Source organism: Shewanella putrefaciens (genome assembly GCF_016406325.1).
Classification (GTDB): domain Bacteria; phylum Pseudomonadota; class Gammaproteobacteria; order Enterobacterales; family Shewanellaceae; genus Shewanella; species Shewanella putrefaciens.
In genome coordinates this window covers 1,672,470-2,133,842 of record NZ_CP066370.1, presented here as the reverse complement: position 1 = coordinate 2,133,842, position 461,373 = coordinate 1,672,470, and the positions used below count along the sequence as shown (strand labels likewise).

The 461,373-nt window shown below is 44.1% G+C and carries 399 protein-coding genes, 30 tRNA genes, 4 pseudogenes, 1 CRISPR repeat array and 2 riboswitches (2 of these 436 running past the window's edge); of the genes and pseudogenes, 182 read left to right on the top strand and 251 right to left on the bottom strand.

Going from position 1 to position 461,373, the window contains the following annotated elements; translation table 11 throughout:
- From ruvB to JEZ96_RS09555, 6 genes are all read right to left on the bottom strand, one after another.
- Positions 1-654 carry the 5' portion of a Holliday junction branch migration DNA helicase RuvB gene (ruvB, locus tag JEZ96_RS09580; protein WP_011919285.1) on the bottom strand. The gene continues 351 nt to the left of window position 1, outside the view, so only the first 654 of its 1,005 coding nucleotides appear in the window; the start codon lies at positions 652-654; its stop codon lies off the left edge, out of view.
- 13 nt (positions 655-667) lie between these two features.
- Entirely contained in the window at positions 668-1,285 is a 618-nt protein-coding gene (gene ruvA / locus JEZ96_RS09575) for a Holliday junction branch migration protein RuvA (RefSeq protein ID WP_011789369.1), read from the bottom strand.
- Positions 1,282-1,803 (bottom strand): crossover junction endodeoxyribonuclease RuvC, encoded by a 522-nt coding sequence (gene ruvC, locus JEZ96_RS09570; RefSeq protein WP_011789370.1) that lies wholly within the window; start codon positions 1,801-1,803, stop codon positions 1,282-1,284. Before ruvC ends, ruvA begins: the two co-directional genes overlap by 4 nt.
- A gap of 103 nt (positions 1,804-1,906) precedes the next feature.
- A complete protein-coding gene (locus tag JEZ96_RS09565; RefSeq protein WP_011919284.1) occupies positions 1,907-2,653 on the bottom strand; it encodes a YebC/PmpR family DNA-binding transcriptional regulator in 747 nt (248 codons plus the stop codon).
- Positions 2,654-2,892: 239 nt separating this feature from the next.
- Positions 2,893-4,671 carry an aspartate--tRNA ligase gene (aspS, locus tag JEZ96_RS09560; RefSeq protein WP_025007655.1) on the bottom strand — a complete coding sequence of 593 codons (1,779 nt, stop codon included), beginning with the start codon at positions 4,669-4,671 and terminating at the stop codon, positions 2,893-2,895.
- A 184-nt stretch (positions 4,672-4,855) separates the two neighbouring features.
- The gene (locus JEZ96_RS09555; RefSeq protein ID WP_025007654.1) at positions 4,856-7,669 is read right to left on the bottom strand and encodes a transporter substrate-binding domain-containing protein; all 2,814 of its coding nucleotides are present in this window, start codon (positions 7,667-7,669) and stop codon (positions 4,856-4,858) included.
- A gap of 149 nt (positions 7,670-7,818) precedes the next feature.
- Between JEZ96_RS09555 and cmoA the strand changes: the two genes are divergently transcribed.
- From cmoA to JEZ96_RS09535, 4 genes are all read left to right on the top strand, one after another.
- The gene (cmoA, locus tag JEZ96_RS09550) at positions 7,819-8,550 is read left to right on the top strand and encodes a carboxy-S-adenosyl-L-methionine synthase CmoA (RefSeq protein WP_014610598.1); all 732 of its coding nucleotides are present in this window, start codon (positions 7,819-7,821) and stop codon (positions 8,548-8,550) included.
- Positions 8,547-9,545 carry a tRNA 5-methoxyuridine(34)/uridine 5-oxyacetic acid(34) synthase CmoB gene (gene cmoB, locus JEZ96_RS09545; RefSeq protein ID WP_025007653.1) on the top strand — a complete coding sequence of 333 codons (999 nt, stop codon included), beginning with the start codon at positions 8,547-8,549 and terminating at the stop codon, positions 9,543-9,545. The genes cmoA and cmoB overlap by 4 nt, the downstream gene beginning before the upstream one ends.
- Positions 9,538-11,289, top strand: a complete 1,752-nt coding sequence (locus tag JEZ96_RS09540) for a M3 family metallopeptidase (protein WP_011789376.1) — start codon at positions 9,538-9,540, stop codon at positions 11,287-11,289. Before cmoB ends, JEZ96_RS09540 begins: the two co-directional genes overlap by 8 nt.
- A gap of 106 nt (positions 11,290-11,395) precedes the next feature.
- Positions 11,396-12,307, top strand: a complete 912-nt coding sequence (locus JEZ96_RS09535; protein WP_011789377.1) for a LysR family transcriptional regulator — start codon at positions 11,396-11,398, stop codon at positions 12,305-12,307.
- Between the two features lie 44 nt (positions 12,308-12,351).
- On the opposite strand, the gene JEZ96_RS09530 is transcribed toward JEZ96_RS09535, so the two are convergent.
- The 9 genes from JEZ96_RS09530 to JEZ96_RS09490 all read right to left on the bottom strand — a co-directional run bounded on the left by JEZ96_RS09530 (position 12,352) and on the right by JEZ96_RS09490 (position 23,079).
- Positions 12,352-14,154 carry a putative metalloprotease CJM1_0395 family protein gene (locus JEZ96_RS09530; RefSeq protein ID WP_025007651.1) on the bottom strand — a complete coding sequence of 601 codons (1,803 nt, stop codon included), beginning with the start codon at positions 14,152-14,154 and terminating at the stop codon, positions 12,352-12,354.
- Between the two features lie 5 nt (positions 14,155-14,159).
- Complete coding sequence (locus tag JEZ96_RS09525) at positions 14,160-14,423, bottom strand: hypothetical protein (protein ID WP_011789379.1); 264 nt, start codon at positions 14,421-14,423, stop codon at positions 14,160-14,162.
- A 101-nt stretch (positions 14,424-14,524) separates the two neighbouring features.
- Positions 14,525-15,640: a 2-iminoacetate synthase ThiH gene (gene thiH / locus JEZ96_RS09520; protein ID WP_011789380.1), complete on the bottom strand. Its 1,116-nt coding sequence runs from the start codon at positions 15,638-15,640 to the stop codon at positions 14,525-14,527.
- On the bottom strand, positions 15,637-16,401 hold the full coding sequence (locus tag JEZ96_RS09515; protein WP_011789381.1) for a thiazole synthase: 765 nt from the start codon (positions 16,399-16,401) through the stop codon (positions 15,637-15,639). The genes thiH and JEZ96_RS09515 overlap by 4 nt, the downstream gene beginning before the upstream one ends.
- A gap of 1 nt (position 16,402) precedes the next feature.
- Positions 16,403-16,606 carry a sulfur carrier protein ThiS gene (thiS, locus tag JEZ96_RS09510; RefSeq protein ID WP_025007650.1) on the bottom strand — a complete coding sequence of 68 codons (204 nt, stop codon included), beginning with the start codon at positions 16,604-16,606 and terminating at the stop codon, positions 16,403-16,405.
- 1 nt (position 16,607) lies between these two features.
- Positions 16,608-17,510, bottom strand: coding sequence for a HesA/MoeB/ThiF family protein (locus JEZ96_RS09505; RefSeq protein ID WP_025007649.1), 903 nt, complete (start codon positions 17,508-17,510; stop codon positions 16,608-16,610).
- Positions 17,503-19,407, bottom strand: coding sequence for a bifunctional hydroxymethylpyrimidine kinase/phosphomethylpyrimidine kinase (locus tag JEZ96_RS09500; protein ID WP_025007648.1), 1,905 nt, complete (start codon positions 19,405-19,407; stop codon positions 17,503-17,505). Before JEZ96_RS09500 ends, JEZ96_RS09505 begins: the two co-directional genes overlap by 8 nt.
- Before the next feature lie 2 nt (positions 19,408-19,409).
- Complete coding sequence (thiC, locus tag JEZ96_RS09495) at positions 19,410-21,551, bottom strand: phosphomethylpyrimidine synthase ThiC (RefSeq protein ID WP_061782852.1); 2,142 nt, start codon at positions 21,549-21,551, stop codon at positions 19,410-19,412.
- A gap of 200 nt (positions 21,552-21,751) precedes the next feature.
- A riboswitch (TPP riboswitch) is annotated at positions 21,752-21,850 on the bottom strand.
- A 167-nt stretch (positions 21,851-22,017) separates the two neighbouring features.
- Positions 22,018-23,079 (bottom strand): hypothetical protein, encoded by a 1,062-nt coding sequence (locus tag JEZ96_RS09490; protein ID WP_011789386.1) that lies wholly within the window; start codon positions 23,077-23,079, stop codon positions 22,018-22,020.
- 377 nt (positions 23,080-23,456) lie between these two features.
- Between JEZ96_RS09490 and trhA the strand changes: the two genes are divergently transcribed.
- Positions 23,457-24,140 (top strand): PAQR family membrane homeostasis protein TrhA, encoded by a 684-nt coding sequence (gene trhA / locus JEZ96_RS09485; RefSeq protein ID WP_011789387.1) that lies wholly within the window; start codon positions 23,457-23,459, stop codon positions 24,138-24,140.
- A 50-nt stretch (positions 24,141-24,190) separates the two neighbouring features.
- Here the strand turns inward: trhA and JEZ96_RS09480 are convergent, their stop codons facing one another.
- The 4 genes from JEZ96_RS09480 to JEZ96_RS09465 form a co-directional block, all read right to left on the bottom strand.
- Positions 24,191-24,679, bottom strand: coding sequence for a DTW domain-containing protein (locus JEZ96_RS09480; protein ID WP_014610610.1), 489 nt, complete (start codon positions 24,677-24,679; stop codon positions 24,191-24,193).
- A 61-nt stretch (positions 24,680-24,740) separates the two neighbouring features.
- Positions 24,741-25,274 (bottom strand): NUDIX hydrolase, encoded by a 534-nt coding sequence (locus tag JEZ96_RS09475; protein ID WP_061782851.1) that lies wholly within the window; start codon positions 25,272-25,274, stop codon positions 24,741-24,743.
- 120 nt (positions 25,275-25,394) lie between these two features.
- Positions 25,395-28,481, bottom strand: a complete 3,087-nt coding sequence (locus JEZ96_RS09470) for an EAL domain-containing protein (protein WP_061782850.1) — start codon at positions 28,479-28,481, stop codon at positions 25,395-25,397.
- Between the two features lie 254 nt (positions 28,482-28,735).
- Positions 28,736-29,473 (bottom strand): tRNA (adenine(22)-N(1))-methyltransferase, encoded by a 738-nt coding sequence (locus JEZ96_RS09465; RefSeq protein WP_061782849.1) that lies wholly within the window; start codon positions 29,471-29,473, stop codon positions 28,736-28,738.
- Positions 29,474-29,789: 316 nt separating this feature from the next.
- On the opposite strand from JEZ96_RS09465, the gene JEZ96_RS09460 reads away from it, so the two are divergent.
- The 3 genes from JEZ96_RS09460 to JEZ96_RS09450 all read left to right on the top strand — a co-directional run bounded on the left by JEZ96_RS09460 (position 29,790) and on the right by JEZ96_RS09450 (position 32,287).
- Positions 29,790-30,659 carry a universal stress protein gene (locus tag JEZ96_RS09460; protein ID WP_025007646.1) on the top strand — a complete coding sequence of 290 codons (870 nt, stop codon included), beginning with the start codon at positions 29,790-29,792 and terminating at the stop codon, positions 30,657-30,659.
- 244 nt (positions 30,660-30,903) lie between these two features.
- Positions 30,904-31,800, top strand: a complete 897-nt coding sequence (locus JEZ96_RS09455; RefSeq protein ID WP_025007645.1) for a helix-turn-helix domain-containing protein — start codon at positions 30,904-30,906, stop codon at positions 31,798-31,800.
- 37 nt (positions 31,801-31,837) lie between these two features.
- Entirely contained in the window at positions 31,838-32,287 is a 450-nt protein-coding gene (locus JEZ96_RS09450) for a carboxymuconolactone decarboxylase family protein (RefSeq protein ID WP_025007644.1), read from the top strand.
- A 68-nt stretch (positions 32,288-32,355) separates the two neighbouring features.
- Here JEZ96_RS09450 and JEZ96_RS09445 read toward each other — a convergent pair whose 3' ends face one another.
- The 3 genes from JEZ96_RS09445 to JEZ96_RS09435 all read right to left on the bottom strand — a co-directional run bounded on the left by JEZ96_RS09445 (position 32,356) and on the right by JEZ96_RS09435 (position 35,081).
- A complete protein-coding gene (locus JEZ96_RS09445) occupies positions 32,356-33,363 on the bottom strand; it encodes a class I SAM-dependent rRNA methyltransferase (RefSeq protein ID WP_025007643.1) in 1,008 nt (335 codons plus the stop codon).
- A 570-nt stretch (positions 33,364-33,933) separates the two neighbouring features.
- Positions 33,934-34,227 carry a YciI family protein gene (locus tag JEZ96_RS09440; protein WP_011789396.1) on the bottom strand — a complete coding sequence of 98 codons (294 nt, stop codon included), beginning with the start codon at positions 34,225-34,227 and terminating at the stop codon, positions 33,934-33,936.
- Positions 34,228-34,280: 53 nt separating this feature from the next.
- A complete protein-coding gene (locus tag JEZ96_RS09435; protein ID WP_011919265.1) occupies positions 34,281-35,081 on the bottom strand; it encodes an AraC family transcriptional regulator in 801 nt (266 codons plus the stop codon).
- An 80-nt stretch (positions 35,082-35,161) separates the two neighbouring features.
- Here JEZ96_RS09435 and JEZ96_RS09430 point away from each other — a divergent pair, with 80 nt between their 5' ends.
- Together JEZ96_RS09430 and JEZ96_RS09425 are read left to right on the top strand one after the other, a co-directional pair.
- Entirely contained in the window at positions 35,162-36,553 is a 1,392-nt protein-coding gene (locus JEZ96_RS09430) for an SLC13 family permease (RefSeq protein WP_128090087.1), read from the top strand.
- 497 nt (positions 36,554-37,050) lie between these two features.
- The gene (locus JEZ96_RS09425) at positions 37,051-39,717 is read left to right on the top strand and encodes a TonB-dependent receptor plug domain-containing protein (protein WP_025007641.1); all 2,667 of its coding nucleotides are present in this window, start codon (positions 37,051-37,053) and stop codon (positions 39,715-39,717) included.
- Between the two features lie 98 nt (positions 39,718-39,815).
- Here the strand turns inward: JEZ96_RS09425 and JEZ96_RS09420 are convergent, their stop codons facing one another.
- From JEZ96_RS09420 to JEZ96_RS09370, 11 genes are all read right to left on the bottom strand, one after another.
- On the bottom strand, positions 39,816-40,976 hold the full coding sequence (locus JEZ96_RS09420) for a cupin domain-containing protein (RefSeq protein ID WP_025007640.1): 1,161 nt from the start codon (positions 40,974-40,976) through the stop codon (positions 39,816-39,818).
- Positions 40,977-41,063: 87 nt separating this feature from the next.
- Positions 41,064-41,402 carry a hypothetical protein gene (locus tag JEZ96_RS09415; protein ID WP_229781414.1) on the bottom strand — a complete coding sequence of 113 codons (339 nt, stop codon included), beginning with the start codon at positions 41,400-41,402 and terminating at the stop codon, positions 41,064-41,066.
- An 8-nt stretch (positions 41,403-41,410) separates the two neighbouring features.
- Entirely contained in the window at positions 41,411-41,791 is a 381-nt protein-coding gene (locus JEZ96_RS09410) for a DUF1801 domain-containing protein (RefSeq protein WP_014610621.1), read from the bottom strand.
- Positions 41,792-41,935: 144 nt separating this feature from the next.
- Positions 41,936-42,523 carry a cytochrome c3 family protein gene (locus JEZ96_RS09405; RefSeq protein ID WP_011789402.1) on the bottom strand — a complete coding sequence of 196 codons (588 nt, stop codon included), beginning with the start codon at positions 42,521-42,523 and terminating at the stop codon, positions 41,936-41,938.
- Between the two features lie 8 nt (positions 42,524-42,531).
- Entirely contained in the window at positions 42,532-43,017 is a 486-nt protein-coding gene (locus tag JEZ96_RS09400; RefSeq protein WP_011789403.1) for a nitrate reductase cytochrome c-type subunit, read from the bottom strand.
- A 10-nt stretch (positions 43,018-43,027) separates the two neighbouring features.
- Positions 43,028-45,517, bottom strand: a complete 2,490-nt coding sequence (napA, locus tag JEZ96_RS09395; RefSeq protein ID WP_011919262.1) for a nitrate reductase catalytic subunit NapA — start codon at positions 45,515-45,517, stop codon at positions 43,028-43,030.
- Positions 45,518-45,519: 2 nt separating this feature from the next.
- The gene (locus JEZ96_RS09390; RefSeq protein ID WP_011789405.1) at positions 45,520-45,777 is read right to left on the bottom strand and encodes a chaperone NapD; all 258 of its coding nucleotides are present in this window, start codon (positions 45,775-45,777) and stop codon (positions 45,520-45,522) included.
- Between the two features lie 43 nt (positions 45,778-45,820).
- On the bottom strand, positions 45,821-45,979 hold the full coding sequence (locus JEZ96_RS09385) for a periplasmic nitrate reductase, NapE protein (RefSeq protein ID WP_011789406.1): 159 nt from the start codon (positions 45,977-45,979) through the stop codon (positions 45,821-45,823).
- A gap of 523 nt (positions 45,980-46,502) precedes the next feature.
- Positions 46,503-50,378, bottom strand: coding sequence for an ATP-dependent RNA helicase HrpA (hrpA, locus tag JEZ96_RS09380; RefSeq protein WP_370670782.1), 3,876 nt, complete (start codon positions 50,376-50,378; stop codon positions 46,503-46,505).
- A gap of 100 nt (positions 50,379-50,478) precedes the next feature.
- Positions 50,479-50,895 (bottom strand): CBS domain-containing protein, encoded by a 417-nt coding sequence (locus JEZ96_RS09375; RefSeq protein WP_011789408.1) that lies wholly within the window; start codon positions 50,893-50,895, stop codon positions 50,479-50,481.
- 122 nt (positions 50,896-51,017) lie between these two features.
- Positions 51,018-52,049: an isoaspartyl peptidase/L-asparaginase family protein gene (locus JEZ96_RS09370; protein ID WP_011789409.1), complete on the bottom strand. Its 1,032-nt coding sequence runs from the start codon at positions 52,047-52,049 to the stop codon at positions 51,018-51,020.
- Between the two features lie 120 nt (positions 52,050-52,169).
- Here JEZ96_RS09370 and JEZ96_RS09365 point away from each other — a divergent pair, with 120 nt between their 5' ends.
- On the top strand, positions 52,170-54,023 hold the full coding sequence (locus JEZ96_RS09365) for an autotransporter assembly complex protein TamA (protein WP_025007639.1): 1,854 nt from the start codon (positions 52,170-52,172) through the stop codon (positions 54,021-54,023).
- Positions 54,020-57,937 carry an autotransporter assembly complex protein TamB gene (gene tamB / locus JEZ96_RS09360; protein ID WP_198779877.1) on the top strand — a complete coding sequence of 1,306 codons (3,918 nt, stop codon included), beginning with the start codon at positions 54,020-54,022 and terminating at the stop codon, positions 57,935-57,937. The genes JEZ96_RS09365 and tamB overlap by 4 nt, the downstream gene beginning before the upstream one ends.
- 139 nt (positions 57,938-58,076) lie before the next feature.
- On the opposite strand, the gene rplY is transcribed toward tamB, so the two are convergent.
- On the bottom strand, positions 58,077-58,364 hold the full coding sequence (gene rplY / locus JEZ96_RS09355) for a 50S ribosomal protein L25 (RefSeq protein ID WP_011789412.1): 288 nt from the start codon (positions 58,362-58,364) through the stop codon (positions 58,077-58,079).
- A gap of 301 nt (positions 58,365-58,665) precedes the next feature.
- Between rplY and JEZ96_RS09350 the strand changes: the two genes are divergently transcribed.
- Positions 58,666-59,100: a hypothetical protein gene (locus tag JEZ96_RS09350; RefSeq protein ID WP_014610625.1), complete on the top strand. Its 435-nt coding sequence runs from the start codon at positions 58,666-58,668 to the stop codon at positions 59,098-59,100.
- On the opposite strand, the gene JEZ96_RS09345 is transcribed toward JEZ96_RS09350, so the two are convergent.
- The 6 genes from JEZ96_RS09345 to JEZ96_RS09320 form a co-directional block, all read right to left on the bottom strand.
- Positions 59,051-59,599, bottom strand: coding sequence for a DUF882 domain-containing protein (locus tag JEZ96_RS09345; RefSeq protein WP_011789414.1), 549 nt, complete (start codon positions 59,597-59,599; stop codon positions 59,051-59,053). The genes JEZ96_RS09350 and JEZ96_RS09345 overlap by 50 nt on opposite strands.
- 123 nt (positions 59,600-59,722) lie before the next feature.
- Complete coding sequence (locus JEZ96_RS09340) at positions 59,723-61,177, bottom strand: L,D-transpeptidase family protein (protein ID WP_011789415.1); 1,455 nt, start codon at positions 61,175-61,177, stop codon at positions 59,723-59,725.
- Between the two features lie 243 nt (positions 61,178-61,420).
- A tRNA-Leu gene (locus JEZ96_RS09335) sits at positions 61,421-61,507 on the bottom strand.
- 50 nt (positions 61,508-61,557) lie between these two features.
- Positions 61,558-61,631 (bottom strand) — tRNA-Cys (locus tag JEZ96_RS09330).
- Between the two features lie 53 nt (positions 61,632-61,684).
- Positions 61,685-61,760: transfer RNA gene (locus JEZ96_RS09325), tRNA-Gly, on the bottom strand.
- Positions 61,761-62,288: 528 nt separating this feature from the next.
- Positions 62,289-63,722, bottom strand: coding sequence for a glyceraldehyde-3-phosphate dehydrogenase (locus JEZ96_RS09320; protein WP_011789416.1), 1,434 nt, complete (start codon positions 63,720-63,722; stop codon positions 62,289-62,291).
- A gap of 203 nt (positions 63,723-63,925) precedes the next feature.
- Here JEZ96_RS09320 and JEZ96_RS09315 point away from each other — a divergent pair, with 203 nt between their 5' ends.
- Together JEZ96_RS09315 and gap are read left to right on the top strand one after the other, a co-directional pair.
- Positions 63,926-64,813 carry a DUF2989 domain-containing protein gene (locus JEZ96_RS09315; RefSeq protein ID WP_041408185.1) on the top strand — a complete coding sequence of 296 codons (888 nt, stop codon included), beginning with the start codon at positions 63,926-63,928 and terminating at the stop codon, positions 64,811-64,813.
- A gap of 206 nt (positions 64,814-65,019) precedes the next feature.
- Positions 65,020-66,030 (top strand): type I glyceraldehyde-3-phosphate dehydrogenase, encoded by a 1,011-nt coding sequence (gene gap, locus JEZ96_RS09310; protein ID WP_011789418.1) that lies wholly within the window; start codon positions 65,020-65,022, stop codon positions 66,028-66,030.
- 158 nt (positions 66,031-66,188) lie between these two features.
- Here the strand turns inward: gap and nadA are convergent, their stop codons facing one another.
- From nadA to astE, 5 genes are all read right to left on the bottom strand, one after another.
- Complete coding sequence (nadA, locus tag JEZ96_RS09305; protein WP_061782845.1) at positions 66,189-67,271, bottom strand: quinolinate synthase NadA; 1,083 nt, start codon at positions 67,269-67,271, stop codon at positions 66,189-66,191.
- Between the two features lie 132 nt (positions 67,272-67,403).
- The gene (locus tag JEZ96_RS09300) at positions 67,404-69,011 is read right to left on the bottom strand and encodes a dihydrolipoyllysine-residue acetyltransferase (protein ID WP_025008746.1); all 1,608 of its coding nucleotides are present in this window, start codon (positions 69,009-69,011) and stop codon (positions 67,404-67,406) included.
- Between the two features lie 9 nt (positions 69,012-69,020).
- Positions 69,021-69,998, bottom strand: coding sequence for an alpha-ketoacid dehydrogenase subunit beta (locus JEZ96_RS09295; RefSeq protein ID WP_011919255.1), 978 nt, complete (start codon positions 69,996-69,998; stop codon positions 69,021-69,023).
- 3 nt (positions 69,999-70,001) lie between these two features.
- On the bottom strand, positions 70,002-71,180 hold the full coding sequence (locus tag JEZ96_RS09290; RefSeq protein WP_006081586.1) for a thiamine pyrophosphate-dependent dehydrogenase E1 component subunit alpha: 1,179 nt from the start codon (positions 71,178-71,180) through the stop codon (positions 70,002-70,004).
- A gap of 162 nt (positions 71,181-71,342) precedes the next feature.
- Positions 71,343-72,377 (bottom strand): succinylglutamate desuccinylase, encoded by a 1,035-nt coding sequence (gene astE / locus JEZ96_RS09285; protein WP_061782844.1) that lies wholly within the window; start codon positions 72,375-72,377, stop codon positions 71,343-71,345.
- A 296-nt stretch (positions 72,378-72,673) separates the two neighbouring features.
- Between astE and msrA the strand changes: the two genes are divergently transcribed.
- Positions 72,674-73,153, top strand: a complete 480-nt coding sequence (msrA, locus tag JEZ96_RS09280; protein ID WP_014610634.1) for a peptide-methionine (S)-S-oxide reductase MsrA — start codon at positions 72,674-72,676, stop codon at positions 73,151-73,153.
- Positions 73,154-73,236: 83 nt separating this feature from the next.
- Here msrA and pgm read toward each other — a convergent pair whose 3' ends face one another.
- Positions 73,237-74,889: a phosphoglucomutase (alpha-D-glucose-1,6-bisphosphate-dependent) gene (gene pgm / locus JEZ96_RS09275; RefSeq protein WP_025008749.1), complete on the bottom strand. Its 1,653-nt coding sequence runs from the start codon at positions 74,887-74,889 to the stop codon at positions 73,237-73,239.
- Positions 74,890-74,935: 46 nt separating this feature from the next.
- A complete protein-coding gene (gene seqA / locus JEZ96_RS09270; RefSeq protein WP_011919251.1) occupies positions 74,936-75,493 on the bottom strand; it encodes a replication initiation negative regulator SeqA in 558 nt (185 codons plus the stop codon).
- Positions 75,494-75,775: 282 nt separating this feature from the next.
- Here seqA and JEZ96_RS09265 point away from each other — a divergent pair, with 282 nt between their 5' ends.
- From JEZ96_RS09265 to efp, 6 genes are all read left to right on the top strand, one after another.
- Entirely contained in the window at positions 75,776-76,552 is a 777-nt protein-coding gene (locus JEZ96_RS09265) for an alpha/beta fold hydrolase (protein ID WP_025008750.1), read from the top strand.
- 101 nt (positions 76,553-76,653) lie between these two features.
- Entirely contained in the window at positions 76,654-76,875 is a 222-nt protein-coding gene (locus tag JEZ96_RS09260; RefSeq protein WP_011789427.1) for a DUF2788 domain-containing protein, read from the top strand.
- A gap of 11 nt (positions 76,876-76,886) precedes the next feature.
- The gene (ybfE, locus tag JEZ96_RS09255; protein WP_011789428.1) at positions 76,887-77,159 is read left to right on the top strand and encodes a LexA regulated protein; all 273 of its coding nucleotides are present in this window, start codon (positions 76,887-76,889) and stop codon (positions 77,157-77,159) included.
- A 56-nt stretch (positions 77,160-77,215) separates the two neighbouring features.
- Entirely contained in the window at positions 77,216-77,743 is a 528-nt protein-coding gene (gene fldA, locus JEZ96_RS09250) for a flavodoxin FldA (RefSeq protein WP_011789429.1), read from the top strand.
- A 109-nt stretch (positions 77,744-77,852) separates the two neighbouring features.
- Entirely contained in the window at positions 77,853-79,031 is a 1,179-nt protein-coding gene (gene earP, locus JEZ96_RS09245; RefSeq protein WP_061782842.1) for an elongation factor P maturation arginine rhamnosyltransferase EarP, read from the top strand.
- A gap of 44 nt (positions 79,032-79,075) precedes the next feature.
- Positions 79,076-79,636, top strand: coding sequence for an elongation factor P (gene efp, locus JEZ96_RS09240; protein WP_011789431.1), 561 nt, complete (start codon positions 79,076-79,078; stop codon positions 79,634-79,636).
- A 170-nt stretch (positions 79,637-79,806) separates the two neighbouring features.
- Here the strand turns inward: efp and JEZ96_RS09235 are convergent, their stop codons facing one another.
- Entirely contained in the window at positions 79,807-80,628 is an 822-nt protein-coding gene (locus tag JEZ96_RS09235; RefSeq protein WP_011789432.1) for a hypothetical protein, read from the bottom strand.
- 215 nt (positions 80,629-80,843) lie between these two features.
- On the bottom strand, positions 80,844-82,226 hold the full coding sequence (locus JEZ96_RS09230) for a Na+/H+ antiporter NhaC family protein (protein WP_011789433.1): 1,383 nt from the start codon (positions 82,224-82,226) through the stop codon (positions 80,844-80,846).
- Between the two features lie 785 nt (positions 82,227-83,011).
- Between JEZ96_RS09230 and JEZ96_RS09225 the strand changes: the two genes are divergently transcribed.
- The 3 genes from JEZ96_RS09225 (at position 83,012) to JEZ96_RS09215 (ending at position 86,389) form a co-directional block, all read left to right on the top strand.
- Complete coding sequence (locus JEZ96_RS09225; RefSeq protein WP_025008751.1) at positions 83,012-84,226, top strand: pyridoxal phosphate-dependent aminotransferase; 1,215 nt, start codon at positions 83,012-83,014, stop codon at positions 84,224-84,226.
- Between the two features lie 200 nt (positions 84,227-84,426).
- Positions 84,427-85,014 carry a 5'-deoxynucleotidase gene (yfbR, locus tag JEZ96_RS09220; protein ID WP_011789435.1) on the top strand — a complete coding sequence of 196 codons (588 nt, stop codon included), beginning with the start codon at positions 84,427-84,429 and terminating at the stop codon, positions 85,012-85,014.
- 25 nt (positions 85,015-85,039) lie between these two features.
- Positions 85,040-86,389 (top strand): anti-phage deoxyguanosine triphosphatase, encoded by a 1,350-nt coding sequence (locus tag JEZ96_RS09215; RefSeq protein ID WP_128090088.1) that lies wholly within the window; start codon positions 85,040-85,042, stop codon positions 86,387-86,389.
- 168 nt (positions 86,390-86,557) lie between these two features.
- Here the strand turns inward: JEZ96_RS09215 and JEZ96_RS09210 are convergent, their stop codons facing one another.
- Genes JEZ96_RS09210 through zwf form a run of 4 tightly spaced genes read right to left on the bottom strand, consistent with a single transcriptional unit; the run spans position 86,558 to position 91,250 of the window.
- The gene (locus JEZ96_RS09210; protein WP_025008753.1) at positions 86,558-87,199 is read right to left on the bottom strand and encodes a bifunctional 4-hydroxy-2-oxoglutarate aldolase/2-dehydro-3-deoxy-phosphogluconate aldolase; all 642 of its coding nucleotides are present in this window, start codon (positions 87,197-87,199) and stop codon (positions 86,558-86,560) included.
- A gap of 19 nt (positions 87,200-87,218) precedes the next feature.
- Complete coding sequence (gene edd, locus JEZ96_RS09205; RefSeq protein ID WP_041420651.1) at positions 87,219-89,045, bottom strand: phosphogluconate dehydratase; 1,827 nt, start codon at positions 89,043-89,045, stop codon at positions 87,219-87,221.
- Between the two features lie 24 nt (positions 89,046-89,069).
- On the bottom strand, positions 89,070-89,768 hold the full coding sequence (gene pgl / locus JEZ96_RS09200; protein WP_025008754.1) for a 6-phosphogluconolactonase: 699 nt from the start codon (positions 89,766-89,768) through the stop codon (positions 89,070-89,072).
- 9 nt (positions 89,769-89,777) lie between these two features.
- A complete protein-coding gene (gene zwf / locus JEZ96_RS09195; protein WP_011789440.1) occupies positions 89,778-91,250 on the bottom strand; it encodes a glucose-6-phosphate dehydrogenase in 1,473 nt (490 codons plus the stop codon).
- 310 nt (positions 91,251-91,560) lie between these two features.
- Between zwf and JEZ96_RS09190 the strand changes: the two genes are divergently transcribed.
- Together JEZ96_RS09190 and pyk are read left to right on the top strand one after the other, a co-directional pair.
- On the top strand, positions 91,561-92,415 hold the full coding sequence (locus tag JEZ96_RS09190; RefSeq protein ID WP_011789441.1) for a MurR/RpiR family transcriptional regulator: 855 nt from the start codon (positions 91,561-91,563) through the stop codon (positions 92,413-92,415).
- 184 nt (positions 92,416-92,599) lie between these two features.
- Positions 92,600-94,039, top strand: a complete 1,440-nt coding sequence (pyk, locus tag JEZ96_RS09185; protein ID WP_011789442.1) for a pyruvate kinase — start codon at positions 92,600-92,602, stop codon at positions 94,037-94,039.
- A gap of 160 nt (positions 94,040-94,199) precedes the next feature.
- Here pyk and JEZ96_RS09180 read toward each other — a convergent pair whose 3' ends face one another.
- From JEZ96_RS09180 to smrA, 3 genes are all read right to left on the bottom strand, one after another.
- Positions 94,200-96,479 (bottom strand): acyl-CoA dehydrogenase, encoded by a 2,280-nt coding sequence (locus JEZ96_RS09180; protein ID WP_061782839.1) that lies wholly within the window; start codon positions 96,477-96,479, stop codon positions 94,200-94,202.
- Positions 96,480-96,491: 12 nt separating this feature from the next.
- A complete protein-coding gene (locus JEZ96_RS09175; protein ID WP_011789444.1) occupies positions 96,492-97,133 on the bottom strand; it encodes a TetR/AcrR family transcriptional regulator in 642 nt (213 codons plus the stop codon).
- Between the two features lie 276 nt (positions 97,134-97,409).
- Positions 97,410-98,000 (bottom strand): DNA endonuclease SmrA, encoded by a 591-nt coding sequence (gene smrA / locus JEZ96_RS09170; RefSeq protein ID WP_025008755.1) that lies wholly within the window; start codon positions 97,998-98,000, stop codon positions 97,410-97,412.
- Positions 98,001-98,134: 134 nt separating this feature from the next.
- On the opposite strand from smrA, the gene JEZ96_RS09165 reads away from it, so the two are divergent.
- Together JEZ96_RS09165 and JEZ96_RS09160 are read left to right on the top strand one after the other, a co-directional pair.
- Positions 98,135-98,719, top strand: coding sequence for a YybH family protein (locus JEZ96_RS09165; RefSeq protein WP_011919243.1), 585 nt, complete (start codon positions 98,135-98,137; stop codon positions 98,717-98,719).
- Positions 98,720-98,753: 34 nt separating this feature from the next.
- The gene (locus JEZ96_RS09160; RefSeq protein WP_174520868.1) at positions 98,754-99,239 is read left to right on the top strand and encodes a YchJ family protein; all 486 of its coding nucleotides are present in this window, start codon (positions 98,754-98,756) and stop codon (positions 99,237-99,239) included.
- 90 nt (positions 99,240-99,329) lie between these two features.
- Here the strand turns inward: JEZ96_RS09160 and JEZ96_RS09155 are convergent, their stop codons facing one another.
- The 3 genes from JEZ96_RS09155 to JEZ96_RS09145 form a co-directional block, all read right to left on the bottom strand.
- On the bottom strand, positions 99,330-101,513 hold the full coding sequence (locus JEZ96_RS09155; RefSeq protein WP_011789448.1) for a sensor domain-containing phosphodiesterase: 2,184 nt from the start codon (positions 101,511-101,513) through the stop codon (positions 99,330-99,332).
- A 190-nt stretch (positions 101,514-101,703) separates the two neighbouring features.
- Positions 101,704-101,991, bottom strand: a complete 288-nt coding sequence (locus tag JEZ96_RS09150) for a DUF406 family protein (RefSeq protein WP_014610648.1) — start codon at positions 101,989-101,991, stop codon at positions 101,704-101,706.
- A gap of 192 nt (positions 101,992-102,183) precedes the next feature.
- Positions 102,184-102,672, bottom strand: coding sequence for a VC2046/SO_2500 family protein (locus JEZ96_RS09145; protein ID WP_025008757.1), 489 nt, complete (start codon positions 102,670-102,672; stop codon positions 102,184-102,186).
- A gap of 125 nt (positions 102,673-102,797) precedes the next feature.
- Between JEZ96_RS09145 and JEZ96_RS09140 the strand changes: the two genes are divergently transcribed.
- From JEZ96_RS09140 to JEZ96_RS09130, 3 genes are all read left to right on the top strand, one after another.
- A tRNA-Tyr gene (locus JEZ96_RS09140) sits at positions 102,798-102,882 on the top strand.
- Between the two features lie 55 nt (positions 102,883-102,937).
- A tRNA-Tyr gene (locus JEZ96_RS09135) sits at positions 102,938-103,022 on the top strand.
- A gap of 102 nt (positions 103,023-103,124) precedes the next feature.
- Positions 103,125-103,209 (top strand) — tRNA-Tyr (locus tag JEZ96_RS09130).
- A gap of 199 nt (positions 103,210-103,408) precedes the next feature.
- Here JEZ96_RS09130 and queE read toward each other — a convergent pair.
- On the bottom strand, positions 103,409-104,077 hold the full coding sequence (gene queE / locus JEZ96_RS09125) for a 7-carboxy-7-deazaguanine synthase QueE (RefSeq protein ID WP_025008737.1): 669 nt from the start codon (positions 104,075-104,077) through the stop codon (positions 103,409-103,411).
- 171 nt (positions 104,078-104,248) lie between these two features.
- On the opposite strand from queE, the gene queC reads away from it, so the two are divergent.
- Together queC and rrtA are read left to right on the top strand one after the other, a co-directional pair.
- Positions 104,249-104,986 carry a 7-cyano-7-deazaguanine synthase QueC gene (gene queC, locus JEZ96_RS09120; protein ID WP_011789452.1) on the top strand — a complete coding sequence of 246 codons (738 nt, stop codon included), beginning with the start codon at positions 104,249-104,251 and terminating at the stop codon, positions 104,984-104,986.
- Entirely contained in the window at positions 104,983-105,579 is a 597-nt protein-coding gene (rrtA, locus tag JEZ96_RS09115; RefSeq protein ID WP_014610650.1) for a rhombosortase, read from the top strand. The genes queC and rrtA overlap by 4 nt, the downstream gene beginning before the upstream one ends.
- Positions 105,580-105,659: 80 nt before the next feature.
- Here the strand turns inward: rrtA and uvrB are convergent, their stop codons facing one another.
- Positions 105,660-107,666: an excinuclease ABC subunit UvrB gene (gene uvrB / locus JEZ96_RS09110; RefSeq protein WP_011789454.1), complete on the bottom strand. Its 2,007-nt coding sequence runs from the start codon at positions 107,664-107,666 to the stop codon at positions 105,660-105,662.
- A gap of 317 nt (positions 107,667-107,983) precedes the next feature.
- Positions 107,984-108,205, bottom strand: coding sequence for a hypothetical protein (locus JEZ96_RS09105; protein ID WP_025008738.1), 222 nt, complete (start codon positions 108,203-108,205; stop codon positions 107,984-107,986).
- Between the two features lie 334 nt (positions 108,206-108,539).
- Here JEZ96_RS09105 and JEZ96_RS09100 point away from each other — a divergent pair.
- The 13 genes from JEZ96_RS09100 (at position 108,540) to nth (ending at position 118,067) form a co-directional block, all read left to right on the top strand.
- A tRNA-Asn gene (locus tag JEZ96_RS09100) sits at positions 108,540-108,615 on the top strand.
- A gap of 61 nt (positions 108,616-108,676) precedes the next feature.
- Positions 108,677-108,752: transfer RNA gene (locus JEZ96_RS09095), tRNA-Asn, on the top strand.
- Between the two features lie 43 nt (positions 108,753-108,795).
- Positions 108,796-108,871 (top strand) — tRNA-Asn (locus JEZ96_RS09090).
- 43 nt (positions 108,872-108,914) lie between these two features.
- Positions 108,915-108,990 (top strand) — tRNA-Asn (locus tag JEZ96_RS09085).
- A 46-nt stretch (positions 108,991-109,036) separates the two neighbouring features.
- A tRNA-Asn gene (locus JEZ96_RS09080) sits at positions 109,037-109,112 on the top strand.
- 214 nt (positions 109,113-109,326) lie between these two features.
- Positions 109,327-111,231 (top strand): EAL domain-containing protein, encoded by a 1,905-nt coding sequence (locus JEZ96_RS09075; protein WP_025008739.1) that lies wholly within the window; start codon positions 109,327-109,329, stop codon positions 111,229-111,231.
- 125 nt (positions 111,232-111,356) lie between these two features.
- Positions 111,357-111,935, top strand: coding sequence for an electron transport complex subunit RsxA (gene rsxA, locus JEZ96_RS09070; protein ID WP_006081543.1), 579 nt, complete (start codon positions 111,357-111,359; stop codon positions 111,933-111,935).
- A gap of 1 nt (position 111,936) precedes the next feature.
- Positions 111,937-112,536, top strand: coding sequence for an electron transport complex subunit RsxB (gene rsxB / locus JEZ96_RS09065; protein ID WP_011789456.1), 600 nt, complete (start codon positions 111,937-111,939; stop codon positions 112,534-112,536).
- Positions 112,530-114,911 carry an electron transport complex subunit RsxC gene (rsxC, locus tag JEZ96_RS09060; RefSeq protein WP_128090089.1) on the top strand — a complete coding sequence of 794 codons (2,382 nt, stop codon included), beginning with the start codon at positions 112,530-112,532 and terminating at the stop codon, positions 114,909-114,911. The genes rsxB and rsxC overlap by 7 nt, the downstream gene beginning before the upstream one ends.
- A 65-nt stretch (positions 114,912-114,976) precedes the next feature.
- Entirely contained in the window at positions 114,977-116,026 is a 1,050-nt protein-coding gene (gene rsxD / locus JEZ96_RS09055) for an electron transport complex subunit RsxD (RefSeq protein ID WP_014610653.1), read from the top strand.
- Positions 116,027-116,080: 54 nt separating this feature from the next.
- On the top strand, positions 116,081-116,719 hold the full coding sequence (rsxG, locus tag JEZ96_RS09050) for an electron transport complex subunit RsxG (RefSeq protein ID WP_081429790.1): 639 nt from the start codon (positions 116,081-116,083) through the stop codon (positions 116,717-116,719).
- Positions 116,712-117,410, top strand: a complete 699-nt coding sequence (locus JEZ96_RS09045) for an electron transport complex subunit E (protein WP_011789460.1) — start codon at positions 116,712-116,714, stop codon at positions 117,408-117,410. Before rsxG ends, JEZ96_RS09045 begins: the two co-directional genes overlap by 8 nt.
- A 15-nt stretch (positions 117,411-117,425) precedes the next feature.
- Positions 117,426-118,067 (top strand): endonuclease III, encoded by a 642-nt coding sequence (gene nth / locus JEZ96_RS09040; protein WP_011789461.1) that lies wholly within the window; start codon positions 117,426-117,428, stop codon positions 118,065-118,067.
- A 50-nt stretch (positions 118,068-118,117) separates the two neighbouring features.
- Here the strand turns inward: nth and JEZ96_RS09035 are convergent, their stop codons facing one another.
- Together JEZ96_RS09035 and JEZ96_RS09030 are read right to left on the bottom strand one after the other, a co-directional pair.
- Entirely contained in the window at positions 118,118-118,585 is a 468-nt protein-coding gene (locus JEZ96_RS09035; protein ID WP_014610656.1) for a hypothetical protein, read from the bottom strand.
- Complete coding sequence (locus tag JEZ96_RS09030; RefSeq protein ID WP_011789463.1) at positions 118,585-119,754, bottom strand: PepSY-associated TM helix domain-containing protein; 1,170 nt, start codon at positions 119,752-119,754, stop codon at positions 118,585-118,587. The genes JEZ96_RS09035 and JEZ96_RS09030 overlap by 1 nt, the downstream gene beginning before the upstream one ends.
- A gap of 128 nt (positions 119,755-119,882) precedes the next feature.
- Here JEZ96_RS09030 and JEZ96_RS09025 point away from each other — a divergent pair, with 128 nt between their 5' ends.
- The gene (locus JEZ96_RS09025; protein ID WP_025008741.1) at positions 119,883-121,973 is read left to right on the top strand and encodes a TonB-dependent siderophore receptor; all 2,091 of its coding nucleotides are present in this window, start codon (positions 119,883-119,885) and stop codon (positions 121,971-121,973) included.
- Between the two features lie 192 nt (positions 121,974-122,165).
- On the opposite strand, the gene JEZ96_RS09020 is transcribed toward JEZ96_RS09025, so the two are convergent.
- Positions 122,166-122,942, bottom strand: coding sequence for a CLCA_X family protein (locus JEZ96_RS09020; protein ID WP_025008742.1), 777 nt, complete (start codon positions 122,940-122,942; stop codon positions 122,166-122,168).
- 223 nt (positions 122,943-123,165) lie between these two features.
- Here JEZ96_RS09020 and JEZ96_RS09015 point away from each other — a divergent pair, with 223 nt between their 5' ends.
- Positions 123,166-124,776, top strand: a complete 1,611-nt coding sequence (locus JEZ96_RS09015; protein ID WP_011789466.1) for an ABC-F family ATPase — start codon at positions 123,166-123,168, stop codon at positions 124,774-124,776.
- A 125-nt stretch (positions 124,777-124,901) separates the two neighbouring features.
- On the opposite strand, the gene JEZ96_RS09010 is transcribed toward JEZ96_RS09015, so the two are convergent.
- Positions 124,902-125,489, bottom strand: coding sequence for a hypothetical protein (locus JEZ96_RS09010; RefSeq protein ID WP_025008743.1), 588 nt, complete (start codon positions 125,487-125,489; stop codon positions 124,902-124,904).
- 202 nt (positions 125,490-125,691) lie between these two features.
- Here JEZ96_RS09010 and JEZ96_RS09005 point away from each other — a divergent pair, with 202 nt between their 5' ends.
- The 6 genes from JEZ96_RS09005 (at position 125,692) to hypA (ending at position 132,250) form a co-directional block, all read left to right on the top strand.
- On the top strand, positions 125,692-128,391 hold the full coding sequence (locus JEZ96_RS09005; protein WP_025008744.1) for an acetate--CoA ligase family protein: 2,700 nt from the start codon (positions 125,692-125,694) through the stop codon (positions 128,389-128,391).
- 274 nt (positions 128,392-128,665) lie between these two features.
- Positions 128,666-129,448, top strand: coding sequence for a hydrogenase nickel incorporation protein HypB (gene hypB, locus JEZ96_RS09000; protein WP_011789469.1), 783 nt, complete (start codon positions 128,666-128,668; stop codon positions 129,446-129,448).
- Positions 129,448-129,693 carry a HypC/HybG/HupF family hydrogenase formation chaperone gene (locus JEZ96_RS08995; protein ID WP_011789470.1) on the top strand — a complete coding sequence of 82 codons (246 nt, stop codon included), beginning with the start codon at positions 129,448-129,450 and terminating at the stop codon, positions 129,691-129,693. The genes hypB and JEZ96_RS08995 overlap by 1 nt, the downstream gene beginning before the upstream one ends.
- A gap of 61 nt (positions 129,694-129,754) precedes the next feature.
- Entirely contained in the window at positions 129,755-130,894 is a 1,140-nt protein-coding gene (gene hypD, locus JEZ96_RS08990) for a hydrogenase formation protein HypD (protein WP_011789471.1), read from the top strand.
- On the top strand, positions 130,887-131,903 hold the full coding sequence (gene hypE, locus JEZ96_RS08985) for a hydrogenase expression/formation protein HypE (RefSeq protein ID WP_011789472.1): 1,017 nt from the start codon (positions 130,887-130,889) through the stop codon (positions 131,901-131,903). The genes hypD and hypE overlap by 8 nt, the downstream gene beginning before the upstream one ends.
- Positions 131,903-132,250 carry a hydrogenase/urease nickel incorporation protein HypA gene (gene hypA, locus JEZ96_RS08980; RefSeq protein WP_011789473.1) on the top strand — a complete coding sequence of 116 codons (348 nt, stop codon included), beginning with the start codon at positions 131,903-131,905 and terminating at the stop codon, positions 132,248-132,250. Before hypE ends, hypA begins: the two co-directional genes overlap by 1 nt.
- 136 nt (positions 132,251-132,386) lie before the next feature.
- Here the strand turns inward: hypA and lpxM are convergent, their stop codons facing one another.
- The 4 genes from lpxM to pheS form a co-directional block, all read right to left on the bottom strand.
- Positions 132,387-133,328, bottom strand: a complete 942-nt coding sequence (lpxM, locus tag JEZ96_RS08975) for a lauroyl-Kdo(2)-lipid IV(A) myristoyltransferase (protein WP_011789474.1) — start codon at positions 133,326-133,328, stop codon at positions 132,387-132,389.
- A gap of 96 nt (positions 133,329-133,424) precedes the next feature.
- Complete coding sequence (gene ihfA, locus JEZ96_RS08970) at positions 133,425-133,721, bottom strand: integration host factor subunit alpha (protein WP_006081370.1); 297 nt, start codon at positions 133,719-133,721, stop codon at positions 133,425-133,427.
- A 3-nt stretch (positions 133,722-133,724) separates the two neighbouring features.
- Positions 133,725-136,112 carry a phenylalanine--tRNA ligase subunit beta gene (gene pheT / locus JEZ96_RS08965; protein WP_061783345.1) on the bottom strand — a complete coding sequence of 796 codons (2,388 nt, stop codon included), beginning with the start codon at positions 136,110-136,112 and terminating at the stop codon, positions 133,725-133,727.
- Between the two features lie 15 nt (positions 136,113-136,127).
- Positions 136,128-137,111 (bottom strand): phenylalanine--tRNA ligase subunit alpha, encoded by a 984-nt coding sequence (gene pheS / locus JEZ96_RS08960; protein ID WP_011789476.1) that lies wholly within the window; start codon positions 137,109-137,111, stop codon positions 136,128-136,130.
- Positions 137,112-137,634: 523 nt separating this feature from the next.
- On the opposite strand from pheS, the gene JEZ96_RS08955 reads away from it, so the two are divergent.
- The 3 genes from JEZ96_RS08955 to JEZ96_RS08945 all read left to right on the top strand — a co-directional run bounded on the left by JEZ96_RS08955 (position 137,635) and on the right by JEZ96_RS08945 (position 142,195).
- Positions 137,635-139,143, top strand: coding sequence for a methyl-accepting chemotaxis protein (locus JEZ96_RS08955; RefSeq protein WP_061783346.1), 1,509 nt, complete (start codon positions 137,635-137,637; stop codon positions 139,141-139,143).
- A 189-nt stretch (positions 139,144-139,332) separates the two neighbouring features.
- On the top strand, positions 139,333-141,318 hold the full coding sequence (locus JEZ96_RS08950) for a TonB-dependent receptor domain-containing protein (protein WP_061783347.1): 1,986 nt from the start codon (positions 139,333-139,335) through the stop codon (positions 141,316-141,318).
- A gap of 586 nt (positions 141,319-141,904) precedes the next feature.
- On the top strand, positions 141,905-142,195 hold the full coding sequence (locus JEZ96_RS08945) for a cytochrome c3 family protein (protein WP_011919229.1): 291 nt from the start codon (positions 141,905-141,907) through the stop codon (positions 142,193-142,195).
- Positions 142,196-142,368: 173 nt separating this feature from the next.
- Here JEZ96_RS08945 and JEZ96_RS08940 read toward each other — a convergent pair whose 3' ends face one another.
- From JEZ96_RS08940 to cas1f, 7 genes are all read right to left on the bottom strand, one after another.
- Positions 142,369-144,363 carry an ATP-dependent DNA helicase gene (locus JEZ96_RS08940; RefSeq protein ID WP_011789480.1) on the bottom strand — a complete coding sequence of 665 codons (1,995 nt, stop codon included), beginning with the start codon at positions 144,361-144,363 and terminating at the stop codon, positions 142,369-142,371.
- A 298-nt stretch (positions 144,364-144,661) separates the two neighbouring features.
- A CRISPR array of direct repeats spans positions 144,662-147,570; the repeat unit is 28 nt; unit sequence TTTCTAAGCCGCCTGTGTGGCGGTGAAC.
- Positions 147,571-147,717: 147 nt separating this feature from the next.
- On the bottom strand, positions 147,718-148,392 hold the full coding sequence (gene cas6f / locus JEZ96_RS08935) for a type I-F CRISPR-associated endoribonuclease Cas6/Csy4 (RefSeq protein WP_025008609.1): 675 nt from the start codon (positions 148,390-148,392) through the stop codon (positions 147,718-147,720).
- Positions 148,393-148,394: 2 nt separating this feature from the next.
- The gene (gene csy3, locus JEZ96_RS08930) at positions 148,395-149,423 is read right to left on the bottom strand and encodes a type I-F CRISPR-associated protein Csy3 (protein ID WP_025008608.1); all 1,029 of its coding nucleotides are present in this window, start codon (positions 149,421-149,423) and stop codon (positions 148,395-148,397) included.
- A 25-nt stretch (positions 149,424-149,448) separates the two neighbouring features.
- Complete coding sequence (csy2, locus tag JEZ96_RS08925; protein WP_011789483.1) at positions 149,449-150,399, bottom strand: type I-F CRISPR-associated protein Csy2; 951 nt, start codon at positions 150,397-150,399, stop codon at positions 149,449-149,451.
- Positions 150,396-151,694: a type I-F CRISPR-associated protein Csy1 gene (gene csy1, locus JEZ96_RS08920; protein ID WP_025008607.1), complete on the bottom strand. Its 1,299-nt coding sequence runs from the start codon at positions 151,692-151,694 to the stop codon at positions 150,396-150,398. Before csy1 ends, csy2 begins: the two co-directional genes overlap by 4 nt.
- Positions 151,695-151,949: 255 nt before the next feature.
- On the bottom strand, positions 151,950-155,363 hold the full coding sequence (gene cas3f, locus JEZ96_RS08915) for a type I-F CRISPR-associated helicase Cas3f (protein WP_128090090.1): 3,414 nt from the start codon (positions 155,361-155,363) through the stop codon (positions 151,950-151,952).
- A 12-nt stretch (positions 155,364-155,375) separates the two neighbouring features.
- Positions 155,376-156,353 carry a type I-F CRISPR-associated endonuclease Cas1f gene (gene cas1f / locus JEZ96_RS08910; protein ID WP_061783349.1) on the bottom strand — a complete coding sequence of 326 codons (978 nt, stop codon included), beginning with the start codon at positions 156,351-156,353 and terminating at the stop codon, positions 155,376-155,378.
- Between the two features lie 141 nt (positions 156,354-156,494).
- Between cas1f and JEZ96_RS08905 the strand changes: the two genes are divergently transcribed.
- The gene (locus JEZ96_RS08905) at positions 156,495-156,689 is read left to right on the top strand and encodes a hypothetical protein (RefSeq protein WP_041408187.1); all 195 of its coding nucleotides are present in this window, start codon (positions 156,495-156,497) and stop codon (positions 156,687-156,689) included.
- Positions 156,690-156,795: 106 nt separating this feature from the next.
- Here JEZ96_RS08905 and JEZ96_RS08900 read toward each other — a convergent pair whose 3' ends face one another.
- Complete coding sequence (locus tag JEZ96_RS08900; RefSeq protein WP_229781419.1) at positions 156,796-157,677, bottom strand: LysR family transcriptional regulator; 882 nt, start codon at positions 157,675-157,677, stop codon at positions 156,796-156,798.
- A gap of 148 nt (positions 157,678-157,825) precedes the next feature.
- On the opposite strand from JEZ96_RS08900, the gene JEZ96_RS08895 reads away from it, so the two are divergent.
- From JEZ96_RS08895 to JEZ96_RS08885, 3 genes are read left to right on the top strand one after another with little or no spacing between them, the layout of a single operon-like run.
- Positions 157,826-159,019, top strand: a complete 1,194-nt coding sequence (locus tag JEZ96_RS08895; protein WP_115014898.1) for a serine hydrolase domain-containing protein — start codon at positions 157,826-157,828, stop codon at positions 159,017-159,019.
- Positions 159,016-160,233, top strand: a complete 1,218-nt coding sequence (locus tag JEZ96_RS08890) for an MFS transporter (RefSeq protein WP_061783351.1) — start codon at positions 159,016-159,018, stop codon at positions 160,231-160,233. Before JEZ96_RS08895 ends, JEZ96_RS08890 begins: the two co-directional genes overlap by 4 nt.
- A 2-nt stretch (positions 160,234-160,235) precedes the next feature.
- Positions 160,236-161,384: an MFS transporter gene (locus JEZ96_RS08885; RefSeq protein ID WP_025008603.1), complete on the top strand. Its 1,149-nt coding sequence runs from the start codon at positions 160,236-160,238 to the stop codon at positions 161,382-161,384.
- A 531-nt stretch (positions 161,385-161,915) separates the two neighbouring features.
- On the opposite strand, the gene JEZ96_RS08880 is transcribed toward JEZ96_RS08885, so the two are convergent.
- From JEZ96_RS08880 to radC, 9 genes are all read right to left on the bottom strand, one after another.
- A complete protein-coding gene (locus JEZ96_RS08880; protein WP_025008601.1) occupies positions 161,916-163,037 on the bottom strand; it encodes a beta family protein in 1,122 nt (373 codons plus the stop codon).
- 10 nt (positions 163,038-163,047) lie between these two features.
- Positions 163,048-164,253, bottom strand: a complete 1,206-nt coding sequence (locus JEZ96_RS08875; protein WP_025008600.1) for an ImmA/IrrE family metallo-endopeptidase — start codon at positions 164,251-164,253, stop codon at positions 163,048-163,050.
- Positions 164,254-164,264: 11 nt separating this feature from the next.
- Complete coding sequence (locus JEZ96_RS08870) at positions 164,265-164,519, bottom strand: type II toxin-antitoxin system HigB family toxin (protein ID WP_025008599.1); 255 nt, start codon at positions 164,517-164,519, stop codon at positions 164,265-164,267.
- A gap of 112 nt (positions 164,520-164,631) precedes the next feature.
- Positions 164,632-165,075 carry a hypothetical protein gene (locus JEZ96_RS08865; protein WP_025008598.1) on the bottom strand — a complete coding sequence of 148 codons (444 nt, stop codon included), beginning with the start codon at positions 165,073-165,075 and terminating at the stop codon, positions 164,632-164,634.
- Positions 165,076-165,122: 47 nt separating this feature from the next.
- Positions 165,123-165,659 (bottom strand): hypothetical protein, encoded by a 537-nt coding sequence (locus JEZ96_RS08860; RefSeq protein WP_128090091.1) that lies wholly within the window; start codon positions 165,657-165,659, stop codon positions 165,123-165,125.
- Positions 165,656-166,216 carry a recombinase family protein gene (locus tag JEZ96_RS08855; RefSeq protein ID WP_012587780.1) on the bottom strand — a complete coding sequence of 187 codons (561 nt, stop codon included), beginning with the start codon at positions 166,214-166,216 and terminating at the stop codon, positions 165,656-165,658. Before JEZ96_RS08855 ends, JEZ96_RS08860 begins: the two co-directional genes overlap by 4 nt.
- A gap of 137 nt (positions 166,217-166,353) precedes the next feature.
- Positions 166,354-166,542: a hypothetical protein gene (locus JEZ96_RS08850; RefSeq protein WP_025008596.1), complete on the bottom strand. Its 189-nt coding sequence runs from the start codon at positions 166,540-166,542 to the stop codon at positions 166,354-166,356.
- A 57-nt stretch (positions 166,543-166,599) separates the two neighbouring features.
- The gene (locus tag JEZ96_RS08845; protein WP_025008595.1) at positions 166,600-167,037 is read right to left on the bottom strand and encodes a DUF2787 family protein; all 438 of its coding nucleotides are present in this window, start codon (positions 167,035-167,037) and stop codon (positions 166,600-166,602) included.
- On the bottom strand, positions 167,034-167,516 hold the full coding sequence (radC, locus tag JEZ96_RS08840; protein ID WP_025008594.1) for a RadC family protein: 483 nt from the start codon (positions 167,514-167,516) through the stop codon (positions 167,034-167,036). Before radC ends, JEZ96_RS08845 begins: the two co-directional genes overlap by 4 nt.
- A gap of 156 nt (positions 167,517-167,672) precedes the next feature.
- Between radC and JEZ96_RS08835 the strand changes: the two genes are divergently transcribed.
- Positions 167,673-168,083, top strand: coding sequence for a hypothetical protein (locus JEZ96_RS08835; protein WP_025008593.1), 411 nt, complete (start codon positions 167,673-167,675; stop codon positions 168,081-168,083).
- 66 nt (positions 168,084-168,149) lie between these two features.
- Here JEZ96_RS08835 and hepT read toward each other — a convergent pair whose 3' ends face one another.
- The gene (hepT, locus tag JEZ96_RS08830) at positions 168,150-168,578 is read right to left on the bottom strand and encodes a type VII toxin-antitoxin system HepT family RNase toxin (RefSeq protein WP_128637784.1); all 429 of its coding nucleotides are present in this window, start codon (positions 168,576-168,578) and stop codon (positions 168,150-168,152) included.
- A gap of 15 nt (positions 168,579-168,593) precedes the next feature.
- Positions 168,594-168,992 carry a type VII toxin-antitoxin system MntA family adenylyltransferase antitoxin gene (mntA, locus tag JEZ96_RS08825; protein ID WP_128637783.1) on the bottom strand — a complete coding sequence of 133 codons (399 nt, stop codon included), beginning with the start codon at positions 168,990-168,992 and terminating at the stop codon, positions 168,594-168,596.
- Positions 168,993-169,542: 550 nt separating this feature from the next.
- Between mntA and JEZ96_RS08820 the strand changes: the two genes are divergently transcribed.
- The 4 genes from JEZ96_RS08820 (at position 169,543) to JEZ96_RS08805 (ending at position 174,786) form a co-directional block, all read left to right on the top strand.
- Positions 169,543-169,866: a winged helix-turn-helix domain-containing protein gene (locus tag JEZ96_RS08820; RefSeq protein WP_082785956.1), complete on the top strand. Its 324-nt coding sequence runs from the start codon at positions 169,543-169,545 to the stop codon at positions 169,864-169,866.
- A gap of 142 nt (positions 169,867-170,008) precedes the next feature.
- Positions 170,009-172,735: a phage/plasmid primase, P4 family gene (locus JEZ96_RS08815; protein ID WP_025008592.1), complete on the top strand. Its 2,727-nt coding sequence runs from the start codon at positions 170,009-170,011 to the stop codon at positions 172,733-172,735.
- Between the two features lie 249 nt (positions 172,736-172,984).
- Positions 172,985-173,320: a hypothetical protein gene (locus tag JEZ96_RS08810; RefSeq protein WP_025008591.1), complete on the top strand. Its 336-nt coding sequence runs from the start codon at positions 172,985-172,987 to the stop codon at positions 173,318-173,320.
- Between the two features lie 2 nt (positions 173,321-173,322).
- Positions 173,323-174,786: a DUF4041 domain-containing protein gene (locus tag JEZ96_RS08805; protein ID WP_025008590.1), complete on the top strand. Its 1,464-nt coding sequence runs from the start codon at positions 173,323-173,325 to the stop codon at positions 174,784-174,786.
- Between the two features lie 41 nt (positions 174,787-174,827).
- Here the strand turns inward: JEZ96_RS08805 and JEZ96_RS08800 are convergent, their stop codons facing one another.
- The 4 genes from JEZ96_RS08800 to JEZ96_RS08785 form a co-directional block, all read right to left on the bottom strand.
- On the bottom strand, positions 174,828-176,642 hold the full coding sequence (locus JEZ96_RS08800; protein WP_229781411.1) for a site-specific integrase: 1,815 nt from the start codon (positions 176,640-176,642) through the stop codon (positions 174,828-174,830).
- 140 nt (positions 176,643-176,782) lie between these two features.
- A tRNA-Ser gene (locus JEZ96_RS08795) sits at positions 176,783-176,870 on the bottom strand.
- Positions 176,871-177,081: 211 nt separating this feature from the next.
- Positions 177,082-179,076 (bottom strand): methyl-accepting chemotaxis protein, encoded by a 1,995-nt coding sequence (locus JEZ96_RS08790; RefSeq protein WP_011919219.1) that lies wholly within the window; start codon positions 179,074-179,076, stop codon positions 177,082-177,084.
- A 256-nt stretch (positions 179,077-179,332) separates the two neighbouring features.
- Complete coding sequence (locus JEZ96_RS08785) at positions 179,333-179,965, bottom strand: YchE family NAAT transporter (protein WP_061783088.1); 633 nt, start codon at positions 179,963-179,965, stop codon at positions 179,333-179,335.
- A gap of 317 nt (positions 179,966-180,282) precedes the next feature.
- On the opposite strand from JEZ96_RS08785, the gene adhE reads away from it, so the two are divergent.
- Positions 180,283-182,886 (top strand): bifunctional acetaldehyde-CoA/alcohol dehydrogenase, encoded by a 2,604-nt coding sequence (gene adhE, locus JEZ96_RS08780; RefSeq protein ID WP_198779876.1) that lies wholly within the window; start codon positions 180,283-180,285, stop codon positions 182,884-182,886.
- 164 nt (positions 182,887-183,050) lie between these two features.
- On the opposite strand, the gene JEZ96_RS08775 is transcribed toward adhE, so the two are convergent.
- The 3 genes from JEZ96_RS08775 to JEZ96_RS08765 all read right to left on the bottom strand — a co-directional run bounded on the left by JEZ96_RS08775 (position 183,051) and on the right by JEZ96_RS08765 (position 186,762).
- A complete protein-coding gene (locus JEZ96_RS08775) occupies positions 183,051-183,986 on the bottom strand; it encodes a M14 family metallopeptidase (RefSeq protein ID WP_025008589.1) in 936 nt (311 codons plus the stop codon).
- Positions 183,987-184,056: 70 nt separating this feature from the next.
- Entirely contained in the window at positions 184,057-184,515 is a 459-nt protein-coding gene (locus JEZ96_RS08770) for a GNAT family N-acetyltransferase (protein ID WP_025008588.1), read from the bottom strand.
- A gap of 195 nt (positions 184,516-184,710) precedes the next feature.
- Entirely contained in the window at positions 184,711-186,762 is a 2,052-nt protein-coding gene (locus JEZ96_RS08765) for a dipeptidyl-peptidase 5 (protein ID WP_025008587.1), read from the bottom strand.
- 4 nt (positions 186,763-186,766) lie between these two features.
- Here JEZ96_RS08765 and JEZ96_RS19520 point away from each other — a divergent pair, with 4 nt between their 5' ends.
- On the top strand, positions 186,767-186,919 hold the full coding sequence (locus JEZ96_RS19520) for a hypothetical protein (RefSeq protein WP_156471683.1): 153 nt from the start codon (positions 186,767-186,769) through the stop codon (positions 186,917-186,919).
- A 107-nt stretch (positions 186,920-187,026) separates the two neighbouring features.
- On the opposite strand, the gene JEZ96_RS08760 is transcribed toward JEZ96_RS19520, so the two are convergent.
- Positions 187,027-188,571, bottom strand: coding sequence for a fumarate hydratase (locus tag JEZ96_RS08760; protein WP_061783090.1), 1,545 nt, complete (start codon positions 188,569-188,571; stop codon positions 187,027-187,029).
- 119 nt (positions 188,572-188,690) lie between these two features.
- Between JEZ96_RS08760 and pabB the strand changes: the two genes are divergently transcribed.
- Together pabB and JEZ96_RS08750 are read left to right on the top strand one after the other, a co-directional pair.
- The gene (pabB, locus tag JEZ96_RS08755; protein WP_128090092.1) at positions 188,691-190,091 is read left to right on the top strand and encodes an aminodeoxychorismate synthase component I; all 1,401 of its coding nucleotides are present in this window, start codon (positions 188,691-188,693) and stop codon (positions 190,089-190,091) included.
- 39 nt (positions 190,092-190,130) lie between these two features.
- Entirely contained in the window at positions 190,131-190,715 is a 585-nt protein-coding gene (locus JEZ96_RS08750; protein ID WP_011789511.1) for a CoA pyrophosphatase, read from the top strand.
- A gap of 20 nt (positions 190,716-190,735) precedes the next feature.
- On the opposite strand, the gene JEZ96_RS08745 is transcribed toward JEZ96_RS08750, so the two are convergent.
- A complete protein-coding gene (locus JEZ96_RS08745) occupies positions 190,736-191,071 on the bottom strand; it encodes a hypothetical protein (protein WP_011789512.1) in 336 nt (111 codons plus the stop codon).
- A 150-nt stretch (positions 191,072-191,221) separates the two neighbouring features.
- Between JEZ96_RS08745 and asnS the strand changes: the two genes are divergently transcribed.
- The gene (gene asnS, locus JEZ96_RS08740; RefSeq protein WP_011789513.1) at positions 191,222-192,622 is read left to right on the top strand and encodes an asparagine--tRNA ligase; all 1,401 of its coding nucleotides are present in this window, start codon (positions 191,222-191,224) and stop codon (positions 192,620-192,622) included.
- A 129-nt stretch (positions 192,623-192,751) separates the two neighbouring features.
- On the opposite strand, the gene JEZ96_RS08735 is transcribed toward asnS, so the two are convergent.
- Positions 192,752-193,537, bottom strand: a complete 786-nt coding sequence (locus JEZ96_RS08735; protein WP_025008586.1) for a substrate-binding periplasmic protein — start codon at positions 193,535-193,537, stop codon at positions 192,752-192,754.
- A gap of 346 nt (positions 193,538-193,883) precedes the next feature.
- On the opposite strand from JEZ96_RS08735, the gene JEZ96_RS08730 reads away from it, so the two are divergent.
- Positions 193,884-194,897: a D-alanine--D-alanine ligase gene (locus JEZ96_RS08730; RefSeq protein ID WP_025008585.1), complete on the top strand. Its 1,014-nt coding sequence runs from the start codon at positions 193,884-193,886 to the stop codon at positions 194,895-194,897.
- A 79-nt stretch (positions 194,898-194,976) separates the two neighbouring features.
- Here JEZ96_RS08730 and JEZ96_RS08725 read toward each other — a convergent pair whose 3' ends face one another.
- The 6 genes and pseudogenes from JEZ96_RS08725 to def all read right to left on the bottom strand — a co-directional run bounded on the left by JEZ96_RS08725 (position 194,977) and on the right by def (position 201,072).
- The gene (locus JEZ96_RS08725) at positions 194,977-197,226 is read right to left on the bottom strand and encodes a sensor domain-containing phosphodiesterase (RefSeq protein ID WP_011919209.1); all 2,250 of its coding nucleotides are present in this window, start codon (positions 197,224-197,226) and stop codon (positions 194,977-194,979) included.
- A gap of 137 nt (positions 197,227-197,363) precedes the next feature.
- Complete coding sequence (locus tag JEZ96_RS08720; protein WP_011789517.1) at positions 197,364-198,578, bottom strand: RsmB/NOP family class I SAM-dependent RNA methyltransferase; 1,215 nt, start codon at positions 198,576-198,578, stop codon at positions 197,364-197,366.
- Positions 198,579-198,736: 158 nt separating this feature from the next.
- Positions 198,737-198,910 (bottom strand): annotated as a pseudogene (locus tag JEZ96_RS19515) (transposase); the annotation flags it as partial.
- A 10-nt stretch (positions 198,911-198,920) separates the two neighbouring features.
- The gene (locus JEZ96_RS08715; protein WP_014610685.1) at positions 198,921-199,361 is read right to left on the bottom strand and encodes a DUF4274 domain-containing protein; all 441 of its coding nucleotides are present in this window, start codon (positions 199,359-199,361) and stop codon (positions 198,921-198,923) included.
- Between the two features lie 143 nt (positions 199,362-199,504).
- Positions 199,505-200,350 carry a rhombotarget lipoprotein gene (gene rhlP / locus JEZ96_RS08710; protein WP_011919206.1) on the bottom strand — a complete coding sequence of 282 codons (846 nt, stop codon included), beginning with the start codon at positions 200,348-200,350 and terminating at the stop codon, positions 199,505-199,507.
- Between the two features lie 230 nt (positions 200,351-200,580).
- Entirely contained in the window at positions 200,581-201,072 is a 492-nt protein-coding gene (def, locus tag JEZ96_RS08705) for a peptide deformylase (RefSeq protein WP_011789520.1), read from the bottom strand.
- 268 nt (positions 201,073-201,340) lie between these two features.
- Between def and JEZ96_RS08700 the strand changes: the two genes are divergently transcribed.
- Complete coding sequence (locus JEZ96_RS08700) at positions 201,341-201,766, top strand: MGMT family protein (RefSeq protein WP_011919205.1); 426 nt, start codon at positions 201,341-201,343, stop codon at positions 201,764-201,766.
- Positions 201,767-201,957: 191 nt separating this feature from the next.
- On the top strand, positions 201,958-202,764 hold the full coding sequence (locus JEZ96_RS08695) for a DUF3108 domain-containing protein (RefSeq protein WP_082785958.1): 807 nt from the start codon (positions 201,958-201,960) through the stop codon (positions 202,762-202,764).
- A gap of 164 nt (positions 202,765-202,928) precedes the next feature.
- Here JEZ96_RS08695 and JEZ96_RS08690 read toward each other — a convergent pair whose 3' ends face one another.
- Positions 202,929-203,708 carry a class II glutamine amidotransferase gene (locus tag JEZ96_RS08690; protein ID WP_011789523.1) on the bottom strand — a complete coding sequence of 260 codons (780 nt, stop codon included), beginning with the start codon at positions 203,706-203,708 and terminating at the stop codon, positions 202,929-202,931.
- Positions 203,709-203,951: 243 nt separating this feature from the next.
- Between JEZ96_RS08690 and fadE the strand changes: the two genes are divergently transcribed.
- Entirely contained in the window at positions 203,952-206,399 is a 2,448-nt protein-coding gene (gene fadE, locus JEZ96_RS08685; RefSeq protein WP_061783095.1) for an acyl-CoA dehydrogenase FadE, read from the top strand.
- A gap of 260 nt (positions 206,400-206,659) precedes the next feature.
- Here the strand turns inward: fadE and JEZ96_RS08680 are convergent, their stop codons facing one another.
- Positions 206,660-207,079 carry a PRC-barrel domain-containing protein gene (locus JEZ96_RS08680; protein ID WP_025008584.1) on the bottom strand — a complete coding sequence of 140 codons (420 nt, stop codon included), beginning with the start codon at positions 207,077-207,079 and terminating at the stop codon, positions 206,660-206,662.
- A gap of 289 nt (positions 207,080-207,368) precedes the next feature.
- Between JEZ96_RS08680 and JEZ96_RS08675 the strand changes: the two genes are divergently transcribed.
- The 8 genes from JEZ96_RS08675 (at position 207,369) to JEZ96_RS08640 (ending at position 212,682) form a co-directional block, all read left to right on the top strand.
- Positions 207,369-207,530, top strand: coding sequence for a DUF3309 family protein (locus tag JEZ96_RS08675; protein ID WP_011789526.1), 162 nt, complete (start codon positions 207,369-207,371; stop codon positions 207,528-207,530).
- 42 nt (positions 207,531-207,572) lie between these two features.
- Positions 207,573-207,884, top strand: coding sequence for a BON domain-containing protein (locus tag JEZ96_RS08670; RefSeq protein ID WP_011789527.1), 312 nt, complete (start codon positions 207,573-207,575; stop codon positions 207,882-207,884).
- A gap of 136 nt (positions 207,885-208,020) precedes the next feature.
- Positions 208,021-208,719: a Crp/Fnr family transcriptional regulator gene (locus tag JEZ96_RS08665; RefSeq protein WP_011789528.1), complete on the top strand. Its 699-nt coding sequence runs from the start codon at positions 208,021-208,023 to the stop codon at positions 208,717-208,719.
- A gap of 123 nt (positions 208,720-208,842) precedes the next feature.
- Positions 208,843-209,610 carry a Crp/Fnr family transcriptional regulator gene (locus tag JEZ96_RS08660; protein WP_188960001.1) on the top strand — a complete coding sequence of 256 codons (768 nt, stop codon included), beginning with the start codon at positions 208,843-208,845 and terminating at the stop codon, positions 209,608-209,610.
- Between the two features lie 380 nt (positions 209,611-209,990).
- Positions 209,991-210,359 carry a hypothetical protein gene (locus JEZ96_RS08655; RefSeq protein ID WP_014610690.1) on the top strand — a complete coding sequence of 123 codons (369 nt, stop codon included), beginning with the start codon at positions 209,991-209,993 and terminating at the stop codon, positions 210,357-210,359.
- A 91-nt stretch (positions 210,360-210,450) separates the two neighbouring features.
- Positions 210,451-211,278 (top strand): BON domain-containing protein, encoded by an 828-nt coding sequence (locus JEZ96_RS08650; RefSeq protein ID WP_011919201.1) that lies wholly within the window; start codon positions 210,451-210,453, stop codon positions 211,276-211,278.
- A 115-nt stretch (positions 211,279-211,393) separates the two neighbouring features.
- A complete protein-coding gene (locus tag JEZ96_RS08645; protein WP_011789532.1) occupies positions 211,394-211,819 on the top strand; it encodes a DUF4398 domain-containing protein in 426 nt (141 codons plus the stop codon).
- Entirely contained in the window at positions 211,816-212,682 is an 867-nt protein-coding gene (locus JEZ96_RS08640) for an OmpA family protein (protein ID WP_025008582.1), read from the top strand. The genes JEZ96_RS08645 and JEZ96_RS08640 overlap by 4 nt, the downstream gene beginning before the upstream one ends.
- Positions 212,683-212,783: 101 nt before the next feature.
- Here JEZ96_RS08640 and JEZ96_RS08635 read toward each other — a convergent pair.
- From JEZ96_RS08635 to dnaQ, 4 genes are all read right to left on the bottom strand, one after another.
- Positions 212,784-212,860: transfer RNA gene (locus JEZ96_RS08635), tRNA-Asp, on the bottom strand.
- A 150-nt stretch (positions 212,861-213,010) separates the two neighbouring features.
- A tRNA-Asp gene (locus JEZ96_RS08630) sits at positions 213,011-213,087 on the bottom strand.
- Between the two features lie 167 nt (positions 213,088-213,254).
- Positions 213,255-214,622 carry a TIGR03503 family protein gene (locus JEZ96_RS08625; protein WP_025008117.1) on the bottom strand — a complete coding sequence of 456 codons (1,368 nt, stop codon included), beginning with the start codon at positions 214,620-214,622 and terminating at the stop codon, positions 213,255-213,257.
- Between the two features lie 10 nt (positions 214,623-214,632).
- The gene (gene dnaQ, locus JEZ96_RS08620) at positions 214,633-215,361 is read right to left on the bottom strand and encodes a DNA polymerase III subunit epsilon (protein ID WP_025008116.1); all 729 of its coding nucleotides are present in this window, start codon (positions 215,359-215,361) and stop codon (positions 214,633-214,635) included.
- Positions 215,362-215,431: 70 nt separating this feature from the next.
- Here dnaQ and rnhA point away from each other — a divergent pair, with 70 nt between their 5' ends.
- A complete protein-coding gene (gene rnhA / locus JEZ96_RS08615; RefSeq protein ID WP_011789536.1) occupies positions 215,432-215,902 on the top strand; it encodes a ribonuclease HI in 471 nt (156 codons plus the stop codon).
- A 163-nt stretch (positions 215,903-216,065) separates the two neighbouring features.
- Here rnhA and JEZ96_RS08610 read toward each other — a convergent pair whose 3' ends face one another.
- Both JEZ96_RS08610 and JEZ96_RS08605 read right to left on the bottom strand, forming a co-directional pair.
- Positions 216,066-216,962, bottom strand: a complete 897-nt coding sequence (locus tag JEZ96_RS08610; RefSeq protein WP_011919200.1) for a LysR substrate-binding domain-containing protein — start codon at positions 216,960-216,962, stop codon at positions 216,066-216,068.
- A gap of 23 nt (positions 216,963-216,985) precedes the next feature.
- Positions 216,986-217,720 (bottom strand): class I SAM-dependent methyltransferase, encoded by a 735-nt coding sequence (locus JEZ96_RS08605; protein WP_011919199.1) that lies wholly within the window; start codon positions 217,718-217,720, stop codon positions 216,986-216,988.
- Between the two features lie 165 nt (positions 217,721-217,885).
- On the opposite strand from JEZ96_RS08605, the gene gloB reads away from it, so the two are divergent.
- On the top strand, positions 217,886-218,689 hold the full coding sequence (gene gloB, locus JEZ96_RS08600) for a hydroxyacylglutathione hydrolase (protein WP_011919198.1): 804 nt from the start codon (positions 217,886-217,888) through the stop codon (positions 218,687-218,689).
- Positions 218,690-218,931: 242 nt separating this feature from the next.
- Complete coding sequence (locus JEZ96_RS08595; protein ID WP_061783100.1) at positions 218,932-220,476, top strand: LysM peptidoglycan-binding domain-containing protein; 1,545 nt, start codon at positions 218,932-218,934, stop codon at positions 220,474-220,476.
- A 106-nt stretch (positions 220,477-220,582) separates the two neighbouring features.
- Here the strand turns inward: JEZ96_RS08595 and JEZ96_RS08590 are convergent, their stop codons facing one another.
- The 3 genes from JEZ96_RS08590 to JEZ96_RS08580 are packed head-to-tail and all read right to left on the bottom strand — an operon-like array spanning position 220,583 to position 223,551.
- Positions 220,583-221,188, bottom strand: a complete 606-nt coding sequence (locus tag JEZ96_RS08590; protein WP_025008114.1) for a BsuPI-related putative proteinase inhibitor — start codon at positions 221,186-221,188, stop codon at positions 220,583-220,585.
- Complete coding sequence (locus tag JEZ96_RS08585; protein WP_025008113.1) at positions 221,188-223,014, bottom strand: AsmA family protein; 1,827 nt, start codon at positions 223,012-223,014, stop codon at positions 221,188-221,190. Before JEZ96_RS08585 ends, JEZ96_RS08590 begins: the two co-directional genes overlap by 1 nt.
- Before the next feature lie 42 nt (positions 223,015-223,056).
- Positions 223,057-223,551: a putative 4-hydroxy-4-methyl-2-oxoglutarate aldolase gene (locus tag JEZ96_RS08580; RefSeq protein WP_011789543.1), complete on the bottom strand. Its 495-nt coding sequence runs from the start codon at positions 223,549-223,551 to the stop codon at positions 223,057-223,059.
- Between the two features lie 233 nt (positions 223,552-223,784).
- Here JEZ96_RS08580 and JEZ96_RS08575 point away from each other — a divergent pair, with 233 nt between their 5' ends.
- Complete coding sequence (locus JEZ96_RS08575) at positions 223,785-224,105, top strand: hypothetical protein (protein ID WP_011789544.1); 321 nt, start codon at positions 223,785-223,787, stop codon at positions 224,103-224,105.
- Positions 224,106-224,365: 260 nt separating this feature from the next.
- Here JEZ96_RS08575 and JEZ96_RS08570 read toward each other — a convergent pair whose 3' ends face one another.
- A complete protein-coding gene (locus JEZ96_RS08570) occupies positions 224,366-226,138 on the bottom strand; it encodes a DUF885 domain-containing protein (RefSeq protein WP_011789545.1) in 1,773 nt (590 codons plus the stop codon).
- A 379-nt stretch (positions 226,139-226,517) separates the two neighbouring features.
- Here JEZ96_RS08570 and JEZ96_RS08565 point away from each other — a divergent pair, with 379 nt between their 5' ends.
- Positions 226,518-227,921 carry a DEAD/DEAH box helicase gene (locus tag JEZ96_RS08565; protein WP_025008111.1) on the top strand — a complete coding sequence of 468 codons (1,404 nt, stop codon included), beginning with the start codon at positions 226,518-226,520 and terminating at the stop codon, positions 227,919-227,921.
- A gap of 24 nt (positions 227,922-227,945) precedes the next feature.
- Entirely contained in the window at positions 227,946-228,440 is a 495-nt protein-coding gene (locus JEZ96_RS08560) for a peptidylprolyl isomerase (protein WP_014610451.1), read from the top strand.
- 67 nt (positions 228,441-228,507) lie between these two features.
- Here JEZ96_RS08560 and JEZ96_RS08555 read toward each other — a convergent pair whose 3' ends face one another.
- Together JEZ96_RS08555 and JEZ96_RS08550 are read right to left on the bottom strand one after the other, a co-directional pair.
- Positions 228,508-228,948 (bottom strand): YcgN family cysteine cluster protein, encoded by a 441-nt coding sequence (locus JEZ96_RS08555; protein ID WP_025008110.1) that lies wholly within the window; start codon positions 228,946-228,948, stop codon positions 228,508-228,510.
- A 187-nt stretch (positions 228,949-229,135) separates the two neighbouring features.
- Positions 229,136-229,414 carry a YcgL domain-containing protein gene (locus JEZ96_RS08550; protein ID WP_011789549.1) on the bottom strand — a complete coding sequence of 93 codons (279 nt, stop codon included), beginning with the start codon at positions 229,412-229,414 and terminating at the stop codon, positions 229,136-229,138.
- A gap of 123 nt (positions 229,415-229,537) precedes the next feature.
- Here JEZ96_RS08550 and minC point away from each other — a divergent pair, with 123 nt between their 5' ends.
- The 3 genes from minC to minE are packed head-to-tail and all read left to right on the top strand — an operon-like array spanning position 229,538 to position 231,300.
- Complete coding sequence (gene minC / locus JEZ96_RS08545; RefSeq protein ID WP_011789550.1) at positions 229,538-230,203, top strand: septum site-determining protein MinC; 666 nt, start codon at positions 229,538-229,540, stop codon at positions 230,201-230,203.
- 27 nt (positions 230,204-230,230) lie between these two features.
- Positions 230,231-231,040, top strand: coding sequence for a septum site-determining protein MinD (gene minD / locus JEZ96_RS08540; protein WP_011789551.1), 810 nt, complete (start codon positions 230,231-230,233; stop codon positions 231,038-231,040).
- 2 nt (positions 231,041-231,042) lie between these two features.
- A complete protein-coding gene (gene minE, locus JEZ96_RS08535) occupies positions 231,043-231,300 on the top strand; it encodes a cell division topological specificity factor MinE (RefSeq protein WP_007648439.1) in 258 nt (85 codons plus the stop codon).
- 72 nt (positions 231,301-231,372) lie between these two features.
- Here minE and rnd read toward each other — a convergent pair whose 3' ends face one another.
- From rnd to tsaB, 7 genes are all read right to left on the bottom strand, one after another.
- Positions 231,373-232,482 carry a ribonuclease D gene (gene rnd / locus JEZ96_RS08530; RefSeq protein ID WP_025008109.1) on the bottom strand — a complete coding sequence of 370 codons (1,110 nt, stop codon included), beginning with the start codon at positions 232,480-232,482 and terminating at the stop codon, positions 231,373-231,375.
- A 71-nt stretch (positions 232,483-232,553) separates the two neighbouring features.
- Positions 232,554-234,227: a long-chain-fatty-acid--CoA ligase FadD gene (gene fadD, locus JEZ96_RS08525; protein WP_025008108.1), complete on the bottom strand. Its 1,674-nt coding sequence runs from the start codon at positions 234,225-234,227 to the stop codon at positions 232,554-232,556.
- Positions 234,228-234,425: 198 nt separating this feature from the next.
- Positions 234,426-235,292: an alpha/beta hydrolase gene (locus JEZ96_RS08520; protein ID WP_025008107.1), complete on the bottom strand. Its 867-nt coding sequence runs from the start codon at positions 235,290-235,292 to the stop codon at positions 234,426-234,428.
- A 21-nt stretch (positions 235,293-235,313) separates the two neighbouring features.
- Positions 235,314-236,126: a class I SAM-dependent methyltransferase gene (locus JEZ96_RS08515; protein ID WP_025008106.1), complete on the bottom strand. Its 813-nt coding sequence runs from the start codon at positions 236,124-236,126 to the stop codon at positions 235,314-235,316.
- Positions 236,127-236,328: 202 nt separating this feature from the next.
- Positions 236,329-237,045: a M50 family metallopeptidase gene (locus tag JEZ96_RS08510; protein ID WP_011789556.1), complete on the bottom strand. Its 717-nt coding sequence runs from the start codon at positions 237,043-237,045 to the stop codon at positions 236,329-236,331.
- Positions 237,038-237,343, bottom strand: a complete 306-nt coding sequence (locus JEZ96_RS08505; protein WP_025008105.1) for a hypothetical protein — start codon at positions 237,341-237,343, stop codon at positions 237,038-237,040. The genes JEZ96_RS08510 and JEZ96_RS08505 overlap by 8 nt, the downstream gene beginning before the upstream one ends.
- A 124-nt stretch (positions 237,344-237,467) precedes the next feature.
- On the bottom strand, positions 237,468-238,178 hold the full coding sequence (gene tsaB, locus JEZ96_RS08500) for a tRNA (adenosine(37)-N6)-threonylcarbamoyltransferase complex dimerization subunit type 1 TsaB (protein ID WP_011789558.1): 711 nt from the start codon (positions 238,176-238,178) through the stop codon (positions 237,468-237,470).
- A gap of 391 nt (positions 238,179-238,569) precedes the next feature.
- Between tsaB and hemB the strand changes: the two genes are divergently transcribed.
- Positions 238,570-239,556 (top strand): porphobilinogen synthase, encoded by a 987-nt coding sequence (gene hemB / locus JEZ96_RS08495; RefSeq protein ID WP_025008104.1) that lies wholly within the window; start codon positions 238,570-238,572, stop codon positions 239,554-239,556.
- 92 nt (positions 239,557-239,648) lie between these two features.
- On the opposite strand, the gene JEZ96_RS08490 is transcribed toward hemB, so the two are convergent.
- Complete coding sequence (locus JEZ96_RS08490) at positions 239,649-240,554, bottom strand: bifunctional methionine sulfoxide reductase B/A protein (RefSeq protein WP_011789560.1); 906 nt, start codon at positions 240,552-240,554, stop codon at positions 239,649-239,651.
- Between the two features lie 381 nt (positions 240,555-240,935).
- Here JEZ96_RS08490 and JEZ96_RS08485 point away from each other — a divergent pair, with 381 nt between their 5' ends.
- Both JEZ96_RS08485 and ylqF read left to right on the top strand, forming a co-directional pair.
- On the top strand, positions 240,936-241,775 hold the full coding sequence (locus tag JEZ96_RS08485) for an isopenicillin N synthase family dioxygenase (RefSeq protein WP_025008103.1): 840 nt from the start codon (positions 240,936-240,938) through the stop codon (positions 241,773-241,775).
- Between the two features lie 150 nt (positions 241,776-241,925).
- Entirely contained in the window at positions 241,926-242,867 is a 942-nt protein-coding gene (gene ylqF, locus JEZ96_RS08480; protein WP_011919190.1) for a ribosome biogenesis GTPase YlqF, read from the top strand.
- Between the two features lie 392 nt (positions 242,868-243,259).
- Here the strand turns inward: ylqF and JEZ96_RS08475 are convergent, their stop codons facing one another.
- The 4 genes from JEZ96_RS08475 to JEZ96_RS08460 form a co-directional block, all read right to left on the bottom strand.
- Positions 243,260-243,727, bottom strand: coding sequence for a GNAT family N-acetyltransferase (locus tag JEZ96_RS08475; RefSeq protein ID WP_011789563.1), 468 nt, complete (start codon positions 243,725-243,727; stop codon positions 243,260-243,262).
- 298 nt (positions 243,728-244,025) lie between these two features.
- Positions 244,026-244,322: a hypothetical protein gene (locus tag JEZ96_RS08470; protein WP_014610436.1), complete on the bottom strand. Its 297-nt coding sequence runs from the start codon at positions 244,320-244,322 to the stop codon at positions 244,026-244,028.
- Positions 244,323-244,391: 69 nt separating this feature from the next.
- On the bottom strand, positions 244,392-244,865 hold the full coding sequence (locus JEZ96_RS08465) for a low molecular weight protein-tyrosine-phosphatase (protein ID WP_041420649.1): 474 nt from the start codon (positions 244,863-244,865) through the stop codon (positions 244,392-244,394).
- Between the two features lie 62 nt (positions 244,866-244,927).
- The gene (locus JEZ96_RS08460) at positions 244,928-245,857 is read right to left on the bottom strand and encodes a DNA ligase (RefSeq protein WP_061783101.1); all 930 of its coding nucleotides are present in this window, start codon (positions 245,855-245,857) and stop codon (positions 244,928-244,930) included.
- Positions 245,858-246,115: 258 nt separating this feature from the next.
- Between JEZ96_RS08460 and JEZ96_RS08455 the strand changes: the two genes are divergently transcribed.
- Complete coding sequence (locus JEZ96_RS08455; protein ID WP_011789567.1) at positions 246,116-246,487, top strand: diacylglycerol kinase; 372 nt, start codon at positions 246,116-246,118, stop codon at positions 246,485-246,487.
- 79 nt (positions 246,488-246,566) lie between these two features.
- On the opposite strand, the gene hdfR is transcribed toward JEZ96_RS08455, so the two are convergent.
- Positions 246,567-247,415: an HTH-type transcriptional regulator HdfR gene (gene hdfR, locus JEZ96_RS08450; protein WP_011789568.1), complete on the bottom strand. Its 849-nt coding sequence runs from the start codon at positions 247,413-247,415 to the stop codon at positions 246,567-246,569.
- Positions 247,416-247,523: 108 nt separating this feature from the next.
- Here hdfR and JEZ96_RS08445 point away from each other — a divergent pair, with 108 nt between their 5' ends.
- The 3 genes from JEZ96_RS08445 to JEZ96_RS08435 all read left to right on the top strand — a co-directional run bounded on the left by JEZ96_RS08445 (position 247,524) and on the right by JEZ96_RS08435 (position 250,175).
- A complete protein-coding gene (locus JEZ96_RS08445) occupies positions 247,524-247,970 on the top strand; it encodes a DUF413 domain-containing protein (protein ID WP_011789569.1) in 447 nt (148 codons plus the stop codon).
- Between the two features lie 20 nt (positions 247,971-247,990).
- Positions 247,991-248,986: an ATP-grasp domain-containing protein gene (locus tag JEZ96_RS08440; protein ID WP_011789570.1), complete on the top strand. Its 996-nt coding sequence runs from the start codon at positions 247,991-247,993 to the stop codon at positions 248,984-248,986.
- 325 nt (positions 248,987-249,311) lie between these two features.
- Positions 249,312-250,175, top strand: a complete 864-nt coding sequence (locus tag JEZ96_RS08435) for a hypothetical protein (RefSeq protein ID WP_011789571.1) — start codon at positions 249,312-249,314, stop codon at positions 250,173-250,175.
- A 57-nt stretch (positions 250,176-250,232) separates the two neighbouring features.
- Here the strand turns inward: JEZ96_RS08435 and JEZ96_RS08430 are convergent, their stop codons facing one another.
- Positions 250,233-251,855 carry a M28 family metallopeptidase gene (locus JEZ96_RS08430; protein ID WP_061783103.1) on the bottom strand — a complete coding sequence of 541 codons (1,623 nt, stop codon included), beginning with the start codon at positions 251,853-251,855 and terminating at the stop codon, positions 250,233-250,235.
- A gap of 164 nt (positions 251,856-252,019) precedes the next feature.
- Here JEZ96_RS08430 and JEZ96_RS08425 point away from each other — a divergent pair, with 164 nt between their 5' ends.
- Positions 252,020-253,045, top strand: a complete 1,026-nt coding sequence (locus JEZ96_RS08425) for a GGDEF domain-containing protein (protein ID WP_011789573.1) — start codon at positions 252,020-252,022, stop codon at positions 253,043-253,045.
- Positions 253,046-253,112: 67 nt separating this feature from the next.
- On the opposite strand, the gene JEZ96_RS08420 is transcribed toward JEZ96_RS08425, so the two are convergent.
- Both JEZ96_RS08420 and JEZ96_RS08415 read right to left on the bottom strand, forming a co-directional pair.
- Complete coding sequence (locus JEZ96_RS08420; RefSeq protein WP_011919186.1) at positions 253,113-253,727, bottom strand: class GN sortase; 615 nt, start codon at positions 253,725-253,727, stop codon at positions 253,113-253,115.
- A 12-nt stretch (positions 253,728-253,739) separates the two neighbouring features.
- Positions 253,740-256,013 (bottom strand): annotated as a pseudogene (locus tag JEZ96_RS08415) (marine proteobacterial sortase target protein).
- 275 nt (positions 256,014-256,288) lie between these two features.
- On the opposite strand from JEZ96_RS08415, the gene pdsR reads away from it, so the two are divergent.
- From pdsR to JEZ96_RS08400, 3 genes are all read left to right on the top strand, one after another.
- Entirely contained in the window at positions 256,289-256,981 is a 693-nt protein-coding gene (pdsR, locus tag JEZ96_RS08410) for a proteobacterial dedicated sortase system response regulator (RefSeq protein WP_011789576.1), read from the top strand.
- 32 nt (positions 256,982-257,013) lie between these two features.
- Positions 257,014-259,173 carry a proteobacterial dedicated sortase system histidine kinase gene (pdsS, locus tag JEZ96_RS08405; protein ID WP_011789577.1) on the top strand — a complete coding sequence of 720 codons (2,160 nt, stop codon included), beginning with the start codon at positions 257,014-257,016 and terminating at the stop codon, positions 259,171-259,173.
- A 221-nt stretch (positions 259,174-259,394) separates the two neighbouring features.
- Positions 259,395-260,594 (top strand): cystathionine beta-lyase, encoded by a 1,200-nt coding sequence (locus JEZ96_RS08400; protein WP_128090093.1) that lies wholly within the window; start codon positions 259,395-259,397, stop codon positions 260,592-260,594.
- A 114-nt stretch (positions 260,595-260,708) separates the two neighbouring features.
- On the opposite strand, the gene JEZ96_RS08395 is transcribed toward JEZ96_RS08400, so the two are convergent.
- Both JEZ96_RS08395 and yegD read right to left on the bottom strand, forming a co-directional pair.
- A complete protein-coding gene (locus JEZ96_RS08395) occupies positions 260,709-261,197 on the bottom strand; it encodes a CreA family protein (protein ID WP_011789579.1) in 489 nt (162 codons plus the stop codon).
- Between the two features lie 31 nt (positions 261,198-261,228).
- Positions 261,229-262,695 carry a molecular chaperone gene (yegD, locus tag JEZ96_RS08390; protein ID WP_011789580.1) on the bottom strand — a complete coding sequence of 489 codons (1,467 nt, stop codon included), beginning with the start codon at positions 262,693-262,695 and terminating at the stop codon, positions 261,229-261,231.
- A 444-nt stretch (positions 262,696-263,139) separates the two neighbouring features.
- Between yegD and ppk1 the strand changes: the two genes are divergently transcribed.
- Positions 263,140-265,302 carry a polyphosphate kinase 1 gene (gene ppk1 / locus JEZ96_RS08385; protein ID WP_025008097.1) on the top strand — a complete coding sequence of 721 codons (2,163 nt, stop codon included), beginning with the start codon at positions 263,140-263,142 and terminating at the stop codon, positions 265,300-265,302.
- Between the two features lie 43 nt (positions 265,303-265,345).
- Entirely contained in the window at positions 265,346-266,899 is a 1,554-nt protein-coding gene (gene ppx, locus JEZ96_RS08380) for an exopolyphosphatase (RefSeq protein ID WP_011789582.1), read from the top strand.
- 134 nt (positions 266,900-267,033) lie between these two features.
- Here the strand turns inward: ppx and JEZ96_RS08375 are convergent, their stop codons facing one another.
- Positions 267,034-268,281 carry an MFS transporter gene (locus tag JEZ96_RS08375; protein WP_198779880.1) on the bottom strand — a complete coding sequence of 416 codons (1,248 nt, stop codon included), beginning with the start codon at positions 268,279-268,281 and terminating at the stop codon, positions 267,034-267,036.
- A gap of 140 nt (positions 268,282-268,421) precedes the next feature.
- On the opposite strand from JEZ96_RS08375, the gene JEZ96_RS08370 reads away from it, so the two are divergent.
- Positions 268,422-269,303: a LysR family transcriptional regulator gene (locus JEZ96_RS08370; RefSeq protein ID WP_011789584.1), complete on the top strand. Its 882-nt coding sequence runs from the start codon at positions 268,422-268,424 to the stop codon at positions 269,301-269,303.
- Between the two features lie 46 nt (positions 269,304-269,349).
- On the opposite strand, the gene JEZ96_RS08365 is transcribed toward JEZ96_RS08370, so the two are convergent.
- The 3 genes from JEZ96_RS08365 to JEZ96_RS08355 all read right to left on the bottom strand — a co-directional run bounded on the left by JEZ96_RS08365 (position 269,350) and on the right by JEZ96_RS08355 (position 271,681).
- Positions 269,350-269,754: a YbaY family lipoprotein gene (locus tag JEZ96_RS08365; RefSeq protein WP_011789585.1), complete on the bottom strand. Its 405-nt coding sequence runs from the start codon at positions 269,752-269,754 to the stop codon at positions 269,350-269,352.
- Between the two features lies 1 nt (position 269,755).
- Positions 269,756-270,622: an acyl-CoA thioesterase II gene (gene tesB, locus JEZ96_RS08360; protein ID WP_011789586.1), complete on the bottom strand. Its 867-nt coding sequence runs from the start codon at positions 270,620-270,622 to the stop codon at positions 269,756-269,758.
- A gap of 117 nt (positions 270,623-270,739) precedes the next feature.
- Positions 270,740-271,681 carry an SDR family NAD(P)-dependent oxidoreductase gene (locus JEZ96_RS08355; protein WP_128090094.1) on the bottom strand — a complete coding sequence of 314 codons (942 nt, stop codon included), beginning with the start codon at positions 271,679-271,681 and terminating at the stop codon, positions 270,740-270,742.
- Positions 271,682-272,077: 396 nt separating this feature from the next.
- Between JEZ96_RS08355 and JEZ96_RS08350 the strand changes: the two genes are divergently transcribed.
- Positions 272,078-272,953, top strand: coding sequence for a 1,4-dihydroxy-2-naphthoate polyprenyltransferase (locus tag JEZ96_RS08350; RefSeq protein ID WP_011789588.1), 876 nt, complete (start codon positions 272,078-272,080; stop codon positions 272,951-272,953).
- Positions 272,954-273,097: 144 nt separating this feature from the next.
- Here the strand turns inward: JEZ96_RS08350 and JEZ96_RS08345 are convergent, their stop codons facing one another.
- On the bottom strand, positions 273,098-273,913 hold the full coding sequence (locus JEZ96_RS08345; RefSeq protein ID WP_041408196.1) for a DODA-type extradiol aromatic ring-opening family dioxygenase: 816 nt from the start codon (positions 273,911-273,913) through the stop codon (positions 273,098-273,100).
- 342 nt (positions 273,914-274,255) lie between these two features.
- Here JEZ96_RS08345 and JEZ96_RS08340 point away from each other — a divergent pair, with 342 nt between their 5' ends.
- Positions 274,256-275,152 carry a LysR family transcriptional regulator gene (locus tag JEZ96_RS08340; protein ID WP_014610425.1) on the top strand — a complete coding sequence of 299 codons (897 nt, stop codon included), beginning with the start codon at positions 274,256-274,258 and terminating at the stop codon, positions 275,150-275,152.
- 158 nt (positions 275,153-275,310) lie between these two features.
- Here the strand turns inward: JEZ96_RS08340 and JEZ96_RS08335 are convergent, their stop codons facing one another.
- The 5 genes from JEZ96_RS08335 to JEZ96_RS08315 all read right to left on the bottom strand — a co-directional run bounded on the left by JEZ96_RS08335 (position 275,311) and on the right by JEZ96_RS08315 (position 282,737).
- Positions 275,311-275,769 carry a hypothetical protein gene (locus tag JEZ96_RS08335; RefSeq protein ID WP_014610424.1) on the bottom strand — a complete coding sequence of 153 codons (459 nt, stop codon included), beginning with the start codon at positions 275,767-275,769 and terminating at the stop codon, positions 275,311-275,313.
- 10 nt (positions 275,770-275,779) lie between these two features.
- Complete coding sequence (locus JEZ96_RS08330) at positions 275,780-277,903, bottom strand: S8 family serine peptidase (protein ID WP_061782886.1); 2,124 nt, start codon at positions 277,901-277,903, stop codon at positions 275,780-275,782.
- A gap of 573 nt (positions 277,904-278,476) precedes the next feature.
- The gene (gene gndA / locus JEZ96_RS08325; protein ID WP_014610422.1) at positions 278,477-280,003 is read right to left on the bottom strand and encodes an NADP-dependent phosphogluconate dehydrogenase; all 1,527 of its coding nucleotides are present in this window, start codon (positions 280,001-280,003) and stop codon (positions 278,477-278,479) included.
- A 150-nt stretch (positions 280,004-280,153) separates the two neighbouring features.
- Positions 280,154-280,468 (bottom strand): quaternary ammonium compound efflux SMR transporter SugE, encoded by a 315-nt coding sequence (sugE, locus tag JEZ96_RS08320; protein ID WP_014610421.1) that lies wholly within the window; start codon positions 280,466-280,468, stop codon positions 280,154-280,156.
- Positions 280,469-280,778: 310 nt separating this feature from the next.
- Complete coding sequence (locus JEZ96_RS08315) at positions 280,779-282,737, bottom strand: propionyl-CoA synthetase (RefSeq protein WP_061782887.1); 1,959 nt, start codon at positions 282,735-282,737, stop codon at positions 280,779-280,781.
- A gap of 279 nt (positions 282,738-283,016) precedes the next feature.
- Here JEZ96_RS08315 and JEZ96_RS08310 point away from each other — a divergent pair, with 279 nt between their 5' ends.
- From JEZ96_RS08310 to JEZ96_RS08275, 8 genes are all read left to right on the top strand, one after another.
- Positions 283,017-283,421, top strand: coding sequence for a MerR family transcriptional regulator (locus JEZ96_RS08310; protein WP_128090095.1), 405 nt, complete (start codon positions 283,017-283,019; stop codon positions 283,419-283,421).
- A gap of 152 nt (positions 283,422-283,573) precedes the next feature.
- Positions 283,574-284,743, top strand: a complete 1,170-nt coding sequence (locus tag JEZ96_RS08305; RefSeq protein WP_011789595.1) for an isovaleryl-CoA dehydrogenase — start codon at positions 283,574-283,576, stop codon at positions 284,741-284,743.
- 103 nt (positions 284,744-284,846) lie between these two features.
- A complete protein-coding gene (locus JEZ96_RS08300) occupies positions 284,847-286,454 on the top strand; it encodes a carboxyl transferase domain-containing protein (RefSeq protein ID WP_061782888.1) in 1,608 nt (535 codons plus the stop codon).
- Between the two features lie 61 nt (positions 286,455-286,515).
- Positions 286,516-287,382: an enoyl-CoA hydratase-related protein gene (locus JEZ96_RS08295; RefSeq protein ID WP_061782889.1), complete on the top strand. Its 867-nt coding sequence runs from the start codon at positions 286,516-286,518 to the stop codon at positions 287,380-287,382.
- A gap of 14 nt (positions 287,383-287,396) precedes the next feature.
- Positions 287,397-289,451, top strand: a complete 2,055-nt coding sequence (locus JEZ96_RS08290) for an acetyl/propionyl/methylcrotonyl-CoA carboxylase subunit alpha (RefSeq protein WP_025008091.1) — start codon at positions 287,397-287,399, stop codon at positions 289,449-289,451.
- Complete coding sequence (locus tag JEZ96_RS08285) at positions 289,452-290,399, top strand: hydroxymethylglutaryl-CoA lyase (RefSeq protein WP_061782890.1); 948 nt, start codon at positions 289,452-289,454, stop codon at positions 290,397-290,399. It abuts the gene before it with no gap.
- Between the two features lie 68 nt (positions 290,400-290,467).
- Positions 290,468-291,172, top strand: coding sequence for a CoA transferase subunit A (locus JEZ96_RS08280; protein ID WP_025008090.1), 705 nt, complete (start codon positions 290,468-290,470; stop codon positions 291,170-291,172).
- 128 nt (positions 291,173-291,300) lie between these two features.
- A complete protein-coding gene (locus tag JEZ96_RS08275; RefSeq protein WP_011919172.1) occupies positions 291,301-291,957 on the top strand; it encodes a 3-oxoacid CoA-transferase subunit B in 657 nt (218 codons plus the stop codon).
- A 99-nt stretch (positions 291,958-292,056) separates the two neighbouring features.
- Here JEZ96_RS08275 and JEZ96_RS08270 read toward each other — a convergent pair whose 3' ends face one another.
- Complete coding sequence (locus JEZ96_RS08270; protein WP_061782891.1) at positions 292,057-292,491, bottom strand: hypothetical protein; 435 nt, start codon at positions 292,489-292,491, stop codon at positions 292,057-292,059.
- A gap of 73 nt (positions 292,492-292,564) precedes the next feature.
- Here JEZ96_RS08270 and JEZ96_RS19510 point away from each other — a divergent pair, with 73 nt between their 5' ends.
- The 7 genes from JEZ96_RS19510 (at position 292,565) to JEZ96_RS08240 (ending at position 297,463) form a co-directional block, all read left to right on the top strand.
- Positions 292,565-292,906: a hypothetical protein gene (locus tag JEZ96_RS19510; RefSeq protein WP_229781408.1), complete on the top strand. Its 342-nt coding sequence runs from the start codon at positions 292,565-292,567 to the stop codon at positions 292,904-292,906.
- A 26-nt stretch (positions 292,907-292,932) separates the two neighbouring features.
- Complete coding sequence (locus tag JEZ96_RS19505; protein WP_229781407.1) at positions 292,933-293,586, top strand: hypothetical protein; 654 nt, start codon at positions 292,933-292,935, stop codon at positions 293,584-293,586.
- Positions 293,587-293,722: 136 nt separating this feature from the next.
- The gene (locus JEZ96_RS08260; RefSeq protein WP_025008088.1) at positions 293,723-294,325 is read left to right on the top strand and encodes a DJ-1/PfpI family protein; all 603 of its coding nucleotides are present in this window, start codon (positions 293,723-293,725) and stop codon (positions 294,323-294,325) included.
- A gap of 38 nt (positions 294,326-294,363) precedes the next feature.
- Complete coding sequence (locus JEZ96_RS08255; protein ID WP_025008087.1) at positions 294,364-294,681, top strand: hypothetical protein; 318 nt, start codon at positions 294,364-294,366, stop codon at positions 294,679-294,681.
- Between the two features lie 191 nt (positions 294,682-294,872).
- A complete protein-coding gene (locus tag JEZ96_RS08250) occupies positions 294,873-295,631 on the top strand; it encodes a sulfite exporter TauE/SafE family protein (RefSeq protein ID WP_011919167.1) in 759 nt (252 codons plus the stop codon).
- Between the two features lie 98 nt (positions 295,632-295,729).
- On the top strand, positions 295,730-296,914 hold the full coding sequence (locus JEZ96_RS08245; protein ID WP_061782894.1) for a PQQ-dependent sugar dehydrogenase: 1,185 nt from the start codon (positions 295,730-295,732) through the stop codon (positions 296,912-296,914).
- 108 nt (positions 296,915-297,022) lie between these two features.
- On the top strand, positions 297,023-297,463 hold the full coding sequence (locus JEZ96_RS08240) for a GNAT family N-acetyltransferase (protein WP_011789608.1): 441 nt from the start codon (positions 297,023-297,025) through the stop codon (positions 297,461-297,463).
- A gap of 133 nt (positions 297,464-297,596) precedes the next feature.
- Here the strand turns inward: JEZ96_RS08240 and JEZ96_RS08235 are convergent, their stop codons facing one another.
- The 4 genes from JEZ96_RS08235 to dapA all read right to left on the bottom strand — a co-directional run bounded on the left by JEZ96_RS08235 (position 297,597) and on the right by dapA (position 304,115).
- Entirely contained in the window at positions 297,597-300,692 is a 3,096-nt protein-coding gene (locus JEZ96_RS08235; RefSeq protein ID WP_011789609.1) for an efflux RND transporter permease subunit, read from the bottom strand.
- Complete coding sequence (locus JEZ96_RS08230; protein WP_011919165.1) at positions 300,689-301,774, bottom strand: efflux RND transporter periplasmic adaptor subunit; 1,086 nt, start codon at positions 301,772-301,774, stop codon at positions 300,689-300,691. The genes JEZ96_RS08235 and JEZ96_RS08230 overlap by 4 nt, the downstream gene beginning before the upstream one ends.
- Positions 301,775-302,129: 355 nt before the next feature.
- Positions 302,130-303,227, bottom strand: coding sequence for an outer membrane protein assembly factor BamC (gene bamC / locus JEZ96_RS08225; RefSeq protein ID WP_011789611.1), 1,098 nt, complete (start codon positions 303,225-303,227; stop codon positions 302,130-302,132).
- A 3-nt stretch (positions 303,228-303,230) separates the two neighbouring features.
- Positions 303,231-304,115 carry a 4-hydroxy-tetrahydrodipicolinate synthase gene (gene dapA, locus JEZ96_RS08220; RefSeq protein WP_011789612.1) on the bottom strand — a complete coding sequence of 295 codons (885 nt, stop codon included), beginning with the start codon at positions 304,113-304,115 and terminating at the stop codon, positions 303,231-303,233.
- Positions 304,116-304,287: 172 nt separating this feature from the next.
- Here dapA and JEZ96_RS08215 point away from each other — a divergent pair, with 172 nt between their 5' ends.
- Together JEZ96_RS08215 and bcp are read left to right on the top strand one after the other, a co-directional pair.
- Positions 304,288-304,839: a glycine cleavage system protein R gene (locus JEZ96_RS08215; RefSeq protein ID WP_011789613.1), complete on the top strand. Its 552-nt coding sequence runs from the start codon at positions 304,288-304,290 to the stop codon at positions 304,837-304,839.
- A gap of 3 nt (positions 304,840-304,842) precedes the next feature.
- Positions 304,843-305,310 carry a thioredoxin-dependent thiol peroxidase gene (bcp, locus tag JEZ96_RS08210; protein WP_025008085.1) on the top strand — a complete coding sequence of 156 codons (468 nt, stop codon included), beginning with the start codon at positions 304,843-304,845 and terminating at the stop codon, positions 305,308-305,310.
- Positions 305,311-305,507: 197 nt separating this feature from the next.
- On the opposite strand, the gene JEZ96_RS08205 is transcribed toward bcp, so the two are convergent.
- Positions 305,508-306,149 carry a LysE/ArgO family amino acid transporter gene (locus tag JEZ96_RS08205; RefSeq protein ID WP_011789615.1) on the bottom strand — a complete coding sequence of 214 codons (642 nt, stop codon included), beginning with the start codon at positions 306,147-306,149 and terminating at the stop codon, positions 305,508-305,510.
- 114 nt (positions 306,150-306,263) lie between these two features.
- On the opposite strand from JEZ96_RS08205, the gene JEZ96_RS08200 reads away from it, so the two are divergent.
- Positions 306,264-307,190, top strand: a complete 927-nt coding sequence (locus JEZ96_RS08200; RefSeq protein WP_014610396.1) for a LysR family transcriptional regulator ArgP — start codon at positions 306,264-306,266, stop codon at positions 307,188-307,190.
- Positions 307,191-307,268: 78 nt separating this feature from the next.
- On the opposite strand, the gene JEZ96_RS08195 is transcribed toward JEZ96_RS08200, so the two are convergent.
- Both JEZ96_RS08195 and JEZ96_RS08190 read right to left on the bottom strand, forming a co-directional pair.
- Positions 307,269-308,351 (bottom strand): AI-2E family transporter, encoded by a 1,083-nt coding sequence (locus JEZ96_RS08195; protein WP_011919163.1) that lies wholly within the window; start codon positions 308,349-308,351, stop codon positions 307,269-307,271.
- 177 nt (positions 308,352-308,528) lie between these two features.
- Positions 308,529-308,762, bottom strand: a pseudogene (locus JEZ96_RS08190) (sulfurtransferase TusA family protein).
- A gap of 115 nt (positions 308,763-308,877) precedes the next feature.
- On the opposite strand from JEZ96_RS08190, the gene bepA reads away from it, so the two are divergent.
- The 4 genes from bepA to JEZ96_RS08170 all read left to right on the top strand — a co-directional run bounded on the left by bepA (position 308,878) and on the right by JEZ96_RS08170 (position 313,417).
- Entirely contained in the window at positions 308,878-310,347 is a 1,470-nt protein-coding gene (bepA, locus tag JEZ96_RS08185) for a beta-barrel assembly-enhancing protease (RefSeq protein ID WP_041420542.1), read from the top strand.
- 117 nt (positions 310,348-310,464) lie between these two features.
- The gene (gene arsC, locus JEZ96_RS08180) at positions 310,465-310,815 is read left to right on the top strand and encodes an arsenate reductase (glutaredoxin) (protein WP_011789620.1); all 351 of its coding nucleotides are present in this window, start codon (positions 310,465-310,467) and stop codon (positions 310,813-310,815) included.
- Positions 310,816-310,860: 45 nt separating this feature from the next.
- A complete protein-coding gene (locus JEZ96_RS08175; protein WP_014610394.1) occupies positions 310,861-311,241 on the top strand; it encodes a DUF2069 domain-containing protein in 381 nt (126 codons plus the stop codon).
- A 226-nt stretch (positions 311,242-311,467) separates the two neighbouring features.
- Complete coding sequence (locus JEZ96_RS08170) at positions 311,468-313,417, top strand: hypothetical protein (RefSeq protein WP_025008084.1); 1,950 nt, start codon at positions 311,468-311,470, stop codon at positions 313,415-313,417.
- A gap of 82 nt (positions 313,418-313,499) precedes the next feature.
- Here the strand turns inward: JEZ96_RS08170 and hda are convergent, their stop codons facing one another.
- Together hda and JEZ96_RS08160 are read right to left on the bottom strand one after the other, a co-directional pair.
- The gene (gene hda / locus JEZ96_RS08165; protein ID WP_011919157.1) at positions 313,500-314,210 is read right to left on the bottom strand and encodes a DnaA inactivator Hda; all 711 of its coding nucleotides are present in this window, start codon (positions 314,208-314,210) and stop codon (positions 313,500-313,502) included.
- Between the two features lie 89 nt (positions 314,211-314,299).
- Positions 314,300-315,391 (bottom strand): DUF2066 domain-containing protein, encoded by a 1,092-nt coding sequence (locus JEZ96_RS08160; protein ID WP_011919156.1) that lies wholly within the window; start codon positions 315,389-315,391, stop codon positions 314,300-314,302.
- Positions 315,392-315,596: 205 nt separating this feature from the next.
- Between JEZ96_RS08160 and JEZ96_RS08155 the strand changes: the two genes are divergently transcribed.
- Positions 315,597-316,835: a uracil-xanthine permease family protein gene (locus tag JEZ96_RS08155; protein ID WP_011919155.1), complete on the top strand. Its 1,239-nt coding sequence runs from the start codon at positions 315,597-315,599 to the stop codon at positions 316,833-316,835.
- A gap of 128 nt (positions 316,836-316,963) precedes the next feature.
- Here the strand turns inward: JEZ96_RS08155 and JEZ96_RS08150 are convergent, their stop codons facing one another.
- Positions 316,964-317,296, bottom strand: coding sequence for a Grx4 family monothiol glutaredoxin (locus JEZ96_RS08150; protein ID WP_011789626.1), 333 nt, complete (start codon positions 317,294-317,296; stop codon positions 316,964-316,966).
- A gap of 225 nt (positions 317,297-317,521) precedes the next feature.
- On the opposite strand from JEZ96_RS08150, the gene sodB reads away from it, so the two are divergent.
- The 4 genes from sodB (at position 317,522) to JEZ96_RS08130 (ending at position 323,164) form a co-directional block, all read left to right on the top strand.
- Entirely contained in the window at positions 317,522-318,106 is a 585-nt protein-coding gene (sodB, locus tag JEZ96_RS08145) for a superoxide dismutase [Fe] (protein WP_011919154.1), read from the top strand.
- 261 nt (positions 318,107-318,367) lie between these two features.
- Positions 318,368-320,302: a PrkA family serine protein kinase gene (locus JEZ96_RS08140; RefSeq protein ID WP_011789628.1), complete on the top strand. Its 1,935-nt coding sequence runs from the start codon at positions 318,368-318,370 to the stop codon at positions 320,300-320,302.
- Positions 320,303-320,368: 66 nt separating this feature from the next.
- On the top strand, positions 320,369-321,637 hold the full coding sequence (locus JEZ96_RS08135; protein ID WP_014610392.1) for a YeaH/YhbH family protein: 1,269 nt from the start codon (positions 320,369-320,371) through the stop codon (positions 321,635-321,637).
- A gap of 9 nt (positions 321,638-321,646) precedes the next feature.
- Complete coding sequence (locus JEZ96_RS08130) at positions 321,647-323,164, top strand: SpoVR family protein (RefSeq protein WP_061782896.1); 1,518 nt, start codon at positions 321,647-321,649, stop codon at positions 323,162-323,164.
- Between the two features lie 86 nt (positions 323,165-323,250).
- Here the strand turns inward: JEZ96_RS08130 and fadR are convergent, their stop codons facing one another.
- On the bottom strand, positions 323,251-323,967 hold the full coding sequence (gene fadR, locus JEZ96_RS08125) for a fatty acid metabolism transcriptional regulator FadR (RefSeq protein ID WP_011919150.1): 717 nt from the start codon (positions 323,965-323,967) through the stop codon (positions 323,251-323,253).
- Positions 323,968-324,280: 313 nt separating this feature from the next.
- Between fadR and nhaB the strand changes: the two genes are divergently transcribed.
- The 3 genes from nhaB to JEZ96_RS08110 all read left to right on the top strand — a co-directional run bounded on the left by nhaB (position 324,281) and on the right by JEZ96_RS08110 (position 329,269).
- Positions 324,281-325,867, top strand: a complete 1,587-nt coding sequence (nhaB, locus tag JEZ96_RS08120) for a sodium/proton antiporter NhaB (RefSeq protein WP_014610391.1) — start codon at positions 324,281-324,283, stop codon at positions 325,865-325,867.
- Between the two features lie 98 nt (positions 325,868-325,965).
- Positions 325,966-326,493 (top strand): disulfide bond formation protein DsbB, encoded by a 528-nt coding sequence (dsbB, locus tag JEZ96_RS08115; protein WP_014610390.1) that lies wholly within the window; start codon positions 325,966-325,968, stop codon positions 326,491-326,493.
- A gap of 166 nt (positions 326,494-326,659) precedes the next feature.
- On the top strand, positions 326,660-329,269 hold the full coding sequence (locus JEZ96_RS08110; protein WP_061782908.1) for a PAS domain-containing protein: 2,610 nt from the start codon (positions 326,660-326,662) through the stop codon (positions 329,267-329,269).
- Between the two features lie 101 nt (positions 329,270-329,370).
- On the opposite strand, the gene JEZ96_RS08105 is transcribed toward JEZ96_RS08110, so the two are convergent.
- The gene (locus JEZ96_RS08105; protein WP_025008081.1) at positions 329,371-331,083 is read right to left on the bottom strand and encodes an AMP-binding protein; all 1,713 of its coding nucleotides are present in this window, start codon (positions 331,081-331,083) and stop codon (positions 329,371-329,373) included.
- Between the two features lie 139 nt (positions 331,084-331,222).
- Positions 331,223-331,603 carry a DUF6508 domain-containing protein gene (locus JEZ96_RS08100; protein ID WP_025008080.1) on the bottom strand — a complete coding sequence of 127 codons (381 nt, stop codon included), beginning with the start codon at positions 331,601-331,603 and terminating at the stop codon, positions 331,223-331,225.
- A gap of 286 nt (positions 331,604-331,889) precedes the next feature.
- Between JEZ96_RS08100 and JEZ96_RS08095 the strand changes: the two genes are divergently transcribed.
- From JEZ96_RS08095 to JEZ96_RS08085, 3 genes are all read left to right on the top strand, one after another.
- Positions 331,890-332,351 (top strand): EVE domain-containing protein, encoded by a 462-nt coding sequence (locus tag JEZ96_RS08095; protein WP_025008079.1) that lies wholly within the window; start codon positions 331,890-331,892, stop codon positions 332,349-332,351.
- 85 nt (positions 332,352-332,436) lie between these two features.
- Complete coding sequence (locus tag JEZ96_RS08090) at positions 332,437-332,775, top strand: hypothetical protein (RefSeq protein WP_011789638.1); 339 nt, start codon at positions 332,437-332,439, stop codon at positions 332,773-332,775.
- Positions 332,776-333,086: 311 nt separating this feature from the next.
- Positions 333,087-334,361, top strand: coding sequence for an MATE family efflux transporter (locus JEZ96_RS08085; RefSeq protein ID WP_061782898.1), 1,275 nt, complete (start codon positions 333,087-333,089; stop codon positions 334,359-334,361).
- Positions 334,362-334,450: 89 nt separating this feature from the next.
- Here the strand turns inward: JEZ96_RS08085 and JEZ96_RS08080 are convergent, their stop codons facing one another.
- Positions 334,451-335,245 carry a TIGR00266 family protein gene (locus JEZ96_RS08080; protein ID WP_011789641.1) on the bottom strand — a complete coding sequence of 265 codons (795 nt, stop codon included), beginning with the start codon at positions 335,243-335,245 and terminating at the stop codon, positions 334,451-334,453.
- A 200-nt stretch (positions 335,246-335,445) separates the two neighbouring features.
- Entirely contained in the window at positions 335,446-336,360 is a 915-nt protein-coding gene (locus JEZ96_RS08075) for a LysR family transcriptional regulator (protein WP_025008078.1), read from the bottom strand.
- A gap of 192 nt (positions 336,361-336,552) precedes the next feature.
- Here JEZ96_RS08075 and JEZ96_RS08070 point away from each other — a divergent pair, with 192 nt between their 5' ends.
- The 3 genes from JEZ96_RS08070 to JEZ96_RS08060 all read left to right on the top strand — a co-directional run bounded on the left by JEZ96_RS08070 (position 336,553) and on the right by JEZ96_RS08060 (position 339,615).
- A complete protein-coding gene (locus JEZ96_RS08070) occupies positions 336,553-337,713 on the top strand; it encodes a homogentisate 1,2-dioxygenase (RefSeq protein WP_025008077.1) in 1,161 nt (386 codons plus the stop codon).
- A 76-nt stretch (positions 337,714-337,789) separates the two neighbouring features.
- The gene (gene hppD / locus JEZ96_RS08065; protein ID WP_025008076.1) at positions 337,790-338,830 is read left to right on the top strand and encodes a 4-hydroxyphenylpyruvate dioxygenase; all 1,041 of its coding nucleotides are present in this window, start codon (positions 337,790-337,792) and stop codon (positions 338,828-338,830) included.
- A 161-nt stretch (positions 338,831-338,991) separates the two neighbouring features.
- Positions 338,992-339,615, top strand: a complete 624-nt coding sequence (locus JEZ96_RS08060) for a LysE family translocator (protein WP_014610383.1) — start codon at positions 338,992-338,994, stop codon at positions 339,613-339,615.
- A 74-nt stretch (positions 339,616-339,689) separates the two neighbouring features.
- On the opposite strand, the gene JEZ96_RS08055 is transcribed toward JEZ96_RS08060, so the two are convergent.
- Positions 339,690-340,973 (bottom strand): GNAT family N-acetyltransferase, encoded by a 1,284-nt coding sequence (locus tag JEZ96_RS08055; protein WP_128090098.1) that lies wholly within the window; start codon positions 340,971-340,973, stop codon positions 339,690-339,692.
- A gap of 108 nt (positions 340,974-341,081) precedes the next feature.
- On the opposite strand from JEZ96_RS08055, the pseudogene ggt reads away from it, so the two are divergent.
- Positions 341,082-342,820: pseudogene (gene ggt / locus JEZ96_RS08050) on the top strand (gamma-glutamyltransferase).
- 274 nt (positions 342,821-343,094) lie between these two features.
- Here the strand turns inward: ggt and JEZ96_RS08045 are convergent.
- From JEZ96_RS08045 to JEZ96_RS08015, 7 genes are all read right to left on the bottom strand, one after another.
- Entirely contained in the window at positions 343,095-343,607 is a 513-nt protein-coding gene (locus JEZ96_RS08045; RefSeq protein ID WP_025008075.1) for a GNAT family N-acetyltransferase, read from the bottom strand.
- A 21-nt stretch (positions 343,608-343,628) separates the two neighbouring features.
- Positions 343,629-344,177 (bottom strand): NAD(P)H nitroreductase, encoded by a 549-nt coding sequence (locus JEZ96_RS08040; protein WP_025008074.1) that lies wholly within the window; start codon positions 344,175-344,177, stop codon positions 343,629-343,631.
- Between the two features lie 196 nt (positions 344,178-344,373).
- On the bottom strand, positions 344,374-345,255 hold the full coding sequence (locus JEZ96_RS08035; protein ID WP_011789650.1) for a DUF6279 family lipoprotein: 882 nt from the start codon (positions 345,253-345,255) through the stop codon (positions 344,374-344,376).
- Between the two features lie 198 nt (positions 345,256-345,453).
- Positions 345,454-346,557, bottom strand: coding sequence for a phosphotransferase (locus JEZ96_RS08030; protein WP_025008073.1), 1,104 nt, complete (start codon positions 346,555-346,557; stop codon positions 345,454-345,456).
- Positions 346,558-346,587: 30 nt separating this feature from the next.
- Positions 346,588-347,244 (bottom strand): nicotinamide riboside transporter PnuC, encoded by a 657-nt coding sequence (gene pnuC, locus JEZ96_RS08025; protein WP_025008072.1) that lies wholly within the window; start codon positions 347,242-347,244, stop codon positions 346,588-346,590.
- Between the two features lie 74 nt (positions 347,245-347,318).
- Complete coding sequence (locus JEZ96_RS08020; protein ID WP_011919135.1) at positions 347,319-347,579, bottom strand: hypothetical protein; 261 nt, start codon at positions 347,577-347,579, stop codon at positions 347,319-347,321.
- Between the two features lie 68 nt (positions 347,580-347,647).
- A complete protein-coding gene (locus tag JEZ96_RS08015) occupies positions 347,648-349,837 on the bottom strand; it encodes a TonB-dependent receptor (RefSeq protein ID WP_128090099.1) in 2,190 nt (729 codons plus the stop codon).
- A 54-nt stretch (positions 349,838-349,891) separates the two neighbouring features.
- A riboswitch (TPP riboswitch) is annotated at positions 349,892-350,019 on the bottom strand.
- Positions 350,020-350,241: 222 nt separating this feature from the next.
- On the opposite strand from JEZ96_RS08015, the gene JEZ96_RS08010 reads away from it, so the two are divergent.
- A complete protein-coding gene (locus tag JEZ96_RS08010) occupies positions 350,242-350,922 on the top strand; it encodes a Crp/Fnr family transcriptional regulator (protein ID WP_011919133.1) in 681 nt (226 codons plus the stop codon).
- A gap of 76 nt (positions 350,923-350,998) precedes the next feature.
- On the opposite strand, the gene tsgA is transcribed toward JEZ96_RS08010, so the two are convergent.
- Positions 350,999-352,153, bottom strand: coding sequence for an MFS transporter TsgA (gene tsgA / locus JEZ96_RS08005; protein ID WP_011919132.1), 1,155 nt, complete (start codon positions 352,151-352,153; stop codon positions 350,999-351,001).
- Positions 352,154-352,203: 50 nt separating this feature from the next.
- Entirely contained in the window at positions 352,204-352,908 is a 705-nt protein-coding gene (gene deoD, locus JEZ96_RS08000) for a purine-nucleoside phosphorylase (RefSeq protein ID WP_011789657.1), read from the bottom strand.
- Between the two features lie 289 nt (positions 352,909-353,197).
- Between deoD and JEZ96_RS19500 the strand changes: the two genes are divergently transcribed.
- Positions 353,198-353,425, top strand: a complete 228-nt coding sequence (locus JEZ96_RS19500; protein ID WP_011789658.1) for a hypothetical protein — start codon at positions 353,198-353,200, stop codon at positions 353,423-353,425.
- Positions 353,426-353,462: 37 nt separating this feature from the next.
- On the opposite strand, the gene JEZ96_RS07995 is transcribed toward JEZ96_RS19500, so the two are convergent.
- The 3 genes from JEZ96_RS07995 to hinT form a co-directional block, all read right to left on the bottom strand.
- A complete protein-coding gene (locus JEZ96_RS07995) occupies positions 353,463-353,858 on the bottom strand; it encodes a YcfL family protein (RefSeq protein ID WP_011789659.1) in 396 nt (131 codons plus the stop codon).
- A 133-nt stretch (positions 353,859-353,991) separates the two neighbouring features.
- Entirely contained in the window at positions 353,992-354,999 is a 1,008-nt protein-coding gene (locus JEZ96_RS19665) for a PaaI family thioesterase (protein ID WP_082785937.1), read from the bottom strand.
- On the bottom strand, positions 354,996-355,352 hold the full coding sequence (gene hinT, locus JEZ96_RS07985; protein WP_011789661.1) for a purine nucleoside phosphoramidase: 357 nt from the start codon (positions 355,350-355,352) through the stop codon (positions 354,996-354,998). The genes JEZ96_RS19665 and hinT overlap by 4 nt, the downstream gene beginning before the upstream one ends.
- 144 nt (positions 355,353-355,496) lie before the next feature.
- Here hinT and JEZ96_RS07980 point away from each other — a divergent pair, with 144 nt between their 5' ends.
- Positions 355,497-357,275, top strand: coding sequence for a M61 family metallopeptidase (locus JEZ96_RS07980; protein WP_011789662.1), 1,779 nt, complete (start codon positions 355,497-355,499; stop codon positions 357,273-357,275).
- Positions 357,276-357,371: 96 nt separating this feature from the next.
- Here the strand turns inward: JEZ96_RS07980 and JEZ96_RS07975 are convergent, their stop codons facing one another.
- The 7 genes from JEZ96_RS07975 to JEZ96_RS07945 all read right to left on the bottom strand — a co-directional run bounded on the left by JEZ96_RS07975 (position 357,372) and on the right by JEZ96_RS07945 (position 363,647).
- Positions 357,372-357,725, bottom strand: a complete 354-nt coding sequence (locus JEZ96_RS07975) for a DUF3802 family protein (protein ID WP_011789663.1) — start codon at positions 357,723-357,725, stop codon at positions 357,372-357,374.
- A 177-nt stretch (positions 357,726-357,902) separates the two neighbouring features.
- Positions 357,903-358,478 carry a YceI family protein gene (locus tag JEZ96_RS07970; protein ID WP_011919128.1) on the bottom strand — a complete coding sequence of 192 codons (576 nt, stop codon included), beginning with the start codon at positions 358,476-358,478 and terminating at the stop codon, positions 357,903-357,905.
- 120 nt (positions 358,479-358,598) lie between these two features.
- On the bottom strand, positions 358,599-359,051 hold the full coding sequence (locus tag JEZ96_RS07965; protein ID WP_014610373.1) for a YaiI/YqxD family protein: 453 nt from the start codon (positions 359,049-359,051) through the stop codon (positions 358,599-358,601).
- Between the two features lie 129 nt (positions 359,052-359,180).
- Positions 359,181-359,819 carry a pyridoxamine 5'-phosphate oxidase gene (gene pdxH / locus JEZ96_RS07960; protein WP_011919127.1) on the bottom strand — a complete coding sequence of 213 codons (639 nt, stop codon included), beginning with the start codon at positions 359,817-359,819 and terminating at the stop codon, positions 359,181-359,183.
- Between the two features lie 189 nt (positions 359,820-360,008).
- A complete protein-coding gene (locus JEZ96_RS07955) occupies positions 360,009-360,950 on the bottom strand; it encodes an adenosylmethionine decarboxylase (RefSeq protein ID WP_025008070.1) in 942 nt (313 codons plus the stop codon).
- 159 nt (positions 360,951-361,109) lie between these two features.
- Positions 361,110-363,023 (bottom strand): biosynthetic arginine decarboxylase, encoded by a 1,914-nt coding sequence (gene speA, locus JEZ96_RS07950; RefSeq protein WP_011789668.1) that lies wholly within the window; start codon positions 363,021-363,023, stop codon positions 361,110-361,112.
- 471 nt (positions 363,024-363,494) lie between these two features.
- Positions 363,495-363,647, bottom strand: coding sequence for a hypothetical protein (locus JEZ96_RS07945; protein ID WP_011919125.1), 153 nt, complete (start codon positions 363,645-363,647; stop codon positions 363,495-363,497).
- Positions 363,648-364,195: 548 nt separating this feature from the next.
- On the opposite strand from JEZ96_RS07945, the gene JEZ96_RS07940 reads away from it, so the two are divergent.
- The 4 genes from JEZ96_RS07940 to JEZ96_RS07925 all read left to right on the top strand — a co-directional run bounded on the left by JEZ96_RS07940 (position 364,196) and on the right by JEZ96_RS07925 (position 367,655).
- Positions 364,196-365,038, top strand: coding sequence for a CvfB family protein (locus JEZ96_RS07940; RefSeq protein WP_011789669.1), 843 nt, complete (start codon positions 364,196-364,198; stop codon positions 365,036-365,038).
- A 125-nt stretch (positions 365,039-365,163) separates the two neighbouring features.
- Positions 365,164-365,829, top strand: coding sequence for a YceH family protein (locus tag JEZ96_RS07935; protein ID WP_025008069.1), 666 nt, complete (start codon positions 365,164-365,166; stop codon positions 365,827-365,829).
- Positions 365,830-365,901: 72 nt separating this feature from the next.
- A complete protein-coding gene (locus JEZ96_RS07930) occupies positions 365,902-366,732 on the top strand; it encodes an ABC transporter permease subunit (protein ID WP_025008068.1) in 831 nt (276 codons plus the stop codon).
- On the top strand, positions 366,729-367,655 hold the full coding sequence (locus JEZ96_RS07925) for an ABC transporter ATP-binding protein (RefSeq protein ID WP_198779875.1): 927 nt from the start codon (positions 366,729-366,731) through the stop codon (positions 367,653-367,655). Before JEZ96_RS07930 ends, JEZ96_RS07925 begins: the two co-directional genes overlap by 4 nt.
- A 551-nt stretch (positions 367,656-368,206) precedes the next feature.
- Here JEZ96_RS07925 and JEZ96_RS07920 read toward each other — a convergent pair.
- The 9 genes from JEZ96_RS07920 to JEZ96_RS07880 form a co-directional block, all read right to left on the bottom strand.
- Positions 368,207-368,293, bottom strand: a tRNA-Leu gene (locus tag JEZ96_RS07920).
- A 115-nt stretch (positions 368,294-368,408) separates the two neighbouring features.
- Positions 368,409-368,495: transfer RNA gene (locus JEZ96_RS07915), tRNA-Leu, on the bottom strand.
- Positions 368,496-368,545: 50 nt separating this feature from the next.
- Positions 368,546-368,619, bottom strand: a tRNA-Cys gene (locus JEZ96_RS07910).
- Between the two features lie 53 nt (positions 368,620-368,672).
- Positions 368,673-368,748 (bottom strand) — tRNA-Gly (locus tag JEZ96_RS07905).
- A 211-nt stretch (positions 368,749-368,959) separates the two neighbouring features.
- Positions 368,960-369,508 (bottom strand): CDP-diacylglycerol--glycerol-3-phosphate 3-phosphatidyltransferase, encoded by a 549-nt coding sequence (pgsA, locus tag JEZ96_RS07900; RefSeq protein WP_014610366.1) that lies wholly within the window; start codon positions 369,506-369,508, stop codon positions 368,960-368,962.
- A 47-nt stretch (positions 369,509-369,555) separates the two neighbouring features.
- Entirely contained in the window at positions 369,556-371,385 is a 1,830-nt protein-coding gene (uvrC, locus tag JEZ96_RS07895; protein WP_061782903.1) for an excinuclease ABC subunit UvrC, read from the bottom strand.
- A gap of 66 nt (positions 371,386-371,451) precedes the next feature.
- Positions 371,452-372,096: a UvrY/SirA/GacA family response regulator transcription factor gene (gene uvrY / locus JEZ96_RS07890; protein WP_014610364.1), complete on the bottom strand. Its 645-nt coding sequence runs from the start codon at positions 372,094-372,096 to the stop codon at positions 371,452-371,454.
- A gap of 426 nt (positions 372,097-372,522) precedes the next feature.
- Positions 372,523-372,613: transfer RNA gene (locus JEZ96_RS07885), tRNA-Ser, on the bottom strand.
- Positions 372,614-372,957: 344 nt separating this feature from the next.
- Positions 372,958-373,048 (bottom strand) — tRNA-Ser (locus tag JEZ96_RS07880).
- Positions 373,049-373,269: 221 nt separating this feature from the next.
- Between JEZ96_RS07880 and JEZ96_RS07875 the strand changes: the two genes are divergently transcribed.
- A complete protein-coding gene (locus tag JEZ96_RS07875) occupies positions 373,270-375,003 on the top strand; it encodes an AAA family ATPase (RefSeq protein WP_014610363.1) in 1,734 nt (577 codons plus the stop codon).
- 74 nt (positions 375,004-375,077) lie between these two features.
- Positions 375,078-375,593 (top strand): bifunctional 3-hydroxydecanoyl-ACP dehydratase/trans-2-decenoyl-ACP isomerase, encoded by a 516-nt coding sequence (fabA, locus tag JEZ96_RS07870; RefSeq protein WP_011789677.1) that lies wholly within the window; start codon positions 375,078-375,080, stop codon positions 375,591-375,593.
- 107 nt (positions 375,594-375,700) lie between these two features.
- Here the strand turns inward: fabA and rmf are convergent, their stop codons facing one another.
- The 5 genes from rmf to rlmKL form a co-directional block, all read right to left on the bottom strand.
- Complete coding sequence (rmf, locus tag JEZ96_RS07865; protein WP_006082074.1) at positions 375,701-375,877, bottom strand: ribosome modulation factor; 177 nt, start codon at positions 375,875-375,877, stop codon at positions 375,701-375,703.
- Between the two features lie 186 nt (positions 375,878-376,063).
- Positions 376,064-377,893 carry a DUF3466 family protein gene (locus tag JEZ96_RS07860; RefSeq protein WP_061782905.1) on the bottom strand — a complete coding sequence of 610 codons (1,830 nt, stop codon included), beginning with the start codon at positions 377,891-377,893 and terminating at the stop codon, positions 376,064-376,066.
- 28 nt (positions 377,894-377,921) lie between these two features.
- Entirely contained in the window at positions 377,922-379,847 is a 1,926-nt protein-coding gene (locus JEZ96_RS07855) for an ABC transporter ATP-binding protein (RefSeq protein WP_011919118.1), read from the bottom strand.
- Between the two features lies 1 nt (position 379,848).
- The gene (locus tag JEZ96_RS07850) at positions 379,849-380,112 is read right to left on the bottom strand and encodes a glutaredoxin family protein (protein WP_011919117.1); all 264 of its coding nucleotides are present in this window, start codon (positions 380,110-380,112) and stop codon (positions 379,849-379,851) included.
- Entirely contained in the window at positions 380,105-382,234 is a 2,130-nt protein-coding gene (gene rlmKL, locus JEZ96_RS07845; RefSeq protein WP_128090101.1) for a bifunctional 23S rRNA (guanine(2069)-N(7))-methyltransferase RlmK/23S rRNA (guanine(2445)-N(2))-methyltransferase RlmL, read from the bottom strand. Before rlmKL ends, JEZ96_RS07850 begins: the two co-directional genes overlap by 8 nt.
- Before the next feature lie 257 nt (positions 382,235-382,491).
- Between rlmKL and JEZ96_RS07840 the strand changes: the two genes are divergently transcribed.
- The 8 genes from JEZ96_RS07840 to atcC all read left to right on the top strand — a co-directional run bounded on the left by JEZ96_RS07840 (position 382,492) and on the right by atcC (position 385,935).
- Positions 382,492-382,568 (top strand) — tRNA-Met (locus tag JEZ96_RS07840).
- A gap of 41 nt (positions 382,569-382,609) precedes the next feature.
- Positions 382,610-382,686 (top strand) — tRNA-Met (locus tag JEZ96_RS07835).
- 140 nt (positions 382,687-382,826) lie between these two features.
- Positions 382,827-382,903: transfer RNA gene (locus tag JEZ96_RS07830), tRNA-Met, on the top strand.
- Between the two features lie 128 nt (positions 382,904-383,031).
- Positions 383,032-383,108 (top strand) — tRNA-Met (locus JEZ96_RS07825).
- A gap of 323 nt (positions 383,109-383,431) precedes the next feature.
- Positions 383,432-383,716, top strand: coding sequence for a cold adaptation protein ActJcold adaptation protein ActJ (gene atcJ / locus JEZ96_RS07820; protein ID WP_006081330.1), 285 nt, complete (start codon positions 383,432-383,434; stop codon positions 383,714-383,716).
- A gap of 22 nt (positions 383,717-383,738) precedes the next feature.
- On the top strand, positions 383,739-384,269 hold the full coding sequence (gene atcA / locus JEZ96_RS07815; RefSeq protein ID WP_011789682.1) for a cold adaptation protein AtcA: 531 nt from the start codon (positions 383,739-383,741) through the stop codon (positions 384,267-384,269).
- Complete coding sequence (gene atcB, locus JEZ96_RS07810; RefSeq protein ID WP_025008770.1) at positions 384,269-385,027, top strand: cold adaptation protein AtcB; 759 nt, start codon at positions 384,269-384,271, stop codon at positions 385,025-385,027. The genes atcA and atcB overlap by 1 nt, the downstream gene beginning before the upstream one ends.
- Positions 385,028-385,038: 11 nt before the next feature.
- Positions 385,039-385,935 carry a cold adaptation protein AtcC gene (atcC, locus tag JEZ96_RS07805; RefSeq protein ID WP_061782689.1) on the top strand — a complete coding sequence of 299 codons (897 nt, stop codon included), beginning with the start codon at positions 385,039-385,041 and terminating at the stop codon, positions 385,933-385,935.
- A gap of 210 nt (positions 385,936-386,145) precedes the next feature.
- Here atcC and JEZ96_RS07800 read toward each other — a convergent pair whose 3' ends face one another.
- The 8 genes from JEZ96_RS07800 to JEZ96_RS07765 form a co-directional block, all read right to left on the bottom strand.
- On the bottom strand, positions 386,146-386,538 hold the full coding sequence (locus tag JEZ96_RS07800) for a DUF6678 family protein (protein WP_025008771.1): 393 nt from the start codon (positions 386,536-386,538) through the stop codon (positions 386,146-386,148).
- A gap of 134 nt (positions 386,539-386,672) precedes the next feature.
- Positions 386,673-387,191 carry a GFA family protein gene (locus JEZ96_RS07795; protein WP_128090102.1) on the bottom strand — a complete coding sequence of 173 codons (519 nt, stop codon included), beginning with the start codon at positions 387,189-387,191 and terminating at the stop codon, positions 386,673-386,675.
- A 384-nt stretch (positions 387,192-387,575) separates the two neighbouring features.
- Positions 387,576-388,004, bottom strand: a complete 429-nt coding sequence (locus tag JEZ96_RS07790; RefSeq protein ID WP_025008773.1) for a VOC family protein — start codon at positions 388,002-388,004, stop codon at positions 387,576-387,578.
- A 137-nt stretch (positions 388,005-388,141) separates the two neighbouring features.
- Positions 388,142-388,417, bottom strand: a complete 276-nt coding sequence (locus JEZ96_RS07785; protein ID WP_025008774.1) for a hypothetical protein — start codon at positions 388,415-388,417, stop codon at positions 388,142-388,144.
- Positions 388,418-388,914: 497 nt separating this feature from the next.
- Entirely contained in the window at positions 388,915-391,749 is a 2,835-nt protein-coding gene (locus JEZ96_RS07780) for an ExeM/NucH family extracellular endonuclease (protein WP_198779874.1), read from the bottom strand.
- Positions 391,750-392,042: 293 nt separating this feature from the next.
- Complete coding sequence (locus tag JEZ96_RS07775) at positions 392,043-392,558, bottom strand: GDYXXLXY domain-containing protein (RefSeq protein ID WP_128090105.1); 516 nt, start codon at positions 392,556-392,558, stop codon at positions 392,043-392,045.
- The gene (locus JEZ96_RS07770) at positions 392,558-393,721 is read right to left on the bottom strand and encodes a DUF4401 domain-containing protein (protein WP_061782691.1); all 1,164 of its coding nucleotides are present in this window, start codon (positions 393,719-393,721) and stop codon (positions 392,558-392,560) included. Before JEZ96_RS07770 ends, JEZ96_RS07775 begins: the two co-directional genes overlap by 1 nt.
- On the bottom strand, positions 393,708-394,799 hold the full coding sequence (locus JEZ96_RS07765) for a DUF2157 domain-containing protein (protein WP_128090106.1): 1,092 nt from the start codon (positions 394,797-394,799) through the stop codon (positions 393,708-393,710). Before JEZ96_RS07765 ends, JEZ96_RS07770 begins: the two co-directional genes overlap by 14 nt.
- 136 nt (positions 394,800-394,935) lie before the next feature.
- On the opposite strand from JEZ96_RS07765, the gene JEZ96_RS07760 reads away from it, so the two are divergent.
- Complete coding sequence (locus JEZ96_RS07760) at positions 394,936-395,742, top strand: substrate-binding periplasmic protein (protein ID WP_014610351.1); 807 nt, start codon at positions 394,936-394,938, stop codon at positions 395,740-395,742.
- A 12-nt stretch (positions 395,743-395,754) separates the two neighbouring features.
- On the opposite strand, the gene JEZ96_RS07755 is transcribed toward JEZ96_RS07760, so the two are convergent.
- The 6 genes from JEZ96_RS07755 to JEZ96_RS07730 form a co-directional block, all read right to left on the bottom strand.
- A complete protein-coding gene (locus JEZ96_RS07755) occupies positions 395,755-396,150 on the bottom strand; it encodes a hypothetical protein (RefSeq protein ID WP_025008777.1) in 396 nt (131 codons plus the stop codon).
- Positions 396,151-396,309: 159 nt separating this feature from the next.
- Positions 396,310-396,705 (bottom strand): hypothetical protein, encoded by a 396-nt coding sequence (locus JEZ96_RS07750; protein ID WP_011789692.1) that lies wholly within the window; start codon positions 396,703-396,705, stop codon positions 396,310-396,312.
- Between the two features lie 37 nt (positions 396,706-396,742).
- Complete coding sequence (locus tag JEZ96_RS07745; RefSeq protein ID WP_011789693.1) at positions 396,743-397,207, bottom strand: GNAT family N-acetyltransferase; 465 nt, start codon at positions 397,205-397,207, stop codon at positions 396,743-396,745.
- A gap of 32 nt (positions 397,208-397,239) precedes the next feature.
- Positions 397,240-397,842, bottom strand: coding sequence for a GNAT family N-acetyltransferase (locus JEZ96_RS07740; protein WP_014610348.1), 603 nt, complete (start codon positions 397,840-397,842; stop codon positions 397,240-397,242).
- Positions 397,843-398,195: 353 nt separating this feature from the next.
- The gene (locus tag JEZ96_RS07735) at positions 398,196-398,819 is read right to left on the bottom strand and encodes a 2OG-Fe(II) oxygenase (protein ID WP_011789695.1); all 624 of its coding nucleotides are present in this window, start codon (positions 398,817-398,819) and stop codon (positions 398,196-398,198) included.
- 218 nt (positions 398,820-399,037) lie between these two features.
- The gene (locus JEZ96_RS07730; protein WP_011789696.1) at positions 399,038-401,182 is read right to left on the bottom strand and encodes a M3 family metallopeptidase; all 2,145 of its coding nucleotides are present in this window, start codon (positions 401,180-401,182) and stop codon (positions 399,038-399,040) included.
- Positions 401,183-401,889: 707 nt separating this feature from the next.
- Here JEZ96_RS07730 and JEZ96_RS07725 point away from each other — a divergent pair.
- A complete protein-coding gene (locus JEZ96_RS07725) occupies positions 401,890-403,956 on the top strand; it encodes a bifunctional 2',3'-cyclic-nucleotide 2'-phosphodiesterase/3'-nucleotidase (RefSeq protein WP_025008779.1) in 2,067 nt (688 codons plus the stop codon).
- A 203-nt stretch (positions 403,957-404,159) separates the two neighbouring features.
- Positions 404,160-404,915 carry a YccT family protein gene (locus JEZ96_RS07720; protein WP_025008780.1) on the top strand — a complete coding sequence of 252 codons (756 nt, stop codon included), beginning with the start codon at positions 404,160-404,162 and terminating at the stop codon, positions 404,913-404,915.
- A 46-nt stretch (positions 404,916-404,961) separates the two neighbouring features.
- On the opposite strand, the gene JEZ96_RS07715 is transcribed toward JEZ96_RS07720, so the two are convergent.
- From JEZ96_RS07715 to motY, 15 genes are all read right to left on the bottom strand, one after another.
- A tRNA-Lys gene (locus JEZ96_RS07715) sits at positions 404,962-405,037 on the bottom strand.
- 58 nt (positions 405,038-405,095) lie between these two features.
- Positions 405,096-405,171 (bottom strand) — tRNA-Lys (locus JEZ96_RS07710).
- 56 nt (positions 405,172-405,227) lie between these two features.
- A tRNA-Lys gene (locus JEZ96_RS07705) sits at positions 405,228-405,303 on the bottom strand.
- Positions 405,304-405,361: 58 nt separating this feature from the next.
- A tRNA-Lys gene (locus JEZ96_RS07700) sits at positions 405,362-405,437 on the bottom strand.
- Positions 405,438-405,475: 38 nt separating this feature from the next.
- Positions 405,476-405,551, bottom strand: a tRNA-Lys gene (locus tag JEZ96_RS07695).
- Between the two features lie 59 nt (positions 405,552-405,610).
- Positions 405,611-405,686: transfer RNA gene (locus JEZ96_RS07690), tRNA-Lys, on the bottom strand.
- A gap of 142 nt (positions 405,687-405,828) precedes the next feature.
- Complete coding sequence (gene ybgF / locus JEZ96_RS07685) at positions 405,829-406,578, bottom strand: tol-pal system protein YbgF (RefSeq protein WP_011789699.1); 750 nt, start codon at positions 406,576-406,578, stop codon at positions 405,829-405,831.
- A gap of 24 nt (positions 406,579-406,602) precedes the next feature.
- On the bottom strand, positions 406,603-407,139 hold the full coding sequence (gene pal / locus JEZ96_RS07680) for a peptidoglycan-associated lipoprotein Pal (protein ID WP_011789700.1): 537 nt from the start codon (positions 407,137-407,139) through the stop codon (positions 406,603-406,605).
- A 46-nt stretch (positions 407,140-407,185) separates the two neighbouring features.
- A complete protein-coding gene (gene tolB, locus JEZ96_RS07675) occupies positions 407,186-408,514 on the bottom strand; it encodes a Tol-Pal system beta propeller repeat protein TolB (protein WP_025008264.1) in 1,329 nt (442 codons plus the stop codon).
- Between the two features lie 9 nt (positions 408,515-408,523).
- On the bottom strand, positions 408,524-409,513 hold the full coding sequence (tolA, locus tag JEZ96_RS07670; RefSeq protein ID WP_014610343.1) for a cell envelope integrity protein TolA: 990 nt from the start codon (positions 409,511-409,513) through the stop codon (positions 408,524-408,526).
- Positions 409,514-409,948 (bottom strand): protein TolR, encoded by a 435-nt coding sequence (tolR, locus tag JEZ96_RS07665; RefSeq protein ID WP_011789703.1) that lies wholly within the window; start codon positions 409,946-409,948, stop codon positions 409,514-409,516.
- Positions 409,948-410,634 (bottom strand): protein TolQ, encoded by a 687-nt coding sequence (gene tolQ, locus JEZ96_RS07660; RefSeq protein WP_011789704.1) that lies wholly within the window; start codon positions 410,632-410,634, stop codon positions 409,948-409,950. Before tolQ ends, tolR begins: the two co-directional genes overlap by 1 nt.
- Positions 410,624-411,025, bottom strand: coding sequence for a tol-pal system-associated acyl-CoA thioesterase (gene ybgC / locus JEZ96_RS07655; RefSeq protein WP_011789705.1), 402 nt, complete (start codon positions 411,023-411,025; stop codon positions 410,624-410,626). The genes tolQ and ybgC overlap by 11 nt, the downstream gene beginning before the upstream one ends.
- 169 nt (positions 411,026-411,194) lie before the next feature.
- Complete coding sequence (locus tag JEZ96_RS07650; RefSeq protein ID WP_011919106.1) at positions 411,195-413,384, bottom strand: prolyl oligopeptidase family serine peptidase; 2,190 nt, start codon at positions 413,382-413,384, stop codon at positions 411,195-411,197.
- 555 nt (positions 413,385-413,939) lie between these two features.
- The gene (gene motY, locus JEZ96_RS07645; RefSeq protein WP_011919105.1) at positions 413,940-414,809 is read right to left on the bottom strand and encodes a flagellar protein MotY; all 870 of its coding nucleotides are present in this window, start codon (positions 414,807-414,809) and stop codon (positions 413,940-413,942) included.
- A gap of 142 nt (positions 414,810-414,951) precedes the next feature.
- Here motY and rnt point away from each other — a divergent pair, with 142 nt between their 5' ends.
- Positions 414,952-415,626 carry a ribonuclease T gene (gene rnt / locus JEZ96_RS07640; protein ID WP_011919104.1) on the top strand — a complete coding sequence of 225 codons (675 nt, stop codon included), beginning with the start codon at positions 414,952-414,954 and terminating at the stop codon, positions 415,624-415,626.
- Positions 415,627-415,708: 82 nt separating this feature from the next.
- Here rnt and JEZ96_RS07635 read toward each other — a convergent pair whose 3' ends face one another.
- Positions 415,709-416,314 (bottom strand): peroxiredoxin C, encoded by a 606-nt coding sequence (locus JEZ96_RS07635; protein ID WP_011789709.1) that lies wholly within the window; start codon positions 416,312-416,314, stop codon positions 415,709-415,711.
- Positions 416,315-416,700: 386 nt separating this feature from the next.
- On the opposite strand from JEZ96_RS07635, the gene JEZ96_RS07630 reads away from it, so the two are divergent.
- Positions 416,701-418,020 (top strand): Na+/H+ antiporter family protein, encoded by a 1,320-nt coding sequence (locus tag JEZ96_RS07630; RefSeq protein WP_011919103.1) that lies wholly within the window; start codon positions 416,701-416,703, stop codon positions 418,018-418,020.
- Between the two features lie 125 nt (positions 418,021-418,145).
- Here JEZ96_RS07630 and upp read toward each other — a convergent pair whose 3' ends face one another.
- Positions 418,146-418,772: a uracil phosphoribosyltransferase gene (gene upp, locus JEZ96_RS07625; RefSeq protein WP_011789711.1), complete on the bottom strand. Its 627-nt coding sequence runs from the start codon at positions 418,770-418,772 to the stop codon at positions 418,146-418,148.
- A gap of 332 nt (positions 418,773-419,104) precedes the next feature.
- Between upp and purM the strand changes: the two genes are divergently transcribed.
- The 6 genes from purM to asnB all read left to right on the top strand — a co-directional run bounded on the left by purM (position 419,105) and on the right by asnB (position 427,075).
- Positions 419,105-420,142 (top strand): phosphoribosylformylglycinamidine cyclo-ligase, encoded by a 1,038-nt coding sequence (gene purM, locus JEZ96_RS07620; RefSeq protein WP_128090107.1) that lies wholly within the window; start codon positions 419,105-419,107, stop codon positions 420,140-420,142.
- Positions 420,142-420,786, top strand: a complete 645-nt coding sequence (gene purN, locus JEZ96_RS07615; RefSeq protein WP_011789713.1) for a phosphoribosylglycinamide formyltransferase — start codon at positions 420,142-420,144, stop codon at positions 420,784-420,786. The genes purM and purN overlap by 1 nt, the downstream gene beginning before the upstream one ends.
- Before the next feature lie 156 nt (positions 420,787-420,942).
- Positions 420,943-421,689 carry an HAD-IIA family hydrolase gene (locus tag JEZ96_RS07610; protein ID WP_011789714.1) on the top strand — a complete coding sequence of 249 codons (747 nt, stop codon included), beginning with the start codon at positions 420,943-420,945 and terminating at the stop codon, positions 421,687-421,689.
- A gap of 310 nt (positions 421,690-421,999) precedes the next feature.
- Entirely contained in the window at positions 422,000-422,818 is an 819-nt protein-coding gene (locus JEZ96_RS07605) for a TIR domain-containing protein (RefSeq protein ID WP_025008262.1), read from the top strand.
- Between the two features lie 327 nt (positions 422,819-423,145).
- A complete protein-coding gene (locus JEZ96_RS07600) occupies positions 423,146-424,819 on the top strand; it encodes a M28 family metallopeptidase (protein ID WP_025008261.1) in 1,674 nt (557 codons plus the stop codon).
- A gap of 591 nt (positions 424,820-425,410) precedes the next feature.
- Positions 425,411-427,075: an asparagine synthase B gene (asnB, locus tag JEZ96_RS07595; RefSeq protein WP_025008260.1), complete on the top strand. Its 1,665-nt coding sequence runs from the start codon at positions 425,411-425,413 to the stop codon at positions 427,073-427,075.
- Positions 427,076-427,266: 191 nt separating this feature from the next.
- Here asnB and JEZ96_RS07590 read toward each other — a convergent pair whose 3' ends face one another.
- From JEZ96_RS07590 to JEZ96_RS07580, 3 genes are all read right to left on the bottom strand, one after another.
- Positions 427,267-428,418: a patatin-like phospholipase family protein gene (locus JEZ96_RS07590; RefSeq protein ID WP_025008259.1), complete on the bottom strand. Its 1,152-nt coding sequence runs from the start codon at positions 428,416-428,418 to the stop codon at positions 427,267-427,269.
- 242 nt (positions 428,419-428,660) lie between these two features.
- Complete coding sequence (locus JEZ96_RS07585; protein ID WP_061782696.1) at positions 428,661-430,874, bottom strand: TonB-dependent siderophore receptor; 2,214 nt, start codon at positions 430,872-430,874, stop codon at positions 428,661-428,663.
- Between the two features lie 309 nt (positions 430,875-431,183).
- The gene (locus tag JEZ96_RS07580) at positions 431,184-432,974 is read right to left on the bottom strand and encodes an acyl-CoA dehydrogenase C-terminal domain-containing protein (protein ID WP_128090108.1); all 1,791 of its coding nucleotides are present in this window, start codon (positions 432,972-432,974) and stop codon (positions 431,184-431,186) included.
- Between the two features lie 246 nt (positions 432,975-433,220).
- Between JEZ96_RS07580 and JEZ96_RS07575 the strand changes: the two genes are divergently transcribed.
- Positions 433,221-434,069, top strand: coding sequence for a D-hexose-6-phosphate mutarotase (locus JEZ96_RS07575; RefSeq protein WP_025008258.1), 849 nt, complete (start codon positions 433,221-433,223; stop codon positions 434,067-434,069).
- A 118-nt stretch (positions 434,070-434,187) separates the two neighbouring features.
- Here the strand turns inward: JEZ96_RS07575 and JEZ96_RS07570 are convergent, their stop codons facing one another.
- The 11 genes from JEZ96_RS07570 to yceD form a co-directional block, all read right to left on the bottom strand.
- Positions 434,188-435,063, bottom strand: a complete 876-nt coding sequence (locus JEZ96_RS07570) for an NAD(P)-dependent oxidoreductase (protein WP_128090109.1) — start codon at positions 435,061-435,063, stop codon at positions 434,188-434,190.
- A 166-nt stretch (positions 435,064-435,229) separates the two neighbouring features.
- A complete protein-coding gene (locus tag JEZ96_RS07565) occupies positions 435,230-435,709 on the bottom strand; it encodes an acyl-CoA thioesterase (RefSeq protein ID WP_011789722.1) in 480 nt (159 codons plus the stop codon).
- Between the two features lie 118 nt (positions 435,710-435,827).
- Entirely contained in the window at positions 435,828-436,196 is a 369-nt protein-coding gene (locus tag JEZ96_RS07560; RefSeq protein ID WP_011789723.1) for a hypothetical protein, read from the bottom strand.
- A gap of 163 nt (positions 436,197-436,359) precedes the next feature.
- Positions 436,360-437,598: a beta-ketoacyl-ACP synthase II gene (gene fabF / locus JEZ96_RS07555; RefSeq protein WP_025008257.1), complete on the bottom strand. Its 1,239-nt coding sequence runs from the start codon at positions 437,596-437,598 to the stop codon at positions 436,360-436,362.
- Positions 437,599-437,823: 225 nt separating this feature from the next.
- A complete protein-coding gene (gene acpP / locus JEZ96_RS07550) occupies positions 437,824-438,057 on the bottom strand; it encodes an acyl carrier protein (RefSeq protein WP_006081231.1) in 234 nt (77 codons plus the stop codon).
- Positions 438,058-438,221: 164 nt separating this feature from the next.
- The gene (gene fabG / locus JEZ96_RS07545) at positions 438,222-438,968 is read right to left on the bottom strand and encodes a 3-oxoacyl-ACP reductase FabG (RefSeq protein WP_011789725.1); all 747 of its coding nucleotides are present in this window, start codon (positions 438,966-438,968) and stop codon (positions 438,222-438,224) included.
- A 9-nt stretch (positions 438,969-438,977) separates the two neighbouring features.
- Positions 438,978-439,904, bottom strand: a complete 927-nt coding sequence (fabD, locus tag JEZ96_RS07540) for an ACP S-malonyltransferase (RefSeq protein WP_011789726.1) — start codon at positions 439,902-439,904, stop codon at positions 438,978-438,980.
- 87 nt (positions 439,905-439,991) lie between these two features.
- Positions 439,992-440,951: a beta-ketoacyl-ACP synthase III gene (locus JEZ96_RS07535; protein WP_011789727.1), complete on the bottom strand. Its 960-nt coding sequence runs from the start codon at positions 440,949-440,951 to the stop codon at positions 439,992-439,994.
- Positions 440,952-440,960: 9 nt separating this feature from the next.
- Entirely contained in the window at positions 440,961-441,989 is a 1,029-nt protein-coding gene (plsX, locus tag JEZ96_RS07530) for a phosphate acyltransferase PlsX (RefSeq protein WP_011789728.1), read from the bottom strand.
- A gap of 15 nt (positions 441,990-442,004) precedes the next feature.
- Entirely contained in the window at positions 442,005-442,175 is a 171-nt protein-coding gene (gene rpmF / locus JEZ96_RS07525) for a 50S ribosomal protein L32 (RefSeq protein WP_006081226.1), read from the bottom strand.
- 17 nt (positions 442,176-442,192) lie between these two features.
- Positions 442,193-442,717 carry a 23S rRNA accumulation protein YceD gene (gene yceD, locus JEZ96_RS07520; RefSeq protein ID WP_011789729.1) on the bottom strand — a complete coding sequence of 175 codons (525 nt, stop codon included), beginning with the start codon at positions 442,715-442,717 and terminating at the stop codon, positions 442,193-442,195.
- Positions 442,718-442,979: 262 nt separating this feature from the next.
- On the opposite strand from yceD, the gene JEZ96_RS07515 reads away from it, so the two are divergent.
- Complete coding sequence (locus JEZ96_RS07515; protein WP_025008255.1) at positions 442,980-443,564, top strand: Maf family protein; 585 nt, start codon at positions 442,980-442,982, stop codon at positions 443,562-443,564.
- 150 nt (positions 443,565-443,714) lie between these two features.
- Here the strand turns inward: JEZ96_RS07515 and JEZ96_RS07510 are convergent, their stop codons facing one another.
- Both JEZ96_RS07510 and rluC read right to left on the bottom strand, forming a co-directional pair.
- Positions 443,715-444,434: an HAD-IA family hydrolase gene (locus JEZ96_RS07510; protein ID WP_025008254.1), complete on the bottom strand. Its 720-nt coding sequence runs from the start codon at positions 444,432-444,434 to the stop codon at positions 443,715-443,717.
- A gap of 22 nt (positions 444,435-444,456) precedes the next feature.
- A complete protein-coding gene (gene rluC, locus JEZ96_RS07505; RefSeq protein ID WP_061782701.1) occupies positions 444,457-445,419 on the bottom strand; it encodes a 23S rRNA pseudouridine(955/2504/2580) synthase RluC in 963 nt (320 codons plus the stop codon).
- A gap of 538 nt (positions 445,420-445,957) precedes the next feature.
- Between rluC and rne the strand changes: the two genes are divergently transcribed.
- Entirely contained in the window at positions 445,958-449,338 is a 3,381-nt protein-coding gene (gene rne / locus JEZ96_RS07500) for a ribonuclease E (protein WP_061782698.1), read from the top strand.
- Between the two features lie 672 nt (positions 449,339-450,010).
- Here rne and JEZ96_RS07495 read toward each other — a convergent pair.
- From JEZ96_RS07495 to JEZ96_RS07485, 3 genes are all read right to left on the bottom strand, one after another.
- Positions 450,011-450,220, bottom strand: a complete 210-nt coding sequence (locus JEZ96_RS07495) for a cold-shock protein (RefSeq protein WP_011789734.1) — start codon at positions 450,218-450,220, stop codon at positions 450,011-450,013.
- Between the two features lie 299 nt (positions 450,221-450,519).
- Positions 450,520-451,335: a 23S rRNA (guanine(745)-N(1))-methyltransferase gene (rlmA, locus tag JEZ96_RS07490; protein ID WP_011789735.1), complete on the bottom strand. Its 816-nt coding sequence runs from the start codon at positions 451,333-451,335 to the stop codon at positions 450,520-450,522.
- A gap of 40 nt (positions 451,336-451,375) precedes the next feature.
- Positions 451,376-452,176 (bottom strand): hypothetical protein, encoded by an 801-nt coding sequence (locus tag JEZ96_RS07485; protein WP_011789736.1) that lies wholly within the window; start codon positions 452,174-452,176, stop codon positions 451,376-451,378.
- Positions 452,177-452,354: 178 nt separating this feature from the next.
- Here JEZ96_RS07485 and sbcB point away from each other — a divergent pair, with 178 nt between their 5' ends.
- Positions 452,355-453,767, top strand: coding sequence for an exodeoxyribonuclease I (gene sbcB / locus JEZ96_RS07480; protein ID WP_011919096.1), 1,413 nt, complete (start codon positions 452,355-452,357; stop codon positions 453,765-453,767).
- 165 nt (positions 453,768-453,932) lie between these two features.
- Entirely contained in the window at positions 453,933-454,823 is an 891-nt protein-coding gene (gene cdd / locus JEZ96_RS07475) for a cytidine deaminase (protein WP_128090110.1), read from the top strand.
- Positions 454,824-454,862: 39 nt separating this feature from the next.
- On the opposite strand, the gene JEZ96_RS07470 is transcribed toward cdd, so the two are convergent.
- The 3 genes from JEZ96_RS07470 to JEZ96_RS07460 form a co-directional block, all read right to left on the bottom strand.
- Positions 454,863-455,075 carry a DUF1289 domain-containing protein gene (locus JEZ96_RS07470; RefSeq protein ID WP_025008252.1) on the bottom strand — a complete coding sequence of 71 codons (213 nt, stop codon included), beginning with the start codon at positions 455,073-455,075 and terminating at the stop codon, positions 454,863-454,865.
- On the bottom strand, positions 455,050-455,400 hold the full coding sequence (locus JEZ96_RS07465) for a VOC family protein (protein ID WP_061782699.1): 351 nt from the start codon (positions 455,398-455,400) through the stop codon (positions 455,050-455,052). Before JEZ96_RS07465 ends, JEZ96_RS07470 begins: the two co-directional genes overlap by 26 nt.
- 101 nt (positions 455,401-455,501) lie before the next feature.
- The gene (locus JEZ96_RS07460) at positions 455,502-456,206 is read right to left on the bottom strand and encodes a hypothetical protein (RefSeq protein ID WP_011919095.1); all 705 of its coding nucleotides are present in this window, start codon (positions 456,204-456,206) and stop codon (positions 455,502-455,504) included.
- 371 nt (positions 456,207-456,577) lie between these two features.
- Here JEZ96_RS07460 and JEZ96_RS07455 point away from each other — a divergent pair, with 371 nt between their 5' ends.
- The 3 genes from JEZ96_RS07455 (at position 456,578) to JEZ96_RS07445 (ending at position 461,105) form a co-directional block, all read left to right on the top strand.
- Entirely contained in the window at positions 456,578-456,958 is a 381-nt protein-coding gene (locus JEZ96_RS07455; protein ID WP_011789819.1) for a VOC family protein, read from the top strand.
- A gap of 236 nt (positions 456,959-457,194) precedes the next feature.
- Positions 457,195-460,458 carry a DUF748 domain-containing protein gene (locus JEZ96_RS07450; protein ID WP_025008250.1) on the top strand — a complete coding sequence of 1,088 codons (3,264 nt, stop codon included), beginning with the start codon at positions 457,195-457,197 and terminating at the stop codon, positions 460,456-460,458.
- Positions 460,459-460,748: 290 nt separating this feature from the next.
- On the top strand, positions 460,749-461,105 hold the full coding sequence (locus JEZ96_RS07445; protein ID WP_025008249.1) for a glutathione S-transferase N-terminal domain-containing protein: 357 nt from the start codon (positions 460,749-460,751) through the stop codon (positions 461,103-461,105).
- Positions 461,106-461,162: 57 nt separating this feature from the next.
- Here the strand turns inward: JEZ96_RS07445 and JEZ96_RS07440 are convergent, their stop codons facing one another.
- Positions 461,163-461,373, bottom strand: partial view of an energy-coupling factor ABC transporter permease gene (locus JEZ96_RS07440; RefSeq protein ID WP_061782703.1) — the 3' portion only. 479 nt of this gene lie beyond the right edge of the window; 211 of the gene's 690 nt are visible here — the last part of the coding sequence; the start codon falls outside the window, past its right edge; it ends in the stop codon at positions 461,163-461,165.

Here is a 461,373-nt window from a genome sequence, read left to right as displayed (position 1 = left end):
ACCACGAGAACGTCGTGCAATCTCAAACGCACCTTCTGTATCAATCTCTAATCCCATCACTTGTGCAGAGCGCGTTACAATCGTGCTTAAATCTTTAATGTTATAAAATTCAAGTCGAAGTGGAATACCAAAGCGAGCACGCAAAGGAGATGTTAATGCCCCTGCTCGAGTGGTTGCACCTACTAAAGTAAATGGCGGTAAATCAAGCTTGATGGAACGCGCTGCAGGCCCCTCACCTATCATGATGTCGAGTTGATAATCTTCCATTGCTGGATACAATATCTCTTCCACTACTGGGCTTAAACGATGAATTTCATCGATAAATAGCACATCACCGGATTCTAAATTCGTGAGTAATGCGGCCAAATCCCCTGCTTTTTCAAGCACAGGACCTGAGGTGGATTTGATATTAACGCCCATTTCATTCGCAACAATCATCGCTAATGTCGTTTTACCTAGCCCTGGAGGACCATAAATCAACATATGATCTAAGGCTTCATTACGATTTTTGGCTGCTTGAATAAAAACCTTAAGCTGAGCGCGAGTGTCATCTTGCCCTGTATATTCATCAAGTAATTTAGGCCGCATTGCCCTATCCACAACATCATCTTGTCCTTGAAGTTGCGGCTGGATGAGTCTATCTGCTTCAATCATTATGGTTCCTTAATCAGAGCATCGACTTAAGTGCAGCTTTAATCAAGGTTTCTGAATCCATGCCCTCTTTGTAAGCAGCAGAAACCGATTTACTCGCTTGTGGTGGTTTGTAACCCAAAGAGATCAAAGCAGAAATGGCATCCTCCTCGGCACTATTCACCGTAGGTGTGGGTGAATAATTGGATTGCAGCACGAACTCACGCTCTGAGCCTGCAGATGCTTCCATCAAGCTCTTGAGCTTATCGCGCATTTCGACAAGTAAACGCTCGGCGGTTTTCTTACCCACTCCCGGTAACTTCACTAAAGTGACGATATCATCGCGCTCAACACAACCAACAAACTCCGATGCCGTCATGCCAGAAAGAATGGTTAAGGCGAGTTTTGGACCAACACCATTGGTCTTGATCAGTAAGCGGAACAATGCCCGCTCCTGCTTAGTGATAAAACCATAAAGGAGTTGAGCATCTTCACGCACAACAAAATGGGTGTATACCACAGTCTCGTGATCGATCTCTGGCAGCTCATAAAAGCTGGTAAGTGGCATCTGTAACTCATAACCGACACCATTAACATCCATCAGTATTTCAGGAGCTTGTTTTTCAACCAGCACACCACGTAAACGACCTATCATCTGTACCGTCCGTATGTTCTTGCCGTTGCTCGGCCACTCAATGCAATTAAACTTTGGCGAGTGTGATAATGACACACAGCAACGCCGAGAGCATCTGCTGCATCCGCTTGAGGTGCGGCAGGTAATTTCAGTAGTTGCTGGATCATATGCTGTATTTGTTCCTTTTTAGCTCGCCCTGTACCGACTACCGCACTTTTTATTTGTGTTGCACTGTACTCGGCTACAGGTAAATTTGCCACAGTCGCCGCAACAATGGCCGCCCCTCTTGCTTGCCCAAGTTTTAGGGCTGAGTCAGCATTCTTGGCCATAAATACGCGTTCGATTGCAAATTCATCTGGTTGATACTGCCGAATAATCTCAGTGATCCCATCAAATATTTGTTTAAGTCTGCCAGAAAGCTCTTCAGATGAAGTGCGAATACAACCACTGCCGAGATAAATCTGATGTCGTCCCTGACATTGGATCACGCCGTAGCCTGTGATCCGAGAACCTGGGTCAACACCTAAAATAATTGCCATTAAATACCTTATATGGGATCTACATTTGCGTCCCTGTTCCTACGTTAGCGTTTGCGATCTGAAATTGGCATCAATTGACGCCCCAATTCAGCTCACAGTCAATCTAGCCTAGGCTTGCCATCACATCATCGGAGATTTCCGCATTATGATACACCTCTTGCACATCATCATGATCTTCAAGGGTGTCGATAAGGCGCATAAATTTTTCAGCGGTTTCTAGATCAAGCTCTGCTTTCGTCGAGGCTATCATAGCGATTTCGGCATTATCCGCCACAAAATGGGCTTTATCGAGCAGCTCTTTCACCGTATAGAAATCAACGGGATCGGTAAACACATCCACCGCGCCATCATCATAGCTAATAATGTCTTCCGCGCCCGCTTCAAGCGCCGCTTCCATCAATGCATCTTCATCGATCCCAGGCGCGTAGGATAACACGCCACGCTTAGTGAATAGATAAGAAACCGAACCATCCGTGCCTAAGTTACCGCCTGATTTACTAAACGCATTACGTACACCACTCACAGTACGATTACGATTGTCCGTCATGGTTTCAACCATCACAGCGGTGCCGCCTGGGCCATAGCCTTCATAGAGAATGGTTTCGAGTTGCTGACCTTCTAACTCACCGGCGCCGCGTTTAATCGCGCGCTCAACCGTATCTCGGGTCATATTGCCACCGAGGGCTTTATCGATGGCGATTCGTAAGCGTGGATTAGAATCGGGATCTGAACCGCCTTCACGGGCAGCTACGGTTAATTCGCGAATAAATTTAGTAAAGAGTTTACCGCGTTTAGCATCTTGCGCTGCTTTACGGTGCTTAATGTTGGCCCATTTACTGTGACCTGCCATGGGAAGTCTCCTCTTGTGATACCTAAGTAATCTCAAGATGCTGCATTCATCATTTAAGGTTACTTGGTATATATTGTTGCACAGCTTACCAATCATCTAAGGTGTTATGGGGCTGAAAAAGCTAAGGATGAACTTATTGATAAGCAATAAAATGATTTACCACTAAAAATAGACCGAGGCTAATGCCTCGGTGTTTGATACAACGCATAAAATGACCACAGAAAGTCGTTTTACAAAAATTAGCCTTCTGTTTTAACAGCTTTCTCAACAACGGCAATGCCAAGTTCAGCTAACTGCTGCGGATTGGCAAAACCTGGTGCGTTAGTCAGCGGACAAGCGGCAGTGGTGGTTTTCGGGAACGCCATTACATCACGGATTGAGCTTGCGCCCGTCATCAGCATAATGATGCGGTCTAAACCAAAGGCTAAACCTGCATGTGGTGGCGTACCGTAACGCAGCGCTTCTAACAGGAAGCCGAACTTCTCTTTAGCTTCATCGTCGGTAATACCCAGAATACGGAATACCGCAGACTGCATTTCTTGGTTGTGAATACGCACTGAACCACCGCCTAATTCGCAGCCGTTCAATACCATATCATAGGCATCGGAAACGCGATTAGCTGGATTGGCTTCAAGTTCTGCCGCCGTTACACCGCGCGGTGCGGTAAACGGATGGTGAACTGCATGGAAGCTACCGTTGATTTTCTCAAACATCGGGAAGTCAACCACCCACAATGGGCGCCATTCGCCTTGCAATAAGCTGAAATCTTCACCGGCTTTAAGACGCAGTGCGCCCATCGATTCGGCAACCACAGTCGCCTGATCTGCACCAAATAAGATAATGTCGCCAGTTTGCGCGCCTGTGCGGCTAATGATTTCATTCACTATGCTTTCGTTTAAGAACTTAAGCACGGGTGATTGAATGCCCTCTAAGCCAAGGCTTAGGTCATTAATCTTCATCCACGCTAAGCCTTTAGCACCATAAATGCCAACAAACTTAGTATAATCATCGATTTGCTTACGAGACAGTGCTGCGCCGCCTGGAATACGCAGTGCAGCAACACGGCCTTCTTCATCGTTCGCAGGACCAGAGAATACCGCAAATTCCACTTCTTTAAGTAAATCAGCAATGTCCACCAGCTCTAATGGATTACGTAAATCTGGCTTATCTGAACCGAAACGACGCATGGCTTCGTTGTAGGTCATTCGTGGAAATTCGCCGAGATCGACATTGAGCATTTCAAGGAACAGGCCGCGCATCATTTCTTCGGTCTTCGCCATCACTTGCTCGGACGTCATAAATGAGGTTTCGATATCGATTTGGGTGAATTCTGGTTGACGGTCAGCACGTAAATCTTCATCGCGGAAGCATTTTACAATTTGATAGTAACGGTCAAAACCTGACATCATCAGCAGCTGTTTAAACAGCTGTGGCGATTGTGGCAGCGCGAAGAATTGGCCTTTATAAGTACGGCTCGGCACTAAATAATCGCGGGCACCTTCTGGCGTAGCCTTGGTTAGGATCGGGGTTTCTATATCTAAAAAACCGTTTGAGTCGAGGAAACGACGCACTGCACTGGTGACCTTAGCGCGGAACATTAAACGCTGCGCCATCTCTGGGCGACGTAAATCTAAGTAACGATACTTAAGACGTTGCTCTTCGCTGTTGTTCTGATAGTTATCTAGGCTCAGTGGCAACGGATCGGCAGCGTTGATAATCGTCAATGCTTTACCTAATACTTCAATTTCTCCCGTCTTCATTTGACCATTAACTTGGCTATCTGGACGAGCGCGAACCACACCTTTTACCTGAACACAGAACTCGGCACGCAGTGTGCTGGCCACAGCAAACACCTCAGGCAAGTCTGGATCATAAACCACTTGGACGAGACCTTCTCTGTCTCTTAAATCTAAAAAGACAACGCCACCCAAATCACGGCTACGATTAACCCAACCTACCAAGGTAACTTCTTGTCCAACGTGAGACTTATTGACGTCTCCACAATAATGACTGCGCATCTAACTCTATCCTTTATCCGGAAACCGGTGCTTTGGAAATAATCAAAACGAGATAAAAGCGGCATTATAGTCAAATAATACCGATTACCAAAGTACTTCACTCTTAGGCGGTGAAGTATCAAACAGTTTTACGCCCTTGACTAGAGGTGAACACATTATCTGTGTATAAGCGTTCAAAAAAGCGTCAAGAAATACGGTAACAGCGTCCCCCACTACTTTTGGCTTGGTACATTAGCTGATCAGCCTTTTTCAACAACCCAATAGCAGTATCACCATCTCGGGGATAAAGTACGACACCAATACTGACAGCAACCCTCACCGTTTGTCCTTCTATGAGCAAAGGCGAGGAAAGAGACTGCAGGATATTATCAGCAACTTGGGTCGCGGCATCGAGATCTTGCACACGATTTAGTAGGATCACAAACTCATCGCCGCCAAATCGCGCCACGGTATCAGAGTTTCGCACTGAACTAAGTAAAATTTGTGCTACCTGTGTCAGTATTGAATCTCCTATTGGGTGACCATGCTGATCATTAATTTGCTTAAACTCATCCAAGTCAATAAATAACAGAGCAAAGTAGGCTTGATCTCGTTGATGTGATAATAGCGCTTGAGCTAAGCGGTCATCTAACAACGCGCGATTAGGTAATTGGGTTAATACATCATGGTTTGCAACATGTTGTAACCGTTTCTCCGCTGAAATTCGCCGTGTTATCTCAAGGTTTAAACGTCTATTGACCGCCAACACCGCTATCATAACAATAGATAATATTACGGCACTGAACAGTAAGTAGCGGATCCATTGAAGATAATGGCTGTTATCCGTTGAAACCGTAAATGAGACCCAGTGGGAATATATCTGTTGTTGACGTTGATTATCGATGATAGCTAACGCTTTATTAATCAGTGGCACTAAGGGTTCAAATTCCGGATTGACCCCAATATGACTATGTTGATCGGCCAAATCACTTAATAGCGACATTTTGAGAGTGGGAAACTCTCCACCTTTAAGCTCAGAGGCCAGTGTGACCACTTTGTCAATAAACACCTCCGCATGACCATTTGCCACTGCACTCACCCCTGCTTTAGTGTCCGTCACTAGCACCAATTTAAGTGATGGCTGTAATGCCATTAATTGCGCTACCAAATGATAGCCTTCAACCACAGCGACTCTTTGCCCTGCTAACTGAGCGATGTTAAACACAGAAACCTGCTCGAGTTGTGAGACTAACCCCCAAGGTGATGGCCAATATGGGTCGCTAAACAGTAATCGTTGTTGTCGCTCAGCCGTTTTGGCTACACTGCCTGCAAGAGCAATATCGCCTTTTTGCAGTGCTTGAATTAACGCATGCCAGTCATCAAAAGCAATGGGAGTCAGCTTAAGGTGTAATTCTTCTTTTAACAGCCGCGCAATATCACTATTAATACCCGAAAACTCCCCTTGTTCATCCGTAAACTCCATGGGTGGCCAATGTTTAAGATAACCCATACGCACTTCAGCCAAACTTTCAAGATAGGTTTGCTCTATAGCCGTTAAATTAATACGGTTACGCTCCGTTTGATTGAAGATATGATCCTGAGGGTTGAGCATCCATTTATGCTCAATATCTGCAAATTCCTTGGGAGTTATACTGTTAAAACCATTTTCAATTCGTTGCGTAAGTCCAGGATCATCACTGCGAGTAAGCACATAGATATTGGTCGAAAACGCTAAGTCGGGATATTGATGGAAGTCAGACCAGCCTTTATTAAGCAGTAGGTAATGAGATGTCCAAGCCCCTGCTGCAACAAAGCCAACAATTTCACCAGTTCTGGCGGCTGTCACCATTGCATCCATACTGTCATAATAGCGTAAAGACACATCAGGCAAAGCCTGCCTAAGTGAGACCAAATAAGGTGCTGTCGGTACAACACCGATCCGTTTGCCCTTTAATTGGGATACATCATTTAATTGTTGCTGATAAATAAACAGTCGACTCTTTACTGTATAGAGAGGCCAAGCTCGGGTAAGTCCAGTTTTTAAGTCATCACTCTCTGGATAACCAATATGTGCATCCGCTAGACCACGACGTACATCATCAACACTGGCATTCATGTCACCGGTGATAAAATCAATATCGATTCCCGTTTTTTCGGACCACAATTTCCACATATCTACATACAAACCATGGGGTAAGCCATCAACACCGAGATCAACAAAGGGTTCAACACCCTGTTGCATAGCAATAATCAACCCAGATTTTTGCCTATGGATCCCCAACCAACGCCGTTCAGTCTGCTGGATAAACTGAGGATCTAGACCCATAAAACCGCGATTAATCTTATCAACTAATGCTTGGTTACCTTTAACTGTCGCGGGGACAAACTGGACACTTTTAATTTTTATGCGAGCTGTATTAGGAAAATTAGCCGAAATATCTTGGGATGATGCGGGATCTTTCAAGTAACCTTCTAATCCAGCGAATACCACTATTTCTGAGGAGGCCACGCCTGCAAGCAGTTTTTCACGACTCTCATAACGCTTTAAAACTAATTTAGACTCCATTCGTTGTAACTGCGCTTCATGATATGAGCCTGCTACAACACCGATTTGATAGGGAATCAATTCCTTGATTGATTTTTTACTACGTAATGATTTGTGTAAATAAAGATAAGCATCAACATCAGCAATCGGAGTCGAAAAATCAAATAGTTGCTCTCTTTCTGGTGTTATTCCCATACCAAGATGAGCGTGCGCTTTACCTTTTTGTAATTGAGTGAGAGATTCATTCCAGTGGCGTGCGACAAACACCACTTCTGTATGGGTTTGCTTAGCCCATTCTTTCCAAAGATCAACCAGTAATCCTGTCGGTTCTCCTTCGCTATCCACATATTGATAGGGAAAACTGTCTTCACCCATAACGATGATTAATGGCTCATTAGGCAATGGACTCGCCTGCCCTGTAATGCTCAAAAGATAGCTGCACAAGATCACAATTAAGTAGACCACAAACTTCAAGTTGAGCCCTTAGTACTGGATGTACATGTAATGATTTTGTTATTTATGCCATATTAGACAAAAATTTATCGCAAATTACTAGCCTAAGACTTGCTGCAAATCAATCTGATTCGTTAAAATGCCGGGTTGAATTTCCGAGATAATTCCAGATGAACACTTCTCAAGATACTATCTACGCTCAACCAAATGAGCACATTAGCGATTTCCAGTTTGATAACCGTGTAGCAGGCGTGTTCAGTGACATGATCCGCCGCTCCGTGCCTGGATATACGCAAATTATCAATACCATAGGCGATTTTGCAGATCGTTTCGTCATGCCAAATACTCAAATTTACGATTTGGGTTGCTCACTCGGTGCCGCGACCTTAAGTATTCGTCGCCAAATCCAAGGTCGCCAATGTCGCATTATTGCTGTCGATAACAGTGAATCTATGGTCGCACGCTGCCAAGAGAACCTGAATGCCTATGTCAGCGATACGGATGTTGATCTGGTTTGCGGTGATATTCGAGATATCGATATTCAAAATGCATCATTGGTGGTACTCAACTTTACATTGCAGTTTTTACCGCCAGAAGACAGAGAAACCCTGATAGCGAAGATTTATCAAGGTCTGAATCCCGGCGGGATATTAGTGCTGTCTGAAAAAATTCGCTTCGAAGATGCCCCGATCCAAACACTATTGGAAGAGCAACATTTGGACTTTAAACGCGCTAATGGTTACAGCGAACTTGAGATCAGCCAAAAACGCAGTGCGCTGGAAAATGTCATGAAACCAGACACCTTAACCACGCATCAACAACGACTCACCCGCCAAGGCTTTAGTCACTTTAGTCTGTGGTTCCAATGTTTTAACTTTGCTTCTATGGTGGCCATCAAGTGATCAGCTTTAGCTCATTTTACCAACAAATTGCCGATTCCAATCTACAACACTGGCTCGAGACTCTGCCGAGTATTTTAGGTAAGTGGCAACGGGATCATAAACATGGCAACCTGCCAAAGTGGGAAAAGGTGCTCAACAAGTTACACTATCCTGCACCAGACCAATTAGATTTTGTCGATAGCGTCACCGTAGGCAGCGGCGAGCAACTCAGTCCTGGCGAGAAAGAGAAACTAGAGAATCTACTGCGCCTGTTTATGCCATGGCGCAAAGGGCCCTTCCACATTCACGGCATTCATATCGATACCGAATGGCGCAGCGATTGGAAATGGGATCGCGTTAAGCAGCATGTTTCCCCATTGAAAAACCGTACAGTGCTCGATGTAGGCTGTGGCAGTGGTTACCATATGTGGCGCATGTTGGGCGCAGGGGCTAAACGCGTAGTGGGCATCGACCCTTCGCCGTTGTTTTTATGTCAGTTTGAAGCGGTAAAACGTTTAGCGGGCGCCCATCATCCTGTGCACCTTTTGCCACTGGGTATTGAAGAATTACCACCGCTGGATGCATTCGACACGGTTTTCTCTATGGGCGTCTTGTATCACAGACGTTCGCCTATCGATCATTTACTGCAATTGCGTGATCAGTTACGTACTGGCGGTGAACTCGTGCTAGAAACCTTGGTGATAGATGGCGACGAAAACGCCGTACTCGTGCCTCAAGATAGATATGGCAAGATGAATAATGTATGGTTTATTCCGTCAGTTGCCGCGCTCATGCTCTGGTTAAAGAAATGTGATTTCACTGATATCCGTTGTGTCGATACCGATGTCACAGCCCTTGCAGAGCAACGACGTACAGACTGGATGCCCAATGAGTCACTGCTTGAATATCTTGATCCCACTGATATCACTAAAACAATTGAGGGTTATCCAGCGCCTAAGCGAGCGACGATTATTGCAATAAAAAACCAGCCTAACCAAGAAACAGTTAATGGGTAAACTCACTTTACTGACACTTGGATTATTGTTTAGCGGATTCATTTATGCCGCGCCAAGCCCTGTGCCATTGCTTGTTGAGCAGTGTCTACGCTTACCTAGAATTGATTTAGCAGCAGCTTATGCAGAAGAGCAACTTCCTTTATCTATTGCAAAGCAGGCATTGATCTTAGAGCAGCAAACCATTGGGCTTAATAATATCAATGATAGAGTGAATTATTACCGCGGGTTTACGCTCTCCGCTGACGAGCGTTCTGGGTTATTACAATGCCAATTACGCCTTGCCGACACCTTGTCGGAACTCGTCAATCAAACTGAATTTCATCAGCTAACCCACGCTTTATCACAAGGTGATCGGGAGCAGATGCTGCTAAGCGGTAAGTTGCAATCACTGATAGACTCTCAGTTATCAATAACCGAAAAAGCAACACTACATACGGCTCAAGCGACGATAAGCCAAGGGTTAGCGAGTCAACAATTTAGTCTCGATATCCATGATAAAAAGTGCCAACTGATTACTGAAGATCAAACAGACGCGATCCTTGCATCACATGGGGAAGAGGTTGCAGATACGCAACTGCGTCATTTTTCAGGTACGGTTGCCCACTATTTACTCAAACAACCACATCCTCAATGCCGCGCGCAAGTCTGGCAAGCTTATCAAGCTCGTGCACATCAGCGCAATCGCGATGCATTAAACCAGATTTTAGCACTTCGTCAACAAACCGCTTGGGCCGCAGGCTTTGCCGATCACGCCAGTTTCAGCCTCAGTACACAACTCTTATCATCACCTGAGCTTGTTAAGGCATTTCTCGATACTCAAACGCACTCAGTAGGGATAGCCCCTTGGGATCTTGGGCAAATATTGCCTCAAAAGGCATTTGCACAAGCGCCGCAATTACTAACGGCACACATATTGGCTCAAAGTTTTGCTTATCTACAGCAATGGGGGCTCCATTTTGAGCCTATTGAAACGATAAACATCCAAGAATCTTCACACCCAATATTTAGGGTTTACCACCAGCGCAGATTATTAGGTGAACTCTATATTTCCTATGATGTTGCACGCCAGCGTCATCAGCAGCAAACGCTACGTCAAGGTGTTATCGGGCAGCAATTTGGTCAACAAGCCTTAGATCTCAAACCTCAACTCAGTACGCACAAAGATGTTGAACAATTTACCCACGCTTTGGCCCAAGCGGTAACATCGCTAGCAAAAGGTAGCCACTTTTACCTCAATAATACGCAAGATTCAATTCAGGAGAGCCATCATATTGGTAGTTTATGGTTAGCTGAAATACTTCAAAACGAACTGTTTCCACACTATGAACAAACCTATTTAAATGAACGCGAAATTCTTGTAAAAGCTTACACAAAGCAGCTCAAGGTATTTCGAGCCAAAGTAGCCCTGAACGTTTATCAAGCTCAATCTCAGCAAAGCTATGGGGATCTCGCCACCGAGTTTACATACAGTTTTGGACAAGAGTGGTCACAAGTGGATGACTATCCATATAGTTTTAATGCAATTGCCAATGAAGGGCCGCTTTACTATCAATCCCTTTGGCAAGAAGCGCTAGCAAAGCTCATCTATCAAATAACAGCCAATCGATCCGATAAACTCAGTTTATTTAATCTTCTCGTTGTAAACGAAGATTCACTTAGTTTAAGCGAACAATTAAGCGCATTTATCGAGGGGCCTACCGATCCAACGAGTCTTATTCAATATATTGCGAATATGTCGCGGTAAGCACATCCATTAGCGCAATAGTCTTTCATTTAATACCGTAATTTAATTGAAAAATAGATAAGAAGTCGACATTATAAGCTAAATCTATCGCTTTTTTGGGACTATTATGACTCGAGCTAAATCCACTCTGGAACAATGGCGTATTTTACAAGCAGTTGTCGATTTTGGAGGCTATGCCCAAGCGGCAGAAAAACTCAATAAGAGTCAATCATCTCTCAACCATGCGGTTGCCAAATTACAACACCAGCTAGGTATCGAACTACTCGAAGTCAAAGGCCGTAAAGCCTATCTCACCCCGCAGGGCGAAGTGCTACTGCGCCGCTCACGGCATGTCACCCAAGCCGTTAATGAATTGGAACAACTTGCCAGCAATCTAGAGCAAGGCTGGGAACCCACACTCACCATTGCCCGTGAAATCATTTATCCAATGGAAAGTTTAGTGTCAGCTCTCAATGCTTTTTTACCCCATAGCCGCGGCACCCGCATTATTATGCTGGATTCGGTAATTACAGGCACCCAAGAACTTATCGCGCAAAATAAAGTTGATATTGCTATCTGTGCGGGTATTGCACCTAAGGGATATTTAGCGGAGCCTCTATGTGAAGAGGAATTGTATCTGGTATGCCACCCAACACATCCTCTAGCGGACTTAGGGATTATTGAAGACGATAAACTACTAGCGCAATATTTACAGCTAGTGATTAAAGATACAGGCGTACAGTCAAATGTTGATATTGGTTGGTTAAAAGCAGAACAACGCTGGACGGTTTCTAATTTCCACGAAGCTAAAGTGATTTTAAATCGTGGTATTGGTTTTTGCTGGATCCCATCGTTTTTAGTACAGGAGGAATTATCATCGGGTAATTTAGTCCGTTTACATCTCGAAGGTAGTCAAAAACGTCGAATAATGTTGAGTCTGGTGATCCCAAACCGAGATAACCAAGGCCCGGCTTCTAAATTGCTCGCTTCGTTCATTTTACGACATCATGGGATCGCAATACCAAATACAGGTCATTAAAAAAACTGAATATGCACATTTACTTTAGTTGATTTCAAAAGGTGTTAGAGGCTTGAAACTGGCTGATTCAATTGTGCAACCGCAGCGTAATAACGGGTTGCCATAGTTTCGTTCTTTAAATTTGATGAGTCAAAACGGTTTATTACCGCAGAATTCGGCTTCATATTTCCCATATCTAGCCTGTCAGAGTTTATTGCTAATGTTGCTGTGGGTGGTTCAATAGGCTGGGTTATGTCATCTTTTATCTCTGATTGAGTTTGCTCATTTACAGAGGCAACAGTGGTAGATGAGACTTGTGCCTGAATATTATCCTTTGCTTCAATGCCTTGCTTTATTCTATCGATAAGCTCAGATACGGGTGTTATGCCGCTATCTTGTGGTTGAACAATATTGCCTGCAGCATCAACCTCCCCTGTAACGGTAAAAGTATGCGGCTTAAGCGGCGGTAAATTCTCAACCTGCGCATCAGCTTCGATCAAGGTTTGAGTCGTTTCTAAATCGATGATTTGTTTCTGACGTTCCTCTGCAAGTAATGCTTTCGCTTCATTCATCTTTTTTAATGCTTCAGCCGCAACGCGAATATCTGCACTCGATGGATCAACTGGAGCCATTGCTGCAGCATATACTTGCTTCATTTTGTTGATTGTTGCTAGCGGATCACCTGCCACAATAGAAACATCGATCTGCACTTCTCCATCAGTGGCATAACGTTGTCCATCAACTCCTTTTTCATATTTAAAATTTGGCGTTTGGGCATATTGTCCACCAACGGTTGCATGAGCATGTTCATGGGCTTTAACTTCCGCATCTCGGGCTTTAAGCTCTGCAACTTGAACACGTTGCTGCTCAGCAATCTTCTCTTGAACCTTTTGAGCTTGTGTTTGTTCATCCAATTGTTTTGAAGCTTCTGCTTCTGCTTGTTCTGTTTGTTCCTTACCAGCATCATTCGTAAAAATTGCAGCTAGAGCTTGCTGCTTACTCTCCTCAGTTTTGTCATCCTCCTCATTATCACCTGATTTAAAAGGGGTTGCTTTGCCAAACATCTCAATAAACCGCTCCTCAGGACTCTTTTGTGGCGGAACATTCTTTGCCTGATTATCAGTTTGCTCAGTCTGAGGATAAGAAATAGAACTATCAGTACCATCTGTAATAACGGTATTCCTTGTATTCGCTGAAGGAATCACCTGCTTATTTGCATATTCAGGAACATTGGCATTGGGTATTTCAGGAGTCAATGACACATCTTTTATCCCTGAATGGACCTGTGAGCCCTGTATTTGAGCAACAGGAGAATAATCTCCAGTCATTAGCTCTGGTGTTAAAGCAGAGATGTGTCTCCCATCTGGAACAAAAAGTGTTAACGCTGGGGTTAATAAAGCCGTGGTACTGGATTGTCCGTTTGATGTCGCCAAGGGTGAAAAATCGTTGGGTGCAACTGTGGCTATTTGCCCTTCTCTCACCCCCCGTATTGAGCGTGGGCCCGTCAATAGGCTAAAACTGGCAGGCTCCGCATGTAAGACTGCAACATTCTGAGAAGAAACAATATTATCAGTATTTAACGTCTGATTTACGGTGACGGAAATATCACTGGATGAGGTAGAAACGTGCTTACTTGATAGTGGATTTGCTTTCGTTATAGTAACAGCAGAGCCACCATGCGCTAGCGCATTAGAAAATGATGGTTCAAATACCCCACTCGCTTCTATTTTTGGAGAGTTCAGCTTAACAGGCTGACTACTTTGTCCATTCGTTTCTTGATAAGTACGGCTCTGTCCAAACGACTTATCATGTTCCAAAACAGAAGTGGGTGACGCTCCAACCTTGGGTGACAGCGCCACGGCAGACATAGTGTTTACACCTTAATATTAATGATGGTTCCTATTGTCTCTGAATCAGTTTCTATCACTTCAGTAGCGGCCTCCGCTTGCCTTACAGATTGATTAGCAGAGAGTAAGGCCGAGGTTTTATCGGTTTGTGCAACGTCTTTAGTCGATTCCGAAGGCGCTGCACTTTGAGCTGGTGTCGATTTAGCCACATCAATTGTAGCTTGAGTTAACCCAGATTGCGCACTTTGCAAACCTTGTACACCAGATGAATAGGCAGATTGTATTTGCATAACGGTAATCCCGCTGTGGTAATAACTAGAACAATTATTGACCAACAGTTTGCTAAAGTACAGCCTTTATCAACCTTAGCGCCATTTATTTCCCGCAAAAACTAGCTGTTTATCCATGCAGATTCCCAATCCTTGAATATTGGATTAAAACCCTGCCGTTGCATCTGTTCGATGACTTGCTCGACGCTGCGATCATCGCTTATCTCAAATTGATCGAGTTGACTGTCGGGTGCTTGATAGCCGCCCGGTTGTGTCGAGCTGCCAGCACTGATTTGAGTAATTCCAAGTGGCAAAAGATTATCCCTCAGCTCAGGGCTTTCCCTTGTCGACATACTGATATCAAGCTGATGATTAAAAAGTCTAAATGCACAAATCATTTGTACTAAACCTAAATCCGATAGAATAACTTTTGGGGTGATCCCGCCAGTACAAGGCCTTAACCTTGGCAGCGAAATACTAAAGCGAGTGCGCCAATAGCGACGCTCTAAATAGTCAAGATGATATCCCATCATTAACGCATCTAAACGCCAATCATCCAGCCCCAGTAACACCCCAAGACCAATTTTATCGACCCCCGCCGCCGCAACTCTGTCCGGTGTTGCTAAACGATAGGCAAAATCCATTTTTTTACCTCGGGAATGGTGACGAGCATAAGTCTCGGGCTGATAGGTCTCCTGATAAATCATCACAGCATCTAAACCTAGCGCGACTAACTGGCAATAATGGTCCTCACTCATGGGCTGAACCTCCATCGCCACATGGCTAAATTGCTGCTTCACAAGCAGCAACATTTGCTTGAAATAATCGATACCGACCTTAGTTTCATGCTCACCCGACACCAGTAAAATAGAATCAAAACCTCTGCCTTTGATAATGGCTATTTCAGCCATCAACTCCTGTTTATTCAAGGTTTTGCGTTTGAGTTTGTTACTCATGCTAAAACCACAGTAATCACATTCATTAGCGCACAGATTCGAGACATATAGCGGTAAATACATGCCAAGATTCGCGCCAAATCGCTGCCGCGTAAGCGCCGCAGATTGCTGCGCCATGGTTTCAATATAAGGTTCAGCCGCAGGTGATAACAAGGCCAGTAAGCTGCGTAAATCCCCTGCTGGATTCACTAACGCCCGCTCGACATCTTGGGCTGTGCAAGAATACAAATCGAGTAACAGTTTATCCCGTGGGATGTTGGCAAATTCCGCTACAAAACTCATTGATTTAAAAATCCTGTCAGAGGACTGGTCTGTACCGCGCCCGTTTGTACTCGGCCAAGCCCAGCTTCAAAGGCCCGTCTGCCGCATTGCACCGCCTCTTTAAAGCACTCGGCCATCACTATCGGCGACGCGCTGCTGGCGATGGCGGTGTTGACGAGCACAGCATCGGCGCCCAGCTCCATTGCCCGCGCAGCCTGTGAAGGTGCGCCAATGCCAGCGTCAATCACCACTGGCACCCGCGCCTGCTCTATGATGATTTTTAAAAAGCTTTCAGTGACTAAACCTTGATTACTGCCAATCGGACTCGCCAGTGGCATAACAGCAGCGCAGCCCACTTCTTCCAAACGACGGCACAGCACAGGATCGGCATGCACGTAGGGCAACACGATAAAGCCTTTCTCACAAAGGATTCTGGCCGCCTCTAAGGTTTCAATCGCATCGGGCATTAGGTACTTAGGGTCTGGATGGATTTCGAGCTTAATCCAACGAGTTCCCAGCATTTCACGGGCAAGCTCAGCCGCAAACACCGCTTCCTTGGCGTTTCTCGCCCCAGAAGTATTAGGCAATAGCTGTACACCCACTTGACGTAACGGCGTGAGTAAATCATCAAGCCCAATTTTAAAATCAATTCTTTTCATCGCAACTGTGACTAACTGCGATTTTGAAGCCCTTATTGCCTCAAGCATCACTTGGCTATTGCTAAATTTTCCCGTTCCGGTAAATAACCGTGATTCAAATTCCACATCGGCAATCTTTAACATATTAGCCTCCCGCCACTGCTGAAAAAAGTTCTAATTTATCTTCATTTTGGCAGAGAATAGATTGCCAGCGATTGCGCGGAACGACCTCAGCATTCAACACGATAGCAACTGAATCGAGCGCAATATTTTGTGCGAGGATCACAGCCTCTAGTGACGTCGGTTCAGATAACAACTGCGGGATATTGTTTATGTGAATTAAAATCATATCAAACCTCAAGACTATCTTTATTTGATGATAGATAAGCCCCTTTGGGACCACACACATCACAGTGGGGATCCCGCGTTAATACAGCCGCTGTCCATGAAAGTGATTTAGCGTCAAAGCGCCAAAAACGCCCCAACAAGGCATTTTTCGGTTCATCGCAACCGCTGTCCACACTCAGCAAGAGTTGCATGACCACCAAAGATTGCATTGACGCCATCACGCCCACGCTGGGGCCGAGTACACCTTGGGTACTGCAACTCTGCGACACTCTCGTCTGTGCGGGGAAAATACAGTGATAGCAACCACCAGAGGGGAGCTGCATTTGATCGACCGCGAACAATTGACCGCTAAATGCTGCAATTGACGCACTGACTAAAGGCAAAGCTGCTTCGACACAGCAGCGATTAATGGATTGGCGAGTCGCAAAATTATCTGTGCAGTCAAGCACTAGCACTCTTTTCCCCTGTTGTTTTAATTGTAAAACCTCAGCGAAGTGATGAGCTGATGTCTCAGCACTAAATGCTGTTTCATGGGCAGTAACAGTGCACTGCGGCGCTAAGCCTTTGAGCTTTTGCTTGGCAACTCGCGCCTTATTGAGTCCAATGTCGGCATCGTTGAATAGCAATTGTCTTGGTAGATTCGATACTTCAACCTTATCCATGTCGATTAAGGTCAAGTTGCCAATGCCAGCACAGGCCAGATATTGCGCCGCCAATTGCCCTAAGCCGCCAAGCCCAACAATAACAACGCTAGCGTCGGCCAGTTGCAATTGCCCTGCCTCACCGACTTCTGGCAATAAGACTTGCCGAGAATAACGGATGAAATCGGCATCACTGAGTGTATGAGCGCTTTGTGTACCGTTGCAAAGAACCTCTGCGTGAGCAAGCGGTTGGTTTTTACTCATGCTTAGCAACCAACTCATGCTTTACAGCCAATTCTTCAGACAAGCTACATTGCTCCCAAGCTTGGCTCAGCTCTGCGAACGCTGCTAACGGATCCTGAGCCTCGGTTATTGCCCGCACCACAGCAATATTGCCCACCCCAGTGGCTTTCACCTTTGCCAGATTATCTAAATCAATACCGCCAATAGCGACTAAGGGATAATGGTCTTGAAGTAACGCCACATAATGTTTAAGTTTTGCTAATCCTTGAGGCGCAGAAGGCATTTGCTTAGTCGTGGTTGGGAATATATGCCCAAGGGCGATATAGGATGGCGAGTATTGATGCGCCAATAGCAACTCGAAATAACTGTGGCTGGATATACCTAATGCGAGCCCTGCCGACTGAATGGCCGCTAAGTCGGTAACGGCGAGATCTTCTTGGCCTAAATGTATCCCAAAGGCATGGTATTTTATCGCTAACTGCCAGTGATCATTGATAAAAAGCTGCGCATTAAAATGCTTACCTAAGGCAATGGCCGTTTGAATTTGTACTTCTAATTCAGAGCCAACCAACTCAGACTTACCTGACTCACATTTGCCTAAATCAGATTCGGCTGGCGCTGCACTAGATAACTCGCTGATGTCGGTTTTTATCCGTAACTGCACGGTTTTAACGCCTGCAGCTAACAAACTTTCCAGCATGATTAAGTCGCTCACCACGGGATAAACACCAAGATCGGCATCGAGCACTTTAAAACCGTGGGATGAGATGTATTGAGCTGGCGTCGAAGTTGTATTTGCCTGATCTGTTGCAGATAAAACTGTTGCAACTAAATCACTTCTAACATCAAGATGTTGATTGAGGTGATGACTAATAAAATTGCCATCACACAGATTTATCTTGGCATAGCGGGACAAGTCATTGGGCCACCCCGTACGGGCCAACGGCCCTGGACCTTGCCCTAAACCAATCGCCGCGCTTAAGCCTTGACTCACGTAGGCTTTGGCAACCACCACCGCATCTTGCAATACAAAACCTTGCGCTAACACGGCGGCAATAGCCGATGACAAAGTGCAGCCGCTACCATGGTTATGACGGGTATTAACCCGCTGGCTTGCTAACCAGAAGCACCCATTTTGATGTAGCTCAGAGCTCGCGCGTACTTGATGGCAAACCAGATAATCCTCGGCAAGCCCATGATCCCAGCCGTTGCTATCGAGAGTGCTAACATGAACGTTAGCCTGAGTTTGAGCATAAGTGCTATCGTGAGTTTGAGTATCATCAAGAATATCAGTGCAACCAAAGCTCACATCGCCACCTTTAGCGAGCACACTGCAATCTAAACTCTGGGATAAAGCCTGTGCTGCAGCAGCGAATTGTGCTTTCGTTGAAACATCACTGTGAGTTAACCGCCCAAGTTCAGGCACATTGGGCGTGATAAGTTCGATTAAGCCTTTGAAAGGATTAAAATCTAAGGCTGATTTGGCCGTACTTTTTATATCCTGACAGTTATCTACTGCTAATGCATCGCCACAGCTGGCGACCATCACAGGATCGACAATCACAGGCACAGATGGATAGTGGATTTTAAAACTCGCGATCCAATCTGCCAGCAATGCCACTTGAGTTTGATCTGCCAGTAAGCCGATTTTAATTGCTTTGGGTGGCAAGTCTGACAGTAAAGTGGTCAACTGAGCCATTAACATCGCCGCTGATACGGGCTCGACTAAAGTGACCGCCACTGAGCTTTGCGCCGTCACAGTGGTGATCACGCTGCAAGCATGACAACCAAAATCTTGAATCGTGGCTAAGTCCGCCTGAATACCGGCACCGCCGCCGCTGTCTGAACCGGCAATGGTCCAAACAAACGCGGGACGCTCGGTATTCATGGGCAATTTCCCCCCATGAATACCCAACATAATTAGGCTTCCTCAGCTTCGGCGACAAGCTTGTCTTTTACATGCTTGTCTATCACCTGATAAATCTCGGCGCCCGAGGCGGCAAATTGTGCCGATTTTAGCGCCATTGCCGCTTCCAACTCCTGCGGCGTCTTGATTGTGACTTGCATGGCTTGGGCAGTCGCTTCAACTTGCTCTGACTCTGGCTTCGCTTGTGCCTCTAAACCTGCGGCATAGGCGCGCACATCTTGGGTGATTTTCATCGAACAAAATTTAGGGCCGCACATAGAGCAAAAATGCGCGACTTTAGCGGATTCCTGCGGTAAAGATTCATCGTGATAAGCACGTGCGGTTTCAGGATCGAGTCCTAAGTTATATTGATCTTCCCAGCGGAATTCGAACCGCGCCTTTGCCAGCGCATTATCACGAATTTGCGCACTCGGATGACCTTTCGCCACATCGGCCGCGTGGGCGGCAATCTTATAAGCAATCAAACCTTGCTTAACATCTTGTTTATTCGGTAATCCTAAGTGTTCTTTTGGCGTGACATAACACAACATAGCGCAGCCGTACCAAGCGATCATGGCCGCGCCTATGCCGGAGGTAAAATGATCATACCCAGGTGCAATGTCGGTGATTTGTGGGCCAAGGGTGTAAAACGGCGCTTCGCCGCAGTGAGCTAACTGCTTGTCCATGTTCTCTTTAATGAGCTGCATCGGGATATGTCCCGGCCCTTCGATAATGGTTTGTACGTCGTATTCCCAGGCGATTTTGACTAGTTCCCCTAAGGTTTCAAGCTCTGCAAACTGGGCTGCATCATTAGCGTCGGCAATCGATCCGGGACGCATACCATCACCTAAAGACAGGGATACATCGTAAGCGACGCAAAGCTCACAGATCTCACGAAAATGGCTATATAGGAAATTTTCTTTGTGGTGACTCAGGCACCATTTGGCCATAATCGAACCGCCGCGGGAGACAATCCCAGTGACACGTTTAGCCGTCATCGGCACGTAACGAAGCAGTACACCAGCATGAATAGTAAAGTAATCAACACCTTGCTCCGCTTGTTCAATCAAGGTATCGCGAAACACTTCCCAGGTTAAATCCTCTGCTACGCCGTTCACTTTCTCCAGCGCTTGATAAATCGGCACTGTGCCGATGGGCACTGGCGAGTTGCGGATGATCCACTCGCGGGTTTCGTGGATATAACGACCCGTGGATAAATCCATTACCGTATCTGCGCCCCAACGGGTTGACCAGACGAGCTTTTCTACTTCTTCCTCGATGGAAGACGTCACTGCCGAGTTACCGATATTGGCGTTCACTTTCACCAGAAAATTACGCCCGATAATCATAGGTTCTGCTTCGGGATGGTTAATATTCAGCGGAATAATCGCGCGGCCACGGGCAACTTCGGCGCGGACAAATTCGGCGGTAATCGGTTCACCAACTAAGGCACCAAAGGCTTCGCCCTTGGCTTTACGATTGAGGATTTCATCCTGTACTTCGGCGAGTGCCATATTCTCGCGGATCGCCACATATTCCATTTCGGGCGTGATAATCCCTTGACGGGCATAGTGTAATTGACTGACTCGTTTACCCTGCAGCGCTCTGCGAGGGCGGACAATGGCACTCGAACCCGCCTCAAAACGCAGATGATCTAAACCATCATCGGCGAGTCTTTGTTGGGTAAAGTCTGAGGTGGCACAGGGTAATTGCTCTGTATCCTTGCGGGCTAGAATCCAGTTTTGTCTTAATTTAACAAGGCCTAGACGCACATTGATATCGGCCTCAGGATCGGAATAAGGTCCGGCGCAATCGTACACGCGGATTGGCGGATTTTTTTCCATGATAGGCGCATCATCTGTACCGCCGACAAGGGTGTCAGTCTGCAGAATTTGTCGCATACCAACGCGAATATCGGCACTGGAACCTTCAAGATAAACCTTTTGTGAATTAGTATGTTGCAGCGGCGCTAACGTATCGATAAAGGCTTGGGCCTGCGCGCGGATTTCTCGGCGACTCGGTGCCTTAGGCACTGTTGATTGACTAGACTCAGCCGATTTATTAGGCACTTTCGATTTATTAGGGATTGTCGATTCTGGCGCTGTGATGTCTATCGCATTGGCAGCTATAGCTAGGTTTTGATTTGAACTGGACATAAGCAATCTCACGTTAAAAAATGGAGTTGCTTGTCTGGAGAATTGCGTTGTTGATAGCTGGCATGGCAATCAATTTTTGTGGCCAACACTGGCTTCAAAAATTGAGTTACCCTGCTCAATAACAATTAAATCTAAACATTAAGACTTAAAGCACTGCTGAGTAAACAGGTGTTAAAGCCGTCTATTTTCGCGATTTAATGTGTGTTATTACGCTTGTTTCCTTCGCAGGTTTTAACCTGATCAGGTTCAACGGATCCCGAATAAACGGTCTCAGCCAAGAGGCACTCCGACAAGATGAGTGCGCAGTATAGACAGAAGTGGCAGCAACAAACAAGGAAAAAAACAATTAAAACCCTTAACTATCAATCCAAAATATAGATTCATAACACATTGTTTTTAAATGAGTAAATAAAATGAAGCTAACAAAGTTATAATTGGCGTGAAAATAGATCATAAAATAAAGTCACTATTTATGGGGTTTGAGCATCATTTTATTTAATCGAGATTGAATGGCATCATCAATAGCTTGATTGATTTTTTTGCCACTGCAGTCAAATGGGAAGCCTAAATTTTCGGCGTATGGATTAACTTGAGTGCCGACTTGTACCACGCGATAACAAGTATCCCCTTTACGCACAATACGATTTGGATCTAAGGGTAAATCGTGACTCGTTCTGCCAGCGAAATCATCGGCGTTAGGAACAAATAACACTTCCATCTCTGGGCTCATTTCACTCATATTCGATTTCCGAGTGAATTTATCGGCCTGTTCAATCACGAGGTCATCGAGCGCTTGCTCTCGCTGACGCTCAAAATAATGCTGGGTGAATAAACTCATGCTTGAGCTTGTCGCTATTGTGCTTTCACCTTCTTTTGCAGGCGAACTCTTAGCACCAAGTTGCGGCTTTAATTCTGTGGTATCCAACGTATGCGTTGGTTTTTTTGCTATCGCTTCAGCGGGTTGTTCTTCACTTGGGACTATTGATTGAGTTTTGTTTGGTTGAGGCTCAACTGGAGTTTGCGGGGCGGGAATAGCTATAGACGCAACAAAATTTGCTGATTCAATCTTATCCTCGGCCTTTATCTCAGTTTCGGACTCTGAGGTTTCGGCTTTCTCTACCGCGGGAGCATAAATAAAGTAAGCCTTGATCGCTGCCACTTTAGGGCCACGGCTTTCTATTTCCTTCAATCCAAAGGGATTTAACTGCGGGCGCCACAAAATATAGATCAGTAAAAATAAACCTGCATGCACTAGAAGCACAAAAAATAACAGACTTACCCCTTTATTATACGGCTGGCTTACACCGCGATCGCAAACTAACGAATCCTTATTAGCGGTAAAAGCAGGCGCTAAAGCATCATCTAGATCACCAAGATCATGTTTATGTTGAAACACAATAGAAGTCTTATCTTCTGGCAACAATATTGTCGGCGCAAGCAAAGCACCATCTGCATCCTCCTCACCCGTAGCACGGAGATCAGGTGATACAAATAAAGACAGAGCATGGGGTTGACGTTGAAAAGGCAAAATCCATCCTTAGGTTTTGTGTATACAATTGATTTCGATAGTACTTAACGTGGAACGATTGCACTTTGTCGGTGAATATTGAAAGTGAATTATCCAATAATTATATTTATTTGTGAGTGCTTGACGCAGATTAGAGGAGACAAATAGAGCAAAGTTCAACATAAATACACAAGCTCCAAGCGTAGCACTTACCCCAATACTCGATAAGATACTTGCCAGTTGAGACAATAAGACAGGAAAACGGGATAACAATTGGGCTAGAAGAGAAGCAATAAAAGCAAGCTGCATATTTAGCTTACAAGTGTACGCTTAAATATGGTGATTTATTTTGCTAACTGGTAAACTCTATTACCATCGTTTGAAAGTGCGTATCCACCATGCCAAGCCAAAGTATTATCGAGCAACAAAACTCAACAAAAACCAATACTAAATTTATGCCATATAGTACTAATGAAGAGATAGCTAACAGTGTATCCCATGGCCTAGGTGTGATCGCAGGGATAGTGGCATTGGTGCTAATGCTGCTAAAAAGCCAAGACCATCTTACGATAATTCAACTTACGGGCGTTTTCGTTTACGGTGCAAGTATCATAGTGCTTTTTCTATGTTCAACCTTGTACCACAGTGTTAGCCATTCAGGCTGGAAACATAAACTTAAGATCGCTGATCACTGTGCAATTTACTGCCTGATTGCAGGAACTTACACACCTTTGATGCTGATAAGCCTACAGGGAACACAATCGATAGTGATTTTAACGGCGATTTGGTCGCTAGCAATTGGCGGGATTTTGTTCAAAACATTATTTATTCATAAGTTTAAAAAACTCAGTTTAGCGCTATATCTGACAATGGGGTGGCTATGCGTGACTATCATAGGTGACTTAACCACAGCCATGTCAACACTTGGGTTTAACTTATTGATTTTAGGCGGACTATTTTACACCCTAGGCGTCATTTTCTATGTGGGGAAACGCATTCCATTCAACCATGCAATTTGGCATCTGTTTGTATTGGGAGGTGCTATGAGCCATTTTTTTTGCATTTACTTAACGGTTATTTAAATACGGATATTCAAGCTGATAAATTGGAATCAAAGCATCCTGCCAAGTGCTCAATTAAGGTTATTGAGCGCGGTAAATAGCGACATTAATTGTGTGGCTTGATTTTCATAGCCCACTTGTTGCCAAAGGGCAATAATACACTCCGCAGTGCAAAGCCCGCCCTCTAGCTGATTGCGCCTTAATACAAAAGTGGAACCACTTTCCTTATACGGTAATGCAATTCTTGCTGCCGATTTCAGATACGAACTTTGGCGTAGCATCTTTCGAGCCTCCTGCCACGTACCATCGAGGATCACAATTTGTTTGGGTCGTGCTAATGCTGGCTTAATTAGCATATCTTGCTTGAGATTTTTCTCTGATGCCGCTGGAAATAAAAGCTTAGCCTCTTGAGAGGCTAACGCAGCGACTAAGGCTGGATCTGGTGCAGTTCTTGACCAAGGTATGCAGATAACACTTTCGGGAAAGGCCGTTATAGCAAGCCGTCCAGTATTATTTACCCGTACTAATTCACGCTCATGGGTAAGTAAAATAATTTGCACTGTCACCTACCCTCTAAGCAAAAAGTTAACCAATACGTTTTTACAAATCATATTGATTTATTTAGTTTAAAAGCTCTTCCACTATCCGTTTTAGTAAATACGTTTCGCGCTCTATCGATTGTCCTTTATGAGGTGAATGACGCCGCACATCTTCATTATGAGCAATAGCCTGATGGATATTAATCCACTCAGGTCGCATACCATTTTTGATCTCATGGGCTTCTAAGGTAGGAGTCCCTAATCCTCGTACGCCTAAGTCGATATCAATTTCACATTGATAGCAATAGGATTCCATATGCACAACATTTGCATTTTCACGATACCATGGACGAAACTCTTCATAGCAGCTGAAGGGAGCTAATACTTTAATCGCAATAGCGCCCGTTTCTTCGCGCAATTCACGGATAAGTCCAGCTTCGACACTCTCTCCCTCATCAATGCCACCTCCAGGAAGGCTATAGTCATGGTATTTTTGAGTATAGAGCAGGAGAATATCATCACCAGATAGCACTATGGCTCGTGCTGCTCGGCGGTGAAAAACTCTCGCAGTGAGTAAATTTACCGCAGGATCTTGGGTGGATTTAAGGAGACGCATGTATGGCCCTGTCAGCGAAAAAGAGCAGCAGCTTAAACCAAAAATAACGAAAAGCGGATCAAAAAATTCTCGGTTACACCTGTAAGTCCTAAGCAAAACACCCTATTACTTGGGTTAGTCTTAGCACTGTTGCTCATTCATATGTTTAAATTCATTTTTAATCTGTTGATATTGTGTAGGCCAATTATCATACCAGTCCATAAAATCGCTTGCCGTCATCGGAACTGCAATTCCATAGCCTTGACACATCTGGCATCCCAGTGTCGCAAGTACTCTGCCGTGCTCAATGGTTTCAACCCCTTCAGCGATAACGGCTAAATTAAACACACTTGCAAGGCGAATTACACCTTCGACTATCCTTAAATCATCTTGGTCAACTAACATATCACGCACAAAACTTTGATCGATTTTAAGGGCTGAGACGGGTAATTGACGTAGGTAAGTTAAAGAAGAATAACCTGTACCAAAATCATCAAGGGAAAAATGCACGCCAAGACTGGCACATTCTTTCAAAATGCCAATCGCTAGCGTCATATCTTTAATTGCAGCACTTTCTAGAATCTCTAGCTCAAGGGAGGATGTATTCACATCAGCAAAATTAGCTAATGTTTGTTTTAGGAAATCATAAAAGTGATCCGCCAGTAACTGTCTGGCGCTCACATTCACACTGATATTGATATTTTTTCCACTACGATACCAACGCTGGATTTGTGCTATAGCGGTGTTGATCACCCATTCACCCAGCGGGATTTCAAGTTCACTCCCTTCAATATCAGGCAAAAATACACTGGGTGATAATAGACCACGTTGTGGGTGTAACCAACGGATCAAGGCTTCGGCTCCGATCACTTCTCCTGTGGCAAGATTCACTTTGGGTTGATAAAAAAGCACAAACTCACGCTTCGCAAAGGCTGATTTGAGCTCTTCTAACCATTTTCGTTGAGCAAGCAACTTACGATCAACGTCAGGGTCAAACATTTGAAAGCAGTTCTTCCCAGCCGCTTTCGCCATATACATAGCATGGTCGGCATGGCGTAACAGAATATCAGGATCAACATTATCTTCTGGATATAAACTCACCCCAATACTGGCACTTAGGCGCAGATTTTTATCTCCAATCAAGACAGTTTGATCTATTGCACATAACATTCTCTCAAGCACTTGGGTACATTCCGCCTCTGAACAAATATCAAATAGTGCCACAAATTCATCACCACCAACTCGCGCTAATGTATCTTGCTCACGCATGATCTTAGAAAGGTTGTCCACTATTGCGACCAAAAGTTGATCGCCAACATCATGACCATAATGATCATTAACGGCTTTAAAGCCATCCAGATCGAGAAAACAGACTGCGCATAGCCTGCCATCACGGTTTACTCTCGATATCGCTTGTTTAAATCGATCAAGTAATAATCTTCGGTTAGGTAATCCCGTTAAGGCATCATAATTTGCAACCTTATCTAATTCAGCTTCGTGATTTTTAAGTTGGGTAATATCCGCTTGGGTTCCTGAAATCATCAAAGCGCGACCTTTATTATCAACCTCTACTATGCCGCCTTTGCAAAGTACCCAACAAAGTTCACCGGATTTCTTTTTACATCTCACTTCAAGTTCAATACTCGGAGTGAGGTGCCGTAAATGTTGTAACACCACTTTTTTCACTTCACGTTGATCTTCGCGACAAACAAATTGCGCCCAGTTTGTCGCTTTAAGCTGCATCTCACCGGTTTGATACCCTAAAATGGCTTCAAATCGCGGACTGATTTGAACTTCGCCCGTCGTTACATTCCAATCCCAGTAACCTTGATCCGAACCTTGAATGACTCGTTGTAACTGTGCAGTTTGCGCTGCTATTTGCTGTTGAAGCAGGCGAGCTTGGGTAATATCCTGCACTGTACCTTGTAACTTAATGATGCGTCCTTGTTCATCTCGCGTTGCTTGTCCCCGAGCCTTAATCCAACAGGGTGATGTATAAGCACGATAAAACTCAGCTTCACATTCATAGGGTTCGCCAGTGTCTAAACATTGGGTTACGGCATGATTAAGCTTTTGCCAACTTTCAGGGGTAAACAGTGACTGTACCTGTTCAATGTCCAGTGCTTTTTTTGGTGATAATCCATAGATTTCAAAAACCTGCTCAGACCAAGTATGGGTATTGGTCACAAGATCCCACTCCCAGCTACCAATACCTGACAATTGCTGGGCTTGCCTTAGCCCTGCCTCACTCTTACGGATCAATTCAGCACTTTGCTCCTGTACGGTAATATCCCTTGCAATCCCAAAGAGACCACGAACTTCACCTTTAGAATCAACAACAGGGCCTTTTGTGACTTGAAATACAGCTAAACCGCTCTTTAGCTGTAAGTGTTCCTTATGTGTGGTGACTTTCTTTTCTTTCAGTACAGCCTCATCTTTTTGATGGATTAATGCCGCTGATATGGGTTCAAATAATGCATCATCATTTTGACCAATCATTTCCTGCATTGATTTACCCACAAACGCTGCGGCACCTTGATTGGCAACCACATAGCGCCCTTGTAAATCCTTCACAAAAATGGCATCTGTTGTTTGTGAAACCATGGATTCAAGGAGCTGATGATTTAAGTCGGATTTTCGTAATGAGGCTCTTAGATAACCACTTAAACCACTAATAAGAATGCCGTTCACACTTAAACTAACAAACGGTAGCCAACTGAGCATCATATCAAGCGGTGACTTTTCCACATTCGAAACCAAAAAGTACACACACAGAGTCGAAATTAATGTAGCTAATAAACCTGGGGCAAATCCTCCCATAATCGCACTTAGGGATATAGGTAATGTAAAAAGCAATAATAGCAACCGTGCTTGTAATTCAAGGGTTAAATAATGGGCAAACCATAGCGTTAACAATGGGAAAAGTACGGCAATTCCATAACGGAACCAAGGACTTTGACCGAGAAAGACAGAACGAGAGAAAGTGATTTCAATGGCGCGATGTGAGGGCGCAATATGGCGATCTGGCACGGCATTCAAGACAAACAAAAAAACCAATGCGGATGTCAGTACAAAAAACACGCCTTTGGCAAGGGAAAAACGGAAAACAGTCTGTTGATCCGTAATAAAAAGTAATAATTGATCTGAAAAGTATATCCAACCTAAAGCAAGGAGAGCATAGCTTGCAACTGCAACTACAATAAATTGGAGCCGTGAAAAATTATACATTAGTTCGATATCACTCCTATTGATCAATATTAGCTAGTATCTCGACGTTCTAGATCTTCAATTCAATCTTCAATAACTGCTACGAATCGCAATCCAATTAATAGATATCAAGTAGATACAAATCAATCTACCCATGGGTTGATATTCACAATGCCATTAATCAATATTTAATCCACAAGACTAAACTTAGCAGTTTCTACTCTAAAAGCCATTAATAACAATGAATAGAGATGCAAGCAGGCTGATATTTAAACTTAAAAAGCGTTAGAAATTTGTGCAAGCTGAGACTGATAGGCGTGAATAATATAAGGAACTTGCAAATCACTTGGCATTCGCTGGTAATGGGCTATCACTTGGGATAAATAACGCTTAGCTAAATCAAGATCCTTTTTATCTAAATCCTCCCACATTAATGAACCCGTCAATGTAACTGGATGACCATGACAAGGACGTTCGAGGGTCACATGAAGCACTTCATAAAAGCGTCGATTCTCTTCTAGTAGGGTCTCAGCCTGAATAAAGAAACCCAACTTGGCTAGGGAGTGCCTAACATAATAATTATGATGCACGGGACACAAAATAAACTCTATCTGTCTTGAACCATGACGAGAGATGAGTGCTTGAACGAGTTCAATTAATAACTTACCATCCACTCCCGCAATAATAATCAAATGTGTGTTTGTGATGTCTGTTTGCTCAATGGGTAAATCAGCAGCATTTAGACAATGCACTTGCCACTGACTAATACCCAGTGTGTTTTGAGCAACACTGTGCCCAGTACTAAAGGCTTGCTTAGGGAAAAAACGTTGTAAATCTTGGGTTAACTGCAACATTAAAGGGGCTACACAGTCGACAAAATGTACCTGGTTGGCCGTATTTCTTTTAAGTAACATCATGCCAAGTAAACCATGATCACAACAACAATCCCAAATATGATCATAATGCCCTTGCACCATATGATTAATGTGTTGTAAACGCTGGCTAATTTTCACTCTTATGCCCTATTACTGTGATACAAAAATAGCAGTATTTTACCTGATCCAAGCATAAACAACCTAACGGATAAAAAGGCGTCACACTATAAGACCCAACACCGTCGAGCATAAAACAAAAGTATCACATCATCATTAGGTTGCATTCCCCTGAATGTATGCCTCAGTTATAGTTAATTTCTATCTAGCTCAATAGGCTAAGCATTATTCGGATATTGAATACCCTAGCTATACTCAATTAAGGAGAAATAGCTACCTAAGTCGCTAAGAACTATTAGCAATAGAAAATAGCAATAGAAAATAGGAGTGAACATACATGAGTAAAGTGTTTATCGTTGCACAACAGGGAAATGCACATACTGATACCATTTCAGAAGGAATGAAACTGGCTAATGTTCTCAACAAACAAGCAGAAGTTTTTGCCTACTGTTATGAATATTTCTCTGGAGCTGAATATTATAATCCCCGCTTAGCAGCTGTGGCCCAGCAAGCATTGATGAAACGTCGAGAAGAAGAAGTTCGTGAGCAGTTAAAACATATTGATGCGAGTGAAATACCACTGCATTTAGTGTGGAGTAAATCCCTCTATGAGCACGCCTGCCACCACTCAGCAAGACATGGTTTTGATATGATTATCAAAGGTATCGACAACAAAGAGCACTATCTACCGATTGACTGGCATTTAATCCGTCACACTCAAGTGCCCCTTATGCTGCTCTGTGATAATCCCTTGAATAAAGCGAACACAATTTTGATGGCAGTTGATCTCGATGCCTCAAATCCGCAAAAACAATCACTGAATGACTTGGTAGTCGAACAGGCCAAAATGCTTGCCAATGCTACAGGGGCTGAGCTGCACTTAGCCCATGTTATTCGTGTGCCACCCATACTACGTGATATGGATGTGATCAATATCCACGAAGTGACAGAGTCTGCCCATCAAAAACATGCAGATAAACTCAAGGCATTAGGGTTAGCACCGGAAAATATCCATCTGATTGCGGGCGATCCTGAGTTATGCTTATTTGAACTTTCCTGCCGTCTAAAAAGCCGTTATCTCGTGATAGGCGCTCGACAACGACAAGGATTATTAGGTTATGTTTTAGGGAATACGGCAGAAGCTATCCTCAGCCGTATGCGCAGCAATGTCCTTGTGGTGCCAAAAAATTCAATGTCAGAATCATAATGTTAAGCAGTTGTCAGCTTACTTTATAAACACAGGCTGTCAGCCAAAATGAGTATGCAGTCTTAGCTGAGGTGATATTACTGGCAGATATTGACCCGTGTAACTCAATGGAAATAAGTCATTCGCTAACAGCCCTTACTCATCGGGGCTCTTAGCAAATTGTTCTTAACACCGATGACCAGCATTCCAGTCAACTGTTAGTGCAATCATCTATTGGTTAGATTAATCTAAATAACCTTACCTAATGGTGGTTGCCTTGCAGTACAGGACCGATTTATTAGAAATACATCGTTTTACGCGTTTCGAGAGCTCGCTAGCGCACTTAGGTTTTAGGCATTTTCAGCCCTTAGCGTCACTTCGCCCATGGGTACACCGTTACTTTCATCTACTGGTGGCAACAAATTTACCGCAGAGTATCGAACAAACTTTCTATCCTGACGGCGGTACCAGCCTACAGTTCTATTTCCCAGCACCAAGCCTTGATACAAACTCCGATGAACCTAAAGTAGTTTTTCACTGTGATCAGAGTTTACATTCCCACGCATTTGTCCCCGGAATAGAACAAATGATCGTCCGTTTTCATCCCGGCGGTGCTTTTCATTTACTCGGAATTGCAGTGCAAGAGATTCAGCAAACAAGTTCACATACTGTAATCGAAGCCACTCAATTGCACCTACCAGGATTAAATCAGTTATTATCACAACTCGCAGACACCAATCAGCCAATGCAACGTATCGCCCAACTCGAACAGTGGTTATTACAGTTAATCAAGCCACAACTTGATAGGGGAACATGGTCTACCGCAGGGATTGTGCAAATGAGTTTACCAAGGCTTATCCAACCTCAAACCCGTTTAGAGAATTTTTATGGACAACTTGCCCTAAGCCGCCGCCAATTTGAACGCAGATTTAAACAAGAAACGGGACTCTCTCCGGCACAACTACAGCAGTTAAACAGAGTCAAAATCGCCCGCGATCAACTTAGTCAATCACCCGAACTTAATCTAGCGCAGGTAGCATTTGATTGTGGGTTTTACGATCAAGCTCATCTACATCAACACTTTGTCAGGGTGACACAGCAAACACCAGGGCAATACAAAAAACGCAAAATGTCGCAAATATCCAATCTAACGCAATGCTAACTACTTATATTGAAGCCTCAGTTTATAGGAGGTTTTTATGTCAGAACGTATACCACGCCAACAAATTTATCAGCTACAACCCGCACTATCCCAAGCATTAAATAGTTTAGATAAAGCCGCCGCTGACTCGCAGTTTCCGCCATTATTGGTGCATTTAGTGAAACTGAGGGCATCACAATTAAATGGCTGCGCTTTTTGCCAGCGCATGCACGCACAGGAAGCCAGAAGAGATGGTGAAGATCAACTGCGTTTAGATCTGCTTGCCGCTTGGCATGAAATCGATGGAATATTTGATAAACGGGAACGTGCGGCTTTAGTGTGGACTGAAATACTCACCCAAGTTGCGTCGGCCCCTATTGCTGATAGTCAATATGCTCAGCTTGCCGAACAGTATTCAGAGAAAGAAATAGTGGATCTCACCAGCTTAATTATTGCCATTAATGGCTGGAACCGCGTCGCTATTGCCTTCCATTTACAGCCCACCTAATTGCAATATAAAAGACGAATAAAAAGGGCACTGACTTTGGTGCCCTATTCGCTTGTATCGCTATATTGTTAGCTTAACGTCAATGCCACTATTTTAAGCGGATGATTATTATCGAACGAGGGGAAATCTTCATGGGGATCGAGCCAAGTGTGCGCAGTAACTGTACGGCCTTGTTTTTCAACACAGCGCACTAAACTGTCGAACCATGCTTGGCGCTCTACCTTAGCCACATTATTGCAACAGACAATAGTCCCTCCTGATTTAGTTGCCAGTAATGCAGGCTTAAACAGGCCTTGATAGTCATTGACGAGATCCACTATCCCAAAGGCACTCTTGGCATAACGCGGGGGATCGAGGAACACTAGATCAAACTGAGTTTGCACCAATTGGGGATAGCTAGGTAATTTTTGATTTCGGCGCCCACCGACACTCAAGCCTGCTAATTGGCGCAGTGCCGGAAACGCATCGCTCTGCACAAACTCGCACACATTCGATACCTGATTTAACGCCGCATTCGCTTTTCCCGTGGCTAAGGCAAAGGAAGAAAAGTCGACATTCATCACCCGAGTCGCGCCGCCAATGGCTGCCGCCGTACCAATACCGCAGGTGTAAGAAAACAAATTCAGCACGGTTTTATCTTGGCTGTGTGCCCGCACATATTCACGGCCAATACGCATATCGAGGAATAACAGTGGATCTTGCCCTTCGTGGCGCAGTTTAGTGCTGAACTTAATGCCATTTTCCTGCATCACCCGCTCAGCACTCGCAATCTCTGCCATTGCGGGTGATAAGTTGTTCAATACGCGGGAATGGCCTAATGAACGGTCATTATACACAATCGGCAAATCGGCCTGTTGCAACAAAACAGTGCCGACATCGGTCAACTCTTCGTCGGTTAAGGTCTGATGAAAACTCTGCACTAGCCAAGTATCGCCGTAACGATCGACATTTAAGCCACTTATGCCTTCGACAGTGCCATGGAACACCCGAAAACAATCGGTTTGATCCTGTTCAGCTTGTTGTAAAAAATCATGGCGTTTCGCCAGAGCCGTCGATAACAGCATTTGAATAGACATAAAAAGTGGGACTCGCGCAGTGGAAACCTGCGTAAGGTTTCAAGAGGGAAAACGGCATAATAGCAAACTAGGTCGCACAATATCGGAGAAATTCACCAAGCCAGTGCGAAATAATCGGCTTTGGCTCGATCTCACAATGTCGCGGTGACCTTAGCATCGAACTCTAAATAGCATTATTGGATATCGCGTTAGATACTACTCATGGTGATCAGTTTGGGATAATCATTACATGAACCTTAGCACTCGGGTTTCTGCTAGGTTAAGTATGCGATTAACTTAAGCCGTTTTCCGAATGCTCTCCCATTCTTAGTGCATTTCAAACTAACTTATGTCAGCCGTTTGCTATTCAGTTCGCTGAATCCTTGAAGTATAAGGCTAAAGCAAGCCGTAGAGTCTTCCTGTGGTAACAGATGCCCATATCGCTGATCCTCTAAAAATACCGTATCCGGTGCTAGCTTTTGCCACTGTGACTGGCAGTCGCAAACGCTAACAAAGTATGGCGAAAATAACTCTTTTGAGACAAAAATCCGACAGTTCCTTACGGCTTAAGCATTTACACGTCATCAAAGATCAAATCACTTCAATTAATGACTCTAATCCAGGCGCTGTCTTCGTTGGTACAAACTCGATCACCTCAAACTCGGCAACATCAGCAATGCTAAATGGGTCTTGGTGCAAAATAGCCTCCAACACCGTTCGAGATTCAGCCTTCGCTAAGATAACACCGCCAGTACGTGGCACCTTGCGGCCCGAGGCGACGAAAGTCCCTGCGGCAAAATGCTCATCAAGATAGGCAATATGGGCGGCTAAATGTAACTCTACTTCCGCAATAGGCTTTTTATAAGTAAGCAAGACAACGAACATAGGTATCCTTTAAATAACTGAAAAAACTAACATAATAGAACAAGTAAAACCGCTTAACGCTTATGTTTTGAGTAATCCTGTGGCGTACAACCAAATTGCATTTTAAAAGCCGCACTGAAACTGCTAACGCTCAGATAACCTAGACTATGCGCTACCCTCGTCGTGCTTTCTCCTTGGGTTAATCGCTCAAGAGAATTTAATAAGCGAAATCTTTGTCGCCATTGCCGATAAGTGAGGCCCGTTTCTGCTTTAAAGAGTCGCTCAACGGTTCGCACACTTGCCCCCCCTATTTCGGCCAGTTCTGTCAGTGAGTAATTAACTTTAGGTTGACGAATAATTGTTTGGATAAGACGACTAAGCCTTGGATCTTTTCCTGCGGGTAAATGAGCATCAACACTATCGAGTGTAGCTAGCTCGTCGATAGCCGCTAAACCAAGCCTAAGTAAGCGCCCTGCCTCCATTGATTCCGCTTCACACAATCTGAGGATAATTTCCCGCATCAGTGGCGTCATGGTCACCATGACCACTTGCTTATTATGTTCTCTGACACTATAGCTTGGGTCAATGTAAAGATTGCGAGTATGAGCATAGGTTTCACTACTGACTTGATGGGACAAATTGCAAGGGATCCAGACCGCATGGGTTGATGGAACCACCCATACTGCACTTTCACTACGAACCCGTAAAATTCCTTTTACAGCCCAAAGTAACTGTCCTCTTGGGTGTGCATGGGGTTCAATACCCGCTTCGGCATCCAAATTACGAGCATGGGTGAGTACAGGTCTATGGGGATCGATGATAAATGCGGCATTACTGGGTGCTAATAATGTCGCTTTAGGAACAATGTCTGACATATAGCCATCTTAAAACGTCAAGGTAAGTACGCTATCTTAAGATCCCTCTTCTAAGTAGGCAACCCGTCAGGTCTTTGAGTATGAAAAGTGTCAATAGCGTAAAAAAAATAGCCTTTACTAGTGCATTATTCATCGCCATCTTGTTGGCCGTTTTTCCTCTAAGTGAGTATCCGACGATATTTTCCTATAGTGCTGGCGTAGTATTAGTGACACTGATGTTTTGGAGCACAGGCTTCTTTCCCCCTTTTATGGCAGGTCTGATCTTTTTTGCTCTCGCGACCATTTTTAACCTTATCGAACCAAGTCTGCTTTTTTCTGGGTTTGGTTCGACTGCGGTGTGGTTAATCATTTCTGGTTTTGTGATAGGCAGTGCCATTTCAGAATCAGGGTTAAGCCGCAGAATGGCCTCACTACTTTCACCCATGCTCACTAGCCGTTATCTCTACTTGATTGCAGGCCTTGTCCTGAGTGCAGTACTACTTGGTTTTGTTATGCCATCATCCGTCGGCCGTGCGGTTGTGCTTGTGCCAATTGGCATGGCTTTAGCCGAGCAAGTTGGGTTTGAGCGAGGCAGTAATGGACGTATGGGTATTGCAACGACCTTAGCACTGTCTTGTAATATGCCAAGTTTTGCAGTGTTACCATCTAATATTCCGAATATGATCTTGGCAGGTTCCAGTGAACGCCTCTTTAACATCAATTTTGGTTATACTGAGTATCTCTTGCTGCATTTTCCAATCTTAGGTTTGCTCAAGTCGATTTTAATAATTACGTTGGTGGTGTATTTCTTTCCTGCACATATTGATAAAAAGTGGCGTAGTAAAGAGAAAGAAAATGAAACTTATGATCTAGCCATGCAAAGGAAAGTCGCGGTGTTACTGTGCATCACCCTACTGTTTTGGGTAACAGACACACTACATGGTATTAATCCTGCTTGGGTTGGACTTGCAACGGCAATCATTCTGTTATTGCCCAAATGGGGCGTATTAGAACCTAAGCGTTTTAATAGTGCTGTCGATTTTGCTACCGTTATTTTTGTTGCTGCGGCATTAGGACTTGGCACATTGGTCAATCACTCTGGGCTTGGAACTGCACTAGGACAAGTGTTTAGTGAATGGCTACCCTTACAACAGGGTGAATCGTTCCTGAATTTTATGTCCTTATCATTAATTTCTACACTAACGGGTTTAGTTGCCACGGTTCCGGGCGTACCCACTGTACTATCTCCTATGGCAGCGGACTTTGCCGATGCAACTGGTTTCTCTATTCCTGCGGTATTAATGACCCAAGTGATCGGTTTCTCAACGGTGATTTTTCCTTATCAAGTTGCTCCCTTAATTCTAGCCATGCAACTCTCTCAGGAACCATTAGCAAAATTACTCAAAATCACCTTACCTTTAGCAATAATAACGATAGTCGTACTGATGCCAATGGACTATCTATGGTGGTTGTGGCTCGGTTGGATAGCCTAGGAAATGTTGATGTTTCAAGATTAAACTTAGTTAGCCATGGCAAGCTCGTATAAAGAAAGTAAGAGCTTGCCTACGCCCCATTTGTTGGGGGAAATGCTGATTAAGTCACTTGATAAATATGTTGGATTTCTAGATGCTTATATAGAGTTTACTTAAAAGCCATTTTTCACTGATATTGAGTAAGATCACATTATTTGAAAATGATATTGAAAAAAAAACATCCCAACCACCAGTAATTGTAAACGATTTGTTTCATTGAAAAATAATACAACTTTCGTGTGACTCAGGCTAGATAACAACTCTTAGTATTCCTCCTTTCTTTATTAGCACTTCCGGTATTACAAATTAAATGTTTTAGCAACATTATGCCAACAATCAACCAATTGATCTTAATGTCTTTAATGATATTTTCCCAAAATTGGAGGGTTATGATCAATAACTATAAGCAATGATGACCCCCCTCCTATTCATCATTGTATTGTTAAGGGAATGAAAATATGACAACGCAAACAGTCGTAGCTCGCTCGGTGCGCTTTAGTTTGTTGACCTTAGTAACGGCATCAGTATCGCCGTTTGTATTTGCAGCTGATACACCAGCCATCAATGAGAAAGTCGAACGTATTGAAGTTACTGGATCACGTATTAAACGCACAGATCTTGAAAATGCTTCACCCGTTGTTGTAGTTAGTGCTGCTGATATTGAAAAAGGTGGTTTTAACTCAGTTCAAGATGTGTTGGGCAATCTGTCACAAAACTCTGGTGGCTCTATGACCCAGCAAGAAGTTCATGGCTTTACGCCTGCGGCATCTGCCGTTAATCTTCGTGGTGTGGGTGCAGGCCGTGTGTTGACCTTAATTAACGGTAAACGCGTACCTAAATATCCCTTTGGTGCAGGCGGTACAGATAGCTTTGTGGACACCGCGAATATTCCATTGGGGGCAATCGAACGTATTGAAATTCTAACCACTGGCGCATCAGCCATTTATGGTTCAGATGCAATGGGCGGTGTTATTAATATTATTTTGAAAAAAGATGTGGAGCAAAGCACCTTTAAATATCGCTTCTCCGATACCGTTGATGGCGGTTTACAAAATAACCAATTCTCCTTTATGACAGGTGTAAGTAGTGATAAAGCCAATATCACCTTCTTTGCTGAATATGAAGATCGTCAAGCCTTAAAAGGCACGGACAGATCAGAATGGGGAACAGATATAGTTCCAGGCAATCCCTATGCAGCCTACAGCAGCTATGGCGCTAACCTTGTTGATATTAATGGCAAGTTAGTGAAAACATTGAGTGCTGCAGAGTGTGATGAGCGTGGCTATGTGATGATGACTAATGGTCGTTGTGGCTTCGACCGTGCACAACAACGAGATTTTTCTCCTGAGCAAAAGCGCTATTCAACCATGGTGAATCTCACTAAGGAATTGAATGATGATCACCAAATCTATTCTCGAATAGACTATACCCATGCATCAACTTACACCGAAATTGAATCTGCGACTGTAGGTACGGATTTTCTTTTTGATGTCACAGGTAATAATGTGACAATCCTTGATGAAAAAAATGGTCTTTCACAGACGTTTAATAAAAATACTGCCTTTGGGGGGGACTTTGCCGGAGTAGCAGATGGTGAATACTACTATACCCGTCGCATGTCTGAACTAGGTCCGCGTACCTCCGATTTTGAAACCAATAACTTTTCGTTCTTAGTTGGTGGCAAGGGCTATCTGAATGAAAGTATTGAATATGATGCATCTTGGTCAATTGCTCGCCAAACAGTTGAATCAACAACGGCAGGATCACCAACCTACCAGAGTATGTGGAATTATCTAACCTCAGGTACTACTGGCCGCTCCTTAATGGATGTTATTTCAGCAGAGAATGCAGCACTAATTGATTATCAAGGCGGTAAAAAAGGTCAATCGACCCTTTCTAGTTTTAACATGGGGATAAGTGGTGAGGTCTTCGAATTACCTGCAGGTGCGGTAGCTTATGCTGCTGGTATTGAATATGGCAAAGAGTGGTTCTACGACAGATCTGATAGCTTTACCAGCAATGGCGGCGTAATGGGCAAAGGTGGTAGCAGTGCCCAAGGAGAGCGTGAACAATATGCAAGCTACGCTGAAGTGGCAGTACCAGTGATTGAAAACCTCACCGTCACCTTGGCAGGTCGTTACGACTACTACGATGATGAGTCCGATGTTGGCGGTCAGTTTACCCCACAACTTGCGGTAGAATACCGTCCTATCGATAACCTACTGCTACGTGGTCTATATGCTGAAACCTTCCGTGCACCGGATATGCAGCGTTTATTTGGTGAACCCACTTCAGCCTATAGCACAGTAATTGACACCCCTACTTGTGAAGCCTTCGGCCCTGGTCCTGCGTGCGATAAAATAGAATCCTTGCCTATTACCATTGGTGCTAACTCAGAGTTAGAAGCTGAAACAGGTAAAAACTATAACCTCGGTATGGTATGGGATTACAACGACTTCAATCTGACCTTAGATTACTGGATCGTTAAAATTGATAATCTGGTGAATGATCCTAGCGCCCAATATATTCTGGACCATGCTGACGCCTTTGCAGATAAGATTGTACGCGATGCCGATGGCAAGTTAATTCAGGTTAATACCCAAGCAATTAACATGTCATCACAGGAAACTTCAGGTATTGATTTCTCTATAGGTTATCGCTATGAGACTGCGAACCTCGGTGATTTAACTGCTCGTTTAGAAGGAACCTATTTGCTGAAGTGGAAAGAACAATTAACCCCAGACTCAGAATCATTAGATTTAATTGATGGTGAAGGTTCTGCACCTAAAATCCGCGGTAATTTGAACATAGGCTGGAACTATGATGATTTTGCAACTAACCTGTTGTTCAAATACACAGACAGTATGAATGGCGAGCGGATGGACTATTTCGTTGATAATGGCTTAAATACTGACTACAGCGTAACTATTGATAGCCATATTGAGGTCAACTGGTCTGCCAGTTATTTAGTCAATGATGCCTTTAAAATTTCAACTGGTATCAATAACCTATTTGATGCTGGCCCTGAGATCGATGAAACCCAATCATCTTGGCCACATTACCCACGCTCTTACTATAATGTAGTGGGACGTGAATATTATTTAGCCGTTGAGATGAGTTTCTAATTTAGTTTCACCAACAAAACGCCAGCAAATTGCTGGCGTTTTTACTTAGGGATAAATATAAACTCAAGTATGTTTAGTATTACAGAACCATCCCTAGCCTAAAATTCTGCTTCCACTGTCAAGTCTTCAAAATACCAATAACCAAGATTCACCCACTCTGTAAGCTGTGCGAGACAGTCGGCATTATCTAACCAAGGCAGTAAAGCCGTTTTATCTAGTTGACTCATATCACAAAGCAGTGGGATTATCCCTGCCAGTTCCACAGGCAATTGATATCGTTCACCATTAATAAATATTGTTCCTTGCTCAACACTGACATCAAAATACAAACAACGTAAACCGCCAAGGCGAATAAGCGGTTGTTCATCGAGCCAAGCGAGCACTTCACCTTGGGTGATATCCAACGGCTCATCGGGTAAGTCCAAGGCACATTTGGATTGGGTTAGATAGCGGCCCGAGAATTCACTCACCAGTTTATCGTTTAACATGCTCGTAAGCTGGCTACGTAAACGCGCTAAATCGTTATTATCCACGCAGCCACTACGATGTGAAACTTGGCGCTCAGGATCGGCTATCTGCTGTGCACCTAGATCATGTTCGGATAAGTGATCGGCTAAGGCGCTGAACATATCTTTTGCCGAAGCTGTACGGTAACCCACTGAGAAACTAAGTGATTCTTCAAGAGTAATCCCATCATGTGGAAATCCAGGAGGAATATAGAGGATATCGCCAGGCAGTAATTCAGTATCGATAATAGGTTCAAACGCTTCAGTGTGCAGCAGCGCAGGATGGGCTGCAAATTCACGGTGTGGACCGCGATCGCCCACTCGCCAGCGGCGACGACCAGAACCTTGGCAAATAAACACATCGTAAAGATCAATATGTGGACCAACACCTCCACCAGGTGTCGCGTAGCTCACCATCACATCATCAAAGCGCCAACGAGGAATAAAATCAAAACATTGGATTAACGCTTCAGCATCGGGCACCCAGTTATTCAATGCTTGCACAATCAAAGTCCAGTCTCGCTCGCCTAACTTTTCATAGGAGTCAAAGGGACCAAATTCGGCATGCCACTGCCCAGCCTGCTGATAAACACGCCGCGATTCCACTAGCTCATCCATCGCTAAGCCAGCCAATTCTTCTGGGGAGACTAAGTTTTGGAACTGTTTAAATCCTTGGCGGATGACTAACGGTTTTTTCTGCCAGTATTGGGCTAAAAATTCAGCGGGGGTTAAACCATTTATCTCAAGTTGCATGGGATGCTCACGGGGCAAACTGTTATACATAAACGGCAATGTTAACAGGAAGACAATATGAGAAAACTCGATGGGATCAACAAAGCATTAAGTCGTATACCCATGAATAAAAATAAACTCATCGTCTTCGCTCAGCGGTAACAGACCTAGCTGTGCTAGCTGTATTTTCAGCTCAGTAAGGGAAGATACATTGGCATCAGGCAACCCCGTAGGAAACAGTGTTTTGGCGATCCTAATCGCATAAATAGATTTGTAGCTAATGCGCCGCTGCACAAACAGACAATCTGCAGTCTTAATATCCGATAACACTTGATTTGAGGCTTCATAATCGAGGGGAAAATCCGCTTCACCTACTAGCTGTAATTGCAGATACACACCATGGGAAGCTAATAGCGTGATACATTCACGCCATTTCGTATTATTCATTATAGGATTCATAGCGTTAACTTAAGTGCTTGCCCAATATAGTCGGTAAGTTTTTTTTGGAGTGTTTCATTCGAAATATCACCGTTTGAGAAGATCTTAATATGGCGACGAAACTTCCCCTTTCCTTCAAGTAAGCTGTAGGCATCCTGAAAACTTGCACCAGCACTAAATTCCAATGACACATGTTGTTGATAAGCAAAAATACCACAAAAGGGCTTTGTCGTGCTAAAGAGGATCCCACCGTACTTGATCTCCTCCGTCACTGGGATAGCGGCTTGTTGTGCCACGGCGAAAATCAACAGCCTTAGATCTCGTGCAACTTCAGCCAATGATGGGCTGAGCAAACGAATATCCGCTATGTGCTGCGTAATTGGCGATACATCATCCATAACGAAAACTCCATTGATTACATAATTAACCTTAAGGTTATCGTATTGAGATCCAGGATAAAACAGCCTTGATAGATAAGGGCATAAAAAAGGCCAAGTGTGGAGTGCACTTAGCCTTTGGCTGGAGATAAGATGTTAACGAGATTAGAACCCTTCAACCCCCTTCATATCGGGGAGATGGTGGGCGATTCCCTTATGGCAATCAATACAGGTTTTTTCACCACTGGCCAGTGATGTAGAGTGCATCTGCGCCGCTCTTGGTGATTGTCTCGTAAAGTCCATATAGGTGAAGTTATGGCAGTTTCGACACTCTAAAGAGTCGTTTGCCTTTAAACGCTCCCATTCATGCTCTGCCAGTTCGCGACGTTTATCCTCAAACTTTTCACGCGTATTAATGGTCCCAAACACTTTGCCCCATACTTCTTTAGATGCCTGCATTTTACGGGCGATTTTATCCGTCCAATTATGTGGCACATGGCAATCAGGACAAGTTGCCCGTACACCACTTCGGTTAGTGAAATGGATAGTCGACTGCAACTCTTGGTAGACGTTATTTTCCATCTCATGGCAACCGATACAAAACGCTTCTTGGTTCGTTGCTTCCAGCGCAGTGTTAAAACCACCCCAGAAGATCACACCCGCCACAAACCCACCCAAAGACAAAAAGCCTAGACTGTAATGGACACTCGGACGATTGAGTACTTGCCAGATCTTTTTCAATTTATCTAACATACTAACTCCTAGTGTTTTTTCTGCTCAATATTGGCTTTAATCAGATGTTCCATATCTACAAAGTCATTTTCGACCAGTAACTTAGCATCTAACTGCGGCACATGGCATTGAGTACAGAAATAGCGACGCGGAGAAAGCTCGGCTAAAAAGTTATTATCCCTATCCATATAGTGCGTCACGCTAACCATAGGAGCTTGTGACTCCCCAGTACGACTTCTGGCATGGCATGCCATACACTTATTAGCTTTAATATCAACCTGATAACCATCTATTTTGTGCGGTATAACCGGAGGCTGCATCGGATAATTACGCACTTCTTTCACATCGGTATTACGCACCTTTTGCATCGCAGGTGGTGTAGGTTCAACATTGATAGGTGCTAAACGCAGCGTATCAATTTTATCTTCAGGAATACTGGTTGCAGACACGTTGACCATGAACAATGAACCGAATGCAAGCAATCCTAACACTCTGACTAATTTGAATGTTTTCATTCTGTACTCCTTATACCTTAACGATCTTCACCGCACATTTTTTAAAGTCAGTTTGTTTTGACAGAGGATCTGTCGCATCTAAGGTGACTTTATTAATGAGCTGGCTAGCATCAAACCAAGGTACAAACACAAGGCCTACTGGCGGTTTGTTACGACCTCGAGTTTCGACTCGTGTCTTAATTTCACCTCTACGTGATACGACTTTCACTTCATCGCCGCGGCGAAGACCTCGTTTTTTGGCATCATCTGGGTGCATAAAACACACTGCATCGGGGAACGCGCGGTAAAGCTCAGGCACACGCTGCGTCATGGACCCTGAATGCCAATGCTCGAGAACACGGCCTGTCGATAACCAAATGTCGTATTCTTCATCTGGCGACTCTGCTGGTGGCTCATAGGGCAGTGCAAAAATTACGGCACGCCCATCGGGATGACCATAAAACTCAAAGCCTTTACCCGCTTTCACATAGGGGTCACTTCCCTCACGGAAGCGCCATTTGGTTTCTTTACCATCGACCACAGGCCAACGTAAACCATGGGCTTCATGGTAAGCTTCGAAGGGGGCTAAGTCGTGACCATGACCGCGGCCAAAGGTCGCGTATTCTTCAAATAATCCCTTTTGGACATAAAAACCAAAATGTTTTGCTTCGTTGTTCAAAAACTTAGGATCGGTATCTGTTAGAGGGAACTTGTCGACGTTGCCATTTTGGTACAACACTTCAAACAAGGTTTTCCCTTTGAAAGAGGGATTTGCGGCCAACACTTCCTGCGACCACACTTCATCGGTGGTAAAGCGCTTAGCAAATTCCATCAGTTGCCATAGATCCGAATGGGATTCACCGGGTGCTTGTACCATTTGATGCCAGAACTGAGTACGGCGTTCGGCATTACCATAGGCGCCCTCTTTTTCGACCCACATTGCAGTTGGCAAAATCAAATCAGCAGCTTGGGTAGTAACCGTTGGGTAAGCATCGGAGACCACAATAAAGTTGGCAGGATTACGATACCCAGGTAAACCTTCCTCATTGATATTGGGGGCTGCCTGCATATTGTTATTGACTTGCACCCAGTAACAGTTCAAATCGCCATCTTTTAAACGGCGGTTTTGTTCAACTGCATGGTAACCCGGCTTGGGTGGAATAATGCCGCTTGGGATTTTCCAAATTTCTTCAGCATGTTTTCTGTGTTCAGGGTTAGTGACCACCATATCGGCAGGTAGGCGATGGGAGAAAGTACCCACTTCACGGGCAGTACCACAGGCTGAAGGTTGCCCCGTTAATGAAAACGGACTATTTCCTGGGGTAGATATTTTTCCGGTCAATAAATGAATGTTATAGATAAGGTTATTACACCACACACCGCGAGTATGTTGGTTAAACCCCATGGTCCAGAACGACGTTACTTTCGTATTAGGATCAGCATACAATTTTGCCAACGCCACTAATTTATCTTCTGAAACACCAGATAATTTACTGACTTTTTCAACCGTATATTCGGCAACAAAGGCTTTGAAGGCCTCAAAATCAATGGGGGTAGAATCACCTGCTGTTTTGACATTTTTTGCTTTTTGTTCAAGTGGATGGGTTGGACGTAAGCCATATCCAATATCCGTTGTACCTTCACGGAAATTAACATGCTTTTTAACAAAGTCCCAATTCACTTTATCGTTTTGAATAATATAGTTAGCGATAAAATTTAGAATGGCTAAGTCAGTTTGTGGGGTAAAAACTATCGGTAAATCGGCCAGATCGAAGGAGCGATGTTCGAAGGTTGAAAGCACGGCAACTTTGACATGATTTGCACTCAAGCGGCGATCGGTGACGCGGCTCCACAGAATAGGATGCATTTCAGCCATATTTGAGCCCCATAGCACAAAGGCATCGGCAGCTTCCATATCGTCATAACATCCCATAGGTTCATCAATACCAAAGGTACGCATAAAACCGACCACGGCTGACGCCATACAGTGACGAGCATTAGGATCGATATTATTTGAACCAAAACCCGCCTTCATTAATTTAACGGCAGCATAACCTTCCCAAATCGTCCATTGGCCAGAGCCAAACATCCCAACGGCCGTTGGCCCTTTTGCTTTAAGGGTTTCTTTCCATTTTTGCGCCATGATATCGAAAGCACTATCCCAACTAATGGGCGTAAATTCACCATGCTTATCGTATTTACCATCAGTCATCCGCAGCATAGGCGTGGTTAAACGGTCACTGCCATACATAATTTTTGAAAGAAAATAGCCTTTAATACAGTTAAGGCCGCGGTTCACTTCACTATTGGCATCACCGTGGGTTGCTACCACTTTGCCATCGCGCGTTGCCACAATAACGGAGCAACCTGTACCGCAAAAACGGCACGGGGCTTTATTCCACTCTAATTTTGTTTGTTCTGAGCTGGTAATTAAGTTGCTGGCACCCGCGGGCAAGGCTAAGCCTGCGGCACCTGCGGCTGCAATGACGGCATTGGCTTTAATAAAGTCACGTCTATTCATGTTCATTCTTCACCTTCTTTGAGCACTTCACTCTGGTGGTAAACCATAGTGGCGGATAACACGCCAGGAATGGCATTAATTGCTTCTATGCTGTCCATCAAGGCACGTTGAGAGTCACCTTCAAGCACAACAATCAATTTCACATCGTTGTTAACGGAAAGTTCGGCATTTTCTATTGTCAGAATATGTTGTCTGACGTCAGCCATTTTCTGTGGTAATACTTGCACCACTAAACTGGTGATATGAAGTTCTTTACTCATGCGACATTTCACTCTTAACTTATTGTTATTATTAGCTGTTAATTTAGCCAGCACCCGGTGGGCCCGTTAAAATCTGGCTAAACCAAATCGCAAAGCCAAGGCCACTGACCAATACCACTGTCAATAACGGGGCGAGAAATACGGTTAAAAAGATAAAGATCTTCAGTTCTAAGGATTTTTCTTCTGCGGTGTTAGCACTCATGCGTCCTCCAAGAGGGTTATTCCTTCACGCTAACGAATGGTAAAGCTCGTCAATGGCAGGAATTTATATGTATCTGTTGCATCTTTTTTCTACAGGAGGATCATACCTTTATGCTGTTAACAAAATGTATACCTCCAAATCGGTAAAGCCCTTGATGCTTGATCCAGATCATTAATTTGACGATAGATTTAGTTAGATCATGCTTTTTAATCCATTTAGCAAATTACCAGCGAATCCGTTAAGTGCATTTACCTATTAAGATGAGGGGCGAGATGACTAAAAAAGAGGAAAAACACACTCAAAGTGTTGGGTATTCAATGGGCGTAACCATTAAGGAGTAGCCAAACAAGTCAATTGGTAAGTATCTGATTTTAAATAATTTACATTGAATTTTGTGACAACATTAAACAGATATGCAGATTAATGTGCAATATCAACTAATGCTTAATGGGATTTAAGATAAAAAACCGAGCAAAGTGGCAAACTTGGCTCGGTTTAATGTCTTTATTCTTTGAATTTGCGGTTAACCCTGTTGAATATGATTCAAAATCCGTTTTTCAGAGATGGGATAGGCAGTACCTAACACCTGCGCAAAACAGGACACTCGATATTCCTCAATCATCCATCTCGCCTCGATTAATGTCTGTGGCGTTGGCACAGATCGCGGCACCTTAGCTAACTGCGCCGCTAAGATCTCTTGTACTTTGTTGATACTTTGCATATGCAAACGGTCGCGAGTCGGATCGACGGGTAATTTATCGATACGTATCTCAATGGCTTTTAAATACCGCGCCACATCGCCTAGACGGCTCCAACCACAAGCTTCGACAAATCCCTTAAAGACTAACTTGTCTAATTGGCTTTGAATATCACTCATAGCAAAAGCAATATCTAGGCTAATTTTGCCCTTAAGGCGCTTTTTAATGCCCTGATATAGGGTCAAAATCTGCTCAACCTTCAAGGCGATTTGCTCGGCAGTAGGATTAAGTTCTTGGCGAACCCAGTCTTTTGCCTGCTCAAATTGCAGTTGATCACGCACATCGAGGGCCTTTTCATCCAACAATTGTTGTACTGCAGCGGCAATAATATCGTCAATCAAGATTTGCACTTGGCCAAATGGATTGAAATACATGGCTAATTTGGCCTTATTGGGCAAGGCTTGCTGCAAATGTTTCACTGGCGATGGAATATTAAGCAGCAGTAAACGCCGTAAGCCCTGACGGTGTGCATCTTGGGCCTCTAATTCATCATCGAATAATTTGATTGCAACACTGTCTTTATTATCGATGAGCGCTGGAAATGCCCGTACCTGATAGTTACCTTTCTGCTGTTGATACTGTTTGGGTAACTCACCAAATGACCACTCTGTCAGCGCTTCTTTTTCTATGCCTTTATCTGCAACTTGACGAATGGCCTTAGCGACTACGCCTTGCAGCTCTGCTTTTAAGATATCGAGCACTCGCCCCTCGGCAATGAGCTTATGTTTATCGTCTTCGATTTTAAAATTCATTTGTAAATGCAGTGGGATCTGCGTTAAATCAAAATCTTCGGGATTCACACGTGTGCCACTCATACGCAATAACTGCTTGCACATCGCCTCAAGCAAACTGGCACTAAAGGGCACCATAGCCTGCACACAAGCACGGGCATAATCAGGTGCCGGCACAAAATTACGCCGCAAACTCTTAGGTAAGGATTTAATCAACGCAATACATTTTTCTTCCCTGAGCCCCGCCACCAACCAGTCAAAATCCATTTCATCGATTTGATTGAGTAACGCCACGGGAATGTGCACTGACACCCCATCGTCCGCGGCACTGGGCTCAAAGTGATAACTGAGTTTGAGGCGTAAATTGCCTTTGTGCCAAGTATCAGGGAAATCCAATGCCGAGATATGATCCGCACTGCGTTGCATCAACAGCGCTTTGTTAAAATCGAGTAAATCTGGCTGCTCGCGTTTAGCCTTTTTCCACCAGCCAAAAAATAGCTGAGCATTGTAAATGCCCTGTGGAATGCGCGGCTCATAAAAATCCATCAAGACTTGCTCGTCGACTAAAATATCGCGACGGCGGGATTTATGCTCTAAGGATTCGATATCTTCGAGCAGTTTTTGATTTGCGACAAAAAATGCTTCTTGGGTTTGGAGTTGCCCTTCTGCCAAAGCGCTGCGGATAAAAATCTCCCGCGCTTCAATAGGATCGATGGGGCCGTACTGTACCTTACGTCTGTGTACTATGGTCAAACCATAGAGCACTTGATTCTCAAGGGCGATAACGCTGCCGGGTTTTGCTTCAAAATGCGGCTCTACATAGCTTTTCTTAATCAAATGTGCGGCTAAGGGCTCAAGCCATTCTGGCTCAATTTGGGCGCAGCAACGGGCAAATAGGCGCGAGGTTTCGGTAAGCTCAGCCGCCATAATCCATTTAGGGCCTTTTTTGGCCAGTGGTGAACCAGGGAATACAAAAAACTTGCGATTACGCGCACCTAAGTACTCGTTATTATTATCTTTAAAACCCACATGGCTCAATAAGCCCGACAAGAGCGCACGGTGCAAGGTATCGTAAGTGGCTGGTGTATCGTTTAAACGCCACTTTAAATCGTGCACGGCTTGCTTAAGCTGAGTATATAAATCCTGCCATTCACGCACTCGCAGGTAGGCTAAGTATTCATCACGGCATTTTTTGCGGAACTGGCTGGCAGAGAGTTCTTTTTGTTGATCTTTTAAGTGCTGCCACAAATTTATCCAACTGACAAAATCAGAATGTGGATCGGCAAAACGGCGATGGGCTTCATCGCTCGCTTGCTTCTTATCCATAGGCCGCTCGCGGGGATCTTGAATCGATAAACCGGCCGCAATCACTAACACTTCGTTTAAGCAGCCCAGTTGGTGACTTTCAACCACCATTCTTGCTAAGCGCGGATCGACCGGGATCTGTGCAAGTTGTCGTCCGAGTGGTGTTAACACTAATTTACCATGTTGATGCTTAACGGCTTGTAATTCCTCAAGCAATAAAAAACCATCTCGGATATGACGTGGATCGGGTGGCTCAATAAAGGGAAACGCCCCAATATCACCAAGACCAATCGCGAGCATCTGCAAAATCACCGAGGCTAAGTTAGTGCGCAAAATTTCAGGATCGGTAAACGCCGGACGATTATTAAAATCTGCCTCATCGTATAAACGAATACAAATCCCCGGCCCCACTCGGCCACAACGTCCTTGACGTTGATTAGCACTCGCCTGTGAAATAGGTTCAATCGGCAGGCGCTGCACCTTGGTACGATAGCTATAACGGCTGATACGCGCCGTACCAGGATCAATCACATAACGAATGCCGGGTACAGTCAATGAAGTTTCCGCCACATTGGTGGCGAGCACAATCCGCCTGCCTCGGTGGCTATGAAACACTTTGGATTGTTCGCCATAGGATAGGCGAGCGTAAAGTGGCAAAATCTCTGTATCACGGTAATTACGACGGCTTAATTGCTCCGCGGTGTCGCGTATTTCCCGCTCGCCGTTCATAAAAATCAGTATATCGCCAAGTCCTTCGGCGACGAGTTCATCGACCGCCGCAAAAATGCCTTCGATCTGATCCAGATCGGCATCCGTATCTTGAACAAGCGGGCGATAACGGGTTTCGACAGGAAACGTTCGACCCGATACCTCGATAATAGGTGCATTGTTAAAGTGTTTAGAGAACCGCTCAACGTCAATGGTCGCCGATGTAATGATGACTTTTAAATCTGGACGCTTTTTCAGAATTTGCTTGAGATAACCTAAGATAAAATCGATATTGAGGCTACGTTCGTGGGCTTCATCAATGATGATAGTATCGTATTGATCTAAATAGCGATCCGAGGTTAACTCCGCCAGTAAAATACCGTCGGTCATTAATTTGATATAAGACTCACTTTTTAAAGCATCGGCAAAACGCACCTTAAAGCCCACCACTTCACCCAGTGGACTCTGTAACTCTTCGGCAACTCGGCTAGCGACACTGCGCGCAGCTAAACGGCGCGGCTGTGTGTGACCTATCATGCCACGGCAACCTAAGCCTAATTCCAGACAGATTTTAGGTAACTGAGTCGTTTTACCTGAACCCGTCTCACCCGCAATAATCACCACCTGATTACCCGCTATGGCTCGGGCAATCTCATCGCGCATTAACGATACAGGAAGATTTTCTGGGTAAGTAATTTTTGGACGGGCGTTACGGCGTTGCACAACCTTTTCAAAGGCTGTCTGAGCTTGCTCAGTAAGCTGTGCTAATTGGTGCGTCTTCTTATCGGAATCCGCTTCTTTATTCAGTTTAAATAAGCGACGTCGGATCCGCGACGCGTCGCTCTGATAGCAAAGATTGAGGAAAGCGTTCGAGAGCGGATGTTTATCAGAGTTCAAAACCAAATTCCATTGCTAGCATCAAAAACCGCGATCCTAGCAAGGAATGTGGTGCATTGGTATTGCTAATTTGCTGAAACTGAAACCGATGTAGTACAAATCAGGCCGGTGCCAAGTAACATTGCTGCATATAGACGTTCATTGCCTTTAACACATTTGTACGATTGATAGTGCCTATCACTTTACCCTGATCTACTACAGGGTAAGTTTTAGGTTTAGCTCCCAACATCTGCTCTGCAAGCTGTAAGATGCTGTCATCTGGCCCGACAAACAAAACCTCAGTACGCATGCAATCCTTTACAACGGATGTCATATCACAATGGTAAGTGCTCTTAAGCATCACGGCGAGGCAGTCTTGTTGAGATAAAAAACCCACCAGATTGCCATTATCATCGACCACTGCGGCGCCCATTTTATGATTTTCTAATAGTTTTTCGACAGCAGTAGCAAGCGACATATCAGCACGGAGTAACACGGGTTGACGGTCCATATGATCGCGGATTTTTATTGAGTCCATAGTATTCCCCTTAATTAGCCTTACGCTTAGAGTCTAGTCAAAATCTTACTAGATGTAATGGATTCATCTCGATTGACCGTTTACCACTGTGTGGCTAGGTGCATTTCCCGTGGATGATCAGGTTATTGATCTTGCCAAATCATCACTTGTGCAGGCTCACCATTACTGCGAGTCGCGCGGTACATTCCTTCCGTATTAAAAGGCGTTGCGATATTGCCTCGATGATCCACAGCAATCACACCACCAGTTCCACCTGCGGTGATTAAACGTTGATTAATCACTTCATCTGCCGCTTGAATAATCGACTTTTGTTGATATTTTACTTTGGCGCAAATGTCACCTGCGACTAAGTAGCGAATAAAATATTCGCCATGGCCCGTTGCTGAAACCGCGCATACTCCATTTTCAGCATAGGTGCCCGCACCTATTACGGGTGAGTCACCAATACGACCAAACCGTTTTGCTGTCATGCCCCCCGTCGATGTGCCTGCCGCTAGATTGCCTTGTTTATCTAGGGCTACCGCACCGACGGTACCAAATTTATAATCGAGATCTTTCATCTCAATGCCTGCAATTTGCGCTGATTTTTCGGCGGCCTGTAGCTTTTGTTTAGCATCAAGCAACTGTTGATAACGCTCCTCAGTATCAAAATAGCTGTTTTGCACTAAGGTAAACCCTTGGGTGAGAGCAAACTCCTCTGCCCCCGCCCCCGATAACATCACGTGCTCGGACTTATTCATCACGGCTAACGCTAAATCGATGGGATTAGCAATATGACGAACCCCTGCAACCGCGCCAGCATTCATGGTTTTGCCATCCATAATAGAAGCATCTAGTTCGTGGCCACCATCAAAGGTATAAACAGAACCCACTCCCGCATTAAACAAAGGGCTATTTTCTAATACATTGATTGCTGTTTGTACGGCAAGCAGGCTATCTCCGCCTTGTTCTAATACTTTAGAACCTTTATCGACAGCTTCCTTTAACTTATCCTTATATGCTTGACGTTGTTCAGGAGTGAGATTGGCCTTAGAAATCGTGCCCGCTCCGCCATGGATAGCGATTGCGAACGGTTTATCATTAGCGTTGGTGTTATGCGACATAAAAAGTACACTCGAGATAATTAAACTAAAGGTGGCTAATTTTATTTTCATTATTTACATCCCCTTAAACAGTAGCGTCCTTTGTAACCATTTCAATGACTAATTTCAATCATCTCCTTGCCTGTTGCTTTCATTCTGGCGACAATAAAGGCACATCACATGGAGCATAAAGTGCAGCGATTCTTGCAAATCACCTCATTATCTTTTCGTCTTTATTTGCTTGTTGGCCTGAGTCTAGTAGCATCAGTAGCGACTGCCGACAATTTTTTGAAATTATCTGTCTCTGGTGTTGATGAAGCACTGCAACGTAATATCCTGGCGCATTTAGGCTCTTTACCTGACTCAGATGTCCAACGCCGAGCCTTTTTATTTAATGTCGAGGACAATGTCACTACAGCCTTAGAATCCATGGGGTATTACCATGGAAAAATTGAAGAAAAGCTGATTGAAAACGAAAAAGGCCCATGGGAACTAAAACTGACAGTGTCTGCGGGAGAACCCACTAAGATTCAGTGGGTAGATATCAATTTTTCAGGTGAAATGCTTAATGATCGCGCTTTCGATCAATGGTTATCTCAAGTCAATATCAAACCCGGCGATACCTTAAATCACGGTCATTACTCTGAATTAAAGTCCCAACTTGTTGCCCTCGCCCTCGCCAGAGGATATTTTGATGGCGAGTTCACACAATCACAAATTAAGATCAATCGCGATATTAATACCGCTCAAATCAGCCTACATTTCAATTCAGGCCAGCGCTATCGTTTTGGACAAGTGAGTTTTGATGGGCATACGTTAGAACCGGATATTTTAACTAATCTCATTCCCTTTAAAGAAAATGCCTCCTATTCGACTCGTCGGGTCAGTTCCCTCAATCGCCAATTACTGGACACGGGCTACTTCGCCAATATAAAAGTAATCCCACAAATTGATTTAGTTGAGGATAACCATATCCCTGTTAAGGTTGAGTTAACGCCTAAGGCAAGCCATTCAATTGAACTGGGTCTGGGGGGAGATATAGGCCAGAGTGCAGATAATACTTTTGACCCAAGGGTTCGAGTCACTTGGCGTACTCCACAGATTAACAAGTATGGTCATTCCCAAGAAACCAGTTTGGAATGGTCACCCGATCGTCCTAAGTTTTTAACCACCTACACCATTCCGCTCACACACCCCTTGGATGATCAACTTAAAATCCGCTTAGGATTATTGCGTGACAAATATGGTGTTACCCAAATTTATGAGCCAGAGAATCGAGATTTTCGCAATACAGGCCAACTTGAATCAACGAAATATTTACTTGGATTGCTTCGTCAACAACGGCTTGATAATCAATGGTTAATGAGCTACTCACTCGATGCTATTCGTGAAGAATATAATCAATCAGACACTGATTATTTTCCCACTTTCTATCTCGCTGGAATTAACTTTTCTAAAACAACCCGAGGAGATAACTCTCTCGATCCTAAATCGGGTTTTAGGCAAATCTATAGTCTCGACTATGCCGATCCTTATTTAGGTTCTGAGACTCGTTTAGCACGACTACAAGCCAAATTTAAATGGATTGATACCTTCTTTGATAACCACAGAGTCGTTGCACGTATCGATTTAGCGGCGAACATTGCCAATGAAAATGAACTGGCTTTTATTCCGCCCTCACTTCGTTACTTTGCAGGTGGCGATCAAACCGTACGCGGCTACGGGTATCAAGAACTCGGCCCTTATTTAGATTATATCGATACTGACGGTAGTACGAATCGGGAAGTTATTGGTGGGCGTTATTTAATGGTCGGCAGTTTAGAGTACCAATATTACCTCACACCCACTTGGCGGCTCGGCACCTTTATCGATGCGGGTAACGCCTTTGATAATAATCAGTTTGAACCTGTTGTTTCTGTCGGTGGTGGTATTCACTGGATATCTCCTATTGGCCCAATAAAATTAGATTTAGGAATAGGCTTGAAAGAAACTGATACCATTGAAAGGTCATGGCGGATCCACTTAACCATGGGGACTGAGCTATGAGCCACTCTAAGGTTAATGATAAAACCAACGAGCAAGTTGATGTGGCATCAATTGATTCAACAGGATCCGCTCAATCTGTTCCTGTTTCGGGATTACAACGTATTTGGCGTGCATTTAAGCTCGTTACGCGCATTATTGTCTATGTGCCATTAACCGTTTTAGTGCTTATCGCACTATTAATTGGCACTCAGATGGGCTCAAGGCTCAGCATTGGACTAGCCAATCAATTCGTTCCCGATCTTGAACTCACGTACACTTCTGGCGCGATTAATAAAGAGCTCAACTTAGCTCACGCAGTTTGGGCTATGGATGGCATTAAAGTACAACTTGAAGCGTTGCACCTTGCTTGGCAACCTACTTGTTTACTGCAAAAACAATTATGTATAACTGCACTTACCGCAGCTAAGGTTGAGGTGCAAATTGACACAGAGCAGCTTGTATCTGATCCCGCCGACGCCTCTTCCGAAATAGCAGGTATTGATGATGCAGAGTCACAATTAACACTTCCCTTTGGGATTATTCTCGATACCGCCCAGCTGATGGCAGTGAACGTACAACTAGATGGAATGCACTTTGCTGCCAATAGTATTGAGACTAAAGCCACTTGGCTTACTAAAGGACTCACAATAAAGCAGCTCAGTAGCGAGGGGCTGTCAATATTAATTCCACTTGATGACAGTTCCAATACTACAACAAATACAGCAGCATCAAACGCTTCACCCAATGCATCAATAGATTCAGTCGAGTGGGCGCTAGCCCAATTACCCCCAGTGTTTATGCCTTTCCTTGTGATGGTAGAACAACTGAACTTAGAAAACACCACCCTTGAAATCGGTGATCGTAAAGACGTCTTTCGTCATGCTGCGCTACAGGGAAGTTTCCAGCAATATCAACTGACCTTAACGCACCTTCTGCTTGAGCATACCTATGGTCAAGCAGAAGTGGCCGGAACGCTTAATCTTGAGAATGACTACCCGCTTTCCCTTGATATTAATGTCACACTCCACCAAGTCGCAGAGTTACCCGAGCTTAGCGGACAGGAGCTCACCTTAAAACTCAGGGATAGCCTAGGCCAACTGCGTGTTAATGCGCATGCAAAGGGCGATGCAGACTTTATCCTCGATGGGCAAATTGAACTCAAAGATCCAACACTGCCCTATAAGGCTAAACTGGAACAAGCACGCCTACAGTGGCCATTACAAAGCGCTGAGTATTTTGTCAGCAACCTGAGCATAGATACCCAAGGTAGCCTTAATAAGCAGAATGCGAAGATACAAGGACAACTCATCACGCCGTTTAATAAAGTGCTTTCTATTGATACAGTGCTTCAGCATCAGGATTCAAAACTGACTATTGATAAGCTCAATGCCAGTGGTGATATAGGTACTGTCGCGCTAGAGGGTGAACTTAATTATCAAAAAGCCATCAGTTGGAAAGCTACGGTACAACTGGATGCCATACAGCTTGAGGAGTTAACCCTTCCACAGACAGAGTCCGCCGACGCCATTCATTTGCCAAATAGCCTAATAAGCGGAAAACTGCACACCACAGGCAAACTCGATAATAACCGCTGGCAGGTCGCACTAACAGAGACGACACTCGAAGGTACACTTCAGGGCTACCCATTTGATATTAAAGGTGATATTAGCCTAAATGATGCACTTTATGTCAGTTCTAAAGGGCTCAATGCCAACGCGCTCGGTGCAAGCCTAGCGCTCAAGGGCGAAGCCAATGCCAACTGGGATTTACAGGGTGAATTACAAGTACCCGATTTGGGGCTTTGGTTACCTAAAGCCAGTGGTCAATTGCAGGCGAATATACATGTGGCTGGTGATGCTAAACATCCACAATTAGAAGTCACTGCACAATTGGTCGATCTTCTCTATCAAAATATCAAATTACAGGAATCCACCCTTAAAGCTTATTACAAACCGTTAGAGCAACATGAATTTGCCGTTTCGCTTAAATCTAAAGCGCTGCACTTAGGCGAGCAAGTGCTCGACACTATAACCCTAGGCAGTAAAGGGGATATTAACACTCAAAAGTTAACCCTAAATGTCAGCGGTGATTTAGGGTTAGATCTCAGTCTAGCCAGTCAATTTGACGAGAAGAAATCACGCCTGCAAGCCCAGATTAATCGACTCAATCTTTTAACACCGCTTGGACTGTGGCAATTGGATAAGGATGTTAGTATCGGTTGGGACCAAAACAAAAGTCAGGGTAATATCACTCCCTTCTGCCTCGTTAATCCCAATAGTCGGTTATGTTTAAATAACCAAACTGTGCTTGGACAAACTGGCGATGCCCAAATCAGTTACTCCGGAAATCCTGGCAAACTACTCGCTCCCATATTGCCTGGCAATATGAACTGGGATGGTAATGCAGCATTATTTGCTAATTTCGCCTGGGTAAAAGGTCGCAAGCCCACTGCCGATCTGACGCTAAATTTTGCACCTGGCAGTATTCTGTTGAAACGAGCTAAAAACCGTGAAGTCACCATTAATTACCAACAATTGGCTTTAAACACCACTCTAGATGCTAAACGCCTTGTTTCATCATTGAGTTTTGAATCTGAAGGAGTGGCAAGCTGGCAGAGTGAAATAACAGTGAATGTCACGCCAGATCGCACTCTGTCTGGTTATGCCACGATTAAAGAGATCAATCTACAGCCATTAGGTGAGTTTTTTCCTCAGTTAAATACTATCGAAGGCCAACTGACCAGTAAATTAAACTTTGCCGGCACACTTCAAGATCCTGAGGTGTCAGGAAATATGTCACTCACTGAAGGTGCCCTAGCCCTTACCGCAAACCCAACTCTCATCAATAAAATCGATATGTCGATGAATCTTGGCGGGCAGCAAGCCGAACTGAAAGGCCGCTGGATGATGGGGAATGGCCTAGGTCGAGTATCTGGTAATCTACGTTGGCCACAAGGACTATTTAGCGGAGAATTGGCTATAGAAGGCGATAAACTTGCCGTGATCCAGCCTCCCCTAGCCATTCTCGATATATCACCTGATCTCACCTTAAGTTTCAGTAGTGAACAACTAGAGGTCAAAGGTACCGTCAATGTTCCTTCCGGAAATATTAAAATCGTTCAACTTGCCGAAGGCGGTGTTGCACTATCCGAGGACGTCGTTTTTAATGATTCAATTGCCGCAGCTCAACCTAAATCCAGTCCTTATGCCATAGTTGCAGATCTTAATATTAACGTAGGCAATGATCTTAGAGTGGATGGTATGGGACTTAAAGGCAAGCTGCAGGGAACACTTAAACTACAACAACAAGCATTTCGCCCCCCGCTCTTATTTGGTGACATAAAAGTGCGACAAGGAAGTTATAAATTTATGGGACAAACACTGAATATCCGCACAGGAGAAGTACAGTTCGTTGGCCCAACCTCAGTGCCAAATCTCAATATTGAGGCTATTCGAGAGATCAAAAGCGAAGACTTAATCGCTGGAGTCCGCGTAACAGGCACGCCCGCCAGACCGGTAGTAACACTCTTTTCCAATCCAGCAAAAGAGCAAGCAGAGATCCTGTCATACATTATTAAAGGCAGTGGTTTTAACAGCACCAATAACGAACAAAATAACTCCTTAATGATGGGAGCTGCCTTAGGGTTAAGTTCACAGGTAGGTGGTGGAGCAATCAATAATATCGGTAATACTGCCACAGGATTGATTGAAGAATTTGGTTTTTCAAACGTCCAACTCGATACGAATGATGAAGGACGAGTAGCAATAAGCGGTTATATTGGCGAGAAACTCATGGTGAAATATGGCGTTGGTGTCTTTAACCCTGGCTATGAAATGACCGTTAGATATTATCTGCTATCGCAATTATATCTTGAAACCGTATCAGGTACCCTCGGGCAATCCCTTGACATCTATTACAACTTTAATATTAAGTAATTCTGGTCAGCTTTAAATCTGTATAAGACATAACTACATCGCTCTCGATTACAGATAGGAACAGAGTACTCACCACGAATGCAGAAACCAGCCACAAAAAAAGCGCCACAGAGGCGCTTTTTTGCTTCAGTTACGACAATTAAGCGTAAACGAAGTCAACATGTTCGATGATTGGCTTGAACACGTGGCGTTGCATAGCTTGTGCACGAACACCCACTTCTTTACCGTCTAAAACGATAGTTACTACAGAAGTGTAGAAGTCTTCGTTAGCTTGGATGTTAATAATGTCTTTGTGTTCAAAAACAATAGAAACAGGCTCTTTGCCTTGGCCATAAATAACAGCAGGAACTTTACCAGCATGGCGTAGGCGGCGGCTCGAACCTTTCCCTATTTCAGTGCGGGTTTGTGCTTGGATAGTGTAAGACATGTGTTTCTCACTTAAATTTTAGAGTAAAAGTTGCCATCATTTTCGACCAATGATGGCGCATATAAAGCGCGCGCATACTAACACAGTAGGCCACTGCCGACAAGAACAGCATTCTCAAACAAGAAATAAAGCGTGGTTGTGAATAACAAAGATAATTTACTGAATTGGGAAACTTGTATCTTAGCTGTTACACGGGAGAAAAGGTCTTGATCTCAAACCAAAAACACGAGATCTAGATCACATTTGCACCTAAACAAGCCTGCTAAGCTCGGGCAAATTTTGATAACTGATGTGCTTTAGCATGCGTCACGCGCTGTATTTATTACAACAAGAAAATCGACTTTCATGCCAACTCGCCCGTGAACTCGTGTCTCTTATCGAAACCGTTCCTTATCAGCAAACGACTCTCGAATTAAAACTGCTAGAGTTACTAGCCTGTACTCAACAAAAAAATCACAGCTTAATTCAATTAATGCAAACAAGAGGATCTACTGAAGTTGAATCTCAAAGACAACGACAATTCCAATTTTCACAGCGTTTAAGTCAACTAATAAGTGATTGGCAACAACATCGAGAAATGAATAAGCTTGATCAACAATTTATGCCACTTCTAAGGTATTATTTGTGCGAATCACAATCTTTAGAACATGCATTTTACGACAAGATCATTCAACAAATTAGCCAAGCTACCAACGCCTCACCGGACCACAGTCAACGTGCACAAAACCAGACTTAGGATAGTAACCCACACCACCTAATTTCAATGAAAGTGCTGCATCTCTCAGTGTTTTCAAGTTCACACTAGGAATAGCAATATCCATCGCCATGCCCTGCATGTGGTAACTTTTCTTTGCCACTCCACCACTGTTATTTGCGAGCATACCGTTAGTCTTTGGTGATCGGTAACCTGAAATCACGTGGATTTCATCATCCACATTCAGTGTCGTTTTTAATGAATAGAGTAAATCAAATAGGCGTTTATCCATGGGAGCCGCAATATTCTGACGATGGTCCCGCAATAACTGGCTAAAATCAGCTAACACTTCACTTTGGTAATGTCCATCAACCCAATAGCTACCATCGTTACGCTCCCCCGTATGCCTATTATAAAGGCTTAACTCGCGGATCCCTTTGGTCGAACGACTCGCAGCGGCTTTAGACGGGAGTAATGAATACAATGCCACACCACCTAAGCCTAACAACAACTGCCGACGGGCAGGACAAATCAAAGTCACATGATCACCATTTGTTCGATTTTTGCACACTAGAGAGGCAAACTATACTGAATTAACGCTGGGATCAAGTATCAAACTCGATTTCAACGCTCAGATTTACAAATGATTAAAAAGTTCAAACTGTTAGGGAATGTTAAAAATTGAGCTTGTAACAGCATTTGTAAACTCGGCCTCCAAATGATAAATATCATTGCGATAATGATCTTGCCCTTTATCATCAAGCCATGCCGTCCAATAAACCAGATGTACGGGTAATTTCTCTGACAGTGCAAACCATTGTGGATCCGTTACATTTGGGGCAAGCCTATCCCATAAGCCCTTATCTTTAACAAGATTACGTTTGAACCACTGTGCTAACTCATTGACTTTCTCAATACGAATACAGCCCGATGAAAGTGCCCTATTCTCCCTTTTAAATAGAGCTGGTTCAGAAGTACCATGTAAATAGACGCTAAAACTATTATCAAAATGAAACTTATATTTACCTAACGCATTTTTAGGGCCTGGACGCTGCACTAATTGGTAAGGGAAACGGGAAGAGGCAAGCTCCTGCCATTCTTCCGTCGTATGAAAAATTAATTGTCCACTATAATCATAAACATCAAATTCACGGTCTTGCAGGTAATAACCGTCTTTACGGATATGAGGTAAAATATCCCGTCGTAAAATACTGCTAGGCACACGCCAACTGGGATTAAGCACAATACTGGATATTTGACTATCCAGTATTGGGGTTTGCCGTGAAGACTTACCCACAATCACCTTAGAGGTCAACACCGTTTGTTCCTGTTCAACCAGTTTCATCTCAAAAGCTGGCACATTAATTAACAGATAACGGGGTGTTAATTTGCGACTAAATATTCTTTGTCTTAATTCATTTCTTGCGAGTAATACAGCCCGTTGTCTAGGTGATTGATTTAACCAATATAAGGTTTGCTTACCAATCACCCCGTCGGTTTGTAAACCATGGCGAAGTTGAAAACGCTTAATACCTAGCATCAACTCATCGGTATAGACTTGTTCAACATCAACTTCTTTTGGCATATCTCCTAATAACCAAAGGCGTTTGGCAATAGTGTTGACTATAGGATGAGTTTGACCGACGGTGAGTTTGTTTTCTAACATCAAGGTTTCCCAAGAAAATTGGGATTCAAGTTGTATAAGTTGGCTGATCTTTTTAAGCACTGCCTGATAATGGATGTCACTCATCGGATCCGCGTTTGTATTGTTTGTCATTACAGCATCACAACCCGATAAAGCTGAAATATGCTGCCAATAGGCCGTCACCTGCCCTTGCATGCGAACCATATCATCAGGTTGAAGCGGTTCTGTTTTAGCCTGTGATAATGCCTGATAATTTGTGTTAAATAAGGGATTTACACCCGCTAGATCGAATAAAAGAGTCTGTTCTAAGAGGAAGGGATATTGCTGAAAGGAATTATCATTAATACGGCTATCAAAGGGGGATGTCGCTCTAAGAGTATTGCTTACGAACATGCCTAAAAATAACAGGCTGCAAACGACAATCTTAAATAGCCGCCCGTGCTTGCTAAGCCAAGGTAACTTTGCATGCTCCATACACTTCTCCTTGTTCACACGACCTAAAGTGTCAAGCGCGTCCCCACCAATCATTAAACTATTTCACGTAAACACATTTTTTGCTAGTGCATATAAAATTTATATAAAAGTATATTTTTAATTTCAATATATTATGGAATATTGCTTGTTGATAAGAGGTTAAGTGATTTGAGACGCTGAAATCCTCAGATGCAAAAAAGCCCCGACTAATGTCGAGGCTTATCTACTATTCACTAAGAATAATGGTACCCGAGGCCAGACTTGAACTGGCACGCTGTTACCAGCGAGGGATTTTAAATCCCTTGTGTCTACCGATTCCACCACTCGGGCAAACTCTTCATATTAACAACGGGAATCGTGTCATTAATATTTTATATCTATGGAGGCGCGACCCGGAGTCGAACCGAGATCGACGGATTTGCAATCCGCAGCATAGCCATTCTGCCATCGCGCCATTACTCTAGCTAAAGACTAACTCAGCTTAAGCAAAATTAGACTTTTAGAATTTGGAGCGACATATCGGGTTCGAACCGATGACCTATACCTTGGCAAGGTATCGCTCTACCAACTGAGCTAATGTCGCCTTTTGTATCGCTGTTATATTTGCCTTCAACATTCATAAAGGTATCGTCTCTTAACCTTTATCAACTGAGCTAATATCGCCTTTTGTATCGCTGCTATATTTGCCTTCAACATTGATAAAGGTATCGTCTGTTAACCTTTATCAACTGAGCTAATGTCGCCTTTACTTGTAAAAGTACCAGCTCTAAGGAATGAATATAAAGACCTTTCCTTTGACTGCGGATTGGCATTCTACCGATTTAGACCTCAGAGTCAATCAACAATTTTGAAATACTGCGCTAAGCCGCATCGTTTGCCCAATATTCACCCATAAACAAATTAGAACCATAATAGGAGGTGTTAATTTTCAGGATTATTTTTAGATGAGCTCTATGTAAAACAAAGCCCGTTAATGTGCGATAAATCTAAAAAATCAATCAAGCAGAAATAGAAAAGCAAAAGCGCCCAATCTGGGCGCTTCACTTAATCTCTGCATATCAATGTCGTGGTATACAACAGATGGGCAGCGTATTGATCAGTTTAACAGCTGTTAGGCTGGTAGAGACAGCGTGGTTAAACCTAACATGGTCTGCATCACACCGACCACTTGGCAGCTATAGCCAAATTCGTTGTCATACCATACGTATAGAATGGCGCGTTTACCTTCCGCGATAGTCGCTTGGGAATCAACCACACCAGCATAACGTGAACCGACTAAATCACTCGATACAATCTCAGTTGAATCAGTGTAATCGATTTGATTTTGCAGTGGTGATTGTAGCGCTGTATCTTTCAAGTACTCGTTTAGTTCATCTTTATTGGTTTCGGCATTTAGGTTCATGCTGATAATCGCCATAGACACGTTAGGCGTTGGCACGCGAATCGCGTTACCCGTTAACTTGCCTGCTAACACTGGTAAAGCTTTGGCAACGGCTTTGGCTGCACCCGTTTCAGTGATCACCATGTTTAAAGGTGCACTGCGACCACGGCGATCTGCAGTGTGATAGTTATCAATCAAGTTTTGATCGTTGGTATAAGAATGAATTGTCTCAACGTGACCATTCTCGATACCATATTTATCATTCACAGCTTTCAGTACTGGCGTAATAGCATTGGTAGTACAACTCGCCGCAGAAACAATAATATCTTCTGGGGTAATGTCGCCTTCATTCACACCGTAAACGATATTCTTGATCGCACCTTTTGCAGGGGCTGTTAGCAATACTTTGCTGGCACCAGGGCTCTTAAGGTGCAAACCAAGACCCGCTTCATCCTTCCAAATACCAGTGTTATCAACAACTAGGGCATCATTAATGTCGTATTTAGTGTAATCCACTTCATCAGGTGAATTCGCATAAATGACTTGGATATAAGTGCCGTTAGCGATAATCGCATTGTTCTCTTCGTCAACTTCCACAGAACCATTAAAGGGACCATGGACTGAATCACGACGTAATAAACTCGCGCGTTTTTCTAGATCGCCTTTCTTGCCGCCACGTAAAACGATAGCGCGTAACCTTAACTTATTGCTGCGACCTGTGCGTTCAATCAGCAAGCGTGCCAATAAGCGACCGATACGGCCAAAACCATAAAGCACGACGTCACGCGGCGCGACATCATCGGCATGGTCGATAGCATCGGCCAATTCTTTTGCCATATAGCTTTCAATTTCGCTGACATCAGTATGGTCGCGCCAGTAATTGACAGCGAGCTTACCAATATCCACTTTACATTGTTTAACTGCGAGTTTGCTCAAAGCTTGAACGAAGGGGAAACTCTCGCGTAAACGTAATTTTTCACCGACATGACGACGAACTAAACGGTGCGCTTTAATGATTTCAATCGTAGAAGCATTGAGTAACGGCTTACCATAGACCACGACTTCAACGCCTTGGTTACGATACAACTTGCCCAACAAAGGCTGCATTGCCTCTGCCATTTCAAAACGTTCTTGCCAACTTTGTAGGTGTTTATCAGCGCTCATTTACAGATCCTTTATCTCACTTTTCAATAAAATGTACTGAAAGGTTTGAGTAACATGACGAAAAGACCAATAATCTAATGTGGGTTTTAGGTAAAACCCTGTTTTGGTCGGCGCCATTGTAATGAAAGTCGCGCTTTGTTGCCAGTAAGATATTTTCTATAAATATGTAATTTTATTAGAAAATCTGCCATTTGGAGGGTGTTTTGCGTCAAAATCTAGTAATAATTACATCATTTACGCTCGGGATGAGCATTTTAGGTCTTTTCGGTTGCGATAATGGCCGAAATATCGCAATAATTTGTAAAAATAATCCTGAAATTTGTGCCGACTTGCATAAAGACAGTTGGTGTTTAGCTGAAAAAACGCAACTGATAAGAGATCGTTATACTTTAAAAGACACAACTAACCCTACAGGTAAACAGCTATATCTACAACTTACCTATCTTGAAGATTACAGTCGTTGTATCGAACTTGCCGCAGGTGTGCAGCATATCATCCACACAAGTCGTACTGCAGATAGAGCAAGAGCCTTTAGGTTAAGCACAGATAATTTAACTCAACTTCAAGAACAAACGCGTGAACGGCAAGATCCTTTTATGTCCTACTACCAATGGACGCGTTTCGGTGATACCCAAGCACTAAACCGACTGCTAGAGCATGAAAATGCTGGCGAAGTGACTGACCCTTTTTTACTCGCGCAAATTGCCACCTATTACAGCAATCGAGATGCCATTAAATCGCAACAACTGTATCTTAAAGTGCTCTCAGAAATTCAATACGATGACTTTGATGTGAATTGGCTATTAGGCTTAGCATCCACTTTTCGTCACACACAGCAGTTTGATAAAACTTACATGTTAACTAAGGCTAATTTACTCCTCACACAACAAAAATATTCAGAGGATAAGATGCTCGCCTTGCTCAGTAACAACAAAACGCTGGCAGCAAAACTGGATAAATATGCTCAAACACTCATAGATGCATTAAAAAATGGCAACTACTCAACAAGCTCAGTGCGAAAATGGCTAGAACCAGCCCCCCAAATCTTGCCAGCAGAAACAATAACCACAGAGCCAGTACCCGAAAAGTAACGCTCTATCGGATTGGCAAAATGTTTGCCATCTTGTAATTTTTTACCCAAATTGGGGGGTTAAAATGGTGATTCCGCGAGCAATGTAAAAAAATCACCTAAATTGTTAACCAAATCTGCGGTAACATGCCGATTTAACTTGACGATAGCTGTCAGTTTGGTAATTTTACTACCAGTTGAATTTTATAATCACCAGAGGGATATGAGATGACTATCCGTGTAGCAATAAATGGCTATGGCCGTATCGGTAGAAACGTATTACGCGCCTTGTACGAAAGCGAAAAAGCTTATCCAATCAAGATTGTCGCTATTAATGATTTAGGCGACGCTTCCATCAACGCTCACCTGACAAAATACGATTCTGTTCACGGTCGTTTCACTGCGAAAGTTGACCATGATGCCGAAGCTATTTATGTGAATGGCGATAAGATCCTCACTTTCCAAGAACGTGATCCTGCAAAACTGCCATGGGCAGAGCTACAGGTTGACGTGGTTTTCGAATGTACCGGTATCTTCACTTCTAAAGAAACCGTTCAACCACATTTAACCGCTGGCGCGAAGAAAGTGATTATTTCTGCTCCAGGTAAAAATGTGGATGCCACCGTAGTTTACGGTGTGAACAACAACGTGTTGACCTCAGACATGACGGTGATTTCAAATGCTTCTTGTACGACTAACTGTCTAGCCCCTTTTGCTAAGCCGTTAAATGACGAGATTGGTATCGAATCAGGTTTGATGACCACCATTCACGCTTATACCAACGATCAGCGTTTATCTGACGTGTACCACACAGATTTACGTCGTGCCCGTGCTGCGGCACTGTCAATGATCCCAACTAAAACGGGCGCAGCTGCTGCTGTCGGTTTGGTTGTACCTGAATTACAAGGTAAATTCGACGGTTTAGCGGTTCGTGTACCTACAGTTAACGTATCACTCGTGGATTTATCTTTCATCGCTGCCCGTGATACGACAGTTGAAGAAGTGAATGCCATTATCGAACGTGCTGCCAGCGTTGCGCCATTGAGCGAAGTGTTAGCGGTAAATAAAGAGCCATTGGTGTCTATCGACTTTAACCACAATGCGTTTTCTTCAAACTTTGACGCCACTCAAACCCGTGTAAACGGTCGTTTAGTGAAAGTGATGTCTTGGTATGATAACGAGTGGGGATTCAGTAACCGTATGTTAGATAACGCGGTTGCCCTGATGAACGCCAAATAAGTCAGCGTAAAGCAGTCTAGTCTCTAGATACCGCGTTACCCAATTAAGCCTCGCATTAGCGGGGCTTTTTATTGCCTTGTATTTGAGAGTTTATAACTGAAAGAAAAAATCCCCGTCATACATAATGACGAGGATCCTATTTCACGCTAGGGGAAATCTTAAGCGTTGCCCTTCACTTTCATATTCAGTGTCTTGGCAAAATCCAGCATACGCGTCAGTGGGATAAGCGCTTTCACTCTTAAATCTTCATCCACAAAAATCTCATGGGTGGTTTTATCGCTGTCGGCGAGTGACGCTTCAATTGCCTGCAAACCGTTCATCGCCATCCAAGGACAGTGGGCACAGCTCTTACAGGTGGCACCATTCCCCCCTGTTGGCGCTTCAATTAAGGTTTTACCTGGCGCGGCTTGCTGCATTTTATAGAAAATGCCGCGATCGGTTGCCACAATAAAACGCTCATTTGGCATGGTTTGCGCCGCTTTGATCAACTGACTGGTCGAGCCAACGGCATCGGCCATCGCCACCACACTGGCGGGAGACTCTGGATGCACTAAGATAGCCGCATCGGGGTAAACACTTTTCATATCACGCAGCGCGTTCGCTTTAAACTCGTCGTGAACGATACAATCGCCCTGCCACATCAACATTTCGGCGCCTGTCTGTTTGGCAATATAGCTGCCTAAATGACGATCGGGTCCCCAAATGATCTTTTTACCTTCGCTGTCTAAGTGCTCAACGATTTCAAGGGCAATACTTGAGGTCACCACCCAATCGGCGCGCGCTTTAACCGCAGCCGAGGTATTGGCGTAAACTACCACAGTATGATCTGGGTGCGCGTCGCAGAAAGCGCTGAACTTATCGATTGGGCAACCTAAGTCCAATGAACAAGTGGCTTCTAAGGTCGGCATTAAAATGGTTTTTTCTGGGCTTAAAATCTTGGCGGTTTCGCCCATAAACTTGACCCCAGCAACGATTAAGGTTTTTGCTGGGTGATCGCGGCCAAAGCGCGCCATTTCTAAGGAGTCTGAAACGCAGCCGCCAGTCTCTTCGGCAAGGGCTTGGATTTCAGGATCGGTATAATAGTGGGCAACCAGAACGGCATCTTTTTCAATGAGCAGTTGTTTGATACGCGCCTTGTAATCGGCTTTTTGCGCATCGGACAAAGGCACTGGCTTAGGCGGAAACGGGTAATCAATGGTTTCTATTGTTGGAGCAAATGGGCTGGGGGCTAACTGACTCATAACACATCCATCAGGATAACTACGTTCGGGAATTATACGTAATCGGGATCAAAAGATTAACCCATTTGTGCAAAGCAAATAAAAAAGGACGCTTTTAGCGTCCTTTTAGTGTCAGTTATTCGTGCCAGCGGCTTAGCGCATTGCTAATAACATCTCTTGCGGCTGCTCAAGATATTGTTTCCACAGATTACAGAAGCGGGCAATCGTACCTCCATCGATCACTCTATGGTCGCCAGACCAGCTCACTTGCATGATTTGGCGGGCTTCGACTTCCCCTTTCGCGTTAAAGCGCGGTAAGGTTTGCAACTTACCTAAGGCCACAATCGCCACCTCAGGTTTGTTGATAATGGGCGTCGCCACTGTGCCACCTAAGGCGCCAATGTTAGAGATAGAAATCGTGCCATCCTTCAGATCCGCTGGCGCCACGCGGCCACTGCGGGCAGCTTGGGTCAGACGGGTGATTTCTGCCGCAATTTCTAAAATACTCTTGTCCTGCACATCTTTGATGTTTGGCACTAATAGACCGACTTTAGAATCTACCGCCATGCCGATATTGTGCCGCACCTTATAGGTCAGCTCAGTACAATCGGCATTCACTTGGCTATTCATCACAGGGAATTGACTTATAGCCAGCGACATCGACTTCATAAAGAAAGGCATCATGGTCAGCTTTACTTCGTCAGTGGAATACTTAGCCTTCATGCTTTCACGCAGCGCGACTAAGTCTGTTAAATCAAACTCTTCGCAATAGGTAAAGTGCGGAATGCTTGATACCGATTCCACCATCATACGTGCCATCACCGCTTTTACACCGCGAATAGGCTCAACCGTATCGGCGCGTTGAGTCGCAGCAGATATCGAAACTTGAGCCAGAGATGTTTGAGCTTGGGTCGCACTTGGGGCCGCAGAAATAACACTATTAGCACCCTGTTGTTGGAAGCGAGTGATATCTTCCTTATACACACGGCCGTGCTTTCCTGTGCCAGGTACTTGGCTCAAATCGATATCTAAGGAACGCGCCATGCGACGAACCGCAGGGCTGGCTAAGGCTTTACCTTGGCGAGCAGGTTCTGCACTCACAGCCTGTGCTACATGTGCTGCATTGGCCACAGTATCTGTATTTGTTGTCGCCGCAGGTGCAGAAGCAGTCTGTTCAACTTCAATGGCAAATAAAGGCGTATGCACTTTGGCAAGCTGACCTTTGCGATAATGCAGTTTGGCAATTTTACCCGCTTTAATAGCAGGAATTTGCACCAGCGCTTTATCTGTCATCACGTCGGCAATCGGTTGATCTTCCTCAACCCAATCACCTTCACTCACCAACCATTCAACTAGCTCACATTCAACAATGCCTTCGCCGATATCCGGTAGTAAGAATTCTTCAATGCTGACAGATGAACTGGATGACGTGGTCGCGTTTGTTACTGCCACTGGCTCAGCAGCCTTTGCGATTGTCGCAGCTGCAGCCGCAACAGATTCTTCGCCCGCGATTTCAACGGCATCTTCAATTTTTACGGCATAGAGCGGCGCATGCACTTTCGCAATATCGCCCTTCGCGTAATACAGCTTAGTGACCACGCCCGCAAAAGGCGCAGGGATTTGCACTAAGGCTTTGTCTGTCATGACATCGGCAATCGGCTGATCTTCAACGACAGTGTCGCCTTCTTTCACCAGCCATTCAACGAGTTCACATTCAACAACGCCTTCACCAATGTCCGGCAAAATAAAATCTTTAATCATACCGGACTCCTAGAAGGTCACTGATGCTTTGATGGCTTCAAAGGTCTTAAGCGCATCGGGCATATATTCTTTTTCATGGACGAGTGGATACGGGGTATCTAAACCACACACTCGGCTAATGGGCGACTCTAGATACAAGAAGCATTCTTGTTGGATCGTCGCTGCTATCTCACCAGCAAAACCACCAGTTAATGGCGCTTCATGGTTAACCAGTAAACGTCCGGTCTTTTTGACAGAATCGGCAACGGTATCGATATCCCAGGGTGACAAGGTGCGTAAATCGATAACTTCACAGGAGATCCCTTCTTTAGCGGCCATATCGGCGGCTTTTTCAAGGATTTCCATTTGCGCGCCCCACGCCACTAAGGTGATGTCTTTACCTTCGCGAACCACTTCAGCCTTACCCAGTTCAATTTCATAATCGCCCACGGGCACTTCGCCAACCGATGCGCGATATAAACGCTTAGGCTCAAAGAAGATCACCGGGTTTTTGTCACGGATTGACGCCAACAGCAGGCCTTTGGCTTGCTCAGGGTTGCGTGGCACCACCACTTTTAATCCCGGCGTCTGGGTAAAATAGGCTTCAGGTGATTGCGAGTGATAATGGCCACCCGCAATGCCGCCGCCATAGGGCGTACGGAACACTAATCCACCGACATCGAATTCATTACCGCTACGGTAACGGAACTTAGCCGACTCGTTGACGATTTGATCAAACGCCGGAAAAATATAATCAGCGAATTGAATTTCAGCCACGGCGGTCATGCCATTTGAGGCTAAACCATTGGCAAAACCCGCAATACCTTGCTCTGTCAGCGGGGTATTAAAGCAGCGAGCGCGACCGAATTTTTCTTGAAGACCAGAGGTGGCGCGAAATACCCCGCCAAAGTGGCCCACATCTTCACCAAAAACCACCATGCGTTCATCGGCTTGCATGGCAATCGACAAGGCCTCATTGACGGCCTGTAACATATTCATTTCAGCCACGGCTTATAGTCTCCCAGCACTTTTTGGATAGGCTTGCGGATATTTCTTGATATGTTCTTTAAGATCGGCGAGTTGCTTTTTCAGCACTGGCGTCGGCTTGTCGTACACATCTTCAATAATTTCATCCAGCATAGGCACAGGAATTTTTTCAGCCACTTTTACCGCAGCCAATACTTCTTCACGATATTTCTCATGCAGTTTCACATCATCCGCTTCAGCCAACCAACCTTTGTTGATAAGCCATAATTTGAAGCGTTTAACCGGATCGTGTTGCTGCCACTTGGCTTCTTCATCTTTCGAGCGATAACCAGAGGGATCGTCTGAAGAAGAGTGTGCGCCGAGACGGTAAGTCATGGCTTCAATCAGCACAGGCGCATTATGCTCAATCGCATAGGCACGGGCTTGCTGGGTTGCGGCTAACACGGCCAACATGTCATTACCATCAACACGAATGGTGTGCATGCCATAACCGACACCGCGGCTGGCAATACCGTTACCGGCAAACTGCTCTTCGGTGGGCGTAGAAATCGCGTAGCCATTGTTACGACAGAAGAAAATCACTGGGCATTTCAGTACCGCGGCCATGTTTAGACCGGCATGGAAGTCCCCTTCCGATGCAGCGCCTTCGCCAAAATAACAAACCGCGACTTTGCGCTTACCTTGCATTTTTAAGCTGTAGCCCACACCCGTCGCCTGCGGGATTTGCGTGGCTAACGGTGAAGAAATCGTTTGATAATGCAATGCCGCACTGCCGTAATGGATTGGCATTTGTCGACCTTTACCAAGATCTTTCTCGTTACTGAACATCTGATTCATAAACTGTTCAGTAGTAAAGCCGCGATAACGCAGCGCTGCATGCTCACGATATTGCGCGAGGATCACATCTTCTTGATCGAGTGCGGCCACACTGCCGACAATCGCCGCTTCTTCACCCGTACAGGTCATGTAGAAGCTGATGCGCCCTTGACGCTGGGCGCCAAGCATACGTTCATCAAGTACCCGAGTGAATACACAGGTATCGTAAATTTTAGTGGCTAAGGTTTCATCTATCACAGGCAAAACCGCGGTTTCATAAGTGGTGCCGTCGGCTTGTAGAATTCGAAGGATAGGAATGTGTAGCGATGCCTTATCCAAGAAGCCGACACGGTGCACTGTATCAGTGTTGAGTGTTGCTTTGCTCATATTGTGCTCTTGTTATCTCATTACGCATCAAAGCGTTTTGATGCGTCTGTTTATACGAATATGCCCGACGAACATTACGTTAACGTAAACTACCTATCAACCATTGGTATAGCTCAAACCACAAGTTATCCCTGCCACGCATGTATATATTGCTTTACAAGCCTAACGCACGTCCGCATTCACCGCAGGGATCAGGCAAATCACAGTGCGATTACCAATAGGCACTTTGGCATTAGGGAACACGACAGACTCAAACTCATGCTCCACTTTAATTTCTTGCCCACCTTCCCGCGCTAAAACAAAGCCCTTCGGGAAAGATCTGAAGTTTTCGACATCCGTTGCGAAGGTAAATTCAAAATCATCGAAATGTTTATTGATGACGCGGCACACTTGGTACAAGTTAACCTTATCGGCATCAAATGCATCCAGCTCCAACGGCTTAGCGGTGATCAAGCGCATGAACATTTCATGGGTGGCGATAAAACGCGTCATGTCGTTTTGCCCCATGGGATACACTTTGCCAAGCTCAATGGTAAAGGCATCGGCGCCGTAGCGTTCAGAGGAAAAATAGCTGAAGGTCGTGGTCGGTTCGTGGTGGAAAAGTACTGTATCGACGCCGCTTGCGGCTAAAAACATAATTTGCTCGCCGCTAAAGGCGCGCCCTGGACGATAGGGATAAATAGCGAACTTTTCATGCTTCGAGGCGCGCATCGCCGTGTGCAGATCATAATGGATGCGCTGACGTCCATCGGCAACCGTAGTATAAAAACGATCGACATAGGATTCGAGTTTTTTCGCGCGTACTCGCTCAAGGTTCACTAACCCTGGTGGATTGGAATGCTCACCACTAAACAGACGATTCATGTTTTCGTCAATAATCCGCGTGCCGTTATTAATCGCTAATGGGTTACCAATGAGAAATAAAGTGCGCTGCTTTGCGATGATCTTTTGCTGTAAAAGTTGTTTAATTAAGCTATTGCAGAGTTCAATGGGCGCGGTCTCGTTACCGTGAACACCGCAAGAAAGCACAATATCTTTTCCTTCATTCTGTATTGGTTCGAAAACAATAACACCGGTATCCCACACTTCCACTTGAGTATGATCGCCTAAGTTAAATGAAAATTCGCCATCGAACTGTTCAGGATGGGCTAAGGTGAGCGCTAAAAAATCCTTTGAATCTAACAGAGCTTGTAACACAGAATTCTCCTTATAATGGTGTGTTAAAAGTAAGCGCTAAGCGCTAAATAAACCTACAACACCTAAGCACTTAATACTCACCTTCAAAAGCGCTTCAATACTAACACAAGTTTTTCACCTATATCTCTGACATTCTTGTTGAACTACGCAGTTTTGGGGTAAAAATTTTGATTTCTCTTGAGAGAAATTAAGCATCGCACACCACAACAATTGCATAAAATTTTACAACCATACTTGCTTTTAATCCTCTGTTTAATCACAATCCTTAGCCATCTAGACTTCTATTGGATTTAATTATGGCGTTAGCAACCTTTGGTGCCGGCTGTTTCTGGGGCGTAGAGTATTTTTTTAGACAAGTAAATGGCGTACTAAATGCCACCTGTGGGTATATGGGTGGCAATAATGCCGCCACTACTTATGAAGAAGTGAAAAAAGGTAAAACAGGCCATGCCGAAGTGGTGCAAGTGGAATTTGACCCTGCCCTTGTCAGTTATGAAGACTTGCTCGATGTATTTTGGAAAAACCACAATCCAACGAGTCTGAACATGCAAGGCGGAGATATTGGTACTCAGTACCGCAGCACCATTTTCTTCCACGACCGTGAACAAAAGGCCGCGGCAGAAGCCTCAAAGTTGGCTTTTGCCCGCTCGGGCCGTTGGGGATTACGCCATATAGTGACTGAAATAGTGCCACTGCAACAGTTCCATGTGGCTGAGGAATATCACCAAAATTATATTGATAAGAATAACTTACCCAGTTGCCATATCGAGTATTAATACGAGTTGGCCTTAAATCGGGCCAAATAAAAAACGCACTCACGGATTAACATGAGTGCGTTTTTTATCTCTGAAAAGCTCACTTAAGCGTTTAGTGCCTTATCAATTAATGCTTGTGCGTCTTTGATAATCTCAGCCAAATGCTGCTCACTGATAAAACTTTCGCCATAGATCTTAAATAAGGCTTCAGTGCCCGATGGACGCGCCGCAAACCAGCCATTCGCTGTGGTGACTTTGATGCCACCAATGGCGGCATTATTGCCCGGTGCATGGGTTAACACGCTTTCGATTGTCTCACCCGCAAGCACTGTGGCATTTAAGGTCTCAGCATTGAGCAAAGCAAACTTAGCTTTGTTTTCAAGACTGATTGGGCTATCGATACGCTTATAGAAACTTTGACCAAATTGTTTTACTAACTCTTGGTGACGCTGACCAGGGGTTTTACCTGTCACCGCAAGGATCTCTGCTGCAAGTAACCCTAGAATAAAACCGTCTTTATCCGTGCACCAAGTAGTGCCATCTCGGCGTAAGAAGGCGGCGCCAGCACTCTCCTCTCCGCCAAAGGCAATAGTCGCCTCAGCTAAACCATCTACAAACCATTTAAAGCCGACAGGCACTTCGAGTAATTTTTTGCCGTGGAAGGCGCAAATTTTGTCGATAAGCGCGCTTGATACCAGAGTCTTACCAATAGCTAAGCTATCGCTCCACTGGGGTCTGTGAGTCAGCAGATAATCAATCGCCACAGCTAAATAATGGTTAGGATCCATTAAGCCCGTACCCGGGCAGACTATGCCATGACGATCATAATCGGGATCATTCCCAAGGCATAAATCAAAAGATTCTTTATGGGCGAGTAAACCAGCCATCGCATAGGGAGACGAGCAATCCATACGAATTTTGCCGTCTTTATCCAGTGGCATAAAGCTAAAACTCGGGTCGACTTTATCATTCACTAAGGTGATATCAATGCCGTAATGCTTAGCAATCGGTGCCCAATAATGGATACCCGAGCCACCTAATGGATCGACACCTAACTTAAGCTTCGCTTTCGCGATAGCTTGCATATCAATTACATTTTCTAGATCGGCCACATAGGAAGTGATTAAATCGATGGCATGCACATAGCCCGAAGTCAGCGCATCGACATAGGCGAGTTTATTCACGCCCTTAAGCTGCGTGCGAAGATAATCATTGGCTCGCGATTCAATCCAAGCCGTGATATTACCTTCGGCCGGTCCGCCATGGGGGGGATTGTATTTGATTCCACCATCCTGAGGCGGATTATGTGAGGGCGTGATAATAAGACCATCGCTAAGTGCCGCGCCGTTAAGATTAGCTTCACGATTGGCACAAATGACCGCATGGGAAACCACAGGCGTTGGCGTAAAGCCATCGTTTTGCTGGATGTGCACAGTGACTTTATTCGCGGCCAGCACTTCAATTGCCGACAAATAGGCAGCATAGGATAACGCATGGGTGTCAATCCCAAGGATCAGCGGCCCATCGATATTTGCCGATTGACGGTAGTCCACCACAGCTTGGGTAATCGCCCAAATATGCTGTTGATTAAAGCTGCCGTTAAAAGCGCAGCCTCTGTGCCCAGAAGTGCCAAAAGTCACTCGCTGCAGCACATCATCCATATTGGGGTTTATGCTGTAATAATGGCTCATCAGTTTTGGAATATTCACCAGATCCATCTGACTTGCTATTTGTCCTGCCCGTTGATGTATTGCCACCTGATCCACTCCTACTGGAAAATAGCTTAAATTACTTGTAAAGGTTTTAAACACGCTGGGAAATAGCGTAGGCAACTTCAGCATCACAACCAAACTGTACCAATACCTCGACCAAAATCGCCTGTTTTTTGGCAGTATTATTATTTGTCGTCACCCAAAAACCGCTGCTGCCAATTTCCTTCGGATTGGCCGAAGGACTTGCTTTCAATAATTCTTCACGTGAGCGTGCAAAATAAAGTCGATCGCGCCCTTGGATCTGTAAAATTTGTGAAAATTGCGATTGGCTTTGCTGATATAAACTTTCAAGCAAAAATAAGAAACGGCCAACAGCCCCTTTTTGCTGGGCTAACTTATGCTCATCCACTAATTGTTTAAAATCGCTGACAGGAACTGACGACTCTATGACTGGTACTGACGTAACCAACGGTTTCTGTTCAACGGCTTCTAAACTGGGTTGGCTAATTGCCTGTGGCTCAACTTGTTCAATCGTATTCACGGATAGGCCGAGTAATCGACGCAGAATGTCAGAGGCGCTCTCACCAATACGTTCTGTTTTGCTGGCAATATGACGATAGAGCTCTTCATCCACTTCGATATATTTCATAACCTTTTTATCCTTTGTCATTCGTTAGGCCTAACCGAAAAATGTACCACAGGCGATCCACAAATAGGATCCTTGGGATCGCACCCAGTGTATCCATGTCTATCAATCTGATAAAGCATCATTAATCTAAAATTGTGCAAAATTGCACATCAAATTATCAGAATCGCGGCAATCGCTGAAAAAGCAACCAAGTTAGTTCGGCTTAACCACAAGACTTGTCAACCTCATCATATTAGGGGCACAATTCGCGTCTCGAAAAGCAAACCTCCCATAGGAAAACCCATGAATTATGTTTCCTCAGGTCAAGGACATGCGGTGCTAATAATCCATGGCCTGTTTGGTAATTTAGATAATCTCAAAGGCTTAGGCCAAGTGTTAGAAAGCCAGCACCAAGTGATCCGCGTTGATGTGCCCAACCATGGGTTAAGTGAGCATTGGGATCATATGGATTACCCTCGCCTTGCCCATGCCATGATAGATTTGCTCGATAACCTTGACATCGCTCACGCGCACGTCATCGGCCACTCTATGGGCGGTAAAATCGCCATGGCCACGGCATTAGCCTTTCCAGAGCGCATTATCAGCATGATCGCTGCCGATATCGCGCCCGTTGCTTATGAGCCTAGACACGATATTGTATTTGCAGCATTAGAAAGTCTGCCCTTAGAAGGCCATACCGACAGACGCTTTGCCCTAAACCACTTAATCAACCATGGTATTGATGAAGCCACTGCCCAATTTTTGCTGAAAAACTTGCAACGTACCGATACTGGATTTCGTTGGAAAATGAACTTAAGTGGTTTAAAAACCTGTTATCCAAACATTATTGGCTGGCATAATCAGCCACCGAACCCCGTGCTGAGCTATTCTGGCCCAAGTCTATTTATTCGTGGCGGTGATTCAAATTATGTCAATAGCGAACATAGGGACGCGATTATGGCGCAATTCCCTACTGCACAAGCAAAAACACTTGAAGGTTGTGGACATTGGTTGCATGCCCAAAAACCTGCGATTTTTAATCGAATTGTGTCTGAATTTATTGACAAACAGGCAATGTAAATGACAAGGATTCTCAACTCAAATCATATAGCAGCCTTCACGTTGATGTGATATATTCGCGCCTCTTTTGGCCTTAGAACACTCTAGAGGACTAAGAAAGTATGTTATCTCAGTACATGGAACAAATTGAAACGATTGGCCTAAACCTGTTTTTTGCAGCGATATTTTTCTTTATCGGCATGGCTATCCATGATGTCCTCAAGCAAGGTAATGTGCCAAAATTTGGTCGATTTATTGTTTGGTTAGTGTTATTTCTCGGCTGCGCCGGGTTTATTGCAAAAGGTATTATCCAGATTACTTGGGAAGGCTCAGGGATCGGTTAAACAACAAGAACATGGCAAAAGAAGCAACTGATAGAACTACCATTGACCTTTTTGCCAATGAAAAGCGTCGGGGCCGCCCACGAAGCAATCCTCTGTCCCGTAGCCAGCAGTTAAAGGTCAATAAACGCAATCAGATCCAGCGGGATAAAGCCAAAGGATTAAAGCGAATAGAGTTAAAGGTGTCACAAGATTTGTATGACGCCTTGAATGAGCAGGCATTGGCCAGTAACATCAGCCGTAGCCAGTTAATCGAATTAATTCTTCAGCGACAAATTGAGTGCTGAATAATAGATAGCCGCAAGATTAACGTATAAGTGAACTAGACATTAAAGGATAGACAATGGCAACTGTAGGTCTTTTTTTCGGTAGCGACACAGGCAACACCGAAGCCGTCGCCAAAATGATCCAGAAAAAACTGGGTAAAAAAATGGTTGAGGTGAAAGATATCGCCAAGAGTACCAAAGAACAGATCGCAGAATATGATCTGCTGCTGTTCGGCATCCCAACCTGGTATTATGGCGAAGCACAATGTGATTGGGATGATTTCTTTCCTGAGCTTGAGCAAATTGATTTTACCGATAAACTGGTTGCGATTTTTGGTTGTGGTGACCAAGAAGACTATGCCGAGTATTTCCTTGATGCCATGGGCATGGTAGGCGATATTGTTCAAGCTCGCGGGGGGATTATCATTGGTCACTGGCCTACTGCAGGTTACAACTTTGAAGCATCCAAAGGTCAAGTTGATGATGACCATTTTATCGGTTTAGGTATCGATGAAGACCGTCAACCAGAGCTGACCGAAGAACGTGTTGACGCTTGGGTTAAACAAATTTACGAAGAAATGTGTTTAGCTGAATTAGAAGATTAATTCTGTTGATCATTTAAAGGAAGCGGCTTAAACGCCGCTTTTTTTATGCATCGATTTTCATGCATAAAAATTAGATTGTTTCATCGCGGGATAACGAAAAACCACACTCATGATCAAAACGCCCTGCTCCAATCATTGGGATATCTTTTGCACTGTTGTCGATAACTACGGTGATATCGGCGTCACTTGGCGTTTAGCCAAACAATTGGTGAATGAATATCAGCTCCCCGTCAATTTATGGGTTGACGATCTTGCAAGCTTCTCCCATATATTACCGACACTCGATCCACGAAAGGCGATTCAAACTTTCAATGACGTGAATATTATTCATTGGATAGAGCCTTTGCCTATAGCGTTTGTCGCAGGAAGTGTGCTCATAGAAGCCTTTGCCTGTGAATTACCCGAACAGGTAAAAGAACAGTTGGTTTATTTACATCAACATGCTCCCAAATCTGTACCTGTCTGGCTGAATTTAGAGTATCTAAGCGCTGAGGATTGGGTTGAAGGCTGCCATGGTTTGCCTTCATTACAAGCCAATGGTTTGAAAAAGTATTTCTACTTTCCTGGTTTTAGCGCCAAAACGGGTGGACTTATCTGCGAACAAGATTTATTTGCAAAGCGTGATGCATGGCAAGCTAACACTGCGAATAAATTGCAGCTCTTTACTGATTTAGGTCTTAAGGGCATTCAGGAACAAGACACAGTGATTAGCGTTTTTAGCTATGAGACCGAGGCGCTACCCGCATTATGTGAGTTATGGCAGCAATCGACAGCAAAAATCCATGCACTGATCCCAAAGGGGCGTAGCTTAAACAGTCTGACTCATTTACTGCCCTGTGAAATTGCCGCGCTAGTGCCGGGTCAACAGGTAAATCATGGCAATTTAACCCTGCATATTTTACCTATGACAGATCAACATGGGTTTGATCGCCTGCTCTGGAGCTGTGATGTTAATATCGTACGCGGTGAAGATAGTTTTCTTCGGGCACAATGGGCTGCTAAACCTTTTATTTGGCACATTTATCCACAAGAAGATGACTATCACCTCATAAAATTAGGAGCTTTTATCCAACTTTACTGCGATAATCTGCTCCCTGAAATTGCACAAACTTGGACTAACTTGAATTTAGCATTCAACCAAGGATTGCAATCTGCCGTGGTAAATCATTGGCAAAACCTTAATCCAGTCAGTTTGCCCTTGTTGCAACATGCTAAACAATGGCCAATTGACGCAATAAATGCTGCAGATCTCGCAACTCGGCTAGTCCAATTCGTTAAAAAAAGCTAAGATGCTGCGCGAAAATAGAAAATCTACATATAGGAAATAGTGTAATGAAAACTGCTCATGAAATCCGTCCTGGTAACGTGATCATGTTAGATGGCAGCCCATGGGTTGTACAGAAAACTGAAACAACTCGTTCTGGCCGTAACGCTGCTATCGTTAAGTTAAAGTTAAAGAACTTACTGCTTAACTCTGGTACAGAAACCACTTTCAAAGGTGAAGATAAGTTAGAAGACATCGTATTAGATCGTCTGGATTGTACTTATTCTTACTTTGCTGATCCTATGTATGTATTTATGGATGCAGAATACAACCAATACGACGTAGAAGCTGAAAACTTAGGTGATGCAGCAGCTTATATCGTTGACGGTATGGAAGAAACTTGCCAAGTGACTTTCTATGATGGCAAAGCTATCTCTGTTGAAATGCCAACCACTATCGTACGTGAAGTGATCTACACTGAGCCTTCAGCTCGTGGCGATACTTCAGGTAAAGTGATGAAGCCAGCGACTATCACTGGCGGCGGCACAGTGAGTGTTGCTGACTTCGTGAAAGTAGGCGATAAAATTGAAATCGACACTCGTACTGGTGAATTCAAGAAGCGCGTTTAATTGCACTTCCCGTTTACCAGACGTTAACAGCCAGTGCTTGCACTGGCTTTTTTATACATTGGTTTTATCTTATTAGCGGCTTAATCTATCAAACTCGAACGCTGAATATTGCAGCCAAAGCATGCGTATTTGATGAGTTCCTAGCCTAGCAAAAGATAATATTCACAGCCTTATATATACTTGGCAAAATATTCACCTATGGCTTCACGGCTGTATTTATCCTCGCCTCGCCAATACTCAGCAAAAACCCAGTCATTTTTGCCCCTTCTGGGTCTATCATAGTGACTTGGCTTTAATACCCCCATACTGGCTAAAATTTCAATTAACATCTGTCTTTCTGTTTTGCTGGATTTAATAACCGTCGCTAAGCGTTTTTCAAGCGTACTTGGATAATCTTCTGGCGCTGAATTTTCAATTGTCTTCAAGATTTCCTTAAAGCAGAAAATATCATCAGAAGTGGGTTCAGGAATATCCGTATTGTTGAATTGCTCTAAGTCAAAGAGCATATAAAGGATATTACCATGACGCACACCACCCCATTTTATTCGTTCAAAATTAAGCACATTAAGATCAGTGTTAACATAAGCTTCTGCACCCCCAACCCCGTATTGAACATCCCTACAAATACTACAAGTGTAAGAATGGGATGTTGCTATCCCCTCTTTATAGGAAGTTCCAGAGATAACTGGTGTATATTGATGTGCGGGTATATGTTTAGCCATTGAGTATGAAGACAACGAAGATCTCAGATCCAATCGGCGAGAAGTCAAGCTACTTAAAAAACCTTTTGCTATTTGCGCTTTACTTATATTTGCAACCAAATCAACAATCGATGCAATGCATTCATCATGGGAAATTGAAATCGGCTCAAACATGAGTCCCTTTGACTTTGCATATTCGAAATCATCAGCATTTAAAACTCTGTCTTTTGAATCTATCCAGCCGTTTTTCCAGTAAGTGGAAAACAGTATTTTTTTCGCTTTCTTATCCATTCTCGATCCTATTACTCCCTTAATAAATAATACATTTGCTCATTGTTGTAGATCAGCACTCACATCTCTCACTCGCAGAGAGCAAAAATACAAACTAGGGTAAATGTTTGGGCAATATACTATATTTCTAGTTAGGCGTACGCATCAGAGTTAGCAAAATATAAAAAACCAGCCGAAGCTGGTTTTTTATATTCAAAGAATCCACAAAATGTGTTTTAGGCTATCAATATAAAGCCCACAAAAGCAAGCACCGCTGCGATAAGCGCATAAGGTAACTGAGTCACAGCATGACTGACTAAGTTGCAACCAGACCCCTGTGCCGCTAACACAGTTGAATCCGAGTAAAAACACGCTTGACTACCAAATGAAGATGCAGATAAAAGTGCACCAATTACTAAGGGGATATCAGCTCCAACAGATTGAGCCAATGGCATAACAATTGGAATTGTCACTGCAAAAATTCCCCAGCTTGACCCTGTTGCAAATGCAAGTACAGACATAGAGAGGAATACCACCGCAGGTAACAGCGAAGGTGTCATAAAAGGACTTAATGCGGTAATCACATACTGTGGTAATAATAACTGATCACACACATCCTTAAACACAAATGCAGCAATTACAGTACCTATCGCTGGCAACATGCCCTTAAAACCATCAATCATTTGATCCATCATTTCTGACAATGGCATTAAACGCTGCACCGCATAATAAGGAAGTGTAAACACTAAAGTGGCCAGCAATCCCTTCCAGACGTCGATGTCAAAGTACACGGTAAAAGCAACTAATAACCCAATAGGCACTAAAAAATTATGTAGCTTGCCATGATTGTCTGCATGCTTAAATTCTTCTTCGATCGCTTTAACCGCATATTCATCTGAGGTCTGCACCTGTTCAAAATCGACTTGTTCTTGAGCGGGTTCGCCTTGTGCTGCACGTAACTGCGCCTTTTTCATTGGACCAATTGCTGGAACAATACCTAATACAACAAGTAGTACCATAGCAACAGCTAACCAAGCATAGAGCATGTAAGGAATGGCTTGCATATAGACAGCAATCCCCTGACCTTGTGCTGCCACCCCATTATCAACCAGTAAACCACCGAAGAATACGGCCCAAGTCGATAAAGGCACTAACACGCACACAGGTGCCGCTGTAGAGTCCACAACATAAGCTAACATTTCTCGGGATACTTTAAACTTATCGGTCACGCGCTTCATGGTTTCACCCACGGTCAACGCATTAAGATAATCATCGATAAAAATAACGATACCGAGAATAAACGTCATAAAAAGCGATGATTTAGGGCCTTTGGCAAATTTCAATGCATTATGACCAAATGCTAAAGCACCACCAGTGCGCACTAAGAGTGCAATTAAAGCACCAAAACAACCACATACTAAAATTAACCAACCAATGGTTTCATCACCCATAACCTTAAGGGATGCACTGGCAAAATTATTTAACACTTCACTTGGGTCGAGTAGCAGCAAACCACTTACTGCACCGATGATCAGGGACAAAATGGGACGGCGTAACCAGATGGCTAACACCAATACCACCAAAGGTGGAATAAGACTTAACGCTGTCGGTTCAGACATGCACTTAGGTCCTCTAATTTAAGTCGCCTAAAAGGCAAAAGGTTTTAGAACAGCGCCTGCAATCACCTCGATACAGAGCGCCAAAACTGCTGCTTCATAATGACTAACCTTATAGAAAAACTCGCTAAAAGCGTGCAATCTAAAGTGCCTTGCCAAAAACATCGCGCAGAAAATAAAGCGCATCGAATAATGAGTCAACAATAAATTTAACGAGATAGAAAATAATTTTAACGACCGCGAGCAATATCAACATAATACATTGACTTTAAACAACTTTAACTCTCTAGCAACTTAGGCATATATGATTCTCTTAGCTTAATAAGCATTCAATAAATATGCCTATTTACCACAATAGTAATATGCAGCTTGTATAAGATCATTTTATCAAAAATCTGTGATTAAAAATCAATCATTAAGCTTGGGCTAATATGCACTTTTCCCCAGCAAGGATTTGGAACGGAGCAGGCAACAAATAGCAAGCGATGATTGCATCACCAATGACACTCATTTTTGTAGAGCACTTTATTAGTTTCGTGACGTTCATTACCAGAACGCGTAAAACGAGTTTTAATAGACACAGGCTTTAGCTAAATAATCCTATATTCACAAAAAATTCAGAATATAAAACTTGATACAATTTCATTAATTGACTGTTAAAGCATATTTAACTGATATATTTTTTAAAAAAATGTGCTCATCAAAGCCTTTCCCCCTTCCTTAACCCACTAAATTTCGTTATGGTGCGCTAACTTAAGCCAAAATTTTATGCATGTTCCGAGGTGTAAATGCGCCCTATCATCAAATCCAACAAACTGGATAGCGTTTGCTATGACATCCGCGGCCCAGTGCACAAGGAAGCCAGACGTTTAGAAGACGAGGGGCATCGAATCCTCAAACTCAACATTGGTAATCCAGCCCCCTTCGGTTTTGAAGCGCCAGAGGAAATTGTGCGCGATGTGATCCTTAATTTACCCAGTGCCCAAGGCTACTGTGAGTCAAAAGGATTATTCTCTGCCCGCAAGGCTATCGTGCAGTATTATCAATCCCTAGGGATTTTTGGTGTTGATATCGAAGATATCTATATCGGTAATGGCGTTTCAGAACTCATTATGATGGCGATGCAAGGTTTGCTGAATACCGACGATGAGATCTTAATCCCCTCACCAGACTATCCTCTGTGGACTGCGGCGGCCAACCTCGCGGGCGGCAAAGCGGTACATTATCGCTGCGATGAAGAAGCAGACTGGTTCCCCGATCTCAACGACATTAAAAGCAAAATCTCATCACGTACCCGCGGCATAGTGCTGATTAACCCAAACAACCCAACGGGAGCGGTATACAGTAGAGAATTACTGCTGCAAGTGGTTGAACTGTGCCGTCAACATGATCTGATCCTATTTGCCGATGAAATTTACGACAAAATTTTATACGATGAAGCCAAACATATTCCTGCAGCAGGTTTATCAGACGATATTTTAACTGTTACGTTTAACGGTTTATCAAAGGCTTATCGTGCAGCAGGATTTCGTGTCGGTTGGATGATGTTATCTGGCAATCTTAAGGCTGCTAAAAGTTACATCGAAGGCTTAGAAATGCTGTCCTCGATGCGCCTTTGTGCAAACGTGCCCAATCAACATGCGATTCAAACCGCGCTTGGCGGTTACCAAAGCATTAACGAGCTTATTTTGCCTAATGGCCGCCTTACGGTTCAACGGGATGCTTGTTATGAATTGCTTAACCAAATCCCCGGCGTGAGCGTGAAAAAACCAAAGGGTGCACTCTATGCCTTCCCCAAATTGGATATGAAAAAATTCAATCTGCGAGATGATGAGCGTTTAGTACTGGATTTACTCCGGGAAAAGAAAATTCTGTTAGTCCATGGTAGCGCCTTTAACTGGCCAGAGCCGGATCACTTGCGTGTCGTATTCCTACCGTACAAGGAAGATCTCAATAAGGCCTTAACTGAGTTCGGCACTTTCCTCGAGACCTATCGTCAATAGGCTAGTTTGGGATCCGTGCTAAACCTTTGACGGTGAAATAGTTTAAAGCGATCTACACGATCGCTTTTTTTATGGGATATTTTATCGCAAGTGTATGATGCTGGCTCACTTGTCACCCAAGGCTGTGATAATCTAAGACTTAGTTAGCATAAACGCTGGCCCTCGAATTAGCTGCAGGCCTTCGAATAAATAGGAAAACTATGAGTCACTTATTTGCCCATTTAGCTCGCATGAAGCTTATCCAACGCTGGCCCTTGATGTACAACGTACGCACTGAAAATGTTCAAGAACACTCGTTGCAGGTGGCCATGGTGGCCCATGCGTTGGTGATAATCAGTAATAAGAAATTCGGCACGACGCTCTGCCCCCATCAAGCCACCAGTTTGGCGATTTTCCACGATGCCAGTGAAATTCTCACGGGTGACTTACCGACGCCAGTGAAATACTTCAATAAAGAAATTGAAGCCGAGTATAAAAAGATTGAGGCGATTGCCGAGCAGCGCATGTTAGATATGGTACCGGAGGAATTTAAAGAAGATTATCGTAGTCTGTTCATCAGCGATTACGCCGATCCCGTTTACAAGACCATAGTGAAATCCGCCGATACGCTGTGCGCCTATCTTAAATGCCTTGAAGAAAACCGCGCTGGCAACAGTGAATTCAATACCGCCCGCAAACGACTTGAAGACATGCTGGCGACGAATCCCGATCCCGCGGTACAGTATTTTATGAACTGCTTTGTACCCAGTTTCACTTTGAATTTAGACGAAATTAACAAGATGCTTTGATTTTCCACTCTCGCTAGGAATGCATATGACTTCAAGTGTTTGGCAAGAACGCCGCCATGGTGAAGATAAACAAAGGCGCTTTGATCACCGCAGCCCCTACCAAAGAGACAGGGCACGTATTCTCCACTCGGCCGCCTTTCGCCGCCTACAGGCCAAGACACAAGTGCTCGGCGTTGGCATGAATGACTTCTATCGTACCCGATTAACCCACTCACTCGAAGTCTCGCAAATTGGTACCGGCATAGCTGCTCAGCTCAGGCGCAAATATCCACAACATAAACAACTGCTTTGCTCTATGAGCTTATTAGAGTCCTTATGTTTAGCCCACGATATTGGTCATCCACCCTTCGGCCACGGTGGCGAAGTGGCATTAAATTACATGATGCGCGACCACGGCGGCTTTGAAGGCAATGGCCAAACCTTTCGTATTTTATCGAAACTTGAGCCCTATACCTTAGATTTTGGCATGAACCTATGCCGCCGAACTATGCTCGGCATTTTGAAATACCCTGCGCCGTACTCGAAGCTATTTGTCGCGGGTGAACATAATGAAATCACCAACCATAGACAACTCAAGCCGTCACAATGGCCGCCGGTTAAGGGCATTTTCGATGATGATAACGACATTTTCGCTTGGGTGCTTGAGTCTTTGTCTGAGGCGGATAGCCGTCGTTTTACATCAACTCAGCAAGGTTCACACCCCGCCCTGCACCACTATCCGCATTTGCGAACCCAGTTTAAATCCTTCGATTGCTCGATTATGGAACTGGCAGATGACATCGCCTATGCGGTGCACGATCTCGAAGATGCGATTGTGATGGGCATAGTCACGGCATCCCAGTGGCATCAAGATGTGGCGCCGACACTGACCAACAGCAGTGATGCGTGGATAAAACAAGAGCTGGCCGATATTGGCAACAAGCTGTTTTCCCATGAGCATCACCTACGTAAAGATGCCATAGGCACACTCGTTAATGGCTTTGTCACCGCTATTGTGATCTCAGAAGATGACGTGTTCGAAGAGCCATTATTGCGCTTTAATGCGACCTTAGAGCCCGAATTTGCTATTGCGCTCAATGTGCTCAAGCAACTGGTGTATAAATACGTTATTCGTAAACCTGAGATCCAAATGCTCGAATATAAGGGCCAGCAAATTGTGATGGGATTATTCGAAGCCTTCGCTTCCGATCCCGAGCGTTTACTGCCACTGAACACCCAAGTGCGTTGGCGAGAAAGTGAGCAGCAAGGCTTGAACAGTCACAGAATATTAGCGGATTATATTTCAGGGATGACAGATGAGTTTGCAGGCAGACTATATCAGCAGTTGTTTAGCCCTAAAGCGGGCTCGAATGTGGAACTGAGCAAGGAAATGTAGACAAGTGCTCATTTCACAACTCGACTTTCTATAAGGCCAGACTGTTTGTAAATGCTCGTGTTACTGTAGAGTCTGCTATCGCAGCCGTTCTTTATCAAAATGCGAAAGATAAAAGACAAAAAACCACCTCGCGGTGGTTTTTTATTTTGTCACTATTTCAAGCTCGATTTATAAAGCGCTGATGGCATCTTTACAAAGTTGAGTGATACGAGCCCAATCACCCTGTTCCATTGCATCCGTTGGCGCAATCCAGCTACCACCAATACAATCGACGTTTTTCAGCGCTAAATAATCTTTATAGCTGCTTGGCGTAATGCCACCTGTTGGGCAAAAGCGAATATCCGCTAATGGGCCCGAAAAGGCTTTCAGTGCATCCACACCACCCGAGGCTTCAGCTGGGAAGAATTTAAAGTGGGTATAACCAAGTGCCATTCCAGCCATCACCTCAGAAATACTAGCAACACCAGGGATCAAAGGAATGGGTCCCTGCATACCCGCTTTGAGCAGTTCAACCGTAGCACCCGGCGTAATAATAAACTGCGCGCCAGCGGCAATGGCCTGTTTGAGTTGAGTCTCATTTAAAATGGTTCCTGCACCGACTAAAGCCTCTGGTACTTCTTTGGCGATTTTAGTGATAGCTTCGAGTGCACAAGGCGTACGCAAAGTCACTTCTAATACACTAATACCACCGGCAACCAGTGCTTTAGCGAGTGGCACTGCATGTTCAATCTTGTTAATCACCATCACAGGAACAATAGGGCTGCGTTTAAAAATATCTTGTGGCTGTAGTGACCAGTTATTCTCAAGCATTGCGTTATTCTTCCTTTGTTTAATAAAGTTCATCGATGGCATTAGTACAACGCGCACCTGTTTCTGGACTGCTGAGATTTGAGCGTAGCGCACTGAATAACTCGCGACCCATACCATAACGTGAACGATGTAAATCCACTATTCCCGCGGCTCTGGTGGCAAGTTCAGTCTCTGACACCAGCAGGCTCAGTTCGCCTGTTAACGCATCGACACGGATCAAGTCGCCATCTTGGACTTTGGCAATTAAGCCGCCATCTAAGGCTTCTGGCGTTAAATGAATGGCCGCAGGGACTTTACCCGACGCACCAGACATACGACCGTCAGTCAACAGTGCGACTTTAAAGCCTTTGTCCTGAAGCGTTCCCAATAATGGGGTTAACTTGTGCAGTTCTGGCATACCGTTGGCTTTCGGGCCTTGACCTTTAACCACCACAACACAATCTCTATCCAAAGCGCCCGCTTTGAACAAAGCATCGAGTTTGTTTTGATCGTCAATCACCACCGCGGGCGCTTCAACGACACGGTGCTGTTCTTGTACCGCAGACACTTTGATCACAGCGCGGCCTAAGTTACCTTTCAGTAATTTTAAGCCACCGTTGCCTTGGAAAGGCGATGCGACTGACGTTAACACTTCAGTATCTAAGCTAGTCGTTGGACCATCGACCCAGCATAGTTCACCGTCGAGCAGTCTAGGCTCTTGGGTATAACGGCGTAAACCAAAGCCCGCAACGGTATTTACATCTTCATGTAATAGACCCGCATCGAGTAATTCTTTGATTAAGTACGCCATACCACCGGCGGCGTGGAAATGGTTAATGTCGGCATGACCGTTGGGATACACGCGCGCCACTAATGGCACGGCATCGGATAATTCAGAAAAATCATCCCAGTTCACGATAATACCGGCAGCACGAGCCGCGGCGACAATATGCATCGTCAAGTTAGTTGAACCGCCTGTCGCTAATAGCGCGACTATGCCGTTAACCACAGACTTTTCGCTGACCACTTCACCGATTGGGGTATATTGGGTGCCCATTTCGGTTAAACGACACACTTGCTTAGCCGCCATCTTGTTTAAGGCTTCGCGCAGTGGATCATCTGGATTCACAAATGACGAGCCTGGTAACTGCAGCCCCATCACTTCAAGCATCAGCTGATTCGAGTTTGCAGTACCGTAGAAAGTACAGGTTCCTGCACTGTGGTAAGACTGGGCTTCGGCTTCTAACAGTTGTGCGCGATCCACTTTACCTTGAGCAAATTGCTGACGAATACGGGCTTTTTCTTTGTTAGGGATACCTGATTTCATCGGCCCTGCGGGCACGAATAACATAGGTAAGTGACCAAAGCTGAGCGCACCGATAAGCAAGCCTGGAACGATTTTATCGCAAATACCGAGCAGTAAAGCACCATCGAACATGTTGTGAGACAAGCCCACAGCCGTTGCCATCGCTATCACTTCGCGGCTCAGCAGGCTCAACTCCATACCGGGTTGACCCTGAGTCACACCATCACACATGGCCGGCACACCGCCCGCCACTTGTGCAACACTGCCGACTTCCTGACAGGCTTTTTTAAGCAATTCAGGATAGCTTTCATAGGGTTGGTGGGCAGATAACATATCGTTAAATGCCGTCACTATGCCGATGTTCGCCTTATTCAATTGACGCAATGCGTTTTTGTCGTCTGGTTTGCAGGCAGCAAAACCATGGGCTAAGTTGCCACAGCTCAATGAGCTACGGTGTACGCCATGATGACGGGCATCATTCAATGCGGCTAAATAACCTGCACGTGACGCTTTGCTACGGGCAATAATTCTGTCGGTAACAGCTTGAACTACCGAGTGTATTTCTACTGAGTGCATAGTGACTCCTTAAGCGCTCCAGAACACATCAACGGGCGTTTTACGCTGCGCTAATACGGCTCTGATAGGCATAGCATGGACATCATCACTTTCTAACGCTTGACGATATACGGATAATTTCTGTTCCCCGACCAAGTGCAGATAAATTTGTCTGCTGTTCAGAATCGCACTCTTAGAGAGCGTAATTCTGCCATGGGGAGCTGTGGTGGGGTTCGTCGCCACGCACAGGTCTTGGGTTGTGAGCGCATTTTCAAGCTCAGCACTACAGGGAAACCAAGAGCAGGTATGACCATCATTCCCCATGCCTAACACCACCACATCAAAAGGGCGTGGGAAATTAGACAAGGACTCGGCGGCCATATCGGCGCCCGCTTCTGCGGTTGAAAACATATTTTTTAAACCGCGGAATTTAGCATTGGCCGCACGATGTTGTAACAAATGTTCACGCACAAGACGCTCATTTGATGCATGATCTTCCACATCAACCCAGCGCTCATCGGCAAGCGTGATATAAACATCACTCCAATCGATGGACTTCATACTCAATAGTTGAAATAACTTAAGCGGCGTTGAACCACCGGAAACCACTAAGCTCGCTTTTCCGCGGGCATCGACGGCTTCCTGTAGCTGACTTGCAATTTTGTTTGCAAGCTGTTGCTCTAACGCACTTGGTGTGTCGAATGATTTGAATACGGTTTCTTTAATCATCAACGTCTCCTACTCATCCCACGAACGGCCATCTTTGGTGATCAAAGCCACTGACGCAACAGGACCCCAAGTACCCGCAGGATAAGGTTTGGGTTTTTCGTTGCTTTGTTCCCACGATTGGATAATGCCATCCACCCAAGTCCATGCCTGTTCGACTTCATCACGGCGCACGAATAGGGCTTGATTACCGAGCATAGCTTCAAGTAATAGACGCTCGTAGGCATCGGCGATACGTTCATTTTTGAAGGTATCCGAGAAGCTCAAATCGAGTTTAGTCGTTTGTAGACGTTGTTTTTGCTCCAAACCTGGCACTTTATTCATCATCTGGATTTCAACCCCTTCGTGGGGCTGTAGACGAATGGTTAACTTGTTCGGTGGCAGATTACGGTAGCTTGAGCGATATAAGTTATGGGGTGGGTTTTTGAAATACACCACAATTTCAGAGCTCTTAAACGGCATACGTTTGCCACTGCGTAAATAGAAAGGCACGCCCGCCCAACGCCAGTTATCGATATCGACTCGGATCGCCACGAAGGTTTCTGTGTGTGATTGAAGATTGGCACCTTCTTCTTCTAAATAACCCGGTACGGGGCTGCCCTTTAGGAAGCCGGCACTGTACTGACCGCGTACGGTATTTTCATACACATTGTCTGAATTAATCGGACGCAGTGATTTAAGTACTTTAACTTTTTCATCACGAATACTGTCAGCGTCTAAGTTAACAGGTGGGTCCATGGCAACGAGCGTTAACACTTGCAGCAAATGGTTTTGGATCATGTCACGCATCTGACCCGCTTTGTCGAAGTAACCCCAACGGCCTTCGATGCCCACTTCTTCTGCGACAGTGATCTGGACGTGGTCAATCGTACGGTTGTCCCACTTAGAGGCAAATAAAGAGTTAGCAAAACGCAGTGCAATCAAGTTCTGTACGGTTTCTTTACCTAGGTAATGGTCGATACGGTAAACCTGACGTTCTTTGAAGTAAGCGGAAACTTGATCATTAATAACGCGGGAAGATTCTAAATCTGAGCCGATTGGCTTTTCGAGTACCACACGAGAGTCTGGGTGGATAAGATCTTGTTCATGCAGACAACGGCAAATATCGCCGAATATCGCTGGCGGTGTCGCAAAGTAACTGACCATAACTCGCTCTTCTGGTTTAAGCAAATCATGGAAGGCGCTGTATCCAGCAGAATCGGTAAAATTGGTGCCTATATAGTGGCAGCGTGACAAAAAACGTTGGAGAGTTTCTTCACAAAGGGATTCTTTGACAAAGGTGTTTAACGCAAGCGTGACTAATTCTCTAAATTCTTCCTGACTAAACTCGTCTTTCGCGACACCGATCACTTTCGTATCTTTATCGAGTAATTCAGCCTTATCTAACTGGTATAAAGAAGGTAACAACTTGCGTCGTGCCAAATCGCCTTTAGTACCAAAGAGTACGAAGTCACAAGCTTTGGCGCCTGATGTTGTTTTGCCCATTGCGTTACGCTCTCCTTTGTATGTCGTGTCTCTTCATGTCGCTGAAGAAATCCACATTTTGTTGTAATATAACAACAGAATTTATTAAATGCATCTATTTTTATCAATATTAACATTCTGGCTAACTAGGCACCTTGGGCACAAATCTGATATGCTTTTTGTGCTTAAATTACTGAAGGTAGTAAAATCTTATTTCAAAATTGTACTAAAAACTTACTACAAAGCATCGATTAGTGGAATAACAGGTTTGATCTAAGCCACTAAACAAAAATAAATAAAATTACATTCTCAATTTAGCGGACGTACGCGTATGAATACCCTAGAAAAGGTTCAAAAAAGCCTCACCCATTTCAGTAAATCAGAACGCAAAGTAGCAGAAGTGATCTTAGCATCACCACAAACAGCTATACATTCTAGCATCGCCACACTCGCTAAGATGGCAGATGTCAGTGAACCTACTGTGAATCGTTTCTGTCGCCGTTTAGATACGAAAGGCTTCCCTGATTTTAAGTTACATCTGGCTCAAAGTCTTGCGAACGGCACGCCTTATGTTAGCCGTCACGTTGAAGAAGATGACTCCACAGAGTCATATACAACAAAAATATTTGAATCTTCAATGGCTTCGCTTGATACTGCAAGGCAAAGTTTAGATGTTTCTGCAATAAACAAAGCCGTTGATATTCTGACTCAAGCTAAGACAATTTCCTTTTTTGGCCTAGGTGCATCCGCTTCAGTTGCCCATGATGCGCAAAATAAATTCTTCCGCTTTAATGTGCCTGTCATCTGTTTTGACGATGTTCTAATGCAACGCATGAGTTGTATCAACAGTAATGAAGGCGATGTAGTGGTATTGATTTCCCACACTGGCCGTACTAAGTCATTGATTGAAATAGCGCGTTTAGCAAGAGAAAACGGTGCCGCCGTTATTGGGATTACCGCGCGTAACTCGCCATTATCAATGGAATGTACCTTACCCGTAACTATGGAAGTCCCTGAAGATACCGATATGTATTTGCCCATGGCCTCGCGTTTAGCCCAATTGGTGACTATAGATGTATTGGCAACCGGTTTTACATTACGCCGTGGACCACGTTTCCGTGACAATCTAAAACGCGTTAAAGAAGTGCTAAAAGAGTCTCGTATCAATAAAGATCCGATACTGTAATTCACTTCCTATCCTAAAAATGGCTAGTGCGAATGTTCAGCCTAGCCATTTTTAGTGTAATTTTCAGCGATACCTCACAAAATTGAAACATAACTTTAGATCAATTTGTTTGTAACTTTACTACATAATTTGGAATGGCATGGTAATATAGTCTCAAGATTTTTTAACTTTAACGGAGTATCTTATGTTCCGCAGAACCAAAATCGTCACCACACTCGGCCCCGCCACTGATCGTGATGATAATCTACGTCGCATTATCGCGGCAGGTGCAAATGTTGTACGTCTTAACTTTTCCCACGGCTCCCCCGAAGATCATCTCAAACGAGCAACTCAAGCTCGTGAAATAGCAAAAGAATTAGGTGTTCATGTTGCTATTCTTGGTGACTTACAAGGGCCTAAAATCCGCGTTTCTACTTTCAAAGACAACAAGAAAGTTCAGCTCAAACTCGGTCAAGCCTATGTTTTAGATGCTGAGCTCGCTAAAGGTGAAGGTGACGAGACCCAAGTCGGTATCGATTACAAGCAATTGCCAGACGACGTGACGGTCGGCGATATCCTGATGTTAGATGATGGCCGTGTTCAATTACGTGTTGAAGGTGTTGAAGGCCGTAAGGTTCACACCACAGTGACGGTTGCGGGTCCTTTATCAAACAATAAGGGGATTAATAAGCAAGGTGGTGGTTTATCTGCCGCGGCGCTGACCGAAAAAGATAAAGCAGACATTCTGACGGCCGCAATGATCCAAGTGGATTATTTAGCCGTGTCTTTCCCACGTAGTGGTGCTGATCTCGATTACGCCCGCGATCTTGCCCGTCAAGCAGGTTGTAATGCACTGATTGTTGCTAAAGTTGAACGTGCAGAAGCCGTTGCCACTGATGAAGCGATGGATGATGTGATCTTAGCTTCTGACGTTGTTATGGTTGCCCGTGGTGACTTAGGCGTTGAAATTGGTGATGCTGCACTCGTTGCAGTGCAAAAGAAACTTATCGCCCGTTCACGTCAACTCAACAAAATCGTCATTACAGCGACACAAATGATGGAGTCGATGATTTCAAGCCCAATGCCAACCCGCGCCGAAGTAATGGACGTGGCAAACGCTGTGCTCGACGGGACTGATGCCGTAATGTTATCAGCCGAAACCGCTGCGGGAGATTTTCCTGAAGAAACCGTTAAGGCGATGGCAAATGTGTGTGTCGGTGCAGAGTCGCACCCAAGCGTTAAAGTGTCTAAGCATAGATTAGATGCACGCTTTACTTCTGTGGAAGAGACCATTGCCCTATCGACTATGTATGCAGCAAACCATTTAGAAGGTGTTAAAGCGATTATCGCCTTAACCGAATCGGGTGCAACACCTCAGATGATGTCGCGCATCAGTTCTTCACTGCCCATCCTTGGTTTATCACGCCATGCGACAACACTCGCTAAGATGGCATTATATCGCGGTGTATTACCGATTTACTTTGATTCAACTATCTATCCAGCCGATCTATTAGCACAAAAAGCCTTAGAGTCACTGACAACCGCTGGTTATTTACAAAGCGGCGATTTAGTTTTGATGACCAAGGGCGATGCAATGGAAACTATCGGTGGCACTAACACTTGTAAGGTGTTGATTGTTGCTTAAGTTTCTTATCGTCACTAAAACAGTGTTAGAAAATTAGCCAATAAAAAACCACCTAATGAAGGTGGTTTTTTTATATCTACAATCTACTTAAGAGAACAACTCTAACAGCTTATTAATAGTGCAACAGTGCAACTCGATTAAACTGTCTGACCTACCATATTTACAGGGTTTCAAAGTCATTCACATGAATAGCCGCCAGTCTCAACTTATCAGCATGCTGCAACTTTTGCTCTTCATCGGCGGTAATAACACCGGTTTCTAACGCCTTTGCAAACAAGACTAGATTCGGCACTTTTGCGGGTAACTCACCTGCACGCTGTGCTTTTTTCAACTTTTTGTAAATCTCTTTACAAGCATATTGCGCAACAAATGCCTGTTCAACTTCAGCAATGCCGCCCTTATCCCCTTCAAATTCCGGGCATAGGAAAGTAATACGCTCACGTGCAGGACCCGGCTTTAACATACCACTGGCTAATTCCGTTGCCATTTTATCGCTCGGTGCATTGAAGTGATTACCAAGCGGAAAGATTAAAGCACGAAGTAGCCATGACACTGGACGGTTAGGGAAGTTACGAATCGTATCTTCCAACGCTTTAGCCGCTAAGTGCAAGCGATTGGCCATCACATATCGTACCGCAGGCAAATCATCTTGCTGGCGACCATTATCTTCAAATAACTTCAAGGTCGCTGAACCTAAATATAACTGGCTAAGCACATCGCCCATACGTGCAGAAAGCATTTCTTTACGCTTTAAATCACCGCCCATGATCAACATGGATAAATCCGTCATTAAGGCTAAAGCCGATGAAATACGCGACATATCTTTATAATATTGCTTCGTTTCACCGCTGACAGGTGCATTACCGAAGACACTCCCCGTTAATGCATTAACTAAAGCACTAAAGGCATTGCGAGTGGCATAGCCCATATGTCCCATTAAGAGTGAATCGAAACGCTCTAAGGCTTCATGTTGATTTTCCATCGCTGCGGCTTCCATTTCGGCAAGCACGTAAGGATGGCAACGAGTCGCACCTTGACCAAAAATCATCAATGAGCGAGTTAGAATATTCGCGCCTTCCACTGTGATCGAAATTGGGTTGGACATATAAGGGTGACCTAAATAGTTTTTAGGTCCTAATTGAATACCCTTGCCCGATTGAATATCCATGGCATCGTTCATTACAGAACGGCCTAATTCAGTCATATGGAACTTAGCTATTGCAGTCACAACTGAAGGTTTAACTTTAAGATCAATGCCCGTAGTCGTTAAACGCCTCGCCGCCTCTAATTGATAAGTGTTAGCAATAATACGTGCAAGCGCTTCTTGCACCCCTTCAAACTGGCCAATCGCCATACCAAACTGGTGGCGCACGTAGCTGTAAGCTGTAGTGGTTTTTGTCGCCATATGCCCCGAGGCTGTGGCTAATGCTGGCAGTGAGATACCACGGCCTGCCGATAAACACTCCACCAGCATACGCCAGCCTTTACCCGCAAAATCAGGGCCGCCGATAATCCAGTCTAATGGAATAAATACGTCTTTACCTTGGGTAGTACCGTTCATAAACGCCATGCCCAGCGGATTATGGCGACGCCCTATAACGACACCAGGATGATCTGTTGGGATCAACGCACAGGTAATGCCTAGATTTTTCTTATCGCCAAGCAAACCTTCAGGATCTCGCATTTGAAACGCTAACCCCAAAACGGTGGCTACTGGTGCCAGCGTGATATAACGCTTATCCCATGTGAGCTTAAGCCCAAGCATTTCCTCGCCGTTAAAAGTATCACGACACACAATACCCACATCAGGAATAGCGCCCGCATCACTGCCTGCTTCAGGGCCGGTTAATGCAAAACAAGGAATTTCATCACCTTTTGCTAAAGCAGGTAACCAACGTTCCTTCTGCTCGTTCGTACCATAGTGGGTTAGCAACTCTCCAGGACCTAAAGAGTTTGGCACCATTACAGTTACAGCTGCGCTCACGCTACGGCTGGCTAATTTGCTTACAATGGTCGAATTAGCATAGGCAGAAAACGCTTTACCACCGAATTTTTTCGGAATGATCAGCGCAAAGAAACCTTCTTTCTTAAAGTATTCCCATAACTCGGGCGGTAAATCTTTGCGATTATGCACTATGTCGAAATCATCGATCATTGTCAGTGCTGTCATCACTTGATTATCGATAAAATCTTTTTCTTCCGCACTCAGCGTTGGCTTGCCATAGCTATGCAAGATATTCCAGTTAGGGTTACCACGAAATAACTCACCTTCCCACCAGACATCGCCCGCTTCCATTGCTTCACGTTCTGTATCGGATAATGGCGGTAATACTTTTTTAAAAAAGCTAAACACTGGCCGAGTAATAAATTGCATTCTGATATTTTTTACCGCAAACAGCACGACAATCGCTATCAGGGCAAGGATTATAATCGTCAACATAATCAAGACCTTTTATTGAGGTGAAACAGGGACTGACACACCAGCCGCCATATAAGGGATCACTTTACGGATAACCGCTTCGATATCGTTATGCTCGCCAAATTCAGCTTTCGCAATATCATTTAACGCATCAGCAGATGCCATAGTGAATACGATGGTGCCTAGGGTAAAGTGTAAGCGCCAAAACATTTCTGCGGGAGGAATATGTGGCGCACTTGCTGACACAGCACTCACAAAGGTATCTAAATGCTGACCATAGTGGGTCGTGATGAACCAACGTAGGTGCCCTTGACTTTCGATATAGCCACGCCCAAGTAACTGCAGAAAAATCGTCGTGCCTTCCGTTCGTAACTGATTAAGCTCTAACAGCGGCGCGACCAGCGACGATAAAATCTCTTCTAAAGTCGCTTGTGCAGGTATGGCATCTAAGCGTTTAATTTCTGTTGAAGCAGCAGGCATAAACACATCTAAATATCGAGCCAAAACAGCACGGATCAGTTCTTTTTTAGAACCAAAATGATAATTGACTGATGCAAGATTCACTTCCGCTTTGCTGGTAATGAGTCGCAAGGAGGTCTCAGAAAAGCCCCTTTCGGCGAACAGTTTTTCTGCGGCATCAAGTATTCTAGTTTTTGTATCGGATCGACTTGCCATTCCGTGACCTTGGATTAATTTAAAACACTCGTTTAAATTAAACATTGGCAAAGAGGATGTCAAACTAAAAATAATGAAATACCCCCATTGGCCTTAATAAGATCAAAGCACGTAAATTTTATTAATCCCAATGTTAAACAATATCTTTAGATATGGTGATTACCCATATTACTCCTTAGCACAATGAACAGATTAATGGGTATAAGGTCAGTTTAGGTGTTTACTCTTCTCTGCCAGCAGTGAGCATGTTGACCAAAGGGAAAAATAAAGCGTTCATTAACGCCATCCCATCCCTTTGCGATTCACTTCTCGATTCTCTAGTTTGAGTTGTTCCGATTTAGTCAGCATGACATATAAAGCTCCAGTCCCTCCCTGCTCTGTTTTGGCTGAGTGATAGGCTAAAACCATATCAAGTTGAGATAACCAATGGCAAACGGCTGATTTCAGCAAACCTGCGAAGGGCTTACTTTGATGTCCTTTCCCATGAATTAACATGACACAACGCTCACCGTGGTTCTGTGCCGCTAATAAATAATTCAGAACAGCGTTACGCGCCTGATGTAATCGATAAGCATGAACATCAAGTTCCATTTTTATCGGATATTGTCCAAGGCGTAAACGCTTAAACACCGCACCTTGCACTCCCTCTCGCTTAAATCCCACAACATCATCAGGGGCAAGAACTGGAATAAGACTTAAATCTAGAGACATACAGGCCAAATAGGTCTCTCGCTGTAATATTTCGCGCCGTTGCAATTGCTCCGCAGTTAGCCCTGTTGGCTGTAAATTAACCACAGGTCTATCTCCTTTTAGTGGCACTACCCCAACCATTTCTTCAAAAAACAGCGCTGTTCCATCTTCGAGCATGGCAAGCACCTCCCGCTATATTGAGTTCAATGCACTTTTATTGTGCAGAAACACACTTTGTAAACATTCAAACCTTTAGTTCACAGTGCGCCTCCATTATAGTGGCGCCATGATTGTCAGATTAGAATAATGTAATGAGATTTTTGCTGCTAGCCCTGATATGCCTATTGTCGCCCCTAAGTTTGGCTAATCCAAATAAAAACCAATCGTTTGAATCTGTAGATCGATTAATTAACGCCAATTATCCGCAATTTATCCAAGCATTTACCGCATTAGACGCCGAAATTACCCGTGGGATTTATGCTGAAGATACGAGCTATCTTTCTGAAAGCCAAAGTAAAGAAATCTATTATGGCCGAGAAAATATTGTGGGTATTTATCAGAAGTTTTTCGATAAAATCAGGGCTAAAAAAGCACATATCGATGTCGATTTTCGTATTTTAAATCGCAAAATCGTGGGTAATAGCGCCATAGATACTGGCTATTATCTAGTGCGGTTTTACCCCGCAGAGGAAACAGGTGAACCTGTGAGTGAATTTGCAGGCAAGTTTGCAATTGGTACTCAAAAAGTGGCAAAAGATCTTTGGCAAATAACGCTAGATACTAATAATCGTGCAGAACCGAGTTTCTATCACAATGCCAAACCGGTGCCGAATTTATACTATGGTCGGCAATTTCCACCTTTGCCTGCTAACAACAAAAAAGTACCCAAGTCTTAATCGGTTACCACATAATTTATTATAAGTAATGACAATGAGCCCAGAATATATCTGCCCATGTGGTACGGGGAAATACTATCGAGACTGCTGCGAGCCACTGCACCTTGATAGCACTTTCGCCCATAGAGCGGAGCAACTCATGCGCTCTCGCTACAGCGCTTTTGCCTTGAAAAAATTTGATTACATAATCAAAACCCAGCACCCTGACTTTCTTGGAGACCTTACCTTAGCCAACCTTAATCTAGGCCCTCACCCACACTGGCTTGGGCTAGATCTGATAGCGAGCGAAGAATTTGTCAATTCAACTGCACTAAAACAAGGTACAGTCACCTTCAAGGCTTGGTATAAACTTGAAGGTGAAATCGATGCAATCTATGAACATTCAGAATTTATTTATCAGGATAACCGTTGGTATTATACCAAAGGTAAACAAATGACGGCCAAACTACCGAGTAGAAATGCTCCTTGTATTTGCCATAGTGGTAAAAAATTCAAGCAATGCTGTTTGAATTCCCTCTAATTTGTCGGCATTAAGAATCTCTATAATGTGATTGTTGTTTTTATTGAGGTGATATTTATTGCCTAATTTATGCTACCAATGAACCAACATTCAATGTGTCAGTACAGAAGAACGATTTGCTGAAAGTAAAAATTGAGCAAATTCAGGTTCTCTCAGTGCAGGACTGTATAAATATCCCTGAGCCTGATGGCAGCAACTTTTTGCCAAAAAGGCCTCTTGTTCAATGGTTTCGACCCCTTCTGCCGTTAAAGAAATATTCAACGCATTCGCCATAGCTATAATCGCCGAAACAATTTCACGACTTTCACGGCTAATGGTGAGATCGGAAATAAAGGAACGGTCAATTTTCAACTTACTAATGGGGAATTGCTTTAAGTAACGCATCGAGCTATAACCCGTCCCAAAATCATCAATAGCAAGTCCAACACCTAATTCAGCTAACTCTTGACATAATAACGTGGCATGACGGATATCCCCCATCAGCTCTGTTTCAGTAATTTCTAAGATTAAGGTTTTAGGCTTTAAACGATAACGGGTAAGTAATTGCCATACTTGTTCGTATAAATTACCGCTAAAGAACTGCCGTGCAGAGACGTTTACATGCATAGTCAGATCGGCATTATGATGCTGCCAAAGATTGAGTTGCCGACAAGCGGCCTCCAGTACCCAACTACCAATCGCATTGATCATTCCTGACTGCTCAGCAATATCAATAAAAGCACCGGGATATAGAACCCCTTTTTTGGGGTGATGCCAACGGATCAACGCTTCGGCACCGATATAGGTTTGTAATCCAAGATCCCTAAGCGGTTGGTAATAAAGTTCAAATTGACGTCCACGAATGGCACTGTGTAAATCACGCTCTATCTGTGCATCTTCCTTAAAAGCGCTGAGCAAAGTGCTATTAAACACTTGAATCGAAGTACCTTTTTTCTTCTTAGCGTATTGCACTGCAATATCAGCACAGGTAAGTGGCGCAAATAAATTGGCAACGGAGGCAATATCCACCACCGCTAAAGCAGGTTTAGGTTCTATTTGCTCTCGACCGATTAACATTGGCGCTGATAGATGTTGATATAAACGGGTACTGAAATAATCAAGATCATAGACGGCATTATCATCCGTCAACAGCACCACAAACTCATCACTCCCTACACGGGCAATTTCCGTGGCTTTATTGATCTCAGAGAAATGTTTCAAACGGCGCGCAATTTCGATTAATAAACTATCACCATGTTCATGGCCATAGGTATCGTTAAAACGTTTAAAGCCGACAAGATCAACTAATAAGAGCAGCCCTTTACTGGTTCGCTCTAGCACTCGGTTAAAATGACTGCGGTTATGTAATCCCGTTAAACTACAACGCCAAGCAAGCCGCTCTAGTTCTATTTTGTAATTATGCTCATCCGTGCTTTCTTCTCCGGACACTAAGGCGTAGTGATTTCCTCGTTCAGTAATAAATTGGCTAACCACATACTTAAGCCAATAATAACTGCCATCTGCACGGCGAAATTGTACTTCACCTTTTGCCTGCTCTCCCCTAAAGATTTGTGCGAGCGTTTCCTCTGCGAGTTGGGGATGTTGCTTAAAGAAGGTTAACTCTCGCAAATGACTACCAATGCTTTGCTCACGCGTTAGCCCAGTGATCTCACCATGTGCTTGATTCACATATTCCACTTTTTCAGTATGCAAATTGATCAACATACTCATTTGTTGGGATTGTTCTGTTGCACTGCGAAATAGGCTTAGCCGCTCTTCTTTATCATAAGCGTGTTTTGTGGCAAGGGTTAATGCAAGTTGATCGGCCATCTGACAAGCCAAATGTATCTCACTGTCATGCCAATGGGGTGTAACTTGGGTTCGTTCAATACAGAGAACACCTTCAAGATGTCCATTAATGCGAATTCCCACATCAAGGCAGGAAAATACTTGCCGAGGATTAAAATACACTTGGGATAGTTCACTCAGACGCGGATCGATCAACGTGTTACCCGCATCAATATGACGACGGGTTTTAAGTTCATATAAATAACGAGGGCACGCCTGCAATAATTTAGGTCTATGGATATCTTGCAACATCATAGCGCCAAATTGTGCTACGAGAGATTGACTTTGTTGATCTGGAGAGAACGTCCATACAGAAACTGAAGAAACCGTTAAATTCTGACACAATAACTCTGTCGCTAATTCTGCGGTCTTAGCAAAATCCCCCTGCTGTTTTGCAGTTGAATGCACTAAAGACTCTAATAAATGTTGATGCTGACGTCGCTTCACGCTGATCCCTACAAAACTTCGTGTTGGGTAACTGATTTTTAGCAACAATTAATGCACTTTTTAAAGCACATTAATTGAGCCAATTGAGAATTTTTATGTTGACGCAGATTACACTATCTCACTTAAACACAGCAACATGACGCACAATTTATTACAATTTTGGCAACATTGATGTCGAGCCTAATGCTTTTTAAAGACCATTTTCTAGCTGAAAGATCATTTTTTCCGCACTAACATCAAACACTAACTGTAAACTCATGCCCGTTTCAACCGTGACAAACTTCGCTTGTGTCTTGCCAAAGCGTGCTTTGGCACGCTCAGCCATGTTTTCAGCATCGTCTTTAGCTGATGCGCCCGTAAACTGTATTTCTAATACAATATCGTGTTCATCAATCACAGCGCCAATATCGACAAAACTACCGCAATCTGTGCATGTGTCATTTACGGTTGGGGATTGCGCAGCAATAATACCTTTCATTTTGTCTTCCTCTGAATTTGGAGTAATAACAATACCGTTCCACGACATCTGTCGTAAACACCGCTATCGAATAAGTTAAGGTAAAGTGGGTGGTAATTATAGATAATTCGAATCAGATTGACTCGGTTTTAGCTCACGCTTGTGACGTTTGAATGATTTGTCATCTCGAAAAATGGATTACAGCAGCTCAATTTACGCAATGGCTTGAAGAGGGATTAGATTTCGTTGAATGGCTAATTGATCGGCAAAGTGCATAAGTTCAATCTGAGGTGAAGTTAAGCGACCACGCTGACGCAATTGAGTGGTTAAATCACAATTACTCAGAGCTTCAGCCATCGCCGTAGGTTCAGCGCCACGGATAACTAACGCCTCAGGTTGCAAAGCCTGCTGTAGTTGAAATGCTCTTGCCCCTTGCGTGATAAACACTTGGCTATTATCAACAACAGGTTCAAATAAGGATAAATCTGCCAGTAAGGGCTGCTTAGGTGGTAACTCAAACTGTTGCTGTAATTTTTGAGCAGTATCAAGGTCTTTTTGCCATTGAAACTGCGCCATATCCCTCGCATCAACCGATAATAAAGACAACAGCAGCGCAAACTCACCTCGTCTGTTGTGCTCTATCGCCGCATTTAAGCGGGTGCCAATTTGGGCTTCGTTGACTAAAGGAACATCAATTTGCATAAAAAAACATCATTAAAACAATTCGTTGTTAGTTAATCGACCACTTGAGATATAACTTTAGGAATATTTTTAAGTTGGGTATTTACATGCAAAAGGTTTCTGACTACTATGGCCGCCGCAATTGAGGAGGGGTTCCCGAGTGGCCAAAGGGATCAGACTGTAAATCTGACGGCTCAGCCTTCGAAGGTTCGAATCCTTCTCCCTCCACCATTTGCGTTGAAAGCTAGTTGAGTGAGTTAGTAAAAGTTAAGTAAAAGATATTTGTGGAGGGGTTCCCGAGTGGCCAAAGGGATCAGACTGTAAATCTGACGGCTCAGCCTTCGAAGGTTCGAATCCTTCTCCCTCCACCATCTTATCTTTACTCTCTGCATTCAATCGTTTCAAACTCGTTTTAACACTTAAATCAGGCCAAAATATTTAAGTGAATCTACAAAGTGTATAGAAAATCACGTGGAGGGGTTCCCGAGTGACCAAAGGGATCAGACTGTAAATCTGACGGCTCAGCCTTCGAAGGTTCGAATCCTTCTCCCTCCACCATTTCTACACATATTTTTTGCTTTGTATCTCTTCTTTCCTCCGTGATATCTTTCTCATTTATATCCACAAATACACTTTTAAAATATTTTTATTCCTTATTTAAATATTGCATTGTTACCTATCTGCAATTTCAATTGATAGCACCATAAAAATTTCGCCCCATAAAATGAGGCGACATTTATCCTAACTTCGCCAAACCTTAGTCAATATCTAAATATTTGTGAGTTTGGATTGATAAGCGCCAATTACGGGCAATACACACTTTCATCGCCAGTTCGGTCGCTCTAGGCTTTTGACTGATCGGCTGTAGGCAAATCGTTTTAGCCGAAATATCGATATCTTGCAGTAACTCATCAAGTTCATCGATGTGATTTTCAGTCGCGATAGGATGCTTAATCTCATTGGCGCGGTTTAGCGCCTGCGCTAATACCGGATAGCCCCCTTTCATGTTCACCTTGGGTGATACTGTCACCCAAGTGTTATCAGCACAATTCACTTCAAAGGTGCCGCTGGTTTCGATTTGAGTCGCAAAGCCTTGACTGTGCAAGGTCTCGGTTAATTCGCGTAAATCGTACATGCAAGGCTCACCGCCGGTGATCACAATATGACGCGCGGTAAACCCTTTGGCATTAAAAGCAGCAATCAAGCTATCCGCCGTATGTTCAGCCCAGCGTCCAATCGTGCCATCCACGGTAATGACTTGCTCTGGCGAGACCTTATCGGCTTCAAGCACATCCCATGTCTGTTTCGTATCACACCAAGCACATCCCACAGGACAACCCTGCAAGCGGACAAATATGGCGGGCACTCCGGTAAAGACACCTTCACCTTGAATGGTTTCAAATACTTCGTTGACTGGGTAGTTCATGCTGGCGTTCCACTTTTCTGGGGCGGCATTTATAGTGGATTTTAGCTTGAGCTGCAAGTTTTTGCGCCAAAGCAGCCCATTTCACCAGTATCCCCAGAGTTTGCAAGCCCTATGGCCTGAGTTACACTAACGCTCTATTGATACCTGTTCTACGGTGAAGTGAAATCCTTTATGTCAACGAGCATATTGCAAAAAACATTCGAGTCAAAAACTGCCACATCCAAAGCCGTGGTTGTCTTCAGTGGCGGACAAGACTCAACAACCTGTCTTATTCAAGCCCTAACCCAGTACGATGAAGTACATGGGATCACCTTTGACTACGGCCAACGTCACCGCGAAGAAATTGAAGTCGCCAAATCCTTAGCAAAACGCTTGAAGATCACCAGCCATAAAGTCATGGATGTCACCTTACTCAATGAGTTAGCTATTTCAGCCCTCACCCGTGATGCGATACCTGTTTCACACGAGTTGATGGAAAATGGCCTGCCCAATACCTTCGTGCCCGGCCGTAATATTTTATTTTTAACGCTTGCAGGCATTTATGCCTATCAATTAGGCGCTGAGGCGATTATCACAGGCGTGTGTGAAACCGATTTTTCAGGCTACCCTGATTGTCGTAACGATTTTGTCAAAGCGATGGAATCCGCCTTAGTTCAAGGCATGGATAAACAACTAAAAATCATCACGCCTTTGATGTGGCTCAATAAGGCACAAACCTGGGCACTGGCGGATAAATATCAGCAACTCGATCTGGTTCGCCACCATACTCTCACCTGTTATAACGGTGTGATTGGCGATGGCTGTGGTGATTGCCCTGCCTGTCATCTTCGCAAACGTGGATTAGACGACTATCTACAGAATAAAGCGGCGGTTATGGCTGAGCTTGACGCTAGCGAGCCTAAAGCATGATACGCAGTCCCTATTGGGTCGCACTGATGGTGAGTCTTCTTTGTGCGGGTTTGTATGTCGCAGGCTTAGCAAGCCCTGCTGTCGATAACCTACTCGCCTATCGCCGCAGTGCCATTAGTGAGGGGGAGTGGTGGCGATTAATCAGTGGAAATTTACTGCACACGAATCAATGGCATCTATTGATGAACCTTGCAGGGCTGTGGGTGGTGCTATTTTTGCACCATTTTCATTATCATCTCAAAGGCTTAAGTGCACTATTTTTCGTGTTATGTTTACTCGAAGGTATAGGCTTGTATTTAGGCTATCCGCAATTGCTTGGTTATGTCGGCTTAAGCGGTATGTTGCATGGCTTGTTCGCCTACGGCGCAGTGCAGGATATTGTCCGTAAGCTGCGCTCAGGCTATCTGCTGCTCGTTGGCGTTATCATCAAGGTCGGTTACGAACAGCTTTATGGTGCCAGCAATGATGTCACCGCCATGATAGGCGCTCGCGTAGCAACCGAGGCGCATTTGGTCGGCTTAATCTGCGGGCTGATTTGCGCTTTAGCGGTGTTTATTAAGCTTAAATTAGAACACTCGAAAGGCACCATTTAGCCCCCATCTGCGGATATTAAAAAGCCGTCGTAGCATGATTGCTAGACGGCTTTTTAATAATGTTAACCGCAATAATATCGCTACGCTTTGATCAACAATTCCCGCAGGTGCTTGACTTCATCACGCATTGCCGCCGCTTGTTCAAACTCTAAGTTGCGCGCATGTTCGTGCATCTTTTTCTCAAGTTGATCGATTTGATGGCTCAACTCTGCCGCATCGGCTTTATGGTAATGGGACTTAGGCTCAGCCACTTTGCCATACACAGCTTTACTGTCGCGGCCATCATCCACATCCATCACATCGGTAATACGCTTAACGACGCCTTTGGGGACTATACCGTTTTTCAAATTATGAGCACGTTGCTTCTCGCGGCGACGGTCAGTTTCCCCTATCGCTTTAGCCATTGAATTAGTGATGCGATCGGCATAGAGGATCACTTTACCATTGACGTTACGTGCAGCGCGGCCAATGGTTTGGATAAGCGAGCGTTCAGAGCGCAAGAAGCCCTCTTTATCAGCGTCTAAAATACACACCAATGACACTTCTGGCATATCTAAGCCCTCACGTAATAGGTTGATGCCGACCAACACATCAAACTTACCTAAGCGCAGATCGCGGATGATCTCAACCCGTTCAACTGTGTCTATGTCCGAATGCAGATAACGCACTTTTACCCCATGTTCGTCGAGGTATTCAGTCAAATCCTCCGACATGCGCTTTGTTAGTGTGGTGACTAACACCCGCTCATTGACCGCGACACGTTTGGCTATTTCAGATAATAAATCATCGACCTGTGTCGCCACAGGGCGTACTTCCAGCTCGGGATCGAGCAATCCTGTAGGCCGGACAACTTGTTCAGCTATCTCTCCTTCACTCTTTTCCAGCTCATAGAGGCTAGGCGTCGCCGACACATAAATCGTTTGCGGCATTAACTGCTCAAACTCTTCAAATTTGAGCGGCCGATTATCTAATGCCGATGGTAATCTAAAGCCATATTCCACTAAGGTGGTTTTACGGGAACGATCGCCTTTATACATAGCGCCAATTTGCGGCACAGTCACATGGGACTCATCAATAATGAGTAAACCATCGGCAGGTAAGTAGTCGAGCAAGGTTGGTGGCCCTTCCCCCGGTGCGCGGCCAGACAAATAGCGCGAGTAGTTTTCAATACCAGAGCAGTAGCCCAATTCGACCATCATCTCCACATCGTATTGCACCCGCTCATGGATCCGCTGGGCTTCAATCAGTTTATTATTATCCAGTAGATACTGTTTACGCTCCCGCAATTCCTCCTTAATTAACTCGGTTGCCTCAAGGATTTTTTCCCTTGGCGTGACATAGTGAGTCTTAGGGTAAACGGTTGTACGTGCGATACGTTTGATGATTTGCCCCGTTAAAGGGTCGAATTCACTTAAACGCTCAATTTCATCATCAAACAGCTCAACCCGAATTGCATAACGATCAGAATCTGCTGGAAAAATATCAATCACTTCACCACGCACGCGAAACGTACCGCGCTGCAATTCAATATCATTACGCGTATATTGCAGCTCACTAAGACGCTTTAACATATCGCGTTGTCCCAGACTGTCACCTTGGCGTAGATGCAACAACATTTTCAAGTAGGAATCGGGATCACCCAAACCATAAATAGCTGACACTGAGGCAATCAGCACTACATCTTTACGTTCTAATAAGGCTTTTGTGGCCGACAAACGCATCTGTTCAATGTGAGCATTAACAGAGGCATCCTTTTCAATAAAAGTATTTGATGCGGGCACATAGGCTTCAGGCTGGTAGTAATCATAGTAAGAGACAAAATACTCAACCGCATTATGGGGGAAAAACTCTTTCATCTCGCCATAAAGCTGCGCTGCCAAGGTTTTATTGGGCGCCATAATAATGGTTGGCCGTCCTAATTTGGCAATGACATTGGCAATCGTAAACGTCTTACCCGATCCCGTGACCCCAAGTAAGGTTTGGCAGGCAAGTCCCGACTCTAAACCATCAACTAACTTTGTAATGGCCGCAGGCTGATCGCCAGCGGGAGCAAATTGCGATTCAAGCTGAAAAACAGATTCTGACACGCGTACATATCCTTTTGGTTAGTCGAGTCATTCTAATCAAGTCGCGAACTAAGCTCCAGCACTTATCCAAATGACGTCACAATCCCAACACCCTCACTAACTTGCTAAGATGACAACTTGATGGAGAAAATATGAAACTTTTATACCACGATAACTCAGGGCTTTAAATGTCGATAAAATGCGCTAAAACTCAGTAGAAATGCCAATTTAATACACAAGAACGGGGTTTTACTATATTACAAAAATGCAACGACATTGAGTCTCGGTAAAAATCACAATTGCTTTTGCTATCAAGTTGATTTTATTGATCTAATTTTTTAACAACCAAAATGGTGCAATTTAAGTCTTTCGCCCACAGCACAAGGCTTTGCCGCTTGTTTTTTCATACCGCCCACAGGGTTATCCACAGAATTTGTTGATAAGTCGAAATAACCTAGCGTCCATGCGGGATTGAGCCCTATTGGCTTGTTCAGCAACAGCAAAGCAACATTTGGTAATAAAATTACATTTGATAAATGTTGCCACTTTTCTAATTTCACAATCTGAAATGATGCCGACCTTATGCGTTACTACTACAGAGTATTAAAAGTCACTTCACTTAATACCCCGTTATTGTCACTCTGCATCGCCATAAGTTTGTTCGTTGCGTTTATTTACGCTTAAAGCCTACAAATCATCGCGGCAATAAGTGCTATCTTCCGAAAAGATAAGTTAATTATTCAGAAAAATGTCGATTTCTACACCACGATGCACATTAGATGAGCACTTAACAGCATAATTACACTTTTTTTAGTAACTCGAGTTGACTCATCCAACAGAGCGTTTTACTATGCGCTCCGTTCTCAACGAGTCAATATGACCGAGCGAAACGATTCCCCTGTAGTTCAGTCGGTAGAACGGCGGACTGTTAATCCGTATGTCACTGGTTCAAGTCCAGTCAGGGGAGCCATTATTTGCTGGTCGTAAAAATGAGTAAGAACAGGCAGTAAAGTAAAATGTAGATAAACGATTCCCCTGTAGTTCAGTCGGTAGAACGGCGGACTGTTAATCCGTATGTCACTGGTTCAAGTCCAGTCAGGGGAGCCAATTACACTACTTATATTTTTTATTGCGGCTGCATTAAAATGATTCCCCTGTAGTTCAGTCGGTAGAACGGCGGACTGTTAATCCGTATGTCACTGGTTCAAGTCCAGTCAGGGGAGCCAATTTTAATCCTATAAAAGTCGATAGTCATATCGCACCCTCTACTCCCCTGTAGTTCAGTCGGTAGAACGGCGGACTGTTAATCCGTATGTCACTGGTTCAAGTCCAGTCAGGGGAGCCATTTACTGTAAGTGATAAAAAGTCGATAGTCATATCGCATCCTCTACTCCCCTGTAGTTCAGTCGGTAGAACGGCGGACTGTTAATCCGTATGTCACTGGTTCAAGTCCAGTCAGGGGAGCCATTTACAGTAAACTATCAAAAGTCGTATCCCACTAAACCATTCATTCTTTACCTATCCACTCTCAGCAATTCGATTTTGTTTTAAATCAAATGCAGTTACACTGTGATCAGTTTGTTAAATAAAATAATGAGCATCTTCACACAGAGTATGGTGTTGAACAAAAACTCACCCAATAGACTGTTGCAAGACTCGCCTGAAGTGAGAGCGGATTTATATGACCATGTCAAAATCATATCCAGTCTTTTTATTACTGATCTTTTTAGCATTATTTGCCGGCGTTTTTCAAAATGAAAATAGCCAATTGCAAATCCAGCAGCAACAAGAGCTCGAACGCTTCAAAAGGGATTTAACGGCTTACTCCCAATGGCAAGGCAGTGGTAAAGATCTTTTTAACGCCTTATCAATCAAGTATCCATTTCAATTTTTTCAGTATATTAATGATACTGATGGTGAGCTAAATCATACCGAAGGTAGCCTTACATCTGACAATGCACATCCATTGGCTGGATTATTCTCCGTCGATTTATCCCATACCCAGAAATTAGCCACAGGCCGATTGCAGGTCAAACTCAGTGCGAACGCACAAATAGCTCAATCTATCTCAAATACAGAAAAACTCGGGTTAATGTTGTTGCTGAGCTTCATCATTCTGCTGGCCATTTTTACGTTTTTAATGGCAAAACTCAAAACGTCGATTCAATATGCCGCCGATTATGTCTCACATATTTCCGATTTGAGCTTTTCCGCCCTCGCCGCCTCTAAACTCAATGGCGAATTAAATCCACTTAAGCAGGTATTAGAAGATTGCCGTCATCAGCTTAAAGTACAGCTTGACACTCTCACACAAGAAAATGAGAAACTGCATAAAGTCGCCTATCAGGATCCAATTACCGGCTTTGCTAGTCGACCACGCTTCACAAATAAACTTGAAACCATCAATAATCCTGATATCCCTCAATTTGGATTGATGGTCATGGTTAAAGCAACCGAACTTGCCAATATCAATCAACACCACGGACGTTCTGCGGGAGATGATTATTTAGCCCGAGTAGCCAACTGTATCCGTAAAACCTGTACTAAATACCCTGACGCACAATGTTACCGAGTGTCCAGCGCTGATTTTGCCGTATTTATACCAGATACAGTGCTTAAAGATGGGCCAAAATTTTTAGATGAGTTAAAAGTGTATCTTGATGAATATCAGCAAATGACCAAAACGGAATCTGTTGCTCATATAGGTTTAGTCCCCTATCAACAGGGTGTAGAGGCTATTTATTTACTGACCCTTGCCGATACGGCGGTCAGTATTGCACAAACATTGGGCCCTAATAGTTACCATATTCAAGAAAAACTCGATGGTAATGAGCAATTTGGTGATGATCGTTGGAAACTTGCCATCCATGACTTAATTAGTCGTAAGGCTCTTAAATTCTATCAACAACCCATCCAACCCTGCCGCACTGAAGTCGAGGTTTACCGCGAACTGTTAGCCCGTTTTTATAACAGTGAAGGTAAGTTTCTGCCGACAACCACTGTGATTGCTATGGCTGAGCGCCATGGAATGAGCACAGAGTTAGATAAACTAGTGGTGATCAGTGCATTAAAGATGCTTAAGGAAAATCCAACCATCAATGGCAATTTTGGGGTAAACATTAGTGCTTTTTCAGCCCACCAAGAACTCTTTGTCGGGTGGCTAAAAGATATTTTAGGCAAACAAAAATATATTGCTTCTCGCTTAGTATTTGAGATTAACGAATCAGGTATGCAATCCAATTTAGGCGCAAGCCACAAGTTTGTGCGTGACGTGCATAGCGTGGGTTCTCGAGTCTCTATTGAGCGTTTTGGCATGAGCTTCACTTCTTTTAAATTCTTCAGTGAGGTACGCCCCGACTACATTAAGCTTGATGGTAGCTACACTTCAAATATCGATGAAGATAACAATAATAAATTTTTCGTTCGTATGATGGTCGACGTGGCAAGGCGAATAGGTATCAGAGTGATTGCAACCAGTGTTGAGCGACAAGAAGAAAAACTGACCCTAGAAAAACTCTTAGTCGATGGTCTTCAAGGCTATTATATTGCTCAGCCCCAAGCGATCACTAGCAGAGATCAAATTTAGTTAAGATATCGGTGAATTCATCAGCATTCTTTACAGTAAAGATGCTTAACCCTGCATTCTATATGTTGTTTATGCAAACGGAAAAGTCGATAATACGGCCAAGATCCGTTTAGACAAGTATAGAGATGACTGAATATCTCCTGTTGTTGATCAGCACTGTACTGGTCAACAATTTCGTTTTAGTGAAATTCTTAGGTTTATGTCCTTTCATGGGGGTCTCCAGTAAATTGGAGTCCGCTATTGGTATGTCTATGGCAACCACTTTTGTGTTGACCTTAGCCTCCATCCTCAGTTACCTAGTAAATCAATACCTATTATTGCCCTTTGACTTGAGCTACTTACGCACGATGAGTTTTATTTTAGTCATTGCTGTTGTAGTGCAATTTACTGAAATGGTGGTGCAAAAAACCAGTGCAGCCCTGCACCGAGCGTTGGGAATTTATCTGCCACTCATCACCACCAACTGTGCTGTATTGGGTGTCGCCCTGTTGAACGTGAACGAAAAGCACGATTTTATTCAATCGGCTATCTATGGCTTTGGTGCTGCGTTAGGCTTCTCATTAGTGTTAATCCTCTTCTCAGCTATGCGTGAACGATTAGCCGCAGCCGATGTGCCCCTACCTTTTAAGGGCGGCGCAATTGCCATGATTACCGCAGGTTTAATGTCCCTTGCCTTTATGGGATTCACAGGATTGGTTAAGTAGTATGTCCACCATTTTAATCGCTGTCATATTATTGACCCTGTTGGCATTGGTCTTTGGGGTATTACTCGGTTTTGCCGCCCTTAAATTTAAGGTTGAAGGTAACCCGATTGTCGATGAACTCGAAGCCATTCTACCACAAACCCAATGTGGTCAATGTGGTTACCCAGGTTGTCGTCCTTATGCCCAGGCCATCGCCAATGGCGACAAAGTCAACAAATGCCCTCCAGGCGGCACAGCCACAATGGAGAAACTAGCCAATTTGATGGGTGTTGAGCCTGAGCCTCTCAATGCCGAAGCACAATCGCAGGTCAAAAAAGTCGCTTTTATTCGTGAGGATGAGTGTATTGGCTGCACTAAGTGTATTCAGGCCTGTCCCGTGGATGCCATTATCGGTGCAGGTAAATTAATGCATACCGTGCTCACCACAGATTGCACAGGTTGTGACCTCTGTGTTGAACCCTGCCCTGTCGATTGTATTGATATGATCCCCGTAACCCAAAATCTTAAAAATTGGAATTGGCGTTTAAATGCCATTCCAGTGACGCTGCTCCAAGAGACTGGGGATAACGAGACAATGTTAGAAGAGGAAAAGCGGTGCTAACTTTATTAGATCAATTAGATAAAGGAACCCTTTGGCGCTCGCATGGTGGTATACACCCTCCAGAAGTCAAATTTCTCTCAAATGGCACTCCTATAGCAACACTGCCATTAGCAAAAACCTATTTAGTCCCTATACCTCAGGTGGGGGAAAATTGCACACTTGCGGTAAAGCTCGGCGATAAAGTGTTAAAAGGCACGCCATTAACTCAAGGCCCCTCTATTTGGCATTTACCTGTACATGCGCCGACATCAGGTACTATCGTTGCTATTGAGCCAAGAGCCAGCAACCATGCCTCAGCCCTCCCCGTTAATACGTGCGTTATCGAAGCCGATGGGAAAGATACTTGGTGCGAATTAGCCTCCAACGATCTCGATAGCCTAAGCCATCAGCAAATTATCGATAAAATACATCAAGCGGGTGTTGCGGGTATGGGCGGCGCGGCTTTTCCGAGTCATATCAAACTCAATCCCGCGAGCGAAATTGATTTAGTCATTATCAATGGTGTTGAGTGTGAGCCTTATATCAGCTCAGATGACAGATTAATGCGCGAATACAGCCAAGATATTTTGGCAGGGATTGCCATTATTTATCGGTTATTAACACCAAAACGCATCGTTATCGCCATTGAAGATAATAAGCCTGAAGCGATCAAGGCCATGCAAATGGCTGTAGCGCAAAGTGCGCTACCGACAGGCAGTACTCGAGTTACCGTTATCCCCACCAAATATCCTTCGGGCGGTGAAAAACAGCTTATTCAGATCATTACTGGCCGTGAAGTGCCCTCTGGCGCTATTCCTGCCAAACTCGGTATCGTTGTCCATAACGTCGGCACAGCCTTTGCCATACATCAAGCCGTTGTCCAAGATAAACCGCTGGTTGAGCGCGTTGTCACAGTGACAGGTAAAAACGTGGGTAAACCTGGTAACTATTGGTTGCCAATTGGAACCCCCGTTGAGCATGTACTCATGCAAACCGAGTTTAAACCTGAAGCAGAGCAAAAGATCATCGTTGGTGGGCCTATGATGGGCCATGCACTACCGACCATTAATGTACCTATTTTAAAAGGTACTAACTGTATTTTGGTGCCGAGTAACCAAGAGATTGGGGTGACACCAGAGGAAAAAGCGTGTATTCGCTGCGGCGAGTGCGCCAATGTCTGCCCTGCACTGCTATTACCACAACAACTCTTTTGGCACGCAAAAGCCGAGGAATATGATAAGGCTGCCAGTTTTAACCTAAAAGATTGTATTGAATGTGGTTGCTGTAGTTATGTCTGCCCGAGTGATATTCCTTTAGTCGAATATTACCGTATTGCCAAATCAGCCTTAAAACAAACTGCCGATGAAAAGCAACAGGCAGAACGTGCCAAACACCGTTTTGAAGCACGTTTGACTCGTCTAGAAGAAGAAAAACTCGCCCGCGAAGCCAAAGCAAAAGAAGCCGCAGAGCGTCGCCAAGCAACGATGACGGGCACAGATAAAAATGCCGTTGCTGAAGCGATGGCACGTATTGCAGCCAAAAAAGCCGCTGCGACGCAGGCACCCAGTGAGACTGCAATAGCCCCCACTGCCGTGGTCGAAGTACCAAGGGAAAAGGCAGCCGTTGCCGCAGCGATTGCCCGTGCCAAAGCCAAGAAAGCCGCCGCGGCCACAGCTTCTCAAGTTATTGATGATGAACCGGATTCATCTATGGAAACCGAGCAAACCGAGCCTTTATCGCAAAAAGATAAAGTTGCGGCCGCCATTGCTCGGGCCAAAGCGAAAAAGGCGACGATGAAAGCCGGCTCAGATGTTAACGAGGATATTGATGCCGCTGAAGTCGACGCCGAAAAGCGGGTTACTGGATCCGCAGCTAGTACTGAGGTGGATGATAAAAAGGCCAAAATCGCCGCGGCCGTCGCCCGTGCTAAAGCCAAGAAAGCGATCCAGCAAAGTGGCATCGTAAGCGAAGATCAAACGCCAGCGGTTCAAGCACCTGAGGGTCAAGCGACAAAAACTCCAGTAGTGAATACGCCTGTCGCCGAGCCAGAGTCAAGCACTGTTACACCGAGTCCTGAGGATGATAAAAAAGCCAGAGTTGCGGCAGCCGTCGCCCGGGCTAAAGCCAAAAAAGCGGCCGCCCAAGCCGATTCGAGTGAGGTTGCTGAAGTTCAGCCAAAGCTAGAGGCAGGATCAACTCAGCCAAGTGATACGCCGCTTAAGCCTGAACCCATTACTGAGCTTAGATCAGAACTCAGCTCAGAACTTAGCTCAGAGCCGAGTCATCAACTCAGTCCCGAAGATGAGAAAAAGGCTAAAATCGCTGCAGCCGTTGCCCGTGCAAAAGCGAAAAAAGCGGCAAGGGCCGTGGATGCGACAAGTGATTCAAATGAATAACATAATTAACATAAGAATCAGCAACTTAACGATTAACGACTCAAGATTAGATAAAAGGGATCAGAATGGCGTTTAAAATAGCCTCATCACCCCATGTAACACGAAATCTGCATACTTCAACTGTGATGCAGCGGGTGATTTTATGTTTACTGCCAGGCCTTGTGGTGCAGTGCGCCTTTTTTGGTTGGGGCACGCTCGTTCAAGTACTACTAGCAATTATCGTCGCATTAAGTGCTGAAGCTGCGGTAATGAAACTGCGTCAGCGCAGTATCAAAGCCAGCTTAAGTGATAACAGTGCCATGCTGACCGCGATCTTGATTGGTGTGGCCATTCCCCCACTCGCCCCTTGGTGGATGATCGTTATCGGGACAGCTTTTGCTATCATCATCGTCAAACACCTTTACGGCGGTTTAGGCCATAACTTGTTTAATCCAGCCATGGCCGCTTATGTACTACTGCTAATTTCCTTTCCAGTGCAAATGACCACTTGGATTGCTCCAAGCACAGTTGCCATGCACTCGCCGAGTGTGCTTGATAGCTTGCAGCTTATCTTCAATATTGGTGCCAATGTGAATATGGACCAATTTCGCCTAAGCATTGACGGTGTTGCCATGGCAACACCGCTTGATACCCTAAAAACCGATTTATCCATGGGATTAACCCGCACAGAAAGTATGACAAAAGCCATTTTTGATGGCGCTACAGGTGTAGGTTGGTTTTGGGTCAATTTAGCTTATCTTGCTGGCGGTTTAGTGCTGCTCAAACTTAAGGCGATTCGCTGGCATATTAGCACTGGCGTATTAGCAGGGCTCTTTATCGCTTCGAGTGTCGGTTTTTTACTGTCACCCGATACTCAAGGCAGCCCATTATTCCATCTATTTTCTGGCGCGACCATGTTAGCGGCATTTTTTATTGCGACGGATCCTGTCACCGCCGCAACGAGTCCCCGTGGTCGAATTATCTTCGGGACGTTAATAGGTATATTGGTCTATATCATTCGCACTCAAGGTGGCTACCCTGATGCTTTCGCCTTTGCCGTATTACTGGCAAACCTTTGTGCTCCCTTTATTGACTATTACGTTCGTCCACGTAGCTATGGTCATTCAGCGGGCTAGGCCTTTGTGTTAAGCATCAAGTGATGCTTGAAGAAAGACTCTTGAGGAAAGAAATTGAATAATCCAATGATTAAAAATGGACTGTTACTCGCTCTGTTTGCCCTGCTCTGCACTGGCTTAGTCGCAGTGGTTAATGAACAGACCTTAGATAAAATTAAAGAGCAAGAACAGCAAGAATTGATGAAAGTGTTACATCAATTGATCCCAGATGACATCCATGACAATGAGCTCACTGCACAATGTACTTTGCTGCAGGATAGAGCGGCGTTAGGCACTGAAAATCCAATGCCTGCCTATATTGCAACCAATGCGGGTCAACCAGTTGCAATTGCGCTGGAGGCCATCGCTCCCGATGGTTATAACGGTAATATTAAACTGATTGTGGGGATAAACACCCAAGGTGAAGTCCTTGGTGTTCGCACCCTATCACACCAAGAAACGCCAGGACTTGGTGATAAAATCGATCTGCGTAAATCCGATTGGGTGATGCAATTTGTGGGTAAACGCCTGAACGCTGAGGATGACAAACAATGGCTGGTGAAAAAAGATGGCGGGGATTTCGATCAATTTACCGGCGCCACCATCACACCACGCGCCTATGTTAACGCGGTTAAGCGTGCAGTATGGTACTTTAACAATAACCAAGCACAAATTTTCAGTCAGCCACTGAATTGTGAGATAAAACATGACTAATTATCGCGAAATTGCTTGGCAAGGTCTGTGGAAAAATAACCCCGGCTTAGTACAACTATTAGGCCTATGCCCGCTCCTTGCTGTCACAGCAACCATAACCAATGCCCTAGGGCTAGGTGTAGCCACTATGTTAGTGCTAATAGGCTCTAATATTCTTGTGTCACTTGTACGCGACTATGTGCCTAAAGAAATCCGTATTCCCGTATTTGTGATGATCATCGCCGCGCTAGTCACCACAGTTCAGTTGCTCATCAATGCCTATGCCTATGGTCTGTATTTATCCCTTGGGATCTTCCTGCCGCTAATTGTAACGAACTGCATCATCATTGGCCGCGCCGAGGCATTTGCCTCACGTAACAATGCCTTTAGCGCCGCCTTCGATGGTTTAATGATGGGGCTAGGGTTTACCTTAGTGCTCGCCGTTCTTGGGGCAACACGGGAATTATTAGGTCAAGGCACACTATTTGATGGCGCCGATCAATTGCTAGGCCCTTGGGCTAAATCCTTAACTATTCATGTATGGCAAGTGGATACCCCCTTTTTACTCGCTATGCTGCCACCCGGCGCTTTTATTGTGATGGGCTTATTGATTGCATTGAAGAATGTAATTGATAAAAAACTCAAAGAACACCAACCACAAGTCGCCACCGAGCCAAGTGTGACACGCGCACGGATCACTAAGGTCAGTTAACGAAGAATAGTGAATATGAATCAAGCAAAACGTATCCAGATCCTCACTCGTCTTCGTGATAACAATCCGAAACCCGAAACTGAGCTCAACTTTACTAGTCCTTTTGAGTTATTAGTCGCGGTAACCCTCTCAGCACAAGCGACCGATGTGAGCGTGAATAAGGCGACAGATAAACTGTTTCCTGTCGCCAATACTGCCCACAGCATTTATGCCTTAGGGGTTGAGGGATTAAAGGAATATATCAAGACCATTGGCCTTTATAACAACAAAGCCGTTAATGTGATCAAAGCCTGCGAGATCTTAATCGAGAAGTACAATGGTGAAGTGCCAGAAGATAGAGAAGCCCTTGAAGCATTACCTGGTGTGGGCCGGAAAACCGCGAACGTGGTGCTCAATACCGCCTTTGGCTGGCCGACCATTGCCGTAGATACTCATATTTTTCGTCTTGCCAATCGCACTAAATTTGCCCCCGGTAAAAACGTGGTCGAAGTAGAAGAACGGATGCTAAAAGTTGTGCCGGATGAGTTTAAAGTGGATGTACATCATTGGTTTATTCTGCACGGCCGCTACACATGCTTAGCACGAAAGCCACGCTGTGGCAGTTGCATTATTGAGGATTTGTGTGAGTTTAAAGAGAAGGTTTATCCCGAAGAATAAACCTATTGAACAGACAATCCCATTACACATGGAATTGTCTGTTTAAAATGCTAAATCAGCAACGCTTCCGGTATTGGCCACTTTGCCACGAGCCACTCCCCTTGCCATGTTTGAATAGAGATCCATAAACTATCACTCGATGACAGTTTTGCCCCCGCAATGGCATGCACATGTTGTCCATATTTACTGCCATGGAGCACACCATTTTCCCCTTGTTGTAGCTGGCTAATTGGTAATGCCTCAGGCCCAATATTGGCATAACCTTGTCGAATTAGCCCTGTCTCCCCTTTTTCAAAAATCAACATAAAATCCTTCACATATTCATCGTGATGTTGATAAGGAGCCTTCATATTCAATGGCATAGGCGCAATTTTAAACTCACCTAATTCCTGTGCCTGCCATGCGGGAGGAAAGTTCGGTGTTAATGATTGGTACAAGAATAAAAATGGCAAGACTAAGATCAATCCATTTAATTTATATTTATTCTTTTGCCAAAACAGTGCTCGATTAAACGCCATTAGCGAATCTCCCCCAACATATCGGCAGCTAAGTCATCAGATCCTGCTTTTTTAAAGGCTCTGACATGACGCAATCCCCACATCATAAAGCCCGTAATTGACATACCCGACAAAATTAAACCAAACACAAACCAAATAAACTTGGTCCAAATTCCCCCAATCGTGCCATAGTGCAGCGGATCGGCAATGTGCATGATGGTTTGCATGCCCGTCATGGTTTCGGGTGATGATGCTTTCGCTATTTCCCCCGTCCAAGGATTAATACTCAGGCTATAGGAATGTTGGTCATAAAAAATATGATCACCACTACCACTAAGGTGATACATATCCCGGTTATGCTCTGGCAGCATCACATAACTAGGTTGAAAATCAGGGAAACGCTCCTTTGCAATCATAAGAGCTTGATTAAGTGATACCGCAGGAATGGGTATAGTTGTCTCTCCCTCTTTAAGCAAGGGAACTTGCTCCGCCACAATTAACGGCGCATGAGGCTCGATATCAATATCAGCATGCCAAAAAACAGCTTGGACTAAATACCATAATCCTGTTGCACTCATAATGGCGATAAACCAAATTGACCAAACACCAGATAATTTGTGTAAATCCGCTAGCAGTGTTTTTTTCCCTTGCGTAATACGCACTTTAGGTGCCAAAAAACTACGCCAAAACCGCTTATAAACAATTAATCCGGTAATTAAAGACGCCAGCATCAATACCGCCATAGAGCAGACAAGGTAATACCCTACGCTATAACTACCAGGCCATGGAAATAATAACCAACCATGTAATGAACGCATAAAACCAATAAAAGTCAGCCCTTCGTTAATTTGCTGAACGTCACCCGTGTATTGATTCACATAAGCAATTGCATAGGGTTTATCCACATCGGTAAACATCACTGCATTGACAAGATAAGGCTCGAAGGTCATAGCCCCACTGATTTCTGCTGTAGGATGAGCCTTTTTTACCGCCGCCATTAATTCATCAACCGACTTTGCTGGCAAATTGTTTGGATTAACGGCGCGGGATGCAGGATTAGTGAGCCACGTCAGTTCGTGGCTAAGTACTGCAATCGTCCCCGTTAAACAGATAAAACTAAATAACAACCAGATTGGGAGTGATACCCAACCATGCAACATAAACCAAAATCGGTTACTAACCTTCGCCATATGTGATTATCCCAACACTTTTACAATTTGGTGAGTGTAAATGTAATACGAATTGTTATCAATACGGTGTGTTGATAATTGTTTTCAATTAGAATGCAGCTCACAAAAAACAATGATGGGGAATCATGATGCAAAAATCGCTGTTAGCTACACTCATTTCAAGTCTTTTATTAGCGCCAAGCTCCTACGCTAATGAGCCTCAGTCCACTACTGATATTGAAGTCATCAGTATTAAGGGAAGTCGTTTAGATAAAGCCGCAACGGCAACTGGGTTGCCCTTAACGCTGCGAGAAACGCCACAATCAGTCACCATTATTGATCAAGAGTTTATTCAAAGTTTCTCACTCAATAGTGTCGCGGACTTAATGTTTTTAACCCCTGGCATTTATGCTCAAAAAGCCGAGACCAACCGCTATTTCTTTAGCTCCCGAGGTAATCCCATTACTAATTTTCAGTTTGATGGCGTCCCCGTTAACTACTCGAGTTTCTTTAATGACGCCTCAACCGACACCATATTATTTGACCGCGTTGAAGTTGTCCGCGGTGCAACAGGACTCTTAACGGGTGCGGGTGAACCATCTGCAGCAATTAACCTTATCCGTAAACGTCCTAAAGCGGCACCTGGCGGCTATGTCAGCGCAAAAGTCGGTGCATGGGATAGTTACCGTGTTGAAGGCGATGCCTCCGTTGATGTAACAGAGAGTGGTGATGTGCAGGCACGCTTTGCCGCCGCCTATGAAAAATCAGATAGTTATATTGATCTAGCCGAAGATGAAAACCTGCAAGTTTATGGCGTGATCACGGCAAAACTCAGTGATAATACCCTATTAACCCTAGGTGCTGATTACAGTGACCGAGATCCTAAAGGCTCAACTTGGGGTGGTCTTCCTCTATTTTATGCTGATGGCAGCTTAGCTAATGATTTATCCCGTTCGACCACAACAGCAGCCTCTTGGTCAAGTTGGCAACGCAATGGTGCAAACGTCTTTGCTACGCTTGAACATAATTTTGATAATAATTGGGACGTCAAATTTGACGTGGAACATCGTGAAGATGAGATGGATGGGCACTTGCTTTATCTCTATGGTGCGCCAGATAAAACCACAGGTTTAGGTATGGGGGCATCGGCGATGATCTATCAATCGACCCGTAAACAAGATGCCGCGCGGCTATTTGCCTCTGGGCCATTCGAACTCTTTGGTCGCGAGCATAAACTTACCGCAGGTTTACTATACTCTAAGCAAGATACGACCGCAGATTCCTATTACCCATTAAATAGCATAAGTATTGGTAACTTCTTCGAATGGGATGGCTCCGTCGCTGAACCCAGTTATCCGTCTACGCCAATCTATCAAGAAGGTGAGGAAACTCAAAAAGGGGCCTATCTCGCGACACAAATTAATTTACACGATCAATGGATGCTGTTACTGGGTGGCCGCATTAGCCAATATAAATTTGAATCAAACGCGGCGGCTGACTACAACAATAGCGATGTCTTTACGCCCTATGCAGGTCTGATATATAACCTCAACGATAGCATCTCGATTTACACCAGTTATACCGAAATATTTCTGCCACAGGATGCAAGAGACGCAAACAATAAGCGCTTAGAGCCCATGACCGGAAATAATATTGAACTGGGCGCAAAAGGGGATTTCTTCGATGAAAAACTGACCGCCAGTATAGCCGTATTTAAAGTGCAAAAAGAAAATGTGGCAGAACCCGATGATAACGCCCTTCCCTTACCTGGTGGCAATTATCCAATGCACTTGGTGGATGGCACCAGTAACCAAGGTTATGAAGTTGAGTTAAACGGTAGACCAGTAGAAGATTGGGATCTGTTTTTCAGCTATACCCATAGTAAATCAGAAGATCAAGATGGGGTTGCCTTTAGCACCTATCTACCAAAGGATCTGATTCGTTTATCCTCCCTTTATCACTTTGATGGTGCACTCTCGGATCTGACAGTCGGCGGTAACTTAAGCTGGCAGAGTAAAATTTACAAAGACAAAGCAGGCCCCAATGGTGAGCGTTCCGAGCAAGACAGCTATTATCTCGTGAATCTGATGACAAGCTATCAACTGACAGGCGATGCGAAAGTTCAACTAAATATCAATAACTTATTTGATAAAAAATATTACTCTAGCATTGATTTTTACAATCAAGGTTTCTTCGGCGAACCCCGAAATATTGAGTTAAGCCTAAGCTATAATTTCTAGAGCAAGTTTCTAGCAAGTTAATATCAATAATGCCGTGTCGTAACAGACACGGCATTTTTATGCTGAGTGAAATGATGACGTCTCACAATTTAGCTCACAGATAGCAGCCAGTTAGTGTACATATCGCCTAAGGCCGATATTGCAATTAAGGCTTTCGCAGCATGCACCATCGAATACACAAGAATGAGCGGCTTATTTTGCCAGCGCGATTCCCAGAGGTTCAAAATAATCGATCAACGCCGTAAAAATCCTCTGCCGATGTGACTCATCTGGATAGGCGCCCTCCTTCGCCATTGCTGAAAAAGACGTACCAGAGACTAAGTAGGGATTAGAAATATCCCGATAAGATTCAATACACGCTTCAAATGCCCTCGCCATCATTTCCGTTGGTTGTGAAAAATACCGAGTGCCATAGCGTTTATCCAGCGCTAATGCGCGGCGCACATAATCGCTCGGCTCTTTTCCATCAGGGCTTAATAGGGTCACCTTAAAAATTTCAGATAATCGCAAATTAAGGGGATGCTTAATCAAGGGTGAATCGGCAAGCCAAAGATCACTGGCACATAAAAAGTGTCCTTCGCTCAAGTTAAAAGCTTTAGGCGCAATGTAATGGTCAAACGCATGCCAAAACTCGTGAGCTAATGCACCCGCGCCCGCATTTTTAGCTAATGCGAGCTCCCTTGTCGCTGGAGCATAGTGGGCTTGAACCCCTTTTTGACCGCCATGACCAAAGGCAAGGCTTAAGGTTTGTCGCAATCCTAAGGTTAACGGTGGCAATTTAAGGATAAAGGCAAGATCGGCAAGCGAGTCAAATACCAGATTAGCCGCAATACGGGACTCTTCCCGTGTCACCCAACGGCCAACACGAACATGACTAAAGCCAAAGGTTTGTTTGATATCCAAAAAAGAAACCGGTTCACTAAAGCGATAATCGGGGCCGCTACGAATATATTGTTGACGGATTAACAAAGGTACATACAACCAGTTATAAAGAGGTCATTAAGCCCGCCATTCTATGCGAAAAAGGCTTAGAACAAAAACCCAAGCATTTGTCTACTCGCATCTTACGCGGTTAATCTGTATACTCCGCGGCCTTATTATGTTGGCTTTGCGCTTAGTCATCTTGTTGCCTTAAGTCCGCTCATTGGTCTACAGCCCTTTACCTTTATTACCCAAATTAGGAACGTTCCTTTTGATCTCTACCGCAAATATCACAATGCAATTCGGCCCCGAGCCTTTATTTGAAAATATCTCGGCAAAATTTGGTAACGGCAACCGCTACGGTCTGATCGGCGCTAACGGCTGCGGCAAATCAACCTTTATGAAAATCTTAAGTGGTGCACTCGCCCCAACCTCAGGTAATGTGTCCATCACACCGGGATTAAAGGTCGGTACCTTAAGCCAAGATCAATTTGCCTTTGAGCAATACACTGTTATCGATGCGGTGATCATGGGTGATGTTCAGCTTTGGAAAGTCAAACAAGAACGTGACGCAATTTATGCCAAAGCCGACATGACCGAAGAAGATGGTATGCGCGTTGGCGATCTTGAAAGTGAATTTGCCGAAATGGATGGCTATAGCGCCGAAAGTCGGGCGGGCGAAATCCTGATCGAAGCGGGTATTGAAGAATCCTTCCATTACGGCCCAATGTCCCAAGTCGCTCCAGGTTGGAAATTGCGGGTGTTATTAGCCCAAGCCCTATTTGCTAACCCCGATATTTTGCTGCTCGACGAACCGACCAACAACTTGGATATTCATACCATTAGTTGGCTTGAAACCGAGCTGAACAAACGCAAATGCACCATGATTATCATCTCCCATGATAGACATTTTTTAAATGCCGTTTGTACCCATATGGCGGATATTGATTATGGCGAACTGCGCATTTATCCCGGCAACTATGAATACTTTTTAGCCCAATCTTCCCTGCTACGTGAGCAACTATTGGCGGGTAATGCTAAAAAGAGTGCTGAGATTGAAGAATTACAGGACTTCGTAAACCGTTTTGGTGCTAACGCCTCTAAGGCCAAACAAGCCAGTTCTCGAGCCAAACGCATGGATAAAATTAAACTCGATGAAGTGAAATCATCGAGCCGCATTACGCCTTCCATTCGCTTTGCTGCCGGTAAAAAAATGCACCGCCAAGCCTTAGTGCTGGAAAATCTCGGCCACGGTTTTGACGGTGAACTCCTCTTCCAAGGCGGCGATTTAATTCTCGAAGCGGGCGCTAAGCTAGCGATAATCGGTGAAAACGGTGTTGGTAAAACCACCTTACTGCGCTGTTTAGTCAATGAGTTAATCCACAATGAAGGCACGATTAAATGGTCCGAGAATGCCTCTATCGGTTATTGCCCACAGGACAGCACCTCAGATTTTGATAACGATCTCACCATCATGGAATGGATGGATCAATGGCGCCAACCTAAGCATAACGATTTGATGGTACGCGCCATGCTTGGACGCTTACTGTTTACCGAAGATGATGCCAATAAAAAAGCAAAAAACTGCTCAGGCGGTGAGAAAAACCGTTTAATCTTCGGCAAGTTAATGATGCAAGACATTAACGTCATCATCATGGATGAACCCACCAACCATATGGATATGGAAGCCATTGAAGCCTTAAATAATGCACTCAAAGACTTTGAAGGCACCTTAATATTCGTCAGCCACGACCGTGAATTTGTTTCATCATTGGCAACGCGGATCATTGATATTAAAGATAAAAAATTGATTAACTTCCAAGGCACCTTCGATGAATATCTTTCAAGCCAAGCTGACATTATGGCAAGACAGCGCGCTTAATATGGCGCGACTCACTCATATCGATTAACGCTGGGTTAGCACATTAAAAAGCCGTCATTGGATAACCAATGACGGCTTTCTTATTAATACAGCCCGTTATCAATATACCGAGTCATTTTCATAGACTATGGGCGGTAAATGAGCTTATTGATTTTTTTGACCAATCCCTCGCGATTTTTAGCCAGTTTAAAAACCGTTGGCAAATGTCGAATGACGATTGGCTCAGACGCAAATACCGCGTCGCGATCTTTAGCCTGAATATAATCACGGATCTGCTGCATCATCATTTTATTGAATGCCCAAAGTAAATGGCCTTTAAATTCAATTGCATAAAATGCATCTTGGGGCCATTCAAGTTGATGTTTCTGTTTTGCCATACATTGATGACAACAAATAAGGCCAAGATCTGTGCCGTCCGTAAAAGCACTATTTGCCCTATGCTCCCAAGTCGAAGCACCTTGGTATTTTTCTGGCAATTTTTCCCGCCAAGACACTGCACCGAATAAGGGAGGAAAAAACAGCACGCCGGGCCATTTATGGGCAAATCTTTGGTTAAACAGTTTGATCTCAAACCGCTCGTTTTCAAATAAATGGGCATCTTTTTTTTCTATTTGTAAAACATGAGCATAGGTGAAAGTAGCACAACCATCACATAAGGGACAAACAACCTCAACCCTATCGGGTAAACTAAAAAACTCGTAAAATCCTGTCATTGCTTACCACTGCCAAATGTATTAGAAACGGATTTGGATATCATCAACACTGAGTTTATCAAACCTGTTATCCACTCGGTAACTTCCTTCAGTAAAACGGACTCAATTCATCATATAGTCTTAGTAGATACAGAAACTTAACTGTGCAGCCATCAAACCCTAGGTTACACTGAAAGCGTCATTGATTGGGATGGAATCGCTTATGAGTCAACGTACATTAAACTCCTTATTTAAACCGACTTCCGTTGCCATTATTGGCGCCTCGAATACCGAGAAACGCGCTGGTAATGTGTTGATGAAAAACCTGCTCTCCAGTGGTTTTTCTGGGCCAATTATGCCTGTTACGCCTAAATATCGGGCTGTGATGGGCGTGCTTGCCTATCCTAATATTGAGGCCCTTCCGATAAAACCCGATTTAGCCGTGATTTGTACCCGTGCTTGCCGCGTGCCCGCTATTGTTGAAACCTTAGCTCAGTTTGGTTGTAAAGTGGCCATTATTATGGCCTCAGGTATGGCACAGGAGTTTAATGAGGAGGGTGTGAGTTTGCTCGAACTTACGATGCAACATGCTAAGCGTTATGGCATGCGTATCCTTGGGCCGAATAGTTTAGGTATGTTATTGCCGCCACTTGGTTTAAATGCCAGTTTAGCCCATGCCAGCGCGCTTCCTGGGAAAATTGCTTTCGTGTCTCAATCCGCCGCCATTTGCACGACGGTACTCGATTGGGCCAATAATAAAGGCATAGGGTTTTCTTCTTTTATTTCTCTCGGTGACGCCACCGATATTAACTTCGATGAATTACTCGATTACTTAGGCCGCGATAGCCGCACCAGCGCCATTATGTTGTATATCGATTCAGTCAATGAAAAGCGCCATTTTTTATCAGCCGCCCGCGCCGCCTCCCGCAATAAACCCATCCTCGTCATTAAATCGGGCCGAAGCCCTGAAGGTGCCCGCGCCGCAAAATTGCACACGGGTGGAGTTGGCGGTAATGATGCCGTGTATGAAGCGGCATTTCGCCGCGCAGGTATGTTGCGAGTTAATGATTTAATTGAACTTTTTGCGGCGGTAGAAAGCCTAGCTCATTCAAATCCACTCCAAGGGGAACGCTTAGGGATTATTAGTAATGGTGGTGGCCCAGCCGTATTAGCAGTCGATGAGTTAATTTTACGTGGTGGAAAGCTGGCCGAACTCACAGAGGACACCATTGCCCAGCTTGAGGCCGTGTTACCCAGCACTTGGTCACGGCAAAATCCAGTCGATATTATCGGTGATGCCGATGCGGCTCGTTATGCTAAGGCATTGAGTATTTTGATGGATTGTAATGAGTTAGATGCCATATTAGTGTTACATTCACCGTCAGCACTTGGTGAGAGTGTTGAAATCGCTGATGCATTAATCAAGACCATTCACACCCATCCCAAAAAGAATCGGTTGAATATTCTCACCAACTGGAGCGGGGAAGATTCGGCCTATCAGGCGAGAAAGCGATTTACAAAGGGCGGCATTCCGACCTATCGCACACCTGAAGGTGCCGTGGGTGCGTTTATGCACATGGTTGAATATCGCCGTAACCAAAAATTACTGCAGGAAGTCCCCCAATCCATTCCCGATAATATTCCAACCGATAGCCAAACCGCGCGAAAATTACTGCAAGCAGCGCAAGCTAAAGGAAAATCGGTACTCGAAACCCATGAGGCGATCCCCATTTTGCGTGCTTACGGCCTCAACACTATTGATACTTGGTTTGTTAAAGATGCCGATGAAGCCGTTGTTATCGCCAATGAGGCGGGTTATCCCTTAGCTTTAAAAGTCCAATCGCCCAATATTTTGCATAAATCCGATGTGCATGGGGTCATGCTTAATTTAACGTCGGCTGAAGATATCCGTCATGCAGCGAACGCGATTACGCAAAGGGTGCATCAGGCGAATCCCGACGCCATTATCGAAGGTATGATAGTGCAAAAAATGGCGCTAACGGCGGGTGCACAGGAGATCCGCGTGGCCGTGATAAGCGATCCCGTCTTTGGCCCTGCCATTTGTTTAGGTGAAGGCGGCTCAGAATGGGATCCCACAAACGATGCCGCTGTTGCCCTACCCCCACTCAATATGGCATTAGCGCGCTATATGGTGATCCAAGCATTAAAGACCCACAAACTAAAAGACCGGCATTTACCCTTAGGTTTAGATATGAATGCCCTGTGTGTGATGCTAACGCAGATCTCCCACATTATTATCGACTGCCCCGAAATTGCCTCATTAGATTTAAATCCCGTATTAGCAGCGGGAGAAAAGATCACCCTGCTCGATGTGAATATTCGCTTGCATGATGCTAATACCGACAGTGCATCGCGCCTCGCGATCATGCCCTATCCCAAGGAATTAGAAGAAGAAGCCGAACTTAAAAATGGCCTAAAGGTGATGCTACGGCCAATTTTACCCGAGGATGAACCTAAGCATTTGGCCTTCGATAACTCGCTATCCGATGAAGACAGGTACAAACGCTATTTTGGGGTACGTTCTAAAATGACCCATGAGGAAATGGCGGTATTAACCCAAATCGATTACGCCCGAGAAATGGCGTTTATCGCGACCGCAAAAGGCCCAGATGGTGATGATATCACCCTAGGTGCAGTAAGGGCTTCTATCGATCCCGATAATACAGAAGCTGAATTTGCCATGGCAGTACGCGGCGATCACCAAGGCATAGGTCTAGGCAAGTTACTACTCGAAAAACTCATTAAGTATTATCAAGCCAACGATACGGCAGTACTCACAGGTTTTACCATGTTTGAAAACCGTAATATGGCAAGCCTAGCAAAAAGTTTAGGATTTAAAGTCACCTTCGATATGGAGGAGCATTTGATCAAAATGCATATGGATCTTAAACAAAACCAATAACAAACTGATTTACGGCGATATTAGCAACTGAAATACCGTCAACAATTTGCTTAACCCGTATTTACCGTTGTAAAACTACTCAGGGAAATTCAATGGCGTGTATTAAAACGCGCCATTGAATCCCCATAACCTGACGAATATCAAAGAATCATTTCCCGATTTGTATCACACTTAACATTAGCGTAACCAAATTTAACGATTTGCCCATAATATTATGGTGACGGGGTAAGCTAAATCCAAGGGTCATCATAATGCCTAAAGGAGTGATAACACTATGTGTAAAGACTGCGGCTGCTCTCTTACCCGCCACGAACATGATCATCTCGGCGCGCATTCACATAACCACGAGCACCACCATCCTGAACTGCACACGAATCCCCAGTTAAACGATAAAAAAACCTTATCGGTTATTCACAAAATTCTCGACAAAAATGATGTTGAAGCGGGCCATAATCGTGCTCATTTCGAGGCGCATAATATTACCGCCTTTAATTTGATGAGCAGTCCTGGCAGTGGTAAAACCACGCTTTTAGAAAACCTCAAAGAATACACCACGCTTAACTATGCGGTGATTGAAGGCGATTTAGAAACCTCGCGCGATGCTGATCGTCTCATCGCGAAAGGTATTAAAGCCTACCAAATTCAAACCGGATCGGCTTGTCACCTTGATGCCTTCATGGTTCACGGCGCCCTGCACCACTTACCCCTTGAAGGCTTAGATATTTGTTTTGTGGAAAACGTCGGCAACCTCGTTTGTCCTGCAAGCTATGATGTGGGCACCCATAAAAATATCGTGCTGCTATCCGTACCAGAGGGCGATGATAAGATTGAAAAATATCCGGTAATGTTCCGCCGCGCCGATGTCGTTTTTATCACTAAGTGCGATCTGCTGCCCTATTTTGATTTCAATCTAGCCGAAGCCAGAGCCCAGCTAAAAAAACTCAATCCAGATACCCAAATCATTGAAGTCTCAATTAAAGATGGCGACTCAATGCAGGCCGTTGCCCAGTGGCTTAAGGACAATATTCGCCAAACATCTGTGGGAGAGTCGCAATAATGTGCTTATCCATTCCTTCCCAAGTCGTGGCCATTGATGCCGAGCGCCAGAGTGTCACCGTCGACACCTTAGGGGTTCGCCGCGATGTCAGTAGTCATTTAATGACTGAGCCGCTTGAAATTGGTGACTATGTGCTTATTCATATTGGCTTTGTGATGAATAAAATTGACAAAGAAGATGCACAACAAAGTCTTGAACTTTATCAAGAAATCGTCACAAAACTTGAAAATGAAGCCATGCATTAACCCACATTAAATCCTTTTTCGATAAAAGGCGTGCGCTCAATCAGCGCACCAAGGAAAGAGAATGCTTGAACTAAAACACCTCTACCAAGGCTTTCGCGATCCCCAGACTATCGCCAATTTGGCGCGGGACATTCAGCTAACGGCTAAAACGATCAAGCAACAAATCAATATTATGGAGGTGTGTGGTGGCCATACCCACACCATAATGAAATACGGTTTGTTGGATTTACTGCCGGATAATATTGAATTTATCCACGGCCCGGGTTGCCCTGTATGCGTGATGCCAAAGGAACGTATCGACCAAGCCGCAGCGCTTGCCTCCCAAGAAAATGTGATCCTTGTGACGCTGGGCGATATGATCCGCGTGCCCGGTTCTCAAGGCTCTTTAGCCAGTTTTAGGGCTAAAGGCTGCGATATCCGCCCGATTTACGATCCCTTAGATACGCTCAAAATTGCCCGTGATAACCCCGATAAAATCGTTGTTTTTTTCGCCATAGGTTTTGAAACCTCAACGCCAATGACGGCAATTCTGCTTCAACTCGCCGAACATGAAAAACTCGATAACCTGCTTTTCCATATCAACCATGTATTAGTGCCTCCTGCCATTGATGCCGTCATGCACGATCCTAATGCGCGAGTGAATGCCTTTATTGGCCCGGCCCATGTCAGTGTGATAAGTGGCGCTAAAATCTACCGCCCAGCGGTCGCACAATATGGCACACCCGTAGTGGTCTCAGGTTTTGAACCTGTCGATGTAATGGAATCCATCCTGCGTATTGTCCGACAAAAAGCGGCAGGGAAAGCCGAGCTTGATATCCAATATAGCCGCGCCGTATCAGAGGATGGCAATCTCACAGCACAAGCTAAAGTGAACCAATTCTTTAGTGTTAGACCGCAATTTCGCTGGCGCGGCCTTGGCCCAATACCCAATTCAGCGCTGCAACTCAGACCTGAATATGCCCATAGAGACGCCGAACTACGGTTTAAAGATCGCTTGCCCGTGAAAGAAATTGATGATCATAAGGCCTGTCAGTGCGGTGATATTCTTCGCGGCCTCGCGAAGCCTAAGGACTGCAAAGTCTTTGGCCGAGGTTGCAACCCTGAAACGCCATTAGGCAGTTGTATGGTCAGCTCTGAAGGCGCCTGCAATGCCTATTACCGCTATCAAGGCGTCGATATTAAGGAGCCACATCATGGGTGATACACCAAAAGATAAATCCATTCAACTCAGTCACGGCGGTGGCGGCAAAGAGATGAACAAACTCATTCGCGATCTATTTTTTGCTGAGTTTGATAATCCCATCCTTCGCAGCGAAGAAGATGCTGCAAAACTTGACTTACATGGCGCCAATGCTTTTACCACGGACTCTTTCACTGTATCGCCCCTATTTTTTGCCGGCGGTGATATCGGCAAGCTTGCTATCGCGGGCACTGTTAACGATCTCGCCATGATGGGCGCTGAACCTCAGTATTTGAGTTGCAGTGTGATTATAGAAGAAGGTTTTTCTATCAATGACTTAACCACAATCGTCCGCAGTATGGCCAAAGAATTAAAACAAAGTGGTGCACGGATTGTTTGCGGCGATACTAAGGTTGTCCCCAAGGGCTGCGCCGATGGTTTATTTATTAACACATCAGGTATTGGCCGCATCCTGCGTCCCAATATCTCGGCTGCAAATCTCACTGCGGGCGATACGATTATTGTCTCCCGTGATATTGGCTGTCACGGTGCGGCCATTTTAATGGCTCGTGAAGGTTTAGTGCTCGAATCAGCGCTGCAAAGCGATTGCGCGACGCTCTGGCCCGTCGTGGAGCAGTTGATTGCCGCCAATATTCCCATTCATGCGATGCGTGATGCCACCCGCGGTGGTTTATCAGCGGTATTAAATGAGTGGGCGGTTGCCTCCAATGTGGGGATCACAGTGAATGAGGCGAGTATTCCCGTTTGTGATGAAGTCAAAGGCCTATGCGAACTCTACGGCTTTGAAGCCATGGATCTCGCCAATGAAGGCACCTTTGTCCTTGCTGTACCTCAGGAGATTGCCTTAGGTGCGCTCGAGATTATGCAGCGTTTTGGTCACTGTGAACAGGCTGCCATTATCGGCACGGTAACAGATGAAACCGCAGGGAAAGTGATTTTAAAAACCCCGTGGAATACCAAGCGCTATCTCGATCTTCCCCAAGGTGAACTGCTGCCAAGGATTTGCTGATGCACGAATATTCGATTGTGAGTGCCCTGATTGAGCAATGTGAACAACACGCGCTCGCCAATCAGGCAAATAAGATCACTCGGGTAGAGATTAAACTTGGGGTGATGAGTGGGGTTGAGCCCGCATTACTGCAAACGGCCTTCGATACCTTTAAACTCGATGGTATATGCAAAGAAGCTCAGCTCAATATGCAATTACAGCCCTTGGTGATTGAATGCCTCGATTGCCAAACATCGTCTGAACTGAATGAACGCTCCATCGTCTGCCCTGCTTGTCAAAGCTATCGAACCCGCGTTCTCGACGGCGAAGATATGTTACTGATGCAACTTGAAATGGAGCAGGAATAGGTATCTGTATCATTGATTGTATCGAGATTGAAAACATGTCGATGTTCGGTGCTGATATTTCTAGTTCCTTCCCCAAAGTACAAAAGGCTTTGAGCTAACCGCCTCAAAGCCTTTTTAGATACATCATCAAACGTTTTTAGTTACCATAAATAGAAGCCTCTCCCTCTGGACGCGTTTTTAATAAGCGCAGAAACCACATATATTGCTCTGGGTAAGCCAAGATCACCTGCTCTACAACCTTATTGAGTGCCAAGGCTTCATTCTCTTTCCCCTGCATATCTTCCGGAGCAATAGCAGGCATCACAGTCAGTTCAAACCGATATTGAGCTTGGTTATAGCCAATCTTTACAGGTAATACTTGAGCATTACCCGCCTGCGCTAAACGTCCAACCACAGGAAGCGTCGCTTTAACCGTCCCAAGAAAAGGCGTAAACACACTTTGTTCTGGACCTAAATCCTCATCAGGCAAATAAAAAAAGCTGTTATTCTGCTTAAGCTCGGCCAATAAGGCCCGAATACCCGCCTCACGCATATACACATGGCCGCCACAGCTACTGCGCACCCGATTACTAAACCAATTAAACAAACCGTTTTTATGGGCTTTTGCCATAGTCACCAGAGGCATCTCACAATTGATGCGTAATCCGGCATAATCTATCGGCCAGACATGGGGCATGATAAAAATAATCGGTTGTCCCGCTGCCTGCGCTTTTTTCACATGCTCAAATCCAAACAGGCTCACACGGCGGCGTAAATGTGCTTTCGAGCGAACTAATAACTCACCTTGGGATAAAAGCACCAAGACGAAGTGTTCTACGTTATCTTTGATCAATGCTTCAATTTCAGCGGCAGATTTTTCAGGAAAACAGGCTTTCAAATTCGCTCTTGCCACTCTAATCGGCTTTTTGGCAATAGGAATAACCCATTTTGCTAATAATCTTGCAATGGGATCACGCAGCCATGCGGGCATAAGTCCAAAAATAACCAGTAAACCAATCGCTAACCACGAGCCCCAATATTTAGGGTGTAGCAAGGCGAGTGTAAAGCGACGGTCAAAATATTTAGGCTGTCTTGACAAAGAAATCACCTCAGACAGTGGATAGGATAATGTGGCGAAAAAAATAAACAGGAAAGCCACTCGCTATGGAGTGGCTTTCCCATCAAACAAACGAAATTATTTACCCGTATTTGCAGCTTCTACACGAGTTTTCAGCTTCTGGCCGGGACGGAAAGTCACGACACGGCGAGCAGAAATAGGAATATCTTCGCCTGTTTTTGGGTTCCTTCCCGGTCTTTGATTCTTGTCCCTAAGGTCAAAGTTGCCAAAGCCAGATAACTTGACCTGCTCACCACTTTCAAGTGCGCCCCGAATTTCTTCAAAGAACGACTCAACCATCTCTTTGGCGACACGCTTGTTCATTCCCAGTGTTTCAAAAAGATGTTCTGCCATTTCGGCTTTGGTAAGTGCCATACTTTAATCCCTCAACGATGCGTTGAACTCGGTCTTAAGGGCAGAAACAACTGATTCAACTGTCTCAGCGATCTCTTTTTCCTCAAGTGTACGAGTAGTGTCTTGTAATGTAAGTGCTATCGCCAGGCTCTTCTTGCCGGGTTCAACACCTTTACCTAAGTATACATCGAACAAGTTTATGCCAACCAACTGATTTTCGCCAACTTTTCTTATCACTTTCATTACATCGCCTGCAGATACACTCTCATCTACTACAACTGCGATATCACGACGATTAGCTGGAAACTTAGATACAGCTTGGGCTAGCGGTAAACTGGTATGCAATAAAGCATCCAATTCCAACTCAAAAACGATGGTTTTACCATTGAGTCCAAAAGGCTTCTCCAAACTAGGATGGATTGCACCTATATGACCGATCACTCGATCATTTCTCAATATTTCAGCACATTGCCCCGGATGGAGGGCAGAATGCGTTGCTACTCTAAAGCTAAATTCTGACGCGGAAACTGTCAAGCCGATAATTGCTTCTAAATCACCTTTAAGGTCGAAAAAATCAACGGTTTTCGATTCCATAGCCCAATGTTCATCATTTTGAAGCCCTGTAATGACACAAGCGAGCATAGCTTGCTGTCTTACACCGGATTCTGCATTGATATCAGGAACAAAGCGCAGGCCAGTTTCAAAAAGTCTCACTCGACTCTGCTGACGACTTTGGTTGTAGCCAACGGCGGCCAATAAACCAGTGAACATTGACAGGCGCATGGCCGACATTTCACTGGAAATGGGGTTTGGTAACACCATAGCCTGCTCACCGGGATGCACCAGATTTTGCAATTTCGGATCAACAAAGCTGTAGGTAACCGCTTCTTGGAAGCCGCGAGCGACCAGTAAGGCACGAACGCGTTTTAGGCTTAAGTCAGATTCTTTATGATCTGACATACGCAGCGCGGCAACAGGCGCCGTATTAGGAATATTGTCATAACCGTAGATACGCGCCACTTCTTCGATTAAGTCTTCCTCAATCGCCATATCGAAGCGATACGTGGCCGTGGTCACCTGCCAGCTATCTTGGCTTGCAACCACACTAAAGCCTAGACGTTGCAGAATCTCAACCACATCAGTGTCTGGCACATGGTGCCCCAAAATTCTATCTAACTTACTACGACGTAACAGGATTTGTGCAGGTTTGGGTAAATCAGCATCCGATTTCGCTTCCACCACTGGGCCCGCTTCGCCGCCACAGATATCAAGTACTAAACGGGTCGCACGGTCGATAACCTTGTGTTGCATCTCAGGGTCAACACCACGTTCAAAGCGGTGTGATGAATCTGTGTGCAAACCTAAGCGACGTGATTTACCCATAATCGCTAAAGGCGCGAAGAAGGCACATTCAAGTAGAATATCTTGGGTCGTGTCGCTTACCCCTGAGTATTCGCCGCCAAACACGCCTGCAAGGGCTAATGGACGCGCATCGTCGGCGATCACTAAGGTATCGCTTGGAATCGTCACTTCGCTGCCATCAAGCAGAGTGATTTTCTCTTCGCCGTTGCCTAAACGCACTTGGATATCGCCCGTTAATTTGGCCAGATCGAAAGCGTGCATCGGCTGACCAAATTCAACTAACACAAAGTTAGTGATATCAACGATAGGATCGATAGAGCGAATACCGCTACGGCGCAGTTTTTCCTGCATCCATAAAGGCGTTGGTGCTTTCACATTGACGTTTTTCACCACGCGACCTAAGTAGCGGGGGCATGCCGCTGGCGCCTTAACGTTAATGGTTACTTTAGCATCTATCGTTGGCGTAACGGCTTGCCACTGTGGCTCAACCACTGCTTGGCGGTTTAACACGCCCACTTCACGGGCAAGACCTACCATGCCTAAACAATCGGCACGGTTAGCGGTTAAATCCACTTCTATCACGGCGTCATCAAGTTTGAGATACTCACGCAGATCCGTGCCTAATGGCGCGTCCAATGGCAGTTCGATAATGCCATCGCTTTCGACGTTAATGCCAAGCTCGCTGTATGAACACAACATGCCTTCTGATGGCATGCCACGCAGCTTGGCTTTCTTGATTTTGAAATCGCCAGGTAATACGGCACCAACCATAGCCACGGCCACTTTAAGACCCTGACGGCAGTTTGGTGCACCGCAGACGATATCGATAAGCTCGCCTGTGCCCACGCTGACTTTGGTCACGCGCAATTTATCGGCATCGGGATGCTGACCACACTCAACCACTTCACCCACTACCACACCATTAAAATCGGCGGCAACAGGATCTACGCCATCAACCTCAAGGCCGGCCATAGTGATCTGGTGGGATAATGCTTCACGGCTGACTGAAGGGTTTACCCATTCACGAAGCCAAGATTCGCTAAATTTCATGCTATTACAGCTCCGTTATTTAAATTGCTTCAGGAAACGTAGGTCGTTTTCGAAAAACGCACGTAAATCGTTTACGCCGTAACGCAACATAGTTAAGCGCTCGACACCCATACCAAAAGCAAAACCAGAGTATTTTTCTGGATCTATGCCAACGCTGCGCAGCACATTCGGGTGCACCATACCGCAACCTAGCACTTCTAGCCATTTGCCGTTTTTGCCCATCACATCCACTTCCGCTGAAGGTTCAGTGAATGGGAAATAAGAAGGACGGAAACGCACTTGCAGATCTTCTTCGAAGAAATTACGCAGGAAGTCATGCAAAATGCCTTTCAATTCAGCAAAGTTAACATGCTCATCAACCAACAACCCTTCCACTTGGTGGAACATAGGCGTGTGAGTTTGGTCGTAATCGTTACGATAAACACGGCCCGGAGAAATAATGCGTAATGGCGGCTTTTCAGTTTCCATAGTACGAATTTGCACGCCCGAAGTTTGGGTACGCAGCATCAGTTTAGGATTGAAATAAAAGGTATCATGATCGGCACGCGCTGGATGGTGCTCAGAGATATTCAAGGCATCGAAATTGTGGAAATCATCTTCAATTTCAGGCCCCTGCTTTACCGAGAACCCTAATTCCCCAAAAAAGGTTTCGATACGCTCGATAGTGCGCGTCACGGGGTGCAAACCACCGTTCTCTTGAGTGCGGCCAGGCAAAGTCACATCAATCTTTTCAGCGATTAATTTGGCTTCCAGCTCCGAACTCTTCAGACCATCGATGCGTTCAGTTAATTTTTGTTGAATCGCCTGTTTAGCATCATTGACCGCTTGGCCAAAGGCGGGCTTTTCTTCAGGGCTTAAGCTACCCATCATTTTCATCATGTCGGTGATCTTACCTTTCTTACCAAGGTAATCGACACGGATATCATCCAGTGCTTTTAGATCACTGGCCTGGTCAATAATGACTAAGGCTTGTTCTACGATCTCAGTTAACTGCTGCATTTTCTCTTCCACTGCATAGTCGCGCTTGATAAACAAGTGCTATGGGCGCCACACTTTCAGGCTATTTGGGTGCTCAGGTTATCGGGCGTTAATGCCAGACGCTTTGCTAGCTATAACGAAATAAAAGGATAGAAATTTTACGCGAGCGAGCGGCATATTACTAGGGCTTATTGGGGGTTTTTATCATGCAAATTCATGTGTTACCCCAAAACAGTGGATGAGTTTTGTTCAAGTTAAAAGTTAACCGATATTCTCAGGCAAGATTTTCATCTTCAACACGACTAGCACTAGCCGCGAATGTAACTAAACTGTAAACTCAAACCTGTACCTTGCCAAAATTGCAGCAATCAACACAAATAGACTGTAATTGGACAACATTAATGTAATACCTAAGCCTTCCAAAATACGCGTTTCAGCATCTGGGGATTGTTTAGGCATTAATACTTACAAAACAGAAAACTATAAAGTCTATGGCAAACTGACCGATACAGATTCGGTTCCAGCCTAATTTAATGAGGCGCTAATGAAAGAAGTAAAATTTCGTTGGATAGATCAATATCTTATCCACATGACCTTAAAAACTAAATTCGCTATTCTCGCCCTTGTCCCCATGATTATGATTGTGGGATTAGCGGTTTTTCTTAATATCCAGTTTCAGCAAACCCTTATTGATACACATTTCAAGACACTGCAAAACTCAGCACAACAAATTAATCAGATAACCGCCCAGCTCCATAGCAAATTACCAGACCAAGAACGCCAACGGCTACAAAACCAACTCAGTCACGGTAATGTAAACGTCATTGCCCTGAATAATGCTGATAATAAAGCACAATCCATCGCCCGCAGTGGTGGCGGTATTGATGATAGTCAATCCCAAAGGGCAATAAGTGGCGTTAATGATCAAAATCAGATCACGATTATTTCCATTGATAATACAGAGATAGATGCCCTACTCGCCAAAGATAACCTGTTGGTGTATGGGCTGATGGCGGCACTGTTGTTTGTGCTATTTTTGTTTAGCTATTACATTTCAACTTTTGTCGGTGGCGCGCTTTACACCACTGTCATGGCGTTAAAAAGAGCGGCCTCAGGCGATTTAACCGGACGTTTAAACTTTTTCGAAGTGAAGGACGAATTCAGTATCTTAGCCATCAGCATTGATACCTTAGTCGAACGGCAACATACCTTAGTGAAGCAAATTGCGGAGTCGACCAATAAAATTCGCGAGGTGGTGTCATCGTTTCGTAGCACCGCGCAGCAAGGTCAATCCCTCGCGGTAAATCAACGTCAACATCTCGATTCTTTAGCGACTGCAATGGAAGAAATGACCGCCGCCGTAAAAGAAGTCGCCCGCAATGCCGAGCAATCCTCTGCCGAAACTCAAGAAGCTAATCAGCAAGTGAGTGCGGGTGGTAAAGACATTGAAACCACAGTCAAAGCCATTGATCTGCTATCGGATGAAATTTCTGACGCCTCAAATGCCGTCAATATTCTCAATGATAATGCCAGCAAGATAGATGAAGTCGTTTCAAGCATTAATGCCATTTCCCAACAAACCAACCTACTCGCTCTCAACGCCGCGATTGAAGCGGCACGCGCGGGTGAACAAGGCCGCGGGTTTGCTGTCGTTGCTGATGAAGTAAGAACCCTCGCAAGCCGCACTCAATCGGCTACCGTTGAAATTAAAACCATGATTGAATCGTTGCAATCGGGCATACGTAACCTAACGCAAGTCATGTCGCGTACTGTGAACCAAGCCAATGAAGGCAAGCAACACGTACTGCAAACAGGTAAAGATTTAGAGTTTATCGCCCACCATAGCAACAAAGTATTTGAAATGAGCGTACTTATTGCGACTTCCGCCGAAGAGCAATCGGCAGTAGCCAATGAGATAGCCACCAATCTGATGGAAATTCGCAATCAATCCCATGATGTTGAACAATCGGCGAATCAATCAGTTTCAGGTTGCGATGAACTGCAAGCGACAGCAGGACAACTCGACCAACTTATGGTGGGATTAAAAGTCTAATGATTAAAGCAACAAGGGAGCCCACACTCCCTTGTTGCTTAATTATGCATCACTATTCCACTTATTATTAACTAATTCATTTTCATACGTAAAACTTACAATAGATTTACATATAATGGTGAGCCATTCACTTGTTGCCACCATTAAGAATAATTATCATTCGCCCAATTTTATCAAAGGAAGAATGATATGTTTACTTTACAACGTTTATGTAAGAGCCGGATAAATTGTCCATCACTCCCCCGTTTTACCCCTTCGGTTTTATCCTGTGCGGTTGCCATTGGATTATCGCTCTCAACAACCTTAGTTAATGCGGCAGAAACGACCTCAGTCAATCCAGACATGGAACGAATCGTGGTAACAGCAACCCAAACTAAGCACTCTGAACTTTCCGCCCCTGCATCGGTATCGGTGATTAATCGTGCAGAACTGGATGCGCTGGTCATCGACGACCTTGCTAGCGCGGTGCGTTATCTTCAAGGGGTGAATATTAGCGAAGGCACATCCTATGGCCGCAATGAGATCAGCCTACGTGGATTAGATTCTGATTACACACTGATTTTAATCAATGGCCGTCGAATCAACTCGCGCGAAGCACTCACATCATCTTATGGCAACGATTTTGACTTGTCTTCTATTCCCATGTCAGCAATTGAGCGTATTGAAGTTGTGCGTGGCCCTATGTCGTCTTTATATGGTTCAGAAGCCCTAGGTGGGGTCATCAACGTCATATTGCGTCAACCGACTGACGACTGGCAAACCAGTGTTGGTGTGCAATATGACACACCAACAAAAGGTGACGGCGGTGATACCACTAAATATAATTTTTATACCAGTGGCGCACTTATCAAAGACAAGTTATTAGCAAATCTGATTGTGGATAGCAGCAAACGCGATGCGTGGCGCTCAGATTTAAAACCTAAGCTAGATGCCCTTGAAGACAGAGATGAAATCAGTGCCATCGCCAATTTACAATGGCTTATTGATAGCAACCAAGATTTACAGTTTGACCTCAGCTATGCCGATGATGAACGCGAATCCGATTGGAATAACTATGGTGCTATCCTCACAAACTACCAACAAGCGGAGCGGATAAGTTCAGGGTTAACCCATAATGGTCACTGGAATTGGGGCGATACTCGCCTACGCTATTACTATGAAAATGTTGAAGTAACTGATAACTCAGCCCTAATTGCCGAGATTGGCAATATCACCCAAACCAACCATAATCTCGATGGGCAAAGTACCGTGCTACTTGGCGATCATATGCTCACTGGTGGTGCTGAATATCGCTGGACTAAGCTTGAAAATAGCCGCAACGTCTTAGGTGACGGAGTATTAGACGATAATCAATCGGCCCTTTATTTACAGGATGAATTTAACCTAGGCGAACTCAATATCACCCTAGGTGGCCGTGTGGATCACCACGATGTTTACGGCACAGAATTCAGCCCTCGCCTGTATTTGGTCTATAACCTCAGTTCTGAGTGGGTGATTAAAGGCGGTGGCGGTAAAGCATTTAAAGCCCCTAATATGTCACAATCGCAAGCTGATTATATTATTTCGTCTTGCCGTGGCTCTTGTACCCTTGCGGGTAACCCAGAATTAGAACCTGAAACCTCAGTCAACTATGAATTATCAACCCAGTACCAAACTACGGATATTGGCGGCTCGATCACTTATTTCCATAACGATGTTGAAAATAAAATCATCACAGAAACTTGGAATAGGGTTCCCGGCGCGGTATTAACCTACCAAAACGTAAATGAAGCGAAGATAACAGGTTGGGAATTACAGGCATGGTACGATTTGACCGATGATCTCAGCTTAAGTGGTAATTACAGCAAAACCGATGCAAAAGATAAACAAAACGGCACGCCATTTACCCTAACGCCAGAGGATAGCTACAACATTAAACTACAGTGGCAAGCATTAGATGGCTTATCGACCTTTGTCGCCTACCACTATACTGGTGAGCAATATCTGCGGACAAACGTCAAATCTGATGGTTATGGCTCATTAGACATTGGAGCCAATTATCAAATAAACCCAATGTTTAGGCTTAAATTAGGTGTCACAAACCTCACGGATTCAGAACGAGATGATGCTGCAACGGACCTTGACTACATTCAAAAGAGCCGTAGCGTATACGCAGGGATCACCGCGAGTTTCTAAACCCTGTAAGCACTAATGGGTTTAAAACACTCGTAATTAGCCATAAATATAACGGGTGAAAATGCATTTTGCGTTTCACCTGTTATATCCAATACATCATTACATTTTCTACAATTTAGAATTCTTAAAATCAATTTAATTAAGTTGATTTCTAACTTTGAGATTTTAAATATTAACTTTAAAACTTCAGGACACCATCTAGATCAAATTTTTAAACTAAAAAAGTCATTCATCCATTCACATTTGATAACGATCAACGTTTTATCACTTCAAAAACTTATTATACCTTCGAAATGTTAAACATAAATCTCTGGATTATTATTAATTTAACCTTAATTTTGGCGAATTAACACCTGATGTATTAAGCGATATTAATCATAAAACAGCGACATCAATGAAGCATAAGCTTTCATTGATATATCATCTCGTTTTTTTAAATAAACAGTAATGATACCTACATCATATTCACACAACATGCGCTTTATTACCAAAAGCACAGGTTTTATTGGATAGTTATCATAACGACATAGATGATTTAACTCACTTGAGATTGATGATTTACCCAACAATAAAGAAGGAAAATAATATGCTTAAAAAGATGATGCTAATGTCTGTACTGTGCTTTTCGACTAGTTTAATGGCGGCATCACTTGCCGACAGCCATTCAGAACGCTCTGATTGTGAATCCTGTCATAAGGATAAAACCCCTTCTGCGGATTATGTTTTTGAAAATGAGCAATGCGTAGCATGTCATGGTGAAATGAAAACCCTTAAAGGTGATGCCCATACTAAACATGATGGCGTTCTCACATGCACTAATTGCCATATCGCCCATGAAGAAAAAGCACCTGCTGATTCCTGTAAAGAGTGTCATTGATTTATTGTTAAGTGAATAAAAACCAACCGTGTTGAATGGATTCACTAGGCAGTAACGCCTTTTAAGACCTATCTCCAAAGAAATTTGCCACCTATGCCCACAGGTGGCAATTTTTATTTAAGCTATAACGCCTAAACAGTCAGTTGTCCGCCAATATTATTAATAAGATGTTTTTATGGGATGGTTCTTAAAAACGCCAATGCTTTATCTAAGTCGCGGGTACGCGCCATTGGCGGCAGTGAATTTAAAAAGGCTTGACCATAATAGCGATTCACAATCCGATTATCGCAAAGGATTAATACACCACGGTCTTTTTCATCACGAATAAGACGTCCAACACCTTGTTTAAGCGCAATAATCGCCTGAGGCAACGACACTTCAGTAAAAGGATCGCCCCCTTGACGACTCACGTTGTCGGCTCGTGCGCGATACAGTGGTTCATCAGGTGAGACAAAAGGTAATTTATCGATAATCACGCAACTTAATAGCTTGCCACGGACATCCACCCCTTCCCAAAAACTGCTAGTACCGAGTAATACCGCATTACCAAGCTGACGAAACTTAGTTAACAAACTCTGCTTTCCCGCTTGCCCTTGCACCAACAATGGATATTGAGTACGAGCCCGCAGTGCCAACGCAGTTTGCTCCAGCATGTTATGGCTGGTAAATAGAATAAAAGTACGTCCTTGCGCCGCATCTATGGCTTGCACACACACATCCACCAGTTGTTTTAATGCTTGCTGTTGATTTGCCACATTCCCAAGTTGCCTCGGCACACAAAATACGGCTTGGCGCGGATAATCAAAGGGACTATCGAGAATACTTTGGGCCGCATCGACTATCCCCATTTCACGGGCAAAATGCGCAAGGCTGCGATTAACTTGCAACGTTGCCGAGGTAAATATCCAACTGGTTTCTGGCACAAATAACTGCTGACACTCTCGGGCAATATTAATTGGCGAAATACGTAGCACGACAAAGCGACTACCAAATTCAACGCTATAGGCGGCCTGATTATTATCGCAATGAAAAAACACATTGAGTTTATTATTTAACTCAGCCAACTGAATCGCGATATCATCTAATAACTCACTACGGCCAATATGAGCCATTAATAAATTTTGCAGTGCAGTTAACTCTGCCAGTAAATCCCATGAGGCAGTAGCGAGTAATTTATTGCCTAGCACCAATCGCCAATCTGACTCACCAGCCGAATATAACTGATTATGCCAATCACTTAATTTGGTAAGACAACGCTGACAAAACTGGGCAATTTGACCAGTATCACTCAGTTCTGTTTGATAAATGGCAAGTAGCTTTTGAATAAGATCATCGATAGTACGACTCGAACATTGTTGACCAAAATAGTTAACACAAATATCGGGTAATAAATGTGCCTCATCGAAAATAACCACATCGGGATCGGGCAATAACTCAGCAAAGCCCGTGTCCTTCAATACGCTATCAGCGAAAAATAAATGGTGGTTAACGACGATAATCTTAGCATCCATGGCACGGCTACGCGCTTTACGGGTAAAGCAGACCTCATAAAAATCGCAGCGCTTGCCAAGACAAGTCTCCTTGGTACTCACCACTAATGGCAGCGCAGAAGAATGCTCAGGAACAGAGGTAAGCGCACCAATATCACCATCCTGACTAATACCCGCCCACTGATTAATTTTTAATAAATCATCCAGTAAACGAGCTTCAATATGGCTTGCCTCTCGCATTTGTTTATCCAGTCGCCACTGGCACAGATAATTATTACGCCCCTTGAGTAAGGCGAGTTTAGGCTCAATCCCAAACATAGAGGTAAGTGCAGGTAAATCTTTAAAAAATAATTGCTCTTGCAGATTTTTACTGCCTGTACTAATGATAACTTGTTTGCCGCTCAATAACGCAGGGATCAAATAGGCAAAGGTTTTTCCAACCCCCGTGCCCGCCTCAATCACCAAATTACCTTTAGATGCAATGGCCTCACTTACCCCTTGTGCCATCTGCATTTGACTTTCCCGAGCACTAAATCCTTGAATATGCGTCGACAATACCCCTCCTTGCAAAAATGCACGTTGCACTTCAGTCGAGAGTCGACTTACAGATACAGAACCGTTTGAGGCTAAAGGCTTAACCACTGAGGCTTGAGTGGTTGATTGGCGGGAGCGAGTCAAAGGGGAAATCTATCCTTTATCAAGGTGTTATAAAATATTCAAAAAGTATCGTAAGGCCGTAATCAATTATTGAACTCATCAATAGCCGATATGGGCTGGCACTCTCTAGCTGACGCCATACATCACAATACTAGGCTTAAAGTTAAAAGGGAGTTCGAAGCATTATGCTGATTTAAGATAAGACTACAAGTTAACAACGACATTAACGCCAATATTAGCACTCACCCTTACCGCTATATCTACAAACCGCCAGTGCGGCGGTGAACCTCAGGCTATCCAGCTTAAGTTTGATGACGAATTGCTAAGCCGCCTGTGCGGCGGTGAACTAATGCAGAGTGGCATGCTGGCTTTGAGCTATTTTCTAAGCCGCCTGTGTGGCGGTGAACAGAGTTCACTTCAAAATCATCACCAACTCCAATTTCTAAGCCGCCTGTGCGGCGGTGAACCAAACGTCAAGAAGTCACAGATTTCAGATGACTTTCTAAGCCGCCTGTGCGGCGGTGAACAATTAGATGAAATTAATGATGAAACCGACTCATTTCTAAGCCGCCTGTGCGGCGGTGAACCGAAACATGGATAATCCAAGCGTTGTAATTGATTTCTAAGCCGCCTGTGCGGCGGTGAACTTAAGTTGAATAGCGTGCGAAATTGTCATCTGTTTCTAAGCCGCCTGTGCGGCGGTGAACAGGGGATTTATCCCCTTGATGTTTAGCGGAGCTTTCTAAGCCGCCTGTGCGGCGGTGAACGTTTAGCTGTAACAGACTCGCCAGCCTCAACATTTCTAAGCCGCCTGTGCGGCGGTGAACAACAGTTCACTAATCATTATAATTCTTCTAATTTTCTAAGCCGCCTGTGCGGCGGTGAACGCACCAGCAGAGCCAAGCATCGTTATCGATGCTTTCTAAGCCGCCTGTGCGGCGGTGAACTCGCCTTAACCGAGCATTACCAGAATCGCCAATTTCTAAGCCGCCTGTGCGGCGGTGAACTAGCAGATTATATGCGGTTATTAATATCGCAATTTCTAAGCCGCCTGTGCGGCGGTGAACTTCTTAGAATGCGTGATGTAGAAAATGCTATATTTCTAAGCCGCCTGTGCGGCGGTGAACTTAGTGCCGCTGTTGATGCTATCACGGGCGATTTTCTAAGCCGCCTGTGCGGCGGTGAACTTACTAATAATATTAAAGCCTTACTCCTACCATTTCTAAGCCGCCTGTGTGGCGGTGAACTTAAAAAACTAATATCCACGCCAGAAGTCAGTTTTCTAAGCCGCCTGTGTGGCGGTGAACCAACATAGTCTATTGTGGTTTCAGGGCTGGCATTTCTAAGCCGCCTGTGTGGCGGTGAACACGTTATGTTGTCGCTGATCTCTTTTTGCAATTTTCTAAGCCGCCTGTGTGGCGGTGAACGCCTGAAACCCCTAAAGATGGGTGCGCTTATATTTCTAAGCCGCCTGTGTGGCGGTGAACATCGGAACGTTCGAAGCGGCTATCGGCACGGAATTTCTAAGCCGCCTGTGTGGCGGTGAACGACTTCCCTGACACGACCGAAACGTACAAAATTTTCTAAGCCGCCTGTGTGGCGGTGAACAAAAATCACTAACCGGTGATGTTAACCAATCGTTTCTAAGCCGCCTGTGTGGCGGTGAACTACGTATGCTGAATCTTGCGAACCGGGGTTAATTTCTAAGCCGCCTGTGTGGCGGTGAACAAGATCCAATCTATGATTGGGACTTGCCAAAATTTCTAAGCCGCCTGTGTGGCGGTGAACACAGTTGATTTATCAAAGGTGTGTCCTCCAACTTTCTAAGCCGCCTGTGTGGCGGTGAACGCGATTACGTTCACCAAGGAATACTTCCTGTTTTTCTAAGCCGCCTGTGTGGCGGTGAACGGCTACAGGGAAATGCTCACGGCGGGAATAAATTTCTAAGCCGCCTGTGTGGCGGTGAACGAGCCCCAAAACCTAGCCCAGCTCCGCACGAATTTCTAAGCCGCCTGTGTGGCGGTGAACCAACATCCCCGTCGGGGTATGATTGCCCCGATTTTCTAAGCCGCCTGTGTGGCGGTGAACTTATCTATAAATCTCGTGCTTTCTGGCGCAAATTTCTAAGCCGCCTGTGTGGCGGTGAACGCTTGCGGGAATTTGATAATGGAAGGGGTACTTTTCTAAGCCGCCTGTGTGGCGGTGAACTAGAAGCCTTTGACCGCGATATTGAGGGTGAATTTCTAAGCCGCCTGTGTGGCGGTGAACTCTGATTTTAAAAATCCTAGTTCTGAGTTGTTTTTCTAAGCCGCCTGTGTGGCGGTGAACGGATTAGTCCATGTTCTGCGGCCTAAAGGCTGTTTCTAAGCCGCCTGTGTGGCGGTGAACATTTGTTTGGTGCAGTCTTATTTTTACTTGACTTTCTAAGCCGCCTGTGTGGCGGTGAACGTTTTTCGTTAAAACCTTCGGCATCGTACCTCTTTCTAAGCCGCCTGTGTGGCGGTGAACTGGCGTGGCTTGGTGACACCTATGTTACTAATTTTCTAAGCCGCCTGTGTGGCGGTGAACGACGACTTTCGCTGTGATGCCCGACTTTGATATTTCTAAGCCGCCTGTGTGGCGGTGAACTTTTGCGTATGCGTGATGTTGAAAATGCGATTTTTCTAAGCCGCCTGTGTGGCGGTGAACACAAGATAAGCAATGGTATTCAATGACTTAGATTTCTAAGCCGCCTGTGTGGCGGTGAACACCAACGAACTGATTTTTTCCTATCTGTCTGATTTCTAAGCCGCCTGTGTGGCGGTGAACGATCACATGGTGCATTGCGGGATTAGCTGCATTTTCTAAGCCGCCTGTGTGGCGGTGAACTTTTACCAGTAGTTAAAGAACGAACCATATAATTTCTAAGCCGCCTGTGTGGCGGTGAACTTTCGGCTGAGGAAACTCTTATTGCACTGGTGTTTCTAAGCCGCCTGTGTGGCGGTGAACAAGCTAAAACCAAGTGGCTTAGACGTCAATGTTTTCTAAGCCGCCTGTGTGGCGGTGAACACTTCAGTACCGCAAATTAGAGTAATCTCAGATTTCTAAGCCGCCTGTGTGGCGGTGAACGATTGTTAAGAGAAGCCTTCTCTATCCGTGAATTTCTAAGCCGCCTGTGTGGCGGTGAACGCTATGCGTGGCCTGTAGCAGCTTTCGTGACTTTTCTAAGCCGCCTGTGTGGCGGTGAACAATAGCTTATCTGCAAAAAAATAAGTTACAACAGGCAGATAGGTAAAAAAACGTACTTTTACCTTTCTAAATATCAACTGTTGTAACTTTTTGTTTTAAAACTAATTTTTTAAAGAGCAAAAATAAAGGGTATTTTAGGTCTCTAAATTAACCTTCAAACCAAGGGACTGCGGCTTGTTCTGTTTGAGCACGACGGCTAAGCCCGTAGCAATTAAATAGCCCATTATTTTGACTAGGTTTGGTGACTTTTTCACACTCAATAAACAATAAAAACTTTCTGCGATCTGCGGGACTGACATCTTTCTCCGTTGATAAACTTCGCAAGTTGATAAATGGCAATTTAGATTTAGTATCGAGATTATCTATCGACGCTAATAAACGCGTCTTAACTTCATTAATATCAAAGCCATTTTTTTGGGCGATCACTATCGCACGAGCATCGATATTTCTGCGCAGTTTGTCAGGTGACTTAAAGTGGCGGCGTTTAAAGTAAGCATATTCGGAGACATTATCAGGCACCGCTTTAATTGCTTTTATGTGTACATAATCCGCTAAACGCGCCAACCATTGCGCAACCTTAAGATCTGCTAGTTGCTGCTCTGTTCCAGCGAATAATCTTAACTTATCCCCTAACGGAAACTTTGTATTATCACTGAATGACTTAGCATCATATTTGGGGAACGACAACCCAATGGCTGAATTTTCCACACTGACTTTATGTTCAACCAACATCAAGTGGATCTGCTGGTAAACTTTGTGCCACAAAAAGCCAAGATTGGCTTCGGCGTCGGGCAGTAAAGTGATATCGAGGTAGTATTTCATTACTACTCCTTATCACTTTCGCCAAATACTCCACCGCGCACTAATACCGCCATCACATAGTGCTCATCTTCAATTCGGCTTAGCTTTTCACCCCGCGCCCACAGATCAAAAAAACTGTAAAAATCTTGTTTGGCTGCAGGAGTACGATAGGCCTTACCTAGATTAGTAACTGCGCCATAGGGTTCGATGGCAATGGCCCCCGCACTAGTTTCAGGATCGGTAAATTCAGGATACCAAGTATCGATAGTACGCAGCGCATTACCGAGCTTTTGTGAGTGCATAGCCGCTAACCCATTAACATTATAGAGAATTTTGCTTTTCTCGCCTTTACCTTTATCTAAAACCAGTTCTTCGCTTGGGTAGACTTCTTGCGCTCTCCCTACCTGTGCAAAACAGTTGATATCTAATAATAAAAAATCATCCTCACTGGAAAGTACTGTGGCGATATGGTTAGCCAGTGCGTTGATTTGCGCATCGTTATTATCAAAGCTTTTGGTACTAAATTGAGTGGCGTCGAATGTCCAGCTTTGATCAAGCGTGCTATTTTTTGCCCTTACTTGCACTTCAATGTTCTCTGCACCGACGCGGTTACGCCATAAAAAGCGAGCATTGGCTATATTAGTGGCGTAACGGCGAGCTAACTCGGTAAAACCTTGGTTTTCAATGTAGGCTGCTGCCGCTGCGCGGTAACTTTGTTTGAACAATGCATTGTTACAAGCGGATGGCTCGGTAATACCCCCTAAGACTTTAATGGTGAATTGCAAATTCAGCGTATCGTGCTCTGGCGCCAGCGCACAGGCATCCACACGTTGTAAATTGGCTTTTTCCACTTCAGCATTAAGCTTGGCGGGGTCATTTTTTATCGCTGCTTTTAAACGGTTGGAAATGGTGCCTCGCACCGATTTCTCCCTCAATGCCAATGGCACTATTTGACTCCGTTCGGTCCATGAGGTGCCATACATATAGCCATCACTCACCACTAACTTTTTTTCAAAGGCTAATACTGATGCCACATTTTCTTTTTTCGCCATGATAAATATCCTTTTCTATTAACGATTAAAATTCTGATTCGATTGAAGTTAAGCCCGAACTTGCAGATTTAGGAGATTCGCTATGTTTTTGCTGACAAAGGTATAAGTCGCCATCGATGTGATAACGCCACAGCATCTGCTCTACACTATGTAAGCGATGTGGCATTTTAAATTCACCTAAGGTTACAAGACTTTCAGCGAACCGATGTGACGTGTTCGGATCGCGCTGATTTTTAGCATCACTCAACTCACTTAGCGCATGATATCCGGTAGCTATTGGCACTACCCACCCAGCCGGTTTGTTTTCGAGTGTTTTACGGTAGCTGCGCCACTCGATGTTACCTTCTTCGTCCTGATCACAACTATGATGAACGGCAAGGTAGTCAATTAACGCATTCAGGGCATCCACACCCTCTGCCATAGCGGCTTGCATCAAATCGCGACGCTCAATCAATACATAACCCGGCATTAAGTGACGCTGTAGTTTGCGTAAATCTTTATCATCACCTTCACTGTTGTTGATACAAAAAGGTGGCTGAAAACTTTTTATATCGCCACCCGCTAACTTCATCTTGGCGTGCAATAACTGGGTTACCGCACTTAATAAGTGCTCATGTTCATCAATAGTGATCCCATTGAACTCAATCACTAAACTGATCTCAAGATGACAGCGTGCCTCTTCAATGAATGCGGATCTCGCACCGGTTTTATCCAGAGGATTACCTGTACCTACAATGGAGTGAACATAGTCATTGTCTCCTTTGTAGGTTTGTAAATTGACATCGTGGCTGACCACACCAGTCGCTAAAAAATTTACTGGGATATCTTGTGCATTTACATGCCGTTGCAACGCATGTACACCACCCAACCAGGCCGTCATTGCCGGAAACCCTATGGTAAATGGGCTGGATAAGGCATTGGCGTTATGCACCTTAATATGAGGAATAATAAGTAGTTTTTTAACTTCACCTATCATCGCAATGCCTCCTTATTGCTTAAGACGATTTTCTGCATCTGCCGATATTCAGCATCACCAAACTTAATGGCTTTGCTACCCAAGGTTTTTTCATAACCATGGAATAAAAAGCCTGTGATGGCATTGCAAATAACATCTAACCAGTCGTCGGTTGTCTCACGTAATATTTTGGTGTGTTCACAAAGCCAGGTTTGTTGCACCGTTGGAAGCAGACTATCTTCTCGTCGGAATTGAGCCTGTGCAACAGAACGCACCTGCCACATTTTTTCAATGACGTGATCAATTACACTTTGGTAATAGTCATCCCGCTGCACCCGAATATGCATATTGTTATCATCGCCGCGATAGAGTTGATGTAAGGCCTGAAACTGATTTTTACATTGGGTGTAACGTAATGTCTGACTAAAAAAATCACTGTGGGGGAAATGTACATCGCGATTTTTAAGGTTAGGAGGCAGACTCAACAGCAAGTGCGCTTTACCGCCATTTTGATTATTTAACACACTAATATTTTGAGGTTTAGTGCCGCCATAACCTATGGTGGTGAGGTTATAGATTTCTTTGTATCCCTGATGAAATTGGTTGGTTTTCTTTTTATCACGCGCCTCTTTTATGGTCTCGCCAAAACGCATGGCATCCAGCCGCTGCCTCAGTTCAAACACTATGCCAGAAGCAGTTAACAGAGAGAGCTGATGATATTCGATTGAGGCTAAATGACCATTAACTGAGTTGCCGCGATTCAGTGGAAAATACACCTGCTTTATTTTCGAGCTGGTAATACTTTCACTGCTTGTTGCCGTCATCGCTAAAAACGCTTGCTTTAACGTCTGGTAATCTGGGTAGATTTCTTTATTCGCGGCTGCCAGTAAATTTACGGCTTGCTCACTGTCACGTTCTAAATGCTGTATCAGCGTTTCGCCATCGGCCAACACTAAGGAGAGAAATTTATACACATCCAGCGCAGCGGCGTTGCCCAGAGCATCGGCGGCCACTTCAACATTGCCGCTGCGTAAAAAACCATCATTGGCTTTTTCACTATGAGCAATAATGGATGTCACGTAACCATTTTTATTTTTACGCGAACTGGGGTGACTAAAGGTACAAGGATGGGTAGAAATGGCGATTTGCCCAGCCCGACTGGCGGCATTAGGTAGCCAATTTGCCAAGCTAAACTGTGTTTCACACTCGATTTCCAACGCCTTTATCTCAACGTCAGACATAGATGCTTTAATATTTTTCTTTAACCACGCCGATTTTCGGTCAGCGAAGAACTCGCTTATTGCAGAATCCATCATGGAATATTAGCCCTTTTTTTGTTGGGTGATTTTTATACTAAAGACAATAAATAAATAAGTAAACGCCTATTTAAAAAAACTAATGAACTAATAAACAGTGTCGTTCAAAACATAAATTTTAATTTGGATTAGAAGTTGCGATACACTCATTGCACTGCCACACAGGCAGCTCAGAAATATTTAAAAAAGCTAAGCTATTTTTGTTTACTGCCGCACAGGCAGCCCTTAAGCCAGAGCCATAAGCTCTGGCTTTTTCTATAGTTTTACCAATCCTAATTGATCGTTATAAGCGTATTGTTGCTTTTCATTATGGGGGAAGTTCAACTCGCCATAACGAAGTGACACACGCCTTTGACTCAATGGCTGCTGACTATCTAGGCTTTTATCGGCAAATTCAGCGCAGGCTCTGTCATAGTCACGTACCAGCCATAACCTACTGCGAGCCTGCGGGGCTAACCCGATACGCTGAATATTAAGAATATTCTCACGATCATCGGCATAACCTTCTTCATCCTTTTCGCAAAAGCGACTGGTGTTCTGGTCGTTATCGAACACTAAAAACACTTTAATACTGGGTTCACTGTGCCTAAATGGCGTGAGCTGCTGTGCTAATGCGGTTAAAAACCAATGTTGATTTAACCAGCCTTGTAAAGTTGCTGGGCTGGTTTGTGCACCTTCACCCTGCATTTTATAGTTAGACAACCAACTCCAAGTCGCAATATGTTCTAGCTCAATTAAACTGCCACAAAGGCTCACATGACGCATATAGTCCGCAGTTAACTGTACTGGTTTGTGAATACGAGGAATGGCATCTAGGCGCTCTGCGATATCGAGGGTATTGATCAGACGAGTCAGATCATGCGTTTCCAACGAGCAAACATCTTCATAGCCGGGACGATTAAAGACTCTGACACGTTCAAGGTGGTTATCTCGGATCCCTTTCCAGTTATATTGCAACAAAGCAATGTTTGCTGTAGTCACTTCACCTTCTCTGTGTCGCTTTACACGTCCGGCTAATTGAATAATGGAACGATAGGATGAAGGCTCAATCACAGCCCAATCAAAATCATGGTCCCGCCCCACTTCCTCCACAGGTGTTGCAACTAATATAAACAACACATTGCGTATAGCGTTAGACTGCGCAGCTATCGCCGCTAAATGCTGACGAATAACAGGATCTGACAATGCCTGTGGCGGTTCGTTTTCAGCTTCCTTACGTTTAAGCACTTTATCTAAGTGTTGCTCTTGTATCGAGCGCAGCAATAACACTTGCTGACTGTGATAAGCCATAACTCTTACCTCAGTATCAAGCGGCCATTCTTTGGCTAATAAATACTGCGTCAATGCAACACAAGGGGAAATATTGGCAACGCGCACCACGCCAAAAGAGACATTAAGTTGAGTATTGATATCGTGAGCATGGTGTTGCAGGTGTTTTTGCAAGGCACTTTGTGCAATCACATTAAAATAAGCCAGTTGCTTACTTTCAATCACTGTTTGCTGTTGATTGCTTTGGCCTTGATGCTGCTCGATAATCGCTTGGCAAGCACTAATATCCGCTTTTCGTTTGGCTGGCTGTTGCTTTAACTTAGCGATCCGCTTAGTAATAAAGGCATCATGTTCCTGTCGATATTGATTTATTGCGGCGGGTAATTCGGCGACACAGTTGCTTGTCACCTGAGTAGAAAATTCATCTATCCAAGCGCAGCCAATCACTGAACTGGCACTGCGAGTTTTGCAATAGAGCTGCCAACCATCGCGATAGGCCTTGAAATACCCTTCGGCCATAAAAGGTGGAATCGTGGCGGAGGAAATCATCACCTTACGCCCAAGCATACCCGCTAGATGAATTAGCCTGCCAATAGCGATCAGATCGTCGCCAGTAAAATCATCAATCTCGTCAATCACTAAATCTGACGACATCAAGCGCAGGGTCGGCAGAATATAGCGGCCACCACGCTTGGTTTCTGTTGCGGCCATCAAATGATCAATAGTGCAAGCCAGAACTGGCGCATACAAGAACTGTTTATCTCTGTTACAGGTTAACACTGTACTTAACCCTTGCTCTGGAATCGCACAGTCAAAATCTATCTCTTCATCCAGTAGAGTTTCTTGTGATGATGACCCCGTGTGTTCCACATTTTTTTCATCCAATTCAGCTTTACGCTGTTGGTGCAACTCCATGACTGCCCTAGAGCCAATAAGTACAGCCAGTTCGCTGTTATCTAAACCCACACGCTCACGGTATTCATCACCTGTTTGCAGGGTTAATGTGCGCAAACCTAAGGCCAAAATAAAGCGCAAGCTTTTACTGTCACCCGATAACGCTCGCATCACTTTGGCGTTTGCAAAGGTTTTACCACAACCCGTACTGGCCATATTCACAGTAAAAAAACCATATTTCTGTTTAGCTTGCTTATCGATGGCATAACGCCAAGTGGTGATTTTATCCACCGCTTTATCCTGCCATTGATAGGGTTTAGGGCTAGGTTTGCGCAAACTATGAATATCTTCTGCAACCGGCGGTTCTTGCTCAAATGCAGGCAATAAATGTGCTGTATTTAATGCACAGCGAGCAACACCCACTAAATGCTCATCCAATTTTTGCTTTAAGGTGTTAGTCGCTCTGTCGGTATTAGCATAAAGACCTGTGGTGTCCTGCCACTTTTGATCGGCTTGCTGTGAAGAATAAAAGTGATCGCCTAGCATTAGGCATAAACGGGCATGATTGAGTACAAGTCGATAACTACCATCAGTTAAACATTGCTGTACCTGCGTTTGTTGCTGCAATAACCGCGCTGACCATTTTTTGACTTGCTGTAACCAAGGTTTTGAATTACTGAGTAATCCATTAGGAAAACGAAAGCAGCTCTTTAGGCGTTTCTCGTAATCCTGTTCGTCATAGCGATTCTGATATCCCCACTCTTTGCTGATACGAGCAAGCATAATATCGAGTGATGCTGCACTTTCCGTTTTGTAATCAGTACACAGATCTTTATCCGGCAATGGTAACCTGTGGTGCGATACGATTAACCATGCCACCAATTTAGCTATTGGCGGTAAAGCATTAAGTGGTTTAGCTGTGTCCGCCTGAATAAACTGTTTTAAGCGGGATTCGTCAATATCAGCTTCACTTAATCGGCTCAGCCATTGCTCATCGGTATCAGCATCAGTCGTGTGAATAAAGGCATGTAATAGCAGTAAAGATATCCACTCATGACGAATAGGATCGCCCTTAAATCGATGTTGACTACTCGGATTTAATTTATCCTGAAACAACGTAGTTGCCTTACCCCAGTCATGTAATAGTGCCGATAGCCCCGCCAGTGCTTTAATTAACGGTAAATAGTGCCAATCATTTTCAATATCGCTCGCTAATAAATTCCTACGGGTACTATTCACTGGCACTATGCCTTGTTCATTAAATTTCAACCGATTGCCCACCACCCACAATAGTTGGCTTCTGGCGCGCGAACGGATCCAGTGACAACTCACCGCCGTACTTTTACTGGCGGTTTGACGCAGCATCTTTTTCACGGTCAACAAGCCATCTTCGGTGATCAGGGTTTGCCAAGTGTTATCGCCTATGCGGTTAGCAAAAGCATCCAGCACTCGGCGGGTCTTTTTGAGGGCATTTTTCTCGCACTGACTGATGAATGTCACCATCATAGCTGTTGTACCTTATAAGCCTTGGGCTGCAATTTGCTCGGCACTGTAGTCCTGCAGTGCAATGCCTTTCACCGTATTGAACATAAAATCTAAGGCGTTATGGTCGGTAAAGGCTTGTAACACTTGTTGGCGAAACTCTTGTTCGCTGGCCTTTTCTTTGGCACAGACAAAAGCCCAGGGCAGCACTATGGCGTCTTTGATAAGATCGGCTACATCGAAAATCAAAGCCCCGCGGCGGGTCTTTCCATGCATCACGGCAAAACCGTGGGGAATGCCCAGTACCCAGAGGCAACTAGCGGCGAGTCCATAGGCTAAATAGTTACCGTGGTTTAAAAAATCATTAGCGATATCTGTGCTTTGGTGTTGGCGGGTAAACTCTTTGAGTTGGGTATTATTGGCGGCGTGCTTGTACAGCACTTTAGTTAACTGGGCTTCGGTCAGTAGCAAGTCAGACTGTTTGGTTGCCGCCTCAGTGCGGGCATGAAACGTCTCAAGCGCGGCTTGGATTGCCGGATCTTTAAAGATAAAGCCTTCTGTTTTGAGTTCGCGATCCCTCTGCCACACTTGCTCGATAAATTGGATGCGGGCTTGCTGGAAGGTTTTCGCAGCGAGTAATCGTTTTTCATCATCGAACCAAAATTGCATCCAGCCGTGTAAATATTCAGTGGGCCGATATTCACTCTGTGGTGTCAGCCATTCCACTTCGCAGGTCATATAAAGTGGTGTGCCGCCACCGCCACAAAAGCCGACTAATACCCCCGCCTGCGCGAGCATTCGCATGGCCGCTTGGGTGATGGAAGTGCCATTGCCTAATAATAGGACTGTGGTGTTAGCGATGGGGATATTGAAATACTGATTGTCTTGTTTGGCTTCCGTTAAATACAGCACGCGGCCATCTTTTTGCATCACTCGACAATATTCGAGGTAATACATGTTCGCGCGTTTTGAGTGCAAAATGGTTTTTAGATCCGATGGGCTAAAATCATCCATAACTCACCTCATTAAAAATGGTGGAGGAAAATCCACCATAAGAAGTATCCCTGTGCTATCCATACTAACCGTAGAATCGTTTATTCACTATACAGTTTCAGTGTTATCTAGTTCACAATTTTGAACAAAATCAACATAAAAATGAATATACCTAACACTGTGGTAACCAATTTGCCCAATCTGAATGCAGGCCAAGTTCTGGATTTATCATCGGCGGATTACGCTAAGCATGTCGTGTTGCTAAATGGCACTATGCAGCCGCAAGGGCGTGCACATCAAGAGGCGAACATGTCCACGATCGCCCGCACAACAAGCCGTACCCGAGCCTTGCGCTAAATCCTGATGCTTAAGCCGTGCAGAAGCATTAAACACTGCAATGTGCAACACGCAGGACGGTTTGAAAGGAAATAACTCAACCTCAGAATATCTGTTGGTACACCGCTTATCGTTTGGTGTCGTCTGACGCAAACAGCTTTGCACAAAGAAAATCAACCAGAGCCCGCACTTTGGGCAATGGATGTTTGCTGGCAGGCCAGAGAATATAAAAGGTACCAGTACGCTGCACATAGTCGGCGAGTATGGGTCGCAGTCTCCCATTAGCCAGCGGCTCATGGATAGCAAAGTCCGGCAAATAGGCGATCCCTAATCCCTGTAGCGCGAAGCACAGGCGAGTCTCTATATTGTTGCAAATCATTGAGGTGGGAAGTTGTAGTTTAGGCTCATCAAGTGGCTGTTTTAGCGCCCAGGTTTCGAGCTTGCCACTGTTGGGAAAACGGTAGTGCAGACAGCTGTGTTGTAGTAAGTCGGCAGGTGTTTGCGGCGTACCTCTGAGTGCTAGGTAATCAGGTGAGGCAACCAGCCGCATTTGAAAGTTACCCAAACGCCGGGCTGACAAACGTGAATCCTGTGGCTCACCGGTGCGTACTACCGCATCAAAACCTTCTTCAATCACATCGACCATACGGTCGGTAAAATCCAGATCCAGTTCGATATCCGGGTATTCACGCATAAATTCACCCAGCACTGGCAACACCAACGAGCTCACCAGCGGCAGGCTTACACGAAGACGTCCGCGCGGTGCCCCCGTGGCCTGGGATAATTCCAGTTGTGCCGCTTCAATTTCAGCCAAAATGCGGCGGCTACGCTCCAAAAACAACAAACCTTCGGCTGTTAGCGTAACACTGCGGGTGCTGCGGTTGAACAGACGCACTCCCAGTTTTTCTTCCAGTCGTACCACGCTCTTACCTACCGCGGAAGCCGACACACCAAGCTCACGACCTGCCCCAACAAAGCTGCGCTGCTCGGCGACCTGCACAAACACCATAAAGCCATTCAAGCTGTCCACGTTACCTCCGATTAACCACCTTAATTGCGGACACAAAGCTCCGCATATAATGGAACTATACCCTACTTTTTCTTTAATCTAAGGCTTTATATGATCATGGCATAACCAATAAATAAAGGACTTTGCTATGACAACCAACACATTTCCCCTGCCTCGAAGCGTAGTGCCCATACCGCTCTCAGCCCGCATCCAAAACGTTATTGAGCAAGCATTACATGAGCAACGATTAGTGGGTGCTGTCGTGCTGGTCGCTCGGAACTGTGAGCTTATCTACCAGCAGGCAGCAGGTTATGCCGACCGGGAAAGTGCAAGGCCGATGGCGGTGGATACGGTTTTTCGCCTGGCCTCGGTGAGTAAACCTATTGTCTCTGCCGCCGCACTGGTATTGGTAGCACAAGGTCGACTAGAGCTGGACGAGAACATTGGCAACTGGCTGCCTGATTTTCAGCCAAGGTTGGCCGATGGCCGCCTAGCCAGGATCACCGTTCGGCAGTTGCTTAGCCATACGGCCGGCTTGGGTTATCGCTTTTTCGAAGCCGACGAAAAGAGCCCCTACGCGTTGGCGGGTGTATCGGATGGCATGGATGCGTCGGGCATTAGCCTGCAGGAAAACCTTAAGCGCATCGCCAGTGTGTCGCTGTTGTATGAGCCGGGCACAGCTTGGGGCTATTCGCTGGCAACCGATGTGCTGGGTGCATTGATTGAGCGCGTTTATGGTACCTCGCTAAACGAAGCAATACACCATTTGGTGACCGGCCCCTTAGGCATGAATGATACCGGTTTTGTCGCAGGTGATCCGCAGCGCATGGCCACCGCTTATGTCAACGATGCACCACAGCCACATCAACTGGCAGAAGGGGAAACCGTCTCACCTTTTGAGGGCACAATTGGTATCAAATACAGCCCAGCTCGTATCTTCGATGCACAGTCTTTTCCATCCGCAGGTGCAGGCATGGCGGGCACGGCCGGGGATTTTCTGCGCCTGTTGGAAGCCCTGCGTCAAGAAGGCGGCGGGCTATTGCCCAAAGAACTGGTGGCAGAAATGGCGCGGGATCAGACAGGAGGATTGGAACTGCCTAATTCACCGGGTTTTGGTTTTGGCCTGGGGTTCTCGGTGCTGCGTGACCCAAAACTTGCCGCTTCTCCCGAGTCAGCAGGCACATGGCGCTGGGGCGGTGCTTACGGCCATTCCTGGTTTGTGGATCGGGCCCAGGGGCTTAGTGTGGTGGCTTTTACCAATACCCTGTATGAGGGCATGTGTGGCCGTTTCGTTACTGAGCTACGGGATGCCGTGTATGACGGGTCTGAGGTGCAGCGATGAAGTCCACTGCACCAGATCGCCTGCCACTGGCCGCTCTGCTGGCGCTGGCCTTAGCTGGTTTTGTTACCATCCTGACCGAGGCGTTACCCGCCGGCCTTTTACCGCAAATTGGCACAGGATTGGGTGTTTCAGAAGCGCTTGCTGGTCAGCTTGTGACTGTTTATGCCATTGGCTCGCTGCTGATGGCTATTCCGCTGATGACAATTACACAAGGTGTACGGCGCCGACCTTTGTTGCTGGCAGCAATAGTGGGCTTTGCTGTCGCCAATACAGTAACAACGTTTTCTACCAGTTACACCCTCACCTTGGTGGCCCGCTTTCTGGCCGGTGTGGCGGCAGGTTTGTTGTGGGCCTTACTGGCAGGTTATGCCAGCCGCATGGTGCCTGAGCACCTTAAGGGACGTGCTATTGCGATAGCGATGGTCGGTACACCGCTAGCGCTTTCTTTAGGGGTCCCAGCCGGTACCTTGCTCGGCAATTTGGTCGGATGGCGTGTCTGTTTCGCAATGATGAGTTTGTTAGCGCTGATGCTGATTGTATGGATTCGGCTAAAAGTGCCGGACTTTGCCGGGCAAGCCACGGGGAAACGGCTGTCACTTGGGCAGGTATTTACGCTGCCGGGTATTCGTCCTGTGCTGTTTGTGGTGCTGACATTTGTACTCGCACACAACATTCTTTACACCTACATCGCCCCGTTTTTATCGGCTGCCGGAATGGCAGAGCGAACCGATCTGGTTCTGCTGGTCTTTGGTATGACCGCGCTACTTGGAATTTGGGTTATTGGCGTGTTAATTGACCGTCATTTACGTATTCTAACGCTTGCCAGCATAGCGCTGTTTGCCCTGACAGCAATAGTGCTGGGCCTTGCTGGCGACGTGCCTGTGGCAGTTTATTGCGCAGTGGCTGCCTGGGGGTTGGCATTTGGTGGCGCTGCAACCTTGTTCCAAACGGGACTCGCTAAGGCGGCCGGATCGGCCGCCGATGTTGCCCAGTCTATGCTGGTTACCGCCTGGAACCTGGCTATCGCAGGTGGTGGCATCGTCGGTGGTGTATTGCTTGAGCAGCTTGGCGTCAGCTCATTCTCACCGGCTTTACTTATATTGCTGGTGGCAGCACTAGTCGTTGTGTGGGCAGCCAGGAAGCACGGGTTTGCCGCACCGGAAGATGCAGCTATACCCTGTCCATCGACGCCCAAGCAACAGACAGAGGTGTAGCCATGAACAGCAGGCGTTCACTGCTTTTCATCGCCTTAGGTTTATTCGGTCTGTATGCCGTCGAGTTCGGCGTGATCGGCATACTGCCGGCCATCATTCAGCGCCATGGCATCACTGTCGCTCAGGCTGGGTGGCTGGTGGCGCTATTTGCGGGCGTAGTGGCAGTTTGCGGACCGGTCATGGTGCTGTGGCTAGCGCGCTTCGAGCGGCGCAAGGTGCTGGCGGTTTCGTTGCTGATCTTCAGCCTGTGCAGCTTACTGTCGGCCTGGGCACCCAGCTTCGCTGTGCTGATGGCGCTGCGTGTACCTTCTGCACTGCTGCATCCGGTATTTTTTTCGGTGGCTTTTGCTTCGGCCTTGTCGCTTTACCCAGCGGATCGCGCCGCGCACGCCACCTCAATGGCGTTTCTCGGCACCACATTGGGGCTGGTGCTGGGCGTACCCTTGTCAACTTGGATAGAAGCTACAGTGTCTTACGAGGCGTCATTCTATTTCAGCGCCGTAGTAAATCTGGTGGCCGCAGCCGGGCTCTGGGTTATGCTTCCGCCTAGACCAAAGACCCGGGTAGCTAGCCAGCAAAATCCTTTGCTCGTTCTGCGCACAAAGAGGGTCTGGCTCGCGGTAGCGACGGCCGTGTGTATGTTCGCCGCGATGTTCTCCGTATACAGCTACGCAGCCGAGTATCTGGCGCGGGAGGTGCATTTGGGCGGCGAAGCGATAAGCCTGTTGCTGGTGGTTTTCGGGGTTGGTGGTGTGCTGGGCAACCTAATAGCTGGGCGTGCGCTGGGCCGTCAGCTCGCTTGGACTGTGCTGAGTTATCCCATAGTACTTGCCAGCGCCTATAGTGTGTTGCTGGTGTTCAGTTCAGCGTCTTTCGCAGCCATGTTGCCTATCTGCCTACTGTGGGGCGCAGCACACACCAGTGGCTTGATTGTGAGCCAAATGTGGATGACCTCGGCGGCACCAGACGCCCCCGAATTTGCTACCAGCCTTTACGTTTCAGCAGCCAACCTCGGCGTGGTACTAGGTGCGTTTGTCGGTGGCAGTTTTATCGAATCAGTGGGGATGCCTGGAGTGATCTGGAGCGGCTGGTTGTTCGCCGGGCTAGCCGTCGTCTTTGTATTGGCGAGGCGTATTAAGTCATGGAGTTAAGGAAGCTTAATAACCCGCTGATATGCCGGCATCGTCGCGGCTGCTCTGTAGCATTACCCTTGGCGTGAGAACCATAAAGCTACACATTAGCCTGCGTGAGTTTACAAATCATCAGTGATGGAAGACGAGCCTTGATTGCTAATTTCAGTCGTCACATGTGGCAGCACCACTTGAGTGGGTAGCCCGTCAGCTCGGTCATAGTGACACCACCATGATCAAGAAACACTATGGTAAGTGGATACCTAAAGACTCGCAACGTATGGTAAGTCGCATATCTGAAATAATGGGCTTTGATGCGGACATAAACGGACAGGAAAACGGAAATTCTGCCCCCAAAATGCCACAAAACAACAAAGGGAACCAGTAAGATACTGATTCCCTTTGCTTTAACTTGGCGGTGAGAGAGGGAGTCGAACCCTCGATTCACAATTCATTCTAACAAACCCTATAAAATCATAGTGTTATGCACCTTGATTTTTCAGATTGTACCAGCTTTTTGTACCAGTTTAAAGAAGACTAAGTTGGATAATACTATGCCAAATTTAAAGCTTTACTAACTCTGTTACGTTCGAATTCAGCAATTTCAAGGACTACATAGGCAACATGATGACTGGTGTCAATCTTAATCCAAGTAGTTGCTCCACCACCTAACTTATTCTCAGAGCATCGTTTGATTTCATTATCCCCCCAACTAAAGTCAGGAGAAAGATAATATTTAGAGTCCATTAGGATACGAGCAAGAGCACAATGCTGAAAACCTCCTATTGGTTTCTCAATTTTGTGTCCTCTTACGATGAAATACTCATTATCAATGGTATAACGTATTTTTGCGTTAGTGTTCCCATAACCAATTTCAGTGGTACTTGGGCCTCTCACACCATAATCACCAAAATGAATTTGGTGTGCAGGATAATGCTCACGAGCATATTTCCAAAGCACCATCTCTCTTCGTAAGAGACTGCCAGTAGAGTCCTTCTGTTTGACAGCTTTATCTATAGAGTTAGGTAAAGAACAACCTGCAACAGAATATGTAGCAAAACCGTAATCAGTTATAGCTAAAAAGAGAGAGTCAAATTGGCAAATCATATCGGGGATTGCCATCTCGCTAAGATCTTGAAGATCTAAAATTACATGGCAATTAGCAGGAATGATTTCAAGACTATCAATAATTTCCGAGAATCGGTCGTGAAAATGCTCTGGATCATTAATATCTTCAAATGCAAATCGGTCTAACCTGATACAAAACTTCCCACTATGATTTCTCGCTATGCTTCTCAAAGCTAACCGATATTCTTCATCATCCCAACGGTCATAACCCACTACAGGAATAGCAATAACACCATCACTCTTAAGTGTATTATACAAGTAGGAAAGATGATGCTCTCCCGATTCGACTCTTTCATTTGGATGTTGCCAGTGATATGTATCAAACATCACAGGCATCCCAAAGCGAAGTTTCCCAATTTTTGTGCTTATCTCTGACAAAAATGTTGCTTTGGCATGCGAGTCATTTTGATATTTCTTTAGCTCAGGATTGAACTTTGGGACATCAAATAACGGTATCATGCTAGAAGCAATATGTTGTTTTGCCTCATGGAGGGCATCAAATTCTGCATCTTTAGCTTTAAAAATTGGGAAATACATCGCTTGCATAACTTACCTCTTACTCTTGGATAGATGAAAACAATCGCCTCACTTGATTCTGCCCTACTAAATCAGAGAACAAGCTATAATTTCCCAATTCCTTTCGGAGTCTTCCTGCAATTACTGCCGGATGAATCTTTAGATCCCTAGCGAAACGCTCAATTGTGTCTTTGTTAGGATTCGTAAAGGCATCACTCCTTCGCCATTGAATACGAGGAATAAACGCTTCCGCAGCAAGTCTATTAGCTTCTGATTCTTTTCGATCTTCAGAAGATGAATCTAAATCATCCAAAAATGCTTCATTACCATCCACATGCTTCCATATATGTGCTACTTCATGTAATAAAGTAAACCAAAAATGGTCTAATCTGTCATACCTTAACGTCAAGCCAAGAATAGGCGTACCATCGGAATCTTTAAGGGCAGCCCCATCTAAAAGTGTTCCCTTCAAAGCTGGCTCAATAATTACAACAATCCCAGACTTTTCAAGCTGCTCAATTGCTAAAAGAGGACCAGCATCAAAGCGACTAAGTTGTGCAAGCTCCTTCAAATAATTAGCAGATAATTCTGTTGAATTAAAGGTGCCAATTTCAGATTTACGAATTCTTGCATTTTGGATTACACGTGCAAGCCAAGCATATAATGCGTATCTAGATGTAGGTGTTTCGGCTTCACCATAGAATGTCTTTCTAAATGAAGCATTCCCAAATTGCAAACCAGCTTCAGCTATAAAATTCTTTACTAAATCCTCAACATTATCCTTAGCTACCTTACTAATATTATCAATCCATCCTCTCTTCGCCATTTCCCTTATAGGAAACTTAGACCAATCGACAAATTGAGACTTATGTGACTGTTCTGGCAGGGACGCACCAACTAAAGTATCAGCTGAAATTCCCAATCCAATAGAAAGAGACCGAATCATTTGAACTGTCAGAGGTCGTTTGCGATTTAAGACTTCGGAAACTCGACTATTCGTCCCAAAGAATGGCGCTAAATCTGCTTGCTTTAGTCCTTTTTCGTGCATCCTAAAAATAATAGCATCTATAGGGTCAGGGCTTTCGACCGGATACTTTGAGTTTTCATAAGATTCTAAAAGAACTGTTAGCAGTTCTAAACGCTCACTTTGTTCCAAAGTAATCTTTGGCCCTATTGAGATAAGAGCCTGAACCTCATCTAAATATGATTCATACTGTTGAACTGTTCGTATAACTCTAACGTCCATAATTTGAATCTTCACTGTACGCCGATGATAACGGCAATGCCTTGTTGAAATGCAATTTGAATACAAACCTCTTTATCTGCACTGTTTATGGGAAAAGCAAAATAACTAGCATCTAACAGCCTAACTTTAGGAAATTGATGAAACACATCGGAGGGTTCTTTCCAATTTGCATGTGTCAATTCCGCAACCCAAGCCAAAACCCATTTGCGAGTTAAGTCATCACTTTCTATGACGTGTTTTAGATTATGTTTTCCTATAAGTCGCATATCTATACTACTTTCCCAATTTGGGAACATTGTAACCACAAAAAATGCAGATCACAAGTTACCAAAATGGGAATTTTATGGAGTGATTTAAGGATGCCGTTTCAGTGAACCTTTAATTCAGTAGCTTAGATGCATCCAAAACATGCTCACTCGCGTCATCAAATGCAGGGTCTGAAACCATTATTCTTACTGCACGATCTTTGTCCGGTGCATCACAAGGCATACTTCCAACAAATCCTCTTGCCAGTACCTCACCGTTTGACTTTAGAGAGTCAAAAACAGGACTAATCTGTGGATCAGTTCGACCAACTGAGCGTAATACTGCACCGATATTACTCTCCCATAATGTAGTCTCAACATAGACAGTCATTTCAATTAAAGCCCATTCTTGCTTGAGTTCCGTTGGTGCCTTGGTTTTACATATAGAAGCAATTTTTTCCCACATATAGAGTGTTTGCAGATTGCTTGCCATATCTTCGATTCCTGCCCTTACAGGAAATGAAAACGCTGTTCCAATAAGGAGTATGAAGATAACGACATCCCTTGGTTTAAGCATATTTTCTCCAAAAAAAAGCCATCAATAGAATCTGATGGCCTTGTCGATTAGTTACTCAGAGAGTTGCTATCTGATTGTTTGGCTGTTGACTGCTCTTGTTCTTCTGCCATCCATTCCAGCCTCAACCGTAGTTGCCAAATGACACCCCCAGCCAGAAGGGATAGCAATAGACCTATCAATCCAGCCCCTGAAGTGACGATTTTAGAGATATTGCCATTGTGATAACCAAGAATTGAAAGTATGAGAATAATGCCGTAGGTCAACAGATATAAAGCTCCACCGATCCCCGTTTTAAGGAATAGTTTTTTCTGCCGATAATCAATCACCTGACCAGATGGGTTATTTTTAACATCTTCCTTCAACCAAGCTAATTGCTCAGAGATGTACCACATCCCTATGTAACCAATTCCCATAACGATAACAGAGATATTGCCCTGAAATGTGAGTGACATTCTGAGAATGAAATAATCCAGTGAACCGCCAATTGAATCCTCAAGGGCGATCAGTGATAAAGCACTCAATATTGTTAGAGAAATCAATATAACGAAGTACATCTCAAAGCGGTTTTTCTGCCTTTTATTCATAAGTTATCCTTAGATGTTAATTTCTTTGCTATCCGTTGGACGCTTGATAAGCTGATATTTAGCCTCTTTGCGACTTCCGGTTTAGATATACCCTCTGCAAGCATTGGGGCGGCTTCTTTGGCCTTAGTGATTGCCGTGGGTTTACGTCCTTTATATTTCCCTCGCAGTTTTGCGAGAGCTATTCCTTCAGCCTGTCTTTCCAACATCAACTCTCTTTCAAAGGTTGCGATGGCTCCAACCATAGTCAGCATAAGTTTGCCTGTAGGGGTTGCTGTATTAATCCCGAGGTTTTGAATTTGCAGTGAAACCTTTTTGCGTTCCAAAAACTCAGCTATTTCAAGCAAGTGACGAGTGTTTCTTGCGAGTCTATCCAGCTTGGTGACGATAACGATGTCACCTTCCCTCACAAACTCCAGCATGAGTTGCAGATGCGGACGGTCATCCTTTGCACCACTTACCTTTTCTTGAAACACTTTGTCGCAGTTTGCTAATGCCTTCAGTTGGGCATCGAGACTTTGTCCCGTGGTCGATACACGGGCATATCCGATTTCTGCCATGAACGACTCCTGTTCAATAGGGCAAGGTATACTGACCAAGCCCTTCAAAAGGTCGAAAACAACCCATGTGACATGGTGTTTGAGGTATTTCTCAACGTGTCACATGGGCTTGGTTTATTGGTTATTAATACAAGGAGTTACTCAGCTTCTTGATCTGAGTCACTTCCCTCGTTTTCCCATTGTTCTTCGTCTGCTAAATACCGCTCGACAAAGGCTTGAATGAGGATTGGCACTATGGTCAGTAGTGCGGCTTTAGCGACCTTCTTGAGTAACTCGCTAATGTTGTTTCTCCTGTAGGGTTGGCATTTAGGCAGCCGAAAGCTCACCACATGAACCCATGTAGTGATTTTCTAGTTAGTGCTGAATGGAATGGTGTCGGTGGATTAGTCCCAACTGATGGTTATCTGATAGAGATCATCAACCACATAACTTCTGAAGTTGGCTTCCCATAACCGATAAAGACCACTGAAATGGCTTAGCGGGTGAAATCCAACATAAGCCTGATACCCTGAACCCTCTGTGAAGTTGAAGTCGATATCCTTTTCGAGTTCAGGGAAGTAGCGTCCTTGGTAGGCAAAGTCGGTGATATAGCAAACTTGCCACATGCTGGTGGCCAGTGCGTATTCCAAGCGGATTTCGACTGGATGAAAGCCACCAGCATCGGCAGAGTAACTCGGGTCACGAAAGTTAATAGTCACACCGTTACTCACAATGGGCGGCAGATTTTTGAGAAGCAACCGCCGAATGATTTGCGTCAAACTTAGCGTCATCGGCAATAAACTTCTGGCGGCCTTGAGATCGATTTGAATTGTTGTGGTCATATCCAGCCCCTCTCAGCAAAAGACACAACTTCATGGTGACCAATCACAAAATGATCTAAGGCTGCTACATCAATAGTTGCTAATGCTGACTTTAAACGCTCTGTAATGCGTTTATCGACCTGTGATGGTTCAGGTATGCCAGAGGGATGGTTATGGGCAAATATCGCGGCAGCGGCGTTTCTATGAAGGACCAATTTTACCACCTCTCGTGGATAAACTGAGGCGGCATCAATTGTGCCAAAGAACAGTTCTTCATAGGCTATCAAACGGTGCTGACTATCAAGCAATAGTACCGCAAAGACCTCCCGTTCATAGGCAGCCATCCTTAGCCTAAGATAGTCCTTAACAATTTGTGGCGAAGTAAATACCTCATGATTAACTCCGAGGCTATAGCGAGTTTCCAAGATAGCTATCGCCTCCCGGATAACAGAGTCTTGGGCGTTATCATGCGATTTATTCTTGAATGTATGAATAGACATATTCTCTCCTGTGTATTTGATTTACATCAGGTTTCTTATGCCTTAGTTCATGGTGAAAAATGACGGTATAAGGGAATTGAAACGGTTATCCACCGATTAAAATAGAAATATGGGGGTGACATATTATGCCCCACTTAACTTCCATAGGAGAAAAACATGAACAGCGAAAAAGTACTATCGTACCCAGTATTACTTGTTGAAGGCCGCTTTACCCCGGAAACCAGAGAGCATCAGATTCGAGAAGCCATCAAGAATAACGGCACCTTCTTTTCAGTCGAGATAGTTCCTGATAAACGTGGCACCAATCAGAAGATGATGCACCTTCAAGGAGAAGTGGCAATGGGGAACGGTGTCTTTAGGGAACCAGAGGCGATCAGGGCGTTTCTAATTGCGCAAGGTTTTATCCCCGAGTCTATCTCAATCACTAAGGGCGGCAATCTCTATGCGACTCATCCTCGAGAACATCTGCCGTATATGCACTGGATTGTCAGGCTGTTAGTCCATTTTCAGACTTTTGGGGAGTGGCTTGCGGTTAAGTACTGGTATGGCGATTACCCTGACAAATAAGCAGACATCACCCAGTAGACTCACCTATTTAACCTTTAGGTGAGTCTGTCAAACTCAATCAGACCATTAGCTATTTTTCAAAGATAACCATTCAAGTCCCTGTTCCGCAAAGACAAATAATCTGTCACTATAGCCTTGAGAGATCACACTGCGGATTATTTCAGGGTCAATATTCAGGTAATCATGTACTAATGCATTACGAAGACCGATCACTTTACGCCAGCCACCCAACTCATCTGCAGGTTGTGCTCCTCGTTGACACAGGATCTCAAATGCTTGGTAAGCATCCTGCGGACTATGCCCTGCAAGAGCCTTAGCCCAATGTTTCGCAATGCCAATACAGGCTTCAATAGATACTTGTAGCGTCCGCTCTGCTGCACGATATTCAAGATTCGATAAAGGACGCTGACTGAGTAATTGACGCAATTCCTCAAGCTCGGCTTGATACCGGCTAAGGCTTACACGCAATGATGTGATATAGGCATTATCAGACATAGGACAGCAGTTCCCTTATAGGCTCTGAGCAAAGTAATCGAGTTCCATTTGCGACATAATGCGAGACTCTTCTTGCATTCTTCGACCTTCATCTCGACTAAAGATAAGTTTGTTGGCGTTAATGATACCAAAGGCCAGAGGGATAGGTGCAAGATTGATATCGACAACGGACAACTTTCCTTCGGGTAACCCCAATGCCCTTTGCCAATCCATAGCAAGTAGCTCAGCTCTAATACGTGTATCAAGCACACTCTCAGCCTTTACGGGATCAAATGCGACAGCCAAATCCCAATCACTATGCTCGCTAGCATTACCTTTAGCCTGCGAACCATACAGCCACAATACCGCCACCTCAGGATGGCTTGCTGCTAAAGCTCTTAGTTGATGCAAATGCTGGCTCTGTTCGATCGTCATGAGGTTGGCTGCTAGATAGTCCTGTTGTAAGTGTACCAATCCTGAGCCGGAGTGAACAGGTCAGATTTAGTAACACTCTCCCCTAACCTTTTGTCCATGTTCAATAATCTCCCTGCTGATTTCGCTGCCGATTTTCCTCAACACCCATTCCCCCAAAACAAAGCAATCTTGCCCCATATGATTGATTTATAGAATTATTATGCTGATTTCTATTTGATTTCATAAAAAATACTAAAGGAAAAGTAAGTAGAAATACTTTAGTCAGTCTGCTGATTTATTGGCAGTGGATGGAGCTTAGAGGAATCGATGGAGTGAACGATGGGAGTAACGCGAAAAAAACTAAAAATTTCATAAAGATAACAATTAATTCCAAATTGGAATTTACTAAAATTTAATCATGAAAATATATCATACAAATGATTATCCGCAATAATTCGCCACTATCTCAGATTTGTCACTTTCTCGGGAAATTGAGGTGATTAGCTCACCAAAAGAAACACTAAATTATAGATATGGGTGTGACACATTATGTCATCCAGAGGAGAGCCAAGTGCGAAACCAAGACATTAGCGAAGACAACATTATCCATTCCACTAGCAGTCATCAGGTTCAATATCGACTGCCCTTTGAACTGTTCAATGATCAGTTTAGGCAGACCGTTTATGAGATCAGCAGAATGCCGATTATTGATGGCTACTTGTTAGGCGGAGAAGTGAGTCTTGCGAGTGCTTTGGTAAGACGTTGCGGTTACTCATTGAGAACGGCAAGAAGACATATTCGACGCTTGGAACAATCTGGGCTGATTATCAGCACCCCACGACTAAACCTAGATGGGATGAAGGGTTCTCATCTCTATCGTCGATTATTCGACTAAGAGATAAATGCCCCGATAGCTCATTACTGGAAACATTGAGCTATCGGGGAAGAGCAAAAATGTAGGCTCGACGGCCAAGCAATAGACTAAATCAATTACATATCTATTTTAGTCTGTGGCCATTCTAATAAGGAAATGTCACATGACAACCTCTTATGTTTCTACTAACAGCACTTTTGATCATTCGACCTTAGACGAAATCGGCCTTGAGGGCGTTAGATCAATGTATGATTTGCCCGAAATTGTCGCATTACTGCTTGAAAACTCAATTAAGCCAACTCAAAGCAATTATTGCCAGCTTGAGGATGATATATGTCCACTCTGTGGGCATAAAGGTTGCTTCAAAATTTATCATGGTGATCCAGATAGACAGAATTATCACTGCTTTTCTTGTGGTGAGTGGGGAGATATATTTGCTTTCATTGTGAAAATGGGATTAGCAAAAAATTCTTATGATGCAGCAAACAAGTTACTTCGGGGAGAACTTGAAGGAGTAACTGTTATCACCTCACCAAAACCCAAAATGATAATGCCAGAAACACTAGAGTTAACGTCTGAGCAATTTGCTCGTCGTCAAGCACTGTACCTTGCAGCTTGGGAGTATTATGTTGAGCCAATGTTTGAAGATAGGAGTACACCACTCCAGTCACTTATGGATAATCGGAAACTAAGCCAAAACATACTGATTGAATATGATGTAGGTTACTCTCGCGGGGCTCTTTGGCGTTATTTAATTGAGCATGAATTCACGCTTGAGGAAATGTACGCATCAGGGCTCGTTAAGGAAAGTCCACAATCTCCATATGATTTCTTTCCTAAAGGCGTCTATATCTTCCCTCATTATGATGAAACTGGAGCTATTTGCCGCTTCACCTTTAAAGACCCTGAGAAAAAAGTAGCTTACCAGCTCTCGAAGCTATTTTGGCTTAACAATATCCAGTTTTATGGACAGCATACGATGAATCGCCAAGGTACAGTTGCTGTTGTTGAGGGTGAATTTGACTTACTTGCTCTTATGGATCATGGATGGCAAGGTCCGGTAATCGCAACAAACGGACAAATTAGCCAAGCACAATTGGCGTGGATTAAGGAAGATCTACATGACAGAAATGTAGTGACCTTCTTCGACAGTGACCCTGCGGGTGATAAGTATCGGGAGAAGCTCGTTCAACTGGGTTTACCATCACTTATCCAAGTCACCATACCGAAAGACCAAGGTAAGGATATTGATGATTATTTGCGGCAAGACAACGCCCTTTCTATTGAGGTGTTGGTAGAACAGTACGGTGTTGTAGCCCCACAAGCGTCGATAGAGACAACTTCAGAACCGATGCAAGAACCGATGCAAGATGAAAGTCTTGCTAGCCACCAGCAAACTAAGTTGTCTATGGACATCATTTCAGCTATTTGGGGTTCGTTCGATGAAGATACGCTAAATGACGTTGGTAACGCAGATAGGCTGGCAAAAGTAGCTGACGGAAAATTAGTCTATGTGCCTGAACTCAACTGTATGTACGTGTTTGATGAGCAGTGTTGGAGTCCTGTAGGTGATAAAGAATTGGCACTAGCTCGATGTATTGGAGAGGGAATTATTGCTCAAGCGAATCGTATGCTAGAAGATCCCGCGACGCTTAAGGACAAAACGAAGCGGCAACAAGCAGATAAGTTATTAGCGTTTGGTAGACAGTCACTCAATCGCAAAAAACTTGCCGATATGTTGGAGATCTTCAAGTCTAGCAACTTGATTTCGGCAAAAGCCTTCGATGCGGACAAAATGCTAATGGGGATTAACAACGGTGTGCTCGACCTCGCAACCGGAAAACTGCTTGCTGCAAATAAGAAGATGTATATCAGCCGTTATAGTGATATCAACTACAAGCCTGATGTCACTTGCCCACGTTGGCTTCAGTTTATCGATGAGATCACCTGTGGCGATGTCGAATACGCTAAGTTTTTGCAGCGAATGGTAGGCTATATCCTAACCGGACGGACTGATGAGCAAGTCTTGTTTTTCCTCTACGGTCATGGCTGTAATGGTAAGAGTACCTTTATGAATATCATTCAGCGGTTAATGGGAAGCTATTACCATCAGATAAGCAGCGATGTATTACTTCAATCAAATAACAGCGGTAAAGGCCCTAACCCATCCCTAGCCAAGCTAAATGGTAGCCGTCTAGTGGTGGCCAATGAGTTGCCCGAGGGCTCTCGAATGGACGAGAACTTAGTAAAGTCGATGACAGGTAATGATGTAATTGTTGCCCGTCAGTTGTATGCCAAGGTAGAGCTTGAATATATCCCCATGTTTAAGCTCATCATGGTCGGCAACCATAAGCCCGTCATTCGCGATACCAGCCCCGGCATGTGGCGACGGATGATTTTACTGCCCTTTAACGCTAGTTTCAGCCAGCAGCAAATGGACCCGCAATTAATGGATAAGTTGTATGCGGAGCTATCAGGTATCCTCAATTGGGCACTTGAAGGCGTTCAGATGTGGCTAAAGGATGGCATTAAGGCATCTATCCCTAACTCAATTAAGTCTGGTATTGCCGAATACCGCCATGAGTCAGACTTACTTGCGATGTTCTTAGAGGAATGTACGAGCAAAGGTGATTTTGTGTATACCGATGAGCTTTACGATGCCTTTAGGAAGTGGGCAGAACGGGATGGCGACTGGAAAATGACTCGCAATATCATGACCAAACGGCTGGTGGAGAAAGGCTTTGAGAAAGGCCGTCACAATAGCAAAGCCATGATTAAGGGGATTAAGTTGAAGTCTGCGCTTGATGATATCCCTGAGCAAATACCACAAGCTAGCATGGGGATGAGGCATGCCACACCTACAAACCCAAGCTCCGAGTATAGCGTTTAGGTATCGGATAACAAAAAACGTAAAGAGAGACCTTATATAAGTCTCTCTTTACCGAATAAGCTACTGACGACTTGATAGATTCATTCTCTAATTTCCAAAAAGTAAACTCTAATTGCAAGAGCTCGTCAGTTAGCTTTATTCTAAATATTTCACATATCGCATTAACCAATCAATCCATTTGATTTATATAACAATCATGTTAGCGTTGGTATGTTAATATCGTTTGGGCTTACTCCAAGGAGACATACATTGGCTAGACGAGGAAGTGGTTTAAGAACTGCCATTAAGATAGTTAAGGCAATAGATAGAGCTAGCAAACAAGCGGCTCGTGAAGCTCAACGTAGAGAAAATGCTCGACAACGTGCTGCGGCTCAAGCACAGAGGGATTATCAAAGAACTCTGCGTGAAAATGAAAGAGCCTTACGCGAGTCTCAACGTGAGTTGAAGCTCCTAGAAAGGCAACAAAATACAGCAGCGAAGCAAGCGTTTAAAGATGCTCTAGCCAATGCGAATGAAGAGTATCAAGAACGATGCGAAGAACGCTCAGCCCTTAGAAAACAATTCATACAAGAGGTTTTAAGATAGCAATGGATAATATACTAGCGTTGATAGGGGCCTCTTTGTTAGCTGTCTTGCTTACTTATATATTGACGAAACGTGCGGCCGATAAAAAAATAGAACAATTTAAGTCTATTGATGAAGCACTGATTAAGACAAAGGAAGAACATGAAACTATCAAGAAAGCGAATGAAATAGCAAAACAAGAGCTTTCTAGTGTAAATGCGGAAACAGCAGAACTTCAAGCCCTGAAAGGACAAGATGATTCTCTTAAACATAGCATTCAAGAACAGAAAAATTATTTAGAGATTGCAAAAAGAACCCTAAATGAACTTAACTCCAAAATCGATAAAGGTGAAGCCGATCTTAGTAAGTTAATGGGCGACTTAGATTTGTATTCAAGACTCGATGAATACACTGCTCATGGTCATTTTGAAATGCCGCAATATCTTTATGAGACATCGACTCGTTATGCTGAAGAGATAAAGGATGTCAGGCAACAACAAAAAGATATGATTCGGGATAAGACTGCTGTTACCTTCCCAGACATAACTCTCATTTCTAATGACAAGTCGTTCAATAAGAAGATACTTAATGGTCAAGTGAAATTGATGCTAACAGCATTCAATATTGAGTGCGATATGCTAATCGGAAAAGTATCTCCCAGTTCGTTTGGTCGCACACTAGAACGAATAGAAAAGATAGCAAATACCCTTGAAATGTCAGTAGCAACACTTGAATGTGGTTTTAACATTGACTACATAGAACTCAAGTTTGAAGAATGTAAGCTTCAATATCAATTTACATTAAAAAAACAAGAAGAAATTGCAGAGCAACAGCTTATTAAAGAACAAATAAGAGAAGAACAGAGAGCAATCAAAGAGTTTGAGAAAGCAATTGCTGACGCAGAAAAAGAAGAAAAAATGTACCGAAACCTTCTTGAAAAAGCCCAACAAGAACTTGCAAAAGCAACAGAGCAAGAACGAAGTGAAATGGAGCAAAAAATAGCAATTCTAGAACAACAGCTAGCTGATGCGGAGGCGAAAGAAGCACGAGCGAAGAGCATGGCTGAACAAACACGTAAAGGCCATGTTTATGTGATCAGTAACATTGGCTCCTTTGGTGAAGACGTTTATAAAATCGGATTAACACGTAGATTAGAACCTTTGGATAGGGTTAAAGAACTTGGTGATGCCAGTGTACCTTTCCCATTTGATGTGCATGCGATGATTTATACAGATGATGCTCCCGCTCTCGAAACAGCATTACACCGAGAATTCCACACTCAGCGTGTAAATGCCGTTAATCTACGAAAGGAATTCTTTAGTGTCGACCTTGAAGATATTAAAGATGCTGTAGAGAAGCTCGCTGGCGTTGATGCTGATTTCAAAATGACAGCGCTAGCGGAGGACTACTACGAAAGCCTTCGGCTTAGTTGTGCCAACCCCGAACATGAGCAGTCAACCACTGCGTATTCGCTAGCCAACATATAACTAATCCTAGCTTCCGTATAAGTAGTATATTTAGCTTTAGATTAAGGATGCCATATGGGGATACAAAGTTCTGGCATCCTATCTATCTCCTGATGTAACTCTGAGTAGGTACCATAGTTACGCCCCGTATTCCCCGCATTTGAGTGCCCTGTTATCGCATTTTGGACATCCTCTCGCATGACCTTTCTGGCTTCGGTGATAAAGCGATGGCGGAATGCATGTAGCGGTTTTAGGGCGTCAAAATGCTCAATATCGAGTGTCATAAAGGCGTCTTTCAGATAACGTGCTACCGCGAGGTGATACTTAGCCTTTTTGTTGGCCTTGAGTATTGGGAATAATCGCCCATCTGCTGGCAAGGTATTCAGGTAATCCAGTAACCCTAACTGAATGAGAGCCTGACAAATTGGCACCCTTCTCGACTCCCCCGTTTTAACGGATTGGTCATCGCGTAGCTCCTGAATATGGAAATACCATCGCTCGCTATTATCGCTATCTTGCTTGATATCTTTCACGTAAAGCTGAGCAATCTCCTCTGCCCTTGCTCCTGTATAGGCCAGAATAACAGGCAACCAGTAAGGAGCTTCACCGTATCTTGCCTTTTGAGCATTGGTACGTTGCCTAAAGAGTGGCAGGGAGAAAATCTTTGTCAGTTCGGCATTTGAGTAGCCCGGATCTCTAATCACCCTCACCGTTTCTTTACCGGGCGACACTTGATGGCAAGGATTCTTCGGCAAAATGTCTAACTTGACAGCCTGTTGGAAATACCCCGAAACCAGCTTAAGTTCCTTATCAGCAGTATTGATGCTCACACGAGCCAAGCCTCGTTTATCCGCGATATCGATTTGCTTGTTGAAGGGTAATGCTCGTATCTCTTGGCTTGGTTTACTCGGACAGCGAATAATCCAATTGAAGAATTTACGCATATCTAGCTTTTGGATTTCACCAATAGGCTTATCGGCAAAAAACTCTATCAGTCGCTGACAAGGGCGATTGCGGTCACCTTGCCATGATCTGAAGGCAACTTCTGAGCTCAGAGCCTTCTTCTGATTATTCACCCAGTCAATCAACTGCGAAACGCTAGAAGATACGGATAATTCAGCTTCCTTTTGTTTGCTTGGAGCTGTACTGCTGGTGGTCATAGCCGTAACTATTAAACCTAAATCCTTAAGCTGCTGTAACGCATCACTGCTTGGATCTGTAGGTTCGATCTTCGTATCAGGTAAGGTCGGCTCAAAGCCTCGGTTTAGCTCCCGCCGAACGAGTCCTTGTTTACGCCGAGCGAGTTCTTCATGGTCAATTGCAGAGTTAGAGAGCCTGATACAGGCGTTTGCCAATTGGATTGCGAGATACAGTCTTAATGAATGGTCGTAAAGTCGGCATTGAGAAAGCTCAAGGGCTTCATCAACGAATGCACTCATATGCCGCACAAAGCGTTGTTCTTCTGTTTGTTGGCGGCTTGTTCCATTAGCCTCATGGAGCACTTCTAGCGGCTCGCTGAACCACTCAGTCATGCTTGCAAGTCCTTCGGGAGTTTCGAGCAGATATCTTGCTTGAATGTCTGCTTGAGTTAGCCGCCCATGCTCATGAGCCACCCAATAGCTGACAATAGCATCTAACTGAGCTGGTGATATTCTCTGCTCGTTCTCTTGATTGTCGAAACGTGACTGAGCACGAGCAATCGCAGACTCGAATTCAGCAATCACGCCAGCAGCCCTTGTTTTGGCAACATGGGCATCTTTAGTTTCTAGGCTTCGCTTAAGCTCAACTTTGCCATCAAGAAAGGGCCGTAAATGCTTAGGAATACCCTTGCGGATTTTCCAGATTCCAGACTTTGGATCGCTGTATGGTTGAATCATAAATGCCATCGTTTTGTACCACCCTTTTGTACCACCTTAAGGTGCCAAAGGTTGGTAAGCCATTGGATGAAGCAACTATAATTCAATAGGTTATTGTTAGAAAAGAAAAAACCCGACCATGTGATCGGGTTCTTAGAATGTGGCGGTGAGAGAGGGAGTCGAACCCTCGATACGTTACCGTATACACACTTTCCAGGCGTGCTCCTTCGGCCACTCGGACACCTCACCGTATTTTTTGATTTATGTTTACGTGGTTAATCTTTCACGATTGAACGGGTTAACGCAATATCAGTCTTGCCGAGGGACTTTTTGCGGTTAACGGAGCGGTACTGTACGCAAAAGCCTTATGGGGGTCAAGTAAAAAAGAATCGATTTCAGGCGGTTGCACAATTGCTAAGCAAACCGCCTTTCGTTTGAGCAGTGTTATAAAGTTAACGTATTAATTCACCGTAAATTTATGCACTTCTTTAGACATAAGATCCGCGTCAAATGTGAGTGCTTTTGTTAGCTCACGTAATTCATCGGAAATTCTTTGGGTATTGAGATAAATCTCACTTATCTTCAACGCATTACGATTCACATCTTCAGATACAGCGGATTGTTCATGGGTTGCTGTGGCAATTTGTTCGTTCATACGATCAATAATGTCCACTTGTTCTACAACACGCTTAAGTTCTATTCCCGCTTGCTCTGCTTCTTGAACACTGATATTGGCTTGTGTTAACCCTCGCTCCATTGCTTTTACAGCAATACTCGCTCCCGATTTTAACCTGTCTGTCATATTTTTAATGTCTGCCGTCGACGTTTGCGAGCGTTGCGCTAAATTTCGAACCTCATCGGCGACCACGGCAAAGCCACGCCCCATTTCACCTGCACGGGCGGCTTCAATCGCGGCATTGAGTGCGAGTAAATTAGTTTGTTCTGCAATACTGCTGATCACATCTAATACCACCACAATACCGTGAATTTCGCGATCTAATTCATTGATTGCTTGAGAAGCGCCACTGATGTCATCTGCAAGGGCTTTAATGGCGTTGCTTGTTCGGCCGACTTCAATATTCCCTGCCTTGGCCTCTTGATTCGCTGCACTTGATGCTTCAGAGGCTTGCACTGCGTTGCTTGCGATTTCAGCGACGGTGGCACTCATTTCTGTCATCGCCGAAGCGACTTGTTCAGCTTCGCTGTGCCCTTCCATGACATCCTGCTCCATAGCATGAGTACACAAATCCATTTGCTTAACGGCTTGTTGTAATTTAGCGCCACTGGCACGCACCTGCAAAATCACATTTTCAAAATCGCTCATCATGTCATTAAATGCAATGGCAAGCTCACCAAACTCATCGGAACTCGAATGAGTTAAACGTACGCTTAGATCATAATTTTTACGGGCTTGGGTAATGGTTGAATATAAGTGATGAACACTATCATGTAAGTAGCGGATCACTGATAAGCTAAAAATCAATACGAGTGTGAGTACCAATGTTAATGTCGCCAACACAAAAAACATATGCTCATTGGCAGATTGTAGTCGTTTATGGGTGGTTTTGAGTAAATCTGTTGATACCTGCTGTTCAAAATCTCGCAAGCTATCAATACGCGCCGTTGATTTAGTGAACCACTCTTCAGGACTTTGTTGTTGGATCTTTTGGTTATCTTGCTCAAGCGCAATTTGACGTAATGCTTCAACTTCACGTACTTCATTAGAGTTTTGAATGCGGCTCACTGCTTGCACAAGTTCTGGAGTAGCTAAGGCTTGAAAACGCTCTAAATAGCTATTTTGCTCAGAAACGAGTGTAATAAATCTTGCGTAAACCTGTGGTTTAAAACCATATTGTCCAAAGGTTGAGCTAAGCACAGCACGCTCAATTCCTGCTCGCTCTTTCATCTGTAGGTATGCGCTAAACGCCGCAGCTTTAATCGCAATTTCTTGGTTAGCGCCCGCCTTGGCGGTCTCATCCACTATGGCTAATAAGATCTTATTCAGATCTGTGTAGTACGCGACTTCCTCTGCCACACTAATAGACAAACTGTCTGTTTGGGAACGGATCCCCGCTAATCGACCTAACTGAGTGTTTAATTCTCTTAGCTTTGGAGCAAATAATTCAGGTAATGCATTTTCAGCAATAAAAGATTGATAAAGCTTGAGTTGGCTATCGGTCAAGCGTCTCTGTTCAGGTATCTTTCCAGCAAAAGCCTTTCCACCTGAGCCAATAAAACCGGCACTCATACCGCGTTCTTTCTGTAATTCGTGCACTAAATTACTGTTCGTCACCGCCAGTTCACTCAACTGTACAACAAGTTGTAAATCTTGACGGTACTTAAATTTTTCAGTGAGAAAGAGTGCACCGTAAAGAAAGCACGCAATTAACGGTGGTAACACAACCATAAGCAACTTCTGTTTTAAGCTGAGATTACCAATCCATTGCCATTTCATAAAAATATTCCTTGTTTAGCGAGGTTAAACCTAATGGGCACTTATTATATAGCATAGGTTTGGGGTTAGAACGATTCGACATCACTACTTTAGAGAGTGCTAAGTTTTAAAAAACAGGTGCTTGTCACTGTAACACGGGTAATGTTGGAGCTCTCGAGCCCTGAATGGGTTAAATGTTTAAAAATGCTGAATGGATATGACGCCTGAAAAAAGCCCCAATACTCACTGAATAAATGAATATTAGGGCGTTAATCCGTTAGCTGAACAATTGAGGGAAAAGCCCTTTAATACCTGCCGCGATCACTTCAATTCCGATAGATAACATCAAGAGTCCCATCAAGCGGGTAATCACGTTAATACCTGTTTTACCTAAAATTTTATAAATAATGGAAGCCATTCTAAACAGGGCAAAACTCACTAGCCCAAAAATAATCACGGTAATGAACATCGCAATAAAATTGGATAAGGAATTATGTTCAGCGGCAAACACGATAACAGAGCTAATGGCACCTGGCCCTGCCATTAAAGGTAACGCTAAGGGCACCACAGCAACGGATTCCATCGCAGAGGATTCGCGGTCTTCCTCTTGGTTGCGTTTCACCTCGCCTAACTTACCCTGCAACATCGACATGGCAATAATGGCTATCAAGCTACCGCCCGCAATCCTAAAAGCCGAAAGTGAGATACTGAACATATTTAAAATATGCTGACCCGCAACGATGGTTACCAGCAAGATAACCACTACCGCAAAGTTAGCCACTTTTCCGGTATGGTTTCGCTCCGCTTCTGTTTGATGACTGGTCAAACTCACAAATACGGGCAGCAATCCAATCGGATTGATGATGGCAACGAGGCCAAGAAAAAATTTAACGTAAAGTGTTAACTCCAAGTTGCGATCCTTATATGCGTGTCACGCCATGTTCATCAAAGTAAGCTCAAGGGCCAGTATAGTATCTCAAGCTCAGATGACTGAAAAATGAGATTTTTGAGGTTTAATCACAAGTTTAAATAATATTTGATTATTCCATTTGAGTAGCACATACCGATAGTTATAGAAACAGATCACTATTATTGTAGTTTTATTACAAATAAATTGCATATTGATAGTATGCTCACACTTTATGAGTGAGTTTAAGTGTAATTTTCTACCATAAAGAAGATTTAGTGAACATGAGCATTCCCTAAATCTTTTTAGGAGTGTTAATCATGTTAGTGACCAATGCACAAGAACTGGATCTGATGGTCGAGCGTGTCGCCAAGGCACAGGCCGAGTATGCAACCTTCAGTCAAGAACAAGTGGATGCGATATTTCGCGCAGCCGCCCTCGCCGCTGCGGATGCGCGTATCTCGCTAGCCAAAATGGCAGCGGCAGAAACACGTATGGGTGTTATTGAGGACAAGGTGATCAAAAACCACTTTGCCTCTGAATATATTTACAACAAGTATAAAGATGAGAAAACCTGCGGTATTTTGTCTGAAGATCTCACCTTTGGCACAATCACTATCGCCGAGCCCGTTGGCATTATTTGCGGCATAGTGCCCACGACTAACCCGACATCTACGGCAATATTCAAGGCCTTGATTAGCCTTAAAACCCGCAATGCCATTATTTTTTCGCCCCATCCAAGGGCTAAAGCCTCAACCACCACTGCCGCAAAATTAGTGCTTGATGCTGCCGTGGCCGCTGGCGCACCGAAAGATATTATTGGCTGGATTGATGAGCCTAGCGTCGCACTATCAAATCAGCTAATGACTCACCCTAAGGTTAATTTGATCCTTGCCACAGGTGGCCCAGGTATGGTGAAAGCCGCCTACTCCTCAGGTAAACCTGCCATTGGTGTGGGCGCAGGAAATACCCCTATCGTTATCGATGAAACCGCCGATATAAAACGCGCGGTGAGCTCTATATTGATGTCCAAAACCTTTGATAACGGGGTGGTTTGCGCATCTGAGCAAGCCGTGATCGTTGTCGATAGCATTTATGAGCAAGTGAAAGAACGCTTCGCAAGCCATGGGGGTTATATCTTATCGGCAAGTGAAACCGCGGCAATGCAAAACGTCATCCTCAAAAATGGTGGCTTAAATGCCGATATCGTGGGGCAAAGTGCGGCGAGTATTGCCAAAATGGCGGGGGTTGAAGTACCTCATTGGACTAAGGTACTGATTGGTGAAGTGACTGATATTAGTGAAAGCGAAGCCTTCGCCCATGAAAAATTATCGCCACTGCTTGGTATGTACCGCGCCAAAGACTTTAACGATGCCGTCGATCAAGCCGAAGCCTTAGTTGCACTTGGGGGGATTGGCCATACATCAGGACTTTACACCGACCAAGACACTCAAACAGAACGCGTTAAAACCTTTGGTTTTAGAATGAAAACCGCACGAATTTTAATCAACACTCCCGCATCACAAGGTGGTATTGGCGATCTCTATAACTTTAAATTGGCCCCATCTCTCACCCTCGGTTGCGGCTCTTGGGGCGGCAACTCGATTTCAGAAAACGTGGGTCCAAGTCATTTGATCAACAAAAAAACCGTCGCTAAGAGGGCCGAAAACATGCTGTGGCACAAGCTTCCTTCATCTATTTATTTCCGCCGTGGCAGTCTTCCTATCGCCCTTGAGGAATTAAGTGATAAAAAACGCGCGCTTATCGTCACGGATAGATTTTTGTTCAACCAAGGTTATTGCAATGAAACCATTCGTATTTTAAAGGCTCAGGGCTTAGAAACTGAAATTTTCTATGATGTCGAAGCCGATCCCACCTTAGCCATTGTGCGCCAAGGGGCAAAGGTTGCCTGTAGTTTTAAACCCGATGTCATCATCGCCCTCGGCGGTGGCTCACCCATGGATGCCGCCAAGATTATTTGGGTGATGTACGAACATCCTGAGGTTGATTTTGCCGATCTCGCATTGCGCTTTATGGATATCCGTAAACGTATCTACAAATTCCCCAAAATGGGCACAAAAGCCATGATGGTGGCTATTCCGACAACCTCAGGCACAGGCTCAGAAGTCACACCTTTTGCGGTAGTTACCGATGAGCAAACAGGTAAAAAATACCCCATTGCTGATTATCAACTCACGCCCAATATGGCGATTGTTGACCCCAATCTTGTGATGGATATGCCTAAGTCACTCACCGCCTTTGGTGGCATTGATGCAGTAACCCATGCACTTGAAGCCTATGTTAGCGTAATGGCGAATGAGTACAGCGATGGCCAAGCACTGCAAGCCCTCGATTTACTGTGCAAATATTTGCCGGATGCCTATAACTTAGGTGCACAATCCCCAGTCGCCCGTGAAAAGGTTCATAATGGTGCCACCATTGCGGGTATCGCCTTTGCTAACGCCTTCCTCGGTATCTGCCACTCGATGGCCCATAAACTCGGTGCCGAGTTTCATCTCGCCCACGGCTTAGCCAATGCGCTGCTGATCAACAATGTGATACGTTTTAACGCAACGGATCTGCCCACAAAGCAAGCGGCGTTTAGCCAATATGACAGACCCAAAGCCTTGTGCCGTTATGCAGCCATCGCCGACCATTTGAAACTAGGCGGAAAATCGGATGAAGAGAAAGTGGAAAAACTGCTTGAGAAAATCACACAGCTCAAGAAGACGATTGGCATTCCTGCTTCTATCCAAGAAGCCGGTGTCAACGAAGCCGACTTCCTCGCCAAGTTAGATGTACTCGCCGAAGATGCCTTTGACGATCAATGCACAGGTGCCAACCCACGTTACCCATTGATTAGCGAGTTAAAACAGTTATTACTCGATAGTTACTATGGTCGCGATTATAGCGATAACAACTAGGCTATCACCTAGATAAAAGCAGCACTATATCAACGAAGAAGCCCTCCAATGAGGGCTTTTTAATGCATGTCTTACCATAAGGATGAATACTTGCGTAACGGCTCCTAACGTAAAATCACTTCAGTCACAGCTCATCCCATTGATTCCTCTAAAACAAAGCATAATTAACGCTGTGCCAACACATAATCAATAGCGCTAGTGATTGCCGCTACCTGTGCCAAATTACATTCCGCTGGCGTTGTCGATGGGCTATCAGGGTAAACTTCTGTCGTAGTGTTATAGGCACAACCCGTCACGCTGCTGCATAAGCCTAGCTTTTTCAACGGGTAATTGATCACTCCGTCCTGAACCACAGTCGAGCCGATGATCTCCCCTTTCTCATCGGCGGGTGCAATATGGGTCACTTTGCTCACACCGTCGATAATGGCCTTTTGGAATGCATCCATTGGATTTTCGGTATCACCCACGGCATAAAAACCATCGGGGATTGTGCCTTTTTCATATTCAATCCCATCACGGGCGCAAAGCGCTGGGCGAAATTCTAATTCGTCTGAATCGGTAGTTTCATGTAAATCCACATGCAGATCAAAACCTTGTTCTACTGAAGCGACCAGAGCCATCAAGGCTGCCGATTCTTCTGCTGGACTATTGGCATAAAATGAACGATTAGGATCGATAGCCTTAGGATTCCAGCGATTAATCGTCTCATAACCCCAAGGGCTCACGCACACGGCAACCACTAAATTCACCTGTTGCACATAATTCGCCGCTTGATTGGCTAAGAAGGCTAATGCACCGTGAACGCCACTGGTCTCGTACCCATGCACACCGCCCGTCACCAGCACGGTTGGTTTTTGGCTATCAAATTTCTGCGTTGTAACTGCAAGCAATGGATAACGCAGTGGATCAATCGAAAGCGAGCCATATTGCACTGTGGCAAGCCCAAGTGCCGTAAGCTCAGCCTCCATCCTCTTAAGTGGCATCACGACATCGTCCTGATATGAACGCTTGATTTGGGTACTTGCAAGCCAAGCGGCTTTTTCGGCCTCGCCCCATTTTTCGCCAGCTGTGCCGATGGGATAAAAGGTTAAATTTGCCATAATTCCTCTATTTTTAGTTCTATTAGCTCAAATGAGAGTACTAATGTTTGGATGAATGAGTGCTGCCAACCTAAAGCGTCAGCTGCATGGGAATATCGCGGATCCCGCCGCGCTCTCGCTCGGGTCCTAGGGGCACAAAGCCAAAGCCTAAATACACAGCTTGCGCATTCAATGCCGAGTTCACGGTAAATATGCCCGGATTACCTTGGGTTAAACATTGAGTTTTAGCATGTTCCCACAACATTCGCGCTACGCCTTGCCCCTGTGCATGGGAGGCGACAAACAGATGGTATAAGTGGCTATTCGCCTTCATCCCCACCACACCTGCGAGTTGGCCCGAGTCCGTTATAGCGACATGGTACTGATAACCCATAGCAAAGTAGCTACCAATCGCTTCAATCGACATGGCATTAACTAAGATTGCAGCACCCTCTGCAGTGCAAGTTGGGGCGATAAAATCTTGGGTTAATTGAGTGATTAATACGCTTATTTCAGGGATATCAGTTAAGGTTGCGGCTCGAATATTCATCTTAACTCCTTGATTAAAAATAAAGCCATTACATGACGCAATAAAAAGCCAGAACAGAGTCCTGGCTTTTTAAGACGCTTGAAAAATTCAATAGTCACTCACATCAAACAACTCGCCGATGATAACGCTACTAGGGCGAGCCTTGCGGCTTTTATTACACAGTCATTCACTGTCTGTTATTAAATGCGCTGGCAGTTACTGCTTAGTCCAGCTATCCATCCAACGGAATACGTTGGCATACCACTGCTCTAAGTTTTCAGGTTTTAGGATCCAGTGGTTTTCATCGGGGAAAATCAGCAACTCCGATGGAATACCCTTACGTTGCATATAGCTAAATGACGCTAACCCTTGACCATAGGGTACACGGAAGTCTTTCTCACCGTGGATCACTAACATGGGTGTTTTCCAGTTTTCAACATAATTCACTGGGTTAAACTTCTCATATAAGGCTTTGTTATCTGAGTAAGTGCCACCAAATTCATACTCTGGGAACCACACTTCTTCTGTCACATAGTACATAGAGCGCATATCGAACAGACCAGCATGGTTAACGAGGCACTTAAAGCCATCGTTCCAGTTACCTTGGATCCAGTTCATCATGTAACCACCGTAGGAACCACCGAGCGCACAGGCGTTTTGCGGATCGAGCCATTTTTGTTGCTGGCTCACCGCGGTTAGGCCTTTTTGCAGATCTTCTAATGGCTTACCACCCCAATCTTGGCTGATTGAATCAGTAAAGGCCTGACCGTAACCAGTAGAGCCGTGGAAATCCACCATGACGACGCCATAACCTGCACCCGCCCATAATTGGGCATTCCAACGACCGCTAAAACTATTGCCAAATGAACCTTGCGGCCCACCATGCACTAAGTAAGCAATCGGGTATTTTTTACCTTCTTGGTAGTTGGCAGGTTTGATCCAATAGCCATAAACGTCTTCGTTGTTCCAACCTTTAAAACTAAATTGTTGAAACTCGCCGAATTTAATCTTAGCCAGCTTATCTTTGTTGACTTCAGTTAAACGCTTAAGACCTTGACCATCGGTCGTGATGCTATAGAGATCGCCAGGCTCAACTAAGGTTTTGCTATCAAAAATTAATTGATCATTAGTCACGGCGATCAAGCTGTTAGTACCGTCACTGTAGATGGATTGCACATCACCAAATTGGGTATTAATTTGGAAAATAGAGACTTGCCCCATATCCTGTGCTGTAACATATAAAGTACGATTATCAGGGCCAAACATCAGTGAACTTGGGCTTCTGTCCCAAAGTGGCGCTACTTCCTTAGACTGGCCTGTATTGGTATCACGTAGCATTATCGCGTAGCGATCCGCTTCAAATCCGGGCTTTTTCATCGCTAAATAGGCCATATAACGGCCATCGCTCGAAAAGGTCGGCTGCGCATCCCATGCCAAATTGTCTTTGGTTAAGTTAGTTGCGGTCCCACCCGTCACTGGCACTTGCCATAGATCGTAGTTAGTCGTCCACGCTTGATCTTTACTCGGCGCTTTAGCGCTATAAACCACATATTTACCGTCTGGGGTAAAGGTCACTTCCTCCATACCTGAAAAAGGCTTTGGTGGTGTTTCAGTGTCTAAACCTTGGGTAATATCCACAACCTTGGTGAGTTTCTCGCCGTTTAATGCACCCACAAATAAGTGGTTGCGGGCATGATCTTCCCAAGTGTCCCAATGGCGAACCATCAACTGCTTGTATTCACGGCCAGTCGATTTACGCTCAGATTCGGCGGTAAATTTATCCTTAGAACAGGCTAAATCTTTACATTCAGGAAAGACACGCATGCTAAGTACGATTTGTTTACCGTCATTTGATAGCTTATAGCTATCAATATCCAAAGGTAAATCAGAAACTTGTACCGCTTCACCGCCCGTTAATGGCAGTTGAAAAAGCTGGCTTGAACCATTGCGGCTCGCAAGGAAATAAATCGATTTATCGTCATTTGCAAAACTCACATCGTGCTCAGTACCCGCGGCAGAGGTCAGTTGCAACGGCTTTGCATTGGCTTGAGTCAAATCTAACAAATATAAATCTGAACTGGCCTCTCCCTTTTCATTTACCGTTTTAAGGCCATAGACCAACTTAGTCCCATCGTGGGACACCGTTGTTGAATGCATTTTATTGAGTTTAATCAGCTGTTGCACAGAAAAAGGCGTTGGTTCAGCCGCTTGGACTGAGTACGCCAAACCTGTAGCGCTTAACGCGATGAGGAGAGGAGCTATTTTCATTGTTATGTCCATCTTTTGTTATAAACGTTCGGTCATTACCATCGAACGAATGTTAAAAGCGATCAGTGATCGTATCTTCGAAGATAAGCTTGCCACACTAACGAAACAAAAACGCTCAGGCAAGCCAAATGGCGAACCTGAGCGTATTTTTTTGTGACAAAATGTCAGTGACGTAGCGTTTTACCTAAAGAACAGATATCAAGACTCAAACTTAAGCTGTTTTGCTTAAAAAGCCATCAAGTTCAATCCGCTGCATCCCAACCTTTACGCTTTCGCGTTGGCGATATTCACTTTCCAAATCGCAGGGCCCGTTTCATGGGCGTTCACGCCATGTGAATCCACTGCCACAGTCACTGGCATATCTTGCACGTCAAACTCGTAAATCGCTTCCATGCCCAAATCAGCAAAGGCCACGACGCGAGAATGTTTAATCGCTTTAGACACTAAATACGCAGCGCCGCCAACGGCCATTAGATATACCGCTTTATGTTTTTTGATCGATTCAACTGTTGCAGGGCCACGCTCAGCTTTACCTATCATGCCCATCAAGCCCGTTTTCTCTAACATTAAGTCAGTGAATTTATCCATACGAGTTGCAGTGGTTGGGCCCGCAGGACCGACAACTTCAGTGCCAACGGGATCAACTGGGCCAACGTAGTAAATAAACTTACCGGTAAAGTCCACGCCTTCTGGCAGACCTTCACCGCTTTCGATGAGGCTTTGAATGCGCTTATGAGCAGCATCACGACCAGTCAACATTTTACCGCTGAGCAGAATGGTTTCACCGCTCTGCCACTGCTCGATATCCGCTTGAGTGACAGTATCTAAGTTAACGCGGCGCACATCATCACCCACTTCACGGGTAATTTCTGGCCAATCGGCCAATGATGGCGGCGTTAATTCCGCAGGACCTGAACCGTCTAAATGGAAATGCACGTGGCGTGTAGCCGCGCAGTTGGGGATCATCACCACAGGTTTAGATGCCGCATGGGTAGGCGCCGATTTGATTTTAACGTCTAACACTGTGGTTAAACCGCCAAGACCTTGCGCACCTATGCCTAAATTATTCGCACGCTCAAAAATGTCTAAACGCAGTTTTTCTTCGGTCGTTTGCGCGCCACGGGCGAGCAACTCATGGATATCCACGCTTTCCATCAGCGCTTCTTTGGCTAATACGGCCGCTTTTTCCGCCGTGCCGCCAATACCTATACCCAGCATACCCGGTGGACACCAGCCCGCGCCCATGGTCGGTAGCGTTTTTTCTACCCAAGCGGCGATATCGTCAGATGGGTTTAACATCACCATCTTAGCTTTGTTTTCACTGCCGCCGCCTTTAGCCGCAATCGCCACTTCGATGTGGTTACCAGGCACCATGTCGATATGCACCACAGATGGGGTGTTATCTTTGGTATTTTTACGGCTGCCCGCAGGATCTGACACTATTGATGCGCGCAGTGGGTTATCAGGATTGGTATAGGCACGACGAACACCTTCGTCGACCATTTCCTGAATCGTCATATCGGTTTTGTCCCACTTTACACCCATACCCACTTTTACAAACGTGGTCACAATCCCCGTGTCTTGACACAAAGGACGCTTACCTTCGGCCGACATACGCGAGTTAATTAAGATCTGGGCAATCGCATCCTTCGCCGCAGCACTTTGTTCACGCTCATAAGCTTCGCTCATGGCATCAACAAAATCCTTTGGGTGGTAATAAGAAATGTATTGCAGGGCATCCGCCACACTTTCAATAAAGTCGGCTTGTTTAATAACAGCATTTTCAGACATTTTAGGGTGAGATGACATAGTAGGAGCGCTCCAGCAGCCTATGTGGCCTTACTTGTTTTTGTTTAATTCTTTCTGGGCCAATATGATACTCTTTCACATCTTTTTGGGCTACATCACATTTTAGATAGGATTAATCGATGGCAATTAGGGCGTCAATACCGCTTGCATCACGCCAACTTGACTGGACATTAAGCACCACAGAAGTATTCGAATACTTTGCTAAAGACGAGTGGGCAATTCTGCTCGATTCTGCTAGTGCGTCGCATCAAGATGCAAAATTCGATATTATTTGCGCGGCACCTATTGCCACTTTAGTCACCAAAGGTGAGCGAAGTGAAATAACCCTTATGCAATCAGATCTGACGTTGCCGGCAAAGACCAACGTAACAGATGATCCATTTGAACTCGTTAACTCATTATTAAATCATTGGTATCCAAACGCCATTGAAAGTGGCTTCCCCTTTGCAGGAGGCGCCATGGGTAGCTTTAGTTACGATTTAGGGCGTCGTATCGAAACGCTGCCAACAACGGCCAAGCAGGATATTCAACTGCCAGAAATGAATATCGGCTTTTACGACTGGGCGCTTATCTTCAATTACCAAACCCAGTGTTGGCATTTGTTGCACTATTTAGGCGAGAAAGCCCTCGAGATTGAGTTGAATAAAATTCAACATAAACTCACTAAAAAGCCAAACTCAGCGGCCTTTATGCTCACTAGCCCATGGGCAACACAGATAAATAAAGCCCAATACACGAGAAAATTTGAAGCTGTACAAGCCTATTTACACAGCGGTGATTGCTATCAAATAAACTTAACCCAACGATTTGAGGCAAGTTACCAAGGTGATGAATGGGCGGCGTACTGCCAATTACGTAAGGCCAATAAAGCCCCCTTCTCGGCCTTTATGCGTCTACCGCAAAACGCTATTTTGTCGATTTCACCCGAGCGTTTTATCCAGCTTCGCGGTGATGATATTCAAACCAAACCCATCAAAGGTACGATGCCACGTCATGCTGATCCACTGCTTGATACCAAGGCTGCCAGCACACTGGCAAACTCGCCAAAGGATCGTGCTGAGAATGTGATGATTGTCGATTTGCTGCGCAACGACATTGGCAAAGTGGCCGCAGCCGGTTCAGTACGTGTACCCCATCTCTTTGAGATTGAGAGTTTTCCCGCTGTGCATCACTTAGTCAGTACCGTTACCGCCAAACTCGCTAGCCAATTCACGGCGAGTGATTTACTGCGCGCCGCATTCCCAGGCGGCTCGATTACCGGCGCACCCAAAATTCGTGCCATGGAAATTATCGAGGAGCTAGAACCGTCACGCAGAAGTTTATACTGTGGTTGTATGGGATATTTAAGCCAAGATGGACAAATGGATACCAGCATCACCATTCGCACACTGATTGCCGAACGGGGTAAACTCTATTGCTGGGCGGGCGGTGGCATAGTGGCGGATTCACAAGTGAATGCCGAATATCAAGAAACCTTTGATAAAATCAGCCGTATTTTACCTTTGCTTGGCGCTGAATGAAAAAACCTTAATTTTGATACTGGATAAACGAGAACTTCGATGGATCAAGCTGAATTTAGATTGAGATTTAATCTACATCCTTTAGCTCGGCAAGATCCGGCTGCTTTCCCTCACCTTGGATTACGCAAAGCGGCGGTATTGCTCCCTGTTCAAGACATTGCAGGTGAACTGAGTTTGATCTTAACCCAAAGACCTATGCATCTGCGTGCCCACCCAGGGCAAATTAGTTTTCCTGGCGGCAAAATTGAACCAAGTGATACGAATGCAATTGCTGCTGCACTAAGAGAAGCCGAAGAGGAAATCGGCCTGTTACGGCACAATGTGGATGTTGTAGGCACTTTTCCTGCTCACAATACCTTTACTGGATTTGAAATCACCCCAGTGATAGGTATCGTCAAGCAAGCATTTGTGATGAAACTCGATCCCGGTGAAGTTGCCGATTGTTTCTCTGTACCGTTAAGTTTTTTTATTGAACCAACCCATCGTCACCAGAAACGTTTTTTACGTCAAGGCCGTTATTACAATGTGCATTTTATCCCCTACCAACAGCGATTTATATGGGGAGCAACGGCAGCAATCATTGATCATCTCTGCCGCCATTTAAGTATCCCTTCGCAAATTTAGCCCCGCTAAATAACAAAAAGTTAAATGACAAAGCGAATGTATAAGCCAGCGACAATCGAGGTGAGCAGTAATAACGGAATGTTGAACCAATAGCCTAATTTACTGTGTTGGGCGACATAATAGTTAACCGCTAAACTCAAAAGGCTGATCCCACCGCAGGTCCAAATTAAATATTCTAGCAATTGCGTTCTATGGGGATCCCATTCAGCCCGTAACACCGCACCACGGCTAAGATAAGTCCCTACCTCGCGATCGGGCCTTGCCTCGCCAAAAACCAATAATGCGTATACGGCGAATATCCAGCCTAAAATGGACAATGTTGCGAGGATAATCTGAAATGTTCTCACTTTACTCATATCGCCTCCTGCCGTTTGAGTCACTATATCGCTAAATATTAGCAATATTAACCTCAGGATACCTTTTTCAGCTTGAGAAAAGCCACCAGCAAGGTAATATAAACCTCCAAAATTTTCATATAAAACGTTTCGTTGGAGAACTAAGCAACAATGAGCATTGCATCTGTCGCTTCTGTATTTAAAGGTGAGCACGCGGTCGGTTCTAAAGTCACAGTACGTGGCTGGGTCAGAACTCGTCGTGATTCTAAAGCCGGTATTTCTTTTTTAGCTGTCTATGACGGTTCCTGCTTTAATCCGATCCAAGGTGTCGTGCCCAATAGCCTCGAAAATTACGACAACGAAGTGTTAAAGCTAACTGCAGGCTGCTCTGTCGTAATGACAGGCGACGTGGTTGAATCTCCTGGCGCAGGCCAAGCATTTGAGCTACAAGTGACTGAACTTGAAGTCACTGGCTGGGTTGATGATCCAGACACATACCCAATGGCCGCTAAGCGTCATTCAATTGAGCATCTTCGTGAGCTCGCTCACCTGCGTCCACGCACTAACATTATTGGTGCTGTTGCGCGTGTTCGTAACTGTTTATCCCAAGCGATTCACCGTTTCTACCACGAAGAAGGCTTTATTTGGGTTTCTACACCACTTATCACGGCATCGGATTGCGAAGGCGCCGGCGAAATGTTCCGCGTATCGACTTTAGATATGGAAAACCTGCCCCGCACCAGTGAAGGCAAAGTCGATTACGATAAGGATTTCTTCGGTAAAGAGGCTTTCTTAACTGTATCAGGGCAATTAAACGGTGAAACTTACGCCTGTGCACTGTCAAAAATTTATACCTTTGGCCCAACATTCAGAGCCGAAAACTCCAATACTAGCCGTCACTTAGCTGAGTTTTGGATGGTTGAACCCGAAGTTGCCTTCGCGACCTTAAGCGATATCGCAGGTCTTGCCGAAGCGATGCTGAAATACGCCTTCAATGCCGTATTAACCGAGCGTATGGATGATTTACAATTCTTCGCCCAGCACGTAGATAAAACGGTAATCGAGCGTTTGCAATCCTTTGTATCGAGCGATTTTGCCCAAGTAGATTACACCGATGCGGTTGATATCCTGCAAAAATGTGGCAAAACCTTTGAATTCCCAGTTTCTTGGGGTATTGACCTTTCTTCTGAGCACGAGCGTTATTTAGCCGAAGAACATTTCAAAGCCCCAGTTGTGGTGAAGAACTATCCAAAGGACATTAAAGCCTTCTACATGCGCTTAAACGAAGACGGCAAAACCGTTGCCGCAATGGACGTATTAGCACCCGGTATTGGTGAAATTATCGGGGGTTCTCAACGTGAAGAGCGTTTAGATGTGCTAGATATGCGTTTAGCCGAAATGGATCTGAACAAAGAAGATTACTGGTGGTATCGTGACCTTCGCCGTTATGGCACAGTGCCACACGCGGGCTTTGGTTTAGGTTTTGAGCGTTTAGTGTCTTATGTGACTGGCGTCTCTAACATCCGTGATGTGATCCCCTTCCCACGTGCACCACGTACAGCAAACTTCTAATTCACTTTGATATTACAGGTGAATACTAAAACGCGCTTCGGCGCGTTTTTTATTGCGTTTGAAGTCATCCTAATAACCTGAAAACCTGATGAGTAATACCGTAGGTAATGAAGCACCCTACAAGATTAGTTACTCTAACTCCGCCGATAAACCGTAAAAATCATAGATCGCTTTCACTCGTCCAGAGCGAACCATTTCAATTAATACGCTATTCAATGACTCAAAAGCAGCAAAATGAGCCGACTTACGTGACATCCCAAAATAGTTGTCAATTTTATTTATTTGCCGATACTGTGCATAGCTAAAATCATGGAAACCAAGACTATTGAGTTGATATTCAATCGAGGCGCGGTCGAGGATAATCATGGTATCAAAACGACCTTTAATAAACATCTTAGCCATATTTTCATCATCAATTGACTCCATTTTATTGATGGCGGTGTCGTCATTAAAACGCTCAAAATAGACGGTTTGGCGTTTGACTCCCACGCTTAATTTATATAAATCCTCATAAACTTGAATGCTCGACTCTTTACCTGCTTTGACCAAAAATAAAATATCCCTCGTTTGTGTCGACACAGGTCCAAGAAAACGGATAAAGGTTTCCCGCTCGGAGGTTTTTATGGTGCGCGGAACAATATCAACCTTACCGACTTGTAAATCATGGAGACTGCGAGCAAAAGGACTAATCGTCCAATGAATGCGATAACCAATTTTCTCTGCAGCCTCCTCGATAATGTCTTTTAAAGGGCTCGACATTGTCATATTACGTTCATCAACGATCATTTCAGGAGGTCGATGGCGAAAGTGAGCGTATAAAACATTAGGCTCGGCAGTGGCAAAAGCAGGAACTAAAGCGCCATACACAATAAGACTAGCTAGCAAGAGAAGAATTAAATGCCGCTTAAAAAACATACAGATGCATCATGTTGTGTATGAATAAACTTATTATAGTCACCATTTTTAGCATTGCGTTGAGTCGTATCTAAGTTAGTAAGCTGCAATGTGTGATCTCAACATCAAACCATGCAAATAAATGGTCAGTTAGCAAGGAGGTCTAAGCTTATCATCAGCCCGAATATTTACCTCAATGTGGTTTACCACAAGTGATTAATGCGTTAAAAATCACCACTCGGTTAAGGTTCAATACCGCAGAACTTGCACTCATAGGGATAACAAAACTAAGATGGCTACGGCTATTTTATAGGATGATTGACGAACACATGGCTCTCATCTGATCTTGCTCAATTGAGGAATGACAATGTCTAGAATTAACTTACTTTTGCTGTGCGGCGGCGGAAGTGCTGAACACGATATTTCACTAATGTCGGCTAACTATTTTGAATCCTCATTGGCAAAATCCGATCAATTTTCCGTGTTACGGGTAGAACTTGATAAATTGGGTCAATATCGCACCGCGGCAGGCGATGAGTGTGAACTGACGAATAATCGCGAAATCCGTTTTCGCGATGAAACTAAAGCGCCTTGGCCTGTGGACTATGTTATTCCTTGCATCCATGGTTATCCCGGCGAAACAGGTGATATCCAGTCCTATTTCAACCTTATCCAACTGCCCTACTTCGGCTGTGAATCCGAAGCCAGTAGTAATTGTTTTAATAAAATCACCGCCAAAATGTGGTTTTCAGCCCTAGGGATCCCCAATACTCCCTACATTTTTCTACACCAATATGATGATGAGGCGATCAGCCAAGCACAAACCGCCTTGGCTAATTGGGGTTCAATCTTTATTAAAGCCGCGTCGCAAGGATCATCTGTCGGTTGCTATAAAGTGGATGACAGCAGCAAAGTGGCACAAGTACTCAAAGATGCCTTCGGCTACGCACCCTATGTTGTAGTGGAAAAAACCATTAAAGCCCGTGAATTAGAAGTCGCAGTATACGAATACAATGGTGAGATTGTGGCAACCCTGCCAGGTGAAATTATCTGTGATACCAATACCTTCTACACCTTTGATGAAAAATATGCCAAAAGCAGTAAGGCACGCACCGATGTGGTTGCAAAAGATGTTTCTGTAGAGCTCAGTGAACAGATCCGTGCTTATGCTATCAAGGCATTTAAGGGGATGAAGCTGCGTCACCTGTCACGTATCGACTTTTTCTTAACCGCTGAAAATGAAATTTTGCTCAACGAAATCAACACATTCCCTGGTTCGACACCGATTTCAATGTTCCCTAAAATGTTGCAAAACCACGGCCACGACTTTACCGAATATTTAAGCCTAGTGATCAACAGCCAGTTATCGGCAAAGGATTAAATCCGTTTTATTGTAGGTTATGTGAAAGAGCGCCAATGGCGCTCTTTTTGATGTTTAGTTACACATAAATGCGAACACACTAATGTGGCTTAGCTTGCTTAGCCAATAATTCAAAAAATGCGGCCTTAGGCATAGGTTGATAATAGAGGTAACCTTGAATTTCTTGAATGTCATTTGCCATCACAAACTTCAACTGAGCCTCTGTTTCTACCCCTTCAGCAGTCACGCTCAAATTTAATGCATGACTTAAGCGCACTATGGCCTCAACCAGAGCCTCGTGGCGTTCGCCTTCTGCTAATCTATCGATAAAGCTTTTATCTATCTTAATTTGATCTATGGGAAAATTCGCTAAATAAGATAAAGAGGAATAACCAGTACCAAAGTCATCTAAGGATATTTTCACACCTCGAGCACGCAGTTCATTGAGCACTTTGATTAAATGTACATGTTGTTTCATCAATAAGGATTCGGTAATTTCCAGCGTGATCAATTCATAGGGAAAATCAACTAAGCCTAATTCTTCAATTATGTCAGCAAAAGAGTCACAAAATGCATCCTGCAACTCATGGGACCAGAACTCAAAAGTAGACACATTCACCGCTAAGCTAATACCCCAACCATGGTCTTGCATCTCCTTAATCGTTTGCATCGCACATCGGCGGACATTTCGACCGATATCAACAATCAATCCACTATTTTCAGCGATGGGAATAAACTCATCTGGAGCAATAAACTGGCCTTCATGTTGCCAGCGTAATAGTACCTCTGCACGCACGATCAACCCCGTTGTCGCATTAACGATTGGCTGATAATAGAGCTCAAAGGCTTGTTGATCTAAGGCTTGCTTTAGCAATGTATGTAAATTCGCTATTCGTTCGGCATTCTGCTGCATTTGCTCAGTAAAGAAATGATACCGATTGCGCCCATTCGCCTTGGAGATATACATGGCTTGATCAGCACAATTAAGCAATTGCTCCAAATTAAGTGCATCCTCAGGGAAACGTGCAATCCCGATACTAACCGAACTGTAAACGCCTTTATCCTTTGATAGCTCATAACGCCGATAGACATTTTTAATGATTTTTTCGGCCAATTGTGAGAGTGCTTTTTGTGTAACAACCCCGGGTAACAGTAAGGCAAACTCATCACCACCTAAACGCGCAAACATTATACTGCTGTCTAAACAGGTTTTTATCTGTCCAACAACCTGTAACAACAACATATCGCCCTTATCGTGACCATAGGTGTCATTGACTTGCTTAAAGTTATCTAAGTCCATCAGCATAAAACTAAAGCCCGGCGTTAAACAGTCAGAAGTGATTAAGGTTTGGATTTGTCTAAAGAGGGCATTACGATTTGCAAGCCCTGTGAGTGAATCATTATTCGCTTGATACTTAATTAGTTGTGCGGCTTTTTTACGTTCACTGATATCGGAAAATAACCAAGCGAAGCCATTGTAATTGCTGTGAGGCTCACGAAATACCGTTACAGTAAGATCAAGGTAGAAGGTTTCACCATTTCCCCTGAGTCCAACTAATTCCCCTTGCCACATTTTTCCTGCAGATAGGTGCTGAAAAAGCATATCAAGTTCATGGGGTTCTGACTGAGACAAAAAGGTTTTTGGGTGAAAATTAGATGATTCTACTGTTTGTGGTTGTACTATTTGCTTAAATGCTGCATTTGCATATAACACGGCATCGAGGGAATTGGTGATCACAAGTGCTAAAGGCAAGCGATCAAATATTTTCACCGCTAAACGCTGAAACTCCATCGAACGGCTACGTTCAATCGCAAGGCTCGCCAATCTTGCGGCTTCCGATATCAAGGTTAAATCCTGCGGCATAGGTGATTTTATGACGTCATAATACATGGCGAAAGTCCCGAGTACTTTCCCATGATTATCTTTGATGGGTTCAGACCAACAGGATTTAAGGCCCGCACTGAGAGGAATTGCTTTAAACTTTTCCCAAAATGGATGGTGCGCGATATCTTCAACAATAACACGTTCCCCCAAGTAGGCCGCAGTACCACAGGAGCCTACGTCTGGGCCAATTTCAATGCCATGAATTGCTTGGTTATAGTTATCTGGCAAGTGGGGGGCAGCACCAAAAAGTAACCGTTTACCATCATCACTCAACAGTAGGACGGAAGCCTTTGTCCCTATTTTTTGAGCCTCAATTTTAAGGACGAGCGCGTGAAGAATCTCACCTAGAGGTGCACCATTTAACAACATAGATAAAATGCCGCTATAGCAATCTAAGCTAACATCGTGATCTAGTTTAAGTGAGGATTCGAAAAGTCGTCCCATAACATTAGTGCCTTCGTCCATATCTTCCTTCGCCGTGCAATACTGTTAGGCTCAAGTAAAAACATTATAAACTCAGAAGAATTCTAGGCACTAAGGTGCCCCAAAGCAACTCAGCCTTAAATAGACTAAAAGTGCTTTAGAGCAGTATTGAAAGGTGTTTATTCTTGAATTCGTTCAATTTTCGCAAGATAAAAACCATCAAAACCTGTATCGGCAGGGCTTATCGTTTCATCTTCTATTAGACGAAAGTTTGGATTTTCCGCCAAAAATGCATCCACTTGACCACGGTTCTCGCACGGAAAAATAGAACAAGTGGCGTATACAAGGATCCCGCCCACTTTCACCATACGGCTGTAACTGTTCAAAATATGTTTTTGCAGTTCCATCAGAACGGGTAAACGCTCTGCGGTATCACGCCATTTTGCATCAGGGTTACGCTTCAGTACTCCAAGACCCGAACAAGGAACGTCGAGCAACACACGATCGGCACTGAGTTTAAGACGCTTAATGGTTTTACTACTAGCAATTAAGCGCGTTTCAACATTATAAGCCCCATTACGACGGGCACGCTCTTTGAGCTTATCGAGTTTCCATTGCTCCACATCCATAGCTAATAGGCGCCCTTTGCCCTGCATTTGTGCGGCGATGTGTAAGGTCTTACCGCCCGCGCCAGCACAAGCATCGATGACTTTCATACCCGGTTTTGCATCCAGTGCAGCGGCCACGCGCTGAGAACCCGCATCCTGCTGCTCAAACAACCCCTCTTTAAAACTCTGGGTGCGAAATAATGCAGAATCTGAGGTGACTTCTAACGCAGAATTAACTGTATCAACGGGTAGCGTACTCACATATTCTGCGGCAAGTTTTGCCATTAACTCATCACGGGTAACCTTGAGGCCGTTAGCGCGTAAAAAACGCTTAGGCGCAGTGCTTAAGGCTGCGCGCTCCTTTTCCCAAGATTTACCAAGTTGCTCACGGCCCATGGTATCAAGCCATTCTGGACAACCATCCCAAAGCACAAGTTGAGTTTTTGCTTGCTCAATACGCTCAGCCAGACGTTGTTCATCCACGGGTAAGGAATATTGCATCTTAGGTAATGGTAAGTCATGGAATAAATGCCAAGCATTGAGTAGCTTGGAGCCATATCGTTCCATTTCATCAGGACTGATTTCAGCCAAATAACAGTACAGATTTAAGCGCCTAAGAATATCCCCCGTCACCAGCGCAATACGCGCTTGTTCAGCTGGCACCAATTGCAACCCAGAAAAATGCTGAGAATAGGCTCGATCTAAGGGTTTTCCTTGGCTCAACACCATAGTTAAGATACTGATCACTAATTCGTTAGAGCTGGCAGAAAGCGGAGAATTCAACATTTAAAGGTTACCGTGAATGATAAAACCGGAGGATCATAGGAGGTCAAGCCCGAATACGCAAGCATGCTAGTACCGAGTTAAGGCTAAAGCCATAAAAAATCACCCACATTGGCATATTGTCACTTGTGGTCACGGCGATAACGACAAGCTACGCCGCTAAGATGCGGATGGTTGCTCATCACCGCATATACACCGACATCAATAGCAAAAACCTGAGCCAGTTTAAGCATTTGTGGCTCTACCTACTCGCGTCTATGGTCCTAGTTGTTACCTAAAAAAGGGGGCTTCACACATAAATAGGCACGCCTAACCACCCGACTACAACATCGTATATCTCAACACTCATACCACAATAGGTTGATACAGAATCTCAGGCACTCCACGCTTCTTAAGAAAATATTGCGCCGTCTTTGTTATTTTTTCAGTATGGGAAACTGTTTTCACCTGATAATAACCACTTAAAATTCGCTTAGTCAGCATGACCGCGAAATCATAATGTTCCTGTTGATAAGGTTCTATTACCTCATTTGTTGGAATTAATTCATTTAGCTCATTCATTTCTAACCAATCCATCGCTTCAGCAAGCCAAAATAGCTTTATGGCAATGGCTAACTCGCATAATGGATGATCCGCAATTGCAATAGGAATCTCATTACCATCATCCCAATTATAATGGTTCAATAAGGAATACAATTCATGTGCTGACGAGATAGTTTTTACAAGGTTTACCGCCTCTTCAACATCCTCGATGTCATAAACAATTCTATCAATAATGTCTGTCATTATATTTAAGTCCTTAATGTTTCAATCAGCCCATTTAACATAGGGTAAAGGAGTGATAAGAACTTAATACAAAGCCCGAAGTAGAAATATCCAAAACATTGAAACTCCTTTTCATTCACCTCACCCCTGATAAATGGGTTCAACTATTCTCGGCAGATGGTTAAACGGCGCACAGCAAAAATCCCCAGTAATGAAAGTATCAATAGCGATAAGCTGCCACCGCCGCTGTAACCTTGTTTATGTTCTATGGTGGCGACGTGCTCTTCCTTAACCCGAGTTTTAAAACGGGCAAGCTCGTCATCTAAATTGACTATCATATCGTTCACCGCGAGATCAAAGCCCTCGTAGGATTTTTCTCTTAAGGTTGTCGTCACGCCAACAGCGGTTGAACTTTCAGTTAACTGATTAATACCTGGCGCCCTAAATAACATCTTCTGGCTACGCATATCGAAAACGGCGGTATCAACAAAGGTTTGAATCGCATTTTCATTGCCAGGGATTAAATACATGCCCACAATCGTCCAATAAAGAATGGCGGATTTGTTCTCGTGGCTTTGCATCAATTGATCGTAAGACACCAATGCCATCACATCGACATCATGCAAACGCGCAACCTGCTGCAAGGTTTCAAAACCTTTACCATTTTTAAGATAGGTACTTGGGATCACTTCGATACGATCGATATAGTCATATTTGACAAAGGATTTTTTAACCTTATCAAGTAAGGCCATCTGAGTTCGGCTATCAATTGCATCATGTTGCCAATGGGATGATGGCAAAAAAGCGATGCCGACGGTAATCGGTAAACGTAGCACAGGTAAGGATGGCTGCTGGGCTTGGCGACTCTTCTCATCAGGGTATAAATATTCGACTAAGCTACTCGATACCGCATTTTTCTCCGTAGTATTACCGTTAAAAAATGCACTACAGCCACTCAGTGAAAGCATTGCGAATGAGGCTATGCCACAGGCTATTACCTTAAATTTCATTTGTTTCCCTACCGTATCCATACTCTTGCTGTTAATGATGAAAACTGAACCTACAACTAATGCAGATTTTGGGTTACCTTATCCACTCATCAGAGTAAAAACAAGCTGTTATGTTCACATATCACAGCATTAATCTTCTTTGATTAAATTTTAAATACAAAAAAGCCGCACTATAAATGCGGCTAGTCAATAGGTACAACCATTCTGTAAAATACAACTTAAGTCAAAAGTTAAGCGTATTTACGCACTTTTTTAAGGGCGATTTGTTGTTTTAGCATGGATAAATGTTCGATAAATACTTTGCCATGCAAATGGTCGATTTCGTGCTGCAACACTATGGCTAAAAACTCATCGGTTTCGATTTCGATAGCTTTGCCAGTTCTGTCTAAGGCGGTCACTTTAACTTTTTCAAAACGTGACACTTTAGCGCGATAACCTGGGATAGACAGACAACCTTCTTCACCGACGAACTCACCTGACTTTTCAACAATCTCAGGATTAATCAGTACTAAAGGCTGGTCGCGACCGTCAGATAAATCGATCACGATAATTGCATCTGTACTGCCGACTTGAGTTGCTGCTAAACCGATACCATCGTCCGTGTGATACATGGTTTCGATTAAATCATCGATAAATCCCTGAACAGCTTCAATATCTTTTACAGGTTGCGCTTTACGTTTAAGGCGCTCATCGGGAATGGTTAGAATATCGAGTACAGCCATGCCAGTTATCTTCTCTCATCGAGTCAAAAAAATTGGCGCTATTATGGACTATTTGGCTATTTACACAATATTTCAAGCAAAAATAGTTTAATCGCCAAGATTACAATCGAGTTAGTAGATATACTCAAGCCACCTTAAAAATAAAGTTAAGCGTCCTAAAAATGACTCATACGAGCTAACAGCAAGATTTCGCAACTGAGCTATTTAGCGTTAAACTGGCTAACCTAACACTTTAGCAGGTATGAAATCTTAATAAGGGCACTTGTTCATGTCGCCGTTTCCTAAAGATAAATCTGTGCACTACCCCTATCTGAAACTAGATGAAAAGATTTTAGACACGATACCTATGCAAGTAGTGTCGTCCCCTATGGCGAGAATTTGGCATATTGTTGGTATGATCCCAGAGGGAAAGATCAGCAGCTATGGCAAAGTCGCTGATCTTGCAGGCTTACCAGGGCGAGCACGTTATGTATCCAAAGCGCTTAAACTAGCACCAGAGCAGTTATCACTGCCTTGGCATAGAGTGCTCAATAGCCATGGCAAAATATCCTTCGAACAAAACTCATCCGCGTTTCAAGAACAGATGGAATTATTACGAATTGAAGGAATAGTAGTGAACCGAGGCAAAGTTAACTTGTCTGAGTTTGAGTGGCGTCCCGATCTAGCAACCTTAGTGATGTCGATGCCATTTTAGTTTAATCTACTGAACTATCATCTGTTTACATAGGTTAATCCCTCGGTTATAACCTAAGTTAACGCAATAAATGCTATCTTTTTAACAATGAAAACTGTGTAAGTAAGATGCGACTCGACACTTTTTTATCCACTGCGGCACATGTTAGCGCCGTCATACAAGGTGAAAACCTGCGACATAAGGAGCATTATTTGCGCACCATAACAGCATTATTAATGAGCATTTCCGCACTCTCCCACAGTGTATTTGCCATGGCACCGCCTACGCCACTCACTCCACAAACTGCTGAATATCAGGTCAATTATGGTGATATTCAATTAGGCAAAGCCAAATACGTACTCCCCAGTGCAGAAAACGGCGTATTTAAGTATCGTTTTGATAGCGATCTAAGCCTTTTGCTACTGACCGATGTCCGCCATGTACTGAGTGAATTTACCCAAGAGGAAGGAAAGCTGACTCCACTACGCTATTTACACCAACGTAAAGGTGTTGGCCCCAATTACACTGAGCAAACCGCCTTTGCTAAAGCGCAAGGATTTATCCATACCCGATATAAAGACGAGAAAGGTAAGTTTCCCTATGAGGACGAAATATTCGATCCCCTAATGGTACAACTGCAATTCAGATTGGATATCAGTACAGGCAAAGAAGTGCTCGATTATAAAATGATCAAGGACAACGAGGTGGATGACTATCAATTTCATGTCATAGGTAAAGAGCGAATGACAATAGAAAGTGGCAGTTATGACACGGTAAAAATCGAAGTTGTACGCGATAATAAAAAGCGTCAAACTTTTTTTTGGATGGCACCTGACTTAGCTTATCTTCCTGTTCGTTTATCTCATTTTGAAAAAGGCAGTAAGCAGCTTGATATTAAATTACTCAAATATCATTTCGATGAACAACAAGCTGTTACACCCGAACCAACCGAAACACTTACACCACAAGCAGCACCAAAACTCTTAGGGACAACTGACAAAGGGACGACTGAAAACTAACGGTTTATCTCAATTGCAAAAATTGGGTTAATTCTATAGTGACAAACTCAGTATTGTTAATGCGGAGTTTGTCACCCTCATTATGCGAATAATTTAAAATAAACAGTGCGTTATTGCAGATAATCGCTGAACTGTAACCATGTAAGATAAAACACTTGCCAACATTAGCAATCAACCAATAACTCACCGAATCGAAATAACTTCCAATCGCCAGACTGCATCACATGCCAGTTCTCATTTTCAGTTAATGGCCGGGTGGCAATCACTGTCACGACATCATGGGGGGTTGTTTCTTTATCAAAATCAATCACTACATCCGTATCGATCAGTTTCGCTTTGCCAAACGGCGCGCGGCGCGTGATATAGCACAAGTTGTTGCTGCAATAGCTCATCAAATACTCACCATCGCTTAAGATCATATTAAACACGCCTAAGGTTCGAATTTGTTCGGCTAGAGTCGCAACAAAATGAAATACTGCCAGCATATCTTGGGGTTTAGCATCACCAAACTTTTGGGCAACTTGTTCTAAAATCCAGCAGAAAGCGAGTTCGCTGTCGGTATCGCCCACGCTCTGATAGCGCGAGACTTGAAACATATCCTGATAATCCGTCAATTGACCATTATGAGCATAAGTCCAATAACACCCCCATAGTTCGCGGGTAAAAGGGTGCGTGTTTTCCAAAGACACACAACCGCGATTGGCTTGGCGAATATGGCTTATCACCACTTCACTCTTAATGGGGTAAGATTGGATCAATTTTGCAATATGGGATTCACTGCTCGGGCAAGCATCCTTAAAAGTGCGGCTACCTTTCCCTTCGTAAAAAGTAATACCCCAACCGTCAACATGGGGCCCCGTTACCCCACCACGTTGTGCTAATCCCGTAAAACTAAACACAATATCGGTCGGCACATTGGCACTCATCGCCAGTAATTCACACATATCTCTCGCCTATTTGCTCTCAACTCTCTACGGTTTTGCATTGTAACTAGTTGATGACATTTGTGGAATGATCAGAGCTGACAAAAAATTTAAACAATTGTTTGAAAAATGCTTGTATTAAAATTCTCTTAGGTTTAACTTTTATGCGACACAGGTCTGACCACAAACTATAATTGTGATCGCCATCAATAAAACTCGCTATGACCTGTGGTTGGCACTCGGTCATACTTAAGGAGAATTACAGTGACTACCCTACTTTGGATCATCGCTATGATCTTAGTGTTAGGAGCCCTAGCTTACCTTCGGGTATCTTTGCTCACTGCCACTATCGCAGCCGCTGTTGTGATGACAGCAGGATGGACACTCGATGTTGTCGGCCCTATCTCTTGGATCGTTTTCCTTGTGATTGCCTTGCCACTTAACATCAGTGCATTTAGACAAAATGTAATCAGTCGCCCACTGATGAAGATATATCGTGGCATCATGCCTGAAATGTCTTCTACCGAAAAAGAAGCGATTGAAGCCGGTACCACTTGGTGGGAAGCCGATCTGTTTGCAGGTAACCCGAACTGGAAAAAACTCCATAACTACCCAGTTGCGCGTTTAAGTGCAGATGAGCAAGCCTTCCTCGATGGCCCAGTAGAAGAAGTGTGCCGCATGGTAAACCAACACCAGGTATCACACCAACTCGCTGACTTACCTGCAGAAGTATGGCAATACCTCAAAGATCATGGCTTCTTTGCTATGATCATCAAGAAAAAATACGGCGGTTTAGAGTATTCAGCCTATGCACAATCCCGTGTGTTGCAAAAACTAGCAGGCGTCAGCAGTGAGTTAGCTTCAACTGTTGGTGTACCGAACTCTTTAGGCCCTGGTGAACTATTGCAACATTACGGCACGCCAGAGCAACAAAACCATTATTTACCGCGTTTAGCCAAAGGGTTAGAAGTCCCTTGTTTCGCTCTGACCAGCCCAGAAGCCGGTAGCGATGCAGGCTCGATTCCTGATTTTGGTATCGTGTGTAAAGGTCAATGGGAAGGCGAAGAAGTTCTTGGTATGAAGTTAACCTGGAACAAACGCTATATCACCTTAGCACCGGTTGCCACTGTATTAGGTTTAGCCTTCAAACTGCGCGATCCTGATCATCTACTTGGTGATAAAGAAGAGCTCGGCATTACCTGCGCACTGATCCCAACCGATGTTGAAGGTGTTGAAACGGGTCGTCGTCACTTCCCGCTCAACTGTATGTTCCAAAACGGTCCGACTCGCGGCAACGAAGTATTCGTACCATTAAGCTTCATCATTGGCGGCCCGAAAATGGCTGGTCAAGGCTGGCGCATGCTGGTGGAATGTTTATCAGTGGGTCGTGGTATCACGCTGCCATCAAACTCAGCGGGTGGCGTGAAAACCGCAGCACTGGCAACGGGTGCCTATGCGCGCATTCGTCGTCAATTCAAACTGCCCATTGGTAAGTTAGAAGGCATTGAAGAGCCAATGGCTCGCATCGGTGGCAACGCCTACCTAATGGATGCGGTCACTTCGCTAACAACGACAGGTATTGATTTAGGAGAAAAACCATCGGTTATCTCTGCAATAGTGAAATACCACTTAACCGATAGAATGCAGAAATGCATCATCGATGCCATGGACATTCATGGCGGTAAAGGCGTATGTCTTGGCCCGAATAACTATTTAGGCCGTGGTTACCAAGCTGCGCCTATCGCGATTACTGTTGAAGGTGCAAACATCCTCACCCGTTCGATGATCATCTACGGCCAAGGCGCAATTCGTTGCCATCCGTACGTGCTTGCCGAAATGGAATCCGCGTTTGATACCCAGTCGGGTCAAGGTTTAGCCAATTTCGATGCGGCAATTTTCGGTCATATTGGTTTTGCGACCAGTAACTTTGTTCGTAGCTTCTGGTTAGGTCTGACATCGAGCCGTTTCTCAAACGCGCCTTACTCAGATAAAACCAAGCGTTATTATCAACATATGAATCGTTTCAGTGCCAACCTTGCCCTACTCTCTGACTTAGCCATGGCAACCTTGGGTGGTAACCTTAAACGTAAAGAACGTATCTCTGCCCGTTTAGGTGACTTATTAAGTCAACTGTATCTGGCATCAGCCACACTGAAACGCTATGAAGATGAAGGCCGTCAAACCGACGACTTGCCATTAGTACAATGGGCCGTTGAAGATGCACTATACAAGCTACAAGCATCTTTAGACGATTTACTGGATAACTTCCCTATGGGTCTTGGCGGCGTATTACGTGTGGTGATGTTCCCATTCGGTCGTCCACTGAAACGCCCAAGCGATGTGTTAGATCATAAAGTCGCTAAGATCATGCAAACACCCTGTGAAAGTCGTGACCGTTTAGGTAAAGGCCAGTTCTGGACTAACTCGGAGCACAATGCTGTAGGTATTCAAGAGCAAACGCTTAAGGATATTCTGGCTGCCGAACCTTTATTTGACAAAGTCTGTAAAGCCAGTGGTAAACGTCTACCCTTTATGTGGTTAGATAAAGTGGCCGCTGAAGGCAAAGCCTTAGGGGTATTGAGCGATAGCGAAATACAACTGTTGGAAAGAGCCGAGATTGGCCGCATGAAGTCAATCAATGTGGATGACTTTGACCCAGCAGAACTGCGTCCAGAAGTAGTTTCTGCTACTTCACAAGAGCGCGCAGCCTAATAACCACATAGGATTGGTTATTACACAAAGAAAGGAGGCTGTATAAGCCTCCTTTCTTTTGTTCATCACTAAACGCTAACGCTTCACTTTGGTCAAGACTCTTTAGTCAAGCATCTTCCCACATTGTAACGGTACAAACCAACCCCTGAAAATAGAATGTATTTTAACGGGATGATTACAATCAACTCGTCCGGTCTTATCAGCTATTCATTGGTTGAATTGAAAAAGCGGGGAAGAAATCCCCTGCTTTTTACTATCTGTTAATCCCACTGACTACCATAGTAATCGTGCAGATTTTTTCCCCATTCAACATCTGTCATATTCGGCCAATGACCTTTGTCAAAACCTGGCGCCGTTTTTAGTCTTTCTAATGATATGTCCATAACAAAACATTTTTTCTCTGTATTAAGAGTCAGCATTTTCCAAGGTACCGCAAAAAGCTTTTCTCCAAAACCAAAGTAAGTACTGAATGACAGTACCGCATAACCGACACGGCCAGTTCCAACTTCAAGCATAATTTCTTTGATGTCCCCTAAGGTCTCATCAGCATGGTTAACAACAGTGTTGCCGATCAGAGTTTCAGCACCCATCAGATATGGACCGGGTCCCTGTGTCGATAATGTCTCGGCGAACTGGGGATTCTTGTAAATACCGTAAATATCGCGATCATGATAATTCATTTTGTTGACCTCTGTAGCGCTGCCCATGGAACTGAGCAACTGGATAAGTGAAGCACCAAACCTTGGGCTCTACTGAACATGTCCGTCAACGGACATTGGTCAAAGTATGTCCCACTGCAATCACAATCTCTGTTCGGCATACCGCTTATCGGGTCATATGGAGATAGCAATGAAACAAGTCAATTCATCACTTCCTATACGTGCGCCAGCGTACCGACATACGGTTTATTAAGGTACAAACTTGATATTACCCGGTGCAAGAATTGCTCCGACATCAGGAATACTCGCCATGTCAATTGCTACTATATTATTGATTATTTTAATTTTGTTATTTCTCGGCATGCTCCCCACCTGGCCTCATAGCCGCAACTGGGGTTATCGTCCCGGTGGCGTTATAGGCATAGTGCTACTGGTGCTGATTATATTGCTGTTAACCGGTCGCATCAGTTAACGGGCCATTATCATTCTTACTATTTATCAAAAGGATAATCTGATGAAAACAATTAAAGTGTTAAGCATCTTTCTGCTTGCCATTGGGCTAGTCGCCGTCGCCAGTTGCAGCTCCAATTACAACAAAGAAGGCACTGGCGAATATTTCGACGACAGTGTGGTGACGACTAAAGTTAAAGCTGCAATTCTAGGTGAAAAAAGCTTGAGCGTAGCTGAGATTAATGTTGAAACATTTAAAGGTGTGGTTCAGCTCAGCGGATTTGTCAAATCACGCGAAGATATCAATACAGCAGTCAAATTGACAAGCAAAGTCCCTGGTGTCATTTCAGTCAAAAACGATATGCAACTAAAATAACCCTTCATTCCACCTCAACTAGACAGAGAATTATTTAACGTCAATCATTCCGTAGCCCCATTCTGGTGTTACGGATCTTCTTTTTTGCAGCAGATTTTCTGGTGTTAGGCCCGTACCACCAGTGGTAGGAATAGCAATGTCAACAATAATTCAAAACACACTAGCACCAAAGGTTCAGAATCAATTGATCCATCACCTACCCGCTTTAGAGCAAGCTGAATTATTATCACAAGCTAAATTAGTCCAACTTAACTTCGCTGATTTACTGTGTCAGCCAGGGGAGTCATATCAATACGTTTATTTTCCGTTAACGGCATTTATTTCATTGATCGCTAAACTACCAAAACACCCTGCATTAGAAATGGGCTTAATTGGCTATGAAGGCATGCTTGGTGCAACAACGTTGTTGAGCACTCGACAAGTCCCTTCTGAGGCAATTATCCAAGGTTCAGGTAAAGCCTGGCGTATCCCAATTGCAACGTTTGAAGACTTACTTGCTCAAAGCAGCAGTCTGAGACAGATATTGGAAACTTACCTATACCAATTATTATGCCAATTATCACAAAATGCCGTCTGCGCACATTTTCACTCAGTCGAATCTCGGCTTGCACGCTGGCTATTAATGAGTCATGACCGCATACAGACTAATGAGCTGTTTCTCACCCATCAGTTTTTATCTGATATGTTGGGTGTTAGGCGAAGCAGTATTACCGAGGCCGCGGGAGAATTGCAGGCCAGCGGCTGTATTTCATATAACCGTGGGCGGTTATATATCCTCGACAGACAAGGTCTGCTGGCTCGTTGCTGCAGTTGTTATCATTTAATGCGTACTTAACCGTATCTTTTTTACTCCACAAACCAACAAAAATGTCATTATGTGCGCTAGCGTACATAGCATTGATACTTTGCGCTGTAACCTCTATAAACGACACTAAAGCACAAGGACACACTATAAGTCATGGACACACAACAATTGAAAGCGGTGCCAGAACAGGCACTGAAAAAGGCTAATGCCCCCCCCGAAAACAACCGGTTACTAAACGACTTACCTGATGAAGTCAAACAGCGTATTTTCCCGCATCTAGAGCTAGTGTCATTAGAGCTTGGTGACGTGGTCTGCGAAGCTGGCTCGAAGCTGCGTTATGTCTATTTTCCACTGAACTCTATTATTTCACTGCTCTATGTGATGGAAAATGGTGCATCTGCTGAAATTGCAGTCGTTGGCAATGATGGCATGGTCGGCGTTGCACTGTTTATGGGGGGAGAAAGCACCACGAGTCGAGCCGTAGTACAAAGCGCTGGCGTTGCCTATCGGTTGTTTGGTCAACGGCTCAAAGACGAATTTAACCGTCATGGTGCTCTGCTCCACCTCTTGCTACGTTATAGCCAAGTATTGCTCACCCAAATGGCCCAAACAGCAGTTTGCAATCGCCACCATAGTATTGAACAGCAACTATGTCGCTGGCTGTTACTCTCTATCGATAGGCTATCGGATGATCGCGTATTGATGACGCAGGAATTAATTGCCAATATGCTTGGCGTACGCCGAGAAGGCGTCACCGATGCTGCTGGAAAACTGCAACGAATGGGAATAATCAATTACAGTCGCGGTAATATTGAGGTACTGAACCGCAAATTGCTGGAGCAAACCTGTTGTGAATGTTACTCAGTCGTTAAGCAGGAGTCAGAACGTCTGATGCCACAAAAAAATGGCACTAAAAAATAGTCAACCTCGCAGGCTATTTCAGTCATACATACTCTAGATAAACTTTACCGTTGTAAAACCCTATTTTACTAAGGTGAAAGTTCAGACTTCAGATAGCAAAGCTGTCTGTGGTACACCCTAAATAAATCGGGCAGTCATCAAAACTAGATACGCAAGGATAGCGTGTACTGATACTGCCAATCCCAAACGCCTGCACAACCACCGCAATTCCTTGCACTTATCATCAAACGACTTTCCTTTAAATCCACAAAGTGCCTACATCTAAATGCTAATGCCACGGACTGCATGCGCGCTAACGCACAGACGTTCAATATTTAACAGGTCATTCTGAATATACGGTTCATGCACTCTTGCACTGCACCGGATTACTTGAGGTTTATATGAATAAATTCACTGAACAAAATAAAACCATCGTTAAAGATGAACAGAATACTAAAACCAACAAAGCCAATCCTCCGGTCACCGCTAGCAACAACCAAACTGGCAAAATTATCGCAGGAGATAAAGACAAACAGGAGGTTGGCACGAGCAAAAATACCGAAAATCAGCAAAAAGATGCCTTTAACGGTAAATGGCAAGACCAGATCCAAGCAGCAAAAGGTAATTGGAGCAAAATCAGCGAAGCTGAATTGGTTAAATCAAACGGCAATGAAGCCAACCTAAATGAACTCGTGCAAAAGCATTATTCATTGAGCCGAGATGACTCGAGCAAACAGGTAAAAAGCTTTATTGATAAATGTAAATGCTAAACCTTGCGGTTGTACTGAATAACAACCGTATTTAGCTTAGGCCAGTGTCGCTATTGCTGCACTGGTTCTCTTTCTGTTAGGGAGTACCATCATGAATTTATCGTATCGCAAATTTATTTTTACCTTAGCCATCTTACTCACCCTGTCACCACTACAGTCAGCATCAGCCGCTGATACGGCAACGAAAGCAATGGATGATGTACGCCAAGAAAGCCAAATTGCAACAAGTTATGCCCTCAACCCCTATTTACGCGCTAATGATCTAAAAGTCACAGTACAAAAAGGTAAAGCAGTGTTGACAGGTCAAGTGGACGAAAAAATTAGCAAAGAACTCGCGGGTGAAATCGCTCAGGGCGTATCAGGCATTAAAGATGTTGATAACCAGATAGTCGTTGACGCTAATTACATGCCGAAAGCTAACTCAAATGGTTTTGGTGACAAAATTGATGATGCCAATATCTCGGCCGCTATTCGCTCTAAATTGCAATGGAATAAAGATGTCGATGACGTTGGCACAGAAGTCATGACTAAATCCGGACGAGTCACGCTAAATGGCACTGTAAACAACCAGAATGCAAAAGACATTACTCATCGATTGGCACTCAATACTCGCGGCGTAAAATCAGTCACCAATAATTTGAAAATTCAAAGCGCAACGGTAAGCAAAGACGAAAAAGCAAAACTGAAAAATGAAACAGAAAGTCACAATATTTCAGATAGTTGGATAACCGCCAAAGTAAAATCCAGCTTTATGTATTCAAGCAATATTAATGGCTCTGACATTGATGTCAGCACCAATAACGGCATAGTAACACTGACAGGTAAAGTTGCCAGCGGCAGTGAACAATCATTAGCTGTTGAAACAGCACAGAATATCCGTGGTGTTAAAAGTGTCACATCCAAAGCATTAACATTCTAATCAATATCGACACTCTCAAAAATAGTGCTATTCACCAATATGATTAACGGTGAATCGTTGGATAACTGACGTTAGAACCACACTCGGTAGTTTGTGTCTTGTAAAGGAGTTACAAATGAACATCAAAAAAAATCAACAACCACAACCGTTATCAATCAGTCTGCTACGAGCAAAGCACTTTTTATTAGCAGGCTTCATTGCTATAGCGATTAGCGGCTGCAGTTCATCCCCTTTGGCTAAAACGGCAGAAATGGAACGTGCAGAACGAACCATTGCTCGTGTCGAACAAGCAAGAGCGGGTCAATATGCATCAAATGAACTTGCACAGGCTAGGCAGAAACTGCAAGCCGCAAACAGTGCATTGTTAAAAAAGGATACCGTCAACGCCGATCGTTATGCCATTGAGGCAAGCCTTGACGCAGAGCTTGCGCTAGCCCGTGCTGAACTGGCACAAGCCAACAGCGTCAATGATGAAATGAAAAACAACATCAGCATTCTGCAACAAGAAATGTTGCGCCGCACAAAAGGAATTCAGCAATGAAAATGCCTAAAGCTTCGTCGGTTTTCCCCTTGCGTTTTAGCCGTCAATTGCTGTCATATAGCCTGCTGCTGACCACAGTAGCAGCCTGCAGCAGCGCACCTAAGATGGCTGAAGGCATCAGCGATATACGTGCAGAACTTAACACTCTGCAAGCAAAGAATGAGCTGGCAATCCTCGCTCCTGCTGCAATCAGTCAAGCCGAAGAAGCGGTACGTGCCGCTGAGCAACCAGTAAAAAACGAGCAACTATCACAACATCTCGTGTTTGTTGCCGACCGAAAAGTCAACATTGCCTTAGCCCAAGCGCAAAGTCGCTTTGCAGAGGATCAGCAAAAGGTTCTCGCAAAAAACCGTGATGATGCCAGACTCGATGCAAGGACAACAGAGGCCAATCAAGCGCATCAGGATGCGCGCCTAGCCCGTGCTGATGCTGCAGATGCTCGCCAAGAAAGCGATGATGCACAAGCACAGCTTGCTCTACTTAATGCCCGTGAGTCAGAACGTGGTTGGGTTGTGACCTTGGGCGATGTCTTATTCGATACTGGAAAAGCCAATCTTAAGTCATCGACGAGTCAGCATCTCACAAACCTAGCAACCTTTCTGGGTAAATATCCACAACGTGGCGCCATCATTGAAGGGTATACCGATAGCGTAGGTACTGAGGAGTACAACCTTGGCCTATCGGAGCGAAGGGCTGATAGTGTTAGCAATTTTCTGCAGGCACAAGGAGTTCAATCCAGTCGACTCAGCAGCCAAGGTAAAGGTGAAAGCTTCCCAGTTGCAAATAATGAGTCCGCTAGTGGTCGCCAGCAAAACCGTAGAGTTGAAGTGATTATTACCAACGCACCACAGGCACAACGATAAATCTTGCTCGATGATTTATCGTTGAAGTTTAGGATAACGTAATAAAAATAAGTACAATAGAAAAGCAAAAAGCCCCATCTTTCGATGGGGCTTTTGCAATTTGGCGGAGCGGACGGGACTCGAACCCGCGACCCCCGGCGTGACAGGCCGGTATTCTAACCAACTGAACTACCGCTCCAAATTCTTCCGTATCCATTATCTGACGAGTATCGAACCCGCTAACCCCGACGTGACAGGCCGCCGATGTCAAAACGATAGTCTAACCAACTGAACTACCGCTCCATAACTATAATAATGTCGCATTATAGACTATTTTCAAATACTTGACTGGCGGAGCGGACGGGACTCGAACCCGCGACCCCCGGCGTGACAGGCCGGTATTCTAACCAACTGAACTACCGCTCCACTCAAGTTGCACAGCATAATACGGATGGGTTTAACGAGCGTCAACCGTTTTTTTCACACTCTGAGATCGTTTAGTTAAAAATTCGCCACACTAACTGAAACCATCTGATTTAAGAGTAAAATATTACGTCATTACAATATTTCAGCCGCTACAGATTAAAATTCAACTAACGCTCCTTACTATCAAATTCATCAGGCATAGTAAGATCAATTTCATCGAAGGATGGCATCGCTGATTTATTCTCCGTTGCTTCATCTAAAAGACGCTGCTCTGCGGCGGCCAGTGCTTGAGCAAGGCTTTGACGTTTACGCCATACAACCAATGCCACAATTCCTAAAACCAGTAAGACTGCATTAATGGTAATAATCCAAAAGATGGCATCCTTTTTTGCAAGAGCTTCTTCTTCTGCCGCTTGTTGTGCCGCCACAGCCGCAAGTTCTTCAGCACTCGGGGGAGGTTCTGGCGGCTGAACTAAATTGAAAAAGAGTTCTGGTAGATCAATCACTATCTCCCGCCCTGTTACTGTGGTTGTCGCCACAAAACCTTTAATGCGGTAACTACCAAATTCAGACACTGGCGGTAATGGCAACTCAGTATCAGGCTCTGTTAACCCGTTGAGTATAATGGGAAGCTGCAACCCCGCAGGCCCCACTAATTCAAATGAAAAGTGTGTCTCTGCCAACTGTAGGACACTGCTATCGGCATGAAGCATAATTTTCCATGGACCCGTTAAAGGATCATCAGGAATGATCACTTCGGCATTAATCGGTCGTGGCGACAGCTTAAAAGGAAATGACACTTGGCGCTCAAACACGTTATTACGTGCTTTAACCACAAAATCATATTCTCCCCATGGTTGCTTAATATTGATATTACTGGTGAAAATGCCATCGTCAGGCTTTTCATCAAAACTCTCACCGTTATCTTTATAGGAACCAACAATAATATCCCCAACGGCAAAGTTTTCATCACCTGCACGATGCTTACTCACAAAATGCGCTGTCCATTCCACTAAATAATCTAAACCAGGCATACGAACACGCTCGGCATCACCCATCAGTTGAGCAATGATCTTAATTTGTTCGCCTTGAAATAGCGGCTGCGGCAGTGCTTGCACTTCAATTTCAAGCTTGGAGATTTTCTTAATGGTTGAAGTCAGCACCACTTTCCCCAACAGTTGCCATGGGCCCACTGGCGGAGATTCAATATGAATGATGTCACCTGTAATACCATCAACCCATTTTACCGTCTCAGGATGACGATTGGCATACCATTTACTGCCATCTGGCAACACTATGACCACAGGCGCTGAACCATACTCACGCTCAATCAATAGCGTCATACTGCTAACCATATGGTCGACTCTAAAGCGATTTTTAAGCTCAGATGCCGTTTCTAATGGCACCACTTTAATCATCGGTGTTGAAGACTTCCCCGGTGCTGGCGGGTTAGCAGCCCAAGCGTTGGAGCCAAGCAATAAAGTGCCGAGCATTAAAACAGTGTTGAATAGGGGCGTAGGAAGCGAAATCGTCATAACAGATTATTTATCCTCTCCAGAGGCATTTTCCCGATTTTGCGACTAAATCAAGGCGTTGTTCGTGCATAGCTAGTTCATCGGCCGATGCTGAGATCACTTTAAGATTAAGTGAATTGGGAGCAAACCGCTGGATCCCCCCTGCTTCCTGTCCTACTTCTTCGTTAGATAAATTAAACTTCGTTTGCCCACCCGTCATGATCAGATAAACATCTGCAAGGATCTCGGCATCGAGTAATGCGCCGTGATAGTGACGACGCGAGTTATCAATACCATATCGCTTACACAGGGCATCAAGGTTATTTTTTTGCCCCGGATGTAAAAATTTAGCTATTTCTAAAGTATCGAGAATATCGCAGATATCCATCGTTTTCGGGCCTTTAGAAGGCAACATCGAAAACTCGTGATCCATAAAGCTCACGTCGAAGTTTGCGTTGTGGGCCACGATTTCAGCACCATCAATAAATTCAATAAATTGCTGTGCTATTTGGTGAAAACGTGGTTCGTTTGCAACTCTCTGATCGGTAATACCGTGGACAGCTATCGCTTCAGGATCAATGGCCTGTCCTGGATTGATATATTGATGAAAGTAACGTCCAGTCAGCCGACGATTGATAACCTCCACACAGCCAATTTCAATAATTCTATGGCCCAAATAGACAGCACCGCTGCCTTGATTCATACCTGTAGTTTCTGTATCCAACACAATCTGGCGGCTGGCGTTTGAAATAATATTCATACTTTTATGCGCTTCTTATGACAATTTTTGGTTATACTCGGCCGAAATTCACGGCAATGGTAACAACTTGATGACTGAACGAAAACTGATCCACATCTTCACTGATGGCTCTTGCTTAGGCAACCCCGGCCCCGGTGGCTATGGCATTGTAATGAATTATAAGGGTCATACAAAGGAGATGTCCGACGGTTTTGCACTTACCACCAATAATCGCATGGAATTGTTGGCACCAATCATCGCCCTAGAAAGTCTTAAAGAACCTTGCAGAGTCGTTCTTACCAGTGATAGTCAATATATGCGCCAAGGCATAATGACGTGGATCCACGGTTGGAAGAAAAAAGGGTGGATGACCTCAAACCGTACGCCTGTCAAAAATGTGGATCTTTGGAAACGCTTAGATAAAGTATCGCAAATGCACACTATCGATTGGCAATGGGTAAAAGGCCACGCTGGCCATGCTGAAAACGAGCGTTGTGATATCCTAGCACGCTCCGCGGCTGAAGCGAATCCAACCCAAATCGATGAAGGTTATCAACCTTAAGCACACTCCTCTAAATCACTAGAGATAACGAGATAATAAATATTCTGTTTTACGCACTCACTTATCGTAAACATTGTGTGGTATCAATCTCTAAAAGCCTCCTTCCCATCATCGCGTTAGAGGGGCTTTCAGTTGATATCACTTCAGATGTCACGTATTTACCCTAGTGAGCAATATTGAAGAAATTCCCGCAAAACTGCACAAACGATTGCCCTAAAGAGGTCGCTTGACGGCTTTTATGGGTAATGCGATAAAACTGCCGCTCTAGGACCAGCCCTTCAACTGTCACCATCGCCAATTCTTTTCGGCTTATCTCCTTATCTAGAGCAAGCTCTGATAATACGCCTAATCCTGCACCTTGCTTGACAGCATGTTTAATCGCATCCGGCGTAGAAAAGCAGAATTTAGCCTCGGGACGCATATCTAACTCATTGGCAGCATTAACAAAATATTCTCGAGTGCCAGATCCTTCTTCTCGTAGCACCCAAGATTGTCCTTTAAGTGCGGCAGGTTTTACGATTTTGCCAGCAAGCGGGTGCGCAGGATGACAAAACACGAGTAATGTATCCTTATGCCACACCTCAACCTTCAATCGACTATCAGTACAATAGCCTTCAATAAAGCCCATTTCTGAACGAAATTGTGCTACCGATTGGATCACATCTTGGGTATTTGTGATTGCGACATCCACGTGGGTTTGAAGATGTTGCTGACAAAAAGCCACTGCGGCTTTGGCGAGTAAATAATTACCGATTGTCGAGCTAGCACCCACGCTTAAATGCCCAATAAGATCGCCATCTTGCTGAGTAAAAGCTTGTTCAATCTGCTCGACTCTATGTAATAAATCCGTTGCCAGAGGTAGTAACAAATTGCCTTGGGAATTTAATTGTAAACGATTGCCAATTCGTTCAAAAAGTCTAGCATTTAGCTGTTTTTCTAATTCTGCCAATGCCATAGAAGTCGCTGGGGGAGAAAGGTTAACTTGCTCCGCGGCTTTAGCAACCTGACCGCTTCGCGCTACGGCTTCAAATACAGCCAGTTGCCTCAAGGTTATTCGCATATCATACTCGTTTGTACACGCGGTTATTTGGAATGTTCCGATAAATGTCCAGAACGGCCTGCGCTTGATGCGGTGCTCCAGTTAGGCTGTAATACTTTACGTTTATCACGGATCGGGGTTAATGGGGATTCTAGCTTACGCGCTACGATCAAATATAAGCTCCCGGTGCTAGGCAACCAAGATGCTAATGTTTGTTGTAGAAAACGTCCTTCATTAAATTCACCAATCAAAGGGTGGTATACCAAACGCTCATCACTTACCACTTGATATCCTAAAAGTCCGAGCCAATCCCTCACCCGTGATGGCATAAAAAAACGGCCATTCCAAGGTAAACAATCTTGATATTTAGGCCACAATTTACCTAAAAAAACAGGGCTTAGCGGGTTAAATCCTACAATAAATAAATAGCCACCAGCGATAAGTACTCGGTCAGTTTCACGTAAAATACGGTAGGGGTCAGGTTCAAATTCCAGCAGTAAACTCATCACTACAGCGTCAATCACACCATTTTGCAGAGGAAGATGACAAAAATCGCCAATAATTGAAGCATCTTGGCTTGAAGATAAGGAAAAGTGATGCGCGACAGGAGATTCCATACTGGATAAGGCTGCACTTAAGGGGCCGAGCTTTAGTAAATGATAACCAAATACCCGCGGCCACCAGTGAGCTAATTTCTCTGCCACTGCAAATTCTAGCGCAGCACCATTGGGTAAATCTTCCCATTGTTCAGGTTTGCATTCAGTACTGAAATACGACACAACGTTTCTCCATTACCCTTGTACGATAGCAATTCAACCAAACCCTTGCTGACTGATATAACCATGTACAAAACACTATGCCATTATGGCAAAAGTCGCCAAGGTGTATCGACTTGTGGATAATAACCTTATCTATAAATTGAAATACAGCCATAAGGTGGTTCTATGCTCACTATAACAGCGATTAAAGCCTTTAATGACAATTATATCTGGGTGTTACAACAAACTCCCCACTCGCAGGTTTATGTTGTCGATCCTGGCGATGCTAAGGTCGTTATTGCCTATCTGGTCTCCCATCAGTTAGCACTCGCTGGTATTTTGCTCACGCACCATCACCAAGATCATACTGGCGGTGTCGGGGAACTTAAACGTTACGTTGAGCAAACTTCATCACAAACACTGCAGGTTTACGGACCACAAAAAGAAAATATTGCTCATGTCAATGTACCACTTAATCCTGAAATGCGAACTGAACTCACCCTTCCTTTCCTTAACGCTCAAATACAAGTGCTGAACGTGCCAGGCCATACAGCTGGACATATTGCCTATTTCATTGAGGATGCGCTTTTTTGTGGTGATACTTTATTCAGTGCAGGCTGTGGTCGACTATTTGAAGGCACCGCGGAGCAAATGCTTAGCTCTCTTACACTATTAGCCAAACTTCCTGCGAATACTCGAGTTTTCTGCGCCCATGAATATACCCTCTCCAATCTTAAATTTGCTCTAACAGTCGAGCCTAACAATCTAAATTTACAGGCATATATGCAAAAAGCCACAGAAATGCGTGCTCAAAATAGCGCTACAATTCCCTCAAGTATTGCCTTGGAGCGAGCTATCAATCCTTTTTTGCGCGTGGGAGAACAAAGCATTATTGATAGTATAAAACAGCATTTTGATGATCCCGATCCTATCAAACTAGATGAACTCACTTGTTTTACCCGCCTTCGGCAGTGGAAAGATATTTTTTAGCACCAACCGATCCTTTTTAGATTGAAATTTATACAGTTTTTTCCACTTTTGATGATGTAAGTCAAAAATAGCCTTACAAGATGTACGATAATTAAGGGACAAGATCGAAAAGATCCCATAGAATGGCTCGTTTTTGCGTGAATACTTTGCGCTCTGTGTTGTCATTATCCTATTAAAAATCATGCTTTTAATCTACAAGCATGGCGCACTGACAATGCACTAACAGAGGACTACCGTTTTCCATGAGAGTATCACTTTATATTGTAGTAGGGGGATTTGCCCTACTCGCGGGTTGTCAGACATTGGATAACCCTGAGCTTACTAAGCCAGAAGCTAAAGCCGTCACAAAACCAAATACCGTCACTCCCTTTTATCTCTCATCAGAGGTTGAATCGGCGCAAATTACCGATGTATGGGAACGAATTCGTCAAGGAATGCAATTACCTATCCCTGACCAAAAATTAGTCAATCAATACCGTGATTGGTATATCAAGAATCCGAAACATCTCGAAATTATTTCTGAGCGTGCGGCTCCTTATATGTATATGATTGTGGAAGAACTTGAGAAACGTCATCTTCCGATTGAGATTGCACTACTGCCCATTATCGAAAGTGCCTTCGACCCATCTGCCTCCTCTGCCAGCGCCGCTTCGGGGTTATGGCAATTTACCACACCTATGGCCAATCATTTTGGATTAGAAATGAACTGGTGGTATGACGGTCGCCGTGATGTACCTGCCTCGACGATTGCCGCATTGGATATGTTGGAATATCTCTATGATAAAACAAATAATAATTGGCTCTATGCTTTTGCAGCTTATAATTCTGGGGAATCACGGGTTCTCAATGCAATAAAAAATAATGAGGCAAAAGGGTTAAAAACGGATTTTTGGTCACTTAACCTACCTAAAGAAACTAAACGCTATGTGCCTCAGCTTCTCGCGCTTGCAGAGGTTATTAAGCATGCCGACGAGTATGGTATTACTTTAGCACCAATAGAGAATACCCCTTCAATTGAAGTTGTTGATATTGATAGCCAAATTGATCTTGCTATGGCTGCAGGACTTGCCAATATGACAACGATGGAATTACAAAAACTCAACCCTGGCTATCATCGCTGGGCAACGTCGCCCTTGGGACCACACACCTTAGTATTGCCTATAGATAAATCTGAAGAGTTTAAAAAAGCACTGGCGGAGACAGAGAGCGAAGCAAGAATGAGCTGGTTGCGATATACCATCAAATCCGGTGACAGTATTGGCGCGATCGCTAAAAAGCACCATACAACTGTAGCAGCAATTCGCGCCGCTAATGGTATGAAAAACAATACGATTGTTGCAGGTAAGCACCTGATTATTCCAGTTTCTGCGGATGATAAACAGTTATACGCTCAATCGACAAGCCAGAAATTACCGAAGAAATTACGCTCTTCAACAAATGCTCAACTGACGCATAAAGTGCAATCCGGCGACACCCTGTGGGAAATTGCAAAAAAGTATAATGTGACAATCAAACAACTGACTGTATGGAATCACTTAAAGGAAGATAGCAAACTGCAAACAGGGCAAAGGCTGGCCGTTTTAGCGCCTAAACACACTGAAACTGCCGAAAAAACCCGTACCGTCAGCTATAAAGTAAAATCCGGTGATTCATTGGCTCGAATAGCTAGCAAGTTTAACGTCACCGTCACTGAATTGTTGGAATGGAACAGCTTAACTCAATCGCAATATTTACAACCTGGCCAAGTATTAAAACTGGTTGTCGATGAAAGCAAATTAAACGCTTAGTGACAACGCTATTTAAGACGGGTCAAACCCAAAAGATAAATCAAAAAAGGCAGCGAGTCCTTGAAACGCTGCCTTTTTCAGTACTACATTCAACACAATCTCGCCGTTATTCCCATTGAAGCAACACCACCACGGGGATCATAACTGGCACCTCTGACTCAATGACCTTGGCCGCAAAGTGGGCTTCTAAACGAGCCCCATCGGTTGAAATAGCGGCAAGGATGTTTTCAGGAATGATAAACTTCTCCGTTATAGAAGCTCCAGCATCAAGCCGAGTATCACGAATGGCCTGTGTGAACATCATCTCATCCGACCAAGCCCATAAACGCTTTCCTTCCATAGTGACAAGCCAGAGATCCGCTGTCATCCCCGAGTGATATCGTAACAACACTGGATAGGATTGTGGATTCGTTACGGTAAAAGTAGCCGTAAGTGATTGCCTAACGTCGACAAAAGGATCGAGCACTAACTCCCCTTGAAGTAGCCCTTGTACCTTATCAGATTTCACTTGCTCGACCTTTAATCTTGAGGCTCCCGTAGCAAGCTCGAGCACAGGATCCGCCGCACGAACAAACTCCGACTGAACAGCCGTGTCAATCTTACTCTCTGCGATAGCGGTAACATTTGTATCTGCCGTTTCGGGAACCGAACAACCAGCCAATAAGCTACTGACTATAATGCTCACGCAAATAAAATAAGTATTATCCGCCACTACAAGCCCCCAAGCTTTTTCAGCAGAGAATCTTTCAATTTTTCCTTCGCTTTATCCGTTTCTTCCTTCAGTTGATTATTCAATAAAGCTTGAGTATCCAATGCATACTCTGGTTTTTGGAAAGTGCCAGTTATCGCTAATGGAATATCAACCCCCGCAAGAGCATCTTTCTCACTGCCTCCCTGTCCTTTTAATGAGTTAACAAGGCTAGCCGTCAATCGATAATCGAGGGCCTCTGTTATTAAATTTGCATTCCCTTTACCCGCAAGACGCAATAATGGAGATGCCATCGATAAATCAGGATTCGTAGCAACACCATTTTCCAATGAAAAAGTGCCTGTCAGACTCGAAAAGTCTGTTTTACGCTCTTCTTTCGTATCAGCCGATAAATCACCTTTTAACTTAGCTTGTGCACTGCGGATCATCTGCGCAATATTGACGCCATAAAGCGCACCATCCGTGATATCAAAACGACCATTAGCGAGTAGATTTTTCTTTAGCGCCTCTGGAAGTAAGCTTTTTCCTCTTCCTTTCAGATTGAAATTTGCCATCCCTGCTAACAAGTCAATATCGGCTGCATCCTTCAGTAATGGCTGAATTTGCACGCCTGTTATTTGTTTATCAAATTGATAACTAGCGACAGTTTGGCGAGCATCAACTTGAGCACTCACCAATAACTTTCCTTGATATAAATCAGCCGTTAATTGTTTAAGATCGAGTATGCCATTTTTAACCCCAAGATCGAGTAACCAATTTTGGGTCGACAAATTAGCGACTTTAATTGATTTCACCGCCAGTTTAACACTGAGATCGAGTGATTTTAGTGCACTAAGATCCGGCTCCGTTGCTTGCTCAGCCCCTGCAGATACTGGAGCGCCATTTGCTGTTGTCTCTGATTTAGGTAAGAGACTATCGACATCTATATCACCAACTTGGAAATCAGCCTTAATTTGTGGAACCTTTGTTCCATAATTCACCGTTAACTTACCAGAAGCATTAATATCCGCAGCGTTTAACTGGGTTATATCCGCCAATAGTTGCTTTTTATCTAAGGCAATTTCGGTATTGACACTTAACGCTGTAGTCAATTTTTGATTGGGAATACTATTGCCTTCCACCACTGTGTCGATTTTTAGTTTCTCTATCACCAACTGATTAAAATCACGACTTAGCTTAAGTTCACCTTCACCTTTACTGGTGATTTTCATATCGGATAACGTGGCAGTGAATTCGTAAGCAATAGGGGCAAATTTGTCTAAAGAAAATGTACCTAAAGTCAAACTGTCTAAAGTGAATGTTTGAGTTTCGCCCTTTGTCTCATCAATCATATTAATTTGTGTGTTGGTAATTGACACGCCACCCACTTCAACACTCGCAAGTTGGGCTGGAGAGGAAGCAGGCGCAGCTGTGGAGCTAGATTTGACACTGGGATCAGTTCCCGTTAGCCCATCTAAGCTGGAACTGCCATTTTTACGAGTCACAAGATTAATGTTAGCGCCATCCAAACTTAATTGAGCAACTTGGATCTCTTTACGAAACAATGGTATTAAGGCTACTTCCGCTACAGCTTTGTTCACATCAAGCATTGATTTAGGCGTAAACCCTTCAGGATTTGATAATGAAATGCCTCCAAGGTTAATGCCAAGCGCAGGAAAAAACGTCCAAGATAGATCATCAGCAATAACGAGTTCACGCCCCGTTTGTTTTTTCACAGCATTAACAATTTCGGGTTTAAAATCATTAGGGTCGAAGAAAACGGTAAGGTATAGGGTGACTAACAAGGCTAATGTCACCAGAATAGCTAAAAACCACTTAATGAGTTTCATACAAACATCCTTATCAATAATATCTTGAATTTTGAGCGAATTTTAATTTAAAAAAGCAAAGTTTAGCGACTCCTCGCTGATTGCTATCCCATTCTCATCGGCATAAATCATCATGCCGGGTTTAACGATAACGCCTCCCATGTCGATAGGCACATTGATTTGTCCTTGATTTAGCTTTTCAGTCTTAATGGGCATGGCTCCGAGAGCACTCACCCCTAGATTAAAGGTCGCCAATCTAGCAACATCACGCACATACCCATTAATCACAACGCCTTGCCAACTATGATCTAAAGCACTTTGCGCGATAAGATCGCCTAATAATGCTCTACGCGATGAGCCACCGCCATCCACAACGAGTACTTTACCATGACCATCTTGGGCCAATATTTCCTTCACTTTAGAGTTATCTTCAAAACATTTTACCGTTACAACTTCCCCCCAAAACAGGCGCTTACCACCGTACGCCTTAAACTCTAAGGGTAATAAAGTCAGTTTTGAAGGGTAGTGGTCGAACAAATCTGGTAATAGATCAAGCATTTGTATCTCCGCGCAGACTAAAACTTTAGACTACTCACAATTCTAAGTCCCGACAAGCTGAAATAAGAAACACCCCCCATTTTTATTGGTTTTAAGCAACTAAGCACTTGGTGAATATTGGCATAACCACTATAATCTGCGATAGTTAACAGCCCATGACACCTTCTTGGGTTTCTACCTAAGTGATTTCGTAATTAAATTCCTATACTTCCTTGTTATAAAGCGAAAACAAAATGACTACTGATATTGATTTACAGAGTGCTATCGCAGCTCTTGATGAATATGGATATGATAAAAAAGTCTCCGCGGATCTTGAGCAAGCACGCAATAAACAACAGATGGGAAAATATATCAAATCTCTCGACTATAGCTTACGTCGATTATTGATATTGCAAGAAACCGTCAACGAACTTGTTGAAGAAAAGAAACATCAACTCGCTCAGAAAGAAAACATCCAAACTTATAAAACAAGAATCATTAATTTATCAAGAGAATTTAACATTTCCTACGAGGATGTGTTAGCGCTTATGGCTGAAAATGCCCGAAATAAATAACATTGTTGCTGAAATTTAACTCTCTTTTTATAGACAAATTAAATTCGAATATCACTGTTATAGTAATGACAAATATTGGTATTACGCCATGTAACGTCATCAATCATTAGATGGCTCGGTTGATTATTATGACAATAATCAATATCCCTATTTACAGCCATTGATTTACAGTTAGGATGTCAAACTGTGATTTTGGGTGAATATCGTTATCATTTGGGTGACTATCGTTATCAATAGTCACCCAAACGAGTCAGTATTGATTATTTAGCTTGCATCAACTGACGAATATATTTGACGGGTGCACTACCATAACTTAGAAACTGTTCGTGGAAGGTTTTAAGATCAAAATCCTTGCCTTTTGTCTGCTTGTACTCTTCTCGAAAATCATATATTTCACGGTAACCAGAGTAATAGCTTGTCAATTGCACTTGGCTTAATGTTGCACGGCGCCATTTTCCTTCTGCTTCAGCCTGTTGTTGGAATGCCTCTTCCATCATCAAAGCAATGGCTTCGGCCTCAGTCATCCCTTTAACATGAATGCTGTAATCTAAAATAGTGTTACAGATAACCCTAAGATTCCACTTATAGTACATTAACCACATTTCAGGCTCGAAATTCCCGTACCCCTCCTCGAGCATCATACGTTCCGTGTATACCGCCCAGCCTTCAACCATGGCGCCATTACCAAATAGACTTTTAATAAGGCTGGGCGATTCATTAGAATAAACTAACTGAGTGTAATGCCCTGGAATGGCTTCGTGAATATTCAAGATCTGCAAAATCCAATGGTTATATTCTCGTAGGTAACTTTCAGCGGACTCATCCGTCATGCCATCAAGTGGCGTGACGTTATAATAGGTATTACCGAGTTTTTCATAGGGACCAGGGGCACTAATTGAAGCCCCCGCATATCCGCGCATATATTCTGGTGTTTCACGAACAACAAGGGGTTTGTTAGGATCAAGTGTTACTAACTTTTTCTGATTAACAAAATCGATAAGTTCGGGAATTTGTTTACGGACTTCGTCTACAAATTCATCACGCTTAACGTGTTTGGTTGATAATTTATCAATCAACTGACGAATGGCAATTTTATTATCTGATGGTTTCGGCGTAGAGAAATATTGAGGCCAAAGCTTATCGGTAATTTTTGCCATTTCAGCTTGAACCCTGTCTTTATCTGCGACTGCTTTTTGATAAAGCTGTTTTGCAGTCATACCGGCTTGAATATCAAAGGCAAATTTTTGCTCGTATAAATCTTCACCAATTCTAAAACTACGAGCGCCCTCTTTTTTAAGCGTTGTCACCAAACTGTTTAACCATGAAATATGGTTATTAATGGCCACTGTCGCCGCATCAAAACGGGTCTTGAATAATGCTTTCTCAGCATCACTCAAGCCAGAGTTGGTAACTTGTTTCAATAAATCATCAGAAAATACCGAAAATGCGCCCTGATTTTGCAACACAGCAAGCTCGGTATGTTCAAGGGTCGGCTGGCTAATATTGGCTTGAGCTGCAGCATAATAAGCAGGAATATTTTCCATTCTCGCGAGCACTGAGCGTAATCTATCATCCAACGGTGCAAAGTTTTCATTGATGATTTGAGCAAAGCCGCCAGCAACATTGTAATTAGCTGGATCCCACTGCCAAGATTTAAAGGTGGTAATATCCCAAGCTAGGCTATTCAGTAAATTATCTATCAGGTGATAATCAATCACCTCATTAGAGGTTAAGGTTTTTTGATCGAACTGTGCCAATTTTGCCTGTTGTGCTTTCACAAAAGCTAAGGTCTTGGCTCGACTAGCATCATCGGGGATCTCTAAGTAGCCATCATTCACATGCTTACCACTGTAAAGTGCCCACGTGGGTGATAACGCCCATAATGAGTCAATAAATGCGGCGCTGAATTGTTCAAATGATGTGGCTTGTACTTCACCAGAGGTAGAAGGAACCGTTGTACTCGTCTGGGATTGACAGCCAGCAAGACCAGCTAGCGATAATACAATCGCAAGGGAGAGCGTCGTTTTTTTCATTATTTTTCGTCCTTTATTATTGTGATAAACGATATTGTGATATTCGAGCTAAGGTGCTAAACCAGATCACTTGAACAGTGCAACAAGCAAAGTGACCTAAATGAGTCTTGGTTAAAAATGCACTAAGTTAATCATATCGCCTCAATAATTGCAGCAATGTTACCCGCGAATACATGCTCAGTTACAAATTTGTGCGCCAACTATTAAAGGGATATTTGAATAATAAAGGACTGAATACGGCTTACATTATGGATAGCGATTGCTACTGAATTTGAGATATTCGCCTTTTCTGCCATAGCTACTGCTATAATATGAGCCTGCTTTACTGTTAAACCCATTTTAACAGTTTGCCCACGACATTCTTTATTTGAGACACCCCATGCCATTTTCCAAACTTGGATTAAGCGATCCGATTGTAAAAGCCATCACAGAACTCGGTTATGCAAGCCCGACCCCCATTCAAACCAAAGCGATACCAGTGATCCTAAGCGGTAAAAACGTACTCGGCGCAGCACAAACAGGCACAGGTAAAACCGCCAGCTTTGTGTTACCTCTATTGCAAATGTTTGCTGATGCCCCAAAAATTCGCCCCAAACGTGTACGTGCCATTATCCTTACACCGACCCGTGAACTTGCCGTTCAGGTTGAGGAAAATATCCGCCAATACGCTAAATATCTGCCACTCACCTCTATGGCGATGTACGGAGGTGTCGATGCCGCACCTCAAAAGAAAAAACTGATTGAAGGTGTAGATATCTTAGTCGCAACACCGGGTCGACTGCTTGATATGTATACTCAAAGAGCGATCCATTTCGATGAGCTTTCAGTACTTGTACTAGATGAAGCTGACAGAATGCTCGATATGGGATTTATTGAAGATATCAATAAAATCATCGAGAAATTACCGACACAAAGACAAAACCTATTATTTTCTGCCACCTTATCAAAGCAAGTTCGAGTATTAGCGAAAACTGCCGTTGAAAATCCTGTTGAGATTGAAATTGCACGAAACGCGGCCACTGCACCACAAATTGATCAGTGGCTCACCACAGTTGATAAGGATAAAAAGTCTGCGTTACTCAGCCATCTGATTAAAGAACAAGCTTGGGATCAAGCATTAATTTTTATCCAGACCAAACAAGGTGCCGCCAAATTAGTTAGTCAGCTTGAAAAGCGTGATATTAGCGCCGAAGCCTTCCACAGTGGCCGCAGTCAAGCGGTTCGTGAGCAGCTTTTAGCCGATTTTAAATCCGGTAAACTGGCATTTTTAGTGGCGACAGGAGTTGCATCACGCGGAATCGATATCGATGCCCTCACCCGCGTTGTGAATTATGACTTGCCCGATGAAGCCGATGATTATATTCATCGTATTGGTCGAACAGGTCGCGCAGGAGAGCATGGTGAAGCAATATCTTTTGTGTCAAAGGATGATTTTAAGAACCTCTGTGCCATTGAGCGCCGTTTAGGTCACCTTATAGTGCGTAAAGAAGTCGAAGGCTTTGCTCCTAAAAAAGAAGTGCCAATCTCCATTCTCGATTTTGTGCCAAAACATAAGCCGGAGAAAACATTTCGCCCAACAGAGTCTGCTGCGGGAACTTACCGCAGTGCAAAGGAAGGGACTTTTGAAACGGCTAAGGCGAAAAAGCATCGCAGTGCAAAGTCGCAACCAAAGCCAAGGACGAACGCGACTTTACGTCCAACAAGAACGGCAGAGGGAAGTCCAAAACAACAGGACAGTGGTGCCCCTTTTAATCCATGGGCCAGCGGACCTAAAACCAAGTAATTCAATCGAATAGAAGCTAATACTATGATTATTTTCACTACCAATATCGGGGATATCAGCATCGAACTCGATTTTGAGCGAGCGCCTGTCACTGCCAAAAACTTTCTCCGTTATTGTGAAGAAGGGTTTTATGAGCACACTATTTTTCATCGCGTGATCAAAGGCTTTATGATCCAAGGTGGTGGTTTTACCGCCAAGATGAAAGAAAAACCGACCCACGACCCCATAGTCAACGAAGCCAATAAAGGTCTTTCCAATACCTTAGGCACGATTGCCATGGCACGGACTGACGCCCCACATTCCGCCACGGCGCAGTTTTTTATCAATACCTCGAATAATGATTTTCTCGATCATACGGCCACAACAAACAACGGTTGGGGTTATGCCGTATTTGGTAAAGTGGTCGCGGGACTTGAGGTAGTACAGCAAATTGAAAAGGTCAAAACCACTAAAGTCGCAGGCCATGAAGATGTACCGCGCGAACCTATTATTATCGAAAAAGTAACCATTACAGGGTAATTTTCACGGAATAAGGTGGGTAAAACAACAAAGGGAGCTTATCGCTCCCTTTGTTTTTCATCGTGGGTCAATCAATATCCTTGAGCGGCCACAACACGATATGATCTTCAATATCTTTTATCCTGCGCTCATCAATCACTTTACCTTGAATCGACATCCCCGCATGATGCATCGCTTCTTTAGAGCCTGTGATTAAGGGGTGCCAGCTTGGCAAGTCACGCCCAGCGGCAAGCCGGCGATAGGCGCAACTATCGGGCAACCATGTTAGTTCATCGACATTATCAACTGAAATCACTGTGCATTGAGGTACATGGGAAAAACGGTCGGTGTAATGCTGACAACTCGCCGTTTGATGATCCAGTAATAAACAAGCCGCATTGGTGTAATACAGATCTTCTGTTTCATCATCAATCAACTTATTCAAACAACATTTTCCGCACCCATCACAGAGGGATTCCCACTCAGTTGGGCTCATCTGCGCTAATGTCTTGCTCTGCCAAAATGCCATGTTCAACGATTTCTTCTCAATAAAATCCCGCATAATGCGGGCTATTTTACACTAATTTATACATGGATACTGAATTCTCTACTGACGATAATACACAATAGAAATACCAAAAGAATTACCGCGCAATCAATCAAACGGGATCTAATCACCCTTTCAATGACCCATCCGGCAACAATTGTTGTATCGACTAATCTTGGAGCCCAAGATTGCGTTTATGTTCAGCCAATAAATTAACTTGAGGAGGTGGAATTTGCAGGTAGTAGCCATTTTCATCGATCGCGGCTCTGACTTTATGAATATCGGCCATTCCTAAAGATTCTCGTTTCGCAATAGGAAAGACCATCACTAATTGAGGTGTACCAAACATTGCCATTAAAGCTTCAGGCACATCGTCAAAACAATCTCGTTTCTTCACAAATAAATATGTATCAGCCTTTCGGGTACTTTTATAAACGGTACATAACATAAGAGTATAAATATCCAATAGTTCAAACTTGCCAGCCAATGGGGCACACTATAACATGGTCGCCTAATAATTTAATTGCAAAATCAGCGAACCGACTGATGATTTCTTAAGAAGAGTGCCGGGATGTCAAAACCTAGCTTAGAGTTAAAAGGAGCTTCTTTTACTCTTTCAGTGCTTCACATTAATAGCAGTGACTTAAATGCAGTCATGGCTGAATTAGATAGCAAATTGGCACAAGCCCCACAATTTTTTCTGGGCGCGCCTTTGGTGGTCAATCTCAGTGCCATCCAGCATAATGATTTTAATTTACATGGCCTCAAGGAACTACTGCTCTCCCGTCAATTAGTGATTGTTGGGATAACGGGCGCGACAACCGTTCTCAGTAAGCAGGCCAAAGACTTAGGTCTTGCCATAGTCAAAGCGGGTAAACAAAGCACAACGCCTCCCCCTGCGCCACGCCAAACTAAAATCGTTAAACAAAATATCCGCTCCGGGCAGCAGGTCTATGCAAAAAATGGGGATTTAATCATATTTGGTGCGGTAGGCAATGGCGCTGAAGTCATTGCTGATGGTAGCATTCATATCTATGGCGCATTACGAGGGAAAGCCATGGCGGGCGCGGCGGGCGATCCCACAGCCGTCATCATCGCCCACTCTCTTGAGGCCGAACTCGTTTCGATAGCAGGGCAATATTGGCTCGCTGAAAATCTACAACAACATAGCTCAGATAAAAGCGGCTGTATTCGCTTAAATGGCGAGTCGCTTATGGTTGAATCATTGCCCCTCTAAATGGCAGAAAAAAGGATAGAGAGAAACATGGCACAAATTATTGTTGTCACTTCAGGTAAAGGCGGTGTAGGTAAAACCACATCGAGTGCTGCTATTGCGACTGGCCTTGCAATGCAAGGGCACAAAACTGTTGTTATCGATTTCGATATAGGTTTACGAAATTTAGATTTGATCATGGGCTGCGAACGTCGGGTAGTTTACGATTTCGTCAATGTGATCAATGGTGAAGCGAATCTTAATCAGGCACTCATCAAAGACAAACGCTGCGAAAAACTGTTTGTTTTACCGGCCTCACAAACCCGTGATAAAGATGCATTAACTAAAGAAGGCGTCGGCCGTGTTCTGGACGATTTAGCCAAAGACTTTGAATTTATTATCTGTGACTCACCTGCGGGCATTGAACAAGGTGCAATGATGGCGCTGTATTTTGCCGATATTGCCATTGTGACCACTAATCCAGAAGTCAGCTCAGTACGCGACTCAGATCGTATTCTGGGAATGCTGCAAAGCAAATCACGCCGCGCAGAACTGAATCTAGAACCGATAAAAGAATATTTGTTACTGACTCGCTACTCACCAAGCCGTGTAAAATCGGGGGAGATGTTAAGTGTTGATGATGTTCAAGAAATTCTTGCTATTGAGTTGTTAGGCGTTATTCCAGAGTCCCAGTCGGTTCTGAAAGCCTCTAACTCAGGTGTGCCAGTGATTATCGATCAAGAAAGTGATGCGGGTTTAGCTTATAGTGACACAGTCGCGCGTTTATTGGGTGAAGATGTCCCACTACGCTTTATTACGGAAGAGAAGAAAGGTTTCTTACAACGGATATTTGGTAGCTAATTATGTCTTTACTCGACTATTTCAAAAGCAAGAAAAAGCCTAGCACTGCGGTAATGGCAAAAGAGCGCTTACAAATTATTGTGGCTCATCAACGTGGACAACGGGACACCCCCGATTACTTTCCACAGATGAAACAAGAGATTATTGCCGTGATCCGTAAGTATGTGCAGATTTCTGATGATCAAGTGTCTGTGCAGTTAGATCAGAACGACGATAACTTATCGGTACTCGAACTTAACGTGACTTTACCAGACAGATAAGTCGAGTTTTAGCGTCATCCTCAAGTGAGGATGACGCTTTTTGCTGCATGATTTTCAGTTAGACAGTTAGACCTAAACGTCAAGCTTTGCGAGGGATTGTGCGGCGATTTCGCCACGCCACCCAGTTAAGATTATCGGTAAATCGCCCTGCTCTGCGTCCCATCTCCATTGTAAATACTCATGGATATGTCGCTTAGAACCTAGCATTTCCAGTGGAACTTCATACTTTTCACACAGTTCAGTCAAACAGTTTTTGATCAGCTTAAAAGCAGATTTATAGCCCGGCTTAAGTGCAAGCACATCGACAAGCTCTGGTAGATTGACCAAATCCACGGTTTGCATTACTCGCAAAATCTCTTTACCGTGAATACGCTTTTCCTGCTCGGTTAGGTCGTTTAGCTTAAGCAACTCGGTCATACTTTTAGGCTGTTTTTTAGCTAATGCAATCAGTCCATGATCTTTAATCACAAATCCCAAAGCTAAATCACGTGCTAAGGCTTTTTCAAGACGCCATTTGGCAAGTACTTTCAGGTAAGCCAATTGAATTTCAGTCAACTGAAAGGCATTTTTAACTTTTAAGTAAGCGGTATCGAGATCTGGCGTATCTAGCCGCCCTTCCGTCATCCTCACCCCTTCCTCATATAACCAATTTAGGCGCCCCTGAGCGACCAATTTAGCTTCAAGCTGAGGGTAAAGTTGATGCAGATACAATACATCATTTGCGGCATAGGCAAGTTGCGCTTCGGTTAATGGCCTGCGGATCCAATCGGTGCGTGACTCACCTTTATCAATCACTTCGCCAAGACAGGTTTCAACTAACTTTGCATAACCAACACCATGCCCCATACCACATAAAGATGCCGCAATTTGGCTATCGAATAAAGGTACAGGTTGACACTGACCATAGTGCGCGAATACTTCTAGGTCTTCACTACAAGAATGCACTAATTTAATAATATTGGGATTCGCCAACAAAGCCCAGAATTTGGCGAGATCGGGTAGCGCGACAGGATCAATCAACGCCAAGGTTTTTCCATCATAAGCTTGGATCAAACCTAACTTTGCATAATAAGTACGGGTACGAACAAACTCGGTATCTAACACGAGTATTTTACTTTGCTGATATTGAGCAACGAGGGCGTTGAGGCTCACTTCATCACTCACATAGTGGAACACTGACAAATTCTTCTCCAGATCCCGTGGGGTCAATCACAGTCCATAAAAACAAAAGCCGGCAATTGCCGGCTTCAATCTTACGTACGCTTAACTTCGTCTCTAAGCTCTCGTCGCAAGATCTTACCCACATTGGTTTTAGGTAACTCGTCCCTAAATTCTACCAGCTTCGGCACTTTATATCCCGTTAAATGAATACGACAATGCTTAATGATGTCATCTGCGGTTAACGATTTATCTTTTGCCACCACAAAAACCTTCACTAATTCTCCGCTAGCCTCATTTGGTACACCTACAGCCGCGACTTCGATAACCTTGGGATGCAGGGCAACGACCTCTTCTACTTCATTAGGGAAGACGTTAAACCCTGAGACTAAAATCATATCTTTTTTACGGTCAACGATATAGAAAAAGCCTTTTTCGTCCATATAACCAATATCGCCCGTGGCTAACCAACCATCTTTATCAATGACTTTGGCCGTTTCTTCTGGACGCTGCCAGTAGCCTTTCATCACCTGTGGGCCTTTACCAAATAACTCACCGGTTTCGCCTTGGGGCAACACATTACCCGCATCATCCCGTATTTGGATCAAGGTCGATGGCGCTGGAAAACCAATAGAACCGTTGTAACCATCTAAATTATAAGGGCAACAAGTGAGCAGAGGTGAAGCCTCTGTCAAACCATAACCTTCCAGTAAGCGGGTTTTAGTAATATTTTGCCATTTATCCGCAACCGCTTTTTGTACTGCCATACCACCACCGATAGACAGCTTTAAACGGGAAAAATCAAGTTGCGAAAAATCGTCACTGTTCACAAGCGCATTAAATAAGGTATTCACCCCAGTTAATGCGGTGAAAGGGTATTTTTTAAGCTCTGCCACAAAAGCTGGAATATCACGGGGATTGGTGATCAAAAGATTCTGGCTGCCCTTGTGTAAAAACAATAGGCAATTCACCGTTAACGCAAAAATATGGTACAGAGGCAATGCTGTGACGACAAACTCACTACCATCTTTAAGGGTTGGAGAATACGCACCATCGGCTTGGAGCACGTTTGCAACCACATTTTTGTGGGTCAGCATGGCACCTTTAGATACCCCTGTTGTGCCACCTGTGTATTGTAAGAAAGCCAAATCATCATTAGTGATAATTGGCTTAATATATTGCAAACGGCGCCCCCTTGTTAAGGTATCGCGCATTGATAAGGCATGGGGCAAATCATATTTAGGCACTAGCTTTTTAATGTATTTAACAACAAAATTCACTAAAGTTCGCTTCGGTGCGCTGAGTAAATCACCCAGCCCCGTAATAATGACACTTTTGACTGGCGTTTGATCCACGACTTCTTCTAAGGTACGGGCAAAGTTTGATACGACGACAATGGCTTTGGCGCCGGAATCAATTAACTGGTGCTTAAGCTCACGGGGAGTGTAAAGCGGATTGACGTTAACAACCACCATACCTGCACGTAAAACACCAAATAATGCAATAGGATATTGCAAAAGATTCGGCATCATAATCGCAACACGATCACCCTTTTCGAGCTTTAACTCATTTTGCAGATAAGCGGCAAAGGCACGGCTGCGCTCTTCCAATTTACGATAAGTGAGTGTGGCACCCATATTGATAAATGCAGGTTGATCAGCATATTTAGCTACCGCTGTCTCGAACATATCGACAAGCGATGAATACTGATCAACATTGATTTCAGCAGGCACATCTTTTGGCAAATGATTAATCCAAGGCTGGTCCACAACTCTCTCCTAAATCCCCACAACTGCGGAAACGGTATCCATACAACCGTCAACACTCGGTAAATACCGAGTTAAAATACCGACTTACATTTTTGTTATTGATTAACTCGTCATAAATCATACGAGCGTTTTAATTTTGATCATCATCACATAAAAAAAACAAAAAACCTAGTGTCTTTTTTGCATTAGCAAAAGCCACTATTCAATAAATGATTTGATCAACTCGGCAACCCCTAAAGCATTACCCATATGAACATGGTGATCACCATCGATGGTTTGTTCCGACAAATGTTTGAACCACATGCGCGCCTTTGGTAACGCGCTTTGCAACTGATGAAATCCTTGTCGCCCACAAATCAGTAATGTGGTCACTGAAATGTCCTGCATCAATGCATCAACCTGAGCAAAAGTTAAACGCTGCGGCGAATCTAATCGCAATCTTGGATCGCTACGCCACCCTATTCCCCCACCTTCAGTTCGCATGTTGCGCTCAAGCAATAACCGACACCAAGGTTCGGCAAGACCGGTAAGATGTGCCCTCGCCCTAACAGCGGTATCAATAGTGTCGTAGACTTTAAGCTGCCGCTGTTTTTGGGCAAGATATTTCTCATGCTGATAAAAGCTCTTTCTTAATCGTGATTTTGCCTGAGTTACTGGCTCAAATAATGGACTCAGCGCTTCTATAAGGATGAGTTTATTGACCTTCTCAGGAAATACCGCTGTATAAGCCGAGGCAATAATACCACCAAGTGAATGACCGATAATGGCTACAGGCTGCACAGGTAAAACCCCGAGTAAGGCATCTAAGTCATATAAATAATCAATCCAATGTAACGGATAATGACCTGGCCTATGTGCAGAAAAACCATGCCCTGGCCAATCGATAGCAAGCACTTGATAATCTATCAAATAGGCGGCAAGAGGTTCAAAACTATTGGCATTATCTAACCAGCCATGTAAAGCAAGTAACAGTGGTCTATCTTTCGCCCCCCATAACCGTCCTGCAAGTTTGATATGAGGTAAAACAAACTCAATTTGATTTTCGGGGGCGGAAGATTGCCACATAATGCCTCTAATGTCAGGTAATTAGCGTGATTTTTTGACAAATTTGAGTGTCATGCGGTCACTCTCTCCAATTGCTTGGTACTTATCTTTATCTGTATCACCTAACGCATATGACGGTGGTAATGTCCACACTCCCTTAGGGTAATCCTTTGTATCCTTTGGATTTGCATTAATTTCAGCACTTTGTTCTAAGGTAAACCCAACCTTTTCGGCTAAGGTGACCATGGCCGCTTGATCCATATAGCCACTGCTAACATTCATTCCCTCGTTTGCTCTGTGTTCAACAACACCAAACACACCGCCCTCTTTCAACACCTTATAAGAGGCCGCAAATACATTTTCCAATTGATCGCTCGATGCCCAGTTATGCAAATTCCTAAAGGTTAAGACTAAATCGGCACAGCCATCGACACCTAGGTTCATTTTATTGGGTGGATCAAAGGTTAAAATTTTCGCATTACCCAACACCGCTTTATTCGCCGTCATCCATGCTTCAAATTTAGTCCCCGCATTGGAGCGATAACGGTTTCCAGGGGTATCTGTGGTCGGTGAAGTTTCAAAACTCGCGGCAATATATTGACCTTCTTTGGCTAAATAAGGACCCAGAATTTCGGCATACCAACCATTACCCGGCCATAGTTCTATCACGGTTTGATTAGGTGCAATACCAAAAAAGCTCAAAGTCTCAGCAGGATGGCGATATATATCACGGCTGACATTTTTAGCTTGGCGAAAATCGCTTTTTAAGGCTTTTTCTAGACCTTCATCAGCATAGGTAAGGCTTGAACATAGGCTCGCAACGAGCATACTGGTAACTAATGCGACTTTTTTCATTGTAATTCTCCATGAATACCGAAGGCTTAACCTAGCAGCCAAATGTTCAAAAATCCAAGAAAATAGAAGAGTCTTTGGCTTAAGTCCTGCAAATGTTGAGGGGAAACTGTCAATATTGGATAACAATGTTTGATGACAAGATATGAAAACTACTTACCTAATATGACGGTAACCCTTGATAAAAAATGAAATAAATGAAGTATTAATGGTACGCTCTCGAATCAACTCGACGCCAAGCCAAGAATAAAGCACAGGCACTCGTCAATAACCATAGCATCACCCAAATCCATGCGGGGATCCATGAAAGTTCAGCCAATAATACGGCATCACCTTGACCATCAAGTCCTAATAGCACCGTTGGACTAGCAAGGGCATTAAGCATGATCATCAAACCCACAACCCGAAGAAACTGAGTTAATACTTTGTTTTGGTTGAGCTTTAATGGCATTAAAAAAATAACAGTCAATGAAGCTAAAATCGCCAAAGTAAGGATATCCCTTCCCCACAGTAATCCGCTTAACACTACTAGCCCACCAAGCAAAGCAAAACTAACGCGGATCCCCCGAGGCCAAGTAGCAAGTAAATAAATCAAGTATCCCCAACAGGCTGCACCAAAATACCCTGCAAAACCAATAAATAATGGCGAACCACCTTGGCTAAAGCAAAAACCCGCCCCATTAGGAAACAATTGAATATGGCTAACAATCCCGCCACTTAATAGCGTCGCAATACCATGGGATAACTCATGGAAATAACTTTCGAGCCATTTAAACGGTACACTGAGATAAGGTATACGGGTGAGCAGTAAGGCTAACATCAATTCAATGATAAATAGCCCACGGCTAGGGACTCCAGAAGACAAACTATAGGCTGAGTCTTTTTTTACCACGGAAGAGGCACTATGTTGAGGATCAAGCATAAATATCCACACCGACCATTTGCTGAATTTCTTCACGCTTGGCGGCATGTTGTGTTTGTAAATATTGAGCGATAGCACCTTGATGTCCACGAGTATCTTGCTCATATTCAAGGTGAGCACCCAGTCTTGACTGTAAGCTATCTGCAGCGTTCGGGGTGTCATCTAGACTTAATGCTTCGATATCATCTCGTTCAATCACTGGATGCAACTTTTCAGCCGCTGCTAGCCCCGGAATAATGGCGGGGCGATTGCTTGCAACGGCCTGCGTCAAACTGGTTTGATTAGTATTAATCTGCATCAAGGTGCCTACATTCATACTCAATTTACGTTAGTCTTTATGTTCTGCCATTCGTTATTTTCAATCCACACCCCGACAGAGCATGAGTTACAATAATCACCTACAACACCGATTAAGCTGTATTTCATTCTCGGCCCGGTAATTTTTTCCACGTCACAGTATCACGCAAATAAACCGGTTCGAGTTCATCCACTGTCGTACTAAACCCTGATTTAATTCCTACATCGGCAAGTGTTAGCATAGCCCGTGCATCGGGATATTTCACGGCATCAATGACTAAAATCCCCTTTCCGATAGCCAGTAATTCTGGATAGGCATCAAAACCCGTACCGCATCCATAAATAGGCTTGAGTGGATCTAAACTAAGGATAACCTCAGAGGGTGCACTCACCACTTCTTGAGCAACTAAGGTCGCAATGCCGTTAACCGCGGCAAATTGTCCCCAATATACTTCGCCCATGCGCGCATCGATAGCACAGAGCACTTGTTCGGCGTTATGTTCAGCTATCGCCATTTGGGCCATTGCCGCTAAGGTTGAAATACCAATCACAGGTAAATCTAAGCCCAGTGCCAGACCTTGAGTCATACTGGTACAAATACGTATCCCAGTAAAGCTCCCTGGGCCGCGACCATAGGCAATCGCTTCAACCTTATCTAGACCAATGCCAGCCTCTTTTAAAACGGAATCTACCATAGGTAATAGCCGCTGACTGTGCTCACGGGGTGCGTCAGCCAGTTCAGAAAATATTTGTCCTTGATAATACAGCGCCGCAGAACAGGCTTCGGTACAAGTGTCTAAGGCAAGAATACACGCTGAAAGTTTGTCTATTGTCATTTAAAAACCGGATAATCGGGCAAGCATTTGCACTATATTCAGTGGTTCGCGACGGGGCGAAATACTGTGCCAATGCACCATTAAAAACTGGCGCAAATGATAACATCAAATTCACGAAAACAAAGGGTAAAGCCCTGTCCACGGTAAAATAGTCATAATGTATCCCATCATTCATTTCGCTGGCCTTGATTTGCCAGCTTTCAGCCTTAAACTATCAGCCCAAATCCAATACCAATGTTATGTAATGCAATGTGATATAAGTCACTTAACGGCAAATGCAGCAAAAGATCTCGATAAAATGAGGAAACTTTTTAGCTTATATCTGTCAGAGCTAACACCTGCACCTAGATTGAACCACTGTATTACGCTCCACCTTCGATAAGGAAATGTCATGTTAAACACGCCTCCATTGCGTCGCCTAAGACGCTTACGTAGCTCAGAAGCGATGCGCGATCTGCTGCGCGAAACCCAAATATCATTATCAGATTTAATCCACCCGCTATTTATTGAAGAACAGATCAATCATGCGATACCCATTTCGACTCTTCCTGGAATTAGTCGTCTTCCTGAAAGCGCATTAGCCGATGAGGTTCGTGAACTTTATGCACTCGGTATTCGCTATGTGATGCCCTTTGGAATTTCCCATACAAAAGATGATAAAGGCAGCGACACTTGGGATGACAATGGGTTACTCGCCCGTATGGTGCGCGCAATTAAAACCGCAGTGCCCGAGATGATGGTGATCCCCGACATTTGCTTTTGTGAATACACATATCACGGCCATTGCGGCGTGGTGCACAATAATGAAGTCTGCAACGATCTCACCGTCGAAAATTTAGTTAAGCAATCGGTGACGGCCGCCAAAGCTGGCGCCGATATGTTAGCGCCATCGGCCATGATGGACGGACAAGTGAAAGCCATTCGCCAAGGGCTTGATGCCGCAGGTTTTGAACATGTGGCGATTCTGGCCCACTCGGCAAAATTCGCCTCTTCTTTTTACGGTCCTTTTAGAGCGGCGGTTGACTGTGAACTCAGCGGAAATCGCAAGGGATATCAACTGGATTATGCTAATGGTCGTCAAGCCCTGTTAGAGGCCTTATTAGATGAAGCCGAAGGCGCCGATATCCTGATGGTTAAACCCGGTACGCCCTACTTGGATGTGTTAAGCCGGTTAAGACAAGAAACCCACCTACCACTCGCCGCCTATCAAGTCGGCGGCGAATATGCTGGCATCAAGTTTGCCGCCCTTGCAGGCGCCTTGGATGAGCGTGCCGTGGTGACAGAAACGTTTATCGGCTTAAAGCGGGCGGGTGCAGATTTGATTGTCAGCTATTACACCAAACAGTATGCCCAGTGGTTAGCTGAAAACCATCAATGACGGTGTTTTCACTTAACAACTAACAAAACGCCACCTTAATTGGGTGGCGTTTTTATTGCTTTAGCCTTACATGTCTTGAGGAATGGCGTAAATTAAGCCTTCTGCAGTGCTGCAAATAGGGCTTTGATTTTCTCCACTTTAGGTCGAACCACTATTTGGCAATAGGGTTCCTCGCCATGTAAAGCAAAATAATCATAATGATAATTTTCAGCAGGATAAAAAGTTTCAAAGGCTGAAATCTGCGTCACAATAGGCGCATCAAAAACTTTAGCTGACTCTAATTTTGCAATCATTTCATTAGTTTGTTCTATTTGATCCGCGTTATGAGCAAAAACGACCGAACGATATTGTGGCCCCTTATCATTACCTTGGCGGTTAAGCGTGGTTGGATCGTGACTTTCAAAAAACACTTGCAACAATGTCGTAAAATCAATTTCCTCTGGGTTAAACTCAATATGCACAACCTCAGCATGGCCGGTTTGGCCTGAGCAAACAGATTTATAATCGGCATCATGGGCTTCGCCACCACAATACCCTGAGGTCACATTGACAACGCCCTTCAGATTTTTAAAGATGGCCTCAACACACCAAAAACAGCCCGCCCCCAAAGTCGCAAATTGGTTCGATGACGGCGTATAGGTCTGCTCCAATCCCTGAAATATAAGTGAAATCGAGTTAACACAATGACGAACATTTTTAGGCGTCAAAAACTCCCCTTCAAATACATGACCTAAGTGACCACCACACTGACTACAAACGATTTCTGTTCTATGACCATCGGCATCGATATGGCGAGTTACAGCGCCTTGAATCTCATCATCAAAAGCAGGCCAACCACAATGAGCATTAAATTTATCATCAGATCGATAAAGAGGAGCGTGGCATTTTTTGCATAAATATAATCCCTTAGCGTCGTGCTTATAATATTCGCCACTAAAAGGGCGTTCAGTGCCTTTCTCTTCGATAACATAGCGTTCAAAATCGGTCAGTTTGTTCATATTTATGCCCTTTCGACTCACGTCGTTGTCTATTTCGATACTCTCAATTAAGTTGATTAAGAAGCTGATTTATAAGGAAGCCAACATAAGACCCACTCCAAGCAAGATTTCTTGCACTCGGCTTCAAAATGCGGCTGACATCAATCCAATCACAACAAATCTAATGCCCATACTAACGGATTTGGTGACTAAAATCTTACCACTCAAGTAAGTACTAATATAAGTGCTCATATTAAGTACTCAATATAAGCGACTACATAAATGACGGAAAATACGGCAGTTGATCCAGATCACAGTCGCTGAGTATTTGCACCCACCTCACCGCACGGCTACACTTGCTGCGGGTCAAATTACAACTAAATATAACAAGTAGAAACCAATATGAAATTAGAAACCATTGATTACCGTGCTGAAAATAGTGCGCAGCAATTTGTTGAATCACTTAGAGAAACTGGCTTTGGTGTTTTATCTAATCATCCGATTGATAAGCGCTTAGTTGAAGACATCTACACCGAGTGGCAAGCCTTTTTTAATTCAGAAGCCAAAAACAACTATATGTTTAAAAAGGAAACCCACGACGGTTTCTTCCCTGCATCGATTTCTGAAACCGCCAAAGGCAACACAGTCAAAGACATTAAAGAGTACTACCACGTGTATCCTTGGGGCCGTATACCCGACTCACTACGTGCCAATATTCTCGCCTATTATGATAAAGCTAACGCGCTGGCTGCAGAACTATTAGAGTGGATCGAAACCTACTCACCAGAAGACGTAAAAGCCAAGTTTTCGATGCCATTGCCAGAAATGATCGCCAATAGCCAAAAAACCTTACTGCGCATTCTGCATTACCCACCAATGACGGGCACTGAAGAAATGGGCGCCATTCGCGCTGCAGCCCATGAAGATATCAACCTTATTACAGTGTTACCTGCAGCCAATGAGCCTGGATTGCAAGTAAAAGCCAAAGATGGCACTTGGTTAGATGTCCCAAGCGATTTTGGCAACATTATTATCAATATCGGCGACATGTTACAGGAAGCCTCTGGCGGCTATTTCCCATCGACGTCACACCGCGTCATCAATCCTGAAGGTACGGATAAAACCAAGTCACGGATCTCTTTGCCGTTATTTTTACATCCAAACCCTGCAGTAGTGCTATCAGATCGTTATACCGCCGACAGTTATCTGATGGAGAGATTGCGCGAACTCGGGGTGATCTAAGCCCTAATTCAGCCTATTAATCCAAGTGACAATCGCAAGAGACAGTCACGGATTAAGCAATTAAAGCGCCTTTGGGCGCTTTTTTTATGACATTCACCACCATCAAGGTAGAATAGCCGTTCTTTAAGTTATTTAGGACAAGGCGTTATCATGGCAATTCAGTGGTATCCGGGGCATATGCACAAGGCACGCAAGGAGATTGAAGAGGCAATGCCTCAGGTCGATCTTGTTATCGAAGTGCTGGACGCGCGTATTCCCTACAGTAGCGAAAACCCCATGGTGGCTCAGCTTCGAGGCGACAAACCTTGTATCAAACTGCTCAATAAATCTGATTTGGCCGATCCAGAGATCACCGCACAATGGATTGAATACTTAGAGCGTGAGCAAGGCGTCAAAGCCACGGCGATCACCACACTTCAAGCGGCAATGGTGAAAAAAATTCCTGATCTCTGCCGTAAGCTAGTGCCGAGTCGCGATAAAACCGAAAAAGACATTCGCACTATGATCATGGGAATACCCAACGTTGGGAAATCCACCATCATCAATACCTTAGCTGGTCGTGTTATCGCCAAAACCGGTAACGAACCTGCGGTAACCAAAACCCAGCAACGGATCAATTTACGTAACGGTATCGTGCTGTCGGATACCCCAGGTATTTTATGGCCCAAAGTGGATAACGAAGCCAGCAGCTATCGCCTTGCCGTCACTGGCGCCATTAAAGATACGGCGATGGAATATGAAGATGTGGCCCTGTTCGCCGCCAAGTATTTCTTAACCGCTTATCCAAAAGAGATTTGTGAGCGCTATAACTTAAGTGAATTACCCAAGGATGATGTCGCACTTCTCGAGGAAATCGGCCGTAAACGTGGTGCGCTGCGTCCCGGAGGCCGCATCGATATGCACAAGGCATCAGAGTTATTACTGCATGAATACCGATCAGGAAAAATAGGCTTACTCTCGTTAGAAACGCCTGCGATGGCCGAACTTGAAAAGATTGAAGTCGCCCGTATCATGGCCGAAAAAGAAGCAGAGAAAGAAGCCAAACTGGCAGCAGAGAGACTGAAACGTTCAGGCAAACGCCATAACGATTAGTCAGCCACTCTGCATTTGGAATATAGGACGCAGATTTTGCTAAAGACAAGACGCTAATGACTTTTATATTCCAGCTTAGTGCGCTCATTCATTAAATTTAAAGCCGGTATATTGAATATACTGGCTTTTTTATTATCAGAAACAGAACTTTCGCGTTAAAAACACTTTTACGCCAATAACTTCTGCGTGCCTAATATAAGCTCTCAATATCCGTCAGTCATCACCCTCTTGGCACAATACACCGAAGAGCCATTTTGGATTTGACTGTGTGGCAAGGGGGCTTTAGTCGCGGGATAGATCTACCACTTCTTTCAAGTTTTTAATGGTACCCACCCAGATTCTTCGCTGACCGCTTTTATACAATTGAGCCACAATGTACCTTCACACACTTGTTATTCACCGATGTTTGCGCCCATAACCAATACATTTATGCCTTTATAATTCACCTGTTCTATAGGCTTAAATCCATGATGTAGGTACAAACCTCCGGTTAAATCTTCTGTTTGAAGATATAATTTTTTCACGCCTATTTTATGTGCTAGCGATATTATCTCTTTCACAAGTTTTGAGGCGACACCCTGCCCTCTGGCCTGCGGAGTGACGTAAACACCACCAAGCCAAAACTCAAATTCTGGGTATATGTCCATTTCTCGAATTTTTAGCTCTGCTGAACCAGCAAGAACACCACTTACTTTTCCGACGATCAGAATAGGCGCAGTATCTCGATTTATTGATGCAGAGACTTTTTCAACGACTTCCTCCTCGGTATAACTACCATTGTCTTGGCACCATTCATTGAAATACCATCTAGCTACCGTGTCTATCGCAGATGGATTATCGGCAAGTAATGAAATTTCCATATATGTCCTTAAATGTACAACGATTTGATTTTCTTTATGAACAACATCTTACCAACTAAACCTGACAAGGTAAGCAGCCCACAACCATTGATGTTTGTAGTCAAACTATACTGATATCTATTAATGACTTTATGATGATGTTTACTTTGCTGTGGCTTTATTGAAAGTTCGGACGGGCATGACTTCTAGGTTGAAAGTAACCTCATCACATTAGCTTTTTTATAGCCACAACTTTATTCGCCCTACTTGCATTTTAAACTTTGAAACAAGCTTTGGGGCATTTTAAAGTTAACCGATTTTAAGCACGCCACGCTTTAATCGCTCCTGTTGCTAAACCAGCTAGCTGTTTTGAGACTTCACGACCTCTGTAAATTGACGATGTGTCTTTTGCGATTGGAACAGAATAGTGAATATCGTGAGCAAGATTATTTAGATACTCGCGGCCACCACCTTCATAATTTTGCAGTTCCTGATCATTGAGCTGGATCATATAGCTATAGCCAAATGCACTCATGTTGCAATTTGCATTCAAGTACAAACGACCTTCATGCTCCAAAAGGAACCATACTCGGTTTTCAGAATCCATTACTTTCATCGTCATCTCGCATAAGGGGATTTACCCGAACTTATCATAAAACCCAAACCGTAAATGGCAATACGTATCTCAACGGAACTTTTCGGTCAATTGATCTAATAAAGCTTCCATACTCTGCTCGAGGAGATCGAGCACTAGTTCAAAACCCTGTGCACCGCCATAGTAAGGATCTGGTACTTCCGTTATTTGCGTATCAGCATAGGACAACATTAACTGTAACTTGTGTTGATACTCAACTGGACAACGGCTAAGCAGATCCGCCAAATTGGCATTATCCGCAGCTAGAATTAAATCAAAATGCTCAAAATCAGCATTCACCACCTGCCGCGCCCGCATGCCCTCGAAACTAAAACCCCGCTTTTTACCAGCCTCAATAGCGCGGCTATCGGGCTTATCCCCTTGGTGATAACCAATAGTTCCCGCCGAGTCGACTTCGATATTAAGGTGACGCTCACGAATTTTAGCGCGACAGACGGCCTCTGCTGTGGGCGAACGGCAAATATTGCCCATACATACCATCAAGATCCGATAATTATATTGCATTTTTAACACTCGTTTTCCTTTAAGACTCGCAGCCTAGTTCGTATGGGCAAGGGTATATAGGCTTATTGCCCAGAACGGTCAACACCGCCGTCCAATGGGGACTCGACTATATCGGTTCTTACCCGTAAAAAACTGGCAAACCGCGGTAAACCGTTAACGGTAAGCCCAAGGTATTTATAGGTGATGATAGTGCCCACTGCGGGGGGATGTTGGCGCTCTGCGAGACTAAAACCTGTGCCAATACTAAAAATTCGGCCGTCTGGCGTTTGCACTTTTAATGCACCCATCTGACCTGCAAATTGACCTTTACCTGCAATATGTGCAATGACTTTAGCTTCTGCATCAAAGTAGGGTTTTAACTTCATCAAGTTTGGATTTCGGCCTGCAATATAGTATGCACTGCGGCGATGGAGCATTAACCCTTCAGCACCTAAAACCACAAGGCTATCTAGTTTTTGGTATAAAGCCTCAATACTATCAAGCTGAAATTGCTCAATGACCTCAATATAAGCAGATTTACCTGCAAACATCTTTATCGCCAATCGATAGCGCTGCTCAAAATTCCCCTCCGCTTTGGGTAAGTCAAATACCATAAAGCGTACATTACGCCATGCGTCCTCTTTGGGAGAGGATTGACGGATTAAACTTGAAATAGCTTCAAACTGCCCTCGCCCAAGCCACAACTCTCCATCAATAGGAATTGCGGGAAAGTCAGCAGTAAACCATACGGGTGCATTAATGGGATATCCTTGACGGGTGACTAACCTATGCCCAGTCCAGTATCCACGAACACCATCTAACTTTTCACTGATTAAAAACTCGCGAATATCATAACTCGTCTTGTCGGCAGTCAGCTCTGTGGCAAGTTGGATCTTAGGCGCACTGGGGTTGGCATTAACCGATAGACATACCAGCAGCAAGGAAACTGATAATAACCGCAACAGAATGAAAGAATTAGAGATTAAAAGAAATAATTGGCTTGTATGAGTCATTCCCATGTCCTTATGGTGAATTATGTTCCAATACCAAGCTTAGATTGAAGTCTCCAAGATGGCTAGCGGATAAGCGCTAACACTTAGAGGTATCCTGATAATTTGCACAGTTAACTATTTATGCGGTTTTCAACTCGGGCTATACTGCGGCCACTTTTATGCATTCGTTTAAATATCCCAATGTTATAGGCCTATTTTAACAGCTTTATTTGAACGACTCCCCTTAGCAACCAATAAGCTAATGTTAATGGAAACACAATGAAACCAGCTAATAATCATGGTATTAAGCGTATTTTTAGAGCGACTGGATTTTCGATGAAAGGGTTAAAAGCGGCCTGGACTCACGAAGCCGCATTTAGACAAGAATTAGTACTGTGTCTAGTGATGTTACCTATCGCTTTACTGGTCGATATCAGTACTATTGAACGTCTAATGCTGATTTTCACACTGTTTATCGTATTGATTGTTGAGCTATTAAACTCCGCAATTGAAGCTGTAGTTGATCGCGTCGGCAGTGAAATTCATCCATTAAGTGGCCAAGCTAAAGATATTGCATCGGCGGCAGTATTTATAAGCCTGACGCTGTGCGGTATTACTTGGTTGAGTATCTTAGCCCCCTTATTTCTTTAACCTTTTGACCTACTGATCTGGCCCTAAAATGCCTTAAGTTAACAAAACTAAAGGCATATTCAGTTAAATTATTTTTGATTTATTGTCCATCATCAATAAGAAATGTGATTGCCTGTTTAATCTGCTCTAGCCTGTCATTCTCTGCCCAATAAGCGACATAAACGCTACGGGAAATCGCGTTCGCTCCTGCGACCAAATGCAACATCCCTTTAGTCAGCAATGGCTGAATAAGATGTTCAGGTAAAAATGCACAACCCCCATTATTTAAAATAAAATCTAAGGCAATACGTGCAGAACTGGTATGTAGGCTAGGAACAGGCAACGCGGCATATTCCTGCGCATGGATAATATTAAAAGCCGTGCCCCAATCCACCTTTACATATTGCCCTGAAGATACCCCATCGACAGCCATATCGGCCAAGCTGGACACCAACAATAAATTAATCTGTCCTAATTGCACTAGCTCAAATTGATCAAGTTTGGGTGGGTCAAAGGAAATCGCAATATCCAGCGTTCTATCCATCAATTGCCGAGTCATTACCGTCAGTGGCAATACTTCCGTGCGCAAAGCGACACCCGGTAAGCCAATATGCAAATCCTGCAAATGTCCTTGAAGATACGCATCCCAAATATTGGGGCCCGCTCCTATTGCCAATTGAGTCGATTGTAACTGACTCAAGGAGACATCTTGTTTAGCACGCTCCCACGCGGTTAACACGGCTTCGGCGTGGCCTAACATTCGCTCCCCGGCAGGCGTAGGTTGAATATTGTTACGTTGCCGTTCAAACAACGCAACGCCAAGTATCCCTTCGAGCTGCTTAACGCGAAAACTCACCGCACTGCGCGTGAGATACAAATTTTCAGCCGCCTTGCCGAAATGGCGAGTACGGGAAACTTCGAGAAATGTCTTGAGTAAATCAGTATCCATAAAAATTCTTGACCAACATTGGCAAATTTTTTTGATTTATAAATCAATAATACTAGCCAATACTCCAGTTGCAAATCTTTGTTTATCAAAAACTAGAAGGTAACTGCCATGTCTGAACAGTCTATTTCAAACGCTAACAAGGGTTCTGAGACGGTTAACGGCTCAGCTGCCAGTTTTGTATCGCACAAACGATTCTATGACGATACAAACTTTCCCAAGGGCTTTAAACGCAGTGGTGACTTTACCAGTAAAGAGGCTGAACTCCTTGAATTGCATGGTCATGCAATGAAAAATCTCGCCGAAGGAAAGGCACTTCCTTGTACTGCCGACGAAGCACAATTTGTTGAAGTCGCTAAAGGAAATATCGCTCCCAGTAGCTTGTTGGAGCAGATCTGGTTAAAGTACCGCAAACTCGCCCAAGGTAAGCCTTTTTATGCCGTGGTTGGTACGGTGCATTTGCCTGCAACTAAGCCTGAAGTCGAGCCAGAAGTGATATTTGATGTTGATATTGAAGATGACGTTCAGGATGAGCCTGAACCCGAGGATAAAGCATGAAAATTAAGGTTTGCGACTAAATGCGCGGTTGGATTTTATATAAAGAAACCGCGACTCAGCTAAAACCTGAATGGTATGAAATTGAGCGTCTGCTGGCTGCGGCTAAGGCTGACAATATAGAGCTAACAGTTTACGCCCCTGATGAATTTGATCTTACGGTCACTAGAGAAGATAACAAGAGTATTTTATTGAATGGGCAAGCCGTTGAGCTGCCTGATTTTATCATTCCAAGAATGGGTTCAGGGACGACCTATTTTGCCCTGGCCATTATTCGCCATTTAGAGCGTTTAGGGGTGTATTGCCTTAACCCCTCTAAAGCGATCGAAATTGTAAAAGACAAACTCTTCTCCCAGCAGTTGCTGGCCGAGAAAAACTTGCCAACACCCAAAACCATGTTGGTTAAATTTCCAGTCGATATCGATCTCGTGGAACGCCATTTAGGGTTTCCTGTGGTGATAAAAACGCTGTCAGGCTCGCAGGGCAGCGGTGTGTTTTTATCCCATAAGGCACGGGAATTTGACGACTTGATGCAATTGATTGAAGCGACGAATAAAAACGCTAACATCATTTTGCAGGAGTTTATTGCCAATAGCCATGGCCGCGATTTACGGGTATTCACTATCGGTGGCAGAGTCGCAGGTTGTTATGAAAGACGTGGTCAGGAAGACAGTTTTAAAGCCAATGTCAGTGCTGGAGGTTCGGCGCGTCCCTTCCAGATAACACCTGAAATTGAATGGCTAGCCACACAAACAGCAAATATTCTCGATCTTGATGTAGCAGGCATCGATCTCTTATTTGATAACGGCCATTATAAAATTTGTGAGGCAAACTCATCTCCGGGATTTGAAGGGTTAGAATCTTGTTTGAATGTCGATATTGCTGCGCAAATTTTACACTTTATTCGCATCCGTCTAGGAATGTTCAATAAAGATGACTTGAGCAGTACTGATGGCTCGATGACTCAGACTGAGCCAACTTCACCCGAGGCAAAACTCGTATCACTCAAGACGAAATAACCTCCATTAAGTTTTGCTCTAATAATCTGCGATGATTAGCAATGTGATCATCGCAGATTGCTATCAATCCAGTTAACCTCCCTGATTTCTATCCTTTGGCAAACCTCAGCTCTACTCCACTATTTGCTGTGATCTTAAACGCAACTTTACTGTTAACGGTTGCGCAAGCGTGCGACCTTTGTCGCTCATCACAAAAAAGCATAAAAATAAATACATTTTATTCACACACAAAAAATTACTGATACACTCCGGATGTCTTTTTTATGGCATTAAAGTTTGATGTTAGCGCCAAATACAATAAGAAAATATTGGAGTAACGCTTGTGATGTTAATCCGCTCGTGCCCACTATTGATCGCGACACTTGTAAGTGCCCAAGTGCAGGCGAGTGATTTTACTGTCGAGTTAGGTGGTTTTTACTCACAATCTGACACGCGCATGGATGTGACTAATCCCATTTCTGGGAGTAATTACACTTTGGATTATGAGTCTGATCTGCAATTAACCGAAAATAAGTTCTTACCCTTTATTGAATGGAATTATCACTTTAACGAACGTCATAACATCTACCTAGACTGGAAACAACTTCACCGCAGCGCAGAAACGCAAGCCCTAAGTCAACCCTTTCAGATTGAAATTAACGATACCATTTACGATATCAAAATGGGTGGCAAACTTAATTCTACCCTAAATATCGATATCCTACGTATCGGTTATGGTTACGATGTTTTCCAAGGCAGTCACTACAATATTGGCCTTTCTATTGGCCTGCACACTATGTTTATCAAAACAGGGTTTGAAGGTGTTATTGGCGTTTGTAATGCCTCCGAGTTGTTGAACAATGTTTGTGCAAGCCAAGCAATCCCCCGTATCGTGGACGAGAATGTTACTGCGCCATTACCCAATTTAGGACTCTATGCAAACTATGAATTCATTGCCGGTTGGAAAGTAGCGAGTCATTTCCAATACTTCTCTATCACTCTGAATGATATAAAAGGTGAATTGATAGATATAAAGGTCGGTATCGACGCACAAATTACGGCCAATTGGCGTATGAGTGTGGCCTACAACTACTATAAAGTAGACGTCGATATTGCCCAAAAATCAGACAGTAAAGACACAAAAATTGCTGATTACAATATTGATTACAGTTTTATAGGCCCGATGCTTTCAGTGAGCTATACCTTTTAAAGGGTAATTTCAAAGAAGAGCGCCATATGCGCCCTTCTCAATCTGTAGAAGTAACGATTAGTTACGGCCATCCTGTTCGCGCTTAGCTTTAAAATCAGACGACTCTATCCAACGGGGCCAATCACGACTATTCGCCAACATTGTTAACATCTGCGCCATTAGCTCTAAATCTTGGCTTACCCCAGCTAATGACCAATTAGGATCGTAATCATCCGCACCTTGGTGGTATTTATGGGCAATATAATCGGGATCGGTATCCCCAAGGCTCATAAATAACAATCCAGGAACCCCTTGTTGTGCTAGTGCAAAATGGTCAGAGCGAAACATGAGTCCATTTTGTGGCCTAGGATCCGCTTTGACTAGACGACCTTGGGCTTTGGCCGCTTTATCCAAATATTGCTCCAACTCAGAAACGCCGTCACCATAACGTAGAATATAATCAACACTCTGTCCCACGTTCATTCCATCGATATTAAGGAATGCGACGATGTCTTTAGTGGGGACACTCGGATGTTGCGCAAAATGCTGTGCACCAATCAAACCCGTTTCTTCCGCGGTAAAAGCACTGAAAATAATCGAACGCTCCAAGGGGGCGATTTCGGCTTGTTGCTTAAAATACCGAGCAAGAGCCAAGACCCCAGCAACACCACTAGCATTATCAACCGCACCATTGAGGATTTCTGGCTTACCATTTTCAATGATAGTACCTAAATGATCCCAGTGAGCATGCATCATCACCACTTCATCAGGCCGAGTTTTTCCTGGTAATAACGCGGCCACATTATGGGACTCAGCCCGCTCGATAGTATTATTTAAAGTCAATGTCGCCCGCAGTTTAAGCGGCAACGCTTTAAAATTGGGTTTTGCCGCTTGCTGTTTTAAGGTATCAAAATCCATTCCCGCCTTGGCAAAGATTTTCTGGGCAACATCATGTTGCACCCAACCCATAACACCTACTTGCTCTTGGTTATTATTAGCGTCGACCAAGGTAAACTTAGTGCCCGTATTGGAGTTTTGTACAACACCCCACCCGTAAGCTGCTGGTGCGGTTTCGTGCACAATAAACACGGCCTCAGCCCCTTGGCGCGCCGCTTCTTCGTATTTGTAGGTCCAGCGACCGTAATAGGTCATCGCATTGCCTTTGAATACGTTTGGATCTTGGGTAGCAAAACCAGGATCATTGACTAATACGATCACTGTTTTGCCTTTTACATCGAGGCCTTGATAATCGTTCCAACCGTATTCAGGGGCGTTAATGCCATAACCCACAAACACAACATCACTATTCTTTAAGCTGACTTTTTCGGCAATCCTTTGGGTTCTGGCGGTAAATTCACTGCCATTGGCCAATTTAAGGCCACCAATATCAAGCTGCATATTTTGATCCGCGCTAATTTTAGCTAAAGGCACGGCTTGTAAATAACTGTCACCAAACGCGGGTTTAAGCCCCATCTCTTTAAAGGCTTTTTCAAGATAATCTAAAGTTAATTGTTCACCTTCAGATAAAGGTGCCCGTCCACCAAAGGCATCACTGGCGAGGGTTTTCACATCATTACGGTACTGGGTCAGATCTAGGCTATCGGTAAAGGATGTGGCTGCGTCAGCGGGTACAGTTAGCAAGGCGCTAAGAACACTGACTAGGATGAAATTTTTCACGACTTTCTCCCAAGTTATTATCATTATTTAATTTTGCGGATAAACTTTATCATATACATCACAGCTTGTGATGGATCTCTTGGGATATGTTTTACATCGGTGGCATGCTGTTTAACATCAGCGATAAATGGCGCTAACGACTCAGTCCACCGCTCTTATTGGTCGTTTTTATTGATTAAGGTCACTGCATGTCACGAGAATTATTACAAACCGCCGCATTAAATTTAAAAAAAGCCGTTCCGCTAATGCTAAAACATAAAATTCCCACGACACCAGTGAATTATGCACTCTGGTACACCTATGTCGGGGAGCAAAATTCAGCATTAAATGAGCAGCTTGATACTGTTATCGCGCAATACAATACTTGTCCGCCTGTGAGTAGTGAGTTGCTCTACCGCCAATATGTGGCCGATCCCGTCGAATTGGACGTACGAGAAATGCGCCAAAATTTAGATGCCATGGTGACTGAGCTTTCGCAATCGCTCAAAGACACCAATCTTGATACCCATGAGTTTCAATCCCGTATTGAGAGCAATTTTGAGAAACTCCATCGTATTGAAGATGAAGGTTTTAGTGTCGAGCAAGTACTCGATTTAGTGCGGAGTTTAGTAAAAGAATCCGACAATATTCGTTCTAGCACTGAATTTTTCACCGGACAATTACAAAAGGCACAAACGGAAATCGATGCCCTTAAGAAAAAACTCGAACAAACGGAAAAAGATGTACTTTACGATGCGCTCACAGGGTGCCTTAACCGCCGCGCATTTGATGCCGACTTCAGCGGTATGCTAACCCAAGCTCCCGAAGGGACTTGCGTCATTTTGGTCGATATCGATCACTTTAAAGTGTTTAACGACTCCTATGGTCACCAAATGGGCGATCAGGTATTGCGTGCTGTTGCTAAGCGCTTACAAGAATCCTGCCGTGATGGAATTAAACTGTACCGCTTTGGCGGTGAAGAGTTCGCCATTCTCGTGCCTAAGAGCCAATTACGCATTGCCCGTCAATTGGCTGAAGCCATGCGCAGAGGGCTTGAAAAGCTCAGCTTAAAAGACAGACGTAAAGATGAACGCATCGATAATATCAGTGCCTCTTTTGGTGTCGCGCAATGGCAAGAAAAACAAACAGGGCTTCAACTGATTGAAAAGGCGGATAAGTTACTCTATGAAGCCAAACGACTCGGCCGTAATCGGGTGATGCCAATAAGTAACTAGGCGTGTTGATATTTCAGATGGCTTTAGCACTTGAAACATCATCACGCCTTAGCTGAAACGAGGTGATTTACGAGGATAAAACGGGCACGGCTTGTACCACAAATCGTAGTTCGGCTCCGCCTTGAATGTCATTAAAAGGGTAACATGTAATAAGGGTGAGCCTTTCATCTTCTGAAGGTGCCATAAACTCCGTTTGTGACTCGTGCACAACCTGCGTTGCCACTACTTGGTAAAGAATGTCTTTTCCCGAAGCCGTTTGTAGGGATATTTTTCGTCCAACACTCATCCCATTTAATATCGCAAAATGCGTGTCCCTATGCCCTGCAATAACCGTATTCCCTACTTGGCCTGCTGACGCACTGGATAACACTAAACTTGGGCCAAACGCAAGGTTACGTCCCGACGCTCCCGCAAGCACATATAAGCTATCGTTTGCGGCAATCTCATCAAAATGTGTCAATTTATGGTTTTGATAAATAGACAATTTAGCAACAGGATAGGTATCGGCCCATGACCAAGGTTTGTGGGATTGTCCATCGGCCAGAGTCTTAGTCCATGCTTGTTCTATCAAATATTGTGCGAAATGTGCTTTAGCTTGCATATAGAGTCCTTTTCCTAACAATGTACCGCCGAGCAATAACAATCCCACTAGCAAAATTCGCCGTGTCTGCTGTCTACTCATAAGGTTAAATGCTCATAATGTTTGTTTGTAGGGGATAGCGAGAATGACAGCTCTCTCTTTGCGGCGTTGACGCAGCATTGAGCCTGCTAACAGCAATGCTAATATCAAAGTGACAGCACCAAGTAGCATATCGAAACGACTCGATGTGGCCGTTTGTGGTAATACACCAAAGGGTTTCCAACCTAAGGGTAAGTGTTGGCGTACAACGGCATCACGCGTCATGGCGCTGGAATCAATAGGCGTTAAATCTACCGCCACTAAACTGGTGTAAGGGCTGACTAAGTGGTAATTCATTGATAATGCAGTTACCTGCTGCTTTACTTTGTCATCATTTGCGCCATTTTTACTGAGTTCCAGTGCTGCAATTTGCTTTCTAGCCCAGAGTAAATCTAAACCTGCATCGGGTTCGGTAATGGCTCCACCATGGCTATCTTTAAGCGAAAGTGACTGTTGCCAGTTTTTATGGCCCTGACGACCAGAAATCACAAGTTCCTGCGGCTCACGCTCACTGCGTTTTAGGCTGACAACAACAGGCTCACCACGGTACAAATCTGGGATGGGTGATGGCCAATAATCAGGCACCCCGCCATCGTCAAAGCGCACGTTAATATCGGTTAATACTGGATACTGGATTTTACTTAGCAGCAGGCTTATCTTCTGCTCAACCTCATCCACATTACCTATATAGGTAAAAGTACCTCGACCTAGTTCTGCAGCTCTTTGCATAAAATGCGAATTAGGCGCAGAGCCAATACCCACAGTAAACAAGCGACTCTCACCTATTTGATAACGGATCAGATCAAATAAGGCTTGCTCATTACCCACCGAACCGTCAGTCATAAAAATCACCTGACGCAAGGATTGAGATGATTCCGACAAGCGGTTTATACCCCGAGGCAAGGCAGCATTCAGTGCTAACGCCATCTCTGTGCCACCATCAGCCTGTAATCGATGAATAAATTGCCTTGCACGGGCAAGATGTGTTTGGTTTGCTGGCAATGATGTTGGCGATAATTGCGTCAATTCAGAATTAAACTCAATAATATTAAAACTGTCTTCAGCCTTTAATCCATTAAGCGCATAGAGAAGCGCACTTTTGGCCTGTACTATCGAATCCCCCGCCATGGAGCCAGAGGTGTCAATTACTAGAATTAATTCACGGGGTAATGTGGACAACGCGTGTTCATCAGTCTTGGGTGGTAACACCATCACAAGACTGTAGTGATCATCTGATTGGCGGTTTTCAGAGACGTTATCTTCAGAAGCACCATCGCCATGGGTTTTGCCCTGCTGATTAAAGACTAAAGCCATTGGGCTCATGCCTTGTTTAGCACGCCATTGCAGCACAAAATCACGATTTGCGACCACGCTATTGGTAAGTGATACATTGATGATGCCGTGATGCGGCTCATCCAGCTTGATCTGATGGTAAGGACTTGCAATGGTTGATTTATCAACGCCCTTAGCAAGACGCACCTCAATATTGGCGTTAAGCACAGGATCTTGTTTGCTATTGGCTCTTCTTAATGGCGCAACGATACGTTCAGCATCAAAAACTTCGCTACTGGTGACACGCGAGTTAGCCGCATTGTCATTGGCAGAAGCCTTATCGTGGATGAAACCTGGTATATAGCGCGGCGCCACTACCAGAGGAAAGCGCAAACTAAATAGGCCATCCTCATATTTGATGTTTTCCTGGTAACTAATTTCGACAACTAATTGTTCATTTGGCGCAAGGTTTGCCACGTCAGTCGTAAACATATTGGGGCGTTCTTGGCTGACAAGACTGGCGCGTTTCCCCTCAGCTTTTGCCTGTTGAAAGATCTGCTTAGCCTCAGCTTTGGGATGAATTTGCCCTTCTATTACCCGCTGACCTATGTGCATACGTAGCGAATCGACTGCGGCCTCGTTTGGTAAAGGAAACAAATACTGGCCGTTTAACACAAATTCGGTGTTATTAGTAAAAATCTGCTTCACGCTAACGCGATTATTTAAGCCCGACACTTGCATCGACACCTGTGTATCGAGGGGTAAAGAAGGCAATAAGGCACCATTTGGCATGAAATACAACAGCATCCCCTGAGTAATATCATCGTAATCTAATGTTTGTTGCTGCTGCGGAATGTGTACTTCCAATGCAGGAGTTGCATCTTGTTACCCAAATAAGGTTACTGCTGTATTTGGCGATGCTAGGACTGCAAATGGTAACCCCAAAAAAATAGCAATGCTGACAACAACCATCAGGACTGCTTCAACGACTTCTTTTATCCTTTTCCCTGTGACCATCACAAAGGCTTCCTTCTTGTAAGTATGGATATTGGTTCTACTTAATCTTTAGTTGAGCTTGCACTCGCATCGATACCCACAACTCAACATGCGGGGTGCAAAACTGAATGGGGCTATTAAACACAGTTAGAATGGCACGAGCAGGGATGGAAAATGGCAATGCAACTATCAATTGTGGCAACAAAATGGCAATTGCATTTAGGCACTTTTTTCTCAGGTAAAATCCTGTATAGTCACGAAAACTTAATCCCCCAAGTCAATAGGAATATGGCTCTATGAAGCGTATCGCCATAGTGGAAGATGAAGCCGCCATTCGAGAAAATTACAAGGATGTGTTGCAACAACACGGTTATAGCGTACAAACTTATGCCGACAGGCCATCGGCTATGTTAGCCTTTAATACGCGATTACCCGATTTAGCGATTATCGACATTGGCTTAGGCAATGAGATCGATGGTGGCTTTATGTTGTGTCAATCCCTCCGCGCGATGTCGAACACCTTGCCGATTATCTTTTTAACCGCCCGCGACAGCGATTTTGATACCGTGTGCGGCCTGCGCTTAGGTGCCGACGATTACCTAAGTAAAGAGGTGAGTTTTCCACATTTGACCGCACGCTTAGCCGCATTATTTCGCCGCTCTGAACTCGCAGCCAGTCAAACGCCACAGGAAAACCTACTCGAACGAGGTCCCTTAACCATCGATGCTAATCGCATGCAGGTCTATTGGAACCAGCATCCTATCGAACTGACCGTAACCGAGTTTTGGATGGTACATGCGTTAGCAAAACACCCTGGCCATGTCCGTAGCCGTCACGAATTAATGCAAGAGGCAAAAATCTTTGTTGATGACAGCACTATCACTTCCCATGTGAAACGGATCCGGAAAAAATTTATCGCCTCTGCTCCTGAATTTGATTGTATCGATACGGTTTATGGCATGGGCTACCGCTGGGACAGCCTAGCCTAAGTAATGATGGGATCTGCTTTGATGTATAACCTATGACACGTTTTCCCTTCGGCTTACGCACAAAAGTCATTGGCCTTAGCCTATTTTTACTCTGCCTACCTTGGCTTGGGTATCAATATGTTTGGGAGATGGAAAAGTACTTACGCCATGGTCAAGAACGTACTTTAGAAGGAACCACACAGGCGCTTGCAACTGCGCTGCACGAGCGCCCAAAGCTGTTTGATGGCCAAGCGAGCTTTTTAAAGCAAGTGGAAAAAAGTCGCGATCTCTACGCCTATCCACTGGCGGGAGCAATATTACTCGATGGAAAACTTAACGAGTGGCAGGAATATCAGCACAGATTTATCCAATACGGAGAGGCGAATCAAATCATGCGCGCCGATCCAACCACGCCCTTAACCTTAAGTTTTACCCATATGGTCGGCCAATATGATGGTTACCTGTACGCCTTTTTCCAAGTAGTTGACCCTAATGTGGTGTTTCGCGGCAAAAATGCCCTCAGTGTCGATAGAAATGATCACTTATCCATCGCCACATTGTCACCCGACAATAAATTCAAACGCTATATTGTTGCCACCACTCAGCCAGGCTGGATCAGCGCCTTCGAATTACCCGCTAATCCTAAGCTGACGGTGCCTGTCACCCCGGAAGTGCGTATCCAAGGACAATGGGCAACAACCGATGTGGGCTACAATATTGAGCTGCGTATTCCCCTTAATATGGTCGGTAGCAAACTCGGCTTTGCCATTGCCGATGTGAATGACAGTAAATATCGCGACATCACCGCAATTGTGGGTACATCCGCCTTGGACACCGTCGATAAACTCGGCACTGTATTAGTTCCATCACCAGAAATTGAAAGTATTATCAAAGGGATGAGTCACTATAGCTCAAGAGTATGGGTGGTAGACAAACATGGGCGGGTATTAGCGAAATCCGGAGATCTGCGCGCGAATAGCAGTGTCTGGACCCGCACCTTAGAAGATGAAACACCAGGCTCACTCTGGGGAAGCTTTAAACGGGATTATCTGCATCCCCTGTATTACAAAATTCTGACAAAACCACCCAAGGATTTTATTGATTCGCTGCAGGATTCTACTGAACTTGATGGCAGCCATATCCAAAAAGCGCTCTCGGGTCAGCAAAGTTCGACTTGGCGCTTAACCCCAGATAACAAAGCGGTAGTACTCGCCGCTGCGAGCCCTATCTGGATTGATAACAATGTGATGGGCGCCGTCGTTGCCGAAGAAACCACCCACGGTATTCGTACTCTACGTAACCGTGCCTTGGAAAAACTCTTTAACGTGATCTTGACCATTATGAGCATGGGCACACTGGCGCTGTTCTTCTTTGCTTCGAGTATTTCAAACCGAATTCGCAAACTGCGGGATGAGGCAGAAAATGCCATCGACAGCCAAGGTCGAGTGCGCAATAACCTTAAACCGTCAAAGGCTCGGGATGAAATTGGCGATCTTTCGCGTAGTTTTTCGAGTATCGTCGGACGCCTAGGCCAATACACCCATTATTTGGAAAATATGTCGTCGCGCCTCTCCCACGAACTCCGTACCCCCGTCGCCGTAGTGCGATCGTCCCTTGAGCATTTAAACCTGCAAACCTTAGATCAAGATGCGCAAAAATATGTCGACCGCGCGCAGGAAGGCGTGAGCCGCTTAAGCATGATGCTCAATAATATGAGCGAAGCAACGCGCCTAGAGCAAAGTTTATTGCAGGCTGATATCACTAAGTTTCCACTGTCTCAAGTGATCAGCGGTTGTATGCAGGGGTATCAAATCACTTATCCTGAACAACGATTTAGCGTAAAAGTGCCAGAACAGCCGCTGATGATGCAAGGCGTACCCGAATATATCGCTCAGTTAATGGATAAGCTTATCGCCAACGCGATTGAGTTTTGTCACAAGGATAGCGCCATTGAAGTGACGCTCACCCAAGTAGGTAAACAAGCCACATTACTGATCAGTAACTTAGGGCCTGAACTCCCAATTGATATGTCGGAGCAGATTTTCGATTCTATGGTGTCAGTGCGGATCAATCAGGCTCAAGATAAACCGCACCTCGGCTTAGGCTTATATATTGCGCGGCTAGTCGCTGAGTTCCATCAAGGCAAAATTCTCGCCCGTAACCGTAGCGAACACGATGGTGTGGATATCCTAGTCACACTGCCATTAAATTAACAAATTAAGTAGCCCCTTGGTCAAAGTGAGTCCTCCTTATAATGCAGAATCTATCGACAAATGGCACAGAGGCGAAGAACATGAGCCAAACTCATCACTTCGTCTCTGCCATTTGCCAGAGTAAATGCTAAGATGACCGCCATAACAAGGGATGAGTAAAAATTTGCCCAACCTACTTATTCAGCCTACTGATCCAACCTACATGCCAAGGTAATGCTTCTATGACAGACAAACATCGTCAAGCCACCCAAATCGTCAGCTTAGGTCGAGACAAAAAATGGACCAAAGGTGTGATTAATCCACCCGTATTTCGCGCTTCGACTATCGTCTTCGATACCATGGAAGACATGCGCCACGCCGCAAAAAATAAAACCAATGGCGAGATGTTTTACGGCCGCCGTGGCACCCCAACCCATTTTGCCTTTCAAGCTGCGATTGCCCAATTAGAAGGCGGGGTCGGTACTGCGCTCTACCCTTCAGGCGCGGCAGCGATCAGTGCCGCACTACTGTCATTTTTAAAAACGGGCGATCATTTGTTGATGGTCGATAGCGTGTATGAACCCACGCGGGATCTGTGTACGCATATTCTCGCGGGCTTTGGTATTGAAACCACTTACTACGATCCCTTGATTGGCGCGGGCATTAGCGACCTTATTCGTCCCAATACTAAGGTGCTGTTTTTAGAGTCTCCGGGCTCTATCACCATGGAAGTGCAAGATGTGCCAACTTTGTGCCGTATCGCCCACGAACATGGGCTTGTCACTATACTAGACAACACTTGGGCCTCGCCCATCAACAGCAAACCTTTCGAAATGGGAGTCGATATTTCCATTCAAGCGGCCACTAAATATATTGTCGGTCACTCGGATGTGATGATAGGCACCGCCACCGCTAACGAAAAATACTGGCCGCAACTGCGTGAACACAGCTATTTGATGGGGCAAACTACCTCGCCAGATGATGTATACCTTGCCGCGCGCGGCCTGCGCACCTTAGGCGTGCGTATGGCGCAGCATGAAAAAAATGCAATGCAAGTCGCTAATTGGTTGAAAACCCGCCCAGAAGTGGATCATCTGCGTCACCCCGCGTTTGACACATGCCCTGGGCATGAGTTCTTTAAACGCGACTTTAGTGCCTCAAACGGTTTGTTTTCCTTTGTATTAAAGCGAGGTGATGCCGATGCGGTCACCGCGCTGGTGGAAAATATGAGCCACTTTAAAATGGGCTTTTCTTGGGGGGGCTACGAGAGTCTAATTTTAGGGATTTTCGGTATTGACAGGATCCGCTCGGCAACGAAATGGGATCCGAGTAAACCCTTAATCCGTTTGCATATTGGTTTAGAAGATCCCGCCGATTTAATCGCCGATCTCAGTGCTGGATTTGAACGCTTTAACGCCGTTATGACAGCTAAAGCGAAGTAACTATGTCGCTTAGGCGCTCGATGCTAGCGGCATAAAACAAAAGGGGCGGAATGAAAATTCCGCCCCTTTTTATGCTTATGCAACAGAAGATCTAAGCTATTCACTTTGCTGCAATTAATTAGCTTTAGTGCCTACATTTAGTACAGGGTCAACCCAAGCCTGTGAACCATAAAGCGGCACAGTTGAGAGCGCATGCTTATGGCTGCCGTTAGTCTCTTTTGTTGAATAAGATAAATACAGCAATGTCTGGTTTTGCGCATCGTAAATTCTGCGCACTTTTAATGATTTAAATAAAATACTCAAGGACTCAGTGAAAATCACTTCGCCGTGTTTTCCCATATCAATGTTAGCAAGATCGGCACGAGTAATAGGCCCAGTCTGGCGGCAACTAATGCTCATATCTGATGGATCGGCAAAATCTAAATTGGCTTCGATACGACTAATATGACAGGTAACACCCGGGATTTTAGGATCCTGCTTAGCATCGATAATCACATCCTTTGTGGTGAAAAGCCCAAGGCTCACCTTACCCACATCGTCACCACAACCCGCGAGCAATAGACCCACAGTGGCCACAAACGCACACTTCAACAGAGTTTTCATTTATACATCCTTTTATGTTATTGCTTATAGGTTAGTGCTTAGCAAATAGCTTTTGCGCCCAGCGAGTAAGTCCTGCTGTCACAGAGCCAAAGTGATCGCCGACCACCACGGGAATATCGGGATAAATGCCAGCAATTTTCGCATAAATGGCAGGACTTCGTGCTGTCCCGCCCGTCACGTAAATCACATCGGGTTTACATTCAGCTTCAGCGGATAAATCCTCTGGATCTGGACCGTCTACTGCGACATTTGTTGCTACCAAGGTTTTTGCGGCTTGCGCAAGCGCTTGGTGCATCAGGGCTTCCACTTTCGTTAATGAGGGTTCGATGGCATTTTCAAACAATTTACGACTGACCCCAACCTGTAATGCCGCATCGACAAAATCCAGATTAATATCAGTATGCTCGGTGTCCGACAGTCCAATTTTAGCACGCTCCGCTTGGCGAACTAACTGATAGCTTAACTGCTGTTGCTGCACTTTTAATAAGCGATGCAGTAAATGGGGCTGCTCGGCATCTTTAATTAATTCGTCGATCAATTTGCGGCTACTTAAGGTGCTAAATTCACGTTGGGCACTGATATCATTTACCGCAACCGCATTCCAAAATGGGTTACTTGGCATAGGCTTACCATTAAGCATTAACGAACCTAGTCCAAAATGCGGCATAAACGCATGCATGGCAAGGGCGATATCAAGATCGTTACCACCAATACGCTGACCACTGTGACCAAGACAATCCGCTGCGCGATCGAGGTTCGCTTTATGGGCTGGCCCCATCTTAACGACTGAACAATCCGTTGTACCGCCGCCAACGTCAACCACCAGCACGGTTTGGTTGTCGATAAGGCTCGCTTCATAATCCATACCCGCAGCCAGTGGTTCAAAGAGAAAGGCCACATCGATAAACCCCGCGCGTTTTGCCGCTAAAGTTAGAATCGCCTCAGCCTGTCTATTACTTTCCTCACCACCGATACCTTGGAAGTTTACAGGACGACCTATCACCGCATGGGTAATGATTGACTCATCGCCCTCTTGAGCTAATCCTTTTTCAATTAACACAGCTTCTGCACGGGTTTTAATATGCTGCATCATCAAGGTGACAATATCCTCAAACAACGCAATTTGCTCAATCCTTAATCCCGAGGCTCCTAAAAATGATTTTGGCGAACGGACATAAAATCCTTCCTCTGGCATCTCTAAATAGGCGCTTATCGCCTGCTCTCCAACAAACACAGCTTGGGTATCGGTATCAAGATCTAATTCATGGCGCACTAAACGTGCCCGACTTAATTGAGCCGCACGTTTTTTTGCATAATCAGCTTTAAATTCAATAGGAAGCCCACGATACACCGCCTCAGCGATAAGCTCTCTATCCATCGCATAGAGCGTAGAAGGTAAATACGCTGACTGCTCTGATAAAGATAACAACTGGACATTCTCGCCTAGCATAATGCCGACGGCGCAGTTGGCACTCCCATAATCAAATCCGACAAACATACCTTTCACTCCCGCGATAAAAAAGCCGAGCAAGGTAACATAGTTTGTGTCGATCCCAAAGAAGTTAGCTTATATACCGACACGAGCCCCCCATTAATGAGTACTTAGTGCGCTTTCATTCAAGGTATACCAATGAGCGAATGCCAAAGCCCATTATTGCGTTGATACCACAAAGCGATGGAGTCTCATCAAAATAACCCAAAGCGATGGCTCTAAAGCAAATCAAGTGGCTTTCATATTAAGGTCATATTTCTGTCATACTCGTCATCAATCTGACATATTTCCCTCGTATCTTTAGCCAAGATAAATTCCCGACCGATTTTGGCGCTTGTACAATATTTATCATTGAAATTCCTTCACTTGTCAGCCGTAAATCTGATTGCACAACGGTGGATGAATGCTATTGTATAGTGCGCCATGACGCTTGCTTAAAGGAGCTGTGCAGTGTCCCCGAATACCGATAAATTATCGATTGATAAAGAACTCTCCTGGTTATCATTTAATGAGCGGGTATTGCAAGAGGCTTGCGATCCTAACGTCCCCCTTGTTGAACGGGTACGTTTTTTGGGGATATTTTCCAATAATATGGATGAATTTTTCCGCGTGCGCGTTGCTGCTGTTAGGCGATCTATTTTACTTTCAGCCTTACAGGAAGGCCGCAGTAATAGTCGCCATTTAATGGCCAAAATCCAATCTAAGGTGATGGCATTACAGGAACGATTCGATAGTATTTATACGGATTTAATGCGAGAACTCGTTCGTCGTAATATTTTGTTAATCAATGAGAAACAACTCAGTGAGTTTCACAGTAATTGGCTTAAAAAACATTTTAGAGACCATTTTAAACGCCATATTGCCCCGCTGATCGTCAGTAATAACCGCGATCTGGTGAAACATATCAATGATGATTCAACCTATCTGTGTGTGTGCTTATACACCAAAGCCCGCCGTCAGTATGCCCTAGTAGAAGTGCCGACAAAAAATGTACCACGGTTTCTCGAGCTTCCCGCGGAAAAAAGTAAAGCGAAAAAGTATCTTATTTTACTCGATAACATTATCCGTCACTGCGTAGATGAACTTTTTGGCCCCTTCTTCGAATACGATGCGATTGAAGTTTATTCAATGAAACTTACCCGTGATGCTGATTTTGATATCACAGACGAGTTAGAGCAAACTCAGCTTGAAAAAATGACTAAGGGCTTAAAAAAACGCCTTACGGCTGAACCCGTGCGCTTGGTATATGACAAAGAAATGCCCGAACATATGTTAGTCATGCTCAAAGAGAATCTAAATATCAGTTCAACCGAATGCCTAATTCCCGGCGGGCGTTACCACAGTTTTAAAGACTTTATCGGTTTTCCGAATCCTAGCCGTGATTACCTCGAAAACGAAAAACTCCCCGCGCTCAACAGCGCAGGATTTGGCCGCTGCGCCAACAGTTTTGATGCGATAAAAATGGGCGATATTATGCTCAACTACCCGTACCATAAGTTTTCCCACTTTACCGAAATGGTGCGCCAAGCCGCTTACGATCCTGCAGTACGTTTTATCCGCATTAATTTATATCGAGTGGCAAAAAAATCCCACGTGATGCAGTCACTAATCGATGCGGTTAAAAATGGCAAACAAGTTACCGCCGTGATTGAACTTAGGGCAAGGTTCGATGAGCAATCCAATATCGAGTGGACTCGTATTTTGGCCGAAGCAGGCGTAAAAGTGCACCACGGGATCACCAGTTTAAAAGTGCATTCCAAGCTTTGTTTAATTGGTCGCGAAGAACAAGGAGAAATCAAACTCTACTGTCACGTGGGATCTGGCAACTTTAACGAAGGCACAGCGCGGGTCTACACTGACTTATCATTGTTTACTGCAAACCAAGAAATTGCCCGTGAAGTTGAACAGGTATTTGACTTGATTGAACACCCATATCGCCGAGATAACTTCCAACATTTGATCGTGTCGCCCTACGATGCACGACAAAAGCTCACCTACTTAATCGATAAAGAAATCGTCAACGCACAGAGTCACATTAAGGCGGCTATTACCTTAAAATTAAATAACTTACTCGATGATGCGTTAGTGCAAAAACTCTATGAAGCCTCTGCTGCAGGCGTAAAAATTAAGTTGTTAATCCGCGGAATGTGCTCGCTGATCCCGCAAATACCAGGCATCAGCGACAATATCGAGGTTTACAGTATTGTGGATAGATTCCTCGAGCATTCCCGCGTAATGTTGTTCCATGCGGGGGGCGAAAATAAGCTCTTTATCTGCTCGGCCGACTGGATGAGCCGTAATATTGATAACCGTGTTGAAGTCAGTGTACCTATTTATGATCTGCGCCTAAAACAAATGGTGATGGATATTTTATCTTTACAGTTTAATGACAACACTAAGGCCCGAATAATCAATAAGGAGCAAAGTAATCCTTATCGAAACCGCGGCAATAAACGTAAAGTGCGTTCTCAAATTGCCATTTATCAATATCTGATTAATTATGAGAAGCGACAACAACAGGAATTTAACGCCCTGATGGAAGCATCACAAACGACTTCTTCCGGGGAGTTTACCCTAGAGAAAAAACCAGAATTACAGGCCAAAGCCAGTTAATCACTGGCTTTATTATCATCTCGATTGCCTAAGGATAATCCGATTGGTTGCCACACATTCACAACCGCGACACTTTGTCGCCATCGACATGGGATCAAATAGTTTTCACCTTGTTATTGCCCGTGAGCAAGATGGCAGTTTGCAGATATTACACAAAGAAAAACAACAAGTTCAGCTAGCTACTGGGTTAGATACACAAAATATGTTAAGCCAAGAGGCGATGGAACGAGGCCTTAATTGCCTGCGTGATTTTAATCAACGCTTTTCAAACCTTGACCAAGCACAAGTGCGTTTAGTGGCAACTCATACCCTTAGGGTGGCTAAAAATCGTGAGCAGTTTATTGAAGCAGCGCTTGCCATTTTGCCCTATCCAGTGGAAGTCATTTCTGGCCATGAGGAAGCGCGCTTAATTTATAACGGTATTGCCCAAAGCCAAGTATTGGGAAAACGTAATCTCGTTATCGATATTGGTGGTGGCTCTACCGAGGTCGTGCTTGGACAGAAAAATACTCCCACCCATTTATCCAGCTTGCGCTGTGGCTGTGTCAGTTTCAACGAACGCTTCTTCCCAAATGGACATATTACACCAGCCTCCTTTCGCGCCGCACAAAGTGCTGCAGATAAGCAGTTTGCTTCCTTATCAAAAGAATACTTCAGCGGTCATTGGGACTTAGTGCTAGGCAGTTCGGGAACCGTCAAAGCCATATGTGAAGCCGTTCAAGAAGATCACGGTGATGAAGTCATTACCTTAACGCGGCTGAAACAACTCAAGTTGAAATTAATCAGATTTGGGCACATTGATCATGTCCAATTCACCCATGTGGATAACAAACGCACACCGTTAATCTCCGCTGGTCTTGCTATTTTAATTAGTTTTTTTAGACGCTTACCCGTTGAAAAGTTGGAGTTTAGCCCTGGGGCGCTGCGAGAAGGCGTGTTATATGAGTTAGCTAAAATTGGCCAATATCAAGATATACGCCACCGCACTGTGGATAGCATTGCCCAGCTTTACCATATCGATATGCCCCACGCGATTAAGGTACGAGATACTGCGATGGCATTGTTTGAACAGGTTGCCGATGAATGGCAATTAAGGCCCCATGCTCGATTACTCGCCTATGCCGCCACCTTACATGAGATAGGTTTACACATAAATTCAAGGGCATTGCATAAACACGGCGCCTACATCATCAGTAATAGCGATATGCCAGGGTTTAGTGAGGCATTACAGCAAGATCTAGCGCGACTGATTGTCAACCATCGTAAAAAACCCTATGAGTTAATGCTTGCTGAATTAGAGCCAAATCATAAATTGACGCTCATTCGCTTACTCTGTCTATTACGCCTTGCTGTTCTGCTCAATCTTGGCCGTATCGCCAAATCATTGATTTTGGAGCAAATTCAAGTTATTCCAGATGGCGTTATGTTAGTGCTACCCAGCCATAAACGAAAAATAAGCCTTTTTATGAAAGACTTACAGCGAGAGCAAAAGCAAATGGCCGCTCTTGGAATAAATCTGCGTTTAGTGTCGAGTATCGCCTCCCACAACGATAAACACTCACTTGAACCAGAAATCACCACTGACACTGTGGGATAATCATCGCCATTCTCCCAAGAGAAAAAGGCTCGTATTACAAAACTAGCGCCGCATCATACGAGCCTTTGGACGACATTCGTTTAGTATTGCAACGGCTTATCGCTCCTGCAGCAAACGCAATCTCAGCGACATCATTAAACTAACACCCTGTTAATATGTGTCTGATGATAATGCAAACGCGTAATCGCTAAAGCAATCAAGGCTAATAGAGTCAAAGATCCCATTACCACACCACGCCACATTGCCTCATGCCAAAACAGCATTAAATATGGGCCACCCATCGCAGCGCCCAAATAATAACAACATAAATAGAGTGAGGTAGCCTTAGCGCGATCGCGGCTTGCACGCATTGCTACAAAGGAATTGCAACAACTGTGAGTCAGAAAGAACCCACAGGCCGTCATTAAAAACCCCGCACAAATCGTCAACGTCGTATCAAACAAGGTCAGTAAACTGCCCAATAACATCAACCCCCAAGACCATTGATATAGCTTGTGTTGACCAAATTTTGCCAACCATTTTGCGGTAAAATATGACGCGACAGTCCCACTGGAATAACACAGAAAAATCAAGGTTGCTTGAAAACGGCTCCATTCATAGGGTGGTGCCATCAAATGTAACTGGATAAAACTAAACTGATTGACCATCATCATAAAAGTGAGACCACCAATAGCGTAGACTAAACGCATTTGAGGATCGGTTAAATGATAGCTAAAACCATGAAAGTCTTGCATTAAACGTGCACGTTTGGACAGGCGCTCAGGCTTATGGACTTGGGACATCGCTTGAGCATCTGCACCTGAGGGTAATAAATAACTGGTCAACGCCACCCCGGCTAAGGTCACTAAAAACAATAACCACATTGATGCTTGCCAAGATAAAAACTGCGACATCATTCCTCCCAGTAAACGCCCCACAATACCACCAATACTGTTAGCCATAATGTAAATGCCCGCGGCTTTAAGCATAGTGCTGGGGGATAACTGCTCTTTAAAATAGGCCATAGCAATAGCAGGAACAGCAGCCAATACAACACCTTGCAGCAATCTTACCAAAAGTAAACCATTAAAATCCGGCGTCCAAATTAGCAATAGATTTGAAAGCGCTAATAACCATAAACTCACAACAATAGGAGCATGCCGGCCAATACGGTCAGATATTACCGCGTAGATAAGTAATGAAAACGCTAAAGAAAAACTAGTGACGGAGAGGATCAAGGTCGCCTTAGAGCCGGATACCGCAAAGTGTTCGGCAATTAAGGGCAACATGCCTTGCATTAAATACAAATTGATATACACCACAACGGAGGCCACGCACAGGGCCCACATTAATCGGGTATCACGCTGTTTATTGTCAATCATAGTGCCCAACACGGCTTGCACGCTAGCCTCGATCACATCTCACTCATAGGATAGACAAAGGTTAGCACTGGGCATAACATAACAATAATAGATAATTAGTATCGTAATTATTGATTTTTGTTATAGATAGATTTCATTAATAACTCTGTGTGAGCCAATAGATGGATATACGTCAACTCAAACATTTAGACGCCCTTGCTAACACTGGCAGCTTTACTGCTGCGGCTAAAAAACTCAATATGGCGCAACCTGCGCTCAGTCAGAGTATTAAACGTCTTGAGCAATCCCTAGGTGTTACCTTAATCAATCGTACTAGCCATAAAAATGACAAACTACTGGCCCTCACCGCTGAAGGTTTAGTACTCCATCAACATGCCACGCTTATCCTAAAGCAAATCAAACAGGCCGAGGCACAAATCCATGCAATGGCCAATCTCACCTCGGGTGAAGTGCGTATTGCAGTGCCGGGTATGCTCGGTTCCTTCTATTTACCCTCGCGGTTAATGGCCTTTCGCCATCAATACCCCGAGCTAAAACTGTCACTGTTTGAAGGCGGCACCCGCGATGCACTACGTATGTTACAGCAAGAAGAAGTGGATATTGCGATTATTACCGCCCAAGATCTACAGAGTGATTTTGACAGTCAACTGTTAATCCGTGAACAAATGGTGATTGCAATGGGGACAGAACATCCATTAGCAGAACATAATGCTGTTAGCTTGAGCGATTTTTTTGACCATGAATTAGTGATGTTTAAGACAGGTTATTTTCACCGTGAATGGATACTGTCACAGGCAAAAGTGTTAGGAAAAAAGCCCAATATTGCCTTTGAAACCAATCTGATTAACTTGATAAAACAAATTGTATCCCAAGGCTTTGGTATCACCAGTGTGCTGGAAATGGCGATCAGCCCGAAGGACGATATTTTAGCTAAACCCTTCGATCCACCCGTCTTTTTAAATCTGCATATTGCGTGGAAAAAACAGCGTCCAGTCAGTCAAGCCGACCGTGCTTTTGTCGAGTTTCTGATGAAGAATCGCTAATAAAAAAGCCCTTTCAAATCTAAAAGGGCTTAATCACTTATCAGTTTTATCGGTTAGCCATAACGGCTTTCATCAACACTTCAGTAGTGTATTTATCATTATTGATCACAGGATAACGGTCATAGGTTTGGAATATAACCTGATCTTGATACTTGATCATGGCAACAACACCGTACTGAATTCGTTTATCAATAGACTTCGCGGGTAATGAAAATTTAAATGGCACGGGGGCGCGGGCAATATTAAAGGTCTTTTGTGCTATCACAACCCCTGGTGTATTAAGATCAATAATGGCAATAGTAATTTCACAACCTTGAGGCAAGAGAATTTTCTCTAAATAACCCGCTGCACCATTAATAATCACCGGTGGTTCAGGCTGTACAGTCACACAACCATTAAGCAAGATAGCCATCAGTGAACATATTACAAACGACTTGATTTTCATAACCATATCAACTTCCCTTTACCATACGTATAAGACCTTCTTGAGTAGAAGAAGCCACTAACTCGCCCTGTTGATTAAAAAATTGCCCTCTAACATAACCCCTACCACCACTGGCATTAGGACTATCGATACTGTAAAGCAACCATTCACCCATATTGATTTGTCGATGGAACCAAATAGCATGATCTATCGTCGCCATTCGTACACCTGGACTTAAAAATGAGACACCGTGGGGCTGCGCTGCCGTCACTAAAAAGTTAAAGTCGGAAGCATAGGCAAGTAAATATTCATGGATATGGGCATCATTTGGCATAGGGCCATTAGCTCTCATCCAAACATAACGGTACGGCTCGGTTTCTTTAGGCGCAAAAGGGTGCAGTGGATTGACCAATCGCATCTCAATTGGTGCATCGGCCATAAACTTTTCCAGCATTTTAGCCGGAACTTTATCCCGCATCGTCATCGCAAGTTCTTGTTGATTCAATAAACCTTCAGGACCAGGAACCTGTGGCATCATCGCTTGATGACTAAAGCCTTCTTCAGGTTCTTGGAAAGAACAGGTCATATGAAAAATAGGGCGTCCTTTTTGGATAGCACTCACACGCCTTGCACTAAAACTACCGCCATCGCGCATATTCTCCACTTCATAAACAATCGGCAGTTTTTCGTCGCCCGCACGTAAAAAATAGGAATGCAAAGAATGTACGTTACGTTCAACTGGAACCGTTTGTTTAGCAGCACTTAAGGCCTGCCCCATCACTTGGCCGCCAAACACATGGCCAAAACCCAGATCTTGGCTTTGACCACGAAAGAGGCCAATTTCAATTTGCTCAAGGGAAAGTAATGATAAAAGATCGTCTAATACCTGACTCATGGGATCCTACTGACCTACAGAATAGTTAACCATTAATACTAAAGGGTAACTCAGTTCTACTAGGGCTGACCAGCATTGAGTAAATAATGCTAAAACGAAAATGCTGTTCACTCAGCACTAATCAATTTTAATATCGCGCTCTAATGCGCTGAGCTTTGACCAAGAAAGCACTTTATCCTCACCACAAGCATGTAAACTCACGGGAAACGCTTGATAAATTTGATGCCAACATTGAGCCAATTTATGGGGTGTGCATAATCCTTCACAAAAATACATCGGCAAAAACTCAGCAAACATGCCATGGCTGACACTCCCTGCCCCCGCCAAAATATGCTGGCCGTTGGGTGCATGTTCGCTGACTAAAAAAGCGGTCGTGGCGGTCAGGGTATCGAAGGAAAATAAGGGTTGAATTGCTGTTGCCAAATGTTTTTCTGTCATTGCTGTGACCGCCTGTGGGCATAGGCTGTTCACTCGAATATTATGCATTTCTCCTTCGATAGACAGACTGTTAACCATACCAACTAGAGCCATTTTGGCTGCACTAAATCCGACTTGATGTAAATCACCAAATAACCCGGATACTCCTGTGGTCATCACAATACGGCCATAGTTTTGCAATTTCATTAATGGCCATACCGCTTGAGTCAAATAAAAACTGCCATTTAAATCCACATCTAACTGTCGCTGCCATTGTTCTGGTGTGATCCTTTCAAAGGCACACGCCCCATAAATACCCGCGTTATTAATTAAAATATCAATCCGTTGCCAGCTTTTCGCGACGGTATCAACCATACGATCTACAGCCGCTTTGTCACTCACATCGAGGACAAACTGGAGGCAATCACAACCTAATTTAATAATACTATCATATGTTTGATTCAAGTTGTCATTGATGGAGTGAGTAACAGATTGAGCATCTGTACTGACTTCAGCACAGTGAACTGTAGGTTGATCGATAAGTACGACTTTTGCACCCCGCTCTGCCAGCATAATAGCGTAAGCTCGGCCAAGTCCTGAACCCGCTCCGGTGATCAGTGCCACTTTCTTATCGAAACGCATCTGAACGTATCCTTATTGATATAATGCAAATTCACATTATCTGGAGTGTGGACCTTATGTAAAATCAATATAGATACCTAAGTGCTTCTCTTTAGATAACACTTGGGTATACATGGCATCTTTGATGTTTACAAACTAATGAGTGCATTGAACAATTTACCTAAATTAATAAAATCTTAGGTAAATGCTTATTTAACCCTTGTGCTATAACAACACAGACTTTTATGATTTTCTTTGAGCTTGGCGACAAATATCATTCCATATAAGTCAACATATGTGCGCCAATTCAAACTCTGTTAAATGCGTTTATTAGATAGTGCTCACTTTCGAGCAAAATATTGTTATGCTACTCCTAATTAAATATCGATTTCATTTTCGAGATAACGACTGGACGCCATGAATCCTTGGATTTTAGCCATAAGACCGCGCACGCTTCCTGCGGCAATAGGGCCATTATTAATTGGTAATATACTTGCCTTACACCTTAACAGTTTTAGCTGGTTAATTGCTGCAACCTCCATGCTCTGCGCCATATTGTTGCAGGTTGCCGTTAACCTTGCTAACGACTACTTTGATTTTAAAAATGGTATCGATACTGCTGAACGTATTGGCCCCATTCGCGTTACCCAAAGTGGTATGATCCCCGCAAATAGTGTGCGTAATGCCATGATATTGTGTCTTATCCTTGCTCTCGCTGTCGGTTCGTATCTGATTTGGCACGGAGGCTGGCCCATCGCCATTCTCGCCGCAGCCGCTATTTTAGGTGCTCTTGGCTACAGCGGTGGCCCCTATCCCCTCGCCTCCCATGGGCTCGGTGAAGTAGCGGCATTTGTCTTTTTTGGCTTAGTGGCAGTGGTGGGCAGTTATTATCTGCAGGCGGGCGATACGACTATTAATGCGTGGTTATTAGGCTGTGCGATTGGCTTATTTAACGCTGCGATTATGTTGGTGAATAACACTCGCGACATCCGTACCGACACCCAAGCGGGCAAACATACTCTAGCGGTACGTATTGGCGAAGCTCAGGCAAAAGTGCTTTATCAAGCCTTAATCTATTTGCCCTTTGGCTTAGTCATCGCTGGCTTTTTATTCGGTATTTTACCCGGCTTACCAGTGCTACTTGCGGGATTATCTCTGCTTATTGCCCGCAAACTCAGTAGCGATTTTTATGCCGTTTCTGGTGAAGCCTTAAATCCGTTACTCGGCCGCACAGCTAAGTTAACCATGATTTTCAGTACCTTGTTTAGCGTGGGTTTAGTGTTTACCGCATAAGAGTAAATCCGCTAAGCTAATGCTACACCACAGCTCAATGCTGAATATAAAAAGGTTCATATCTTCGATAGATACGAACCTTTTTTATTGGCCGCAGCACGACTTCAATTTGGCTTAATATCGACGAGGGAAATCCCCCCCCATTTATTGCCAGATATAACCAGAGATCAGCGTGTTTAACAAAATACCATTAAAGTTACGTTCGGCATGGGATGAACCATGATGGCCTGCACCAAAACACACATGTAGCGGTAATAAATGTTCTTCCCGCGGATGACTAAAACGCGCTTCAGGGGCTGATTGCCAATGAGTTAACGCTATTTTTACCTCGGCAGAACTAACACTTGCCGTTAAAGTTTGCGTCAGCCAATAGTCAAACTCTGCGCTGCGGCTTTGGACCGTGGGATCGCTTGAAAAAAACGCCCGCATATTGTGAAACGACATCCCTGAGCCCACGATCAACACCCCTTGGTCCCGCAGCGGCGCTAAAGCCTCCCCAATCGCTATATGGATTTTAGGATCGAGGCTGTGGACTAACGACATCTGCACCACGGGAATATTCGCTTCAGGATACATCAACTTAAGTGGTACAAAGGTACCGTGATCAAATGCGCGTTCGCTATCTAAGCGGGCGGCGATGCCCTTATCTGCTAGCATATTCGCAATCTGTTCGGCTAATTCTGGCTCACCGGGTGCAGGATATGTCAGCTGATAAGCCTCAGGTGGAAATCCATAGTAGTCATACAAAATACTTGGCTTTGGGCTACTCGACAAAGTCACCACAGATTCTTCCCAATGGGCAGTGATCAACACAATCGCCTTCGGAGTGGGCATTGGCGCTGTTACTGAAGTTAAAAATGTACGCAACTCCCTATGATTAACATCATTGAGCAAAGGCATAGGGCCACCACCGTGGGGCACAAATAGCACAGGCATACGACTCGCGTTAACTTGCATCATAACCCTCTCGTGTTGATTAACTTATATCTGTACTACTGGCTTTAAACTCAGCATTTTTCGCTTAACTCACTGTTCTACATAACACTTCAATGCACGCTTAAAATGCGAAGCGATTCAGCACCAACTGCCGCTGAAATCGCACTAAACGCTCCACAATTTCATCGAGTTGAATAATCGCATCGCACACACCCCATTAAACCTGATATTTGCCGTCAGTCTGGGACATAAATGCACAACAACGAGCAAGAATGGAATCGATTATGAGCCGATAAAAGATAAATAAATATGGAATAAAATCTAATATCTCATAAACTAATAGTTTATAACTTGCGAGTAATACTTGTGACCTTAGACCAACTGCTGATGTTTAAAACCGTAGCTGAGGCAGGCTCACTCAAAGCTGCCAGTGACAAGCTACATAAAACCCAACCCGCCATTAGCCAAAGTATCAAACAGTTAGAATCCCAACTCGATCTTATCCTGTTTAATCGCGAAGGTTATCGACTCGCCATCACAGAACAAGGTCGAAAACTGCTGCAACATACCCTGCGGGTACTGAATGAAGCGCAAGAAATGAAGCAAGTAGCGAAGCATTTAGCCAAAGGTAACGAAGCAAGCATCACCTTAGCTTTTGAAGCCTCCTTTAATCTCGCTCGAATTTTGCCGATTTTAGAGCTGACTCAAAATGAGTTTCCTTATACCCAAATTATTCTCAAACAAGAGTTTTTAACTGGTGCACTCGAAGCGCTAAATCAAGATAAAGCTGAAATCATCATCTCTGCGGGCGGAATTGAACCCATACGTTCGAGCCATTTAGAATTAGCCTATTTATTTTCAGGTAGCCTTCTCGATGTTGCCGCACCGCGCTTACTCAGCCGTTATCCCAACCTAAGCCATGTACGGGAGTTAGTGAACGAATACCAAATCGTGATCCAAGATACAGGGACGGGAACAGTCAATATTGAATTTGGGGTACAGGCGGGGCAACGACGTTGGTATGTTAATGATTTTTATACCAAGAAAATGCTTATTCAAAGTGGTATGGGCTGGGGCAAGCTGCCGCACTATATGATTGAAGATTCACTCAAACAGGGCGCATTGATTGCACTGGATCTGCGTGAAAGACAAAATAATATTCAACTCGATTACTATGTGATGCGAAAACCCCACTCACCTTTAGGGCCCGTGGCACAAGCACTCTGGGATAATTTAGCGCAACTAGCCACAAAACTGATGTAAAAATTAACAATGCAAGCCTCGCTTTTCACACCATTGATTCAGTGTTTAAGATCTACCTATAGCAAAACGAATCTAATTAATAAGTCACCTCACGCTATGTTAAACAATAGTAAAAGGGCCTTTCGGCCCCTTAATTCCATTTTTTGTCACCACCTTGCTTATTGGATTTCTTGCTTGGCGAGTGCACGGTCTAACTTGGCACGCTCAACCTCTGGAGAGGCTTTAACCGCTTGAATAAGACCAATAAGGTCTGTGCCTTCTTTGGCGGCAAGCAGCAGTAAGTTATTGTTATTTTGCCAATCAACTCTCAGGCCATGGGCTTTAGCAAAGTCGGTCGCAGAGACACCAGGCTTTAATTTAACCACTAACTTACCCGTCATTTCAGCGAAAGGTGTACCTGACTGAGTCACGACTTTTTGGCCTTTAACCAATTGCTTAGCCTGTTTAATACCAGTCTCTGTTTTGACGTAATACTGAATATCTGTGCCCAAAAACTCGCCGCGGCTCATTTCTTTAGACTCAGCTTGAGGTTCTGTGAAATCCACTTTGTTATGTGCCATTGCTTGTGCGGACAGAGAAAGAGCAACAGCCACTAATGATAAATTTAACGCTTTCATTGATTACTCCTTAAGATGCAGATTTGGCAGCATGACCATGGAAACGAATTGACCAACCTTTTAGCTTGCCATCAGCTTCGTTCGGGATTGCAATTGGTGTACTACCTTTATCAAACTTAATAAAGGAGTAATCACCACTATTCACATCGATCAGTTTGATTGTCCATTCACCCTTTGATGATTCGCCATAAAACGCATTCGATAACATAGGTGTTGCATCGTAGCCTTTGACAAGATCATCCGGATCATTCTTATCCATCACACCTTGGTAAACGAAACCGTTGTAGGGTGTCATCAACACACTCTTAGTTCCTGCTGGCGAAATCAGTTCGACCGCTAAATCCGGTAGACGCAGGTGATCGGCTGTTAGCTCAATTTGCACCGCTTCGACAATTAAATTTTCTTCAACCACCTGAGTATCTATAACACCATTGATATCGGCATCGGGAATCGCTTTCGTCAAGGCTGGGCTTGCTTGCCACTCAGTCACCACATAGTCACCCAAATCTTGGGCATAGGATTTAGCCAGTTTGACGGCCTCACTCACATTCACGCGGCCAAAACCGTAGAGGTTATGGAACGAAAATCCTGCCGCGTTTTGTTGCCAAGCTGGAATCGCTACATATTCGGGCGCGCCTTCACCCTCACCAATAGTCACTTTTTTTGCGGCAATATCTGCATCTACTTTGGTTGATGTCTTCGCCAAAATATAACGCACATCGCGCCAAGTTAAATCAGGGTTAGCACTCATAATGACCGCCACAGCACCTGAAGCATTTGGTGCCGCAGAGGAGGTTCCGTTCATTGTCGAGTTGTAATCACAATTCGGGTTTAATGGATGTAAACCACCGTGGAATGGCGTGCTTGGTCTATCTTCTGCAATTGCATAACCATTTTCACAACCCATACGATCCGTCGTCACAATTGCCGGATCATCATCTCCATACTCACCACCAGGTGCAGTCACGAAAATATTTGACCCAACGGATGAGTAGCTAGAGAGTTTACCCTTAGCATTAATTGCACTCACCACTAAGTTATAGACGTTAGCATTGTCAGTCGACATGTTAGAGTTGTGGAATGGTAAACCATAGTTAGCAGGTTTATCTGCCGTAGCGGTGAAGTAATCCCCCGGTAACCAGAAAGTACGGAAACGATAATACTGATAACCGTTACCTGCCGACTTTACAAAAATACTGCCTTTACCATCGAAGCTTTGGGTCGCAATATCTTGATAAACCTCAGTTTCATCCTCATCAAAACTATGGGGGAATGGCACGCTGTAGCCATAACTTTGGTTAAAGACGCGGGCGCTATCACTATAGGCACTCGCACCATGGGATTTGGCAAAGTTTTCAAATGTTTGTACGTTCGCCACTTTACCCGTTGGATCTTGATCTAGAAAGTTGAAGCCTATCAATTTTGCCTTAGGTGCTACACCGCGACCACCGATACCATTCCAGCCTTCGGCCGCAATAATCCCACCCACTGAAGTACCATGGGCGGCTTCGCCAGAGAAAGGTGTTGGGTCAACAGTACCCGTAATTAAATTATATGAACCACCATTCACAGTGTTGTTCATCAAATCTGGATGCGCAATTTCTAAGCCATCATCCACCACTGCGACGATCACGCCTTGTCCCATCGCTTGGGCAGAAATCGCACCACTTACATTCATATCTTCACCAGCAACACCGCGGTTGGCGGCAAAGGCATTCTGTCCAGTGTTTTTTAAATGCCATTGATAACTAAACAGCGGATCACCATGTTTAATGTTGATGGTCAAATTAGCTTCTGCCTGTAACTGACCATCAGACACTTTAAATCTAACGACCTCAGTCCCTTCGCTCGCATCGGAAGCATAGGTAAACTCCCCCGTGTTTTTATTCACTAGCGTAAAAGTACCTAGCTTAAGATCAGCAGGATCCACTAAAGAAAAAGTCAAACCACCTTCGGCATCTGTCGCCTCAAGTTTTCCAGAAAAAAGCATCGACTGCGACACATCAACAGTCATATCCGCTGTTGTGGGTGCCGTATTTACTTTCGGCTCAGGCGCTGGGGCTTTTTTATCATCACTGCCACAGCCAGCCAATAAGGCCGCCGTGATGCTTAATGCAACAATGGACATACGCATAGTAGACATTCCTTCTTGTCATTACTTCTTGTAACTTAATTTGGTTTCAATCATTAATTGACATTATTCCGAATTAAATTCTGTTATTTTAGTTATACCCTACCTCTCCTTGTTAAAAGCAAGGAGAATAGGAAGCAAACTTTTAACACAATAGAAACGCATGTGAAAAGGAATATAAATAGAATGGCAGACTGAATAACTTAACGAGATTATTTTCGGAACAAAAATAATATCAAAAATAACAATAACGCAATAAACATAGCTTACTTAAAATAAAGAATATTTATTAAAAATCATAAACATAAATTAATATAAACTAATGAAAAAATACAGACCAGCAGACTGTAAAATAAAAACATTTTTTTACACTTTACATATCCCACTTTACATAAATCGTTAATCATTTAGCTCTAAACCAATATTTTACAGTATAAAGAACAGTTTAATGAACTTAATATAGACAACAGTATTACACAAATTTGTTTTAATTTAATTCATAAAAAACGGCAAATAAAAAAGCTCCAATAACATATTGAAGCCTTATTTATTAATAACCTAGCACAATAATGTATATTAAATTTTAATTAAAACCCGCTCTTTGGCACTCCAATCTAAGTGATATTTCTCGCCTGCAGGGGTATCAATACGCTCAAATGTATGGGAACCGAAAAAGTCACGCTGACCTTGGAGCAAGTTTGCCGGTAATGTTTCGCAGCGGTAACTGTCGTAATACGCCAGAGCCGAGCTAATACAAGGTGCTGGAATGCCTTGCATCACCGCAGTCGCGACTGCGGTACGCCATAGGCCTTGCTTTTCAGACAAGGCAGACGCAAAACTGTCCGCCATCAACAAATTGCTAAGATCAGATTTGTCTTCATAGGCTTGAGTGATTGATTGCAAGAAAGTCGCGCGAATAATACAACCCGCACGCCAAATTTTTGCAATTTCAGCAAAGTCTAACTGCCATTTTTGCTCATGGGCCGTCATCGCCATTAACTGGAAACCTTGGGCGTAACAACAGACTTTTGCACAATATAACGCGCTTTCAAGGGCTTCAATCAATTGCGCTTTTTGCGCATTATTAATAATTGTTGGATTTGGCCCCGCTAATTTCTGGCTAAGTTGCAAGCGTAAGGATTTTTGGGTACTCACGGCGCGAGCATACACAGCCTCAGCAATCGTCGGCGCCGGACAGCCAATTTGTAAACTGCTCACGGCCGTCCACAAACCCGTGCCTTTTTGGCCCGCTTTATCTAAGATCATTTCCACCAGCGGTTTACCCGTTAAGGGATCGGCCTGTTTTAATACTTCGCTGCTGATCTCCATCAAGTAGCTGTTCAAGCTGCCTTTGTTCCAGCGTTCAAACACATCGCCCACTTCAGAGGCGCTCATGCCTAAACCGTCATGCAGCATTTGATACGCTTCGCAAATCAACTGCATATCAGCGTATTCGATACCATTGTGCACCATTTTCACATAATGGCCAGCACCCGCGGGACCAATATAAGTCGTGCATGGCTCGCCTTCTGTCACGGGATTACCCGGCTCGAAGCGTTCGATAGGTAGCCCAGTTTTGGCATCAACCTTAGCGGCAATGGCTTTCCAAATCGGCGCAACATGATGCCATGCATCGATATCACCGCTAGGCATAAGTGAGGGGCCGAAGCGCGCACCGACTTCGCCGCCCGAAACGGCAGAACTAAAAAATACAAACTGGCCTTTGTATCGCGCTTCACGCTCAACAGTGTCAGTCCATAAACTGTTACCTGTGTCGATAACAATATCATCGGACTCAATTCCGGCAGAAATCAAGGCACTACAGACACCATCGACGGGGGCTCCAGCAGGAACAGAAAGCACAAGAATACGGGGTTTTGTGAGACTGGCTAACATTTCGGTAAGATTAGCACAGCCAAGAATGCGAGATTCGAGTCCAGCACGTTCCTGTTTTTCTTGCTGTATAACACCATTAACTTTAACAGGATCGAGGTCAAATGCGCTGACGTGATATTGGTTATCTGCGATGTTTAGCGCGAGGTTTTTACCCATAACACCAAGGCCAATTACGCCGATATCATTAAGATTGCTGTGGTTTTGCATTATATTATTCCCACGGGTCACAGAGGTTAGAGTTAACCAATTTTGTGGAGGAATTATAGCGATCTTTGTAACTTAATTACCAGAGACTTACGATTGGCAATTTCGATTGTGCCGAAAGTGCCAATCGTTTAGGTCTCATTTTATCTACAATTAATGGGCGAGTTTAAGCCCTAAAACACCCAGTAATATCAATATCAAACTGGCGATTTTAAGTAAACTAACGCCTTCTCCTAAGAAGATAATTCCCGCAATCGCCGTACCCATAGCACCAATACCGACCCACACACCGTAAGCCGTACCAATAGGCAAATGCTTAACCGCGAGTCCTAACAGCAACACACTCACAGCCATCGACGCCACTGTAAAGATACTTGGCCACAAACGCGTAAAACCGTCGGTATATTTAAGGCCAATAGCCCAACCAATTTCAAATAAACCCGCAAGAACTAATAAGAACCAACTCATAGTGAACTCCCATAAAGGGGTCGTCCCCATGTTAGATTAGGCGTATTTAGGGTCGTCCCTAAGCCATTTGATTACAGTCAAACTGTAGGTGATATAGCTGTACGTGATAGCTGTGCGTAATAACTGTACGTGATGAGAATGCAAGACTAGCAAATTTGAGGTGAAAATTTCAATCTTTGATTTTGCCGAAATAAGAAATGTCATGCGCAAAAAGGCGATAGCAAGCTTGGTCAGTTTACTATCGCCTTGATATTTCAACTCTCGATAAGACCTTTACACTCTTTCTATAAAAGCCTTTACGCTCTATTTCTTACACTAAGGCATCGGCATAACCCATGCGAGTGAGCGCGGTACGCACTAACTCTAAGGTCAGTGGATCTTCTATGGTCGCTGGGGCGGTATATTGCTGATTATCGGCAATTTTTCGCATAGTACCGCGTAAAATTTTACCAGAGCGCGTTTTAGGTAATTTTTGAATGGCACTCACTAACCTAAAGGAGGCGACGGGACCAATTTCTTGGCGTACCAAGGTTATTAACTGTTTATGCAGCTCTTCATCACTAATAGTTACGCCTTTCTTGAGTACCACTAATCCGAGGGGAACTTGGCCCTTAAGCGCATCATCTACCCCAATTACCGCGGCTTCGGCCACATCAGGGTGTTGACATAACACTTCTTCGAAGCGCCCCGTCGATAGCCTGTGCCCCGCTACGTTTATGATGTCATCGATACGACTCATAATGTAAAGATAACCGTCTTCATCGGTATAACCCGCATCACCAGTTAAGTAGTAACCCGGATACATCGACAAGTAACTATCTTGATAGCGTTGATCATTTTGCCACAGTGTCGTCAACGTCCCCGGCGGTAGGGGCAATTTAATCACCACATTACCCGAAGTATTGGGTGCAACTTGCTCACCTAATTCATCCAATACTTCAACCGCATAACCCGGCACAGGTAAAGCGGGCGAACCTGGTTTAATGGTAATCGGTGCTGTACCCATTAAATTTGCCGCTACTGGCCAGCCGGTTTCGGTTTGCCACCAGTGATCAATAACAGGTTTAGCAAGTTTTGTGTGTGCCCAAACTAAGGTATCGGGATCGCAACGCTCCCCCGCCAAAAACACATTTTTAAGACAGGTTAAATCAACACCTTGTAGATATTCACCGTCAGGATCTTCACGCTTGATTGCGCGAATGGCTGTCGGCGCTGTGAAAAAACTTTTGACTTTATATTTGGCAATCGTACGCCAAAAAGCACCGGGATCGGGCGTACCAACAGGTTTGCCTTCATACATTAAGGTTGTAGCGCCCACTAGCAGCGGTCCATACACAATGTAAGAATGGCCCACGACCCAGCCCACATCAGACGCAGCCCAAAACACATCGCCAGTTTGAATATCGTATATATGCTGCATCGACCAAGCCAGAGCCACAGCATGGCCACCATTATCGCGCACCACACCTTTAGGCTGACCCGTGGTGCCTGAGGTATAAAGCACATACAAGGGATCGGTAGCCTTAAGCGCGACACAGTCGGCCTTAGGTGCAGTTGCTAATGCGGCTTGCCAATCTAAGTCACGGCCCTCAAGTAAATCGGCCTGATACTGGCTACGATTCAAAATTAGGCAGTGATCAACCTGATGCACAGACTGAGCCAAGGCTTTGTCTAGTAAAGGCTTATAAGGAATGACGCCCGAGGGCTCAATACCGCAGGATGCCGACAATACCAATTTGGGTTTAGCATCATTGATCCGAGTCGCGAGTTCATTGGCGGCAAAGCCACCAAAAACTACCGAATGAATCGCGCCGATGCGGGCACAAGCCAGCATAGCAAAGGCGGTTTCCGGCACCATAGGCATATAAATCACCACACGGTCGCCCTTTCTTATACCAATAGATTGCATAAAGCCAGCGAGTCGGCTCACTTGAGCCTGTAACTCACCATAGCTAATGCCATATTCAGTATCCGTTACTGGACTCACATACTGGATAGCCACTTGGTCACCGCGCCCAGCCAACACATGGCGGTCAACGGCATTATAACAAGTGTTCATCTCACCATCGGCAAACCAGTGATAAAACGGTGCCTGCGATTCATCGAGCACCGTTTGCGCCGGCTTAATCCAATCGAGCGTCTTCGCCGCTTCTCCCCAGAATTCGGCTTTATTAAGCAAGGATGCTTGGTGCAACGCTTGATGTTTTTGTTGGTTCTGTTTTTGATTTGTGGCTTGCGCTACAGATGCATTTTGCTGTTCGGTCAACATATGTCCTCCAATCAGGACTGCGGCTTTAATTAGCAGCCGCAATAACGACAACTACCCCTTCCTTCCTGCTTCTATTATTAGCAAGGAGACCTCAAGCCCACTATTAGACGTTAGCCTATAACCAGAAGGTATTTGTGGTTTTATGAGCTTTAAATCCAGCCGCACAGGCCGATGGCAATTGGGATTGACACTTTTTTGCCAACAGAATAAAAGTCAAAATCTTTACCTTTACGTAAACTTCATATATCTTGCTTAAAACTGATTATTTAGGGTACATGAATGAGCGCAACACACACAGCACAAACAACGTACTCGATTAGTGATCTCTCAAAAGAATTTGATATCACCACACGGAGCATTCGTTTCTACGAAGACCAAGGCTTGCTTAAGCCAAAACGTCGCGGTCAAACCCGTATTTACAGTCTTAAGGACAGGGTTCGACTCAAACTTATTCTGCGCGGCAAGCGCCTTGGGTTCTCCCTTGCGGAGACCCGACGCCTGTTCGAACTTTACGATGCCGATAAGAGCAGCACCACTCAGCTCAATACCATGCTTGCCCTCGTGGAAGAGAAAAAATCCGCCCTGCAGCAGCAAATGGACGACATCAAAGTGGTACTGATGGAGCTAAATTCGGCCGAGCAGCAATGCCGCCTCGCCCTTGAAGAAAGCAAGACCAAGGCCTAATGCCTTCGAGCTTGCGAGCATAGCATTAACGAACACCTTAGTTGGTACGACCGCGTGACAGGGATACATCACGCTAAGCAAGACAGTTTTAAAGACTCAAGCACCTAATAATCATAACAATATAAATTAGAACATCTGAAAGGACACAAGCAATGAACTCACTCTACACCAGTCTTAATTTTGGCCTAGGCGAAGATGTCGATATGCTGCGCGATGCAGTGCAGGATTTTGCCGCGAATGAAATCGCACCGATTGCCGCGAAAGTGGATCACGACAATGCCTTTCCCAATGAACTTTGGCCTGTGCTTGGAGGTATGGGACTGCTCGGCGTAACAGTACCCGAAGAGTTCGGCGGCGCGAACATGGGCTACCTTGCCCACGTCGTCGCAATGGAAGAAATTTCCCGCGCCTCGGCCTCTATCGGCTTAAGTTACGGCGCCCACTCCAATCTGTGCGTAAACCAAATTAACCGTAACGGTAATGCCGCACAAAAAGCCAAATACTTACCAAAGCTCGTCAGCGGTGAGCATATTGGCGCACTGGCAATGAGTGAACCCAATGCGGGTTCTGATGTGGTTTCAATGAAGCTGCACGCCCGTAAAGAAGGCGACCGTTATATCCTTAATGGCAACAAGATGTGGATCACCAACGGTCCCGATGCCAATACCTATGTGATTTACGCCAAAACCGACTTAACCAAAGGTGCCCACGGCATCACCGCCTTTATCGTCGAGCGCGGTTTTAAAGGTTTTAGCCAAGCGCAAAAGCTCGACAAACTCGGCATGCGCGGCTCTAACACCTGCGAACTGGTGTTTGAAGAGGTAGAAGTGCCAGAGGAAAACATCCTTGGTGGCCTAAACAATGGCGTAAAAGTGCTGATGAGTGGCTTAGATTACGAACGCGTAGTGCTCTCAGGCGGACCGCTGGGGATCATGAATGCCTGTATGGATATCGTCGTACCCTATATCCACGAGCGTGAGCAATTTGGTAAATCCATCGGTGAATTCCAATTAGTACAAGGCAAGTTAGCCGACATGTACACCGGTATGAATGCCGCCAAATCCTATGTCTATAACGTGGCGAAATCCTGCGATCGCGGTGAAACTACCCGCAAAGACGCCGCGGGCGCCATTCTCTACAGTGCGGAACTCGCCACAAAAATGGCACTGGATGCCATTCAATTGCTCGGCGGTAATGGCTATGTCAACGAGTACGCGACAGGCCGCTTACTGCGCGATGCCAAACTCTATGAGATTGGCGCTGGCACCTCAGAAATTCGCCGTATGCTGATTGGCCGCGAGCTCTTTAACGAATCGAAATAAGCAGCCCAGGGCGAACGATGCATAACTCGGCTTAAGTCCTTCATGCTCCCTCGCCCAACTAAGCCAACGGATACTGAGTTACCGCTTTATAAGGACAATCAAAGTGACGCAATTAAGCAGTCGTATCAACGCCCGTAGCGATGAATTTAAAGCCAAATCCGACGATATGGCCGCTCTCGTGGCCGATCTTAAAACCAAACTCGCCAGAATCGAACTCGGCGGCGGCCCTGTGGCGCTGGAGCGTCATTTATCCCGCGGGAAATTACTGCCACGTCAACGGGTTGAAAAGCTGCTCGATGCAGGTTCGCCCTTTTTAGAGCTATCGCAATTTGCGGCGTTTGAAGTCTATGACGAAGAAGTGCCCGCTGCGGGCATTATCGCTGGTATCGGCCGTGTGAGCGGTGTCGAGTGCATGATTATCGCCAACGACGCTACAGTTAAAGGCGGCACTTACTACCCGATTACCGTTAAAAAACACCTCCGCGCCCAAGATATTGCCAGTCGTTGTCACTTGCCTTGTATCTATTTAGTCGACTCAGGCGGCGCCAACCTGCCCCGCCAAGATGAAGTCTTCCCAGACCGCGACCATTTTGGCCGTATCTTTTATAACCAAGCGCAAATGTCCGCTAAAGGTATCCCCCAAATTGCGGTGGTGATGGGCTTATGTACCGCAGGCGGCGCTTATGTGCCAGCCATGGCGGATGAATCGATTATCGTTAAAGAACAAGGCACTATCTTCTTAGCTGGGCCGCCGTTAGTTAAAGCCGCGACCGGTGAAGAAGTCAGCGCCGAAGAACTGGGCGGCGCCGAAGTGCACACTAAAATTTCAGGTGTAGCGGACCACTTAGCCCAAAACGATGAGCACGCGTTAGCGCTTGCCCGCCGTGCAGTGCTGCGTCTGAATAATCAAAAACAAATCAACAGCCTGCTAAGCCCAGTTAAGCCACCTAAGTTTGATATCAACGAACTCTACGGCATCGTCGGCACCGACTTGAAAAAGCCCTTCGATGTCAAAGAAGTGATCGCCCGTATCGTCGATGATTCTGATTTTGATGAGTTTAAAGCCAACTATGGCGCGACTTTGGTCTGCGGTTTTGCCCGTATTCACGGCTATCCAGTTGGGATTGTCGCCAACAACGGCATTTTATTCTCAGAATCGGCGCAAAAAGGCGCGCACTTTATCGAGCTGTGTTGCCAGCGCAAAATTCCACTGCTGTTCCTGCAAAATATCACCGGCTTTATGGTGGGTAAAAAGTACGAACACGAAGGTATCGCCAAGCACGGCGCCAAGATGGTGACCGCAGTCTCCTGCGCCAATGTACCTAAATTTACTGTGATTATCGGTGGCAGCTACGGCGCGGGTAACTACGGTATGTGTGGCCGCGCCTTCGAGCCGACCATGATGTGGATGTGGCCCAATGCGCGTATATCTGTAATGGGTGGCGAGCAAGCCGCTGGCGTATTAGCGACTGTACGCCGCGACGGGTTAGCCCGTAAGGGCGAAGCATGGTCTGCTGAGGATGAAAAGGCCTTCAAGGCACCGATTATTGCCCAGTACGATAAAGAGGGTCATCCCTACCATGCCAGTGCCCGCCTGTGGGATGACGGCATTATCGACCCTGCGCAAACCCGTGATGTGGTGGGCCTTGCCCTGTCAGCCGCATTAAATGCCCCTATCGAAGACACCCGCTTCGGCGTCTTCCGTATGTAACGCATCTTGCGATGCCTTACGTATCACTCATAGAGGGAATAACGATGACGGGAATAAAATAATGACTGACACACAACACCAGAACACTAGCACTCAATCCTTAGGCAATTTGCAGCACGCCTTAGACCATTTGCAACATGTAAGTTACGCGCTGAATAACGGCGTAGGCGAGTTAATCCTTAACCGAGCCGAAGTGCACAACGCCTTCGATGAGGTGATGATTAGCGAAATGATCGCCGTCCTCGGTTATTTTGCCGAGCACAAAGACTGCAAACTGTTGGTATTAAAAGCCAATGGCAAAAACTTCAGCGCTGGCGCCGACTTAAATTGGATGCGCAAACAAGCAAAGATGGATTTCGATCAAAACCTCAATGACGCCAAAGCGCTGGCTAAGCTGATGCAGGATTTAGATACCTTTCCAAAACCCACTATCGCCTTAATCCAAGGTGCGGCCTTTGGCGGCGCGCTTGGGTTAATCTGCGCCAGTGATATTGCCATCGCCACCGAGCGTGCAAGCTTCTGCTTGAGCGAAGTCAAACTAGGGCTGATCCCTGCGGTAATTAGCCCCTACGTTGCTCGCGCCATGGGCAATCGCGCCTCACGCCGCTATATGCTGACCGCAGAGCGTTTTGATGCGCCAACGGCGCTCAAACTCAATGTTATCCATGAGATAAACGACGATTTAGCGGCCGCAGCGCAGCCGATTATCACCGCGCTGCTGGCCAACAGTCCGCAAGGAATGGCATGGGTAAAGACCCTACTCGCCCGCCTCGAAGACGGCGTGATAGACCAAGATACGATTGATTACACCAGTGAGCGCATCGCCCGCATTCGGGTATCTGATGAAGGCCAAGAGGGCTTAAACGCCTTTTTTGAGAAACGTCAGCCGAACTGGCACACGCCAACCGATACCCAAGGAGCACTTTAATGTTGACCAAGCAGATGTTGACTAACAGCATGTTCACTAAGCTTTTAATTGCTAACCGTGGTGAAATTGCCTGCCGTATTATCAAAACCGCGCAGGCCATGGGCGTTCGCACCGTTGCCTTATATTCCGATGCCGATAAAAATGCGCGCCATGTTGCCATGGCCGACGAATCGTTTTACTTAGGTGGCAGCGCTCCAGCGGATTCTTACCTGAAGGGCGACTTGATTATTGAAATCGCCAAAAAAGCCCAGGCGCAAGCCATTCACCCAGGCTATGGCTTTTTATCGGAAAACGCCGACTTTGCCCGCAAGTGTGAGGCCGCCGGAATCGTGTTTGTTGGCCCAGGCAGCGAGGCCATCGATGCCATGGGCAGCAAGAGCGCAGCCAAAGCCATTATGACGGCAGCCCAAGTGCCTTTAGTGCCAGGTTACCATGGCGACGATCAAACCGATGCCACCCTCAAGGCCGAAGCCTTAAAAATCGGCTTCCCGATGCTGATAAAAGCCGCCTACGGTGGCGGTGGCAAAGGCATGCGTATTGTTGAGCATGAAGGCGAAATCATGGACGCCATCAACTCGGCGCGCCGTGAAGCGGCCTCCTCCTTCGGTAACGATAAATTATTGCTGGAGCGTTACTTGCGCCAGCCTCGCCATGTCGAAGTGCAAGTGTTCGCCGATACCTTTGGCAATGCGATTTACTTATCAGATCGCGACTGCTCGATTCAGCGCCGCCATCAAAAAGTGGTCGAAGAAGCGCCAGCACCGGGGTTAAGCGATGCATTGCGCGCCCAAATGGGTGAAGCGGCCGTCGCGGCAGCCAAAGCCATCGATTATGTTGGCGCAGGCACTGTGGAGTTTCTGCTCGACACAGACAATAGCTTCTATTTCATGGAGATGAACACCCGTCTGCAGGTTGAGCATCCAGTGACTGAAATGGTGACGGGCCAAGATTTAGTGAAATGGCAATTGATGGTCGCCAGTGGTCAGCCATTGCCCCTTAAGCAAGATGAAGTGCGGATCCACGGCCATTCCTTTGAAGTGCGTATTTATGCCGAAGATCCACAGAATGAGTTTTTACCCGCCAGCGGTAAGCTCAACTTTTTACGTGAACCCGAGCAAAGTAAATACGTGCGTATCGATTCGGGCATTCGCGAAAATGATGTGATCAGTAACTTTTATGATCCGATGATTGCCAAGCTTATTGTATGGGATGAGTCGCGCCCACGTGCGCTGCAACGCCTAGTGCATGCCCTCGAGTCCTACCAAATCAGTGGGCTTAAACACAATATTGAATTTTTAGCCAATATTGCCGAGCATCCCGCCTTTGCCAAGGCGGACTTTAGCACCGACTTTATTAACCGTTACGGCGATGCACTGATTGGCAGTGCTTCGAGCGAAGCCGACACTGCACTTGCCTTTGCCGCGCTGTATCAAGTGCTTGCCCGTAAAGAAGCCGCCAAGGCACAGGCGATTAATAGCGCCGATCCTTACTCGCCTTGGGGCCAAGTCAGTGGCTTTAGACTCAACAGCGTTAGCCAGCATACTATTGCCCTGCTCGACGATGCCCACGAGTTACAACAATTGGTGCTATTAGACTTTGGCGATCACTACCTATTATCACAGCCTCAGTTATCTCAGCCAACTGACGCAGGCCAAGTGAGCAAGTCCCTCAGTGGTGAGCTTAAGCAGGATTTACTGTTAGCCGAAATCAACGGCCATAAGAGTAAAGTGCCCGTCAGTGCTCAGGGAGATGATTTTACGCTGTTTTTACCCTCTGGTAGTTATCACTTCAGGGCGGTTAAAACCCAAGTGGTTGAGGCGCAGTCCAGCAACGAAGATAAGCTCAAGGCCCCAATGAATGGCACAGTCGTCACCCACTTGGTGGAAGTCGGGGCTGAGGTTAAGGCAGGACAAGGGCTACTGGTAATGGAAGCGATGAAGATGGAATACACCATCGAAGCGCCCTTCGACGGTATCGTTACCGAGTTCTACTTTAAGGCGGGCGAGTTAGTGAGCGATGGCGCCGTGCTGCTCCATGTTGAGCCCAAAGCCCAGAGCGAGGAAGCCTAAATGTCTGCGCTGGATCTTGCGAACTTAGGCTCTACCTCGGTAAGCGCCCTCTCAGATAGCGTCAGCCTGTTCGAGATGGGGCCCCGTGATGGCTTGCAGAATGAAGCCGCCGTCCCGACACAGGCCAAAGTCGCCTTAATTGAATCCCTTGCCGATGCGGGCGTGAAGCGAATTGAAGCAGGCAGTTTTGTGTCACCCAAATGGGTGCCACAAATGGCCGATAGCGGCGAAGTATTGCGCCAAATTCGCCGTCAAGCGGGCGTGGTTTACAGCGCCCTCACCCCCAATGTCAAAGGCTTAGAGCTGGCGCTGGATGCAAAAGCTTCCGAAGTTGCTATCTTTGGTGCGGCGTCACAAAGCTTTAGCCAACGCAATATCAACTGTTCGATTGAAGAGTCGATTGAACGCTTTATCCCGTTGATGGACATGGCAAAAGCCGCCAATATCCCAGTGCGTGGCTATGTGTCCTGCGTTTTAGGTTGCCCCTATGAAGGAGAAATTGCGGCGAGCGAAGTGGCAAGAGTGTCTGAAATCCTTTACAAAATGGGCTGTTACGAAATTTCGCTCGGCGACACTATCGGTGTAGGCACGCCATTAAAAGCCCGTAAAATGCTGCAAGCCGTGATGGAGCGAGTACCGGTTGAAAAGCTTGCCCTGCACTTCCACGACACCTATGGCCAAGCATTAGCCAATATTACCGCCTGCCTCGACTTGGGCGTGCGCAGCTTTGACGCCTCGGTGGCGGGCTTAGGTGGTTGCCCGTATGCGAAAGGCGCGTCGGGCAATCTGGCGAGTGAAGACTTGGTCTATATGCTCCACGGACTCGGTTTGAAGACGGGTATCGATTTAGAAAAACTGGCATTAGCGGGTTTTGGGATCAGCAAACAATTAAATCGTCTTAATGGCTCTAAAGTCGCCAATGCAATCTTGCAGGGCGCTAAAGCCTAGACTCAAGCGTCGAGGCGCTAAACATACCTAGCGCCTTGGGGACTGAATAACAGTAAAAGGACATCAAAATGGCAGGACTCAATAAAGTCGTCAGCAGCTATGAAGAAGCGTTAAAAGGTTTATCCGATGATATGACCATTATGGTTGGCGGTTTTGGCCTGTGCGGTATTCCTGAAGGCTTAATCAATCAAATGGTTAAGATGGGCGTTAAGGGCTTAACCGCCATTTCGAACAATGCGGGTGTGGATGATTTCGGTCTGGGCTTATTGTTAAAACACCGCCAGATTTCGACCATGATCGCCTCCTACGTGGGTGAGAACGCCACCTTCGAGCAGCAAATGCTCTCGGGTGAATTGAATGTGATTTTAACGCCCCAAGGCACGCTGGCGGAAAAGATCCGCGCAGGCGGCGCAGGTATTCCGGCATTTTTCACCGCTACAGGCTACGGCACGCCAGTCGCTGATGGTAAAGAAACCCGTGAAATCAAAGGTCGCCATTACGTGTTAGAAGAGTCGCTGACCGCAGATTTTGCCTTAGTGCGTGCATGGAAAGCCGATACCATGGGTAATTTGGTATTCCGTAAAACCGCCGCCAACTTTAACCCTATGATGGCGACCGCGGGCAAAATCACTGTGGTTGAAGCTGAGTTTATTGTAGAGCCAGGCGAGCTAGACCCTGATCATATCCACACGCCGGGCATCTATGTTGACCGCGTTATTCAAGGCAAGTTCGAGAAACGTATCGAGCAGCGCACGGTAAAAGCCGCGAAATAAAAGGCGCTGGCAAAACCTTGAAACACAGTTAACGCAATTGGCACTTAGCTCCCTAAAGTAAAAAACTAAGGGTAAAAACCTAAGAGTAGAGGCCAAAGCGTCAAAGCCAAATAAAAAGGATAGATATCATGGCATTATCAAGAGAACAACTTGCTCAGCGCGTAGCCAAAGAATTACAAGACGGCTACTACGTCAACCTCGGTATTGGTATTCCCACGCTAGTGGCCAACTACATTCCCGCAGGCATGGAAGTCATGTTGCAATCGGAAAACGGCCTACTCGGCATGGGTGAATTCCCAACCGAAGACACCATAGATCCCGATTTAATTAACGCGGGTAAACAAACCGTTACCGCCGTGAAAGGCGCGTCGTTTTTCTCTTCAGCCGAGAGCTTTGCCATGATCCGTGGCGGCCATGTGGACTTAACCGTACTCGGCGCCTTTGAAGTCGATGTGAACGGCTCTATCGCCTCATGGATGATCCCCGGCAAGCTCATCAAGGGCATGGGCGGCGCGATGGATTTAGTCGCGGGCGCCGAAAACATTATCGTGACTATGATGCACGCCGATAAATACGGCAATTCTAAGCTGCTACCCGTGTGCGAATTGCCGCTAACAGGCTACGGCTGTATCAAACGTGTCGTCACCGATTTAGCCTTTATCGAAATTAAAGATGGCGCATTCCATCTGTTAGAACGTGCGCCCGGTGTCAGTGTTGAAGAAATTGTTAGCAAAACCGCTGGCAAATTAATCGTACCAGACCATGTACCAGAGATGGTGTTTTAAGCATTCTTTAACGTGCGCAAGAAACCTATAGCGATAAGGGTTAAAACTTAGGTTAGTTTAAAGCGTTAGCCTAAAAAGTGTTGAGTGTTAACCGACGTTTTACGATACCAACAAGGCCCAGAAGATGATTCTGGGCTTTTTGTTGATTTTGGGTTTCTTATTGCTTTTGTCATCCCCGCGAAGGCGGGGAATCATAAGTAAATTCACCGCCAGATTGTCCACTACAAACCGTGTTTTCGGTGAACAAGCCTGCTCTACTGAGTGTTTTGCACTATGTACTTTTTGAATGCTGATCGCCATAAACAGCACTAATGCTCTGGCGACACGCCGTAAACCCATCCTTGGGGGCTCAACGAAAAAGTCCCTTTTCCCGATGGTCGCCAACGCAAGAGTGCGGTTTACTCCCCATCCCAGCATATTCAATAATGAACAATGTCGCGCATTAAACTGATAACACCATATATTAGTAAGGTTCTTTGCTGGCGAATGTGTGTTCACCATCGCTACAACGGAGTCGCTTAATGCTTGTTTCAAAAATGCTACAGATAGTCATATTTGGCGCCGTTACGGTAAACTTGCCGCAGCCTAAATAATAAGGATGCTCAAGATGTTAGCCAAATTTCTCAATAAGCGCAGTCGCAGTCGTAAACATATGCACGATTATGCCAAAAACGTCTTTGAATATGACCAGTATTTACTGACCGATTATATCGACAGTGGGATGACAGATGGTTTCGAGAGAGTGAAACAATATCGTGAGTTTGATGAGGATTTTCGCCAGTGGGAATTATTTGGAGCTGAGTTTGGTGTACCCGAGTGTCATTGGGGCTATGTAGCCCAACTTACCTATATTGAATCGGGCTTGCTTGAGCCTAAGCCGCTTATGTGCTCGCTTGCTTACGGTTATTTTGCAACCGCCATTGATACTATAAATATTGCTCATCGATAGAAAAAACTGGCGGGATAGCAAACGCTATGTGGTCTACAATCAGCGTGTTTCGGCTTGTGCTGATGCTGTTAGCAGGGCTTAAACGCGAGGCGGACGAGCAGTACCACGCTGATGCAACCGCGCGGCGTTCGGGCTGGATTGTTCGCTCCCATGGCTTTATTGGCGATTTTTTGGTGCTGCTGTATGGCCGTTATCTGGGGCATATCGAGCTGCCTTTTACCACTGAAGTGCAAGTGACACTGCGAAAAACGGCTCCTTTCCCCTATGCGTCATTTTTAGATAACTGGGATACACAGAATATCGAATTCATCAGCACTATGCTGCAAACCCTCTGCGATGATCAGGTAGAACAAGCGATCATCGGGGATAAAAAGTGTTTTTTTGAGTTCAATGGTGGGCCGCACACATATTTACCATTGACAGCGTTAATGCTGCTGAAACTGCGATCCCTTAGGGGTTTGCCTAACCCACAATTCAGTCATCCAGCTTTTGGCGATATCACAGCTTTGTTTGAACAAGTATCCACATCATTTAGTGATTATGTTGCAACGTTAGGGATACAGCGGATTGAAGATGCTGCCGATGAGGTGTTAACCAACACATTAACCAGAATGCAAAGCCAAGATTTTGATGCCCATGCTATTTTCGCCAAGCGACTGCCATCGTTTAGTGCTGGTTAAGATTTTGATTAACCAAATTTTCATAAAAAATGGATAACCAATAAAATCATGATTCTATTCATATTGAGGACACAAGGCTTAAGGTTGAGCGTATTCAAGCCTTAAGTCATCCACAATACAAGCCAGAGGAAAGCTTATGTACCAGATTGCGATTGTGATATTTGATGAATTTACCGATATCGATTTCTTCTTAATGCGCGATATTCTCGGCCGTACAAAAACCGATTGGACAGTAAAAGTACTCGGGACAAAGCCTAGCCACATATCAAGCTTGGGGATGACGGTTGCAACCGATGGTCATGTCGCCGAAGTCGCTGATGCCGACGTGGTATTATTCAGCAGTGGTTACAAAGGCGTACCTGCGGCACTTGCTGATACTGAGTTTATGTCCGCCCTTAAATTAGATCCCACACGACAATTGCTTGGGAGTATCTGCGCGGGGTCATTCTTCTTTGCCAAATTAGGGCTACTCGACAATCTCTCGGCAACGACTCACTCCGATGCAAAACCTGCCCTAGTTGCCATGGGCGTCGATGTAGAAGACTGCGCCCTCGTGATTAATGGCAATATTGCCACTGCGGGCGGCTGCCTTTCCTCACTCTATTTAACGGGTTGGGTTGCGGAGCGTTTATTCGACAGTGCGAAACGCCGCGAAATTCACAGGCAGCTTATTCCTGCTGGGCAAACAGATATTTTTGAAGCATTAATCCAATCCTCCATCTCCGCAGCCATTCGTTAAAAGTGATGTAGATACTCTCGATGAATGAAAAGGATCCCATGATAAAACTTAAAAATCTTCTCGAAGCTATAAAAGCCGAGCATCAAATCACCACCCAGAATGAGCTTGTGGCTTTGCTGTCACAAAATGAATTACTCATTCAGCAAATTCAAACTGCTGATGCGCAGTATTGGGTCAATTTTGCTAAGAATACCTTTGATGGTTGGTATTGCATTCGAACACCTATGCTCAGTACTTTTCATGTTTACTACCAAGAACGTGGACAAAACTGTTGGGGAGAAGATGTTTTTACCGAGCAAAGTGAAGCCATCGCTGCGGTTATTTTTATGTCTGGCATTTGGGATCAAGTCCCCTAGCACTAAGCAAGTAAAAGCCTGCTCACTCATCCTATATCTTCACCTTCACGAATGGCGATATGTAACGAATCATTACGCGACTTTCAATATCGAAATCATCCTGTTAGGGTGAGTGCTTAGATTGACTCATAATAACAGACACATTTTTAGCGCTCTGTTTAACTCTCTTATTGCCCAAAGGAGCGATATCTATGGACTGGCTTATTATTGCACTCGCAGGCTTTTTAGGCGGCATGCTCAATGCGGTTGCTGGTGGTGGCAGTTTTATTACCCTTTTAGCGTTAGTGTTTGTCGGGGTTCCACCGATTGCGGCGAATGCCACGGGGACAGCCGCGCTGCTGCCTGGTTATATCGCCAGCGCATGGCGTTTTAGAAAGGATATCGAATATCCGGCGAGTCTTAGCCTTAAGGATCTGATCTTAATTGCTTTAATTGGCGGCAGTATTGGCGCAGGTATTTTGCTGACCACCAGCGAGCAAGTCTTCGCAAAACTGATCCCTTGGCTGATTCTACTGGCCACCGCGGCCTTTATTGTTGGCCCTTGGTTGCTCAAACGAAGAATCACTGAGCAAGGCGAAAACACCTCTACGCCAATGTTAAGCCCGATAATGGCACTAATGCTACTAGCGGCTGTGTGTATCTATGGCGGTTATTTTAATGGTGGCTTAGGTATTATTCTGCTGGCGAGTTTTGGTCTAATGGGGCAAACCAATCTACATGGGATGAACGGGCTTAAAAATCTGATTTCTGCCCTGCTTACCACGATTGCAGTGGTGATTTATGCGGCAGGAGATGCTATCGATAGCCAGTATCTGTTGCTGCTTGCTGTTATGGCAATTATCGGTGGTTATGTCGGCGCGGCAATGGCTTATCGTATTTCACAGCCCCTGTTACGCGGTTTTATTGTGATCGTCGGTCTAGCGATGGCGCTCGGCTTTTTTATCCGCTAATGATGCCTCCAGTTTAACCGTTTTCGATTAAACTGTTGGCAGGTTATTTGCCCTTAAATGACTGACTTGTTACTCTGAACCCTCACTGAGGATGAATAATGCTTTTAGGGAGATTTATGAAACTGAGTACCTTGCCGCTAAGTACATTAATCCTTGCTTTAGGTTTGGTGATAAACTCACCCATGATTTTTGCCCAATCCGTTGATACAAAAACCATTAGCGTCAAAACAGAAACGGGTCATATTCAAATAAAAACCATCGCAGAAGGGTTAGAAAATGTCTGGGGTATGGCATTTTTACCCGATGGCAGTATGCTCGTGACTGAACGTGCCGGAAGGATGCGCATTGTCAGTGCTGAAGGCAAAGTCGGTGAACCCTTAACGGGTTTGCCACCAATAGTTGCCAAAGGTCAAGGCGGTTTGCTCGATGTGGTGCTTGCGCCCGATTTTGCCAGCAGCAAAAAAATCTATTTCAGTTATGCCGAACCCGGTGAAGGCAATTTAGCCTCTCTCAACAGTACCGCAGTCAGTTTTGCCACGCTCAATGGTAATAAACTTGAAAACCTTACCCGCGTTTTTAGTCAGCAGCCCAAAATCAACAGCAACCATCATTTTGGTTCTCGTTTAGTGTGGGCGCCTGACGGCACACTATTTATCACGCTTGGCGATCGATACAGCGAAAAAGAGCGCGCCCAAACATTGGATAATCACCTTGGCAAAGTCGTGCGTATTCATGCCGATGGTTCTGTGCCTAAGGATAATCCCTTCGTCAATACGGCCGGTGCCTTGCCGGAGATCTGGTCCTATGGCCACCGCAATATGCAAGGTGCGGCAATACATCCCGTTAGCAGCACATTGTGGACGGGCGAGCATGGGCCGCAGGGCGGCGATGAGCTCAATATCGACCAAGCGGCTAAAAACTATGGCTGGCCCGTGATTACCTATGGGGAAAATTATGGCGGCGGCAAAATCGGCGAAGGCACCCACAAGACGGGGATGGAGCAACCCGTCTACAAATGGGTACCCTCAATTGCCACGGCGGGCTTTATGTTTTACACAGGTGATAAATTTCCACAGTGGCAAAATAATATTTTACTCGCCAGCCTAAAGGAAAAAACACTGGTGCGCTTAGTGCTTGATGGAGAAAAAATTATCAAAGAAGAACGGCTGCTGAAAACCGAATTAGGACAAAGATTACGCTCAGTCGTACAGGGGCCCGATGGACTGATTTATCTGGCGACCGACGAAGCTAAATCAACAATTTATCAGTTATCGCCGCAATAATATGAATGAATAGAATCAATGGATAGAATAGGTGCGCGATAAAAATCACTACAGACAAAAATCAGAAACATCTCTTTTTTTTCTGGCATAAATGACTAAGGAATGGTGATGAGCTCACTTCAGATTAGACAAGCTGAGAGACAAGATCTTAGGGCAATAGAGAATTTACTACTGCAGCTTGGATATAGTTCGACTCAAGAACAGTTACAAATGTACCTAGAAAAAAGTGAAAGAACGGATGAAATCTATATAGCCGAGGAAAAAGGTAATATTATCGGCCTGATAAGCTTACTCTTTTTTGATTATTTCCCTGCCCAGCAACAGATTTGCCGTATCACCGCACTGATTGTAACACAGGCCTGTAGAGGGTTGGGTGTGGGAACGCAACTGATAAACTTTGCCAAAGCAAGGGCGAATGAACAGGGTTGTCACCAGCTTGAGGTCACAACGTCTATGCGACGGGAAAAGACCCAAGCCTATTATGAGGCCATCGGCTTTGAGAAAACCTCTTTTCGTTATATTCACACTATCGCCCATGCCGATAGCTAGCAACCTTAACGTAGAACAAACAGACCACTCCAAGAGTTAAGATAAAGAGTCATTAAAACAAAATAGGCGCTTAAGTTATCTTAAACACCTATTTTTTAAGGATTAAACTCTTTAAAAACTTAGATTATTACAGTTAATCTTCAGCCAGTTCCTTTTCTAACTGCTGGGCAATGGCCTCTGGTGAACCGCTGTTTCGGGCAAAGAAACCATAGGCCGTTGGGATCACAAAGATAGTGAATAAGGTCGCCAACAAAATGCCCGATAGCACAACAACACCAATCACAAAACGCGTTTCAGCACCTGCACCGACGGCCATCACAAGGGGAATCGCTCCCGCGGCAGTGGTAATACCTGTCATCAAAATTGGCCGTAATCTTTGGCTCGCCGCTTGGATAATGGCGCGGTCAAAGTCGACACCTTTATCCCTTAATTGGTTCGCGAATTCGACAATTAAAATACCATTCTTGGCGGCTAGCCCTACCAGCATAATAATGCCTATCTGGCTGTAAATATTGAGACTTTGCCCCGTAAACCACAAGCCCGCTAGCGCACCAACCGTTGCCAGCGGCACAGTTAACATAATCACTATGGGGTGAATATAGCTTTCAAACTGTGCCGCTAACACTAAGAATACGATGCCTAAAGCGAGCAAAAACACAAAATACATGGAGTTACCCGATTCTTGATAATCGAGGGATTGCCCCTTGTAGCTGATCACCGCTTCCGCCGGCAAGTAAGCACGCGCCATCTGATTAAGATCATCTAATGCAGCACCTAGGCTATAACCATCGGCCAAACTGGCCTCGATTGTGATAGCTCGCATACGGTTATAACGATTGAGCGAACTGGCATCGGCAAACTCTTCCACAGTCACTAAGTTGGAGAGTGGAATAAGTTCTTTACTGCGCTCGGAACGCACATAGATATTTTGCAAATCTGCTGCGGTATTTTGGTTATTGCGTTCACCTTCGACAATCACGTCATATTCTTCACCATCACGCATAAAGGTAGTGACTAAGCGTGAGCCTAACATTGACTCTAACGTACGACCAATATTAGCAATCGACACCCCAAGACTGGCGGCTCTATCACGATCAATCACCACTCTAAGCTGTGGCTTAGTCTCTTTATAGTCATGGTCAAGCCCGAGTAACATGGGATTTTCTGCGGCTTTTTCCATCATAATGTCACGCCAGCGAGCGAGTTCCTCGTAGCTTGGTCCACCAATTACAAATTGCACGGGTTTACCCACTCCACGGCCAAAGGCTTGACGCATCACAGGAAATGCCTGCACACCCGCAAGATCGGCAAGACGTTTATTGATATCGACAATCACTTCTTTAATCGGGCGGCGCTGTCCCCAATCTTCCAATACCACAATGGCCATACCGTTAGAAAAATCGGCAGCGCGACCAAATCCGCGAGGAGCTCTAATGAGTAAGCGTTTGATATCACCAGCATCGACCAGTGGCATTAAACGGTTTTCGACTTCGGTCATATAGGATTCGATATACTCGTAACTCGCGCCCTGTGGACCGTTTACCATTAAGAATAATGAACCTCGATCTTCTTGGGGCGCAAACTCCTGTGGCACCTTTTGCACAAGGAAGAAACTGCTCCCCAATGCACATAGGACAAGCACTGACATCAATAACGGCTTTGCCATCGCTTTTTGTAATGAGGTTTGATAACCACGGGCAATACTTGCCATGATGCCATCGACTTTACGTACCAACCATGAGTCTTGCGTGGCAGGTTTAAGCAATTTAGAACACATCATTGGACTTAGCGTTAAGGCAACAATACTGGAGAAAATCACCGCCGCGCTCATCGCCACAGCAAACTCTTTAAAGAGTTTACCTAAGTCCCCTTCAAGGAAAGTGATCGGCATAAATACCGACACCAGCACTAAAGTTGTGGCAATCACCGCGAAGGCGACTTCTCGCGCACCGAGATAAGCGGCTTTAAGGGGGGAATCGCCCTCTTCAATCCGTCGATGGATGTTCTCTAACATCACAATCGCATCGTCCACTACCATACCGATAGCGAGGATCATTGCTAATAATGTTAATAGGTTAATCGTGTAACCCAGTGCATATAGCACGATAAAAGTACCCAGCAAGGATACAGGTACCGTAATCGCGGGGATCAACATGGCGCGTGCACTACCCAGAAATAAATAAATCACAATAATCACTAAGATCATGGCGATAAACAGGGTTTGGTACACTTCCTTAATCGAGGCTTCAATAAACACTGAACTATCGTAGCTGCGTTTAATAGACATACCCGCGGGGAGTGTTGGGTTAATTTTATCGATCAACGCATTAACGGCGCGGGCAACTTCAAGGGTGTTAGCCGTCGACTGTTTTGAGACACCTAACCCTATCATGGCCTCTTTATTACCGCGGAACATAATACGCTCTTCTTCAGAGCCGATTTCAACCTTAGCGACATCCCCCAGTTTGACGAGATAACCATCATTCCCCTGAGTAAGCACTAAATTGGCAAAGTCTTCAGCGGTGCGATAACTCCGCTCTAAACGTACAGTAAAATGCCGCTCTTTCGATTCAATCGAACCTGCAGGTAACTCGACGTTTTCGGCTCTTAATGCCGCCTCGACATCCGCCACGGTAAGGCTACGCGAAGCAAGGGCTTGTCTGTCGAGCCAAATGCGCATTGCGTAAACTTTCCCCCCGCCGATACGGATCCTCGCCACACCATCGACCACGGATAAACGATCAGACAGGTAACGATTGGTGTAATCGGTCAATTCGAGGGTCGTCATATTATCCGAGACTAGATTAAGCCACATGATAACTTCATCACCACCATTGGCTTTTTGCACTTCTGGGGGATCGGCTTCCTCTGGCAAGTTATCGAGTAATCCTGAGATTCTGTCGCGTACATCGTTAGCCGCATCTTCAATATTTCGACTGATATCAAATTCTAATGTTACCGAAGAGCGACCATCGCTACTCGATGAGCTGACATGACGAATACCTTCTACGCCACTGATCCTGTCTTCAATCAGTTGGGTGATACGGCTCTCAACCACTGCGGCACTGGCGCCACGGTAATTGGTTTCTATGGAAACAATTGGCGGGTCGATATTAGGATATTCCCGCAATGGCAACTTATCGAAAGAGACGAGACCAAAAGCAACCACAAGGAGACTAATGACAGATGCAAAAACCGGTCGTTTAACCGAAAGATCAGTCAGTATCATACGCTTGGCTCCACATCAGCATCTGTGGATAGATAGCTAAATTTTTCAGCTAATTGAGTTGTGACCTTATCGCCTGGGTGCACTTTTAACAGCCCACGTATGACGACTTTCTCACCGGATGTCACACCATCGAGAATTTCAACCCAGCCACGGGTACGAATACCAATAGTCACTTGTTTACGTTCAATCACATTATCGCTATTGACGCTATAAACGAAATGATTACTCTGCAAAGGGATAATGGCAGATTCAGGTAACATCAAGGCATCACGGCTGCGTTTAATCAGTTTGACCTTCATTAACATGCCCGGTAATAAACGTAGATCGGGGTTCGGTATTTCAGCACGCACTATCACAGCCCGTGTCGTTGGATTCACACGGCTATCTATGGAGGTCACAATGCCATTGAAGGTTTCATCGGGAAATGCGATAGCAGTGGCTTCCACCAATTTACCAGGGCGTAACTCTTGAATAAAACGCTCAGGGACAGAAAAATCTAGTTTAATCTTAGAAATATCATCAAGTGTTGTAATTTCAGTTCCGGGTGTCACTAAGCTGCCCACGCTCACTTGACGTAAGCCTAAACGACCATCAAAAGGAGCCAAAATGCGGCGATCATTGAGTGATACTTGTGCCTGTTCAAGTTCTGCACGGGTAGTATCTATCAGCGTTTGCAGACGATCTCGCTCTAACTCCGCCACAGTACGGCTCGTCACTAGCGAACTAATACGATTTAATTCCCTTTTATTATCAGTCACTTTTACTTGAGCTGCTTTCACTTTGGCAATTTGCTCTGCATTTTGTAGTTGTACGAGCAAATCCCCTCTCTTAACGATATCACCATCATCAAAGTTAAGTGACATCACCATATCGGTCACCTTAGGCGTGATAGTCACAGATTCATATGCTTTGTTAGTGCCAATCGCCTCCACTTCATCGCGTACAGGCGCAATTTCTGCAGTGGCTATCACGACATTTGGCACTAATTTCACCTTAGCTTGTGCTATCTCTTGGGGTTGCATTGCTTGATATCCAAACCATGCTGACGCCAATATGGCGATTATTAGAATAATTTTTTTCATCGGGCTTCCAAATGATGTCTCGCATTAGTGACGGCTAGTTTACCCACTCGTATCATTGCATCAATACGTTTTACTTTTTCTTACAAATTACGCCAACTGCTTAAATAATGTATAAACACCTTATGTTAGTGATAAACATGGCTAATGCATCGGAATGCAGTGCGCTAAATGCATAATAAAGAGATTAACACTACCATTGAATTGCTTTTTGATATTTTAGACTAAAACCATGCTAAAAATATTGATATTTAGAGGGAACATGCTGAATCGCATTTTGGTAAGTGTCAACGCTATTTAGGACGGGTAAGGCAACAAAAAAGGGCGAATAATCGCCCTTTTTGGTTTTTATAGAACATTAGCGTAGCTTACGTTCTTCTCTCATCAAATCTGTCAATGATTGGTTGATATTAGACACAACATCATTCGCTAATGGTTGGTCATCACCATCACGTAGGAATAATTTGGTCTCTTCAGGTGTATCACCATCTTCCAGCAGTAAACGATAACTGCCCTCTTTTAGCGATACCTTGTTACTGCTCCAGAGCGAACTCCAGAAACCCGAATTATCCGTAAACTTGATGAAGTACAATCCTTTCGTACTATCCATATCGGCAATTTCAAACCCCATTTCAGGGAGTACGATACGCAAACGATCCCACACTTGCTTATAAGGTGCTTTAGCTGACCAATAGGCGGCTCCCGCCTCTGGTGTCACTAGATCAACATTGATCCCTAATGTTTGCTTTAAGCGATTGGCTTGGATTGCTTGCTCACGTTTAACGCTCATATAAGCGATAGCGCTGTTAAGCATATCAATGGTGTATCTTTGTTTATCTTCACCACTTAATAACACTTCTTGGGCTTTATCGTCGTAAAACTCTTCATGTTCAACTAAGTGAATAACGATACTTGCCGTACGGCCATGTGGACGGGTTTCCACATCGAAACGATAGCGTTGGCGTAACAGATAGACTTTATCCGCCCCCCACAGGCTCGATTCAATCACTTCACGGCTTTCGATCCAGTCGGTTTCGATATTGCTCTTATCAAAATCACGGCTACGAACAGGGATCGCTTGCTTTGCTAAGAAACCATCTAAGTTAGCAAAGATCTCTTGCTTTAGGTCTGCTGAATTGTCGATAGACTCAACCACGATTTTGATATTATCGCTACCCTCTTCAACATGGGTACCTTCAGCCATTGGCAGTACTTGCAATGGTGGACGAATATCAAGGGTTTTACCAATAAGCGCAGTATTCGCTTTAGCGCCTAACGCTGGCACTTCATATTCTTTATTGTAAGGTGGCGTCTTTAATCCCTCTGGGATTTTAAGCATTGGCGCTTGCTCAGCCTGAACATAGTCATCGCCACCGTTTGCTTGACGACGTTCAAGTGGTGAGGAACAGGCCGCAACGGCAGCGACTAAGATCAGTGGGGTGACTTTCTTTAACATTAATTATTTAACCTCTATCTGGGCACGAGTCATTGCATCTATCAACAGACCATGACATTGCTCAGAAAGTTCAGTCAAAGGTAAACGAATATGGCCACATTTAATCAATCCCATACGATGGGCAGCCCATTTAACAGGGATCGGGTTCGCCTCACAGAAAAGCGTACTATATAAGCCTCGCAGTGGCGTATCTAGGCTCAAGGCCAATTCAGCATTACCTGCAAGAGCTGCGTCGCACATGGCTTTAAAGGCTTTGGGGACTATATTATTGGCCACAGAAATCACGCCATTACCGCCGAGTAGCAAAAACTCTCTGGCTGTTGCGTCATCACCGCTGTAGAGCTTGAAATCATTACCACATAATTCCCGCAGACGTTTTACCCTAGCGATATCACCTGTGGCTTCTTTTACACCAATAATATTGCTCACACCGACGAGTTCTGCGACCGTTTCTGGCTGCATATCAACTGCAGTGCGTCCTGGTACGTTATACAGAATTTGAGGGATATCAGTGCTCGCAGCTACGGCTTTGTAGTGGGCAATCAAGCCCTTTGGCGTTGGTTTGTTGTAGTAAGGTGTTACACCTAACATACCTGCGACACCCACTTTAGATAAAGATTTAGTGAGTTCGATGGCTTCCGCTGTCGCATTGGCGCCATTACCACCAATAACAGGAATGCGGCCTGCAGCAAATTTAACGGTTTGTGCAACCACGGTAACATGCTCAGACATGGGCAGAGTCGCTGACTCGCCGGTCGTGCCAACGGCCACAATGGCATCTGTGCCTTGGTCTATATGGAATTCGACTAATCTTTCAAGACTTGCAAAATCTATTGAGCCATCACTGTTCATAGGCGTGATTAAGGCTACGATGCTTCCGTTTATCATCTGACTTTCCCCAAGATTTCAGGATTCGCTATGGTACTGATGCCAACCATTAATGACAAGCATTAACGGGGATCTCAAATTGATTTAGTTATGGTAGCATTACATCCCGCACAAAAACTCGGCTTTAACTCTGAGTTTTCGCTCTATGATATCGAAAAAGTGAGGAAAATTCATGACCAACTTCCTGGTCGTAACCGCAATGGGCTTAGACCGCCCTGGACTCGTAAGTAAACTAGCTCGCCTTGCCAGTGACTGTGACTGCGATATCGTCGACAGCCGTATGGCATTATTTGGTAACGAATTTACCTTAATCATGATGTTGTCAGGTTCGTGGGCATCCATAACGAAAATTGAAAGTATGCTCCCGAGTCTCAGTGTTGAGTTGGAACTGATGACAGTAATGAAGCGCACCTCTAAACATACGCCGCAAAATTACCTTTCGCGTCTTGAAGTGCGCTTTACGGGTAAAGATCAACGCGGCACCATGAAATGTATTACTCAGTTTCTTGCCGACCGCTCCCTAGACTTAGCGGCAGTCCGCTCCTTCTCTGAAGAACTCGAAAATGGCGAGCAAACTCAAACCATTTCATTAACCATCAATATTCCTGAAAAAGTTGAACTAGAAAAGCTCGAAAAGAGTATCTATCAACTCTCCGATGAGATGGCACTGGATTGCACCATTAGACGCATGGAAGGCACGACCTCAAGAAACGACAGAGGATAATAGATGAACACCTTAATCGCTGGCGCCAAAGCGCCACTTTTTACCTTACAAGATCAAAAAGATAATCCTGTTTCACTGCAGGAATGTTTAAAAAAAGGCCCTGTTTTAGTGTATTTTTACCCTAAGGCTTCAACCCCAGGCTGCACAGTTCAAGCCTGCGGTTTACGTGATAGCAAAGCTGAACTCGACAGTCACAAAGTAACCGTACTTGGAATCAGCCCAGATCCTGTGGCTAAATTAGCCAAGTTTGCTGAAAAACAATCACTTAACTTTATCTTGCTGAGCGATGAAGATCACAGTGTTGCCGATGCGTTTGGGGTATGGGGCGAGAAGAAATTTATGGGCAAAATCTATGATGGAATCCATAGAATAAGTTTTCTTATCAATCCCGATGGCACTATTGCCCATGTGTTTGATAAGTTTAAAACCAGCGATCACCATGATGTCGTATTAGCGCAAATATCCAACTAAATTTATGGCGCTGATCCAATTTTCAATGTTTCAACGACATTAAAACCTCATCTTGCAGCACAATTAAACAGCAATTAAGTGAAAAGGTCCTTAAATTAAGGACCTTTTTCATGAAAAATTTTCACCTTATTCAAATACAATCCAAGTCAAAACGGGAAAAACGAAGCCCGTTCGGGCACATGCCCACTTAATGCCAACTAAAATATCATGTGTAATGATGAAAAAACGGATAAATAAGGCCAAATAATTGCCGCAGCAATACTCCACATTGTTAACCAAATAAAGCGGTCTAGGTAACGCCATGCTGCGGGACGACTAAAAATAGGTGCAAGTAAACGCGCTCCAAAACTTAAGCTAAAAAACCAAATAAATGAGGCTAATACCGCGCCAGCACCAAACCAAGGCCGAGCAAAATCATCAAACTGTGTGCTAATGCTACCCAGTAAAACAACGGTATCTAAATATAAATGTGGGTTAAGAAAACTGATCCCGAGTGTCGTCAGAATGGCTTTTCTTAGGGTATCGGCATTCTCAGCTTTATCCATTTCCATCCCCTTATCGACAAAAGAGGCCTTTAATGCATTGGTGCCATACCAGAGTAAAAATGCCGCACCACCAAAACTTGCCACATGCTTAATTATCGGAAATGTCTCAATAATATGTCCAAGCCCAGCCACACCGGCGGTGATCATTAATGCATCAATAACAGAACAGAGTAACGCAATGGGTAAAGAATAAGTGCCTTTAATCCCCTGCTTTAGCACAAAAGCATTTTGTGCACCCACGGCAATAATCAAACTCCCACCAATTCCCATACCCTGTATAAATGCCGCTTGCATAACTACCTCTTATGTTTGAAGAAGGCGCAAGCATAGTCAAAACAACAAAATTAATATAACTAATGTTTTTTATGTATCATAAGTAAAATTAATAATGACTAGACTGGAATAATGATGTTGGAATACGCCAATCTTAAAGCACTTGCTGTCGTTGTCTCTGAAGGTGGCTTTGAGCGTGCCGCTAAAGTGCTGCATATCACGCAATCGGCTGTCTCACAACGCGTACGGCAGTTGGAGGAAAGAGTCGGTCAATCCCTACTGATTCGCTCAAATCCTGTCGTGGCAACACCGACAGGTAAACGCTTATTACGCCATTTTTCACAGGTACAACTATTGGAAAGTGAGTTAAGGGCTGAATTAGATGCCGATGATCCTAATCACCCCACAACGGTCCGCATCGCGGTAAATGCAGACAGTTTAGCAACCTGGTTCTTACCCGCGCTTTCTGGCATGTTTAGCCGCCGTGCTTGGCTCTTGGAATTAATTGTCGATGATGAATCTTACACCCACCATTTACTTAAAAACGGCGAAGCTGTGGGCTGCGTAACAACGACAGAGAGCCCTATGGCAGGTTGTAGCAGTGAATTTTTAGGCACGATGGAGTATCTCTGTGTGGCAACACCCGAATTTGCCGCCCGTTATTTTAGTAAAGGCAATACTGCAAATCTCCCCAATAATCCAATGATGCTCACCCCTGATCAACTCACTAAGGCCCCAGCGGTTGTCTTTTCCACTAAGGATAAACTCCATGAAAAGTACCTTGCTAAGTATTTTCAGATGACACCAGGACAATGGTGGCAGCACACCATTCCTTCATCGGAGAGCTTTTTAGAAGCCATTAACTTGAGTTTAGGCTATGGTCTTGTTGGACATTTACAAGCTAAGCCATTAATAGATAAAGGTGTATTGATTGAACTCACACCTAACTGTCGCATGCCAGTACCCTTGTTTTGGCAACATTGGAATATCAAAGCCAAACAAACGACCTTAGTGTATCGTGCTCTGGCGGCCACGGCGCAGCAACATTTACTGCAAACCTAATATTCGCCATGTAATAACAATAAAAAAACTGAGCACTTAGGCTCAGTTTTTATTGAACAAAGGTAAGTGTATCTGGCATTAATTGCTGGGCGCAGGTACGGGCTCTTGAATTTCCGTTTTAGGCCAAGCATTGATCACCGCTTTAACGAGTGAGGCTAACGGAATCGCAAAAAAGACGCCCCAAACGCCCCATAATCCACCAAAAACTAACACTGCTGCAATAATGATCACTGGGTGTAAATCCACCGCATCCGAGAATAAAATGGGGACAAGCAGATTACCATCAAGGGCTTGGATAATACCGTAACCTAGCATTAAATAACCAAATTCGGAGGTAAATCCCCATTGGAAAAATGCTACTAAGGTAATAGGTAATGTCACCAGCGTTGCACCAACATACGGAATGAGTACAGATAAACCCGTTAATACGCCAAGCAGTGCTGAGTAACGCAACCCCATAAATGCAAAAAATATGTAACTCGCAACACCTACAATCACAATTTCAATCACTTTGCCGCGAATGTAGTTAAAGATCTGTTGATTCATCTCAAACCATACTTGACGCGCTAATTGACGATTTGCAGGGAAAAACCGCTTACTGCCACGAATAAGTTGGTCTTTATCCTTTAAAAAGAAAAACACTAATAAGGGCACTAAAATTGCGTACACCATAAGGACCAATAAAGAGGCGGAATAACCAATAATCTGCTTTGCAATATCAAGCACATGCTGGGTATCGAGCATCTTCTTCAACTCGGCAACCATCACATTGAGCTGTTCAGGATTGATAAACTGTGGATATTGGTTTATCAAGGCCTGCAAGGTTTGTAAGCCTTTGTCTATCATGTTTGGCAAATCAGCCATTAAGCTCACACCTTGACGCCAGACACTGGGAATCAGTCCGAAGGTTAAGAGCATAACCACCCCCAAAAAGAGCACCAACACTAGTGACGCGCCCATAGTACGGTTGATGCCTAATTTGAGCATTTGTGCAACAGGCCACTCCAGCAAAAATGCGAGTACCAATGCCACGAGCAAAGGCGCCAGCAATCCCCCTGCAAAGTAAATTAGCAATGCAAGACCGATTAATATCGCCATGAGGGTCACAGCCTGAGGATCACTAAAGCGTTCCTGATACCAGCGGGTGAAAACAGTAAGCATGGATTTATTCCAATAGTCGTGGTGAGATTAAATATTCTGAAAAGTGTTTAGCCTATGCTAAGACTATTTCAAATGCGAACTAAGACTATCTCAAATGCAAAATAGTGTCATGCAATTGAAAATCAAGAACTCCATTAGGCTGTTTTTGGGCCAGATTGAAACATAAATCCACCACCATTATCCCTGAGATAAATCAACTTTCATTATGATTAATGCTAACTGTGCTGCATCATCACGCAGCACTTCGACCCTATGCCCCTGTTTTTTTAAATACACGGGAACATCTCACCTTGAACCTGAGTCAGAGAGTAAAATATGCAAGGTTTCGCCAGCATCCATAGACTTCAAGGCAAGTTTGACTTTGACCAAAGGAATTGGGCAGCGAAATGGCGTTAAATCAATAAAAATCATAATGAACTTGCTATGAACGAACTTGGGCTATTATCCTAAGTTGCAATCCAAACTACAAGCTAAGTGCAGTATCTCTGCCTTTAGTTGAGATAATGACAAGAAATAAAGGATCCACTTGCGTAACTTGATGTTTTTAACTCGATGTAAACCCTTTGTCGCTGGTGCACTTTCATTGATGTTGCTAACTAGTGCGGCAAAAAGTTTTGCAAACAATGATTTACCTGACTTGGGTACGGCTGCAGTGAATACCTTCAGCCTCGAAAAAGAAATGATTTACGGTGATGCCTATATGCGTGTCATTCGTTCATCGGCACCAATGCTTAATGATCCTGTATTAAGTCAATATCTTACCGAGCTTGGCAACAAATTAGTGGCCCACGCCACTGGGGTAAAAACCCCCTTTTACTTCTTCCTGTTGCAAAATGATGAAATTAACGCTTTTGCTTTCTTTGGTGGACACGTTGCAGTCCATACAGGGCTTTTCCTTAATGCCGATAACGAAAGTGAACTGGCATCCGTATTAGGCCATGAAATTACCCATGTCACTCAACGCCACCTTGCTCGTTCACTCGAAGCACAGCAAAAAAGTGGCCCAGCCACAGTTGCGGGATTACTGGGTGCCATTCTCCTAACTATCGCCGTTCCACAGGCGGGTATGGCCGCCCTTGCAACCACCCAGGCAATGGCAACGCAATCCAAAATTAACTACACCCGATTGCATGAAAAAGAAGCGGACCGTATTGGTATGCAAATTTTGGTGGATGCAGGCTTTGACCCTAATGCCTCTGCGGATTTTTTTGGTAAATTAGCAAGCCGTTATCGCTTCACCACAAAGCCACCACAAATGTTATTAACTCACCCTTTACCTGAATCAAGGATCACTGAAGCCCGTAACCGTGCTGAGCAATATCCCAAACGCTATGTGCCCGATAATCTTAACTTTCAACTTGCCAAAGCGCGTATTCAGGTACGTTTTTCAAGTTACAGTGACGATGCAGTGCTAAGCCTGTTTGAAACTCAATTGAATAAACAAACTTATCGTTTTAAAGAAGCGGCTCTCTATGGCAAAGCCTTAGCACTTTTTAGGCTGAAGAAGTTTGATGAAGCGGAAAAGATCATCGATGACTTATTAAAAATTGATGATAACAATTTGTTTTATATCGACACTAAGTCCGACTTATTCACAGAAAAGAAAGATTACGATAAGGCCATAGCAATGCTTGAAGCTCAGCGAAAAATGAAACCGACTTCTCAGGTAATTAATATTAACCTTGCCCATATTTATATCGAAGCTGATCAAGCAGCAAAAGCTGTACCCATATTAGAAGATATTATTTTCCTTGATAAACAAAACCAATTACCTTACCAGTTGCTGAATATGGCCTATAAAAAGATTGGCAATCAGGCACTGGAATATGTTTCCAATGCCGAGTTAATGGCCTTAGGTGCAAATTACAAAGGGGCAATCGATCAACTGAACTTTGCCTATCGCGCGTCGGAAGGTAATCAACTGCAACTCGCACGGATTGAAGCCCGTATTCGCCAATTTAAACAAGCAGATAAAGAACTGGATTCACTAAAATAGTGGAAAAACATCCCCTTTAACCTTGCCAAAAGTGCCCCGAACAACCTGACGGGGCACCTATTTCTCTGTTATTATCCGCGCCATGATTATTTCAGCCTTTATAGAGCCTCTAATACGATGACCCAAGCGACGATTTACCATAATCCCCGTTGTTCTAAAAGCCGTGAGACCCTCGCGCTACTTGAGCAACAAGGCTGTGATATTCATGTGATTGAATATTTAAAAAATATGCCAACAGCGGCAGAAATAAGCCAAATTTTAGCCAAACTCGGGATCAGTGCCCGTGAGTTAATGCGCACCAAAGAAAATGAATACCAAACATTAGGGCTTAGTGATCCATCGCTTAGCGAAGCACAGTTAATTGAAGCTATGGTCAACAACCCTAAACTCCTTGAGCGCCCAATAGTGCTTGCAAATGGATACGCGGTAATAGGTCGTCCACCAGAAAATGTGCTTACTATTCTGTAATAGATGCCCCTGATCCGATCGCGATTTTCAATCTTAGGTAATGCCATGACATCAAATACCCTTCTTATTCTTAGCCGCTTTGGCTATCTTGCACTGGTGCTGCTCCTTGGCGGTTGGTTTATCGGTCAAAGCGTTAATGGCGAATATACTTTATTATTCAGCTTATTATGGCTAATACCTTTGTTATTACCTATCAGAGGTGTCATAAAAGGCAATCCCTATACCTATGCTTGGGCAAGTTTTATTTTATGCCTATATATGCTGCATGGACTGACCCTACTGTATGTCACCACTGATGCCTTTGCATTTGCATTAATTGAAGTCTTGTTAATTGGTGTATTACTGATCACCTTTCCTTTCTATGCACGGCTTCGTGGCCGAGAATTGGGTTTAGGTTTGAAGAAAAAATCTGCTAAAAACCAATAGCTCCAGCCCACGTGACCTAATTCAACTTACAATGTTAATTATTAAGGCGCGGCATAATCTGGGTCGCGCCCTTATCCCCAACCTCACCTTTTTTAACATCGACTATACTTTTCATCGCTTTTTGCAACTTAATAGCCGTGCTATAGTCTTTGAGCCTAGAATGTACAATCTACAAATAAGCGAAAAATCTAATCGTTAAAGTGAGTTAGCATTGGAGCATAGGATTATGGGGATATCAGATTCGATTCGTTTGTATGGAATAATCGCCTGTATTATTGCACTCAGTGCATGTGGCGGTGGTGATGGTGACAGCAGTAGCGGTGATATTACGCCACCCACGACGAATCTACCACGCTGTACGACCCTACCAGCCCCTTTAATCACAACCACCTCATCCTCTATTCGTTTTCAAACAGAAGCGCAATATATTGCGGGCCAATCGAGTGTCATTATCGCCAATATTGAAAACCGTGATAGCCAAAATCTTCAGTTTCGCTGGCAACAAATAGAGGGGCCAAGTATTCCATTAGTCAGTCAAAATAGTCCCGTATTAGCCTTTGATATTCCCTTAGCGGGTAGCTACCGCTTCAGCCTGAATGTCACTGGCAATAATGTAGATGTGACAGGAGAGATAGGGATTAATGCTGAACCAGCCTCCCAAGCATTACTCAATGTTAGGCAAGATCATCAAGTGGTTAAAGGCAATAATGTGAGTTTAAGGCTTGAACAACAAGGGGGATTAACTGCAGCAAATATTTCTTGGTGTATTGGGTCAGGGCCAGATTTAGCCGTCGATCTATCCAATCCCTTTAGGCCACTCTTTACTGCACCGAATGTGACTCAGGATACATTAATTAAGCTCGTCGCTAATGCAAATATCAATGGCATTCAACTAAGTGACGATGCCTTTATTTTGACAACCGCCGCGCCAAACATCAGTTCTTCTTATTTTAAAACCCCGATTGCCCGAACCCATGCCTATAATCCAACCTCACCCTATACAAAGGTGCTCACACAATGCGTTTACTCGAATCAACTCAATACACCCTGCACCATTAACCAACTTCCTCTGATAGGCCAAATCTCAGAGGAAGTGAATATTGATAGGATCCTTGATCGGGTCTTAGTGTCACACGATTGGATGGGTGATAACTTTGCGCGCTTCTTACGGGAAATGGATCCAACTAACGATTTTGCACGGCTATTGCAATCGGTCACGGCGATAGTGATAAGTTACGACATTCGCCCCTCTTTCTACTGGGTAGCAACAGGCGCAATTTATCTTGATCCTGATGCTCTGTGGCTAACACCAGCCCAGCGAGATACCATTAATGAAGTGCCTGATTACCGCAGTAATTATGGTAATGATTTGAATTTTATCATGCCATGGCGTTATGTTAAAAATAACCAATACGCTTCTATTGGTATCCCTATTACCACCCGAGCCAATCGAACTCTTGCACAAATCAATGCTGATTTTGCTTCCTTACTTTACCATGAGCTTGCCCACGCAAATGATTTCTTCCCACGCAGCGTTCACGCCTCACTGACAGGCCCAAGATTATTGGACGACTATTACCGTCGAGATGCAAATAAGAGCTTAATATCAGATCAAGTTAGTCGACTTTATCCATTAAATAGTCTCGAAATGGCTGGCCTTGCTAAGGTGAGTTTTGCAGGAGAAAGAGCCAATCCAACGCAAAAAGCCTACCAACCTTCTGATGTTAGCACTTTCTTCTCAAATGATACTGCTAGTGATTTTTACGCTTATTCCAGTACGAGAGAAGATACAGCAATGCTGTTTGAAGAGGCGATGATGAGCTATCGTTATCAAATATTGCGAGATGTTGCCGTCGCCAATAAACCAGCAGAATTAACGGCAGATACGCTTATTGTGGATTGGGGGCAAAGGGGGAGAATTGGTGAAAGCAGCCTAGACGATCGAGCGGCATTAGTCATAAATGAGATATTACCCGAGCTTGATGGAAGAAACTTAATAGCTAGCCTGCCCGAACCTATTGCAATGCCACAAGGCCAGAGTTGGCGCCAAACCTTAGCAATATCGCCAACGAACATCTTGTTAAAAGGTCAAAATAATGCCCCAAGTAACAATCCCCCGCTCGATGAACCTGAGATCCGCTTAAGTGGCGACAGACATCGTCATCCATTGCATTAGTATACTGAAATGCTGATAACAAAAAGCCCGTATGTACCTGCTACGGGCTTTTATATTTTTAAAAATAAATACTTAAATGTATTTAAAGATGCAGCATCTCTTTGGCAAAAGGGATCGTTAGCTTACGTTGATGTACCAACGAGGCTTTATCTAGCTTATCTAAAACATCAAATAAGGTACGTAAGTCCCGTGCCATTCTGTTCAATAGAAAGCGTCCAACGTCCTCTGGTAATTGTAACCCTCGCATAGCAGCTCGGCGCTGTAATGCCGCCAGCTTCTCATCATCAGCCATGGGTTGTAACTGGTAATTTAAGCCCCACTGCATACGAGAGACCAGATCTGGTAATAAAAAACCTGCCTCCGCGGGAGATGAGCTACCACTGACCACTAAAGCACAATTTTTATGCTCTGCAACACGGTTATAGAGGTCAAAAATCGCCTCTTCCCATAAGGGGTGTCCGGCAATGGCATCAACATCATCGATACAAACTAAATCTAGCTGTTCTAATCCTTCGAGTAGCGCAGTTGAAATACTGGCATGAATGCCCAGTGGAATATAAAAACTACGACGGTCAAGTTCATTAGCATGGGCACAGGCAGCATGCATTAAATGGGTTCGACCAGATTTAACTGGCCCCCATAAATAAATTGCGGCTTCACCATTACCCTCGGCATTGGCTCTGAGCTTTTGAATAAGTTCATCATTACCCGCTGCAGGGTAATAACTATTAAAGGTTTCATCATCTGGTAAATACACAGGTAATGAGAGTTGCAGAGGTGAGTTCAAGGGCACTCGGACGTCTCAATATCAATACAAATTAGCTAAATACAATATAAAACGGGCATCATATGATCACAATTCCCGTTTTACCGACTAATGGCTTAAGGTAGTCGCCATTGGTAAACAGGTTTGCTCGACTCATGTTGCATAGGGCTAAATTCACCTGACATTGCTGGCGTAACCACCGAAATACGAGGCTCAAGGCTCAATAGACGCTCAAGATCGGTTTCTGAGCCAAACAAATCTAATGAAAATGTGGCTTTATTGCCTTGAATTCGAGTCAATGTGGCATTTTTAATCGCACTAAGTTGCTTTAAATATTTTTCAATTTCAACCAACTGTGCCATTTTCTCTATATTAACAAAAGTCACGCTTGCGCCAACTCGCGTTCCCGTATCAGCAATCGCATACTTAGAAAAATAATAATCTCCCAGTGCAGCCATCATTGCTGTTATCGCCTGAGATGTATTTTCCGCTGTACCATTAAAGCTAAAAAGCGGTGGTGTTAAAGAATCAATTGTCGCTTTAGTGTAGAGATTTAAACGGTAACGAGCTTGATTACCTACAGCATCAATTGCCACTAAAGCTAAAAAGTCCGCTTGATAACGACCTGAAACGGTCGCCACTATATCGGCAAACATCCCTTTAACATCGTTAGGGTTAATCCCCATAAGCTCATCTAAATCTAGGATAGGCAATAATACGGGAATACCGCGCGCATCAGAGAAAGTAGTAAAGACTTGGCGTTCTGGTAATGGGGAAGAATCGCTTAATAAAATCGTATCGCCTTCTGCTGGCATCGCAACCCAAAATAATGTTAAAGGTCGCTGCGTGCCCCATACAGGTAACTGTGCTTGGCGCAGCAATGCCACCACTCGCCGATGCTCAAAGTTAGCTCTTAACAGCAATTGGCCATTCTGTTCAACATAACCATATTGACTCAGCAACCCATCGGGATTGGCAAGTTGTGATTGGATAACACTATTCTCAAGTGAACGTGCGGTTCCAGTATTTTTCAGTATCACTTGCTCCAATGCCGTGCGTAATGCTTTATTTCGTTCAGGCACGGCACGAGAGGATACAGGCACATCGGCCTCATCTAATTTACTCACTTCAACAGCATAAAGGCCATTAACCGTGAATAAGCAGTATAAAAACGCAATTAAGCTCGGCTTCAATAGAAATTTCAGCATCTTTGAGTAGTTAAGGTAACGTCAGATAGGGCAAATTGTACCATAGTTAGCGCCTTAAGCGAGTCTTGGCAAAATTTAGCCTTAACCATTGGCTGGGAAATGCTAAACAGTGATCCACCCCCATAAAAGTGAACATTTTATTCTGTCTGAATTTCAACAAACTGATATCATCTGGCGGTTTACCCTAAATTAACGAGAATAATAAATGAGACGACTCACCATCCCCCTACAGGGTGCACAAATGCTATTTGTAGCTTTTGGTGCCTTAGTATTGATGCCACTACTGACCGGGCTCGACACCAGTGTCGCCCTATTCACTGCGGGTATCGGTACGCTACTGTTCCAATTGATTACTAAACGTCAAGTGCCTATCTTCCTTGCTTCCTCCTTCGCTTTTATTGCCCCCATTCTTTATGGTGTGCAAACTTGGGGGATACCATCCACCATGGGTGGGATCATGGCAGCAGGTGTCGTTTATGTACTGCTCGGTGCACTTGTCAAAGTACGTGGTACCGACTTTATCCATAAGCTATTACCGCCAGTGGTGGTTGGTCCTGTAATCATTATTATCGGTCTTGGATTAGCCCCCGTTGCCGTTAATATGGCATTAGGTAAGAGTGGCGATGGTAGCTTGACGTTAGTTGCCACCAATACTGCGTTATTTATTTCGCTTGCATCGCTTTGTACTACTATCGCAGTGGCAATTTTTGCGAAAGGATTACTGAAGGTGATGCCAATTTTAGCTGGTATTGTCGTAGGTTACGGCTTAAGTCTTGCCTTTGGTATTGTTGATTTTGCCGTAGTGACCGCTGCAAGTTGGATTGCCATTCCTAAATTTGTCGCGCCAGAATTTAACTGGCATGCCATCGCCTTTATGATCCCCGTCGCCATTGCACCTGCGGTTGAACATATTGGTGATATTTTGGCCATTTCAAATGTCACTGGTAAAGATTTTATGAAAAAACCAGGCCTTCATCGCACACTGACTGGCGATGGCGTAGCAACTATCGCTGCTGCAGCCTTTGGTGGCCCACCTAATACTACCTATTCAGAAGTCACAGGCGCAGTCACATTAACTCGTAACTTTGATCCTAAAATCATGACTTGGACCGCGATTACTGCGATTACCTTAGCTTTCGTTGGTAAGTTAGGTGCTCTCATGCAGACTATTCCAGTTCCTGTTATGGGCGGCATTATGTGTTTACTCTTTGGGTCTATCGCTGCGGTGGGTCTCAATACCTTGATCCGCAATCATGTGGATTTATCAGAGGCGCGCAATTTGAGTATTGTTGGCGTAACACTCGTATTTGGTATTGGAGGGATGGCATTTGGTATTGGCTCATTCAGTTTAACTGGCATCAGTTTGTGTGGCATTGTGGCCATCACAATGAACTTACTCTTACCCGTAACGAAGCACCCGAAACCGGATGTAGCATCCCATTAGACACCACTAGAGTCGCAAATAGCTAGAGTCGCTGTAGCCTTAGACTCATCCTTGATGTGACTGAATTTAAGAAATAAAAAAGCCGCTGTGGATCTCATCCACAGCGGCTTTTAAATACGTGTTAACGCTTATTCTGCCGTTTTGTACTTTTCAGCAGTTGCTTTTATTAATGGTTGTAGTTCGCCCTTTTGGAACATGTCCACCACGATATCACAGCCACCAATCAACTCGCCTTCAATCCACAGTTGTGGAAACGTCGGCCAGTTTGCATACTTAGGTAACTCTGCACGAATATCAGGGTGCTGAAGAATATCCACGAATGCAAACTGCTCGCCACAGTTAATCATAATCTGTGCTACCTGAGATGAAAAACCACAGCTCGGTAACTTAGGTGAACCTTTCATATAAACAATGATAGGGTTTTCGGCGATCTGCTGCTTAATTTTCTCTACTGTTTCCATTTTAATTCCTAAGTACGATGACATTGACTCAATGGCGCTATTGTACGACAGCTAAGTTCAGAACAAAATCCCACAGTTTGTAAGGTTATGTCGACATTTGATTTTTCGATGATGCCTATCTAATCAATTAGCGAAACAATGATTCACATCACAAATTTTATCGGTACAATAGTGCCTAGTGAGCACGTTTAAGAAACGATAACCTAAGACCATGGAGAGATACTAATGGCTTTCGAATTACCCGCATTACCATATGCAAAGAACGCACTAGAACCACACATTTCTCAAGAAACCATTGAATACCACTACGGCAAGCATCACAACACTTATGTTGTTAAGCTAAACGGCTTAATCGAAGGAACTGATTTCGCAGACAAATCTTTAGAAGAAATCATCAAAACTTCTACTGGTGGTGTATTTAACAACGCAGCTCAAGTGTGGAACCACACTTTCTACTGGAACTGTTTAGCACCTAACGCTGGCGGCGAGCCAACAGGTCCTGTGGCAGATGCCATCAATGCAGCCTTCGGTTCATTTGAAGCATTTAAAGCCCAATTTACCGATTCTGCTGTGAATAACTTCGGTAGCGCTTGGACTTGGTTAGTGAAAAAAGCCGATGGTACTGTGGCTATCGTTAACACGAGCAACGCCGCAACACCACTGACTGACAGCACAGTCACGCCAATTCTGACCGTTGACGTATGGGAACACGCCTACTACATCGATTATCGTAACGTGCGTCCAGACTATTTAGCCCACTTCTGGCAATTAGTGAACTGGGACTTCGTGAACCAAAACTACGCGGGTTAATTGATTTAACCCCTGTCAGCGAATTCCAGTAAAAAGAGCCTTTTGAGGCTCTTTTTTATGCCTTTATTACCGCCATCCCTACACCTAATAAGTCATATCCCCCTCACCGCTACAAGTGCAACAATTGCGTTTGCAACTATTTGTTATTGTTTTATTTGATATTTTTTGACATTGATAGTGAATTTGTGTCTAAGATTAGTGTAGGAGATTAGTTAGTCTGTTCTCCGTTCCATAACATCACTGGCGTTTCAGGGGGTTTATATGGGCATTTTCGAGCATTACCAAAAGCGCTATGAACAAAAACTCGATGAAGAATACACTTTGCAGGAGTTTCTTGAGATCTGTAAGGAAGATCGCAGCGCTTACATGTCAGCATCAGAGCGGCTACTGCTCGCCATTGGTGAAGCTGAAGTTATTGATACAGCTAAAAATCCAACACTTAGCCGCATTTTTTCTAATCGTCTAATTTCACGTTATCCCGCTTTTAAAGATTTCTTCGGCATGGAAGATGCCATTGAGCAGATCGTGGCTTATCTTAAGCACTCAGCCCAAGGCTTAGAAGAATCCAAACAAATTTTATATCTACTCGGCCCTGTGGGTGGTGGTAAATCATCACTTGCAGAAAAGCTCAAATCCTTAATGCAAAAAGTGCCCATTTATATATTAAGTGCCAATGGGGTGCGTAGTCCTGTAAATGATCATCCCTTCTGCCTGTTCGATCCCGATGAAGATGGACAGTTATTGAAGGATGAATTTAATATTCCCACCCGTTATTTAAAAACCATCATGTCACCTTGGGCTGTCAAGCGGCTGCACGAATTTGGTGGCGATATTTCTAAATTCCGTGTGGTAAAAGTCTATCCATCAATTTTAGACCAAATCGCTATCGCTAAAACGGAACCTGGGGATGAAAACAACCAAGATATTTCATCTTTAGTGGGTAAAGTCGATATTCGCCAACTTGAACATTTCTCCCAAGATGACGCCGATGCCTATGCTTATTCAGGTGCATTGTGCCGTGCAAACCAAGGGATGATGGAATTTGTCGAGATGTTTAAGGCGCCCATTAAAGTGCTACACCCTCTGCTGACCGCAACCCAAGAAGGTAACTATAACGGTACAGAAGGCTTATCGGCCCTGCCCTATAGTGGCATTATTCTGGCGCACTCTAATGAGTCAGAATGGTCAACCTTTAAAAACAATAAGAATAATGAGGCCTTCCTCGACCGAGTGTATATCGTCAAAGTGCCTTATTGCTTACGGGTTTCAGAAGAACTACAAATCTACCAAAAATTACTGCTCCACTCTGAGTTATCAAAAGCGCCCTGCGCTCCAGGTACGCTTGAAACACTCGCGCAATTTAGTGTGTTATCTCGCATTAAAGCGCCAGAAAACTCATCCATCTACTCTAAAATGCGGGTTTATAATGGCGAAAGTCTGAAAGATACCGATCCTAAGGCTAAGTCGTACCAAGAATACCGCGATTATGCAGGTGTTGATGAGGGGATGAATGGTTTATCAACACGATTTGCTTTTAAAATCCTGTCGCGGGTATTTAACTTTGACCACTCGGAAATCGCCGCCAATCCGGTACATTTGTTCTATGTACTCGAGCGCCAAATAGAACAAGAACAGTTCCCAAATGACACGGCTGAGCGTTATCTCGAGTTTCTAAAAGGCTACCTAATCCCTAAATATGTCGAATTTATTGGTAAAGAAATCCAAACCGCTTATTTAGAGTCTTATTCTGAGTACGGTCAAAATATCTTCGACCGCTATGTCACCTATGCCGACTTTTGGATCCAAGATCAGGAATACCGCGATCCAGAAACAGGCCAACTGTTCGACCGCGCCGCCCTTAATGCAGAGCTTGAAAAAATCGAGAAACCCGCGGGGATCAGTAATCCTAAGGATTTCCGTAATGAAATCGTCAACTTTGTCCTGCGTGCCCGTGCCAACCATGAGGGCAACAATCCCCTCTGGACCAGCTACGAGAAACTTCGCACTGTGATCGAGAAGAAAATGTTCTCCAACACAGAAGATTTACTCCCCGTAATTTCCTTTAATGCCAAAACCTCGAACGACGATCAACGTAAACACGATGATTTTGTCAATCGTATGATGGAGAAAGGCTATACCAAGAAACAAGTCCGACTCTTGTCTGAGTGGTATTTACGGGTACGTAAATCTTCTTAAACTTGCGCTAACTAAGTAAAGGGCTTTGGTGTTGCCAAAGCCTTCGCTGGGTTTTGGGAGGTGCGTATGGCGAACTTTATCGATAGACGGTTGAATGCGAAAGGAAAAAGCACAGTCAACCGCCAACGCTTTATCAATAGATATAAGCAGCAAATTAAAAAAGCCGTCAGTGATGCCGTCACGCGTCGCAGTGTAACGGATGTAGATAAAGGCGAAAAAATCAGTATCCCAACGCGGGATATTAGCGAACCCATGTTTCACCAAGGCAAAGGCGGTGTCAGGGACAGAGTGCATCCTGGTAATGACCAATTTACCCGTGGCGATAAAATTGACCGACCACCCGGTGGTGCAGGTGGCGGCTCAGGGAAAGGTGATGCTTCCGATTCTGGTGAGGGCAACGATGACTTTGTATTTGAAATATCTAAAGATGAATACTTAGAATTGCTTTTTGAAGATCTAGAACTGCCTAACCTACAAAAAAACCGCCTTAATAAATTGGTGGAATATCAGGTTTATCGCGCCGGATTTACCAACGATGGCGTCCCCGCCAATATTAATATTGTCCGCTCCCTACGTTCATCACTGGCACGCCGTATTGCAATGTCGGCCAGTAAAAAGAAGCAATTAGCGGAATTAGAACAAGAGTTGGCAGAACTTGAGAATATCCCAGGAACTCAGGCAGAGCGGCTCCTCGATTTAAAGGCTCAAATAGAGGTACTTAAACAAAAAATTGCCAAAGTCCCATTTATCGATACCTTCGACTTACGTTTTAACAACTTTAGTAAACGAGAAATCCCATCAAGCCAAGCCGTCATGTTCTGTTTGATGGATGTGTCTGGTTCTATGGATCAGGCAACTAAAGATATGGCAAAACGCTTCTATATCTTGTTATATCTGTTCCTTACTCGCACCTATAAAAACTTAGAAGTGGTTTACATTCGTCACCATACTCAAGCCAAAGAAGTCGATGAACACGAATTCTTCTACTCCCAAGAAACAGGCGGAACGATTGTTTCAAGTGCTTTAAAACTGATGCATGAAATACAGCAGGCACGTTATCCCGCCGATGAATGGAACATATATGCGGCCCAAGCCTCAGACGGCGATAACTGGGCGGATGATTCTCCCACCTGTCGGCAGTTATTAGAGCAAAAAATTCTGCCGTTAGTACGCTACTTTAGTTATATCGAAATCACCAATCGCGCCCATCAAACACTGTGGCGAGAATATGAATCCCTAGAACAACACTACGACAACATAGCTGTGCAGCATATACGTCAAGCCGAAGATATTTACCCTGTATTTAGAGAATTATTTAAGAAACAGGCGGTTTAAGGGGGCAGTATGGGGAAAACGATATCAAGAACACGATTGAGCGATGGTCCAGATTGGAGCTTTGAGCTTCTACAGGATTATCTCAAAGAAATCGAAAGGGTGGCGGCAATTTACAAGCTAAACACCTATCCAAATCAAATTGAAGTCATCACCGCCGAACAAATGATGGATGCCTACGCAGGAATAGGTATGCCGATTGGTTATACCCATTGGTCATTTGGCAAACGCTTTATTGAGACAGAACAAGGGTACAAACGCGGGCAAATGGGGCTAGCCTATGAAATTGTGATTAACTCTAACCCTTGTATTGCCTATTTAATGGAAGAAAATACCATTACGATGCAAGCATTAGTGATGGCTCACGCGTGTTTCGGACATAACAGCTTCTTTAAAAATAATTATTTATTTAAAACTTGGACAGATGCCAGCTCAATTATCGATTATTTGGTTTTTGCCAAAAACTATATTAGCGACTGCGAGCAAAAACATGGAGCCGAACAAGTTGAAAGCATTATTGACTCCTGCCACGCCTTAATGAATTACGGTGTAGACCGTTATAAACGTCCATCGGAAATCTCTTTTCGAGAGGAACAAGCAAGACAAAAAGAGCGTGAGGCCTACCTTCAAAGCCAAGTGAATGATTTATGGCGTACTATCCCAACTCAGCAACAGGATTTATCCCAAACCAAAAAACGACACTTCCCCTCCGAACCGCAGGAAAACATTCTCTATTTTATCGAAAAAAATGCCCCTCTACTTGAGCCATGGCAAAGGGAAATCATTCGCATCGTTCGTAAAATGGCGCAATATTTTTATCCACAAAAACAAACTCAAGTAATGAATGAAGGCTGGGCAACCTTCTGGCACTACACGATTTTAAATCACTTATACGATGATGGTGTCGTGACCGACCGTTTTATGATGGAGTTTTTACAAAGCCATACAGGTGTTGTTGCGCAGCCTGAGTATAACAGCCGCTATTACAGCGGTATTAACCCCTATGCTCTAGGTTTTGCCATGTTCACCGATATCAGGCGAATTTGTGAAGCACCGACCGATGAAGATAAAGTATGGTTTCCTGATATCGCAGGCAGTAATTGGCTTGAGACGTTACATTTTGCCATGCAGCATTTTAAGGATGAGAGTTTTATTAGCCAATATCTTTCCCCAAAAGTCATTCGCCAATTTAAATTATTTGGCATTCATGATGATGAAAAACGCAGTTATCTTTCTGTATCAGCAATTCACGATGAACAAGGTTACCGTGATATTCGTCAATTACTTTCACAGCAATATAACTTGTCAAACATAGAACCTAATATCCAAGTACACCATGTTGAAATAAATGGCGATAGATCATTAACCCTAAGATATGTTCCAAGCAACGACATTCCGCTTGCCAATAGCTATCACGAAGTGTTGAAGCATCTACATCGACTCTGGGGATTTAATGTTACCCTTGAGCAACAAAGTGCCGATGCCAGCATTAATGTGTTAGCAACTTGTCCAAACAATACGACATCCTAATCATGCCGCAAATAATAAAGCCGTCTTCAAATAAAGACGGCTTTTAACTTTGTGTTACAAAATAGCGCTCTCGCCTATCTTGATCGTTAATTGTCTTGGGCAATGGACGCTGGCATATCATCCCGAAGCTGTAACCACATTTTGCCACTATTTATACCGTAGGTACGCATTAGTGCTGGGACATCCGTATAATTTTTTGCTTTCGCGAGCACTTCTAACTCTTTATAGAAGTTTAATGCCAATAATCGCGCTTCAGCGCTGCTAAAGTAATAACGACCAACTCGGCTATATAATCCTTTAAAGCCATTTAAAATCAAAACGTAAAGAGGATTTCCTGATGAAAACGCTAACGTGTGATGCAATAAATAGTCATACTCAGCAAAAGATTCTGCGGTATTTTCTAGTTGGTGAATTTTAGCTAACACGTCGACCGCTGTTTCTGGATTATAACGCAAAGCACCACGGAAATAGATCGCGCTGACATTCGTTCTTGCAGATAGCAGTTGGTCAACTAATACGGGAAAACCTTCAGGATTAAGATCGGCAATCGTCTCAAGAATATTAAGCCCCGACGTTTCCCAAAAATTATTGACTCGTGTTGGTTTTCCATGTTGAATTTTCAACCAGCCATCACGGGCTAAGCGTTGAAGCACTTCACGTAGAGTGGTGCGGGTGACACCGATCAACTCGGAAAGCTCACGTTCAGCCGGTAAAATGGACCCTGGTGGAAATTTATTTTCCCAAATAGATCTCACTATATATTTCTCTGCAAAACTTGCAGGTCCCTTGGCATTGATAATCATCAGCCCACTTATCCAGTTGTTGTGCATCGTAATGGGCACTGATCATACCAGAGCGGCAAAAAATGAAAACCATTGACTGAGGCCCGACGCTTTTGGACGGTATAAATATCACATAAGTGCTCAAAAAATAGACCACAATCAACACCTATTGCGATAAATTTGCAGATTAGCTCCGCTTTTTTAAATCTTGGTTCCGGTATGACATTACATTAGCATTCTCTTTCAGCTAGACTGTTTTCCCAAACACGAGTAAACACAAATCACACGTGCCAATTTTTCAACCTTTTTCAACATAATTAGAAGAGAGGATGCTATGCCGTTGACAATGAGTCAGGCGTTTATTGGAAACTTCCTAGGGAATTCTCCTAAGTGGTACAAAATCGCGATACTGTCTTTTTTAATCATTAATCCAATACTCTTTTTCTATGTCAGTCCTTTTGTGGCTGGTTGGGTATTAGTACTTGAGTTTATTTTTACCTTGGCCATGGCATTAAAATGCTATCCATTACAACCCGGTGGTTTACTGGCCATTGAGGCTGTGGCTATCGGTATGACTTCTGCAAACCAAGTGCTGCATGAAATAGAAGCAAACCTTGAAGTGTTATTACTACTGGTCTTTATGGTTGCTGGTATTTATTTCATGAAGCAATTGCTGTTGTTTGCTTTTACCAAGATTATTACCAAAGTACGCTCCAAAATTTTAGTCTCATTAATGTTCTGTCTAACCTCTGCATTTCTATCTGCGTTTTTAGATGCCTTAACCGTTATTGCGGTTATCATTGCCGTTGCAGTGGGTTTTTACGCGATTTACCACAAGGTGGCATCCGGTAAAGATTTCTCTGCTGTACATGACCATACCTCAGAAAGTAATAATCAATTAAATAACAGTGAGCTCGAGTCATTCCGAGGATTTCTACGTAATTTATTAATGCATGCAGGTGTTGGTACCGCCTTAGGTGGCGTGTGTACAATGGTTGGTGAACCACAAAACTTAATTATCGCCGCCCAAGCTAACTGGCAGTTTGGTGAATTCGTTGTTCGCATGTCTCCTGTGACAGTACCAGTACTGATCGCAGGTATTCTGACTTGCCTACTCGTGGAGAAATTCCGTATTTTTGGTTATGGTGCCAAACTCCCTGATGCAGTTCATAAAATTCTTTGTGATTATGCTGCCCATGAAGATGCACACCGTACCAATAAAGATAAGATGAAGCTTGTCATTCAAGTATTAGTAGGTGTGTGGTTAATTGCAGGCTTAGCGTTGCATTTAGCTTCTGTTGGTTTAGTGGGTTTATCGGTGATTATTTTAACCACAGCTTTCAACGGTATCACCGATGAGCATGCTCTGGGTAAAGCCTTTGAAGAAGCACTTCCATTCACTGCACTATTGGCAGTATTTTTTGCTGTAGTTGCCGTCATTATTGATCAACATTTATTTGCGCCAGTCATCCAATGGGCATTGAGTTATGAAGGAAATACCCAATTAGTTATTTTCTATATTGCTAACGGTTTACTTTCAATGGTGAGCGATAACGTGTTTGTGGGTACGGTTTATATCAACGAAGTCAAAGCAGCCTTGATTGATGGTCAAATTACCCGTGATCAATTCGATCTACTCGCTGTTGCAATTAACACTGGTACTAACCTACCTTCTGTAGCGACACCCAATGGACAAGCCGCGTTCTTGTTCTTACTCACCTCAGCATTAGCGCCACTGATTCGGTTGTCTTATGGCAGAATGGTGTGGATGGCTCTACCCTATACAATCGTACTGTCAGTTGTAGGTGTATTAGCTATTGAGACTGGCTTCTTAGAGCAAGCAACGCAATACTTCTATGACTCGCATATGATTATTCATCACAGTGCTAAAGACGTTATCGCCCCCCTGACAAGTCACTAACTCAGGTCTAAGCATTGACTGAACTTTATTAAATCAGTAGAGTCGAAAAAAACGCCCCAATGATTGAGGGGCGTTTTTCGTTGATATGGAGCTCACATTTGACAGCACTTACTCGCTTTGCCCATTCTCGCAGTTCTTGGTTCCTTCTCACGGGCACCGCTATTGGCTTAGAAGCCGCTGCACTGTATTTTCAGTATGTGATGAAACTCGATCCCTGTGTCATGTGTATCTATCAAAGATTAGCTGTATTTGGCATTTTGGTCGCAGGTTTGATAGGAATGACAGCCCCTAAGTATCGTCTGATACGAATATTAGGAGCGAGCTGTTGGGCCGTGAGTGCCACTTGGGGATTGAAATTAGCTTTAGCGCTAGTGAATATGCAAAATAACCCTTCCCCTTTTGCTACTTGCTCATTTTTACCCGAATTTCCAACTTGGATGCCATTACACGAATGGTTTCCTGCGGTAATGTTACCAACAGGCATGTGTACCGATTTACCATGGCGTTTTATGGATGTCACCATGGCAGAATGGATGGTTGTCGTCTTTAGCACTTTCCTCGTGATTTGGTTACTGTTTATCGTGCCAATTCTAAGTGGCTCCACTAAACCTTCTCTTTATAAATAACGGTTTCCGTTGGCAGGCAAATTTGCCTGCCTTCCAATAAAATTTTCTTCTTAAATCAACCATTATTACCTTCTTTATCCCACTGATTTTGATATAGACCAATAGCAAAAGACTAAAAAGACGCTAAACTGGCTCAATGAAAAGTGGTATTCGGAACTCTGTGATGATGGAAAAAAAGTCAATATCTGAGCCACAGACCCCATTGACCCAATGGCAAAATAGCTTGCCGTTTAAATTTAGTCTTGTCCAACTTATCATCGCGAGTATTTTGATTTTTAGCACAGCTTGGGTCATGTTACGCATTCAAAATCAGCAAATAACAGAACAGCAGGCAGTACTAAATCAGAATCATGGACAGATTGTTATTGCAAAATTGCAGGAAATGACCTCTCAAGTCGAAAATCTTGTCAATGCAATTGCCAGTATCGCTAAGTTATATCGCTATGACCATGAGCAACTCAGTAAGACTATCCCCACTTTGCTTGCGCTTGAAAATCAAAAGGATGTGATATCCGGCGGCGGTATTTGGCCCGAACCGAGTGCCTTTAATCAACAAAAGTTTCGCAATAGTCTCTTTTGGTCGCGTAATATTCACGATGAGCTCATTAAGATAGATACCTATAATGATGACGCGTTCCCAAGTTACCACACAGAAGCATGGTATCGCCCCACACGTTATTTCCCCTCAGGAAAAACCTTTTGGTCTAAATCTTATATCGACCCAAGCACACAGGAACCAATGATTACAGCCTCGGCTGCTGTCTGGATGGACCATCAATTTATAGGCGCAGCAACGGCCGATATCAGTTTAGAAAAACTCAATACGCTACTGCGTAATGCAATGACGGATATCAGTGGTTATGTGATAGTGCTTGATTATCACAATCAGGTATTAGCTTATCCGCGTGGGAAAAATCATGCCGCGATCTTGGACCAAGCAGCAAACTCGTTGCTGACATTTAATGATCTGACAAAACAGCATCCAAACCTTGATCCACTTGCATTAGCCCTAAATACGGCTGACAGTGCCTTTGTGACTAAAGCTATTGCTGAACGTGTGTTTACCCAAGAACAAATGGATAATCTCACCCGTTTAACAGCAGACAATGAACGCAAAATGCTCACCGCAATTGTCAATAATAATGCTCGCAATCATTTCACAACCCCTCAACAGCTTGCATCGGTTCCCTTAGCGACAGATCCAATACTCAACACCCCAGCATTAGCATCTATCTTTTTAATGCCCAATACCTACTGGAAGATATTGGTCGTGACACCCATTGCTCCGCTGCAGGATACAGCCAAACATTTAGTTGAAAAAATAGGAATATATTTAGTTTTAATTCAACTCATTGGGTTAATTATCTTGTTTATATTGCAACATAGGTTAATTATTACCCCAATCATGAAAATGGTTGAAGCATTAAAACGTGACGATCCTACCGCCATCGAATTTAAGGCTAAACAACGTCACGATGAAATAGGCTTACTGGCAAAAACATTACTCTCACGCACTCAACAACTCGATGTCGCCATGGCAAGCCTTGATGCAAGCAATCTCGCCCTAGAACAGCAATTGAAAACTCAACAACTATTTCAACAAGAATTAAATCACCATAAAGAACAATTAAGATCCCTACTTAAATTTTCTAAACACCTCATTTATATTAAAGATTTAAGTGGTAAATACACGTTAGTTAACGATAAATATTGCGAAGTACTTGGGATTGAACGCAGACGAATTATCGGTGTATCTGACTTTGAATTGTTTCAAAGTCAATTAGCACAGACATTTCAAAAAAATGATCAGCGAGTCACCCAAAACCAAGATGCCATTCATTTTGAAGAATCAATTCCGACGCCTCACGGATATCAAGTCTATCAAATGACAAAATTTGATATCAGGGATGATGAAGATAATTCTATTGCCGTTGGTGCTATCGGTTTCAATATGGATCTCAAAAAACGCCAAGAACAAGAGCAAGAAAAACGATTCCAGAACCAAGCTGCTCACCTACAAAAGCAACAGAGTAAAATGCAGATAGTCAACGATGAGAATAATGCTCTGAAACAACAGCTTGCAGAGTTTAACAAAGCGTTCGAGATGCAATTCCAAATCAACCTAAGCAAAGCACAAAGCCAAAAGCTAATGCAAAATTTCCTTGCTGAAGTCATCACGCAAATAATGCAAGAACAAGATCGCTTACTTGCACAAATCTGTCAGACACAAGCCAATGGGGGTGATGAATCTCAAATTGCCATTACTGACATGATGACAGTCCAAGCCAAAAGGCTTAGGCACATAGCACAACTTTTTAACGCGCATCAAAATGATGTCAGGCCATTACATTTAGCGCTGTTTATGCGCCAATTACTGGATTTATTACAAGTACAGTTCATTCGCGCTAATGTCACTGTGTGCTTAACATGTGATGAAAACCTAATTATCGATGGCAACTCATGGCAATATCTGCAACTCTTCTATCGGCTACTCAACAACACACTCAATCATGCCTTTAAAAACCATCATCAAATACGGGAAATCACCATTCATCTTCAAAGAAATGCTAATGAACTCCAAGTGGAACTCACTGATAATGGAATAGGTATGACAGACCAACAACTTTCACAGTTACAGCAAAATATGGCACAAAATCTCTGCCTAGGGACACTCACTTGCTTAAATTTATGGATGAAAAACGACCTAAAAGGACAACTCACCATACAAAGTGAGCTTAATAAAGGGACTAAAATTCTCTGCCGTTGGCCATGTTAGGACTAAACCTATATTCAAGCCGCATATGCGGCTTGATCGAATGGAATGAATGGTAGACGTGACCTATAGATATAAAAAAATGGTCAAATCTACATTGCCCATTACTGATTGATATCTTGGTATAACTCTTGATACATCAACTCACGCATTTTAAATTTTTGGATTTTACCCGTCACCGTCATGGGATACTGTTCCACAAACTTGATGTAACGCGGCACCTTAAAATAGGCGAACTTCTCGGTCAAAAAATGACGAATATCGGCCTCTGTAATGATCGATCCTGAACGCACTTTGATCCAGGCACACACTTCCTCGCCATATTTATCGCTTTGCACCCCGAATACCGCCGCATCCTGCACATCTTTATGGGTGTAGAGTTTCTCTTCAATCTCACGGGGATAAATATTCTCGCCACCGCGGATGATCATATCTTTAATGCGCCCCACAATTTGCACATAACCTTGCTCATCCATTTGGCCAATATCGCCCGAATGTAGCCAGCCGGCGCTGTCTATAGTCGCAGCCGTTTTTTCTGGGTCATTCCAATAACACTGCATAATGCAATAACCACGACTACAGACTTCACCGGGTTGATTAATTGGCAGCACTTCGCCAAATTCATCGATGATTTTGACTTCGGTATGGGGTAAAGCACGGCCAACGGTGAGCACCCGTTTCTCTATTGGAGAATCAATTTCGGTAATATGATTGAGCGGACTACACTCCGTCTGCCCATAACCAATCAGTACTTCTTTCATATACATCAGATTTTGTACTCGGCGCATCACTTCTTCTGGACAAGTTGCCCCTGCCATCACGCCGGTACGTAATGAACTCAAATCAAAACGCGTAAACTCTGGATGTTCAAGCTCAGCAATAAACATAGTTGGTACACCATGTAATGCGGTGCAACGCTCTTGCTCAATCACTTGCAATGTCGTCAGTGGATCAAAGGATTCTCCGGGGAACACTGCAGCTGCGCCTTTGGCTAAGCAGACTAAACTACCGAGTACCATGCCAAAACAATGGTACAAGGGAACTGGAATACAGAGTTTATCGTGGCAGGTAAACTCCATTGCCTCGGCCACTAAATAGCCATTATTCAATATGTTATGATGAGATAGGGTCGCACCTTTCGGACTACCCGTAGTGCCAGAGGTAAACTGGATATTAATCGCATCGTACGGGCTTAATTCCTTAGCAATACTCTCGAGCATCACCTTATCATCGTCAGTAATATCGATAAGTAAGTCATCAAAGTTCAACATCCCGGTAGACTTCTCTTTGCCCATACGGATCACAAATTCAAGTTCAGGTACAGCTTTAGCCTGTAATTTACCCGCAGGACAAGAGGTTAGCTCAGGCGCTAATTCATATAGCATCTCAAGATAATTACTGGATTTAAACTTATCAGCACAAATTACAGCGCGGCAACCCACGTTACTCAGCGCGTATTGCAACTCTTCAGGACGATAGGCAGGATTAATACACACCATGATGGCGCCAATTTTAGCGGTTGCAAATTGTGTTAAACACCACTCGATATTGTTTGGCGACCAAATCCCTACCCTATCACCGGGCTTAATTCCGAGTGTTAATAGTCCTGTGGCGAGCGCATCGATTTTGGCAAGATATTGGCGGTAATTCCAGCGGATATTCTGATGTTGTACAACAATGGCGAGTTGGTCTGGATAAGTTGCCACTATATCATCAAGATATTGGCCTATGGTTTTTTCAATGAGTTTCGGTGAGGAACCACCACGAAACTCACTATATTGTAATGGGGTTATTGCTTGACGTGTTGAAACAGACATTTAGGCCTCCGTGCATTTATTGTTATGGTTAGCAAGCTTAAAACTAACCAATCCACGGATCAGGTCACAAGTAAAAAAGCCCTTTATTAGACTAAAGAGTAAGGCAGGCGATGAGATAACTGTCGATTAAAACATGACGTTAACGACTAATAAACGCTAAATGAGCACTCGATTTAGGAGTATTTAAGCTTTGTAAGCGCTCAACAATGGCCAGTAAAACCCCTTGTCGCCGCATATTTTCTAATACACCTGGGCTAAAAACCTCCAATCGAGTCATTGCCGTTAAGAGCAGCTTACACTGTGAAATACTCGCATCACGAATGTAGGCAGGTTTATCAACCAAGTAGCTGTTGTTATACCAATAATCCCAAGTGAAATTTGCCAATAACCAGCCCTGAGTTTTCAGATCATGGATAAACTCCAACATACGTTCATGGCTTAAGATCACATCACCCGCAGTAAAATCCTTAAGATATTTAGTGTATAAACCACAATCAGTCTTCGTTGTTAACGTGTCCATAGCATACCTCTTCGGTTATGGTTATCGCAGATCTAATAAGATTGACACTTTGCCTAATGCGTAACGTAAAATTGCATACGGCAAACCACAAACAAGTACAAACAAGTTAGTTACAGAGTAAGTTGTGCTATCTGAACGGTAACTTAATCAAGTAAACAATTAAGCCCAATGCAACATTGTGTATTTCAAGCCTATTTAGGGGATATGGTTATTGGCTGGAGACAAAAATTAAGATAAGTGCCGAGAATTAAAGCTGTTAACAGATAAAATTAGCGAAGGAAGCAATATGAACTACTGGCTTATGAAATCAGAACCCGATGAGTTTAGCATAGATGATCTCAAGGCTTGTCCGAACCAAACTGAAGCTTGGTATGGGATACGCAACTATCAGGCACGTAATTTTATGCGCGATGGGATGCAAATTGGCGACAAGGTATTTTTTTACCACTCAAGCTGCAAAGTACCTGGTATTGTCGGTATCGCTGAAGTCGTGACCCATGCTTATCCAGATAGCACCGCCTTCGATCCAGAATCGACATATTTCGACCCTAAATCAGATCCCTCCAAACCAAGATGGCTTAGCATCGACATCCGCTTTGTCGAAAAATTTGACCATATAATCCCTTTAAGTCTCATTAAAAACATGCCGCAACTAACAGATATGTATCTTGTATCTAAAGGTTCCAGACTGAGTATTCAGCCAGTAACAGCCGAACAATGGCAAGCTGTGCTAATGTTAACCCGCTGAACTCTATACTCAGCCATATTCAGCTAGGGTTCATTTAACATAGCCTATTGTCATCGCATCAATTCAACGTCTCTTGGGAGCAAATATGAATAAATTCACTTTGATGGTGATTGGTGGAATCGCGCTCAGTTTTATCACGTCCATAAACGCCTTTGCAAAAAATGAGTATGAACAAGACAAGCAAGGTAAAGGGCTACCACCAGGGCTACAGAAAAAAGTTGATCGCGGAGAACCTCTCCCTCCCGGTTGGCAGAAAAAACTCCGCCGTGGAGATATTCTCGAACTGGACATTTATAACCGAGGACGCATTGTCGTGCCGTTAGATAAGGATGGCATTGTGAGTATCCAAATTGAAGGCGCATTGATTAAGCTAGATGATAAAACTCGTACCATCCTCGATATCGTCAATGTCATTACCTATTAATCCACACTGCAATACACGCCCTCGTTATATGCTCAGGGCGTGTTAATCTTCAACCAAGCAAATATCAGCAGACTGACAATGTCTAATGATTTTCTAAACACACCCCATTCACAACAAGATAACATGTTGATTTTTATCAATCATTGACAATCTACCTCTAGGTCTCAAGTCACCTAAATGCTACACTCTCAAGGCGCAAAAGGCTGCTGAATACCGTTGATAATACGACCAAAATACATTTACTCAGCTAATAAATGCCCCCTATTACACACTTTACTGCGAAACGCTTTTGTCGTTTCAGCTGGATATTGATGATGAAAACCACGCCACTGCAACGGGTTAAACAGGCCATTATTGCTGGATTTTGGGCATCACTCGCCAGTATTTCAATAGGCTTTCTATTTAAACTCTGGCTAGCACAATGGGTTGCCAAAGCCGATCTGGCGCTCTATCACACGGTGATCGATATTATTTCGCTGTCGCTAATCCTGATGACAGGATTTCGCTCTTCTATGGTGGTGACCTATTCACAAACCAAACAAGATGTGGATATCACCAATATTTTCCGTTATAGCCTTATTGCTATGGTGTTGTTGACATGGGGTCTGGTATTACCTTATATCAAACACAAACTTCAGCTTAATGTAGAATATTTTCAATTGGTTGGGATTATTCTGAGTATGGGGTTCAAGGTCTATTTTACCAACCAAATCGCTATGTACCGACTCTATGCCATCTCCAATCGTGTGACTTGGCTAGAACCACTCGCACAGGTGATGAGTTTTTTATTGTGCTTCTATGGTCTACAACAAACTGCAATCGCGTCACTCTTTTACAGTATGACTTTATCATCACTCATCGTAGCCCTATATATGTACTTAAAACGGCGCAGGGATATAGCCACCCCACCCTTAAGTGCAGTGCATTTTGATACAGAACTGCGCAGCTTTATGAAAAAAAGTCTAACAGCATCCATGGAGGCAGGTGCCAGTATCTTGATGATTTACATCACAGTACTGCTGACTATTGCCTATTTCAGCATAGATGAACTGGGTGATTTCCAAGTGGTGGTTCGGCCGATGATCACTTATCTCACTCTACTTTTCGTCTTCCCTATATACCGTTTTGTGCTGCCTGAAGTCGCAGTATGTGTACGAGAAAAACGCTTTGACGAAGTGCAAAAAATTAAATCATGGCTGACCAAAATGTCATTGTGGATCAGCGGAGTGTTTTTCATCACTATGGTATTCGCGAGCGAGCCATTGGTCGCGTGGTTATTCCCCGAGCAATACATTAAAGCGGCACCCGTATTAATGCATTTCTCCATGTTTTTTATATTTATGATGCTCAATGGCTACCAGCTAGCCTATATCAAAGCCCATGGCTATTTTACCCAGAGCTTAATGATCCGTATTTTGGGGATTATCGTGCTAGTAGGTACTTTCTATATTTATCGCTTACACACGGAAAATGTGGTTGCTGTAATCTTAGCCCTCGGTACAGGATATTTAATGATGTATCTGGCGGCTAAATGGGTGGAAAGACGTATAAAACGACTCAATAATGTTAACAGCATCGCCAGCTAAATGAATCATCCTAGATGTGTATTAAGATGACTCATTTAAGCTGATGCTTAACTCCTTGAGCCTAAATCAAAACATATTAATTATTGCACTCAACGTCCATCAATCATTCGACCAAGACCACCAAGTACAGAGCCTTCACCACGATCACTTCCTCCTGCCGATGGGGCATGGGCGATAATACGATCCGCCATACGTGAGAACGGTAAGCTTTGCAGCCAAACCGTTCCGTGACCTTTTAAGGTTGCTAAAAATAAGCCTTCACCGCCAAAGACCATAGACTTTAATGAGCCTGCGCGCTCGATATCGTAATCAATCCCTGGTGTAAATCCAACCAAGCAACCAGTATCAACCCTTAAGGTTTCACCTTTTAGTTCTTTTTTCACTAAGGTGCCACCTGCGTGTATAAAGGTCATGCCATCACCTTGTAGGCTTTGCAAAATAAACCCTTCACCACCGAAAAAGCCTGTGCCTAAACGGCGATTAAATTTCATTGTCACACGTGTGCCTAAAGCCGCCGCTAAAAAACTGTCCTTCTGACAGATAAGCTCACCACCATATTCGGCTAAATCAATCGCAAGGATAGTGCCAGGATAAGGAGCGGCAAAAGCGACTTTGCGCTTTTGGTTGCCTTGGTTGGTAAAGTGAGTCATAAAAATGCTCTCACCCGTTAGCACCCTTTTACCCGCCCCCATCAGCTTGCCAAAAAAGCCGGATTCGGGTTCAGATCCATCACCCATTTTGGCTTCAAAACGAATATCTTGCTCTAGGTAGTTCATCGCCCCCGCTTCAGCAATCACAGTTTCATTTGGATCGAGTTCTACTTCAACCAACTGCATACTGTGGCCGATTATTTCATAATCCACTTCGTGACAACGTCTAGACATACTGTTCCCCTTATTAACTGTCAGTTCCTTGTTATTACGCTTTATATTGAACTCGATGGACAACTTTGTTGATATCGTGCCCCCAATTTCACTTTGAAAATAAGCCACTTTGAAAATAAGCCTTAATGTATGACATAAAATGTCAAAATGCGATTATTTTATGTAGGGCGTTATTTCACAACATCATAAACGGCGATTTATCATCCCAAACCGACACCATTAAACTGCTCTGCTTTATCAAACTCCTCTAAAATCAATTTAGTAAAGAGTTGTCCCGCTCGGCCTAATGGACGTTCTAAGGTCGAGACAAGTTGCGGGATAAACGTAAAGCGGCTGCCACCGACAAAGTCGATTTCAACTAACTCACCCTTAGCCAGTTCTTCTTGCGCTAAAAAGTCCGGCAACCAGCCAAAACCTAAGCCTTTCAACAAGGCATTCTTTTTCATAATAAAACCTGAAAGATAAAACACTTTATCGCCGCCAAATTGTAGTTCATCACGATAACTTTTATTGGGTGAAGAGTCTTCGATAGTCAATTCCACATGCTGCTGCAGCTCAGACAAACTAATTCTACGAATAACAGCTAAAGGATGCGAAGCACTTGCCACTAATACGCTAGTGATGGCTGGCAGAGGCTGCGGATGATAATAGGGGCCAGTGCGATAATCTTTCACTAACATCAAGTCGGCATTATCACGTTCGAATCTGTGTTGTACGCCACCTAAAAATTCCATATTAAGCTGAATTTTAGTGGGGATCTGATGTTCAGCCATGCGTTTTAAAGCCGTCATAATTGGTTCCATCGGTAAGGCACCGTCTATCACGAGCTCTAGCTTTGGCTCCCAACCTTCGCTGAAACGACTGGCAAGATGTTCAATGTTTGCAAGGTGTTGTAGTAATCTTTGCCCCTCGGCTAAAATCACACGACCCTCTTGCGTCAGCTCAGCGCGATATTGTTCACGGCTAAAAAGCGGTACACCTAAGTGCTCTTCCAACTTTTTAACTTGATAACTCACCGCCGATTGCGCCTTATGTAACCGCTCCGCCGCCTTGGCAAAACTGCCCTCTTCCACCAGCACTTGCAGCACATTAAAAGCATCAATATCGATGCGCATGGTCACTCCTTGGCTCTAATGAGAATGTCACGGAAACACTACGATTCGTAAAGATTAGAATACCATCTATTTTTTAGATTAAGACAACGGATTTATTATTCTTTTTTTTGTTGATCCAAGCAACTAAATTGATAACAAGATCACATAACAATAACGATATACAACACTGATCAAACAAGGACCTCTTTAGCCATGCCATTTTATGTAAAACAGGGGCAAATCCCCCATAAGCGCCATATCGCATTTGAAAAGGAAAACGGTGAGCTTTACCGTGAAGAGTTGTTCTCAACCCATGGCTTTTCCAATATTTATTCCAATAAATATCACCACAACATGCCCACCAAAGCATTAGAAGTGGCGCCCTACAGCCTAGACCACGGTGCCAATTGGGAAGACTCGCTGGTCCAAAACTATAAACTCGATTCCCGCGATGCCGACCGTGAAGGTAATTTCTTCAGCGCCCGTAACAAGATTTTTTATAACAATGATTTAGCTCTCTATACAGCCAAAGTCACCGCCGATACCGACGAATTTTACCGTAACGCCTATGCCGATGAAGTGGTTTTTGTACACGAAGGCGAAGGCACACTCTACAGCGAGTACGGCACAATTCAGGTCCAAAAATGGGACTATCTCGTGATCCCTCGCGGCACGACTTATCAACTTAAATTCAACGATTACAGCAATGTGCGACTTTTCGCTATCGAATCATTCTCTATGGTGGAAGTGCCTAAGCATTTCCGTAACGAGTATGGTCAGCTATTAGAATCAGCACCTTACTGCGAGCGCGATTTGCGCGTACCTACATTGCAAGAGGCTGTGGTTGAGCGCGGCGCCTTCCCCTTAGTGTGTAAGTTTGGCGATAAATACCAACTCACCACGCTCGAATGGCATCCCTTTGATTTAGTGGGTTGGGATGGCTGCGTTTATCCTTGGGCATTCAACATCACAGAATACGCACCAAAGGTAGGCAAAATCCATCTACCTCCTTCTGATCACTTAGTCTTTACCGCCCATAACTTTGTGATTTGTAACTTCGTGCCACGCCCCTACGATTTCCACCCGAAATCGATTCCCGCGCCTTATTACCACAACAATATAGATAGCGACGAAGTTTTGTATTACGTCGATGGCGACTTTATGAGCCGTACGGGCATTGAAGCGGGTTATATGACCTTACATCAAAAAGGCGTGGCCCACGGACCACAACCGGGTCGCACTGAAGCCTCGATTGGCAAAAAAGAAACCTATGAATATGCAGTGATGGTGGACACGTTCGCCCCACTGAAATTAACCGAACATGTACAAAATTGCATGAGCAAAGACTACAACCGCTCTTGGCTAGAAGACTAGCCCCAAGCCACCAGCACTCCCATGCGGGAGTCATTAGAGTGACGGCGTGTTGCACTAAAATAACGAGGAAAACATCATGGCAAGCGAACTCAATCCACTGGGCTTATTAGGTATCGAATTCACGGAATTCGCCAGCCCTGATACCGATTTTATGCACAAAGTCTTTATCGACTTTGGTTTTTCACTGCTGAAAAAAGCCAAGCATAAAGACATCCTGTACTACAAACAGAATGATATTAATTTTCTGCTCAACACTGAGCGCGAAGGTTTCTCAGCTAAGTTTGCTAAATCCCACGGCCCAGCCATTTGTTCTATGGGCTGGCGGGTAGAAGATGCCGGCTTTGCCTATCGTGTTGCCGTTGAACGTGGTGCAAAACCCGCCGATGATTCCAACAAAGATCTGCCTTATCCTGCGATTTACGGCATTGGCGACAGCTTAATTTATTTTATCGACACCTTCGGTGCAGATAACAATATCTATGCCACTGATTTTGAAGATTTAGATGAGCAAATTATCACTCAAGAGAAAGGCTTTATCGAGGTCGATCACTTAACCAACAACGTCTACAAAGGCACAATGGAACATTGGGCTAACTTCTATAAAAATATTTTTGGTTTTACTGAGGTGCGTTACTTTGACATCAGCGGCGTACAAACCGCGCTAGTGTCCTACGCCCTGCGCTCACCCGATGGCAGCTTCTGTATCCCGATTAACGAAGGTAAAGGCAACGATAAAAACCAAATCGATGAATACTTGAAGGAATACAATGGCCCAGGTGTGCAGCATTTAGCCTTCAGAAGCCGTGATATCGTTAAATCCTTAGATGCGATGGAAGGCAGCTCAATCCAATGCCTAGACATCATCCCTGAATACTACGACACTATTTTCGATAAAGTGCCGCAGGTCACAGAGGATCATGAGCGCATCAAACATCACCAAATTTTGGTGGATGGTGACGACACGGGCTATTTGCTGCAGATATTTACTAAAAACCTGTTTGGCCCGATTTTCATCGAAATTATCCAACGCAAGAATAACTTAGGTTTTGGTGAAGGCAACTTTACTGCCCTGTTTGAATCAATTGAACGGGACCAAATGCGCCGCGGCGTTCTATAAATATCATCCCGTCCATAAAAACGGTACGCACTGCGTACCGTTTCTGTTTTTACGCATAGCAAAAATCCATTTGATGAAGCGGTTTAAACAAGCCCATTGGCTATGCTAAGCATTTTCATTACACTATCGGCCTTTTAATGTTGACTTAAGACTGACCAACGATGCCTGATTTTGCCTTACTCGCTGTGTTTATCCCGACTTTTTTCTTTGTTTCTATCACGCCTGGCATGTGCATGACACTCGCTATGACCTTAGGTATGAGCATAGGTGTGCGCCGCACGTTATGGATGATGTTAGGTGAACTCATTGGCGTAGCATTAGTCGCCACCGCCGCCGTGATGGGGGTTGCCAGTATCATGCTCAACTACCCCGAAGTATTTCAAATCTTTAAGTGGGTTGGCGGCATTTATTTAGGCTATATCGGCGTACAAATGTGGCGCGCCCGCGGCAAGATGGCCATGCTAAGTGATGGCGATACTAACCCCAGAGCCAGCAATTTTACCTTGATCTCCCAAGGTTTTATTACCGCTATAGCGAACCCTAAGGGTTGGGCATTTATGGTGTCGCTACTGCCGCCTTTTATCAATGCTGAGCGTGAGGTCGCACCACAACTCCTCGCGTTACTCAGCATTATTATGGTGACCGAATTTACCTCAATGCTCGCCTATGCCAGCGGCGGTAAGACCCTCCGACTTTTCTTAAGTCGTGGTGATAATATTCGCTGGTTAAACCGGATTGCAGGCAGCCTAATGATAGGCGTAGGAATTTGGTTAGCCATGAGCTAGCGGTTTGAACTAACTACTTAAATGTAACTCGCTCGTCCTAAAATGAGCCCAATAAAATCCCGTTAACTCGGTCTTTATGAAGGCTCTTTTTTGTAGGGCAACACATCCTGCATCTGCGCCATATATTGCTGCATTTGCAGTGTTTCTTGCTCAACAAAGTCGGCAATCGCCGCCTTAAATCCCAAATGGGCGATGTTATGGTAGGAGTACATTACTACGGGTTCAAAGCCACGCAGCACCTTATGTTCTCCCTGCGCGCCCGCATCAAACACTTGAAACTCATGTTCAATACAGTATTGAATCCCTTGATAATAACAAGCTTCAAAGTGTAAACCATCAAGCTCAACCGTTGTGCCCCAATAGCGGCCATAAAGGCACTTCTGATCTTGGGGGTTCTTCCCTTTAAAATATAAGGCACCCGCTATCATCTCGCCCTTTGCATCTTTCACCACTAACAGTAGAATTTGAGCGGCTAACAGCTGTCCAAGTTGATGGAAAAATGCGGGCGTTAAATAACCGCGGTGACCGGAACGCTTAAGATAAGTTAATTGATAACATTGGATAAAAGTCTGCCATTGCAATTCAGTTACCCGCTCACCTTCGACAAATTCAAACTTGAGCCCAAAAGGCTGTAATTGTGCCCGTTCCTTCAGGATGTTTTTACGCTTACGTGAGCTAAAGCGTGATAGAAAATCATCGAAATTCCGATAATCACGGTTGTACCAATGGAACTGTGTGCCTAAGCGTTTAACTAGCTGTGTAGATGAAGCCCCAAACAAAGGCATTTGCGCTGGCGCAACAAACAGACTGTGCCATGAGGAAATTTGAATTTCTCCCGTCCCATGCATCAACCGTTGATCCAATGCCCTCAGCATTAATTCGCCAATGCGTGTTTGCTCAATATTTTCCAATTCAGGCGTAATACCTATGCGGGGCCCTTGTACTGGCGTAAAGGGAATCGCATTCACCCATTTAGGATAATAATCGAGCCCATGACGTTCATAAGCTTCGGCCCATGCCCAATCAAACACATATTCGCCGTAGGAGTGAGACTTTTGGTAAAGCGGCATGACAGCCAAAAGTGGCAACTTTTTATAATGCTCTGCACTTTGCTGGCTGATATCCGCCCTATAATCCAAAGGCTGGCACTGTGTTTTATCATTTAACAAACTACTCGCGTCAAACACACATAAATGTCTTGGTATCCAACCCGTTGCAACACAGGCTGAGCGGCTTTGCTCTAACGCTAAGAGAAACTCGTGGCGACAAAAGGGATTTACTGTCCCCATTACGGTATTCCATGCTTGTGTTGAAATATCCGATATTGAGTTCGCAAAGGCCAAGATAAGCGGTTTCATTGGGTAAATTATCGTCCTTTAGTGATGTGAACAAGTATACGAGGTTGCAATTAAGCCTAATTCTCGGCACATTGCATAGTCATAATGAAAATAAATTCAGGATTAAGTATGCGTTCCGCAAGAACTTTTAGACCTCTTTTTCTCATCGTCGCGATGGCTTTGCCCTTGTTATCCTCTCCAAGCCTCTACGCAGATGAAGCGCCTATTTTCAGCCAAATGGCAACGGCACAGCCCGTATGGGCCAAACATGGCATGGTCGCCAGCCAAGAAACACTCGCCAGTCGTACTGGCGTTGAGATCCTAAAACAAGGCGGTAATGCAGTTGATGCCGCCGTTGCTGTAGCCTTCAGTTTGGCAGTTACCTTACCACGCGCTGGTAATATTGGTGGTGGTGGTTTTATGCTGGTGCATCTTGCCAAAGAAAACAAAACCATTGCTATCGATTACCGTGAAATGGCGCCATCTAAAGCCAAAAAAGATATTTTCCTTGACGAAAATGGTGACGCAGTCCAAAAGTTAAGCCGCGAACATGGGTTAGCCGTGGGAGTACCAGGAACCGTTATGGGCATGAGTTTAGCCCTTGAAAAGTATGGAACCATGTCACTCGCACAAGTTACCGCCCCCGCGATTAAAATGGCGCAGGAAGGATTCAGTGTAACACCAGATCTTGCCCAATCCCTTGCAGGACTGAAACGTCGTATGGCGCAATGGCCAACCACTGCGGCGATATTTTATAAAAACGACGGTAGCGATTATCAGGTGGGTGATATTCTTAAACAGCCCGAACTCGCCCATTCACTACGCCTTATCGCTGAAAAAGGCGCTAAAGGATTTTATGAAGGGGAAACCGCCGTTAAGATTGTCAATGCTGTGCAAGATGCTGGCGGCATTATGACCTTAGACGACCTTAAACATTATAAAGTCGTAGAACGTGAGCCTGTTCGTGGAGAATACCGTGGTTATCAGGTGGTATCCATGCCCCCCCCTCCTCTGGCGGCGTGCATATCATCCAAATGCTCAATGTGTTGCAACAATTCCCCATTGATAAACTTGGCCATAATACAGCACAAACCATTCATCTAATGGCTGAAACGATGAAATACGCCTATAGCGATCGTAGTGAATACTTAGGCGATCCTGACTTTTATAAAGTGCCAGTTAACGCGTTAACAAACGCTGACTATGCCCAAAAAATCGCCAGCAAGATTGCGATAAATAAGACAACCCCAAGCAGTGAAATTAAACCGGGTAAACTGGCTCCCTATGAAAGCGATCAAACAACTCACTTCTCAGTGGTGGATAAATGGGGCAATGCGGTATCAAACACTTACACCTTAAACTTCAGTTATGGTTCAGGTTTAGTGGCCAAAGGCACAGGCATTTTGCTCAATAATGAAATGGATGATTTCTCAGCCAAACCTGGTGTACCCAATGGCTATGGTTTAGTAGGTGGTGATGCCAATGCGGTCGAAGGTAACAAGCGGCCACTGAGTTCAATGAGCCCAACGATTGTGATGAAAGATGGTAAAGCCTTCCTTATCACAGGTAGTCCTGGCGGCTCACGTATTATCACCACAACATTGCAAATCATTATGAATGTCATTGACCATGGTCTAAACATTGCCGAGGCGAGTTATGCGGCGCGGGTACATCATCAATGGCAACCCGATGAATTACGAGTTGAGTCTAGCGTCAATCGCGATACCATTTCCCTGCTCGAAGCCAAAGGCCATAAAGTAACAGTGCAATCGGCGATGGGCAGTACTCAATCCATTATGGTGACCGAACAAGGTATTTTTGGCGCTTCAGATCCGCGTCATTCAGGTAGTGAAGCAGTTGGCTATTAATTGCTAACCAAATGAATAGTATAGAGAATAGATAAAAAGATGGATCTGTTAACCCTTAAATGAACAGATCCGTTCAAAAGACGGCAGCGATGACCCTATGCTGATGTATAGACACTTCCACAGTAAAAAAGCCGATATTAAGCATTCGTGGATTAATCCATTATCAAAAAATTATCGCTGCAATAGAATAAACAGGGAGCAACACTCCCTGTTTATTCTCAGTTATTGAAGAATGAATTATTGAGAAATTGCCCTAGCGCCACTAATCATATATTTACCTGCCATTACAACTACTAAATAGCTCGACTGGCGAGTCTTCAGGGGTAAGTTGTAACTGAGTCTCAAATGTCATGCCTAATTTGTTTAACAGCGACTTTGATGCTTGATTATGTGGGCTAACGATGGCGACAATAGGCTCAATTCCAAGCTCTTTGCCAACCTCAAGTGACGCCTTTGCCGCTTCAAAGGCATAACCTTTACCCCAATATTGCGGCAAAAAGGCATAGCCTAAATCCACATTCTCAAGCGTAGGTCTTTTAATTAACCCACAGATCCCAATTAGAAAACCATTCTCTGCCAGTACTACAGCATATAAACCAAAACCCTGCTCTGCATAGCTTTTCATCGGGCCATTGGTAATATAACCCTTAGCATCACTCAGTGTCCGAACCCCCTTATCCCCAATATGATCGATAAAACCTTGGCTATTAAGTAACACTAGGATAAAAGAAGCATCCTCTGGCACCAAATGCCTTAGTATTAACCTCGGGGTACGGGTAACTTGCATAGGATTTCTCCACTCAAGATTTTATAAATAACGGGCGTATTGATGACCATCCTTCTGTGGCTTTTTAGGTGCAACGACGGCTGGCGTGCCAACATATAAAAAACCGACAATTTGATCCTGTGCTTTTAGGCCTAATGCCGCATTCACATTCGCATCAAAGGCAAAATCGCCAGTGCGCCACACCGCGCCGAGCCCCAAGGCAAACGCCGCTTGCTGCATTGCCATGGTCGCGCAGCCCGCTGCAATTTGCTGCTCGAGCACTGGCACTTTAGGATGATCCTGCGTTTTAGCTACCACGGTAATCACCATAGGCGCTCGCATTGGCATACCCTTGGCTTTATTGACAAAATCCTCATCGGCACCATTGGCTTTTGCTGCATTAACAAAAATATCGGCTAAGGTATTAAGCCCATCGCCTGTGGCGATAATAAATTCCCATGGTGCTAGGGCACCATGATCTGGCACGCGAATGGCAGCATCTAAGATGATCTTTAATTGATTCGCATCAGGAGCTGGAGCGGTTAATCGCGGAGTTGACTGACGGGTAAGTAAGAGTTCGATAGCGTCCAAGTTATTATCCTAATTCGATATAAATTGGGCTCAAGCATAACAAATTGTGGATAAAGAGACATAAAAAATCCCACCACAAAAGTGAGATTTAACCTGTTGCTGCCAGCCATCCAAATCACGGCTCAAATTGAGCCATGTCTGATACGAGTAACATAAGCGTGCTTCACTAAAAATTCCGCTAATGAAATAGATACTATCAAGTCGATAACGCTTTCATTGATTTGAATTCTTTTTCAAGCGCCTCTTGATTTAGCTCCGTCAAATCTTGAATTAACTTCCCGAGCTTTTTATAGAAATGTTTCGATTGCTTGGCAGATAAGCTACCGTTCATCGCGAGCAATAAAGTGCCAAAGGCTTCTGTATTCTGACGTAAAAATGCTTTATGTTGCTCAGACTTAAGTTCATCTGGTTGGGTCATTAATAAGGTCAAACGTTCTGTTAAAAGCACTTTATCGGCACGTTGCCCAAGCGCAACCTCAAACTGACGCAACCATTCATGCCGGTATTCAAGCCACATATCTAAAGTGGATAAACGCTGTTGGTTATATTGGTGGATAAGTGATTTTTGCTCTGCACTTACGCTGCCCAGCCAATCTTCAAACTGCTTTTGTAAACGCTTGTCGGCATCTTTTTGTAATTGTTCAGGGCTTTTACCTGCAAACTCTTTGACTAGCGCTTGCTCATCTTCCCGTAGCTTTGTGAGAATTTGTTTTACCTGACTATCGGTCAAAGACATGATGATAGGTAGCAATTCTGGCATCGCGAACTCAAACACCCTAAACCAATGGCGCTTGGCTATATCCACATGCCCAGCCCACAGCAATGGCGTTAACTCATTGGTTTTAATTAAATTTTCAACTTCTTTTAATTGCACTACATAATGAGCTAACTCTTTGGATTGGTGCCAAAAAACCATTTTTTCAACCAGCGTATCAAATGCCTTCTGCTGTGTTTTATCTAAGGTGACATAATCCTCCTGCTCCCAGCCGATGGCCCAGTCGAGGAAACGATAACTGAATTTAGTGGAACAGGCGCTTAAGCCTAAAAGACACACGAGTAGCATCACGCTTTTTTTCATGCTGAATTATCCATCCTAGAAGTGTCTCTTTAAGACGCGGTAACTGATATAAAGTTGCTTGTTTTATAGCATTGTTTTTATAAGTAAACGTAGTAAGAAATACGTTTATTTTATGACTACTGATTTAATACACGATAATAGGCGAGTATTTAGTCAGTGCAAAATATGGATCCTATGGACATGGGTATAACCGATTAATTAAACCTCGTGCGAAATCATCGGCCAGAAAAAATCAAACCAAGCAATATATTCTGTACGGCGATTTGACTCAGTTTGCTGCGCCGCCATCAATAGCGCCCAATAGCACGCAAATACCCAATAGAGTTCAATCGCAGCGGGTACTGCCAATGCGGCATCCATCGTTAAATAAGGATGATCCTTTAAGTATTCATCCAACAAAAAATGTTGCTGTTTGGGGGTTAACGCGTGGGTGGCTAATACAACCGCAAGTTCACAAAGGGGATGTGAGGCAGTGGCATACTCAAAATCAATACAAAATAGATGGTTATTTTTCAGTAACAGATTATGGGGATTCAGATCCCGATGGCAAAACTGCGGCGCAACTAAACAGGCGGCAAGTTTATCAGCCCATCGTTGGATATCAGCTTGTATGCCAACAAGTTTAGTAACTCGCCCATGCCATGCGCTATCTAACTGTCGATGATGAATTATGACCGTTTCCGTGGCGGTAGGCAGTGTTGCATAGTTTATCATTTGCTGATGATATTCCTGCCATTGCTCAGTCACACTGATAGCATAAGGACCCGCAGGAAGATCGCGTAACTTGAGCAATAATTCCAGTAATAAAATATGCGCTTGCCCATAGTGCGGTATTCTTGTGCTTTGGGTATTATCGCGCTTAGCATTCTGCAAAAAATCACGCGCGCACAGTGGTTTTTCAAGATCCCGCCAAAATAGCGTTGCCGGTTCTGAAATGGGGTCATCTTGAATCCCATCAGAGGCAATAAACTCACTCAAATAATACCGCTCATCATCACTCACCCAAAAAAGTTGCGGGGCAACCTTAGCCTTTGCCAGTTGCTGCCAATAAAAATGCTCCTGCTCCCGAATACAAAAAATATCAGTGGCGTTTGCATTTACCCTAAGCACATAACTCGCTTTTGGCGTGATAATTTTATAATTATGATTACTGAGTCCCCCTGAAAGCTCGGTAATACTGAGCACGGTATCAAGCCCCGCGGCTTCCAAAATGGGGAATAGTGTTTTATATAACTCAGTCGATACTGGTGCGACAACTAAACTTGAGCAGGTTAGATTAACTGCCTTAGGTGTGGATGACATTCCTGCCGACCTTTAAATAATAGAGTAAAATTAGCGAATCAAACTCAAGGTGTTATCTTGACGATTATCGTTAGCTAACGCTGCACGCCACAGGAAATACCCTACCACAGCCATCCCCACATATAGGACAAATAACAAGGATGTCAGCATCAACCCCTTACTAAGATAGAGATAAATAGAAACGAGATCGATAACCACCCAATAAAGCCAGTTTTCTAATACTTTTTGAGCGACTAAATAGGTGGTCATCACGGCAAAACACGTTGTCGCGGCATCTAAATACGGAAATGCAGCTTGGGTATAAGTCGCCATACCATGACCGACCAGCAAAGAAATAATCCCAGTTGTAACAATCAAGGTTAAGTGTTTTTTCAGTGGCCAAGTGGTCACTTTAACGCCTTGCTGTTTATCTCCACCTTGAGTCCAGAGCCAATAACCGTAAAGTGCCATCGCCATATAATAGACATTGAGTATAGACTCCATCAGCAAAGAGACCTTCCAAAACAACACAGTGTAAATGGCTGTGCTGGTAAACGCTGCCGCCCAGCACCAAACGCTTGCCTTCATTGCCAAAAGCAAATAGGCCATCGCCAGCAATACGGCCAAGGCTTCCCATGCCGTCATCATATGGACTTCACTGAAGGCTATATTCATATTCTCGAGCAAGGTTAACCATAAATCTGTCAATGTGTTGTTCTCGCTGTTACTGGACGAAAAGGCACAAATTATCAATGCTAGGTGCTAGCAAAGATAATATTGCATTACTCACTGTGGGCGAGATTAAGCTCACCGCCGATAAACTTACAGACAAATACGGCTTTGCCCCATTTCTCATGGGCGGCTTGCATCTCGGTCGCCAGCATGGTCATCACATCTAAATAGTCGCCACATACCTGAGTTGCCATCGCATTGGTCACGCGTTCAATATTGGGATAGCTGTCCAGGCGACCAATAAACCACTTGATCGGATCGAGGTAGTTTTCATTGAAGGGATACATGCTAATTTCTGCGGTCAGTTTCATTTTAATTCCTTGATATTTATTTGCGTTAGATAAGCGACAGCCCTAGTCCGAGACTAGGGCTCAAACCACTACATAAACTTGACGTTAAAGGTCACACCAATCTGGCGCGGATCGCCATAGCGAATATATTGTTTTTCTGCCCAGCCATTATCGGGCTCATTACCAAAATAGAAACCACGAACGCCATATTCTTCATCAAATAAATTACGGCCCCATAAATAAGCCGACCAAGCACTCGCCTCATAACCAAGCCGCGCATTCACAACAGTATATGGTTCAGAGCGGGAGTCGTTACTGTCTGAGTAATAAAACTCGCTCTTGCCACTCATATTCAAGTTGGCAAACCAACCTGAGTTAGCACGATATGTCCCGCCAAGGCTGTAGGTAAAGTGGGGGGAATGGGCTAGATCGCGGTCAGTTAAATCCACATCAGTACCGTACTTATCTTGGTATTGGTAATTACCGTAAGCGGTCTCTAACCAACCAAGGCTTGAATAAAACTGGAGATTATCGGTGGCGTACCAAGTCACGTCCAACTCGGCACCGTAGTTGTTTGAGCTACCCGCATTTTCAGTGTAGAGGATAAACCGTTGTGGCTTGTTGGGATCTTGCTGCGAAGCTGCCACTTGCTGATCCTGTCTATCCATATAGAACAGCGCAAAATTGGTGTCGATAATCCCTTCAAACCAATGGGATTTTAAACCGATTTCATAGTTGTATAAGGTTTCGGGATCAAACTCTTTTTTATCATTGAGTTCGACTGGTAAGGTCATATTAAACCCGCCCGCCTTGTAACCCCGCGCCACACGGGCGTAAACATTATGAGACCCACTCAGCACTTTACTGAGTGCAATATGGCCGCCCCACATGGTTTCACTCGGATCGAAATTGTCGTTATTAGTATCTGAGTAATGGCTATTACGCCGCTCCAAACGTAGCCCCACAGATAGGGTATAATCAGAGCCCAGATCCGTATCGAGCTGACCAAACAGCGCATAGTTCGTCGCTTCGTACTCTGAGTCTAATACCTCATCCGGCCAAGAATTATATTCAGAATCCAATTGGTTATCTTCTTTGAGGTTCATCCCATAGACCCCAATTAACCAATCGGTTGAGCCTGCAAAAATACGGCCTTGATCCGTCGAGCTTAAACGAAACTCTTGGGATAAGGTTTTACGCTGACCCGTTTTGTCCCAAAAGTAATCGTACTGACAAGGGGATACATTACCGCCCTCTTCACATTGTTTAGATGCCCAATACTCAGAATTGGCCCAATCGCCATCGTAACTATAATGATGATCGGTATTGGCAAATGAGGTAAGTGATGTCAGCTCAAACTGCTCTGCACCTGAGTAAGTCGCTTTAAAACCCACACCAGTGGTGCGCTGGCTATCAACGCCAGGCTGATCCGAGGTCGTCTGTGTTGGTGAATTGGTTAAACTCCACACATCATAACCATTATCAAAATTTGCATGTAGCAGGGTTAAATCCAGTTGCAAATCATCGGTTGCATACCAGCGTAATTTAGCGCGACCCGTAAATTCATCACGGCCATTGGTGTCATCACGTCCTAAATACAGATTATCGCGATAACCGTTTTGCTGATGTTGCTGTAGCGCCACACGGTACAGCAACTTACCAGAATCCGTTAATGGTCCAGAGCTAAAGCCGCTAAAGGTTTGCAGATCGTCATTGCCTAAAGACACCTCTGCACCATGCTCAAATACGTCCGTTGGATCATTACTTTTTAAGTAAATTAATCCCGCTAAGGCATTGGCGCCGTAGCGTGTCCCCTGTGGCCCACGCAGCACTTCGACTTGTTGTAGATCATACATACTCGACACCATGCCGATACCAGATAAGTCAATATCATCAACAATATAGCCTACCGATGAGTTAGGCGCGCCTTGATATTGCTCTTGCTCACCCACGCCGCGGATCTGAAAATATTTCGGCCGCGAGCTGCCACCTGACCAATTAACGTTAGCGATGGAATTAAGCACATCTTCAAAGTGCTGTGCGCTTTCATCTTGAATTTGCTGGGCATCGATAACGGTTATGCTTGAAGGCATTTTTTCTAAACTGGCACTGCGAAAATCTGCCGTCACCACCATGATTTCCATCTCAGTGTTCGGATCGGGTTTATCGATAGCATCGGTTTGTGCAAATACAGAGGTGCTGAGCGCGGCGGCAATGGCTAATGCCAACGGTGCTCGCTTCAAGGATGTGCTAGAAATGTGATTTTTACTGTTAAACATAGGACCTCAAATATAATGTTTGAGATCCGGCAACGAATAAGCGATTCAGAAGTGTGCTGTTGATTGGCCCACTCCTACGCCGGTATTAGCCGGATCAGGTTCTAAGGGTTCGTCTGATGACATCTCAGTTTGCAGTCACTAGAGTTAAAGTGAACTCGCTGCAAACACCCCTTGGCGGCGCTTAGTATACATGACGAAAATAATAAAGTAGACACACTTGTGCCTGCGATATCCTTAAATGTCACTAAAACCTTGTCTTTCAGCACAATGTTAAAAGTCTTATGCTAAACGTCAGGGCAAAAATGCCCACCGTCGCAGCTCAAATCCTTTAGCTCATTTGACCACTTCTCACGATAATGTTATAGAAGACCGCGATTTTGAACAGGATAAGAGGATCATACTCAATGCAGCTAAAACCGTTAGCCAAAGGACGTTATAGCCAGCGATGGGAGCAAGACTATCCCCTTATTGAAGCGGTGATACTAAGCTGTATCAGCGAAGTTAAAATGCTTAAAAAAGGCGCTCATCTAATGACACAAGGTGAAGCCATGGCCTCACTGGTATTGGTAAAACAAGGGCGCGTATCACTTGGCCATACCGCCAGAAATGGTCGATGTTTTCAATTAGGGACTATCGATTGTGATTCGCAACTTTTTGGTGAGATGGAGTTTTTTACTCAGTATCACTGTCAGTTGGATATTATTGCCAATGAACCCTTAGAAATCATGATCATTAGCGCCGAAAAACTGCAGTGCTCCCTTGGGCAACATCCGCAGCTTGCGTTATTTTTCGCCAGTGCCATTGCTATTGACTACCAAGACACCGTCGATATTTTTACCCGGCGACTGCTTTATCCCATCAGCTATAACGTGGCATATGATATTTACCATGAATATTTAAATGATTTACCCGTCGATGGCTTTAGTAAACGCTATTTAGAGGCGGAGCGATTTGGTACAACAGATCGGGTCTATCGACGTGCGCTACAGCTACTTGAGGAACGTGGCCTGATTGAACGCAACAAAGAAGGGATTAGGATTAAAGATCTCAATGCCCTTAAACAATTCGTTGAAGCTGCGATATAGCAAAATTAAAAAAGCCCACTCTCGAGGTTATTCATTCGCGAAAGTGGACCAAATCAATTAACTTAGCAAATGGATCTTAGGCCGCTGCAGGCTTCATTCGACCTGAAACAATCAACATAATAAATATCGCAACATAAAGCAGTGGAATAACATACATCACAGTTTGTAATCCGATTATGCGCTCAAAGAATGAGCTAATGGCGGGACTAAACATGGCGCCAGTACTGCCACTGATCAGAATATAGGACACATTTTTACTACTGGCTTTTTTAACAAAGGACACGCCATAAGCAATAAATGCGTTATATAGGGCTGCGCACACAAAGCCATAACCGTAGGTTAAATAACCTACCCAATTAAGCTTATCAGTCGTCACAATCATAAAGGTGATGATCATAGCAAGGCCGATAATTGCGACTAAAAAATGGTGAATTTTTACCCGCGTCACAATCAGCGTCGAAATTAATGCACCAATCAGTGCTGCTGACCAATATTGAGTAATAATATTGCCCGCGTCTTCAAATGGAATATCAAATTTTTGCTTAACGAATAAGGGAGCCCACGTTAAAAATGTATACAGCGCCAACATGCCTAAAAATAAGCCCACACCGCCGCTAATAATGCCAAAATTCCATTCCGATTGTTGCTTATCTTCAGTAGTCGATGATTGCTCACATAACGAAAAATTAGTAAATAAGGTAATAATCACGGTTCCCAACGCCACGAGACCTACAGCTAAGTAACTGTAACTCCATGACAATGAACTTGTGAGTGCATACGTTGTGATTAAAGGGAAAATAACCCCCGCAATATTAAACGTGGCATCTTGTACGACTAGCATGGTGCTTTGTAATTTCTCTTGCCACACCGATACCACTATCGTACCGGCAATACATAACCCCATACCGCCGCAAAAACCAATTAAGGTCATGGCTACCATCACGACTTGTAGAGAATGGGTGAAATGTAATGCCACAGCACACACTGCCACTAGACTGTAACTAATTATGGTAATTCGCTTGATGCCTAATTTTTCAATAAAGAAAAAGGCAGCAATAGTACCCGCCAATGCGCCACCATTAAGCAAGGAGAATATGGAAGCAACGTCATTCACGTTTGCTGAAAATTTATCTGCAATAGGCTCAATCAGCATCCCAAATTGAGTGGCAAAGCCCGCCATTATAAAATTAGCGAGAAAACTAATTGCAGTTAAGGTGATTTTATTATTCATTTTGTCATTCCATCGGTGAAATGCTAAGGATACAAAGGATAGCGTTAACCCTAATTAAGCGCGGTTTCTAAGGCGAGTTCGATCATATTATTGAAAGATAATTGACGCTCTTGCGCCGTTGTTTCTTCACCCGTTAAACAGTGGTCCGATACCGTCAGAATAGCTAAGGATTCAATTCCCTGTTGGTGTGCCAAGCCATAAAGTCCTGCCACTTCCATATCAATACCCAACACTCCGAAACGCTCGAGCGCAGGGATCATATCTTCGTCGGGATCATAATAAAGATCGCCACTAAACACGTTGCCAACTTTCACGCTAATGCCTTTTTCATTGGCTTTGGTATAGGCTTTATGCAGTAAAGAAAAAGTCGCCGAGGTCGCCATTTGGTAGCCACTGCTGCGTTTAGCGTTAGTGGGTGAGTCCGTGCCAGCGGCTTGAGCTAAAATCACATCGCGCATTTGAACATGCTGTTGGGTCGCCCCTAAACTGCCGATACGAATAATACGTTTAACGCCGAAAAAATTAATCAACTCATGGCCATAGAGCACCATAGATGAAATGCCCATACCATGGCCCATCACCGAAATGCGTTGCCCTTGGTAATAACCTGTGTAACCCAGCATATTGCGAACATTAGTGACTTCTACGGCATCAGTAAGATAGGTTTCAGCAATATATTTAGCCCGCAGCGGATCGCCCGGCATAATTACAGTTTCAGAAAAATCAGTAGGTTGCGCATTAATATGAGCCGTCATAGGTCTATCCTCATGTGGTAATATGCAGATAGTAGTGCTCAACCGCGAAATATTTTTAGGACTAAAGTCCGGATCTTCTCTTGCTGTCCCCCTTTTTTGTTAAAAGTGGATGATTTATCGCAACGTTTACACTCAGCATCATAAAACTTAATAACAAACCATGACTTATACCAATCACATTAAATATCTAATCAGTTCAGAGCCTCACAGGCATCTCAATCCAAGGCGCATTGAAGCAGAAATGGTCATTCCCTTTTAAGTCAACGCAACACGGGAGTGGGATGCCTGTGTGGCTCCCGAAGGGCGGGTTTCAACACGCTTTATACTGCGTTTAAGGCTTTTGACAGAGCACCACTATGCCTTCAAGCCTTCGCCTTGTCTAAAGCGCGTTGAACTCCCGCTGAATGAACAGATATTTAATACGATTGGTATTAACACATTGTATTTGATACAAATAAAAAGACTTACGCCAAAAAGAGTAAGTCTTTTTAAAATATATTTTATTTCTAAAATGTAGAAAACCCGATACAGACTCTACAAAAGCAAGCACCAATCTAATTTGAATAGGTCTCGCGCACATAAACGTCAAATTTCACCACTTGGGCGTTCGGCGCCACAGCCGACACCTGCAATTGCTGTTTACCGTGCAATTTCACCGATTTCCAGCTTGTTGCCTCATCTTCAATAGTAAAGCCGCTGGCATCGTACCAAGTGAATTTATACTGCACGCGCATATCGCTAGAGGTTTTACTCACAATCAATGCAGAGCCTTGAATTAAATCACCTACACGGCGCGCATCAATATTTTCGATCGCAATTTTACGAGCAAAACTGCTACTATCAACACGAGTCTCACCTTGTGAGCTTACCGAAATACCCGCCGTATTTGAGGCACAAGCACCAAGCGTAAGCGCTGCAGCCATGATTAACCCTGTGTAGATATGTTTCATGTTGTTCTCCCTATCTAGCGATAAAGTATTGGGCAAAGATGGCCCACTTTGACTGGCAGTAATACTCATCGACAGAAGCTGAACTCATGCTTAATCATTTGGTAATGAGTCGCCCAGCGGTGAATACTATCACTTAATCTATCAAAAAATGTGCCCGAGCAGTGGCAATAAGTTGTTTACGATTAGTTTGCCAACAATCAATATTCACGTTGGCAACTCGTCGACCCTGACGGGTAATTCGGCATTCAGCAAAGCTATCCTTGTGCAGGCCAGCACGCAAATAGTCGATTGAAAAATCAACAACTTTAGGTACTTTGGCGGTTTGCATAAATACCATTAATTGCACTATTGCCGACATTTCCATAAAGCCTGCAATCACGCCGCCATGAATGGCAGGTAACACAGGATTACCGATGTTATCGGCTTTGGCGGGCAGTTTAAAAATCAGTTCATCACCAAAACGCTCAACCTTCATACCAATGAATTTGGCATAAGGAACATGTTCAAGTAAATGGCCAAAATCATTAAGCTCGGTCGCGCGTTTAACGATGCCTTGGACATCGATAGGCGCTTTTACTTGGGGGTTTTGAGTAACACTTTCTGCTAACGCAGAATGATTTTGCTCACCACTCCCACCTCGCGCAGATACTGTCTCCCCCATAAGTGCTTGTCTAAATGCATCTCCGACCATTTCAGGGCTGATCCGCATAAAAGAACCTACCGCATGGGCGATGGGATCATCGATACTGTCTTGATAAGCAATTGCGCGGGTAAAGGCAATATTAGAAGACAACTTATAGCATTCAGCGAAGCCATACACAGGTTTATTAGGCTGCGCTGGCTTCATATAATCCACCCGTAAATCGAGGGTGGGTGAAATCTCTAGTGATTGATATTTTTGATAAATAGCACTCACAACTGCACTGCCGCAAGCGGTATCCATTAAGGTCGTGATAACCCCACCATGGATAACGCCAGTATCTGGATAACCAATTAATTCAGTGCTGTAAGGCAATTCAATCAACACATGATGCTCGCTCGCCTCCAGTACAGCTAAACCGAGGCGACGACACTGGGCTAATTGTTCCACAAACCGCTGCGCCATTTGGGTCAGCGGAAAAAACTCGGGATTAACCTTCATTGGCCTTGGCTCAACATGGGACCCAGTGGTTCTCCGCCCACGAGGTGAATATGAATATGGTACACTTCCTGTCCACCATGCTTGTTGCAGTTCATAATCAGACGATAACCATCCTTTGCAATGCCAGCCTCAGCGGCTAATTTTGCAGCAACCGTCATCATCCGACCCAGTGCCGGCTCATCGGAGGCTTTCATCTCGTTCGCCGTTGGAATTAAATGATTTGGCACAATCAAAATATGGGTTGGCGCCTTAGGGGAAATATCTCTAAAAGCGGTAACCAATTCATCTTGATATAGAATATCCGCTGGAATTTCACGACGAATAATTTTACTGAAAATGGTTTCTTCGGCCATGGGGCGTCCTCCTTGGGTTAGTTGGCATAGTATACTAGCAATTTAACACTTTGTGTCTGCAGATATTTTGCTTTTCATTTGCCTGTTGCAGGCATTTTTGGCAGCATGACCACCATTAAAACACTCAGGTTTTGCAGGATAAATATGATCCATTACCAGATAATCCCCGTTGATCCGAAAGCCCATTTATTTGCGGTCACTATGACGGTATCTAAGCCCAACGCAGTGCAAATATTCAGCCTACCCGCTTGGCTGCCCGGCAGTTATATGGTGCGAGACTTCGCCAAAAATATCATTGAACTCAAGGCTCAGGATGCAAACGGCCAAGCACTTAAACTCACCCAATTAGATAAGCAAACCTGGTCGGTTGACCATAATAGCAACGAAATTATTCTGACTTATCAAGTGTATGCTTGGGATTTATCGGTGCGCACCGCACATTTGGACATGACCCACGGTTTCTTTAATGGCAGTAGCGTTTTTTTATCGGCGCACGGTTTTGAAGATCAAACTCACACTGTCGCTCTGTTGCCTCCCACAGAATTAGCGTTAGGTGACTGGCGCGTCGCGACCAGCATGAGCCGCACCAGTGGTGATGACTTTGATTTTGGTCAATTCAGTGCCGAAAATTATGATGAACTGATCGATCATCCCGTAGAGATGGGATTATTTACCCTAGGGAGTTTCGATGCCTGTGGAGTGCGGCACGATATCGTACTCAATGGCCGCCATCGCGCTTGTATGCCAAGACTTTGCCAAGACTTAAAGGCCATTTGTGAGTACCAAATTAACCTCTTTGGCACACCTGCACCCTTCAAACGTTATTTGTTTATGACCACAGTATTAGACAATGGTTTTGGCGGTTTAGAGCACAGAGCGTCTACTGCATTAATGTGTTCTCGCAAAGATTTACCCCTTTCAATCGATGCGCCCATCAATAATGACTATCGCACCTATTTATCTTTATGTAGCCACGAGTATTTTCACAGCTGGAATGTGAAACGTATTAAACCAGAGTGCTTCCGCCCTTATCGACTCGAAACAGAAACCTACACATCGCAACTGTGGGCCTATGAAGGGATAACCTCTTATTACGATGATTTTCTGACCTACAGAGCAGGACTTGTCGATAAACAAAGCTATTTAGATATGCTGAGTGAAACCTTCACCCGCGTTTACCGTAGTCCAGGGCGTTTTAAGCAAAGTATTAAAGATTCAAGCTTTAATGCGTGGACTAAGTTTTATAAACAGGATGAAAATGCACAAAACGCCATCATCAGCTATTACACTAAAGGCGCACTGTTTGCTTTGTATCTCGATTTAACCTTAAGAAGCGAGACGCAAGGCAAGCACACTCTCGATGATGTGATGACAATTCTATGGCAAGAATATGCGCTGCAAAACCGTGGTACCACAGATGATTGCCATCAAAAAATTGTTGAGCGCTTACTCGGGCGTGATTGTCACGACCTATTCGCCTATTTAGATAACACCGACGACATTCCATTGGCTCCTTTACTTGCTAAATTTGGCGTCGAACTTACCCTTCGGGCCAGCCAAGGCGCGCAAGATGTAGGCGGGGTCAAAGCCAAAGGTTATGAAATAGCCTTTGGTGCTAAAACCCAAGCCGCACCAATCGGTTTAAAAATAGTGACTGTTACCCAAGGCAGCCCTGCCCATCTTGCAGGTTTAAGCGCAGGAGATGTATTAATTGCCGCGGACAATCTTCAAGTCACAGGGCAATTTGAGGCACAGTTGCAACAGTATCCACTTGGACAAACCTTACCGTTACATTGGTTTAGACGGGATGAATTAATGATGGGGGAGTTAACCATCACACCAGCACCAAAGGATACCGTCGCACTATCGATTATTGATGACACGAAATTAGCCGCTTGGCTTGGCGTTGAAAATAAGCCATAAATTCATCGTTATAAAGCAGATAAATAAGGTCATTATTTATCTGCTTATGTTGATGTTCAGGTATTGTGCGTTGTTTTTATACTTTTGCTATATCGCTTAGCGATTAGGCAGCTTGGCAATTTCTTGATCGAATAAATTCTTAATCAATCCAGAGAATTCTGTCACAAACAAGGTTTGAGAAGGCGTTGCTTTATGATTAGCAACCGAAGCAAGGATTTCCTCTAGATCGTATACTATGGCATCCACTTCACGAATAATGGTATTTCGCTCAGTAAAAGATAACGAAGGATGTTGGCCACAAACCATAATGATTTGAGCTGACAACTGCTCTTCAAATAACTCCATCACAGTGTCATCGGAAACACATTGAGTATCAGGTAGTTCAAATATGCCAAGATGCTCAGTCAAATACTGGATCAAATGCATGTAACCATCTTTATCAGTGACCATTTTTTACCCTTAACACTCATGAACTTAAGGTCAATACAACCTAAATTAATAATATTAGTCAAAATACTAACACGTTCAAAACTCAACCTATTGCTTTTATTCATCAATGTCAGCTGCTACCACACCTTAGCTTAAGTCTCACAGCAGACATATTGATCTACGCCAATCTTATTGATGTTACTGCGTTAAGGTTAGTACAAAAGACACAGGAACGGCTTGGCTAATACTAGACAACCCTGCAATATCCCGCAATTTTTCAACACCAGCGACTAAACCAAATTCATTAGCATTGATTATTATCGGCTGAAAGCTGCTAACCATCAGTTTATTATCGGAGATTTTGGTCAACATTACCGAGAATGTTTTAGTTTGCTCTTTACCATGAAAAGCAATTTTACCCTCGATATCTGTGACGCTAGTTTCCCCCGCCGCTAAATCCTTTAGCATTTTGCTATCTACCTGCGAAGTGAGTTTAAGCTCTGGATATAAGGACACTTCAAACAATAAATTTTGCATGCGTTCATCACGGACTTCAATACCTGTTGACACACTCGTAAGCGGAATCACTAACTCAAATTGCCCATTATCTTTTAGCGTACCTTTGAGTTGCTTAAAGTGATGTATCTCACCTATATCACCTTTTTTTAATGAGATAAAACTGACTCGTGAATCTTGCTCCATGACTTGCCAGTGTGCCGCACAGCTAAAGCTCACCATGGTTAACAATGCCGAAATTCCAATCCATTTGTTCATTGCATCAGCCCTCAAAGAGTCAGTTTAAACGCTATATTCAAGCAAATTAATCGTGATTTACATCCATTTATGATCACCAAAGATACTCTTTTTCTCTATTAGCGACCAGTAAACAATGACTCAAACTCGCACTAACCATTTATCTAAACTGTTGGCAAAAGCCTGTTTATCCGCTTGTGAGAACGAATCTGGACCACCAGTGTGCACGCCAGAACCTCTCAAGTCTTCCATGAAGTCCCGCATCGTTAATTTTTGTTTTATGTTATCGATGGTGTACAACTCACCACGGGGATTGAGTGCCAAAGCGCCCTTTTCAATCACTAAGGCGGCCAAAGGAATATCCGCCGTGATCACTAAATGCGTAGGCTTAACATGATCGACAATATATTGATCCGCTACGTCAAACCCCGCCCCCACTCGAATTTGGCTGATATAAGGCGATGGTGGTACACGGATCATCTGATTTGCGACTAGCACAAGGGGTAAGGCTTTTCGCTCTGCCGCCCGAAAGAGTATTTCTTTGATAGGATTAGGGCAAGCGTCGGCATCAACCCAAATTTTATAATCACTCAATACTTGGATACTCAATCAATAATAACGACTTAAACAATGGCGACTTAATCATAATCACTCAACCTAGAGTGGCTCCACGATTCGACTATTTCGTCACATCAAATATCTGAAACAAGATTTCAGACCCGATTATGGGGCTAAACGATCGATAATCCACTGAGTATTATCGAGAGTATAAATAAAACGATCATGCAATCTGTGCTCTCCTCCCTGCCAAAATTCGATACTCTTGGGTCTGACAAGATATCCCCCCCAAAAACTAGGCAAGGGCACATCCCCCTTAGCGAACTTAGCCTTCATTTCGAAAAATTTGCCCTCAAGCACTTGTCTGGCACTGAGTTTACTCGATTGCTGCGATACCCATGCAGCAATTTGGCTGTCTTTAGGCCGAGTCATAAAGTATTTAAGTACTTCAGTAGTAGAAAGGGCCTGAGCTTCGCCAAGCACCGATACTTGGCGCTCCAAAGGATGCCAAGGGAAATGTAAACTGACTTTATTATTGGCTGCGATCTGCTGTGCCTTACGGCTGCCTAAGTTAGTGAAAAACACAAAACCTGTGTCATCAAAACGCTTAAGTAACACAATCCGTTGAAAAGGTTGACCTTGTTCATCCACAGTTGCCACACACATTGCAGTGGGATCGCTAAGCTCAGCATCCCTCGCCTGTGTCATCCACAGTGCAAACAAGTCCATCGGGTTTTGCGGTAAGTCGGCACGTCTTAAGCCGCCTTTAGCATACTCGCGGCGGATATCACTGAGATCTGTCATGGGGAATTCCTTAAGCAAACGGGCAGTCTAATCATGGCAATCACTTTTATTACAGCAAAAAGCTATCGCATCAATGGGATGAGTTTACCACGCAAAATAAAAAATCTTAGCCTTTCTCAATGGCAACAAAAGATAAAAATATCAACAAAAAATCCATGGTATTCTCCAAGAAAGACAAATACCAATAATTTACATGACTTCAGGGATCAGTACTTCAATCTGACACTGCTGATAGTGGTTAAAACGAATGTTATAACCTTGCTCGGTCGTTAATGAACAACTCCCTAAGCATAAATGTGCAGGAAATACTTGTGTCTCGATAGGATGGTTAAACCCAATCACATCCCAACTCACAGGGGAAAACACGCTTAACAAATGCTCGAGCACAGCGTAGGGATATAGTGACAAATCAAGATTAGTTTCAAAACTCACATAGGAGCAGCCATACGCTTGTCCAGCCTGGGGCGTAATATGCAACGTAATGTAATACTTCTCCCAAAGTCCATTCATTGAAAAGCCATATGGCTCAAATAAATGAGCATCAAAGGTGAATTCAGGAAATAATCTATCCAATTCAAGCCACGCACAAATCTCGGATTTGGTTTGTACCTCACCGTTAAGATAGTCGGCAAACTCGCCCCGAATATGGTACATGAGCAACTCTAAGGTATTATCGTCCGATTGGGCATGATAGCGCCCTTCTGAGCAGAAAAAATAATGGTGATGTGAGTCTAAATGTCCGATACGAAACGCCTTGCCGGAGATGAGTCGACGCAATTGAACAATATCATCGGCAAAGGTGCTGTTTTGCAGGTGGGAATGGTATTCATTTTTGCGCTGGTAGCTGACTAATGCGATATTATTGACCATTAACTTGTCAATAAAATAGCAAGCAGCATTGACTAACATGCTGTTACCACAGGTTAAAATTAAAATTCTATCATCCCAAACAAACAGGCTAGATTCACTGAGTAAATAAGCATCACAGTGTTCACTTTTCAGCGTAGAAAGGATATCCGCATTGGCGCATCGCACTAAGGATGACCAAAAAGATAAATCCAATTGGCGTAAATTAGCCGCAACTGGGGTCACGATAATCTCGAGCTTTTTTTCTGAACCTTCGAAAAACATCAACTCTTTGACCTCATGATCGTCACTCATCCTTTACTTAATCCTAGAACAACGGGATTTTACACGACTCAGACTGCAATAAAAGCGAAAATCTTTCCCTTATAAAAACAAAAATCAGCCTAAGTCACCCTAGGCTGATTTAATTTAACACATTAAAAATTAAGAAAAATCTTCTAAATAAGTGTAACCTTTAAGGCCAACTTGCAGTTCTTCTAAAATTTGTGCGCGTTCATCTTCTTCAATATGTAAATTCACTAACTCTTCGTAAGTGCGCATAAAGGCCACCGCATCTAAGTTAACGTAACGCAATACGTCAGCAACCGTATCACCCGCTAGCACAGATTCAATATTCGTGACACCATTCTCTTCAATCCGAACTACCGCGGAGTTGGTATCACCAAAAAGATTGTGCATATCACCCAAAATTTCTTGATAAGCTCCCACAAGGAAGAAACCAATCAAATATGGACTTTCAGCGCTCCATGCTGGTACTGGTAGCGTGGTTTCAATCCCTTGACCATCGACATATTGATCAACAATACCGTCAGAGTCACAGGTAATATCCAGCATCACAGCGCGGCGCTCTGGCGCTTTATCTAATCCCGAAAGCGGCAATACAGGGAACACTTGATCAATACCCCAAGCATCTGGTAATGACTGGAATAGCGAGAAGTTTACGAAGAACTTATCAGCCAACTTTTCATTGAGTTCGTCAATAATCGGTCTGTGATAACGGTTTTTAGTGCTCAACAACCCTTGAACTTCATGGCAAACGCGTAGATTGGCCTGCTCAGCCCACGCACGTTCAGCCAAACTTAACTGACCTAAAGCAAACAGTGACTGCGCTTCTTGTAAGTCACTTTGGCTATCATGATAAATCTCAATCAAAGCGCGTTGATCAGCACGGCCGCTGATCTCAGACCATGAATGCCACATGTTGTGCAATAACTGGGGGGACTCTTCCGCTGGCGGTTGAATATTTTCAGGTTGGTAAGCCTCTGTACCGATCACATCCGTGATCAATACGGCGTGATGTGCCGTTAAATAACGTCCAGACTCTGAAATAATACGTGGCATAGGCTGCGCATATTCATTACAGATATCAGTCAATACATTAACGATATTGTTGGCGTATTCGGTGAGGCCATAATTCATCGAATTATTACTTTGGCTGCGAGTACCATCGTAATCCACCGCTAAACCACCACCCACGTCGAAGCAATTAACACTTGCTCCCAACTCACGTAATTCACAGTAGAAACGACCCGCTTCGCTTACACCTTGGCGAATATCACGAATATTGGCAATTTGCGAACCTAAATGGAAATGCAGCAATTGCAACGAATCCAGCATATCGTTTTGTTTTAACTGGTCAACCACAGTTAAAATTTGCGCTGCAGATAAACCAAATTTCGACTTTTCACCGCCACTCGCCTGCCACTTGCCTTTGCCTTGGAACGCTAAACGCGCTCGTAGACCTAAACGCGGTGTCACGCCCAGACGTTTAGATTCAGCTAATACCATCTTAAGCTCAGACAGTTTCTCTAAAACGATATAGACCTTGTGGCCTAACTTTTCACCAATCAGTGCTAAGCGAATATATTCGTTATCTTTATAACCATTACAAACAATCACTGAACTGGCTTTTTGTGCCATCGCGAGCACAGCCATCAATTCAGGCTTACTGCCCGCTTCTAAACCCAGTTGCGGAACTTCTTTTGATGCCTGACTCGCGAGGATCTCTTCCACCACAGTTTGTTGTTGGTTAACTTTAATCGGGTAAACCAACAAATAGTCCGCCTGATACTCATACTTCTGTATCGCTTGGTCGAATGCTTGGCACAAACTGTTCACTCTGTGGTGCAGGATCTGCGGAAAACGAACTAGTACAGGTAAAGCGACCCCCGCTTTAACCATGTCTTTGGCTAGCTCATTTAAGCCAATCTTGTATTCAGGATTTTTAGGATCCGGCGACACTGTCACCTCACCTTGATCGCTAATCCCATAAAAACCTTGGCTCCAGTGAGTAACATTGTACCCAGCACGAGCATCATCAATAGACCAATCATTCATTTTTATTTAGCCCGTCTATTAAAAAATGGGTTAAACGGCCGCTGCATTTTGCAAGACCGCCCGTTCGACAAACCCAGGCAAAGGGATACCTTACCTGACATACACTAAAGGTGAAGTCACCTTTTACTGATGCAGCAAAGTCACGTAAATTTAAGTGACATTGCTGCTATTTTCACTAAAGCCGCAATAACATGCCGCTCTTATATTATTCTGCTCAGGGACATCTCTGATGCAAACGCATCTAACCAACCCGACAGCCTTACCCCTAGTATGACCATTTTGCGCCTTTTGGGAGAAAATGCCCAATAAGTCAAAACAAGCGAGCAGATCACGCCTTCAAAAGCTTTGGCCTACACGGCCGAAGTCGCTCTACAAAGAGTGTTTACAACGCAAATATAAATAACATTAAGGATCAATTTTACATATTAAGCGGTAAAGCATTGAGCAATGACCACCTAAAAAGAGGCAAGATTATGATAACAGGGGACTGTTGGCTTCTTCGCGGCCAGAATTGATGCGAATTAACGTGAGATGTTTAAGGCCAGTATCATCATAAGGTACGACAATGGCGCGCTGGCATTGTGACGCTTTTAGGTAAAGCGAAAAAAATGGATGCTTGTGCATTAGCTAAAAAACCCTCTTAACCCCATGTAACAACTATATATTATTTGTTACACGGTTAATGACCAGTGAACCATAAAACCTTTACTACTCACGTAATATTTGTCTTGTATGTAACGAGCTAACTCGCTAAACGGCGCAATTAAACCGCGCAATGTCACAGAATGCAAGCAAGAATCTCATTAATTATTTTGCGTTAAAATATAACATACACCTCGGTAACAAATATTATTATCATCAATATTTTTTATACTTTAAAATAAGCAACTTAAGATATGAAAACCAATTAATGCTGTTCAATATTTTTTAATAGGCTCACTAAGAAAATCAACACCATTGGCACACTCTGCGATTCAATATTAAGTTGAGTGCTTTGAGGTACAAAAAACGAAAGTCCAAAATGGAGAATGTACAAATCCCATTACACCTTTGTTTTAGCCCATACTGGCCGTTCTTTCCCCATCACCCTTCCATCCGCAATAAAACTGCAGTTTCAATACTAAAACAGTTATAATCGTCGCCGAACAATATCCATATGCACAGAGAAATCCATGGTACAGATAGGTAAAACCTGCAAACTTGAGGTTGTAAAACAAGTCAGCTTTGGCGTGTATTTAAACGCCCATGAATTAGGGCAAGTACTGCTGCCAAACAAAGTCACCCCGAAAGACTGCCAAGTCGGTGATCTGCTTGACGTGTTTCTGTATCTCGATTCTGAAGATATCGTGATTGCCACCACGCGCCGTCCATTGGCACAAGTGGGGGAATTTGCTTATTTAAAAGCCGTCGCAACGGGTCCCTATGGTGCCTTTTTAGACTGGGGCTTAGATAAAGACCTATTACTGCCCTTCGGTGAGCAACATAAGCCTATCGAAGAAGGTCGCTCTTATTTGGTTTATGTGCACGCAAATCGTGCCGATGAACGGATTGTTGCCTCCTCTAAAATTGATAAGTTTCTTGATAAAACTGAGCCAGACTACACCGCTGGACAACAGGTCGATTTATATATCGGTGGCACCACAGATTTAGGCTACAAAGCCATTATTAATCATGCTCATTGGGGAGTGATTTACGAAAACGAAGTGTTCCAAAAACTGCGTTTTGGTCAGCGAGTCAAAGGCTATATTAAACAAGTGCGCCGCGACGGCAAAATCGATCTGGTACTGCAACAGGGCAATAAACAAGAACTCGATAAGCATGCCCATATCATTTTGATTAAACTCAAACAAGCGGGAGGTTTTTTAGCCTTAACCGATAAAACCGATGCAGAAATCATTTATGATCAACTCGGTATGAGCAAAAAAGCCTTTAAAAAAGCCATTGGAGGCCTATTCAAAAATGGCCAACTGAGTATCGATAATGACGGGCTGCGTTTAACTGAAACGGCAGAATAATCAACATGATTGTTTACTAAGTTGTACAGTTTACCGCCACTAAGACAGCGTTTTACTGACAAGAACTAGGATATTAAGCATGGCTCTGTTATAAACAAAGCCATGCTTTTTTCTTTGGAGCTTATATGGAACTAACGTTACACGAAGCCAGAGTCATCGGATGCCTGCTGGAAAAAGAAATCACCACTCCCGAGCAATATCCACTCTCGCTAAACGCATTGACCTTAGCCTGTAATCAAAAAACCAGCCGTGAACCCGTGTTGGACTTAAGCGAAGCTCAAGTGCAAGATGCCCTTGACTCCCTAACTAAAAAGCGTCTCATCAGCGAGCAATCGGGATTTGGCAGTCGCGTAGTCAAATATAAGCATCGATTCTGCAACACCGAATTTAGCGAATTACAATTGTCACCCGCCGCGGTTGCCATCGTCTGTTTATTGTTGCTACGTGGTCCACAAACACCGGGGGAATTACGCACCAGAAGCAATAGACTCCACGAATTTAAAGATGTGATCGAAGTTGAAGATTGCATTAAGCAACTAATCAGCCGCACTAAACCAATCTTAAAGCAACTACCAAGGGAACCTGGGCGACGCGAAAGTCGCTATGTGGAATTGTTTTCTGAGACGTCAGCTAATGTGGTAACAACCAGTGATCACACAGATAAACCCCATATTGCTCCTGTCGCAGCATTAGTCGAACATGGAGCATTGGTTGCAAGAGTCACTGAGCTAGAACAGCATGTAGCCACACTTACACAAAAATTCGATGAGCTCATTGCATCGTTAACCTAGGCTAACAGCATAAGCCTCACTATATGGTACCAGCATGGGTCATACCAACTCATGCAATGATAGAGACTGTTAATGACAAATCATCCGCCAAGCACATTTAAAAATATGCTGATTATCGCTACCTTTGAATTGCGTAAATTCCTCTTTAATACCCGAGGGATCATCGTAATAATTGCCTTCGCACTCGTCTGGGGTGTTCTATTGCTCTACCCCATTCAAGGCGCTTCAGCGATGTTACTGCAGCCCAATATCAAAGACTTAGTTGATAGTCTTTTTGGCGTAAATACCCTTAATGTCTTGTTCGAATGGCCAGTGGCTGAAATGGCGGTATTTTGGTGTTTTGCTCTCTATTTATTTCCTATGTTTAGCATTCTTATCGCTGCCGATCAGTTTTCGTCGGATAAAACCCGTGGCACCTTACGATTTTTAAGTATACGCACCAGCCGTGATAGTCTGCTCTTGGGACGTTTCCTCGGTCAAATCCTGATCCAAGGCTTACTTATCCTGCTGACCATCATTGCGACTATCGCACTTGCGCTCAGCCGAGATAGTCATTTGATATTAGAAGCCTTAAGCTCTGGAGCCTTAGTGGGGCTCAATCTCATTATCGTGATTTTACCTTTCACCGCCGTGATGACCTTATTGTCTTTATATGCCAGAACAGCCCGTCAAGCTATGGTGTTGGCAACCATTTTATGGACTCTGGTATCACTGACCATTCTATTATTAAGTAATCAGTCCAGTGTTTTTGCCGAGCTCCAATGGTTGCTACCTGGCGCACAACTCTCAGATATGCTCAATACTAATGGTTTCAATAGTCTGGCTTTTACACCCATTCCATTATTACAAACTATGGCAGCCCTATTGCTTTGCCGCATTTACATGCAACGGAGTTCGCTATGAGTCTGATCCAATGCCAAGGCTTATCTAAATCCTACGGAAGCAAACAAGCCTTAAATGATGTCAGCTTTAACCCTGAAGCGGGCGCCCCCATTGCCCTTGTTGGCCCTAATGGTGCAGGTAAAACCACGCTATTTAGTTTACTATGCGGCTATTTATCCCCAAGCGCTGGCACAATAACCTTACTGGGTGAAGCCCCCAATAGTCCCAAACTCTTAGGTAAAATAGCAGCATTACCTCAGGATGCTGCACTCGATCCCAACCTCACTATTGCAAGTCAATTGGCTTTTTTCGCCCGTTTACAGGGGATGAATGCTCATGTTGCAGCGAAAGAAGCATTACGAGTACTGACCTTAGTAGATTTGGCTGAAGTGGCTCAGCAAAAGCCTCCTAGCCTAAGCCATGGCATGAGTAAACGTGTCGCCATTGCCCAAGCCTTGATTGGCTCACCGCAACTAGTGCTACTGGATGAACCGACGGCAGGACTCGATCCCGCTAATGCTAAAAAAGTGCGAGAACTGGTAAAAGCACTGTCAACTACGACAACCTTTATGATCAGTTCCCATAATCTTGATGAATTAGAAAAACTTTGCGATCAAGTGTTGTATCTCGACAAAGGTGAATTAAGTCAATCTGTCTCAATGCGCGCCTCCACCGATAGTGACTATCTCACATTAACGATGCAAAACTGTGACAGTGAAAAATTACTGCAGGAAATAGCGAAACTCAGTGGTGTGATCAATATCAGTTCTAAGCAAACTAATGTGTTTATTATTCAGCTAAACAATAAAGATAAGCATAAAGAGGAAAATTTCCCAACTCATTATGATGTTGAAATCGCATTACTTTCACTTTTGGACTCCCATCAATGGCAATATAAAATGCTTCTAAGAGGTCGAACCCTAGAAGAAACGCTGTTCTCCTAAATTCACATAAATGCTGATTTAGCACTTGTCGATATAGCGTCAGATGCTAAAGATGCTAATTGCAAAAAAGCCCCGACTAATGTCGAGGCTTTTTTACTATTCACTAAGAATAATGGTACCCGAGGCCAGACTGAGCTTATATTGAAAGTGGCACGCCTAGCGTGTCAGTCAAATCTAGCCAATGAAAAATTCATTAATCGCCAGAATGCAAAAAAGCCCCGACTAATGTCGAGGCTTTTTTACTATTCACTAAGAATAATGGTACCCGAGGCCAGACTGAGCTTATATTGAAAGTGGCACGCCTAGCGTGTCAGTCAAATCTAGCCAATGAAAAATTCATTAATCGCCAGAATGCAAAAAAGCACCGACTAATGTCGAGGCTTTTTTACTATTCACTAAGAATAATGGTACCCGAGGCCAGACTGCGCTTGTATTGAAAGTGGCACGCCTAGCGTGTCAGTCAAATCTAGCCAATGAAAAATTCATTAATCGCCAGAATGCAAAAAAGCCCCGACTAATGTCGAGGCTTATTTACTATTCACTAAGAATAATGGTACCCGAGGCCAGACTTGAACTGGCACGCTGTTACCAGCGAGGGATTTTAAATCCCTTGTGTCTACCGATTCCACCACTCGGGCAAACTCTGTATATCGCAAGCTTTGCTTTTGATATTGTTAACTCTTTGCTTCGCTCTTTCACAAGGTAACGAAGTTTAACGCTTCAGCTCAATTTGAGCTGTCACCATTATAATAATGGTACCCGAGGCCAGACTTGAACTGGCACGCTGTTACCAGCGAGGGATTTTAAATCCCTTGTGTCTACCGATTCCACCACTCGGGCAAACTCTTCATATTAACAACGGGAATCGTGTCATTAATATTTTATATCTATGGAGGCGCGACCCGGAGTCGAACCGAGATCGACGGATTTGCAATCCGCAGCATAGCCATTCTGCCATCGCGCCATTATTCTAACTAAAGACCAACTCAGCTTAAGCAAAATTAGACTTTTAGAATTTGGAGCGACATATCGGGTTCGAACCGATGACCTATACCTTGGCAAGGTATCGCTCTACCAACTGAGCTAATGTCGCTTTTGCTTTTAACCCACTAAAATAAGCATTTTATGCTTTAATTTTTGAGTTAAAACTGCCTTTAATTCTTTTCGTAGGGTTAAGACTTTGTTTTCACGCCATCCTTTGTCTACGGGGAGGCATTCTACCTTTTTGACACTCAGTGTCAACCGCTGTTTTAACGATAACTTACTGCTTGCACACTAAATAATCTGTTTGATTTTTTATTGCACTACTCGGCAGTGAGATCTTTCCAAGCGGCTAAAATGTAACTCATCATTGACCAGAAAGTTAATACAGCCGCAATATACAGCAGCACAAATGCAGCATCGGTCATCAATGGATTGTATTGCCAAATCAATCCTATTATCGCCACCATCTGAGCGGCAGTTTTATATTTGCCAATCCAAGACACCGCAACTGTGCCACGTTTACCAATTTCAGCCATCCATTCTCTTAAGGCTGAAATCACAATTTCACGGCCAATCATAAAGAGTGCAGGTAAAGTGAGCCAAACATTGGCATATTGATCCACTAATAAAACAAGTGCGGTGATGACCATAAGCTTGTCAGCAACAGGATCGAGAAAAGCACCAAAGCGAGTCAATTGCTTTAATTTACGTGCCGCATAACCATCTAATGCATCCGTTAACGCCGCCAACCAGAAGATGAAGGCTGCGACGAAAGGCGTCCAGCTATAGGGTAAGTAAAACAACACGACAAAGATAGGCAGTAAAAAAAGCCTGAAAAGGGTTAATGCTATAGGTAAGTTAAACGGCATGATCAAACCAGTTAGTCAAAAGCAGCGCCAATCTTGCCTTAATTTTATCACCCTCGCAATGCATCATGAATGGTTTGTGCCATTTCTATACTGATCCCAGGCACTTTAACTAATTCGGCTACACTCGCCCCCTTCACCTCCTGTAACCCACCAAGATGCTGTAAGAGTGCTTTACGACGTTTAGGACCAATACCAGGAATAGATTCCAACGTCGAGGTATTGCGCGTTTTCTGACGACGATTGCGATGTCCTGTAATCGCAAATCGATGGGATTCATCACGAATATGCTGAATCAGATGTAATGCTGGTGAATCACCTTCAAGGGAAAAACTCGTTTCTGTATCCCCTAAAATTAATGTTTCTAGCCCCGGCTTACGCCCCTCCCCTTTAGCCACTCCAATCAATTGCGGCGCTTTATCGAGATGGACAAATTTTTCATCTACAATTTTCTGAGCAATGCGTAATTGCCCTAAGCCACCATCGATAAACAGAATATCAGGGATTTTACCGCCTGCTTCAATCTTATCAAAACGGCGAGTGATAGCTTGTTTCATCGCAGCATAATCATCACCAGGCGTAATACCTTCGATATTATAGCGACGATATTCTCCTTTATGTGGCCCTTCACGGTTAAATACCACACAGGAGGCAACGGTACTTTCTCCCATAGTATGACTGATATCAAAACATTCCATACGGTGTATAGGTGTACTCAATTCTAAAATTTCTTCTAATAATACAAAACGCTGCTCGACCGTGTTCTTATGGGATAAACGCGTGATGACAGCATTGGTGGCATTGGTCACAGCCAAGCGTAAAAAACTGGCCCTATCGGCACGCACATTGGTCTTTATCGAAAACTTTTTATTCAGTGCAATGGATACCGCGGCTTCCAGCTCGTGCAACTCTTCAAAGTTGTGGCTGATGACCACTTCCTTTGGAATAGTGCGCTGTATATCGGCATTTAAGTAAAACTGCAGAATAAAGGATCGCAGCACTTCATCCATATCCGTCTGGGCCGGTACAGAAGGATAATAACTGCGACTACCAAAGATTTTACCCTCGCGGATAAATAACAAATGGAAACAGGCGATACCCGACGCATAGTGCACACCAATCACATCCATATCGCCTTTATTGTTCGATACTTCCTGCTGCTCAGCGACCTTACGCAGCGCCATAATTTGATCACGAAAGCGTGCCGCCTGTTCATATTCCTGCTGCTGCGCCGCCTGCTCCATCTTAGCTACTAACGTACTGATCACTTGCTGATCTTTGCCTTTTAAAAATAAGCTAGCAAGTTTCACTTGTTCGTCGTAGTCGGCATTGCTGACTTTTCCCACGCAAGGCGCACTACAGCGGGAAAGCTGATACTGCAAACAGGGCCGTGAACGGGATTTGTAATAAAGGTCGTCACATTGACGAATAGGAAAGAGTTTCTGCATTAAATGCAGGCTTTCACGTACCGCGCCGCCATTCGGGTAAGGGCCAAAATAATGGCCTTTTTCACGCAGTGGGCCACGATGATAGGCAAGCCTTGGGTGTTCGTGTTGGCTTAATAAAATGTAAGGATAAGATTTATCATCACGCAACAACACATTGTATTTAGGCATGTATTGCTTGATGTAATCATTTTCAAGCAACAAGGCATCGGTTTCACTGTGGGTCAGTGTCACATCAATATGGTGAATATGCGAGACTAAGGCTTGAGTCTTAACATTGTCTAAATTTTTACGAAAATACGACGAAAGCCGTTTTTTAAGATCCTTGGCTTTTCCCACATAGATGACGTCACCCTTGACGTCATACATGCGATAAACCCCGGCAGAAGATGAAACCGTGCGTAAAAAACTTTGGGCGTTAAAAACACTCGACATTATTCACACCCATAACTTTCAATAGGCAGACAAGATATCAACATCAAAAACGAACATACCCTTGGATTAAAAATGACCCGCATCCAGCATTTTGTAACGAATGGCTAGACGTGTCAGTTCGACATCACCACTGATCCCAAGCTTAGCGAATAGACGGTAGCGATAGCTGTTAACCGTTTTAGGACTGAGGTTGAGCTGCTCAGAAATATCATTCACCTTCTCACCATTAGTGATCATTAACATGATCTGCAATTCACGCTCAGACAAGGCTTTAAATGGATTTTCATCAGCGGGGTTAAATTGACTCAGCGCCATTTGCTGGGCAATTTCGGGGGATAAATAACGCTGCCCACGGGAAACCTGACGTATCGCTTGTAATACTTCAGGTGGTGTAGCCCCTTTTGTGAGATACCCCGAAGCTCCCGCCTGCATCACTTTACTTGGGAACGGATCTTCCGTGTGAACAGTTAACACAATAATTTTTGCATGGGGTTGATAACGTAAAATTTTACGAGTGGCTTCCAGCCCCCCCATCCCAGGCATATTCATATCCATTAAGATGACATCAGCTTCATTTTGGCGAGACCATTGTACCGCGGTTTCACCATCAGGGGCTTCACCTATCACTTTAATCCCACGTTCATCCTCCAAGATGCGGCGGATCCCAGTTCTTACAAGCTCATGATCGTCAACTAAATATATCGATATCAACTTAATCCACCTTTTCGATTTTACTGCCCTATCCATCCACTAAAGAAAACCATAAAGTAAACGAATAACGAGTTTATATGGCTAATTTAGCCCAACAACCCCGTTTCGCAAAGCACAAAATGAATATTGTTAACTAGATGATATTTAAAGAAACGTCACAGAATGATATACCAATAAAATACCTTTAAAAACGAAGCAATAATACCCAGCGTACACGTCAAGCTATAGTTTCAATGAATAAATGGTCCATCTTATCAAGCGACTAAATTCTAGGCTCAGAGTTTCAACAAACAAAAAAGACCATCATTGCTAATGGCCTTTTTTGTAGAATATGGCGGAGGAGCAGCGCTTCGAATCAGGAACCAAGGGGGCAAGCTGTATAAATGCAAAACGCCGCTAATTGCTTAGCGGCGTTTTGTCTTAATATGGCGGAGGAGCAGGGATTTGAACCCTGGGTGGGCTATAAACCCACGCCGGTTTTCAAGACCGGTGCATTAAACCACTCTACCACCCCTCCGAACGAGCGAGATAATAGCGATCTCTTATGTCGCTGTAAACTTAAATTTATTGCTAAATGAGTTGATTGACGATTTCATGTCCAACCCACTAAAAATGAACCAAATAATCGGCATACTTAAAACAACCATACGCCTCTTTTTGTCAGTTACATTTTGTTGTGAAGAAGCTGCATCCCAAATCAGGAAACCAAGAGTTCAAGCCGTACAAATGCAAAACGCCGCGAATTGCTTAGCGGCGTTTTGACTTAATATGGCCGAGGAGCTGCGTTTCAAATAAGGAACCTGGGTTCAAATGATATAAACAAAAAAGGCTATCATTGCTGATAGCCTTTTCCGTGAAATATGGCGGAGGAGCAGGGATTTGAACCCTGGGTGGGCTATAAACCCACGCCGGTTTTCAAGACCGGTGCATTAAACCACTCTGCCACCCCTCCGAACGCCGCAAATAATATAAGTATCCCAACACATTGTAAACCTCAATTTTTTATTATTGTGTCAAATGCTCATCTTATGTTCAGCTAGATCGTTTTTCCAACGAATGCCCAGTAGATTTTAATCAATAAAAAGATAAACACGCGCAAAAATACCTATACAGTGAGAGATTTGTTGTCTTGGTATGGTAAAATCGGCGTAACTTTTCACGGTAAATGCTTATATGAATTCACTCTTGATATCGACTTCTTCACTCGCACCTGAATTTAGCCTACCCTCCCTATCTCAGTCGGCTGCCAATTTAAGCGCCTTACTCTTAGGGCAAGAGCGTGCTGTAGATGCGTTTAAACTGCACAATGCCATAGCAGAACAACAACTCTATCTTGCCGATTTTCCCGGTATTGATCGCCATTTAATGATACGTGCGCTGATGGATACCTTGACTCCTATGTCCACGGCTTATCTTGTTGCAACTCGACCTGTAGATGAAGCGATACAATTTCAATGGCAACACGAGCAACCATTAGACAACCAAGGTTGCATTACAGAAAAGAATGTCCTTTATCGTTATTTAAGCGGCAATATTCGACGAGTCGATTTACTCGGAAGAATGGTGCAATCGGGTAATAGCAGTAAATACCAAGCAGGTGCGCTCGCACAATGTCATTATCTGTTTATTTGCGCAGAATCATTGTGGAAACGTGAGAACTTGTGGGATTTAGTCATGCAAATCCTCACACAAAAAGAGTATCAAATTAGCAGTACCTTAAGCCCAATACCATTAAATTGTAAAATAGTGCTAGTGGGCGCAGGGATGATTTATAGTCAAGTGCGCTCTGAGGATTGGCAATTTCAGCGTCATTTTACCCTCTTAGCAGAACTCGCCAGTGAAATAGACCTAATGCGCTATAAAGAATCACAATACGCAGCATGGTTACAAGCTGTAGCGCAAAGTGTCGATGTAACATTAGAACAGTCAAGTCTGGCGCCACTATTTCGTTACAGCGCACGCTTAACAGAACATCAACGTCGCTTAAGTCTATCTATGCTCGATTTTGCGCAGTTGATGGCACAAGCTAAAGCCTACCGTGGCAAACCTAGCATCAATGCTAGCGACATTGAATATGCCCTGTCACAAGCTAATTATCGTCATAACAGCTCCGAAGAATTTTCAGGTCAGAGTTTTGATGACAATTTCATAAATCTGCCAACAACAGGGGCTATGGTAGGACAGATAAACGGCCTAACCGTGATTGATGCGATTGATTATAGTTATGGTGAACCAGCACGCATCACCGCATCGGTACACTATGGAGATGGTGAGGTTGCAGATATTGAAAGAAAATCTGAACTTGGTGGGAATATTCATGCCAAAGGGATGATGATCCTATCGGCCTGCTTATACCGCATCTTCGGTAGAGATGCACCATTACACCTCAATGCCAATATTGTATTTGAGCAATCATACCAAGAAATCGATGGTGATAGTGCGTCGCTAGCGGAATATTGCTGCCTTATGTCGGCGATTGCAGAGCAGCCCATTATTCAATCTTTAGCCATCACTGGAGCACTCGATCAATTCGGTAATGTACAAGCCATTGGTGGTATTAACGAAAAAATTGAAGGCTTTTTTAATTTATGTGAACGCCGAGGCTTAACGGGTGAGCAAGGCGTGATTATGCCTAGATCGAATATTTTACAACTTAACCTCGATCCAAAAGTGATAACAGCTGTAGGCAAAGGCTTATTCCATATCTATGCTATTGAGCATATGGATGAAGCTGTTGAACTACTGATGCAAATGCCCGCGGGTGTTGCCGACGAAGATAATGATTTCCCACATGATTCTTTGTATGGTTTAGTGCAAGAAAGACTGGATAAGCTTGCGGGTAATGGAGAAGAGGAAATTGGCATAATGACGAGGTTACTCGCAAAATTGGGATTATTTCGTCGTTAATTAGCTGATCGGAGTTGTTTAGCTTACACGTGTTCGCTAATCTTGGCGGTTCTTATTGCTGGAGTAGTAAAATAATGAATAAAGCAAACAGTTTCAATAAAGAAGAACTCATCGCCTGTGGCCATGGGAAATTATTTGGTCCAAACTCCCCTCGCCTTCCTGTTGATAATATGCTGATGATCGATAGAATCGTCACTATCAATGATAATGGTGGCGAGTTTGGAAAAGGTGAAATTGTCGCTGAACTCGATATTAATCCAGAATTATGGTTTTTTGACTGTCATTTTATTAGCGATCCCGTTATGCCTGGTTGTTTAGGCCTTGATGCCATGTGGCAATTAGTAGGGTTCTATTTAGGCTGGGAAGGTGCTGAAGGTAAAGGTCGTGCACTGGGCGTTGGTGAAGTGAAGTTTACTGGTCAAGTGCTACCCGGTGCGAAAAAGGTTACCTATAAACTGAATATCAAACGCACAATCCACCGAAAACTCGTCATGGGAATTGCCGATGCAATTCTTGAAGTTGATGGTCGTCAAATCTACAGCGCAACCGATCTCAAAGTCGGTGTATTTAGTGATACATCAACCTTCTAATTATCTTTTGCTACATTTTTTATAGATACAAAAATGCCCTCACCTGAGGGCAATGTGCTGCATTACTTCGTTTGTTCTGGGCTATTTAATTAACGAGCTAAACTCAGTTATTTATTAAATAGCCCATTAACTCGGCCATCCACACCTTCACGCCAACCGCCTAACCACTGCGATCGCGAATCAAGATTTGCATAAGGACAGAGCTCCTTAGAGCGCCCACCAACACCAGCTTGGAATCCTTTTGAAAAAGCTCTGTCTAAACGATCTCGTTTTTGTCTTTTCATGCAAGCGTCCTCTGTTCTACGTGAAATAGAAGCAAAAGCTTCACCCATAGAAATAGTGCTTTTTGTCCCCAAGATCAATCAAAAAATCGCTCATTATATCGACTTTTTTTTAAACTATTGAGATCCTAGTTAAAAAAAATCGAGGCATTTAGCCTCGATTTTATTAATCTGAATTTAAGCTTAAAACTAGCGAACGCGGCGACGGAACCAAATCAATGGTAACGCAAAAAGCCAAGCTAAAGACGCGGCGCCCTTACGTTCATAGTTGCCCGTATCCGTACTATCATCTATTGGACAAGCTTCACCATTGGCTACAGGCTTAAGCACAACCATACGCGGAATATAAGCGGTAACAGGCTCTCCACTACCACTTAATTCGAATAACGGTAATCCATTCTCGCCAATCACAACATTACCGCTGCTATCAAACTGGTATGAAGGTTTACGAACAAAAGCCGTACCTACAATAGTGCCCTCTTCGTTAATACTGGACGCTTCAACCACAAGGATATCGGTATTGTATGTTAGTGTCTTACCTGAACCATCTTGAACTGCGACTTTATGGCGATTCCAGTTACCACTACCGTCTTTTTCAAATCCTTTAGATTCACATGTCAGCAACTTATTAAGATTACTAAACTCACCCGTTGACTTCTCATATAAGAAGCCCGCCTTCGGACGTGGTTTTTCTTTATCATAGGTGGTTTCAATATAACCAACTACTTGGCCATTATTATTAATATCTTTAGGCTTACTCGATAAATCCGTTGGCTTAGAGGCAAAATCATTTGGCGTCACAGGGCTGACATCCGGCGTATTAATATCAAAATAGAAGAACTTATCACGCAAATAACCTTGGATATAGCTGCGGTAGCTACCAACAACAATACCATTATCATTGATATCATAGGCAATAGAGCTGGCAACTGCGTTTGACATCGGGATCCAATGATATTGATAGTTACCTTCGGCATCCTTAATCCAATAAGCTGCATCTTGCGCTAGGGACTTACTATTCCCATTACGATATACATGGGAACGACCGACAATAACATCATTATCATTTAAACCGAGCGCCTGCGCGGTATAAGTTAAGGTGTCGTCACTCGCGGGCGTAAATCCAAGGGGTAAAACCGTACCTGTCGCAGTGTTATCATCCTCAATTTTCCATACATAAGCACGGGTTTGATATTGGATATTGCGAGTTCCAACTGAGTTAGGATATTGCTCACGTTGAACGCAGACATCCAATGGTAAAGTATTATCCGTACTTAAACAGTAAGCTACGCGATCACTACCATATTTACTGATATCAGTACTTGCATAACCTGCAATAAGGTTATTGTTGTTGATGGCCGTAGCCGCAGACCAACCGCCTAACTCAACCGTTTTATCATCCTTAACATATTGGGTATAAGGGGGAATAAGTGGTATTTCAACCTCACTGGATTTAGCCACGCCACGGTACTCATAGTCGCGGTAATACCAATAATCATCTGTCACATCGGTAGTTGCAGTATTCTCTACCTTCTTCTCAGGAGCTGTCATACTACCGACTTTAATACCCGCATCATTAATACCATAATAAAAAGTATCAACAGAGTTAATGACTTCGGTATTACTGGGTGGCGTAGTGCCATTTATGCTGTCAAAAGTCGGTAACCAAGGACTAGATGAATCGTTTTCCTTAGCAACAAAGGCAAAATTGTTAGCGACGATTGCTGCGATGATTGAATAAGTGATGGTTTCCTCAGGCGCGATACCATCTTCAATATCAATCACGCCACTTTCAACATCCGAAGTGCTAAGCTTTTTCTTGCCCTTGGAAATACCAACTAATTCATCATTAGCATTCACGCCTAAAGCGTACCCGTTACGCGTCCCTTCTAGCGTGCCTTTTAGGTCATAATTCTCAATATTAACAATTTCATAGACAGGTGCAGCATGGGCACTGTTTAATACACCAAGGACACCTAAGGCAACCAAGGACAGGGCTTTATCCAACTTTGACTTCATTAATTCTATTCCCATTTTTATTATTGGCTTACTTCAGTGACTCAAGCTCTTCCCACCGCTCGAAGCAAACTTCCAATTGCTTTTCTTTCTCTGCCAACTGGTTTAATACCTGATTGACTTTATCTTGCGCCTGACTATAGAAATCTGAATTACCTATCACGGTTTGCAGTGCAAGAATATCTTGCTCCAACTGTTCCATCAGACTAGGTAATGACTCTAACTCACGCTGTAACTTATACGACAGTTTTTTTACTGCTTTGACAGGCTCTGAAACCTTTACTTCCGCAGGTTTCATTTCAACTGCAGGAGCTTCGACCGTCTTTTGTGAACTAGGTTCCTCAGAATAAAACTTAGCCCCCTGATCGACCGCATCCTGATAGCCACCCACGTATTCGCTCCAGTGGCCATTGCCTGCATACCACCAACTACTCGTCACGGTATTATCGATAAACGCCCTATCATGGCTTACGAGTAACAGGGTGCCTTGATATTCAGTCAGCAGCGACTCTAGCAATTCTAAGGTCTCAATATCAAGATCGTTTGTTGGTTCGTCAAGAATGATTAAGTTGGCTGGACGGATCAATAACTTTGCGAGTAATAAACGGTTCTTTTCACCACCAGACAGGGCTTTAACCGGCGTTCTCGCTCGCATTGGCGAAAATAAAAAATCCTGCAAGTAGCTTAAGATATGGCGATCTTGGCCATTGATAGTAATCGTTTTTTTACCTTCGCCGACGTTATCTTCAACGGTTTGCTCCGGATCTAAAGCTTCACGGTATTGGTCAAAGTAGGCAATTTCCAACTTAGTCCCGACTTTCACTTCACCAGACTGGGGCTGTAGCTTTTCAATCAACAACTTAATCAGTGTTGACTTGCCACAACCGTTTGGACCAATTAAGGCGATACGGTCACCACGGATCACTGTGGTATTAAAGTTTTTCACCAGATTTTTATCGGGCAAATTGTAATTTAAGTCTTTAACATCAAAAACTAACTTGCCTGAACGCTCTGTATCAGCCACCGCCATTTTAGCGTTACCTTGACGGTTCAAACGCTCACTACGCTCTTGACGGAGCGCTTTAAGTGCGCGTACACGTCCTTCATTTCGGGTGCGCCTTGCTTTAACACCTTGACGGATCCACACTTCTTCATCGGCTAGACGCTTGTCAAACAAGGCATTTTTATCTGCCTCAACTCGCAGCCACTCCTGCTTACCATCAAGATAAGCTTGATAGTTACCCGGCCATGATGTGACGACACCTCGGTCTAAATCGACTATTCGCGTCGCCATACGAGCAATAAAGCCTCTGTCGTGGCTGATAAAGACGATAGCACCTTGATAATCAAGTAGAAATTTCTCTAACCATTCAATAGTATCAATATCTAAGTGGTTGGTGGGTTCATCAAGCAGTAATAAATCCGGCTCACTTACAAGCGCGCGAGCTAGTGCTACTTTACGCTGCCAACCACCAGACAACTCACTTAAGGATTTGTCCGGATCGAGACCGAGCAATTCACAATTTTGTTGAATACGTGAATCTAACTGCCAGCCATTGTAGTGATCTAAGGTTTCCTGCAGACCTTGCATCTCATTTAGCATGCGATCCATCAGTTCAGGTGAAGCATGGGCCACATCGTGGGATAATTGATGATAACGCTCAAGCGCTTCACCCACTTCCTTAAGACCTGCCGCAATATAGGCATAAACCGTACCTTGCTCAGCCTTGGGTGGATCTTGCTGTAAACGGCTGACGGTCACATTACCATCAATGTTAAACTCACCTTCATCCAGCAATACATCACCGGATAAAATCTTCAGCAAGCTCGACTTGCCAGCACCATTTCGCCCCACTATACACACGCGCTCACCGCGTTCAATGGTAAAATCCGCATTCTGCAGTAGCGGTGTATAACCATAGGCTAAAGAGCCATTATTGATACGAACCAGACTCAAACTAAGCTCCTATAAACTTTTGTAATTGCGTTGCGTCAAATGGCCAAAATAAGCATCTGTCATCCGCAGCTTTTAGCACGGGGATCGACACGCCATAACGCTCCGCGAGTATTTCATCATCACAAATATCGATGGTTTGAAACGCGATACCAGCATCTTCTAATAGCACAGCCGCCAATTCACACAAATGGCACCCCTCCGTGTGATATAGCACGTAGCCCCGGTGTAATTCAGCTGATAAATTAGCCTTCTTGCGTTCAAGCATGGGTAATTAACCAAGTATTGTGAATATGGGGATTGCGTTTGTAATCCATGGGCAGCGTGATGTCATCAATGTTTTTAACCATGATGTTCATCTTAGTCAGTGTTTCTATATCCATCTTAAACTTACGTTTATTGTTGGAAAACACTAACTCCCCCGTTGGACTTAAGAGTTTCACTAAAGCACCGAGTAAATTGACATGATCCCGCTGCACATCGAATGAATCTTCCATCCGTTTTGAGTTAGAGAATGTCGGTGGATCAATAAAAATCAAATCAAATTGTTCATTACAATCACGGATCCACTGTAAACAATCCGCTTGCACGAATTCATATTGCTTGCCTTGCAGCCCATTGAGGGCAAAGTTATCCTTCGCCCAATTGATATAGGTATTTGACATATCTACCGTTGTAACTGTCTTTGCTCCACCGAGCGCCGCATGCACAGATGCAGACCCCGTGTAGGAAAATAGGTTCAACACTCGGCGTCCCTTCGCTTTTTGACCGACCAGACGACGCGTTAGACGGTGATCAAGGAATAAACCTGTATCTAAATAACCCGTTAAGTTTAACTTAAACTTAGCACCATACTCAGTGGTGATAAGTTCTAACTTACGTTCATCTAACTTTTGATATTGATTTGTTCCCTTCTGACGCTCACGGGTTTTCATGATGATTTTATTAGGATTAATCCCAATCGCTGCGGGTAACGCCAGCAGCACATCACTTAAACGACGTTTAGTCACCGCCTCAGGAATGGTTGCTGGCGCCATATATTCCTGCACAATCACATAGTCTAAATATTTATCGACTGCGACGTTATATTCAGGAATATCAGCATCGTAAATACGATAACTATCTATCCCTTCTTTTTGAGCCCACTTTTCCAGTTGCTTAGCATTTTTTTTAATACGGTTGGCAAAGGCGGGCGCGATACCGGCAATGTCCACTCCTTCAGGCAAAACAGGCGTGTCACGGCGAGTACTGTTGGCATGCAGAGTATAGAGGTTAAAGGCACACTCTAATGCACCATTAAACATCTTCATCTGTTTATCCGCTTTAAGCTTAAGTGATGAGATTAGCTCGATATCACTACAAAGCATGGCGACTTTCCAACCGCCGAATTCTTTTTTAAATTTATCGCCAAGTTGGTAATAAAGTTGCAAAAGTTCGGACACATTCCCCAAACGCTCCCCATAGGGTGGGTTGGTGATAAGATAACCCTCTGCTGCTGGCGGCTCGATATTAAGGGCATTAGCAACCTTAAACTCAATAAGCTCAAGCACTCCCGCATTTTCTGCATTACGCTTTGCAAGCGCAACTAAGCGAGAATCGATATCCGATCCGTAAAATTTAATCTCGCAGCGTTTAACCCCCAATGAAGCACGCGCCTTGGCTTCAGCGACAATATCTTGCCACACAGCTTTATCGTGACGACGCCAATGTTCAAAGCCAAAACGATTACGTTGTAGTCCTGGAGCAATATCCGCCGCCATTAACGCCGCTTCAATCAGCACTGTGCCGCTACCACAAAAAGGATCAAGTAAAGTCGTAGGCGCGGCTTGCCAGCCACTTCGCACTAACATATTCGCGGCAAGGTTTTCTTTTAAAGGGGCTTCGCCTGTGGTTGAGCGATATCCCCGTTGATGCAATGATGGGCCGGAGAAGTTCATTGCAATCGTAATCACACCATTACGAAAATGCGCATCGACTTTAAAGTCCGCATCAGTACGCGACACATTGGGACGTTCGTCACCATCGTCACGGAACCTGTCGACTATGGCATCTTTAATTTTAAGCGCGCCGAACTGGGTGTTATTAATAAAGCCACCCGTACCATGAAAATCGATACTAAAAGTGTTTCTATTAGAGAAATGTGCTGGCCAATCAATACAATAGGCAGCATTGTAGAGTTGCTCTGCCGACTCACAGCTGCCTTTATAAATGACCAACACAATACGGCTGGCTAAACGTGTCCATAACGTAATCCGGTAAGCTAAGGCTAAAGGTGCGGTGAAATACACACCAGCAACACTCTCCTTAATCTCTGTGGCACCAAATTCTGTCAGTTCTTGGGCTAAGCTATATTCAAAGCCCTTAGGGGCAGCGGCAAAAAAATTAAGCATGGGATAATCAATACGCAGTCAAAATCAAAGCGACATTATACCTGCTCGAATACATAAAAGATAAACAGTTATTAACCGAAGTCAGATTTAGTCAGTCAGTTAGTCAGCTTTTAGCGCCCTATAATAGCGAGTCCCGACTCATACTGCGTAAAATCCCCGCACTACGCTTTATATTTGAGCATTCATCCTCTTTTTTAGGATTCGTCCTTGCAATGACTACTCGCTGCCGTTATAGTCTGCCCCGCTTTGAAGACGGACGCGGGATGGAGCAGCATGGTAGCTCGTCGGGCTCATAACCCGAAGGTCGTCGGTTCAAATCCGGCTCCCGCAACCAATTTAAAGCAAAATAGTACAGTAATACAGATAGATATCGGACGCGGGATGGAGCAGCATGGTAGCTCGTCGGGCTCATAACCCGAAGGTCGTTGGTTCAAATCCAGCTCCCGCAACCAATTTAGAGTATTAGTTTATCGATAGAAACAGCTTATCGTGCTCAACTCTTTATAAACAACGAGCGAAGGTCGTCGGTTCAAATCCGGCTCCCGTAACCAATTTAAAGCAAAATAGCACAGTAATACAGATAGATATCGGACGCGGGATGGAGCAGCATGGTAGCTCGTCGGGCTCATAACCCGAAGGTCGTCGGTTCAAATCCGGCTCCCGCAACCAATTTAGAGTATTAGTTTATCAATAGAAACAGCTTATCGGGCTCAATTTCTTTATAAACAACGGGCGCAAATCCTGCTTCCGCAACCAATTTAAAGCAAAGTAGTACAGTAATACAGATAGATATCGGACGCGGGATGGAGCAGCATGGTAGCTCGTCGGGCTCATAACCCGAAGGTCGTCGGTTCAAATCCGGCTCCCGCAACCAATTATCTAATGATCAGGCCAGCTTAATGCTGGTTTTTTTGTATCAAAATCCCGCAAAACTAAGATATAACAAAGATCTAACCAATACATCAGCCAATACTAAATGCTATATACTCCCTATTGTGGCTCGCAAATTCGCACGATCAACATCAGTGTTTTATAAGTTAAGCTAGAGCTGCAAATAGCGACTTGCGTGTTTGCTGCCCCGAGGGGATTTCTGCTATCATCCACGGCTGACTAATCATAATTCCACGAATTTAAAGATAATCAGAGTCAAACCCTTTTTATCTCGCGATATCAGCCCCATCGCCTGCAGGTACAAGTATGATTAACCACTTTAGCGTGCTTGGTATAAAACCCAGTGCCAAAGAAGACGACATTAAAAAAGCCTATCGACGGCTGTCAAACAAATATCATCCCGACAAGTTGTTAGGCGCCTCGGAAGAGGAAAAGCAGCAAGCCGCCGTACAACTTGAACGCGTTAAAAATGCTTATGATGTGTTGTCCGATCCTAAGCGACGTAATGCGTTTATCAAAGATTTCAATAACGTCATAGTGACCGATCCCGCTAGCGCCATGCGCGAGCTGTGGGATCAATTTTATCCTTGAGCGTTTTCTAGAGTAGTGTCAAATGGTCAAAAAACTGAATATCTCACGCATTAATGAGCTAAAAAATAATGCCTACGACAATATCGAGTCCTACGACGATCCCGATACACCTAAAGCGCTAGAGCAATTTACTAGCCAAATCAAAAAGGTGTTAGAAGCCGATCCTAAGATGCTCGATACTGTACCTGAGTACCTGCCTGTCGCGCTTTACGGTCGAATTAAGTTTCCCGCCGAAGCCAAACTCAAGTGGGCACATTGGATAAACACGGCAACTCAACCCGAGTGGGATGAGTTTAAAGTCACCATTGGCTTTAACAATGCCGATTTACCTTTAGTGTTAGCCGTGCGTGGTTACTCGGAAACCTTACTGATTGAAAGCTGCGCCGTACTGTATTTACTCGAAACTCAAGGTAAAGCAACACCAGCAGCAAAACATCACGACGACGATGAAGATGATGACAACGATTATGTTGGCACCTCAGATAACGACGACGATGATGAAGGCGAAGAGGAAGATGGCTACTACGATCACTACGATGATGAGGACCGCTAATGAACACTAGTCTCATTGAGATTACCGTCGCCGAAATTAAAGAGTTGGCGGACGTAGAGCCAAAACAAGCGAGCAAACGCTTTGAAATCATTGCAAATACCATGGCCGACGCGCAATTAGTCGAAGTCATCGAACACATGGATATCGTAACGCTGACCCAAATCAACAGTCACCATGATATCTCTTGTCCTTCGATCATGTCTGAACTTATGACCCCAGAACAAATTCGCGACATCGTCTGTCAGCAACCTTTGTACTGGGAAGAAAAAATCAAAAACAATGCCGAAGAACTTATTCAGCATACCTTTGATTTTTTGACCTATTTAATTCGCATTCAAGATAGCGAAGAAAAGCAAACGGCGATTTTAGAATGTATCGCCGAAGATCCTGCGGGCCTCTTCTACCTGTCGATCCCTTTCATCGAAATGATGTTAGGCGAAAAACATGAAGATGAAGACGGCTACACCGATCTCTACGATGACGAAGAAGACACTGAAACCATCGGCTACGACAGCCGCGTCGCCAGTGAAGATGCACAGAGCCTCAGCATAGACGACCCACGCAGCCTAATGGCCTTGATCCACGAGCTCGCGCCCGATGTTGAAAAAGCCATTAAGAGTCTGCTGCGTAACGAAAGCTCAGGTTGGGAAATGATCATCAGCAAGTTTGTCAACGAGCTGGTTATTCAAGCCAAAGAGAAAAACCAAGTGACGGATGAATACGCTGAAGTCGATGATATGTTTAGCTTTTTGGATTAAGGAATTATTTGATGCAACTGGTACTGCGTGATGTAGATCAAGGACCCTACCTGAGCAAGGTATTGATCCAAGGCCAAGCAGACGAAACGCTGAGCGGTGAACAGCTGTCACAAATTAAATCCAAAGCCATTTTGATGAGCCTCAAACTGGCCGATAAATTTTACAACAAGTACAAAATGCACCTGCTCGAACAAGCGGCACACGATGTCATTGGTGTGGTGAGCCTTGGTTTGATGGAGTTATCAAACCAGAATCAGCAGCAGGCGATACGCCTGTTGATCACCGCCGATGGCGTAGTCAAATGCTTCCAAAAAGGCTGGAGCATGCTCAGCACTGTCAGCAAGCATAAACTCATCAACGGCAAGTCACTGTACGGTGATGTCGACAAGTTCTTGCTTGAACAAGTGTCCAGCCCACCCGATGCGGAAGAATGGTTAGGCTATGAAGCCTATCAAGATGCCCTGCTTGAGCATCAACGCCAACAGTCGATTGCGGCCCTATTGACACAGTTTTACGCGCAATCGAGCTATGATCCGCTAGATTTTCTCAATCTAGAGAGTGTATTAGCCGAAGCGGTACTGTATCGATTGTTGTTTGATGGCGCCAAAGTCAGACAGGATTTGAAAAAGCGTATCGGCAAAATCACCTTAAAAGAGGAATGGTTTACCCGTGAGCATATCGAATTGGAAACCCAGAAAGCGTTAGCAGAATTACCCGCAGAACTCGCTGAAACCATCAGTAAAGATCTCGGTAAAAACTTTGCCCCTGCCCTACTGCGTACCCTGCACTTTGCCAAAAGCTACCGCGAACTCTTACTCAGCGACGCTTCACCCGAGCGCTTAGAAAGATTCGAACATAAAGAAGGTCTCGTCGGCCTCCTTGGCTGGCCACTCTACATAGTACTTTGATCGGTACTTTAATCAGTACCTTAATCAGTACTGTGTTCAGTAGGTCAACGAGTGCTTGAGTCGCTTAAAAATGAGTGCTTTATTAAAAAATAAAGCACTTTTTTATTGTCTTTTGTCTCTATGCCCAATCCCAATAATCAGTGTTTCGGTCTCAGTTTTGAGTTGGTTTTAGCTTGAAAATAAGTGACTTACAGAGATATAACTCTTCAGTTAGATAAATTTTGGAGATTCATCCCTCCTCAGATAACCCCAAATCCGAAACATACCATTTTCTATCGAATAAGGAATTGAATATTGGGCTAATTGTGCGCTTACAACATCAGAAAAGTCCGTCACTCGATCCGCCACTAATCGGCCTAGCCATTCTCTTTTGAATGGATCAACTTCTAACCACTCAATGGTTTCTGCTATTTCAAGTAACTCGTGCCACCACACGGCAGTAAAACCTGCATTAGGATTTTCATCATAAATCAATTTGTATCGCACATAGGGAATAAAGTCTTCAGATCCATTTAATGCCTTTTCAAGCTCGCACCACTTTGTCTGATTCATGACTGACGAAAGTTGGTGTTGGTTTATATATTCTAAGGTTTTAATATTCATTTTTGGGCGCCTCATACTCCCCACTAAACACAATACCCCCAAATCAGTCTTCCATTGTAAAACAAAAACATAATCTGCTTTAGACTGAGATTTATACCATAGACATTATCTTTTATTTACAAAAATAATGCGGTTTAAGAACGCTGAAGCCCTGCTTTATAGGCATTAATTTCTGGCAATATTTTCAAACGTCGCTCTAGGCTCTGTGCTGGCCAATATTTTTCGCGATCATAATACTCAGAAACCGAAGGAATATTTTCAGGAATAATAACCCAAGGCTGTTTGGATGAAGTGAAGATATGTATATCCGGCGGTAATATATCTGGGTTATCCAAAGTGCCCACCCGTAAAAAACTGAGTATTGGGCCAGAACCTGCGTAGTGGCTCCAAACTGCCACATGGCATTTGGGACATCTGCAAATCTTTTGCCCCATGCCACTTGCCGATGGAGTGTCAATAATGTCAAGCTCACCACAGATCAAGTGAACCCTGTCAGTCTCTATCATGGCATTAAGGGCAAATGAAGCCCCCGTCTCACGCTGACACCAGCGGCAATGGCAGCAATGTACAAAGAGTGGTGCGGTATCAATGCGATATCGAATGAATTGACAGGTACAGCCACCTTCTGAAAAAAATAAGTTGCTCTTGCTCATATATTCCAATCACCTATTAATTGGTTAAGCTGCGAAGATAACAATGCTGTCAATAATTAACAACGTAATATATGCTAATTGCTCAATATAAAACATATAGGTTTGCTCTTTTTAGTCGCCTTTAAAATATATGATTCTTTGAAGATAAAACCAAAAGAAGAAATATGGCTCCTAAAAAAGTATATTCAAATATGCTTTTAAATTTTATCTTCGATATTGATATCAGAGTATAAGCTTTCATATATTTTACGCCCGTTTAAGTGGCAGGCAACACTACTACCAAGCTTTCGCATAACACCTTAACCACTAAAACTAACGAATAATATATGCCACGCGTTAGCTGTCACTCTGAAGAGTTTATTATGCACTTAATTGCCGCCGTGACTAGAAAGTGATCATCACAGAAGCAGAGCTTCGAGTCGCTTCACCGTGATAGACAGCTTCAATATTGTTACCGTCTGGATCTAGGACAAAGGCAGCATAGTAACCAGGATGGTACGTGCGCTCCCCGGGAGCGCCATTGTCCTTACCGCCATGCGCGAGTGCAGCTTTGTAAAAACTGTCGACCATCGTTCGGTCTTGCGCTTGGAATGCCAGATGATGACGACCAGTCAGCACTCCCAGCGCCGCCGGACTATCGACGGCGGTTACGAATATCTCGTCTGCCCAAAAGTACCCGTCACCATTGCCTCCCATGGGTATGTTGAGAGAGGCAAAAATGGCTGCGTAAAATGTTTGGCTTGCAGATAGGTCTTGTACTACAAGTTGGATGTGATCGATCAGACGACCTCGATGTAGTTCTTGCGTTTCCATAAAGTACTCTTAGTGATAATTCCTGCGCCTAGACGATGTGAATGCAGCATAACGCAAAGCACACGGGCGACAAAAATGAGCTCGCGGTTTGGCATCCCTGCGACCGCGAGAGATGTGCCTTGTTATGCGCTTTTAAATTAACCATTTATAATAGTAACCGGTGGAATGATAGGAATAGAAAATTGGATACGACTGACACAGCTTGTTTTTGAAGCGCTAATATCCTCTCTGCCTATGCTAATTCCAACTACTTTTATACCCCCACCGACAGTTCCTTTACTCTCGTCATCTACAGTTACGGCTATATCAAACTGTACATTTTGAATATGCTTTGCGCCGATCTGCTCGGTACCACCCCATGACGGATTGATAGCCCCATTAGCGCCTTTACCCTTAGTTTGGTTAATAGCCATTTGGACGTCTTCTTGAATCTCACCCTATGTCGAAGCAATAAACTCTTTCAGTTCCACATGAATCTCCTAAGCGCACAACAGTGTTTTACTCGGACTTCAACTAAAACCCAAACCGTAAATGGCTTAACCTTAGAACAATAAATACAAATATGCCAGCAACTTAGCATCCATCCTAGTGGGCTTTCAATATTTTTTATGCAGAAAAAGCAAGACCTTATATACAGAGAAATGTTTTGGTACGGTATTTTAATCAAGGGAAGAATAAAAGGTAATATTTTCAAAAAATTACAAATACTAATAAATAAATTGATAGCTTTTCACTTTTTAGGGTTCGATTTCTGGATATGTGATTAACGCCTTATTACATATCAAAACTCACTGAATTTTAATGCCATAAACACTCACTATCTCAGTTCCAATACGACATTATCGCCAAAACAAAAGCCCGCGGCGGCGGGCTTTGAGTCACTTAAAATCAGCGGAATAAAAGGACTGACTTAACGATACGTCAGTGTCGTGGTATCGGTTAACTTGTCGTTATCTTTAACGGTCAGTTCAACTGTGTGTTGCCCACGACGGGCAAGGCGCAATACCACTTGACCGTTAGCGCGGGTGCCATTATCAAACGTCCATTTATGTTGTTTGATCACACCATCGGTATCGTAGCTCGTCGAAATAAACATATCGACTAACCATAAATTAATACGCTGAATTTGCGCGACTGGCGGCTTTTTCACATTTTCAACAACCACTGTCACCTTTTGGGAGATGCTATGGGTGAGACCATCATTATCCGTCACTGTTAGCGTGACCTGATACTCACCGCTTTGGCGGTAACTGTGAGTGACAACATTCCCTACTGCCACAGTATTATCACCCAAGTTCCACTCAGCAGAAACAATGTGTCCATCACTGTCGCTGGAAGTGGATGTCAGTTGCACAGTCGCACCATTCACCACTTGAGTGAAACTGGCCACTGGCGCCACTTTTTCCGCTTCAAGCAGGAGTGAAATCACCACAGGATCGTGATCCGATGAGCGATAAGCATCAGTTGAGTATAAATCTTGGATTTGAGCGGGCGTCTTAAACTCTTCGTTGTAATCCAATACGCGTGGCTCATCGGTATTAATATGCCACTGTGTTACATCCACCACTTTATCCAGTAACTTGGCGTTTGCTAAAGCATGATCTAACTGACCCGATTCGGCTGAGAACACATAAGTGTATGGATTGGGTTTTCTAAGCTCAGCAAACAGTTCACTAAAGCCCGCATTAGCCAAGGCTGTTAATGGATCTTCCTTCGCATAGGCGTTCAAATCACCAATCAGCAGCACGCCTTGCTCTGGATATTGCTCGCCTAACCATTGACCAACAGCAGTCGCCGCACGGGTACGAGTGCTATTACAGTTGCCTTGACCGTCGTTAAGATCAGGATCGCCCGCACACTCACTGCCCTTAGATTTAAGGTGATTCACCGCGACAACCATCCCCTCTTCACTGCCATTCACGTTAAAGGCTTGCGTCAACATTGGACGGTTTCTGGTATCGTTAAACAGGGGTTGTTGATTATCATCTAATGGCGAATTGGCACTGGATAGAATGCGCGCAGCACCCTTCGGTGTGACTTTATCACGACGATAAATCAAGCCGACAGTGATGGCATCGGTGCCAATTGCATTTATGCCTGTTGGCGCGATATACGCATAACGCGTTTCGCCCACAGCGACATTTAAACCTGCGACTAAATCAGCAATAGCTGAATTAGCGCCAAAGCCATCGTTTTCGATTTCCATCAAGCCGAATACATCGGCACTAATGCCCATCATGGCACTGACAATCTTGGCCTTTTGCCGCTCAAACTCGCTTAAGGTATTGGCACCACGCGCGGTTGGGAAACCAGCGCCTTGGCCGTCGCCATTGAAGTAGTTAAGCACGTTAAAACTAGCGACTTTTAAATTGCCGCCATCAACCAATGTGGGCGCAACAGGGCGTGGATTTTCCGCCACAAAGTTCACCGTTTCCATTGGCATAATGCGATACAAATTAAAGCCATAGTGCATCACACCTGTGAGCGATGTGACGCTATCGCCCACACGCACTGTGTTTGATGCGCTAAGCCCAGGGGCGGGGAATTGCACAGGATCGGGATTCTGCACCGTTAAACCATCATCCAATAAAATACTGTCCCGTTGGTTGGCTGCGCTCACCGCCAGCGCATCTGCGCCCGGTGCAGCGACCTGCGTACCAATAAAGTGACGCTGGCTACCTAATGAAATTTCACCATAACGACCGAGGTTATAGACTTCGTTCACCACTAAATCTTGGCTAAAACGAACACGCATCCCCTCAAAAGGTTCGAAATCATCACTGCTGTTAACGGGTAAAGTCACTACCGCAGCAGTTGGTAGTGCTTGACCTGTGGCACATAACTTGTGCTCAGAGACGGTCGTTAATTCCGTTAAACCTTGATATTCGGTGACTTTTGCTTTTAAACGAATACGATCGCCCGCCACATACGCGGTTGGTGCATTCCCCGTATACACAAACACACCTTCCGAGGTCAGTGGGTCATTATCGACTTCATGATCAGCCATTTGCATGAAAATGCCTTTAAGACCGGCTTCTTGATTACTGACAACAACCGCCTCAACCACTAAGGTTTGGCCATTAAGCGGGCTTGCAGCTCCAGCGCCTTGAAGCGTATGAATCGCCGTGGCATCTTCACCGCACACTAAAGAACTTGGTGGAGGGTCGACTGGATCTGTTGGCGTGCCTGCGCTGAATTTACCAAGATCCGAGATATCATCCTTAGCAAAGCCCAGCCAAGTACTAAAGTTCACCTCATCATCAATAATGGTATCTGCAATCAATAAATTAGGATTACGACGCAGGGTATTGTCTTGGGTGGAAAGCAAACCACTGCCCCACTCAGCTCCCGGATCAACGCCCACTTGACCTAAGCTATCAATCACTTGATTTTGATATGTCAGAACAATGGCATCATCACCATTAAAAAAACTTGCTGTACTCTGTTGATTTGTCACCGCAAGAATATCAGCCGAGGCGTCGTTATCGGCAACCACATAAGTCGCTCCCGCTGCTAATGAGCCAGTGAGCGCAATAGTCGTACCGACATTGGTGCTGCCATTGAAATAGAAACGCAATTGGTATTGGCTTAAATCAATAACGTCTGTAGTTGGGTTATACAGTTCGATGGCTTTATTGTTGCCACTGCCTTCGACGTATTCAGAAATGATTAAATTATCCGCGCCATGGGCAAGCCCACAGACGCTGCTGATGGCTAACGCCAGCAAAGTTTTCGTGTTAAACATTGAAACCCCTAAATGTATCGTTTTAGTATTGGCTATTGAATGACGATTTAATTGATGCGCTTAAATACTTCCAGACGCAGTACTTCACAAACTGACGATACTATAGGCGAGCAATGTTACAAATTAGCTGCATAAAAGTTGCAACTTAAGATGGATATAACTCATACGATTTAGTGTTCTGGGCTAGGAAGAAAGCAGTACGGGGAATACAGGCCGCCCGATACACAGTACGGCCAAAGATAAACAAAGATAATAAAGCAAAACAAATGGATGATGATCATCCTGATACTGGGCTATAAGGGCTGCAACTTCTCATCGAGCAAACCAACCAGCAGTAACTCACCCTGCAAGTTCACCCTAAACTCACCGTATTTAGCTGCACTAAAATGATCGGCTTGGCCTTCTTCAAAGAAAAAGCTGTTCGATGCGAGCTTAATTTGATTCCCACGGACACGAAATTGCACCCTAAGCTGATCTTTGCCTAATGCTTGATCAGTATAAAAATCCACAAACCGCGCAACCTTTTGCTCATCTAATGCCAATAGTAACTGTCCTTGGGTTTGTTGCGGTGCCAAAGCACTACGCACATCACGCGCGATGGCATATTCAAGCGCCATATAATCCCCCTGCATTAATGAACGCGGATCGACCGGCGCTAATGCAAAACGCACCACTTGTCCGTGATTAAGGATCTGTTCAAACTTGAAAATGCGCCAATTTACACCAGCAAGAATTACCATTGTCGTGAAAAGTACGATGCCCAGCGCCCATTTATGTGAAGCCGACAGTTTTCCCATCACATTTCCCATCACATAGTCTCCTTAGCATGCACATTTGCAGGAAATAGCCGCCACATCACTAACTTTGTTACCAGTAGCAATAAACCTAATCCCATCAAATACCAAGACTTAAGCATTAACGTCGTTTCCAAGGAATAGTAATAGCCACCCACAAATAATACTGCCGATGCAATACCCATCCATTTAAGCCAAAATTCATTAGCATAGTGACCGAGTAACATTAGCAGAATAGCCGTGGATACACCCTGCATTGGCAACGACAGGCCACTGACGAAAACTAACCCGATAACACATGCAAATGCGCTAAGCGAAACGAGTGATTGTTGACGTTCACGAAAAATAGATATCAATAAAAAACTGCAAATAGAAAAAATAATCAGCACATGTGTCAAAGAAAGCCACGGCATTTGCAGCCAAGGAGTAAACAAGGCTTCAAACATATTATCCATACTAAACGCATGAATTAATTGAATATTCAGAAGAGTAAACGCAAAACCGTATAAGAGCATACGTGCTCGCCGATAGTGCCGACCTAATTGATGGATATTTAAAACAACTAAACTGATAAGTAAGGCAAAAATACTCTGACTCAAGTTAAGTAGATGTAATTTAGCCATAATGCCAACAACACACCAACTTAAGCAAAAAGCAAACACAAACTGAGCTAACCCATGGGTAATCAATCCCCATAGACACAGAAGAATAATTGCCATGCTGCTATACCAAGCAAAGCTAAAGTCATCGCCAAGTAAATCGAATAATCCCCAAGCAATACCCAAGATCCCGCTCAAGCTCGCAGCAAAGGCAAATTGATGAATAAAAGTTTGTTTTCGTGGTAAAAAATATAAACCAACGCCAATACCCAAATAGATTAACCCAATAAATAAGGCAAAATATCCATCGACTCGTTCAAAAATCGCATCCAAAAGCGATGCCATAAACCCCAATAAAAACCATGCTGCAATCCAAGCTGCAAAGGCTTGCATCGCGGCAATATACCATGGCATATCGTGGCTTTCAGGCATTTGAGGCGAGCCGACGTGCCCCTCTGCATACAAGGCTTGCCACAATGTTGCCAAAGGTGACTCACATGGCATATCACTTGGTACAACACACTTATCCAATGGTGTAGTTGCCACTGATTCTTCCACTAAGCCCTTATTTTTGTCCATGGGCTTCTCCCATAATGGCTTGGTTTAGTAACTGGGCTGGTTGTGCATTAAAAAGTCGGTTTAGTTTTCTCAACCATAGGCTTAAACCAGTACTGGCCAAAATGATATAAAGCCCAATAAACAAAAATCCACCTATGGGGTCATTATCCTCAAACATTAGTTTTACCCATAATGCACCGACCACGGCAATCAGACTAAAACCACCTAAAGCTAAAGGATATATGCGTGGTAATCGATAGCGAAAAATAAAGAAACCAATAACAAGATGGGCAAAATAGCCGCACATAACCCCAGTGTAAAAGCCATGATGTTCACTCACATCATCAAAAATCAGCCAAGTGATTAACCAAGTAAAACATCCCATAGCAAACATCGAACAGGCATACTCTACAAGGGGAGCATGCCAGCTTCCTGTCGCTTTTCGGTCTAAAAAAACAAAGGTGTAATAGATAACTAAATTGAAGATGACAAAGGTGAATAGCAATGCTTGCTCATCCCAAAAGTCTCCCCAAAAATGGGAAAAAGTATCAAAAAACAACCCTAAACTAAGATTCAATAACCCGGCGATCAATAACCATAAAGCATCAAATCTTGCGACCCAAGCAAAAGGTAAAATAACAATTGCCCACAAGGCGAATAATTGCCAAGGATCGGCGCCTGTTTGATAGGTTTGTCCAACGAGTGCTAATAGTCCTCCCACTAAAATACTGGCTCCGAACAGCATGGCATTGGCAGTTGTTACCCCCAAGAGGGAAGACTTATATGGATAAGCAGCTGATACTCGACAAGCGGCACGATAATATAACCAAACAAACAGGGAAATGGTCAGCAATATTGCCACTTCTATTAGGGCAAATTTTGCAAAACGGCCAAGGGATTGCCAATTATAGGCAAAGAAAAATATCACTCCGCTGACAAAACTAAACGTCCCCAACCATAATAGTATTGTGCTGAAGAGGGTTCTCCAGCTCGCTGCACTTGGTCGCGGCGAAAGAGCGCAATATAGGCGATTTGCCTGCTCTTTAGTGATATATCCCTGTTCAAGCCACTCACATACCTGAGATGATAAATTACTCAACGTGAGATCTCCCTAATCATCATAAAACTTAGCAGCACAAAAATACGCATTAACAATACGTAAGTGCAGCAATTAATTGTATTAACTTGTAACAACCACAGGTAAGCTAAGGCCGTGGTGAATAACAGGAGAACCTATGCACTTACAAGGCAGTAGCTACCCACTTTTATGCTTCATCCTCTTTACCAGTTTAAGCTCTATGGTATTTGCCCAAGGGCAGCAAGTCGATCCCATCCCCCAAATACGCGTAGGAGGGTATCAATTTGCCCCTTATGTTAATCTTCAACAGGATGGGCGCTATACTGGCCTAACCCTCGATATTATTAATGCGCTCAATCAAGTACAACAGGATGTTAGATTTGAATTTGTCTCTACCAGCATAGAGCATAGATATAAAGCCTATTCAGTAGGACGATTCGATATGATGATGTTTGAGAACCCTAATTGGGGTTGGCAACAAATCGAGACCCAATTTATTCCTTTACACATCACCGATGGTGAAGCTTTTATTGCCCTAAAGAGTAAAGCGAGAAATCAGTTGTTTTTTAGTACTCTGACCAATAAATCGATCGCCTTAGTTAAAGGCTACCACTATCGCTTCGCACAATTAGAAACAAATCCTGAGCACCTTGAAAAACAGTTCAATATTATATACGTAAACAATAATAAAGCTTCGATCGAGAGTATTTTACGCAAACGCGCTGATGTTGCACCTGTAACTTATTCTTACCTCAATCACTATCTCAAGCTCAATCCCCAAGAACAACCACTATTACTCATATCTGAGAAATGGGATCAACACTATACCCATAACATTCTATTGAAGCCGAACTCAGTACTCGAAGCGACAAAGCTATCCCATTGGTTACAATTACTGACTGATAACGGTAAGTTGGCAGAATTAGCACAAAATTATAACATCACACTCACCACGTCAGATTAATGTGCTTCCCTATCACATCATTGCCATTAAGGGCTCCAACATAGACAAAACACCAATGAGTAGAAACACCAGTGCTTGGAGACTCAACATAAGTCCACTGTTGGGTGGACTTAAGCTTGCTATATAAAGCTGCCAAATTGCAAAAATACTGTAGTTAAGTCCAATAAATAACAATAAGCTAAAAGCATACATCTGGGGGATGAGTGCAACGGCACAAACAAGAAAAGTCGCTGTTGATATCAAGAAAAAAATTGTTTGAAAATAAAATACCCCTAGCAACATTCGCTTTGTCTGCTCACTCACATTGGCAATGAACAGCGGTGCTAATAACACTCGCTTTCCTTGATTTAAGTGGTATATGCAAAGTCCTGTACTCAACACCATTGCAGCCAAGAGTATTAACATCATCACTATTCTCAGTTAATTCAAAAAGATTGTAAGCTGCAAACTAAGACCGCCTAAAGCATAACTCCGTTTCACCCCAAAAAAAATTAACTGTGCTAGCCAGTTAAATATCAAAAAGGAGCCATTTGGCTCCTTTTTGATATTTATAGGTTAACGGCGACACTACATCGTTGCCATAATCCAATAATCTAACCGTTTTTGTGGCTCAGCCAGTATGGTTTGGCATCCATCTTTATATTTGCCCATCAAAGCACCTAAGTTACTTGACCCTCCAAGACTTTGAATTTGGCGCGCTTTGGCATCGGCAATAGCTTGGATCACTTCCGCTTCTGGGCGATATTGCTTGGCAAGATCCTCTGCTTCAACTTTCGAGTTCTTTAACCTCTCACCCACGGCCTGCATTTGCGGAGCATTCATTGCCGCTATCGCTTCTGAACTTATCTGATAATAAGCGGCACATTCGATGACCTCATTACTAAAAGCCTTCTCTGCTTCACCTGCCAATACCGCAGAGCTCGCACTTAAGGCTAAGCCACCTATGACTAACGCTTTTAACATGGTTGTATTCCCTTTTTATTAGCAATAACGAATAAACCTACCTAAGCCCAGAATGAATCTCAAGCTCGTAGGTAAAAAAATCTTGGTTTCGAACAAAACCTAATGCCTCATACAAGCCTTGAGCACGGCGATTATCCCTTTGAGTCTCTAAGATCAAATAACTGATATTTTGCTCCTTTGCGTAACGGGCTGCACGCTGGACTAAAGCCCGACCAATGCCGACACAACGAGCATGTTGAGTCACAAAAACATCATTCAAGATTAAAATCGGGGCTAATCGCAGCGATGAAAAGCAAGGATATAGCTGCACAAAGCCAAGGCCCAAACCTTGGTGATCCCGCGCAATAAACACCACGGACGAGCGTTCGAATAATCGCGCATGGATAAACTGCTGTGCTGCCACAAAGTTATCATCACATCCATAGAACTGCCGATACTCATTAAATAACACGGCAACGTCATGGCTATCAGTCACATCTGCTTGAGTAATAATGCTCGCCATTTATATTTCCTAACTTTGCTTTATATAAACGATCAGATTATAGGTTTCTGTTTCAATCGAAATTGCAGGCCAGATTTAACCGTTGGCCATTCAGTATCAATAATCGAATAAACAACAGTATCGCGAATAGTGCCATCCTTAAGAATTCTATTATTGCGCAGGACTCCATCTTGTTTGGCTCCTAGCCTAGCAATAGCTTGGCGTGATGCCTGATTATGCCAGTGCGTACGAAATTCAACTGCGATGGCATCTAAGGACTCAAAAGCAAAGGTTAACAGCAGCAGTTTGGATTCAGTATTAATGCCTGTACGTTGAGCTCGTTTTGCATACCAAGTGTACCCAATTTCAAGGTGACGATGTTCACTCTCCCAGTGGCAAATTCGCGTACAACCCACAATCTCACCTGATACCCTATCGCGAACAGCAAAAGGAAAACTCTCACCCCGCTGCGCATCCTCAATAGCTTGTGTAACATAGGCTTTCATTTCGCTCGGTTCTGGTACGTTGGTATACCACAAACGCCACAGTTCTCCATCCGCTACAGCCAAACTCAATGCCGCCACATGGGACAAGGACAAAGGCTCAAGTACTACATGCTCACCACTTAAACAACCTAAGTTATCTCCACAGCCCACTGTATCGCCTCCGTTAGATGATTTAAAAGTGTGCTCTTGCGCACATTTTTATCTAGCCTAACATTAAACGATAATAAAAAAACACCCTATTTTCAGCGCTATTTTGATCAATACGTTAAAAGAGGCCTTCAATTTCACTCGGGTAACCTTGTGGTTGCTAGACGAAAAACGGTGAATAAGTTTCGAGATGAGATGTTACTCGTTAGATAAGGATCTGTTCATAAAAAAGAGGCGTTAAATATCGCTATTGACTCAAATGAAAGACGACGCGTGATTAACGCCTGTAAACTAAGTGTTAGCTGATAAATCAAGTTAAAAATGGCACAAGCGTGTCATTTTTAACCAGCGTAATATCAAAAGCCATGGATGCTATTACTCACCCTAAACCAGCCCGCAATACTATTACGCTGTGCTCGAGTTTGAGTGACCTCATGGGGAAAGCGTTCACTGAGAAAAATCACAAAATGCCCCATTTTTGGGGGGATTCGTTCTAATTCATTATCCTCTTCATCATAAATAATCAATTCACCACAATCGGCTTCTTTCCAGTTAGGATTCAAAAAAAACACTGTGGTTAAGATACGATTTTGGCTACCTTTTAAGGCATCAACATGCTTTTTATAGAATGCCCCTGGCTGATATACCGCATAATGACTTTCATAATCAAATAACCCCATAAATAAGCGACGATTTAAACCGTTTTTTAACTGTGTCATCAAGTCAAGATACAAGATATCTGGCTTATTCTGCTCATCTAGCCACTGGATCCTATCGCGGCGAATATCTGGGTTTAATTGTTGTTCCACACCGCGGCCTATTGAGGCCGCTTTCAACTCATATAAATCTGTAGCTTGAATTTTATCTAATAAAACTTGGCTAATATTATGAGGAACTAAGTCCGTTAAAAGTATATAGCCTTTATTTACCAAGGCGTCAGCGATCACATCCAGCACTGCTTCACTCAATTGCGAAACCATTTATGCTACATCCAAAAAAGAAGCTACGCTTTTGCTGTACTCAAGGGCTCAAAGAAGGGAGGGTTGAGCCTGATTTTCGAGGGGCGTCGATACGAGATATAGAACATATCCCACAGTCAAATCTGGCAGGATTCTAGAGTAAAGACCTAGGAAATACAATAAAACAAAAAAAGGCCTGATAGGTTACCCATCAAGCCTTTTGTTACTGCAGATCAAACTTAATTCACTAAACCACGGCGTTTTAATAAGGCATCCGTTGTCGGCTTTTGACCTGTAAACTGAATATAGTTTTGCATTAAATCTTCACTATTACCTTTAGATAAAACGGTATTACGGAATTTATCACCATTGTCCTGATTTAGCCCTCCATGTTCACCCATGTAAGCAAAAGCATCGGCAGCAAATACTTCCGTCCAAAGATAAGCATAATATCCAGCAGAATACCCACCTGCAAAAGCATGACTAAAATAACTCGATTTATAGCGTGGTGGAATTGGCGCAAAATCAAGACCATGTTTAGCTAAGACTTGATGTTCAAACTGCTCTACATCGGTAATTTGAGTATCAGCACTGATAGAGTGCCATTCCATATCTAATAAGGCCGCTGACAGATATTCAACAGTATCAAAACCTTGGCCAAACTTATTTGCTGCTAAGATTTTATCAAGCAACGCCTTTGGAATAGGCTCCCCTGTCTGGTAGTGTTTCGCATAGTTCGCAATCACAACGGGGTCAATATTCCAATCTTCGTTAACCTGTGACGGGAACTCCACAAAGTCACGCGCGGTTGATGTACCTGCCACACTGGGGTATTTCACCTGTGAGAATAAACCGTGGATCCCGTGGCCCATTTCATGGAACATGGTCGTTACTTCATCGAAGGTCATTAATGTTGGCCCATCGGCAGGCTTTGGAATATTAAGCGCGTTATAGACAACAGGTTTAGTGCCGAGCAAGCCGCTTTGAGTCACGAACTCATCCATCCACGCGCCACCGCCTTTGCCTTCACGGGCATATGGGTCTAGGTAGAATAAACCAATAGAACTGTTATCTTTATCAAAGACTTCAAAGGCTAATACGTCGGGATGCCACACAGGTAAATCAGTGCGCGCTTTTAAGCTAATGCCATACAGTTTATGCATAGCGAAAAACAGCCCGTCTTTCAGTACAGTATTAAACTCGAAATAAGGCTTGATGCTGCTTTCATCAAGGGAGTATTTCTCTTTACGTACCTTGTCGGCGTAGTAAGCCCAATCCCAAGGTTGCAACTCAAAATCACCGCCCGCCTTTTTGATTTCAGCCTGAATATCAGCCGCTTCCACTTTGGCGCGTGCTAAGGCTTTTGGCGCTAAATCATCGAGAATTTCATACACCGCGGTAGGAGTTTTCGCCATTTGATCGGCAACGGCATAAGCTGCCCACGTATCGAACCCCAGTAAGTTGGCTTTTTTAGCGCGAATTTGCGCCATTTTCACAATTAACGGGCCATTCGTTATCACAGATCTGTGAGCCGAAGCTTCCCATACTCTTTGGCGCAGCTCACGATGACTCAAACTTGAAAGCACAGGCTGACGTGTCGTGTTGACTAAGGTAATCAAGTAGCCCTCTTTACCCGCAGCTTTGGCGGCTGCGGCTAAAGTGGCAATTTCGCTGTCGGATAAACCCGCTAACTGGGCTTTATCGGTCACGATAATCACATCATCTTTAAATGATTTTAAGCTGTTTTGTGAAAAGTCTGTCGCTAAAGTGGCAAGCTCTGCATTATAGTCGCGCATCTTCGCTTTATCTTCGGCTGACAACTTAGCGCCAGCGCGGACAAACTGCTCATAGTAATATTCAACTAAACGCTGATCTTCCGCATTCAAACTGCTCTTTTGTTGATAAACGGTTTCAACACGGGCGAATAACGTCGGATCGAGGTAAATATTATCTCGGTGGGCAGCTAGCTTAGGCGCAAGATCCGCTTCAGTTTTCTGAAAGGTATCATCAGAAATCAACCCTGCGAGATTAAAGAATGTTCGCGATACGCGCGTTAACAATTCACCCGAAGTTTCCATCGCGAGAATCGTATTGTCAAAACTGGCCGCTTGTTTGTTATTCACAATCGCAGCGATTTCTGCATCGTGAGCTTTAATACCCTGCTCGAAGGCCGGAGCATAATCTGCAGACTGAATAAGATTAAATTGCGGCGCTTGATCCTGCAGTGGACTCTTGCTCAGCAGCACATGAGTTGCTTCAACTTTGGCGGCGGGTTGAGTCGCAACGGCATTGGGTGCTTTATCATGGTTTACGGTGGACTGGTCTGAACAAGCCCCCAGTAATAAAGCTGCAGCTACGGCTGTAGTAATAACGGACTTACGCATATTGGCTCCCTTGAATGTTGCTGCCCTTTCGATTGTATTTTTAAGATGAAAGGTGCGCGCAAATGGATTTTGGCTTTCGGTTTACAACAGTCTGTTTTAACGAACTTGTGTAGCTTCGTACGTCAATTTCGATTAACTACCTTAACAAGTTACGCGCATTTCAGCCAAGTTTTACCCGCCCAGAGCACAGCTAATTTGTATCACTTTATGTGTATTACCCGTCTAAATATGCCGGTGCCAACGCTACGCTAAACCTAACTCACCTCAATCAAGCTAAGAGACATGCGAACATAAGTGGTCAACATTAGCTAAAATTTGATGTAAAAGAATTATTTAAAAAAATTCTTCTGAAATTTTAAGTCAAATATTCCCGACATAGACAAGGGGCTGAGCAAATAAAATGCCATTCCAATAACAAATATTAATTCTTCTTAATAAACTGTTTACTGTAATTATTTAAACATTAATGTAACAAATAAACAGAGTAAACGGCTCGCTATTTAGACAAGTAAACCTTGAGTCACAATTTGAAACAGCTTTTATCCGATTAATGTCACATTCAGATCATCAAATGTCTTTATAATTCTCACTCGTTAACTTGGCAACAAATTAACCTAACAGTTAAATTACGCTGAATTAACAGGATGATGAGCATGTTCCTTTTCGGAGCATGCATTGGGGTCAAATAAATATAAATAGAGATAACTATGTTAAATAAGAAAATACTTGCAGTGATGATCACTGCCGCCCTTGGCGTGAGTGCCTGTGGCTCAGATGATGACACGATTATTCAACCTGATGACCGTGTCGTTCAAGCAGATTTACGGGTGCTAGAAACCACAGATTTGCACACAAATATCATGGATTTCAATTACTACAGTGGTAAAAATGATCCAACTATCGGTCTAGCTCGCACTGCAAGCTTAATTCACGCTGCACGCAGTGAAGCCAAAAACAGTGTACTCGTTGATAATGGCGATCTGCTACAAGGCAGCCCAATGGGCGATTATATGGCTAAAGTTGGCCTGCAAATGGGTGATATTCATCCAGCCTATAAAGCCATGAACCTATTAGATTATGAAGTCGGTAATATCGGTAACCATGAATTTAACTATGGTTTAGATTTCTTAAATAAATCCATTAGTGGTGCAGATTTCCCTTATATCAACTCAAACGTTTATTGCGCCGACGATAATGGTTGCTGGAATGAGGTTAAAAAAGGTGAGCATTTATTCACCCCTTATCTCATCAAACAAAAAAATATTATCGACAGTGAAGGTAATAATCAAACCATTAACATTGGTTATATTGGTTTTGTGCCACCGCAAATTCTATTGTGGGATAAACAAAATCTGACGGGTAAAGTCACGGTCGAAGATATTATTGAAACCGCGAAAAAATATGTCCCCGAGATGAAAGCAAAAGGTGCCGATCTTATTATCGCCATCCCTCATTCTGGTATTGGATCAACTGAAAATCCTGGCGATCCTATGGCTGAAAACGCCACTTATGCGTTGACCTATATCAACGGCATAGATGCGATTCTCTTTGGTCACAGCCATTCCATCTTCCCAGATGCTAAGTATGCTGACTTACCTAATACCGATGTCACTAAAGGCTTACTGAACGGCATACCTGCAGTTATGCCAGGACGTTGGGGTGATAACTTGGGAGTGGTTGACTTTAAACTTGAGCGTAAAGATGGTAAATGGCATGTCCTTAGTGCCAAAACGCAAGCTCGCCCTATCTATAATGGTACAACTAAGGAAGAGTTAGTTAGCCAAGATCCTGCAATTAGAGATGCAGTCGCAGCAGAACACCAAGGCACCCTCGCTTTTGTGGATGAACCTATCGGCGTTGCCGCAGCGGACATGTACAGCTTCCTGACCTTAGTGCAGGACGATCCAACGGTACAAATCGTGTCCGATGCACAAATCGCTAACGTGAAAGCAAAATTACCTCCGGAATTAAAAGATCTGCCAGTGCTATCGGCCTCAGCTCCTTTTAAAGCGGGTGGTCGCCACGGTACAACCAGCGATGCCGATCAATTTGTGCAAGTTGATAAAGGCCCACTGACCTTTAAAAACGCCGCCGATCTGTACCTATATCCCAATACTATGGTGGCAGTCAAAGCGACAGGTGCAGAGTTAAAAGATTGGCTCGAGTGCTCAGCGAACCAATTCAATCAAATCGATCCAACAAAAACCACCCCACAAAGTTTAATTAACTGGGATGGTCATCCAACCTATAACTTCGACGTACTCGATGGCTTAACGTACAAGATAGATGTAACTCAACCGAGCAAGTTTGACCGCGATTGCGCCGTCGTTAATGCCAACGCAAACCGTATCGTTGATTTAAGCTATAAAGACGAAAACGGCAAAGTCATCACAGGTGAAGAATTTGCCGCGAAAGCGTTTATTGTCGCCTCAAATAACTACCGTGCCTTTGGCGGTAAGTTTGCAGGTACGGGTAGCGACCATGTGGTGCTTGAACTACCTGACACTAACCGTGAAGCGTTAGCGGCCTATATCACAGCGCAATCTCAGTACAACGAAACCACTGGCAAATACGAAGCTATGGTAAATCCAAGTGCCGATTACAACTGGGATTTCAAAACCATCAGCACTAACGTCACCTTAGATGTTCGCTTCGAAACCCAAGACAGTGACAAAGCCGCAGCCTTTATCGAAGCTAACAAGCAACGTGAAATGAAGAAGATCAGCAAGGATGAACTGGGTTTCGCCGTTTATAGCATCAACCTAACCAAATAAGCGTTCAATCCCGAAATATCATACTCAAAAAGGCTCCTCGTGAGCCTTTTTTACTCTCAATGACAAAACCAACCTTAATGGACGGCTCCTATAAATGGTTTATCGCTATTTATCTGATCTTGATCCACACTAGAATTAACCCTGCTTTCGCAAAATAACTGCCCTATTATTTAGCAACCGACTCGCAATAACAGAGAAAGTGTATGAAGTATCAATCAATCCTATGTACTACGGCGCTAATACTAACCACTGTGCAGCCAGCAACCGCCGAGATTACTTTGAACCTGCCTAAAAATGCTGAAGTGTTAACGGTCAATGGTAGGCCCGCAGTAAAGAGTGACTCTCTCATTTTAGCCGATGGTATTAATCAAATTGCCTTTCGCTATAGCGTGCAATATCGGCAACAAGCAGAGACGGTACGCTATCAGTCTGATGTGCTTATTGTCCGTTTTGATGCATCAACACAGACACTCACACTGAGACTTCCCGCCATCAACTCAGCCAGAGATGCAAAAAAATTTGATGAGTCCCCCAAGCTGGCGCTATTAAATGCTCAAGATGAAACCGTGAGTTTTACCAGCGACATATTAGTTAAGCATGGTATTCAACTGGGACGGGATTTCGAACACGAAATATTGCAGTACAACCTTAGCAATCAACCTGCTTCATTAAATCTCACTATGAATACCGAGACAACAATACCAAACAACGCAATAGCGGTATCGTCGACAACAGCAATTTCAGCAAACCAGCCACCAGTGCATCAAGCTCCCGCGGTTAAATCTACAAGCTTGATCGCGATTGAATCGACAATTTCAAGATCCAACGATCAGTCTTCGCAAACAACTTCTGCCACCACACCTAGTCAAGCGGAAATTAGTCAAATGCTGGATTACTGGTATAAACAGGCCAATGAAGACACTAAAGCTAGCTTCAAAGCAAAAATCAATCAAAGGTGATTCGATTCATTTAACATATGAGTTTGAAACTAAGGAGATTTATTAGTGGTGGGTCGTGAAGGATTCGAACCTTCGACCAATTGGTTAAAAGCCAACTGCTCTACCGACTGAGCTAACGACCCATCTGGATATGGCGATAAAATGGTTCACTTATTTTATGATTAACAATCTAAAAATAAGTGGTGGGTCGTGAAGGATTCGAACCTTCGACCAATTGGTTAAAAGCCAACTGCTCTACCGACTGAGCTAACGACCCATCTGGATATTGCGGTATATTACTCACCTATTTTGTTATTAATAACCAAAAATAAGTGGTGGGTCGTGAAGGATTCGAACCTTCGACCAATTGGTTAAAAGCCAACTGCTCTACCGACTGAGCTAACGACCCATCTGGATATTACGATAAAACGGCTCACTTATTTTATGATTAATAATCTAAAAACAAGTGGTGGGTCGTGAAGGATTCGAACCTTCGACCAATTGGTTAAAAGCCAACTGCTCTACCGACTGAGCTAACGACCCATCTGAATATTGCACTGATTTATACACTTTCAGTAAAGTGGTGGGTCGTGAAGGATTCGAACCTTCGACCAATTGGTTAAAAGCCAACTGCTCTACCGACTGAGCTAACGACCCATCTGTTGTCACAACTATCCCACTAAAAACCACTAACTTATTCTATTTAATAGAGTAAGTGGTGGGTCGTGAAGGATTCGAACCTTCGACCAATTGGTTAAAAGCCAACTGCTCTACCGACTGAGCTAACGACCCATTTACTGGTATTTTGCGCCCCGAACGACCTCGCCGCTCTGAGGGCGCCTATAATACCTTTTTCATCTTCCCATGCAAGCGCAAATTCCCATTTTTTTGTCGTTTGCATGAAAAACAGACTAAGAGTATGTTTTTTAGTTAATTACACTTTAATTGCAGCCAATTGCTGCTGGGCAATACGTGCAGCAGCGCTGTTTGCGTAGTCTTTCACGACTTGTTGGTAATACTGAGTGGCACCCGCTTTATCGCCTGTTTTCTCTGCGATCATGCCAAGTTTGACTAAACTATCACCACGTTTATTTGAATCGCTAAAACGCACAACGACAGTATTAAAGGCTTGCTTAGCTTCAGCAAACTCACTCTTATTAAATAATAATTGGCCCAGCCAGTAGTTAGCATTGGCTGCATACACTGAATCTGGATACTGTTTAATAAAAGCTCTAAATGCAGGAATAGCATCGTCATACTTACGTTCTTTCAAAACTAAGTTAACGGCGCTTTCATAACTTGCGGTTTCACTTAAGCTACTTGCGGCGGCATTGGCTGTAGCAACAGAAGGTGTCGATGTTGCAGCAGAAGCGGCTGGAGCGGCAGAAGCTTTTGAGGATAAATTCGCTACATCATCATAAAGTTGACGTTGACGCTGTTGCATCTGTTCTATTTGATAATTCTGTTGTTCGGTTAAACCACGTAATTCGAGAACTTCCTGCTGCAACGTATCCAGACGACGCTGCATTTCTAGTTCGCTTTGTTGTCTTGATTTAACGATGCGCTCTAAACGAGCGAGTCTGTCATCACCTGAACCACCAGCAATATCTTCCACAGGAGCAGGTGCTGCTACCGCAGCACCTGCGCCAAGGAACATTGCCGTAATTAAGACGGCACGTTTCATGGTGTTACTCTCCGTAATTCAATCTTAGTAAACTAAAACTGCACGACGGTTTTTGCCAAAACCTTCATCAGTGCGAGAAAAATCAAGAGGTTTTTCTTCGCCATAGCTGACAACACTCATTTGGCTAGGTTGTACGCCCATACCTTGTAAGTATTTAGCAACCGCTTTAGCACGACGCTCACCTAGTGCAATGTTGTACTCTGGAGTGCCACGCTCATCCGCATGGCCTTCAATCAGTACACGTACACTTGGGTGTTCTACCAGATAAGTACCATGGGCTTCTAATATAGCGGCGAATTCAGTTTGAACTTCACTACGGTCGAAGTCGAAGTAAATGATGTGCTCTCTTCTTAACTCTTCCAATTGCTGACGTTGTTGCTCTTCTGGTGACAGCATACCGCCAATACCACCGGTTTGAACGCCACCACCATTCAGTCCGCTACCAGAACCGTTTGTTGAGCCCATTGCATCAGTTTCTGATTCAGAAGTTGAGCTACATGCACTAATAGCCATAATTGGAAGTGCTACCAACATAGCTTTTAACAACTTGTTCAGATCCATTACGTGTTCCTTATAAAATTAAATGTTAATAAATCAGTGTAATACATTAGAGAAACGGAGACCAAGAAGGTGATTTCACCTCACCCTGACCTACCGGTAACCTTGCTTTAAAGCGTCCGTCCGTTGAAACGGCAGCTAAAACTTGTTTGCCTTGGTGCGTAGTACCATAAATCACCATAGTACCATTAGGTGCCACGCTTGGAGACTCATCCAAACGTGTCGAAGTCAGCACCTGCATAAAACGCGTATTGAGATCCATACGCGCAATGTTAAATTTACCATTTGTTCGATTAACAAAGATCATACTACGCCCATCGGGAGTAATAGATCCACCGAGGTTCCATTCACCTTCAAAGGTTTCACGAGTCACCTTGCCAGAAGCTAAATCTACGCGATATAACTGGGGTTTACCACCACGCTCAGAGGTAAACAACAGAGATTTACCATCAGGATACCAAGAGGGTTCTGTATCAATTGCATAATGGTTTGTAATGCGTTTAATGGCCTTTGTTGCAATATCAATCACGTATATTTCAGGTTGACCATCCTTAGATAAAGTTACAGCTAAGGATTTTCCATCGGGTGAAAATGCTGGAGCACCATTAATACCAGGAAAGCTGCTCACCTTAGTACGTACTTGGGTATACAGATCTTGTACAAAAATTTCGGCTTTCTTGTTTTCAAAACTCACATACGCCAAACGACGTCCATCAGGAGACCATGTCGGTGACATCAAAGGTTCTGGTGAACGTAATAACATTTGCTCGTTAAAGCCGTCATAATCAGCAATCATCAACTGATAGGGTGCTTTTTGCGTATGGTTTACAACTACGTAAGAGATACGCGTTAAAAATGCTCCGCGGATACCCGTCAATTTCTCATATACAATATCGCTGATCCTATGCCCATATTGGCGAAATTGTGCCGCTGAAATGACGGTTTGGCGACTGTCCATTAAAAACTCAGTTGGACTGGCAGCCCCTTTTAAACTTTGGTTTTGCGCTTTAACAAGATCAATTAGATCAAAACTAACAAGATATTGATCAGTGCCATAGGGCTTAACTGAGCCTAAAACCAAAGCCTCTGCGCCCACACTCCCCCAAGCACTCGCTTGAAATTGCGCCACAGCGCCAATATTACGCTGAGGTAATCCTAACTCGTCTAATGGTTTAAAAGTGCCACTACGCACAAGATCTGACATAACAACATCAGCGATGGCTTGAGGTGGTGCGCCAGTACCTTGCCATACAAAAGGCATGACCGCGATAGGACGAGCAGCATCAATACCTTCAGTGATCACAATATCCAATGCCGCTTTTGTGGGGGTGGTGCATAGCAGTACTGCCAATGCTAACCATTTGGCCAAAATTTTCATGGGACTCCTTTAATTAAACGTTGGTTCAACGATTAAGTTAATTTCTTTCATCAAGTTATAAACCGCAGGATCCGGAGAGACAGGCAGTTTACCCGCCTTCAAAATCGCCGCTTTAGTCGCCCGACAAACATTTGCATCGCCGCCATCTGTTTGGCTACTGATCACAAATCCATCGTTAGCTAAACGCACAGACACTTTACAACTCTTTCCTCGCATTGACTCATCAACAACCAGATTGCGTTGAATAGTCGACTTGATCATGGCGGTATATTTACCGACCTCGCTCTGCATCTGCTTATTCATCGTTTGCGACAACGCCGCCTGCTCTGCGGCTAACGCATCGGCCATTTCCTGCTCTTGCTGTGCTCGAGCCTTGGCTTCTGCATCAGCTTTACGTTTACGTTCAGCTTCTTCCTTCAGTTTACGATCAGCTTCTTCTTTCTTTTTGCGTTCGGCCTCTTCTTTTTGCTTACGCTCAGTTTCGGCCTTCGCTGCAGCGGCTTCTTCTGCTTTACGCTTTTCCGCTGCTTTTTGGGCCGCTTCTTCAGCCACTTTACGCTCTTGCTCTTTCAGCTTACGGTCGGCTTCGGCTTTCTGTGCCTTTTCCTTTTCCTGTTGCTGTTTCACCTGTGCAACTTTGGCAGCTTCGTTAGCCTTTTGGGTTTCAATCTCTTGCAGTTTACGTTCTTGCTCCAACTTTTTAAGCTGTGCTTGTTCACGTTCACGTGCTTGCCTTGCCTCTTGCGCTTTGCGTTCAAGCTCAGCTTGGCGTTCTTGTTCACGCCGTTCAGCTTCACGTTTTTCTTGCTTAATCTTTTCAACCTGATTAGCGACTTTCTGCTGATCAACCATAACAGCTTTTACCGCAGGGGCGCTAACTTGTTGCACGGGTTCAGGTTTATGGGTGAAGTCAACGCCAATCGCTAAAATAATTATCACACCAATATGAATACCTGCTGAAATTGACAGAGGTAATGCAACATTTGAATTATCCGCCACCTATTTCTCCTTGGGTGAATCCGTCATCAAACCGACTGAGGGTACGCCTGCACCTTGTAAGGTCACCATCAACTGAATCACTTTATCGTAAGGAATATTTCTATCGGCCTTGACCACGACTGGGCGTTCAGGCTCTGTCACCATAATGGCCGCTACAGCTGTAGCAAGTTCTTCCAAATCCATTTCTTCATTGTTCGAACCACCTTTATTTAGAAAGTAATCACCGTCGCCATCAATGGAGGCAACAATAGGTGGCTTACTATCATTGGGTAACACTTCCGCCGCCCCTTGAGGCAGCTCAACTTTAACGCCTTGAGTCACTATGGGTGCTGTTACCATAAAAATAATTAACAGCACTAGCATGACATCGATATAAGGCACCACGTTAATTTCAGCAACGGGGCGACGACGTTTACGCTGATAAGCTGGTTGCATTATACCCCTTCCTTCTCGCTGTACGCTTGGCGATGCAAAATACTGGAGAATTCTTCCATAAAGTTTGCGTAGGCCATTTCCAATTTATCCACTTGAGTCGAGAAACGGTTGTAAGCAATAACCGCTGGAATTGCCGCAAATAGACCCATCGCCGTTGCAATCAATGCCTCAGCAATACCTGGAGCGACCATCGCTAATGTGGCGTTTTCCATAGAACCAATGGCAATAAAAGAATTCATGATCCCCCACACAGTACCAAATAAACCGATATAGGGACTCGTTGAACCAATAGTCGCTAATAACGGTAAGTTAGCTTCTAACTTTTCCATTTCGCGAGAAAGCGTCACACGCATGGCACGGGACGTACCGTCCATCACAGCATCTGGCACTTTGCTATTTAATTTATTTAAACGTGAATACTCTTTAAAACCAGTCACGAATAATGACTCTAAGCCAGTATTATCGGGACGAGCAGATAACTCTTTATACAGGCGGTTTAAATCTACGCCCGACCAAAATTTATCTTCAAATTTTGCCGATTTACCTTTTGCTGATGATAATAGGCTACGGCGTTGTAAAATCACCGTCCAAGACATCACTGACAAGGCAAGTAAAGTGAACATCACAAATTTCACTAATAAACTGGCTTGTAAAAATAACCCAACAATCGACATATCAGCTTGCACTGTCAAACTCCTGCACAATATTTAAGGGAATTGCTCGGGGACGCATTCGTGAAAGCGCAACACAAACAACCAGCACTGTGCCTTCACAATAACATTCACCCTGATGATCAACCAAGCGTTGATGAAATACCAACGAGGCCTTTTTCAACTCTATGACCTTAGTTTCTACAATAAGGTTCTGTTCAAAACGTGCAGCTTTTCGAAAATCGAGTTCAGCACGCTTAACGACAAATGCTGTGTCGTCAGCCAACAGTGCAGTCTGACTTACACCAAGGGCTTTTAACCACTCGGTTCTCGCACGCTCAAAAAAGTTGAGATAGTTCGAATGATAGACAACGCCGCCAGCGTCGGTGTCTTCGTAATAGACTGATATAGGCCAATGAAACGTCATTTAATGAAAGCAAGTTTTGGTTGAAAAATTGACGCTACTATACCTAGGGAAACAAGACTTGTGAATGACCCTATGAAGATATAGATAGGAATAGCGCGGGTTTCAGATGAATTGGAGCAATTGTAAAACACAATGGGGTCAAACGACCCCATTTTATTAACATAGTTAGTTATTTTGCGATAGTTTGTGGCAGCGTCAAACCAAAACTTTGCCACAGGAAGCTATAAATATCGGCAAACTCATCTATCTTCATTGCCGTTGGTTTACCTGCTCCGTGGCCCGCATTGGACTCAATTCGCATGATCACAGGCTTGTCTCCTTGCTGTTTGTCTTGCAGCATGGCCGCAAACTTGAAACTGTGTAAGGGTACAACACGATCATCATGATCGGCTGTCATTACCATAGTGGCAGGATAAGACTGTGCTTTAACATTGTGGTATGGCGAATAAGCCAATAATGCAGGAAATTGCTCCGCATTATCAGCACTACCATATTCACTTGTCCAAGCCCAACCAATAGTGAATTTATGGAAACGCAACATATCTAAAACACCTACAGCAGGTAATACTGCAGCGAACAGTTCTGGCCGTTGTGTTACTGCAGCCCCCATCAATAGGCCACCGTTACTGCGACCATAGGCACCAAGTTTAGATGTATTTGTATATTTCTCATTAATCAAGTATTCGGCTGCGGCAAAATAATCATCAAACACATTTTGCTTTTTATCAAACATCCCTGCTTGATGCCAACTTTCTCCATATTCGGCACCGCCACGTAAACTGGGTACAGCATAAATACCGCCCATATCTAACCAAGCAATATTGGCTGGACTAAAACGCGGGGTCATCGAAATAGCAAAACCACCATAGGCATAAAGTAATGTTGGATTTTGACCGTTTTTCACTAAGCCTTTCTTATAGGAAAGCATCATAGGCACTCGTGTGCCGTCTTTGCTGGTATAAAAAACTTGCTCAGAAATATAGTTATCAGGATTAAACGAGACTTTGGGTTTGGCAATAACGGTTGATCCGCCAGTTTTAAAGTCAAACTTATAGGTGGTTTCGGGTTGAATATAGCTGTTAAATACATAGTAAAAATAGTCTTTACTGGCTTTGCCAAAAGGCCCTGTCACATTACCAAGACCTGGTAACGCGACATCTTGACGCTTCTGACCACCCATGCTGTAAATCGATAATTGACCTAATACATCGTGTAAATAACTCACCACTAAATGGTCATTAATAATGGCAACATTATTAATTGGATCCTTTGACTCAGGAATAATCGTTTGCCATTGGGATTTATCGCTATTACGGGTATCAATCGCAATCACTTTACCGTTAGGAGCATCTAAATCGGTTTTAAAATAAAACACCGAACCATCATTACCTAAAAACTCATATTCAGCTTCTAAATTGAGGATCAATTCCACTACTTGAGATTTAGGCTCAAACAGCGATTTATAGAAGAAGCGATTGCGTTTATCTGTACCTTGTGAAATAGATAATAATAAATATTCACCTTGTTCCGAAACATCAATTTTAAAGCCCCAATCTTTATTTTGAGGGCGTTCGTAAATCAATAAATCCTGACGTTGATCAGTACCTAATGTGTGGTAATACACTTTTTGATTAAAGTTGACATCGGCTAATAAATCACCACCAGCGGGGGCATCATAGCGAGCATAAAACACCCCTTGGTTTTCTTTATCCCAAACCGCGTTAGAAAATTTAATCCACTTTAATTCGTCCGACAGCTTTTTACCTGTAGCTACGTTGATAAACTGCCACTGTTGCCAATCAGAACCTGAATTAGACACCCCATAAGCTAAAATTTTACCATCATTGCTAACAGAGACCCCTGATAGTGCAACAGTGCCGTTTGTTGAAAGTTTATTTGGATCAAGTATTGGTTTTTCAACACCATCACGGCCTTTTACATACAAGACAGATTGAGCCTGTAAACCATCATTGCGGTAGTAGAATTGATTTTCACCATGCTCAAAGGGAGCTGAAACCTTCTCGTAATTCCATAACTCAGTAATACGTTCAACAACAGCTTGTTTATTGGGTATTTTGGCTAAATATTCTTGACCAAAAGCTTGTTGTGTTTTTACCCATTTTTCTGTTTCTGGCGTGTTTGCTTCAAGATGACGATAAGGATCCGCCACCGAAATACCATGAATAGTTTCAACTAAATCGTCTTTATCCGTTTCAGGATAAACAAACTTATTGCTACTCGCTTGTTGCACCTCAACTGAATGTTGTTCAGGAGTATTGCCACTTTGGCAAGCACCAAGCGCCAGTCCTAGTGTGGCGACTAGCAAACCTTGCTTTGCAAGGTGAAATCTTACTGCCATCTCATTATCGTCCTTCTTGTGGTTTCGGGCTTAACGCCTTTTTCAGCAAGTACTATACAAGCTAAAATCTCCATGGCAATCCCGTAATCTCATTACGCTTTTTTTAAGACCGTTAATGGATTTAATAAAGTGGTAACAAAGATAAGCTGATTGAAATGTATTTTTATGCACTTAAACTGATTGATAAGTTATTAATGAAGGTAAATAGTGACTTAAGTGAGCTAGATCACTTAATAGTCCATTAGATTTGCTAATGTATACAGGCAATTTTTCTCGTTTGTTTTGTGTAATGCCAAGCACTAGAATAGCCTTGTTTTCAGGAAGTATCTGTCTTCAGATATTGAAAACAAGAACTTTTAAGCTGATGTGTTCCCAACATGTCAGTTTCATCCCTGGTTCTTATGCTTGACTTCCTTCCTTCAATTTGTTGATTGCAAATGCATTATTTTGCGGCCCACTTAGATTAAGTGGGCTTTTTTTATCCCGTGTAAAATAATAATGCCAAGCATAATACTTGGCATTAATAACACATCCCCATACAAAATGTCTTGCTGACTACATTGGTTTACTTATCCTGATCACGACTCGGCGATTACGGGCCCTTTCATCTATATCTTCATTTGAAGCTACATGACGCCGCTCACCATGACCAACCGTTAAAATACGATCTTGAGGGATACCACTGGATAGGAAAAACTCTTTCACCGACTCAGCGCGGTTATCTGACACTCTTTGGTTAACCGAACGGCCACCATAACTATCGGTATAGGCATCCACCAGCACCAGTTCAACATTAGGATCATAGGCCAGATATTCCTGCACCCGTGTTAGCTGTTGCTTAGAAAAACGCGTTAAGTCAGTCCCGCCTTCATTATAATTAAGTACGGTGAACGCTATATCCTCAAAACTATAAGGTAATAAGTGAGCAAGACAAGCCTTAAACTCGGCATATTTACGGCCAAAATTAGCCGCGGATAACCCAACTGCAATTTTAGTCGATTCGTTATACCAATCCGCATAATAAAATGTGGGCTGCATACCACGGCTTAGTTCGTCTAACATTGACCAAGCTGCACGCTTAGGCACTTCACCGTTAAAATATTTTTGATAGCGTAAAGAAGTGATTTCTTTAGATACCACACCAGGACGCCATTGGGGTGAACGACTAATTAACTGTGCTTGAGTCACTTGGTCCGGTTTAAGCCACATATCTAACGTGAAGTTAAGATTCAGTTGTTTACCCGCCTCACTGGTAAAAATAGCTTTACCATAGGATGGAATATCATGCTCAAGACGACAAACGATAGGAGAATTCTCAGTAACCCGCCATTGGGAATTATTTAACGAGGCCACATAATGGCGCAACTCTGCCGTTGCAGTTGCAGGAACGCATAAAATTGATACTAATATCAGTTTTCGCCACATAGCCTTTACTCATGATTAATCGGTTACATGGCTTTATCGGCAAACTATTTAGTTCCTTTAGCTTATAAAACCACCAATCAAGCATGACACACCCAAGTGCATTTAGCATAATAGCGCCCTGTGAATTTTATTGGGTATCTTAATGAGCGACATTTGCGACGCGAACAAATTGAAACACCGATTTCGAGGCTACTTTCCGGTAGTCATTGATGTCGAAACGGCGGGCTTCAACTCTCAAACGGATGCGTTGCTGGAAATAGCCGTCACCCTGCTGAAAATGGATGATGAGGGCATGCTAGGCATTGATAAAACCTTGCACTTCCATATAGAACCATTTGAAGGCGCCAATTTAGAACCTGCAGCACTCGCTTTTAATGGGATAGATCCTAACAATCCATTACGTGGCGCTGTCAGCGAAAAAGAGGCATTTTTAGACATTTTTAAAGCTGTCAAAAAGGCACAAAAAGCTGCTGATTGTCATCGCTGTATTATTGTGGCCCATAATGCCGCTTTTGATCATGGTTTTGTCAGTAAAGCGATTGAGCGTTGTGACTTAAAACGCTCACCATTTCATCCTTTTGCCACCTTCGATACCGCTACACTCGCAGGACTTGCTATTGGTCATACCGTTTTAGCGAAAGCATGTATGATGGCAGGTATTCCCTTTGACAATAAAGAAGCCCACTCAGCGTTATATGATACTGAACGCACAGCGGAGCTCTTTTGCTACATAGTCAATCGCTGGAAACAATTAGGCGGTTGGCCTTTACTGGCAGCAGCAGGTGCGCAAGATGCTGAAAGTGACACTGAAGAATAAGCTCAATCACTGAAGCTAGACTTATTCAATAAAAACAAAAAGCTGCCAATTGGCAGCTTTTTTATTCACTCGCTCTATTCGATTACAGAGAGCTTGCGTTTTCAGACAGGTAAGCAGCAACACCTTCAGTGCTTGCGTTCATACCTTTGTCGCCTTTTTCCCAACCTGCTGGGCAAACATCGCCGTGCTCTTCGTGGAATTGCAGTGCATCGATCATACGTAGCATTTCATCGACGTTACGGCCTAATGGCAGATCGTTAACCACTTGATGACGAACCATGCCTTCTTTGTCGATAAGGAATGAACCACGGAACGCTACGCCCGCATCAGGATGCTCAACATCGTACGCTTTACAGATTTCGTGTTTAACGTCAGCTACTAGCGTGTATTTAACTTGACCAATGCCGCCTTTTTCAACTGGAGTATTACGCCATGCATTGTGAGTGAACTGAGAATCGATAGACACACCGATCACTTCTACGCCACGTTTAGTGAACTCTTCCATGCGGTGATCAAAGGCAATTAACTCTGATGGGCAAACGAAAGTGAAGTCAAGTGGATAGAAAAATACGACTGCTGGTTTACCTTTAATTGCAGCAGTTAAGTTAAAGCTATCTACGATTTCGCCAGAACCTAATACCGCCGCAGCAGTGAAATCCGGAGCCGGACGGCCTACTAATACGCTCATTTTATATCTCCATCTATGAGTTGAACTAACTATAAAGTAAGACACTCCCCCTAAAACCCCTCTTATTGGCGCAAAAGGCTTCAAAGTGGAAAATGCTTAAGGGGTGTACTTACCAATCAAATCTTTAGGCATTATAAGTCGTACATCGTGCCTTACAACCTATTTAAGACCAATATCACATTTTTCAAGGGCTATTCGATTTTAATGATTAAGGATAGAGCAATCTGTTTAACTCATACCCAACGTCATCCACATTCAATGAACACGCTAACGCCAAGCGGATCACATTCTCAGATATTTTGCAGAATAATTCTCGCCAAACTGGACAGACACAGCCTTTGCAGTCAAAAATACGCCCTTTGGTTTACAGAATTAAGAAATTGACTATGAATGCAGTCGTAATTGCAGTGTGTTTAATGTTGGCACTCAGTTTGTTTAGAGTGAATGTGGTGATCGCTCTGACCGTTAGCGCCCTTGTTGCAGGGTTGATTGGCGGTATGGATCTTCATCAAACCATAGACGCCTTTAATACCGGTTTAGGTGGCGGCGCACAAATTGCGCTCAGTTATGCATTATTAGGTGCCTTTGCCGTCGCACTATCGCACTCAGGATTAACGGCACTTATCTCTAAATCTATTATCAGCAGTTTAGGCAAAGAGCCTAATGCCACAAACACTCATTGGGTCCGTTGGTTACTGCTATTGTCGCTGCTTGCTATGTCGATGGCCTCACAAAATATTTTGCCAATCCACATTGCTTTTATTCCAATCCTCGTACCGCCACTATTACATGTGATGTCCAAACTGAACATTGACCGTCGTCTAGTCGCTTGTGTGCTTACGTTTGGGCTTGTCACCACCTATATGATTTTGCCAATTGGTTTTGGGGGAATTTTTTTAAATGATATTTTGCTATCAAACCTTACCAGTAATGGCTTAGTCGCCGTGCGGGATCAAATTCCTCCTGCCATGTTAATCCCTGCTGCGGGTATGGTAGTAGGCTTACTGACGGCTGTATTTATCAGTTACCGTAAACCTCGGATATATGAAGATGCTAAAGCGGTCATGGCGGCACCAGAAGAAAGCCTTAATAAACGTAATATCGCTATCGCTGCGTTAGCAATTCTTGCGACGTTGTTTGTACAACTTGAAACCGACTCAATGATCTTCGGTGCCTTAGTCGGTTTTATGATTTTCAGTTTTTCAGGTGCATTAAAACACGTTGCCGACCAAGATATCTTCAATCAAGGCGTGCGCATGATGGCAAACATCGGCTTTATTATGATTTCTGCCGCAGGTTTTGCTGCCGTAGTAAAAGAAACGGGAGAAGTCGGTACACTTGTTGCGTCACTTGGCGAGATGATTGGTGACAATAAAGCCCTTGCTGCTTTTTTGATGCTCGTTGTCGGTTTGCTGATCACGATGGGAATAGGTTCATCCTTCTCGACTATTCCTATTATTGCGACTATTTACGTGCCTCTCGCATTAAGTTTTGGTTTTTCTGTAGCGGCAACAATTGCATTAGTTGGTACAGCGGCAGCATTAGGTGATGCGGGATCACCTGCGTCAGATTCCACCTTGGGCCCCACAGCAGGTTTAAATGCCGACGGCCAACACGATCATATACGTGATAGCGTAATCCCAACCTTTATTCACTACAATATTCCGTTGTTAGTGTTTGGTTGGATTGCCGCTATGGTGCTATAGCCGTTAACAACGGGTCAATGTAAACACAAAACAAAAGGCCGAATCGCAATGCGATTCGGCCTTTATGATCAAACACCCTAATATTAACAGGCTATATGAATCGTCATGCTAAGCTGAAAGGACGATTACTTAGTACCAAAAATTTTATCACCTGCATCGCCAAGACCTGGCAGGATATAACCTTTCTCGTTTAAGCATCTATCGATAGCCGCAGTATATAACTCGATATCAGGATGCGCTGCTTCTAAGGCTTTAATGCCTTCAGGCGCAGCCACTAGCACTAAGGCCTTAATTGAAGTACAACCGCGCTTTTTCAATAAATCGACGGTCGCAATCATAGAACCACCGGTAGCGAGCATTGGGTCAACAACTAAGGCGATACGCTCGTTCATATCACTCGCCAGCTTCTCAAAATAAGGCACAGGCTCAAGGGTCTCTTCATCACGGTAAATACCCACAACAGAGATGCGCGCACTTGGAATGTGTTCGAGTACACCGTCCATCATACCCAAACCCGCACGTAAAATTGGCACGACAGTGACTTTTTTACCTTTGATTTGATCGACTTCAACCGGACCATTCCAGCCTTCAATCGTAACAGTTTCGGTTTCGAAATCTGCGGTAGCTTCATAGGTTAATAAACTGCCCACTTCAGCAGCCAGTTCACGGAAACGCTTAGTGCTAATGTCACCTTCGCGCATTAGGCCGATTTTGTGACGCACTAACGGATGTTTAACCTCGACAACTTTCATTTTTCTCTCCTACTTTTGTTCGCGGATATTATTTTTTGAGGCAAATTTTTCAGATTCTAGTTGATTTGTTTATTGGGTAAAACATAAAGTTTTGCCATTCGGTCTAATCGTGAGCGATCTCCCAAGAAAAGGTTTCCACTGGTTAAGATACGCGCGCCTATTTACTCTTTTGTGACCAATTACACAGTATCAACAGCAAATTCACAGTGGTTGATAGCAAAAATATCTCACCAAATGGGATAAATCCAAATCATGGCTTTCGACCCCTAGCACAAGCTGATAGAATACCGCCGCATAAAATCCAATAACGATGTACCCGAGAGGATCCCTCCGTGAGCACTCCTACCCCACTGAGCTATAAAGATGCCGGCGTTGATATTGATGCAGGTAATGCACTGGTAAGTAACATTAAAGCCGCCGTAAAACGTACCCGTCGTCCAGAAGTTATGGGCAACTTAGGTGGTTTTGGCGCTCTGTGTGAAATCCCCACTAAATACAAACAACCCGTTTTAGTTTCTGGCACCGACGGTGTTGGTACTAAATTACGTTTAGCTATCGATTATAAAAAACATGACACTGTTGGCATCGATTTAGTTGCTATGTGTGTGAACGATCTTATCGTTCAAGGCGCTGAGCCACTGTTTTTCCTCGATTACTATGCAACGGGCAAACTCGATGTTGAAACTGCAACCTCTGTAGTGAATGGCATCGGCGAAGGTTGTTTCCAATCTGGTTGTGCGTTAATTGGCGGTGAAACCGCTGAAATGCCAGGCATGTATGAAGGTGAAGATTACGACCTAGCGGGTTTCTGCGTCGGTGTAGTTGAAAAAGCCGACATCATTGACGGTAGCAAAGTGGCAGCGGGTGATGCACTTATTGCATTAGCCTCAAGCGGCCCTCATTCAAATGGTTACTCTTTAGTCCGTAAGGTATTAGAAGTAAGCCAAGCAGACCCTCAGCAAGATCTCAATGGCAAACCGCTAATTGAACATCTCCTTGAGCCAACCAAAATTTACGTAAAATCATTGCTCAAACTGATTGAAGCATCTGATATCCATGCGATGGCGCACATTACTGGCGGTGGCTTCTGGGAGAATATCCCCCGCGTATTGCCAGATAATTGCAAAGCGGTTATCCAAGGCGACTCATGGCAATGGCCTGCTGTTTTCAGTTGGTTAATGGAAAATGGCAATATTGCCCAGTGCGAAATGTATCGTACCTTCAACTGTGGCGTCGGCATGATAGTCGCGCTACCTGCCGATAAAGTGGATGCAGCACTTGCATTACTGGCAGCAGAAGGCGAACAAGCATGGCTTATCGGTGCTATTGCACATCGAGAAGGCAATGAAGAGCAAGTGGAGATCCTGTAATGCCCCAGCGCTGTCGTGTAGTTGTATTAATTTCCGGAAATGGCAGTAACCTGCAAGCGATTATCGACGGTTGTGACGATAATCTGCAGGCCGAAGTTGTCGGAGTGATCAGTAATAAACCCGATGCCTATGGCCTAGTTCGCGCCCATTATAATGAAATTGATACTAGCTGCGTGATAGCGCATCAAGGTGAATCTCGCTCTGAATACGATGCACGCTTAATCGCGGTGATTGAACAGTATCAACCCGATTTAATCGTATTAGCGGGATTTATGCGGATCTTAACCGATGACCTCGTCAATCGTTATTTAGGCCGGATAATCAACATCCATCCTTCGCTGTTACCCAAATACACTGGCTTAAACACTCATCAACGCGCCATCGACGCTAACGACAGCGAACATGGTGCTAGCGTGCATTTTGTCACGCCTGAGCTTGATGCAGGCCCTGTGATATTACAGGCCAAAGTCCCTGTTTATGAAGACGATACGGCGGACATGCTTGCCGCCCGCGTACATGAGCAAGAACATGCGATTTATCCACTCGTGGTGAAATGGTTTAGTCAGCAACGTCTTAACATGCAAAACGGCCAAGCCTATCTTGATGGCAACCTTATCGGCCCAAGCGGTTACGCGCCTGATTAGTTCCACTTGACAGTAAGTCGTATCAATCAAAAATAGAGACCTGCGGGTCTCTATTTTTTTAACTATTTTCTACAAAAGCATTGTTTTTTAGGACAATGTGGCATTAGATAACCCAACAAAAAGTGAATTTTGCTCGGCATGACAAGAGACTATTAGATGAAAAATATTATTTGTGATATCGATGGTGTACTACTGCACGACAATAAACTGATCCCCGGCAGCGACAAATTTATCCAACGTATTTTAGCGCAAGGCAATCCATTAGTCGTTCTCACCAACTATCCAGTACAAACGGGTAAGGATCTGCAAAACCGCTTAAGTGCTGCCGGTATGGATATTCCTGAAGAATGTTTTTATACCTCCGCCATGGCAACCGCCGACTTTTTAAAACACCAAGAAGGCAGCAAGGCCTTTGTTATCGGTGAAGGCGCCCTCACCCATGAACTCTACAAAGCGGGCTTTACCATTACCGATATTAATCCCGACTTTGTCATTATTGGAGAAACGCGTTCCTATAACTGGGAGATGATCCATAAGGCTGCAGGTTTTGTGGCTCGCGGTGCGCGCTTTATTGCAACCAATCCAGATACTCACGGCCCAGCATTTAGTCCTGCATGTGGCGCGCTATGCTCTCCCATCGAACGTATTACCGGTAAAAAACCCTTCTACGTGGGCAAACCGAGTGCCTGGATTATTCGCTCAGCGCTTAATCATATTGATGGCCACTCGGAAGATACTGTCATCATAGGCGATAATATGCGCACCGATATTTTGGCGGGCTTCCAAGCTGGGCTTGAGACCATTCTGGTCACTAGCGGCGTGAGTAAGCTCGAAGATATTGATAAAGAGCCCTTCCGACCAAACCATGTGTTTGCCTGCGCGGGCGATATAGACGTTGTTTAAATCTTCACTTTAATTAAGCTCATTTCCCAATATGTGCCCAGTGCTTACGGCTCTGGGCAATATAAACTAAATAGAGGCTGTTCATAATTCTGTGTCAGGTTAATTTCACAGATCGATATGGTTTTCTAAGCGCCCCTTTAAAGTGGATTAAAAGCTGCGATAATTTCAATTTTGGATGAAGTGGCTAGTAACACCTTTAGAACGGCATCACAAACTTCATTGTAAAACAGCCAGTTACCCCTCCCTACTTCTTGCCATATCCGCATAACGAGATAGAATGCTTCTAATAACATTGTTTTGTGAGGCATTGATGGACAAGCAAGAGATTATCAAAGAGCTAACAAAATTTAGAGAGCGTTTAGTAGACGAAGTCGTCGTAGCAGCCTACCAAAAACGCAGTAAAGAATTTGGAGAACAACGCTTCAGTGCTTGGCAGAGAGCATTACATCAATACTTCAAAAAGCAATTACCAAGAGCAATTAAAAACTACAATCAATTATTCTCTCCATATGAAATTTATCAAACTAGGTATGGGGAGTCGGATGCTGACTACTTTATTAGAAACACGGGTATCAAAGTTGATTCATTTTTAGATTCGTTAATTCTTGATATACAAAATAATGAGTATGATTTCACTCCAATCAATAAGGAAGTTAAACAAGTGGAAACAACACCCAAAGAAAAATCCAAAAATGTCTTTATTGTTCACGGCCATAACAACGAAGTTAAGCATGAAACGGCACGCTTTATCCAAAAGCTAGGTTTTGAGCCAATCATTCTTCACGAACAAGCTAGTGGTGGAAGCACTACAATCATCGAGAAAATCGAAGAGTATTCTGATACTACAGATTTCGCTATCGTTCTATACACTGCAGATGACTTAGGTGAGGTAAAAGCGCAAGCAGAAACCGGTAACCTAAAAGCTAGAGCAAGACAAAATGTTGTCTTTGAACATGGTTTATTGATAGGTAAGCTAACTCGAAAAAATGTAGTACCCTTAGTTGCTGAGGGTATTGAAATACCAAATGATATTAGTGGTGTTGTATACATTAGAGAAGACTGGAAAACAAAAATTGCATTAGAAATGAAGAAAGCTGGCTATGATGTTGATATGAATAAACTTTACTAGTTACCACTAGAGTGGAGTCCCTTGCTAAACACATCATAGAATTGTTGTGATACAAATGGTTAACTCATTTTATCAGGCTTGCTCATTACCAATATCAACCCCGACTTTGTGATTGTCGGTAAAACCCGCTCCTACAATTGGGAAATATGACCTATGTAACACGCCTCGCCCAAAGGCGTATTGCATAGGGTAAAGCAACATTAAGTAACATATTCGCCTTCTTCTCAGCCTTGTGGCTCACAGCGGCTTGCTTCATGATAAGTCTCGCTTCTGATTGATTAACAGAAATCTAAAATACCTTAATTAAAACAACAGTAGGATTAACCTATGCGACGTCTGTATCCGTTATGCGCGCTAGCCTTGCTCAGTGCCTGTAGCCCTCATTCGGCACAACCTGATACCAATAACAGTGCCGCACTTAAACCCGTGCAAATGAATGAAGCACGTTTTAGAAATGATATTAAAGCCCTATCATCCGACGAATTTGAAGGCCGTGCGCCGACCACTCACGGTGAAAAACTCACCTTGGACTATTTGACCAAAGCCTTTACAGAGATGGGACTCAAGGGCGCGTACCAAGGCAGCTTTTTACAACCTGTGCCTATGGTGAGCTATACCGCAGATGAAGCGCAGCAAGTCACGCTGGCAGGGTTACCCTTTAAATACCGACAAGATATCGTCCTCAACAGTCGCCACGATAACGGTGGTATTCGTGTTGAGAACGCACCATTAGTCTTCGTCGGCTATGGGGTGAACGCCCCTGAATATGGTTGGAATGATTACCAAGATCTCAATATGAAAGGCAAAATTGCGGTGATCTTAGTGAACGATCCCGGCTTTGCTCGCCCTGACTCAGGGAAATTTACTGGTAAAGCCATGACCTATTACGGCCGCTGGAGCTACAAATTTGAGGAAGCGAGCCGCCAAGGCGCCCTTGGCGCACTGATTATCCATGATACCGAGCCCGCCTCTTACCCTTGGTCCGTGATAGAAAATAGTTGGACTGGACCACAGCAAGATCTGGTGCTAAGTAAAGCCGAGCAAGATAGTCGAGTGCAAGTCGAAGGCTGGCTCACCTTAGATGCCGCGACGCAAATTTTTGATAAAGCGGGTTTATCACTGCCTAATTTAATGGCGCGCGCCGCCGACAGCCCAATCAATTTACCCCTTGAGCAAACGGCCAACATCGCTTTTAAAAACAAAGCCGAATATGCGAATAGCTACAATGTGGTCGCCACACTTCCCGGCAACACACAAGCAGATGAACAAATCCTCTTTACCGCCCATTGGGATCACATAGGCAAAGATGAAACGAAAACAGGCGATCAAATTTATAACGGCGCCATGGATAATGCCTCGGGTATTGCAGGCATTTTAGAAATCGCCAGACAGCTTGTCGATAATGTCAAACAAGGCCACGGTTTAGCCCGTTCGGTCACCTTTATTGCTACAACAGGTGAAGAACAGGGCTTACTCGGTTCGCGCTATTATGCCGCTAATCCACTTTATCCGATCGACAAAACCGTGGCAGTGCTAAACCTAGACAGCACCAATATCTACGGTAAAACCAAAGACTTTACCATTGTCGGCAAAGGTAAATCAGAGTTAGAAACCTACCTTATCGATGCAGCTAAACAACAAAATCGTATCCCCATGGGTGAAAAAAATCCCGCTTCGGGCGGTTTTTTCCGCTCAGATCATTTCAGCTTTGCCAAACTGGGCGTACCCGCAGTCTTTGCCGGCGGCGGTAGCGATCCCATAGATGAGGCCACGGCTGCCTATAAAACCCAGATGCAAGCCACAATGAAAGGCTGCTATCACAATGTCTGCGATGAATATCGTGAAGATTGGGATTTAAGTGGCGCGCTGCAAGACTTGCAAATCTACTACCAAGTCACACGCACATTGGGCAACAGTAAAGATTGGCCGGGATACTATCAAGGCACAGAATTCAATAGCCTGCGCCCAGCCAAAACAACGCTGGTAACGGACGCAAAATAGCAGCTTGTATCAGTGACAGCTTGTGCGAGGCGGCTTAGTTAGTCGTCTCTTATTGGCGCCTGCTAGTAGAACCTGCGAAATAAAGCGCCAAGCGTCTCCTCCACCAGCCAAAGCGCCAAACAAGACCTACAAGCACGTGAACCATTCACGTGCTTTTTTTGTTTTCAGCTCACAAACAATGCCGTTATCGCGAAATATCCATCCTGCCACACAATTCTGAATAGGCTTATACCATTTTTTGATGTCAAACTCGGCGCATTAATTGATTAAAAATAAAACACTTAAACGTGACAACTCATTGTTTAAGGTCTTTTTTAGCGGTTTTTCTATCATCGACACTTTTTCAAAACACATTGTGAATTCCCCAAAACTCCCCGCGCCAAATCAAAAAATAAAAACAAATAATCAAAAATAACTCAATTTTAATGAATTATTCTCAAATAAAATCATTAAACACAAACATCAAAATCAATAAAATCACCAATAAATAGATAAATCATCAAAAATAGTGTTTGGCAAAACGCTAAATAGCTGGCACATTAAACCTCAATTGAGACATCCTCAAATGACAGACAGTGTGGGAGTTGTACTATGTGTTCAATCTTTTCGATTTTAGATATCCAATCTGATGCCAAACAACTGCGCCAAGTCGCGCTAGAAATGTCTAAGCTTATGCGCCATCGTGGCCCTGACTGGTCAGGTATTTATGCCAGCGATAAAGCGATTCTTGCCCATGAGCGTTTAGCGATTGTTGACATTGAACACGGTGCCCAGCCGCTGCTGACTGAAGATGGCAGTTTGATCCTCGCGGTCAACGGCGAGATCTACAACCATAAAGAACTCAAAGCCCAACTCGGCGATAAATACAGCTATCAAACCAACTCTGACTGCGAAGTGATCTTGGCACTGTATCAAGAATACGGCACTGAATTTCTAGATAAATTAAACGGTATCTTCGCCTTTGTGTTATATGACAAAGCTCAAGATAGTTACCTTATCGGCCGCGATCACATGGGTATCATCCCACTATACACAGGCCGTGACGCTGCGGGTAACTTCTATGTTGCCTCAGAGATGAAAGCCTTGATGCCAGTGTGTAAAACCGTAGAAGAATTCCAACCTGGCCAATATTTTTATTCAAAGGATGGTGAAGCCATTAAATACTATAGCCGAGATTGGCAAAGCTATGATGCAGTTAAAGATAATCCAGCCAGCCAAGAAGAATTGCGTGACGCATTAGAAGCGGCGGTCAAACGTCAATTAATGTCAGATGTGCCCTATGGTGTGTTACTGTCAGGCGGCTTAGATTCATCGATCATTTCCGCCATCACCCAAACCTTTGCTAAGCGCAGAATTGAAGATGATGGTGAGACCAACGCTTGGTGGCCACAGTTGCATTCCTTTGCCGTCGGTCTAAAAGGTGCGCCCGATCTTATCGCCGCCAAAAAAGTCGCCGATGCCATTGGTACGATTCACCATGAGATCCATTTCACCTTCCAAGAAGGCTTAGATGCGATTAAAGAAGTGATCTATCACTTAGAAACCTACGATGTCACCACCATACGTGCTGCCACGCCAATGTATTTAATGGCGCGTAAAATCAAAGCTATGGGCATTAAAATGGTGTTATCGGGCGAAGGTGCTGACGAGTTATTTGGCGGCTATTTATACTTCCATAAAGCGCCAAACGCACAGGCATTCCACGAGGAATTAGTGCGCAAACTCGATAAACTGCATCTGTTCGATTGTCTGCGTGCCAACAAAGCCATGGCCGCTTGGGGATTAGAAGCTCGCGTGCCCTTCCTCGATAAAGAGTTTATGGATGTGGCAATGCGTATCAACCCTGAAGCGAAAATGTCTAAGGATGGCCGTATTGAGAAACACATTCTGCGTAAAGCCTTTGAGCATAAATTGCCAAAAGAAGTGGCGTGGCGTCAGAAGGAACAATTCAGTGACGGTGTGGGCTACTCTTGGATTGACGGTTTGAAAGAACAAGCGGCGGCGCAGGTCGATGATTTGCAACTGGCGAATGCGAAATTCCGCTTCCCCTATAACACGCCAGAAACCAAAGAGGCGTACTTCTATCGCTGCTTCTTTGAGGAACATTATCCACTGAGCGGCGCTGCTGAAACGGTTCCAGGCGGTAAATCCGTCGCCTGTTCAACACCAGAAGCATTAGCTTGGGACGAAAGCTTACGCGGCATTATCGACCCATCGGGCCGAGCAGTACGCTCAGTGCATACCGCAAGTTATTAATGGTCTAACATTGATGGACTCCATTCATAAACTAGGTTGACTAACTGATTCAGCCCCCAACCTAAGTGCACTTAGTGCGACAGACTTACCGAACAAATACAAAAGCCACCCCTAGGTGGCTTTTGTATTTTGATACTTTTTACTTTTATTGCTTACTCACGCACAACATTGTGGCTTAACTCAAAACCAAACTAGGCCGACAACGCACTGAGTGGCTGGATTTGAGAGTGAGCTTGAGAGTGAGCTTGAATATGAGTTTGAGTTTGAGTATGCGCATTGGCTTGCACTTGAGCTTGAAAATAAGTATTCCTCTGCGTCAACGCCATCGGATCTTGGGTTAAAAACTGCTTTCCAGCACTCAGCCCCGCATGATAATCATGGCGTAAATCCGTATCGGTACTGCCCAGCAATTTACTCTGCAAATTTTCAGTAGCAAAAATCTGCACTATCTCCACATCCTCTGGTGGATTAGCGATAAACGCCAATTCATCCTGATAGGCTTGTTCATGTTGCACTAAATAATCTATGGTTTTCGGGCAAAAGCCAGAAACACAAATCCACGATTTTAATTTATGGACCCAAGCCGATTGCGCCTGAAAATCCTCGCTCACAGTGCGGATCACCACAATTTTGCGGGCACCACGACGATAGGCCTCACGCACAGGTAAAGGCGCAGCTAAGCCGCCATCGAGATAAAAATCACTGTCAATACCTTCGCTTGATGCTGCACCGTGATCAGAGACGCTATTATCAGAAGCGTTATGATTAGCCGCGCCGTTATTAGAAGCCTTGTCGCTATTACAGGCGCGGTCACTCAGCCAAGGCGTGAGTTTCACCCCTTGTTTATACAAAAATGGTAATGCGCTAGAAGCTTTTAACAATTCGCGCCACTGGCTTTTACTGCTTGGACTTAAAAAATAACCCTTGCGATCACTGGCATTCGTGGTGGTGATCAGTAACTGCCGATGACCGAGTGAGGCCGTCGCCGCATTAAGATCTAATTTAAACATCCCCTGTCGCGTCTGATCAAAATACCAATCTAAATCGACCACATTGCCGCCGACTAACCCGCGACCGAGTCGATAGAAGCGTTTATGGCGCGATAAACCGCGGATCAAGCGTTTGGCATAACCCTTTTGTCTAGCTAAAAAGCTGGTTAAATTTTGCGAACCTGCCGACGTGCCAATAAATAAATCGAAGGGATCGAATCCGCCATCGAGCCAAGCATCGAGCACGCCTGCGGTGAATATACCGCGCTGACCACCACCTTCTGCAATCAGGGCCACCTGTGGGCTAACGTTAGATTGAGCGTCTATTGTGGTTAACTGGCTGGCGGCGTGCATAGGAAAACCTTATCGAATAATTCATATAAGGCGAGTCTAAACAAGCTAAACGAGAAAGGATAACGGATAGAAGCTATCACCTTAATAGATAAACACTATTAAGATGATAAGCCTCACTGGATTAATCCGCGCAAAAGCCAAGAATACAGGCAGAGCAACGGGTGATTATTCGCGCAAGATTGGCCCATTCGCTCAAGCTTGTTCATCATCCTTAACGAACAAGCTCTTTTCACATCAATACATTAAAACTTATGACTCAGCTCAAGCGTGATATTGCGTGGCTCACCGGGGAAATGACCATTACGCTCACTAAAGCCACTGACGGCATATTCCTTATCGAAGATATTTTTAAGATTTAAACGGACTTGAGTTTGATCCCACTGTGTTGTCCAGCTCATATCAAAAATCGTATGGGGCTTCACCGTTTGACCATCAAGGCTGAACTGCTCACCCACGTAATCCATACCAAAGGCAATCGCCGAATTGAGTGCATTGATATCGTAACGGGTCCATATCCCCGCTTGATGACGCGGCGCATTGGCAAAATGTTTACTATCGAAGGTATTGGTTAAACTGTCATCAGTCACCCCTTTAATCACTTCGGTCTCGTTATAGGCATAGTTTGCCGTGACAGTCAGGTTATCGGTTAAATCCCCCACCAGCGTCCATTCAATGCCTTCGCTGCGCACTTCACCAAAATTAAGCATTGCAGGAATACCATCGTCATCGCCAGTATCTAAAGGGTTAGCTTGGGCAACATTTTGCTTTTCAATGCGATATACAGCGAGCGTGGTCATAAACTGGCCATCAAGCCATTCATTTTTCATCCCTAACTCAATTTGATTACCGGTTTCAGGATCGAGGAAACCATCCCCAATATTCTCAGCTTGATTGGTTAAAGATGTGGGATTAAAGCTCTCTGAGTAATTCAAATAAAAGGACGTTGAATCAATTGGGCGATAATTAAGCCCTGCCCTTGGTGTTATCGCATTATCGCTGAAGGAAAAACCCGTCGCCTTATCATATTCATCAAACTGACTAAAACGAAGCCCAGCGATCAATGACCACTGTTCGTTAAAGTGCAGATGTTCCTGCACATAAACGCCATAGCGATTAGCGCGTATACCATCGGTATTTTTATCTTTTAGGTTATAAGTGCTTGGGTTGGTTTCACCATAATTAAGGTCAAAAATATTCAGGTTACCGACACCCTCGTTAGAGGTCGCCAATTTATAGTGATATTCGGTTTCGACGTAGTGGTAATCACCACCGAACAGGAATTCATGTTCAAAACCTAAGGCATCGAATGCGTAGACAAAATCATTGGTTAAACTGATCTCATCATTAGCCCTTGATTGCACACGGTATTCACGCTTAATAGTGCCATCACCCATAATGGGCTTTTTATTGGCATCTAAGGTCGCCCAACCTCTCGATTCATGGTATTGCTGATCCGAATCATTATTCAGATAGCGGACTTGAGTCTTGACCGAGAAATTATCGGTAAATTGATGATCGAGAATCGCTTGCAGCACCAATGCATCCATCTTCTGGAAGTCACTCTTCTCATTGGCATTATAGGAAGGCGCGACAAGGAAATTGCCCGCATCATCGACGGGAACACCGCGAAGTCGGTTACCGCCTAAATCCTGCTTAATAATATCGAAGGTGGTGGTGAGCTTAGTATCATCACTGATTTCGTAGAGTAACCCACCCGCCACTTCGGCATTTTGGCTATCGGCATTATTGCGAAAGCTATCTTCCTGCTGATAATAGGCGCCAAAACGATAGGCGAGATTTTGGGTTAGGCCGCCGGTGAAATCCAGCGAGCCACCGATCATATCCTCGCTGCCCGTGCTTAAGGTCAACTCTTTACTCTCGACAAAGGTTGGTTTTTTAGTGACATAGTTAATCATGCCACCGGGTTCACCGCCGCCGTAGAGTGCGGATGCAGGGCCTTTTAACACTTCAACCCGCTGCACATTAAAGAGTTGCGGCACTGAGAACCCCGAATAGGGATCGCCCCTTACCCCATCATAAAAAACGTTGGCATCGTCGCGGAAACCGCGAAAGGTCACGCCCGAATAACTGAACTCACTCACGCCCGCAATTGAGCGATATAAATCGGTAATATTGCGCGCGGCTTGGTCGACGATTAACTGCTCGGTCAGCACTTGCACAGACTGCGGCAATTCCATCACATTAATCGCCGTCTTAGTACCAATCGTTGTTTCTTTATCGACGTACATTTGCATTGCGCGGCCATGGACAGCAATACGTTCGGGCGTCACTAACTTAGCGTCAGGTTCAGAAGCATCAGCAGCAGGAATAACATCAGACTGAACCGTATCCGAGCTAGGCTCGATGTCATTTTTTATTGGTTTTTCAGTGGCAAACACCCAAGAGTGTTGAGCTAAAGCGAGTGCGATTAATGAATAGGCGAAACGAGATTTCACAAGATACCCCAAAATATTGAGCAAACCTGCGGTTTACCCTTGTCATATTAAATTGGTCGTCATTATAAAGTCTGACGCAAAGATGACAATAATTCTCATTTAAATTTACATCCATGGGGTTTTGTTGCAATTGTAAAGATAAGGTTGACCTTAACGACGCCATTATCACCACAACACGAATAGACCATTTCTTTGTCTATATAAAGTCAGTGAAATTCTCAATAATTCTCACTAAAACAACCTGCAAAACTCTCAATAAAAAAAGCCAGCATGCTAATGCTGGCTCTTAAAATGTTTAAAGAAACTAAGTTAAAAAATTCTTTCATCAAGCGATGTTAGCATCTCACTCGCCTGCTCAATTTGCTTACGCAGACTGCGACCTTGCACCGCCCAGTAAGCCATATAGAAATCGGCCGTTTTCAATTTAGCTTGGTAAAATGCGGTTTCTTCAGTGCCCAGCTCCAGTGCAGCTAATGCCACCGCGGCGCTTCTGGCCCACATCCACGCCAGCGCAGTCACCCCAAACAACTCCAGATAAGCCATAGATGCTGCGCCGATAATGTCAGGATTGGTCGCAGCTTGTGCAGCTAAATAACCACTGGCCTTTTGCAAATCACCCGCACAATCCATTAAACCGCTCACATAGGGTTGCATCGCCGCATTCGTGCTATGTGACTTTATAAACTCAGTCACTAACACCGACCATTGCTGCATCGCCGCGCCGCGATCGCTAAGCAACTTACGCCCCACTAAATCTAACGCTTGAATGCCGTTAGTGCCTTCATAAATCAGTGCAATACGGCTATCACGCACAAATTGTTCCATACCCCACTCATGAATATAACCATGTCCGCCAAACACTTGCTGTGCATCGACACAGGCATTAAAACCACGGTTAGTGATAAAACCTTTCACCACTGGCGTGAACAGTGCCGCTAATTGGGAAGCAACTTTGGCTTTGACGGGATCGGTATGACGCTCAGCTTCATCTAGCCACAAAGCTTGTTGTCCAACTAAGGCTCTTGCGCCTTCATTAAAGGCTTTTTGCGACAGCAACATGCGGCGCACATCGCCGTGAACCAAAATCGGATCGGCGGCTTTTTCTGGGGCTTTGGCACCGCTTAAAGCGCGGCTCTGTAATCTGTCTTTGGCATAGGCCAGCGCATTTTGATAGGCGATTTCAGAGACGCCCAGTCCTTGCACACCAACCCCTAAACGCGCTTGGTTCATCATAGTAAACATGGCGCGCAGTCCTTGGTGTGGCTCGCCGACAAGCTCGCCCAGCGCATCTTCAAACACCATCACACAAGTTGAGTTACCGTGAATGCCCATCTTATGTTCAAGGCCACTGGCATATAAAGTGTTCGGCGCGCCTAAACTACCATCGTTATTCACTAATACTTTAGGCACGGCGAACAAAGATATGCCCTTCACGCCTTCAGGTGCATCCGGCAAACGGGCTAATACGAGGTGCACTATATTGTCGGTGAGTTGATGATCGCCTGAGGAGATAAAAATTTTCTCGCCGGTAATAGCAAAAACACCTTCAGATACTGGCACAGCTTTCGTGCGTAATAAGGCTAAGTCAGTACCGGCGTGGGACTCGGTCAAGTTCATGGTTCCCGTCCATTCACCGCTGACTAATTTGCTTAAATATTTTTGCTTGAGTGCGTCACTGCCGTGGGCATGGATGGCGGCATAGGCGCCATGGGTCAAACCGGGATACATGGCAAAGGCCATATTGGTTGCCGTTTGTATCTCAGTGGCAAAAATCCCCACCACTTCGGGTAAACCTTGGCCGCCATATTCAGGAGCGCAGGTCAGCGTCGGCCAGCCATTATCAACAAACTGCCGATAGGCATTATCAAAACCCTCAGGCGTAATCACCTTACCATCGACCAACTTACAGCCCTGCAGATCGCCGACACTATTGAGCGGCAGCATGACTTCGGTACTAAAGTCGGCCATACCTTGCAGGATCGCATCGACAAGATCTGGGTCGATTTCATCGAACCCCTTGAGTGCATCTTGCTGATAAATATGTAACATCTCATCGAGGATAAATTGATAGTCGCGCAGCGGCGCTTGATAGACTGGCATAATCGCTTCCCTTTTCTTGTTAGACTGCAACTCAACTAAGTGATCTGACCACTTTGATGCTTTGACCACTTTAGCTAAATCTGTTGAAAAAGGAAGCACTAGAACCCAAGGACAGTGACTTTTGTTTACACAAACGAACAGCAAAACCGTAAATTGATCGCAACAAAGCCTTATGTTATCGCGGAAAACTTTGTAAGCTAACTGCCTGTTTTTCTGATATGCAGCAGAGTTAAGGATATTGTTACTATGGGTTCTGTCACTACTAAAAAGCACGCTAACGGGCTTGATTATGTCGAAGTGAATACGGCGTTATGTCAGGCAAGAATTTTTTTGCAGGGCGCGCAAATCGACTATTTTCAACCCGTAGGCAAACCACCTTTGCTGTGGGTTTCATCGGCTGACGATTATAAACCCGGTAATGGGATCCGTGGCGGTGTACCCGTATGCTGGCCTTGGTTTGGCATGAGTAGTGAAGCGAACTTTCCTCAACACGGTTTTGCCCGTACCCGCATTTGGGCGCTGGAATCAGTAGAAATGCGTAATCAGTTAGTGGATTTACGTTTTAGCTTAAAAATCAGTGAGCAAGATAAAATCTATTGGCCGCATAACACTGAGGTCAGCGTGTTATTCACCCTAGGCGATACCCTAAGCATTAGCCTTGTGAATACCAACTTAGGCGATGAAACCGTCACGCTTACCCAAGCGCTGCACAGCTATTTCCCGATTGAGGATATCCACCAACTCAAGGCCAGCGGTTTTAGTGGTTCAAAATACATCGAATTTGCCGAGGGGCCTTACCCGCAAACCACGGATGAAGTGCTATTTGATCGCGAGACAGATCGTGTCTATACCGAACTCGGCCCAGTGCAGTTATTGCATACGCCGCAAGGGATAATCGAAGTCAGCCGTGAAAACAGCCAATCAGCGGTATTATGGAATCCATGGATTGAAAAATCACAACGCCTTGGCCGATTTAATCCAGAGGATTATCTGACCATGGTCTGCCTAGAAGCGGCCAATGTATTAGAAGATAAAGTCGTGCTCGCGCCAGGTGAAACTCACAGTTTAGTGACCCACATTCGTTGGAAAGACTAACGATTTAATATCCAAGTTATTAATATCCTAGTCAAAAACGATACAAACAAAAATGCCCAGTTCGATACCAATGCGGACTGGGCATTTTTATAACAGACGACTCTTAAAACAAGATGGCTTATTTAGCCGATTTCTCTAAGCGCGCCAGCAAACTAGACGTATCCCAACGGTTACCGCCCATGCCCTGCACTTCTGAATAGAATTGATCCACCAAAGCGGTTAAAGGCAAATGTGAACCGTTGCGGCGCGCTTCTTCTAAGGCGATGCCTAAGTCTTTACGCATCCAATCGACGGCAAAACCAAAGCCATAGCTTTGGCCCCACATCGTCTTGTAGCGATTTTCCATTTGCCAGCTTTGCGCCGCGCCTTTGCTGATCACTTCAATGACTTTCTCGCCATCGAGCCCTGCTTTACGGGCAAATTGCAGCGCTTCCGCTAAACCTTGTACCACGCCCGCGATACAGATTTGATTCACCATCTTAGTTAACTGGCCAGCACCGACGTCACCTAAACGCTCGGCGCAGCGGGCAAAAGCTTCAATCACGGGTTTAACACGCTCAAATACCGCTTCATCGCCACCAACCATCACAGTCAAGGCGCCATTTTCGGCGCCCGCTTGACCGCCAGACACAGGCGCATCGAGGAAATCAATGCCCTTTTCGGCTAAGACTTTGGCAAGCTCGCGGGCCACATCTGCCGAAGCCGTAGTATGATCAACCAGCACTGTGCCCTTTTCCATACCGTGAATAGCGCCATCACGCCCTAATACCACTTCACGCAGATCGTTATCATTGCCCACGCAAGTAAACACAATATCTTGACCTATTGCAGCCTCTTTGGGCGTTGGACAGCAGCGACCACCATAGGTGTCGACCCAAGCTTGCGCCTTAGCAAAAGTGCGATTATAAACAGTGACCTCATGGCCCTTGTTGAGTAAGTGTCTTGCCATGGGGTAACCCATTACGCCTAAACCAATAAATGCGACTTTTGCCATGAGCTGATCCTTAAATAGATAAACAAAATGAATCGATTCAAAATAGTGGCGGCAGTTTAACATTCATCCCGCATTGCGTCAGTGAGAAATCAAACCAAGTGGCAAACGCACTTTTCGGCAGAGACAACAAAGGCGCCAAGCGCCTTGGTTGAGTCAATTTATACGGTTATTTCACTACATGGGCTTCCATTTCGGCGCCAATTTTTTTACGCATTTCCATCAAGCGCAGTGCTGAATCACGCAGATGAATATCATGTTCCGTCTCTGGTATCCACTCAGGTACAGGCGTAGGTTGGCCGTTTTCATCCACCGCCACCATGATCACAATACAGTGAGTGGTGAGATGACGCTCAGATACTTTAGGATCGCCCGCCCGCACATCGATACCAATATGCATAGAAGTCTTGCCCGTATAAATCACTTTTGCGCTGACTTCAACGATATTGCCCACCAAAATGGGTTGCACAAAACGAATACCACCCGCATAAGCAGTAATACAATATTTACCGCTCCAGCCCGCTGCACAGGCATAGGCCGCGAGATCGATCCACTTCATCACAGCGCCGCCGTGAACTTTACCACCAAAATTCACATCCGCAGGCTCTGACAAAAATCTCAGGGTACTTTGTCTCTCGATACCAGCCATTTTACCTCAACTTATTTAGCCTCAGCGGCCTAATGTTTTCGCACAATAAGTTGAGTTTACGATAGAAATCGCTAATCGCGTAAAAATTATTACGATTGACCTCGTCAATGAATTCGATTTAGCCAAAGTGAGTAATGAGTGTGCAACATACTAATAGGCATGGTAAAGCTAAACGATAAATCCATAGCTGAAGTGATCTCGTGATAAAACGAGAACATTTAGCAAACGTATAAATCCCCAAACCTAACAGGAAAAAGCCTAACACCTCAAACCCTGCCAACATATCCGAAGTCCCTCCGGAGTATATCGCTGTTACCAGTAAAGCAAACCAAATGGCTACATAGGCAGTAATCGCAAACGTGAAGGTCTTTATCCCAATTTCCATTTCTGGATGCCAGATCTTAGACTCGCCACGGATCAATTCGGTCAAATTTGCAGTTAAGGCACCGATTATAGGGACAAGCGGGATAACCGCCGGATTTAACATGACATGCTCCATTACAAACTGAATAGGCTGCCATTATCTGTAGTAGAAAAGATTAAACAAGGGAGATGAACAAAGATTAATAATAAATATATCAATAATTTAATAATAAACGCAGTACACAAAAAATGCGCCATAGGGCGCATTTTTGGGGCGATATTGGTCTTTAAACTTTCTTAAATAATAATGAACCGTTCGTACCACCAAAACCGAAGGAATTACACAGAGCGTAATCTAACTTCACATCACGAGCAGTATGGGCGACAAAGTCTAAGTCACAGCCTTCATCTGGATTATCCAAGTTAATCGTTGGCGGTACAGCTTGGTCGCGCAATGCTAATAAGGTGAAAATCGCTTCAACCGCTCCTGCGGCACCTAATAAGTGACCCGTCATCGATTTAGTCGAGCTAACCAGCACGTTATACGCATGGTCGCCAAATACAGACTTAACCGCTGCAGCTTCGGCTTTATCACCCGCTGGCGTCGACGTACCGTGGGCATTGATATAACCAATTTGCTCCAGTGATAACTTAGCGTCATTAATAGCATTGACCATAGCTGCCGCAGCGCCTGCGCCGTCACTTGGTGGCGAAGTCATATGGAACGCATCACCGCTCATACCAAAACCGACTAACTCGCCGTAAATGGTCGCACCGCGCGCTTTAGCGTGCTCGTATTCCTCCATCACCATCACACCAGCGCCATCACCAATCACAAAACCATCACGGTCTTTATCCCATGGGCGACTCGCGGCTGTAGGATCATCATTGCGAGTCGATAATGCTTTAGCAGCACCAAAACCTGCCACGCCTAAAGGAGATGTCACATCCTCAGCACCGCCTGCAACCATCACATCTGCATCGCCATAGGCAATGGTGCGCGCCGCAAAACCGATATTATGTACGCCCGTAGTACAAGCAGTCGTCACGGCAAAATTGGGCCCTTTCATGCCAAACATGATCGACAAGTGGCCCGAAATCATATTGATAATGGTGCTAGGTACGAAGAAAGGAGAAACCTTACGCGGGCCACCATTCATCAATGCACTGTGACCTTGTTCAATCAACCACATACCACCCATACCAGCACCAATAGCAGTGCCGACACGACCAGGATTTTCTTTGCTCATATCCAGACCTGAGTCTTGGATTGCTTGGATGCCAGCCGCCATACCGTATTGAATAAAGAGGTCCATCTTACGGGCATCTTTTTTCGTTACGTATTGCTCAACATCAAAATCTTTTACTGAACCACTGAAACGAGTGGTAAATTCACTGGCATCAAATTTGGTTATAGGTGCAATACCACTTTTACCTGAAAGCAAAGCCTTCCAAGTAGTATCGACAGTATTGCCCACTGGAGTTACTAACCCCAAACCGGTTACCACTACACGACGTTTAGACACGGCAGTCACCTTTAAATACTAAATTTGTTAGTTCTCATAGCTAAAACAAGGTTTTCTATGATTAGACAATTTATTGCATAGAAGTCGCCAATCTGCGGGCAACATCTCGTGGATAACAATATAAAACACGATCCAGAGACAATTGAATGGCACAGGGGCAGAGTTTGACGGGGGTAAAACAAAAACAGGCGGCAATAAATGCCGCCTGTCTTCAAGAATTCAGAATTACTGATTCTTAGAAACGTAGTCGATCGCTGCTTGAACAGTAGTGATCTTTTCAGCTTCTTCATCAGGGATCTCGGTATCAAACTCTTCTTCTAGAGCCATAACCAACTCAACAGTGTCCAGAGAATCTGCACCCAGATCGTCAACGAAAGATGCCGCTGGCTTAACGTCTTCTTCTTTAACGCCCAGTTGCTCTACAATGATTTTCTTTACACGTTCTTCGATGTTGCTCATTAGTTTTCTTTCCTATTCAAATTACGCACTTGCGTAAGATTGCGAGTAGTTTATTAGATTTGGCTGACAATGCAAGCTTAGTTTTCGTGGTCTAACCACAAAATTTAACAACCAATTGATGCAGATCACTACTCAATTGGAGACAGTATCCCTGCCATCCGCCCTTAAACCATGTACATTCCGCCATTCACATGTAAAGTTTCACCTGTGATATAAGCAGCAGAATCCGAGGCTAAAAAGAGCACAGCATTGGCAATTTCTTGCGCTTGCCCTAATCGTTCCATCGGAACCTGAGACATGATAGCTTTTTGCTGATCTTCGGTCAGCTCATCAGTCATATCGGTCTGGATAAATCCAGGAGCGATAGCATTAACCGTAATTTGACGAGATGCAACCTCTCTTGCAAGAGATTTTGTAAATCCGATCAAACCCGCCTTTGCTGCCGAGTAGTTAACTTGACCTGCATTACCCATGGTGCCTACCACTGAACCGATATTGATGATACGGCCAAAACGCTTTTTCATCATGGTACGCATCACAGGCTTTGATAGTCTAAATAATGATGTCAGGTTAGTGTCGATAATATCCTGCCATTCATCATCTTTCATCCGCATCAGCAGATTATCACGGGTGATACCCGCGTTGTTGACTAGAATATCAACATCACCCGCTTTTTCTTTGATCGAGGCGAATAAATGTGTAACAGATTCACTATCTGTGACATTAAGCACTAAACCAAAACCTTTGTCACCCAGATATTCTTGGATCGCCGCTGCGCCCTTCTCACTGGTTGCGGTTCCAATAACCACTGCGCCCGCTTCCACAAGTGTTTCGGCAATCGCACGGCCAATACCGCGGCTCGCACCTGTCACCAAAGCCACTTTGCCTGTTAAATTCAGGTTGAAACTCATACAAACTCCTTACTCAGTTAATGCCGCTAATGAAGCTACATCATTAACCGCTTGGGCTGATAGTGATTTATTAATTCGTTTTGCTAATCCTGTCAATACTTTACCAGGACCACATTCTACCAATTGAGTAATACCTTTTTGGGCCATTAATTCAACGCTTTCGCTCCAGCGAACAGGACAATATAACTGACGCACTAACGCATCTTTAATATCGTCGGCAGAGGTAGGTGAAGCCACATCAACATTATTAATCACAGTAATCGTTGGGGGAGTAAACGGTACATCGTTTAATGCCACGGCCAATTTATCCGCCGCAGGTTTCATTAATGCGCAGTGTGATGGCACGCTGACAGGTAAAGCCACCGCCATTTTAGCGCCCGCGGCCTTACAAGCCGCTGCTGCACGCTCAACTGCGTCTTTTTGACCTGCAATAACCACTTGGCCAGGGCTATTGAAATTAACAGGGCTGACCACTTCACCTTGAGCCGCTTCGGCGCAGGCATTAGCGATACCTTCGTTATCTAAACCGATAATGGCATACATAGCACCGGTTCCAGCTGGAACCGCTTGTTGCATTAGTTGACCACGCAGTTCAACTAATTTAATCGCATCTTTAAAATCAATAACACCTGCACATACCAACGCAGAATATTCACCTAAGCTGTGACCCGCTAACATGGCTGGCATGGGTTTACCTGAAGCCACGTAAGCCCGCCAAATAGCAACACTGGCGGCTAATAACGCAGGTTGTGTTTTATCCGTTTCATTTAAGACTTCAACAGGACCTTGCTGAACCAAAGCCCATAAATCATAGCCTAGAACATCACTCGCCTCTGCAAAGGTCTGGCCTATAATAGGTTGTGACTCAGCGAGTTCGGCTAACATACCTAAGGCTTGTGAGCCTTGTCCTGGGAATACAAACGCGACATTTTCCATATTCAAATTACCTATGGCGAACTTAATTTATTGAAATTAATCTACACACCTAACATAAGCTAATGCTATGTCACTTAGATGAAAAACTTAGAAACGTACTAATGCACTGCCCCACGCAAATCCCGCACCGAAGGCTTCAAGTAGCAATAATTGCCCACGTTGAATTCGTCCATCACGCACGGCCTCATCTAATGCAATGGGTACTGACGCGGCTGAAGTATTACCATGTTTAGCTAAGGTCAATACGACTTTATCCAAGCTCATATCGAGCTTTTTCGCGGTAGCATTAATAATGCGGAAGTTGGCCTGATGTGGCACTAACCAATCAATTTCTGACTTATCGATATTGTTAATGCGTAAAGTCTCAGTCACGACATGGGACAACTGAGTCACTGCCACTTTAAAGACATCATTGCCTTTCATGGTCATAAACCCAACCGCTTCGGAAGTTTCTCCTTTACGTGGTGGGAAAGCACATTTGAGCAAATCACCTTGACGCCCATCAGCGTAAATATGAGTCGAAATGATCCCTGGCGTTTCAGATGCGCCAATAACGGCAGCGCCCGCGCCATCCCCAAAAAGAATAATTGTCGTGCGATCTTCTGGCCCACATAAACGAGACAAGACGTCAGCACCGATCACTAATACTTTTTTAGCGGCGCCCGTTTTTACAAATTGATCGGCAACAGATAAAGCATAAACAAAGCCTGAACAAGCTGCTGCAATATCGAAAGCAGGAATGGTATGTACCCCAAGCATAGCTTGGATTTCACAGGCCGCCGCAGGAAAAGCATTCGGCGCGCTGGTGGTACCACAAACGATCATGTCTAAATCTGATGCTTCTATGCCGGCCATTTCCAGCGCTTTTAATGCCGCTTGATAGCCCATAGTTGAAACGGTTTCATCGAACGCTGCAATGCGGCGCTCTGATATACCAGTACGTTCAACAATCCATTGGTCGGTGGTTTCCACCATTTCTTCCAAATCTTGATTGCTACGCACCTGCACTGGCAGATAGCTACCAGTTCCGAGAATTTTTGTATGCATAAGGAGGGATCAGTTATTTATATCTAAAAGAATCGACTCTAAACGATCTTTTATCATTTCAGGGAGTCGACGTTGAGCTTCTGTTACTGCCAAACTAATTGCTTGTAAATAGGCAGTTTCATCCGCATTTCCATGGCTTTTTACAACTATTCCGCGCAATCCTAACAGACTTGCACCGTTATAGTGGTCGGGGTTCATCTGACTAAGAACCGCCTGAATGCGAGGAGCGATAAGTTTAGCCAAGAAACGCACGAATAAACCTTGGGTTAATCCCCGTTTTAACTGATGTACCAATAACTTGGCAATGCCTTCTGAAGTTTTGAGCGTGATATTTCCCACAAAACCATCACAAACGATGACATCTACGTTACCGGAATAGATTTCATCGCCTTCGATAAAACCAGTGTAATTGATTTGTTCAGTATGCTGCAGTAACTGTGCGGCTTGCTGAACTTGATCGTTACCTTTAATTTCTTCAACGCCGACATTAAGCAACGCAACCTTTGGACGCGATTTTTTATCAACCGCTTCACATAAAACCGAACCCATAACGGCAAATTGAAATAAGGTTTCAGAATCGCAGGAAACATTTGCACCAAGATCTAGCAAATAAACCGGTTTTTGAGTCACAGCGGGTAAGCAGCTCACTAATGCGGGACGGTCAATGCCGGGCAACGTTTTTAACAGTACTTTTGCCATAGCCATCAAAGCCCCGGTATTGCCAGCACTCACACAGGCTGACGCACGTGCATCGCGGACCAACTCAATAGCCAAACGCATCGAACTATTTTTACGCGTACGTAAAGCGTGTACAGGCCTATCCGACATACTCACGACTTCATCGGTATGAATGACTTCAATACGAGAAAGTAACTGCGGATCTGCTTGACGTAAATAGACATCAATTTCAGTCTTATCACCGACTAAAATGATTTGAAGAAAAGAGTGTAATTGTAGTGCCCGCAAGGCTGCAGGCACTGTGACGTGGGGGCCATGATCACCACCCATCGCATCTAACGCAAGCGTCAGACTCGTCATTAGGAAGCCAACAAATTACTTGTTGATTACCTTTTTACCGCGATAGAAACCATCTGCAGTCACATTGTGACGCATATGGATTTCACCGCTGGTAGCGTCTACAGACAGCTGAGCAGTGCTCAGTGCGTCATGTGAACGGCGCATACCGCGCTTTGAACGAGATTTTTTGTTCTGTTGTACAGCCATTGGCCCTGTCTCCTAGATTACTTGCTCTTCAGTTTTTCTAACACTGCAAACGGATTTGGACGCTCCTCTTGAGCGGGTTCGATCTCGCCTACAACTATGTCTTTAGATCCTATTGTGCAATCAATTTCTTGATGCAGCGGAATTATCGGCATAGCGACTATCAATTCATCTTCGATCAATTGATGCAGACGTACTTCGCCAATTTCATTGCACTCAATTGGGTCATACGCATCCGGGAGCTCATCGATTTCTGCCTTAGTCCGGCATGGACCGAAGCAAAACTCGACCGTAACCTCAGTGGTAAATAGTGTCATGCAACGTTGACATATCAGAGTGAGCTCCGTCACAGCCTTCCCTTTCAGGTAGACTATCCCCTGTAAATCCACGCCACATTCAATCGACACTGCCACATCGGAACAGTCGCCGGCACATAACTCATTTAATCTTTTCAAATACTGCCCAGGCACAACCCCATTATAAGTAAGGCGGCTTGAGGCAGCACGAAATGGATCAATTGAAACCGGTATCTTTACTGTTTGCATAAGGCGCGCATATTATAGTTTGAAAACGCTAGAGTCAAAGAAAAATTTCTAACTTAAGTCCAGTTTGCGACTTAAGCGTTTCTCTAGCCCCAACATCGAAATTAACGGAAGCAAAATTCTACCCAAGCTAGTGGAGGCATACAAGCATAAGCCATCTAAAATAACCGCTTTCGTTGAAAAGAAGTGCCCAAATACGAAACTCTTGCACTCCTTAGCACAGATTGGTCACAATATGACTTACTCTTTTGCGGATATTAGCTTTATGTCAACCCAATTAATCTTAGCTTCAACATCTGTATACCGACAATCTTTACTACAAAAGCTCGGGTTACCCTTCGAATGCTGCAATCCTAATATTGACGAAACGGCGCAGACCAATGAAACGGCCCACGCTTTAGTGCTGCGCTTAGCCAAAGCGAAAGCCATCGCAGGGGCTGAACAATTTCCTGATGGCCTGATTATTGGCTCCGATCAAGTCGCTGTCATTGATGGCAAGATTATCGGTAAGCCCCATCATTTTGATAACGCCGTTGCACAGCTCACCCAAGCCTCAGGCAAGTCCATCACTTTTTATACCGGTCTTGCACTCTATAATGCCAAAACTGGCGCGATGGCTGCCGAAGTTGAACCCTTTACCGTTCATTTTAGGCATCTTAGTCATGCGCAAATTGTAGCCTACGTCGAAAAAGAAGAGCCCTATTATTGCGCGGGCAGTTTTAAAAGCGAAGGTTTGGGCATAGCGTTATTTACAGAGCTCGAAGGCCGTGACCCCAATACCTTAGTTGGCTTACCACTGATATTACTGACGGAAATGCTGTTAGCCCAAGGAGTAGATGTTCTCGCTTAGACGTTTGTCAAGGCTTTGCCCTGTTTATTGAATCGATGACGCGTATCAAAAATACCGAGCTACAGAGTCGTTTTATCGACGAGAAGATGAGACGTAAATAAAGGTCATAAGGAAGTCTCATGCATGGCGGCATTTATTGCCACTTCAGCATTAAATAGTAGTCTTAGAGGTATTGCAGTAATTATCAATCAAGGCGATAGGTTTTGCCCGCAGCAACTTTTCGGCACTGTGGGCGCCATAGGTGACACCAACGCTATCAATCCCTGCATTGGCCGCCATAGTCAAATCTAGCAATGAATCACCCACCATCAAAGCTCTGTTCGGTGCAATATTCAACTCTTGAAGTAAGCTTGAGATCATTTCAGGATGGGGTTTGCTGCGTACTTCATCGGCGCAGCGTGACGCAACAAAGTATCGACCTAAGCCTGTTTGCTCAAAGACACGGTTAAGTCCTTCACGGGCCTTACCTGTTGCAACGGCTAATTGGTAGCCTTGAGTATGTAACTCATCGATTAAAATAGGTGCTTGTGCAAAGAGCGGCGTTGGCGTGGTGTCTAAATGTAAATATTGTGCTTTAAACTCGGTGCGCATTTGCTGATATTCATCATCTTCGCCTTGGCTTAACTCATTTTTAGCGTGCGGATACAGAGAAGATGCTAAAGAAGTGCTGAGATTGTCCCCCCGAGGAAACAGGACTCGCAGCGCTTCTGTCATAGAAAGACCAATAATATCGCGAATGTCACTTTCAGTTGGGATAGGTAACTGTAATGCCTTAGCCATGTTTTCAATACACGTGATAATTTTACCGATGGAATCCATCAGAGTGCCATCCCAATCGAAAATCACTAAATCGTATTGCTTTATCTTCATCCTTGAAACCTATCCCCGTCGATTACGCACGCTTTAACTTATCGAGTAACTGCGACAAATTTTCATCTAAAGGCGCAGAAATCCGCATCACTTCATCATTTTCTGGATGAATGAACATCAATTCAGCGGCATGTAAAAAGAGTCGGGTTAAGCCTAATGAACGCATACTGTCATCAAACCCTTGCTCACTGTATTTATCATCACAGGCGATAGAATGTCCGGCAAATTGGCAATGCACCCGAATTTGATGAGTACGTCCAGTGACAGGACTCGCCTTCACTAAAGTACAACCTTGGTACCGCTGCATAATTTTAAAGCGCGTTTCAGAAGGCTTACCTTCCGCATTAACACGCACTATGCGCTCACCGGACTTAAGCGTAATCTTCAGTAAAGGCTGTTTAACGACTTTATCTTGAGCAGACCATTCACCTTTAACTAAGGCCAAATAGTCTTTCTGCATCTTTTTATATCTAAGTTGATCATGCAAATGTTTAAGCGCGCTACGCTTTTTAGCCACCAACAACAAACCCGAAGTATCTTTATCGAGACGATGCACTAGCTCTAAAAACTTTTGCTGTGGTCTTAACGACCGCAGCGCTTCAATCACACCGTAATCAACACCACTACCACCATGCACGGCAATACCTGCAGGTTTATTCAGCACAATTAAATGATTATCTTCATGCAGAATACGATCTTCAAGTTGCGAGACTTTGCTTAAGTTGGCAGAAGGCGCGGTACGATTATCCGACTCCGCCACTCTGACGGGCGGGATACGCACTATGTCACCCATCTGCAACTTATACTCAGGTTTGATACGTTTCTTATTGACCCGCACCTCACCCTTGCGGACGATGCGGTAGATCATGCTCTTAGGTACGCCCTTAAGAGCCGTCATTAAAAAGTTGTCGATTCGCTGTTCGAAATGATCTTCATCAATCGTGATCAATTGAACCTGTTGCTGTGGGGTGGATACTGTATTCATAATGCGCCATCTGACTAAAACGGTCGCCATTGTACAACAACTGATAAGAATTGTGCCTTTCCATTGCTGAATTTTTTGATTATTGCTATATTTCACCAGCGATTAGGGATAAGCAGTGAATAAAGTGTTCACAAGATCCCTTTCCCAAGCGGAAAGTGTTTCGAATAAAAAAACATTTTCTCGATAGCAACTCATTGATTTGCAAATCGTATATTGAGTAAAAATACCACAAATACGTTTTTACGATTAAATCGAGAAAGTCACCTTGTTTGTATAGGTTTTTTCAGATGCTTTCCTCCCAGATTTCGAAGAATATTTTAACTTGTCGTCAGACAAACCGATTCGACTTGGGCATTACCGGAACGAAACTAAAGAATTTATGGGGTTGGTTGATGTTTTACAACGAATTCCTTGTTTTTGTAATCATTAAAAAATAAGCCATAAATAGGATGCGACACGCAGCGACTGCGTCTAACAGTAATGCGCACCTTGCCTAGCCACTAGCCGTGAGGCTCAGTTGACCACTGCTAGGCCCGTAATGCAGCGAAACGTGATGTTTGATGACCTCTATTTAAAGAAGAATGACGTCATCATGAAACGTATGTTAATCAATGCAACTCAATCAGAAGAGTTGCGTGTTGCCCTTGTTGATGGGCAACAACTGTATGATCTAGACATTGAAAGCCCAGGTCATGAGCAAAAAAAATCCAATATTTACAAAGGTAAAATTACCCGCGTAGAACCCTCTTTAGAAGCCGCTTTCGTCGACTATGGCGCCGATCGTCACGGCTTTTTGCCACTAAAAGAAATCGCCAGAGAGTATTTCCCTAAGGGTTATTCCTTCCAAGGCCGCCCCAACATCAAAGAAGTCGTCAGTGAAGGGCAAGAAGTAATTGTCCAAATTGACAAAGAAGAACGTGGTAATAAAGGTGCAGCCTTAACTACATTCATTAGCTTAGCGGGCTCTTACTTAGTATTAATGCCAAACAACCCTCGTGCAGGCGGAATTTCTCGTCGCATTGAAGGTGATGAGCGTACTGAGTTAAAAGAAGCGATGGCTGATTTGGAAGTGCCTGCTGGTATGGGGCTGATTGTACGTACTGCGGGTGTAGGCAAAGAATCTGCCGAGTTAAAGTGGGACTTAAAAGTACTCCAACATCACTGGGCAGCCATCACTGAAGCGGCCCAAACCAAAGGTGCTCCTTTCTTAATTCATCAAGAAAGCAATGTGATTGTACGTGCGATCCGTGACTATTTGCGTCGTGATGTAGGCGAAATTCTCATCGATCATCCCCGTATTTATGAGGAAGCTAAGCAACATATTTCCTTAGTTCGTCCTGATTTTGTTGAGCGAGTAAAACTTTACGAAGCTGAAGTACCGTTATTCACTCACTTCCAAATTGAGTCTCAAATCGAATCTGCCTTCCAGCGAGAAGTCCGTTTACCTTCTGGTGGTTCGATAGTTATCGACCCAACTGAAGCCTTGACATCTATCGATATTAACTCTGCCCGCGCAACTAAAGGCGGCGATATTGAAGAGACTGCGCTTAACACCAACCTCGAGGCTGCCGATGAAATTGCTCGCCAATTACGTCTACGCGATTTAGGTGGCTTAGTGGTTATCGACTTTATCGATATGACGCCTGTGCGCCATCAGCGTGAAGTTGAAAACCGCTTACGTGACGCCGTTCACCACGACCGCGCCCGAGTGCAGTTAGGCCGTATTTCTCGTTTCGGTTTAATGGAAATGTCGCGTCAGCGCCTGCGTCCCTCTTTAGAAGAATCGGCGGCGCATATCTGCCCTCGCTGTCATGGCCAAGGCACGATTCGCAGTACTGAGTCTTTAGCACTGTCAATTTTACGTTTGATGGAAGAAGAAGCCATCAAAGAAAACACCTCACAAATCGAAGCGATTGTGCCTGTGGATGTTGCAGCTTTCTTGTTAAACGAGAAACGCAAAGCTATTCGCATCACTGAACAACGTCACGATGTCGAAGTATATGTAATACCTGATGCGCACATGATGACGCCAGATTATCGTGTGATCCGTCACCGTAGTGACGACGAAATTAGCGAATCTAGCTATAAACGTATCGAACATCCAGAAGCTAAATTGTATGAGCCACGTAAACTGGAACGTACTGCTGCGCCAACGCCTGCTTTAAAAGGTTTCGCTGCGCCACAAAAAGTGGAACAAGCACCATCACCAACGGTGAAAATAGAAGCGCCACAACCAAGTTTCTTTAGCAAGCTGATAGGCACCATCACAGCATTATTTGCATCAAGTGATAAAGCTGAACCCGCAAAAACAACGGAAACCAAAAATACTGATACTAATGCGGCTAATGCAAATCGCCGTAACCGCCGTACAGACACCCGTCGCCCTCGAAATAGTCAAGACGCTGATAAAGCGAAAGAAGGCAGCCGTGAGCCACGTAATCGCAATGCGAAGAAAACTGCCGAACCAGTAGCGGTAGCAACTCAAGAACGTACAGTTCGCGAGAAAGAAGACTCGGCAAAACGTCCTGCGAAAGTGGAAACTAAACCTCGCGTTCAAGCTCCAAAAGAAGTCATTGCAGATCTAGAGGCCGATACACCGAAGCAAGAAGTTGCCCGCGAACGCCGTCAACGTAGAAATATGCGTCGCAAAGTCCGTATCGATAATGGCAATAACACGCCAGATAACGCGATCCCAATTGCACCAGAGGAAGCCGCAGAAGTACTCGCGGAAATTGCAGCCATTAACGCCGCGGCAAGTATTGATGCTAAAGCCGAGGTAGCTGCCGAAGCGCCGACTATTGAACCCAAAGCACCAAGAGCTCGTCGCCAACCGCGTAAAGAAGCTATCCCCGCTCAAGCTACGCTAGAAACGGTAGCCGAAGAAGGTACTCCTGTTGAAACCGCGCCAATAGAGACCGCTTCCGTTGATGTTGTGGAAATACCTGTAACTGTCACTGCTGACACTTCAGAAATGGCTGAACCTCTTGTCGTATCTCAAGATAACGAAGCTGAAAGTGCTGAAGATGAGAACACTAGTGCAGATGAGCAATCAAAACGCGAACAAAGAGATGGTCAACGTCGTAGCCGCCGTAGTCCACGTCATCTTCGCGCTGCTGGCCAACGTCGTCGTCGTGATGAAGATGATCAAGGCGTCTCAGCACCAGCCCAGTTCGTTCCTAACGACGAATTAGGTGCAGATCAAGAATACCCAACTGAAGTCACTCACAGCGCACACGTTACGGGTCCAAGTTCAGCCCCAATGGTGGAAGCCGTAAAAGCAGAAACAGTTGAGCAGGCAGAAACTGTCGCCGTAGTGGAAGATACCGCTCCAGTTACAGCGCCAGCATCTACTACAGAAATAGAAAAGATTGCTATTGCAGACGCTCCTGTGGCAGAAACACCTGTCATTCAAAAAGTGGCTGCCGAAGCAACAATCACTCCGGTTGTGTCTGAAACCACTGAAACTCAAGTGCTAGAGCCAAAAATCGAAGAAACCAAAGCAGAGACAGTTGAAGATATTGCTGAGGCCAAAACAGAACCACAAGTCGTTTTACAACCCGCCTCAGTGGTTAAAGCAACCGTTGTACAAGATATCACTAAAGTACCAACTAAAGCAGTTGCATCTGCACCAATGACAAAACCGGCAGCCATTGTTAAACCACAACCCAAGGTTCAAACAGAGGCCACCAATGTCAATTCACAAGCGGCTGATGTTACTGATGCAGTTGTAAGCAAACCTAAAACAACAAGTCGTTTTGGGGCTATGGTATCGTCGGATATGACTAAACCTGTCGTTGAGGTGAGAACGCAAGTTGAAGTGCCAAAAGGACGCGAGTATGACAATACTGCGAGCGAGGATACCTCTGCACCTAAGGTCAAACTAGCGAACAGCGCGGAATCGGATATGGCTCGCCCATAATCTTAATAAGCGAGCATTTAAAAGCCACTCACAAGCTGTGAGTGGCTTTTTTATTACTCAGAGCAAAGGAACACAAGCTAGAATGTTTTATGGCCTCCCAGACGACCAATAAATAGATAAGCACTGATCAACGAGAAGAATGACAGACGTCCTCTCACCTATGTACTCAGAAACTGATATCAAAGCACTAGCGGTGTACGGTCCAATCCACACAGTAACACTATCGATAAACATTTACGACTATCGAACCCTCTAAGAAGCCTTTGACTAGTTATTTATCTTTATCAGATAGTTATATCGAATAACTGTATGAGTTTTGCCCTGTATATAAGCTAACATTATTTCCTGAATAGGAAGTATGATTGTTTTACTTCTAGCTGTGTCTTATTGCGGTACGAGGTTTAAACATACCTCATTGGAGCGTTCGCTGGTTGAATGAATATCCAGACACTATGAGATATCGACTAACGCTTTTTAGGGGGGAGAGTAGTGAAGATTAAAACTGGGGCATTGGAAATTAGAGAATCAGATAAACAGATAAACAGATAAACAGATAAACAGATAAACAGGATTGATTAACATTCAGGTAAATGACACAAACAAAAAGAGCTATGGAAAAACCACAGCTCTTTAAATCCGTTGCGATTAGCTCTTGGCTAATTGCACTGAAAATTAACCAATGATGGTTACGTTTTCAGCTTGTGGACCTTTTTGACCTTGAGTCACAGTGAAAGACACTTTTTGACCTTCGTCAAGAGTTTTGAAACCGTCAGAGTTAATCGCACGGAAGTGTACGAATACATCTGGACCTGATTCTTGTTCAATGAATCCGAAACCTTTGTCAGAATTGAACCACTTAACAACACCAGTAACTTGAGACATAATATAAATCCTGTAAATAAAAATTAAAGCCTTAACGGCGGTGGAGCTGGAAAATGCCGGTATTACTTATGTTTACAGGACGAACTGGTCGTATTGAACACATAAATATAAGCCCAACCTTCAAGCTAGTAAGACTATAAACCATTCTAAAGATAAGTCAACATACTGCGACACTTTGAAATATTTATTTTGCTTAAATCAACTTAGGTTTTGCAACCGGCTTGCAGAACGTAATGTTCATGCGGTCTAGCTGTTACAGTTAAGCACTTTAAATAACTTATTTCAATAGCTTAAATTGACTATCTTGCAATACGATAAACCTCAATTTGAAAATCTAACTCACAACTTAGCCCTTGTGTTACCAAAGATTGCTTCTGCTCTGTAGTAAACTTCCATGCATAGGGCGTCATCTCTAGAAAATGTGAAATATGCTCGGCATTTTTTAATCCCAGTTGTGACATCAGTCGTTGCTGATGAATACATTCAAATCCTTCAAGACTCGCATTAGACTCTGGATGTAACCTTGGTTCAGCGTAAATTTGCTGTTTAAGGGCAAAATGGTGCATTGGCCCCGGTGAAACAGTGATTAATACACCATTTTTAGCCATGATCCGCTGAAGTTCTTCTACTTTAGAAGGCGCATAAATACGTATGGCTAAATCCACCGTTTGTGAAGCAATCGGCATCTCATAAGCACTTGCCACACAAAATTGTAAGTTAGGATACCGTTTTGCAGCATATTTGATTGCCGATTTAGAAATATCCAATCCCTGTAAAACACACGGGTGGTCCTGCTCAAATACGTGAAATAATCTATGACTGTAATAACCTTCTCCACAGCCTATATCCAAAATATGTTTTGCTCCTGCAGCATATTCCAATGCCAATGCATTCACTCTATCGCTCAACATTTGGTAGTATCCTGCGTTTAAAAACTCCCGCCTAGCAAACATCATCTGTTTGTTATCGCCAGGATCTTTTGAGTTTTTCTTTTGTACAGGCAGCAAGTTAACATAGCCTTCTTTGGCTATATCGAACTTATGTTGCTGTGGGCACACCCAACTAGCTCCGGCACGGGCAAGTAATCCGGAACAAAGTGGACATAAATAACGCATAGATAAACCCTATTTCGTGTCGCTAAAATGGAAAACGAGCTTACATCTCGTCTTCCGTTAATCGTTTAACCATTTCTACGAGTTCAGGAGATGCGAGCAACTCATAGCACTCTAGTTTTCTTAGTGATTTGTCAATATTTTCTACATCATTTGATGCACGACCATAGTTAGGCCGTTCAAACATATGCGTATAAATTCGGAACATCCATTGACATTTTTTCAGCAACAAGGGTTCCAATTTTGCGGCTTCTTGCGCCAAACTTGGATGACAAATTCCAAAATCTCCACGTAAAAACGCGTGTAACTCAGCCCTCACTTGTTCTATTTCAGCCATATGCACAGCAAGTGCTTCAGAAGATATAGTGTAGTCATACTGCCGTGCCAATAAGGCTTTGGCCATCTGTAGCACTTGAGGTTCGTATAATGCTCTTAAGTCAGTTTCGAGTGGGATGAGTTCAAATTTGGAGACTGTTTGTAACGCAAAATTCAAACCATGACTTGAATCTAATTTGAATGAGACTCCAGACCTTAATTCATCAGTACAACACTTAGGTGCGATCCCTATGCGGCTATACATACGTATCCCTTGTCCTACCGTTCGGGGAATTGTCTTGCCAAATTGACTATTTGGGGATAATGCCGGATTTACCGTCAGTTCCAATAATGGCTGAAAACGGATTGCAATTTTTGGTCTACTATCTAAGACAATAAGCTCCAGTAACGGCGCACTCATCGCTTGGAGCACGATAAAGTCACTGATATCTGAGGGCAATGTTAACGTTAAAACAGATGCTTGCTCGGCATCAAGCACCATAGGCTCATTGAGATATTGCAGAAACATAAGACATTAACTCCCCTTTTCAGGGCGAATTGTAACGCCCAAAAGCAGGAAAAAACATCTATTAGGTGCTTATCTTTTCAAGATAATTCCTCAACTTCAATTATATCGTCAATGTTCTTCCGAGGAGTTTCAGTGTTAAGATGCTATTATTCGATAAAATGTCATTCGATTTTAATTTATGTCTATACCATTCCAGCCAAGCATATTCTGGCACGACTATGAAACTTTTGGTGCCAATCCCGCAAGGGATAGACCTGCACAATTTGCAGGCATTCGAACCGATTTAGATCTCAATATCATCGGTGAACCAGAAACCTTTTACTGTAAGCAAGCTACTGACTACTTACCTTCACCTGAAGCTATTTTGATCACAGGGATTACACCACAACTTGCGAATTTAAAAGGCATTCCAGAAACGGAGTTTATGGGTCGTATCCAAGCTCTTTTCAGCCAACCAAATACTTGTGTCGCTGGTTATAATTCTCTGCGCTTTGATGATGAAGTGACCCGATACGGATTTTATCGCAACTTTATTGATCCCTATGCAAGAGAATGGCAGAACGGAAATTCTCGTTGGGATATCATTGATTTAGTCAGAGCTTGTTATGCATTTAGACCCGACGGTATAAACTGGCCACTAAAAGATGATGGTTCGCCTAGCTTTAAATTAGAACATCTGACCCAGGCAAATGGGTTAAGCCATGAGAAAGCCCATGATGCGATGTCGGATGTATATGCGACCATCGCCATGGCAAAACTCATCAGAGAAAAACAACCCAAGTTATATCACTACTATTTTGAGCTGCGCCGCAAACAAGCCGTCAGTGATCAAATCGATGTGCTTAATATGCAACCTTTGGCGCATGTCAGTTCAAAAATTAGTGCACGTAATGGCTGCACAACATTAATTTCCCCCGTTGCCCATCATCCAACCAATAAAAATGCTGTTATCTGCGTTAATTTAGCAATGGATTTAAGTCCGTTGTTTGATCTAAATATTGAACAAATTAAAACTCGGATGTATACCGCCAGAGCCGAACTTGCCGAAGATGAATTGCCTATCCCAGTAAAACAAATCCATCTCAATAAATGCCCTTTTATTACCTCGGCTAAAATTTTGGACGATGCTCAGGCCTCAAGGCTTAATATCGATAAAGCATTCGCAAGGGAGCAATATAAGCGATTAAGGAATCATCCAGAGCTTAGGGAAAAACTTGCACAATTATTTGAGCACGATGGTGAAAGTACTACCGTTGATCCTGATTTAATGTTGTATTCTGGTGGTTTTTTTAGTTCAGCTGATAAAGCTAAAATGGAAATCATCCGCCACACTTTACCGCAGAATCTAGCGGCGCTCGAATTACAATTTGACGATGTCCGTATGCCTGAAATGCTGTTCCGCTATAGGGCACGCAATTATCCGGAATTACTTGATGATCAAGAATCCCATCGCTGGCGTGAATTTTGTCAAAATCGCCTCGCCGACCAAGATTATTTGTTGAAGCTTGAGAATCTGCTTCAAAATACCGTAGATGATGAAAACAAACAAAAACTGCTTGCAGCACTGTGTCATTATTTACGTGAGTTATAACTTTTCTAGCATCAGCGAAAATTTGTTTTATTTGTATGGTGAAATCGGTCAAATACATAACTCATTTCCAGCTTGGGCCGCATAAACGCGAGCTAACTCGCATTTATGTTGTAACAAAATTACTAGAATGTTCTTCCATGAACTTAACAAATAAGGAACCGGGAAATGCAAGATAGATTCATTCGTAGCATAACCCAGCTGCCGCTGCCGTTAGCTGATGCACTTATTCCCCTATTACATCAAAACTTTGCAGGCCACATTGATGCAATGCAACTTGCCAAATTAACCCTCGCCAGCAAAATGACTGAGGCAGAGGTACTACTCGCACTATTACCTATTGCTGCAGCACTGGCAAAGCCGCCAATAAGCGAGTTTTATGTAGGCGCAATCGCCAAGGGGAAAAGTGGTGATATTTACATGGGAGCAAACTTAGAACTTCCCGGTGAGGCCTTATTCCATTCCGTACATGCAGAGCAAAGTGCGATTAGTCATGCTTGGTTAAGTGGTGAGAGTCAAATTGTTGATATAATTGTCAATGCTAGCCCCTGTGGTCATTGTCGGCAATTTATGAATGAGCTGGTTGATGGCGCCAACATTACAATTCATCTACCTGCACAGGAAAGCCATTCACTTGCTTATTATCTCCCCTATGCATTTGGTCCGAAAGATTTAAATGTCGTCTCACCGCTGCTTGCAAAACAGCAAACTGAGTTTGTGCTAGATAGCAGTGACCCCATGATTATTGAAGGTTTAGATCATGCTGGTTTAAGTTATGCCCCGTATACTCAAAGCTTTGCCGCTGTGGCACTAGAAACCCATGATGGCGCGACCTACTGCGGACGCTATGCCGAAAATGCGGCCTTTAATCCTTCAATGTTGCCGATGCAAATGGCACTGTCAAATTTAACTCGGCACAACCGAGAATTTAGCGACATTCGTCGTGCAGTATTGATTGAATCATCTCAGGGGAAAATCAGTTTAGTTGGAGCAACGATGGATGCGCTACATACAATAGCGGCTGTTGAACTAGAACATATTGTTGTCGATCCCGTCTAACAAAACTCATGTGCGGTGATAGAAAGTACTATCACTGCACTATTTTTGACTCGTCCATTTGGCCTGCTGAATTCCCCTGCGTTCTGCCATCTTTACATAGCAACCACAACGTTCCTCTTCTGACATCGACCGCCAAGCTAAAATTTCATCGAGATGTCGAAAACACCCCAAGCAAACATCCTGCTCATTTAAACAACAGTTCCTGACACAAGGGTTTGAAAGCGGATCATTCTGACCAGACAGCATATTCATTGCCACAGGGTTCAGTGAAATGGAATCGCCTCCCCCCAGGAAAAGTAAATATCCCTGTGGTAATTTTTCCTCCCGCTGCGATAACCGCAGCCTGGGTACTCTCTAAATCATTGCTATACAAAACAATCAGCGGGCTGCCACGTAAAAGTGTGAAATCAACATCCGCTTGATAAAATCCGCCCGTGATGCCTGCATCCATAAAGCAACTATATTCTGGACCGTAATCCACATAACACCAACCAAACACCTTATTAAAGAAGGTCTTAGAACTCGCTATATCGCGGCTGGGTATTTCCAGATAATTAATACTGTGATGATGGTTCATAGCGCCTCTGGTAAGTGAATAGAATTTAGTAAGTGAATATAATTCTTAGATAAACATGGAAGCCTAAGCTCCCATGTTTCGGCTCGCTTTTAAGTACCAGATTAGCCTTGGAGCAAGGCGGCGACAAGTCCTATCATCCCACCAAACACACCGCCCCAAACAACTAACCACCCCAAGTGAGTTTGGATCATCTCTTGTACAATCTGCTTTACCATTTGTGGCGTCAATTCATTTAGACGCTGCTCAACAATATTGGCAATTTTTATTTGCAAATCGGCCATAATATTAGGCTGTTCAATTTCTTGCTTCAGTAACAGATGAAACTCCTCACTTTGGGCCATTTCCACTAAAGAGGCTTTCATTTTCTCAATAAAAGGAGCCTTTAGTGGTGCTAGGGCCTCTGTACCACCAAACATTGCCAGCATGCCACCAAAAGAAGATTGTGCAACAGTACTAACAAGGGCATCAAAAGATGGAGCCAGATCGACCTTATCAATCACGGGAGTCAAATCGATTTTAGTGACCCCTTCTTTCTCAGATAAAAAGCGGTCAATATTTTCAGTCGTAAAAAACTGCTTCATCATCAAATGTGCAATACCCGCTTTAAATTCTTCAAAACGAGAGGGAACCACCCCAGAACCATACAATCCTGGCACTTTTTCAAACAACATATATACGGCTAGCCAGTTCGTTATCGCCCCCGATAATGCAAACAAACCTACATTAAACAAAATGGGTGACCCTATACCGTAGCCAATCAGAATACACAGCGCAGCCAATGCATTCGTTACTAAACTTTTATCCAATCTTAAATCCCTCTCAATACCATCAAAATGATGTAAAACCGCACTATATTACCAAGCGAATAGGATTAAGGTCTAACTGTCGAGGCAACCATTGTGGATAATTGCTAGGCAACCTTTGATTTGCCCTACTCAATACAATAATCAAAATTTATCGTCATAAATACTGCATCGACATTAAAGATAAAACGAACACAAACTCCCATAATACCATTTATTAACATTAACTTAATTTAATCCAATGCAGCGTTAAATGATGGAAGATTTCGAGATCGACTTATGAATTCTTAATGAGCCTCGACTACACTCTAAGTGGGTAATATGCCCCTCAACCTACGATGATTAATTTACACTAACAACAAAAGGATGCGCCCATGGACTCTGCGTTCAACACTGCTGGAGCCTTAAGCTGGCACGAACTCACTACCATAAACACCAAAGAAGCAATGCTTTTCTATGGTGAAATATTTGGCTGGCAATTTAGAACTGTCAGGACACCCCATGGAAAATACCACATTATTGAAAACCAAGGTTCAAGTATTGGAGGTATTACTGAAAACTTAATTCCAGCATTTCCTTCCCATTGGACAGGCTATATTACGGTTGCAGATGTCGATCTCGTCGCCATAAATGCTAAAAAACTGGGGGGCGATATTCTCTTCGGGCCTGAAGATATTCCGGGCGTAGGTCGATTTTGTTGGATTAAAGATCCACAGGGCGCCATTATTGCAGCAATAAGCTACACCACCGCCTAAAATAGGCCTGCTATAGTAGGTAAGCTCAGCAAGAACAAATACTAAGGTAACATCTGTGAAGCTTTGGTTATTGTTTAATTTCAACTAAAAGTTAAACGAGTTACGGTAAAGTAACACTCAGATTTTACTAGTAAAAACATAAAACAAAATGTGTAAACTCAGGCGTTATTCGCTAGAATGGCTCCATTTGTTGATAGATTTCACTCTACTTTACGCATCGGAGCCTTGATTCTACTATGCATTCCCCGCTTTCGACCTTAAAAAAATCTTTCTTTAAACGCCCAAGATACCAACGGGTGCTCGTTTATCTCACGATGCTCTATTGTTGTTATGTGGCGACCTTAGGGCTCATTATTCCTTTCGGTATGGTGTCTTTCGCACCTGAAAGACTCTCTCAATTGCTAGGCCGTCAAGTGATAATTGATGACATTCGTATAAATCCATTCACATTTAAAGTAAACATTGACGGGCTGACTATTAACGAAAAAGATGAAAAAACCTTTGTCTCCAGTAAAGGGATCCAGCTCCAACTTAACTTTTGGCAATCTATTTTTAAAAGGGCGCTGGTTATTGAAAATCTTCATCTACAAGAACCCAATATTCATATCCACCGTTTTCAAACACAAGATAAAGCAGCATTTAATTTTGACGATATATTGATAACCCTTAACGAAAATATCGCCCCCACAACGCAACATCAGTCCAATGAGCAAACTAAACCGCTGCGAATATTACTCAGCCTATTTACCTTAGATGCTGGTAAGTTTAGTTTCGATGACAATATCACCCAAGCAAACATCAATTACCCAAGCATTAATATTAAAGTCAGTCAATTAGATACTGACTATATAATGACAACAACGACATCAGCGTTGAAAGATACGTTAGCGTCCTCGCTCGAAACACTAAAAAGAGAACCCACTCCAGAGGCCAGTCCTTCTGCCTCGACAGAAATAGTCTCCTCAAATGTCATCAATAATCACTTTGCAATGCAATTTAAGGATGTCCATGAAGGAGAAATAAGCCTAGAAGGGCAATTTCAACTCTTCCCGTTTATGCTCGACGGTGATATCCAAATCGCAAAGTTAAAACTCAGTACAGTGTGGCAATTTATCGATGACCACTTTGATATTACGCTTAAAAATGGCGAAATAAGTGCAAAGTCACATTATCGGGTTGATCTACCTGATAATGGCTCTCTACAAGTCATGACTAATCGTGGACAAGTGATCCTTGAGAAGCTCAATGTGACAAACCAAGACACTCCAGTCCTGACGCTTCCTCTACTGGCAATAGATGGCATTGCAGCCGATCTGCAACGGCAAAAAATTAATATCAACCAAATACATAGTGATGGATTATCCCTCAATGTGATCCTCGATGAACAAGGTGTTGATCTTGCAAAACTCCTAACCCCAAAATCGATGGCACAATCTCAAACGTCTACGGCTAAAAAGGCTAATGATCCCACTCAGGCACCAAATGAAGAAACTAATAAAGAAGATTTGGCGACATCTCCAACCTTAGCAAACACTGCGGATAGACAGCACACAAGTGAACAACTCACGCCCTCATGGTTAGTCCAACTCGATAAGCTCACCCTTGAAAACTATGATGTTAATTTCAGTGAACAAAAACTCACGCCTTCACCTCAACAATGGCGCATATACCCACTCAATTTTGCCACTAAGACCATAGTGAGTGACTTAAAAGCACCTATCGAATATGAACTATCCTTTGCTATCAATGATAAAGGGAGTTTCGCATCACAAGGGCAAGTTGATCTAACCAGTGAGTCCATTGATGCCAAATTGCAAATGGATAAACTGGCATTAGCGCAATTTCAACCTTATTTAGCGCCCTATGTAAATATCAAGCTTAAAAGTGGCCTCTTGAGTTCACAGGGACAGGTAAATGCCGATGCTAAAGGCCAAGCAATTTATCGCGGCAGTGTCGAGCTGGATGACTTGAATGTGCTAGATAATTTACGCAATGCGCCATTAGTTAAATGGCAAAAAATGCATATTAATCAGCTAGATTTTGACCAGCAAAAGAATCAAATAAAAATTGACCATCTCGCCCTTAATCAGCCCTACGCTAAAATTGTTATTGCCAAGGATAGAAGTACAAATATCAGCAATCTGATTGTTGAAACGTCCGCTGATAACACTTTGGTCGTAAAAACACCGCCTAATGTTACCGTCCCCGAAACGGGAAATTCTGACATTAAAAATACGGGTAACCAAACTCGTGAAAGTGTTACCCACGACAAACCTGAGTTAAGTTTAGACATTCAAAAAATCAGCTTTAGTCAAGGCTCAGCCTATTTTGCCGATAATTCTTTAACGCCCAATTTTGCTTCTGGCATTGAACTGCTTGATGGGCATATAAGTCATCTATCTTCAACTCCAGGAACAAAAGCTTCTGTTGATATCAAAGGTAAAATTGATAAATATGCCCCCGTGACCCTAAAAGGGGATATTAACCCCCTGTTGGATATGCCCTATCTTGATCTCGATCTCGTATTTAAGAGTGTTGAACTCACATCCGTGAATCCCTATTCAGGAACCTATGCAGGTTATTATATTGATAAAGGTCAACTCTCCCTCGCGCTCAATTATAAACTTGAGCGTAACCAGCTAAAAGGCACGAATCACTTAGTCATAGATCAACTAAAACTCGGCAAGCCCAGTAATAGTGACTTAGCCACAAGTCTCCCCATTACGTTAGCCATTGCATTATTGCAAGACCGTAACGGCGTTATCGATCTCGGTATGGAAGTTTCAGGAGATTTAGATTCTCCCAGTTTTAGCGTGGGAAGTATTATCATGACAGCCATCACTAACGTGATCACTAAAGCCGTTACCGCACCATTCTCATTCCTCGCGAATTTAGTCGGCTCAAATGAAACTTTAGATAAAATTAGCTTCAGTGAAGGAAGCGTTATCCTCGATAGCAAAGCACAAGCAAACTTGGATAAACTTGCCAATGCGTTAATCGATAGACCTATGCTCAAACTGAGCATTGAAGGTGAAGTTGATGCGATTAACGATAGCCAAGCAATTGCTGAACGTATGATGAAGCGTAAATTAGCTAAACTTGCAAATATTCCTTTTAATGAACTCCCTACAGACTTAAGCCCAAGCCAATTCCCAACAAAAGGAGCACTCGCAGAAGCCTTGGTAAAACTGTACGAACAGGAAGTAAAAGCAGATCCGCAATTAGTAAAAGACACAGTACTGAATGATACAAAAGAGACATCATTATCGGCTGAAGATATACTGACTCGTTGGCATATCGCCCTCTATAACTTGTCAGTTAAAGCTCAAAATGTCACCAATGGCATGCTAGGGGATCTCGCTCAAGAAAGGGCCAAAACAGTGAAAGCTTATCTAGTCGATGCCAAAGATATTTCACCAGAGCGAATTTTTTTACTTGAAAGTCGAGTCACACTGAACCCAAACGCTGCCCAAGTGAATATGACGATTGATGTAAAATAAATTACGCGATTAAATCGTAACCTCCCGCGCAGCTAAACGCCCTGCAATTTGCAGGGCGTTTCCTTCATGGTGCTTAACTAATATTTCATGGCCTACCACACTTGTTACAACTTAAGCTACGGACCGTTTCGTGCATTGTTTTGCGCATTAGGTTACACTTTGCCGCTTTATGCGAAGGCGATCACACGGTCCACAATATAAGACTAATCAGACACATCCAACTGATTCGTCAGCGTACTTGATAATAGGCACCTGTAACGCGCTCAATTCGACTTTTACTCGAGGTACTCATGTTCATTATTCGCTGGATTTTAGGCCGGATTATTTTGTTTCTAAACGTTGTTTTTGCACCTAATAAGCGACAACGTCCGCAGGAGGAGCAACAAAAAATTGATGCAGAAACCCAAGCTATGGCACTTTATCAATATCCTGCCTGCCCATTTTGCGTAAAAGTACGCAGAGCAATGCTTAGACAAGGGCTGAATATTCAAACACTTGATGCGAAAAAATCTCCCCATAAGGATGAGTTAATGACTCAAGGTGGCAAACAGCAAGTACCTTGCTTAAGAATCGAAGAAAATGGTCAAGTGCAATGGTTGTACGAATCTAAAGATATTATCAATTACTTAGAACAACGTTTTGCATAAAATATCCAAGGCACCTAGTCCAAGCTAAGTGCCTTCTATCGATAGATAAACCTAACTTTATTTTCGCCATAAATATTCGCGATCCGAATAATCAAATAACCACTGGGGTTGGTACACCACCAGCAGTGTAACAGCCATCCCATTTAACAATGCTTCAGGAAAAGCCAGCAATGGTATTAAAATTAAGTAGTTATCAACTAATAACTCCCAGTTATAATCTGCTGAAAACCACAACCAAATTGCCCAACTAAACTGGTGAAATACCGTT

Excerpts from the sequence above, each read along its gene's own strand:
- ruvA (WP_011789369.1), bottom strand. The coding sequence starts at position 1,285 with ATGATAGGTCGTTTACGTGGTGTGCTGGTTGAAAAACAAGCTCCTGAA.
- ruvC (WP_011789370.1), bottom strand. The coding sequence starts at position 1,803 with ATGGCAATTATTTTAGGTGTTGACCCAGGTTCTCGGATCACAGGCTAC.
- JEZ96_RS09565 (WP_011919284.1), bottom strand. The coding sequence starts at position 2,653 with ATGGCAGGTCACAGTAAATGGGCCAACATTAAGCACCGTAAAGCAGCG.
- aspS (WP_025007655.1), bottom strand. The coding sequence starts at position 4,671 with ATGCGCAGTCATTATTGTGGAGACGTCAATAAGTCTCACGTTGGACAA.
- cmoA (WP_014610598.1), top strand. The coding sequence starts at position 7,819 with ATGAACACTTCTCAAGATACTATCTACGCTCAACCAAATGAGCACATT.
- JEZ96_RS09540 (WP_011789376.1), top strand. The coding sequence starts at position 9,538 with ATGGGTAAACTCACTTTACTGACACTTGGATTATTGTTTAGCGGATTC.
- JEZ96_RS09535 (WP_011789377.1), top strand. The coding sequence starts at position 11,396 with ATGACTCGAGCTAAATCCACTCTGGAACAATGGCGTATTTTACAAGCA.
- JEZ96_RS09530 (WP_025007651.1), bottom strand. The coding sequence starts at position 14,154 with ATGTCTGCCGTGGCGCTGTCACCCAAGGTTGGAGCGTCACCCACTTCT.
- JEZ96_RS09525 (WP_011789379.1), bottom strand. The coding sequence starts at position 14,423 with ATGCAAATACAATCTGCCTATTCATCTGGTGTACAAGGTTTGCAAAGT.
- thiH (WP_011789380.1), bottom strand. The coding sequence starts at position 15,640 with ATGAGTTTTGTAGCGGAATTTGCCAACATCCCACGGGATAAACTGTTA.
- JEZ96_RS09515 (WP_011789381.1), bottom strand. The coding sequence starts at position 16,401 with ATGTTAAAGATTGCCGATGTGGAATTTGAATCACGGTTATTTACCGGA.
- thiS (WP_025007650.1), bottom strand. The coding sequence starts at position 16,606 with ATGATTTTAATTCACATAAACAATATCCCGCAGTTGTTATCTGAACCG.
- JEZ96_RS09505 (WP_025007649.1), bottom strand. The coding sequence starts at position 17,510 with ATGAGTAAAAACCAACCGCTTGCTCACGCAGAGGTTCTTTGCAACGGT.
- JEZ96_RS09500 (WP_025007648.1), bottom strand. The coding sequence starts at position 19,407 with ATGTTGGGTATTCATGGGGGGAAATTGCCCATGAATACCGAGCGTCCC.
- thiC (WP_061782852.1), bottom strand. The coding sequence starts at position 21,551 with ATGTCCAGTTCAAATCAAAACCTAGCTATAGCTGCCAATGCGATAGAC.
- trhA (WP_011789387.1), top strand. The coding sequence starts at position 23,457 with ATGCCAAGCCAAAGTATTATCGAGCAACAAAACTCAACAAAAACCAAT.
- JEZ96_RS09475 (WP_061782851.1), bottom strand. The coding sequence starts at position 25,274 with ATGCGTCTCCTTAAATCCACCCAAGATCCTGCGGTAAATTTACTCACT.
- JEZ96_RS09470 (WP_061782850.1), bottom strand. The coding sequence starts at position 28,481 with ATGTATAATTTTTCACGGCTCCAATTTATTGTAGTTGCAGTTGCAAGC.
- JEZ96_RS09460 (WP_025007646.1), top strand. The coding sequence starts at position 29,790 with ATGAGTAAAGTGTTTATCGTTGCACAACAGGGAAATGCACATACTGAT.
- JEZ96_RS09455 (WP_025007645.1), top strand. The coding sequence starts at position 30,904 with ATGGTGGTTGCCTTGCAGTACAGGACCGATTTATTAGAAATACATCGT.
- JEZ96_RS09450 (WP_025007644.1), top strand. The coding sequence starts at position 31,838 with ATGTCAGAACGTATACCACGCCAACAAATTTATCAGCTACAACCCGCA.
- JEZ96_RS09445 (WP_025007643.1), bottom strand. The coding sequence starts at position 33,363 with ATGTCTATTCAAATGCTGTTATCGACGGCTCTGGCGAAACGCCATGAT.
- JEZ96_RS09440 (WP_011789396.1), bottom strand. The coding sequence starts at position 34,227 with ATGTTCGTTGTCTTGCTTACTTATAAAAAGCCTATTGCGGAAGTAGAG.
- JEZ96_RS09435 (WP_011919265.1), bottom strand. The coding sequence starts at position 35,081 with ATGTCAGACATTGTTCCTAAAGCGACATTATTAGCACCCAGTAATGCC.
- JEZ96_RS09430 (WP_128090087.1), top strand. The coding sequence starts at position 35,162 with ATGAAAAGTGTCAATAGCGTAAAAAAAATAGCCTTTACTAGTGCATTA.
- JEZ96_RS09425 (WP_025007641.1), top strand. The coding sequence starts at position 37,051 with ATGACAACGCAAACAGTCGTAGCTCGCTCGGTGCGCTTTAGTTTGTTG.
- JEZ96_RS09420 (WP_025007640.1), bottom strand. The coding sequence starts at position 40,976 with ATGCAACTTGAGATAAATGGTTTAACCCCCGCTGAATTTTTAGCCCAA.
- JEZ96_RS09415 (WP_229781414.1), bottom strand. The coding sequence starts at position 41,402 with ATGAATAATACGAAATGGCGTGAATGTATCACGCTATTAGCTTCCCAT.
- JEZ96_RS09410 (WP_014610621.1), bottom strand. The coding sequence starts at position 41,791 with ATGGATGATGTATCGCCAATTACGCAGCACATAGCGGATATTCGTTTG.
- JEZ96_RS09405 (WP_011789402.1), bottom strand. The coding sequence starts at position 42,523 with ATGTTAGATAAATTGAAAAAGATCTGGCAAGTACTCAATCGTCCGAGT.
- JEZ96_RS09400 (WP_011789403.1), bottom strand. The coding sequence starts at position 43,017 with ATGAAAACATTCAAATTAGTCAGAGTGTTAGGATTGCTTGCATTCGGT.
- napA (WP_011919262.1), bottom strand. The coding sequence starts at position 45,517 with ATGAATAGACGTGACTTTATTAAAGCCAATGCCGTCATTGCAGCCGCA.
- JEZ96_RS09390 (WP_011789405.1), bottom strand. The coding sequence starts at position 45,777 with ATGAGTAAAGAACTTCATATCACCAGTTTAGTGGTGCAAGTATTACCA.
- JEZ96_RS09385 (WP_011789406.1), bottom strand. The coding sequence starts at position 45,979 with ATGAGTGCTAACACCGCAGAAGAAAAATCCTTAGAACTGAAGATCTTT.
- JEZ96_RS09375 (WP_011789408.1), bottom strand. The coding sequence starts at position 50,895 with ATGGACTCAATAAAAATCCGCGATCATATGGACCGTCAACCCGTGTTA.
- JEZ96_RS09370 (WP_011789409.1), bottom strand. The coding sequence starts at position 52,049 with ATGAAAATAAAATTAGCCACCTTTAGTTTAATTATCTCGAGTGTACTT.
- tamB (WP_198779877.1), top strand. The coding sequence starts at position 54,020 with ATGAGCCACTCTAAGGTTAATGATAAAACCAACGAGCAAGTTGATGTG.
- rplY (WP_011789412.1), bottom strand. The coding sequence starts at position 58,364 with ATGTCTTACACTATCCAAGCACAAACCCGCACTGAAATAGGGAAAGGT.
- JEZ96_RS09350 (WP_014610625.1), top strand. The coding sequence starts at position 58,666 with ATGCGTCACGCGCTGTATTTATTACAACAAGAAAATCGACTTTCATGC.
- JEZ96_RS09340 (WP_011789415.1), bottom strand. The coding sequence starts at position 61,177 with ATGGAGCATGCAAAGTTACCTTGGCTTAGCAAGCACGGGCGGCTATTT.
- JEZ96_RS09320 (WP_011789416.1), bottom strand. The coding sequence starts at position 63,722 with ATGAGCGCTGATAAACACCTACAAAGTTGGCAAGAACGTTTTGAAATG.
- gap (WP_011789418.1), top strand. The coding sequence starts at position 65,020 with ATGACTATCCGTGTAGCAATAAATGGCTATGGCCGTATCGGTAGAAAC.
- nadA (WP_061782845.1), bottom strand. The coding sequence starts at position 67,271 with ATGAGTCAGTTAGCCCCCAGCCCATTTGCTCCAACAATAGAAACCATT.
- JEZ96_RS09300 (WP_025008746.1), bottom strand. The coding sequence starts at position 69,011 with ATGATTAAAGATTTTATTTTGCCGGACATTGGTGAAGGCGTTGTTGAA.
- JEZ96_RS09290 (WP_006081586.1), bottom strand. The coding sequence starts at position 71,180 with ATGAGCAAAGCAACACTCAACACTGATACAGTGCACCGTGTCGGCTTC.
- msrA (WP_014610634.1), top strand. The coding sequence starts at position 72,674 with ATGGCGTTAGCAACCTTTGGTGCCGGCTGTTTCTGGGGCGTAGAGTAT.
- seqA (WP_011919251.1), bottom strand. The coding sequence starts at position 75,493 with ATGAAATATATCGAAGTGGATGAAGAGCTCTATCGTCATATTGCCAGC.
- JEZ96_RS09265 (WP_025008750.1), top strand. The coding sequence starts at position 75,776 with ATGAATTATGTTTCCTCAGGTCAAGGACATGCGGTGCTAATAATCCAT.
- JEZ96_RS09260 (WP_011789427.1), top strand. The coding sequence starts at position 76,654 with ATGTTATCTCAGTACATGGAACAAATTGAAACGATTGGCCTAAACCTG.
- ybfE (WP_011789428.1), top strand. The coding sequence starts at position 76,887 with ATGGCAAAAGAAGCAACTGATAGAACTACCATTGACCTTTTTGCCAAT.
- fldA (WP_011789429.1), top strand. The coding sequence starts at position 77,216 with ATGGCAACTGTAGGTCTTTTTTTCGGTAGCGACACAGGCAACACCGAA.
- earP (WP_061782842.1), top strand. The coding sequence starts at position 77,853 with ATGATCAAAACGCCCTGCTCCAATCATTGGGATATCTTTTGCACTGTT.
- efp (WP_011789431.1), top strand. The coding sequence starts at position 79,076 with ATGAAAACTGCTCATGAAATCCGTCCTGGTAACGTGATCATGTTAGAT.
- JEZ96_RS09235 (WP_011789432.1), bottom strand. The coding sequence starts at position 80,628 with ATGGATAAGAAAGCGAAAAAAATACTGTTTTCCACTTACTGGAAAAAC.
- JEZ96_RS09230 (WP_011789433.1), bottom strand. The coding sequence starts at position 82,226 with ATGTCTGAACCGACAGCGTTAAGTCTTATTCCACCTTTGGTGGTATTG.
- JEZ96_RS09225 (WP_025008751.1), top strand. The coding sequence starts at position 83,012 with ATGCGCCCTATCATCAAATCCAACAAACTGGATAGCGTTTGCTATGAC.
- yfbR (WP_011789435.1), top strand. The coding sequence starts at position 84,427 with ATGAGTCACTTATTTGCCCATTTAGCTCGCATGAAGCTTATCCAACGC.
- JEZ96_RS09215 (WP_128090088.1), top strand. The coding sequence starts at position 85,040 with ATGACTTCAAGTGTTTGGCAAGAACGCCGCCATGGTGAAGATAAACAA.
- JEZ96_RS09210 (WP_025008753.1), bottom strand. The coding sequence starts at position 87,199 with ATGCTTGAGAATAACTGGTCACTACAGCCACAAGATATTTTTAAACGC.
- pgl (WP_025008754.1), bottom strand. The coding sequence starts at position 89,768 with ATGATTAAAGAAACCGTATTCAAATCATTCGACACACCAAGTGCGTTA.
- zwf (WP_011789440.1), bottom strand. The coding sequence starts at position 91,250 with ATGGGCAAAACAACATCAGGCGCCAAAGCTTGTGACTTCGTACTCTTT.
- JEZ96_RS09190 (WP_011789441.1), top strand. The coding sequence starts at position 91,561 with ATGAATACCCTAGAAAAGGTTCAAAAAAGCCTCACCCATTTCAGTAAA.
- pyk (WP_011789442.1), top strand. The coding sequence starts at position 92,600 with ATGTTCCGCAGAACCAAAATCGTCACCACACTCGGCCCCGCCACTGAT.
- JEZ96_RS09180 (WP_061782839.1), bottom strand. The coding sequence starts at position 96,479 with ATGTTGACGATTATAATCCTTGCCCTGATAGCGATTGTCGTGCTGTTT.
- JEZ96_RS09175 (WP_011789444.1), bottom strand. The coding sequence starts at position 97,133 with ATGGCAAGTCGATCCGATACAAAAACTAGAATACTTGATGCCGCAGAA.
- smrA (WP_025008755.1), bottom strand. The coding sequence starts at position 98,000 with ATGCTCGAAGATGGAACAGCGCTGTTTTTTGAAGAAATGGTTGGGGTA.
- JEZ96_RS09165 (WP_011919243.1), top strand. The coding sequence starts at position 98,135 with ATGAGATTTTTGCTGCTAGCCCTGATATGCCTATTGTCGCCCCTAAGT.
- JEZ96_RS09160 (WP_174520868.1), top strand. The coding sequence starts at position 98,754 with ATGAGCCCAGAATATATCTGCCCATGTGGTACGGGGAAATACTATCGA.
- JEZ96_RS09150 (WP_014610648.1), bottom strand. The coding sequence starts at position 101,991 with ATGAAAGGTATTATTGCTGCGCAATCCCCAACCGTAAATGACACATGC.
- JEZ96_RS09145 (WP_025008757.1), bottom strand. The coding sequence starts at position 102,672 with ATGCAAATTGATGTTCCTTTAGTCAACGAAGCCCAAATTGGCACCCGC.
- queE (WP_025008737.1), bottom strand. The coding sequence starts at position 104,077 with ATGAACTACCCAGTCAACGAAGTATTTGAAACCATTCAAGGTGAAGGT.
- queC (WP_011789452.1), top strand. The coding sequence starts at position 104,249 with ATGTCAACGAGCATATTGCAAAAAACATTCGAGTCAAAAACTGCCACA.
- rrtA (WP_014610650.1), top strand. The coding sequence starts at position 104,983 with ATGATACGCAGTCCCTATTGGGTCGCACTGATGGTGAGTCTTCTTTGT.
- JEZ96_RS09075 (WP_025008739.1), top strand. The coding sequence starts at position 109,327 with ATGACCATGTCAAAATCATATCCAGTCTTTTTATTACTGATCTTTTTA.
- rsxA (WP_006081543.1), top strand. The coding sequence starts at position 111,357 with ATGACTGAATATCTCCTGTTGTTGATCAGCACTGTACTGGTCAACAAT.
- rsxB (WP_011789456.1), top strand. The coding sequence starts at position 111,937 with ATGTCCACCATTTTAATCGCTGTCATATTATTGACCCTGTTGGCATTG.
- rsxD (WP_014610653.1), top strand. The coding sequence starts at position 114,977 with ATGGCGTTTAAAATAGCCTCATCACCCCATGTAACACGAAATCTGCAT.
- JEZ96_RS09045 (WP_011789460.1), top strand. The coding sequence starts at position 116,712 with ATGACTAATTATCGCGAAATTGCTTGGCAAGGTCTGTGGAAAAATAAC.
- nth (WP_011789461.1), top strand. The coding sequence starts at position 117,426 with ATGAATCAAGCAAAACGTATCCAGATCCTCACTCGTCTTCGTGATAAC.
- JEZ96_RS09035 (WP_014610656.1), bottom strand. The coding sequence starts at position 118,585 with ATGGCGTTTAATCGAGCACTGTTTTGGCAAAAGAATAAATATAAATTA.
- JEZ96_RS09030 (WP_011789463.1), bottom strand. The coding sequence starts at position 119,754 with ATGGCGAAGGTTAGTAACCGATTTTGGTTTATGTTGCATGGTTGGGTA.
- JEZ96_RS09025 (WP_025008741.1), top strand. The coding sequence starts at position 119,883 with ATGCAAAAATCGCTGTTAGCTACACTCATTTCAAGTCTTTTATTAGCG.
- JEZ96_RS09010 (WP_025008743.1), bottom strand. The coding sequence starts at position 125,489 with ATGACAGGATTTTACGAGTTTTTTAGTTTACCCGATAGGGTTGAGGTT.
- JEZ96_RS09005 (WP_025008744.1), top strand. The coding sequence starts at position 125,692 with ATGAGTCAACGTACATTAAACTCCTTATTTAAACCGACTTCCGTTGCC.
- hypB (WP_011789469.1), top strand. The coding sequence starts at position 128,666 with ATGTGTAAAGACTGCGGCTGCTCTCTTACCCGCCACGAACATGATCAT.
- JEZ96_RS08995 (WP_011789470.1), top strand. The coding sequence starts at position 129,448 with ATGTGCTTATCCATTCCTTCCCAAGTCGTGGCCATTGATGCCGAGCGC.
- hypD (WP_011789471.1), top strand. The coding sequence starts at position 129,755 with ATGCTTGAACTAAAACACCTCTACCAAGGCTTTCGCGATCCCCAGACT.
- hypE (WP_011789472.1), top strand. The coding sequence starts at position 130,887 with ATGGGTGATACACCAAAAGATAAATCCATTCAACTCAGTCACGGCGGT.
- hypA (WP_011789473.1), top strand. The coding sequence starts at position 131,903 with ATGCACGAATATTCGATTGTGAGTGCCCTGATTGAGCAATGTGAACAA.
- ihfA (WP_006081370.1), bottom strand. The coding sequence starts at position 133,721 with ATGGCACTTACCAAAGCCGAAATGGCAGAACATCTTTTTGAAACACTG.
- pheT (WP_061783345.1), bottom strand. The coding sequence starts at position 136,112 with ATGAAATTTAGCGAATCTTGGCTTCGTGAATGGGTAAACCCTTCAGTC.
- pheS (WP_011789476.1), bottom strand. The coding sequence starts at position 137,111 with ATGCAGCAGTTAACTGAGATCGTAGAACAAGCCTTAGTCATTATTGAC.
- JEZ96_RS08955 (WP_061783346.1), top strand. The coding sequence starts at position 137,635 with ATGAAAGAAGTAAAATTTCGTTGGATAGATCAATATCTTATCCACATG.
- JEZ96_RS08950 (WP_061783347.1), top strand. The coding sequence starts at position 139,333 with ATGTTTACTTTACAACGTTTATGTAAGAGCCGGATAAATTGTCCATCA.
- JEZ96_RS08945 (WP_011919229.1), top strand. The coding sequence starts at position 141,905 with ATGCTTAAAAAGATGATGCTAATGTCTGTACTGTGCTTTTCGACTAGT.
- cas6f (WP_025008609.1), bottom strand. The coding sequence starts at position 148,392 with ATGAAATACTACCTCGATATCACTTTACTGCCCGACGCCGAAGCCAAT.
- csy3 (WP_025008608.1), bottom strand. The coding sequence starts at position 149,423 with ATGGCGAAAAAAGAAAATGTGGCATCAGTATTAGCCTTTGAAAAAAAG.
- csy2 (WP_011789483.1), bottom strand. The coding sequence starts at position 150,399 with ATGATAGGTGAAGTTAAAAAACTACTTATTATTCCTCATATTAAGGTG.
- csy1 (WP_025008607.1), bottom strand. The coding sequence starts at position 151,694 with ATGATGGATTCTGCAATAAGCGAGTTCTTCGCTGACCGAAAATCGGCG.
- cas3f (WP_128090090.1), bottom strand. The coding sequence starts at position 155,363 with ATGATGGTGACATTCATCAGTCAGTGCGAGAAAAATGCCCTCAAAAAG.
- cas1f (WP_061783349.1), bottom strand. The coding sequence starts at position 156,353 with ATGGATGATTTTAGCCCATCGGATCTAAAAACCATTTTGCACTCAAAA.
- JEZ96_RS08905 (WP_041408187.1), top strand. The coding sequence starts at position 156,495 with ATGAATATACCTAACACTGTGGTAACCAATTTGCCCAATCTGAATGCA.
- JEZ96_RS08900 (WP_229781419.1), bottom strand. The coding sequence starts at position 157,677 with ATGGTGTTTGTGCAGGTCGCCGAGCAGCGCAGCTTTGTTGGGGCAGGT.
- JEZ96_RS08895 (WP_115014898.1), top strand. The coding sequence starts at position 157,826 with ATGACAACCAACACATTTCCCCTGCCTCGAAGCGTAGTGCCCATACCG.
- JEZ96_RS08890 (WP_061783351.1), top strand. The coding sequence starts at position 159,016 with ATGAAGTCCACTGCACCAGATCGCCTGCCACTGGCCGCTCTGCTGGCG.
- JEZ96_RS08885 (WP_025008603.1), top strand. The coding sequence starts at position 160,236 with ATGAACAGCAGGCGTTCACTGCTTTTCATCGCCTTAGGTTTATTCGGT.
- JEZ96_RS08880 (WP_025008601.1), bottom strand. The coding sequence starts at position 163,037 with ATGCAAGCGATGTATTTCCCAATTTTTAAAGCTAAAGATGCAGAATTT.
- JEZ96_RS08875 (WP_025008600.1), bottom strand. The coding sequence starts at position 164,253 with ATGGACGTTAGAGTTATACGAACAGTTCAACAGTATGAATCATATTTA.
- JEZ96_RS08870 (WP_025008599.1), bottom strand. The coding sequence starts at position 164,519 with ATGCGACTTATAGGAAAACATAATCTAAAACACGTCATAGAAAGTGAT.
- JEZ96_RS08865 (WP_025008598.1), bottom strand. The coding sequence starts at position 165,075 with ATGCTTAAACCAAGGGATGTCGTTATCTTCATACTCCTTATTGGAACA.
- JEZ96_RS08860 (WP_128090091.1), bottom strand. The coding sequence starts at position 165,659 with ATGAATAAAAGGCAGAAAAACCGCTTTGAGATGTACTTCGTTATATTG.
- JEZ96_RS08855 (WP_012587780.1), bottom strand. The coding sequence starts at position 166,216 with ATGGCAGAAATCGGATATGCCCGTGTATCGACCACGGGACAAAGTCTC.
- JEZ96_RS08845 (WP_025008595.1), bottom strand. The coding sequence starts at position 167,037 with ATGACCACAACAATTCAAATCGATCTCAAGGCCGCCAGAAGTTTATTG.
- radC (WP_025008594.1), bottom strand. The coding sequence starts at position 167,516 with ATGTCTATTCATACATTCAAGAATAAATCGCATGATAACGCCCAAGAC.
- JEZ96_RS08835 (WP_025008593.1), top strand. The coding sequence starts at position 167,673 with ATGAACAGCGAAAAAGTACTATCGTACCCAGTATTACTTGTTGAAGGC.
- hepT (WP_128637784.1), bottom strand. The coding sequence starts at position 168,578 with ATGTCTGATAATGCCTATATCACATCATTGCGTGTAAGCCTTAGCCGG.
- mntA (WP_128637783.1), bottom strand. The coding sequence starts at position 168,992 with ATGACGATCGAACAGAGCCAGCATTTGCATCAACTAAGAGCTTTAGCA.
- JEZ96_RS08815 (WP_025008592.1), top strand. The coding sequence starts at position 170,009 with ATGACAACCTCTTATGTTTCTACTAACAGCACTTTTGATCATTCGACC.
- JEZ96_RS08805 (WP_025008590.1), top strand. The coding sequence starts at position 173,323 with ATGGATAATATACTAGCGTTGATAGGGGCCTCTTTGTTAGCTGTCTTG.
- JEZ96_RS08800 (WP_229781411.1), bottom strand. The coding sequence starts at position 176,642 with ATGATTCAACCATACAGCGATCCAAAGTCTGGAATCTGGAAAATCCGC.
- JEZ96_RS08790 (WP_011919219.1), bottom strand. The coding sequence starts at position 179,076 with ATGAAATGGCAATGGATTGGTAATCTCAGCTTAAAACAGAAGTTGCTT.
- adhE (WP_198779876.1), top strand. The coding sequence starts at position 180,283 with ATGTTAGTGACCAATGCACAAGAACTGGATCTGATGGTCGAGCGTGTC.
- JEZ96_RS08775 (WP_025008589.1), bottom strand. The coding sequence starts at position 183,986 with ATGGCAAATTTAACCTTTTATCCCATCGGCACAGCTGGCGAAAAATGG.
- JEZ96_RS08770 (WP_025008588.1), bottom strand. The coding sequence starts at position 184,515 with ATGAATATTCGAGCCGCAACCTTAACTGATATCCCTGAAATAAGCGTA.
- JEZ96_RS08765 (WP_025008587.1), bottom strand. The coding sequence starts at position 186,762 with ATGAAAATAGCTCCTCTCCTCATCGCGTTAAGCGCTACAGGTTTGGCG.
- JEZ96_RS19520 (WP_156471683.1), top strand. The coding sequence starts at position 186,767 with ATGTCCATCTTTTGTTATAAACGTTCGGTCATTACCATCGAACGAATG.
- JEZ96_RS08760 (WP_061783090.1), bottom strand. The coding sequence starts at position 188,571 with ATGTCATCTCACCCTAAAATGTCTGAAAATGCTGTTATTAAACAAGCC.
- pabB (WP_128090092.1), top strand. The coding sequence starts at position 188,691 with ATGGCAATTAGGGCGTCAATACCGCTTGCATCACGCCAACTTGACTGG.
- JEZ96_RS08750 (WP_011789511.1), top strand. The coding sequence starts at position 190,131 with ATGGATCAAGCTGAATTTAGATTGAGATTTAATCTACATCCTTTAGCT.
- JEZ96_RS08745 (WP_011789512.1), bottom strand. The coding sequence starts at position 191,071 with ATGAGTAAAGTGAGAACATTTCAGATTATCCTCGCAACATTGTCCATT.
- asnS (WP_011789513.1), top strand. The coding sequence starts at position 191,222 with ATGAGCATTGCATCTGTCGCTTCTGTATTTAAAGGTGAGCACGCGGTC.
- JEZ96_RS08735 (WP_025008586.1), bottom strand. The coding sequence starts at position 193,537 with ATGTTTTTTAAGCGGCATTTAATTCTTCTCTTGCTAGCTAGTCTTATT.
- JEZ96_RS08730 (WP_025008585.1), top strand. The coding sequence starts at position 193,884 with ATGTCTAGAATTAACTTACTTTTGCTGTGCGGCGGCGGAAGTGCTGAA.
- JEZ96_RS08725 (WP_011919209.1), bottom strand. The coding sequence starts at position 197,226 with ATGGACGAAGGCACTAATGTTATGGGACGACTTTTCGAATCCTCACTT.
- JEZ96_RS08720 (WP_011789517.1), bottom strand. The coding sequence starts at position 198,578 with ATGTTGAATTCTCCGCTTTCTGCCAGCTCTAACGAATTAGTGATCAGT.
- JEZ96_RS08715 (WP_014610685.1), bottom strand. The coding sequence starts at position 199,361 with ATGACAGACATTATTGATAGAATTGTTTATGACATCGAGGATGTTGAA.
- rhlP (WP_011919206.1), bottom strand. The coding sequence starts at position 200,350 with ATGAAATTTAAGGTAATAGCCTGTGGCATAGCCTCATTCGCAATGCTT.
- def (WP_011789520.1), bottom strand. The coding sequence starts at position 201,072 with ATGGCTGTACTCGATATTCTAACCATTCCCGATGAGCGCCTTAAACGT.
- JEZ96_RS08700 (WP_011919205.1), top strand. The coding sequence starts at position 201,341 with ATGTCGCCGTTTCCTAAAGATAAATCTGTGCACTACCCCTATCTGAAA.
- JEZ96_RS08690 (WP_011789523.1), bottom strand. The coding sequence starts at position 203,708 with ATGTGTGAATTACTGGCGATGAGTGCCAATGTGCCGACCGATATTGTG.
- JEZ96_RS08680 (WP_025008584.1), bottom strand. The coding sequence starts at position 207,079 with ATGAATTATCATGATCGCGATATTTACGGTATTTACAAGAATCCCCAG.
- JEZ96_RS08675 (WP_011789526.1), top strand. The coding sequence starts at position 207,369 with ATGTCAATTGCTACTATATTATTGATTATTTTAATTTTGTTATTTCTC.
- JEZ96_RS08670 (WP_011789527.1), top strand. The coding sequence starts at position 207,573 with ATGAAAACAATTAAAGTGTTAAGCATCTTTCTGCTTGCCATTGGGCTA.
- JEZ96_RS08665 (WP_011789528.1), top strand. The coding sequence starts at position 208,021 with ATGTCAACAATAATTCAAAACACACTAGCACCAAAGGTTCAGAATCAA.
- JEZ96_RS08660 (WP_188960001.1), top strand. The coding sequence starts at position 208,843 with ATGGACACACAACAATTGAAAGCGGTGCCAGAACAGGCACTGAAAAAG.
- JEZ96_RS08655 (WP_014610690.1), top strand. The coding sequence starts at position 209,991 with ATGAATAAATTCACTGAACAAAATAAAACCATCGTTAAAGATGAACAG.
- JEZ96_RS08650 (WP_011919201.1), top strand. The coding sequence starts at position 210,451 with ATGAATTTATCGTATCGCAAATTTATTTTTACCTTAGCCATCTTACTC.
- JEZ96_RS08645 (WP_011789532.1), top strand. The coding sequence starts at position 211,394 with ATGAACATCAAAAAAAATCAACAACCACAACCGTTATCAATCAGTCTG.
- JEZ96_RS08640 (WP_025008582.1), top strand. The coding sequence starts at position 211,816 with ATGAAAATGCCTAAAGCTTCGTCGGTTTTCCCCTTGCGTTTTAGCCGT.
- JEZ96_RS08625 (WP_025008117.1), bottom strand. The coding sequence starts at position 214,622 with ATGACGATTTCGCTTCCTACGCCCCTATTCAACACTGTTTTAATGCTC.
- dnaQ (WP_025008116.1), bottom strand. The coding sequence starts at position 215,361 with ATGAATATTATTTCAAACGCCAGCCGCCAGATTGTGTTGGATACAGAA.
- rnhA (WP_011789536.1), top strand. The coding sequence starts at position 215,432 with ATGACTGAACGAAAACTGATCCACATCTTCACTGATGGCTCTTGCTTA.
- JEZ96_RS08610 (WP_011919200.1), bottom strand. The coding sequence starts at position 216,962 with ATGCGAATAACCTTGAGGCAACTGGCTGTATTTGAAGCCGTAGCGCGA.
- gloB (WP_011919198.1), top strand. The coding sequence starts at position 217,886 with ATGCTCACTATAACAGCGATTAAAGCCTTTAATGACAATTATATCTGG.
- JEZ96_RS08595 (WP_061783100.1), top strand. The coding sequence starts at position 218,932 with ATGAGAGTATCACTTTATATTGTAGTAGGGGGATTTGCCCTACTCGCG.
- JEZ96_RS08585 (WP_025008113.1), bottom strand. The coding sequence starts at position 223,014 with ATGAAACTCATTAAGTGGTTTTTAGCTATTCTGGTGACATTAGCCTTG.
- JEZ96_RS08580 (WP_011789543.1), bottom strand. The coding sequence starts at position 223,551 with ATGCTTGATCTATTACCAGATTTGTTCGACCACTACCCTTCAAAACTG.
- JEZ96_RS08575 (WP_011789544.1), top strand. The coding sequence starts at position 223,785 with ATGACTACTGATATTGATTTACAGAGTGCTATCGCAGCTCTTGATGAA.
- JEZ96_RS08570 (WP_011789545.1), bottom strand. The coding sequence starts at position 226,138 with ATGAAAAAAACGACGCTCTCCCTTGCGATTGTATTATCGCTAGCTGGT.
- JEZ96_RS08565 (WP_025008111.1), top strand. The coding sequence starts at position 226,518 with ATGCCATTTTCCAAACTTGGATTAAGCGATCCGATTGTAAAAGCCATC.
- JEZ96_RS08560 (WP_014610451.1), top strand. The coding sequence starts at position 227,946 with ATGATTATTTTCACTACCAATATCGGGGATATCAGCATCGAACTCGAT.
- JEZ96_RS08555 (WP_025008110.1), bottom strand. The coding sequence starts at position 228,948 with ATGGCATTTTGGCAGAGCAAGACATTAGCGCAGATGAGCCCAACTGAG.
- JEZ96_RS08550 (WP_011789549.1), bottom strand. The coding sequence starts at position 229,414 with ATGTTATGTACCGTTTATAAAAGTACCCGAAAGGCTGATACATATTTA.
- minC (WP_011789550.1), top strand. The coding sequence starts at position 229,538 with ATGTCAAAACCTAGCTTAGAGTTAAAAGGAGCTTCTTTTACTCTTTCA.
- minD (WP_011789551.1), top strand. The coding sequence starts at position 230,231 with ATGGCACAAATTATTGTTGTCACTTCAGGTAAAGGCGGTGTAGGTAAA.
- minE (WP_007648439.1), top strand. The coding sequence starts at position 231,043 with ATGTCTTTACTCGACTATTTCAAAAGCAAGAAAAAGCCTAGCACTGCG.
- JEZ96_RS08520 (WP_025008107.1), bottom strand. The coding sequence starts at position 235,292 with ATGTGGCAATCTTCCGCCCCCGAAAATCAAATTGAGTTTGTTTTACCT.
- JEZ96_RS08515 (WP_025008106.1), bottom strand. The coding sequence starts at position 236,126 with ATGAAAAAAGTCGCATTAGTTACCAGTATGCTCGTTGCGAGCCTATGT.
- JEZ96_RS08510 (WP_011789556.1), bottom strand. The coding sequence starts at position 237,045 with ATGCTTGATCCTCAACATAGTGCCTCTTCCGTGGTAAAAAAAGACTCA.
- JEZ96_RS08505 (WP_025008105.1), bottom strand. The coding sequence starts at position 237,343 with ATGCAGATTAATACTAATCAAACCAGTTTGACGCAGGCCGTTGCAAGC.
- tsaB (WP_011789558.1), bottom strand. The coding sequence starts at position 238,178 with ATGACAATAGACAAACTTTCAGCGTGTATTCTTGCCTTAGACACTTGT.
- hemB (WP_025008104.1), top strand. The coding sequence starts at position 238,570 with ATGTTAAACACGCCTCCATTGCGTCGCCTAAGACGCTTACGTAGCTCA.
- JEZ96_RS08490 (WP_011789560.1), bottom strand. The coding sequence starts at position 240,554 with ATGAACAAACTGACCGATTTTGAACGCTATGTTATCGAAGAGAAAGGC.
- JEZ96_RS08485 (WP_025008103.1), top strand. The coding sequence starts at position 240,936 with ATGAAATTAGAAACCATTGATTACCGTGCTGAAAATAGTGCGCAGCAA.
- ylqF (WP_011919190.1), top strand. The coding sequence starts at position 241,926 with ATGGCAATTCAGTGGTATCCGGGGCATATGCACAAGGCACGCAAGGAG.
- JEZ96_RS08475 (WP_011789563.1), bottom strand. The coding sequence starts at position 243,727 with ATGGAAATTTCATTACTTGCCGATAATCCATCTGCGATAGACACGGTA.
- JEZ96_RS08470 (WP_014610436.1), bottom strand. The coding sequence starts at position 244,322 with ATGAAAGTAATGGATTCTGAAAACCGAGTATGGTTCCTTTTGGAGCAT.
- JEZ96_RS08465 (WP_041420649.1), bottom strand. The coding sequence starts at position 244,865 with ATGCAATATAATTATCGGATCTTGATGGTATGTATGGGCAATATTTGC.
- JEZ96_RS08460 (WP_061783101.1), bottom strand. The coding sequence starts at position 245,857 with ATGACTCATACAAGCCAATTATTTCTTTTAATCTCTAATTCTTTCATT.
- JEZ96_RS08455 (WP_011789567.1), top strand. The coding sequence starts at position 246,116 with ATGAAACCAGCTAATAATCATGGTATTAAGCGTATTTTTAGAGCGACT.
- hdfR (WP_011789568.1), bottom strand. The coding sequence starts at position 247,415 with ATGGATACTGATTTACTCAAGACATTTCTCGAAGTTTCCCGTACTCGC.
- JEZ96_RS08445 (WP_011789569.1), top strand. The coding sequence starts at position 247,524 with ATGTCTGAACAGTCTATTTCAAACGCTAACAAGGGTTCTGAGACGGTT.
- JEZ96_RS08440 (WP_011789570.1), top strand. The coding sequence starts at position 247,991 with ATGCGCGGTTGGATTTTATATAAAGAAACCGCGACTCAGCTAAAACCT.
- JEZ96_RS08435 (WP_011789571.1), top strand. The coding sequence starts at position 249,312 with ATGTTAATCCGCTCGTGCCCACTATTGATCGCGACACTTGTAAGTGCC.
- JEZ96_RS08430 (WP_061783103.1), bottom strand. The coding sequence starts at position 251,855 with ATGATAATAACTTGGGAGAAAGTCGTGAAAAATTTCATCCTAGTCAGT.
- JEZ96_RS08425 (WP_011789573.1), top strand. The coding sequence starts at position 252,020 with ATGTCACGAGAATTATTACAAACCGCCGCATTAAATTTAAAAAAAGCC.
- JEZ96_RS08420 (WP_011919186.1), bottom strand. The coding sequence starts at position 253,727 with ATGAGTAGACAGCAGACACGGCGAATTTTGCTAGTGGGATTGTTATTG.
- pdsR (WP_011789576.1), top strand. The coding sequence starts at position 256,289 with ATGAAGCGTATCGCCATAGTGGAAGATGAAGCCGCCATTCGAGAAAAT.
- pdsS (WP_011789577.1), top strand. The coding sequence starts at position 257,014 with ATGACACGTTTTCCCTTCGGCTTACGCACAAAAGTCATTGGCCTTAGC.
- JEZ96_RS08400 (WP_128090093.1), top strand. The coding sequence starts at position 259,395 with ATGACAGACAAACATCGTCAAGCCACCCAAATCGTCAGCTTAGGTCGA.
- JEZ96_RS08395 (WP_011789579.1), bottom strand. The coding sequence starts at position 261,197 with ATGAAAACTCTGTTGAAGTGTGCGTTTGTGGCCACTGTGGGTCTATTG.
- yegD (WP_011789580.1), bottom strand. The coding sequence starts at position 262,695 with ATGTTTGTCGGATTTGATTATGGGAGTGCCAACTGCGCCGTCGGCATT.
- JEZ96_RS08370 (WP_011789584.1), top strand. The coding sequence starts at position 268,422 with ATGGATATACGTCAACTCAAACATTTAGACGCCCTTGCTAACACTGGC.
- JEZ96_RS08365 (WP_011789585.1), bottom strand. The coding sequence starts at position 269,754 with ATGGTTATGAAAATCAAGTCGTTTGTAATATGTTCACTGATGGCTATC.
- tesB (WP_011789586.1), bottom strand. The coding sequence starts at position 270,622 with ATGAGTCAGGTATTAGACGATCTTTTATCATTACTTTCCCTTGAGCAA.
- JEZ96_RS08355 (WP_128090094.1), bottom strand. The coding sequence starts at position 271,681 with ATGCGTTTCGATAAGAAAGTGGCACTGATCACCGGAGCGGGTTCAGGA.
- JEZ96_RS08350 (WP_011789588.1), top strand. The coding sequence starts at position 272,078 with ATGAATCCTTGGATTTTAGCCATAAGACCGCGCACGCTTCCTGCGGCA.
- JEZ96_RS08345 (WP_041408196.1), bottom strand. The coding sequence starts at position 273,913 with ATGATGCAAGTTAACGCGAGTCGTATGCCTGTGCTATTTGTGCCCCAC.
- JEZ96_RS08335 (WP_014610424.1), bottom strand. The coding sequence starts at position 275,769 with ATGAAAGCGTTAAATTTATCATTAGTGGCTGTTGCTCTTTCTCTGTCC.
- JEZ96_RS08330 (WP_061782886.1), bottom strand. The coding sequence starts at position 277,903 with ATGCGTATGTCCATTGTTGCATTAAGCATCACGGCGGCCTTATTGGCT.
- gndA (WP_014610422.1), bottom strand. The coding sequence starts at position 280,003 with ATGCAAAACCACAGCAATCTTAATGATATCGGCGTAATTGGCCTTGGT.
- sugE (WP_014610421.1), bottom strand. The coding sequence starts at position 280,468 with ATGAGTTGGTTCTTATTAGTTCTTGCGGGTTTATTTGAAATTGGTTGG.
- JEZ96_RS08315 (WP_061782887.1), bottom strand. The coding sequence starts at position 282,737 with ATGTTGACCGAACAGCAAAATGCATCTGTAGCGCAAGCCACAAATCAA.
- JEZ96_RS08310 (WP_128090095.1), top strand. The coding sequence starts at position 283,017 with ATGAGCGCAACACACACAGCACAAACAACGTACTCGATTAGTGATCTC.
- JEZ96_RS08305 (WP_011789595.1), top strand. The coding sequence starts at position 283,574 with ATGAACTCACTCTACACCAGTCTTAATTTTGGCCTAGGCGAAGATGTC.
- JEZ96_RS08295 (WP_061782889.1), top strand. The coding sequence starts at position 286,516 with ATGACTGACACACAACACCAGAACACTAGCACTCAATCCTTAGGCAAT.
- JEZ96_RS08290 (WP_025008091.1), top strand. The coding sequence starts at position 287,397 with ATGTTGACTAACAGCATGTTCACTAAGCTTTTAATTGCTAACCGTGGT.
- JEZ96_RS08285 (WP_061782890.1), top strand. The coding sequence starts at position 289,452 with ATGTCTGCGCTGGATCTTGCGAACTTAGGCTCTACCTCGGTAAGCGCC.
- JEZ96_RS08280 (WP_025008090.1), top strand. The coding sequence starts at position 290,468 with ATGGCAGGACTCAATAAAGTCGTCAGCAGCTATGAAGAAGCGTTAAAA.
- JEZ96_RS08275 (WP_011919172.1), top strand. The coding sequence starts at position 291,301 with ATGGCATTATCAAGAGAACAACTTGCTCAGCGCGTAGCCAAAGAATTA.
- JEZ96_RS19510 (WP_229781408.1), top strand. The coding sequence starts at position 292,565 with ATGTTAGCCAAATTTCTCAATAAGCGCAGTCGCAGTCGTAAACATATG.
- JEZ96_RS19505 (WP_229781407.1), top strand. The coding sequence starts at position 292,933 with ATGTGGTCTACAATCAGCGTGTTTCGGCTTGTGCTGATGCTGTTAGCA.
- JEZ96_RS08260 (WP_025008088.1), top strand. The coding sequence starts at position 293,723 with ATGTACCAGATTGCGATTGTGATATTTGATGAATTTACCGATATCGAT.
- JEZ96_RS08255 (WP_025008087.1), top strand. The coding sequence starts at position 294,364 with ATGATAAAACTTAAAAATCTTCTCGAAGCTATAAAAGCCGAGCATCAA.
- JEZ96_RS08250 (WP_011919167.1), top strand. The coding sequence starts at position 294,873 with ATGGACTGGCTTATTATTGCACTCGCAGGCTTTTTAGGCGGCATGCTC.
- JEZ96_RS08245 (WP_061782894.1), top strand. The coding sequence starts at position 295,730 with ATGCTTTTAGGGAGATTTATGAAACTGAGTACCTTGCCGCTAAGTACA.
- JEZ96_RS08240 (WP_011789608.1), top strand. The coding sequence starts at position 297,023 with ATGAGCTCACTTCAGATTAGACAAGCTGAGAGACAAGATCTTAGGGCA.
- JEZ96_RS08235 (WP_011789609.1), bottom strand. The coding sequence starts at position 300,692 with ATGATACTGACTGATCTTTCGGTTAAACGACCGGTTTTTGCATCTGTC.
- JEZ96_RS08230 (WP_011919165.1), bottom strand. The coding sequence starts at position 301,774 with ATGAAAAAAATTATTCTAATAATCGCCATATTGGCGTCAGCATGGTTT.
- bamC (WP_011789611.1), bottom strand. The coding sequence starts at position 303,227 with ATGTTAAAGAAAGTCACCCCACTGATCTTAGTCGCTGCCGTTGCGGCC.
- dapA (WP_011789612.1), bottom strand. The coding sequence starts at position 304,115 with ATGATAAACGGAAGCATCGTAGCCTTAATCACGCCTATGAACAGTGAT.
- JEZ96_RS08215 (WP_011789613.1), top strand. The coding sequence starts at position 304,288 with ATGACCAACTTCCTGGTCGTAACCGCAATGGGCTTAGACCGCCCTGGA.
- bcp (WP_025008085.1), top strand. The coding sequence starts at position 304,843 with ATGAACACCTTAATCGCTGGCGCCAAAGCGCCACTTTTTACCTTACAA.
- JEZ96_RS08205 (WP_011789615.1), bottom strand. The coding sequence starts at position 306,149 with ATGCAAGCGGCATTTATACAGGGTATGGGAATTGGTGGGAGTTTGATT.
- JEZ96_RS08200 (WP_014610396.1), top strand. The coding sequence starts at position 306,264 with ATGTTGGAATACGCCAATCTTAAAGCACTTGCTGTCGTTGTCTCTGAA.
- JEZ96_RS08195 (WP_011919163.1), bottom strand. The coding sequence starts at position 308,351 with ATGCTTACTGTTTTCACCCGCTGGTATCAGGAACGCTTTAGTGATCCT.
- arsC (WP_011789620.1), top strand. The coding sequence starts at position 310,465 with ATGACCCAAGCGACGATTTACCATAATCCCCGTTGTTCTAAAAGCCGT.
- JEZ96_RS08175 (WP_014610394.1), top strand. The coding sequence starts at position 310,861 with ATGACATCAAATACCCTTCTTATTCTTAGCCGCTTTGGCTATCTTGCA.
- JEZ96_RS08170 (WP_025008084.1), top strand. The coding sequence starts at position 311,468 with ATGGGGATATCAGATTCGATTCGTTTGTATGGAATAATCGCCTGTATT.
- JEZ96_RS08160 (WP_011919156.1), bottom strand. The coding sequence starts at position 315,391 with ATGCTGAAATTTCTATTGAAGCCGAGCTTAATTGCGTTTTTATACTGC.
- JEZ96_RS08155 (WP_011919155.1), top strand. The coding sequence starts at position 315,597 with ATGAGACGACTCACCATCCCCCTACAGGGTGCACAAATGCTATTTGTA.
- JEZ96_RS08150 (WP_011789626.1), bottom strand. The coding sequence starts at position 317,296 with ATGGAAACAGTAGAGAAAATTAAGCAGCAGATCGCCGAAAACCCTATC.
- sodB (WP_011919154.1), top strand. The coding sequence starts at position 317,522 with ATGGCTTTCGAATTACCCGCATTACCATATGCAAAGAACGCACTAGAA.
- JEZ96_RS08140 (WP_011789628.1), top strand. The coding sequence starts at position 318,368 with ATGGGCATTTTCGAGCATTACCAAAAGCGCTATGAACAAAAACTCGAT.
- JEZ96_RS08135 (WP_014610392.1), top strand. The coding sequence starts at position 320,369 with ATGGCGAACTTTATCGATAGACGGTTGAATGCGAAAGGAAAAAGCACA.
- JEZ96_RS08130 (WP_061782896.1), top strand. The coding sequence starts at position 321,647 with ATGGGGAAAACGATATCAAGAACACGATTGAGCGATGGTCCAGATTGG.
- fadR (WP_011919150.1), bottom strand. The coding sequence starts at position 323,967 with ATGATTATCAATGCCAAGGGACCTGCAAGTTTTGCAGAGAAATATATA.
- nhaB (WP_014610391.1), top strand. The coding sequence starts at position 324,281 with ATGCCGTTGACAATGAGTCAGGCGTTTATTGGAAACTTCCTAGGGAAT.
- JEZ96_RS08110 (WP_061782908.1), top strand. The coding sequence starts at position 326,660 with ATGGAAAAAAAGTCAATATCTGAGCCACAGACCCCATTGACCCAATGG.
- JEZ96_RS08105 (WP_025008081.1), bottom strand. The coding sequence starts at position 331,083 with ATGTCTGTTTCAACACGTCAAGCAATAACCCCATTACAATATAGTGAG.
- JEZ96_RS08100 (WP_025008080.1), bottom strand. The coding sequence starts at position 331,603 with ATGGACACGTTAACAACGAAGACTGATTGTGGTTTATACACTAAATAT.
- JEZ96_RS08095 (WP_025008079.1), top strand. The coding sequence starts at position 331,890 with ATGAACTACTGGCTTATGAAATCAGAACCCGATGAGTTTAGCATAGAT.
- JEZ96_RS08090 (WP_011789638.1), top strand. The coding sequence starts at position 332,437 with ATGAATAAATTCACTTTGATGGTGATTGGTGGAATCGCGCTCAGTTTT.
- JEZ96_RS08085 (WP_061782898.1), top strand. The coding sequence starts at position 333,087 with ATGATGAAAACCACGCCACTGCAACGGGTTAAACAGGCCATTATTGCT.
- JEZ96_RS08080 (WP_011789641.1), bottom strand. The coding sequence starts at position 335,245 with ATGTCTAGACGTTGTCACGAAGTGGATTATGAAATAATCGGCCACAGT.
- JEZ96_RS08075 (WP_025008078.1), bottom strand. The coding sequence starts at position 336,360 with ATGCGCATCGATATTGATGCTTTTAATGTGCTGCAAGTGCTGGTGGAA.
- JEZ96_RS08070 (WP_025008077.1), top strand. The coding sequence starts at position 336,553 with ATGCCATTTTATGTAAAACAGGGGCAAATCCCCCATAAGCGCCATATC.
- hppD (WP_025008076.1), top strand. The coding sequence starts at position 337,790 with ATGGCAAGCGAACTCAATCCACTGGGCTTATTAGGTATCGAATTCACG.
- JEZ96_RS08060 (WP_014610383.1), top strand. The coding sequence starts at position 338,992 with ATGCCTGATTTTGCCTTACTCGCTGTGTTTATCCCGACTTTTTTCTTT.
- JEZ96_RS08055 (WP_128090098.1), bottom strand. The coding sequence starts at position 340,973 with ATGAAACCGCTTATCTTGGCCTTTGCGAACTCAATATCGGATATTTCA.
- JEZ96_RS08045 (WP_025008075.1), bottom strand. The coding sequence starts at position 343,607 with ATGCAAGTTACCCGTACCCCGAGGTTAATACTAAGGCATTTGGTGCCA.
- JEZ96_RS08035 (WP_011789650.1), bottom strand. The coding sequence starts at position 345,255 with ATGAAAAAAAGCGTGATGCTACTCGTGTGTCTTTTAGGCTTAAGCGCC.
- JEZ96_RS08030 (WP_025008073.1), bottom strand. The coding sequence starts at position 346,557 with ATGTCATCCACACCTAAGGCAGTTAATCTAACCTGCTCAAGTTTAGTT.
- JEZ96_RS08020 (WP_011919135.1), bottom strand. The coding sequence starts at position 347,579 with ATGAAACTGACCGCAGAAATTAGCATGTATCCCTTCAATGAAAACTAC.
- JEZ96_RS08015 (WP_128090099.1), bottom strand. The coding sequence starts at position 349,837 with ATGTTTAACAGTAAAAATCACATTTCTAGCACATCCTTGAAGCGAGCA.
- JEZ96_RS08010 (WP_011919133.1), top strand. The coding sequence starts at position 350,242 with ATGCAGCTAAAACCGTTAGCCAAAGGACGTTATAGCCAGCGATGGGAG.
- tsgA (WP_011919132.1), bottom strand. The coding sequence starts at position 352,153 with ATGAATAATAAAATCACCTTAACTGCAATTAGTTTTCTCGCTAATTTT.
- deoD (WP_011789657.1), bottom strand. The coding sequence starts at position 352,908 with ATGACGGCTCATATTAATGCGCAACCTACTGATTTTTCTGAAACTGTA.
- JEZ96_RS07995 (WP_011789659.1), bottom strand. The coding sequence starts at position 353,858 with ATGAAACATATCTACACAGGGTTAATCATGGCTGCAGCGCTTACGCTT.
- JEZ96_RS19665 (WP_082785937.1), bottom strand. The coding sequence starts at position 354,999 with ATGAAGGTTAATCCCGAGTTTTTTCCGCTGACCCAAATGGCGCAGCGG.
- hinT (WP_011789661.1), bottom strand. The coding sequence starts at position 355,352 with ATGGCCGAAGAAACCATTTTCAGTAAAATTATTCGTCGTGAAATTCCA.
- JEZ96_RS07980 (WP_011789662.1), top strand. The coding sequence starts at position 355,497 with ATGATCCATTACCAGATAATCCCCGTTGATCCGAAAGCCCATTTATTT.
- JEZ96_RS07975 (WP_011789663.1), bottom strand. The coding sequence starts at position 357,725 with ATGGTCACTGATAAAGATGGTTACATGCATTTGATCCAGTATTTGACT.
- JEZ96_RS07970 (WP_011919128.1), bottom strand. The coding sequence starts at position 358,478 with ATGAACAAATGGATTGGAATTTCGGCATTGTTAACCATGGTGAGCTTT.
- pdxH (WP_011919127.1), bottom strand. The coding sequence starts at position 359,819 with ATGACAGATCTCAGTGATATCCGCCGCGAGTATGCTAAAGGCGGCTTA.
- JEZ96_RS07955 (WP_025008070.1), bottom strand. The coding sequence starts at position 360,950 with ATGTTTTTCGAAGGTTCAGAAAAAAAGCTCGAGATTATCGTGACCCCA.
- speA (WP_011789668.1), bottom strand. The coding sequence starts at position 363,023 with ATGAATGATTGGTCTATTGATGATGCTCGTGCTGGGTACAATGTTACT.
- JEZ96_RS07945 (WP_011919125.1), bottom strand. The coding sequence starts at position 363,647 with ATGCACAAGCATCCATTTTTTTCGCTTTACCTAAAAGCGTCACAATGC.
- JEZ96_RS07940 (WP_011789669.1), top strand. The coding sequence starts at position 364,196 with ATGGTACAGATAGGTAAAACCTGCAAACTTGAGGTTGTAAAACAAGTC.
- JEZ96_RS07935 (WP_025008069.1), top strand. The coding sequence starts at position 365,164 with ATGGAACTAACGTTACACGAAGCCAGAGTCATCGGATGCCTGCTGGAA.
- JEZ96_RS07930 (WP_025008068.1), top strand. The coding sequence starts at position 365,902 with ATGACAAATCATCCGCCAAGCACATTTAAAAATATGCTGATTATCGCT.
- JEZ96_RS07925 (WP_198779875.1), top strand. The coding sequence starts at position 366,729 with ATGAGTCTGATCCAATGCCAAGGCTTATCTAAATCCTACGGAAGCAAA.
- pgsA (WP_014610366.1), bottom strand. The coding sequence starts at position 369,508 with ATGCCGTTTAACTTACCTATAGCATTAACCCTTTTCAGGCTTTTTTTA.
- uvrC (WP_061782903.1), bottom strand. The coding sequence starts at position 371,385 with ATGTCGAGTGTTTTTAACGCCCAAAGTTTTTTACGCACGGTTTCATCT.
- JEZ96_RS07875 (WP_014610363.1), top strand. The coding sequence starts at position 373,270 with ATGAATTCACTCTTGATATCGACTTCTTCACTCGCACCTGAATTTAGC.
- fabA (WP_011789677.1), top strand. The coding sequence starts at position 375,078 with ATGAATAAAGCAAACAGTTTCAATAAAGAAGAACTCATCGCCTGTGGC.
- rmf (WP_006082074.1), bottom strand. The coding sequence starts at position 375,877 with ATGAAAAGACAAAAACGAGATCGTTTAGACAGAGCTTTTTCAAAAGGA.
- JEZ96_RS07860 (WP_061782905.1), bottom strand. The coding sequence starts at position 377,893 with ATGAAGTCAAAGTTGGATAAAGCCCTGTCCTTGGTTGCCTTAGGTGTC.
- JEZ96_RS07850 (WP_011919117.1), bottom strand. The coding sequence starts at position 380,112 with ATGCTTGAACGCAAGAAGGCTAATTTATCAGCTGAATTACACCGGGGC.
- rlmKL (WP_128090101.1), bottom strand. The coding sequence starts at position 382,234 with ATGCTTAATTTTTTTGCCGCTGCCCCTAAGGGCTTTGAATATAGCTTA.
- atcJ (WP_006081330.1), top strand. The coding sequence starts at position 383,432 with ATGATTAACCACTTTAGCGTGCTTGGTATAAAACCCAGTGCCAAAGAA.
- atcA (WP_011789682.1), top strand. The coding sequence starts at position 383,739 with ATGGTCAAAAAACTGAATATCTCACGCATTAATGAGCTAAAAAATAAT.
- atcB (WP_025008770.1), top strand. The coding sequence starts at position 384,269 with ATGAACACTAGTCTCATTGAGATTACCGTCGCCGAAATTAAAGAGTTG.
- atcC (WP_061782689.1), top strand. The coding sequence starts at position 385,039 with ATGCAACTGGTACTGCGTGATGTAGATCAAGGACCCTACCTGAGCAAG.
- JEZ96_RS07800 (WP_025008771.1), bottom strand. The coding sequence starts at position 386,538 with ATGAATATTAAAACCTTAGAATATATAAACCAACACCAACTTTCGTCA.
- JEZ96_RS07795 (WP_128090102.1), bottom strand. The coding sequence starts at position 387,191 with ATGAGCAAGAGCAACTTATTTTTTTCAGAAGGTGGCTGTACCTGTCAA.
- JEZ96_RS07790 (WP_025008773.1), bottom strand. The coding sequence starts at position 388,004 with ATGGAAACGCAAGAACTACATCGAGGTCGTCTGATCGATCACATCCAA.
- JEZ96_RS07785 (WP_025008774.1), bottom strand. The coding sequence starts at position 388,417 with ATGGCTATTAACCAAACTAAGGGTAAAGGCGCTAATGGGGCTATCAAT.
- JEZ96_RS07780 (WP_198779874.1), bottom strand. The coding sequence starts at position 391,749 with ATGTTTAACACGAAAACTTTGCTGGCGTTAGCCATCAGCAGCGTCTGT.
- JEZ96_RS07775 (WP_128090105.1), bottom strand. The coding sequence starts at position 392,558 with ATGGGAAATGTGATGGGAAAACTGTCGGCTTCACATAAATGGGCGCTG.
- JEZ96_RS07770 (WP_061782691.1), bottom strand. The coding sequence starts at position 393,721 with ATGGACAAAAATAAGGGCTTAGTGGAAGAATCAGTGGCAACTACACCA.
- JEZ96_RS07760 (WP_014610351.1), top strand. The coding sequence starts at position 394,936 with ATGCACTTACAAGGCAGTAGCTACCCACTTTTATGCTTCATCCTCTTT.
- JEZ96_RS07755 (WP_025008777.1), bottom strand. The coding sequence starts at position 396,150 with ATGATGTTAATACTCTTGGCTGCAATGGTGTTGAGTACAGGACTTTGC.
- JEZ96_RS07750 (WP_011789692.1), bottom strand. The coding sequence starts at position 396,705 with ATGTTAAAAGCGTTAGTCATAGGTGGCTTAGCCTTAAGTGCGAGCTCT.
- JEZ96_RS07745 (WP_011789693.1), bottom strand. The coding sequence starts at position 397,207 with ATGGCGAGCATTATTACTCAAGCAGATGTGACTGATAGCCATGACGTT.
- JEZ96_RS07735 (WP_011789695.1), bottom strand. The coding sequence starts at position 398,819 with ATGGTTTCGCAATTGAGTGAAGCAGTGCTGGATGTGATCGCTGACGCC.
- JEZ96_RS07730 (WP_011789696.1), bottom strand. The coding sequence starts at position 401,182 with ATGCGTAAGTCCGTTATTACTACAGCCGTAGCTGCAGCTTTATTACTG.
- JEZ96_RS07725 (WP_025008779.1), top strand. The coding sequence starts at position 401,890 with ATGTTAAATAAGAAAATACTTGCAGTGATGATCACTGCCGCCCTTGGC.
- JEZ96_RS07720 (WP_025008780.1), top strand. The coding sequence starts at position 404,160 with ATGAAGTATCAATCAATCCTATGTACTACGGCGCTAATACTAACCACT.
- ybgF (WP_011789699.1), bottom strand. The coding sequence starts at position 406,578 with ATGAAACGTGCCGTCTTAATTACGGCAATGTTCCTTGGCGCAGGTGCT.
- pal (WP_011789700.1), bottom strand. The coding sequence starts at position 407,139 with ATGGATCTGAACAAGTTGTTAAAAGCTATGTTGGTAGCACTTCCAATT.
- tolB (WP_025008264.1), bottom strand. The coding sequence starts at position 408,514 with ATGAAAATTTTGGCCAAATGGTTAGCATTGGCAGTACTGCTATGCACC.
- tolR (WP_011789703.1), bottom strand. The coding sequence starts at position 409,948 with ATGCAACCAGCTTATCAGCGTAAACGTCGTCGCCCCGTTGCTGAAATT.
- ybgC (WP_011789705.1), bottom strand. The coding sequence starts at position 411,025 with ATGACGTTTCATTGGCCTATATCAGTCTATTACGAAGACACCGACGCT.
- JEZ96_RS07650 (WP_011919106.1), bottom strand. The coding sequence starts at position 413,384 with ATGGCAGTAAGATTTCACCTTGCAAAGCAAGGTTTGCTAGTCGCCACA.
- motY (WP_011919105.1), bottom strand. The coding sequence starts at position 414,809 with ATGTGGCGAAAACTGATATTAGTATCAATTTTATGCGTTCCTGCAACT.
- rnt (WP_011919104.1), top strand. The coding sequence starts at position 414,952 with ATGAGCGACATTTGCGACGCGAACAAATTGAAACACCGATTTCGAGGC.
- JEZ96_RS07635 (WP_011789709.1), bottom strand. The coding sequence starts at position 416,314 with ATGAGCGTATTAGTAGGCCGTCCGGCTCCGGATTTCACTGCTGCGGCG.
- JEZ96_RS07630 (WP_011919103.1), top strand. The coding sequence starts at position 416,701 with ATGAATGCAGTCGTAATTGCAGTGTGTTTAATGTTGGCACTCAGTTTG.
- upp (WP_011789711.1), bottom strand. The coding sequence starts at position 418,772 with ATGAAAGTTGTCGAGGTTAAACATCCGTTAGTGCGTCACAAAATCGGC.
- purN (WP_011789713.1), top strand. The coding sequence starts at position 420,142 with ATGCCCCAGCGCTGTCGTGTAGTTGTATTAATTTCCGGAAATGGCAGT.
- JEZ96_RS07610 (WP_011789714.1), top strand. The coding sequence starts at position 420,943 with ATGAAAAATATTATTTGTGATATCGATGGTGTACTACTGCACGACAAT.
- JEZ96_RS07605 (WP_025008262.1), top strand. The coding sequence starts at position 422,000 with ATGGACAAGCAAGAGATTATCAAAGAGCTAACAAAATTTAGAGAGCGT.
- JEZ96_RS07600 (WP_025008261.1), top strand. The coding sequence starts at position 423,146 with ATGCGACGTCTGTATCCGTTATGCGCGCTAGCCTTGCTCAGTGCCTGT.
- asnB (WP_025008260.1), top strand. The coding sequence starts at position 425,411 with ATGTGTTCAATCTTTTCGATTTTAGATATCCAATCTGATGCCAAACAA.
- JEZ96_RS07590 (WP_025008259.1), bottom strand. The coding sequence starts at position 428,418 with ATGCACGCCGCCAGCCAGTTAACCACAATAGACGCTCAATCTAACGTT.
- JEZ96_RS07580 (WP_128090108.1), bottom strand. The coding sequence starts at position 432,974 with ATGCCAGTCTATCAAGCGCCGCTGCGCGACTATCAATTTATCCTCGAT.
- JEZ96_RS07575 (WP_025008258.1), top strand. The coding sequence starts at position 433,221 with ATGGGTTCTGTCACTACTAAAAAGCACGCTAACGGGCTTGATTATGTC.
- JEZ96_RS07570 (WP_128090109.1), bottom strand. The coding sequence starts at position 435,063 with ATGGCAAAAGTCGCATTTATTGGTTTAGGCGTAATGGGTTACCCCATG.
- JEZ96_RS07565 (WP_011789722.1), bottom strand. The coding sequence starts at position 435,709 with ATGGCTGGTATCGAGAGACAAAGTACCCTGAGATTTTTGTCAGAGCCT.
- JEZ96_RS07560 (WP_011789723.1), bottom strand. The coding sequence starts at position 436,196 with ATGTTAAATCCGGCGGTTATCCCGCTTGTCCCTATAATCGGTGCCTTA.
- acpP (WP_006081231.1), bottom strand. The coding sequence starts at position 438,057 with ATGAGCAACATCGAAGAACGTGTAAAGAAAATCATTGTAGAGCAACTG.
- fabG (WP_011789725.1), bottom strand. The coding sequence starts at position 438,968 with ATGAGTTTCAACCTGAATTTAACAGGCAAAGTGGCTTTGGTGACAGGT.
- fabD (WP_011789726.1), bottom strand. The coding sequence starts at position 439,904 with ATGGAAAATGTCGCGTTTGTATTCCCAGGACAAGGCTCACAAGCCTTA.
- JEZ96_RS07535 (WP_011789727.1), bottom strand. The coding sequence starts at position 440,951 with ATGCATACAAAAATTCTCGGAACTGGTAGCTATCTGCCAGTGCAGGTG.
- plsX (WP_011789728.1), bottom strand. The coding sequence starts at position 441,989 with ATGACGAGTCTGACGCTTGCGTTAGATGCGATGGGTGGTGATCATGGC.
- rpmF (WP_006081226.1), bottom strand. The coding sequence starts at position 442,175 with ATGGCTGTACAACAGAACAAAAAATCTCGTTCAAAGCGCGGTATGCGC.
- yceD (WP_011789729.1), bottom strand. The coding sequence starts at position 442,717 with ATGCAAACAGTAAAGATACCGGTTTCAATTGATCCATTTCGTGCTGCC.
- JEZ96_RS07515 (WP_025008255.1), top strand. The coding sequence starts at position 442,980 with ATGTCAACCCAATTAATCTTAGCTTCAACATCTGTATACCGACAATCT.
- JEZ96_RS07510 (WP_025008254.1), bottom strand. The coding sequence starts at position 444,434 with ATGAAGATAAAGCAATACGATTTAGTGATTTTCGATTGGGATGGCACT.
- rluC (WP_061782701.1), bottom strand. The coding sequence starts at position 445,419 with ATGAATACAGTATCCACCCCACAGCAACAGGTTCAATTGATCACGATT.
- rne (WP_061782698.1), top strand. The coding sequence starts at position 445,958 with ATGCAGCGAAACGTGATGTTTGATGACCTCTATTTAAAGAAGAATGAC.
- JEZ96_RS07495 (WP_011789734.1), bottom strand. The coding sequence starts at position 450,220 with ATGTCTCAAGTTACTGGTGTTGTTAAGTGGTTCAATTCTGACAAAGGT.
- rlmA (WP_011789735.1), bottom strand. The coding sequence starts at position 451,335 with ATGCGTTATTTATGTCCACTTTGTTCCGGATTACTTGCCCGTGCCGGA.
- JEZ96_RS07485 (WP_011789736.1), bottom strand. The coding sequence starts at position 452,176 with ATGTTTCTGCAATATCTCAATGAGCCTATGGTGCTTGATGCCGAGCAA.
- sbcB (WP_011919096.1), top strand. The coding sequence starts at position 452,355 with ATGTCTATACCATTCCAGCCAAGCATATTCTGGCACGACTATGAAACT.
- cdd (WP_128090110.1), top strand. The coding sequence starts at position 453,933 with ATGCAAGATAGATTCATTCGTAGCATAACCCAGCTGCCGCTGCCGTTA.
- JEZ96_RS07470 (WP_025008252.1), bottom strand. The coding sequence starts at position 455,075 with ATGAATATGCTGTCTGGTCAGAATGATCCGCTTTCAAACCCTTGTGTC.
- JEZ96_RS07465 (WP_061782699.1), bottom strand. The coding sequence starts at position 455,400 with ATGAACCATCATCACAGTATTAATTATCTGGAAATACCCAGCCGCGAT.
- JEZ96_RS07455 (WP_011789819.1), top strand. The coding sequence starts at position 456,578 with ATGGACTCTGCGTTCAACACTGCTGGAGCCTTAAGCTGGCACGAACTC.
- JEZ96_RS07450 (WP_025008250.1), top strand. The coding sequence starts at position 457,195 with ATGCATTCCCCGCTTTCGACCTTAAAAAAATCTTTCTTTAAACGCCCA.
- JEZ96_RS07445 (WP_025008249.1), top strand. The coding sequence starts at position 460,749 with ATGTTCATTATTCGCTGGATTTTAGGCCGGATTATTTTGTTTCTAAAC.